Origin of the sequence: Halomonas beimenensis, from assembly GCF_002549795.1 — a bacterium.
Classification (GTDB): Bacteria; Pseudomonadota; Gammaproteobacteria; order Pseudomonadales; family Halomonadaceae; genus Halomonas; species Halomonas beimenensis.
This window is the reverse complement of record NZ_CP021435.1, coordinates 3,087,878-3,540,969: the sequence shown is the minus strand read 5'-3', so window position 1 is coordinate 3,540,969 and position 453,092 is coordinate 3,087,878. Positions and strand designations below refer to the sequence as shown.

Here is a 453,092-nt window from a genome sequence, read left to right as displayed (position 1 = left end):
TCGAGCATGGTGCCGACATCGTGGTGCTGCCCGAGCTGTTCCTGACCGGCTATCCGCCGGAGGACCTGTTGCTGCGCCCCTCCATGGAGACGCGCCTGCGTCACGCCCGGGCCCGGCTGGCCGAGAAGGTGGCCAGCGACGTCATGGTGATCGTCGGCTACCCGGGACGCCGCGAAGGGCAGAACTGGAACCTGGCCGGCGTGCTCTACAACGGCGAATGGCTCGACGAGTACGCCAAGCAGGCGCTGCCCAACTACGAGGTCTTCGACGAGCAGCGTTACTTCTCGGTGGGACGCAAGCCCCTGGTCGTGGAGCACAAGGGCGCCAAGCTGGGCATCCTGATCTGCGAGGACCTCTGGGCCGAGGCCCCGGTGCAACAGGCCAGGGACGCCGGCGCCGAGATCCTGGTGACCCTCAACGCTTCTCCCTTCCACCAGGACAAGCCCTCCGAACGCCTCGCGCTGCTCGAGCAGCGAGCGCGGGAGGTGTCGCTGCCGATCCTCTACGTCAACCAGATCGGCGGCCAGGACGAGCTGGTCTTCGATGGGGGCTCGGCCTGCGTGGACGCCCGGGGCGAGCTGCGGGTCCAGGCGCCGCACTGGGCGGTGGGGCTGATGCCGGTCCAGTTCGTGCGCGAGCAGGGTCGCTGGGTGCCGCAGCCCGGCGAGGTCGACGAGCCGGTGTCGCCGGAGGAGAACCTCTACTGCGCGCTCGTCACCGGGCTGCGCGACTACGTCAACAAGAGCGGCTTCCAGGGCGTGGTGCTGGGACTCTCGGGCGGTATCGACTCGGCCCTGTCGCTGGCCATCGCCGTGGATGCCCTGGGGCCTCAGCGGGTCCATGCGGTGATGATGCCGTATCACTACACCGCCGACATCTCCCGGGAGGATGCCGCCCAGCAGGCGCAGATGCTCGGCGTGGGTTACGAGGTGCTGCCGATCGAGCCGATGGTCGAGGCCTTCATGAGCACCCTGGCCGAGAGCTTCGCCGGCACCGAGCGGGACACCACCGAGGAGAACCTGCAGTCGCGCTGTCGTGGCGTGCTGCTGATGGCGCTCTCCAACAAGAAGGGCCTGATGGTGCTCTCCACCGGCAACAAGAGCGAGATGGCGGTGGGCTACGCGACCCTGTACGGCGACATGGTGGGCGGCTACAACGCCATCAAGGATGTCTACAAGACCTGGGTCTATCGCCTGGCCCGCTGGCGCAACACCCAGTCGCCGGCGATTCCCGAGCGGGTCATCGAGCGTCCGCCCTCCGCGGAGCTGGCCCCGGGGCAGCAGGACAGCGACTCGCTGCCCGACTACGACACCCTGGACGCCATCCTGGTGCGCTACATCGAGGGCGACATGAGCGCCGAGGCCATCATCGATGCCGGCTTCGACCGGGACGACGTCTACCAGGTGGTGCGCCTGGTCGACCGCTGCGAATACAAGCGTCGCCAGGCACCGGTGGGCGTTCGGGTCACCCGGCGCGGCTTCGGCCGGGATCGGCGTTACCCGATCGTCAACGGCTGGCAGCCCGGCGAATAGGTCCCTTCGCAGCTGTCAGCTACAAGGCGCAAGCTACAAGGAACCCCGAAGGCCTCGACCTTCGGGGTTCCTCGTTGTTGGGGACGTGACCATCCTGTCGACTTGCAGCTTGCAGCTGAGGTGGCCCTGAAAAAGTAGACACCTTGATCAGGCAGCGGCTTCAAACGCCTTGGGCGATACCCCGCCCAAGGCGCCATGCAGCCGCACCTTATCGTAATACTCTTCGATGTAGTACTCCGCCTCAGCCTGCAGTTCAGCACGACTCTGCCGTGCCAGGCGACGGAGCCACTCTTCCTTCAGCTGGGCAAAGAAACTCTCGGCACAGGCGTTATCCCAGCAATTGCCACGACGGGACATGCTCAACGTGATGCCTCGCTCCGTCAGCCACCGCATCACGTTCTCGCTGCGGTACTGCGCCCCCTGATCTGAATGGAACAGCATGCCTCCGCTTGAGGGCTGCCGCGCCGCCCAGGCCATCCTCAGCGCCCGCTCCACCAGGTGGCTGTCGTTGAGAGGCCCACCGGCCCAGCCGACGATCCGCCGGGAATACAGGTCCATGACGATGGCCAGGTACCACCAGCCTTCGTGACAGCGTACCTGTGTGATGTCCGAGACCCAGACGCGATTGGGCGCCGTCACATCGAATTCTCGGTTCAGCAGGTTGGGTAAGGCCGGCAGGCCAGGCTTGGGGCGCCGATAACCGGGGCGCAAGGCCCGTGTCGAGCGATAGCCCGCGCGCTGCAGGAGCCGCTGCACACGATTCTGGCTACAGGCAAAGCCCACGTTCACGGCCGCCTGCCAGAGTTTGCGATAACCTGGTACGCCTGCCTGCCGGTCAGCTTCGGCCAGCAGGAAGCGCAACAGGCGCTCGTTCTCCGTCACCTGGGGGGACGGTCGGCGACTTAGCCAGCGATAGAAGCCCGCCTTGGACACGCCGAGTACTCCGCACATCAAAACAACCGTCCAGCGTCGGGAGCGGTAGCGCTTGATGAAGGCGAACTTCACTTCGGGTCTTTGGCGAAGTACTCGTTGGCCTTTTTTAGGATTTCGACTTCCAGCTCGGCCCGCTCGAGACGCTTCTTGAGTCGCCGGTTCTCACGCTCCAGCTCATGCTGGCTCTTGTGGGGACCCGCGTTGGGCACCCCCTTGGGCTGGCGGTCATCCGTGGTCACGAGTTCTCGCCTCCATCGACCTAGCAGTTTCGGGTGTATCCCGAACCGCTCCGCTACGCGGGCCTGGGGTTCGGGGGACTCCAGCGAATGCTGGACCACATGGCGTTTGAACTCCAGGGAGAACTGGCGACGGGTTTTCAAGCGCATAGCACCTTACCTCCGGGTTGCAGGTAAGGTGTCTACAAATTCAGGGGCACTCCAAGCTTGCAGCTTGCAGCTTGCAGCTTGCAGCTTGCAGCTTGCAGCTTGCAGCTTGCAGCTTGCAGCTTGCAGCTGCTCAGGCCGAAATCGCCGGGGCGTCCACGTGGCGGGGCTGGAAGGTGCGGCCGTCCAGGCGTTCGTGATCCGGGGCGTTGTCGATCAGTACGCGCAGCGTCTCGCGGGCGCGTTCGCTCATGTCGAGGCCCAGGTAGCCCTCGACCATCACCGCCAGGGCGTCGCGCGTCGCCTCGGACTGCGGATAGTGCTCGATGACCCAGCGGCCGCGCTCCACGGCGGCCAGGTAGGCGCCCTTGCGCAGGTAGAAGTCCGCCACCTGCAGCTCGTGACGGGCCAGGACGTTACGCAGGTAGACGATGCGCTGGCGGGCGTCCGGCGCGTACTGGCTGTCGGGGAAGCGCTGGACCAGCTCGCGGAAGTCGGCGTAGGCATCCCGGGTGGCGCCCAGGTCGCGCTTGGAGATGTCGATCAGGCGCAGGCCTTCCAGGCTGAAGCGACCGGCCTGCCAGGCGGCCAGGCCGCGCAGGTAGTAGGCGTAGTCGACCTGGGGGTGGTCCGGGTGCAGGCGGATGAAGCGGCTGGCGGCGGCGCGGGCGGCTTCCCAGTCGTCGGTCTCGTAATAGGCGTAGATCAGCTCCAGCTGGGCCTGTTCGGCGGTCTCGCCGAAGGGGTAGCGGGTATCGATGGCCTCGAGCCGGTTGATGGCGGTGGTGTAGTGCCCGCTCTCCAGTGCGGTGCGACCTTCCTCGTAGAGCTGGCGCTCGGCGAGATCCGGGGCCTGCTCGTCGCCGGTGCTGGCACAGCCGGCCAGCAGGGCGGTCGCCACACAGATCGCGGCCAGGCGATAGCCGGTCGTGATAACGCGCATCGTGATCCTCGTGTCAAACAACCCGGGGTGGCCGTGCTAGAATCGGCCCGAATCCGCCCACTATAAAGCACCGCGTGGCAAAACGCAGTCATCACCCCGCCTGATGCCCGGCGTCGCCATCGCCCAGACGGACCCATCGCCGCCCCATGTCCCAGACCCTCGAAGCCCAGCAACGCGTCCCTGTGCACATGGCCGGTCTGCGCCTCGACCAGGCCGCCGCCGAACTCTTCGCCGACTTTTCCCGGGAGCGTCTCAAGGCCTGGATCAAGGAGGGCGCCCTCACCCTGGACGGCAACCCCGCCAAGCCCAAGGACAAGGTCTACGGGGGGGAGTCGCTGGCGCTGAGCGCGGTGATCGAGGACGACGCCCGCTTCGAGCCCGAGGACATCCCCCTGAACGTGGTCTACGAGGACGACGAGGTCCTGGTGATCGACAAGCCGCCCGGCCTGGTAGTGCATCCGGCCGCCGGGAATCCCGACGGCACCCTGCTCAACGGCCTGCTCCATCATTGCCCCGACCTGGCGGCGGTGCCCCGGGCGGGAATCGTCCACCGCCTGGACAAGGACACCAGCGGCCTGATGGTGGTGGCCAAGACCCTGACCGCACAGACCGCCCTGGTGGAGCAGCTCCAGGCGCGCACCGTGTCCCGGGAGTACGACGCCGTCGTGGTCGGGGTGATGACCGCCGGCGGCACCGTGGACGCCCCGATCGGCCGCCATCCCCGGGACCGCAAGCGCCAGGCGGTGAACGCCTCGGGCAAGCCGGCGGTGACGCATTACCGGGTGGTGGAACGCTTCCGGGCCCACACCCATGTGCGCTGCCGGCTGGAGACGGGGCGGACCCACCAGATCCGCGTTCACCTGGCGCACCTGCGCTACCCCTTGATCGGCGACCCCGTCTACGGCGGTCGCCTCAAGCTGCCGGCCGGGGCCGGAGAGACGCTGAAGGAGGTGCTGCGGGAATTCCCCCGCCAGGCGCTGCATGCCCGCAAGCTGGCCTTCGTCCATCCGGGCAGCGGGGAGACCCTGAGCTTCCGCGCCCCCCTGCCCGACGACCTGCTGATGCTGCTGGATTTCCTGCGCGACGACAGCGAGACGATGCGATGAGCGATGCCCTGGACCTGCGCCCGACCCTGATTCGCCCGGACTGGCCGGCGCCGCCCTCGGTGGCGGCCTGCGTCACCACCCGGGAGACCGGTCCCAGCCAGGGGGCCTTCGCCGCCTTCAACCCTGGGCTGCACGTGGGCGATAACCCGGCCCATGTGGCCTTGTGCCGGCGACAGCTCCACAAGGAAATCGGGGACGACCGACCCCTGCTGTGGCTCGATCAGGTGCACGGCGCCCGGGTGCAGCAGGGCTATTCGGCAGACCTGCCCCAGGCCGATGCTTCGGTGGCCTACGATCGCGGGCATGCCTGCGTGGTGCTCACCGCGGATTGCCTGCCCGTGTTCTTCTGTGACCGGGCCGGGCAGCGGGTCGGCCTGGCCCACGCCGGCTGGCGCGGTCTGGCCGGCGGTGTGCTGGAAGCCACGGTGGCGGCCATGGGCGTGCCGCCGGAGAGCCTGATGGCCTGGCTGGGCCCGGCGATTTCCAACGCACAGTTCGAGGTGGGGGCCGAGGTTCGCCAGGCCTTCGTCGCGGTCCAGCCCGAAGCCATCGAGGCCTTCGATCCCAGTCCCTACCGCCTGGGGCACTACATGGCCGACCTCTACAAGCTGGCGCGGCTGCGCCTGGAACGCCTGGGGCTGGACCATATCGGCGGCGGGCACTTCTGCACCGCCTGCGAGCCGCGCTTCTACTCCTACCGTCGCGACGACGGCGTCACCGGCCGCATGGCCAGCATGATCTGGCTACGCTAGCGCCGAGCCGCCAAGGACGGAGTGGCAAGTGACAAGTAGAAAGTGACAAGGGGTTACTTGTGGAGTGCCCCTGAATTTGTAGACACCTTACCTGCAACCCGGAGGTAAGGTGCTATGCGCTTGAAAACCCGTCGCCAGTTCTCCCTGGAGTTCAAACGCCATGTGGTCCAGCATTCGCTGGAGTCCCCCGAACCCCAGGCCCGCGTAGCGGAGCGGTTCGGGATACACCCGAAACTGCTAGGTCGATGGAGGCGAGAACTCGTGACCACGGATGACCGCCAGCCCAAGGGGGTGCCCAACGCGGGTCCCCACAAGAGCCAGCATGAGCTGGAGCGTGAGAACCGGCGACTCAAGAAGCGTCTCGAGCGGGCCGAGCTGGAAGTCGAAATCCTAAAAAAGGCCAACGAGTACTTCGCCAAAGACCCGAAGTGAAGTTCGCCTTCATCAAGCGCTACCGCTCCCGACGCTGGACGGTTGTTTTGATGTGCGGAGTACTCGGCGTGTCCAAGGCGGGCTTCTATCGCTGGCTAAGTCGCCGACCGTCCCCCCAGGTGACGGAGAACGAGCGCCTGTTGCGCTTCCTGCTGGCCGAAGCTGACCGGCAGGCAGGCGTACCAGGTTATCGCAAACTCTGGCAGGCGGCCGTGAACGTGGGCTTTGCCTGTAGCCAGAATCGTGTGCAGCGGCTCCTGCAGCGCGCGGGCTATCGCTCGACACGGGCCTTGCGCCCCGGTTATCGGCGCCCCAAGCCTGGCCTGCCGGCCTTACCCAACCTGCTGAACCGAGAATTCGATGTGACGGCGCCCAATCGCGTCTGGGTCTCGGACATCACACAGGTACGCTGTCACGAAGGCTGGTGGTACCTGGCCATCGTCATGGACCTGTATTCCCGGCGGATCGTCGGCTGGGCCGGTGGGCCTCTCAACGACAGCCACCTGGTGGAGCGGGCGCTGAGGATGGCCTGGGCGGCGCGGCAGCCCTCAAGCGGAGGCATGCTGTTCCATTCAGATCAGGGGGCGCAGTACCGCAGCGAGAACGTGATGCGGTGGCTGACGGAGCGAGGCATCACGTTGAGCATGTCCCGTCGTGGCAATTGCTGGGATAACGCCTGTGCCGAGAGTTTCTTTGCCCAGCTGAAGGAAGAGTGGCTCCGTCGCCTGGCACGGCAGAGTCGTGCTGAACTGCAGGCTGAGGCGGAGTACTACATCGAAGAGTATTACGATAAGGTGCGGCTGCATGGCGCCTTGGGCGGGGTATCGCCCAAGGCGTTTGAAGCCGCTGCCTGATCAAGGTGTCTACTTTTTCAGGGCCACCTCACTTGCTACTTTTGACTTTCTACTTGAGCCTCCGCTTGGCCGCTTGGCCGCTTGGCCGCTTGGCCGCTTGGCCGCGCCGCTTGGCCGCTTGGCCGCTTGGCCGCTTGGCCGCTTGGCCGCTTGGCCCTTGATCCACATCAATCCCCCTCGCTTTCCGATGCCTTCCGATGGCCCATACCTTGAAAGCCGGCCATCCTGACTCCATTGAGGATGTCAAGACGAATGAAACCGGGACAGGCGGCGCGTCCGAACGCGCCGTCCCCCCGACGGAGGAAAGCGAATGCGATTCGACAAGTTCACCGCCAAGCTGCAGAACGCCGTGGCGGATGCCCAGTCCCTGGCGGTGGGGCACGGACACAACCAGCTCGAGCCCGGCCATCTGCTGCTGGCGCTGCTGGACGCCACCGATACCGGCGTGAAGGCCCTGGTGCAGAAGGCCGGCGGTGACGCGGCCGGGTTGCGCGATGCCCTGGTGGGCCATCTGGACCAGCTGCCCCGGGTCAGCGACTTCGACGGCGAGGTGCAGCCGTCCCGGGACCTGATCAAGCTGTTCAACCTGACCGACCGCGAGGCCCAGAAACGGGGCGATCAGTACATCGCCAGCGAACTGGTGCTGCTGGCGGCCCTCGAGATGCGCCATGCGGTGACCAAGGTGTTGACCCAGGCCGGGGTGACCCGCAAGGCGCTGGAGACCGCCATCGACAGCGTGCGTGGAGGCGAGAAGGTCGAGGACCCCAATGCCGAGGAGAGCCGCGAGGCCCTGGAGAAGTACACCCTGGACCTCACCGAGCGCGCGTCCAGTGGCAAGCTCGACCCGGTGATCGGCCGCGACGACGAGATTCGCCGCACCATCCAGGTCCTGCAGCGGCGTACCAAGAACAACCCCGTGCTGATCGGCGAGCCCGGCGTGGGCAAGACCGCCATCGTCGAGGGGCTGGCCCAGCGGATCGTCGACGGGGAGGTGCCCGAGGGCCTCAAGGACAAGCGCGTGCTGTCCCTGGACATGGGCGCGCTACTGGCCGGCGCCAAGTTCCGCGGCGAGTTCGAGGAACGCCTGAAGGCGGTGCTCAAGGAGCTGGCCCAGGAAGAGGGCCGCATCATCCTGTTCATCGACGAGCTGCATACCATGGTGGGCGCGGGCAAGGCCGAGGGCGCCATGGACGCCGGCAACATGCTCAAGCCGGCCCTGGCCCGGGGCGAGCTGCACTGCGTGGGCGCCACCACCCTCGACGAGTACCGCCAGCACATCGAGAAGGACGCCGCCCTGGAGCGTCGCTTCCAGAAGGTGCTGGTGGACGAGCCGAGCGAGGAGGATACCGTGGCCATCCTGCGCGGGCTCAAGGAGCGCTACGAGGTGCACCACGGCGTCGACATCACCGACGGGGCGATCATCGCCGCCGCCAAGCTGTCGACCCGCTACATCACCGACCGTCAACTGCCCGACAAGGCCATCGACCTCGTCGACGAGGCCTGTTCGCGGATCCGCATGGAACTCGACTCCAAGCCCGAGGAGATGGATCGCCTCGACCGCCGGCTGATCCAGCTCAAGATGGAGCGCGAGCACCTCAAGAAGGAGACCGACGAGGCCTCCAGGAAGCGTCTCGAGTCCCTAGAGGAGCAGATCGCCGAGCTGGAACGGGAATACGCCGACCTGGACGAGATCTGGAAGGCCGAGAAGGCCAGCATCCAGGGCGCGGCCCAGTTCAAGGACGAGCTCGACCGGGCCCGGGTCGACCTGGAGCAGGCTCGCCGCCAGGGGGACCTGGCGCGCATGTCCGAGCTGCAGTACGGCGTGATCCCCGAGCTGGAGAAGAAGATCGCCGAGACCAGCGCCGCCGAGGCCGACGCCGACACGTCGAGCCACAAGCTGCTGCGCTCCAACGTCACCGAGGAGGAGATCGCCGAGGTGGTATCGCGCTGGACCGGCATCCCGGTGGCCAAGATGCTCGAGGGCGAGCGCGACAAGCTCCTGCGCATGGAGGAGGCCCTGCACGAGCGAGTCATCGGCCAGGACGAGGCGGTGACCGCCGTGGCCAACGCCGTGCGGCGCTCCCGGGCCGGTCTTGCCGACCCCAACCGACCCAACGGTTCCTTCCTGTTCCTCGGCCCGACCGGGGTCGGCAAGACCGAGCTGTGCAAGGCGCTGGCCAGCTTCCTCTTCGATACCGAGGAGGCCATGGTGCGTATCGACATGTCCGAGTTCATGGAGAAGCACTCCGTGGCCCGGCTGATCGGCGCGCCCCCGGGCTACGTCGGCTACGAGGAGGGGGGCTACCTGACCGAGGCCGTGCGCCGCAAGCCCTATTCGGTGCTGTTGCTCGACGAGGTGGAGAAGGCCCACCACGACGTCTTCAACATCCTGCTGCAGGTGCTCGAGGACGGCCGGCTCACCGACGGCCAGGGTCGCACGGTGGACTTCCGCAACACCGTCATCGTCATGACCTCCAACATGGGCTCGGACATCATCCAGCGTATGGGTGGTGACGACAGCGACTATGCCCAGATGAGGTCCGCGGTCATGGACGTGGTGGGGCAGCATTTCCGCCCCGAGCTGATCAACCGCATCGACGAGGTGGTGGTCTTCCATGCCCTGGTCCAGGAGCAGATCCAGGCCATCGCCGATATCCAGCTCGATCGCCTGCGCTCGCGCCTGGCCGAGCACGACCTGGGGCTCGAGGTGTCCCAGGAGGCCATGGCCCAGCTGGCCACGGTGGGCTTCGATCCGGTGTTCGGCGCCCGTCCCCTCAAGCGGGCGATCCAGAACCGCCTCGAGAACCCGCTGGCCCAGGACCTGCTGGCCGGCCACTATGCCCCGGGCGATGTCATCCGGGTCGAGGTCGAAGGCGACCATCTGGTCTTCCATCACTGAGACGACCGCCCGCACCGGCAAGGGCGCGGGCGGTCGTCATGACGGGGCGCTTCGTCGCTCCCTTGCCCGCCGGGGGGACCCCTGGCGGGCTTTTCGTTTCGGGGTAATCAGGCCTTTGCCCTGGCCTTCGACAGGTGCACGCGGCGCATGCCGACGCTTTCCCCCACCAGGTGCTTCTGCAGGTCCTCCAGGGAGACGTTTCGGGTTTCGGGCATCAGGACCATCACGAAGACCAGCTGAAGCAGCATCATCACCGCGAAGAAGGCGAACACCGGGCCGCCGCTGAAGGTGCTCAGCACCCAGGGCATCAGCAGGGTGATCAGGGCGGCGAAGATCCAGTGGATGGAGGCGCCGAAGGATTGGCCGCGGGCGCGGACATGGTTGGGGAATACCTCGGCGATGAACACCCAGATCACAGCCCCCTGGCTGATCGCATGGGCGGCGATGAACAGCCCCAGCAGCAGCGGCACCTCGATACCGCCCAGGGCGTCGGCGAAGAAGGCACGCGAGATCAGCACCAGCGACACCAGGTAACCGGCGGAGCCGATGAACAGCAGGGTGCGGCGGCCGAACCTGTCGATCAGCGACATGCCGAGCATGGTGAACACCAGGTTGACCAGCCCGATGCCGGCGGAGGACAGCAGCGCGGCCTGGCTACCGAGTTCGGCGGCCTCCAGTACTCGCGGCGCATAGTAGATGATGAAGTTGATGCCCGAGAGCTGGTTGAAGAAGGCGATCAGGAAGGCGAGCAGGATCGGCAGGCGGTAGCGCATCGAGAAGAATCGGGCATGGGCGCTCTGTTCCTCGTTCTCCGCGGCGCGAATGCGGGCGATCTCGGCTTCCGTGTCGGCGTCCGGTTCGATCATCCGCAGTACACGGGAGGCTTCCTCGACATCTCCGCGCTTGAGGATCAGCCAGCGCGGGCTGCGCGGCACCCGGGTGATCATCAGGGTATAGAGCAGGGCAGGCACGGCCTCGACGCCGAGCATCCAGCGCCAGGCATCGTCGCCGGTGACGACGCTGCTGATGACGTAGTTGGAGACGAAGGCCATCAGGATGCCGAACACGATGTTGAACTGGTACATGGCCACCAGGAAGCCGCGTTGGCGAGCGGGCGCGATCTCGGAGATGTAGGTCGGTGCGGCGACCGAGGAGATCCCGACCCCGATGCCGCCGATCAGCCGGAAGAAGGCGAACAGCACTGGATCGGAGACCACGGCCGAGCCGACGGCGGAGACCAGGTAGAGAACGCCGATCAGCAGCAGGGTGGCGCGCCGGCCGAGCCGGTCGGTTGGCCAGTTGCCGGTGATGGCGCCGAGCACGGTGCCCCACAGGGCCATGGACATGATCAGGAGGCCATGCTGGAGGTCGCTTAGCCCCCAGAGCGTCTGGATGGGCTTGTCGGCGCCCGAGATGACCGCGGTGTCGAAGCCGAACAGGAAGCCGGCCAAGGCCACGGTGATGGACCATTGCACGATGCGAGACATGGCGTCTCTCCTCCGGTGAGGTGTGAGTTGGTGTTGTTGGGTTGTCAGGTGAATCGATTCACTCGCTCGGCGAGAGCCCTGGCTCATCGCGGTATCCGGGTCAGGGGGCCATGTATGGCGAGCAGGTGAATCGTGTCACCTGCGTCATTGAAGCAGGGCCGTCATGAACTCGCGAGCCGAGAGGGGCTAGACTTTCGTCGCATCAGGCCTGGCCAGTCCCGCGGAATCGCCCGATTGGGGCGTCGGGAGGCGGGTAGCGGTTGACACTCTTCGGGGGCTATTGGAATCTTGACGATTCCTGATAACGGGCGCGGACTCCAGCGGGCAATCCCCCATCCCCGCGCGAAGGGTAGGCCATGGGGCCTCTACCCGCCGTAGGACTTCCGGGTCCGGGCCAACCGCCCGACCTGGCCAACGCCCCGACGCGGTGATCCGCCGTGATGAGAGTGCAGGCCCTATCCGGGTCTAACAACGCCAGGGTTTGGCATCAGGTGCCGGCGAGACCGGCAGCGGCATATCGCCGCACTCGACCCCGTGCCCGAGGAGGGCGCGGATCGCACTCGAGACCTCCAGGGGAGAAACATCTGTGGAACTGCTTTCCGGCGCGGACATGATCGCCCGCTTCCTTCAGGACGAGGGCGTCGAATACATTTACGGCTATCCCGGCGGCGCGGCGCTGCACATCTATGACGCCCTCTTCCGCCAGGACAAGGTCAAGCACATCCTGGTGCGCCATGAACAGGCGGCCACCCATGCCGCCGACGGCTATGCCCGGGCCTCCGGCAAGCCCGGTACGGTACTGGTCACCTCCGGTCCCGGCGCCACCAACGCGGTCACCGGCATCGCCACCGCCTACATGGACTCGATCCCCATGGTGGTGCTGTGCGGCCAGGTGATGAGCCATCTGATCGGCGACGATGCCTTCCAGGAAACCGACATCATCGGCGTGACCCGGCCCATCGTGAAGCACAGCTTCTCGATCAAGCACCCGACCGAGATCCCGGAAGTCCTCAAGAAGGCCTACTACCTGGCCTCCACCGGCCGGCCCGGCCCGGTGGTGGTGGACATCCCCAAGGACATGACCACCCCCACCGAGCGCTACGAGTACGTCTACCCGAAGAAGGTCAAGATGCGCTCCTACAACCCGGTGGGACGCGGCCATACCGGCCAGATCAAGAAGGCCGTGGAGCTGATGCTCAAGGCCCGGCGTCCGGTCTTCTACACCGGCGGCGGCGTGGTCACCGGCGAGGCCAGCGAGGGGCTGACCGACCTGGTCAAGCGCCTGGGCTTCCCCATCACCACCACCCTGATGGGCATCGGCGCCTTCCCGCAGAGCGATCGGCAATGCCTCGGCTGGCTGGGCATGCACGGCTCCTACGAGTCCAACATGGCCATGCACCATGCCGACCTGATCGTCGCCATCGGGGCACGCTTCGACGACCGGGTGACCAACAACACCTCCAAGTTCTGCCCCACGGCCAAGATCGTCCACGTGGACATCGATCCGAGCTCGATCTCCAAGACGGTGCGGGCCGACGTGCCCATCGTCGGGCCGGCGGGCAACGTGATCAACGAGATGATCAGCCTCCTGCAGGGCCGCGAGATCGCCAACCCCGATGCGCTCGAGGAGTGGTGGGAGACCATCGAGGGCTGGCGCGAGGAACGCCACGGCAAGCTCTACGAGCCGTCCAGGCCCGGTGAGCCGCTCAAGCCCCAGGAGGTCATCGAGGCCATCTGTCGGGCGACCCGCGGCGAGGCCTACGTGACCACCGACGTGGGCCAGCACCAGATGTTCGCGGCCCAGTACTACAAGTTCGACAAGCCCAACCGCTTCATCACCTCCGGGGGGCTGGGCACCATGGGCTTCGGCTTCCCCGCGGCCATGGGCATCAAGCAGAACTTCCCCGACGAGCAGGTGGTCTGCGTGACCGGCGAAGGCAGCTTTCAGATGATGATGCAGGAGCTGTCGACCTGTAAGCAGTTCGGCGGTGGGGTCAAGATCGTCAACCTCAACAATGCCTCGCTCGGCATGGTGCGCCAGTGGCAGGACCTCAACTACAAGTCCCGCCATGCGCACTCCTACATGGAGTCGCTGCCCGATTTCCAGAAACTCATCGAGTCCTATGGCTTCACCGCCCTGAAGGTGCAGACGATGGAGGAGCTCGAGCCGGCGCTGGAGAGGACCTTCGCCGACAAGGACGAGCTGGTGTTCCTCGACGTCGCCGTGGATCCCCACGAGCACGTCTATCCGATGCAGGTGCCTCTGGGCTCCATGCGTGACATGCTGCTTTCCAAGACGGAGCGGACCTGATGCGCCATATCATCTCGATTCTGATGGAAAACGAACCGGGCGCCCTGTCTCGCGTGGTGGGGCTGTTTTCCCAGCGCAACTTCAACATCGAAACCCTCAACGTGGCCCCCACCGAGGACGAAAGCCTGTCGCGGCTCACCGTGACCACCACCGGCGACGATCGGGTCATCGAGCAGATCACCAAGCATCTCAACAAGCTGATCGACGTGGTCAAGCTGGTCGACCTGACCGAGGGCAGCCACATCGAGCGCGAACTGATGATGGTGAAGGTCAAGGCCCTGGGGGCGGCCCGCGACGAGGTCAAGCGCACCGTGGACATCTTCCGCGCGCAGATCGTCGACGTGACGCCGAGCCTGTACACGGTTCAGATCACCGGCGATGCCGGCAAGCTCGACGCCTTCCTCGAGGCCATGACGCCGGTCGGGGTCCTCGAGGTGGCGAGGACCGGGGTCTCGGGGATCGCCCGCGGGGAGAAGGTCCTGTCCCTCTGATTGACTATGCCGCCCCGGTGGCGAACGAGCCATCTTCGCGCGGAACGTAAATCAACGTCTGCGCCCATCATGGTTGAAGATCCGCCGCCCTACGGGGCGGCGTTTTCTTGCGCTCAGCTTCGCTCCTCGACCTCGGCCCAGAGGGCGTGGAGCAGCGGGCTCTTCAGGCGCCGCTCGAGCACGCACAGCCCGACATCGTAGTGGGGGAGCTCCGGCTTCACCGGCAGTACCCGCACGCGTTCCAGCAGCGGGCTGTTGTCCAGCACGATCTTCGGGACCACGCCGATGCCGAACCCCAGCCCCACCATGCTGACGATGGCCTCGTGGCCGGCCACCTGGGCGTAGATGCGCGGCGTGATGCCCAGCGCCTTGAACCAGGTATCGGCATAGGTCCGCGACAGCCCGGCCTCGGAGAGGATCATCGGCACCTCGCGCCACTGCTCGGCGCTGGGGGACTCCGGTGCGGCCGGTATCCAGTCCTGGGAGTCCCGGGGGGCGATGAAGGCCAGCGGCGAGCGGGTGAGCGACTTGAAGGCCAGTGCCTCGGGGACCTGGCGGGGGCGGGGAGTGATCGCCATGTCTTCCTCGCCGGCCAGGACGCGGGCCATCGCCTCGGCGGGGTCGCCGGTGTGCAGCTTGAGCTCGATGCCGGGGTGGCGAGTGCGGAACTCGCTGAGCAGCTCGTACAGGAAGCTGTAGCTGGCGGTGACCGAGCAGTAGATGCTGATCTCGCCGGTCAGGGAGTGGGCGGCGCTCATCATCGACAGGCGCAACTGATCCCACTGCTCCAGGGTCTCCCGGGCGTAGCGCAGGAAGGTCTCGCCATGGGGCGTCAGGGCCACATGACGGTTGTCGCGTTCGAACAGCCGCACTCCCAGGCTCTCCTCCAACTGACGGATCGAGCGGGAGAGGGTGGAGGGGCTGACGTGACAGGCCTCACTGGCGCGTCCGAAGTGCAGGGTGTCGGCCAGGGCGAGGAAGTGTCTCAGGGGGCGCAGGTCCATGAAGGATAGTATTGCACAGAAAGAAACGTCACGTTGCAAATATAGCGTTTTACGCAACGAGGGGGCTGGCGTACAGTCGATGCATCGACCGGGACGCGTCCCGGAGCCCGACTCCCAGCGCCGCGACAAGACGGCGCGGGTGGCCATCGACGCTGACACCGACGTTCACCTTCATCTCCAGGAGCACCCTCATGCGCGTTTACTACGATAAGGACTGCGATCTCTCCCTCGTCCAGGGCAAGCAGGTGGCCATCGTGGGCTACGGTTCCCAGGGCCATGCCCATGCCAACAACCTCAAGGAGTCCGGCGTCGACGTGACCGTCGCCCTGCGCCAGGGTTCCTCCTCCGCCGCCAAGGCCGAGGCCGCCGGTCTCAAGGTCGCTTCCGTGGAAGAGGCGGCCAAGATCGCCGACGTGGTGATGGTGCTGGCCCCGGACGAGAATCAGAAGGCCATCTACGAGCAGCAGATCGCTCCCAACCTGAAGCAGGGCGCGACCCTGGCCTTCGCCCACGGCTTCAACATCCACTACAACCAGATCGAGCCGCGCAGCGACCTGGACGTGATCATGATCGCGCCCAAGGCACCGGGCCACACCGTGCGTTCCGAGTTCACCCGTGGTGGCGGCATCCCCGACCTGATCGCCATCCACCAGGATGCTTCCGGTTCCGCCAAGGAGCTGGCCCTGTCCTACGCCGCGGCGATCGGCGGCGGTCGCAGCGGCATCATCGAGACCACCTTCAAGGACGAGACCGAGACCGACCTCTTCGGTGAGCAGGCGGTGTTGTGCGGCGGTGCGGTCGAGCTGGTCAAGGCCGGCTTCGAGACCCTGACCGAGGCCGGCTATGCCCCGGAGATGGCCTACTTCGAGTGCCTGCACGAGCTCAAGCTGATCGTCGACCTGATGTACGAAGGCGGCATCGCCAACATGAACTACTCCATCTCCAACAACGCGGAGTACGGCGAGTACGTCACCGGCGGTGAAGTCATCAACGAGCAGTCCCGTGAGGCCATGCGCAACGCACTCAAGCGCATCCAGACCGGGGAGTACGCCAAGATGTTCATCAACGAGGGCAACACCAACTATCCCTCGATGACCGCGCGTCGCCGGCTCAACGCCGAGCATCCGATCGAGCAGGTGGGCGAGAAGCTGCGTGCCATGATGCCCTGGATCGCCGCCAACCAGCTGGTCGACAAGTCCAAGAACTGATCGCCCCCGGCGAACAGGCATCGTGGAGGGCGCGGTCATCCGCGCCCTCTTCTGCGTCCGGGGGCGATGAGTCAACGGCGGCAGTCCGTGTAGAATGGGGGGATTCCCAGTCGAAACGGATGACAGAGATGAGCCAGGACTCCCGCAACAGCGACCCAGAGACGCACGATTCGGAAGGCGATGATCTGGCGAAGACCTTCATGCGCGAGTCGGAAGTGGTCGAGGAGGCCATGGAGGGCGGCAAGAAGGTCCGGCGCAAGGGCATCTACCTGCTGCCCAATCTCCTGACCACTTCGGCGCTCTTCTCCGGATTCTTCGCCGTGGTCGCGGCCATCAACGGCGACTTCACTGCCGCCTCGGTGGCCATCTTCATCGCCATGGTCCTGGATGGCCTGGATGGCCGGGTCGCACGGCTGACCAACACCCAGAGTGCCTTCGGCGCCGAGTTCGATTCCCTTTCCGACATGCTGTCCTTCGGGGTGGCGCCCGGACTGGTCGCTTTCACCTGGATCCTGCAGGACGTGGGCAAGACTGGCTGGGTGGTGGCCTTCCTCTACGTGGCCTGCGCGGCCTTGCGCCTGGCCAGGTTCAATGTCCAGATCGGCAGCGTCGACAAGAAGTGGTTCATCGGCCTGCCGAGCCCGTCGGCCGCGGCCGTGGTGGCGGCCAGTGTCTGGACCTTCCATAACTTCGATGCCGATGCCTTCGGCTTCAAGCTGTTGATGCTCTTCGTGGTCGGGGCCGCCGGCGTGCTGATGGTCAGCAATATCCGCTACTACAGCTTCAAGGACATCGACCTCAAGGGGCCGGTCCCCTTCGTCATGTTGTTGGCCATCGTGCTCGGCTTCGTGGTCATTTCCATCGAGCCCTCGGTGATGCTCCTGCTGCTGTTCGGCACCTATGTCGCTTCGGGACCGGTATTGGCCTTGCTTCGCAAGTTGCGTTAGGCCTCCGGCCTGGAATGCGAGTGGTCTGCCTTTGACGCCCGCCATGCGCGGGCGTTGTTGTCTTCCTGTTCGCAGGTTGAGTTACCCACAGGCGGGCTATGTGACGACGGGTTGTGGATAGCTGATGGCGTGGTCCGGTGGGAATCTTCAGAAAAGGCTTGCACCACTCCGCTGGAATCCGTAAAGTACGCATCCGCTGCCGGCGACGGGTCACGTCCCAGGCGGTGAGGAGTGGCAGAAGTGCTTGTTTTGCCGAGGGTTTTTCGAAGGTTTCGAGGATCGCCCGCTTGACAGGCTCGCCGGTTTCGGTAGAATGCCCGCCACTCGATCGGACGCCATCTCGCCGAGATGGTCGCACGGTCGCCCGGGTCGCTTCCTCGGAAGTGGTCGAAAAAACGGGTTTGACACGACGCGCCGATCACGTAGAATACGCCTTCCTTGCAGGGCGCCGGCCAAGCGGATGGCAATGCAAGATGCTCTTTAACAATCGATCAGGTAATTCATGTGGGCGCTTGTCGGGATGTCGGTGACCAGTCACTGAATATCAAGGCAAGCGACTCGTCAAACGAGACGTTTGAACCTTGAGCCAGGTTTGGTTCCTGCCTTATGGAACTATCAAGCTTTTAAACTGAAGAGTTTGATCATGGCTCAGATTGAACGCTGGCGGCAGGCCTAACACATGCAAGTCGAGCGGAAACGATGGAAGCTTGCTTCCAGGCGTCGAGCGGCGGACGGGTGAGTAATGCATAGGAATCTGCCCGGTAGTGGGGGATAACCTGGGGAAACCCAGGCTAATACCGCATACGTCCTACGGGAGAAAGCAGGGGATCTTCGGACCTTGCGCTATCGGATGAGCCTATGTCGGATTAGCTAGTTGGTGAGGTAATGGCTCACCAAGGCCGCGATCCGTAGCTGGTCTGAGAGGATGATCAGCCACATCGGGACTGAGACACGGCCCGAACTCCTACGGGAGGCAGCAGTGGGGAATATTGGACAATGGGCGAAAGCCTGATCCAGCCATGCCGCGTGTGTGAAGAAGGCCCTCGGGTTGTAAAGCACTTTCAGTGAGGAAGAACGCTTGCGGGTTAATACCCCGCAGGAAGGACATCACTCACAGAAGAAGCACCGGCTAACTCCGTGCCAGCAGCCGCGGTAATACGGAGGGTGCGAGCGTTAATCGGAATTACTGGGCGTAAAGCGCGCGTAGGCGGCTTGATAAGCCGGTTGTGAAAGCCCCGGGCTCAACCTGGGAACGGCATCCGGAACTGTCAGGCTAGAGTGCAGGAGAGGAAGGTAGAATTCCCGGTGTAGCGGTGAAATGCGTAGAGATCGGGAGGAATACCAGTGGCGAAGGCGGCCTTCTGGACTGACACTGACGCTGAGGTGCGAAAGCGTGGGTAGCAAACAGGATTAGATACCCTGGTAGTCCACGCCGTAAACGATGTCGACTAGCCGTTGGGGTCCTCGAGACCTTTGTGGCGCAGTTAACGCGATAAGTCGACCGCCTGGGGAGTACGGCCGCAAGGTTAAAACTCAAATGAATTGACGGGGGCCCGCACAAGCGGTGGAGCATGTGGTTTAATTCGATGCAACGCGAAGAACCTTACCTACCCTTGACATCGAGCGAACTTTCCAGAGATGGATTGGTGCCTTCGGGAACGCTCAGACAGGTGCTGCATGGCTGTCGTCAGCTCGTGTTGTGAAATGTTGGGTTAAGTCCCGTAACGAGCGCAACCCTTGTCCCTATTTGCCAGCGATTCGGTCGGGAACTCTAGGGAGACTGCCGGTGACAAACCGGAGGAAGGTGGGGACGACGTCAAGTCATCATGGCCCTTACGGGTAGGGCTACACACGTGCTACAATGGCCGGTACAGAGGGTTGCAATGCCGCGAGGTGGAGCTAATCCCAAAAAGCCGGTCTCAGTCCGGATCGGAGTCTGCAACTCGACTCCGTGAAGTCGGAATCGCTAGTAATCGTGAATCAGAATGTCACGGTGAATACGTTCCCGGGCCTTGTACACACCGCCCGTCACACCATGGGAGTGGACTGCACCAGAAGTGGTTAGCCTAACTTCGGAGGGCGATCACCACGGTGTGGTTCATGACTGGGGTGAAGTCGTAACAAGGTAGCCGTAGGGGAACCTGCGGCTGGATCACCTCCTTAATCGACGACGTCGCCGACACCCGGCAAGTGCTCACAATGAATTACCTGATCGGCCAGAGCAAAGACTGTTTGGGTCTGTAGCTCAGTTGGTTAGAGCGCACCCCTGATAAGGGTGAGGTCGGCAGTTCAAGTCTGCCCAGACCCACCAAATTTGCGCAATACGTCGTTGCTTTCCTCCTCGTGTAGCAGGCTACACGTCGGCGAAAAGCGCCTCGTCTTGTACAAATTCCCATGTCGCGTGATGGGTGAGTCAGAGGGGCCTTAGCTCAGCTGGGAGAGCGCCTGCCTTGCACGCAGGAGGTCACCGGTTCGATCCCGGTAGGCTCCACCACGCTTGAGCTTGAAGCCGGAAGCTCGAAGAATCCCGACAGTCACTGAAGTTTTAAGCTAGACGCTTGAAAGGCAGGCCCTTTCTTCAAGCTTCCAGCTTAAAGCTTCTCGCTTTAAACGCTCTTTAACAATGTGAATCATGCTGACAAAGGCTCTTCCCGAGAGGGAAGGGCATGAGATACGTCTCAAGCGTATCCGGCAATTGTCGTTGTCGTCATCGCGGATCAGACCCCTTGGGGTTATATGGTCAAGCGATGAAGCGCATACGGTGGATGCCTTGGCAGCCAGAGGCGATGAAGGACGTGGAAGCCTGCGATAAGGCTCGGCGAGGTGGCAAACAACCTGCGACCCGGGCATTTCCGAATGGGGAAACCCACTCAGGGTAACCTGAGTATCCCGCACTGAATCCATAGGTGCGGGAGGCGAACCGGGGGAACTGAAACATCTAAGTACCCCGAGGAAAAGAAATCAACCGAGATTCCCCCAGTAGCGGCGAGCGAACGGGGACCAGCCCTTAAGCATGTGACCGGTTAGGCGAATGAGCTGGGAAGCTCAACGATACAGGGTGATAGTCCCGTAGCCGAAAGCCTGATCATGTGAAATCGAGTAGGTCGGGGCACGTGAAACCTTGACTGAAGACGGGGGGACCATCCTCCAAGGCTAAATACTCCTGGCTGACCGATAGTGAACCAGTACCGTGAGGGAAAGGCGAAAAGAACCCCGGAGAGGGGAGTGAAATAGACCCTGAAACCGTATGCGTACAAGCAGTGGGAGCGGGCGCGTCCCGTGACCGCGTACCTTTTGTATAATGGGTCAGCGACTTATTTTCAGTGGCGAGCTTAACCGTATAGGGGAGGCGTAGGGAAACCGAGTCTTAACTGGGCGACCAGTCGCTGGGAATAGACCCGAAACCGGGCGATCTATCCATGAGCAGGGTGAAGGTTGAGTAACATCAACTGGAGGCCCGAACCAGGATCTGTTGAAAAAGATTTGGATGACTTGTGGATCGGAGTGAAAGGCTAATCAAGCCCGGAGATAGCTGGTTCTCCTCGAAAGCTATTTAGGTAGCGCCTCACGTATCACCGCCGGGGGTAGAGCACTGTTTCGGCTAGGGGGTCATCCCGACTTACCAAACCGAGGCAAACTCCGAATACCGGTGAGTGCCAGCGTGGGAGACACACAGCGGGTGCTAACGTCCGTTGTGAAAAGGGAAACAACCCAGACCGTCAGCTAAGGTCCCGAAATCCTGGTTAAGTGGGAAACGATGTGGGAAGGCTTAGACAGCTAGGAGGTTGGCTTAGAAGCAGCCATCCTTTAAAGAAAGCGTAATAGCTCACTAGTCGAGTCGGCCTGCGCGGAAGATGTAACGGGGCTCAAACCAGGTACCGAAGCTACGGGTGCGTCGAATGACGCGCGGTAGAGGAGCGTCGTGTACGCCGACGAAGGTCAATCGAGAGGTTGGCTGGAGGTATCACGAGTGCGAATGCTGACATGAGTAACGATAAGGGGAGTGAAAAACTCCCCCGCCGGAAGACCAAGGGTTTCTGTTCGACGCTAATCGGAGCAGAGTGAGTCGGCCCCTAAGGCGAGGCCGAAAGGCGTAGTCGATGGGAAACGGGTCAATATTCCCGTACCTCACTGTATTGCGATGGGGGGACGAAGAAGGCTAGGTGAGCCAGGCGTTGGTTGTCCTGGTGAAAGTCAGTAGGCCGAGGAATCAGGCAAATCCGGTTCCTCAAGGCCGAGAGACGAGACGAACAGACTACGGTCTGGAAGTCATCGATGCCACGCTTCCAGGAAAAGCCTCTAAGCTTCAGATACAGTGGGACCGTACCCCAAACCGACACAGGTGGTCAGGTAGAGAATACCAAGGCGCTTGAGAGAACTCGGGTGAAGGAACTAGGCAAAATGGTGCCGTAACTTCGGGAGAAGGCACGCCGCCGTTACGTGAAGGCCCTCGCGGCCGGAGCGGAAGGCGGTCGAAGATACCAGGTGGCTGCAACTGTTTATTAAAAACACAGTACTCTGCAAACGCGTAAGCGGACGTATAGGGTATGACGCCTGCCCGGTGCCGGAAGGTTAATTGATGGTGTTAGCGTAAGCGAAGCTCCTGATCGAAGCCCCGGTAAACGGCGGCCGTAACTATAACGGTCCTAAGGTAGCGAAATTCCTTGTCGGGTAAGTTCCGACCTGCACGAATGGCGTAATGATGGCCACGCTGTCTCCACCCGAGACTCAGTGAAATTGAAATCGCAGTGAAGATGCTGTGTACCCGCGGCTAGACGGAAAGACCCCGTGAACCTTTACTACAGCTTCACACTGGACGCTGATGTTGCTTGTGTAGGATAGCTGGGAGGCTTGGAAACCCGGTCGCCAGATCGGGTGGAGCCGACCTTGAAATACCAGCCTGGCATCATTGGCGTTCTAACTCAGGTCCGTGATCCGGATCGAGGACCGTGTGTGGTGGGTAGTTTGACTGGGGCGGTCTCCTCCCAAAGCGTAACGGAGGAGCACGAAGGTACCCTCAGCACGGTTGGAAATCGTGCAATGAGTGCAAGAGCATAAGGGTGCTTAACTGCGAGACAGACACGTCGAGCAGGTACGAAAGTAGGTTCTAGTGATCCGGTGGTTCTGTATGGAAGGGCCATCGCTCAACGGATAAAAGGTACTCCGGGGATAACAGGCTGATACCGCCCAAGAGTTCACATCGACGGCGGTGTTTGGCACCTCGATGTCGGCTCATCACATCCTGGGGCTGAAGTCGGTCCCAAGGGTATGGCTGTTCGCCATTTAAAGTGGTACGCGAGCTGGGTTTAGAACGTCGTGAGACAGTTCGGTCCCTATCTGCCGTGGGCGCTGGAGATTTGAGAAGCGCTGCTCCTAGTACGAGAGGACCGGAGTGGACGTACCTCTGGTGTTCCGGTTGTCACGCCAGTGGCACTGCCGGGTAGCTATGTACGGACGGGATAACCGCTGAAAGCATCTAAGCGGGAAGCCCCCTTCAAGATGAGATCTCCCCGAGGCCTCGAGCCTCCTGAAGGGCCCAGCAAGACCAGCTGGTTGATAGGCCGGGTGTGGAAGCGCTGCAAGGCGTTGAGCTAACCGGTACTAATGGCCCGTGAGGCTTGACCATATAACACCCAAGTGGTCTGTCGATGACGGACGACAGCGGATACGCGAGACGTAGCTCGCCAGCATGATTCGCATTGCCCTTTTCGCCTGACGACCATAGCGTGCGGGAACCACCTGATCCCATGCCGAACTCAGCAGTGAAACCGCTCAGCGCCGATGGTAGTGTGGGGCCTCCCCATGCGAGAGTAGGTCATCGTCAGGCACTTATTCCGAAAAGCTTCGGTCTGTAGGTGCCGTGGCTTGAGTAACCGCCGGAAATCTTCTGTTGACACGGAGCCGGGGTTACGTAGAATAAGCCTCCCTTGCAGGGCGCCGGCCGAGACGGACGGCAATGCAAGATGCTCTTTAACAATCGATCAGGTAATTCATGTGGGCGCTTGTCGGGATGTCGGTGACCAGTCACTGAATATCAAGGCAAGCGACTCGTCAAACGAGACGTTTGAACCTTGAGCCAGGTTTGGTTCCTGCCTTATGGAACTATCAAGCTTTTAAACTGAAGAGTTTGATCATGGCTCAGATTGAACGCTGGCGGCAGGCCTAACACATGCAAGTCGAGCGGAAACGATGGAAGCTTGCTTCCAGGCGTCGAGCGGCGGACGGGTGAGTAATGCATAGGAATCTGCCCGGTAGTGGGGGATAACCTGGGGAAACCCAGGCTAATACCGCATACGTCCTACGGGAGAAAGCAGGGGATCTTCGGACCTTGCGCTATCGGATGAGCCTATGTCGGATTAGCTAGTTGGTGAGGTAATGGCTCACCAAGGCCGCGATCCGTAGCTGGTCTGAGAGGATGATCAGCCACATCGGGACTGAGACACGGCCCGAACTCCTACGGGAGGCAGCAGTGGGGAATATTGGACAATGGGCGAAAGCCTGATCCAGCCATGCCGCGTGTGTGAAGAAGGCCCTCGGGTTGTAAAGCACTTTCAGTGAGGAAGAACGCTTGCGGGTTAATACCCCGCAGGAAGGACATCACTCACAGAAGAAGCACCGGCTAACTCCGTGCCAGCAGCCGCGGTAATACGGAGGGTGCGAGCGTTAATCGGAATTACTGGGCGTAAAGCGCGCGTAGGCGGCTTGATAAGCCGGTTGTGAAAGCCCCGGGCTCAACCTGGGAACGGCATCCGGAACTGTCAGGCTAGAGTGCAGGAGAGGAAGGTAGAATTCCCGGTGTAGCGGTGAAATGCGTAGAGATCGGGAGGAATACCAGTGGCGAAGGCGGCCTTCTGGACTGACACTGACGCTGAGGTGCGAAAGCGTGGGTAGCAAACAGGATTAGATACCCTGGTAGTCCACGCCGTAAACGATGTCGACTAGCCGTTGGGGTCCTCGAGACCTTTGTGGCGCAGTTAACGCGATAAGTCGACCGCCTGGGGAGTACGGCCGCAAGGTTAAAACTCAAATGAATTGACGGGGGCCCGCACAAGCGGTGGAGCATGTGGTTTAATTCGATGCAACGCGAAGAACCTTACCTACCCTTGACATCGAGCGAACTTTCCAGAGATGGATTGGTGCCTTCGGGAACGCTCAGACAGGTGCTGCATGGCTGTCGTCAGCTCGTGTTGTGAAATGTTGGGTTAAGTCCCGTAACGAGCGCAACCCTTGTCCCTATTTGCCAGCGATTCGGTCGGGAACTCTAGGGAGACTGCCGGTGACAAACCGGAGGAAGGTGGGGACGACGTCAAGTCATCATGGCCCTTACGGGTAGGGCTACACACGTGCTACAATGGCCGGTACAGAGGGTTGCAATGCCGCGAGGTGGAGCTAATCCCAAAAAGCCGGTCTCAGTCCGGATCGGAGTCTGCAACTCGACTCCGTGAAGTCGGAATCGCTAGTAATCGTGAATCAGAATGTCACGGTGAATACGTTCCCGGGCCTTGTACACACCGCCCGTCACACCATGGGAGTGGACTGCACCAGAAGTGGTTAGCCTAACTTCGGAGGGCGATCACCACGGTGTGGTTCATGACTGGGGTGAAGTCGTAACAAGGTAGCCGTAGGGGAACCTGCGGCTGGATCACCTCCTTAATCGACGACGTCGCCGGCACCCGGCAAGTGCCCACAATGAATTACCTGATCGGCCAGAGCAAAGACTGTTTGGGTATAGGCCCAGCGTGACCAATGGGTCTGTAGCTCAGTTGGTTAGAGCGCACCCCTGATAAGGGTGAGGTCGGCAGTTCAAGTCTGCCCAGACCCACCATTCTCTCGCTCAGTTGGTTGGAGCGCACCCCAGGGTGTGAAAGAGAGGAGGGTGAGGTCGCCGGGTTTCTTCAAGTCTGCCCAGACCCACCAAATTTGCGCAATACGTCGTTGCTTTCCTCCTCGTGTAGCAGGCTACACGTCGGCGAAAAGCGCCTCGTCTTGCACAAATTCCCATGTCGCGTGATGGGTGAGTCAGAGGGGCCTTAGCTCAGCTGGGAGAGCGCCTGCCTTGCACGCAGGAGGTCACCGGTTCGATCCCGGTAGGCTCCACCACGCTTGAGCTTGAAGCCGGAAGCTCGAAGAATCCCGACAGTCACTGAAGTTTTAAGCTAGACGCTTGAAAGGCAGGCCCTTTCTTCAAGCTTCCAGCTTAAAGCTTCTCGCTTTAAACGCTCTTTAACAATGTGAATCATGCTGACAAAGGCTCTTCCCGAGAGGGAAGGGCATGAGATACGTCTCAAGCGTATCCGGCAATTGTCGTTGTCGTCATCGCGGATCAGACCCCTTGGGGTTATATGGTCAAGCGATGAAGCGCATACGGTGGATGCCTTGGCAGCCAGAGGCGATGAAGGACGTGGAAGCCTGCGATAAGGCTCGGCGAGGTGGCAAACAACCTGCGACCCGGGCATTTCCGAATGGGGAAACCCACTCAGGGTAACCTGAGTATCCCGCACTGAATCCATAGGTGCGGGAGGCGAACCGGGGGAACTGAAACATCTAAGTACCCCGAGGAAAAGAAATCAACCGAGATTCCCCCAGTAGCGGCGAGCGAACGGGGACCAGCCCTTAAGCATGTGACCGGTTAGGCGAATGAGCTGGGAAGCTCAACGATACAGGGTGATAGTCCCGTAGCCGAAAGCCTGATCATGTGAAATCGAGTAGGTCGGGGCACGTGAAACCTTGACTGAAGACGGGGGGACCATCCTCCAAGGCTAAATACTCCTGGCTGACCGATAGTGAACCAGTACCGTGAGGGAAAGGCGAAAAGAACCCCGGAGAGGGGAGTGAAATAGACCCTGAAACCGTATGCGTACAAGCAGTGGGAGCGGGCGCGTCCCGTGACCGCGTACCTTTTGTATAATGGGTCAGCGACTTATTTTCAGTGGCGAGCTTAACCGTATAGGGGAGGCGTAGGGAAACCGAGTCTTAACTGGGCGACCAGTCGCTGGGAATAGACCCGAAACCGGGCGATCTATCCATGAGCAGGGTGAAGGTTGAGTAACATCAACTGGAGGCCCGAACCAGGATCTGTTGAAAAAGATTTGGATGACTTGTGGATCGGAGTGAAAGGCTAATCAAGCCCGGAGATAGCTGGTTCTCCTCGAAAGCTATTTAGGTAGCGCCTCACGTATCACCGCCGGGGGTAGAGCACTGTTTCGGCTAGGGGGTCATCCCGACTTACCAAACCGAGGCAAACTCCGAATACCGGTGAGTGCCAGCGTGGGAGACACACAGCGGGTGCTAACGTCCGTTGTGAAAAGGGAAACAACCCAGACCGTCAGCTAAGGTCCCGAAATCCTGGTTAAGTGGGAAACGATGTGGGAAGGCTTAGACAGCTAGGAGGTTGGCTTAGAAGCAGCCATCCTTTAAAGAAAGCGTAATAGCTCACTAGTCGAGTCGGCCTGCGCGGAAGATGTAACGGGGCTCAAACCAGGTACCGAAGCTACGGGTGCGTCGAATGACGCGCGGTAGAGGAGCGTCGTGTACGCCGACGAAGGTCAATCGAGAGGTTGGCTGGAGGTATCACGAGTGCGAATGCTGACATGAGTAACGATAAGGGGAGTGAAAAACTCCCCCGCCGGAAGACCAAGGGTTTCTGTTCGACGCTAATCGGAGCAGAGTGAGTCGGCCCCTAAGGCGAGGCCGAAAGGCGTAGTCGATGGGAAACGGGTCAATATTCCCGTACCTCACTGTATTGCGATGGGGGGACGAAGAAGGCTAGGTGAGCCAGGCGTTGGTTGTCCTGGTGAAAGTCAGTAGGCCGAGGAATCAGGCAAATCCGGTTCCTCAAGGCCGAGAGACGAGACGAACAGACTACGGTCTGGAAGTCATCGATGCCACGCTTCCAGGAAAAGCCTCTAAGCTTCAGATACAGTGGGACCGTACCCCAAACCGACACAGGTGGTCAGGTAGAGAATACCAAGGCGCTTGAGAGAACTCGGGTGAAGGAACTAGGCAAAATGGTGCCGTAACTTCGGGAGAAGGCACGCCGCCGTTACGTGAAGGCCCTCGCGGCCGGAGCGGAAGGCGGTCGAAGATACCAGGTGGCTGCAACTGTTTATTAAAAACACAGTACTCTGCAAACGCGTAAGCGGACGTATAGGGTATGACGCCTGCCCGGTGCCGGAAGGTTAATTGATGGTGTTAGCGTAAGCGAAGCTCCTGATCGAAGCCCCGGTAAACGGCGGCCGTAACTATAACGGTCCTAAGGTAGCGAAATTCCTTGTCGGGTAAGTTCCGACCTGCACGAATGGCGTAATGATGGCCACGCTGTCTCCACCCGAGACTCAGTGAAATTGAAATCGCAGTGAAGATGCTGTGTACCCGCGGCTAGACGGAAAGACCCCGTGAACCTTTACTACAGCTTCACACTGGACGCTGATGTTGCTTGTGTAGGATAGCTGGGAGGCTTGGAAACCCGGTCGCCAGATCGGGTGGAGCCGACCTTGAAATACCAGCCTGGCATCATTGGCGTTCTAACTCAGGTCCGTGATCCGGATCGAGGACCGTGTGTGGTGGGTAGTTTGACTGGGGCGGTCTCCTCCCAAAGCGTAACGGAGGAGCACGAAGGTACCCTCAGCACGGTTGGAAATCGTGCAATGAGTGCAAGAGCATAAGGGTGCTTAACTGCGAGACAGACACGTCGAGCAGGTACGAAAGTAGGTTCTAGTGATCCGGTGGTTCTGTATGGAAGGGCCATCGCTCAACGGATAAAAGGTACTCCGGGGATAACAGGCTGATACCGCCCAAGAGTTCACATCGACGGCGGTGTTTGGCACCTCGATGTCGGCTCATCACATCCTGGGGCTGAAGTCGGTCCCAAGGGTATGGCTGTTCGCCATTTAAAGTGGTACGCGAGCTGGGTTTAGAACGTCGTGAGACAGTTCGGTCCCTATCTGCCGTGGGCGCTGGAGATTTGAGAAGCGCTGCTCCTAGTACGAGAGGACCGGAGTGGACGTACCTCTGGTGTTCCGGTTGTCACGCCAGTGGCACTGCCGGGTAGCTATGTACGGACGGGATAACCGCTGAAAGCATCTAAGCGGGAAGCCCCCTTCAAGATGAGATCTCCCCGAGGCCTCGAGCCTCCTGAAGGGCCCAGCAAGACCAGCTGGTTGATAGGCCGGGTGTGGAAGCGCTGCAAGGCGTTGAGCTAACCGGTACTAATGGCCCGTGAGGCTTGACCATATAACACCCAAGTGGTCTGTCGATGACGGACGACAGCGGATACGCGAGACGTAGCTCGCCAGCATGATTCGCATTGCCCTTTTCGCCTGACGACCATAGCGTGCGGGAACCACCTGATCCCATGCCGAACTCAGCAGTGAAACCGCTCAGCGCCGATGGTAGTGTGGGGCTTCCCCATGCGAGAGTAGGTCATCGTCAGGCATCTATCCCGAGAAGACCCCGGTTGCGACAGCAGCCGGGGTCTTTTCATTTCGGCATCCGCCATGCCATTGAAGCGGGCCCTGACGATGCCAATCGTTCGGTGAAGCGTAAGCGAACGGGCAACACCGCTTGCCGGTAATCAGTCGGTGTGCTGCCAGTTGTGAGGCAGGAGTTCGCTGAGCTGGCTGGCCTTATGTGTCGGCAGCCGTTCCAGCACATCCTTCAGGTAGGCGTAGGGCTCATGGCCGTTCAGCTTGGCGCACTGGATCAGGCTCATGATGGTGGCGGCGCGCTGGCCGCTGCGCAGTGACCCGGCGAACAGCCAGTTGCTGCGGCCCAGCGTCCAGGGGCGAATCAGGTTCTCAACCCGGTTGTTGTCGATCGTCAGCCCGCCGTCGTCGAGGTAGCGTGTCAGCGCCACCCAACGCTTCAGGCTGTAGTCCAGCGCCTTGGCCGTCGCCGAGCCGTTCGGCACCTTCTCGCGGTGAGCCAGCATCCAGCGGTGCAGCGCGTCGGCGATGGGCCTCGCTCGTGTCTCTCGCAGTCGTTGGCGCTCTTCCGCGGTGAGCGTCTGTGCCTCGCGCTCCACCTGGTAGAGCTGGCCGATCAGCTCGATGGCCTGCTTGGCGATCTGGCTCTTGCCGGCCACATGCAGGTCGACGAACTTGCGACGCGCATGGGCCATGCAGCCGATCTCGGTGACGCCGTTGGCGAAGCTCTGCTTGTAGCCGCTGTAGTCGTCGCAGATCAGCTTGCCCCGCCAGTCGCCGAGGAAGTCACGGGCATGCTGCCCGCCGCGACTCTCGCTGAAGTCGTAGACCACCGCCTTCAACCCGGCGTAGGGCGTGGTGGCGTAGGCCCAGAGGTAGGCGCGGTGCGTCTTCTTCTTGCCCGGGGCCAGCATCGGCACCGGGGTCTCGTCGGCATGCAGCACCGGCTCGCTGAGCAGTAGGTCACGTAAGGCATCGATCAGCGGTTGGAGCCGCACGCCGCAGACGCCGACCCATTCGGCGAGGGTGGAGCGCGGAATCGCCACGCCAGCCCGGGCGAAGATCTGCTCCTGACGATAGAGCGGCAGGTGGTCGGCATACTTGGCGATCAGCACCTGGGCCAACAGGCCGGCGGTGGGAATGCCCTTGTCGATGATCTGCGCCGGCATCGGCGCCTGGGTCAGCGTCTCGCACTGGTCGCAGACCCACTTGCCACGGATATGGCGCTCGACGTGGAACACGCCCGGCGTGTAGTCGAGCTTCTCGCTGATTTCCTCGCCGATCCGCCGCAGCTGACAACCACACGCGCAGAGATCATTCTCCGGATCATGGTGAATCTCGGTGCGCGGGAGTTCGGGCGGCAAGGGGGCGCGCTTGGGCGCCTTCTTGGGCGTCGGTGTCGCGGAGGCGAGCTTCAGGTCCTCCAGCTCGGTCTCGATGGCGGCGATGTCGGCATCCACCACCTCGTCCAGCAGGCTGATCTGCAGGACGTTGAGCTGCTCGCTGCGCTTGCCGAAGGCATGGCGCTTGAGCAGCGCCAGTTCGTAGCTCAGCTTCTGATTGACTTGCTCGGTATGCCGCAGCGTTTTCTGACTCTGCGCCAGTGCCTGTTCCTGCTGCTCGACCTGCGACATCAGGGTTGCCGCCAGGTGACGGAGTTGATCGGGAGTGAGCTGGGACAGATCGGGCGGCGTTTTCATCCGCCAAGTATGCCAGCCCGCCGGCGACAGCGGGATTAGCGCATCCGCGAATAGCCGGGCCGCCAAGTCTGTGCCGCTCATCACACGACCGAGATCACCCCGTCGGCACCGAGACGCTGCCAGGGCAGGCCTTGCACCAGCGCCGTCACCTGCTCGGAACACAGCGCGACGCGATCGCCGTGCCAGTTACCGGCCCAGTGGAACTTGCCCTGGTTCAAACGCCGGGCGCACAGCCAGACGCCCAGGCCATCGTGAACCAGCACCTTCATGCGGTTGCCGCGACGGTTGGCAAAGAGATAGGCACAGTGCGGGCGAGCCGCGCCGAACACCTTCACCACCCGAGCCAGCGTCGTATCCGGGCCGGCGCGCATGTCCAGCGGCTCGGTGGCCAGCCAGATCTCGTCGATACGGATCATCCCAGCAGCCCTTTCATCCACTGCGCGCACTGGGCCGCCTCGGCGACCGGCCAACGCACGGTGATCGTGCCATGCGCCGAGGGCACCTCGATCCGGATTGCCGCGGCGGAAGTGGGAGGCGTAGGGGAATCAGCCGTTGCTGCCGGGGCCGGAAGTGGCACGAACTCCGGCACGGTCGGCAGTTGGCTCTGGCGTTTGGCCTTGCGAATCCAGGTCTGGACGAGGTTGGTGTTGAGCCCGTGCTGCAGGGCGATCTGGGCAATCGAGGCGTCGCCCTGTAGGCAGGCCGCGACGATCTTGGCCTTGAACGACGGGGTATAGCGACGGCGACGACGGACCTCGCGTTCGGTGCTTGGGGATGTCATGAATAGGTGCCCATCTATTGTTACGTGGGCACCTACTGTCACCGGCCAAGGCCCTTCGCAGAAGGTGTGTTCAGCGACCGGTTACGGTGAAGCTGAACTCCCACCATGCAAGACCACCATGCCGAGCTTGGCCGTGAAGCGAGTTCACGCGGAGCGGCGATATGCCCAATTTTTCTCCGACCGCCGGGAAACCGGACACCCCAGGGACTGTCCTCAGGGGCAGTACGCGCGCCTGCCCGCCTGTCGCATCCTGCCGACAAGACGGATTGGGCTTTCGGCACTCCCGTTGGCCGCATCGGCGAGGGAAGGCTAGCCTTTGTAGGCATGCAACCGAAAGGACCATCTCAGGAGGAGAGGACATGACACAGCGGGTTCTGCGTCAGTGGGCCATGGCCCTGCTCGTCGGCATGATGGCCATGGGGATGGCCGCCTGCGAGGGAGAAGCGGAGGGACCGGCGGAGGAAGCCGGCGAACAGGTCGACGATGCCATGGAAGACGCCGGTGAAGCCGTGGAGGAGATGGGAGAGGATATCCAGGAATCGGCAGAGGAGTCGGGCTACTAGCCCTGACGGCTCCACAGGCCGTCGGCGGATGGCCGGGCGAATGCCCGGCCTTCGTCGTTCAAGGGGCGTCAGGCGCCGGGATTCTGCTCGATGCCCTGCACATACCAGGGGGCGCCGTCGCGCAGCTCGCGCACCAGGTGCCAGGTCTCGTTGAAGGCGTTCTGTTCCCCGTTCTCGTCGATGATGCCGTGAAAGAGGACGGTGGCCTCGGCTTGGGCACCCACTTCCTGGACGCTGCCCAGCTCCGCGAAAAGGCGCACGATCTCGGTACGGTTGTTCGCGGGGTGCTGGTCGCGCTCCTGACGCAGGAGGTTGTAGAGCTCGGGCGTGACGTAGTCCTGGATCTGCGAGAAGTCGTTGTTGTCCCAGGCCCGCTGCAGGGTCATGAAGTGCTCCTTGGCCCCGCCGAGGAAGCGCTCCCGGTCGAACCAGGCCGGCTCCTGAGCCAGCCCGGCCCCGCCACCGAGAGGATTGGCCTGAAAGGCCTGGGGCCGTGCCTCGGGAGCGGGCTGTTGCGGACCGCCTGCCATGCTCGGTCGACGCCGGGCAAGGAGGCGCATCAGCAGGAAGATCGCGCCGCCGATCAGCAGGATATCGAACAGGCGAAGCTCGTCGAAGGCGCCGCCGAAGAACAGCGAGGCCAGCAGGCCGCCCGCCAGCATGCCCGCGAAGGGGCCGGCGAAGCGGGACAGGCCGCTGGATGGCCTGCGCTGTCCTGCCGCGGTACCGGTGGAGCGAGTCGTGGTGGCACTCGGCGAATCCACGGAGCGGGAATAGCTGCCGACGCTCTTGCCGCCGCCCAGGCGGCGTGCGTCGGCGTGGTCGACGGCCAGGCCGAAGCCCAGCACGCCGACGACGAGCATGACGAGGAGTTGACGCATCGAGGGGTCTCCATGAGGGGGCTGCGGGAGCCCGGGGTCTTTCGAAGCCACCATTCTAGCGGCTAACCTGATCCCTGGCATCGTCATCATGCCTGGAGGAAAACCGATGCGACTCAGACGGGAGAACAGCCTGTTGTTGATCGTCGATCTGCAGGAGCGGCTGTTGCCGGTCATCGACGGCGGCGATCAGGCGGTCGCCGAGGCGGCATGGCTGGGAGGGGTGGCCCAGGCCCTGGAGGTGCCGCTCTGGCTGACCGAGCAATATCCCGCGGGCCTGGGCGGGAGCGATCCGCGTCTGCTCGAGGGGCCGGGAGAGCACCAATGCTGGCAGAAGGTGCACTTCGATGCCCATGCCGAGCCGGCGTTTGCCGAGGCACTGGCCGGCAGCGGCCGGCATCAGGTGGTGTTGTGCGGGGCCGAGGCGCATATCTGCGTGCTGCAGACCGGCCTCGGGCTGCTCGAGGCGGGCTACGAAGTGGCCTGGTTGACGGAAGCGACGGTCAGCCGTCGTGCGGCCGAGGCCGAACTGGCCCGGCGACGCCTGGAGCGTGCCGGGGCCTGGGCGGTGAGCGCCGACATGGTGGCCTACGAGTGGCTGGAGCGCTGTGACGACGCTCGCTTCGAGGACGTTCACCGTCGATTCCTGCGACAGCGGTCGGCTCGCCCTCTGCGATTCTACTAGCGGTCCTGTTCGTCGCGGCAGAACACGAGGGTATCGCCCCGGGACTGGGCCGGATCATAGCGATACCCGGCCACGTCGAAATCCTTGAGTCCTTCGGGAGCGTCCAGGCGCTGGCGGATCATCCAGGCGGCCATCAGGCCGCGGGCCTTCTTGGCATAGAAGCTGATGATCTTGTACTGGCCGTTCTTCTCGTCCTTGAACACCGGCGTGATCACCCGGGCCTGCAGCCGGTTGGCGTCGATGGCCTTGAAGTACTCGTTGGAGGCCAGGTTGACCAGCACCTGGCTGCCACTGTTCGCCACGGCCTGATCCAGGGCGGCGGTCAGGGTGGGCTTCCAGTAGGCGTAAAGGTCCTTGCCGACGGGGTTGGCCAGCTTGGTGCCCATTTCCAGGCGGTATGGCTGGATCAGGTCGAGGGGGCGCAGCAGGCCATAGAGGCCGGACAGGATGCGCAAGTGATCCTGGGCGAAGGCGTTGTCTTCCTCGTCGAACGAGGCTGCTTCCAGCCCCACGTAGACGTCCCCCTGGAACGCCTGGGCCGCGGGCTTGGCGTTGTCCGGGGAGAAGGGGGGCTGCCAATCCGCGAAGCGGGCGGCATTGAGTCCGGCGATCTTGTCGCTGACCCCCATCAGCTCACCGATCTGTTGGGGAGAGAGGTCACGCAGGATCGTGATGAGCTCGCGGCTTCGGTCGAGAAAGTCCGGCTGGGTGTACTGGGGTGTGGTGGCCGGTGTCTCGAAGTCCAGCGTCTTGGCGGGCGAGATCACGCTCAGCATGGGGCGCTCCTGTGCCTGGGGGTTCGGGACGAGTATACCAGCCGTCCGCCGGCCCCGGGGGGGCATGGACCGCCATGCCCGGGGCCGGCTCGAGGCTCAGGGACAGGGGTTGGGAATCCGCCGATGCACGGCTTCGATGGCCTCGAGCACCTCGTCGGAGAGCCGCAGCGCCTCGCTGTCCAGGTTGCTTTCCAACTGCTCCATGGTGGTCGCACCGATGATGTTGCTGGTGAGGAAGGGGCGCGAATTGACGTAGGCCAGTGCCATTCGGGCCGGATCCAGATCATGCTCGCGGGCGATGTCCACGTAGGCACGCACGGCCTCGTCGGCGAGCGGCGTGTCGTAGCGCTGGAAGCGCTCATAGCGCGTCAGTCGTGCGCCCTCCGGCCTGGCGCCGTCGAGGTACTTGCCGGACAGCTTGCCGAAGGCCAGCGGCGAGTAGGCCAGCAGGCCCACGCCCTCGCGGTGGGCGATCTCCGCCAGGCCCACTTCGAAGGTGCGGTTGAGCAGGCTGTAGGGGTTCTGCACCGAGGCGACCCGCGGCAGGCCCAGGGTCTCCGCCAGGTGGAGGGCACGCATCACGCCCCAGGGCGTCTCGTTGGAGAGGCCCACCGCACGGATCTTGCCCGCCTCGACCAGCTCCTGCAGGGCCGAGAGGCTTTCCTCCAGGGGGGTGAGGCTTTCCTCGGGATCCGGAGTGTAGCCCAGGCGACCGAAATAGTTGGCCCGACGGTCGGGCCAGTGGAGCTGGTAGAGATCGATGTAGTCGGTCTGCAGGCGCGACAGGCTGTCGTCGACGGCGCGGTGGAGCTGGTCGCGGGTCAGGCGAGAGCCGCCTCGAATGTGCTCGAGGCCCGGGCCGGTGGCCTTGGTGGCGATGATGACGTCATCCCGGGAGCCGCGGCCCTTGAGCCAGCTGCCGATATAGGCCTCGGTGAGCCCCTGGGTCTCGGGCCGGGCCGGCACCGGGTACATCTCCGCGGCGTCGATGAAGTTGATGCCGAAGGCGACGGCTCGGTCCAATTGCTCATGGGCCTCGGCTTCGGTGTTCTGTTCGCCGAAGGTCATGGTGCCGAGGCACAGCCGGCTGACCTCGAGGCCGGTCTGGCCCAGCGGGCGGGTCTGCATCCGTCACTCCTGGATTGGCGTGGGCGATAGGCATCGCATGTTAGCCTTGGGGGCAGGCAACGTAAACGCCGAGGGGTTGAGTCGCCGCCTGGGCGGGCGTATGCTTGCCCACCCGTTGCCCCGGCGGAGGCCGGCGGGCCGCTCAACCCAGGATCGACGCCGGACACAGGGTGGTGCTCGACGTCATCTTTCGAACCACTGGACGCAAGGTTGTTTGCCATGCAGCAGGCATCGTCACTGTTCACTCGGCTCGAGTACCGTCTGGCGCAGCAATTGTTCCACACCCGTTGGCTGCCCCGCTCGCCGCGCACCCAGCGTCTGACCATGCACCTTTTCCAGCGCTGCGCCGATGCCGGCCACCCCGCGGCCCTGTCGCTCTACGGCCACATGCTCTTCCATCGGGGCATCACCCCCCAGGACAAGGCCCGCGGTGCCCGCTACGTTCTCGAGGCCGCCCAGGGCGGGGACCTTCGGGCCCAGTACCAGGCCGCCCAGATCTATGAGCATGGCTGCGCCCTCTACCCCCGCCGCGACGACCGCGCGGTGACCTGGTATGCCCGGGCCGGCGAGGCGGGCCACCCGCTCGCCGCCGAGCGTCTCGCCCGAGCCTACCGGCAGGGCGAGCTGGGCCTGGAGCAGGATCCCGAGCGCGCCGAGCACTGGCAGGCCCTGGCCGAGCGTCAGGCCGGTCTCGCCGAGTCGCTGGACATGGGCGAAGCCGGGACGCGACACTAGGATGATGGCTGCCTCACGACGAGGCGGAGACACCGGCCGCCAATGAGCGGTGGCTTTCATCATCAAGGACCCACCAGCCCGTGACGCTACCGACACTGCTGGATATCGAAGCGTCCGGATTCGGGCGCGGCAGCTACCCCATCGAGGTCGGCCTGGCCCGCCCGGATGGCAGCACTTGCGCCTTCCTCGTCCAGCCGCTGGCGGAATGGACCCATTGGGACCCCAAGGCGGAGCTTCTGCACGGCATCTCGCGTGGCCGCCTGGAGCGCGAGGGCTACCCGGTGCGCCAGGTTGCCCGCTGGCTCAACGACGAGCTGGCCGAGATCGGCGTGGCCTACAGCGACAGCTGGGGCTACGACAACACCTGGCTGTCGCTGCTCTTCCACCATGCCGGCATGTTGCCGGCCTTCCGCCTCGAGGCCCTGCGCCGCCTGCTCAGCGAGGCCCAGCTGGCCTGCTGGAGCGCCACCAAGGAGGCGATCATCCGCGAGCGGGGCATCCACCGCCACCGCGCGGGGGAGGACGCCCTGCTGCTGCAGCTCACCTATCAGCGCACCCTGACGCAGGCTTAGGCCGTGTCAGAACCGTCGGCGAGCGAAGGCTAGACAAGGCAGACATCAACGAAAAGCCAGAGTTTACGAGCGGTAAATGAGGACTAGGAGTTGATGATTAACGCCGTCTAGCCGAGCGCAGACACTTTTCGGATATTGCCTAGGTCTCTCCGGACACCTCGAGCAGCACCTTGCCGATATTGGCATCGCGCCTCATGTGAGCATGCGCCGCGTCGGCCTCGGCGATCGGCCAGGCACGCTCGATCAAGGGCACGATCTCGCCGTGGGCCAGGCGTGGCCAGACATGTCGGCGCAACTGCGCCAGGATCTCGCCCTTCCCCGCCGGCGGCCGTCCCCGCAGGGTCGAGCCGATCAGTCGCTGGCGCTTCATCAGCAGTCGGCCGAAGTCCAGGGGCGCCTGGCGTCCGCCCATGAAGCCGATCACCACCAGACGGCCGTCGGTGTTGAGCACCCGCTGGTTGTCGGCCAGATAGCTCGCCCCCACGGGGTCGAGGATGACGTCGACAGCGCCCCAGGCCTTGACGGCGTCCACGAAGCTGCCCTGGTGACGGCTCCAGCCTGCCTCGGCTCCCAGTTCGCGACAGGCGGCGAGCTTGTCCTCGCTGCCCACGGTGACGAAACAGGGATGGCCGAAGGCCCGGCACAGCTGTATGGCGGCGGTGCCTACTCCGCTGGCCCCGGCATGCAACAGCACCCGCTCCCCTGGGCTGAGGGCCCCCTCCATGAAGAGGTTGAGCCAGGCGGTAGCGAACGCCTCGGGCAGGGCGGCGCCCTGGCGAAGATCCAGCCCATCGGGCAGTGGCAGCACCTGGCGGGCGTCCACCACCACTTCCTCGGCATAGCCTCCGCCAGCGAGCAGGGCGCAGACCCGCTGGCCGGGGGGGAGCTCGGTGATGCCCTCGCCGGCCTCGATCACCGTGCCGCTGACCTCGAGACCCAGGATCGGCGAGGCGCCGTGGGGCGGAGGGTAGTGGCCGGCACGCTGCATCAGGTCGGCCCGATTGACCCCGGCCCAGGCGACCCGCAGGCGGACCTCGCCGGGGCCGGGGGCGGCGTGGGCGGGGGTCTCGCCCCAGGCGAGGCGGTCGGCATCGTGGTGAATGGCTAGCATGCTGTCGCTCCTCGATGGTGGGGGAAGTCGGCGACCGTCGTCGTGATCGATCGTCGCGGGGCGGCCGCAGGATACGGAGATCCCGCCGTTACCGTCGAGCGGCGTCCAGGCGGGCCTCGAGCGCCTCGATCAGCGCTTCCGGAGAGGTGGCATCGATCAGGTTCGCGCGGGTACGGGGATCCAGGAAGCCGTGGTCGACGGTGGCGTCGAGGAAGGCCAGCAGCGGGGCATAGAAGCCATCGGCATCGAGGACCCCGATGGGCTTGTCGTGCAGCCCCAGGTACTGCCAGGTCCAGGCTTCGAAGAGCTCTTCCAGCGTGCCGATGCCGCCGGGCAGGGCGATGAAGGCATCGCTGTGGGCGGCCATGCTGGCCTTGCGCTCATGCATGTTGCGCACTCGAATGAGCCTCGTCAGGCCATGGTGAGCCTGCTCGCGCTCCACCAGGTGATCGGGCATCACCCCGGTGACCTCGCCGCCGGCGGCCATCACGCTGTCGGCGAGCGCGCCCATCATGCCCACCCGGGCGCCGCCATAGACCAGGGAGTGGCCGCGCCGCGCCAGGGTGGCGCCCAGTGCCCGGGCCGCGGCGAGAAAACCCGGGTCGCGGCCTTCCCGCGAGCCCAGGTAGACGCAGAATCTCGACATGGTGTCCTCCTTGATGAGCCTTCTAGGTTAGCAGTCTGCCAGGCGTCGACGAACGGGGTGCGGGGCCGGGGTGACCCGGCCAGGACGCCGGCTCGCCGAACGATGGCACGAAAAAAAGGCGCCGGATGGCGCCCTTCGCTGTGAAAGCCGAGCGAGACTCAGCGCGCGCGGGAGGCGTCGCGCTTCATGGCCTGGCGCAGCAGGGCGATGCCGCCGACGCTGATGCCGATCAGGCTGGCGATCAGGGCAAGGCTGGCGATCACGTGGGCGTCGAGGTACATGGGGATCTCCTGTTGTGGTGTCGTCGGGGAGGGGGAGTCGTTCAGGGCAGGCCGTCGATGACGCCGTATTCGGCATCGAGCCACTGGCCGATGACGTTGTCGCCGCACAGGTGGTGGGCGTACTGGGTGTGGAGGCAGCGCACCTGGTCCCAGTTGGCGATGCCGCCGATGCCGCGTTCGCGCAGCACCTCGCCATAGCCGCGGCGATCGACCTCGTCACGCTGGGCCGGCGTCATGCATCGCCAGCGGGTGGCCACATAGTCCTCATGGCTGCGGTGATAGGCGGCCAGGAAGTCCGGATCCTCCCTCAGGCGGGCCTCGAGCGTCTTGATGACGCCGGCGGCCTCGATGCGGGAGAGCTCGATCTTGAGCCGCTCGGAACTCAGCCAGTAGAGGGTCGGGAAGGGCTTGCCATCGACGATGGGCGCCATGCGCAGAACCAGGGGCGTACCCTCGCCGTCGGTGGCGGCCAGCGCCTCGATGCCGCGGGGTGCGCGGCCGAGCTGCTCGGCGATGATGGCGAGCTGTCGCTCGTCAGGCATCGTGTCGGGGCGGATCACCATCGTCGGGGTCGTCTCGTATGAACTTGTTGGAGCGTCCTACGGCCCGGAAGAAGGTCCGGTTGAGCTGCTCGGGGGTGGGGACATAGTCCCAGTGCCGTTCGCAGTACTCGCCGGCGCGTGCCATCAGGACGTCATAGAGGCGGTTGAAGGGCGCATCATAATCGTAAGGGTCGGCTCCGAACAAGCGGATGTGGGGAAAGTCCGCGAAGCGTTCCAGGAAGAAGCGTTCCAGGTCGGCCTCCACGGCGCGGTGGCGGGCGACGTTGTCGGGGTCGAGCCAGAGGTCGTAGCGAATGGCCATCGGCGGCTCCCTCGGGTGGGCGGGCTCGGCGGGGCCGAGGCAGTATCTCTGGGACCGCGCCGGGCCCGGTTCGGCTCCCTGCACCCTCAGCGGCGAGCCAGGGGGGCGAAGCGGGCGGACAGCAGCCGGGCGAGATCGGCGGGGGCGAGCTCGAGTTCCAGTCCCCGGCGACCGCCGCTGACGTGAAGGCGGGACAGGCTCTCGGCGTCGGTATCGATGAAGGTCCTCAGGCGCTTCTTCTGGCCCAGGGGGCTGATGCCTCCCACCACATAGCCGGTGGCCCGCTCGGCCTCGGCCGGCTCGGCCATGGTGGCCTTGCGGGCCCCGGCCGCGCGGGCCAGGGCCTTGAGGTCGAGCTGGGCCGAGACGGGGACGATCGCCACCACCAGGCCGCCATCGTCGAGCTTCGCCAGCAGGGTCTTGAAGACCCGGTCGGGATCGAGGCCCAGGGCCTCCGCGGCCTCCTCGCCATAGGCGGGACGGCGCGGGTCGTGCTCGTAGCTGGCCACCGAGAAGGTCACGCCGGCCTTCTCCAGGGCCCTCACGGCCGGCGTCATGCGTCAGCGGCCTCCGTCTCCTGCAGGTGGGCCGCGAGGGCCTCGCGAAGCTCGCCGGCGATGGGGACCGCACGCTTGGCCTGGTGATCGTAGTGAACCAGGACGGTATGGCCGAGGTTGGCGAGCACGCCGTTCTGCCGGGCCTCCTGGGTCACGGTGAAGGAACTGTTGCCCAGCCGCGTCAGGTAGGTGCGGATCTCGATGTCGGCGCCGTAGAAGAGTTCGGCGCGGTAGTCGATCTCCATGCGGGCCATGATCAACCGCCAGCGTCCCGGGTCCAGGTCCGGCGTGAAGAGCTTGAACAGGTCGTTGCGGGCCAGCTCGAACCAGGCCGGCAGGCGGGTGTTGTTGACGTGCCCCAGGGCGTCGGTGTCGTAGAAGGCGGGCTCGATGGTGCGGGTGAACATGCGGGCTCCTCGTCGGACGATAGCCGGAATGGCCGGCCCATCAGCATTACTCCCGAGCAAGCGCTCGGTCAAGTTCAAGTCGCCGTGGCACGGAGGGCCTGCCACCAGGCCAGGCCGCGGGTCCAGGCGACGAGCCAGGCGGTGGCCGCCGCGAAGCCGATCAGGGTGCCCCAGGCCAGGCCCAGGGTGTCGTAGGTCAGGGAGACGCTCAGCGCATAGCACAGCAGCGAGCCGAGTCCGGCGGGGTAGTGCTTGATCACCGTGGCCACGGGCGCGGCGCCATGCGTCAGGTGGAGGATCACCAGGAAGGGGTACATGGTCACCGGGAAGGCGGCCATGACCCCGGCCCAGGCCGAGGGCAGCACATGGGCCAGGCCGGTGATCAGGAAGATGATACCGGCGGCCAGCCCGGCCCGGAGTGCCAGGGCGCCCCAGGAGAAGCCGCCCTTGGGCTGGGCGGCGATGTCCGGCACTCGGCGATAGAGCCGAATGAACACGGCGATCGCCACCAGGGTGGTCAGCGTACCGGTCAGGCGCGTGAAGTCGACCCGAGTCAGCAGCGCGCTCACGATCAGCCAGGCGACCAGGCCGGCCGCGGTGCCGGCGAGCACCCCCGGGAGCCCATCGCGGCGGGCCCCCAGGAGATAGCCGCCGCCGAGAGCGAGCGTGGCGGAGAAGCCGGCCAGGGTGTGCACGGCGCCTTCGGCGGCGAAGGCCGGGGAGATCTCCAGGCCGATGAAGAACAGGGCGATCGCCGTGCCCAGCGGATAGCCGGACAGCAGGCCGGCCACCCGGGTGCTGAGCCGCTCGGCGATCACCGAGAGTCCGAGCACGACCCCGATCGAGACCAGGAGCTTGGCGAGCTGCCAACTCAACGGAACGTCCATGCCGGTTCCCTTATCCTTGAGAGGAATGTCTGTCGTCGAGGCGCTCATGGCCCCTCATGATCTGTCGCCACCGCCACGCCCCGAACGGTGCGAGCTCTGCGGGCGGGCCGCGCCGCTCACCAAGCATCACCTGATCCCCCGCGCCCTGCATGGCAAGGCGCGTTACCGGCGGCGCTTCGACCGGGCAGAGCGCCTCACGGCGATCCTCTGGCTTTGCCACCCCTGTCACAAGCAGGTGCACGCGGTGCTGGGCGAGCGCGAGCTGGCCGAGCACTATCGTAGCCGCGAGGCCCTGATGGCGCACCCGTCGATCCGGTCCTTCGTGGAATGGCTGGCCACCAAGCCCGCCGGGTTCCGTCCCAAGCGGCCCCCCCGGCGGCGCTAGCGTCCGGGCCTACACCAGGCGCAGGCCCTGGCGGTCGGTCCAGGCCGCCTTCAGGGCGGCGTCCAGGGGCTCGCGAAGGTGGTCGGGCAGCGCCTCGGCGGCGGCCTCGAAGGTCGCCGGCTCACGGTTGCGCAGCCAGCAATAGGCCCAGGCGCAAGCCTCCGCGTCATCGGCGGGGACCGGTCGGGCGGGCATCTGGACCAGCAGGAAGACGGCGGTGCGCCCGGCCCAGAGCGGGACGTCGTCGCCGTGGCCGGGGCATGCCCAGTGCTGCAGGGTCGTCCCGCTGGGCGTGGCGTCGGGCTCGCCCAGCTTGGCGACCCGGGCGGTCTCGGTCAGGATCAGGGCCAGGCGATCCGCATCGCCACGCCCCAGGTCCAGCCAGCGGGCGATCACCGCCGGGAGGCCGTGGCGTACCTTGGCATAGAAGCCGCTTTGCGGCATGGTTTCGTTCATTCGTCATGACCTTTCGGAACAGGGAAAGCCGATGAGCTTCGATTTTGCCACGCCCGTGGAGCGTCGCCACCCGTCGGGGGGCGACTGGCCCTCCCAGAAATGGCATCACTACGGGGAAGACGTGCTGCCGCTGTGGGTGGCGGACATGGATTTCCGTTCGCCGTCGGCGGTGATCGAGGCCCTGCACGAGCGGGTCGAGCACGGCGTCTACGGCTATGGGCTCGTGCCCGACAGCCTCAGGCAAGCGCTTTGCGACTGGAGCGCCGAGCACTATGGCTGGACCATCGATCCCGGCTGGCAGTTGTGGCTGCCGGGCGTGGTGCCCGCGCTGCACATGGCGAGCCTGGCTCTGACCGAGCCGGGAGAGGGCGTGCTCACCGTGACCCCCATCTATCCGCCCTTCCTCCAGGTGGCCGAACGCACCGGCCGGCTCCCCCAGCAGGCCGCCATGCGCCCCCCCGAGCAGACCGGAGGCGACTGGCGCCTGGACCTGGAGGCCCTGGAGGCGGCCATCACCCCGGAGACCCGGCTGCTGCTGTGGTGCCAGCCCCACAATCCCACCGGCCGGGTATGGCGTGCCCAGGAGCTCGATGGCCTGGCCGCACTGGTCGAGCGCCATGATCTCATCGTGGTCTCCGACGAGCTGCACTGCGATCTGCTGCTCGACGAGGGCGCTCGCCACATCCCCCTGGCGGCGGCCTATCCGGCGCTCGCCGAGCGCATCCTGACGCTCTGGGCCCCGTCCAAGACCTTCAACCTCGCCGGCCTGACCACCGCCTGCGCGGTGATTCCCAATCCCGAGATGCGCCGCCGCTATGCCGCCCTGGCCAAGGGGCTTCAACCGGATGCCAATGTCCTCGGACTGGTGGCGGCGGAAGCCGCCTATCGTCACGGCGACCCCTGGCGCCAGGCGTTGCTCGAGACCCTCCGCGGTCACCGCCGGCGGCTGGTCGAACGGGTGGCCACCTGGCCAGGGGTGTCGATGGCCCCTCCGGCGTCGACCTACCTGGCGTGGCTGGACCTGCGCGAGGCGCCGGCGCTCGAGGAGACGGACAAGTCCCCCCAGCGGGCGTTGCTGGAGTGGAGCGGGGTGGCCCTGTCGGACGGGGCCGCCTTCGGCTGGCCGGGCTTCGTGCGGCTCAACTTCGGCACCACCGCCGCTCAGCTCGAGGAGGCCCTGTGCCGCCTGGACGGCGTCCTCGGGCGGTGAGGCACGAACCGACGCGGCCGCCTCGAGGGCGGCCGTGTCGGGACACTCAGTAGAGCTGAGCGAAGAGCTTGCGGCGGTAGGTCACCGTCAGGGGATGATCGGCGCCCAGGGCGTCGAAGACCCGCAGCAGGGTCTTGCGGGCGGCATCGTCGCCATAGGTGCGATCCTGCTTCATCAACGCCAGCAGCGCCTCCAGGCCGGCCTCGTACTGGCCGTCGGCCACCTGGCGAAGGGCGCGCCGATACTTGGCCTCGCTGTCATCGCGGCCTTCCAGGGCGGCGAGCTCTTCGGCGGTCGGCGCCTCCTCGCCGAACTCGATGCTGGCGCGCACTCCCCGGGCCGCCGGTGCATCGCGTTCCTCCGGCGGCAGGCCGTCCAGCAGGGCGCGAGCCTCGGCGGCCTCGCCGGCGGCTACCAGGGTGCGGGCCAGTTCCACCTGGTAGGGGGCGTGGTCCGGCCACTGCTGGACGAGCTCCTCGTAGATCCGGCGGGCGGTGGCGATATCGCCGGTCTCCAGGGCGGCGGCGGCCTCCTCCTCGGGGCTCATCTGTGCCGCCTCGGGGGCCGGGAAGTACTGGCCCAGCCACTCCCGGATCTGCTTCTCCGGCAGGGCCCCCTGGAACTGGTCCACCAGGCCGCCCTGGCTGATCAGCTTGACGTCCGGCACCGAGCGAACCCCCAGCTGTCCCGCGATATCCTGGTTGTCGTCGATGTTGAGCTTGGCCAGGAGGAAGGCGCCGTTGTATTCCTGGGTGAGCTTCTCCAGCACCGGCATCAGGTTCTTGCAGGGCTCGCACCAGGGTGCCCAGCAGTCGAGCAGCACCGGGACCTGCATGGAGGTCTCGAGCAACTGCTGAATGTTGCTGCGGTCGACGTCGATGATCAGGTCGTCGCGGGACTGTTCCGCGCCCTGGGCTGCGGCGGCTGTCGTTTCGGCGTTGCTGTCGGAGGTGAGCGGTTCACCGGTACGGGGATCCACGATCGGCATGATGGTCTGGCCTTGGATGAGGATGAGTTTGCAGATGAGATGCGGGTGATGAGGGAGAGATTCAAGGGGTGAGGCTCAGGGATGGGGCGTGAGGGAACCGACGACCGTCGTCGGCCCATGAAAAAAGCCGACGCCATGCAGGCATCGGCTTTTCCTGAAACTTGGTAGCGGGAGCCGCCGGGGTTGAAGCGAGAGGGAACCGACGACCGTCGTCGGCCCATGAAAAAAGCCGACACCCGGAGGTATCGGCTTCTCTCTGATGTTTGGTAGCGGGGCCGCCGGGGTTGAGGCGAGAGGGAACCGACGACCGTCGTCGGCCCATGAAAAAAGCCGACGCCATGCAGGCATCGGCTTTTCCTGAAACTTGGTAGCGGGAGCCGCCGGGGTTGAGGCGAGAGGGAACCGACGACCGTCGTCGGCCCATGAAAAAAGCCGACACTCGGAGGTATCGGCTTTTTTCTGATGTTTGGTAGCGGGGGCCGGATTTGAACCGACGACCTTCGGGTTATGAGCCCGACGAGCTACCAGACTGCTCCACCCCGCATCGATGTGGGCACATTATACATGGGAAGTGACGTGGGTCAACAGAGGCTTTTCGACACTCGAGTTGTCCGCGCCCCCTGGTCCATACTCGGCTTGAGCTGTCACGAGAATGACAGCCTGGGCGACCATACTGTCGCCGAGGGACGGGGCCGCCGGCCCTGTCATCGGTCGTCAACCATCAGGGAGAGTATTAATGACAACATCCACTGCCGTAGCCTGGGTGACCGGAGGAACCGGAGGCATCGGGAGCGCCATCTGCCGCGCCCTGGCCGATGCCGGCTATCAGGTAGTCGCTGGGTACCACAACCCCGAGAAGGCCAAGGCCTGGCTCGAGCAACAGAAGGCGGATGGTTACGACAACATCGCGCTGTCCGGCGTCGACCTCTCCGACTACGATGCCTGCATGGCGGGGGCGAAGGAGATCCATGACACCCATGGTCCCATCAGTGTGCTGGTCAACTGCGCCGGCATCACCCGAGATGGCACCCTCAAGAAGATGACCTCGGAGCAGTGGAGCGAGGTCATCGACACCAACCTCAACAGCGTCTTCAACACCTGCCGCAGCGTGATCGAGGACATGCTCGAGCAGAGCCATGGACGCATCATCAACATTTCCTCGATCAACGGCCGCAAGGGCCAGTTCGGTCAGGTGAACTACGCCGCGGCCAAGGCGGGCATGCATGGCCTGACCATGTCCCTGGCACAGGAGACCGCCACCAAGGGCATCACGGTCAACACGGTGTCGCCGGGCTATATCGCCACCGACATGATCATGAAGATTCCCGAGAAGGTCCGTGAGGCGATCCGGGAGACCATCCCGGTCAAGCGTTACGGGACGCCGGAGGAGATCGCTCGCCTGGTGGTCTTCCTCGCCGACAAGGAATCCGGTTTCATCACCGGGGCCAACATCGACATCAACGGCGGGCAGTTCATGGGCGGATAAGCGTTCCTGCCCGGCACACGGCCACGAGGAGAATCGACGGCGCGAGGCTTGGGCCTCGCGCCGTCGCGTTGGGCTCAGGGGGGCGGGAGCTGGGTCAGGCTCTCCAGGCTGCGGTCGAGTTCGGCGACCTCGCGCTCCCACAGAGAGGGCGGAAGCGGTCCCGTGGCCAGCAGCTCGCCGAGCACGCCGTGCAGCTCCTCGGCGCGGGAGGGGGGGCGTCCCAGGTTCTCGTTGAGACGCTCCACCTGGATCGCCAGGCGCAGCGGGTCGTCTCGGTGGTTGACCGGGTCGCCGGCCAGCACGGAGAGGTGGACGCGCAGCCTCGCCAGGCGTTCCTCGACCTCCTCGGCCGGAGGCGGGGCGGCTCGCGCCGCGTTGCGCCGATCATGGGCCTGCCGGAGGGTCTCGGGCAGCGACAGCCCGTCGGGAAGGGGGACGACCCGTGCCTCCCCTTGGGCGAGGCGGTTCGCATCGGCCTCCAGGTGGGCATCGAGCAGCGGGCGAACGTGACGCCAGCGCTGGACCTCCTCCATCAGCGCCAGCCGCTCCAGGCGCTCTCGCCGGGCTCGCACGATTCCGGACCAGCGCCGACGCATGCCCTCGCTGCGCCGGCCAGAGGGCAGGGGCTCCAGGGTCGAGGCCTCCTGGATGGCCGCCTCCAGCTGGGCTTCCTCACTGCTGTGGGCCGGCTGCCAGGCATCCAGGCGGTCGATGAGTGCCTGCATGGCATCCAGCCGTGCCCGGGCGCGCTGGGCCTGGTCGCTGCGGGCGGCATCCCGGCGCGCGAAGATGTCGTCGCACAGATGGCGGAATTCCCGCCACAGGGTCTGCTCCACGCCCTTGGGCGCTCGGCCCAGCTCGCGCCAGCGACGCTGCAAGGCCTTGGCCTGCTCTGCCTGTCGGGCCGGGGCGAGGTCCTCGCGGTCGCGCAACTCCCGGGCCGATTCCACCAGTCGACGCTTGGCCTCGGCGATCTCGGCGGCGCGGCGCTCGATCAATGCCTGAAGGTCGTGGCGAATCCGGCCGAAGCGTCGCCCGATCGCCTCCGCCTCCTGCCTCGGCACGGGCGACAAGTGGCGCCACTGCTGGCGGGCCCGGTCCCGGATTTCGCGCAGGGCATCGGGGTCGGACTCGGCGGCGGGCTGGGCCAGCAGAGTGTCGAGCTGATCGCACAGGGCTTCTCGCGCCGCGAGATTGTGGCGGCGTTCCCGGTCCCGACGGGCCCGCCAATCGCCGAGCCGCTCATGGATCCGATCCGAGGCCGCCCGAAAGGTCGCGGATTGCTCCCGGTTGGCCGCCGCGTCGCCGAGGTCCCGCCACTCCTTGACCAGCTGGCGATGGCGCCGATCCAGTTCGGCGTCGGTGAGCCCGGTGTCTTCCGCCAGCGCCTGGATGGCCTCGCATAGCTGGTCGCGCTTGGGCCCGGCGACGAAGCCGCGCCAGTCGCGGAGCTGCGCCAGGCGGGCCCCGAGCCGCTTGAGCCGGGAGCGCTGCGTCCCCGCGTGCTCCGCGGGCAGCCCCTCCAGCTGCTGGCGCAGGCGCTGGTGGAGCCGGCTCGCCCCCTTGAAGGCCCCGCTCTCGAGCAGTCGCTCCAGTCGATCGAGGTCCTCGGAGAAACGCGACAGCCGCACGTCCAGGGGCGCCTCGTCGGCCGGCTGGGCGGCCAGCTGCCGGCGAGCGCGCTGCAGCAGTGCCGCCGGGGGCAGGTCCTCGGGCCAGCCGCAGGCCTCGACGAGGGAGGCAAGGCGGTCGCGATCGCCGTCCTTCAGGGCCTGCTCGATGGCATCGGCCCGCTCGTCGAGGCGGACCCGAGCCTGGACGATGTGTTCGTAACCGGCGAGGGCGGCATCGTAGCGCCGGCGAAGCCCGGCATCGGCGAGGTGATGCTCGGAGAGGGCCTGCCAGCGGTTGGCCAGCAGCTGCTTCTGGGCGCGCAGGCTGGCGATGTCCTGGTCGGCCAGTTGCTCGCCGTGTCGCAGGCCCTCGAGGCTTTCCTCCAGGGACTCGACCAGGGCTTGTCGGGCCTGGTCGGCGTCCTCCCGGCGACGCTCGGCGGCGTCCTGGGCATGCTCGTGGGCCTCATGGTCGCTGATGACCTTGCGGCATCGCTGGCAGGCGTCCTGGTAGCGCCGCTCCTGCTCGGCATCCGCCAGGTCCTCCATGGCGTTCCATTCGCGCATCAGGTGACGGAAGCGGCCGCCGTACAAGGGTTCCCAGGTCGCCTGGGCGTGGGCCGCGAGCCGCTCGAGCAGGGTCTCCCGCCGGGCCCTGGCCGCCGCCAGGGAGGCCGCGTCGGCGCGCCGGCGATTGAGGCGTTCCCGTGCCTGGCGGGCGACCTGCCGGTCCCGGCGGGCCTCCTGGACCAGGCGCTGCAGTCCGGTCTCGCTCTCGACCCGCGCGGCGGCGGCATGGCGTACCGCCGCGATGCCGTTCTCGCAGGCCTGACGGATCAGGGTCGCCTCGTCGGAGAGGCGGGCCAGGGCGGCCAGGCGCAGTTGCTGGTTGTCCCCTTCCAGGGCGATGCGTTCGGCGAGCTCGCCATCGTCGAGCGATTCGACCAGGGCGATGCGTCGAGGCAGTTCCGGCCCGCCGTCCCGACCGCACAGCAGGACGGCGAGGCGGTCGCGCAGTTCGGGGGAGTCGCCGCCTTCCCGGCGCAGGTCGAGCAGCCGCTCGGGGTCCGAGAGAAGCGCCAGGGCGGCTCGGCGCACCGCGGCGTCGGTATCGACGGCGAGCCGCTCGATCAGGCGGCGCTGGTTCGGCTGCAGCGGGTCGAGGCGGCCGATGGCCTGGCGGCGCACCGCGGGATCCGGGTGCTGCCAGCGGGGGGCGAACAGGCGACGAAGGAGTCCTGGCATGAGGGGTCCTGGAATGGGTCGACATCCGTCGCGGTCCTGCCGATCGCGGCGACGGGGATCATGGACTTATCTAAGCATGCGACGTGCCGGCAGAAAAGTGGGCTTCGAGCCGACTGTAGCCGTCATGAGACACTGACAAGGCAGGCCGGCCTGCCTTATGATCGGTTGCGGGATCGAGATCGCTCGCTTAGCTTGGGAGCAGGCCCTCGACCATCACCCGACGTGGAGTTCGGCAATGAGTCTCAAAGTGGACAGGGACGGCATGGCATTCACCTTCAAGGGCGGCATGCTGCCGATGACGGTCATGGAACTGAACAGTGCCGATCCCGAGCGTATCCGCGAGCAACTCGCCGGCAAGCTCAGCCAGTCCCCCGCCTTCTTCCAGCACACCCCCGTGGTGCTCAACGTCGAGCGCCTCGACGAGCCGCACCTGGCCCTCGAGCGGATCTGCGCGGTCTGCCGGGGGCACAAGCTGTTGCCCGTGGCAGTGCGCGGCGGGGCGGATCCGGTCAAGCAATCGGCCTGGGCCCTGGGCCTGGGCTGGTTCCCGCCCCAGGAGGCCTCGCGGCCCCGCTCCCTGGAGGGCGTCCCCGCTCCCCAGGCCGAGGCGGCCGACCCCGCGCTCGACGAGGCGGAGGGGGAGCCCGCCCCGGCGGCGGCCGGCACCGGGGGTCGGATCTACCGGGGCACGGTACGTTCCGGCCAGCAGGTCACCGCGCCGGAAGGCGACCTGGTCGTGGTGGGAGCGGTGAATGCCGGGGCCGAGGTGCTCGCCGCGGGAAGCGTGCATGTCTACGGCGCATTGCGCGGGCGGGCCCTGGCCGGCATCCACGGCAATCCCGAGGCCGGCATCTTCTGCCGCGAGCTGCGCGCCGAGCTGCTCTCGGTGGCGGGCAACTACAAGCGCCTCGAGGACATCGACCCGCGACTGCTGGGAACCGCCGTCCAGGTCCGCCTGGAAGACGATCAACTGGGCATTACCGCCCTGGAGTGACGCGCGGACTCGATCCGGCGGCCTGACCCGGTCCTGCCGCCTTTTCCATCACACGACAGACAGGATGTGACACTTGGCCAAGATCATCGTTGTGACCTCCGGCAAGGGTGGGGTCGGAAAGACAACCAGTGCTGCCGCCATCGCCACCGGCCTGGCGCTGCGTGGCCAGAAGACCGCGGTCATCGATTTCGACGTGGGCCTGCGGAACCTCGATCTGATCATGGGGTGCGAGCGCCGCGTGGTCTACGACCTGGTCAACGTCATCCAGGGCGAGGCCGGCCTGAATCAGGCGCTGATCCGCGACAAGCGGGTCGACAACCTGCACATCCTTCCCGCCTCCCAGACCCGGGACAAGGATGCCCTCACCCTGGAAGGGGTGGAGACCGTCCTCAATACCCTGAACAAGGATTTCGATTACATCGTCTGCGACTCCCCGGCGGGGATCGAGCGCGGGGCCCAGCTGGCGATGTACTTCGCCGACGAGGCCATCGTGGTGACCAACCCGGAGGTCTCGTCGGTACGTGACTCCGATCGTATCCTGGGGTTGCTGGCCTCCAAGACGCGCCGGGCCGAGCGGGGAGAGGATCCCGTCAGGGAGCACCTGCTGATCACCCGCTACAACCCGAACCGGGTCGACAGCGGCGACATGCTCAACCTCGAGGACATCCAGGAGATCCTGGCCATCGACCTGGTCGGCCTGATCCCCGAGTCCGAGGCGGTCCTGCGGGCCTCCAACCACGGTATCCCGGTGACCCATGACGAGGCCAGCGATGCCGGCCAGGCCTATGCCGACACCGTGGCCCGCCTGCTGGGCGAGGACGTCCCGTTGCGCTTCCACGAGTACCAGAAGAAGGGGCTGTTGAGCCGCATGTTCGGAGGAGGTCGTCGGTGAAGCTACTCGAATTCCTGAAGCGCGAGCGCAAGAAGTCCGCCTCGGTCGCCAAGGAGAGGCTGCAGATCATCGTGGCGCATCAGCGCAGCCAGCGCGGCCAGCCGGATTACATGCCGATGCTCGAGAAGGAGCTGCTCGAGGTGATCCGCCGCTACGTCCAGGTCGATGACGATGCCATCAACATCAGCCTGGACAGCGAGGACAACTGCTCCGTGCTGGAGCTCAACGTCACCCTGCCGAAGGCGTGAGGCGGCGGCTGAGCCGTCGCCGGGCCTGTGCTAGGCTTGGGGGCCATTTCCCCATGCCTGCTCGGAGAGCTCGCCCATGGCGCAGTCGCAAGCCGCCCCCTTGACCTTCCTCTGGCACGACTACGAGACCTTCGGTGCCGACCCGCGTCGGGACCGGCCTTCCCAGTTCGCCGCCATTCGCACCGATGCCGAGTTCAACGAGATCGGCGAGCCCCTGGAACTCTTCTGCAAGCCCGCCGACGACTATCTGCCGCATCCGCAGGCCTGCCTGATCACCGGCATCACCCCTCAGCAGGCGCGTCGCCGTGGCCTTCCCGAGGCGGAGTTCGCCGGTCGCGTCATGGCGGCGATGAGCGAGCCCGGCACCTGCGCCCTGGGCTATAACAGCCTGCGTTTCGACGACGAGGTCAGCCGCCACCTCTTCTACCGTAACCTGCTCGACCCCTATGCCCGGGAGTGGCAGAACGGCAACTCGCGCTGGGACCTGATCGACGTGGTGCGGGCCTTTCATGCCCTGCGCCCGGACGGCATCGAGTGGCCGACCCGGGAGGACGGCACGCCGAGCTTCCGCCTCGAGGACCTTACCGCCGCCAACGGTATCGAGCATGCCGGGGCTCACGACGCCCTGGCCGACGTGCGGGCGACCATCGCCCTGGCTCGACTGCTGCGCGACCGCAACCCCAAGTTGTTCGACTACCTGCTGGGCCTTCGCGGCAAGCGCCAGGTGGCTCGCCAACTGGACGTGCCCGGGCGAAAGCCGATGCTGCACATCTCGCGGCGCTATCCGGCGAGCCGCGGATGCAGCGCCCTGGTGATGCCGCTGGCCGAGCATCCCACCAACCCCAACGGGGTCATCGTCTATGACCTCTCGGTGGATCCCGAGCCATTGCTGTCCCTGACCCCCGAGCAGATCCGCGAGCGGGTCTTCGTCAGCAACGACGACCTGGCCGAGGGGGAGACGCGGATCCCGCTCAAGGTCATCCACATCAACAAGTGTCCGGTGGTGTTGCCGCCCAGCGCGCTGAAGGACACCGCCGGGCCCCGTCAGGGAGAGTATGGCGAGCTCGTCGCACGGCTGTCGCTGGACATGGACGCCTGCCGCCGGCACTGGAAGACCCTGGCCGAGCATCCCGAGGTGGTGGCCCGCGTCGGCGAGGCCTTCGCCGCCCCGCCCCCGGGGCCGCCCCGGGACCCCGACCTGATGCTGTACTCCGGGGGGTTCTTCTCGCCGTCGGATCGCCAGCAGATGGAGCGGGTCCGGGCCGCGGATCCCTGGGACCTGGTGGACGCCCGCTTCGCCTTCCAGGATCCTCGCCTGGAGGAGATGGTGTTCCGCTACCGGGCGCGCAGCTACCCGGATACCCTGACCGGCGAGGAGCAGGCCCGCTGGGAAGCCTTCCGCTGGGAGCGCATCAACGACCCGGCCATCGCCGGCTTCGCGCTGAAGGACTTCGCCCGGGAGATCGAGCGCCTGAACCAGTCGCCGCTCGGCGACCGGGAGCGCCAGATCCTCGAGGAGCTGGTGATGCATGTGGAGGCCATCATGCCGCCCCAGGCCTTCGGCTGACTCCTGCTCCCCAACGACGGCGCCCGGCCAGTTCAACTGGCCGGGCGCCGTCGTTCCGGCTCAGCTTTCGCCGTCGGGAAGCGGCGGTAGCTCGGCCTTGAGCGCCATGACGTCGCTGGCGTCATCGCCCGGGTCATGGGTGATGTGCACCACGCCGCCGTCGACCAGGCGGGGCCAGATCTCGCGCAGCGTGTCTGGCGTGACCGCCAGGACCCGTTCGGCCAGCCGCTCGCGCCGGTCGAAGCCGGTATCGTCCATGGCCAGGGCACGCCACAGGCGGTTGGTGCGCTCGGCGAGGCCGGTATCGCGGGTGAGCAGGTCGTCATGGACGGCCTGGCGATAGGGCGCGAGATCGCGCTCCTCGAGAGCCTCGAGGCGTTCGGCGAAGTCGCCCAGGAAGGCGTCGATGCGCGCCTGGATGGTGGCGCTGTCGGTGCTCGGGGACTGGACCAGCAGGCCGATACCCGGGGCGTCCAGCAATGGCCGGTAGCCGGCGTTGACCACGTAGCCCAGCTGCTCCTCGGTGCGCAGCCGCTGGTAGAAGGGCGTCTCCAGCAGCCTGCCGAGGACCGCGAGACGGGCCTGATTCGCCAGGGACCGGTCCGGTCCCTGCAGGTAGCGCATGACAAGGAACTCGTCCCGCGAGGTGTCCGGCGTCAGGGCCGGCAGGCCGGCTTCGGCCTGAAGCGGCGTCAAGTCGGGGATGGCTGCCGCGGGAAGCCGCGGAGCCAGGGCCTCGGCCACCGTTCGGGCCTCGCGGGTGGCGGCCTCGACGGTCTGGTTGCCCACCGCCATGGCCTCCAGGTGAAGCTCGGCGAGGAAGGACTCGCGGAACGCCTTCAGGGTGGCCGCATCGAGGTCGCGGCTCGCCGCGAGCAGCGCTTCGGTGGGCCACTGCGGGCGGATCAGGGTCTCGGCCAGGGTGCGATCGGCCTGCCGGTAGAGGGCGTCCTGGGGCGCGTTGCGCCACTCCCGGTGCAGCCGGTGGCGTACCCGGGCGACGTCGGCGTCCTCGATCTCGCCCTCGCGCAGCTGCTCGAGGACGCGGTCGATCAGCAGCCCCTGGCGATCCCGCCAGCCGGAGAACGACAGGGTGATGCCCCGGGCGTGGGCATAGGCCTCGAAGCGGTGGCCGGCCAGCCGTGCCGGGTAGAGGGCCTCGTTGAGGCTGTCCTGGAGCCAGCCGGCCAGCAGCCGGGCCAGCGCCGCCTGGCGGGCATCGCGGCCGGCGGCCGGGTGCTGGAGACTGAAGCGCCACTCGACTCGGGGCGTATCGAAGCTGGCGTCGCGCATCTGCCAGAAGTCGAAGGCCGGCGTGTCGATGCGTCGTACCGGAGCCTCGTCCTGACCGTCCAGCAGGGTCAGGTCCCCGGCGATGTAGGGGTTCGGCAGCGGCAGCGACAGGCCGGCCAGGGGTTCCGCGTCGCCGGCGTCCGGGGACACCGGCGTCCACGGCACGTCGAACCAGGGCGTGGTGCGCTCGCCGGTCACCTCGGGGCCGCTGTACAGGCGCAACATGTTGTCCGGGCGCAGGGCCGCCAGCCAGGTGTCGATGCGCTCGGCATCGAAGCCGTCCATGCGATAGAGCGCATAGCTGACGTCCTCGACCGGATAGCGGGACAGGTTGGTGGCCAGGCGCATGGCCTCCCGCATCGGGGCGCCGTGCTGCTGGAAGCGGAACTCCTGCTCGGCGAGGCGGGCCTGCTCGTCGTAGCGCCAGGGTTCGAGCCCTTGGCGGCGGATCAGATCGATGGCGGCGAACAGGCTGGCCTGGATGCGGTCGAGTTGGTCGGCGCCCGCCGGTGTCAGGCTGATATCCACGCTGAGCAGCGCGTGCCTGCCGTCGCTGCGGTCCAGGCCGGCGGACAGGCCGTCGGCCCAGCCGGCCTCGCGCAGCGCCTGCAGCAGGCTGCCTTCCCCCTCGTGGCCGAGCAGGTTGGCCAGGTAGGTGACCGGCTTGAGCCGGTAGGCCTGGAGCGGATCGGGGACCGGGAAGTAGAAGGTCAGCCGGCGGCTGTCGCGCAGCGAGCGATGCTCCGCGGCGGCGGGCAGCCGGGCGTGGTCGGCCAGCGGTACCGTGATCTCCGGGCGGGTCAGGCCGCGATCGGGCACCGCGGCGAAGTCCTCGGTGATCAGCGCCTCGAGCTCGTCGAGGGGCTGGGGAGCCACCACGGCGAGATGCATCACGTTGGCGTCGTAGTGCCGCTCGTAGAAGTCGATCACGCGTTCGCGCAGTCCCGGCTCCCCCTCGGGCCGGTCGGCCAGGGTGTCCCGACTGCCCACCGAGAAGTCGTTGGCCGGATGCTCGGGGTTGAGCAACTGGTCGAGGACATCGTGGTGGCGACGGGCCGCATCGCGCTTGCGCGCCATGTACTCCGAGTGCACCACCTGGCGCTCGCTCTCGAGTCGGTCGGCGTTGAACAGCGGATCGATGAAGAAGCGGCTGAAGCGATCCAGGGCGCCGGCCAGGGCGTCGGGCTCCACCGAGAAGAAGTAGTTGGTGTCCTGAGTGGCGGTGTAGGCGTTGTGCTGGCCGCCATGCCGGGACAGGTAGCCCTGGTACGCATCGGCGGCGGGGTAGGGCTCGGTGCCCAGGAACAGCATGTGCTCCAGGAAGTGCGCCAGCCCGGCCAGGTCGGCCGGATCCTGGGCGCTGCCCACGTCCACGTTGAGCGAGGCGGCGGCCTTGTCGGCCTCGGGGTCGCTGACCAGCAGGGCGGTGAGGCCGTTGTCCAGGGTCAGCACCCGAAAGTCCCGGTCGTCCGCGGGGCTGACGTGGGGGACGGCCTGCATCGCCACTCCGGCCTCTGGGGTGGCGGTCGTCGCCTGGGCGAGTCCGGCGGCGGGCAGCAGCGGGCCCGCGACCACGGCCAGGCGGGCGACCGGGAAAAGGCAGGCGTCTCGAATCATGATCACTCCTTGAGGGCTGTCTGTCGCAGCATGGGGCCGGTGGGATGGGCGCAGGCGGCCTCCTGGCGGCTGGGATCGTTCACTCGTCTTGATACCGGAAAGGCGCCCAAGAGTTCCCCCGAGGCCGGCACGAGCAGCTCGCGCAGCCGCTCCTCGGGAGTTGCCGGGTCCAGCCAGGTCGGGACATCCGCGGCGTCGATCACCGCCGGCAGACGGTCGGTGAGCGGGGCCAGCAGGGGGTTGGCGGGGACGGTGATCAGCGCGAAGGAGTCGTTGTACTCGGTGAGGCTGGTGTGGAAGCGACACCACAGGCCGGCGAGCAGCAGCGGCCCGCGGTCGGCGCGGGTGACCAGGAAGGGCTGCTTGCCCCGGGGCTGGGGCTTCCAGACGTAGACGCCTCCCGCCGGCACCAGGCAGCGTCGTGCGGCAAAGGCGTCGCGGAACATGGCACGCTGTTCCAGGGATTCTGCCCGGGCGCAGTGGGGCGCGTGGTCGAGCACCTTGAGCCAGGGCGGCGTCAGGCCCCAGAAGGCCCGCCCCAGGCGGGGACGCCCCGCCTCCGGCCGGATCAGCGACAGCGGGCGGCGCGGGGCCAGGTTGACGCCGGTGATCGGTGTCTCGTCCATCGCCAGGGACGGCAGCAGCCTCGTGAGGTCGAGGGGCGGGATATAAAGACGGCCGGCCATGGAACCTCCGGGAACAGGGAGCGTCAGGGTAACCAAGACCTCATGGCGAGGAAAGCGCCGCGCTCGCCGGGCTTGCGTTGGTCGACAGGCGCGATATCCTAGCGGAAACAGTGTTTTCGATAAGTCTCGTCGTCACTGCCCGCCGCGGTAATGCCGTTCCGTTCTCTCCCCGTCCCGTGAGGAAGTCGATGGCTCGTCCCAGACAGCACGCCCCGGAGGCCCTTCATGCCCAGGTGATGGCGGCCTGCGACGCCTGGCTTCAGGAGCAGCCCGTCCATACGCTGTCGCTGCGCTCCCTGGCGCGGGAGGTCGGCTGCGCCCCGAGCACCCTGCTGAAGCTCTATGGCAGCTTCCACAACCTGCTCCAGCACGTGAACATCGAGTCCCTGGCGCGCCTGCGCGCCGCCATCGATCCCCTGCTCGCCGAGCCGACGCCCGAGGAAAGGCTCAAGGCGCTGGCGCGGGCCTACTGGGAGTTCGCCCGTCGCGATGCCTTCCGCTGGCAGCTGTTGTTCGACTATCCCCTCGCCCAGGAGGGTGAGCTGGATCAGCGCCAGAACGAGATGATCGAGGCCCTCTTCCTGCGAGTGGAGAACACCCTCAAGGAGTACCAGCCGGCGCTGGACGACCTCGAGGCGCGCCGCCTGGGCCGGACCCTCTGGGGCAGCGTCCATGGCCTGGTGCAGTTGGGGCTCAACGAGCGGCTGGGCTACTGGCAGAGCGAGCCGCTGGAGGTGGACGAGCTACTGGATCAGCTGCTGACGACCATGCTCGCGGGGCTGACGGCGAGGTCCGCGGCGCCTTGAAGGGGCTGCTGGCATGGGGGGCGCCGGTCGCCTTGATGGTGGCGGCCCTGGCCTGGGGCATGCGCTCCCCTCGGCGGGCCCTGCGCCGACTGGTGTTCCTGGCGATCCACCTGCTCTATCGGTTGCGCTTCCGCGGTCGTCATCACATCCCGGCCCAGGGGCCCGCCCTGGTGGTCTGCAATCACGTCAGCTTCGTCGATGCCATGGTGGTGGGTGGCGCCAGTCCGCGCCCCTTGCGCTTCCTGATGGATCGTCCGATCTACGAGTCCCCCTGGTTGCACTGGCTGTTCAAGCTGGTCGGCGCGATTCCCGTGGACTCCGAGCGCAGCGATCCGGGCGGCTTGCGCCGGGCCCTGGAGCAGGTCAGCCGGGCCCTGCGCGCCGGCGAGGTCGTGATGCTCTTCCCCGAGGGGCGGCTGACGCCGGACGGCGAGGTGCACCGCTTCCGTCGGGGGTTGGAGTTGATCCTGGCGCGGGACCCGGTGCCGGTGGTCCCGGCGGGCCTGGCTGGCCTCTGGGGGTCCTGGACCTCCCATCATGGCGGCCGGGCCCTGACCAAGCTGCCGCGTCGCTTCCGGGCCCGCGTGGCCCTCTTCTTCGGCGAGCCGCTGCCCGTCGGGGCCGCCGAGCGATCCCGGGTCGAGGCGCGGGTCCGGGCGCTCAAGGCCGAGGCCGACGACTGGGTCGCCGGACGCTGAGTTCAGGCCTGGGCGACAACCGGGCGGCGCACCGCCTGCCAGCAGCGCGCCGAGGTGATCAGGTTGTCGCGCACCTCGAGGATCTCCATGCGCACCGCGCCGATCTGCAGGCAGGCAGGGCCGTCGGGGAAGGACTCCAGATGCTCCAGGATCAGGCCGTTGAGGGTCTTCGGGCCGTCGGTGGGCAGGTGCCAGCCCAGGGACTTGTTGATGTCGCGGATGTTGGCGGTGCCGTCGATGACATGGCTGCCGTCCTCCTGGGGGTGGATCTCCTGGTCCTGGCCGGCCACGTCGGTGGTGAATTCGCCGACGATCTCCTCGAGGATGTCCTCGAGGGTCACCAGCCCCTCCACGTCGCCGTATTCGTCCACCACGATGCCGATGCGCCGCTTCTGCTTCTGGAAGTTGAGCAGCTGGGTATGCAGCGGCGTCGATTCGGGAATGAAGTAGGGCTCCCGGGCCTCCTGGACGATGGCCGCCTTGGTGACCTCGCCGCGTGACAGGAAGCGCGCCGCGTTGCGCAGATGCAGCATGCCGATGATGTTGTTGATGTCCCCCTTGTAGACCGGCACTCGGGTATGCTGGCTGGTGCGAATCTGGGTGAGGATGTCGTCCAGGTCGTCGTCCAGGTCGATGCCCATCACCTCGTGGCGGGGGACCATGATGTCGTTCACCGTGACGTTCTCGAGATCCAGGATCGATACCAGCATGGCCTGGTGGCGGCGGGGAATCAGCGGGCCCGCTTCGTGGACCACGGTGCGCAGCTCGTCCCGGGTCAGGTTGTCGCCGCCGGCTTCCAGGGTCTTCACCCCGAGCAGGCGCAGCAGGCCGTTGGAGATGGCGTTGACCAGCCATACCAGGGGATAGAGCAGCTTGAGCAGCGGTTCCAGGACCATGGAGGCCGGGTAGGCGATGCGCTCGGGCTTCACCGCGGCGTAGGTCTTGGGTGTGACCTCGGCGAAGATCAGGATCACGATGGTCAGGATCAGGGGCGCCACCGCCGGCCCGGTCACCTCGCCGAAGAAGTGGATGGCCAGCACGGTGGCGATCGCCGCCGCCAGGTTGTTGACCAGGTTGTTGCCGATCAGGATGACGCCGATCCGCCGGCCAGGCCGCCCCAGCAGGCGCAGCACGCGCTGGGCTCGACGCTCGCCCCCGCCGGCCCGGTGGCTCAGGCGATAGCGGTTGATCGACATCATGCCGGTCTCGGAGCTCGAGAAGAAGGCGGAAAGGCAGATGAGCAGCAGCAGCAGGCCGAACAGCAATCCCAGAGGGAAGTCGTCGCTCAAGTCTAAGGATCCTCAATCGCGTATCAGGCTTGAGTTGTAGGGAGGGTGCCGGGCGGTGTCAAGGACGCGCCAGCAGGACCTCCAGCACGAACTTGCTGCCGAAGTAGGCCAGCAGCAGTAACAGGCAGCCGCCCAGGGTCCAGCGCACCGCGCGCAGGCCCCGCCAGCCCAGCCAGTGATGACCGGCCAGCAGGGCGGCGAAGAGCACCCAGGCGGCCAGTGACAGCACCGTCTTGTGGATCAGGTGCTGGGCGAACATGTCGTCGACGAACAGGAAGCCGCTGGCGATGGACAGGGTCAGCAAGGCCATGCCCGCCCAGACCAACTCGAAGAGGATGCGCTCCATGGTGGTCAGCGGCGGCAGCGACTGCACCACGCCCCGGAAATGATGATGGCGCAGGGCCTGGTTCTGCACCCCGAGCAGCACGGCCTGGATGGCGGCGATGGCCAGGAGGGCGAAGGCCAGCGCCGCGCTCAGGGCATGCAGGGCGATGCCCGGGGTCATGCCGGTACCCTTTTCCGGGCTCGGCATGCCGGTGGCCAGCAGCAGGGTCACCCCGGCGAGGGGAAACAGGCCCGTGGCGACATTGAGCACCGGCTTGAACAGGCTCACCCCCAGCAGCACCAGGACCGCCAGCCCGCTGGCCAGAACCGCGCTGGTGGTCACTCCCGGCAGCAGGGTCTCGCCCTGGGTGAGCAGTCCTACCGCCAGCGGCAGGTGGCAGAGCAGCCCGAGTGCGCCGAAACTGCGTACCAGGGCGGCCCGGGGAGGCACCCGCCGTGCCAGGACCAGCCCCTGCCAGGAGGCGGCCGCGAGGTAGAGGATGAAGGCCATGACCGCAAGTGGGAGCGCGTGCATCGATTGCTATCCGTGCGCCTTCGCCAGCGCCTGACGAGATGGAAATGGAGCGGCCACTATACCGAATCCTCCTGGCGGCGGACAGCCGCAGCGCTCGGCCGCCCGGGGAGGCCGGTGCCATGGAGAGTCGTGGCCACAAGGCGTATAATTTCGGGCCATTGCAGGAGAACCCCTCTCCCGTGTCGCCACGGGGGGTCCAATCCGGCGGTTCTTCCGGCCATCGTTTGCGGAGAGGCCCATGTTCCAGAATCTCAGTGATCGTCTGTCCCAGACGCTCAAATCGATCAAGGGTCAGGCCCGCCTGACCGAGGACAACGTCAAGGATACCCTGCGCGAGGTGCGCCGGGCCCTGCTGGAGGCCGATGTCGCCCTGCCGGTGGTCAAGGCCTTCATCGACCGGGTGCGCGAGCGCGCCGTGGGCCAGGAAGTGTCGAAGAGCCTCTCGCCGGGCCAGCAGTTCGTCAAGATCGTCCAGCAGGAGCTCGAGGCGATCATGGGCGAGGCCAACGAGGGCCTGAGCCTCAAGGGCAAGCCCGCCGTGGTACTGATGGCGGGTCTGCAGGGGGCGGGCAAGACCACCTCCGTCGCCAAGCTGGCGCGCTACCTGCGCGAGCGCGAGAAGAAGAAGGTGCTGGTGGTGTCAACCGACGTCTACCGTCCGGCGGCCATCGACCAGCTGGAGACCCTGGCCGGGGAGGTCGAGGTCGAGTTCTTCCCGTCGCGCAGCGACCAGCAGCCGGTGGCCATCGCCGAGGCGGCGATCAAGCACGCCAAGATCCAGTTCCACGACGTGGTGCTCGTCGATACCGCCGGCCGCCTGGCCATCGACGAGGCGATGATGGACGAAATCCAGGCCCTGCACCGGGCGGTATCGCCGGACGAGACGCTGTTCGTGGTCGACGCCATGACCGGCCAGGACGCCGCCAACACCGCCAAGGCCTTCCACGAGGCGCTGCCGCTGACCGGGGTGATCCTCACCAAGGCCGATGGCGACGCCCGGGGCGGGGCCGCCCTCTCGGTGCGTCACATCACCGGCAAGCCGATCAAGTTCATGGGCGTGGGCGAGAAGGTCGATGCCCTGGAGCCCTTCCACCCGGACCGGGTCGCGTCGCGTATCCTCGGCATGGGCGACGTGCTGTCGCTGATCGAGGAGGCCGAGCGCACCGTCGACAAGGGCAAGGCCGAGAAGCTCGCCAAGAAGGTCAAGAAGGGCGACGGCTTCGACCTCGAGGACTTCCGCGACCAGCTCCAGCAGCTCAAGAAGATGGGCGGCATGGGCGGCCTGCTGGGCAAGCTGCCCGGCATGGGCCAGATGGCCGAGATGGCCCAGGGGCCGGGTCCCGAGAAGGAGCTCGGCAAGCTCGAGGCGCTGATCAACTCCATGACGCCCCAGGAGCGGCGCAAGCCGGAGATCATCAACGGCTCGCGCAAGCGCCGCATCGCCGCCGGCGCCGGCTTGCAGGTGCCCGACCTCAATCGCCTGCTCAAGCAGCACAAGCAGATGCAGAAGATGATGAAGAAGGCGGGCAAGAAGGGCGGCATGCAGAAGATGATGCGCGGCATGTCCGGCATGATGGGCGGCGGCGGCCCCGGTGGTCCCGGCGGCATGGGCGGCCCGGGCGGCATGCCCTGGCGCTGAGCCGCCCGTGCCGGGCGGTCTGGCCAAAAAGGTTTCCAAGCCGGGGAGATTTCCGTAGAATGCGGCGTCTTCACTGGCAGGCCCGCGGCGCGACGCGGGCATCGTCGTGACCGAACGACCCGGCGGCGCGCCTGCGGTGTGCGGCCGAACCGATTGTCGAGGGCTTCGGCCCCGACCGACAACCTCCGAAACTCAACCGAAGGACAGTCAACGCATGGTTACCATTCGTCTGGCACGTGGTGGCGCCAAGAAGCGTCCCTTCTACCACCTGACCGTGACCGATTCCCGCAAAGCGCGCGACGGTCGTTTCATCGAGCGCCTGGGCTTCTTCAACCCGGTGGCCCGTGGCCAGGAAGAGCGTCTGCGCATCGATCTGGATCGCGTCAAGCACTGGCAGGATCAGGGCGCCCAGCTGTCCGGCCGCGTCGCCGAGCTGGTCAAGGAAGCCCGCAAGCAGGCCTGAAGCGCCTGACGGCCCGAATGTCTGACGCAGGACCGGCGATGAGCGCGAGCGTCGAGCAAGGCCAGGCCGACGACCATGTGGTGCTGGGGAAGTTGACCAGCCCCTACGGCGTCAAGGGCTGGCTGAAGGTGTACTCATACACCAGCCCCATGGAAGGCATCCTCGAGTACGGTGACTGGGTGCTTCGCCACCATGGTCGGCTGGAGCGCCATCGTCTCGCCCAGGGACGCCTGCATGGCAAGGGCCTGGTGGCCCGCCTGGAGGGCGTCGAGGATCGCAGTCAGGCCGAGGCCCTGGCCGGCGCCGAGGTGCTGTTGCCCAAGGCCGAGCTGCCCGAGCTCGAGGGCGAGGACGACTACTACTGGTACCAGCTGGAGGGCCTGCGGGTCGTGACCCGCGACGGCGTGGTGCTGGGGCGCATCGACTACCTGTTCGAGACCGGCGCCAACGACGTCATGGTCGTGAAGGGACGGGGCGAGGACGCCGTCGATGATCGCGAGCGGCTGCTGCCCTTTCTGCCCGGCGAGGTCGTGCAGGACGTCGACCTGGAGGCCGGGGAGATGACCGTCGACTGGGATCCGGACTTTTGAGCCGGGACGAGGCGGCGATGTGGGTCGGCGTGGTGTCGCTGTTTCCCGAGATGTTCGAGGCCCTGACCCGTCAGGGCGTGACGGGCAGAGCGGTGGAGAAGGGGCGCATCGCCCTGGAGTTCTGGAACCCCCGGGACTATGCCACCGACCGGCATCGCACCGTGGACGATCGCCCCTATGGCGGCGGCCCGGGGATGCTGATGAAGGTCGACACCCTGCGCTCGGCCATCCACGACGCCCGGGTGCGGGCCGAGGCCGTCACGGGGCAACGCCCCAGGGTGGTCTACCTGTCGCCCCAGGGGCGGCGGCTGGATCAGCGTGGTGCGCAGGCACTGGCATCGGGTCCCCCCCTGGTGGTGGTGGCCGGACGCTACGAAGGCATCGATGAGCGGGTCGTGGAGGCCGACATCGATGAGGAATGGTCGATCGGCGACTATGTGCTCAGCGGCGGCGAGCTGCCGGCCATGGTGCTGATCGATGCCGCGGCAAGGCTGGTGCCCGGGGTGCTGGGCCATCAGGATTCCGCGGTCGAGGACTCCTTCAACGACGGGCTGCTGGACTGTCCGCACTACACTCGCCCCGAGGTCATCGACGGGCGGCGAGTGCCGGAGGTTCTGCTCAGCGGTCACCATGGCGCCATCCGGCGCTGGCGGCTGAAGCAGTCCCTGGGGCGGACCTGGCTCAGGCGGCCGGACTTGCTGGAGGGCAGGGAGCTGACCGCCGAGGAGCAGGCCCTGCTCGAGGAGTTCATCGAGGAACACGCCGAGTGAGGCGGAGGTGCAGGACGTCCCCGAAAGGCGACGGACCTGTGTCACCAACAGCACTCCCGCGCTCTCGAGCCTGGCTCGGGCGCCGGGATCACGATTCGCCGGCCATCCATAGCCGGACCGGCGAGTCAAAGAACGTTATCGAGGAGTTATCGTCATGAGCAGCAAGAACAAGGTGATCCAGGCGCTCGAGGCCGAGCAGATGAGCAAGGACGTGCCGGAGTTCGCCCCGGGCGACACCGTGGTCGTCCAGGTCAAGGTCAAGGAAGGCAACCGCGAGCGCCTCCAGGCCTTCGAGGGCGTGGTGATCGGCAAGCGCAACCGTGGCCTGAACTCCGCCTTCACCGTGCGCAAGGTCTCCCATGGCGTCGGCGTCGAGCGGACCTTCCAGACCTACAGCCCGCTGGTCGACTCCATCAGCGTCAAGCGTCGCGGCGACGTGCGCCAGGCCAAGCTCTACTACCTCCGCGAGCGCAGCGGCAAGTCCGCCCGCATCAAGGAAAAGCTGGCCTAAGGCGATTGCCTGCCGGCATGCGGTGACGTGGCGCGCCACGCACCGATCGCGAAACCCCGTCACCGCACCCGCGGGGCGGGGTTTCGTCGTTATCGGACAGGGAGGAAGGCGGTGACGATCGACGACGAGCCCGGGGCCCTGGTGGAGGCCTTCCTCGACGACCTCTGGCTGGGGCAGGGGGCCAGCGACCATACCCTGACCGCCTATCGGCGCGATCTCATGGCCTGGGCGGCCCGGCTCGCCGAGGGCGAGCGGAGGCTGCTGGATCCCGGAAGCGAGACCCTCCCGAACTGGCTGGAGGAACGCCGGGTGGCCGGCTACCGACTGCGCAGCAATGCCCGGCTGCTGTCGAGCCTGCGCCGCTTCTATCGATGGGCCCTGGCCGAAGGGCGTCTCGACCATGATCCCCTGGCCGAGGTGCGCCTGCCTCGGGTGCGGCCGTCGCTGCCGGATACCCTGGAGGAGGGCGAGGTGGAACGACTGCTCGCGGCCCCGGACGTCGACAGCGACCTGGGGCTGCGGGATCGCACCATGCTCGAGGTGCTGTACGGCGCCGGGCTCCGGGTCAGTGAACTGGTCGGCTTGACCACCGATGCCGTCAACCTGCGCCAGGGCGTGGTAAGGGTCCGGGGCAAGGGCGACAAGGAGCGACTGGTGCCTCTGGGGGAGGAGGCCGTGGACTGGCTCACTCGCTACCTGCGCACCAGCCGCGGGGCCCTGATGCAGGACGTGACCCGGCCGGCCCTGTTCCCGGGGCGAGGCGACGCCTGCCTGACCCGGCAGGCCTTCTGGCACCGCATCAAGGCACATGCGCGAGCCGCCGGCATCGACCGGCCGCTGTCGCCGCACACCCTGCGACACGCCTTCGCCACCCACCTGTTGAATCATGGGGCCAACCTGCGTGTCGTACAGCTGCTGCTCGGTCACAGCGACCTGTCGACCACGCAGATCTATACCCATGTGGCGCAGGCCCGGCTGGAGGCCCTGCACGCCGATCACCATCCTCGAGGCTGACTCATGACATCAACCTTCCGCGCCCTGGGCGCCGCCCTCCTCACCGCGCTCGCGTTGCCTGCCCTGGCCCAGGACGAGGCCGCCCAGCGACTGGCCGAGACCCTCCGGGTCGACGGTCGCCCCTTGCCGGTGGAACGGGTCGAGACGACCCCCCTGGCGGGCTTCTACGAGGTGCGCCTGGAAACCGGCGAGCGCTTCTATACCGACGACGAGGGGAGCTACTTCCTGGTCGGTGACCTCTACGAGAATGCCGAGGGGGGACTGGTGAACCTCTCGGAGCAGGCCCGCAACGCCGAGCGCGCCGCCCGCCTGGCGGCGATTCCCGATGCGCAGCGGGTGAGCTTCCGAGGCGCCGACGAGCCTCGGGCCCGGATCACGGTCTTCACCGACACCACCTGCCCGTATTGTCGCCGCTTGCACCAGGAGGTGCCCCGGCTCAACGAGCTGGGCATCCGGGTCGACTACCTGGCCTTTCCCCGTGCCGGCATGAACTCGCCGGGGGCACGGGAACTGCAGCGGGTGTGGTGCGCGGACGATCCGAGCGAGGCCATGGCCGCGGCCAAGCGGGAAGAGGCCTTCGAGGGTGACGCGGCCTGCGACAATCCGGTCGAGGCACAGTATCATCTGGGCATGGAGCTCGGCGTGCAGGGCACGCCGGCCATCGTCCTGCCCGATGGACGCCTGGTGCCCGGCTACGTGCCGGCGGAACGCCTGGCGGCCATGCTGGGCCTGCACGACTGACCACCGCGCCACGCAAGCGCCGGTGGCGGGGCCTTTGCCCCACCAACGCTGAGACACACGCCAGAACGAGGGGAATGACATTGAAACCGGTGAGAGTGGGAATCTGTGGCCTGGGCACCGTCGGTGGCGGGACCTTCAACGTGCTGACGCGCAACGCCGACGAGATCGCCCGTCGGGCGGGGCGGCCCATCGTCATCGAGCAGGTGGCCTACCGCACCCCCAATCCCGAGTGTGACGTCACCGGCATCAAGACCACCCAGGACGTCTTCGAGGTCGCCGCCAATCCCGACATCGACGTGGTGGTGGAGCTGATCGGCGGCTATGACGTGGCCAGGGAACTGGTGCTGACGGCCATCGACAACGGCAAGCACGTCGTCACCGCCAACAAGGCGCTGATCGCGGTGCACGGCAACGAGATCTTCCAGGCCGCCCACGAGAAGGGCGTGATCGTGGCCTTCGAGGCCGCGGTGGCCGGCGGCATCCCGGTGATCAAGTCGCTGCGCGAGGGGCTGGGCGCCAACCGCATCGAATGGCTGGCCGGCATCATCAACGGGACCGGCAACTTCATCCTCACCCACATGCGCGACGAGGGCCGGGCCTTCGAGGACGTGCTCGCCGAGGCCCAGGCGCTGGGCTATGCCGAGGCCGATCCCACCTTCGACGTGGAAGGCATCGACGCCGCCCACAAGCTGACCATCCTGGCCTCCATCGCCTACGGCGTGCCGCTGCAGTTCGAGAAGGCCTATACCGAGGGCATCTCCCGGGTCACCGCCGAGGACGTGGAGCAGGCCGACAACCTGGGCTACATCATCAAGCACCTGGGCATCTCCAAGCGCACCGACGAGGGCCTGGAGCTGCGCGTGCACCCGACCCTGATCCCCAAGGAACGGCTGCTGGCCAACGTCCATGGCGTCAAGAACGCCATCGCCGTGATGGGGGACGCCGTGGGGCCGACCCTCTACTACGGCGCCGGTGCCGGTGCCGAGCCCACCGCCTCGGCGGTGGTGGCCGACGTCCTCGACGTGGCCCGCGACATCACCACCGACCACCACTATCGGGTGCCCTACCTGGCCTTCAGCGGCATCGGCGAGGGCGACGACCAGCCGCAGATCCTGGCCATGGAGGAGATCAGCACCGCCTATTACCTGCGCCTGCTGGCGGTGGACCGTCCCGGCGTGCTGGCTCGGGTCGCCACCATCCTCTCGGACGAGGGCATCTCCATCGAGGCGCTGATCCAGAAGGAAGCCACCGAGGGCGAGCTGGTGCCGATCATCCTGCTGACCCACCGCACCCGGGAACGGCACATGAACGAGGCGATCCGCAAGATCGAGTCCATGGCCGACATCGCCGGTCCGGTGACGCGGATCCGGGTCGAGGCCCTGGACGAGCACGAATAAGCCGGGCTGCGCCCGGAGCCGTAAGCCATAAGCTTGAAGCTGGAAGAGACAATCAGCGGATTCTGAAGGGCTTGTGGCGGCCCAGGGCTGTCGCCGCTTTCTGTAGCGAGGGGCGCCGGGGGCAAGCCGAAGAGGAGGTCCTATGCCAGGGATGGCATCGGTAGCGCCCAGGGAAGGGTTTACAGCGCCTCCTCGCGGCTTGTCGCCGGATCAGCCCCGAGCGAGCAAAGGAACCGAATGATGCGCTATATCAGTACCCGCGGGCAGGCGCCCGCGCTGTCCTTCGAGGAGGTCGTGCTCACCGGCATGGCCAGCGACGGCGGCCTCTACGTGCCGGAGACCGTTCCCCAACTCACCCCCGAGGAGCTCGCCGACATGGCCGGCTGCTCCTATGCCGAGATCGCCTTCCGGGTGATGAAGCCCTATGTGGGCGGCGAGATCGACGACGACACCTTCCGCGCCATCGTCCACGAGGCCTATGCCACCTTCAGCCACGATGCCGTGGTGCCGCTCAACCAGCTCGATGCCAACCACTTCCTGCTCGAGCTCTTCCACGGCCCCACGCTGGCCTTCAAGGACGTGGCCCTGCAGCTGCTCGGCCGACTGCTGGATCACTTCCTCAAGAAGCGCGGCGAGCGCGCGGTGATCATGGGGGCCACCTCGGGCGACACCGGCTCGGCGGCCATCGAGGGCTGCCGCCATTGCGACAACCTGGACATCTTCATCCTCCACCCGCATAACCGGGTCTCGGAGGTCCAGCGTCGCCAGATGACCACGGTGCTGGCCGACAACGTCTTCAATATCGCCATCGAGGGCAACTTCGACGACGCCCAGGCCATGGTCAAGGCCAGCTTCGCCGACCAGGGATTCCTGAACGGCACTCGCCTGGTGGCGGTGAACTCGATCAACTGGGCGCGCATCATGGCCCAGATCGTCTATTACGTGGCCTCCGCCGTGGCGCTGGGCGCGCCGCATCGCCCGGTCAGCTTCTGCGTGCCCTCGGCCAACTTCGGCAACGTCTTCGCCGGCTACATGGCCCATCGCATGGGGCTGCCGGTGGAGCGCTTCGTCATCGCCACCAACGCCAACGACATCCTGCACCGGACGCTGACCGACAACGACTTCTCCAAGCGGGACCTGGTCGCCACCCTGGCGCCGTCCATGGACATCGTGGTGTCCTCGAACTTCGAGCGCCTGCTGTTCGAGGCCTACGAGCGGGACGGCACGGCCGTGGCCGAGCTGCTGGAGCGCTTCCAGCACGAGCCTGCCGCGCTCGCCGACGCCCCGCTGGCGCGGCTGCGCGAGAAGTTCGCCAGCCACAGCACCGACGATGCCACCATCCTGGAGGTCATCCGCGAGGCCCATCACCGCACCCAGGAGATCCTCGACCCCCATACCGCCACCGGCTATCGCGCCGCCGAGCGCGAGCGGGGCGATGCCGCCGTGCCCATGGTGACCCTGGCGACCGCCCATCCGGCCAAGTTCGCCGAAGCGGTGGTCAAGGCCGGTTTCCCCGGGGTGCCGCTGCCGCCGCACATGGACGACCTGCTGGAGCGCGAGGAGCGCTACGCCGTCCTGCCCGCCGCCCTCGAGGCGGTGCAGGAATACGTCGCCGAGCACCGCCGTTAAAGCCGTAAGCTTTAAGCCGGAAGTGAAAAGCAGTGAGGGGCGCCGGGGGCAGGCCGCAGAGGAAGCCCTTCGCCAGGGATGGGGTGACAGCGCCTCCTCGGTGGTCCGGCACTCCGGGGCCTGTCCCCGGATCAGCCCCGCTTGATCCCCCGTCTGGCTGAATTCGATATTCCATCCAAAGGAGTCGGGCTTGGATGCCGTGACCGATCCCCACGACCTGCATGAACGCCTCGAACCCCGGATCCTGCCGCGCCCTCGCGATGCGGCCCTGGAGGCCCGCGCCCTGGAGGAGGGACTGACGCCGCTGCAGGCCCGGGTGCTGGCCGGGCGCCTGCCCGGTCATGTCGGCGAGCTCGCGCCCCTGGTATCGCCGAGCCTGCGCCACCTGGCGCACCCCGAGCGGCTGGCCGACGGGCGCCGGGCGGCCGAGCGCATCGCCCGGGCGGTGGTCGAGGGCGAGCACATCGGCATCCTCACCGACTACGACGTGGACGGCATCACTTCCCACGTGGTGATCCGCCGGACCCTGCACGAGCTGTTCGGGGTGCCCGAGTCACGGCTGCACAGCCTGATCGGCCATCGCATCCATGACGGCTACGGCATCAGCCTGCCGCTGGTGGAGCGTACCCTGAGGCTCTCGCCGCGGCCCAGCCTGGTGATCACCGCCGACTGCGGCAGCAGCGACGAGCCGCGCATCGCGCGACTCAAGGCCGCCGGCATCGATGTGGTGGTCAGCGACCACCATGCCCTGCCGGTGGAGGGGCCGCCGGCCTCGGCCTTCGCTACCGTCAACCCGACCCGTGACGACTGCGACTACCCGGATCCCACCATCGCCGGCTGCATGGTGGCCTGGCTGGTCATGTCGCTGACCCGGGCCGTGCTGATCGAGTGGGGTGCCCTGGGGCCGGACACCCCCAAGCTGTCGCCCTGGCTGTCCTACGTGGCCCTGGGCACGGTGGCGGACTGCGTGTCGCTGGGCGGCAGCGCCGCCAACCGGGCCGTGGTGGCCCAGGGCCTGACGCTGATCAACCGCATGGAGGCGGCCTGCTGGCGGGCCATGGCCCAGCGCCTGGGCGCCGATAGCGTGCCCTTCGACGCCGAGACCCTGGCCTTCCAGATGGGGCCCAGGATCAATGCCCGCTCGCGGCTCGACGATCCCTACGCGGCGCTGCACTTTATGCTGGCCGAGCAGGATCATGTCGCGCAGCGCTACCTCGAGGTGCTGGATCGGGACAACCAGTCCCGCAAGGCCATCGAGGCGGAGATGACCGAACGGGCCAAGGGGCTGGCCCGGCCCCGGCTGGCCGAGGGAGCGCCGGCCCTGGTGATCTTCCTCGAGGACGGCCACGCCGGTGTCCAGGGCATCGTCGCCTCCCGTCTGGTGCAGGCCTTCGGCCGGCCGAGCCTGGTGCTGACTCCGGCCGCCCAGGCCGGCATGCTGACCGGCTCGGGACGCTCGATCGAGGCGCTTCACCTGCGGGATGCCCTGCAGCGAGCCCACGACCTCTCGCCCGAGGCCCTGCCGCGCTTCGGCGGGCATCGTGGCGCCGCCGGGGTGGGGGTGCCGGTGGAGTCCCTCGAGGCCTTCCGCGAGGCCTTCCTGCGGGCGGTGGCGGAGCAGCTGGGTGACCTCGAACTCTTCCCGAGGATTCTCACCGACGGCGCGCTCGAGGCCCACCAGCTCGACCTCGCCACCCTCGACGAGCTCGAGGCCCTCGGCCCCTACGGCCGGGAATTCGACCCGCCGTTGTTCGAGGGCGAGTTCCTGGTCGAGGCCCTGCGCCCGGTGGGCGCGGACGGCAGCCACCTGATGCTCGAGCTGTCGGCCGGGGCCGTGTCCGTGCGTGCCATCTGGTTCCGGGCGCTGACCCCGGGGGAGGTGCCGGCCTTCGGGATCGGGGACCGCCTGCACTGTGCCTACAAGCTCAACCGCAACCGCTGGCGGGGGCGCGAGGCGCTGCAGCTGATGGTCGAGCATGCCGTCCCGCTCGATTGAGGCCTGGTATACTGCAGCGCATCATCGAGGCCGGCGTCGCCGGCCTTCGTCTTTCCATCACCCAAGGAACGTTCATGGACCCCAAGGAGCTGCCTACCGACCCGCATCGCCTCTACGAGGATCTCCTGGCCATGCTGTTGGGCACCCTCTTCGTCGCCCTCGGCGTCAACTTCTACACCGAGGCGACGCTGCTCACCGGCAGTACCGCCGGCATGGCCCTGCTGATGCAGTACGCCACCGGCTGGAGCTTCGGGCTGCTGTTCTTCCTGCTCAACCTGCCCTTCTATGCCCTGGCGATCCGACGCATGGGCTGGAACTTCACCCTGCGCACCTTCGTGGCCATCGGCCTGGTCTCACTGTTCTCCGAGCTGACCGGGCAATGGATCGCCATCGAACGCCTGCATCCCCTCTATGCGGCCCTGATGGGCGGCAGCCTGATCGGCCTGGGCATGCTGGTGCTGTTTCGCCACCGCACCAGTCTCGGCGGCATCAACATCCTGGCGCTCTTTCTCCAGGAGCGCTACGGCTGGCGGGCGGGCTACGTGCAGCTGGCCATCGACGGCATGATCCTGCTGGTGGCCTTCTTCATGCTGCCCCTGGACAAGGTGGCGCTGTCGGTCTTCGGCGCCCTGGCCATGAACCTGATCATCGCCCTGAATCACAAGCCGGGGCGCTATCTGGGGGTGAGCTAGCTGTGTAAACCCACCAGGTTGTTCACGGAAAGTCCCAGCCGACTAATCGGAGGCTGATAATTCAGACTGGCATGTGGCCGATGCCAGTTGTACTGGTGGAGCCAGGCGGGCAGATGCTCGCCTCGTTGCTCTGAGCTCTGATAAGACCAGGCATAGGCCCATTCGCGCAGGGCGGTTTGAATGAACCGCTCTGCCTTGCCATTGGTACGGGGCGTAAAGGGGCGAGTGCGCTTGCGTTTCAGCCCTAATCGGCGGCACAGGCGGCGGAATGGCTTGGACTTGTAGCATCCGCCATTGTCGGTCAGTACCCGGCTAAAGTGGACCCCCAGACGCCTGTAGTACCGCACGGCCTGCAGCAGCGCACGGCAAGCGCTCCACTTGGTCTCATCCGGCAGGATGGTGCTGAAGGCCACTCGCGAGTGGTCGTCGATGGCCACATGGACGTACTCCCAGCCAGCGCCTCGTGTGTTCTGCTGGCGATTGCCGGTGACACGATGCCCTGGGCGCTCGAAGCGGCCGAGCTTCTTGATGTCCAGGTGCAGGAGCTCTCCCGGGGCGTCATGCTCGTAGCGGTTCTCGAGAGGAGCGGGCGCCAAGACCGAGAGACGATTCAGCCCCTCGCGCTCAAGGAGTCGCGCGACCGTACTGTGTCCGATGCCCACCTGTTCGGCAATCTGGCGGTAGGTCTGGCGCTGCCGGCGGCGTGCGATGACCTGCGCGCGGATCGCGTCTGGGGTCTCATGAGGACAACGGCATGGGCGAGAAGAACGGTCCAGGAGACCGGCCTCGCCCTCGTCCCTGTAACGGCGTACCCACTTGTAGACCGTCCGCACACTGACGCCTTGCGCCTGGGCCACCTCCGCTGGCCGAAGCCCTTCCCTGATGACTCGGCGGACCAGCAGGGCTCGACCATGCACTGTGAGACGGGCATTCTTATGGGTGTTCATCCGGGCCTCCTGGAGGTTGGTTTGGGTCGCACCTCCAATTGTCCGGGTAGGTTCCGGATGAACAACCTACCGAGAGATCACAGCTAGCAGCCTGTCGGGCTTAACGCTGATCTACTGCGAACCCCGGGCTTTCGGCCAACGGTATTCGATCCATGTCGTTAAATAGCGCGCTATTCGCCTCGATCGATCGACCCATTTGACTCGAAATCCGTGATTCTCGTGACGATCGGTCAAACCCGACAGGCCGCCAGGGGGCTCAGTAGTTGGGCCAGACCCCGGGCGTGGCCAGTGCGGTAGGCCGGATAAACGAGCCTGCGAGTGCATCCGGCGGGCTTCGAGCCGGGATCATGGTGGATGCGCTAACGCTTATCCCCCTACCGTCAGGGGCTCAGTAGTTGGGCCAGACGCCGGGCGTGGCCAATTCGAGCAGATGGCCGTCCGGGTCGCGGAAGTACAGACTTTCCCCACCGCGTGGCCAGTGGGTGCGGCCCTCGATCTCGACGCCGTGGTCGCGGAGCTGGGTTTCCCAGCCGGGCAGGTCGTGGCTGGCGATGGCGAAGGCCATGTGCACCCGGCCGGCGCCGTCGTGGGGCGGGATGGTTCCCATGTCGTCGGGGAGCACCACGGTGTCCAGGGTCTCGCCCCGCAGGAACAGCAGCAGCACCGAGCCCGCCCCGGCATCGTAGGCGGTGAAGCGGTGGTCCGAGGTGAAGGGCGCGAGCCCCATCACCCCCTCGAAGAAGGTCTGGGCCCGGGTCATGTCCTCCACGTAGAGGGCCGTCTCCAGCACGCCATTGAGTTCGGGCATTCGCCGTCCTCCTCGGAACCTCGATGCCTTCAGCCTAGCAGCCAGAGGCCCCCAGGCGGGCCCACCTGGCCGGCCTCCCCTAGGGGGCCCCCTAGGCGGGCCCCCCTAGGTGGCCCCCCAGAACCACCAGGCGATCAGCGCGATCAGCGACAGTCCGGCGAGATTGATGATCCAGCTCATGCGGGGGACTCCTGTGGCACGTCAGGCGAGCGGGCGGGACGAGTGGCGCGCGGCGAGAACCAGCGCAGGCGGTTGGCGTTGGCGACCACGGTGATCGAGGAAGCCGACATGGCGGCCCCGGCGATCATGGGGGAGAGCAGGGTGCCGGTGACGGGGTACAGGACCCCGGCGGCGATGGGAATGCCCAGCACGTTGTAGCCGAAGGCGCCCGCCAGGTTCTGCTTGATGTTGATCAGCGTGGCCCGACTGATCTCGATGGCGTCGGCGACGCCGTGCAGGGAACCGCGCATCAGGGTGATGCCGGCACTCTCGATGGCGACGTCGGTGCCCTGGCCGATGGCGAAGCCCACGTCGGCCCGGGCCAGGGCCGGGGCATCGTTGATGCCGTCGCCGACCATGCCGACCACCTCGCCGTCGCGCTGGCGGCGCTCGATCTCGGCATGCTTGTCCTCGGGCAGCAGGCCGGCGCGGACCTCGTCGATCCCCACCTCGGCCGCGATGGCCTCGGCGGTGTGGGCGTTGTCGCCGGTGAGCATCACGACTCGCAGGCCGTCGGCCTGGAGCCGCCGGATGGCTTCCACGGCGTCCTCGCGCAGGGGGTCGCTGATCCCGAAGACGGCGGCGAGGCGTCCGTCGATGGCCAGGTAGACCACGGTGCGGGCCCGGCCCTCGAGGTCCGCGGCGATGGCTCGCCCCGGCGCCAGGTCCACTCCGTCCGCTTCCAGCAGCCGCGGGTTGCCCAGACGCAAGGTCCGGCCGTCGGCGGTGCGGGCGGTGACGCCGCCGCCGGTCACGCTGTCGAAGTCATGGATCTCGGCGGGCTCGGCGCCATGTGCCTCCGCATGGGCCAGCAGCGCGGTGGCGAGGGGGTGCTCGGAGCCGCGCTCCAGCGCCGCCACCAGGGCCAGGACGTCGCCGCGGTCGTCGGCCAGGATCTCCGTTTCGGTGACCCGGGGCTTGCCCTCGGTGAGGGTGCCGGTCTTGTCCACCACCAGGGTGGTCAGCCGGCTGGCGGTCTGCAGCGCCTCGCCGCTGCGCACCAGCACGCCGTGCTCGGCGGCCTTGCCGACCCCGATCATGGTGGAGATGGGCGTGGCCAGGCCCAGGGCACAGGGGCAGGCGATGATCAGCACCGTGGTGGCGGTGACCAGCATGTGCAGCAGGCGAGGCTCGGCGCCGAGGTTGTACCAGGCCAGGGCGGTCAGCACCGCGACGATCATCACCGAGGGCACGAAGATCCCCGACACGGTGTCGGCGAGCCGGCCGATGGGCGGGCGAGAAGCCTGGGCCTGGGCGACCTGTTCGGTGATCCGGCCGAGCCGGGTATCGGCACCGACGCGCGTCGCCCGATAGACGAGCCCGCCCCGGCCGTTGACAGTGCCCGCGCTGAGCTCGTCGCCAGCCGCCTTGGCCACCGGCACCGGCTCGCCGGTGAGCATGGATTCGTCGATATGGCTTCGCCCTTCCAGCACCTCGCCATCCACGGGCAGGCGCTCCCCGGGGCGCACCCTCAGGCGGTCGCCCTCGCGCACCTCGTCGATGTCGACCTCGAACTCGCGACCCTCGCGGATCACCCGGGCCGTCCGGCTCTGCAGGTCGAGCAGGCGCTTGAGCGCATCGCTGGTCCGTCCGCGGGCCCGCAGCTCCAGGGCATTGCCCAGCAATACCAGGCCGATGACCATGGCCGAGGCCTCGAAGTAGATCCCTCGGGCCGCCTCGGGGAGCCCCTCCGCGAAGGCCACCACGACCATGGAGTAGCCCCATGCGGTACCGGTGCCCATGGCGATCAGGGTGTCCATGTTGGCCTGGTGATGGCGCAGGTTCTTCCAGGCATTGACGAAGAAGTGGCGCCCCGGCCCGGCCATGACCGCCAGGGTCAGCAGTCCCACGGCCAGCCAGTAGAGCCGGCCGCCGCCCGTCGGCTCGGGGTGATGGACGAACATGCTGGCCATCAGGGGCACGGCCAGGGCCAGCGCCAGGGCACTGCCCCGCAGTCGACGCCGGTACTCGGCGGCATCACGCTCGGCGCGCACCCGCTCCGCCTCGCGCAGGTCGACGATGGGCTCGGCGCCGTAGCCCACCGCCTCCACGGCGGCGATCAGGGCCTGGTCATCGGCGCTGCCGCGGATCTGGGCGGTCTGGTTGGCCAGGTTGACCGTGGCCGTGTCGACCCCCGGGGTGCGCTCGAGCGCCTGTCGCACGCTCTTCACGCAACCGGCGCAGGTCATGCCCTGGATCGACAGGCGCCGGGTCGCCATGCCCGACCCTCGCTCGGAGGCGGTGCCGGCCTCGTCGGACGGCGGAGGAGCGGGCTCGTCCCCTTGCGACCCGGGCGGATAGCCGGCCGCATCCAGTGTGGCGTCCAGGCCTTCGCCATCGAGCCGGGTGACCACCTCGAGCCGCTTCTCGGCCGGAGTGCCGGTCACCTCGGCGTCCGCGTCGCGAGCCTGGATGGCCTTGCGCATGCGTGAGACGCAGCCCTGGCAGCTCATCGCAGGAATGTGACGGACATGGCGGAAGGTCGTCGATGGCTCGGGCGACTCCGGTGGGTAGCCGGCCTGCTCGAGCGCCTCATCCAGGCAAGCCCCGTCCAGGCGGGAAACGACCTCGAGGCGCCTCTCGGCGGGGACGCCGGTCACCTCGGCGTCCGGGTCCCGGGCCCGGATGGCATCCCGCATGCGCGAAACGCAGCCCTGGCAGTTCATGCCGGGCACCCGGCGAGCGTGGCGATGGCCGGTGCTCATCAGCGAATCTCCTTGTCCAGCGGTTCCCTCTGCTCGGGAAAGCTCTCGATCAGTCGGCACAGGCTGTGGCCGTCCGGCGTACCGTCGGGCATGTCACGCCAGGCCTCCATCGCTTCCTCCATGCGGGTGGCCAAAGCTTCCAGCTCACGGATGCGCGCGCGGATCTCCGGCAGCCGATGGGCCAGCAGGTCCCGAACCAGGGGGCAGGGCGAGTCGCCGCGGTCGGCCTGCTCCAGGATCTCGCGGATCTCGGCCACGCCGAACCCCAGGGTTCGAGCTCGCTGGATGAAGCGCAGCCGGTTGAGCTCCTCGCCGTCATACAGCTGATAGCCATTGTCGGGATGGCGCCTGGGGCGCAGCAGGCCTTCCCGGGTGTAATGACGCACGGTCTCGGCAGTGACGCCGGCGCGGCGCGCGAGTTCGCTGACCTTCATTCCCTCGCCTCCTCGATCTGGGGTGATCAGTGTAAAACCTCTGGGTAACACAAAGGTCAAGTGGCGGCTCGACGGCTGCAGGGTGGCGTCGATGGCACCTGGTTAAGTGTTTGAAAGATGGTGGTATCAAACGGTCGTGCAACTAAAGTATTAGCGATTTTGCTATTTAAACGAACGTTTGGCCTTGATCCGGGCGAGGGGGTAAGCAAACACTGAAGGCTCCACCGCCAAGCTGGCAAGCAAGAGAATAATCGGTCCACCCATCACAAGGATGCCTTGCTCCATGCAGAACAAGTTCAACAAGCTCACCGTCGCCGTTGCGCTGGCGTCCGCAGCCCTGGTCTCCGCCCAGGCGGCGGCCTCCGGCTTCCAGGTCCGCGAGCAGAGCGCCAAGACCCTGGCCAATGCCTTCTCCAGTGCCGCCGCCGGTGCGGAAGACGTCGGTTTCATGGCCTACAACCCGGCGGCCATCGGCCATCTCGATGGCCGCCAGGTCGCCGGTGGCCTGGCTTTCATTAATGCGGACTTTGAGCTCAGCGATGCCTCGGCTTCTAACTCAGGATTCAGCTATGGCGAGAATCAATCCGGTCAAGGCGGCGAGTCGGCGTGGGTGCCGAGCTTTGCCGCCAAGACGCAATTGAGCGAGCAGTGGGACCTGGGCCTGGCGATCTACTCGCCCTACGGCCTCTCCACCAAGTACGACGAGGACTGGATCGGTCGCTATCACGCCATCGAGACCGAGCTCAAGACGATCGATATCCAGCCCACCCTCAACTACCGGGCCTCCGAGCGTCTGAACCTGGCGGTTGGCCTGAGGGCTCAGTATGCGGATGCCACTCTATCCAATGCCATTGACCTGGGAGCACAAGCAATGGATCCAGGGGCGCATGATGGATTCGCCGAGGTTACGGGCGATGACTGGGGGTATGGCTATACCCTGGGCGCCCTCTTCCAGGCCACCGAACGAACTCGCCTTGGCATCAGCTATCGCTCCGAGATCGACCTGACACTTGAGGGGGATGTGGAATTCCGTGCTGAGGATGCCACCGGTCAGACGGTGCTGGATGGGGCGAGAGCGGGGAATACCCTTAGGAATGGTGGGGGGTCAGCCGAGCTGACTACGCCGGCCAGCTTGAACTTGGGCGTCCATCACCAACTGACGCAACGCCTGGCGCTGATGGCCAATGCCGAATGGACCGAGTGGAGCAGCTTCGACGAGCTGGTGGTCGAGTTCGAAGATGATACGGACGATAGCGTGACCGAGGAAAAGTGGGACGATACCTGGGCCTTCTCGTTGGGCGCCAACTACGCCTTGAACGACCAGTGGCTGCTGCGCACCGGCCTGGGGATCGACGAGACGCCGGTTCCTAGCGGGCGTTTCCGGACCCCGCGGGTGCCGGATGCCGACCGCCGCTGGCTGTCGCTGGGTGCCACCTGGATGCCGACGCCGGAGCTGGGAGTGACCGCCGGTTACCTGCATGTCTTCGGTGATGACGTCACCATGGATCAAAGGCAATCCGACCCAGGCAATGATGGCCGTGGTGACTTGCAGGGAGATTACGAAGTCGAGGCGGACGTCTTCGCCCTCTCGGTGGACTACCGGTTCTGAGCCCGGCGCGCCATGACGGCCGATCCCGGGCCGTCATGGCGCTCCAGTCATGCAGCCCCTCCGGCGTCTGGCCGGATCCCCTGACGTCCGATGCCCCGCCAAGTCGGGCACCGCCGGTTCTTCTCGCCTTTCATCCATCAAGCAGGGACAGGTTCTGACATTACAACGATAAGCGTAGGTCGCTACGCATTCGGCAGGAAGGGTGTCGTGTTCCCGAGAGGGGCCATCGCGGTGGCGTCTCGATACGACGGAAAAGGAAAGCCCTCCATGACCCACAAGACCCAGACACTGCTTGCCCTGACCTGTGCCCTCGGTACCGCCGGGGGCTGTTCCTCGGCCATGGCCGGGGGCTTCGAACTCACCGCCCAAAGCATCGCCTCCCAGGGCACGGGGCACGCCGGGCGCAGCTCCAACGTCCAGGATGCCACCATCGTCTTCGGCAATCCCGCCGGCATGGCCTTCCTGGACCGGGCCCAGCTCTCCACCGGCCTCACCGGAGTGCAGGCGGGCACCGATATCCGCCGGCCTTCCTCGGATTTCTCCACCGATGCGGAGGCGAGTCTCGCCCTGCTGCCCTTCCTCTCCGTCGCCATGGGGCCGGGTAGCCTGGGGCCCGTCGCAGGCCACACCGACGGCGACATGGTGCCCGCCTCGCTGATCCCCTACGCCTTCTATGCGCACCCCGTGAGCGACCGGCTGAGCCTGGGGGTCGGCGTCTACGCGCCCTTCGGGGCCAAGACCGACTACGAGGACGACTTCCAGGGGCGCTATCATGGCACCCTCACCGAACTGACCGTGGTCACGGCCCAGCCGACCCTGTCCTATCGGCTGACCGACGACCTCTCGATCGGTGCCGGGGTGACCTATAACCGCGCCGAGGGCGAGCTGGCGGCCAAGGTGCCCGACGTCGAGGAGGCCGCGAGCGGCACGCCGCCCTCGCCGGAGACCGACGAGGAGGTCGGCGTGGCCGGCGACGACGATGCCTGGGGGTATCACCTCGGCCTGATGTATCGACCCTCCGAGGCCACCTCGATGGGACTGACCTATCGTTCGGCCGTGGATTTCACCCTGGAAGGCGAGATCGAGACCACGGGCTTCGTCCAGGATCGCCTCCCCAACCAGCCCGGCAGCCTGGATCTCACCACGCCGGAATCGGTCAGCCTGTCGCTCACCCATCGAGTCTCCGAGCCGCTGACCCTGATGGCCGGCGCTGCCTGGACCCGCTGGAGCCGGTTCGAGGAAATCGCCATCGATGGCGAGACCTCGGGCGACCGGGTCATCGTCGAGCCCCAGGCCTATTCGAATGCCTGGGTCTATTCGGTGGGGGCCGAATACCGGGTCAACCCCCGGCTGGCGCTGCGGACGGGCTTCGCCCTGGACGACACGCCCACCAACGACCGCACCCGCAGCGTTCGTGTCCCCTCGGACGATCGACGGCTGTTCTCCCTGGGGCTGGGCTGGACGCCCTGGCCCGAGCTGACGGTCGATCTGGCCTATACCTACATCCGGGAGGAGCCGACGTGGGTCGACCAGGCGCGGGCCTACAGTGGCTCGAGCCGGGTGGCGGGGCTGGTCGATATCGACGCCGATGCCTCCACCTACTTCGGGGCCGGTTACGAGACCGAGGCCCATGCCCTGGGCGCGGCCCTGACCTATCGCTTCTGAACGCCCGCCTCTCCGGCGACGGCTCGACCACGGGGCGGGCCGTCGCGGTGACGCCATGCCCGCCTCAGGCGGCCTCGGCGTCGAGGAACGCCGCGCGCATCAGCTCGAGGGTGTCGACCAGGGCGCGAACCACGGCCAGGTCGTGGCTGATGAACAGGATGGCCATGCCGGAGCAGCGCTAGGCGAGGATCTGCGACTGGACGGTGACGTCCCGTGCCGGGCGGGATGGCCGGTGGCGGTGCATTTCGCTACAATAGGCGTCTTTTCTCCGCCGCCGGCCCTGGGCGCCGGCGCGCGCCTCATCTCTCTTGGATTCAGGCGAACGCCATGCTGGAAACCAACCCGATCAACCACCTCATCAAGGACCTGTCTGAGCGGACAGATGTCCTGAGGGGGTATCTTTGACTATGCCGAGAAGAAGGATCGGCTAGAGGAAGTCACCCGCGAGCTCGAGGACCCCGGCGTCTGGAGCGATCCGGACTACGCCCAGAAGCTGGGCAAGGAACGGGCGACGCTCGAGACGATCGTGTCCACCATCGACGAGCTCGACCAGGGCCTGGCCGACAGCCAGGACCTGCTGGAGCTGGCGGAGATGGAGGAGGACGAGGGCACCATCGAGGAGGTCCAGCGCGAGCTGGACGGCCTGCAGGCCAGCCTCGAGAAGCTCGAGTTCCGGCGCATGTTCTCCGGCGAGATGGACGAGAACAACGCCTATCTCGACATCCAGGCGGGCTCCGGCGGCACCGAGGCCCAGGACTGGGCCAACATGCTGCTGCGCATGTACCTGCGCTGGTGCGAGCACCATGGCTTCAAGGCCGAGATCATCGAGCTCTCCGCCGGCGAGGTCGCAGGGATCAAGTCGGCCACCGTGCACGTCCAGGGCGAGTACGCCTTCGGCTGGCTGCGCACCGAGACCGGCGTGCATCGCCTGGTGCGCAAGAGTCCCTTCGACTCCGGCGGTCGCCGTCACACCTCCTTCGCCTCGGTGTTCCTGTCGCCGGAGGTGGACGACAGCTTCGAGGTCGAGATCAACCCGGCGGACCTGCGGGTCGACACCTACCGCTCCAGCGGTGCCGGCGGTCAGCACGTCAACACCACCGACTCGGCGGTGCGGATCACCCACGAGCCCACCGGCATCGTGGTGGCCTGCCAGAGCCAGCGCAGCCAGCACGCCAACCGCGACTTCGCCATGAAACAGCTCAAGGCGAAGCTGTGGGAACACGAGATGGACAAGCGCAACGCCGCCAAGCAGGCCGCGGAAGACTCCAAGGCCGACATCGGCTGGGGCAGCCAGATCCGTTCCTACGTGCTGGACGACCAGCGCATCAAGGACCTGCGCACCGGTGTGCAGTCGAGCAGCTGCGACAAGGTGCTGGACGGCGATCTGGACCAGTTCATCGAGGCCAGCCTCAAACAAGGCCTATAGCCCCTAGCGTCGGGCGACGGGCCGCGAGTGGCGGGCAGCCAGCCTGCGTCCATCGCTCGCGGCCCGTCGCTCGTAGCCCGTAGCCCATTCTTCACAGGTAGCGACATGGCCAACCAGGACACCCCCCAGGACGAGAACCGTCTGATCGCCGAGCGCCGTGCCAAGCTGGCCGAGCGCCGCGAGCGGGCCGCCGCCGCCGGCGGCAGCGCCTTCCCCAACGACTTCCGGCGCGACAGCCAGGCCGCCGAGCTCAACGCCGAGCTGGGCGACAAGGACAAGGCCGAGCTCGAGGCGCTGGCGCGGCCGGCGGCCGTCGCCGGGCGCATCCTGCGCAAGCGTGGTCCCTTCATCGTCATCCAGGACGTTTCCGGCCAGATCCAGCTCTACGTCGACAAGAAGGGCCTGCCGGCCGAGGTGCTCGAGGACATCAAGGGCTGGGATATCGGCGATATCGTCGCCGGCCGCGGCCCGGTGCACAAGTCGGGCAAGGGCGACCTCTACGTGTTGATGGAGGAGGCGCGGCTGCTGACCAAGAGCCTGCGCCCTCTGCCTGACAAGTTCCACGGGCTGACCGACATGGAGGCGCGCTACCGCCAGCGCTACGTGGACCTGATCATGAACCCCGACTCGCGCCGGGTCTTCGAGGCCCGCGCCGGGGTGATCAGCGCCATGCGCCGCTTCTTCGAGGGGCGTGACTTCATGGAGGTCGAGACGCCGATGCTGCAGCCGATCCCCGGCGGCGCCACGGCCCGGCCCTTCATCACCCACCACAACGCGCTGGACATCGACATGTACCTGCGCATCGCCCCGGAGCTCTACCTCAAGCGCCTGGTGGTGGGCGGCTTCGAGCGGGTCTTCGAGATCAACCGCAACTTCCGCAACGAGGGGCTGTCGACCCGGCACAACCCCGAGTTCACCATGGTCGAGTTCTACCAGGCCTATGCCGACTATCATGACCTGATGGACCTCACCGAGGCCATGCTGCGCACCATCGCCCAGGAGGTGCTGGGCACCACCACCGTGGTCAACACGGTGCGCGACGCCGAGGGCGAGGTGCTCGAGACCTTCGAGTACGACTTCGGCGCCCCCTTCAAGCGCCTCAGCGTCTTCGACGCCATCCTCGAGCACAACCCGGACATCCGTGCCGAGGCCCTGGCCGACGAGGCCGCGGCCCGCCAGATCGCCGAGTGGCTGGACATCGACGTCAAGGATGGCTGGGGGCTGGGCAAGGTGCAGATCGAGATCTTCGAGAAGACCGTCGAGCATCGCCTGCAGCAGCCGACCTTCATCACCGACTACCCGACCGAGGTCAGCCCCCTGGCCCGGCGCAAGGACAGCGATCCCTTCGTCACCGAGCGTTTCGAGTTCTTCGTCGGCGGCCGCGAGATCGCCAACGGCTTCTCGGAGCTCAACGACGCCGAGGACCAGGCCGAGCGCTTCGCCGCCCAGGCGGCCGAGAAGGAGGCCGGGGACGACGAGGCCATGTACTACGACGCCGACTACATCCGCGCCCTGGAGTATGGTCTGCCGCCCACGGCGGGCGAGGGCATCGGCATCGACCGGCTGGTGATGCTGCTCACCGACAGCGCCTCGATCCGGGATGTGCTGCTGTTCCCGGCGATGCGCCCAACCGGGGACTGAAGGCGCTGCGCGTCGGCCAGGCGGCGTTGCGCGGGGATTCGCTTTGCTCATGTACAAACTCGTACATTCCGCCAGCGAATCCCCGCGCGCCTGGCCTGGACCTAGCTCGCCGCCTTTCGCTTGCCCTGGTGTGGCCATGAGAGACCGAGTGCGGCTGCTCGGGCGTTTAGTGTTGGTAAGGGGCGCCCCGAGCGCCCATAATGGCAGCGTTTCGACGTCGAGGAGACCGTGATGAAACTGCTCAACCGCTCCGCCCTGAGCGTCAGGCCGACCCAGCACTTCGTCGACTGGATCAACGCCCTGGAACCCACCCTGGGCGACGACGACCTCTCGCTCGAAGACGTCGAACGGGAAAGCACCGTCTACCTGATCCCGGAGATGGACACCCCCGAGGCCCTGGAGGCCTTCGTCCGCGAGCGCTACCTGGAGATCCTCGAGACCGAGCTGCGAGCCTGGGAGGAGGACGAGCGCCATTGGCCGGAGACCCTCGACTGGGCGCTCTTCCAGCGCTTCCTGCGCTTCGAGCACAGCTACCTGGCCATCGACCTCGACGACGAGGCGCCCCTCGAGGTCGCCGAAGTGGATGACAACCTGCTGCTGGAGATGGATCAGGACTGATCCACTCCGATCGGCGGTGCCTCCGAGAAAACCGACCCCGGCCGGTTTTCTCGCGATGACAAGTTTCCTATGAGCCGACTCTTCTCGACCCGCCCCGGCGACGACGGTCTGCCGGGACCCGAGCGCCGGCTGGCCGTGCTGGCGCTGATCCTCGGCACCACCATGGCGGTGGTGGATACCACCATGGTCAACCTGGCCCTGCCATCCATCGCCGCCGACCTCGGCGTGGCGCCGGCGCGGGCGGTGTGGGTGACCAACCTCTTCCAGGTGGCCTGTGCCGCCTTCCTGCTGGTGTTCGCGGCGCTGAGCGAACTGGTCAGCCGTCGTCGCCTGTACGTGGCGGGACTCGTGGTGTTCGCCATCGCGGCCCTGGGCAGTGCCCTGTCGCGCAGTCTCGAGACCCTGCTGGTGTTTCGAACCCTGCAGGGCGTGGCGGCCGCGGCGACCCTGTCCATCGGTCCGTCGCTGTATCGCTCCATCTTCCCTTCGCGCCTGCTGGGCAGCGCCCTGGGGCTGAGTTCCCTGGTCGTGGCCACCGGCTACGCCATCGGGCCGGCCCTGGGCGGAGTGGTGCTCTCGGTGGCGAGCTGGCCCTGGCTGTTCGCCCTGCCGGTCCCGCTCGCCCTGGGGGCCGTGGGACTGGCCTGGAAGGCGCTGCCCAGGGAAACGGGCCGGCGCGGCGGCTTCGACGGCCCGGGAGCCGTGCTGGCCATGACCATGCTGGCGAGCTTCTTCTGGGCCATGGATCGTGCGGGGGACGGCGGGAGCCTCCCGGAGGCGCTGGCCGGGCTCGCCGCCAGCCTGATCGCCGGCGTCGGCTTCGTGGCCCGCCAGCGCCGGGCGCCCCATCCGTTGCTGCCCCTGTCGATCTTCCGCAGTCCACGCTTCAGCCTGGCCGTGCTCGCCTCCGGGCTGGTCTTCGTCGGTCATGGTCTCGCCTTCGTGGCCCTGTCCTTCCTCTACCAGCAGGGGATGGGCTTCACGCCGCTGGAGACCGCCTGGCTGTTCACGCCCTGGCCGCTCACCATCATGCTGGTGGGGCCGCTGGCCGGCCGCCTGGCCGACCGGGTCAATCCCAGCCTGCTGAGCTCGGCGGGTATCGCCCTGCTGATGGCCGGCCTGGCAAGCCTCGCCTGGCTCGATGCCGAGGCCGGGGTGCTCGACTGCCTGTGGCGCACGGCCCTGTGCGGCCTGGGCTTCGGGTTGTACCAGCCGCCCAACAATCGCGAGCTGATGGCCAGCGTGCCCGCCGAGCGCAGCGCCAACGCCTCGGGCGTGATGAGCACCACCCGTACCGTGGGCCAGTCGCTGGGGGTGGCCCTGGTCGGTGCCTGCCTGGCCGCCGGCGTCCCGATCCAGGCGACCCTGTGGGCCGGGATGGCGGCCACGTTGCTCGCCATGCTGGCCAGCCTGGGGCGCGTCGGCCTGGCCGGCGAGGCCATGCGTGCCCGTCGTCGTGCCGCGGCCGAGCGCGTACAATGAGCGCAACAATCACCAGCGGGAAGCCGACATGAGCATCCAGTCGACCATCGAAGATAAGCTCCAGGCCCTCGAGCCCACCTTCCTGACGGTGGAGAACGAGAGCCACAAGCACAACGTGCCGCCGAACTCCGAGACCCACTTCAAGGTGACCCTGGTCTCGCCGCGTTTCGAGGGCATGATGCCCGTGAAGCGCCACCAGCAGATCTACGCCCTGCTGGCCGACGAACTGGCCGGCCCCGTGCACGCCCTGGCGCTGCACCCGTACACGCCGGCGGAGTGGCAGGCGCGTGGCGAGGCCCGCCCGGATTCCCCGGACTGCCGGGGCGGCGGACGCTCGTGACCACCGAGCCCCAGCGGCTGCAATACCTGGAGGCCATGGGCCTGACGGCCTGGGTGGCCCGCTACCGGCTGCCCAATGCCCGGGAGACCGAGGCCTGTGAATGGGAGCCACCGGCCACCCCCGAGCGCCAGGCGCCCGGGGCGCATCTGCATGCCCTGCTGGAGCGCCCGGAGGAGACGCCCCCCGCGCCGCCGGCCGCCCCCGAGGCCGAGCCGCGGGAGCGGCCCCCGGCCGGCCCGCGCAAGGCCCGGGCCCTGCTCGGCGATCTGGCGCCCGAGGAGGCGCCCCCGACGCCTGCCTCGGACGCTACCCCCGAGACGCCGGACGCCGCGGGACGCGAACCTGCCGAGGCCCTGCGTTTCACCCTCCAGGTCGCCTGCCTGGATGGCCGCTGGCTGGTGATCCTGCCCGCCGAGGCGGCGCCGGGGCGGACCGAGCAGCGCCTGCTCGTCAACCTGCTGCGGGCCGCCGGCGTGAGGCCGGAGCAGCCGCCGGCCTTCGAGGCCTTCCGCTGGCCCCAGGTCGAGGGCCTGCCGGTGCAGGCGCCCCTGGAAGAGGCCCGCGAAGGGCTGCAGGCCTTCCTGGCAGGGCGCCGCCGCCGGGGCTGGACGCCGGAGCGGTTGCTGGTGTTCGGCGACGACGCCACCCTGGCGACCCTGCTGGCCATCGAGGGCGAGCACTGTCCCCTGCTGGACCTGCCTGCCTGGCAGGGACCGTCGCTGGCGACGCTGGCCGGCAGCGCCGACGCGAAACGGGCCTTGTGGCCCAGGCTGGCCGGCTGGCGTCGGGCCTGGCTCGGCGAGGCGGGCGACGATGCCTGAGCCGCGGTTGCTCCGGCTGACCCCCGCCGACCTGCCGAGCCTGGTCGACCTGGAGGCCGGGGGGCAGCCCCAGCCCTGGTCGGTCGGGCAGCTCGAGGCGGTCCTGGCCTCCGACGTCCATGCGGTCATCGGCCTGGAAGGCGCCGAAGGCTTGGTCGGCCACGCGGTCGTGGCCCGACAGCCCTTCGACGCCGAGCTGGAGGCCATCCTCGTGGCCCCCCGCTGGCGGGGGCATGGCCTGGCGAGGCGGTTGCTGGAGGGCGTGCGCGAGACGGCCCGTCGATGGGGCGTCGAGCGCCTGCTGCTGGAGGTTCGGGCGGGCAATGCCCCGGCCATCGCCCTCTATCGGCGGGCGGGGTTGGTCGTGGACGGGCGCCGGCGGGGCTATTACCCGCCCCTTGCCGGCGCCGAACGGGAGGACGCGTTGCTGATGTCGTGCTCCCTGGAGGGCGCTTAACCGGGCTGCTGCTCGGCCGGGGTGCCGGTCTCGACGTCGTCGAACCGACTCAGCAGGGCGGACAGGCGGCGCTCCCAGTCCTCGCGCTCCTGCTTGAGGCGGGCGTTTTCCTCGCGCAGCTCCTCGGCTTCCATCTTCATCAATTCCAGGGCCTCGACGGCGCTGGTGACCTTCTGTTCGAGCTGGTTGAAGAGTTCGATGCTCATCCGTTTCTCCTGGCGATATCCGGGGCCCGTGATTGGCGTCCTGCAGCGGCAGCGTAACCCCGAGCGCGGGGCTCAGCAAGCGTCGCCGTCGGGCGACGGCTCGGCCTCGACGAGGCGGTGGTAGAGCCGACCCGTGCTGTCGCCCGCGCGGACCTCCCGGTGCAGCGACCAGCCGCTCGGCACCTCGGGGGATAGCGCCGATTCCGCCTCCACATAGATCCAGGCATCGTCGGCCAGCCAGCCGGCCTCGAGCGCCGCACAGCAGGGGGCGACCAATCCCTGGCGGAAGGGCGGATCGACGAAGGCCAGTGTGAAGGGACGGGGCGGGCCGGCAAGGAAATGCCGGGCGTCGTCGACCGTGACCTCGGCCCGGTCGATGCCCAGGGTGGACAGGTTGTCGGCCAGGACCTCGGCCACCCGGCCGTCGCGCTCCACCAGCACGGCCTCGGCGGCGCCCCGGGACAGGGCTTCCAGTCCCAGGGCGCCGGTGCCGGCGAACAGGTCCAGCACCCGGGCTCCGGGCGTCGCGGCGGCGAGCCAGTTGAACAGGGTCTCGCGGACCCGGTCGGGGGTGGGGCGAAGGCCGGGACTGTCCGGCACCGGCAGCAGTCGCCGGCGGTGCTCGCCGCCGATGATGCGCAGCCGGCCGTTGCCACGGCGAGGGGAGGCGCCCTTCCCGGCGCGGGAAGGCTTGGCGGAGCGGGAGTGGCGTCGTCGGGTCATGGGCGCCGATTGTAGCGGGCGGCTTGTCCACAGTCATGGTGCGCGATGGTAGGATGTGGCGATTCGTTCACCCGCGAGGCTGAATCCCCCCATGTTCGGTTTTCTCAAGCGCAAGAAGAAGCAGGAAGAGCAGCAGCAGGACCCCCAGGCGCGGCCGGAATCCTCGGCCGAGCAGGAGGAGGCCGAGGCCGCCTCGGGCTCGCCTGAGGCCGACGAGGCGGCGGCCGGCTCCGAGACCGCCGCGACCGAGGCCGAGCCGGCACCGGAGGCCGAGAAGGCCACTGAGCCCGAGAAGGCATCCGCAATCGAGCCGGTGTCCGAGCCCGAGCGAGCGCCGCAGCCTGCGCCGGCTCCCGAGCCCGCCTCGCCGCCCAAGGCGGCGCCCCGGGAGAAGCCCAGGGCCGAGAAGAAGGGCTGGCTCGCCCGGATGCGCGAGGGGCTCGGCAAGACCCGGGCCAACCTCACCGAGGGGTTGGCCGGACTCTTCCTGGGGCGCAAGCAGATCGACGACGACCTGATGGAGGAGCTCGAGACCCAGCTGTTGATGGCGGACGTGGGCATCGAGGCCACCACCGAGATCATCGATCGTCTCACCGAACGAGTCTCGCGGAAGGAGCTCAAGGATCCCCAGGCCCTCTACCAGGCCCTGCAGGACGAGCTGGCGACCCTGCTCGAGGGGGTGACTCGGCCGCTCGAACTGCCGCCCAAGGGCCAGGGACCCTTTGTGATCCTGGTGGTCGGCGTCAACGGCGTCGGCAAGACCACCACCATCGGCAAGCTCACCCAACGCTTCCAGCGCGAGGGGCGCAGCGTCATGCTGGCCGCCGGCGACACCTTCCGGGCCGCCGCCGTGGAGCAGCTCAAGGTATGGGGCGAGCGCAACGACGTCCCGGTGATCGCCCAGCACACCGGCGCCGACAGCGCCTCGGTGGTCTATGACGCCCTGGCCGCGGCCCGGGCGCGGGGCGTCGACGTGCTGATCGCCGACACGGCCGGTCGGCTGCATAACAAGGCTCACCTGATGGAGGAGCTCAAGAAGGTTCGCCGGGTGATGGGCAAGCTCGACGAGCAGGCTCCCCACGAGGTGATGCTGGTGCTCGACGCCGGTACCGGGCAGAACGCCCTCTCCCAGGCCGCGACCTTCAACGAGGCGGTGCCGGTCACCGGCATCACCCTGACCAAGCTCGATGGCACCGCCAAGGGCGGCATCATCTTCGCCCTGGCCCAGCAGCTGGGCACCCCGATCCGTTTCATCGGCGTCGGCGAGACCCTGGACGACCTGCGGCCCTTCGCCGCCCGAGAGTTCGTCGACGCCCTCTTCGATCGGGGTGACGCCGAGGCATGATTGCCTTCGAGCACGTCGGCAAGCGCTACGGCGGGCGTTTCGAGGCGCTCGCCAACCTCGACTTCCGGGTGCGGCGTGGCGAGATGGTCTTCCTCACCGGTCACTCGGGGGCCGGGAAGAGCTCCCTGCTGCGCCTGATCATGCGCCTGGAGCGCCCCAGTCGGGGGCGTATCCTGGTGGCCGGCCACGACATCGACCGGTTGCATCCCAGTCAGGTGCCTTTCTATCGCCGCCAGATCGGGGTCGTGTTCCAGGACCACCAGCTGCTCTACGACCGCTCCATCTACCATAACGTGGCCCTGCCGCTGGAGATCCAGGGGACCGAGCCCCGGGAGGCGGCACGTCGGGTGCGGGCCGCACTGGACAAGGTGGGCCTGCTGCACCGCGAGCAGGCGTTGCCCATCGAACTGTCCGGCGGCGAGCAGCAGCGGGTGGGCATCGCCCGGGCGGTGGTGAACAAGCCGGCCCTGTTGCTGGCCGACGAGCCGACCGGCAACCTGGATCCCCAGCTCTCCGCCGACATCATGGCGCTGTTCGAGGATTTCCATCGCATCGGCACCACGGTCATGGTCGCCAGCCATGACCTGGCCCTGATCGCCCGGCTGCGTCACCGCACCCTGCGCCTGCATCAGGGGCGCCTGGTGGCCGACGAGGAGGCTGCATGACTCGCGATGCCACCACTGCCCGCGGCGCCCGCCATCACCGTGCCACCCCCGGTTCCCGCTGGCGGGGCTGGTTGCGCCACCATCGGGCCATGGCCCTGGACAGCGCCCGCCGGCTGCTGCGCCACCCCCTGGGCAGCCTGTTGACCATGCTCGCCATCGCCATCGCCCTGGTGCTGCCCGCCGGCCTGTGGTTGAGCCTGGACGGCGCCCGGCTGCTCGACGCCGAGCTCGACGAGAGCGCCACCCTGACCGCCTACCTGGAAACGCGTATCGACGCCGCCGAGGCCGGTCGCGTCGAACAGGCCCTGGCGGCGAGTCCCGGCGTGGCCAGCACCCGGCTGATCACCGCCGCCGAGGGGATGGCCGAGTTCCAGCAGGTCCTGGGTCTCGATGAGGCTCTGGCACGGCTTCCCGCCAATCCCCTGCCCGCCAGCGTCGTGATCCGTCCCGAGGATCCCGATCCGGCGGCGGTGGAAGTCCTGGCCCGGGAGATCGCCGAGGTACCCGGGGTCGACGAGGTGCGCCTGGACCTGGCCTGGCTCGAGCGGCTGCGTCACCTGGCCGAGCTGGGCCACCGGGTGGGGCTGGGGCTCGCCGTGCTGTTCGGCCTGGGCGTGCTGCTGGTGGTGGGCAATACCATCCGCCTGGCGGTGGAGAACCGCCGCCAGGAGATCGAGGTGGTGACCCTGATCGGCGCCACCCATGCCTTCGTGCGTCGGCCCTTCCTCTACAGCGGCGCCTGGTACGGGCTTGGCGGCGGACTCCTCGCCTGGGGCCTGCTGACCCTCGGCAGCGACTGGCTGGCCGCGCCGGTCTCGGCGCTGGCGGCCAGCTACGGGGCCAGCTTCCGGCTGCCGGGACTGGGCCTCACGGGGTCGGCAATGCTGCTGGGCTGTAGTACACTGCTGGGCTGGCTGGGCGCCTGGATCGCCGTGAGTCGGCACCTGGCGCAGATCCGGCCCCGCTAGCCGGGCATCGCGCGACGCGGACTCCGGCGCGAGGTGCTATGCTGGCGATGCCGCCGAGCCATCGGCGGGAAGCAAGGGAACCGAAACAGTGTTTCGCCGTCTAAGGCGGCGACTACGGATGACACACGGTCTTCGATGGAGACAACCTGCACATGAGCACCAGTCTTCTGCCGGTGGGCCACCTTTCCCCGGGCCACGATCTCAACGGTTACATCCAGGCGGTGAACGGCATTCCCATGCTCTCCGTCGAGGAGGAGCGTGAGCTGGCCTTCCGCCTGCACGAGGAGGGGGATCTCGAAGCCGCACGCCGTCTGGTGCTATCGCACCTGCGTTTCGTGGTGCACATCGCGCGCAGCTACGCCGGCTATGGCCTGGCCCAGGCCGACCTGATCCAGGAGGGCAACGTCGGCCTGATGAAGGCCGTCAAGCGCTTCGACCCCAACCAGGGGGTCCGGCTGGTGTCGTTCGCCGTGCACTGGATCAAGGCGGAGATCCACGAGTTCGTGCTGCGCAACTGGCGGATCGTCAAGATCGCCACCACCAAGGCCCAGCGCAAGCTGTTCTTCAACCTGCGCAGCGCCAAGAAGCGCCTGGCCTGGCTGAACAACGACGAGGTCGAGGCGATCGCCAAGGATCTCGACGTCAAGCCCGAAGTGGTCCGCGAGATGGAAGGCCGCCTCTCGGCCCACGACGCCGGCTTCGACGCCGCCCCCGGCGAGGACGAGGAATCCGCCTATCAGGCGCCGGTGCACTACCTCGATGATGCTGGCCAGGATCCGGCCGCCCAGCTCGAGGACAGCGACTGGGAAGAGGACGCCACCCGCCGCCTGCAGCGGGCCCTGGAAGGGCTCGACGAGCGTTCTCGGGACATTCTCCAGCGGCGCTGGCTGGCCGACGACAAGGCCACGCTGCATGAGCTGGCCGACGTCTATGGCGTCTCCGCCGAGCGCATCCGCCAGCTCGAGAAGAACGCCATGAAGAAGATTCGCCAGCATATCGGCGACACCCTGGCGGCCTGACGCACAGCGCCGAGCTACAAGAAAACCCCGAAGGCTTGAACTGCACCCCGAAAGTTGGACACCCAATCCAACCTTCGGGGTTTTCTTTTCTGCGGACGATCTCACGCTGCTGACTTGCAGCTTGCAGCTTGCAGCTTGCAGCTTGCAGCTTGCAGCTTGCAGCTTGCAGCTTGCAGCTTGCAGCTTGCAGCTTGCAGCTTGCAGCTTGCAGCTTGCAGCTTGCAGCTTGCAGCTTGCAGCTTGCCGTTATGCCGTCTGGACGCCCTCGCGCATCAGCCGGGCGGAGAGGGCCGGCCACTGGTCCTCCCAGTGTCCGGTGGGCAGCCGGCGGAAGTCGCTGCGCACGTACTGGGCGATGCGGCCCTCGGCCTGGGCGACCAGCAGGTTGGCGGCGGCCGGGATGGGCAGGGCGGGCCGGAGCCCCTCGCGCAGCTCCGCCTCGCGCAGCACCTGCTTGAGCTGGGTCTCCAGGCGCTCGAAGAGCTGGTGGATGCGCTGGCGCAGCCGTGCCGTCTCGCCGGTCAGCACATCGCCGCCCAGCAGCCGCGACAGGCCGGGGTTCTTCTCGGCGAAGGCCAGCACCAGGGTGAGGATCTGGTGGCAGCGGGGCAGGGCCTCGGGAACCTCCTCGAGGATGCGGCCGATGCGTTCGAACAGCGTCTGCTCGATGAACTCGATGAGCCCCTCGAACATCCGGGCCTTGCTGGGGAAGTGGCGGTAGAGCGCGGCCTCCGAGACGCCGACCTGTCGTGCCAGGGCGGCGATGGTGATGCGCTTGCCGCTGTCTTCCTCCAGCATCAGGGCCAGCCCCTGGAGGATCTGCTCCCGGCGGCTGGGGGTGGGGGTTGCCTGCGTCATAGCGGTTCTTTTCTTGTCGGTCCTTGAGGGAAACCGGTCTCAGCCGGCTGATTCGTCGCTTCTTGCGTTGGTGATCAGGGTGCCCACGCCGGCGTTGGTGAAGATCTCCAGCAGGGTGGCGTGGGGCACGCGGCCGTCGATGATATGGGCGCTGGCCACGCCTCCCTTCACGGCATCCAGGGCGCAGCGGATCTTGGGCAGCATGCCGCCATGGATGGTGCCGTCGGCGATGAGGGCGTCCACCTGGGCGGTGGTCAGGCCGGTGAGCACCTCGCCCTCGGCATTCATCAGGCCGGCCACGTTGGTCAGCAGCATCAGCTTCTCGGCGTCCAGGGCCTCGGCCACCTTGCCGGCGACCAGGTCGGCGTTGATGTTGTAGCTGCGTCCCGCCTCGTCGATGCCGATGGGGGCGATCACCGGGATGAAGTCCCGGGCGGCGAGCATCTCGATCAGGTCGGTGGAGATGTGCTCCACCTCGCCCACGTGGCCGATGTCGATGATCTCCGGGGCGGTCATCTCGGGGCTCTGGTGCTCCACCTTGAGCTGGCGGGCACGGATCTGGGCGCCGTCCTTGCCGGTCAGGCCGATGGCCTTGCCGCCGCACTGGTTGATCAGGTTGACGATGCCCTTGTTGACCAGGCCGCCCAGCACCATCTCGACCACGTCCATGGTCTCGGCGTCGGTGACCCGCATGCCGTTGACGAAGCGCGACTCGATCTTGAGCTTCTCGAGCAGCTCGCCGATCTGCGGGCCGCCGCCGTGCACCACCACCGGATTGATGCCGACCTCCTTCATCAGCACCATGTCCCGGGCGAAGGAGTCGATCAGCGTGTCCTCGGTCATGGCGTTGCCGCCGTACTTGACCACCACGGTCTTGCCGGAGAAGCGCTGGATGTAGGGCAAGGCCTCGGAAAGCACCTCCACCACCTGGCGGGGGTCGCGGGTCTGTTCGGTCATGTCATCTTCCCTTTGTCGTCTCGTCGGGGCGGGTCACAGCGCGGCCTCGAGATCCGGCGCCACCTGCCGCAGGGCCCCGGCGAAGCGTGCCCGGATCCGCTCGAGGGCGGCCTCGCTCTTGCCCTCGAAGCGCAGCACCAGCACGGGGGTGGTGTTGGACGCCCGGCACAGGCCCCAGCCGTCCGGATAGTCCACGCGAATGCCGTCCAGGGTGGTCTTGACGCCATCCTCGCCGAAGTCGCCCTCCCGGGCCAGCCGCGCCACGAGGTCGAACTTGGTCTCGTCGGTCACCGCCACATTGATCTCCGGCGTACCCAGGTCCTGGGGGTAGCGGGCGAAGAAGGCGTCGGCGTCGAGGTCCTGGCGCGACAGCACCTCGAGCAGGCGGGCGGCGCCATAGAGGCCGTCGTCGAAGCCGTACCAGCGCTCCTTGAAGAAGATGTGGCCACTCATCTCGCCGGCGAGCAGGGCGCCGGTCTCCTTCATGCGGCCCTTGATGAGGGAATGGCCGGTGCGCCACATCTCCGGGGTGCCGCCGGCCTCCTCGATGACCCGGGCCAGGTTGCCGGTGCACTTGACGTCGAAGATCACCCGGGCCCCGGGATTGCGCTCCAGCAGGTCCTCGGCGAAGGCCATCATCAGGTGATCGGGATAGATCAGCTCGCCCTTCGGCGTGATCACCCCCAGGCGATCGCCGTCGCCGTCGAAGGCCAGGCCGATGTCGGCGCCGGTCTCCTGCACGGTGCGGATCAGGTCCACCAGGTTCTCCGGCTTGCCGGGGTCCGGGTGATGGTTCGGGAAGGTGCCGTCGATCTCGGCATAGAGCGGGATCGTCTCGACACCCAGGCGCTCCACCAGCGCCGGCTCGAGCTCGCCGGCCACGCCGTTGCCGCAGTCGACCACCGCCTTGAGCGGACGGTCGAGCGTGATGTCGCCGAGGATGCGCGCCAGGTAGGCCTCGCGGACGTCTTCCTCGATGAGCCGGCCCGCGCCCTCGGTCAGGTCGCCTTCCGCGAGGCGGCGGTGCAGGTCGGTGATCGCCTCGCCGGACAGGGTCTCGCCGCCCAGCACGATCTTGAAGCCGTTGTAGTCCGGGGGGTTATGGCTGCCGGTGACCATGACGCCGGAGGCGGTGCCGTCCAGCACATGGGTGGCGAAGTAGAGCACCGGGGTCGGCACCATGCCGATGTCGACCACGTCGCAACCGCTGGCGGTCAGGCCTCGTGTCAGGGCGGCCAGCAGGCGGGGGCCGGAGAGGCGCCCGTCCCGGGCGACCACGACCCGGTTCTCGCCCCTGGCTCGGGCGGCGCTGCCGATCGCCCTGCCGATGCCCTCGACGCCGGCCTCCGCGGCGCTGTCGTCGACGATGCCGCGGATATCGTAGGCGCGGAAGATGGAGGCCGGGGCGGGGCAGGTGTTGGCTGTGCTCATGATGTCGTCGTCCTTGTTCATTGGCGTCCCGAGTGACCGAAGCCGCCTTCGCCCCGGGCGCTGGCATCGAAGTCGTCGACCACCTCGAGCTCGGCCTGTACCACCGGCACCAGGACATACTGGGCCAGGCGCTCGAAGGGTTCCAGGGTGAAGGTCGCGTCGCCGCGGTTCCACACCGAGATCATCAGCTCGCCCTGGTAGTCGGAATCGATCAGGCCCACCAGGTTGCCCAGCACGATGCCGTGCTTGTGGCCGAGCCCGGAGCGGGGGAGGATCATGCCGGCGAGCCCCGGGTCGGCGATATGGATGGCCAGGCCGGTACGCACCAGCTCGCAGGCACCGGGTGCCAGGGTCATTGGCTCATCCAGCAGGGCGCGCAGGTCCATGCCGGCGGAGCCGGCGGTGGCGTAATGGGGCAGGTAGTCGCGCATCCGTTCGTCGAGCAGCTTGACGGCGAGGCGGGGGCGGTCGGGAAAGGTCGGCATCGGGAGTTTCCAGCTGAGGTCGGGGAATCAGGAACGGTCGGTGGCGGCCAGGCGCTCGAGGGCCCGGCGGAGCACGGCCTCGGCCAGGCGCGCCTTGGGCTGCGGCGGCAGGTCCTCCTGCCCCTCGCCCTCGGCCTCCCGCCAGAGCAGCAGGGCGGCGTTGTCATCGGCGCCGAAGCCCAGCCCCTGGCGCGAGACGTCGTTGGCCACCACCATGTCCAGGCCCTTGCGGGCGAGCTTGTCGCGGGCGTAGGCCTCCAGGTCGCGGGTCTCGGCGGCGAACCCCACCACGTAGGGGCGGTCGGGGCGCGCGGCGACGGAGGCGATGATGTCGGGGTTCTTCACGAGGCGCAGGGTGAGGCCGTCCTCCCCCTCGCGCTTCTTCAGCTTGTGCTCGGCGGGCGCCTCGGCCCGGTAGTCGGCCACCGCGGCGCAGCCGATGAAGAGCGCGCACTCGCCCGCCAGGCGGTGGGCCGCGTCATGCATCTCCCGGGCACTTTCCACGTCATGGCGTTCCACGCCGATGGGCGTGGCCAGGGCCACCGGACCGCTGATCAGGTGCACCCGGGCGCCGAGGGCCGCCGCGGCGGCGGCCAGGGCGAAGCCCATCTTCCCGGAGCTGTGGTTCGACAGATAACGCACCGGATCCAGGGGTTCGCGGGTGGGGCCGGCGGTGATCACCACGGTCAGGCCGTCGGCCGGACGGTCCTCCGGCGTCGACAGGGCGGCCAGCAGGGCCTCGGGCTCGAGCATGCGCCCCGGTCCGACGTCGCCGCAGGCCTGGTCACCGCTGTCCGGGCCCAGCAGGCGCCAGCCGTCCTCGGCCAGCCGGCGCGCGTTTCGCGCGGTGGCGGGGTGACGCCACATGGCCTGGTTCATGGCCGGGGCCATGACCTTCTCGGCGTCGCTGGCCAGGCACAGGGTCGTGAGCAGGTCGTCGGCGTGGCCCTGGGCCAGTCGCGCCATCAGGTCCGCGGTGGCCGGGGCGATGAGGATCAGGTCGGCCCAGCGGGCCAGCTCGATATGGCCCATGCCGGCCTCGGCCTCGGGGTCGAGCAACGAGGTGCGCACCGGCTCCCCGGTCAGCGCCTGGAGCGTGAGCGGTGCAATGAAGGCCTGGGCGCCCTCGGTCATCACCACCCGCACCTCGTGCCCCGCCTGCCTGAGCAGACGGGCGAGCTGGGCGCTCTTGTAGGCGGCGATGCCGGCGCTGATGCCGAGCAGGACGCGTCGGCGGGGGACTGTCGACATGGCGGTATCCGAGCGTGAATCTGGGCGACTACCTTACCATTCGGCCGCCAGCTTGCGTAGCCGCGCTCACGCCACGACGCGCCGGCTACACTAAGGCCAGGACGAGCCGGGCAAGGAGGCCGAGATGTCGATTCGCGACTGGCCGGAGGGCGAGCGCCCCAGGGAGAAGTTGCTGGCGCTGGGGGCGGAGGCGCTCTCCGATGCGGAGCTGCTGGCGATCTTCCTGCGTGTGGGCGTCTCGGGGCGTTCGGCGGTGGACCTGGCCCGGGACCTGCTGTCTGCCTTCGGCGGCCTGCGCCCCTTGCTCGAGGCCGAGCGTGCCCGCTTCTGTGCCGAGCGTGGCCTGGGCGAGGCCAAGTTCGTGCAGCTCCAGGCGGTGCTGGAGCTGTCCCGGCGCCACCTGGCCAGCCGCCTCGACCGCGAGGGGGCGCTGACTTCGCCGGCCCTGGTGCGCGCCTATCTGGCCTCGCGGCTGCGTCATCTCGGCCACGAGGAGTTCGCGGCGCTGTTCCTCGACAGCCAGCACCGGGTGATTCGCTTCGAGTCGCTGTTCCGCGGCACCCTGGACAGCGCGTCCGTCTATCCCCGGGAAGTGGCCCGGCGGGCGCTGGAGCTGGGCGCCGGTGCGCTCATCCTGGCGCACAATCACCCTTCCGGCGTGGCCGAGCCCAGCGACGCCGACCGTCGCATCACGGAACGGCTCAAGGAGGCCCTGGGGCTGTTCGAGATCCGGGTGCTGGACCATTTCGTGGTCGGCGACGGCGAGGTGGTGTCCTTCGCCGAGCGAGGGCTGATATAATCCGCCGCGTCGCTTGTCTGGCATCGCCGACTCTGGTATAAAGTGCAGCCTTTGAATTCCCTTGGGTCAAATGACAACGGGGTCGTCCCGGTTTGCCCGACAGGTTTTGAACAACTCGCCAAGCGGTTGGAGGCTCTCATGTCCAAAGTATGTCAGGTTACCGGCAAGCGCCCGGTGACTGGTAATAACGTCTCACACTCCCAGCGCAAGACGCGTCGTCGTTTCGTGCCCAACCTGCACAGCCACCGTTTCTGGGTGGAGTCCGAGAAGCGCTTCGTCAAGCTGCGCGTCTCCTCCAAGGGCATGCGCATCATCGACAAGAAGGGCATCGAGGCGGTGCTCAGCGACATTCGCAAGCGCGGCGAAGCCGTCTAAGCGTACCCAGCAAGGGAGAAGACTCATGCGTGACAAGATTCGAATGGTGTCCAGCGCCGGTACCGGCCATTTCTACACCACCGACAAGAACAAGCGGAACACCCCGGACAAGCTCGAAATGAAGAAGTACGACCCGGTGGTCCGCAAGCACGTGATGTACAAGGAAGCCAAGATCAAGTGATCGCGGGGCCGAGCGCAGCCGCGCATCGGCCTTGCTCGAAGGCATCCTTCCGCAGGTTGCAAGGCCTGTCCGCCAGAACCCGGCCCCATGGTCGGGTTCTTGCGTATTGATCCCATCGGACTTCCCCATGCCAGAACTGCCCGAAGTCGAGACCACCCGACGTGGCATCGCCCCTCACGTGGAGGGACGCGAGATCACCGAGGTGATCGTGCGCCAGTCCCGCCTGCGCCTGCCGGTCCCCGATGACCTGATCGATCGGCTGGTGGGCGCCCGCATCGGCACGCTCTCGCGGCGGGCCAAGTACCTGTTGATGCCCTTCGAGGGTGAGCCCGCCAGCCTGCTGTGGCACCTCGGCATGTCCGGAAGTCTGCGCATCGTCCGGCTCGGCGAGCTGCCCAGGAAACACGACCATCTGGACCTGGTGATGGCGGACGGAGCCGTGCTGCGCTATCACGATCCCCGTCGCTTCGGCTTCGTCGACTGGCTGGCCGGCGATGCGACGCAGGATTCGCGCCTCGCCAGGCTGGGCCCGGAGCCGCTCTCCGAAGGCTTCGACGGGGAGCGGCTGTATGCGATGTCCCGGGGCCGCCGCCTGGCCGTCAAGCCATTCCTGATGGACAATGCCGTGGTGGTGGGCGTCGGCAACATCTATGCCGCCGAGGCCCTGTTCCTGGCCGGGATCGATCCCCGCCGGGCCGCCGGACGGATCTCCCGGGAACGCTACACCCGGCTGGCGGCCGCGGTCCGCGAGGTGCTGGCCGCCGCCATCACTCAGGGCGGCACCACCCTGCGCGACTTCGTCGGGGGGACCGGCGAACCCGGCTACTTCGCCCAGCGCCTCAACGTCTACGGGCGCGACGGCGAGCCCTGCCGACGCTGCGGCGCCGACCTGCGCCTGGTGATCCTGGGGCAGCGGGCCAGCGTCTTCTGCGGCCAGTGCCAGACCTGACGGCGGCCCCGTTCCCGTATCGACGCGCCGACCGGACCCGGTTCCGGTGGTGCTCCCTGAATGCCCTCATGACGAGAGTTCCGACATGACCGCCCTACGCTCACTGCGCCTCAAGAAGAACGCCGATCGCCGGCTCAAGGCCGGCCATCTCTGGCTGTATTCCAACGAGATCGACACCGAGGCCACCCCGCTCAAGGCCTTCGCCCCCGGCGAGCAGGCCGTGGTGGAGGCCGCGAACGGCAAGCCGCTGGGCGTGGCCTACGTCAATGCCCACTCGCTGATCTGTGCCCGGCTGGTCTCGCGGGATCCGGGTCAGGGGCTCGACCGCTCGTTGCTGGTGCACCGGCTGAACCAGGCCCTGGCACTGCGCCAGCGGCTCTTCGACAAGCCCTTCTATCGCCTGGTGCATGGCGAGGGCGACCTGCTCCCGGGACTGATCATCGACCGCTACGGCGACATCCTGGTGGTGCAGCTCAACACCGCCGGCATGGAGGCAGTGCTCGAACCCCTTCTCGATGCCCTGGAGAAGGTGCTCGGCCCCCGGGCGGTGGTGCTGCGCAACGACACCGCCGGCCGGCGCCAGGAAGGCCTGGCCGACGGGGTCGAGGTGATCCAGGGGGAACTGCCCGAGGCCGTCGAGCTCGAGGAGAACGGCGTGCGCTTCATCGCCCCGGTCCTCGAGGGTCAGAAGACCGGCTGGTTCTTCGACCATCGCGCCAACCGGGCCTGGCTCAACGGCCTCGTGGCCGGCAAGCGGGTGCTGGACCTGTTCAGCTACGTGGGCGGCTGGGGAGTGCAGGCCGCCGCCCATGGGGCCAGCGAGGTGCTCTGCGTGGACGCCAGCGACCCGGCCCTCGAGCGGGTCGCCGAGAATGCCGCGCTCAACGGGCTGCACGAGCAGGTCGCGGTGGGCGAGGGCGATGCCTTCGAGGCCCTGGCCGCCCTCAAGGCCGACGGCGAGCAGTTCGACGTGGTGATCCTCGACCCACCGGCCTTCATCAAGAAGCGCAAGGACATCCCCGCCGGCGAGCGCGCCTATGGCAAGCTCAATCGTGAGGCCATGCGTCTGCTGGGGCGCGACGGCCTGCTGCTCTCGGCCTCCTGCTCCATGCACCTGGCCCCGGAACGGCTGGTGGACGTGGTGCGCGGCGCCGCACGCCACCAGGATCGCCACGCCCAGATCCTCTTCCAGGGCCACCAGGGGCCGGATCACCCGGTGCATCCGGCGATTCCCGAGACCTCCTACCTCAAGGCGCTGGGCGTGCGCGTCTTCCGCGACTAATCGTGGCGGAGCCGGGCTCCGGTCCGGCTCTTGCCCGTGGCGAGCTGCCCGATGAGTGACTTCGACTTCGTTCGCGTCTTCGCCCATGCCAACCCCCTGCTGGTCGGCCATGGAGCCAACCTGCTCGAGGCCGCCGGCATCCCCGTCGAGCGACGCAACCTGACGCTGGGCGGCGCCGCCGGCGAGCTGCCTCCCGGAGAGTGCGAGCCGGAGGTCTGGGTGGCGCCGCACAACCGGCCCCGGGCCGAGGCCTTGCTCCGCGAGGCCCTGAGCGAGGGCGACGACCGGCCGCCCTGGACCTGTTCCGGCTGCGGCGAGCGTCTGGAAGGCGTGTTCGACACCTGCTGGAACTGCGGCCGTGCCCGGCCCTGAATCCCGTCCGAGGAGACACGCGCCATGTCCTGGGACCTGCCCACTCCCTTCGTGATCGATATCGAGGTCGAGGCGTCGCACCTCGACGAGTTCGGTCACGCCAACAACGCCGAGTACCTGCGCTGGGTGGAGCGGGCGAGCTGGGCCCACTCGGCCACGCTCGGGCTGGACCTGGCTCGCTACCGGGCGCTGGACCGGGCCATGGTCGTGCATCGCCACGAGCTGGATTATCTGGCGCCGGCCTTCGTCGGAGACCGGCTGCGGCTGGCCACCTGGATCGTCGACTGCGATGGCCGCCTCACCCTGACGCGACGCTTCCAGCTGTGGCGGCCCCGCGACGGACGGACCCTGTTGCGGGCTCGCACCCGCTTCGCCTGCATCGCCCTCTCCAGCGGTCGCCCCCGCCGCCTGCCCGAGGTCTTCCTGGCCAGCTACGGTCGAGCGATGGTCAAGGAATGATCGTCCGTCGAGTCGATTTCTGTTTTTCTTCCTCTTGGTGGTGGAATTTTATGGGTCGCCGGGGTTTTTCCTGAGATTTTTGTCTTTTTGTTCCGTGATCTCACCGTGATCGTTCTGTTGTGCTGTAATGAGGTGACACGCCGTTGTCATCCCCTGTTCATGCACCGGAGGACTTTCCATGAAGATCGCCGTCCCCAAGGAAATCAAGAACCACGAATACCGTGTCGCCCTGACTCCCACCGGCGCCCGGGAACTCGTCGCCCGCGGCCATGAGGTGACGGTCCAGGCCGGTGCCGGGGAAGGCGCCGGTTTCCCGGATGCCGACTACGAGGCCGCCGGGGCACGCCTGGAGGGCGACGTGGCCAAGGTCTGGAGCGAGGCGGAACTGATCCTCAAGGTCAAGGAGCCCCAGCCCGAGGAGGTCGCGCGCCTGTCCAAGGGGCAGACCCTGTTCACCTACCTGCACCTGGCCGCCGAGGAAGACCTGACCCGCGGCCTGATGGAAAGCGGCGCCACCTGCATCGCCTACGAGACCATCACCGCGCCCCAGGGCGGCCTGCCGCTGCTGGCGCCGATGAGCACCGTCGCCGGCCGCATGGCCGTCCAGGCAGGTGCCCACAGCCTGGAGAAGGCCCAGGGCGGCGCCGGCGTGCTGCTGCCGGGCGTACCGGGCGTGGCCCCGGCCAGGGTCACCGTCATCGGTGGCGGCGTGGTCGGCGAGAACGCCGCCCGCATGGCCCTGGGGCTCGGCGCCGAGGTCACCGTGCTGGACAAGTCCATCCCGCGCCTGGAAACCCTCGACGATCGCTACCAGGGCCGCATGAAGACCGTCTTCTCCACCGCCGACAGCCTGGAAGAGGCGGTGCGCGAGTCCGACCTGATCATCGGCGCCGTCCTGGTGCCCGGCGCCGCCGCGCCCAAGCTGATCACCCGCGCCATGCTCGCCGACATGAAGCCCGGCAGCGTGCTGGTGGACGTGGCCATCGATCAGGGCGGCTGCTTCGAGACCAGCAAGCCCACCACCCATGCCGAGCCCACCTATGTGGTGGACGGGGTGGTGCACTACTGCGTGGCCAACATGCCGGGCGCCGTGGCGCGGACCTCCACCCAGGCCCTGACCAACGCCACCATGCCCTTCGTCGTCGCCCTGGCCGACAAGGGCTGGAAGCAGGCGCTGGCCGACGATGCGCACTTCGCCGAAGGGCTCAACGTCCACGAGGGGCAGGTCACCTACCCGGCCGTCGCCGATGCCTTCGGCCTCGACTGCGTGGAGACCGCCAAGCTGATCGGCTAAGGCCGGACCGGCAGCCGACGAGAGGCCGGGGCTCCCGCGAGGGGCCCCGGCCTTTTCGCGTGCCTGCCGTGGCATCGGCGTCGGAGGGATCGCGGGACCCGTCGGCATCGGCTGGCCGGTCGCCTTGATCGGGGCGCCGCGTTACCATAGCGGGCATTCGAGAGTCAGCAGAGTCCCGCTTCCATGACCGCAACGTCCGACAAGACCCGCGTCCTCACGGGCATCACCACCACCGGCACGCCCCACCTGGGCAACTACGTCGGAGCCATCAAGCCCGCCATCGCCGCGAGCCAGGACCCCAGCGTCCAGTCCTACTATTTCCTCGCCGACCTGCATGCCCTGATCAAGTGCCAGGATCCCAAGCGCGTCGAGCAGTCCCGCCTGGAGATCGCCGCCACCTGGCTGGCGCTGGGCCTGGACACGGACAATGCCGTCTTCTATCGCCAGTCGGACATCCCCGAGATCCCCGAGCTGACCTGGATGCTGTCCTGCGTCTGCGCCAAGGGCCTGATGAACCGCGCCCATGCCTACAAGGCGGCGGTGGCCGAGAACGAGGAGGCCGGCAACCAGGATCCCGACAAGGGCATCACCATGGGGCTGTTCGGCTATCCGGTGCTGATGGCCGCGGACATCCTGATGTTCAACGCCCAGCGCGTGCCGGTGGGGCGCGACCAGATCCAGCATATCGAGATGGCCCGGGACATGGCGGGGCGCTTCAACCACCTCTACAAGGGCCAGTACTTCACCCTGCCCGAGGCGGTGGTGGACGAGCGCGTCGAGGTGCTGGGGGGCCTGGACGGCCGCAAGATGTCCAAGAGCTACAACAACACCATCCCGCTGTTCGTCTCCGAGAAGAAGCTGCTCAAGCTGGTGCGCAAGATCAAGACCAACTCCCTGGAGCCCGGCGAGCCCAAGGATCCGGATACCTGCACCCTCTTCCAGATCTACTCGGCCTTCGCCACCGCCGAGGAGGCCGCGGCCATGCGTGCCGAGTACGAGGGCGGCATCGGCTGGGGCGAGGCCAAGAACCGGGTCTTCGAGTACCTCAACGCCCATCTGCGCGAGCCCCGGGAGCGCTATCAGGCGCTGCTGGAGGACCCCGGCCACATCGAGGCGGTGCTCCGCCAGGGCGCCGAGAAGGCCCGGGCCGAGGCCGCGCCCTTCATGGATCGCCTGCGCCAGGCGGTGGGACTCGGCCGCTTCGTCTAGCAGCCTGTCGGGTTTGACCGATCGTCACGAGAATCACGGATTTCGAGTCAAATTGATCGATCGATTGAGGCGAATAGCCCGCTATTTCACGAAATGGATCGAATCAAGTTGGCCGAAAAGACCGGGATTCGCAGTAGATCAGCGTTAAGTCCGACAGGCTGCTAGCCTGAAAGACGCCGGTTCGGCCGACGCGCGACGCCCCGTGTCCATGACCGGGGCGTCGTCGTGATAGAGTAGCGCCCAAGGTGCCAGCAGAGCGCCACCTATACGGCCCGGATTTCCGACCTAGCACGAGACGATTCGATGACCAGTGAAGCCAAGCGCCCCCTCTATGTGCCCTACGCCGGGCCCCCCTTGCTCGAGATGCCCCTGCTCAACAAGGGGAGTGCCTTCACCCACGAGGAACGCCGTGAGTTCAACCTGATCGGCCTGCTGCCCCAGAACGTCGAGACCATCGAGGAGCAGGCGGAGCGGGCCTATCGCCAGTATCGTCAGTGCCAGAACGACCTGGATCGCCACATCTACCTGCGCGCCATCCAGGACGACAACGAGACCCTCTACTTCCGGCTGGTGTCCGAGCATCTCGAGGAGATGCTGCCGATCATCTACACCCCCACGGTCGGCCAGGCCTGCGAGGAGTTCTCCAACATCTATCGCAACCACCGGGGCCTGTTCATCTCCTACCCCGATCGCGACTACATGGACGATATCCTGCGCAGCGCCACCAAGGACAAGGTCAAGGTGATCGTGGTCACCGACGGCGAGCGGATCCTGGGCCTGGGCGACCAGGGCATCGGCGGCATGGGCATCCCCATCGGCAAGCTGTCCCTGTACACCGCCTGCGGCGGCATCAGCCCGGCCTACACCCTGCCGATCACCCTGGACGTGGGGACCAACAACGAGGCCCTGCTGGCCGACCCGATGTACATGGGCTGGCGGCATCCGCGTATCGCCCAGGAGGACTACGACGCCTTCATGGCCGAGTTCATCGCCGCGGTGAAGCGTCGCTGGCCCCACGTCCTGCTGCAGTTCGAGGACTTCGCGCAGACCAACGCCCTGCCGCTGCTCGAGCGCTACCGCGACGAGCTGTGCTGCTTCAACGACGACATCCAGGGCACCGCCTCGGTCTGCGTGGGCACCCTGCTGGCGGCCTGTCAGGCGCGCGGCGAGGGCATGGGCGACCAGCGGGTGGTGGTCGTGGGCGCGGGTTCGGCGGGCTGTGGCATCGCCGAGCAGATCGTGGTGGCCATGCAGGCCGAGGGGCTATCCGAGGCCGAGGCCCGTCGCCGCCTCTTCATGGTCGATCGCGAGGGCCTGGTCACCGAGGACCAGGCATGGCTGCGCGGCTTCCAGCGCCGCCTGGCCCAGGACCCGGCGCTGGTCGCCGACTGGGACGGGCAGTCGCTTCGGGAGGTGGTCAAGCGGATCAAGCCGACCGTGCTGCTCGGCGTCTGCGGCCAGAAGGGCATCTTCACCGAGGAGGTCATCCGCACCATGCACGAGGGCTGTGCCTCGCCGCTGGTGATGCCGCTGTCCAACCCGACCTCACGGGCCGAGGCGGTGCCCGAGGACGTGATTCGCTGGACCGACGGCCAGGCCATGGTGGCCACCGGCAGCCCCTTCCAGCCGGTGGAGTACCAGGGGCGTCGCTATCCCATCGCCCAGTGCAACAATGCCTACATCTTCCCGGGGATCGGCCTGGGCGGGCAGGCCTCGGGGGCCAAGCGGGTCACCGATGCCATGCTGATGTCGGCCTCCCGGGCCCTGGCCCGCGAGGCCCCGGTGGCCAAGACCGGCCAGGGCGCGGTATTGCCGGCGCTCTCCGATATCCGTGAGCTGTCCAAGGCCATCGCCTTTGAGGTGGCGGCGCAGGCGCAGCAGGAGGGCGTGGCCCTGCAGACCGATGGCCCCACGCTGCGGGCGGCCATCGAGCGCAACTTCTGGACGCCGGTGTATCGGCGCTATCGCCGCCGGTCCTTCTAGGGGCGGACGGCGGGCCACTAGCCCGAAGCCCGAACAAAAAACAGGCCCCGCCGGGCAACCGGCGGGGCCTGTCGCTTCCTGGGTGCCTCGGATCGGCCTGGTCAGGCCGACCCAATCATCTTGCGCAGCACGTAGTGCAGGATGCCGCCGTGGCGGTAGTACTCCAGCTCGTTGGCGGTATCGATGCGGCACAGCGCCTCGAGCGTCTTCTCGCCCTTGTCGCTCTCGATGGTCACCTCGACCTTGCCGCCCGGCGTGAGGTCGGCGAGGCCGGTGATGGACACCCGCTCGTCGCCGGTCAGGCCCAGCGTCTTGCGGCTCTCGCCCTCGGGGAACTGCAGCGGCACCACGCCCATGCCGATCAGGTTGGAGCGGTGGATGCGCTCGAAGGACTCGGCCAGCACGGCACGTACCCCGAGCAGCCGGGTGCCCTTGGCCGCCCAGTCCCGGCTGGAGCCGGTGCCGTATTCCTTGCCGGCGATCACCACCAGGGGCGTGCCGTCGTCCTGGTACTTCATGGCCGCGTCATAGATGGCCATCTGCTCCCCGGAGGGGACATGGCGGGTCTCGCCGCCGACCACCCCATCGAGCATCTCGTTCTTGATGCGCACGTTGGCGAAGGTGCCGCGCATCATGATCTCGTGGTTGCCCCGCCGCGAGCCGTAGGAGTTGAAGTCCACCGGCTTGACGCCGCGTTCCTGGAGGTAGCGGCCCGCCGGGCTGTCGGGCTTGATGGCGCCGGCCGGGGAGATGTGGTCGGTGGTCACCGAGTCGCCGAGCAGGGCCAGGATGTGGGCGTGGGCCACGTCCTCCACCGGGGCCGGGGTCTTGCCCATGCCCTCGAAGAAGGGCGGGTGCTGGATGTAGGTGGAGTCCGTGGACCACTCGTAGACCTGGCTTTCCGGCACCTGGAGCCCCTTCCAGGTCTCGTCGCCCTCGAAGACCTCGGCGTATTCCTTGCGGAACATCTCGGTCTTGACCTTCTCGACGGCCTCGGCGATCTCGGCCTGGGAGGGCCAGATGTCCTTGAGGGTGACGGGCTGGCCGTGACGGTCGACCCCGAGCGGGTCCCGGGCCAGGTCCTTCTGGACGTTGCCGGCCAGGGCGTAGGCCACCACCAGGGGCGGCGAGGCCAGCCAGTTGGTCTTGACCAGGGGATGGATGCGGCCCTCGAAGTTGCGGTTGCCGGAGAGCACCGAGGCCACCGTGAGGTCGCCGTCGGTGATGGCCTGCTCGATGGGCTCGGGCAGCGGCCCGGAGTTGCCGATGCAGGTCGTGCAGCCATAGCCCACCAGGTTGAAGCCCAGGGCATCCAGGTCCTCCTGGAAGCCGCCGGCCGCCAGGTAGTCGGTGACCACCTTGGAACCGGGGGCCAGGGAGGTCTTGACCCAGGGCTTGGTGGTCAGTCCCTTCTCCCGGGCCTTGCGGGCCAGCAGGCCGGCGGCCAGCATCACGCTGGGATTGGAGGTGTTGGTGCAGGAGGTGATGGCGGCGATCACCACGGCGCCGGGGTCGAGGCGGAAGGCCTCCCCGTCCAGGCTGACCTCCTGGCTGTCGTGATGCTCGTAGCTCTCCTCGACGCCCACGGCGGTCTGGCCGCCTTCGGAGAACAGCCGGCCCTTGTCCTCGGAGGGCGTGAGGGTCTTGCCGTCGTCGTCCATCACCTGGGCGAAGGCCCTGGGCATGTCCTTGAGGGCGACCCGGTCCTGGGGCCGCTTGGGGCCGGCCAGGCTGGCCTCGACCTCGCCCATGTCCAGCGCCAGGGTATCGCTGTAGACAGGCTCGTGGCCGGGCTCGCGCCACAGCCCCTGAGCCTTGCAGTAGGCCTCGACCAGCGCCACCTGGGCGTCGTCGCGACCGGTCAGGCGCATGTAGCGCAGCGTCTCGTCGTCCACCGGGAAGAAGGCACAGGTGGCCCCGAACTCCGGCGACATGTTGGCGATGGTGGCGCGGTCGGCCAGCGGCAGGTCCTTGAGGCCGTCGCCGTAGAACTCGACGAACTTGCCCACCACGCCGCGTTCGCGCAGCATCTGGGTCACCGTCAGCACCAGGTCGGTGGCGGTGATGCCCTCGCGCAGCTTGCCGGTGAGCTTGAAGCCCACCACCTCGGGGATCAGCATCGAGACCGGCTGGCCGAGCATGGCCGCCTCGGCCTCGATGCCGCCCACGCCCCAGCCCAGCACGCCCAGGCCGTTGATCATGGTGGTGTGGGAGTCGGTGCCGACCAGGGTATCGGGATAGGCTAGCGTCTTGCCGTCCTCCTCCTTGGTCCATACCGTCTGCCCCAGGTATTCCAGGTTCACCTGGTGACAGATGCCGGTGCCCGGCGGCACCACGCGGAAATTGTCGAAGGCCTGCTGGCCCCAGCGCAGGAACTCGTAGCGCTCGCGGTTGCGCTCCATCTCGATGGCGACGTTGTCCTTGAAGGCACTGGGGTTGCCGAACTCGTCGACCATCACCGAGTGATCGATGATCAGGTCCACCGGGGACAGCGGGTTGATGCGCGAGGGCTCCTCGCCGAGGGCGGCGACGGCGGCCCGCATGGAGGCCAGGTCGACGACCCCCGGGACCCCGGTGAAGTCCTGCATCAGCACCCGGGCCGGGCGATAGCCGATCTCCCGGCTGGAGGTGGCCTCCTGCTGCCAGTCGACCAGGGCCTGCATGTCCTCCCGGGAGACGCCTTCCTGGCCGGCGAAGCGCAGCTGGTTCTCCAGCAGGATCTTCAGGGTCATCGGCAGGCGGTCGATGTTGCCCAGCGTCTCCGCGGCCTTGGGCAGGCTATGGTAGTGGTAGGTGGTGCCGGCGGCCTCGAGGGTCTGCAGGGTCTCCGGTAGGGACTCGGTGCTCATGCTGTCCTCCTTTCACGGGGGAATGAACGAACCATCCTGGTCCTGCGGGACTACATGGTCATGATAGATGGCCTTTTCAACCGACGCGTTCGCAGCGTTCCTCCTCTTCGCCCTTGAAATGCCTCGTGCCACCCCCCATATTGCGTTTCTGCGATCCCAGCCCCGGGAGGAGCCGTGCACGAGGAAGAGCTCGAGAGTCGGACGGTGCGCTGTCCTTATTGCGACACCGCCTTCGACCTGCAGATCGATGCCTCCCAGGGCAGTCATGCCACCTGGGAGGACTGCCCCAACTGTTGCGCCCCGATACAGCTTCGTGTCGAGGTGTCGCCGATCAGCGGCGACCTCGAGTCGGTCACCCTGGGGCGTGACGATGACGTCCTGTGACAGTCCCCGGGTCCCGGCTATGGGTCGCCGGACGAATGATAGCTATTGGCTATATGCGCCATTGAATCGGTCTAATGGCGCGAAGCCTCAACCTGCCCTAGCGTAGGCATCTCGTTCCACACACCCCTGAGTGTCATCAACGACTGCAAGGAGATTTGCATGAGCGTACTGGTTGGACGTCAAGCCCCCGACTTCGAGGCCGCGGCCGTCCTGGGCAACGGCGAGATCGTCGAGAACTTCAAGCTTTCCAGCGGGCACGGCAAGCTGCGGGTCCTCTTCTTCTGGCCGCTGGACTTCACCTTCGTGTGCCCGTCCGAGATCATCGCCCACAACAATCGCCTGGAGCAGTTCAAGGAGCTGGGCGTCGAGGTGATCGGCGTGTCCATCGACTCCCAGTTCACCCACTACGCCTGGCGCCAGACCGCGCCGGAGAAGGGGGGCATCGGTGAGGTCGGCTTCCCGATCGTGGCCGACGTCAAGCACGAGATCACCCAGGCCTACGGCATCGAGCATCCGGAAGCCGGCGTCGCCATGCGCGGCTCCTTCCTGATCGACGAGGACGGCATCGTCCAGCACCAGGTGGTCAACAACCTGCCGCTGGGCCGCAACGTCGACGAGATGCTGCGCATGGTCAAGGCCCTGAAATTCCACCAGAAGAATGGCGAAGTCTGCCCGGCCGGCTGGGACGAAGGCCAGGAAGGCATGAAGGACACCGCCGAGGGCGTCGCCAAGTACCTGGAGTCTCACTTCAACGAGCTCTAAGCGACCGCGGCATCTACCGGGGCGGCCTGAGGGCCGCCCCGGCTCGATTCCCCACAGCGGCCTTGGCCATGTCGATGCGTCGTCGGCATCGCCCAGCCCGTTGGCTTTCCCCACCTTACACATGCGAGGTCACCATGAGCGAAGCGCGCCACGAACGCCTGATCATCCTCGGTTCCGGCCCGGCCGGTTACACCGCGGCCGTCTACGCGGCCCGGGCCAACCTCAAGCCGCTGCTGATCACCGGCATGCAGGCCGGCGGCCAGCTCACCACCACCACCGACGTGGACAACTGGCCGGGGGATGACACCGGCGTTCAGGGGCCCGAGCTGATGGAGCGCATGAAGCGTCATGCCGAGCGCTTCGATACCGAGGTGCTCTTCGATCACATCCATGAGGTGGAGCTGCGCGAACGGCCCTTCACCCTCAAGGGAGACAACGGCACCTACAGCTGTGATGCCCTGATCATCGCCACCGGCGCCAGTGCCCGCTACCTGGGGCTGGAATCCGAGCAGAAGTTCATGGGGCAGGGGGTGTCCGCCTGCGCCACCTGCGACGGCTTCTTCTACCGCAACCAGGAAGTGGTGGTGGTCGGCGGCGGCAACACCGCCGTGGAGGAGGCGCTGTACCTGTCCAACATCGCCGCCAAGGTGACCCTGGTGCATCGCCGCGACGCCCTGCGCGCCGAGAAGATCCTCCAGGACAAGCTGTTCGAGAAGGCCGAGCACGGCAACGTCGAGCTGGTGTGGAACCACACCCTGGACGAGGTGCTGGGCGACAACACCGGGGTGACCGGCGTGAGGCTCAAGTCCACCCAGGACGGCAGCACACGGGAACTCGATGCCCCGGGGGTCTTCATCGCCATCGGCCATAGCCCCAATACCGGCATCTTCGAGGGGCAACTGGAGATGAAGGGGGGGTACATCACGGTCCAGTCCGGCCTCGAGGGCAACGCCACCGCCACCAGCGTCCCCGGCGTCTTCGCCGCCGGCGACGTCATGGACCACGTCTATCGCCAGGCGGTGACCTCGGCGGGCACCGGCTGCATGGCGGCCCTGGACGCCGAGCGGTATCTGGATGAAATGAGCTAGAAGTCGGAAGAGCGCCGCTTCGCGGCTGGAAGAGGGAAGCGAACCCCGGAGTAGCAAGGGTGGCTTCCAGCTTCCAGCTGTCGCGGAGCGGCTAGTAATGCGGCGGCACCTCGTCCTCGGGGCGGGGTGTCGTCGTGTCTGCCTCCTGGAGGGCGCGCTGCTGTTCGCGGAGCTTGTTCTGCATCAGCTCATTGAGCCGCTCCAGCTGCATCAGCCGCCGTTCCTGCTGGGCCACCGCCCGGTCCAGGGTGTCGAGCCAGTGTTCCTGGTAGGCCAGCCGGCTCTCCAGCGCCTCCAGCCGAGCCTCCGGCGTGGAGGGCGTGTCGTCGTCGCGCATGATAGACTCCTTATGCTGCGCCACCGTTCACCGTGGCAAGGCGCGTTCCCGGGTCGGGGGCGGCTTCGTGTCGTCCGGTGCCTCGACCCCATCACATCCTGTCCCATGACAAGAGGGCATCCGAAGTTTATGAATCGAAAGGTCGTGTTTCGTTGCAGTATCGTCAGTCTGTTGCTGGCCGCCCCGGCGCCCCTGCTGATCGCCCTGTTCGTGCATCTCACCGGCGGGGCATTGTCCCGCGAGCTGTTCGCCAGCCTGGAGGTCGGCGGTGTGGCCGTGGTCTATGTCGCCGTGGCCCTGGCGGTCTTCCTGCTGTTGCTCGTCGCCACCCTGGCGATCAACGCCCTGACGCCCCAGCTGGTCAATATCGCCGAGGTCGAGGATGATGACCGCGAGATCGGCGAGGTCAAGTGGTTCAACGTCAACAAGGGCTATGGCTTCATCACCCGCGACAGCGGCGAGGACGTCTTCGTCCATTTCCGCGCCATCCGTGGTCGTGGCCACCGCACCCTGGCCGAGGGCCAGAAGGTGAAGTATCACGTGTCACGCAACGATCGGGGGCTTCAAGCCGACGACGTCACCGTCATTACGTGACGGAAAGCGGCTGCGCTCGGCCATACGGCGTTAAACATCGGCTCAAAGTACTCATTTACTTCAGTAAACTCCGTCTTTTGACTCGCGACCTCCATGTCGCTCGCTCTTCGAGCAGCGGAGTTGCCCAAATCGGCAGTCCTTGTCGATTTGTCGCCGATGTTTGCCTTGTCTGACCTTCGCTCGCCAGCTTTCTGAGGCTTTTGGATCTCAGCAATCGAATAACGACGCCCCGCTCCATCGGGGCGTCGTCGTTTCCGGGCTACTGCCCTGAATCCGGCCAGTCGATGGTGGCCTCGCTGCCGTCGGGCAGGACCCGCAGGAAGCGGTCGGGGTCGTCCCCGGGCTGCCAACCGCCCAGCGAGCAGCGCACCTCGCAGCCGAGCCGGTCGGCGGCCTCGCGGGCACAGTCCGCGTCGGTGGGCCAAGGGGTCTCGGGGCTGTCCAGCCACAGGCTGGCGAAGCCGTCGGCGGCCTTGTCCACCAGTAGCACGGGGATCTCGACCCCGCCGTGGCTCCCTCGGGTGCGCCAGCGGTGCTTTCCGGCCGCGGCCAGGGGAACGGCATCGAGGGTCTCGACGAGCCAGGCGTTCAGTGCCTCCAGGTCGGCACGGGCCAGGTAGACCTCGATATCGGGATAACGGGTGCCGCTGTCGTCTGCTGCCATGGGATCCCTCAGGTTCGGGCGCTGTCGTCGACGAACAGCCGCATCAGGATGGCTTCGTAGACGCGGCTGAGGTCGTCGAGGTCGGCGGCACGTACCCGTTCGTTGACCTTGTGGATGGTGGCGTTGATCGGGCCCAGCTCCACCACCTGGCTGCCCAGGGTGGCGATGAAGCGGCCGTCGGACGTTCCGCCCGCCGTGGAAAGCTCGGGCCGGTGCCCCAGCACGTCCTCCACGCCGCCCAGGGCGGCGTCCACCAGCTCGCCCTCCGAGGTCAGGAAGGGCTCGCCGTTGAGGGTCCAGTCCAGGTGGTACTCGAGGCCATGCGCCTCGAGGATGCCCTCGGTGCGTGACTTGAGCGTCTCGTGGTCGAGCTCGGTGGAGTAGCGGAAGTTGAAGACCACCTCCACCTCGCCGGGGATGACGTTGGTGGCGCCGGTGCCCGCGCGGATGTTGGAGATCTGGAAGCTGGTGGCCGGGAAGAAGGCGTTGCCGCCGTCCCAGTGCTCCCGGGCCAGGGCATCCAGGGCCGGCGCCACCTGGTGGATGGGGTTCCGCGCCAGGTGCGGGTAGGCCACGTGGCCCTGGACGCCCTTGACGTGAAGCACCCCGCCCAGCGAGCCGCGGCGGCCGTTCTTGATCACGTCGCCGAGGCGCTCGGTGGAGGACGGCTCGCCGACGATGCAGTAGTCCAGGCGGTCGTGGGCCTCGCGCAGGTGCTCCACCACCGCCCGGGTACCGTCCACCGCCGGGCCTTCCTCGTCGGAGGTGATCAGGAAGGCGATGCGCCCCGGGTGGTCGGGATGGGCGGCGACGAAGCGCTCCACGGCGGTGACCATGGCGGCCAGGCTGCCCTTCATGTCGGCGGCGCCGCGGCCGCAGAGCATGCCGCCGGCGTCGATGCGCGGCTCGAAGGGCGGGTATTCCCAGTGCACGTGGGGGCCGCTCGGGACCACGTCGGTGTGGCCGGCGAAGGCCAGCACCGGTCCATGGTGACCGTGGACGGCCCAGAAGTTCTCGACGTCGCCGAAGGGCAGGCGCTCGACCTGGAAGCCGAGACGCGACAGACGCTCGATCATCAGGTCCTGGCAACCCAGGTCGTCGGGGGTCACCGAGGGGCGGCGCATGAGCTCCATGGCGAGCTCGAGGGTGGGGGACAGGGAGGAGTCGGTCGTGATGGCGGTCATTCGGGCTTCCGGCAGGCCGGACCCCGGCGCCCAAGGCGCCGGGGCAGGGCTCATTGGTTGGCGTGCAGCGCTTCGTTGAGGGCGATGGCGCTCTTGTTGGTCAGGCACTCGATGCGGCCGTTCCGGGAGTTGCGGCGCAGCAGCAGGTCGTCCTGTCCCGCCAGCTCCCGGGCCGACACCACCTGGGCCTCCTGGCCCTGGTCGTCGAGCACCGTCACCTTGGCGCCGGCGGTGATGTAGAGGCCGGCCTCCACGGTGCAGCGGTCGCCCAGCGGGATGCCGATGCCGGCGTTGGCGCCGATCAGGCAGCCCTCACCGACCTTGATGACGATGTTGCCGCCGCCGGACAGGGTGCCCATGGTGGAGCAGCCCCCGCCCAGGTCGGAGCCCTTGCCGACCATCACGCCGGCGGAGATGCGTCCCTCGATCATCCCCGGGCCCTCGGTGCCGGCATTGAAGTTGACGAAGCCTTCGTGCATCACGGTGGTGCCCTCGCCCAGGTAGGCGCCCAGGCGCACCCGGGCGGTGTCGCCGATGCGTACCCCGGCGGGCACCACGTAGTCGGTCATCTTGGGGAACTTGTCCACGCAGTCCACCGAAAGGGAACGGCCTTCCAGGCGCGCCTTGAGGCGACGGGCCGGGAGTTCCTCGACGTCGATCGGGCCCTCGTTGGTCCAGGCGATGTTGCGCAGCAGGCCGAACATCCCGGTCAGGTCGACGCCATGCGGCTTGACCAGGCGGTGGGACAGCAGGTGCAGCTTGAGGTAGACCTCCGGGGCGCTCTCGGGCGGGGTGTCCTCGGCCAGGAAGGTGGCCACCAGGGGCCGCTGGCTGGCCGCCAGGGATTCGGCGAGCCCGGCCTGGTCGGTATGGCCGGCCTCGTTGAGGGCGGCGGCCAGTGCCTGGCACTGCTCGGGCAGGAAGCTCACCGCGGCGTTGCCGGCGGGGGCATCGAGCACCTTGGCGGCGGCCTCGACCAGGGCGGGGTCCGGGTTGAGCAGGGGGGCCGGGTAGTAGATCTCGAGCCAGTCGCCCTGGGTGTTCTGGGAGCCGATGCCGAGTGCAAAGCTGAGCATGATGTGTCCTCTCGCGTAGTGGGAAGGGTCGGGTCGGGACCCGCCTAGAGGTTGTCGTAGTCGCCGTCGCGGTAGCCGACGAGGAGGTCCTCGCCGGTGTCCAGCAACGGGCGCTTGATCAGGGTGGGGTGGGCCAGCATCAGGTCGCGGGCCGAGTTGGCGTCGATGTCCGCCTTGTCCGCGTCGGACAGCTGGCGCCAGGTGGTGCTGCGCTTGTTGAGCAGGGTCAGCACCGGGACCCGCTCGAGGAAATGCTCGAGCAACGGCGCCGACAGGCCATCCTCACGCAGGTCGTGGAACTGGAAGGGAAGGCCCTGGCCCTCCAGGGCCTTGCGCGCCTTGCGGCAGGTGTCGCAGTTCTTGATCCCGAACAGCGTCATCATGGGGTCGGTCTCCTGGTCAGGCGTGGCGTTCGACGTGTCGGCGCAGGCGCGGGGCGGCCTCGGCGGTGGCGTCCAGCTCGTCCACCAGGGCCAGGCGGATCCGGCCTGCCCCGGGGTTGACGCCCTTCTCGCCAGGCCGCCCCATGTAGCTGCCCGGCAGCACGCTGACGTGCTCCTCGGCGAAGAGCGATCGGGCGAAGGCCGCGTCGTCACCGTCGGGCACCGCCGGCCAGAGGTAGAAGCTGGCCTCGGGAGCGGGGAAGGCCATCACCGGCGCGAGGATCTCGGTCACGGCGGCGAACTTGGCTCGGTAGGCGTCCCGATTGGCCTTTACATGGGCCTCGTCCCGCCAGGCGGCGATGGAGGCGTGCTGCAGCGGCAGCGACATGGCGCAGCCATGATAGGTCCGATAGCGGCGGAAGGCAGCGATCAGCCCGGCATCGCCGGCCACGAAACCGGAGCGCAGCCCCGGCAGGTTGGAGCGCTTGGACAGCGAATGGAAGACCAGGCAGCGCCGGTAGTCGTGGCGGCCGAGCTCGGCGCAGGCCTGCAGCAGGCCCGGGGGCGGGGCGCTCTCGTCCAGGTAGAGCTCCGAGTAGCATTCGTCGGCGGCGACGATGAAGTCGAACTCGTCGGCCAGGGCGATCAGGCGCTTGAGCTCGTCGAGCGGCGTCACCGCACCGGTGGGGTTGCCCGGAGAGCAGACGAAGACGATCTGGACCTCCCGCCAGGCATCGGCCGGCACGGCCTCGAGGTCCGGACGGAAGCCGTGCTCGGCGCGGCAGTCCAGGTAGAGCGGTGTGCCGCCGGCCAGCAGGGTCGCCCCCTCGTAGATCTGGTAGAAGGGGTTGGGGACCGCCACGCGGGCCGGCCGGTGCCGATCCAGGGCCGCCTGGACGAAGGCGAAGATCGCCTCCCGGGTGCCGTTGACCGGCAGCACCTGGCCCTCGGCGTCCAGGCCCTCGAGGCCGAAGCGCCGCCGTGCCCAGTCGGCGATCGCCTCGCGCAGTTCGGGGAGGCCGGCGGTGGCCGGATAGCGGGCCAGCTCGTCGAGGTGCGCGCTCAGCGCCTCCAGTGCCCCGGCATAGGGCGGATGGCGAGGCTCGCCGATGGTCAGCGGGATGTGGGGCCGGTTCGCGGGCGGCGTCACGCCGGCCTTCAGCGCGGCGAGCTTCTCGAAGGGGTAGGGCTGGAGGGCGTCGAGATCGGGGTTCATCGGTGTCCAGTAGCGCCGTGCTCGGCGTCGTTATGATGGTGTCGGGCAAGTCGCCGATTATAGGGAAGCCCCGGGGACGCCTCAAACGAGGCGCTCAGCCGCTGACGTCGAGGACCTCGATCAGCCGCTCGCGCAGGCGCTCCTGGCGCTCGGGGTCGGTGAGCGGCCGGCCGGCCTTGTCGGTGATGAAGAAGACGTCCTCGACCCGCATGCCCAGGGTGGCGATCTTGGCCGCGGAGAGGGCGATGTCCTGTTCCATGAAGATGCGCCCGACCCGGGCCAGCAGGCCGGGTCGGTCGGGGGCGGTGAGCTCCAGCAGGGTGCGCTCGTTGGCCGGGTCCTGCTCGATGGTGACCTCGGTGGGCACCCGGAAGTGCTTGAGCTGGCGCGGGGTGTGCCGGGTGACGATCTGGGGATAGTCGTCCGGGTCGTCGAGTTCCTCCACCAGGTGGCGCCGGATCTCCTCCACCCGTGCCGGGTCGCGAATGGCCCGGTTGTGGTCGTCCAGCACGATGAAGGTGTTGAGCGTCCAGTCGTTGCTGGAGGTGGCGATGCGGGCGTCGTGGATGGACAGCCCGAGTTGCTCCATGGCCGCGGAGGTGGCGGCGAAGAGGTCCTCCACCGAGCGGGTGTGGATGAACACCTTGGTGCCGCCCTCGGCCATGTCGTCGGTGGGCGCGCTGATCATCACCAGCGGCAGTTCGCTGCCCTGGTGGGCCAGGATGCCCTGGGTCTGCCAGGCGATCTCGCTGGGGGCGTACTGCAGGAAGTAGTCCTCGCCCAGCGACTCCCAGAGGCGGTCGACCCGGGTCATGTCGGCGCCCACCGTGGCCAGCAGGGAGTACGCCTCGTCGCGGGTCTCGCGGACCGAGTCGTCGCGCTCCAGGGGGTTCTCCAGGCCGCGGCGCAGGGCGCGCTTGGTCTCGGCATGCAGCTGGCGCAGCAGCGAGGCCCGCCAACCGTTCCACAGGGTGGGGTTGGTGGCGGTGATGTCGGCCACGGTCAGCACGTAGAGGTAGTCCAGGCGCGTCTCGTCGCCGGCCGCCCGGGCGAACTCGCTGATCACGTCCGGGTCGCTGATGTCGCGCTTCTGGGCGACCATCGACATCAGCAGGTGGTGCTCCACCAGCCAGGCCACCAGCCGGGTATCGCGCTGGGAAAGGCCGTGGCGCTCGGCGAAGGCCTCCACGTCCCGGGCGCCGATCTGCGAGTGATCGCCGCCGCGGCCCTTGCCGATGTCGTGGAAGAGGCCGGCGATCCACAGCAGCTCCAGCTTGGGCAACTGCTGGATCAGCGAGGCGGCCACCGGGAAGCTCTCCCGGGCCTCCGGCTTGCGGAAGCCGTGGATGCACTTCAGCAGGCGCAGGGTGTGGGCGTCCACGGTGTAGATGTGGAAGAGATCGTGCTGCATCAGCCCCACCGCCTGGCCGAAGGCCGGCAGGTACTTGCCGAGGACCCCGTAGCGATTCATGCGCCTCAGCTGGCGGGCGACGTTGCCGCTGGAGCGCAGCAGCGCCATGAACAGCCGCTGGTGGCGCGGCTCCTCCCGGTAGCGATCGTCGATCAGGTGGCGGTGGTCGCGGATCAGGCGGATGGTGTCGGCGCGAACCCCCTCGATCTCCGGGTGCTCGGCCATCAGCAGGAAGAGCTCGAGCAGGGCCGAGGGATGCTCGCGGAACACCGCCCGGGAGCGGGCCTGGATATAGCCGCCCTTGATCTCGAAGCGCTCGTTGAGCGGGACCGTCTCCAGGGCCTCCCCGGCGCGCAGGATGACCTCGTCGAAGTGCTGGAGCAGCATGTCGTTGAGCCCGGCGAGCGCGGTGACGTGCCGGTAGTAGCGCTTCATGAACTGCTCGACGGCGAGGCGCTCCGGGGTGTCCTGGTAGCCGAACAGCTCGGCGATGGTGCGCTGGTGGTCGAACAGTAGCCGGTCCTCGGCGCGGCCGGTGAGCATGTGCAGGGCGTAGCGGACCTGCCACAGGAAGGCCTGGCCCTGGCTGAGGATGCGCAGCTCGGCATCGTTCATGAAGCCGATGGCGACGATGTCCTCGTAGCGCTGGGTGCCGAAGTGGCGCTTGGCCACCCAGCCGATCATCTGGATGTCGCGCAGCCCCCCGGGGGAGCTCTTGATGTTGGGCTCCAGGTGGTACTCGGAGTTGTTGAAGCGGTAGTGGCGCTTGATCTGCTCCTGCCACTTGGCCTCGAAGAAACGGTCCGCCGGCCACAGCCGCTCCGGGGCGATGCGTGCCTGCATGGCCTCGCGCAGGCTCTCCGGCCCGGCCAGGGTGCGCGACTCGATCAGGTTGGTGATCACCGTGACGTCGGCGGCGGCCTCGCGTTCGCAGTCGGCGAGCGAGCGCACGCTGTGGCCGATCTCCAGGCCGATGTCCCAGAGGAAGGTGATAAAGGCCGATAGTGGCTCGCGATAGGGATGGTCATCGTCCCCCTCGAGCAGCAGCAGCAGGTCGACGTCGGAGTGGGGGTGCAGCTCGCCGCGGCCGTAGCCGCCCACGGCGAGCAGGGCGATGCCCTCGGGCCAGTCATGCTGCTGCCAGGCGATCGCCAGCAATTGGTCCAGGCACCAGGCCCGGCCGTGCACCAGGTCGCGGATGTCGGTGCCGGCATGGAAGCGCGCATCGAGCCGCGTCTGAAGATCCGCCAGCGCCGCCTTGAACGGTGCGATGGGCGAGCGACTGCCGGTCAGCTCGGCGCGGAAGGCCTCGACGTCGAACAGCGTCTCGTCGGGCGTGAAGGCGTAGTGGTGCAGCAGCATGGCGGCCGGCTCAGCGCGACAGGAAGGTGAGGTCTTCGTCGCTGCGGGCGGTCAGCACCTCGACGCCGTTGGCGGTCACCAGCAGGGTGTGCTCCCACTGGGCGCTGAGGCTCTTGTCCTTGGTCACGGCCGTCCAGCCATCGCGCAGCACCTTGGTGCGGTGGTCGCCGACGTTGATCATGGGCTCGATGGTGAAGCACATGCCTTCCTCCAGGGCGATGTCCGCCTCCGGGGCGTAGCCGTCGTAGTGCAGTACCTGCGGGTCCTCGTGGAAGCCGGCACCGATGCCGTGGCCACAGAAGTCGCGCACCACCGAGTAGCCGTTGGCCTCGGCGTGCTTCTGGATGGCCCGGGCCAGCTCGGACAGGCGCACGCCGGGGCGCACCAGGGCGATGCTGTGGTAGAGGCATTCCTGGGTGACCCGGCACAGCCGCTCGCCCTGGATGGTCTCGCCGACGATGAACATCACGCTGGAGTCGCCATGGTAGCCGTCGGCGGTCTTCACCGTGACGTCCAGGTTCATGATGTCCCCCTTCTTTAGCTTCTTGCCGTCGTCGGGGATGCCGTGGCAGACCACGTGGTTGATCGAGGTGCAGATCGACTTGGGGAAGCCGTGATAGTTCAGCGGGGCCGGGGTGGAGCCCAGCTCGTCGACGATGTAGTCGTGGCAGAGGCGATCGAGCTCGCCGGTGCTGACGCCGGCCCGGACGTGGGGGGCGATCATCTCCAGGACGCTGGCGGCTTGGCGGCCCGCCTCGCGCATCTTCTCGATCTCGTCGGGCGTCTTGATGGGTACGTTCATGGAATCTCGGATTCAGGGGGTGGTGTCGCCGGACGAGACAAGGGTGGGGAAGGGCGTCGGCGACTTCATCTCGAAGGTGATCCATGGTATAAAGCTGCGCGCTTTCCTGCAATCGCCGATCCCCGGAGCCCTTCCCGGCCCGGCGACCCGGTGGGCGGAAGGCGGCGAACCCTAGCAATGCCTTGAAAACACACATGCACCGGCACATGGTCCCGGGTGCCGTCGAGGGCTCGACGGTCGGATCCATGGGGTGCATGGAGGCCTAACCCGATTCTCCAGGAGTCATCCATGGCACACGTCAACATGCGTGACCTGCTGAAGGCAGGCGCTCACTTCGGTCACCAGACCCGTTACTGGAACCCGAAGATGAGCAAGTTCATCTTCGGCGCCCGTAACAAGATCCACATCATCAACCTCGAGCATACCCTCCCGGCCCTGAACGAGGCCATCGAGGTGGTCGAGAAGATGGCGGCCGCGAACAACAAGATCCTGTTCGTGGGCACCAAGCGCAGCGCCAGCAAGATCGTCAAGGAAGAGGCCAACCGCGTCGGCCAGCCCTTCGTCAACCACCGCTGGCTCGGCGGCATGCTGACCAACTACAAGACGATCCGTCAGTCCATCAAGCGCCTGCGCGACCTCGAGACCATGCGCGAGGACGGCACCTTCGAGAAGCTGACCAAGAAGGAAGTCCTGATGGCGACCCGCGAGCAGGACAAGCTCGAGCGGTCCATCGGCGGCATCAAGGAGATGGGTGGCCTGCCCGACGCGCTGTTCGTGATCGACGTCGATCACGAGCGCATCGCCATCAACGAGGCGAACAAGCTGGGCATCCCGGTCATCGGCGTGGTGGACACCAACTCCGATCCGGACGGCGTCGACTACGTGATCCCGGGCAACGATGACTCCATCCGCGCCATCCAGATCTACGTCAAGGCCATCGCCGACGCCTGCGGTCGTGCGAAGGAAGGTCGTCCCGACGAGTTCGTCGAGGTCACCGAAGAGAACGCCGGCGACGCCGCCGCGGCCGAGTGATCGTCGGTCCGCCCGGGGCGGCGGCGGGGTCGCCAGGCGATGGCGGCCGGCCGCCGGGCCGGCAGGAGGGGGCTTCGGCCCCCTCCTGCTCGACGGGCGGGTGAAGGACTCGCTGGGCTTCCCCCCGGCGCCTATATTCCAGGTCGAACCATTCAGAGGTAACTACCATGGCAGCTATCAGCGCCTCCCAGGTCAAGGAACTGCGCGAGCGCACCGGGCTCGGCATGATGGAGTGCAAGAAGGCCCTCACCGAGGCCGGCGGTGACATCGAGACCGCCATCGAGAACCTGCGCAAGAACTCCGGCCTCAAGGCCGCCAAGAAGGCAGGCCGCACCGCCGCCGAAGGCGCCATCGTCACTCGCGTGGCCGAGGACGGCAGCTACGGCGTGATGGTCGAGGTCAACTCCGAGACCGACTTCGTCGCCCGTGACGACAACTTCAAGGCCTTCGCCGACCAGGTCGCCGACGCCTTCTTCGCCGCCAAGAGCGAAGACGTCGCCGCCATCATGGAAGGCGAGCTGGAATCCGCCCGCGAGCAGCTGGTGCAGAAGATCGGCGAGAACATCGGCGTGCGTCGTAGCGTCGTCGTCGAGGCGCCGGAAGGCGCCCGTGTGGGCGAGTACGTCCATGGCGGCCGCATCGGCGTGCTGACCGTCCTCAAGGGCGGCACCGCCGAGGCCGCCAAGGACGTCGCCATGCACGTCGCCGCCATCAACCCGGCCGTCGCTCGTCCCGAGGACATGCCCCAGGAGAAGCTGGACGCCGAGAAGGCGATCATCCTGGCCCAGCCGGACATGGCCGGCAAGCCCGAGAACATCGCCGAGAAGATGGTGCAGGGCCGCCTCAAGAAGTACCTGGCCGAGAACAGCCTGACCGAGCAGCCCTTCGTCAAGGACCCGAACCAGTCCGTCGCCGAGTACGTCAAGGCCGCCGGCGGCGAGGTCATCGGCTTCACCCGCTTCGAGGTGGGCGAGGGCATCGAGAAGGAAGAGGTCGACTTCGCCAAGGAAGTGATGGAACAGGCCAAGCGCAGCTAAGGCCGCCGGTTCCAGTGTGAAGATGGCGTGCGCGCAAGCGCACGCCTTCGCGTATCCGGCCGGTACGTCCGGCCAGCCAGATTCGTCGAGTTTCCGGGAGACACGCCATGAGCAGTGCCGAGCATGCCCACACCAAGTCCGACAAGCCCCGCGCCGAGGTATCCAAGTACAAGCGGATCCTGCTCAAGCTCTCCGGCGAGGCGCTGACCGGGGATGCCGAGTTCGGCATCGATCCCAAGGTACTGGATCGCATGGCGCTGGAGATCGGGCAGTTGGTGGGCATCGGCGTCCAGGTCGGCATCGTGGTGGGCGGCGGCAACCTCTTCCGCGGCTCCGCCCTGCACGAGGCGGGCATGGAGCGGGTCACCGGCGACCACATGGGCATGCTGGCCACGGTGATGAACGCCCTGGCCATGCGGGATGCCCTCGAGCGCTCCAACATCCGCTCACGGGTCATGTCGGCGATCCCCATGAGCGGCGTGGTGGAGCACTACGACCGGCGCACCGCCATCCGCTACCTGACCTCCGGGGACGTGGTCCTGTTCTCCGCCGGTACCGGCAACCCCTTCTTCACCACCGACTCCGCGGCCTGCCTGCGCGGCATCGAGATCGATGCCGACGTGGTGGTCAAGGCCACCAAGGTGGACGGGGTCTACGACAAGGACCCGGTCAAGCATCCCGACGCGGTCAAGTACGAGCAGCTGTCCTACGACGATGCGCTCGACCAGAAGCTCGGGGTCATGGATTTGACCGCCATCTGCCTGGTGCGGGACCATGACATGCCGGTACGGGTGTTCAACATGAACAAGCCGGGGGCGCTGCTGAACCTGGTGGTGGGCGGCCGGGAAGGCACGCTGATTGACAGAGGGTGAGATCGTGATTGACGACATCAAGAAGGACGCGGAAACCCGCATGAAGAAGAGCCTCGACGCTCTTCACCACAACTTCAACAAGATCCGCACCGGCCGGGCGCACTCCAGCATCCTGGACTCGGTGACCGTCGACTACTACGGCGGCCAGGTGCCGATCAACCAGGTGGCCTCGATCAACGTCGAGGACGCTCGCACCCTGACCGTGGTGCCCTGGGAGCAGCAGATGGTACCCAAGGTGGAGAAGGCCATCATGACCGCCGAGCTGGGGCTCAACCCCGCCAGCGCCGGCAACGTCATCCGGGTGCCGATGCCGATGCTCACCGAGGAGACCCGCAAGGGCTACATCAAGCAGGCCCGCCAGGAGGCCGAGAACGCCCGGGTCGCCGTGCGCAACGTGCGTCGTGACGCCAACAACGACATCAAGGCGCTGCTCAAGGACAAGGACATCACCGAGGACGAGGCGCGTCAGGGCGAGGATGCCATCCAGAAGCTCACCGACAGGATCGTCGCCGAGATCGACAAGGCCCTGGAGTCCAAGGAACACGACCTGATGCAGGTCTGAGGACGGGGCGGCGGCGCCCTCGGTGCCGCCGTTCATGGAACGCCTCCGTCCCACCCGCCATGCGAGACACCATGACGTCACCGCAGCCTCCCCAGCCCCGCGCCGACGGGGACACCCTGCCACGTCACGTGGCCATCATCATGGACGGCAACAATCGCTGGGCCAAGGCCCGGGGCCTGTCCGGCATCCGCGGTCATCATGCCGGCGTCGAGGCCGTGCGGGCCGTGATCCGTCGCGCCGCCGAGCGCGGCGTCGAGACCCTGACCCTCTTCGCCTTCTCCAGCGAGAACTGGAAGCGGCCGGCCGCCGAGGTCAACGCCCTGATGGAGCTCTTCCTGATGGCGCTCAAGCGCGAGGTCAAGAAGCTCCACCAGCACGACATCCGCCTCTCGGTGATCGGCGACCGGGCCGGCTTCTCCAGGGCCATCCAGAAGCACATCGACCAGGCCGAGGCGCTGACCGCCGATAACACCGGCCTGCACCTGGTGATCGCCGCCAACTACGGTGGTCGCTGGGATATCGCCCAGGCCGCCCGGCGCCTGGGCGAGCGCGTCGCCGCGTCCCAGCTGGCCGCCGCCGCCATCGACGAGTCCGCGCTGGACGGCGAGGTCAGCCTGACCGCCCCGGTGGACCTGTGCATCCGCACCAGCGGCGAACGACGCATCTCCAACTTCCTGCTCTGGCAGCTGGCCTATGCCGAGCTCTATTTCACGCCGGTCCTGTGGCCAGACTTCGGGGCCGAAGCCTTCGACGAGGCCCTGGCCGACTTCGCCGGCCGCAAGCGGCGTTTCGGCATGACCGACGAGCAGCTCGAGGCGCAAGGTGCTTAAGCAGCGAATCCTCACCGCCGCCTGGCTGGCCCCGCTGGCGATCGCCGGCCTGTTCGGGCTGTCGGGAGGCCCCTTCGCGGCCTTCACCGCCGCCATCGTGCTGCTGGCGGCCTGGGAATGGGCCAACCTCGCGGGCCTCGATCGGGGCTTCGAGCGCCTGGCCCCGGTGATCGGTCTCGGCGCCGTCCTGGCGCTGCTGTACCTGGCCGACATGAGCCTGTCCCTGTGGCCGCTGTGGCTCGGCGTGCTGGGCTGGCTGGTCAACCTCTACTGGGTGGTCGCCTATCCGGAGCGGCTCCAGCAGTGGCGATCCACCGGCATGCGCCTGGCCATGGGCCTGTGGGTGCTCGCCCCCGCCTGGGTCGGCTTCAACGTCCTGCGCGAGGCGGGCGCGGCCTGGCTGCTGTTCGTGCTGCTGATGGTGTGGGGCGCCGACATCGGCGCCTACTTCGTCGGCCGAAGCCTCGGTCGCCACAAGCTGGCGCCGAGCGTGAGCCCCGGCAAGACCCGTGAGGGCGTGGCCGGTGGCGTGGCGGTGACCGCGTTGCTGGCGCTGGCCTTCGCCGCCTGGCAGGGGCTCGCCCCCGGCGCCGCCCTGGGGCTGCTGGTGGCCACAGTGGTGGTCACCCTGGCCTCGGTGGTGGGCGATCTGCTGGAGAGCATGCTCAAGCGGCATCGCGGCCTCAAGGATTCCAGTCGGCTGTTGCCCGGCCATGGCGGCGTGCTCGACCGTATCGACAGCCTCACCGCGGCGGTCCCGTTGTTCGCCCTGTTCCAGGCGGGAGGGCCCTGGTCATGACTCAGCGACCGCGCGCCGTGACCGTGCTGGGGGCCACCGGGTCCATCGGCTCCAGCACCCTGGACGTCATCGCCCGTCATCCCGATCGCTATCGGGTCCACGCCCTGACCGCGCACCGCTCCCGCGAAACGCTGCTCGCCCAGTGCCGGGTGCATGCCCCGGCGCTGGCGGTGCTCGACCACGAGGAAGACGCCGCCTGGCTCCGCGAGCGGCTCCGCCAGGCGGGGCTCGCCACCGAGGTTCGCGCCGGCGCCGAGGCCCTGGTGGAGGTCAGCGAGGCGCCCGAGGTCGAGGTGGTCATGGCGGCCATCGTCGGCGCCGCCGGCCTGCTGCCGACGCTCGCCGCCGTGCGTGCCGGCAAGCGGGTGCTGTTGGCCAACAAGGAGGCCCTGGTGATGTCCGGGGCGCTGTTCATGGACGCCGTGGGGCGCGCCGGAGCGACCCTGCTGCCGATCGATTCCGAACACAACGCCATCTATCAGTGTCTACCCGTCGAGCATCGCGGCGGGCTGGCGCGTCACGGCGTCACCCAGCTGCTGCTCACGGCGTCCGGCGGGCCCTTCCGGGGCTGGTCGCCGCGAGCCCTGGCCGAGGTCACGCCCGAGCAGGCCTGCGCCCACCCCAACTGGTCCATGGGGCGCAAGATCTCGGTGGACAGCGCCACCCTGATGAACAAGGGGCTGGAGCTGATCGAGGCCTGCTGGCTGTTCGATGCCCGCCCCGACCAGATCCAGGTGGTGGTTCACCCGCAGAGCGTGATCCACTCGATGGCCGCCTACAGCGACGGCTCGGTGCTGGCGCAACTGGGCAATCCCGACATGCGGACCCCCATCGCCTACGGGCTGGCCTGGCCGGAGCGCATCGAGGCCGGGGTGGAGGCGCTGGACCTGTTCGCGGTGTCGCGGCTGGACTTCGAGGCGCCCGACGAGGCGGCCTTTCCCTGCCTGAGGCTGGCGCGGGAGGCCATGGCCGATGGCGGCACCGCCCCGGCGGTGCTCAATGCCGCCAACGAGGTGGCCGTGGCCGCCTTCCTCGACGGGACGCTGGGCTTCGCCGGGATTCCCGAGCTGGTGGCCCGGGTCCGCGAACGTTGCCCGGTGGAACCGGCCGGCGAACTCGAGGGGATCCTGGCCGCCGACGCGCGGGCCCGCCGCGAGGCCCGGGAGTGGCTGTCCCGCCGCTGATCGCGGCGGTCCCATTGACGAGGAGACTGCCATGGGGCTGATCCAGAACGTGCTGGCCGTGATCGTGGTGCTCGGCCTGCTGATCACCTTCCACGAGTTCGGCCACTTCTGGGTCGCGCGACGCTGTGGCGTCAAGGTGCTGCGCTTCTCCGTGGGCTTCGGCAAGCCGCTGTGGTCGCGGTTCGACCGTCATGGGACCGAGTTCGCCGTGGCGGCCATTCCGCTGGGCGGTTACGTCAAGATGCTCGACGAGCGAGAGGGCCCGGTGCCGGCGGAGGAGCGCCACCTGGCCTTCAACCGGCAGAACGTCTGGGCCCGGATCGCCATCGTGGTCGCCGGTCCCCTGGCCAATTTCCTGCTGGCCCTGGTGGCCTACTGGGCGCTCTTCGTGGCCGGCACCACCGTGGTGGTCCCGGTGATCGGCGAGGTGACCCCCGACTCTCCGGCCGCCCGGGGAGGGCTGGCCGCCGGCCAGGAGATCACCGCGGTACAGGGCGAGACGGTACGCTCCTGGGAGGAGATCAACCTCGAGCTGGTGGCCGCCATCGGCGCCAGCGGCGAGCTGACGGTACAGGCGAGGGACGCGGGGGCGAGCCATGCCCGGGAGCATCGCCTGCCGGTGGAGGACTGGCTGGTGCGCCAGGACCCGCCCCAGCCGCTGGCGAGCCTGGGCATCGCGCCCTGGCGTCCCCGGCTGCCCGCCGTGCTCGGCCAGGTGGTGGACGGCGAGCCCGCCGCGGCCGCCGGGCTCGCGCCGGGCGACGAGGTCGTGGCCATCGACGGGACGCCGGTGGAGGACTGGGGGCACTTCGTGGAGCGGGTGCGAGCCCGGCCCGGCGAGACCCTCGCCCTGGAGGTCCTGCGGGACGGCGAGCGGCGCTCGGTGTCGCTCACGCCCCGTGCCAACACCTTGCAGGACGGTACCACCATCGGCTACGTAGGCGCCGGGGTCCAGCCGGTCGAGTGGCCGGAGGAGTACCGCCGCGAGATTCGCTACGGGCCCCTGGTCGCCCTGGGGGAGGCCACGGTACGCACCGGGGAGATGACGGTGCTGACCCTGGACGCCATCCGCAAGATGGTGGTCGGGTTGATCTCGCCGTCCAACCTCTCCGGGCCCATCACCATCGCCCGGATCGCCGGGGACACCGCGCGTTCCGGCCTGGAGAGCTTCGTGAGCTTCCTGGCCTACCTGTCGATCAGCCTGGGAGTGCTGAATCTCCTGCCCATCCCGGTGCTCGATGGCGGCCACCTGATGTATTACCTGGTCGAGGCGGTGCGCGGGCGGCCGGTCTCGGAGCGCACCCAGGCGCTGGGGCTGCGCATCGGCCTGGCGCTGGTCGGCACCCTGATGCTGATGGCGCTGTATTTCGACCTGATGCGACTGTGGTGAGCCCTTGCCGGCGGGGCCTCGATGGCGATGGCCCCGCGTGCCTCGGCTTGTCAGTTACCCATGCGAATGTATAAGGTGCCTGTCTGGACAGGACGGCAGATCAACGCGAGCGAAACGACTGCATGAAGATCAAGACCATCGGACTGGCGGCGCTGCTGCTTGCCGGTGCCGGTTCGGCACAGGCAGACGCCTTCGACGTAACGGACATACGAGTGGAAGGCTTGCAGCGCGTTTCGGCAGCCTCCGTGTTCAATGCCTTTCCTGTCAACGCCCCGGATCGGGTCGACGAGCGCGAGCTCGCCGAGGCCGCCCGGGCGCTGTTCGCCACCGGCCTGTTCGAGGACGTCCGGCTGTCTCGCGAGGGCGGGGTGCTGATCATCGAGGTCGAGGAGCGTCCGACCATCACCCGCCTCGACATCGAAGGCAACAGTCAGATTCCCGACGAGGACCTGCGCCGCGGCCTGCGCGAGGCGGGCCTCGACGAGGGGCAGGTCCTGCAGCTGTCTACCCTGGAGGAGATCCAGCGGGAGCTGGCCGGCGTCTATCAGGCCCAGGGGCGCTACAGCGCCCGGATCGATACCGAGGTGGTCGAGCTGGGCGAAGGGCGCGTGGCGGTCGACATCACGATCGACGAGGGCGCGGTGGCCAAGATCCGCCAGATCAACATCGTCGGCAACGAGGCCTTCGACGACGAGACCCTGCGCGATGTCTTCGAGCTGGAGGATCGGCCGGGCTGGTTCTTCGGCTGGTTCTCCAGCGACGAGTACTCCCGCCAGGCCCTGGCCGGGGACCTCGAGCGGCTGCGCTCCTTCTACCTGGATCGCGGCTACGTCAACTTCAACATCGATTCCACCCAGGTTGCCATCAGCCCGGACAAGTCGCGGATCTTCGTCACCATCAACGTCAACGAGGGCGGGCGCTACCGCGTCGGGGACATCCGCTTCGCCGGTGACCTGCGTATCCCCGAGCGCGAGGCCCGGGAGTTGCTGGAGATCGAGACCGGCCAGGTGTTCTCGCGCAGCGACGTCACTGCCTCGACCGAGGCGTTGCGCTCGCGGCTGGGGGCCGAAGGCTTCGCCTTCGCCAGCGTCGACGGCATTCCCGAGACCCGCGCCGGCGGCGACACCGTCGACCTTACCATCCGCGTGGATGCCGGCCGCCGGGCCTACGTGCGCCGCATCGAGTTCGTCGGCAATACCACCACCCAGGACGAGGTGCTGCGACGCGAGATGATCCAGATGGAAGGTGCCCCGGCCTCCACCGAGTCGATCAGCCAGTCCCGGCAGCGCCTGGAGCGGCTGGGCTTCTTCAAGCAGGTCGAGGTGCAGACCGAGCCGGTCCCCGGCGCGCCGGACCAGCTCGACGTCACCTACACGGTGGAAGAGCAGCCGTCCGGCTCCATCTCGGCCAGCATCGGCTTCTCCCAGAGCGCCGGGGTCATCTACGGCGCCTCGCTGTCCCAGAACAACTTCCTGGGCTCCGGCAACCGCGTCAACATCGGCGCCCAGCGCAGCGATACCTACACCAACCTCAACTTCGGCTTCACCGATCCGTACTGGACCCTCGACGGCATTTCCCGTGGCTACAACCTCTTCTACCGGGAGACCGACTATGAGGACTCGGACATTTCCACCTACTCCACCGACGCCTTCGGCGGCGGGATCAGCTTCGGCTACCCGATCAACGAGCTGACCCGCCTGAACTTCGGGGTGGATGCCGAGGACCTGTCCATCAAGACCTTCAACGACACGGCCTCCGAGATCGAGCGCTACGTCCAGGATCAGGGCAACGATGCCCAGACCTTCAAGCTCACCGCCAGCTGGACCCGCAACGACCTCAATCGCGGCATCATGCCCACCGCCGGCAACTACCAGCGCCTGTCGCTGGAGACCACCGTGCCGGGCAGCGACGTCGAGTACTACAAGCTGCGGGCTCGCGCCCGGCACCTCTTCCCCTTCGACGAGGAGCAGACCTGGTCGCTGAAGTTCAGCGGCGAGCTGGGCTATGCCGACAGCATCGGCAACGACCCCTACCCCTTCTACGAGAACTTCTTCTCCGGCGGCCTCGGCTCGGTGCGCGGCTTCACCGGCAACACCCTGGGGCCGGCCACCACGCCCCGCGGCGACGGCGACGACAAGACCCTGGGCGGCAACATCCTGGTCGAGGGCAGCGCCGAGCTGATCTTCCCCATGCCCTTCGTGGAGGACAAGCGCTCGGTACAGCCCTCCCTGTTCCTGGATGCCGGCAACACCTATCTCTCGGAATGCTACGCCGTGCTGGACGGCGACAGTTCGAGTTGCGAATCCGGCGTCGACCTCGGCGAGCTCCGCTACAGCGTGGGCCTGGGGCTCTCCTGGCTCACCCCCGTGGGGCCGCTCACCTTCAGCATCGCCGAGCCGCTCAATGCCAAGGACGGCGACGACACCCAGTTCTTCCAGTTCTCGCTGGGTCAGACCTTCTGACCCGGTCCCCGACAAGGAGTTGATGACCATGCGCAAGCTGACCGCCGCCCTCTGCCTGGGGCTCGCCAGTGCCTTCGTCCTGCCGGCCCAGGCCGCCCAGGTGGCCGTGCTCGACTGGCGGACCGCCCTGATGGAGACCGAGGCCGCCCAGCGCTCCATGAACGAGTTCCGCAACCAGGTCCATGACCGTCAGCAGGAGGCCGAGGCGCTGGGTCAGGAGCTGCAGGCGATGCGGCAGCGCCTGGAGGAAGAAGGCGAGCTGATGTCCGAGGCCGAGCGGCGCACCACCATCGAGACCTTCCAGCAGAAGGGGCAGCGCTTCGAGCGGCTGCGCCAGGAACTGCTCCAGGCCCGACAGCAGGCGGAGCAGGCCTTCCTGCAGGAGGCCGAGCCCAAGCTGGATCAGGCGGTGCAGCAGGTCATCGACCGGCACGACGTGCAGGTGCTGGTGGACCCCAATGGCGTGGTGCATGCCGAGGGTGACCTGCCCAACCTGACCGGCGAGGTGACCGACATCCTCGACTCGCTCTACTGAGCGGGCCCCTCCTGACAGCGACACCGGGTTCCCATGACACACGACACCCCTTCCCTGACGCTGGCCGAGATCGCCGCCCGGCTGGGGGCCGGCCTCCAGGGCGACGGCGAGCGCCTCGTGCGCGGCCTGGCCACCCTGCGCGATGCCGGGCCCGATCAGGTGGCCTTCCTGGCCAATCGGGCCTATCTCAAGGACCTTCCCGGAACCCGGGCCGCGGCGGTGCTGCTGCATCCGGACCATGCCGAGACCTGTCCCACCGCCTGCCTGACCCTGGACAACCCCTATCTGGGCTATGCCGAGCTGTCTCGGCTCTTCGATCCCCTGGCCGGCCGGGAGGACGCGGGCATCCATCCCGCGGCGGTGGTCGCCGACGACGCCCGCCTGGGGGAGGGCGTGGCCATCGGCCCCCAGGCGGTCATCGAGTCGGGGGTCGAGCTCGGCGACGGGGTGGTCGTCGGCCCGGGCTGCGTGGTCGGCGCCGATACCCGCATCGGCGAAGGCTCACGCCTGCACGCCAACGTCACCGTCTACCACGGCGTGGTGGTTGGCGCACGGGTCATCCTGCACAGCGGCTGCGTGATCGGCGCCGATGGCTTCGGCTTCGCCCATGACGGGGCCGGCTGGCACAAGATCGCCCAGCTCGGTGGCGTGGTGCTGGGCGACGACGTCGAGGTGGGCAGCTGTTCGAGCATCGACCGCGGCGCCCTGGGCGACACCGTCATCGGCGAAGACGTCAAGATCGACAGCCAGGTGCAGATCGCCCACAACGTCCAGATCGGCGCCCACAGTGCCCTGGCGGGCTGCGTGGGCATCGCCGGCTCCACCCGCGTCGGGCGGCACTGCATGCTGGGAGGCGGCGTGGGGTTGTCGGGTCACCTGACGATCTGCGACGGCGTCCAGATCACCGGCATGAGCCTGGTCACCAACTCGATCCACGAGCCCGGCGTGTATTCCTCCGGGACCGGTGCCATGGAGAACGCCCAGTGGCGCCGCAACGCGGTGCGCTTCAAGCAGCTCGACGATATCGCGCGTCGCCTGCACCGCCTGGAAAAAGCCGGCCGGGGCGGTTGAGGCCTCGCCTTGGGGCGGTATAATCCTCCGCCCGTTCGTCGTCCGGAGGTCGACGACCGTGCCCGCGTCGCGGGGCGGGCATCCTGTCTTTTCAGAGGTCGCTACGATGGTAATGGACATCAACGAGATTCGTGAGTATCTGCCCCACCGCTACCCCTTCCTGCTGGTGGACAGGGTGACGGAGCTTGCCCTTGGCGAATCCATCGTTGCCTACAAGAATGTCAGCATCAACGAGCCGTTCTTCAACGGCCACTTCCCGCATCACCCGATCATGCCGGGCGTGCTGGTGATCGAGGCCCTGGCCCAGGCCTGCGGCATCCTCGGCTTCAAGACGGTCAACAAGCTGCCCGCCGACGGCTACGTCTACTACCTGGTCGGCAGCGACAACGTGCGCTTCAAGCGTCCGGTGATGCCCGGGGACCGGCTCGAACTGCGTGCCGACGTGATCCGCGAGAAGCGCGGCATCTGGAAGTTCAGCTGCAAGGCCTCCGTGGCCGGCGAGGTGGCCTGCGAGGCCGACATCATCTGTGCCGAGAGGAAGGTCGCTTGATTCATCCCACCGCCATCGTAGATCCCGGAGCGCGCCTGGCCGACGATGTCGAGGTCGGGCCCTTCAGCGTGATCGGCCCCGATGTGGAGATCGGGGCCGGCTCGCGCATCGGGCCGCACGTGGTGATCCAGGGTCCCACGGTGCTCGGCGAGCGTACCCGGATCTTCCAGTTCGCCTCGGTCGGCGAGGACTGCCAGGACAAGAAGTATGCCGGCGAGCCCACCCGGCTGGTGATGGGCGACGACAACGTCATCCGCGAGGGGGTCACGCTGCATCGGGGCACCATCCAGGATCGCGCCGAGACCACCATCGGCTCGCGCAACCTCTTCATGGCCTATGTCCATGTGGGCCACGACTGCGTGATCGGCGACGACTGCATCCTGGCCAACCAGGTGACCCTGGCCGGCCACGTGCGTCTGGGTGACTTCGTGATCCTCGGCGGGTTGTCCGCCATCCACCAGTTCTGCCGGGTCGGCGACCATGCCATGGCCGGTGGCGGCTCGATCATCACCAAGGACACCCCCGCCTACGTGATGATCAACGGCAATCCCGCCCAGGCCCACGGCCTGAACCTGGTGGGCCTGCGTCGCCGTGGCTTCGCCAAGGAGGCCATCCATGCCCTGGGCGAGGCCTACAAGCTGGTCTATCGCCAGGGAATGACCGTGGATCAGGCGCTGACCGAGATCCGCGCGCGCTACTCGCTGCCCGAGACCGAGGCCTTCGCCGCCTCCATCGAGGCCTCCACCCGCGGCATCGTGCGCTGAGCGGAGCGCGGCCATGACGATCGCGCGCGTCTACCTGGTCGCCGGCGAACTCTCCGGCGACATCCTCGGCGCCGGCCTGATGCGCGAGCTCAAGGCCCGTCACCCGGGCATCGAGTTCCGAGGCATCGGTGGGCCACGGATGATCGAGGCGGGCATCGACAGCCGCGTCCCCCTGGAGACCCTGTCGGTGATGGGACTGGTCGAGGTGGTCCGCCACCTGCCCGAGCTGGTGACGGTCCGTCGTCGCCTGAGGCGCGACGCCCTGGCGTGGGCGCCGGACATCATGGTCGGCATCGATGCCCCGGACTTCAATCTGGGCCTGGAACGCCAGCTGCGCGAGGCCGGGATCACCACCGCCCACTACGTCAGTCCCTCCGTCTGGGCCTGGCGCCAGGGGCGGGTCAAGGGCATCGCCCGGGCGGTGGACGCCATGCTCACCTTCCTGCCCTTCGAGGCCGCCTTCTACGCCCGCCATCGGGTACCGGTGGCCTACGTCGGCCATCCGCTGGCCGACGAGCTGCCGCTGGTCAACGACCGCCTGGCCGCCCGGGAGGCCCTGGGCCTGCCCGGCGAGGGATCGCTGCTCGCCGTGCTGCCGGGGTCCCGAGCCAACGAGATCCGCTTCCTGGGGGCGACCTTCCTCGATGCCGTCGAGCGCCTGTGTCGCCTGCGCGCGGGGCTGCGCGTGGTGATCCCCGCCGCCACCCCGGCACGCCGAGCCGAGCTCGAGGCGCTGCTGGACGAGCGCGTCGCCCTGCGCGAACGGGTGACCCTGGTCGAGGGGCGGTCCCGGGAGGCCATGGTGGCCAGCGACGCCGTCCTGCTGGCCTCCGGGACCGCCGCGCTGGAGGCCATGCTCTGTCACCGGCCCATGCTGGTGGCCTACCGCATGGCGCCGCTCACCCACTGGTTGGCCCGGCGCCTGGTCAGGACCGAGTGGATCTCGCTGCCCAACCTCATCGCCCGGGAGTCGCTGGTGCCGGAGCTGATCCAGGAGGCGGCCAGCGCGGAGGCCATCGCCGATCGCCTCGGCGCACTCCTCGACGACGGGGAGGGGCGGGCCGCCCTGGAGGCGCGCTTCGCCGAGATGCATGCCGGCCTGCGGCGGGACGCCAGCCGGCGTGCCAGTGAGGCCATCGAGGCCCTGGTGGAGGGCCGGGGACTGCCCGCCTCGGTGACCGCCGAGGCGGAGGAGGGCGGAACATGAAGGCCGAGGACCTGCCGCCCCTGATCATCGACTACGCGGGTCAGCGGCTGGCCGGCGTCGACGAGGTGGGCCGCGGCCCCCTGGTGGGGCCGGTGGTGGCCGCGGCGGTGATCCTCGACCCGAGCGCCCCCATCGACGGACTCACCGACTCCAAGCAGCTCTCCGCGGCCCGCCGCGAGGCCCTGGATGCCGAGATCCGGGATCGTGCCCTGGCCTTCGCCGTGGCCGAGGCCAGCCCGGCCGAGATCGACACGCTCAACATCTATCATGCGACGCATCTGGCCATGCGTCGGGCCATCGATGCCCTCTCGCCGGCGGCCGAGTACCTCCTGGTGGACGGCAACCGCCTCCCCGGGCATCATGTGCCCGGCCAGGCGGTGGTCAAGGGCGACGCCCGTCATCCGGCGATCGCCGCCGCCTCGATCCTGGCCAAGGTGGCCCGGGACGCCGGCATGCTGGCCCTGGATGCCCGCCACCCGGACTACGGCTTCGCCCGCCACAAGGGCTACCCGACGCCCGAGCATCTGGCCGCCCTGGAACGCCTGGGCGCGTTGCCCGAGCACCGTCGCTCCTTCGCGCCCGTCAAGCGCCAGCTGGCCTTGTTCTAGGGCCTCCGAGGCCCGCCTCCACCTTCACCAACACCCCGAGCTCGCCATGACCGCTCCCTTCGTTCATCTCCGCGTCCACAGCGAATTCTCCCTGGTCGACGGCCTGGTGCGTCTCAAGCCGCTGATCAAGACGGCGGTGGCCCAGGGGACCCCGGCGCTGGCGCTCACCGACGAGGCCAACCTCTTCGCCCTGGTCAAGTTCTACACCGGGGCCCAGGGCGCCGGGCTCAAGCCGATCATCGGCAGCGACTTCTGGCTGGCCAACCCCCACGACGAGGCCCATCCCTATCGCCTGACCCTGCTGGCGATGAACGATGCCGGTTATCGCAACCTCACCGAGCTGATCTCCCGGGGCTGGATGGAGGGCCAGCAGGGCGGCCAGGCCCTGCTGGACAAGGCCTGGGTACTCGCCCAGAGCGAGGGGCTGATCGCGCTGTCCGGCGGCCGGGAGGGCGAGATCGGCCGCCACCTGCTTACCGATCACCACGCCGAGGCCCGGGCGCTGCTCGAGGAGTGGCAGGCCGCCTTCCCGGGGCGCTTCTACCTGGAGCTGACCCGGACCGGACGGCCGCTGGAGGAGGAGTGCGTGCACCTGTCGGTGGACCTGGCCGTGGAGACGGATACCCCGGTGGTGGCCACCAACGACGTGCGCTTCCTCGAGCGCGAGGACTTCTGGGCCCACGAGACCCGGGTGGCCATCGGCGAGGGCAAGGCGCTGGACGACAAGCGTCGGGAGCGTCGCTACACCGAGGAGCAGTACCTCAAGAGCCCCGAGGAGATGGCCGAGCTGTTCTCGGACATTCCCGAGGCCCTCGAGAACAGCGTGATGATCGCGGCCCGCTGCAACGTCGACGTGCGCCTGGGCGAGATCTTCCTGCCGGAGTACGAGATCCCCGAGGGCATGACCCAGGACGAGTTCTTCCGCAAGATCTCCCACGACGGCCTGACCGAGCGCCTGGACTTCCTCTACCCGGCCGACCAGTACCCCCGGGACGGGGCCGAATACGCCGAGATCGACGCCCGCTACCGCCAGCGCCTCGACTTCGAGCTCGACATCATCGTCCAGATGGGCTTCCCGGGCTACTTCCTGATCGTGATGGACTTCATCCAGTGGGCCAAGGACAACGACGTCCCGGTGGGCCCGGGGCGCGGCTCCGGCGCCGGTTCCCTGGTGGCCTACGCCCAGAAGATCACCGACCTGGATCCCATCGGCTACGACCTGCTGTTCGAGCGCTTCCTCAACCCCGAGCGGGTCTCGATGCCCGACTTCGACGTCGACTTCTGCATGGAGAAGCGCGACCGGGTCATCGAGTACGTGGCCGACCGCTACGGCCGCAACGCGGTCTCCCAGATCGTCACCTTCGGCACCATGGCCGCCAAGGCGGTGGTGCGCGACGTGGCCCGCGCCCAGGGCAAGCCCTACTCGCTGGGCGACAAGCTCTCCAAGCTGATCCCCTTCGAGGTCGGCATGACCCTGGAGAAGGCCATCGAGGCCGAACCCCAGTTGCAGGAGTTCCTCGAGGCCGACGAGGAAGCCCAGGAGATCTGGGACATGGCCCTGAAGCTGGAGGGCATCACCCGGGGCACCGGCAAGCACGCCGGGGGCGTGGTGATCGCGCCCACCAAGCTCACCGACTTCGCGCCGCTGCTCTGCGACGAGGAAGGCAACGGGCTGGTGGTGCAGTTCGACAAGAACGACATCGAGGACGCCGGCCTGGTCAAGTTCGACTTCCTGGGCCTGCGTACCCTGACCATCATCGACTGGGCGCTGGAGATGGTCGACAAGGTGCGCGCCGCGGAAGGGCAGGGGCCGTTGGACATCGACGCCATCCCGCTGGACGACGTGCCCACCTTCGACATGCTCAAGAAGGCCGAGACCACGGCGGTCTTCCAGCTCGAATCCCGGGGCATGAAGGAGCTGATCAAGCGCCTGCAGCCGGACTCCCTGGAGGACATGATCGCCCTGGTGGCGCTGTTCCGTCCCGGCCCCCTGCAGTCGGGCATGGTGGACGACTTCATCAACCGCAAGCACGGCCGTGCCGAGCTCGCCTATCCCCACCCCGACTACCAGCACGAGCTGCTCAAGCCGGTGCTCGAGCCCACCTACGGCATCATCCTCTACCAGGAGCAGGTGATGCAGATCGCCCAGGTGATGGCCGGCTACAGCCTGGGCCAGGCGGACCTGCTGCGGCGCGCGATGGGCAAGAAGAAGCCCGAGGAGATGGCCAAGCAGCGGGTCGGCTTCATGGAGGGCTGCGAGGCCAACGGCATCGACCGCGACCTGGCCGGGAACCTCTTCGACCTGGTGGAGAAATTCGCCGGCTACGGTTTCAACAAGTCCCACTCGGCGGCCTACGCGCTGGTGTCCTACCAGACCGCCTGGCTGAAGGCCCATTATCCGGGGCCCTTCATGGCCGCGGTGATGTCCACCGAGATGGACAACCTCGACAAGGTGGTGCCGCTGATCGAGGAGTGCCGCCACCTGGCGCTGACCGTGACCCCGCCGGACGTCAACGTCGGCGGCTACAAGTTCACCGTCGACGACGAGGGTCGGGTGGTCTATGGCCTGGGCGCCATCCGTGGGGTGGGCGAGGGGCCCATCGGCGCCATCGTCGAGGCCCGGGAAGCGGAGGGCCCCTTCCGCGACCTGTTCGACTTCTGCCGCCGGGTCGACCCCAAGCGCATGAACAAGCGGACCCTCGAGGCCTTGATCCGCTCCGGCGCCCTGGACAACCTGGGACCCAGTCGCGCGATGCTGGCCGCGGCGCTGGACGACGCCCTCAAGGCCGCGGCCCAGAGCCAGACCAACCAGAACCTCGGCATGATGGACATGTTCGGCGAGGCCTTCGCCGCGCCGGACGAAGACGACGGCGACCCCTACGCCGACTACCGTCGGGTTCGCAACTGGACCGACAAGGAGCGCCTGGCCGGCGAGAAGGAGACCCTGGGGCTCTACCTCACCGGGCATCCCATCGACGAGTACGAGGGTGAGCTCGAACGCTTCGTCTCCACGCGCATCGCCGACCTCAAGCCGGCCCGGGAGCCCCAGCGGGTCGCCGGCCTGGTGGTGGGGATGCGCACCATGAAGTCCAGGCGCGGCGACACCATGGCCTTCGTGACCCTGGACGACCGCACCGGCCGCATCGAGGCCTCGCTGTTCGGCGAGCTCTTCGATGCCCTGCGCGGTCGCCTGGACACCGATCAGGTGCTGATCGTCGAGGGCGAGGTGCAGAGCGATGACTACTCCGGCGGGCTGCGCCTGCGCGGCAAGGAAGTCACGCCCATGGTCGACGCTCGCACCCGCTACGGTCAGGCGGTGGAGCTGTCCCTGGACGGCGAACGGATCAACGGCCGGCTGGTGGACAGCCTGCGCGACAGTCTCGATCCCTACCGCAGCGACGGCGGACTGCCCGTTCGCTTGCGCTATCGTACCCCCGAGGCCAGCGGCTGGCTGGAGCTGGCCGAGGAGTGGAAGGTCATGCCCTCCGACGAGCTGCTGATCGCCCTTCGCGAGGTGGAAGGCCAGGACGGCGTCCGCCTGCGCTACCGCTGAGCGACGCCCCCCGTGACCCGGCGGGGCGCTCGCCGTCCCGAGCGGCCGACAATGTGCACCCTGGGCGCCCTGCCTTGCGTGGGCGCGTCAGGGTGCGATAATGCTCCCCATTTGACGCTTCCCCCGGTCGCCTCACGGCCGACGAGACAAGGCTAGCCATGAATCCCAACTACCTAGACTTCGAACAGCCCATCGCCGAGCTCCAGGCCAAGATCGAGGAGCTGCGCCTGGTCGGCAACGACAGCCAGGTCAATCTCAGCGACGAGATCGGTCGGCTCGAGGAGAAGAGCCGCAAGCTGACCGAGTCGATCTTCAAGGATCTGACGTCCTGGCAGGTGTCCCAGCTGTCTCGCCATCCCCAGCGCCCCTATACCCTGGACTACCTGGAGCACGTCTTCAGCGACTTCGACGAGCTCCATGGCGATCGCCGCTTCGCCGACGATGCCGCCATCGTCGGTGGCGTGGCGCGCCTGGACGACAAGCCGGTGATGGTCATCGGTCACCAGAAGGGGCGTGACGTCAAGGAGAAGGTCCGCCGCAACTTCGGCATGCCGCGTCCCGAGGGGTATCGCAAGGCCTGCCGCCTGATGGAGATGGCCGAGCGGTTCAAGATGCCGGTGCTGACCTTCATCGACACCCCGGGGGCCTACCCGGGCATCGATGCCGAAGAGCGCGGCCAGTCCGAGGCCATCGCCTACAACCTGGCGGTGATGTCGCGCCTGCGCACCCCCATCGTCGCCACCGTGGTGGGCGAGGGCGGTTCCGGCGGGGCCCTGGCCATCGGCGTATGCGACGAACTGGCCATGCTGCAGTACTCCACCTACTCGGTGATTTCCCCGGAAGGCTGTGCCTCCATCCTGTGGAAGAGCGCCGAGAAGGCTTCCGAGGCGGCCCAGGCCATGGGCATCACCGCCGAGCGGCTGAAGGAGCTGGGCCTGGTCGATACCCTGATTCCCGAGCCCCTGGGCGGCGCCCACCGCCAGCCCGCGGTCACCGCCGAGCGGATCAAGGGCGCGTTGCTGGCGAGCCTCGACCGCTTGAACGGCATGGACATCGACACCCTGCTCGAGCGGCGGTACGAAAGGCTCATGAGCTATGGGGCCCCCGTCTGACGGTAGAGACGTCACACCATGTCCCTGCAAGCCCTGATCGATGACGCCCTGGCGGAGACCCCGCCGGGGCGTGTCGTCTGGGTGGCGCTCTCCGGCGGGCTCGATTCCTCCCTGCTGCTGACCCTGGCGGCTCAGGCCTGTCGCCGCCATCCACGCCCGCTGCGGGCGCTGCACGTCCACCACGGCCTCCAGGCGGCCGCCGACGGCTTCGAGACCCACTGTCGTCGGCTCTGCTCCCGGCTCGGGGTGCCGTTGATCGTGGAGCGCCTCGCCGTGGACCCGACGGCGGGACGGGGCCTGGAAGGCGAGGCCCGACAGGCGCGCTATGACGCCTTCGCCCGGCGCATGGGGCCAGGCCAGACCCTGTGGCTGGCCCAGCATCGCGACGACCAGGCCGAGACCTTCCTGCTGGCCGCCCTGCGCGGCGCCGGGCTCCGGGGGCTGGCCGGCATGCCCCGGGAGCGACGCCGCGCGGGCGCGCGCCTGGTCCGGCCGCTGCTGGGGATCTCCCGTGCCGAGCTGGAGGCCGAGGCGGCCCGTCGGGGCCTGTCCTGGGTCGACGACCCGACCAATGCCGACAGCGTCCAGGACCGCAACTTCCTGCGTCACCGGGTGCTGCCGGTGCTGGCCGACCGCTGGCCCCGGGCCGGCACGGCCCTGGCCCGCAGTGCGGCCCTGGCCGGAGAGGCGGAAGGGCTGCTGGAGGAGCTGGCCGGGGAGGACCTGACGCGCGGGGGCGGCGATCCCGGCCGTCTCGACGTGGCGAGCCTGCAGGCCCTGTCGCCGCCCCGTCGGCGTCTGCTGATCCGTCACTGCCTGGTCCGCCTGGGCCTGCCCTTGCCTCCGGCGAGGCGCCTGGCGAGCCTGCTCGACCAGCTCGAGGTGTCCCGGGACGCCGAGGTCCGCGTGCGCTGGAATGCCGCCGAGGCCCGGGTCTGGCGCGGGACGCTGTACCTGATGGCGCCGCCCGAGCCCCTCGCCGAGGACTGGCGGGCCGACTGGGACGGCCAGGCGCCCCTGGCGACGCCGCTGGGGCGACTCGAGGCCCGGCTCGAGCGCGAGGACGGCAGGCCGGCACGGCTGCGGCTCGCACCACGCCGGGGCGGCGAACGGCTCCGGCTGGCCGGGCGTGGCAGCCGGGACCTCAAGCGCCTGCTGCAGGAATGGGCGGTACCGCCCTGGGAGCGGGCCCGTCTGCTGGTGGCCTGGCAGGGTGACGAGGTGGCGGCGGTGGGCCGGCCCTCGGGCTGGCTGGCCTGCGCCGAGGGCTGGCGTCGCGGCTGAGCGGCTCAGTCGGTGTCGAGGGTCAACGTCAGCTCGGCCGCCTGCTGGTAGGCGACCTCCTGTTCCAGGTCGGCGAGCAGCAGGCTCGGTGCCTCCGCGGCGAGGCGCAGCCGCAGGGCCTCGCCGTCGGCCGCGAGTCGGGGCAGGGCGGGAGGCTGTTCGGGGCGGGAATGGTTGAGGATCACCGCCAGCCGCAGCAGTCGGGCCAGGCGGGCATGGGAGCGGCGCTCGGCGGCGGGCAGGGCCTGCCACTCCTTGACCGGGAACTTGCGCCGGTGGGCGCGCACCAGGAAGGCCAGCAGCCGCTGCTCCGGGCGGGAGAAGCCGGCCAGGTCGGAATGCTCCAGCAGGTAGGCCCCGTGCCGGTGGAACTGGCTGTGGGAGATGGCCAGTCCCATCTCGTGCAGCCGGCTGGCCCACTCGAGGAAGCGGGCCTGGTCCTCGTCCAGTTCCCAGGCCTCGCGCACCTGGTCCAGCAGACCCAGCGCCGTCGCGGCGACATTGTCGGCCTGGCGGGCGTCGACCCCGTAGACCCTTTCCAGGTTGGCCAGGGTCTTGAGCCGGGAGTCCTCGGGGCTGTTGCGTCCCGCCATGTCGTAGAGCACGCCCTCGCGCAGGGCGCCGTCGGAATAGCGCATCGCCTCCAGCTCGAAGGCCTCGAACACGGCGCCCAGGATGGCGATGCCGGCGGGGAAGACCCGGGCCCGGTCCGGCTTGAGCCCCTCCATGGCGACCTTGTCGAGGCGCTTGCACTTGAGCAGTCGCTTGCGCAGGTCTTGAAGCCCCTGACGGGTGATCACGCCCTCGGGGCTCTTGCCGGCGGCGGCGATCACCGCGGCGGCGGCCTTGATGGTGCCGCTGGAGCCCACCGGGTCGCTCCAGCCGAGCTTCTGGAAGGGGCGCTGGATATTGGCGAGTTCCGAGAGGGCGGCCAGCTCGGCACGGCGCATGCGCTTCTCGGTGATCTCGCCGTTGTCGAAGAAGCGGCGGGTGAAGGTCACGCAGCCCATGCGCAGGCTTTCCAGGGCCTGGGGCTCGAAGTGCTCGCCGATGATGAATTCCGTGGAGCCGCCGCCGATGTCCACGATCAGCCGGCGGCCTTCCTCGGCCACGGCGTGGGCCGCGCCGAGGTAGATCAGGCGGGCCTCCTCCCGGCCGGCGATGATCTCGATGCGGGTCCCCAGCAGGGCTTCCGCCCGGTCGATGAAGTCCTGGCTGTTGTCGGCGTCGCGCAGGGCATTGGTGCCCACCACGCGCAGGTCCCGCGGGGGAATGTCCTCCAGGAAGGGGGCGAAACGGGCCAGGCACTCCAGGGCGCGGGTCATGGCCGCCTCGTCGAGCAGGCCGTCCTCGTCGAGGCCGGCGGCGAGCTGCACCTTGTCCCCCTGCCGGGCGACCACCTGCAGGCGATCGTCCTGGTAGTTGGCGACGAGCAGGTGGAAACTGTTGGAGCCCAGATCGATGGCGGCGAGGCGGCGAGGTTCCGGGGCGATCTCTGGCGCGCTCGCGCTGGCGGCGGGCCGGTCCGTTGAGGCTGTCATGGCGGGTCCTTCAGGGTGACTGGGCAAAGGTTGCGGGCCGCTCCCGAGCATGTCAATCGTGCCGGTCCCGTGGGGGCGGGTATTGCGTTTCCCTGCGGCCTTGACTACTATCGAGTCGTTCGCCTGTTCCGAATGCTTCCCGACCGCTCACGGCGACTGCGCCGCGGTCACTTGTTTCCAAGTCGTCAGATAGCCCACTGCATCAGCCCGCGATCCTGACCGCAGGTCAAGACCCGCTGATTCAGGCGAAGAGAACCTGTCCCCTCGCTCCCGATACTGGCCCGGCATCCCTCGAGTGGTTGTCCGCCCGCGGCCATGAACCGTACCCGACGAGAGGCAACCTGTCCGGGCTCTGAACGCATCCACGCGGCGTCACCGTCTCGCCTCCTGTCCCATAGGGCGCATGACTGCCCGGCTTTTACGAGCAACTTCTGAACACACCGATGAATCTTACCGAACTCAAGCAAAAGCCCGTGCCGGAACTCCTGGAGATCGCCCGTGAAATGGGCATCGACAACCTGGCACGCTCCCGCAAGCAGGACATCATCTTCGCCATCCTCAAGAAGCACGCCAAGAGCGGCGAGGCCATCTACGGGGACGGCGTCCTGGAGATCCTGCAGGACGGGTTCGGCTTCCTGCGTAGCGCCGACAGTTCCTACATGGCCGGCCCGGATGACATCTATGTGTCGCCCTCCCAGATTCGGCGCTTCAACCTGCGCAAGGGCGACTCCATCTCCGGCAAGATTCGTCCGCCCAAGGAAGGGGAGCGTTACTTCGCGCTGTTGAAGGTCAGCGAGATCAACTTCGACAAGCCGGAGAACGCCAAGCACAAGATCCTCTTCGAGAACCTCACGCCGCTGTTCCCCCAGGAGCGGCTGCGCATGGAGATCGGCAACGGCTCCACCGAGGACCTCACGGCACGGATCATCGACCTCACCGCCCCCATCGGCAAGGGCCAGCGTGGCCTGCTCGTCTCGCCCCCCAAGGCGGGCAAGACGCTGATGCTGCAGAACATCGCGACCTCCATCACCCGCAACAACCCCGAGTGCCATCTCATCGTGCTGCTGATCGACGAGCGGCCCGAGGAAGTGACCGAGATGTCGCGGACGGTGCGTGGCGAGGTGGTGGCGTCCACCTTCGACGAACCGCCGGCCCGTCACGTCCAGGTGGCCGAGATGGTCATCGAGAAGGCCAAGCGCCTGGTCGAGCACAAGAAGGACGTGGTGATCCTGCTCGACTCCATCACCCGCCTGGCCCGAGCCTACAACACCGTGGTGCCGAGCTCCGGCAAGGTGTTGACCGGCGGTGTCGACGCCCACGCCCTGGAGAAGCCCAAGCGCTTCTTCGGCGCGGCGCGCAACATCGAGGAGGGCGGCAGCCTGACCATCATCGCCACGGCGCTGGTCGATACCGGCTCCAAGATGGACGAGGTGATCTTCGAGGAGTTCAAGGGCACCGGCAACATGGAGGCCCACCTGGACCGCAAGCTCGCCGAGAAGCGCGTCTACCCGGCCCTCAACATCCGCCGCTCCGGTACCCGCCGCGAGGACCTGATCGCCTCCGAGGAGGAGATGCAGCGCATGTGGATCCTGCGCAAGCTGCTCAACCCCATGGAGGACGTGGCGGCCACCGAGTTCCTGATCGACCGCCTGAAGGATACCAAGACTAACCTCGAGTTCTTCGAGGCCATGAAGCGGCGTTGATTCTGGCCTGCTGCGCTCGACGATACGGCGTTGGAAAACAGCTGGTGCGCCAGCCCGGTCAAGCGGCTCATTTACTAATGTAAACTCCGCTTTGGACTCGCGACGTCCATGTCGCTCGCTCTGCGAGCAGCGGAGCTGCCCAAATCGTCCATCCTGACGATTTGTCGCTGTTTTCCGCCTTGGCTGCGCGCCCCGGTCCGTCTTCGCTCGCAACGGCCAGCTCTCAACGCCTCGGCGCTCGTTGTCTGGACATGCCTGCCTACTTGGTCGCCGTCCCTCATCTCAACTGACACGGCACGCTGTATCGGAGAGGCCGGGGAGCCGCCCCGCAAGCCCTTAGCCGAGCGCTGGGGCTGAGCGAAGCGGCGCGCGGCGCCCGCCAGGGAGGGCGGGCGAGCGGTATCCGTGAGGGATTATGTTGTACCGCGACGCGCAGGCCGCGAGCGAAGCCTCAGGGTTTCGCTCGGCGTGGCGCCGGGGCGGCTTGCCGGGCTCGGCAATGACAGGACCAAGGCCAGGCGCAGCATCCTCGAGGGGCGGCATGCTATGCTGCCCCTTTCGTCGTTCAGGGAAGCGAGAAACCGCATGAAGTACCGGGACTTGCGCGAGTTCATCGCGGCACTGGAAGCGCAGGGCGAGCTCAGGCGCGTCACCGCCGAGGTGGATCCCTACCTGGAGATCACCGAGATCTGCGACCGCACCCTGCGGGCCGGCGGACCGGCGCTGCTGTTCGAGAACGTCAAGGGGCACGACATGCCCCTGCTCGGCAACCTCTTCGGTACCCCGAAGCGGGTCGCCCTGGGCATGGGCCAGGAGTCGGTGGACGCCCTGCGCGAGGTGGGCGAGCTGCTGGCCTTCCTCAAGGAGCCGGAGCCCCCCAAGGGCTTCCGCGATGCCCTGGACAAGCTGCCGGTCTACAAGCAGGTGCTGAGCATGGGGCCCAAGGTGCTGCGCCGTGCCCCGGTTCAAGAGAGGGTCCTCGAGGGCGAGGACGTCGACCTGGATCGCCTGCCCATCCAGCACTGCTGGCCCGGCGACGCCGCGCCGCTGGTCACCTGGCCGCTGGTGATCACCCGCGGCCCCCACAAGAAGCGCCAGAACCTGGGGATCTACCGCCAGCAGAAGCTCGGCAAGAACCGGCTGATCATGCGCTGGCTGTCCCATCGCGGCGGTGCGCTGGACTACCAGGAGTTCCAGCAGGCTCACCCCGGCGAACCCTTCCCGGTAGCGGTGGCACTGGGCGCCGACCCGGCGACCATCCTGGGCGCCGTGACGCCGGTCCCGGACAGCCTCTCCGAGTACGCCTTCGCCGGGCTCCTGAGGGGCTCGCGGACCGAGCTGGTCAAGTGCGGCCACGCCGACCTGGAGGTGCCCGCCTCGGCGGAGATCATCCTCGAGGGCTTCCTCTACCCGGACGACACCGCCCCGGAGGGCCCCTACGGCGACCACACCGGCTACTACAACGAGGTGGAGACCTTCCCGGTGTTCACGGTGACGCGCATGACCATGCGCCGCGAGGCCATCTATCACTCCACCTACACCGGTCGTCCGCCGGACGAGCCGGCGATCCTGGGCCTCGCCCTCAACGAGGTCTTCGTGCCCATCCTGCGTCGCCAGTTCCCCGAGATCGTCGACTTCTACCTGCCGCCAGAAGGCTGTTCCTACCGCATGGCGGTGGTGACCATGAAGAAGCAGTACCCCGGCCACGCCAAGCGGGTCATGATGGGCGTATGGAGCTTCCTGCGCCAGTTCATGTATACCAAGTTCGTGGTGGTCCTCGACGACGACGTGGACGCCCGCGACTGGCAGGACGTGATCTGGGCCATCACCACCCGCATGGACCCGGCCCGGGATACCGTGCTGGTGGAGAACACGCCCATCGACTACCTGGACTTCGCCTCCCCGGTGGCGGGGCTCGGCTCCAAGATGGGACTGGACGCCACCGGCAAGTGGCCCGGCGAGACCGATCGCGAGTGGGGCACGCCCATCGTCATGGACGAGGCGGTCAAGGCTCGCGTGAGCGAACGGTGGCACGAACTGGGCATCGACCCCCCTGACAGCGACAAGAGGCATTCATGACGGCAAGGACCCTGACCTGCCAGGTCGTCGAGGTCGAGGACCTCACCCCCGACGTCTTCCGGGTGCGCCTGGAGGGCCGCGCCGAGGCCATGGCCCACGAGCCGGGCCAGTATCTCGAACTGCAGCTGGATCCCGAGACCTGGGTCCCCTTCTCCATCGCCAATGCCCATCGCGGCGACGGGCGCCTCGAGCTGCACATCCAGCATTGGCCCGAGCGGGGCAACTCGGCGCGGCTGCGTGAACTGGTGGTGGAGGCCCATCACCTGACACTGCGCCTGCCGGGGGGCGACTGCGTGCTCGACCCCGACAGCACCCGACCGCTGCTGCTGGTGGCGGCGGGTACCGGCTTCGCCCAGATGAAGGCCATCGTCGAGGCGGCGCTGCACGACGATCCCGAGCGCGACATCGCACTCTGGTGGGCCGCCCGGGAGCGGCGCGACCTCTATCTGGAGAGCCTGGCCCGGGAATGGGCCGAGACTCACCCCCGGCTGTCCTTCCACGGCGTGAGCGAGCAGGGCATGGACGCCTCCTTCGATGCCGAGCGCATCCAGGGGCACCGGGGGCGCATCGACGAGGTCCTGGCCGAGTCCCTGGCCGACGTCGCCGGTCATGACGTCTATCTCTCCGGCTCGCCGGGCATGGTCTATGCCTGCGTCGACGTCCTGGCGTCGCTGGGGCTGCGACCGTCCCGGGTGTTCTCCGACGTCTTCGCCTATGCGCCCCGGGATCCCCTGGTGCCGACGGTGGGCAGCCTGGTGCGGGAGCGGCGGGCATGAGCGCCTCGCCGATCCTGATCACCGGCGGCGCCCAGCGCCTTGGCCGGCACTGCGCCGAGCGGCTCGTCGACGACGGGCACCCGGTGATCATCAGCTACCACCGCGAGCGCGACGAGCTGGAGGCCCTGCGCGCACGCGGCATCGTCACCCTGCAGGCCGACTTCGCCAGCGAGGCCGGCATCCAGGACTTCCTCGTGCGACTGCGCGCCGAGACCTCGTCGCTGCGGGCCATCGTCCACAACGCCAGCGACTGGGCGCCGGACACGACCGACGACGATGCCGGGGAGAACTTCGAGCGGCTGTTCCGCGTGCACATGCTGGCGCCCTACCTGATCAACCTGCATGCGCGCGACCTGCTCGAGGCCTGTGGCGAGCCGATGCGCGACATCGTGCACATGACCGACTACGTGGCGCGCAAGGGATCGCGCAAGCACGCCGCCTACGCCGCCACCAAGGCGGGGCTGGAGAACCTGACGCTGTCCTTCGCGGCGATGTACGCGCCCTCGATCCAGGTCAACGCCATCGCGCCGGCGATGATCATGCTCAACGAAGGCGACGACCAGGCCTATGCCGAGAAGGCGCGGGCCAAGTCCGCCATGGGGCTGATCCCCGGTCCCGGGGTGATCCACCAGAGCCTGCGCTACCTGCTCGATAACCGCTACGTCACCGGGATCACCCTGCCGGTCGATGGCGGCCGTCATCTTCGCTAGAATGCCGGTCATCCTGACGACAACACCGAGAGGACACCTTCAATGGCAGGACACGACGAGAACTTCAAGGACGACAGCGGCCTGCTGTCGGTCTTCCTGGGACTGGCGGTGCTGGTGGGCATGAGCGCCCTGCCGGCCACCATCGGCTGGGTGCAGCTGGCCACCGGCTGAGCCGGGGCCTTGTCATCCTGCCCGGGACAGGGCAGGATGAGTGAAGATTTCAGGAGACGCCCATGACACCGACGCTCGCCATGCCTTTGCGCCATCCCCAGACCGCCACCGAGGCGGGGGAGGCGTGTGGGAACGAGCGTGTCTTCGGTGTCTGCTTCTATTGGCCGGGCTACTGGTTTAGCGCCGGCGTGCCGGCGGCCCGGTCCTGACGCAGCGCAGGACGACGCCGCGAGGCACGCCCCGCCCAGGGTTGCCTCCGACACGCAGAACCCCCGGACGGCAACCCCGCCCGGGGGTTCTGCGTTTCGGCCCCCGATTCAACGGAGAGGAGAAGACCCATGACCGCAGTCGATCGCATCCATGCCGAGTTCCGCACCCTGGGACGGGATTATTACGGCTATGGCTGGCGATTTAGCGAGACGCGGTCGGGGCAGTGCGCCACCTCCGATCGTGAGTTCCCCGGTGGCACCACGACCAGCCGATGTTCCCGCTCACGGAGTTGATCCCCATGAACGCCCCGCTTTCCCTTGAAGAACGTGCTTCCCAGGCCGAGCTCACGCAGTCTCGACGCGCGTCCCTGCCCACCCCGGCCGAGCTCCAGCGGTCCCTGCCGCTCGCCCCCACCCTGAGCCGTCGCATCCAGGTCCAGCGCCAGGCCATCCGTGACGTCCTCGCCGGCCGCGATGACCGCCTGCTGGTGGTCGTCGGTCCCTGTTCGATCCACGACCCCGAGGCCGCCCTCGAGTACGCCCGCCGCCTGGCGGCCCTGGCCCCGGCCATCGACGATCGGATCCTGCCGGTGATGCGGGTCTATGTGGAGAAGCCGCGCACCACCGTGGGATGGAAGGGGCTGGCCTACGATCCCGACCTGGACGGCAGCGGCGACCTGGCCCGCGGCCTCGAGCTTTCCCGCTCGCTGATGCGCGAGATCGCCGGCCTCGGCCTGCCCGTGGCCACCGAGCTGCTGCAGCCGATGCTGGCGCCCTACCTCGACGACCTGCTGAGCTGGGTGGCGATCGGCGCCCGCACCACCGAGTCCCAGTTGCATCGCGAGCTGGCCAGCGGCCTGGAGGCCGTGGTGGGCTTCAAGAACGCCACCAGCGGGGACCTCCAGGTGGCGGTGGACGCCATGCGCGCCGCCGCCCATTCCCACCAGTACTTCGCCATGGCCCCGGACGGCCGGCCGACGGTGCGCGAGACCGCCGGCAATCCCCACACCCATGTGGTGCTGCGCGGGGGGCATGGCGAGCCCAACTATCGGGCGCCCCGGGTGGCGGCGGCCCGTCGCGCCCTGGAGGATGCCGGCCTGGCACCGCGCCTGATGGTGGACTGCAGCCACGCCAATGCCCGCAAGGATCACCGTCGCCAGAGCGAGGTGATGCTCGACGTCCTCGGTCAGCGGCTGGCGGGCGACGCCTCCCTGGTGGGACTGATGCTCGAGAGCCATCTCCACGAGGGCAAGCAGCCCCTGGCGCCCGGCAAGCTGCGCTACGGCGTCTCGGTCACCGACGCCTGCATCGGCTGGGAGACCACCGAGCACCTGCTGACCGCCGCGGCGGAACGTCTGAGGGACGCCTAGACGCGACTGTACCCGGATGGGGGATGTCGGGATAATCCCGGCATCCCCCTTGCCGTTCCGGAGTCACCGTCCCATGTCCTTCCTGCTCGAATCCCACGATCCCGATACCTATCGCCGGACCTCGCGGCGTGTCGCCCTGGCCATGGCCGGGCAACTGATCGTCTTCGGGCTGGTGTTCACCCAGCTGATTTCGTCCGCCTTCGGCTCGAGCTTCTGGCTCAATGCCCTGGGGGTCCTGCTGGGACTGGTGGCGACCAGCCTGGTGGTGATGGCGCTGCGCGACCGCCCCTGGATGGGCCCGGTCCGCTACGGCTGGCAGCTCAAGCAGGCGCTGTCGCGGGTCAGCGGCTACCTGCCGGCACTGCGCCGGGGCATGGAGGAGGGCGACGAACGCGCCCTGGCGGTGCTGGCCTTCTACCATCAGGGCATGGCCCAGCTCGCCGACCTGGAGGGGCGCACCCTGGACGATGATGCCGAGCTGCTCGCCGAGCGCCAGCGGGTGCGCCTGGCCCGGCAGGCGCAGGGCCTGCCGGAGCGGGTCGACGGCGCCGGCGACGCCGATCTGGCTGCCTTCAAGCGAGGCTAGGCCCGAGCCGCATAGGCATAGAGCAAGGTCTCCTGGGCGCTGATGGGCGCCGCCTCGCCGGGGGTCTGCTTGACGTAGGTGCCGTCGGGGCGCAGCAGCCAGCTCTGGCAGTTGTCCACAAGGTAGGTCTCCAGATCCTTGCGTACCTGGGCGGCGAGCTTCTTGTCCAGCAGCGGGAAGCAGGTCTCCACCCGGTGGAACATGTTGCGGGCCATGAAGTCGGCGCTGGAGCCCCAGGTCTCGGGCTTGCCGTCGTTATGGAAGTGGAAGACCCGGGTGTGCTCCAGGAAGCGGCCGATGATCGAGCGCACCCGGATGGACTCGGAGATGCCCGGGAGGCCGGGGCGCAGGCAGCACATCCCGCGGATGATCAGGTCGCACTCGACGCCGGCCTGGGAGGCCCGGTAGAGGGCCTGGATCAGCTTGGGCTCGGTGAGCGAGTTGCACTTGATGATCAGGTGGGCGCGCTTGCCCTTGCGGGCATGCTCGGCTTCCCGGTCGATCATCGCCACCAGCCGTTCGTGGAGGGTGAAGGGGGCGTGCAGCAGCTTCTCGATCTTGCGCGCCCGCCCCATGCCGGAGAGCTGCTGGAAGACCTTGTGCACGTCGGCGCACAGCACCGGGTCGGCGGTGAGCAGGCTGTAGTCGGTGTAGAGCTTGGCGGTCTTGGAGTGGTAGTTGCCCGTGCCCAGGTGGGCGTAGTGGCGCAGCTGGCCCTTCTCGCGGCGCACGATGTGCATCATCTTGGCGTGGGTCTTGTAGGCCATCACCCCGTAGATGACGATGGTGCCGGCCTCCTGCAGCCGCGAGGCCAGGGCCAGGTTGTCCGCCTCGTCGAAACGCGCGCGCAGCTCGATCACCACGGTGACTTCCTTGCCGTTGCCGGCGGCCTCCACCAGGGCGTTGACGATGGGGGAGTCGGCGCCGGTGCGGTAGAGGGTCTGCTTGATGGCCAGCACCGCCGGGTCCCGGGCGGCCTCGCGCAGCAGCTCTTCCACCGGCGAGAAGGAGTGGAAGGGGTGATGGAGCAGGATGTCGCCTTCGGCCATGGCCTGCAGCACGCTATCGCGTTTCCTCAGCGCCTTGGGCAGGCCCGGCGTGAAGGCCCGGTAGCACAGCTCCGGACGCTGCACCTCGCCCAGTACCGACATCATGCGGGTCAGGTTCACCGGGCCGTTGACCCGATAGAGATCGGTCGCCTCCAGCTCGAACTGCCGGAGCAGGAACTCGGCCAGGTCATCGGGGCAGTTGTCGGCGACCTCGAGTCGCACCCCGCTGCCGTAGCGCCGCGAGAGCAGCTCGCCGCGCAGCGCCGAGGCGAGGTCCGAGACGTCCTCCGGGTCCACCGAGAGGTCGGCGTTGCGGGTCAGGCGGAACTGGTAGCAGCCACGTACCTTCATGCCGGGGAAGACCTCCTCGGCATGGGCATGGATCATCGACGACAGGAAGACGTACTCGGTGAAGCCCTCCTCGCAGAGCTCGTCGGGCAGGGCGATGACGCGGGGCAGCGAGCGCGGCGCCGGCAGGATGGCCAGGCCGCCCTCGCGGCCGAAGGCGTCCTTGCCCTCGAGCTCGACGATGAAGTTGAGGCTCTTGTTGACCAGCCGCGGGAAGGGGTGCGAGGGATCCAGGCCGATGGGACTGATCACCGGCATGATCTCGGTCTCGAAGTAGTCCCGCACCCAGCCCTGCTGGGCCTCGGTCCAGTCTCCGCGACGCCGGAAGCGCAGCCCCTGGGCTTCCAGGGCGGGGATCAGCGCCTCGTTGAGGATGCGGTACTGACGCTCCACCTGCTCGTGGGCGATCTGGGCGATCTCGGCGAGCACCGATCTCGGCGAGCGGCCGTCGCTGCCCGGGGTCTCGTCGCCGACCAGGATCTGGTTCTTCAGGCCGGCGACCCGGATCTCGAAGAACTCGTCCATGTTCGACGAGAAGATCAGCAGGAACATCAGCCGGTTGAGCAGCGGGTGGGCCTCGTCCAGGGCCTGTTCCAGCACCCGCACGTTGAACTGCAGGTGCGACAGCTCGCGGTTGAAGTACAGGCCCGGGTCCGTCAGGTCGGCCTCCGGGTCCGGCAGCGCCTTGGGCTTGATGCCGGTGCGCGTCTGATTGAGCCGCGGCGCCGGGGGCTCGCCGGGCGTCTCCCCGCCCGGGAGCGGCTCCACGGTGGCGGGGGTATCGGGGCTGCGCGAATCATCCATGGGTGTTCCCTGTCGTCGGCCGGAAGGGGCACCCCGTCCGGCGGTTAGTCCGCGAGCAGTCTCGCCGCTCGCTTGGCGAAATAGGTCAGCACGCCGTCTGCACCGGCGCGCTTGAAGCACATCAGCGACTCCAGCATCACGGCGTCGGCGTCCAGCCAGCCGTTGTCGAAGGCGGCCATGTGCATGGCGTACTCGCCGCTCACCTGGTAGGCGAAGGTCGGGACCTTGAGCTCGTCCTTGATGCGCCGCACCACGTCCAGGTAGGGCATGCCCGGCTTGACCATCACCATGTCGGCACCCTCGGCCAGGTCCAGGGCCACCTCGTGGAGGGCCTCCTCGCCGTTGGCCGGGTCCATCTGGTAGGTGGACTTGTCGGCCCGGCCGAGATTCGCCGCGGAGCCCACGGCATCCCGGAAGGGCCCGTAGTAGCGCGAGGCATACTTGGCGCTGTAGGCCATGATCCGGGTGTTGTGCAATTGCTCCTGCTCCAGCACCTGGCGAATGGCGCCGATGCGGCCGTCCATCATGTCCGAGGGGGCGACGATGTCCGCGCCGGCCTCGGCATGGGACAGCGCCTGCTTGAGCAGGGTCTCGACGGTCCGGTCGTTCTGCACGTAACCGTCCTCGTCGAGGATGCCGTCCTGGCCGTGGCTGGTGTAGGGGTCGAGGGCCACGTCGGTCATGATGCCGAGCTCGGGCACGGCCGCCTTGAGGGCGCGCACGCTCCGCTGCACCAGGCCGGCGGCGCTGTAGGCCTCCTCCGCGAGCTCGCTCTTCAGGGCGGGGTCCACCACCGGGAAGAGCGCCAGCACGGGGATGCCCAGGTCTCGCGCCTCCCTGGCCTCCTCGATCAGCAGGTCCAGCGACAGGCGCTCGACGCCGGGCATCGAGGGTACCGCCTCGCGTTGTCCTTCGCCCTCGAGCACGAACACCGGCCAGATCAGATCGGCGGCGGTCAGGGTGTGCTCGCGCATCAGGCGACGCGAGAAGTCGTCACGGCGCATGCGACGCATGCGGGTGGCGGGGTACTGGCGGGAAGTCGTGAAACTCAAGGCATGCTCTCCGAACACGGGATCAGGGCCGCCAGCCATGAGTGTGGCGGCCCTTGATGACCAAACGATGACAGTCACTCGAGTATATCAGGGTGATCCGGGCGCGACAGACGCGCCTTGTCGCACCCCCGGCGACTCTCTAAAGTGATGGCTCCCCTTTACCCACCCTGCCGCCATGGGCAGGCAGAGCGTTCGAGGAGTACGAGAAGATGAGCAAACAGGTGGCGGTCATTCTGTCGGGGTGCGGTGTCCAGGATGGCTCGGAGATCTACGAGACCACCCTGACCCTGTTGCGCCTGGATCAACTGGGCATCGGGTATCGCTGTTTCGCCCCGGACATCGACCAGCATGACGTGGTCGATCATCGCCGCGGCGAAGCGGTACCCGGAGAGACGCGCAACGTGCTGGTCGAGTCGGCGCGCCTGGCCCGGGGCGAGATCGCCCCCCTGACCGAGCTGGAGGCCGATGACTTCGATGCCGTCATCCTGCCCGGCGGATTCGGGGCGGCCAAGAACCTGTCCGACTTCGCCGAGGCCGGGGCCGACCTCGTCATCCACGAGGATCTGGTCGAGGCGGTATCGGCCTTCCACGAGGACCGCAAGCCCATCGGCCTGATGTGCATCGCCCCGGTGATGGTGCCGCGGCTGCTGGGCCGCGGCATCGCCGTGACCATCGGCCACGACCCCGGCGTGGCCGGAGCGATCAGCAGCATGGGCGGCCTGCACCGCAGCTGCGGCGTGGAGGACATCGTGGTGGACTTCGAGAACCGGGTGGTGACCACCCCCGCCTACATGCTGGCGACCCGCATCGGCGAGGCCGCTACCGGCATCTTCAAGCTGGTGGACCGCATCGACGAGTTGATGGACTTGTAAGCGCCGAGCTACAAGCGCCGAGCGCCAAGGTACGAGTCGCAAGTAGCGAGTGACAAGTCGCAAGGAGCACCGAGCCCCTTGCGACTTTCTACTTGTCACTCGAACCCTGCTTGGCCGCTTGGCCGCTTGGCCGCTTCGAGCTTACGCCTCGTCCTCGTCGGCCGCCTCCGCGTCGCGCTTGCGGCGCACCAGGCGGCCGAACAGCAGGCCGACCTCGTAGAGCAGGTACATGGGCACCGCCAGCAGGCTCTGGGAGACCACGTCCGGCGGGGTCATCAGCATGCCGACCACGAAGCAGCCGAGGATCACGTAGGGCCGCTTGCGGGACAGGCTCTCCACGGTGGTCGCCCCGGTCAGCACCAGCAGGAAGGTGGCGATGGGAATCTCGAAGGCCACGCCGAAGGCGAAGAACAGCTTGAGGACGAAGTTCAGGTACTGGTTGATGTCGGTCATCACCGCCACCTGCTCCGGCCCGGTCTGGGTGAAGAACTGGAACAGCAGCGGGAAGACCACGTAGTAGGCGAAGGCGGCGCCGGCATAGAAAAGCACCACGCTGGAGGCCAGCAGCGGCAGCGCCAGGGCCTTCTCGTTGTCGTAGAGGCCGGGGGCGACGAAGGCCCAGGCCTGATGCAGCACGAAGGGCACGGCGATGAACACCGCCACCACCAGCGTCAGCTTGAACGGGGCCAGGAAGGGGGACGCCACCTCGGTGGCGATCATCTGGGAGCCTTCCGGCAGCAGCGCCATCAGCGGCTGGGCCACGAAGGCGTAGATCTCGTTGGCGAAGGCATACAGGCCGAGGAAGATCACCAGGATCACCAGCACGGCACGCAGCAGCCGCGAGCGCAGCTCGACCAGGTGCTCGATCAGCGGGGCCTGGGCCTGGCCGGGATTCCGGGAATCGTCGGAGTGGCTCATCGGGCGGCGGAGTCCTTGTGGGCATCGGTATCCTGGTCATCGGGCAGGCGAGCCCGGCTCAGGGCGTCGTCCAGGCGCTCCTCGGCGGACGGCGCGGGGGCGGCGACCCCCTCGGGCTCGTCGCCCTGCCGCCCGGCCTCACGGGGGGTGGGCTCGGCCGTTCGCTCGACATCGCGCTTGACCCGCTCGAGCCCCTCGTCGAGCTTCTTCTGCTGCTCATTGAGCTTCTGGCGCAGTTCCTCCGCCTCGAGCTGGGCGTTGATCTCGCGCTGCATGCCGGACACGGTACGCTTGATGCGGCCGACCCACAGCCCGAGGGTCCGGGCGGCCTTGGGCAGGCGTTCGGGGCCCAGCACCAGCAGGCCCACCACGCCGATGATCAGGAGTTCGAGGAAGCCGATGTCGAACATGGCGGCTTACTTGCGCTCTTCCTGTTCCTCGGTCTTGCGCTCGGCATGGACGTCGTAGGTCTCGCCCTGCTCGTCGTGGCGCACCTGGGCCTGGGGCTTGTCGTCGTCCTGGGCCTTGTCTTCCTCGTTCATGGCCTTCTTGAAGCCCTTCACGGCGCCGCCCAGATCGCCGCCGACGTTGCGCAGCTTCTTGGTGCCGAAGATCAGGATGATGATGCCGAGAACGATCAGGAGTTGCCAGATACTGATACCGCCTAACATAGGGTCTTCCTCAGGTTGTGGCGCCGGGGCGGGCCCGGGGGCGTCTAACGTTGCCGCGCGGCCTTCTCGTCATGGCCGGAGAGGCCGAAGCGTCGGGACAATTCGTCGAGGACCTGGGTGTGGTCGAGGCCCAGATGCGAGAGCATCACCAGGCTATGAAACCACAGGTCGGCCGTTTCGGCGATCAGGGCCTGCCGCGTGACCTCGTCGCCGTGCTCGGCATCCTTGGCCGCCAGCAGGGTTTCGGTGGCCTCCTCGCCGACCTTCTCGAGTATCTTGTTCAAGCCCCTGTGATGCAAGCTGGCCACGTAGGAGTCTTCGGGGGCGGCCTGGCGGCGGCTGGCGAGGACCTCGTCGAGGCGGTCGAGAATATCGCTCATGGCAGAAGGTTCCATTGCAGAGGGTGATCAATTCCAGGCCAGCAGGACCACGCCGATGGCGGCCGTGGCGAGGACCGGCCAGGGCTGACCGCCTGCCCATTCGACCAGCGGTTGCCAGGCGAGTGCCGTGGCCACCAGCAGGAGGCCCAGGCGCAGGCGTCGCTGGCGCTTGCCCTGATGGTCGAGCCGGCGGCGGATGGCGCCGATGGCCTCGCCCTGCCGACGCTGCTGCTGGTGGCCGTGCTCGGCCCGGGCCAGGGCCTGATGGGCCAGCACCGGCAGCTCGGGCAGCTGCCGGGAGAGTTCCGGCGCCTGGCGTTTCATGGATTCCCACAGCCCCCGGGCGCCGGCGCGCTCCTTCATCCACTGCTCCAGGTAGGGCTTGGCGGTGGTCCAGAGGTCCAGGTCCGGGTAGAGCTGGCGGCCCAGGCCCTCGATGTTGAGCAGCGTCTTCTGCAGCAGCACCAGCTGGGGCTGGACCTCCATGTTGAAGCGCCGGGCGGTCTGGAACAGGCCCAGCAGGACCTGGCCGAAGGAGATGTCCTTGAGCGGCTTCTCGAGGATCGGCTCGCAGACGGTGCGCACCGCGGCGGCGAACTCGTTGGCGCGGGTATCCTCGCCGACCCAGCCCGACTCGATGTGCAGGGCCGCCACCTCGTAGTAGTCCTGGTGGAAGAAGGCCAGGAGGTTGCGCGCCAGGTAGTCCTGGTCCTCCCGGGTCAGGCTGCCGACGATCCCGCAGTCGATGGCGATGTACTGGGGGTTCCAGGGCGTCTCCCGGGAGACGAAGATGTTGCCCGGATGCATGTCGGCATGGAAGAAGTTGTCGCGAAAGACCTGGGTGAAGAAGATCTCCACGCCGCGCTCGGCGAGCTTGCGCAGGTCGGTGCCCTGGGCCTGCAGGGCAGCGGTGTCGGCCACCGGCACCCCGTGGATCCGCTCCTGGACCATCACCCGCCGGCGGGTGAGCGGCCAGTGGATGGCCGGCACGAAGAGCAGCGACGAGCCCTTGAAGTTGCGCTTGAGCTGGGAGGTGTTGGCGGCCTCCTTGGTCAGGTCGAGCTCGTCGAACAGGGTCGACTCGTAGTCGCGCACCACTTCCACCGGCCGCAGGCGGCGGGCCTCCGGGATGCGAGCCAGGACGGCGGCGAGGCGGTACATCAGCGCCATGTCCTGGCGCATCACCCGCTCGATGCCGGGGCGGATGATCTTGACCACCACCTCCTCCCCGCCGGGCAGCCGGGCGGCGTGGACCTGGGCCACCGAGGCCGAGGCCAGGGGCTGAGGTGCGAAGTCGGCGAAGGCCTGGGTGAGCGGCATGCCGAGCTCTTCCTCCACCAGGGAGCGGGCCACTTCGCCGGGGAAGGGCGGGACCTGGTCCTGGAGGCGCTTGAGCTCGTCGGCGATGTCCTCGGGGAAGAGGTCGCGGCGGGTGGAGAGCACCTGGCCGAACTTGACGAAGATCGGTCCCAGGGCCTCGAGGGCCAGGCGCAACCGTTCGCCCCGGGGACGAGGGCCGATGGGCACCAGGCGCAGCGGTGACAGGGTCAGCAGCCCCCGCAGCCACCAGGGCAGCCGCTCCTTGGGGATCAGGGTGTCGAGGCGATAGCGGGTGACCACCCAGACGATCCTCGCGAGCCGTGGAATCATGCGCCGCCTCCTCGCTGGGTCAGACGGCGACGGAGACGTTCCAGACGCGCCTCGAGGCGGTCGGTGGCCACCTCCAGCTCGGTGAGATGATCCCGCAGGCCTTCCAGCTGGTGGCGGCCGGGCAGCAGCCGAGCCTCCTCGAAGACGTATTCGGCCACGTCGGCGCACAGCTCCTGGCGAGTTCGCAGTCCCCAGCGACCCAGGCTTCGCATGCCCTCGGCCAGGCTGTGGGCGGGCAGGTCGCCGAGCCAGCGAGCCAGTTCGCCCTCCCAGTCCAGGTCCAGGTCCAGCAGCAGGTCGCGGGCGGCCTCGAGCAGGGGAATCCGGCCGCGCACCGCCAGCTTGCCCTGGAACATCAGTCGCTCCACCGGGGCGCCGCCGAGCAGTTCGCCGAGGGTCTCGGCGTCGAGCTCGACGATGGCATCGAAGGCCTCCTCCGGCTCGTCGTCCGGGCGCAGCAGGTCCAGCCCCTGGGGATGAAAGGCCACGACCAGGGCCAGGGGCGGATGCTCGAGGCGCAGCAGGATGCGCTGGCCCGCCAGGCGGGCCAGGCGGGAAGGGGCGGCGGGATCGCGGGCGAGCAGGGCGTTCAGGGTGCGTTCCAGGCCGCCCAGCAGCAGGGTCGGTGTCAGCGCCATCACGACCTCACAGCTTGATGCCGCGATGCAGGGCGACGATGCCCCCGGTCAGGTTGGTGTACTCGACCCGCTCCAGCCCGGCGGCCTCCATCATGTCCTTCAGGGTTTCCTGGTCGGGGTGCATGCGGATCGATTCGGCGAGGTAGCGATAGCTCTCGGCGTCGCCGGCGACCAGCTGGCCCATGCGCGGCAGCAGGCGGAAGGAGTACTCGTCGTAGGCGCGGGTCAGCAGGGGGTTGCCGGGCTTGGAGAATTCCAGCACCAGCAGGCGGCCGCCGGGCTTGAGCACGCGAGCCATGGAGCGCAGGGCGGCGTCCTTGTCGGTGACGTTGCGCAGGCCGAAGGCGATGGTGATGCAGTCGAAGGTGTTGTCCGGGAAGGGCAGGGCCTCGGCGTTGGCCTGGACGTACTCGACGTTGCCGCCCACGCCCTGGTCGAGCAGCTTGTCGCGGCCGACCCGCAGCATGGACTCGTTGATGTCGGCCAGCACCACCCGCCCCCGGGGCCCTACCAGCCTGGAGAACTTCAGGGTCAGGTCGCCGGTGCCACCGGCGATGTCGAGCACGCTGTGGCCCGGACGCACCCCGGCGCGCTCGATGGTCAGGCGTTTCCACAGGCGGTGGATGCCGAGGGACATCAGGTCGTTCATGACGTCGTAGCGGGAGGCCACCGAGTGGAAGACGTGGGCCACGCGGGAGGCCTTCTCCTCGACCGGGACTTCCTGATAGCCGAAGTGCGTGGTGCGCTTGTCGCTGGGGGTCATGCGGGGGGAGCTCCCGAGTCAGCTGCACATGGAGAGGCGAGGCCCGGCGGCCCCGCGCGATGGGGCGCATTGTAGCGTCCTCCGGTCGCCCTTGTCTTGACGGCAGCCATGCTCGGCTCGCAGGGAAAGCCGAAGATTTCCGTCGTGAGCGAAGGCGGGTCGGTCGTCGCCGGAACGGAGGAGCCGGAGCTGACACGCCCGCTGGTAGGTTGGATAAGCCGAAGGCGCGTCCGACATGGCGGAGGTGCTGTCGGCCTCATCTGCCGGGTGCGCTCGCAAGCTCGCTTACCCGGCCTACGCGACTCCAGGAACTCGTCGCTTCCCCTATAGCTGCTTGATCTCGATGCCCAGCGGCTCCCGCGAGGCGCCGGCCTCCTCGAGGCGCTTCAGGTAGTCGGCCCAGTTGGCCTCCTGGTGGCGGATGAGGTCGTACAGGTAGTCCCAGCTGTACAGGCCGCTGTCATGGCCGTCGTCGAAGTGCAGCTTGAGGGCGTAGCGGCCGGCCTGGGTGATGTTGGCCAGGCCCACGTGCTTCTTGCCGACCTGCAGGGTCTCCTGGCCCTTGCCGTGGCCGCGCACCTCGGCGGAGGGCGAGAAGACCCGCAGGTACTCCACCGAGAGGCGGTGGCGCTCGCCGCCCTCGTAGGTCAGCTCCAGCTCGCGGGCCTGCTTGTGATAGTGCACCTTGACGGGAATCGGGGCGGACATGGGCACCTCCGGTGAGCTTGAACCCGGAAGCTTGAGGCTGGAAGTGACCCCCAAGGTGAGGCCGAGTCTTCCAACCTTCGCCGCGAAGCGGCGTCCTTCCAGCTTCAAGCTTACAGCTTATAGCTGGGTTAGAGAATATACCGCGACAGATCCTCGTCCATCGCCAGCTCGCCGAGCTGGGCATCGACATAGGCCGCGTCGATGGTCAGGGGGCTGCCGATGTCCGAGCCCTTGAAGGAGGCTTCCTCGAGCAGGCGCTCCATGACCGTGTGCAGGCGCCGGGCGCCGATGTTCTCGGTGCCCTCGTTGACCTTCCAGGCGATCTCGGCGATGCGTTCGATGCCGTCCTCGGTGAAGGCGATGTCGAGGCCCTCGGTCTTGAGCAGCGCCTCGTACTGGCGCGTCAGGGCCGCCGAGGGCTCGGTGAGGATGCGCTTGAAGTCCTCCGGGGTCAGGGCGTCGAGCTCGACCCGGATCGGCAGGCGACCCTGCAGCTCGGGGATCAGGTCCGAGGGGCGCGACAGGTGGAAGGCCCCGGAGGCGATGAAGAGGATGTGGTCGGTCTTCACCATGCCGTACTTGGTGGAGACGCTGGAGCCCTCGATCAGCGGCAGCAGGTCGCGCTGCACGCCCTCGCGGGACACCTCGCCGCCGCTGGACTGGCCGCTGCCCTTGGCCACCTTGTCGATCTCGTCGAGGAAGACGATGCCGTGCTGCTCCACGGCCTCGATGGCACGCTGCTTGATGTCGTCCTCGTTGACCAGCTTGGCCGCCTCCTCGTCGCGCAGCAGGGCGAAGGCGTCCTTGACCGCGACGCGACGGGTCTCGGTCTTCTGCTTGCCCATGTTCGAGAACAGGTTCTGCAGCTGGCTGGTCATCTCCTCCATGCCCGGCGGCGTCATGATGTCGATGCCCTGGCCCTGGGGCGTGACCTCGATGTCGATCTCCTTGTCATCGAGCTGGCCCTCGCGGAGCTTCTTGCGGAACGCCTGCCGCGTGGCGTTCTCGGTGCGCGGCTCGTGTTCCTGGCCGCGGGGCGGCGGCAGCAGGGCGTCGAGGATGCGGTCCTCGGCGGCGTCCTCGGCCCGGTGGCGGACCTCGTCCTTGGCCTGCTCGCGGACCAGCTTGATGGCGGCCTCGGTGAGGTCGCGGACGATGGATTCCACGTCCCGGCCCACATAGCCCACCTCGGTGAACTTGGTGGCCTCGACCTTGATGAAGGGCGCCCGGGCCAGCTTGGCCAGGCGGCGGGCGATCTCGGTCTTGCCCACGCCGGTGGGCCCGATCATCAGGATGTTCTTGGGGGTGACTTCCTGGCGCAGCTCCTCGTCGAGCTGCATGCGCCGCCAGCGGTTGCGCAGGGCCACGGCCACGGCCCGCTTGGCCTCCTGCTGGCCGACGATGTACTGGTCCAGGGCGTGGACGATCTCGCGGGGGGTCATGCGGGTCATGGTCAGAGCTCTTCCAGCGTGACGTTGTGGTTGGTGAACACGCAGATGTCGGCGGCGATCTCCAGCGACTTCTCGGTGATCTCGCGGGCCGACAGCTCGGTGTTCTCGAGCAGGGCGCGGGCCGCGGCCTGGGCGAAGTTGCCGCCGGAGCCGATGGCGATGATGCCGCGTTCGGGCTCCACCACGTCACCGTTGCCGGTGATGATCAGCGAGGCGTGCTTGTCGGCGACGGCCAGCAGCGCCTCCAGGCGGCGCAGGGCGCGATCGGTGCGCCAGTCCTTGGCCAGCTCCACGGCGGCCTTGACCAGGTTGCCCTGGTGCTTCTCGAGCTGGGCCTCGAAGCGCTCGAAGAGGGTGAAGGCGTCGGCGGTGCCGCCGGCGAAGCCGGCCAGCACCTGGCCGCGGTAGAGGCGGCGGACCTTGCTGGCGTTGCCCTTCATCACGGTGTTGCCCAGCGACACCTGGCCGTCGCCGGCCAGGGCCACCTGGTCGCCGCGACGCACGGAAACGATCGTGGTCATGGAGGGGACTCCTTAGGGGAGACGAAGACTCCCGATGACTTTGGAAACGCTCCACGGATGCCTGCGCGGGCGAATCGCTGCGTTGCGTGGTGCTCGAAATCCTCACATATCACTTGCATATGCTCCGGTTTCTGCGCTCCGTGCGCCTTGCGCTTCACTCCGCTCGTCGATCCGTGCAGCGATTCCCTTTTCGGCGCCGCGAGGGGCGGCGCCGTGAATGAGCTTCTGGGGAGGTGCGGGCGGGGGGGCCGGAATTCAAGCGGCAGGCGTCACTGCAGCTGGATCAGCAGCGGCTCGATGCCCTGGGTGGCCATCAGGTCCCGGGCGCGGGTCAGCTCGCGACGGTCATGGTAGGGCCCTACCTGAACCCGGTGCCAGCTGGTGCCGTCGCCGGTCTGGACTTCGCTGATCTTGGCCAGCAGCCCGAAGTCCTGCAGGCGGCCGGCCAGCCGGCGGGCGTCGTCCGGGGCACGGAAGGAGGCCGCCTGCAGCACGTAGCGCTGCCCCTCCTCGGTGGGCCGCGAGGCCGTCTCCACCGGGGCGCTGTTGGCGGCGATCACCCGGGCGATGGGGTCGTCCGCGGGTGCGGAGGCCTCGGTCTCTTCTGCCGCCTCCCGGCTCGGCCGCGGCGGCGGGGTCGCGGTGGAGGCCTGCTCCCCGGGGGCGATCACCTCGGACTCCGGCAGCAGGGTGTAGAACTCGAAGGTGGGCATGGGCGGCTCCTCCGCCTCCGGGGCCGCCTCGGCGGGGTCACGGCCCGACGAGTCGGAGCTGGTCGCCGGCCGGGGCGAGGGCATGAGCGGGCCGTCCTGCCAGGGGGCCGTGCCGTGCTGGTGCTGGGAGATCAGGAAGCCCGCGACCATGCCGGCAAGCCCCCACAGCCAGCCGGGCAGGGCCCGGCGCGGCGCCTTGGCCGGTCGCTTCCTGCTGCTGGTCGCGCCGCGCCTGCGGCTGGCGGGGGGCTTGCGGCTGGCCATGGCTCACATCTCCTCGGGGGCGCCGACGCCCATCAGGTCCAGGCCGTTGCGCAGCACCTGGCGGGCGGCCAGGAACAGCGCCATGCGGGCGTTGCGCAGGTCGTGTTCCTCGACCATCACCTTGACGGCGTTGTAGCAGGTATGGAATTCGCCGGCCAGGTCGAGCAGGTACTGGGCGATCTGCTGGGGCTCGCGGCTCTCGGCGGCGTGGGCCACCGCCTCGGGGTAGCGCGCCAGGCGATTCATCAGAGCCTTCTCCTGGTCGGTCTCGAGCCGCGACAGGTGCGCCATGGCCAGGGCGTGGTCGAAGGGTTGGTCGGCGGCCTCGGCCTTGCGCAGCATGCTGCAGACCCGGGCGTGGGCATACTGGATGTAGTAGACCGGGTTGTCGTTGGACTGGGAGCGGGCCAGGTCGATGTCGAAGGTCAGCTGGGAGTCGGCGCGGCGAGCGGCGAGGAAGAAACGGGTGGCGTCGCGGCCGACCTCGTCGATCAGGTCGCGCACGGTCACGTAGCTGCCGGCGCGCTTGGAGAGCTTCACCTCCACCCCGGAGCGGGTGACCATCACCATCTGGTGCAGCACATAGTCCGGCCAGCCCTGGGGAATGCCGGCTTCCAGCGCCTGCAGGCCGGCACGGACCCGCGTCACCGTGGAGTGGTGGTCGGCGCCCTGTTCGTTGATCACGGTGGTGAAGCCGCGCTGCCACTTGTCCAGGTGGTAGGCGACGTCGGGCAGGAAGTAGGTGTAGTCGCCGTCGGACTTGCGCATCACCCGGTCCTTGTCGTCACCGAAGTCGGTGGTGCGCAGCCAGACGGCGCCTTCCCGCTCGTAGGTGTGGCCGTTCTCGGCCAGGCGCGCGGCGGTGGCCTCGACCTTGCCGTCGCGGTACAGCGAGGATTCCAGGAAGTAGACGTCGAACTCCACCCCGAAGGCGCGCAGGTCCAGGTCCTGCTCGCGACGCAGGTAGGCCACGGCGAAGTCACGGATGGCGTCCAGGTCGTCCGGGTCGCCCTTGGCGGTCACGTGACGGTCGTCGGCGTGCACGGCCTCCCGGGCCAGGTAGGCGTTGGCCACGTCGATGATGTAGCCGCCCCGGTAGCCGTCCGCCGGCCAGCCTTCGTCCTCGGGATCGATGCCCTTGGCCCGGGCCTGGACCGACAGCGCCAGGTTGGTGATCTGGGCGCCGGCGTCGTTGTAGTAGAACTCCCGGGTGACGTCGTGTCCGGTGGCCTCGAGCAGGCGGCAGATGCAGTCGCCGATGGCCGCGCCGCGGCCATGGCCGACATGCAGGGGACCGGTGGGGTTGGCGGAGACGAACTCCACCTGAACCTTCCGGCCCTGGCCGGTGAGGCTGCGGCCATAGGCGTCTCCGGCATCCAGCACCTGGCGCACGACCTGGGCCGCGGCGTCGGTGGCGGCGAAGAAGTTGACGAAGCCGGGGCCGGCGATCTCGACCCTGGCCACGGCATTGCTCTCCGGCAGGGCCGCGACCAGGGCCTCGGCCAGCTCGCGGGGCTTCTTGCCGGCGGGCTTGGCGAGCATCAGCGCCAGGTTGGTGGCGTAGTCGCCGTGGGCCTTGTCCTTGGTGGGGTCGACCTTGATGGTCGGGGCGAGATCGGCGGGCAGGACGTCCTGGCGCTTGAGTTCGTCCAGGGCGCCCTCGAGCAGGGCGATGATGGTGTCTTTCATGAGGGATCGGATGTCCTGTGGCGCGGGCCGGTGTCGTTCGCCCGTCGGCGGGCATTTGGGCGCATATTATCGACAATTGGGGGCGGGCTTTAAACCCTCGCCCGACTTCGTCGGGAGCTGGACGATCGTCCGCTGCGCGGACGTAAGCTTGAAGCTGGAAGAAACCCCTTGACCCAGGCTGTGGCGACTTCTTGCTGCCTTCCAGCTTCCAGCTTCCAGCTTCCAGCTTCCAGCTTCCAGCTTCCAGCTTTCAGCTCAGCGTCTGCGGGTCGATATCCAGCGACCAGCGCACCCGCCGCGCCGCGGGCTCGGCCTCCAGCCAGGCAACCAGCCAGGCGCCGGCTTCGTGGAGCCGGCTGCGGCGCTCGGCGGTGAGCATGACCTGCAGGTGGTAACGGTTCTGGCGACGTTCCATGGGGGCGGGGACCGGCCCCAGGCAGTCCACCTCCAGGCGACGCCGGTCGAGATGGGCGCGCAGGGCCTCGGCGGCCCGGGCGCCGAGCTCGTTGACGGCTGCTTCCTTCGGGCTCTCGAGTCGCAGCAGGGCCAGGAAGCGGAAGGGCGGCAGGGCCGCGGCGCGACGCTCCTCCAACAGCCGCTCGGCCAGGGCGTCGTAGCCTCGAGCCGCCAGCAGCCGCAGGTTGGGATCGTCGGCGTGCATGGTCTGGACCAGCACCCGGCCGGGGTGGGCGGCGCGGCCGGCCCGGCCGGCCACCTGTTCGAGCAGCTGGGCACTGTGCTCCAGGGCGCGGAAGTCGCTGGAATAGAGGCCGGCATCGGCGTTGACCACCACGACCAGGGTCACATGGGGCAGGTGATGGCCCTTGGCCAGCATCTGGGTGCCTACCAGCAGGCAGGGTTCGCCTCGCCGCACCTCGGTCAGGGCCTGCTCCAGGGCATCCCGGCGCCGGGTGCTGTCGCGGTCGATGCGGTGGACGGGGATGTCGGGGAATCGTTCGGCCAGGGTCTCCTCGGTGCGCTCGGTGCCGCTGCCCAGGGGACGCAGGTCGGCGCTGCCGCAGTCGGGGCAGGCGTCGGGCAGGGCGCGGCGCCGGTCGCAGTGATGGCAGGCCAGCAGCGGCGGTTGCCGGTGCAGGGTCAGGCGCGCGTCGCAATGGTCGCATTCGGCCAGCCAGCCGCAGGCATGGCAGCTCAGGGTGGGGGCGAACCCCCGGCGGTTGATGAACACCAGTACCTGGTGGCCGGCGGCCAGGGTCGACTCGATGGCGTCGAGTACCGGCGGGATCAGGCCGCCCCGTCGGGGGCGGCCACGCAGGTCCACCAGTTCCAGGCGCGCCGGGGCGTGGCGGCTGGCGCGCCGGGTCAGGCGCAGGTGCTGGTAGTCGCCGGCCAGGGCGCGCTGGAGGGTCTCGAGCGAGGGCGTGGCGCTGCCGAGGACCAGCGGGATGCCGTGGCGATGGGCGCGGGCCACGGCCAGGTCCCGGGCGTGATAGCGCAGCCCCTCCTGCTGCTTGAAGGAGCCGTCATGCTCCTCGTCGACGATGATCGCGCCGGGGTGTGACAGGGGCGTGAAGATGGCCGACCGGGTGCCGATGACGATGGGCGCGCGGCCGCTGGCGGCGGCTTCCCAGGCATCCAGTCGCTCGTGATCGGTGAGCCCGGAGTGCAGCGCCACCACCGGCACCCGGAACCGGCTGCGGAAGCGGGCCAGGGTCTGGGGCGTCAGGCCGATCTCCGGCACCAGGACCAGCGCCTGCCGGCCCCGCGCCACCACCGCCTCGATCAACTGGAGGTAGACCTCGGTCTTGCCGCTGCCGGTGACCCCGTGCAGCAGGCAGGGATGGTAGGCATCCAGGCGCTCGTGGAGCACGGCCAGGGCGCTGGCCTGCTCGCGATTCAGGGGCAGGGCCGGCTCGGCCAGCAGGGACGCGGAAGGCGAAGGGGAGGCGGTGCGGGGCTCCTCGCGGCGCGCGACCAGGCCCTTGCGTTCCAGCGCCAGGAGCTGCTCGCGCCCGAAGGACTGGGCCAGGATGGCCTGGGTCACCAGGCCATGGGGATGCTGGCGCAGCATGGCCAGCAGCGCGGCCTGGCGCGGGGCCTTGGCCAGGCTCGGAACGGGATCCCCCTGGCCGTCGGCGGTGACCTGCCAGCGCTCGCGGGTCCGGGCTTCCAGGGCGCGCCCCTGGCGCAGCAGGGCCGGCATCGCCTGGTGCAGGGTATCGCCCGGCGCATGCTGGTAGTAGCGCGCGGTGAAGCGACACAGCCAAAGCCAGTCATCGGGGAGCGGCCTCTCGTCGAGGCAGGCCTCGACGGGCTTGAGGTCCGTCAGGGCCAGGTCGCTGGTGTCGCGGCATTCCAGGATCACCCCCACCACCCGGCGCCGCCCGAAGGGCACCCGGACCCGCAATCCCGGTTGCCAGCCGCACGCCGGAGGCGGGCCGCCGGGGCGGTAGTCGAAGAGGCGGCGCAGCGGCGAGGGCACGGCGACGCTCAGCACGGCGGGCGCCTGGGGGGAATCGGGCAATTGGCCTCCGGGGACGGCTCTGCTAGAATGCACGGCCGCCGCGTCACCCTGGGTGGGCGGCGCCCGGTTTGAACGTTCAGACAACCCGTATGCGGTGCCTGGCACGGGATCAGGTGGCGGCATACAGCGCAACGAGGCTCAAGATGAAACAAGGTATCCACCCGAATTACAAGACGGTCAGTGCGACCTGCTCCTGCGGCGCCACCTTCGAGGTCGGCTCCACCTCCGAGCAGGACCTGTACCTGGACGTCTGCTCCCAGTGCCACCCCTTCTACACCGGCAAGCAGAAGCAAGCGACCACCGGTGGTCGCGTGGAGCGCTTCAACAAGCGCTTCGGTGCCGCACTCAAGCGTTGAGATCCGCGCCGGCCATCGGCGCCTTCATCGCGAGACAGGAACCCGCCCCCAGTGGCGGGTTCTTTTTGTCTATGCTCAAGGGTGAAACGCCACGATAAGGAATCCTTTATGGCTGTGGGCGTCGCCATAAGTTGTGGCAAATATCGCTGATCGTCGGGAAACGTTGGCGAAGCTGCAGGCAATCGACCAAAGTTGAAAAATGGAATTTTTTTCTATAGCCTGGGCTTCCTACCACACCACTCTAGACCGGATCCTGAGCATGACAGACGCGAAGAGACAGGCGGCACTGGACTATCACGCGAACCCCATCCCCGGGAAGCTGTCGGTGGAGCTGACCAAGCCCACCGCCACGGCCCGGGACCTCGCCCTGGCCTACAGCCCGGGAGTGGCCGAGCCGGTTCGCGAGATCGCCCGTGACCCGGAGAACGCCTATCTCTATACCGGCAAGGGCAACCTGGTCGCGGTCATCTCCGACGGCAGTGCCATCCTGGGACTGGGCAATCTCGGAGCCCTGGCCAGCAAGCCGGTCATGGAAGGCAAGGGCGTCCTGTTCAAGTGCTTCGCCGGCATCAATTCCGTCGACCTGGAGGTCAATGCCGAGAGCCCCCAGGCCTTCATCGACACCGTGGCCCGCATCGCCGACACCTGGGGCGGCATCAACCTCGAGGACATCAAGGCGCCGGAATGCTTCGAGATCGAGCGCGCCCTGGTCGAGCAGTGCAACATCCCCGTCTTCCATGACGATCAGCACGGGACCGCCATCGTCACCGCCGCGGGCATGCTCAATGCCCTGGACGTGGCCGGGAAGTCCCTCGAGAGCGCCAGGATCGTCTGCCTGGGCGCCGGCGCGGCGGCCATCGCCTGCATGAAGCTGCTGGTCTCCTGCGGCGCCAGGGCCGAGAACATCGTGATGCTGGACCGCAAGGGCGTGATCCACAGCGGACGCGAGGATCTCAACCAGTACAAGGCGATGTTCGCGGTCGACACCGACAAGCGCACCCTGGACGATGCCATCGACGGCGCCGACGTCTTCGTCGGCCTCTCCGGCCCTGGCCTGATGACCGCCGACCATATCCGCAAGATGGCCGACAATCCGGTCGTCTTCGCCTGCACGAACCCGGATCCCGAGATCGATCCCGATCTGGCACGGGAGACGCGACCGGACGTCATCATGGCCACCGGTCGCTCCGACTACCCCAACCAGGTCAACAACGTCCTGGGCTTCCCCTTCATCTTCCGTGGCGCCCTGGACGTGCGCGCCACCCGGATCAACGAGGAGATGAAGGTCGCGGCGGTGCATGCCCTCAAGGATCTGGCCCGCGAGCCCGTCCCGCAGGCGGTCCTCGAGGCCTACGACAAGGCGAGCATGACCTTCGGGCGCGACTACATCATTCCGACCCCGGTGGACGTGCGGCTGCTGGAGCGGGTGTCCTCGGCGGTGGCCCAGGCGGCGGTGGACTCCGGCGTGGCGCGGAAGCCCTATCCGTCCCACTATCCGCTGAAGACGGTGGATGAGGTCTACGGCGGCTGATTGCCTGCAGCGAGCCTTCCCCCGACACGACGACGCCGGCCCGAGGGTCGGCGTCGTCGCGTTCGAGCTACCAGTCGTAGAGCAGCGAGACCCCGGTGGTGTGGTCCGTCAGGGCCGCGGCGTCCGCCGGCGGGCGGGAGTTGTGCTCGATCTCGTGGGAGATCCTGAGGGCCAGGTGGTCATTGAGGTGCGCGCTCAGGGCGCTCAGGGTGCGCGCCGTGAGGTTGGCATCGGTCTGCTCGAGCGACAATTCCTGGGTGACGGTCGCGTTCTCGGCCAGGGAGCCACGATAGTCCAGTGCCGCGTACAGCACGCCCAGGCGTCGATCGGCCCCCGCGCCTACGCTGTCGTGGCGATAGCCCGGTCCCGCCTCCAGCGCCAGTCGGTGGGGGGCGGCGTCCAGCAGGCGGCGACCGTAGCCGGCGATGGCCGCCAGCTGGTAGTCATAGCCGCCGAAGCGATCCTTGTCCCACCGGGCGAAGCCGAACAGGTAGTGGGGGCCCTCGATGTCATGGCGCTCGCGCAGGGCGAGCCGGTAGCGCTCGCTGCTGGTCTCCCCGTCGCGCGTCACCTGGCGGGCCTGGCCGCTGAGGCTGTGGACGAGGTCGCCGCTCAGCCAGGTCAGCCGGCCCTTGGCCAGCAGGGTCTGGCTGTCGGTATTGCCGGTCAGGCGGGTGAAGCCCAGCTCGGCCTCCCCGCTCCAGTCGGGGGTATCGGCCTGTGGTGCCGGCGGGGCATAGAAGGGGGTCGCCTGGGCGACGTCCAGCATGACCACGAGGCCGAGCCAGAGGGCATGCGTCGGCAGTGAGCTGGAGGGCATGGGGTGGCGCTTCCGGGCATTCGGGGATGACAGGGTGAGGGAGTCGAGCCCGAGGCGAGGCGACCCACCGGTCGCCTCGCCGGGCCGGTGGAATCAGAAGATGGCTTCGTAGGTGGCGGTGCCCTGGGAGCCGCTCTCCTGCTCCACGGCCTGGTCGACGCGCCGCGGCTGGTAGCCGGGCAGGTGATCGGCGCGGAACAGTTCCTCGATGCCGCCGGGCTGATCGTCGTGGAGCAGCCGGCCGGTGTCGGGGTCGACGCGACGCACCACGATCTCCTGGGGGCGCTCGGGCAGCCGCTCGGGGCGGCCGGCCAGGGCGCGACCCATGAAGTCGACCCAGATCGGCAGGGCGGCCTGGGAGCCATATTCGGCGGTGGGGGTGTTGTCGTCCTTGCCGACCCAGACGGTGGCCGCCAGGTCGGTATTGAAGCCGGCGAACCAGGCATCCCGCTGGTCGTTGGTGGTGCCGGTCTTGCCCACGATGTCCGAACGCTCGAGGCTCAGGGCGCGACGGGCGGTGCCCCGCTCGACCACGTCACGCAGCATGTCGCGCAGCAGGTAGACCGCCGCCGGGTCGGCGACCCGGGGGGCGACCCGGTAGGTCTCGCCGTCACGCTCCACGCGCTGTTGGTCGGGGGCGCATTCGCGACAGGCCACCAGGGGATCGGCTTCCTCGATCACCGTCTGATCCTCGCCGCGGGTCACCCGCTCGATCAGCCAGGGCTCCACCGCGAACCCGCCGTTGGCCAGGACGGCATAGCCACGGGTCATTTCCAGCGGGGTCAGGCTGGTGCTGCCCAGCGCCAGCGACAGGCCGTGGGGCAGGCGCTCGGCGTCGAAGCCGAACTCCTCCAGGAAGCCGATGGTGCGCTCCAGGCCCAGGGTCTGCAGCAGGCGGATGGTGACCAGGTTGCGGGAGCGGGCCAGGGCCACGCGCAACCGGGTCGGGCCGAGGAAATCGCCGCTGGAGTTGTTGGGGCGCCACAGCTCGTCGCTGCCATCCTGCATGACGACGGGCGCGTCGTTGATGATGCTGGCGGGATTCATCTCGCCGCTGTTGAGGGCCGCCAGGTAGACGAAGGGCTTGAAGATGGAGCCTGCCTGGCGGCGAGCCTGGGTGGCGCGGTTGAACTTGCTGGCGTTGAAGTCGAAGCCGGCCTGCAGCGCCAGGATGGCGCCGGTCTGGGGATCCATCACCACCAGCGAGCCCTGGGCTTCGGGCTGCTGCGACAACCGCCAGCTGCCGTCCTCCCGCTCGAGGATGCGCACCAGGTCGCCGGGGCTGGCGATCTCGGCCGCGGAAGAGGGGGCGGGGCCACGGCTGCGGGCGCTGCGATAGGGGCGCGCCCAGTCGAGGCCGTCCCAGGCCAGGGTGGCCACCTCCCCCTGGCGGGTCAGCACGCGCATCTCGCGGCCCTCGCTCTCCACCACGATCGCCGGCTGCAGCGGACCCAGGGCCGGCGTGCGTTCCAGCACCTGGAGCCAGTTGCTGACATCGCCCTCGATACCCTCCACCTCGGTCTGGCTGCGCTCGGCGGCGCGGCGGGCGGTGGCCATGACCTCGGGGGATTCGGCGAGCTCCTCCTCCAGCCCCTGGCGATCGGTCTGTGCCTGAGCCTCCGCCAGGCTGCGGGGAATCTCGCTCTGTTCCGGACCCCGCCAGCCATGACGGGTGTCGTAGGCGATCAGGCCCTTGGCGAGCGCCTGGCGCGCCAGCGGCTGAAGCTCGCTGTCCAGGGTGGTGGTGACGCGATAGCCGCCGGTGTAGGCGTCGTCGAAACGGTCGACGACGTACTGGCGCGCCATCTCGGCGACATAGTCGGCCGGGACCTCCGCCTGGGCGACGTGGCGACGGGCGGTGACCGGCGCCTGGACCGCCTCGTCGTAGGCGGCCTGGTCGATGAACCCCAGCTCGCGCATGCGAAACAGGATCCAGTTGCGACGGATCAGGGCGCGCTCCGCGTTGGCCAGCGGGTTGAAGGCGGAGGGGGCCTTGGGCAGGCCGGCGATCATCGCCTGCTGGGCGAGGGTCAGTTCCGACAGGGGGCGGTCGTAGTAGACCTCGGCGGCCGCGGCGATGCCATAGGCGCGATGGCCGAGGAAGATCTTGTTGACGTAGAGCTCGAGGATCTCTTCCTTGCTGAGGATCTGCTCCATCTGCAGCGCCAGCAGGATCTCGCGGATCTTGCGGGTGAAGGTCCGATCCAGGGTCAGCAGGTAGTTGCGCGCCACCTGCATGGTGATGGTGGAGCCCCCGGACTGGATGTCGCCCCCGCTGGCGATGAGCTCGACGGCCGCGCGGGCCAGGCCCTTGGGGTCGACGCCGTGATGATCGAAATAGCCCGCGTCCTCCGCCGCCAGGAGGGCCTGCACCATCTCCGGCGGGATCTCGTCGAACTCCACCGGCAGGCGCCGTTCCTCGCCGAACTCGCCGATCAGCTTGTCGTCCCGGGTGAAGATGCGCAGCGGAGTCTGCAGCTCGTAGTCCTGCAGCTGGCGAACGTCCGGCAGGCCGGGGGCGAAATAGAGGGCGGCCCCCACCACGGCCAGCACCGAGGCGGTCGTGAGCGAGATGAGCAGCCAGAAAGCCGAGAAGGTCAGGGTTCTTAAGAACTTCATGAAATGGCGGTATCCATGCTGGGAACGGAATCGATAGGGACGCGATACAGGGGGATGACGACGCGAGGGCCATTATAGGAAGCCGGTTGCGTGACCACCAGCGTTGACGCCTGGCGACACCGCTTCCGTGTGGGATTCGGCAATATCATGTAACCTCGAATTACAGGAACGGTACGAAGCGGCTGGTACCTTCGTCTGGAGCAGGGTCTGGGGCCATAACGAGCGGATTACCGCCAGGATCAGTCGGGGGCATGACCTAGATGGGATTCAGGGCATCCGGTAAGGGGCTTATCGGGATCGATATCACATCGGCCACCGTCAAGCTCATCGAACTCAAGCGGGCCGGCAGCGGCTATCAGGTCGAGAGCTATGCCGTGCGCCCGCTTCGCGAAGGCGCCGTGGTCGAGCGCCGTATCCGTGACATGGGCGAGGTCGTCGACGCCCTCAAACGCGCCGTGGATCATGCCAAGCCCTCGAGCCACCGGGTCTCGGTGGCGGTGCCGGCCAGTGCGGCGATCACCAAGACCTTGACGCTTCCCGCGTCGCTGGCCGACGACGAGATCGAGACCCGCATACAACTCGACTCCGACAAGCACATTCCCTTTCCGTTCAGCGAGGTGGCCTTCGATTTCCAGCGCCTGGGCCTCAACGCCCGCTACGGGGACCAGCAGGACGTGCTGCTGGTGGCCTGCCGCCAGCAGGACGTCGGCCAGCTGACCGAGGCGGTCAGGCAGGCGGGGCTGACGCCGGCCATGGTGGACGTGGAGACCTTCGCCATGGAGCGGGCCTATACCGAGCTGGCCTCCCAGCTGCCTCCCGCCGCCGGGCAGGAAGACTGCGTGGCACTGGTGGACATCGGGGCCAACATGAACGCCTTCCACGTCCTGCGCGACGGTCGCATCACCTACAGCCGCGATACCGTCTTCGGCGGGCGCGCCCTGACCGAGGAGATCCGCGACCGCTATGGGTTGAGCCTGGAGGAGGCGGGGCTGGCCAAGAAGCGCGGCGGGCTTCCCGAGGACTACCAGCGCAGCGTGCTCGAGCCCTTCCTGGATACCCTGGTGCAGCAGGTGGGGCGTTCGCTGCAGCTCTACTACACGGCGGGACGCAAGCACGAGGTGCGGCGCATGATCCTGGCCGGCGGTACCAGCGTGCTGCCCGGCCTGGCGGATCGTCTCGCCGAGGAGAGCGGGATGGAGGTGGTGATCGCCAACCCCTTCCGGCGCATGAAGGTGAATCCGCGGATCGACGTCCAGACCCTGGCCGGTGATGCCCCGGCCATGCTGACGGCCTGCGGCCTGGCGATGAGGGTGCGCTCATGACCATCGAGATCAACCTGCTGCCCTGGCGCGAGGAACAGCGGCAGCGGCGCAGCAAGCGGTTCTATGTCGCCCTGGCCCTGTCGGCGATGGTGGGGCTCGGCGGCGGCTATGCCATGACCTGGTACTACGACCAGCAGCTGCTGGCCCAGCAGGAGCGACATCAGCTGATCCGCGGCCGTATCGCCGAGCTGGACCGCGACATCCGGGCGGTCAGCCAGTACGAGGCGCAGATCGAGACGCTCAAGCGGCGCATCGAGGTGTTCCAGCGGCTGCAGGCCGAGCGTCCCCAGACCGTGCATGTCTTCAATGCGCTGGCGGCGAGTCTCGAGGACGGCGTCTACTACGCCAACCTCGCCCGCCAGGGCGATCGCCTGCGGCTGTCCGGGCTGGCCGAGGACAACCGGCGGGTCTCCGACCAGCTGCGTGCCCTGGAGGCATCGCCGGTGTTCGATGTGCCGGTGCTCTCCGAGGTGGAGTCCTCCAACGGCCAGCGCCGCTTCGACCTCAGCGTGGATCAGCACATGCCGGACGCGGAGAAGAAGGAGGTGGCGCCATGAACCTGTCCACCGAGCTGCGTCGCCTGCGTGACCTGGACTGGGGAGAGCTGGACATCAAGGAGTCCGGCGGCTGGCCCTTCCTGCTGCAGCTGATCTGCTGCGTGCTGGCCCTGGGGCTGACCTTCGCCGGCCTGTACTGGTACCTGGCGGCGCCCAAGGCCGAGGAGCTCGAGACCGCTCGACAGGAGGAGGCGCGGCTGTTGCGGGATTTCCGCAGCAAGGCGGCCCAGGCGGCCAACCTGCCGGCCCTGCGCGATCAGGTGGAAGAGCTGGATGGCCGGCTGGATGCCCTGGTCGCCATGCTGCCGAGCGGCCCCGAGATCCCGTCGCTGATCGACGACATCAGCCAGGCGGCCCTCGACAACCAGCTGTCCATCGACTTCATCCGGCTGCGCAGCCCCGTCAGCCAGGAGTTCTACGTGGAGCGGCCCTTCGATATCCGGGTCCGCGGCGATTACCACCGCATCGGCTCCTTCATCGCCGGTGTCGCCGATCTGCCACGCATCGTCACCCAGCACGACTTCGAGCTGAAGCCGGCAGGCGGTGGCCGGCTGGAGCTGTCGATGCTCGCCCGTACCTACAGCTATCGGCCGCCGGAGGCGTCGCCCGAGGAGGAGGGGTCGCAATGAGGAACTGGCTGCGTATCGGGGCCCTGCTGCCCCTGGCGCTGCTGCTCGGCGCCTGCCGCGACAACGATCTCGATAGCCTCGACCGCGAGCTGGCCGAGTTGCGGGCCGACCCGGGCGAACTGACGCTCGAGCCCTTGCCGCCGATGCCCGTCTACCGGTCGGTGGACTACCGCCATGCGGACCAGCGCAGTCCCTTCCAGGCCCGCCTGCCGGAGAGTCGGGAGCTGCCGGTGGGGGATACCGACCTGGCGCCGGATCAGACCCGGCCCAAGGAACCGCTCGAGGCCTACAACCTCGATCAGCTCGATCTGGTGGGTACCCTGACCGTGGGCGGTCAGCCCTCGGCCCTGATCAAGGCGCCGGACGGCAACGTGCATCGGTTGCGGGTGGGGGATCGCATGGGCACGGACTTCGGCCGGATCGTCGGCATCACCGAGGCCTCGGTGCAGCTGGTGGAGATCGTGCCCACCGGTCGCGGCGGATGGATCGAGCGCAGCACCCTGCTGTCGCTGGATGGCTAGACAATGACAACGCCGTGTCCCGTCGCCGAGGGGACATGGCTGTGCGAGGGGAGAAGGGAACCATGAAACCGATGATACGTGCTCTCGCGGGCCTTGCCATGCTGGTGATATCCACCTCCGTCCTGGCGGCCTCGACGCTGACCGATCTCGATTTCCGGCAGGGAAGCGGCGGCGAGCTGGAGGTGGACCTGGCCTTCGACGGGCCGGTTCCCGAGGTGCGCGGCTATCGCCTGGACGACCCGGCGCGCCTGACCATCGACCTGATGGACACGCGCAGCGCGCTGGAGCGTCGTCGCCAGGAGCTGGGCCTGGGCGGCGTGCAGCGGGTCACCGCCCTGGAAGCGGGGTCCCGGACGCGCCTGGTCTTCGATCTCGAGGGACCGCTGCCCTACGACACCGTCCAGCAGGGCGACCGGTTGCGCCTGTCCATCGGCGGCGGCGTCGCGTCGGCCCCGCCGAGCGCCCCGACCCGCCCCGAGAGCGCCTCGTCCCATGGCGCGCAGGCGAGCGTCACCGATATCGACTTCCGGCGCGGCGAGGGCGGCGCCGGACGCCTGGTGGTGAGCTTCGACCGGGCCGGCGTCGACGCCCGGGTCAGCGAGAGCGGGCGTTCGGACATCGTGGCCCGCCTGAGCGACGTGACCCTGCCGGCCTCGCTCAATCAGGTCTACGACGTCACCGACTTCGGCACGCCGATCCGGCGCATCACCCCCCGGGTCGGCCGAGACGGCGTGACCCTGGAGATCGAGGGGCAGGGGGACTTCGCCATGCTGTCCACCCAGAGCGGCCGACAGCTGACCGTTTCCGCGCAGCCGGTCACTCCCCAGGAGCGCGAGGAGCGGGTCCGCGAGCAGTTCCCCTACACCGGCGAGCGGATCACCCTGAACTTCCAGGACATCGAGGTTCGCTCGGTGCTGGCGATCATCGCCGATTTCACCGGCCTCAACCTGGTGGCCAGCGACAGCGTGACCGGCCGGGTGACCCTCAATCTCGAGGACGTGCCCTGGGACCAGGCCCTGGACCTGGTGCTGAAGAGCCATGGCCTGGCCAGCCGGCAGGAGGGCAACGTCATCGTGGTGGCCCCGGCGGCGGAGCTGGCCGAGCTCGAGCGCCAGGAACTCGAGGCCCAGGAACAGCTCGAGACCCTCGCCCCCCTGGAGACCGAGTACATCCAGGTGAAGTACGCCAAGGCCGATAGCCTGGCGACGCTGCTGCGCGGCGAGAGCGGCTTCGGCCTGCTCACCGAGCGCGGCCGGGTGGCCGTGGACCCGCGGACCAACACCCTGCTGGTGCAGGACACCGCCGAGCAGATCGATGCCATCCTCCGGACCCTGGAGCGGCTCGACGTGGCGGTCCGCCAGGTACAGATCGAGGCGCGCATCGTCATCGCCCGGGACAGTGCCACCCGGGAGCTGGGGGTCAACTGGGGGCTGTCGGGCGGTGGCAGCGACCGGCTCGACCTGGGGGGCGCCTCGACCGGGACGGCGGCCAATGGCGGTTTGACCGTGGATCTGGGGGACCAGCTGTCGCCCACCACCAACTTCGCCTTCGGCTATCTGTCGGGGGACGTGCTGCTCGACCTGGAGCTGCGCGCCCTGGAGAGCGAGGGCAAGAGCCAGACCATCTCCCAGCCGCGGGTGATCACCGCCAACCAGAGCACCGCGCTGATCAAGCAGGGCACCGAGATTCCCTACCAGGAGTCGACCTCCAGCGGCGCCACCAACATCGAGTTCAAGGAGGCCGTGCTGTCGCTGGAGGTCACGCCCCAGATCACCCCGGACAATCGCATCATCATGGACCTGGTGATCAACAACGACACCGTCGCCGATCAGACCTTCGGCGGGGCGCCCGCCATCGACACCAACGAGATCACCACCCAGGTGCTGGTGGACGACGGCGAGACGGTGGTGCTGGGCGGGATCCTGACCACCGAGCAGGTGCGCAGCCTGTTCAAGACGCCCTTCCTGGGAGACCTCCCGGTGCTGGGGAATCTCTTCCGCTATACCGAGGACACCAACGATAAGGTAGAGTTGCTGGTATTCATCACGCCCCGAATACTGGATGACAACCTGGCGATTCGCTGATGCCGGCACTACCCAACCTGATACTGATCGGCCCCATGGGGGCCGGGAAGAGCACCATCGGCCGCCTCCTGGCGGCCGAATTGTCGCGTGACTTCCTCGACAGCGACCACGAGATCGAGGATCGCTGCGGCGCCGATATTCCCTGGATCTTCGATGTCGAGGGCGAGGCGGGCTTCCGCGACCGCGAGACCCAGATGATCCGCGAGCTCTCCACCCGGGAGGGCGTGGTCATCGCCACCGGGGGCGGCGCCGTGCTGCGCGAGGAGAACCGCCGGATCCTGCGCGACAGCGGGACCGTGATCTACCTGTTCACCACCGTGGAGCAGCAGCTGCGGCGAACCGCCAAGGATCGCAACCGACCGCTGCTCCAGCGTGACGATCGCGAGCAGGTCCTCGAGCGGATGTTCGAGGAGCGAGACCCCCTCTACCGAGCCACCGCCGACCTCGTCGTGCGCACCGATCGTCGCGGTCCCAAGGCCGTGGTCAACGAGATCGTGCGTCGCGTGCAGCGACTGGTGGATCCCCTCCAATGCAAGGCCTGAACCATGACGCGACCCGATGATGTCCTGTGCACCCTGAAGGTGTCGCTGGGCGAGCGCAGCTACCCCATTCATATCGGTCCGGGGCTGCTGGGCGATGCCCGGTGGCTGGTGCCCCACCTGGCCGGGCGCCAGGTGATGGTGGTGACCAACGAGACGGTGGCGCCGCTTTACCTGGAGCGGCTCAAGGCCGCTCTGCCCGATGACCTGACGGTCCGCGAGCTGGTGCTGCCGGACGGCGAGGCGACCAAGACGCTGGAGAGCGTCGAGCGGATCTGGGATGCCCTGCTGGAGGCCGGTTTCAACCGCCGCTGCACCCTGGTGGGCCTCGGCGGCGGGGTGATCGGCGACATGGTGGGCTTCGCCGCCGCCTGCTACCAGCGGGGGGTGGCCTTCGTGCAGGTGCCGACCACCCTGCTGTCCCAGGTGGATTCCTCGGTGGGCGGCAAGACCGGGGTCAACCATCCCCGCGGCAAGAACATGATCGGCGCCTTCTGGCAGCCTCGTGCCGTGCTGATCGACACCGACACCCTGTCCACGCTGCCGTCCCGGGAGCTCTCCGCCGGCCTGGCCGAGGTGATCAAGTACGGCCTGATCCGGGACGAGGGCTTCCTCGCCTGGCTGGAGGCCCGCATGGCGGACCTGCGCGGGCTCGAGCCGGCCGCCCTGGCGCGGGCCATCGAGCGCAGCTGCAGCCTCAAGGCCGAGATCGTCGCCGAGGACGAGACCGAGCAGGGCGTGCGGGCGCTGCTCAACCTGGGGCATACCTTCGGCCATGCCATCGAGACGCATCAGGGCTATGGGCGCTGGCTGCACGGGGAGGCCGTGGGCACCGGCATGTTGATGGCCGCCGAGCTGTCGCGTCGCCTGGGCTGGCTCGACGAGGCGGACGTGGCGCGCACCCGGGCGACCCTGGAGGCCGCCGCCTTGCCCCTGGCGGCGCCGGCCGACATGACCGGCGAGGACTTCCTGGCCATCATGCGGCTGGACAAGAAGAACCTCGACGATCGACTGAGACTGATCCTGCTCGAGGGCCTGGGCAAGGCCTGCATCCATGACGAGACGCCCCCGGAGATCCTGTCGCGCCTGCTGGAGGATTTCCCCCGACGTTGATCCTCGCCCGATCATCGTGCCCGAAGCCGACGCCCGCTGCCCGCAGCGGGCGTCGTCGTTTGTCGCGGGCGTCGGCGTGTCCGCCCGTCGCGGGGGGGGGGGCGCGACGAGGGCAGGGAGTGTCAAGAATTCTGGAATTCGCATGCCATATGCAGCATCGGTATGGGGTGTAAGGGCGAGTTGCGACTAAAGTCTAGGCCGCGCTTGCTGGGCGGGCGCGGTAAGGAGGGGCTGTTGCAAGCCGTTGAGTTGTGGCGGTTTTTTTATTGAATGATTCGCCAAGTGGCGGATTTGGCAATGGTTTTTGGGGCGGTCTCGGGGGCGAGGCATTGCAGGAGCGGGGGGCGCTGGCTATTCTGTGAAACCTTTTGCCGCGCAGTCTCGATGCCTCGAAACGGGCATCGTGAAAAAAGAAAAACATATAAACATATCACAATCATCTGCGAAGACAACCCTTTAAACCTGAGGCACGCCCATGAACAGAGGTCTTCACCAACCCGGCGAGTTCCGTGACAACTGCGGGTTCGGCCTGATCGCCCACATGGAGGGCCAGGCCAGCCACGATCTGCTGCAGACCGCCATCGAATCGCTGACCTGCATGACTCACCGTGGCGGCATCGCCGCCGACGGCAAGACCGGCGACGGCTGCGGCCTGCTGCTGAAGATGCCTGAAGGCTTTATGCGCGAAATCGCCAAGGAATCTCTCGGGATTGAGCTGGGTGAGCGTTTCGCGGTGGGGGCGATCTTCCTGCCCGACGACGATGCCCGGGAGGCCCGCGGGCGTGAGACCCTGGAAGCCGAGCTCGAGGCCCGTGGGCTCAAGGTGCTGGGCTGGCGCGAGGTCCCGGTGGACCCTGCCGTCTGCGGCCCCATGGCGCTGGAATGCCTGCCGCGTATCCGCCAGGTGTTCGTCGAGCCCGGTGAGGCCGCCGCCGACACCTTCGACGTCGACCTGTTCATGGCCCGGCGCCGCGCCGAGCAGGCCCTGCGCGACGACGAGGACTTCTACGTCTGCTCGCTGTCCGCCGAGGTCGTCTCCTACAAGGGCCTGGTGATGCCGGTGGACCTGCCGGCCTTCTACCAGGACCTGGGCGATACGCGCCTGGAGACCGCCATCTGCGTCTTCCACCAGCGCTTCTCCACCAATACCGCGCCGCGCTGGCCGCTGGCCCAGCCGTTCCGCCTGCTGGCCCACAACGGCGAGATCAACACCATCCAGGCCAACCGCGGCTGGGCCAACTCGCGCAAGGAGAACTTCGTCAGCGAGCGCCTGCCCGACATCGCCGAGCTCGACGAGATCGTCAACACCACCGGCTCCGACTCCTCGAGCATGGACAACATGCTCGAGGTCCTGCTGACCGGCGGCATGGACCTGCATCGGGCGGTGCGCATGATGGTGCCGCCGGCCTGGCAGAACGTGGAGATCATGGACGGCGACCTGCGGGCCTTCTACGAGTACAACTCCATGCACGTGGAGCCCTGGGACGGTCCCGCCGGCGTGGTCATGACCGACGGCCGCCAGGCGCTGTGCATGCTCGACCGCAACGGCCTGCGCCCGGCTCGCTGGGTGATCACCAAGAACGGCTACATCACCCTGGCCTCCGAGATCGGCACCTACGACTACAAGCCCGAGGACGTGGTGGCCAAGGGGCGGGTCGGCCCGGGGCAGGTGCTGGCCGTGGACACCGAGACCGGCGAGGTGCTGCACACCAGCGACATCGATGAGCGGCTCAAGTCCGCCTACCCCTACAAGCGCTGGCTCAAGCAGGAGGCCAACTACCTGGAGTCGGCGCTCACCGAGCTGGCCCGCTTCCAGAACATGGATGCCGACGCCCTGGCGGTGCAGCAGAAGATGTTCCAGGTCAGCTTCGAGGAGCGCGACCAGGTGCTGCGGCCCCTGGCCGAGAGCGGTCAGGAGGCGGTGGGCTCCATGGGTGACGACACGCCCATGGCGGTCCTGTCCGGCAAGCATCGGCTGCTGACCGACTACTTCCGCCAGAAGTTCGCCCAGGTCACCAACCCGGCCATCGATCCGCTGCGCGAGTCGATCGTGATGTCGCTGGAGAGCTGCATCGGGGCCGAGCGCAACGTCTTCAAGGCGACGCCGGAGCATGCCCACCGGCTGATCCTGACCACCCCGGTGCTGTCGCCGCGCAAGTTCACCGCCCTGGTCACCCACGAGGACCCGGCCTTCGTCAGCCACACCCTGTCGCTGGCCTACGACCCCGAGGCCACCGGGCTCAAGGGAGCCCTCCAGGCGTTGTGTGCCCAGGCGGAACAGGCCGCCCGGGACGGCAAGGTGATCCTGGTGCTCTCCGATGCCGAGCTGCAGAAGGGGCAGCTGCCGATCCATGCCGCCCTGGCGGTGGGGGCCGTCCACCATCACCTGGGTCGCCTGGCGCTGCGCCCGCGCGTCAACCTGATCGTCGAGACCGGCTACGCCCGGGACGCCCACCAGATGGCGGTGTTGTTCGGCGTCGGCGCCACCGCCGTGTATCCCTGGCTGGCCTACCAGGTCATGGCCGACATGCACCGCACCGGCGAGTTGGTCGGCAACCCGGCCGACGCCCGCGAGAACTACCGCAAGGGGCTGCAGAAGGGGCTGTTCAAGATCCTCTCCAAGATGGGGATCTCGACGCTCGCCTCCTACCGCGGCTCCCAGCTTTTCGAGGCGGTGGGCCTGTCCTCCGAGGTCATGGAGCTGTGCTTCGCCGGCATGGCCTCGCGCATCGAGGGGACCGGCTTCGCCGAGCTGCAGTTGCAGCAGGAGCTGCTCGCCAAGGCCGCCTGGACGCCGCGCAAGAGCATTTCCCACGGCGGCCTGATGAAGTACGTGCATGGCCACGAGTACCACGCCTACAACCCGGACGTGGTCAAGGCCCTGCAGGAGGCCGTGCAGGAAGGCGACTACGCCAAGTGGAAGAAATTCGCCGCGCTGGTCAATGACCGCGAGCCGGCCACCATCCGCGACCTGCTCCGGCTCAAGCCGGCCGCCACGCCGCTGCCGCTGGACGAGGTCGAGGCGGTGGAGAGCCTGATTCCGCGCTTCGACAGCGCCGGCATGTCGCTGGGCGCGCTGTCGCCGGAGGCTCACGAGGCCCTGGCCCAGGCCATGAACGAGGCCGGCGGGCGCTCCAACTCCGGCGAGGGCGGCGAGGACCCGGCCCGCTACGGCACCATCCGTTCCTCCAAGATCAAGCAGATCGCCTCCGGGCGCTTCGGCGTCACCCCGGCCTACCTGGCCAACGCCGAGGTGCTGCAGATCAAGGTCGCCCAGGGCGCCAAGCCCGGCGAGGGCGGCCAGCTGCCCGGCGGCAAGGTCAACGAGCTGATCGCCCGGCTGCGCTACTCGGTGCCCGGCGTCACCCTGATCTCGCCGCCGCCGCACCACGACATCTACTCCATCGAGGACCTGGCGCAGCTGATCTTCGATCTCAAGCAGGTCAACCCGGACGCCCAGGTCTCGGTGAAGCTGGTCTCCGAGCCCGGCATCGGCACCATCGCCACCGGCGTGGCCAAGGCCTATGCCGACCTGATCACCGTGTCCGGCTACGACGGCGGCACCGCCGCGAGCCCGCTGACCTCGATCAAGCACGCCGGCAGCCCCTGGGAGCTGGGCCTGCCCGAGGTCCACCAGGCCCTGCGGATCAACGGCCTGCGCGACAAGATCCGCCTGCAGACCGACGGCGGCCTGAAGACCGGCCTGGACGTCATCAAGGCGGCCATCCTCGGCGCCGAGAGCTTCGGCTTCGGTACCGCCCCCATGGTCGCCCTGGGCTGCAAGTACCTGCGGATCTGCCACCTCAACAACTGCGCCACCGGCGTGGCCACCCAGCACCAGTACCTGCGGGACGAGCATTTCCGCGGCACCGTGGACATGGTCAAGCACTACTTCCGCTTCATCGCCGAGGAGGTGAGGGAGCTGATGGCCCTGCTGGGCGTGCGCCGGCTCACCGACCTGATCGGGCGCACCGACCTGCTGGAGGTCATCGAGGGCGTCACCGAGTCCCAGCGCAAGCTCGACCTGTCGCCGCTGATGACCAACGACTTCGTGCCGGCCGAGGCGCCGCAGTACTGCCGCGTCGACCGCAACGTGCCGCACGACCCGGGCGCCAAGAACCAGGAGGTGCTCGAGGCGCTGAAGGCGGCCATCGAGGACAGGTCCGGCGGCGAGTTCGACTTCACCATCACCAACTGCGACCGCTCCGTCGGTGCCCTGGCCTCCGGCGTGATCGCCAAGCGCTACGGCGAGGCGGGCCTCGAGGATGCCCCGGTGACCGCCCGCTTCCGCGGCGTGGCCGGCCAGAGCTTCGGGGTGTGGAACGCCCGCGGCCTAAACCTCTACCTGGAGGGCGACGCCAACGACTATGTCGGCAAGGGCATGAACGGCGGCAAGGTGGTGGTCGTGCCGCCCCGGGAGAGCCACTTCGAGAGCCACAAGACGGCGATCGTCGGCAACACCTGCCTGTACGGCGCCACCGGCGGCAAGCTGTTCGCCGCGGGTACCGCCGGCGAGCGTTTCGGGGTGCGCAACTCCGGCGCCCATGCGGTGATCGAGGGGGCCGGGGACCACTGCTGCGAGTACATGACCGGCGGCCTGGTCGCCGTGCTCGGCGAGACCGGCGTCAACTTCGGCGCGGGGATGACCGGCGGTTTCGCCTACGTGCTCGACGAGGACCGCACCTTCGTCGACAAGTACAACCATGAACTGGTGGAGATCCACCGCGTCAACACCGAGGCCATGGAGGCCCATCGGCGACACCTGAGGGAGATCATCGAGGAATTCGTCGCGGAGACCGGCTCCCAGCGCGGCCGCGACATCCTCGAGGACTTCAGCGACTTCATCCGCCACTTCTGGCTGGTGAAGCCCAAGGCGGCGAGCCTCGCCAGCCTGCTGGACGAATCCCGTCGGCGTCCCGAGTAAGCCCGGAGATAGGAGCACAGAACATGGCCAACCGTTTGAGCAACGACTTCCAGTTCATCGACGTGGGTCGCCAGGACCCCGAGAAGAAACCGGCCCGCACCCGGGCGAGGCAGTTCGCCGAGATCTACGAGCCGTTCAAGCCCCAGGAGGCGGCGGCCCAGGCCCATCGCTGCCTGCACTGCGGCAATCCGTACTGCGAGTGGAAGTGCCCGGTGCACAACTACATCCCCAACTGGCTGCAGCTGGTCAGCGAGGGCAACATCCTGGAGGCCGCCGAGCTCTCCCACCGCACCAACTCGCTGCCCGAGGTGTGCGGGCGGGTCTGCCCGCAGGACCGCCTCTGCGAGGGGGACTGCACCCTCAATGACGGCTTCGGCGCCGTGACCATCGGCTCGGTGGAGAAGTACATCACCGATACCGCCTTCGCCATGGGCTGGCGCCCGGACATGTCCAAGGTCACCTGGACCGACAAGAAGGTGGCGATCATCGGGGCCGGCCCGGCGGGGCTCGGCTGCGCGGACATCCTGGTGCGCAACGGCGTCAAGCCGGTGGTGTTCGACAAGTACCCCGAGATCGGCGGCCTGCTGACCTTCGGCATTCCCGAGTTCAAGCTCGAGAAGACCGTGATGGAGCGCCGCCGGGCGGTGTTCGAGGAGATGGGCGTGGAGTTCTGCCTGGGCGTGGAGATCGGCAAGGACATGCCGTTCGACAAGCTCCTGGAGGAGTATGACGCCGTCTTCCTCGGCATGGGCACCTACAAGTACATGGAAGGGGGCTTCCCCGGCGAGGACCTGCCGGGCGTCCACAAGGCGCTGGACTACCTGATCGCCAACGTGAACCACTGCCTGGGCTTCGAGAAGGACCCGGCGGACTACGTCTCCCTGGAAGGCCAGAAGGTGGTCGTGCTGGGCGGCGGCGACACCGCCATGGACTGCAACCGTACCGCCATCCGCCAGGGCGCGGCCGCGGTGACCTGCGCCTATCGTCGCGACGAGGAGAACATGCCCGGTTCGCGCAAGGAGGTGGCCAACGCCCGGGAGGAGGGCGTGGAGTTCCTGTTCAACCGCCAGCCGGTGGCGGTGGTCGGCGAGGACAAGGTCGAGGGCGTCAAGGTCGTCCGCACCCGCCTCGGCGAGCCCGACGAGAACGGCCGCCAGCGCCCCGAGGTGGTGCCCGGCTCCGAGGAGGTGGTGCCCGCCGATGCCGTGGTCATCGCCTTCGGCTTCCAGCCGAGCCCGGCGCCCTGGTTCGAGACCGTGGGCATCGAGCTCGACGAGCGGGGCCGGGTCAAGGCCCCCGAGCACGGCGCCTACGCCTTCCAGACCACCAACGAGAAGATCTTCGCCGGCGGCGACATGGTGCGCGGCTCCGACCTGGTGGTCACCGCGGTGTTCGAAGGCCGCCAGGCCGGCGAGGGCATCCTCGACTACCTGGAGGTGTGAGCCTCCCGCGAGCAGCAAGCGCCTAGCTACAAGCGCCGAGCCGGCAAAGGGGTAGCAAGTAGAAAGTGGCAAGTACAAAGTAGCAAGGGCCGCAGATCCCCTTGCTACTTTCCTCTTTCGACTCGAGACTGCGCTTGGCCGCTTGGCCGCTTGGCCGCTTGGCCGCTTGGCCGCTTGGCCGCTTGGCCGCTTGGCCGCTTGGCCGCTTGGCCGCTTGGCCGCTTGGCCGCTTGGCCGCTTGGCCGCTTGGCCGCTTGGCCGCTTGGCCGCTTGGCCGCCAAATTGAGCCATTGGTCGTATTCTGCTACGCTGTCGTCCCATCCTGGCGCGGCTTCCTGCCGGGCCTACCGATCACGTTTCGACAGGTTCTCCATGACACGATATATCTTCGTGACCGGCGGCGTTGTGTCCTCTCTCGGCAAGGGCATCGCGTCGGCTTCGCTGGCGGCGATTCTCGAGGCGCGTGGCCTCAAGGTCACCATGCTCAAGCTCGATCCCTACATCAACGTGGATCCGGGCACCATGAGTCCCTTCCAGCATGGCGAGGTGTTCGTCACCGAGGATGGGGCCGAGACCGACCTGGACCTCGGGCACTACGAGCGCTTCATCCGCACGAAGATGACCCAGGCCAACAACTTCACCACCGGCCGCGTCTACGAGCACGTGCTGCGCAAGGAGCGCCGGGGCGACTACCTGGGCGGCACCGTCCAGGTGATCCCGCACATCACCGACGAGATCAAGCGCCGGGTCTACGAGGGCGGCAAGGGCGCCGACGTGGCCCTGGTCGAGATCGGCGGCACCGTGGGCGACATCGAGTCGCTGCCCTTCCTGGAGTCGATCCGCCAGATCCGCAGCGAGCTGGGCGCCAGCCGGGCGATCTTCATGCACCTCACCCTGGTGCCCTATATCAAGACGGCGGGGGAAACCAAGACCAAGCCGACCCAGCACAGCGTCAAGGAACTGCGCTCCATCGGCATTCAGCCGGACATCCTGATCTGCCGCAGCGAGGTGGAGCTGGAGGAGACCGAGCGGCGCAAGATCGCGCTGTTCACCAACGTCGAGGAGCGGGCCGTCATCCCGCTGCAGGATGCCGACACCATCTACCGCATCCCGCTGATGCTGCACGAGCATCGCCTGGACGAGATCGTCTGCGACAAGCTGCGCCTGGAGGCCGACGAGGCCGACCTGTCGGAGTGGGTCCGGGTGCTCGATGCCAAGCTCAATCCGCTCAAGTCGATCAACATCGCCATGGTCGGCAAGTACATGGAGCTGCTCGACGCCTACAAGTCGCTCAACGAGGCGCTGATGCACGCCGGCATCCAGACCCGGGTGAAGGTCAACATCGACTACATCGACTCCGAGGACATCGAGCGCCACGGTCCCGAGCGGCTGGCCGGCAAGGACGCCATCCTGGTGCCGGGCGGCTTTGGCGAACGCGGCGTCGAAGGCAAGATCGCCACCGCGCGCTTCGCCCGGGAGAACAATATCCCCTACCTGGGCATCTGCCTGGGCATGCAGGTGGCGGTCATCGAGTTCGCCCGCCATGTGGCCGGCTGGGACGACGCCAACTCGACCGAGTTCACCCACGACACCCAGCATCCGGTGGTGGGCCTGATCACCGAGTGGCTCAATCCGGAAGGCAAGATCGAGCTGCGCGACGAGGCCTCCGATCTCGGCGGCACCATGCGCCTGGGCGGCCAGGTCTGTCGTCTGGCGGAAGGCTCCCGGGCGCGGGAGGCCTACGGTGACGAGGAAATCGTCGAGCGCCATCGCCATCGCTTCGAGGTCAACGACCAGTTCGTCGCCGACCTGGAGAAGGCCGGCCTGGTGGTCTCCGGTCGCAGCGTCGACAACTCCCTGGTGGAGATGGTCGAGCTCCCCGACCATCCCTGGTTCGTGGCCTGCCAGTTCCATCCGGAGTTCACCTCCACCCCCCGTGACGGCCACCCGCTGTTCACCGGCTTCGTCAACGCGGCCCTGGCGCACAAGGCGGCTCGCGCTCGCGTCCAGACCGCCCCCCAGGAGTGAGTGCCATGCCCGTCCCGGAACGCCTGATCGATGTCGCCGGCCTCCGGGTCGGCAACCACCGGCCGCTCGTGCTGTTCGGCGGCATGAACGTGCTGGAATCCCGCGAACTGGCCCTCGAGGTCGCCGAAACCTATGTCGAGGTCACCTCGCGGCTGGACATGCCCTATGTCTTCAAGGCCAGCTTCGACAAGGCCAATCGCAGCTCCATTCATTCCTTCCGCGGTCCCGGCCTGGAGAAGGGGCTCGAGATCCTGGCGGAGGTGAAGGAGCGCTTCGGCGTGCCGATCATCACCGACGTCCACGAGCCCTGGCAGGCGGCGCCCGCCGCCGAGGTGGCGGACGTCATCCAGCTGCCGGCCTTCCTCGCCCGCCAGACCGACCTGGTGGTGGCCATGGCCGCGACCGGAGCCGTGATCAACATCAAGAAGCCCCAGTTCCTGGCGCCCCACGAGATGCGCCATATCCTGCGCAAGTGCGAGGAGGCCGGCAACGACCGGCTGATCCTCTGCGAGCGCGGCACCAGCTTCGGCTACAACAACCTGGTGGTCGACATGCTCGGCTTCGGCGACATGAAGCAGACCGGCTATCCGGTGCTGTTCGACGTGACCCATGCCCTGCAGCGCCCCGGCCGGCGAGCCGACAGCGCCGACGGGCGCCGCGCCCAGGTCGCCGAGCTGGCTCGGGCCGGAGTGGCGGTGGGGCTCGCCGGGCTCTTTCTGGAGGCCCACCCGGACCCCGACCAGGCCAAGTGCGACGGCCCCTGTGCCCTGCCGCTCGCCAAGCTCGAGCCGTTCCTCGCCCAGCTCAAGGCCCTGGATGACCTGGTGAAGGGCCTGCCAGCACTGACAATAGAATAAGGCCGATTGCCCGGGCTGCTCCTGCAAGTCGAGAGAGAAATGCGGTTTCCCATTGACTCAATCAACGCTGACTGACTGAAAGGACGACTCAGAGATGACCAAGATTGTCGATATCCGCGCCCTCGAGGTGCTCGATTCCCGCGGCAACCCCACCGTCCAGGCCGAGGTACGCCTGGAGAGCGGCGCGGTCGGCGCCGCCTGTGCCCCGAGCGGCGCCTCCACGGGGTCCCGGGAAGCCCTCGAGCTGCGTGACGGCGACAAGGCCCGCTACCTGGGCAAGGGCGTGCTGAAGGCCGTGGAGGCCGTCAATGGCGCGATCCGCGAGCGGCTCATCGGCATGGACGCCCGGGATCAGCGTGGCCTGGACAATGCCATGCTCGAGCTCGATGGCACCGACAACAAGGCCAAGCTCGGCGCCAATGCCATCCTCGCCGTGTCCCTGGCCGCCGCCAAGGCCGCCGCGACCGCCAAGGGCATGCCGCTCTATGCGCACATCGCCGAGCTCTACGGTCAGCCCAGCCAGTACCGGATGCCCGTGCCGATGATGAACATCCTCAACGGCGGCGAGCATGCCGACAACAACGTCGACATCCAGGAGTTCATGATCCAGCCGGTGGGGGCGCCCGACTTCCGTGAGGCGCTGCGCATGGGGGCCGAGGTCTTCCACGCCCTGAAGAAGGTCCTGGCCGCGCGCGGGCTGTCCACGTCCGTGGGGGACGAGGGTGGCTTCGCGCCCAACCTGGCCTCCAACGCCGAGGCCCTGGCGGTCATCAAGCAGGCGGTGAGCGACGCCGGCTATGCGCTCGGCTCCGACATCACCCTGGCGCTGGACTGCGCCTCCTCGGAGTTCTATCGGGACGGCCAGTACAACCTCGCCGGCGAGGGCAAGAGCTTCGATGCCGCCGGCTTCGCCGACTACCTGGTCGAGCTGTGCGACCAGTACCCGATCGTCTCCATCGAGGACGGCATGGACGAGTCCGACTGGGACGGCTGGAAGGCGCTGACCGACAAGCTGGGCGACCGCGTGCAGCTGGTGGGTGACGATCTCTTCGTCACCAACACCCGGATCCTCAAGCGTGGCATCGACGAGCAGATCGGCAACTCCATCCTGATCAAGTTCAACCAGATCGGCTCGCTGTCCGAGACCCTGGATGCCATCCGCATGGCCCAGGATGCCGGTTTCACCGCCGTCATCTCGCACCGTTCCGGCGAGACCGAGGACACCACCATCGCCGACCTGGCCGTGGGCACCTCCGCCGGTCAGATCAAGACCGGCTCGCTGTGCCGTTCCGATCGCGTCGCCAAGTACAACCGCCTGCTGGTGATCGAGCAGGAGCTGGGCGATCGCGTGGACTACCCGGGCCGCGCCGCCATCAAGGGGCAGTGAACCGCCGAGGTCATGTAGGAGATCGCCTACAAGACGGCGGCGAGATGTGTGACATTTCGGTCGACGATGCCGGCGCCCATGGGGTGTCGGCATTTTTTTAACTGTATGATTTTTAGGTATTTTCTTGGGGTGCGTTGCCCTGTGGCGGGAGCGCGGGGCGACCCGGGGGTGGTTGAGAAGTCGCGCGAGGCTGCCAGAATGGATACCGGGACAAGGGAGAGAGGAACTCTCCCGGCAGGATGCCACGGGATGCAGTCTCGAGTGAGCCCGGTGCAGCAGGACGCCGCTTCCGGGCAGGGAAATCACTCAAGGAGCTCGAGCGGAGGGAGCCGCTCAAGGACGGCTAGGAGCGGGCGGCCAGCACGGCCGCCCTTTTTTGCCCGGTGTTCTCCTTCTACCGCAGTGCAAACGACGACGCCGAATGTCGGGAGACATTCGGCGTCGTCGTGTCTGCGTGGCCGACGGCGAAGCGGCGGTCGGCCTCAGCGCTCCAGGTGCTCCAGCTTGCCCGGCTTGCCGTCCCACTCCTCGGCGTCGGCCGGCGGATCCTGCTTCTCGGTGATGTTCGGCCATACCTCCGCCAGCTCGGCATTGATCTCGATGAACTGCTCCTGGCCTTCGGGAAGCTCGTCCTCGGAGTAGATCGCCTCGGCCGGGCACTCGGGCTCGCAAAGGGCGCAATCGATGCACTCGTCGGGGTGGATCACCAGGAAATTGGGGCCTTCGTAGAAGCAGTCCACCGGGCAGACCTCGACACAGTCGGTGTACTTGCACTTGATGCAGTTTTCGGTGACGACGAATGTCATGCCAGTCTCCCTTCCTCGGGGCCGGGGCGCGCCGCGGCCGATCGGTCTGAATGTTAAATTAGGTTATAAAAACTGTTGCTTTTATAATATGTGGAACTTTGTCGGACCATTCTAGTCGGCCCGCCGTGTCTCCCGCAAGCCGCGCCCTTACAGGCTCTCCTGCCAGCGGTACAGCCATTCCAGCGCCTGACGCGGCGTGACCTCGTCCAGCCGCAGTCCCGACAGGCTCTCCACCACCGGATGCGGGGCGCTGGCGAAGAGATCGGCCTGCTGAGGCGTCGCCCCGTCGAGTTCGGCGGAGACGGGGCGCTGTCCCTGATCGATCTCCTGCTGCTCCAGGGTGGCGAGCTTTTCCCGGGCCCGGGCGATCACTCCCTGGGGCACGCCGGCGAGCTGGGCTACCTGGAGACCATAGCTCTGACTGGCCGGGCCATCCTCCACCCGATGCATGAAGACGATGCCGTCCTTGTGCTCCGCCGCCGTGAGATGGACGTTGGCCACCCCCGGGGCCTGCTCGGCCAGGGCGGTCATCTCGAAGTAATGGGTGGCGAACAGCGTGAAGGCGCGGGTGCGGGTCAGGTGCTCGGCGCTGGCCCAGGCCAGCGAGAGGCCGTCGAAGGTGCTGGTGCCGCGGCCGATCTCGTCCATCAGCACCAGGCTGTGATCGGTGGCGTTGTGCAGGATGTTGGCGGTCTCGGTCATCTCCACCATGAAGGTGGAGCGTCCGCCCGCCAGGTCGTCCGAGGAGCCGATACGCGTGAAGATCCGATCCACCGGGCCGATGGTGGCGGCGTCCGCGGGGACGAAGCTGCCGGTATGGGCGAGCAGGGTGATCAGCGCCGCCTGACGCATGTAGGTGGACTTGCCCCCCATGTTGGGCCCGGTGATCACCAGCATGCGCCGCTCGTCGTCCATGACCAGGTCGTTGGGCACGAAGGGCGCCTCGCTGACCCGCTCGACCACCGGGTGGCGGCCGCCACGGATGGCGATCCCGGGTGACTCGGCCAGCGCCGGTCGCACGAAGTCCAGCGCCCGGGCGCGCTCGGCGAGCGCGGCCAGCACGTCCAGGGCGGCCAGCGCCCGACCGGTCGCCTGCAGGGGCGCGAGCTCGGCATTGAGATCGTCGAGCAGGCTCTCGTAGAGCAGCTTCTCCCGGGCCAGGGCACGGGACTTGGCCGACAGCGCCTTGTCCTCGAACTCCTTGAGCTCGGGGATGATGAAGCGCTCGGCGTTCTTGAGGGTCTGGCGGCGGATGTAGTCTGCCGGGGCCTCCCGGGCCTGGGCGCGGGGAATCTCGATGTAGTAGCCGTGGACCCGGTTGTAGCCGACCTTGAGGCCGGGCAGGCCGGTGCGTTCGCGCTCCCGGGCCTCCAGTCGCACCAGGTAGTCGCCGGCATGCTCGGCCAGGCCGCGGTGCTCGTCGAGCTCGGCATCGAAGCCCTCGGCGATCACTCCGCCGTCACGGATCACCACCGGCGGGTTCTCCACCAGCGCCCGGTCCAGGGTGTCGGCGAGGACGGGGTAGGGGCGGATATGGCGCTTGAGCTCGTCCAGGGCGGTGCCGTCATCAAAGCCGGCCAGTTCGGCCTCGAGGTCGGGCAGGGCGGCCAGGGCATCCCGCAGCCGGGCCAGGTCCCGGGGACGCGCGCTGTACAACGCCACCCGGGCGAGGATGCGTTCCACGTCGCCGATGGCCTTGAGCGTCTCCCGCAGCGGCTCGAAGCCGTCGCGGTCGAGCAGGGCGGCCACGGCGGCCTGGCGGGCGCCGACCCGGTCGCGGTCGCGCAGCGGGCGATTGAGCCAGCGCTTGAGCAGCCGCGAGCCCATGGCAGTGGCCGCGGTGTCGAGCACGCTGGCCAGGGTGTTGTCGACGCCGCCGCCCAGGTTGACGTCAATCTCCAGGTTACGCCGGCTGGCGGCGTCGATCACCACGGCGTCGTCGCGATTCTCCACGCCGATGGCGGTCACGTGGGGCAGGCGCGAGCGCTGGGTGTCCCTGGCGTAGTCGACCAGCACCCCGGCGGCCGTGATGGCCGCCTCCAGGTGGGCGCAGCCGAAGCCTCGCAGGTCGGCGACGGCGAACTGATCGCACAGGGTGCGGGTGGCCGACTCCAGGTCGAACAGCCAGTCGCTCTGGCGGCGCAGGCCGCGACGCTCCGCCAGGGCCGGGGGCAGGGCGAGGCTGTCGGGGATCAGCAGTTCCGCCGGATCGAGGCGGGTCAGCTCGGCCAGGGCCTCGCTCTCGCCTTCCACCTCGAGCACGCTGAAGCGGCCGCTGGACAACTCCAGCCAGGCCAGGCCCCAGCGCTCCCCGGCCGGATGCAGGGCGACCAGGAGGTTGTCGCGGCGGGCGTCGAGCAGGGCCTCGTCGTAGAGGGTGCCGGGGGTGACGATGCGCACCACCTTGCGCTCCACCGGCCCCTTGGCGGCGGCCGGATCGCCCATCTGCTCGCAGATGGCCACCGACTCGCCGGCGGCGACCAGGCGGGCCAGGTAGCCCTCGGCGCTGTGATAGGGCACCCCGGCCATGGGGATCGGCTGGCCCGCCGACTGTCCCCGCTGGGTCAGGGTGATGTCGAGCAGGGCCGCGGCGCGCTTGGCGTCTTCGAAGAACAGCTCGTAGAAGTCTCCCATGCGGTAGAAGAGCAGCACCTCGGGGTGCTCGCGCTTGATCTTCAGGTACTGGGCCATCATCGGCGTATGCTGCTTGGCGCTGGCCTGTGACATGGGCTTCCTTGACTGGCTGGGATGACGGTGAAGAACGAGGACTCGGGATGGCGTCTTGCACGCCATGCATATCGCGGACAAAGCCAGTATTCTACGCCCAAGGACGGCCGGCGTCAGGGTCGTCGAGATATCCTCAGGGCCGCTGACGGTGTTAGCGCGGGCTGATCCGTCGACAGGTCTACCGCCTTTCCTCTACGACCTGTCCCCGGTGCCCGCGCATCATGCTGTGCGGCGATCGCTTGGATGCGAGAACTTGGAGGGAAGCCGATGTCCGTATCGCCCGAAACCTATCGCCTCGCCGAGACGCTCGGCGAGCGATGCCGGGCCCGGGGCGTCACCGTGACCGCCGCCGAGTCCTGCACCGGCGGCGGGGTGGCCAGCGCCATCACCGAGGTCGCCGGCAGCTCGGACTACTTCGGGACCGGCTACGTCACCTACGCCAATGAGGCCAAGACGCGCCTGCTGGGGGTACCCGAGGCGCTGATCGCCGAGCACGGCGCGGTCAGTCGCGGGGTGGTGGAGGCCATGGTGACCGGCGCCTGCCGCGACAGTGGTGCCGACCTGGCCGTGGCCATCAGCGGCGTGGCCGGCCCCGGCGGCGGCAGCCCCGACAAGCCGGTGGGCACGGTCTGGCTGGCCTGGAGCGGGCCGGATCGGGTCCGCAGCGAGTGCCGCCACTTTCCCGGCGACCGCCGGGCGGTGCGCGAGCAGGCGGTGATCGCCGCCCTGGAGGGGCTGATCGCCCAATTGGAGAAACGCGACTGAGCGTCCGGCAGAAGGCTGGTCGAGCGCCGCCTTTTTCGTCATACTACTGTGCAGTCATACAGTGCTTTCGGTCGGGCCCAGCGGCCCGTCATTTCCATTTCTGCATCGTCAACGCCGTGCGCCACGGCGACCGCTTAGGAGACCCTCATGGCTCAGGACGACAACCGTTCCAAAGCGCTCAACGCCGCGCTTTCCCAGATCGAGCGCCAGTTCGGCAAGGGCACCGTGATGCGCCTGGGCGATGCCCCGCGCGTGGTGATGCCGTCGGTGTCCACCGGCTCCCTGGGCCTGGACGTCGCGCTGGGCATCGGCGGCCTGCCCTACGGTCGTGTGGTGGAGATCTTCGGCCCCGAGTCCTCGGGCAAGACCACCCTGACCCTGTCGGTGATCGCCCAGGCCCAGAAGCAGGGCAAGACCTGCGCCTTCATCGACGCCGAGCACGCCCTGGATCCGAGCTACGCCGAGAAGCTCGGCGTCAACCTCGACGACCTGCTGGTCTCCCAGCCCGATACCGGCGAACAGGCCCTCGAGATCTGCGACATGCTGGTGCGCTCCGGCGGCGTCGACGTCATCATCATCGACTCGGTGGCGGCCTTGACGCCGCGGGCCGAGATCGAGGGCGAGATGGGCGACTCCCACGTCGGCCTCCAGGCCCGGCTGATGTCCCAGGCGCTGCGCAAGATCACCGGCCACATCAAGAACGCCAACTGCATGGTGGTGTTCATCAACCAGATCCGCATGAAGATCGGCGTGATGTTCGGCAGCCCCGAGACCACCACCGGCGGCAACGCCCTGAAGTTCTACTCCAGCGTGCGACTGGACATCCGCCGTACCGGCTCGGTGAAGCAGGGCGACGAGGTCGTCGGCAACGAGACCCGGGTCAAGGTGGTCAAGAACAAGGTCTCCCCGCCCTTCCGCCAGGCGGAGTTCCAGATCCTCTACGGCAAGGGCATCTACCACGCCGGCGAGGTCGTCGACCTGGGCGTGCAGTGCGGCCTGGTCGACAAGGCCGGTGCCTGGTACAGCTACCAGGGCAACAAGATCGGCCAGGGCAAGGCCAACGCCGCCCAGTTCCTCGAGGACAACCCGACGGTGATGGAGGAGATCGAGAGCCAGATCCGGGCCCAGCTGCTGGCCACCCCCGAGCCCAAGGAGGAGGTCGAGGCGGAGGCCGGTCAGGCCGACGCCGGCGACGACCTGCTCTAGGCCATGCGCGAGCCCGACACGACGCCTCGCGAGGACGCCATTCGCCTGCTGGCCCGGCGCGAATACGCCCGGGCCGAGCTGCGCGACCGGCTCGCCGCCAAGGGGCACGAGTCCGCGGCGATCGAGGCCTGCCTGACGGAGCTGGCCGAGCAGGGTCTGCAGTCCGATGCCCGCTTCGCCGAGAGCTTCCTGAGGGCCCGGATCGCCCGGGGGCAGGGACCGGTGCGCATCCGCGCCGAGCTGTCCCGGCGCGGCATCGACGATGCCACCGCCCGGGCGGCCTTCGACGAGGCCCAGGAGGAGGTTGACTGGTTCGCCCTGGCCGCCGAGGCGCTGGCCCGACGCTTCGCCGGCCCCGCCGCCGGCCCCCGGGAGCGCGCCCGCCGCGAGCGTTTCCTGGCCGGTCGCGGCTTCGATTTCGACCAGCTCAGGCACGCCCTGGCGCATGCCTGGGACGACGCCTGATCCCCCCCGCCCTTTAGTCGCTTGACGACTGCGCTATAATAGGCCCCTTTGCGAACGCCCCGGGTGGCAGTCCGATGAGGCTGCAACGCCCGCCCAGCGGGCCACCATGCCTATCGCCACGGATACCCCATGAAAAGCGCAGACATCAGACAGGCCTTTCTGAGTTACTTCGAGGAGCAGGGACACACCATCGTGCCCTCCAGCTCCCTGGTGCCGGGCAACGACCCGACCCTGCTGTTCACCAACGCCGGGATGGTGCCGTTCAAGGACGTCTTCCTGGGACGGGATCCGCGGCCCTATGTCCGCGCCACCTCGGCCCAGCGCTGCGTGCGCGCCGGCGGCAAGCACAACGACCTGGACAACGTCGGTTACACCGCCCGGCACCACACCTTCTTCGAGATGCTGGGCAACTTCAGCTTCGGCGACTACTTCAAGCGTGATGCCATCCGCTTCGCCTGGACCTTCCTCACCGAGGTGCTGGGGCTGCCCCGCGAGAAGCTCTGGGTGACCGTCCACGTCAGCGACGACGAGGCCGAGCGCATCTGGAAGGACGAGATCGGCGTCGATCCCGCGCGCTTCTCCAAGCTCGACGAGGACAACTTCTGGCAGATGGGCGACACCGGCCCCTGCGGGCCGAGTTCGGAGATCTTCTACGATCACGGGCCCGAGGTCTGGGGCGGGCCTCCCGGCAGTCCCGAGGAGGACGGCGATCGCTACATCGAGATCTGGAACCTGGTCTTCATGCAGTACGACCGGGACGCCTCCGGCGAGATGCATCCGCTGCCCAAGCCGTCGATCGACACCGGCATGGGCCTGGAGCGCATCGCCGCGGTGATGCAGGGGGTGCACTCCAACTACGAGATCGACCTCTTCCAGTACCTGCTCGAGGCCGCGGCCCGGGCCACCGGCCACGACGACACCACCACGCCCTCGCTGCGGGTGATCGCCGACCACATCCGCTCCTGCGCCTTCCTGATCGCCGACGGCGTGCTGCCCTCCAACGAGGGGCGCGGCTACGTGCTGCGCCGGATCATCCGGCGTGCCATCCGCCATGGCCACAAGCTGGGCGCCAAGGGCGACTTCTTCCACAAGCTGGTGGGCGCGCTCGACGCCGTCATGGGCGAGGCCTACCCGGAGCTGCGCGAGGCCCGTCACCAGATCGAGCGGGTGTTGCACAAGGAAGAGGAGCAGTTCGCCCGCACCCTGGATCACGGCATGGGGCTGCTCGAGGAGGCGCTGCAGGCCCTGGAGGGCGACACCCTGCCCGGCGAGACGGTGTTCAAGCTCTACGACACCTACGGCTTCCCCTATGACCTGACCGCCGACGTCTGCCGCGAGCGAGGCGTCGCCCTGGACGAGGCCGGCTTCGAGCGCGAGCTCGAGGCCCAGCGCGAGCGCGCCCGCGCCGCCAGCCAGTTCGGCGCCGACTACGGCGCGGCCCTCGACCTCGAGGGCGAGACCGACTTCACCGGCTACGAGCGCCTGGAGGACCGGGCTACCGTGCTCTCCCTCATCGATCAGGAGGGCAATGGCCTGGCCAGGCTGCTGCCGGAGCAGCGCGGCCTGGTGGTGCTGGATCGCACCCCCTTCTACGCCGAGTCCGGCGGCCAGGTGGGCGACACCGGCTACCTGGAGCTCGACGGCGGCCGCTTCCTGGTCACCGACACCCAGAAGCAGGGCGGTCATCACCTCCATCACGGCGTGCTGCTGGAGGGCGAGCTCGAGGTCGGCGCCAAGGTGACCCCCAGGGTCGACCCGACCCTGCGGGCGGCCACGGTGCGCAACCACTCCGCCACCCACCTGCTGCACCAGGCGTTGCGCCTGGTGCTGGGCGATCACGTCCAGCAGAAGGGGTCCCTGGTCACGCCGGAGCGCCTGCGCTTCGACTTCAGCCACTTCGAGCCGATGACCGCCGAGCAGCTGGCCGAGGTGGAGCGCCTGGTCAACGAGCAGGTCCTGGCCAACGCCGAGACCCGCATCGAGCACATGACCCTGGACGAGGCCAAGGCGAAGGGCGCCGCGGCGCTGTTCGAGGCCAAGTACGCCGAGGACGTGCGGGTGCTGACCATCGGCGCCGACGGCTTTTCCGTCGAGCTGTGCGGGGGCACCCACGTGGCCCGCAGCGGCGACATCGGCTGTTTCCACATCGTCAGCGAGGCCGGCATCGCCTCCGGCGTACGGCGCATCGAGGCCATCACCGGCGAGGGGGCGCTGGCCTACTTCCGTGAGCAGGAGGCCCGGGTGGCCCGCCTCGGCGAGCGCCTCAAGGCCAAGCCCGAGCAGGTCGAGGAGCGCGTCGAGGCGCTGGTCGAGCGCAGCCGCAGCCTGGAGAAGGAGCTCGAGCGGCTCAAGGCCAAGCTGGCCAGCGCCGCCGGCAGCGACATGGTCAACGAGGCCCGCGAGATCAAGGGCGTGAAGGTCCTGGCCAAGCGGCTGGAGGGCGTGTCCGGCAAGGAGCTGCGCGGCATGCTCGACCAGCTCAAGAACAAGCTGGGCTCCGGCATCGTGGTGCTCGGCGTGGCCGACGAGGGCGCCGGCAAGGTCAGCCTGATCGCCGGGGTCACCGAGGATCTCACCGGCCGGGTCAAGGCCGGCGAGCTGGTCAACCATGTCGCCGCCCAGGTCGGCGGCAAGGGCGGCGGGCGACCGGACATGGCCCAGGCCGGCGGCAGTGACGCCGCGGCCCTGCCGGGGGCGCTGGAAAGCGTCCCGGTGTGGGTCGAGAAGAAGCTCTAGTCCGCGAGGGGCCGAAGGCGACGCTGCCTTCGGCCCCTCGTGTATCCGGCCTCCATCACCTTTCACTCATTCGAACGCTAACCCGACACGAGGGACATCGACACATGGCACTATACGTACAGAAGTTCGGCGGCACCTCGGTGGGCTCAGTGGAGCGCATCAAGGCCGTGGCCGAGAAGGTCAAGGGCTTCCGTGACGCCGGCCATCAGGTCGTGGTCGTGGTCTCCGCCATGAGCGGCGAGACCAACCGCCTGATCGGCCTGGCCAACGAGATCAACGACGAGCCCACGCCGCGGGAGATGGACATGCTGGTCTCCACCGGCGAGCAGGTCACCATCTCGCTGCTGACCATGGCCCTGCACAAGCTGGGCGTGCCGGCCACCTCCTACACCGGCTCCCAGGTCGGCATCATGACCGACAGCGCCCACACCAAGGCGCGTATCCAGCGCATCGAGACCGAGGACATGCGCCAGGACCTGGACGACGGCCAGGTGGCGGTGGTCGCCGGCTTCCAGGGCGTCGACGAGGAAGGCAACATCACCACCCTCGGCCGCGGCGGCTCCGACACCACCGGGGTGGCCCTGGCCGCGGCCCTGAAGGCCGACGAGTGCCAGATCTACACCGACGTCGACGGCGTCTACACCACCGACCCGCGGGTCTGCTCCCGGGCCCAGCGCCTGGACACCATCACCGTGGAGGAGATGCTGGAACTCGCCAGCCTCGGCTCCAAGGTCCTGCAGATTCGCGCCGTCGAATTCGCCGGCAAGTACAACGTGCCGCTGCGCGTGCTGTCCAGTTTCGAGGACGGCCCCGGCACCCTGATCGTTGCAGACTCCGACAAAGACGAGGACTCCATGGAAGAACCGCTGATCTCCGGTATCGCCTTCACCGCCAACGAGGCCAAGCTGACCCTGCTCAACACCCCCGACGTGCCGGGCGTGGCCTCGCGCATCCTGGGGCCGATCGCCGATGCCAACATCGAGATCGACATGATCGTGCAGAACGTGGCGCCGGCCGGCGACTACACCGACTTCACCTTCACCGTCGCCAAGGGCGACTACAAGCAGACCCTGCGCATCCTCGAGGAGCAGGTGCTGCCCGCCCTGGGCGAGGGCGAGGTCAAGGGTGACGACAAGATCGCCAAGGTCTCGCTGGTCGGCGTCGGCATGCGCTCCCACGCCGGCGTGGCGTCCAAGATGTTCCGCGTGCTCGCCGAGGAGAACATCAACATCCGCATGGTCTCCACGTCCGAGATCAAGATCTCGGTGGTCGTCGACGAGAAGCACATGGAGCTGGCCGTGCGTGCCCTGCACCAGGCCTTCGGTCTCGACAAGGACGACATCGAAAGCGAATAAGGCGCCGGATCCCGCCGTCAGCTTCTACGCTTGTAAGGAAGTCCTGGCTCGCCGTGACCGGGCTTCCTTTCAACGAGCCCATGCGATGTCATGGTCGGCGCCAGAAGCCAGGCGCGGCGCCCGCCGTCGCGGCCTGAGGTAGACGAGCATCCCGTAGTCAGACGTCTGAGAAGGAGATCAGTCATGCTCATCCTGACCCGCCGTGTCGGCGAAACCCTGATGATCGGGGACGACATCACCGTCACCGTCCTGGGCGTCAAGGGCAATCAGGTCCGCATCGGCGTCAACGCCCCCAAGGACGTTGCCGTGCATCGCGAGGAAATCTACCAGCGTATCCAGCGCGAGAAGACCGATGCGGATGCCGATGATGGCGAACCGGGGCTTTGAGCCTCGCCGCTCGCATCGCGCGAGAAAAATTGCCTGCGGTGCTGGACAATGCCCTGGCAAATCGGTAGGATACGCACCGTGCCGATGAGGGAGAGGTGGCCGAGTGGCTGAAGGCGCTCCCCTGCTAAGGGAGTAAGGGGTTTATAGCCTCTTCGAGGGTTCGAATCCCTCCCTCTCCGCCAAGCCGGCATGGTAGAAGGTTTGCGCCCGTAGCTCAGCTGGATAGAGTACCTGACTACGAATCAGGTGGTCGGAGGTTCGAATCCTCCCGGGCGCGCCATCTTCTCCCGTCAGGCATCCCGCGTCTCGACGCGCGATTGCCCCCGCGATGAACGCGTTCATTGCCGTCAGCGCCCGTAGCTCAGCTGGATAGAGTACCTGACTACGAATCAGGTGGTCGGAGGTTCGAATCCTCCCGGGCGCGCCAGATTTCGACCCGTCCTCCTCGTGAGGGCGGGTCTTCTGCTTTTCAGCCGTCGATTCTTCTCGCTAGCCGGACCGTCGTGCCCACAGAGGGGCCGGGGTCCGCGATCGTTTTGGGCGCCGTCGCACCGCGACGTGCGCCCATTTTTTTTGTCTTTGCGGATTGCCGTGGAGCGGGCAGGCCCCGTCCCGAGCCCGATGATGGTTCTCAGGCCGGGGTGCCGGCATGGGGGTGGGCGGGGCGCTGCAGGCCCTCCAGGAAGGCATCCAGGTCGGTGACTCGCCGCAGGGCCTGGAAGCGCCGTGCGGCTTCGGCATCCCGGCTGCGCATGTGATTCAGCCATTGCTTGAGCAGGGAAGTGACGATCTTGTCCGGGAGTGTGGTACGCTGCATCGCAGCATAGGCGGCGAGTATCCCGGCCCGTTGTTCCCAGGGCGTCGGCGCCAGGCGCTCGCCGGTGGCCTGCCAGTGGCGGATGCGCGGCGCCAGGCCGGGATCGGCGAGCGCACCGCGGCCGAGCATGACGTCGCGGCAGCCGGACAGGGTGCGGGCCTTCCAGTAGTCCTCGAGGGTCCAGATGTCGCCATTGGCGATCACCGGGATCGACAGGCGGCGGCGGATCCGGCCGATCCATTCCCAGTGCGCCGGAGGGCGATAGCCCTCGTTGCGGGTGCGTCCGTGCACCACCAGCTGTCGGGCGCCGCCGTCCTCGGCGGCCTGGGCGCAGGCCAGCGCCAGGCGGCGGTCGGCGAAGCCCAGCCGGACCTTGGCGGTCACCGGGATGGTGTCGCCCACGGCCTCATGGACGGCGGCCACGGCGGTGCGGACCCGCTGGGGGTCGCGCAGCATGGAGGCGCCACCGTCATGGCGGTTGACCAGCTTCGCAGGGCAGCCGAAGTTGAGGTCGAGGCTGGTGGCGCCAAGCGACAGCGCCTGGCGGGCGTTGTCGGCCAGGGCCTTCGGATCCGAGCCCAGCAGCTGCAGGTGGACCGGTTGGCCGGTCGGAGTGGTCGGGCGCTCGCCGAGCAGTTCCGGGCAGTGGCGATGGAAGACTCGCGGCGGCAGGCGGGTGTCGACGACCCGCACGAATTCGGTCACCGTCCAGTCGAAGCCGGCGGTGCGCGTCAGCAGGTCGCGGCTCACGGCGTCGATCACGCCTTCCATGGGGGCTAGGCCGATCCGGCCCTCATGTAGTAAATTAACAACTTTGACTTCCACCATGGCGCCATTGCGTTCCTGAGGGAGTGTGGCAGCTTATACGATCAGCATTCATGCGCAAGTCATCTCGATCACGTGATTTCCGTGCAAGGTGGCCGCGTACTCCAGGAGGTTTTTCTGCATGCAGGATACACAGTTATTGCATGAGGGGTTCGCCCTCATGGGGCTCGGCATGGGGTTCGTGTTTGTTTTTCTTACCGTGCTGGTCATCACCACCACCCTGATGTCCAAGGCCCTCGGGCGCTTCTTCCCCGAGCCGGCACCGGGGGCGGCCAACCCCCGTCCCGGCCGCGTGGCCCCGGCACGCGACGACGAGCTCATGGCCGTGCTGAGCGCCGCGGTGCATCGCTACCGCCGCGAGCACCGTCGCTGAGCCCCGCCCGATGTCTTCGCCTCCCCTTTCATCTACAACGATAAGGAACCGTTCATGACCGAGAACGCTCGCCCCCTGGGCATCACCGACGTGGTGCTGCGTGACGCCCACCAGTCGCTGTTCGCCACCCGCATGCGCCTCGACGACATGCTGCCGATCGCCGAGAAGCTCGATCGTGTCGGCTTCTGGTCGCTGGAGTCCTGGGGCGGGGCCACCTTCGACGCCTGTATCCGCTATCTCGGCGAGGATCCGTGGGAGCGGATACGGGCGTTGAAGGAAGCCATGCCCAATACCCCTCAGCAGATGCTGCTGCGCGCCCAGAACCTGCTCGGCTACCGCCACTACGCCGACGACGTGGTCGACCGCTTCGTCGAGCGCGCCCGGACCAACGGCGTCGACGTCTTCCGCGTCTTCGACGCCATGAACGACCCGCGCAACCTGGAGCGAGCCATCCAGGCGGTGCGCGCCAACGAGGGGCACGCCCAGGGCACCATCTCCTACACCCTGAGCCCGGTGCACACCCTGGACAGCTGGGTGGAGCTCGCCAGGTCCATCGCCGACATGGGGGCCGATTCCCTGGCGATCAAGGACATGGCGGGGCTGCTCAAGCCCTACGACGCCTATGAGCTGGTCTCGCGGCTGAAGGCTACGCTGGACATTCCCATCCACATGCAGTGCCACGCCACCACCGGGCTGTCCACGGCCACCGCGCTCAAGGCCGTGGAGGCCGGCATCGACAACGTCGACACCGCCATTTCCTCGATGTCCATGACCTACGGCCACAGCCCCACCGAGTCGGTGGTGGCCATGCTCCAGGAGACCGAGCGCGACACCGGCCTGGACCTCGAGGCGCTCGAGGACATCGCCGCCTACTTCCGCGAGGTGCGCAAGAAGTACGCCGCCTTCGAGGGGTCGCTCAAGGGCATCGACTCGCGCATCCTGGTGGCCCAGGTGCCGGGCGGCATGCTCACCAACATGGAGAACCAGCTCAAGGAGCAGGGCGCCGGTGACCGCCTCGACGACGTGCTCAAGGAGATCCCGCGGGTGCGCGAGGACCTGGGCTACATCCCCCTGGTCACCCCGACCTCGCAGATCGTCGGCACCCAGGCGGTGATGAACGTGATGATGGGCGAGCGCTACAAGTCCATCTCCAAGGAGGTGCAGGCGCTGCTCAAGGGCGAATACGGTGCGGCCCCGGCCGCCTTCAACGCCGAGCTCCAGGCCCGCGTGCTGGAGGGCGGCGAACCGATCACCTGCCGTCCGGCGGACCGGCTCGAGCCGGAGATGGATCGCCTGCGCGAGGAGCTGCGCACCAAGGCCCGCGAGGAGGGGATCCGCCTGGCCGAGGGCGAGCGCGAGATCGACGACGTCCTGACCTATGCGCTCTTCCCGCAGATCGGCCTGAAGTTCCTCAAGAACCGCGACAACCCCGATGCCTTCGAGCCGGCGCCCCAGGCCCCCGAGGCCCACGCGCCCCAGGCTCCGGCCAAGGCGCCTTCGGCGGCGCCCGCCGGCCCGGAGACCTACACCATCACCGTCAACGGCAAGCAGTACGTGGTCGAGGTCGCCGAGGGCGGCGAGATCGACCGGGTGCAGGAGCAGGGTGCCGCCCCGGCCCCGGCCCAGCCGGCGCCGGCCGAGTCCACGGGGGAGACCATCAGCGCGCCCCTGGCCGGCAACATCTTCAAGGTCAACGTCAGCCCGGGGGACAGCGTGGCCGAGGGCGACGTGGTGATCATCCTCGAGGCGATGAAGATGGAGACCGAGGTCCGTGCGGCCAGCGCCGGCACCGTCTCCGCCGTCAAGGTCAGCGAAGGCGACAGCGTGGCCGTGGGCGACGCCCTCGTCGTGCTCTGAGGGGCTGCACATGATGGAGAAGATACTGACCCTGTGGACCGGTTCGGGGCTCTACAACCTGAGCCCCGGCCAGGCCGTGATGATCGTGGTGGGGCTGCTGCTGCTGTGGCTGGCCATCGCCAAGAAGTTCGAGCCCTTGCTGCTGGTGCCGATCGGCTTCGGCGGCATCCTCGCCAACATCCCCGAGGCGGGGCTGGCGCTGACCGCCGAGGAGCAGGCGGCCCACCTGGCCCGGCCCGAGGTGCTCGAGCGGATGGCCGAAGCCCTGCAGCTGAGCCTGGAGCCCGGCGCCGGGGTCGAGGCCTGGCGCCATGGGCTGTCCGAGTTGCTGCACGGCGATGCCTCGCCGGAGCTGATCCGCGCCGCCAACGACGCCGCCATGGACGCGGGCTATGCCCATGGCATGCTCTACCACTTCTACAGCGTGGCCATCGCCTCCGGCATCGCGCCGCTGGTGATCTTCATGGGCGTGGGGGCGATGACCGACTTCGGGCCGCTGCTGGCCAACCCGCGCACCCTCTTCCTGGGCGCGGCCGCCCAGTTCGGCATCTTCGCCACCCTGCTCGGGGCGGTGGGCATGTCGGCCATGGGCTGGATGGACTTCTCGCTCAACCAGGCCGCCGCCATCGGCATCATCGGCGGCGCCGACGGCCCGACCTCGATCTACGTGTCGAGCATCCTGGCGCCGGAGCTGCTGGGGGCGATCGCCGTGGCGTCCTATTCCTACATGGCCCTGGTGCCGCTGATCCAGCCGCCGATCATGCGGGCGTTGACCTCCAAGCAGGAGCGCGAGATCGCCATGACCCAGCTGCGGCCGGTGTCCAAGCTGGAGAAGATCGTCTTCCCGCTCAGCCTGCTGATCCTGGTGGTACTCTTCCTGCCGGATGCCGCGCCGCTGCTGGGGATGTTCTGCTTCGGCAACCTGATGCGCGAGTGCGGCGTGGTGGAGCGGCTCTCCGACACCGCCCAGCATGCGCTGATCAACACCGTGACCATCTTCCTGGGCCTCTCGGTGGGCTCCAAGCTGATGGCCGATCGCTTCCTGGCGGTAGAGACCCTGGGCATCCTGGGGCTGGGCATGGTGGCCTTCGCCATCGGCACCGCCTGCGGCGTGCTCATGGCGAAACTGCTCAATGCGGTGAGCCGCATGCCCATCAATCCGCTGATCGGGTCCGCCGGGGTCTCGGCGGTGCCCATGGCGGCCCGGGTGTCCAACAAGGTGGGGCTGGAGTCCAATCCCCACAACTTCCTGCTGATGCACGCCATGGGGCCCAACGTGGCCGGCGTGATCGGCTCGGCGGTGGCCGCGGGCGTGATGATCAAGTACCTCGGCTGAACGGTCGCTCTCACCGTCCTGCCAACGGCGCCCCTCGGGGCGCCGTTCGTCGTTGGGGCGTCGCCGGGCGGGCCCGGGCCGGCGGCCTCAGGCGGCGTCGGGGTCGAGGGGGGTCAGGCGACCCTTGAGGCGGACCGAGAGCGGGGAGAGATCCCGTTCCTGGTCCCGCGGCCACCCCAGGGTGAGCACCACGCCCTCGGCGCCATAGTCGGCGGCCTCCACCGGAATGTCCTGCTCGGCGCACCAGGCCCGGACCGGGGCCTCCCCGGCAAAGTCGACCCGCAGGCGCAAGGGATCCCGTTCGGTGACCTCGCGGCGCGGCAGGACGTCCAGGGCATCGCTCACCGCCTGGGCGTAGGCGCGGGCCAGGCCGCCGGTGCCGAGCTTGGTGCCGCCGAAGTAGCGGGTCACCACACAGCCCACCTGGCCGAGCCCGGCTCCCTCGAGCACCTGGTACATGGGGCGGCCGGCGGTGCCGCCGGGCTCGCCGTCGTCGGAGAAGCCGATGGCGGTCTGCTCGCCGGGCGGGCCCGCGATGAAGGCGCTGCAGTGATGGCTGGCGTTCGGGTGGGCGGCCCGGGCGGCGGCGAGCAGTGCCTCGAAGGCGGCCGGATCGGGCGCATGGCAGATCCAGGTGAGGAAGCGGCTCTTCTCCACTTCCAGCTCGGTCTCCTGCCGGGCACCGGCGGCGAGGTCGGGGACGGGGTAGCGCATCAGGCGGCCAGGTCCGGTTGACGCACCACGCCCATCACCAGGCCCAGCACCTGGATGTCGCTGTTCTTCAGGTAGATGGGCGGCATGGCCTCGTTGGCCGGCTGAAGCCGCACGCCGGACTTCTCGATGTAGAGCTTCTTCAGGGTGACCTCCTGGTCGTTGATCATCACCACCGCGGTCTCGCCGTTCTCGGCGCTTTCGCGTCGTTCGATGATGATCACATCCCCATCGAAGATGTTGCAATCGATCATGGAGTCGCCGCACACCCGCAGGGCATAGGTGTTGCGCCGCACCATGCGACTCGGCACCTCGACGCTGCCCGCATCGATGCAGGCGTCGATGGGAATGCCCGCGGCGACACGGCCGAGCAGGGGAATCTCGACCAGCTCGTCGGCGGCGACGTCGATGGGGGCCCAGGCCTCGGCCAGGGGCAGGTTGGGCTGGCGGAACAGGTACTGTGGGCTGGGGCTCGGCATGGCGCGGCATCCCTCCGTCGGCAAGGACTGTCGATACATACAGTACATGGCCAGCATAGCAGGGGCGGGAGATCTGGCAAGGGATGGCCCTTCGACCTTCGGCGGGCACGGCTCGTGCGACCCCCTGACGCGCCCGCCCGACTGGCGATACCGCCCCTTTCCGTGTAGAGTTCCCGGCCAAATTCCCTTGCCCGGAGTGCGCCTTGAGCCTGCGCCTGCAAGCCCGACGGCTGGCCTGTGAGCGGGACGACCGCTGGCTGTTTCGCGACCTCGACCTGGAGATCCAGGCCGGCGAGATCCTGCGCGTCGAGGGCCCCAACGGCAGCGGCAAGACCACCCTGCTCAAGATACTTTCCGGACAGCTGGCGGACTACCAGGGTGAGCTCTTCTGGGACGGGGCGCCGCTACGCCAGGTGCGTCGCGACTTCCTCGCCAACCTGCTTTACCTGGGCCATGCGCCGGGTGTCAAGGCGGCGCTGACGCCGCTGGAGAACCTGGCCTGGTACCAGGCCCTGGCCGGCACCGTCGGGAACGAGGACGATCGTCTCGAGGCCCTGGCGGCGGTGGGGCTGGCCGGCTACGAGGACGTGCCCGCCGCCCAGCTGTCGGCCGGGCAGCAGCGTCGGGTCGCCCTGGCCCGGCTGGAGCTCACCCCGCGACCGCTGTGGGTGCTCGACGAGCCCTTCACGGCCATCGACCGGGAGGGCGTCGCCGCCCTGGAGGATCGCCTGGAAGCCCATACGCGACGGGGCGGCAGCGTGCTGGTCACCACCCACCACGCCTTGCGCCCCTCGGCGAACCTGCGCCGCCTGTGCCTGGGAGAGGGAGGTGATGGTGTCACGCGCTGAGCCGCGCCCCACCCAGGACGGGGGGCGGATGCCGCGGGTCGGGGAACCCGAGGGCGGTGTCATGGTCGCAATCCGGGCGACCCTGAGGCGGGATCTGGTACTGTTGCTGCGCCGGCGCAGCGAGGTGCTCAATCCCCTGGTGTTCTTCGCCCTGGTGATCACGCTGTTCCCGATCGGCATCTCGCCGGATCCGGAGCTGCTGGCCACCATCGCCCCGGGCCTGCTGTGGGTCGCGGCGCTGCTGGCCGCCCTGCTGTCGCTCGACGGGCTGTTCCGGGGCGACTACGAGGACGGCAGCCTGGAGCAGCTGCTGCTCTCGCCCCAGCCGCTGCCGGCCCTGGCAATGGCCAAGGTGGCGGTGCACTGGCTGCTCACCGGGCTGCCGCTGGCGCTGATGGCCCCGGTGCTGGGCATCATGCTGGCGCTGCCGGCAGGCAGCTACCTGGTCCTGGCGCTCTCCCTGGCGTTGGGCAGCGCCAGCCTGAGCCTGATCGGTGCGATCGGCGCGGCGCTCACCGTCGGCCTGTCCCGGGGCGGCGTGCTGCTCTCGCTGCTGGTGCTGCCGCTCTACATCCCGGTGCTGATCTTCGGCGCCGGGGCTGTCCAGGCGGCGATCCTGGGGGCCGGGGTCTCCGCCCATCTGGCCATTCTCGGCGCCCTCCTGGCGGTGGCGATGATCTTCGCGCCCTGGGCCATCGCGGCGTCCTTGCGCATCAGTATCAACGGTTGAGGTATCGACACGGCATCATGTGGGCCTTCATTCACAAGCTCGGCTCCCCCAAGTGGTTCTACGCCATCAGCGAGCGGCTGATGCCCTGGTTCTGGGTGGCCGCGGTGGCGCTGATCCTGATCGGCGGCGTCTGGGGGCTGGCCTTCGCGCCGGCGGACTACCAGCAGGGCAACAGCTTCCGGATCATCTACGTCCATGTCCCGGCGGCCTTCCTGGCCCAGTCCATCTTCGTGGCCATGGCCGCCGCCGGCTTCGTCTTCATGGTCTGGAAGATCAAGCTCGCCGACATGGCGGCGGCGGTGATGGCCCCGCTGGGGGCGGGCATGACCTTCGTCGCGCTGTTCTCCGGGGCCGTCTGGGGCGTGCCCACCTGGGGCACCTGGTGGCAGTGGGATGCCCGCCTGACCTCGATGCTGATCCTGTTCTTCCTCTACGTGGGGGTCATCGCCCTGCGCGGCGCCTTCGCCAGCCGCGACAGCGCCTCCCGCGCGGCCTCGGTGCTGGCCATGGTGGGCGTGATCAACATTCCCATCATCAAGTACTCGGTGGAGTGGTGGTACACCCTGCACCAGCCGGCCACCTTCTCGGTCACCTCGCGGCCGGCCATGCCCATGGAGATGTGGTTGCCGCTGCTGCTGATGGTGCTGGGCTTCTACAGCTTCTTCATCGCCGTGACCCTGATGCGCACCCGCAGCGAGATCCTGCGCCGCGAGTCCTCCAAGCGCTGGGTCCGCGAGCTGGTCGGGGAGGGACCCTGATGGCCTTCGAGTCCGTTTCCGCCTTCCTGGCCATGGGCGGCCACGCCCCCTATGTATGGACCGCCTACGGCGCCACGGCTGCCCTGCTGCTCGGGGTCGGCTGGCACGCCCGGGCCGAGCGCCGTCGGGTGATCCGCGAGCTCCGCCGCCGGGCGCGCCGCGAGCGACGCCAGGTCGAATCGACCCGGGTTTCAACCGACGAGGGACACGCCCGATGAGAGCCAAACGCAAGCAGAAACTCTTCGTGATCCTGGGGTTGGTCACCCTCGCCGCCATCGCCGTGGGCCTGACCCTCTACGCCCTGCGCAGCAACATCAACCTCTTCTTCAGCCCGGTGCAGATCGCCGGCGGCGAGGCGCCGGTCGAGCGCCAGATCCGGGCGGGGGGCATGGTCAAGGAAGGCTCGGTGGCCCGCGACCCGGACAGCCTCGACGTCGAGTTCGTGGTGACCGACTACGTCGAGGACGTGAGCGTGCGCTACAGCGGTATCCTTCCCGACCTGTTCCGCGAGGGACAGGGCGTGGTGGTGGTCGGCCGGCTGCAGCCCGAGGGCTGGCTGCGGGCCGACCAGGTGCTGGCCAAGCACGACGAGAACTACATGCCTCCCGAGGTGGCCCAGGCCCTGGAAGAGGCCGGCTATTCCCCGGAGGACTACCAGGCCCAGGCCGCCGAGGTGGCCGAGCGTCTCGACGCCGAGGACTGATCCGGAGCCCGCATGCTGATCCCGATGATCCCCGAAATCGGTCACTTCGCCCTGATCGTCGCCCTGCTGATGGCGACGGTGCAGGCGATCCTGCCGCTGGCCGGGACGGCCACGCGCCGGCCGCTGTGGATGGCCTACGCCCGGCCGATGGCCGCCGGCCAGTTCCTGTTCCTGGTGGTCGCCTACGCCTGCCTCACCGCCAGCTTCCTGCTCGACGACTTCAGCGTGGCCACCGTGGCGGACAACTCCAACTCCATGCTCCCCTGGTACTACAAGGCCAGCGCCGTCTGGGGCAACCACGAGGGGTCGGTGCTGCTGTGGAGCCTGATCCTCGGCGCCTGGACCTTCGCCGTCAGCCGCTTCTCCCGGGAGCTGCCCCGGGACATGCTGGCCCGGGTGCTGGGCGTGATGGGGCTGGTCTCCACGGGCTTCCTCGCCTTCGTGCTGATCACCTCCAACCCCTTCGCCCGGCTGCGGCCCAACCCCCCGGCCGATGGCGCGGACCTCAACCCGCTGCTCCAGGACTTCGGCCTGATTATCCATCCGCCGATGCTCTACATGGGGTACGTGGGCTTCTCGGTGGTCTTCGCCTTCGCCATCGCCGCCCTGCTGGGCGGCCGGCTGGATGCCGCCTGGACCCGCTGGGCCCGCCCCTGGACCAACGTCGCCTGGGCCTTCCTCTCGGTGGGCATCGCCCTGGGGAGCTGGTGGGCCTACTACGAGCTGGGCTGGGGCGGCTGGTGGTTCTGGGACCCGGTGGAAAACGCCTCCCTGCTGCCCTGGCTGGCCGGCACCGCCCTGATCCACTCCCTGGCGGTCACCGAGAAGCGCGGCGCCTTCAAGAGCTGGACGGTGCTGCTGGCGATCTCCACCTTCTCGCTGTCGCTGCTGGGCACCTTCCTGGTGCGCTCCGGGGTGCTGACCTCGGTGCATGCCTTCGCCAACGACCCGTCCCGGGGGCTGTTCATCCTGGCGCTGCTCGGCCTCACCGTCGGGGCCTCGCTGCTGCTCTTCGCCCTGCGCGCCCCGCGCGTCAGCCACCAGGTCGGCTTCACCTGGCTGTCCCGGGATGCCCTGCTGCTGATCAACAACATCCTGCTGGTGATCATGACGGTCACCGTGCTGCTGGGCACGGTCTATCCGTTGATCCTGGACGCCCTGGGGCTGGGCAAGATCAGCGTGGGCCCGCCCTACTTCAACGCGCTGTTCGTGCCGCTGACCGTGATCCTCTGCGTCTTCATGGGGCTGGGGCCGCTGGCGCACTGGAAGCGCACCGAGGGCCGTGCCCTGCTGCGTCGGGTCTGGCTCGCCGGGGCCGTCGCCCTGGTCGTCGCCGCCCTGGCGCCGCTGGCCTACGGCGGCGAGTGGAACCTCCAGGTCTCGCTGGGCCTGGCGGCGGCCCTGTGGGTGGTGCTGCCGCTGGTGCGCGACCTCTGGGAGAAGAGCCGCCATCGCGACGGTCGCCTGGCCGGCCTGCGTCGCCTGTCCCTCGCCCACTGGGGCATGGTGGTGGGGCACCTGGGCCTGGCGGTGACCATCGTCGGCGTCACCGTGGTGTCCAACTACGCCGTGGAGCGCAACGTGCGCATGGCGGTGGGCGACACCGCCAGGGTGGCCGGCTACACCTTCACCATGACCGAACTGGGCAGTCGACGCGGGCCCAACTACGTGGCCGACGCGGCCCATATCGAGGTACGCCGCGGCGACGATGCCCGCGCCTTCGTCATGACCCCCGAGAAGCGCCTCTATATCGCCCGGGGCATGCCGATGACCGACGTGGCGCTGCGTCCGGGCCTGTTCCGCGACCTCTACGTGGCGATGGGCGAGGACCTCGAGGACGGCAGCTGGGCCATGCGCATCCAGTACAAGCCCTTCGTTCGCTGGCTGTGGCTGGGCGGGCTGCTGATGGCCGCCGGCGGCATCCTGGCGGTGGTCGATCGCCGCTACCGGCGCGCGGCCACCGCCCGGGACCCGGAACGCCCCGCCCGGGAGGTGACCGCATGAAGCGCCGTCTGCTGTTGCTGTTGCCGCTTCTGGCCTTCCTGGCGCTGGGAGGCTTCCTCTACCAGGGCCTGTCGATGAACCCCTTCGAACGGGACTCGGCGCTGATGGCCGATCCCTTTCCGGCCTTCGAGCTGACCACCCTGGAGGATCCGTCGCGCACCGTGGACGAGTCTTTGCTCCGGGGCGAGGTCACCCTGGTCAACGTCTGGGGGGAGTGGTGCCCGACCTGCAAGCAGGAAATGCCCCAGCTGCTGGACCTCGCCGAGCGGGGCGTGCGCCTGGTGGGGGTGGACTACAAGGACACCCGGGAGAAGGGCCGAGCCTTTCTGGCGGAGTTCGGCAACCCCTTCGAGGTCAACGTCTTCGATCCCGACGGCGACCTGGGGTTCGAGCTCGGCGTCTACGGCGCCCCCGAGACCTTCCTGGTCGACGCGGAGGGCGTGATCCGTTATCACCATACCGGCTACATCAAGCCGGAGGACGTGCGTGAGGTGATCCTGCCGGAGGTGGAAAGATGGCGCGACTGATCCGGCCCCTGCTGGCCATGCTGGTGCTGCTGCCGCTGCTCGCCCAGGCGGGCGGCATCGAGGTGCGCCGGTTCGAGGATCCGGTCCTCGAGCAGCGCTACCAGTCGCTGACCGCCACCCTGCGCTGTCCCAAGTGCCAGAACCAGGCCATCGGCGACTCCGATTCGCCCATCGCCGGCGACATGCGCGACCGGGTCTACCGGCTGCTCCAGGACGGCCGCTCCGACAAGGAGATCCTCGACTTCATGGTGCGTCGTTTCGGCGACTACGTGCTCTACAACCCTCGCCTGGAGGGACGCACCCTGCTGCTCTGGGGGCTGCCCGCGGCCCTGGTGCTGCTCGGCGCCCTGGTGGTGGCCCTCATGGTGCGCGCCCGGCGACGTGCCTCGGCCCGGCGGTTGACCGCCGAGGAGCGCGCCCGGCTGGATGCCCTGATCAACCCTGAGAGGAACGAATGACCCTGCTTTGGCTCGCCTTCGCCATCCTGCTGCTGCCGGCGCTGTGGCTGCTGGTCGCCCCCCTGCGCCGTGCCGCCGTCGTCCGCCGAGCCCAGGCCGATTTCGAGGCCAACGACCGCACCGCCGAGCAGAACGTCGCCGTCTATCGGCGTCGGCTGGCTTCCCTGGAGGCCGCCCGGGACCGCGGCGAGATCGACGCGACGCGCTTCGAGGAGGACCGACTGGAGCTGGAGCGCAGCCTGCTCGACGACACGGCGGCGCAGGCGCGTTCGCCCCTCAAGCCGACCGCCTCGGGCAAGCTCGCGGTGCCGGTGGTGATGGTGGCCCTGGTGGTGGCCAGCGTGTTCTGGTACCGCCTGGAAGGCGCCGAGGGCGACCTGGAGATCCATCGGATCCAGCAGTCGGTCATGAACGATCCGGAGGCCTCATTGCCGGTACTGATCCAGCGCCTCGAGGAGCAGGCCGCCCGCCAGCCCGACAACCCCAACGTCTGGCGCTCGCTGTTCCCCCTCTATCGCGACAGCGGCCGGGCCGCCGAGGCCGATGCGGCCCTGACCCGACTGCTCGAGCTGGAGGGACGCGAGCCCTGGCTGCTGGCCGAGCTGGCCCAGCTGCGCTACTTCGCCGCCGGCCGGGAGCTCACCGAGGACGTCCAGGCGCTGGTCGACGAGGCCCTGGCCGCCGATCCCGGCCAGCCCACGGTCCTCGGCATGCTGGGCATCGAGGCCTTCGAACAGGGCGACTACGAGGTGGCCATCGACCGCTGGCGCCGCGCCATCGCTGGCATGAACGATCCCGACTCCGCCGACGCCCTGCGCGAGGGCATCCGGGTGGCCCAGCAGCGTCTCGGCATCACGCCCGAGTCCGCCGGCGAGGGGCCGGGTATCCGGGTGCGGGTCAGCCTCGACCCGGCCCTGGCCGAGCGCGCGGGCGAGGACGCCACGGTCTTCGTGGTGGCCCGTGACACCGCCGGGGAGCTGCCGCCGCTGGCGGTGGTCCGCACCACCGTGGGCGAGCTGCCGACCACCCTCGTCCTCGACGACGGTGATGCCATGGCCCCCATGGCGCGGCTGTCCCAGGTCGACCAGGCCCGGCTGGTGGTGCGGGTCTCGGTCAGCGGCCAGGCCGAGCCACAGCCCGGCGACCTCTGGGGACGTCGGGAGGCCGTGCCGGTCGGCGAGCCCGAGGAGGAGCCGGTGGAGGTGGTCATCGACAGGGTCGTCGAATAAGCCATGCGCCTGAAGTCGATTCGCCTGGCGGGGTTCAAGTCCTTCGTCGATCCGATCACCGTGCCCTTCGACGGCAACATGACCGCCATCGTCGGGCCCAACGGCTGCGGGAAGTCCAACATCATCGACGCCGTGCGCTGGGTCATGGGGGAATCCTCCGCCAAGACCCTGCGCGGCGAGTCGATGGCCGACGTCATCTTCAATGGCTCCACCGGCCGCAAGCCGGTGGGGCAGGCCTCGATCGAGCTGCACTTCGACAACCGTGACGGCACCATGGGCGGCCCCTATGCCCAGTACGCCGAGATCTCGGTCAAGCGCCAGGTCACCCGGGAAGGGCAGTCCACCTACTTCTTCAACGGCCAGAAGTGCCGCCGCCGGGACATCTCGGATCTCTTCCTCGGTACCGGCCTGGGGCCGCGCTCCTATGCCATCATCGGCCAGGGGATGATCTCGCGGCTGATCGAGTCCCGGCCCGAGGAGCTGCGTGCCACCCTCGAGGAGGCCGCCGGCATCTCCAAGTACAAGGAGCGCCGTCGCGAGACCGAGAACCGCATGCGCCGCACCCAGGAGAACCTGGAGCGCCTGGAGGACATCCGCGAGGAGCTCGACAAGCAGCTCGAGCGCCTCAAGCGCCAGGCCGACGCGGCCCGCCGCTATCAGACCCTCAAGCAGGAGGAATACCGGCTCAAGGGCGAGCTGGCGCTGCTGCGCGGTCGCGCCCTGAAGGCCAGCCAGGAGGAGGAGGAGACTCGCGTCCGCGACCTCGAGACCGCCGTGGAACGCGAGGTGCTGGGACTGCGCCAGTGCGAGACCCGCCTGGAGGAGGCCCGCGCCGAGCACGACCGGCTGGCCACGGAGCTCGAGGGCTATCAGCACCGTTTCCACGAGACCACCACCGCCATCGCCCGTCTCGAGCAGGACCTCGAGCACACCCGCTCCCGGGACCAGCAGCTGGCCCGGGACCTGGAGGCGGCTCGCCGGGAACTCGCCGACATCGAACGGCTCGGCGAGGACGACGGCGAGCGACTCGCCGGCCTCGACGACCGGCTCGAGACCCTGGGGCCCGAACAGGAAGAGGTGGCCGAGCGACTCGCCGAGCTGGAGGCCGCCCTGGAGGAGGCCGAGCCTCTCGCCGAGCAGGCCGACGCCGACTGGGAGGCCTTCGGGGAGACCTGGCAGGCCGACAGTCGGGAGGCCGAGCGCGCCCAGGATCGCCTGCGCGAGCAGGAGGCCCGGCTCGAGCGCATCGAGGCCGACGTCGGCAAGCGTCGCCAGCAGCGCGAGGAACTGCCCGACATCGCCGGCCTCCAGGCCCAGCGCGACGAGGTCGCCGAACGCCTCGCGGAACTGGACGAGCGCCTGGCGGAGAGCGAGGCGCGACGCGAGCAGTGGCAGGTCGGCCGCGATGCCGCACGCGAGGCCGTTCGCGAGGCCGAGGTGGCCCGCGAGGCCGACCGGCAGCGGCGCAGCACCCTCCAGGGCGAGCTGGCCTCGCTGGAGGCGCTGATCCAGGCGGCCCTGGCCGATCACGACGAGAGCCTGGACGATCACCTGGCCGAGCAGGGCCTCGGCGAGGCCCCGCGGCTCGGCGAGTGCCTCGAGGTGGAGGCCGGCTGGGAGGAGGTCGTCTCCTGGGTGCTGGCGCCCTGGCTGCGCGCCCGCCTCGCCCCCCTGGCCGATGGCGCGCGACTGCTGGCGCCGGCCCTGGCGCCCGAGCTGGGCCTGCTGGAGGCCGACGAGCGCGAGTCGCCGCTCGACAGCCTGGCCGCCAAGGTCTCGGGCGCCGGCGCCGCCGCCCAGTGGCTCGCCGGGGTGCGCTGCGTGGCGAGCCGCGAGCAGGCCTGGGCCGAGCGCGAGTCCCTGACCGCCGGGGAGAGCCTGATCACCGCCTGCGGTCTCTGGGTCGGCGACGGCTGGGCGCGACACCGGGGCCAGGACGAGGGCCCCGACGCCCTGCTGGTGAGCCGCCGCCGGGAGGCGGAGGTGCGAGAGGAACTCGGTGCCGTGGAAGCCCGCCTCGAGGAGCAGGAGGCACGGCTGGCCGAGGCGGCCGAACGCGTCGAGCGGGCCGAGCAAGGCCTGGAGACGGTGCGCCTGGAAGAGCGCGACCTGGAGCAGCAGCGCCAGCAGCTGGCGGTCCAGGACAGCGGCCTGGCCAGTCGTCTCGAGCATCTCCAGGGGCGGGCCGGGGAGCTCGCCGAGGAACTCGAGGGGCTGGCCGAGTCCGCCGAGGAGACCCGGCTGGCCATCGAGCAGACCCGCGAGCACTGGCAGGCCGCCATGGCCCGGCTGGAGGAGGGCGCCGAGACCCGCGAGCGCCTGGAGCGGGCTCGGCAGGAGGCCCGGGAGCGGCTGACCCAGCTGCGCAGCCAGCAACGGCCCCTGGCCGAGCAGGCCCAGCGCCTGGCCCTGGAACACCAGCGCCTGACCACCGAGCGGGCCGGCCTGGCCGAGCAGCAGGGGCGTTCCGGCGAGGCCCGCGAGCGTCTCGCACAGCGCTGCGCCGAGCTCGAGGAGGCCCGCGAGGCCCTGCAGGAACCCGACGAGGAACGCCGCGATCGCCTGGAGGAGCTGCTGCATCGTCGCGAGCGCGAGGAGCGTGAGCTGAACGAGGCGCGCTCCCGGGCCGCCGGCCTGGTGGAGCGGCTGCGCGAGGACGAGCAGGCCCGCCAGGCCCACGAGCGCCAGCTCGAGGGCATCCGCGAGCGCCTCCAGGAGGCGCGCATGCAGGTCCAGGCCCTGGCGCTCAAGGCCGAGACCCAGGACGAGCAGCTCCGGGAACTGGGCCACGACGCGGGCGCCCTGGCCGAGGGGCTGGATCCCAATGCCACCGAGTCGGCCTGGGAGACCCGTCTCGAGGAGGTCGGCGAGCGCATCCGCCGGCTGGGCGCCATCAACCTGGCGGCCATCGAGGAATACGACCAGCAGGCCGAGCGGCGCGACTACCTGGAGGCCCAGCACGCCGAACTGACCGAGGCCCTGGAGACGCTCGACCGGGCGATCCGTCGTATCGACCAGGAAACCCGCACCCGATTCCGCGACACCTTCGAGCGAGTGAACGCCGGCCTGCAGACGCTTTTTCCCAAGGTCTTCGGCGGCGGGACCGCATGGTTGACGCTGACCGGCGACGATTTGCTCGAGACCGGGGTGGCCATCATGGCGCGTCCACCCGGCAAGAAGAACAGCACCATTCACCTCCTCTCGGGAGGGGAGAAGGCGTTGACCGCGCTGTCGATGGTGTTCGCGATCTTCCAGCTCAATCCGGCCCCCTTCTGCATGCTCGACGAGGTGGATGCGCCCCTGGATGATGCCAATGTGGGACGCTATGCCAAGCTCGTGAAGGAGATGTCGGACTCGGTCCAGTTCATCTACATCACCCACAACAAGATCGCCATGGAGGCCTCGGAAAGGCTCATGGGGGTCACCATGCAGGAGCCCGGGGTGTCACGCCTGGTGGCGGTGGGCGTCGAGGAAGCGGCGGCGCTGGCCGAGGCCTGAAAGGCTTGAACGCGGGGGGGAAAAGGAGTAACAAGGAATACCATGATGATGCATTGCAAGGACGCACAGGGTTTCACGCAGGGCGATTGCGCAGGGCCGGTCGAGCCTCGTTGAATTTTTATCGGGCTTGACAAGTAAAAATCTGGTCCTTTTTTGGGCAATCGCGCTATGCTGATGTCGAACAACCATCAGGCATGGCGCCTTAGCATGAAGGCATGACGACCCATGGAACTTAGAGAGTGGCTGATCATTCTGGGGCTGGCGCTGGTGACCTTGATCGTCATCGACGGTGTGCGTCGCCTGCAGCGCCAGCGCCGTGTTCCGCGCCTCGACCAGGCCGAACACGACGCCTCGGGCCCCGTCCAGGACCCCGAAGAGGCGGCCCGCGAGGCCGAAATCAACTGGGAACTGCCCAATGGAGGGGCGCGAGTCGTCAGGCCCGCGGAAGACGGGGGCGTGACCCCCAAGCCCAAGCTCCAGCGCCAGGACCATCCCGGCCCCTCGAGGGTATTGTCCGAATTCCGTCGCCAGCACGTCGAGCCGACACCGGTCGAGCCGGCCCCGACTCCCGCCCGGCAAGAGGACAAGGCGGCCCCGGCGCCGGCTGCCTCCGCGCCCGAGGAGGAGGCCGAGACGGTATCGCACCCACCGGCCGACGAACGCGAGTCCCCGAATCGAGGCCAGGCGGAAGCCGAGCGTCGTGAACCGGCGCTCGATGCGTCCGACGAGGCCGCCCCCCGAGACGATGCGGCCAAGCCGGAGCCCCTGGTCGCCGATCCGGCGGATCACGACGGCTACGACGAGCAGGACTATCGCCTGGTCGACCTGGAAGGCATGGGGGACTCGCTCAAGAGCGGATCCCGACGCGTCGGATCCTCGGTCCAGAAGCTCGGCGCCTCCCTGCAGAAGAGCCTCGCCGAGCGTCGCGACCAGAAGCGTGCCCGGCGCGAGCAGGAGCAGGCCGAGAAGGCCCGGCGCGAAGAAGCGGCGCGCCAGCGAGAGGAAGCGGCGGCCGCGGAGCGCCGCCTGGCCGAGGACCAGGCCCGCGAGGCATCCCGCGCGCGCCAGGAAGCCGCCATCGACGCCGACGACCCCTTGTTCACGCCCTCGCGGCGGACGGTCGCGCCGGATCCCGAGACCGCCGCCTCCCCCGAGGCCGACGCCCGTGACGACGACGAGGTCGTGCGGACGCACCCCGTGCTCGAGAAGGCCCTGCGCCATGACGTCGACGCCGGCCATGCCCGCGATACCCTGAGCGAGGCCGAGGAACTCATCGTCATCAGCGTCATGTCCCGCGAGGAGGAGGGCTTCTCCGGTACCGCCCTGCTGGACCTGATGCTGGCCTGCGGCCTGCGCTATGGTCGCGACATGGGCATCTTCCACCGCTTCGAGACCGAAGACCCGGAGAGCCGCCTGCAGTTCTCCATGGTCAACGTGGTCAAGCCCGGGACCTTCCCCATCGAGGCCATGGACGACTTCCGCACCCCGGGCATCACCCTGCTGATGCCGCTGCCGGGCGCCGAGGACACCGCCGCGGCATTCGAGGCCATGGTCGAGACCGCCATGGTCATCGTGCGGCATCTGGGCGGCGAGCTGAAGGACGAGAACATGAGCGTCATGACCGCCCAGACCGTGGAGTTCGCCCGCCAGCGTGTCCAGGAGTTCGAGCGCCGGCACAGGCTCCACCGCTATCAGGTAAACTAAAGCCGGAAGCGAGAAGCCGGAAGCTGGAAGACAACCCCCGTGGGCTCACCCCACGGGGGTTGCTGCTTTGGTAAGCTAGGCGATCATGCCGGCTTCGAGCTTCGACGCCTTCGCTTTAGATCGAGACACGGAAGACATGACCCAGCCCGATCAGGATACCCGTGACGAGGCGGCGCGCCTGCGCGCCGAACTCGAGGACGCCAACTACCGCTACTACGTGCTGGACGCGCCACGCATGACCGACGCCGACTACGACCGTCGGCTGCGCCGCCTGCAGGAGATCGAGGCAGAATACCCCGAGCTCGTGACGCCGGACTCGCCCACCCAGCGGGTGGGGGCCGCCCCCGCCGAGGGATTCCCCGAGGTGGAACATGCGGTGCCCATGCTGTCGCTGGACAACGCCTTCGACGAGGAGGAGCTGTCGGCCTTCGTGCGGCGGGTGGCCGAGCGGCTGGAGGCCGATCCCGAGGGCATCGCCTTCTGCTGCGAACCCAAGCTCGACGGGGCCGCCGTCTCCCTGGTCTACGAGCACGGCGAGCTGACCACCGGGGTCACCCGCGGCGACGGCCGGACCGGCGAGGGCATCACCTCCAACCTGCGGACCCTGCGCTCCATCCCCCTGAAGCTGCGAGGGAATCGTCCTCCCGAACTGCTCGAGGTGCGCGGCGAGGTGATCATGAGTCACGAGGGCTTCGAGGACCTGAACGAGCGGGCCCGGGAGGAGGGCAGCAAGGTCTTCGCTAACCCCCGCAACGCCGCCGCCGGCAGCCTGCGCCAGCTCGACCCGCGCATCACCGCCCGGCGGCCCCTGGAGTTCAGCGCCTACCAGGTGGCGCGCATCGAGCCCGACGCCGGTGACGCCAGCCACAGCGAACTGATGGCGCGGCTCGCCGACCTCGGCTTCCGCAGCAGCCGCGAGCTCGAGGTGGTCGAGGGCGCCCGGGGCGTGATCGACTACTGCCGGCGGCTCGGCGAGAAGCGCGATGGCCTCGGCTACGACATCGACGGCGTGGTGATCAAGGTCGACGACCTGCGCCGGCAGCGCGAGCTGGGCTTCGTGGCCCGGGCGCCGCGCTGGGCCATCGCCTTCAAGTTCCCGGCCCAGGAGCAGACCACCCGGCTCAACGACGTGGAATTCCAGGTGGGCCGCACCGGCGCCATCACCCCGGTGGCCCGCCTCGAGCCGGTGTCGGTGGCCGGGGTCACCGTCTCCAACGCCACCCTGCACAACGCCGACGAGATCGCCCGGCTGGGCGTGATGATCGGCGATACCGTGGCCATCCGCCGGGCCGGCGACGTCATCCCCCAGGTGGTGCGCGTCCAGCGGGAGGATCGCCCCGACGATGCCCGGGAGATCGTCTTTCCGGAGCGCTGTCCGGTGTGCGACTCCCAGATCGAGCGCCTGGAGGGCGAGGCCGTGGCGCGCTGCTCCGGGGGCCTCTACTGCGCCGCCCAGCGCAAGGAGGCCCTGAAGCACTTCGCCTCGCGTCGGGCTCTCGACATCGATGGCCTGGGCGAGAAACTGATCGACCAGCTGGTGGAGCGCGACTGGGTGAAGTCGCCGGCGGATCTCTTCGGCCTGGCCGCCGAGGACCTGGCCGAACTCCCGCGCATGGGCCAGAAATCCTCCGAGAACCTGGTGGCGGCGCTGGAGAAGGCCAAGGCCACCACCCTGCCACGCTTCATCTTCGCCCTGGGCATTCGCGAGGTCGGCGAGGCCACCGCCGCCAACCTGGCGCGGCATTTCGGCAGCCTGGAGGCGCTGATGGCCGCCGATCGCGAGGCCCTGGAGGCGGTGGAGGACGTGGGCCCCATCGTCGCCGCCCATGTGCACACCTTCTTCCGGCAGCCCCATAACCGCGAGACCATCCAGGCCCTGATCGACGCCGGGGTGCACTGGGAGGAGACCGAGGTGGAAGCCGGGCCGACGCCGCTGGAGGGCCAGACCTGGGTGCTCACCGGTACCCTCGACACCATGACCCGGGACGAGGGCAAGGCCCGGCTCCAGGCGCTGGGCGCCAAGGTGTCGGGCAGCGTGTCGAAGAAGACCGCCTGCCTGGTGGCCGGGGAGGCCGCCGGCAGCAAGCTGACCAAGGCCGAGCAGCTCGGCGTGGAGGTGATCGACGAGGCCACCTTCCTCGAGCGGCTGGCCGCCTGGGAGAACGGCGAGGAGATCGGCGCATGAGCGGCGACCGCTTTATCGAGGTGCCCTACCGGATGCTGCCGGCAGACACCCTGGACGGCCTGCTCGAGGCCTTCGTCACCCGCCAGGGCTATGATACCACCGACACCGGCGCCGGCATGGCGGGGTGGGTCGCCGAGCTGAAGCGCCAGCTGGAGCGGGGCGAGCTGATCATCGCCCACGACCTGCGCACCGAGACCACCGAGGTGATGACCCTGGCCCAATGGCGGGCCTTCGGCCGTGACCTGGCCGACGACGAGGAAGAGGGCTAGCTGTGATCTCTCGGTAGGTTGTTCATCCGGAACCTACCCGGAAGACTGGAGATGCGAACCAACCAATCGCTCCAGGAGGTCCGGATGAACACTCACCAGAATGCCCGTCTTACCCCACATGGTCGAGCCCTGCTGGCACGTCGTGTCATCGATGAAGGGATACGGCCAAGGGAAGTGGCTCAAGCTCAGGGCGTCAGTGTGAGAACGGTCTACAAGTGGGTCCGCCGGTTCCGCGAAGAAGGCCTCCCGGGGCTTCAAGACCGCTCGTCGCGCCCGGGGCGGAGCCCTTGTGCCACCGATGCCGCCACCGTGGAGCAGGTCATCGAACGTCGTCAGCAGCGTCAGACCTATCGCCAGATCGCCCGGGCGCTGGGCATCGGGCAGAGCACGGTGGCGCGGATCCTCAAGCGCAAGGGGCTGAACCGGCTGGCCTTGCTGTCACCGGCAAGGCCTGATAACCGCTATGAACATGACGCGCCAGGGGATCTCCTGCACTTGGATATCAAGAAGTTGGGACGTTTCGAACGCCCGGGCCATCGGGTGACGGGCGATCGCCAGCAGAACACGCCCGGCGCGGGGTGGGAGTATGTCCATATCGCTATCGACGATCACTCACGGGTGGCCTTCGGCACCCTCTATCCCAATGAAACCGGTTGGAGCGCGTGTTACGCGCTGCTGGACGCGATGCGTTATTACCGGCGGCTCGGGGTTCGCTTCGCCCGTGTCCTGACCGACAACGGCGCCTGTTACAAATCCAAGGCATTCCAGCGCCTGTGCCGGCGCCTGGGGCTAACGCACAAGCGCACTCGCCCTTATACCCCACGCACCAATGGCAAGGCAGAGCGGTTTATTCAAACCGCCCTTCGCGAATGGGCCTATGCGCGGTCCTACGAGAGCTCGGAGCAGCGCCGGCAACATCTGCCGGCCTGGCTGCACCAGTACAACTGGCATCGGCCGCATGCCAGTTTGGATTACTGCTCTCCGGTTCACCGGTTAGGCCTTTCCGTGAACAACCTGGTGGGTTTACACAGCTAGCCCCCCTTCGGGCGATCAGGCGTGCTCGTCGGGGCCTCGCCGATGATCCCGGGATCGAAGGGCGGACGGGAGAAGATGCGCCGCACCATTGGCGCGAAATGCTCGAGGGGCCGGGTGGGGTAGTCAGGGTCGAAGGAGGCCTGGTCCCAGCGCTCGCAGAAGTCCACGCAGTCCTGATACCAGGGATGATCCCGATACCGGTCGCGCTCCAGCGGATCACCGCCGAAGTGGTGGATATAGTAGTAGTTCTGGAACAGGCCATGGTGTTCGATCACCCAGGCGACCCGGGCGCTGACATAGGGGCGGATGATCGAGGCGGCATACTGGGAATGGTTGTGCGGCGCCAGGTCGTCGCCCAGGTCGTGGATCAGCGCCGCGACGATCATCTCCTCCTCCTCGCCATCGTCCTCGGCACGGCTGGCGGACTGCAGCACATGCTCGAGACGCGAGACCCGATACCCGCTCAGGGTGTGCTCCAGTCCCCGCAGGGCGGCGAGGATGCGCTCGGGGAGCCCCTCGACGTAGGCCTCCTCCAGCCGTCCCAGCAGTTGGTAGTCCTCTCGGGTGCCGTCCTTCATGCGGGTGAAGCTCACCCGTGGGGTGTCGTCGTTGGCCATCGCGGATGGTCTCCTGTAAAGCGGTGCAAGGGGATCAAGGGGTCAGGGCGCGATACCGCCCGGCAGGGCCGTCCCGGTCGATGTAGCAGCCCTGCAGGTGGCGCAGCCCCTCGTTCGGATCGTAGGCGGTGCGTCCATGCAGCACGCGGTTGTTGTCGAACATCATCAGCTCGCCTTCGCGCAGCGCGAAGGCGATCCGGTAGCTCGGGTCGGCGAACAGCTCGCCGAGGCGGCGGCGGGCGCGATGAAACGCCCGGATGCGGGCCTCGTCCATCAGTGGCAGGGCGTCCAGCCGGGGGCTGTAGTGCACGCCCGTCAGGCGACCCCTTGCATCAAGGTGAATCATGGGGCGGCGCTCGATGAGCTCTACCTCATCGTCGACGAAGCGGAAGCGGACGGGGGTGCTGGCCAGCAGGCGGTAGCCCTCGGGATCCTCGGCCCGCAGCCGCTCGGCGACGGTGAGGCTGTCGACCAGGGTGGAGAGGCCGCCGGACGTTTCATTGCGCAGGCAGTGCAGCAGCTGGATGCCCGGCACCGGATTCCGGTAGGGATTGTCGGTATGCGGGGCCAGGGGCACCGGTCGATAGGCCAGGTCGTTGGACCCGGGACGAGAGAGGACCTCGAAGTACCGGCCGAAGTTGGTCGAGCGCACCCGGCCATAGGTCTCGCCGACCTCGACGAGGGTGCCGCCCGTCGTGGGAACCTTCTCGAGGACGAGTACCCCGTAGCGAAGAAAGGCCTCGAGGGAGGCCTGAAAGCGATCTGGATCCCCCATCCGCTCCCAGTCGAAGGTGAAGGCCGTGCGATCGACGCCGGCATCCCAGGGGAGTGGCGTCGGTAGTCCGTCGTCGGGGTCGAACTCGGCGGCCAGGCGCGTGAAGTCATAGTCTCCTCGATGGCCGTCGCTGAACGACAACCGGGCACGCCCCTCGTCCAGGGGCTCGGCGGCGATCAGCCCCAGGTCCTCCTCGAGGGCATGAGGATTGAACAGACGCTGTTGGGTCACCGCATCCAGGCTCTCGGCATCCTGGCAACGTTCGCGCAGCCACAGGGCGGGTAGCTCGATTCGCCGTCCGGCATCGACCACGAAGACCCGGGGGGGATGGGCCTGGACCTGGAAGCTCGGGTTCGACATCATGCTGGCTCTCGCTCGGGAAGATGGGATGAACACCAGTCTAGGGATGGCCACGACGACGGGAAGGAGGCGGCACCTTATGCGACTCATCGGGCCACCTTATGGCTGAAGGCTTCCGGGAGGGACTGCCGACTCTCAAGGCGCTCGTGGCCTTCGAGGCGGCGGTGCGGCTAGGCTCGCTCTCGGCGGCCGCCAGGGCGCTGTCCACTACCCAGCCGGCGATCTCGCAGCGCATCCGTGGCCTCGAGGAATCGGTGGGGCAGATCCTCTTCGACCGGGGCGGCGGCGGATTGCGTCCGACCCGTGAGGGGCTGCGTTTCTATGACGAGATCGCCCCTGCCCTGAAGACCCTCGAAGGGTCCATCGAGGCGTTGCGTCGCCGTGCCGCTTCCCCCCGCCCCCGGGTGCTGATCACGGCCGATTTCGGCTTCGCGCATCTGTGGCTGCTGCCGCGTCTCGCGCGCCTGGAGGCATGGGTCGAGGGAGCCGAGCTCGAGGTCGTCGCTGTTGATCGGCGCGATGAACCGACCGTCCGGGTCGCCGACATCAGCATCCAGTTCGACGAGCGCGTCGGGGGCGTCGACCGCTTCCATGCCGAGCGCGTCTTCCCCGTCTGCAGCCCGTCCTTCGCCGAGCGTCATGGCCTGAGTGTCGATGCCCCGCCTTCGACGTGGTCGGCCTTGCCCCTGTTGCACATGGACCGGCGCAACCCGCGCTGGATGGATTGGCGACGCTGGAGTTCGCTGGCCGGCCATGCCCATGTCGAGCCCGGTCGGCTGTTCTCCTACAACAATTACCCGCTGTTGATCGCCGCCGCCGAGGCCGGGGAAGGCATCGCCCTGGGCTGGTCGCCGCTGGTCGATGGCCTGCTGGGCGAGGGGCGGCTGATCCCGCTGGGACCGACGGTGACCCGGGAAAGCCACGGCTACGCGGTCGAGATGCGCCATGCCGACAGTACCCTGCTCAGGCGCATCGTCGACTGGGTGGATGCCGAGCTCTCCGCGCCTCCCTCCGCTGGCGATGCCATGACACGACCACCGTGACGGGCGGACCGGTGCAGGCGGCGGGGCTAGTCCAGCCGCTTGTGCATGCGCGACACCGCCAGGCCCAGCAGGATCGCCGTGAAGGCCGCCAGGGCCGCCACCGCCGGCCAAAGTTCCAGCAGGCCGGCGTCGCGCAGCATGATGCCCCGGACCAGGCGCAGGAAGTGGGTCAGCGGCAGCAGCTCGGCCAGCCACTGGGCGAGTCGGGGCATGCCGGCGAAGGGGAACATGAAGCCCGAGAGCAGGATCTGCGGCAGGAAGGTGAAGATGGCCATCTGCATGGCCTGGAACTGGCTGCGCGCCAGGGTCGAGAGGAAGATGCCGAGCGACAGGCTCGCCAGGATGAACACCAGCGAGGCCAGGTAGAGATCGGCGGGGCTGCCGCGCAACGGGACCCCGAACAGCCAGCGGCCCAGCCCCAGCACTACCGTCACCTGGACCAGGCCGATGGCCACGAAGGGCAGTACCTTGCCGAGCGTCAGTTCCCATCGGGACAACGGGGTGGCGATCAGCATCTCCAGGTTGCCGTTCTCGCGCTCGCGAACCAGGGCGATGGCGGTGAACAGCACCAGGGTCATGGTCAGGATGACGCCGATCAGCCCGGGGACGGTGTTGATCGGTGCGCGGCGCTCGGGATTGTAGTAGTTCACCACCTCGACCGGCTCGACCCGCGCCGTCCAGCCGGCGGCATCCGGTACCGGGAAGTGCCGCAGCTGCCGGGCGGCGGCCTGTACCGCCTGGTCGGCGCCGTCGACGATCAGCTGGACCGGCGGCCGGTCGCCACGCTCGAGCCGGGCCTCGAAGTCGACGGGCAGCACCAGCCCCACGTCGACCACGCCCCGGCGCAGCAGTTCGTCCACCGCCTGCGGCGTCGCCGCCCGCCGTTCCAGGGTGATCACCTGGGTCGCCTCGAGCTGGGCCACCAGCTCCCGGGAGCGGGCGGTATCGGCCTGGTCGACCACCACCGCCTCCAGGCCCCGTACGTCCAGGTTGATCGCATAGCCGAACAGCACCAGCTCCATCACCGGGATGCCGACGATCATGGCGAAGGTCAGGCGGTCGCGGCGCAGCTGGCGCAGCTCCTTGATCACGATGGCCAGCAGCCGGCGCGCCCTCATGGCCGGGCCTCCCGGTCGCGACGGGTGGCGGCCACGAAGACGTCCTCGAGGTTGACCGCATCCGGCGTCACCTGGGCCGAGAAGCCGGCCTCGCGCAGGCGGGCCTCGATCGTCTCCGGGGCGGTGGCGGAGGCGACCAGCAGGCGCAGTGCGCTGCCGATCTGGGCCGCCCCCAGCACCCCCGGAGTGGCTTCCAGCAGGCGACGCGCCCCCCGGGGACGATCGACCTCCACTCGCAGCGGCCGACCGGGCAGGTCACGCATCAGCGCCTGGGGACTGTCGTCGGCGACCAGCCGACCGCGGTCGAGGATCGCCAGGCGGGTGCAGCGCTCGGCCTCGTCCATGTAATGGGTGGAGACCAGCACGGTGGTGCCGGCATCGGCCAGCTCGAACAGCGACTCCCAGAAGTCACGGCGCGATTGCGGGTCCACGGCGCTGGTGGGTTCGTCGAGCAGCAGCAGGTCGGGGCGGTGGAGCACGGTCGCGGCGAGTGCCAGGCGCTGGCGCTCGCCGCCGCTCAGGGTGCCCGCCAGGCGGTCCCGGAAGGCCTCGAGCCGATAGCGCTGCAGCAGCGCCGACAGCCGTTGCCGGGTCTCGCGGCGCGGCAGCTCGTGCACGGCGGCCAGGAAGGCCAGGTTCTCGCGAACGCTCAGGTCGCGGTACAGCGAGAAGCTCTGGGTCATGTAGCCCAGCCGCCGCTTGAGGCCCTCGGCGCCGCCGGGCAGGGAGTGGCCGAGCACCTCCACCTCGCCCCGGGAGGGACGCAGCAGGCCGCAGAGCATGCGCAGGGTGGTCGACTTGCCCGAGCCGTTGGGGCCCAGGAAGCCGTAGACCTCGCCGCGCCGGATGGTCAGATCCAGCGCCTCCACGGCCGTCAGCTCGCCGAAGCGCTTGGCCAGGCCCCGGGTACGGATCACCGGGACGGCCTCAGCGGGCGTCATCGTCCGGCTCCACGCGCACCGGCAGGCCGGCCGGCAGCGTCCGGGCCGCTTGCCCCTCCAGGCGGGCCTCGGCGCGATAGACCAGCCGGCTGGCGGCCTCGCCGCTCAGCGCATAGAAGGGGGTGAAGGCGGCTTCCTGGCGGACATGGATCAGGCGCGCGGGGAAGGGCTCGGCGATCCCCTCGACCCGCACGCGCATGGCAGCGCCCGGCTGCAGCTCGGTGCGGCGGTCCACCGGGACGAAGAAGCGCGCATAGGGGGCCTCGCCGACCAGCAGGCTGACCACCGTGGCGCCGGCCGGCGGCTGGTCGCCGGGAGGGAAGGGCAGGGCGTCGACCCGCCCTTCCCGCGGCGCCCGCACCACCAGCCGCGCCCGGTCGAGGCGCAGCCGCTCGACCCGGTGGCGAGCCCGGGCCACCGCGGCCTCGGCCTGGTCCAGTCGCTCGCGGCGGGTGCCGGCCTCGAGCTCGGCCAGCCGGGCCCGTGCCGCGGCGGCCTCGGCCCGTCGGCGATCCCGCTCGGCCCGCGCGATGTCCCGGGCATCCTCCGCCATGGCGCCGCGCTCGAAGAGCGCCTGGCGGCGCCGGAAGGTCGTCTCGGCCAGGGTCAGCTCCGCCAGGGCCCGGTCGAGCTCGGCGCGGGCGGCCGCTAGGGGCTCGGGGCGGGGGCCCCGTCGCAGCTCGGCGAGACGGGCCTCGGCCTCGGCGAGTTCGCCGCGCGCGCTCGCCAGTTCCGCCTCGAGGCGTCGGCCGTCGAGCTCCAGCAGCACCTGGCCCGGGGCCACGCGTTCCCCCTCCTCGACGGCCCAGCGCCGCACCGGCTCGGAGGCCTCGGCGGGCAGGGCCAGGCGATCCCATTCCAGGGTACCCGGCAGTCCGGCCGGGGGCTCGCCGCAGCCGGCCAGGGCCAGCAGCAGTCCGCCGGCCAGCGCTCGCCTCCCTCGCCACCGCTTGACTTGCATCCTCGGCCTCCTGGCCATGCGATCCGTCATCGCCGGGACGACGGCCCATGCACAAAGCTGTAATGGGCTCCCGCGCCGAGATCAAGGGAATCGCTGATTTATGTCGCGAGCGACGAGAGGCTGGCTGACGCCGGAACGGCACTCGCAGCGAAGCGGAGAGAACGTCCGAAGGACGGCCCCGCAGGGGCGAGAAACCGAAGGTTTCGAGTCAACACCGGAGTTTACACAGCGGTAAATGAGGATGTTGACCGGGCTCGCGCGCGAGTACCGCCGGCGGCCAGGATCCCTAGGGTCGTTCCCTACGACCCCACGCACTTCCCACCTCCCTGTGGGTCGTCGAGCGCAGCAATAAATCAGCCCTTCCCGAGTCGGAGGGGGAGCTCACTGTCCACGAATCAGCTCGCGAATCAGCCGCCGGCCCGGGTGGAGATGATCGACCAGCGGGACTTCCAGGGGCAGGGGCTCGTCGCAGATCCGCGAGGCGAGCACCTCCGCGCACAGCGGCGCACTGGCCAGCCCCCGGGAGCCATGGGCGGCGTTGATCCACAGCCCCGAGCAGTGCCGGCCGGGGAGGTCCGGCACCCGGGTGGCGTCCTTGGCCAGGGGGGCGTAGTCGGTCCGCCAGGCCTCGGCATCGGGCACCGGCCCGGCATAGGGCGACTTGTCCGGGCTGGCGGCGCGCACGGCGGCGCGGCCCTCGAGGCGCTCCGGGGCGAGGTCGATGCCGGCCCCGGCCAGCGCCTCGGCATAGCTCGGCAGGGTGCGCGCGAGCTCGGCCAGGTTGGCGGCATGGTCCGCCTCGAGGACGGCCTCGTCGGTCTCCCTGGGGGCGAAGGTGGCGCCGAAGGTCAGGATGCCGTCCAGCGGCGGCATCACGTAGCCGCCGGCGCAGACCACCCGGGACGGGGCCGGCGCGTCCTCGGGCAGGCGCAGGCGCGAGACCTGGCCGCGCACCGCCTGCAGCGGCAGGGCGGCGGCTTGGGGAAAGCGATCGGAGCCTGTCGCCGCGGCGATCACTACCTGGTCGACCTCGAGCCGTCGGCGACCCGCGGGAGCGTCGAGGTCCAGGCACCAGCCCGCCTCGCCAGGGATGAGCTCGGTGACCTCGGCGCGCACCAGGGTCACCCCTGGCGTGGCCGCCAGGCGCTCGCAGAGGGCATCGGGGCGCACCCAGCCGGCCAGGGGGTAGTCCAGGCCGCCATGTTCGATCGCCATCTCGGCGAGCCGACTGGCCTCGGCCGCCGACACGGCCCGCACCACGCGCGCCGGCAGGGGATGATGGGCGAGGAAGCGCGCCTGGCGCCGGGCCTCGCGCTCGGTGGTGGCCAGTTGCAGGACCCCGCAGGGCGACCAGAGACGGCGCGCCGGATCCAGGGCCTCGAGCCAGCGCCGGCTGTGCAGCAGGCCCGCCAGGTAGGTTCGGCTCTGGAGGTTGGTCTCGGCGGCGAGCTTCACGTAGAGGGCGCCCTGGGGATTGCCGGAGGCCCCGGCACCGGGGCCTTCCCGGTCGATGAGGGTCACCGTCACCCCGCGCCGGGCCAGGGCGGCCGCGGTGGCGGTTCCGGCGATCCCGGCCCCGATCACCGCCACCCGCTCGGCCGCCGCCGGGGCCGGCGGGGTGAACCAGGGGGTGGCGGTCCGCCGGCCATCCAGCGGGGGGGCGGGGATCTCGCCGGCCAGCATCTCGCGCTTGCGTCCGAAGCCGGGGACCTTGCGCCAGACGAAGCCGGCGGCCCTCAGGCTGCGCTTGACCACCCCGGCGCAGGTGAAGGTGGCGAAGGTCGCCCCAGGGCGCGAGCGCTCGGCCATGGCGGTGAACAGTTCGGGCCGCCACATCTCGGGGTTCTTGGCCGGAGCGAAGCCGTCCAGGAACCAGGCGTCGACCCGACCGTCGAGCAGGCGCAGCCGCTCCACGGTGTCGCCGAAGTGCAGGTCCAGGGTCACCCGGTCGTCAAGCCAGAGCCGGTGGACGCCGGCCACCGGCTCCGGCCACTGGGCGAGCAGCGCCGCGGCCCGCCCGCCCAGGTCCGGCCAGGTGGCGAGCGCCCGGGCGAGATCCTCCCGGGCCAGCGGGTACTTCTCGGTGGAGACAAGGTGCAGCCTGGCGTCCGGCGGCGCATGGGCGTCGAAGCAGGCCCAGGCGCAGAGCATGTTGAGGCCGGTGCCGAAGCCGGTCTCGCCGACCACGAAGGGGCGCGCCTCGCGCCAGGCCCCGAACCGCTCGGGTAGGCGATTGGCGGCGAGGAAGACATGCTCGGTCTCGGCGCGGCCGTCGTGGCGCGAGAAGTAAACGTCGTCGAAGGCGGCGGAGTGCGGAGCGCTCTCGCCGCTGTCGTCCTGGCGCCAGTCGAGACGGGCGAGCTCCAGGCCGGCCAGCGGTGGCAGGGCGTCATGGGCGATCAAGGCGGGCTCCGGCAGGATGCGGTTGGTCAAGAATTGATCGATCTCGCCGCGGCGCCTTCGCCACTGGGCTGGCGCAAGGGGTCCGCGGCGTTTCAACAATGTTATCCACAGATGCTGTGGGAAACCTCCGGTGGATAACTCAAGGTAATGGGACGATCCGGGCAGCTTCGAGTCATGTCACGAGCGAAGATAGGTTGGTCGCCGCCGGAACGGAAACTCCGGAGTTTACACGGCAGTAAATGAGGAAGTTGAGTACCGCCGGCGGCCAAGATATCGAGCGCAGTAATGAATCGACGCTGCCCTAGGGCAGAACCTTCTTGAAGGGCTTCACCACCACCCTGGCGTAGACGCCGGCGATGACATAGGGATCGGCGTCGGCCCAGGCCTGGGCGCTGGCCTGGTCCTCGAACTCGGCGACCACCAGGCTGCCGGTGAACCCGGCCTCGCCGGGGGTCTCGCTGTCGATGGCCGGATGGGGGCCGGCCAGGACCAGGCGCCCCTCGTCACGCAGCTGCTCGAGGCGAGCCAGGTGGTCGGGACGGGCGGCCAGACGCCGCTCCAGGCTGTCGTTCGCATCTTCACTGATGATGGCGTAGAGCATCTCGGGATGTCCTCGGCTATTGACCTGTCGAACCAGTCGGCCGTCCTGGCCGCTTGGATCGTCGCCCGCGCCACACGGGCGCAGAGGCCTGGATCTGACGGCGGGTCGCGGGCTCGCGCCGGCCTGATGGCCGGCGGCGGCACGTCCCTGTGCCGCGAGTCACCCGGCATGAGGGCTTGCCGGGAGAAGGCGGCTCGCGCCGCCTGGGCGAGCGGGCTCGGTTGACCGGGGTGGGTCGGGCGAGCACCATGGACGCTATTCTGACAAAGTCACCTGCCGGCGTCATGCCAATGACAGCACTTCCCGTGCGCTTCGAGGGCGAGCCCCTCACCATCGACCTGCACATGCATTCCACCGCCTCGGACGGGGCTCTCCCGCCCGAGGCCCTGGTGCGGCTATGCGGCCAGCGGGGCCTGACCCATATCGCGCTGACCGACCATGACACCATGGCAGGCGTCGCCGCGGCCCGGCAGGCCGGGGCCTTGGCGGGGGTCGCGGTGCTGCCCGCCACCGAACTCTCCACCCAGTGGCGGGGCATCAATATCCACGTGGTGGGGCTGCTGCCGGAGGGGCCCCGGGGGCGGCTGCGCGACGGTCTCGTCGCCCAGGCCGAGGCCCGGGAGCGCCGCTCGGCGACGATCGCCGAGCGGCTGGAGAAGATCGGCCTCGACGATGCCCTGGCCCGCGCCCGGGCGCAGGCGGGATCGGACCGTCCCCTGGGGCGTCCCGACTTCGCCCGAGCCCTGGTGGCGGCGGGGCTGGTCCCGGACACCGCGGCGGCCTTCGCCAAGTACCTGGGCAACGGCAAGGTCGGCGACGTCAAGGCCCACTGGCCCTACCTCTCCGAGGCGGTGGCCTGGATCCTGGCGGCCGGCGGGGTGGCCGTGCTCGCGCATCCCCTGCGACACAAGCTCACCCGGCGCAAGCGCGGCCTCTTGCTGGACGATTTCCGCGAGGCCGGGGGCCAGGCCGCCGAGCTGGTCAGCGGTTTCCAGAATCCCGACGTCACGCGGGACCTGGCCCGTCAGCTCCAGGAGCGGGACCTGCTGGCCTCGGTGGGCAGCGACTTCCACTTCCCCGGTGGCCACCTGTCGCCGGGAACCATGAGCCCGGTGCCGCGCACCGCGGTGGCCCCGGTCTGGACCCATCCGCGCCTGGCCGCCTGGCGCGGCGAGGCGACCCCCGCGGCCTGAGGCCCACCTTTCACGATCGAGAACAGGGAGCGCCCATGAGCCAGTTCTTCCAGATCCATCCCGACAACCCCCAGAAGCGCCTCATCGACCGGGCGGTGCAGATCATCCGCGACGGCGGCGTGATCGCCTATCCCACCGACTCCGGCTATGCCCTCGGCTGCCACCTGGGGGACAAGAAGGCCGTGGAACGCATCAAGTGGCTGCGGGCCCTGGATGACAAGCACAACTTCACCCTGGTGTGCTCGGACCTGTCCGAGATCGGGACCTATGCCAAGGTGGACAACGCCGTCTTTCGCCTGCTCAAGGCCCACACCCCCGGGCCCTACACCTTCATCCTCCAGGCCACCACCGAGGTGCCCCGGCTGCTGCTGCATCCCAAGCGGCGCTCCATCGGCGTGCGGGTGCCGGACCACCAGATCACCCGGTCGCTGCTCGACGCCCTGGGCGAGCCGCTGATGAGCGTGACCCTGATCCCCGAGGACGAGGCCCTGCCGATGACCGACGCCGAGGACATCCGCGACCGCTACGGGGCCCACCTGGACCTGATCATCGACGGCGGGGCCTGTCATCTCGAGCCGACCAGCGTCATCGACCTGCGCGAGCTGCCGCCCAGGGTGGTCCGCGAGGGCCGGGGGGACGTCGCGCCCTTCCAGGAGTGAGTCCTGCACCGCCGGATCAGGAGGCGTCCGGCGGTGTCCCTTCCCCGTCGTCGTCCTCTCCGGACGCCCCCTCGAGGCGCGGATCCTGCGTATCCTCGTCCAACCAGGTGCCGCAGCGCAGGCAGTAGCGGGCGTCCTTCTCGTGGCGGTCGTAGCCGCAGCCCGGGCAGGCCTCGTCGGAATAGCGGTCGGCGCGGATCGAGCGGATCACCTCGGCGGAGAACACCCCGGTCGGCACGGCGATGATCGAGTAGCCGATCAGCATCACCATCACCGAGATCGCCTGGCCCAGCGGGGTCACCGGGGTGATGTCGCCGTAGCCCACCGTGGTCAGGGTCACCACGGCCCAGTAGATGGCGGTGGGGATGCTGGTGAAGCCGGCTTCCTCGGGCTCGATCAGGTAGACCAGGGAGGCGAAGATGGTCACCAGCATGAAGACGGTGAACAGGAAGAGGAAGATCTGGTGGCTGCTGCGGACCAGCGCCCCGATCAGCAGCCGGCCCTCGCCGACGAATTCCATCAGCCGCAGCACCCGGAAGATGCGCAGGGTGCGCAGCAGGCGCACCACCACCAGGGATTGCGCCCCCGGCAGGACCAGGGCCAGCCAGGTGGGCAGGATGGCCACCAGGTCGATGATGCCGTAGAAGCTCCTGAGGTACTGCCAGGGGCGCTCCAGGCAGTACAGGCGCACCGCCAGCTCGAAGGTGAACAGCAGGGTGAAGCCCCACTCCAGGCGGATGAACCAGGTACCGTAGTCGGTCCGCAGGCTGGGGATGCTCTCCAGCATCACCACCAGCACGCTGGTGAGGATCGCCCCGATCAGGGCGATGTCGAAGCCCTTGGCCAGCGGCGTGTCGGACTCGAAGATGATCTGGAAGACCCGCGTGCGCAGGCCCTCCGCGGCGGGCTTGAGATGCTCGTGGTTCACGGCAGGGTCCTTGGTCGGTGGCTCAGCCCAGCGCGACCCGTCCCGGCAGGCGTCGCGCCAGGGCCAGGGCGTCTCGGCCGAAGGCCTCGGTCAACCAGTGGGGCTGCTCCAGGGCCTTGGCCAGCCGGCGAGCGTCCTCGCCGGCCGCACCCTCCGTGGTCTCGGCCAGGCGCCGGAAGGCCTCCCGGGCCGCATCGCGCCAGGCGTCCTCGCCGGTGTCGGCCAGGGCGTCCAGGGCCACCACGGCGCGATGCAGCCAGGCGCTGGCCGTGCCGCCTTCCGGCAACGTCCAGCGGCCGGCGAGCAGGGCGGCGCCCCGGGCGGCCTTGCTGGTGTCCGAGGGGCGCAACGGCACCGTCTCCGCCAGGCTCTCGGCCAGGTCGAGCACGGCCGCCGCGTCGCCGGCCTTGAGCTCGAGCTCCAGCTCGCGAATGCTCGTGCTGTGCTCGTCGGCGCGGATCTCGCCGATGTCCAGGGCCACCTCGATGGTGGCGGCCTCGTCCTCCAGCCACCAGGTCTCCCGGGAGAAATCGGTGGAGAAGCGCGGCAGCAGGCGGCCCAGCACGCCCTCGCCGAGCGCCTGCAAGGGCGGCAGGTCGGCGAGGCGCGCCAGGTCGAGGCCCGGCCCCATCACCTCCCACTCCCACTCGCCCCGGCTCGACAGCCCGCCGCCGCCCTGGCCGCTGGTCTTGAGGGTCTGGACCAGCCGGGTGTCGTCATGACGCAGGCGCAGCGCCATGCGTGCGGCCTCCAGCTCGCCGTCGGGGGTATCGAAGTAGGTGTTGCCCAGGCGGGTCGTGCGGGGGGGCCGGCCGGCCAGCCGGGGATGGTGACGCAGGGCGTCCGGGCCGGTAGGCCCGAGGGCCAGCTTGAGTTCGATCTCGTGTGCCATGAACGGGCCGCCTTATGTCGATGGGATGAAGATTAGATGAATTTTTCATGACGGCGGCCCGGGGGATCTCTATACTGTCGCCGCCATTTCCCAGTGCCCAGATGCCCCATGGTGACATCCAATCCCTTCTCCGCGATGTTCGGTCGCTCGCCATTCCAGCCCCTGCTGGCGCATATCGTCAAGGTCAACGACTGTGCCGAGGCGCTCCTGCCGTTCTTCGAGGCTACCCTCAAGGGCGACTGGCAGGAAGCCGCCGAGCACCGTGAGACCATCACCCGTCTCGAGCACGAGGCCGACGAGCTCAAGACCGAGCTGCGCCTCAACCTGCCGAACACCCTCTTCCTGCCGGTGTCGCGCTCCGACCTCCTGGACCTGATCAGCGTCCAGGACAAGATCGCCAACAAGGCCCGCGACATCACCGGCATCATGCTCGGTCGCAAGATGCAGGTGCCCGAGGAGCTGGCCCAGCCGATGCGCGACTACATGCAGACCTCCGTGGCCTGCGTCGGCCAGGCTCGCGAGGCCCTGGAGGAGCTCAAGGACCTGCTCGAGTCCGGCTTCGGTCGCAACGTCTCCGACGTCATGCAGAAGCTGATCCGCGAGCTGCACGTCCTCGAGCACCAGGCCGACGACCAGCAGATCGCCATCCGGCGCCAGCTCTTCGAGCTGGAGGATCGCCTTCCGCCGGTGGACGTGATGTTCCTCTACAAGATCATCGACTGGGTCGGTGAACTGTCCGACCGCGCCGAACGCGTCGGCAGCCGCCTTCAGATCATGACGGCCAACTGACCGGGCCATCCCCCGAGCCATCAACCGCCACCTTCTGACCGGAAAAGGGACACCGTCCTATGTCGATCATCGCGCAATACGGTGACATCTTCATCCTGCTGGCCTGTGCCTTCGGCTTCTTCATGGCCTGGGGCGTGGGCGCCAACGACGTGGCCAACGCCATGGGCACCTCGGTGGGGTCCAAGGCCATCACCATCAAGCAGGCGATCCTCATCGCCGTCATCTTCGAGTTCCTCGGCGCCTGGCTGGCGGGCGGCGAGGTCACCCAGACGATCCGCAAGGGGATCATCGACCCGGCCCTGCTCCAGGACGACCCCCAGCTGCTGGTCTATGGCATGCTGGCCTCCCTGCTGGCGGCGGCGACCTGGCTGCTGATCGCCTCCATGCGGGGCTGGCCGGTCTCCACCACCCACTCCATCGTCGGCGCCATCGTCGGCTTCGCCATGGCCGGGCTCGGCCTCGAGGCCATCGGCTGGACCAAGGTCAGCCAGATCGCCGCCAGCTGGGTGGTGTCCCCGCTGATGTCCGGGACCATCGCCTTCATGCTGTTCAAGTCGGTCCAGCACCTGATCTTCGAGAACCGCGATCCCCTGGCCGCGGCCAAGCGCTACGTGCCGATGTACGTCTTCCTGGTCGGCTTCATCGTCGCCATGGTCACCCTGACCAAGGGCCTCAAGCACGTCGGCCTCGACCTGGGCTTCGGGGAAAGCCTGCTGTACGCCATCGTGCTGGGCTTCGGCGTGATGCTGCTTGGCGGGTTGCTCGAGCGCCGCGTCGGCACCGAGAAGCGCCAGGACGACACCTTCGGCTTCGGCGGGGTGGAACGCGTGTTCGGCGTGCTGATGCTGTTCACCGCCTGCGCCATGGCCTTCGCCCACGGTTCCAACGACGTGGCCAATGCCGTCGGCCCGCTGGCCGCGGTGATCAGCGTGGTGAACAGCAACGGCGGCGTCGAAGGCGCCTCCCTGGTGCCCTGGTGGGTGCTGGTGCTGGGCGGCGGCGGCATCGTCGTCGGCCTGGTCACCTACGGCCACAAGGTCATCGCCACCGTGGGCACCGGCATCACCGAGTTGACCCCGAGCCGGGGCTTCGCCGCTACCCTGGCCGCCGCCACCACCGTGGTACTGGCCTCGGGTACCGGCCTGCCGATCTCCACCACCCACACCCTGGTCGGGGCGGTGCTCGGGGTGGGCCTGGCCCGCGGCATGGCGGCGCTGAACCTGCGCGTCATCGGCACCATCGTGATGTCCTGGCTGATCACCCTGCCGGCCGGCGCCGGCCTGGCGATCATGTTCTTCTTCATGTTCAAGGGGATGTTCGGCTGATCGGCGCCGAGCCGTAGGCCGGATAAGCCCGCGCAGCGGGCGCATCCGGCGTGCTGGAAGGCCTGCCTCGTGCCGGCGTCAAATCGGCGCCGAGCGCCGAGTAGCAAGTGACTCTCGGGCAGCTACAAGCTACAAGGAGCAAGCTACAAGGAACCCCGAAGGATGCGGCCTTCGGGGTTCCTTTCGCTTCTGGGGGGCGCACCATCTGGCTTGCGGCTTGCGGCTTGCGGCTTGCGGCTTGCGGCTTGCGGCTTGCGGCTTGCGGCTTGCGGCTTGCGGCTTGCGGCTTGCGGCTTGCGGCTTGCGGCTTGCGGCTTGCGGCTTGCGGCTTGCGGCACCGCAATGGTGCCGCCGTTTTCGTCTCTCTGATATAGTCAACCCTTATCCCGTTTCCCTCACCCGCTGCCGGAGTGTGCCTCTTGGACACACGCTTCCCCTTCGTCGACTGGTTCCGCAATTCCTCCCCCTACATCAATGCCCATCGGGGGCGAACCTTCGTCATCCTGATCGAGGGGGAGGCGCTGGTGCAGGGGCGCGGCGAGCAGCTCATCCAGGATCTGGCATTGCTGCATACGCTGGGCGTGCGCCTGGTGGTGGTGCTGGGCATTCGTCCCCAGGTGCAGCAGGCGCTGGTGGGGGCGGGGATCACGCCGCGGCGTCACCAGGGCCGCTGGGTGGCCGACGAGGCGATCATGGCCGAGGTCGAGCGGGTGGCCGCCGAGCAGCGCCTGTGGCTGGAGGCGCGCCTGTCGCTCGGCCTGCCCAACACGCCCCTCCACGGGGTGGAGATGACGGTGGTCTCGGGCAATCTGGTGATGGCCAAGCCCCTGGGGGTACGCGACGGGATCGACTTCCACCGCAGTGGCGAGGTGCGCCGGGTGCGCGAGGCCGCCATCCGCGGCCTGCTGGATCAGGGCTCCCTGGTGCTGCTGCCGCCCTTGGGCTATTCCAGCACCGGCGAGGTCTTCGACCTGGATGCCGCCGAGGTGGCGCGCCATACCGCCACCGCCCTGGGGGCCGACAAGCTGATCCTGCTGGGCGAGGCCTCGGGCCTGCTCGACGAGGCCGGCCGGCTACGCCGCCAGCTGACCCCGGCCGAGGCGGAGCCACGCCTGGCCGGCGCCCCGGCCGGCGGCGAGCTGGCGCGTCACCTGGGGGCGGCCTGTGCCGCCGCCCGCCATGGGGTGGCTCGCACCCACCTGCTGTCCTGGCAGGATCATGACGCCCTGCTCGGCGAACTGTTCACCCGGGACGGGGTGGGCACCATGATCACCCAGCATCGTTACGAGCAGCTGCGCCGGGCCGAGATCGACGACGTGGGCGGGCTGCTGGAGCTGCTCGAGCCCCTGGAACGTCGCGGCATGCTGGTGCCCCGTTCCCGGGAGCGCCTGGAATACGAGATCGACGACTATGTGGTCATCGAGCGTGACGGCATGGTGATCGGCTGTGCGGCCCTGCATACCTTCGGGGACGCTCGCATGGGCGAGCTGGCCTGCGTGGCCGTGCACGGCGATTACCGGGGCGGGGCGAGGGGCGACCTGTTGCTCGGCGAGGTCGAGCGCCTGGCCCGGCAACGTGGCCTCGAGGCGCTGTTCGCCCTGACCACCCATACCGCCCACTGGTTCTTCGAGCACGGCTTCCGCCAGGCCGAGCTCGCCGACCTGCCGCCGCTCAAGCGGGATACCTACAATCATGCCCGCCAGTCCAAGGTACTGATCAAGTCCCTCGCCTGAGGGGCGACTGTCGCCAGGCGGCACCGGTTCCCGATACCGATGTCGCCTCGGAGCGACACGATAACCGACTGTCATCCAAGGCAATTCTGACCACCCCATGAGTCGCGTCGCCATATGGCGACGAAATGGCGGCGTTTCGCCCGTCCGGAGGGACGAAACGCCGCCAGGGCGGCCAAGGGACGAGTCTCCGTGTTTTTTTAAGTTGTTGATATTAAAGATTTCCATGGATTCCTGGCACGAAGTTGGCAATGCTCAGGGTGAGCAAGCGGGAGCGGTTCAAACGGCTCGAACCGCTTTCCGGTCGCCGAGAGCCTCGCCAACACACTGCCCTGTGCCCCTGGCTTCCGGCGACCGCCATTTGCTCCAGCGATGTGTGACTTTTAGGTTGCGATGAGACGGTACCGACGACGTCAAGGACGCGTACCGTGAGGGCACGGATGCCCTGGCATGGATGCCTCTCCCCCGGCAAGGGGGATGAATCGCGCGGCATGGCCCCAGGCGGTGCCGCCAGAGTCGAAGCAGGGTGGTTCGCCACCCGAGGAGAGCCCCCGCCTGGCAGCATCGGGCCTCTCCCTGGCTTCGCGGGCCTTCACGGCCCTTGGGAAACGTCGGTCGACGGGCGGGCCAGGCCGGACCCCGGGCGATTTTCCCGACCCTTCAGTTCCCTGCGTATTGGGCCGGCTCTGCCGGCCCTTTTTTTTGGCGGCCGGTCCGGGCTCCCATGCCGGGTGGGCGGTCGAACTCTGGTATCCTCGGGCATGAATGATGGCGGTCCCCTACACGCTCCTCTTTAGAACCCTGGCCATGACCTCTGCCGTATCCCGACGCTGGCGCCCCCGCTCGCTGCTGCAGCTGGTGCTGCTGGCCTTCCTCATGGTGATGTTGCCGCTGGCCGTGCTGATGTTCCAGGCCGGGCAGGCACTCTCCGAGCTCTCCCGGCTGGCCGACCAGAGCGCCCGCCAGGCGGTGGAGGAGACCCGGCGAGCCCGGACCCTGGGAGCGCTGGCCCTGGAGATGGAGCGTGGCGCCCGCCAGTACGCCGTGGTGGAGCAGGAGAGCCTGCTGGAGATCTTCGACGAGCGGCTGGCCGAGTTCCGCCGACTGCTCGCCCGCCAGCGCGAGCTGCTGCCCGACGACCCGGATGTCGCGGCCCTGTCCGAGCAGCTCGACCGTCTCGCCGAGCTGCCCGACCTGCCCATGGCGGAGTTCGAGGCCCGCCTGACCGACTTCCTGCCCTTCGCCGAGCATACCGAGGCGATGCGCCACGCCACCAACCGGCGCATCGATGACCGGCTGGATGCCATCCGCGTCCAGGCCGAAGCGGTCCAGCACCGGCTGTGGTGGCAGACGGCGGCGCTGGTCTCGGCGAGCCTGATCCTCATGCTGCTGTTCACCCGGCTGATCGTGCGGCCGGTGCGACAGCTCGAGCGGCGCATCCTGGGCATCGGCAGCGGCGGGCAGGACGCCCGGGTCGCGCCGGTCCAGGGGCCCGCCGAGCTGGTCCGCCTCGATGAGCGCCTCGACTGGCTGGCCTCCCGGCTCGACGAGCTGGAGGAACAGAAGCAGCAGTTCCTGCGCCACATGTCCCACGAGCTCAAGACCCCCCTGGCCAGCGTGCGTGAGGGCTCGTCCCTGCTGGCCGACGGCGTGGCCGGCGAGCTCACCGGTCACCAGCGGGAGATCCTCGAGTTGATCGACGCCAGCGGCAGCGAGCTGCAGCAGCTCATCGAGCAACTGCTGGACTACAACCTGCTGCAGCACAATCGGCGCCTGGAGACCGAGCGCCTGGATGTCGCCACCGTGGCCAAGGAGGTGCTGGCCAAGCATCGCCTGGCCCTGCGCCAGAAGGGCATGGTCGTGACCTGCTTCGACGGCCCCCTGGTCTGGCAGGCCGATCGCACCGCCACGACCCGGATCCTCGACAACCTGATCTCCAACGCCATCGCCTACGGCGAGGACGGCGGCGAGCTGGAGATCCGCGCCCGCGGCGAGCACGACCGCCTGGTGCTCGAGGTGGCCAACAGCGGCGAGGCCATTCCCGAGGAGGATCGCCCCCGGCTGTTCGAGGCCTTCTACCAGGGGCGCATCCGTCGCAAGGGCGCCCTCAAGGGCTCGGGCATCGGCCTGTCCGTGGCCGCCGACTGCGCCCGCCTGCAGCATGGCACCCTGGCGCTGGTCGACGACTCCCGCCTGGCGGTGTGCTTCCGCCTGACCCTGCCGCGCCCCGCGCCGGCGACCGAATCCCGAGAACTGCCCTCCGCCTCGGCGGAGCCCTACGCAAGGAACGACTGACATGACCCTACGTCCCCTGCTCCTGTGCCTGGCATCGGTCTGGCTGGCCGGTTGCCAATGGCTGCCGGAGCGCCTCCAGGGCCCCGAGATCGACGGGCCCGTGGTGCTGGAGTCCGACGCCGGGACCTGCTACGCCGAGATCCCCGATCTCGCCGACGACGGCTGCCTGCTCCACGACTGGGTGGGCTTCGGCCTGGCCTCCCAGCGGGGGGATCGCGCCTGGCGCGAGGACATGCTCGCCCGCCTGGAGGGCCGGGACACCGATCGTCGCCTGGCCCGGGCCGTGACCCTGGCCTGGGGCAGCGAGCGCCAGTGGGACCAGGCCTCGGAGCTGTTCAAGGCCGATCTCCATGCCGCGCCGCCGCGTCTCCAGCCGCTGCTGCGCTACTGGCTCAACGAGGTGGAAGGGCGCCGCGGGCTGAACCAGCGCCTGGCCGAGAGCCGCCAGTCGCGCGAGGCCCTGGCGGAGGAGAACGCCGCCCTGGTCGAGAAGCTGGAGGCCCTCACCGCCATCGAACGCAACATCAACTCGCGACAGCAGACCGAGTAATGCGGAGACACGACATGACGCCAAGCGCAAGCCCCCAAGCCCCGACGCCCGGCGCCCATATCCTGCTGGTGGACGACGACCCCAGCCTGCTCAAGCTGCTGGGAATGCGGCTGGAGAGCCGGGGCTATCGCGTGACCACCGCGGAGAGCGGGCGCGAGGCCTTGAAGCGGTTGGACGCCCATCATCCCGATCTGGTGCTCTCCGACATGCGCATGGACGAGATGGACGGCCTGGCGCTGTTCCAGGAGATCCAGCGCCGCCTGCCGGGCCTGCCGGTGATCATCCTCACCGCCCACGGCTCGATCCCCGACGCGGTGAGCGCCACCCGGCAGGGGGTCTTCGGCTTCCTGACCAAGCCGGTGGACCGCGAGGAGCTGTTCGCCACCATCGAGGAAGCCCTGGCCCAGACCACCGCCGGCGGCGGGGACGGCGACGACGCCTGGCGCGAGGCGATCATCACCCGCAGCCCCGAGATGGAGCGCATCCTCGAGCAGGCCCGCATGGTGGCCACCTCCGACGTCAGCGTGCTGGTCACCGGCCCCTCGGGATCGGGCAAGGAGCTGATGGCCGAGGCCATTCACAAGGCCAGCCGCCGCGCCGACAAGCCCTTCGTGGCCATCAACTGCGGCGCGCTGCCGGAGCAGCTGCTGGAGAGCGAGCTGTTCGGCCATGCCAAGGGCGCCTTCACCGGCGCGATCAGCGAGCACCGCGGCCTCTTCCAGGCCGCCGACGGCGGCACCCTCTTCCTCGACGAGATCGGCGACATGCCCCTGCCGCTGCAGGTGAAGCTGCTGCGGGCCCTGCAGGAGCGCCAGATCCGCCCGCTGGGCTCCACCACCTCGATTCCGGTGGACGTGCGGCTGATCTCGGCCACCCACCGCGACCTGGGCCAGGCGATGCACCACGGCGAGTTCCGCGAGGATCTCTTCTATCGCCTCAACGTGGTCAACCTGAAGCTGCCGCCGCTCCGGGAGCGCGCCGAGGACGTGCCGCTGCTGGCCAAGCACTTGGTGGCCCAGGCCGCCGCCCGGCACAAGCCCTTCGTCAAGGGCTTCTCCCGGGAGGCCCTCAACCTGCTGGCCGGAAGCGCCTGGCCCGGCAATGTGCGCCAGCTGGTCAACGTGGTGGAGCAGTGCGTGGCCCTGACCAGCGCGCCGATGATCCCCGAGGCCCTGGTGGCTCAGGCGCTGGCCGCCGAGGAAAACGCCCTGCCGACCTTCAACGACGCCCGGGCCGGCTTCGAGCGCAGCTACCTGATCAAGGTGCTCAAGATCACCGAGGGCAACGTCACCCAGGCCGCCCGCATCGCCGGGCGCAACCGCACCGACTTCTACAAGCTGCTGGCCCGTCACGAGCTGGAGCCCTCGACCTTCAAGCCGGCCGGCTGAGCCCAAAACGCAAGCCCCCCGCCGAGGGGCGGGGGGCCATGATGCCGGCGCGTCCATCGAGCCTTACTTGGGCATCCTGGTCTTGCGCAGGTAGGGGAAGATGGTCTCGAACTCGCCGAACTTCGCCTTGGCGTCCTCGTCGGAGACCGTCGGCGGGATGATCACGTCCTGGCCGACGGTCCAGTCCGCCGGGGTGGCGATGCCCTTGGTGGTGGTCGCCTGCAGGGCGTCCAGGGCGCGCAGGATCTCGCCGAAGTTGCGGCCCACGGTCATCGGGTAGGTCATGGACAGCTTGAGCTGCTTGTCCGGCCCGATGATGAACACCGAGCGCACGGTGGCGCTGTCGGCCGGGGTGCGGCCGTCCGGCAGGTAGGCCTCGGCGGGCAGCATGTCGAACAGCTTGGCGACCTTGAGGTCCTCGTCGGCGATGATCGGGAAGTCGACCCGGCCCTTGCAGTAGCTCTCGATGTCGCCGATCCAGCCCTTGTGGTCCTCGACCCCGTCCACCGAGATGCCGATCACCTTGGTGCCCCGCTTCTTCCACTCCTCGCTGAGGTTGGCCACCGCGCCGAACTCGGTGGTGCAGACCGGGGTGAAGTCCTTGGGGTGCGAGAACAGGATCGCCCAGCCGTCGCCGATCCAGTCGTGGAAGCGGATCGGGCCCTCGCTGGTCTCGGCCTCGAAGTCCGGAACGACGTCGTTGATACGCAGTGACATGGTGCAGTGCCTCCGTCTGGGAAAAAGATACCTCGGCGCTCCGCGGTGAGCGAAGCCGTGGCGCCGACGTCCCGGCGGGGCGTCGGGCATGACACAGACTTCGAAAGTAGCACATCCCGGCCGGCGGGTGGCAAGAGAAAAGCCCTGCAAACAGTCGTTTATGGCATATCGTTCGTGGCTTATGCCGGGTTTCGCCCCGGGAGGCGACGGCTCAGGGCTCCTCGAGGCGCGCCAGGACCTCCAGGCGCAGCCGGCCCTCGCCCAATCGGGCGTCGAGGCGCTGGCGGGGATGGGCGTCGTCGGCGCGGCGGATCACCCGGCCCGCGTCGTCTTCCAGGATCGCATAGCCCCGCCCCAGCACCGCCAGCGGGCTCACCGCCTGCAGCTCCCGGACCAGGGCGGCGAGCCGTTCCCGGTGGCGGGCCAGCTCCCGGGGCATGGCCTGGTGGAGGCGCTGGCGGGCCAGCCCCAGGCGCCGGTCGGCCTGCTCCAGTAGCCGTTCCGGCGAGCGCAATGCCAGGCGCCGGCGCCATTGGCGCTCCTCGTGCCGGGCCGCCTCGAGCCTGACCCGCATGGCCCGGTGCAGGCGCCCCTCCAGCTGCGCCAGCTGGCGGCGGCGGAAGGCCAGCACCTCGCCGGGATGACGCAGCCGGGCGCGAAGGTGATCCAGCCGCTGGGCCTCGGTGTCGAGCCGGGCGCGCTGGGCGCGCCGCAGCCGGTTCTCCAGCACCGCGAGACGCTGCAGCAGCTCGCGGCGATCGGGCACCAGCTGCTCCGCCGCCGCCGAGGGGGTGGGCGCACGCCGGTCGGCGGCGAAGTCCGCCAGGGTCACGTCCACCTCGTGGCCCACCGCCGACATCACCGGCAGGCGGGAGTGGAAGATGGCCCGGGCCAGGTGCTCGTCGTTGAAGGCCCAGAGATCCTCCAGGCTGCCGCCGCCCCGGGTCACCAGGACGGCGTCCCGGGCCGGGTCCAGCGCCGACTGGCGGTTGAGCAGGCCCAGCGCGGCGATCAGCGCCGGGGCCGCCTCGCGCCCCTGTACCGGCACCGGGATCAGGGTCACCTGGACGAGGGGCCAGCGCGCGGCCAGCACCGCCAGGACGTCGCGGATCGCCGCCCCGGTGGGGGAGGTCAGCACCAGCAGGTGGCGGGGCGGGTAGGGCAGGGGGCGGGCGTTGGCGAAGACGCCTTCGGCATCGAGCTTGGCCTTCAGGCGCTCGAAGGCCGCCAGCAGCTCGCCCTCGCCCACCGCCTGCACGGCCTCGGCGATCAACTGGTAGTCGCCGCGGGGCTCGAACAGCGAGACCCGCCCGCGCACCTTGACGCGATCGCCGTCGCGCAGCGGCGCGGCGACGAAGCGGGCCCGGGTGCGGAAGAGCGCACAGCGCAGCTGGGCCCGCTCGTCCTTGAGGGTGAAGTAGACATGCCCCGAGGCCGGCCGCGAGACCCCGGAGAGCTCGCCCTCCACCCAGACGTCGCCCACGTCCTGCTCCAGCGCCTGGCGGGCGCGGCGGTTGAGTTCACTGACGGAGAGCGGCGTGTCGTCGGCGGTCGGCATGGGACGTCCTGGTCGGGGGCTTCGCGGCGCCCCGTACTGTAGCCGACCCCGTCGGTCGCGACTACGCTGATCCAATGAGATCGCCGTCAGTCAAGGGAATCACCCGAGGCATCATGCCAGCGAAGGAGGGCCGTCATGTCGGGACTACGTGCGCCTCAGCTCGGACCCATCATCGGGCACACCGCCCACGATCGCTGCCGGCTCTGGATCCGCGGCCGCGCGCCCCGCGACGAGGGCGTCCACCTCGGCGTGGAGATGCGCACCGTGGGCCTGCTGGGCGTGCTCGACAGGAAGAGCGGGAAGGTGGCCATCGACGACGCCACGGGCCTGCCCTGGGCCTACTACTTCCGCCTGCACCGCGAGTTCGATCGGACCGGCACCTTCGTGCTCGGCCAGCAGGCGAGCCTCGGCGGGCGGGACGGCCCCGGGCCCTTCCCGTTGCAGGCCGACACCGACTACCGGGTGCGCGTGGCCACCCTGACCGTCGACGACCCCCTGCCGGATGCCGAGTCGCTCGAGGATGAGGACCTGGCCGAACGCCTGCCGCCGCTGGCCAACATGGCCGCGCTGCTCGAGGCACTCGACGCGGCGGACTGCGAGGCGCGCCTGCGCACCTTCCCTGACCCGGCCGCCGGTGCCGCGGACGAGCTGAGCTTCCTGATCGGCTCCTGCCGTTACCCGGGCCTGCTGTGGAAGGTCAAGGAGGCGGACCGCATCTTCGCCCCCATGGCCACGCACTTCCTGCCCCAGGGCGGGCGCCGGCGGGCGCGCTTCACCCTGATGATGGGCGACCAGATCTACGCCGATAAATTCAACCGCCACCTGCCCCTCGGCCGGGCCGACACCTTCGAGGAGATGCAGTCGCGCTACCACGAGGCCTTCGGCGCCCCCAACATGCGCCGACTGCTGCGCCAGTCGCCGGTCTACATGATCCTCGACGACCACGAGATCGAGGACAACTGGAGCCAGGACCGGCTGCGCGACGACCACCATCTCTTCAACATCGCCATCGGCGCCTACATGAGCTACCAGTGGAGCCATGGCCCGCGCAGCTTCGGCCGCCGGCTCTACTATCGCTTCGAGTGCGGCGGCTACCCGTTCTTCGTGGTCGACACCCGCACCCAGCGCTATCGCCAGCGAGCCGGGCTGCGCGACAACCACCTGCTGGGCCGCCCCCGGCTCGACGCCGACCCCGAGCACGCCAGCCAGCTCGACCGCCTGTGCGCCTGGCTGAGCGATCAGCAGCGCGAGCGCGGCAACGTGCCCAAGTTCCTGGTCACCTCCAGCGTCTTCGCCCCGAGCCCCATCGACGAGCGGCTCGACCCCGACCTGGAGGAGGACGCCGGGGAGGACGCGGAGGACTGGCTCTTCGCGGTCAATCGCGAGGTCCGCGAGCGCAGCGACAGCTGGCCGGCCTACCCCAACACCCGCCGGGCGATCCTCGAGCACATCCACGACCAGGGCATCCAGAACGTGATCTTCCTGAGCGGCGACGTGCACTGCGCCAACATCGCCCGGCTGCGCTTCCAGGCCGAGCAGGGCGACCTGGATCTGGTCGCCTACGACGTCACCTCCTCGGCGCTCTACTGGCCCTTCCCGTTCGCCGACGGCGATCCCAACGGCTTCGTCCACGACTCCGCCGAGGCAGGCCAGTTCGACGGCTTCCCGCTGCCCGGGCGCGACGTGGTGGTGCATTACCGGGCCTGGGGCTTCAGCCAGGAGGACAACTTCTGCCGTCTCGAGCTCGACAAGGCCCGCCACCGCCTGCGCGTGCGGGTGCTCGACAAGGCCGGGCAGCCGGTCCGCGTCGCGGGGCCCGACGGGCGCCGCGTGGCGTTCAACGACCTGCGGCTGGCGCCCTGGGACTAGGGAGGACGACACCATGACCGCGGGCATCGCCTTCGAGGAGACCATGCAGGGCGGCTTCGCCCTGGGCGAGACGGAGCCGGCCGAGGGGGCGGCGGCGGGTCGCCGGGCGGGCACCCGGCTGGCCATGCACGCCGCCGTGGCCATCGACGACCTGGCCGCCTTCGTGGCCGACCCCGAGCATCCGGGGCGGCTCTCCGGCGTGGTCGACTTCCCGCCGCTGGGCGTGGGCCTGGCCGCCCCCACCGGCGTCTTCCGGCTGTTCTCGACGGCCCGGGGCGAGGGCGGTGGGCGGCGCATGGTCTACGAGCTCGCCTTCACCGCCGACGACACCCCCTACTACCTGGCCGGGGAGAAGCGCCTCCACGACGATCCCGGGCCCGACCTCTGGCGCGACACCACCACCCTCTACACCCGGCTGCACCGGGGCGAGGACGCCGCCGGCGAGGTGGTCGGCGCCGGCATCCTCGAGCTCGGCGTGCCCCAGCTGACGGCGCTGCTGTCGACGCTGCGGGTGACCGGCGACGGCGACGCCCGCACCCTGGCCACCTTCGGCGGCTTCTTCTTCGGCGAGCTCTGGGACCTCTACGCGCCCCTGGCGCGGGGAGGTCGCCCATGAGTCTCGGCTTCGATGCCATCGTCATCGGCTCGGGCTTCGGCGGCTCGGTGGCGGCCTGCCGCCTGGCCGAGGCCGGCGAGCGGGTGCTGGTGCTGGAGCGCGGCCGGCGCTGGGCCACCGAGGACCTGCCCCGGGGGCCCGGCGACGACTGGGTCTTCGACGTCGAGGACCCGGAGCGTCGCCACGGCTGGCTGGACCTGCGGCTCTTCCCCCGCGTCGGAGTGGCTCAGGGCGCCGGGGTCGGCGGCGGCTCGCTGGTCTACGCCAACGTCTTCGTCGAGGCCGAGCGCTTCGTCTTCGATCACGGCTGGCCGGAGCAGATCGACTTCGACGCCCTCACCCCTCACTACGCCACCACCGGGCGGATGCTGGAGGTCCAGACCCTGCCCGACGGCCAGCTCACCGCCCGTCAGCGGCTGATGCACCAGGCCGCCCTGGCCACCGGTGACGCCGAGCGCTTCCGCCGGCTGCCGCTGGCGCTGCGCTTCGACGAGGCCTGGCACTACGGCCTCGACGACCCCCACGACCCGCACCATAGTCGGGCCGTCACCAACGCCTTCGGTCGCGCCCAGGGTACCTGCGTGCACTGCGGCGACTGCGACCTGGGCTGCCCGGTGGGCGCCCGCAACACCCTGGACCTCAACTACCTGGCCCGGGCCGAGGACCGCGGCGCCGAGATCCGCCCGTTGTGCCTGGTGCGGGCCATCGAGCCGGAAGGGGAGGGCTACCGGGTACGCTACCGGCGCCTGGACGGCGGCGGCGAGGCCAGCGAGACCGCCCGCCGGGTGGTGGTGGCGGCGGGCTCGCTGGGCTCCACCGAACTGCTGCTGCGCTGCCGCGACCAGTACCGCACCCTGCCGGCGCTGTCGCCCCGGCTCGGCCACGGCTGGTGCGCCAACGGCGACTTCCTGACCCCGGCGTTCTATGCGGACCGCGAGGTCTCGCCGACCCGGGGGCCGACCATCACCTGCGCCATCGACTACCTGGACGGCAGCGACGGCGGCCAGCGCTACTTCGTCGAGGACGGCGGCTTCCCGGACGTCATCGGCAACGCCCTGCGCGCCGTGCTCGAGCGCCAGACCGCCGGCGAGCGGCTCTTCGACGGCTGGCGGCTGCTGCTCGACGGCCTGTTGCAGGGCCGCGACCCCCAGGCCCACCTGATGCCCTGGTTCGGCCAGGGCGTGGACGCCAGCGACGGGGTGATGCGCCTGGACCGCGCCTGGTTCGACCGCGACCTGGAGCTCGCCCTGGACTACGACGTGGGCCGCTCCCGGCCCACCGTCCAGGCGCTGATCGACCGCCACAAGCGCCTCTCCGAGGCGACCGGTGGGGTGGCGCTGGAGCCGCCGTCCTGGACCCTGTTCGACTACCTGCTGACCCCGCATCCGCTGGGCGGCTGCAACATGGGCAGCGGCCGCGAGGACGGCGTCGTCGACCACAAGGGCGAGGTCTTCGGCTACCCGGGGCTCTACGTGCTGGACGGCGCCATCGTGCCCCGGGCCCTGGGGCTCAACCCCTCGCGCACCATCGCCGCCATGGCCGAGCGGGCCATGGCCGAGATTCTCGCCTGAGGCGAGGAATGAGGAGTGAGGGGCGAGGAGAGAGGGGCGAGAGGCGAGGCATACCGATCAAGGAGGGCACCATGAGCCGGGAGATTCCGCTCTACACCCTGGAAGGCGTCCGCGACGCCGAGACCAGCACCCACCACTTCACCACCGACGACGGCCTGGGGCTGTCGCTGCTGCGCTTCCGGCGGGCGCCCTGTCGCGACGTGGTGGTGATCATCCACGGCCTGACCACCTCCTCGGACATGTTCATCCAGCCCGAGCACCAGAACCTGGTCGGTTACCTGCTGGACGCGGGCTTCACCGACGTCTGGACCCTGGACTTCCGCATGAGCAACCGCCATGCCTACAACCTCCAGCCCAGCGACTGGTCCATGGACGACTGCGCCCTCTACGATCATCCGGCGGCCATCGCCAAGGTCCGCGAGGTGGCCGGCGCCGACGTCAACATCCACGTCATCTGCCATTGCCTGGGGGCCATGAGCTTCACCATGGCGCTGTTCGCCGGCACCGTCACCGGCATTCGCTCCTGCATCGCCAACAGCGTGGCGCTGACGCCGCACGTGCCCACCTGGTCGCGCATCAAGGGCCATATCTTCCCCTTCATCATCGAGCGCATCCTCCAGCAGCCCTACGTCAGCCCGCGCTGGAGCGAGGACCCGCGGCTGACCATCGGCAAGGGGCTCTCGAAGCTCGTCTCGCTGTTCCACCGCGAGTGCGACGTGCCGGCCTGCCACATGCTCTCGCTGATGTGGGGCACCGGCTGGCCGGCGCTCTACCGCCACGAGAACCTCGCCGAGATCACCCACCGCCGCGGCGGCGACCTCTACGGCCCGGTGGGGCTCAACTACCACAAGCACGTGCTGAAGATGCTGGGGCGCGGGCACCGCACGGTACGCATGAAGCCCGACGACCCGCGCTACAGCGAGCTGCCCGACGACTACCTCGCCGGCGCCGAGGCCGTGGAGACGCCCTGCCTGTTCATGACCGGCGACACCAACCGGGTCTTCACCGACAGCAACCTCCACTGCCACCAGGCCCTGGAGGAGGTGGTGCCGGGCCGCCATCAACTAGCGATCTTCGAGGGCTACGGCCACCAGGACGTCTTCATGGGCAACCGGGTCCACGAGGACATCTTCCCGCGGCTGGTGGACTTCCTGCGTGAGCAGAGCGACGCGACGTCCGCCCGGCCGGCGGCGGAGACGGCCGTCCGCTGACGACTCCGGTCCTTTCGCGCCACCAGGTCAATTGCAGTTGGGCTGGCGAGGGGCGCCGGGGACAGGCCGTAGAGGGGATCCTACGCCAGGGGTGAGGAGCACGGCTCCGAACGGGCTGGCCAGGGATGGCCAGCACCGGTCCTGCAAGCGGAGCAGGAGGCGAGAGCGCCGCAGGGCGTCGGTAGCCCCAGGGAAGGGTTCACAGCGCCCCCTCGCAGGCCTGTCGACGGATCAGCTCCGATCGAAGAGCCTAGCTGCGATCTCTCTGTTCGCGCCACACCCCGCGTTGCCCGCCGGCGGCCCCGGCCGTTATAATGGTGGATTAACTTCAGTCCCCCCTCCCACCAGCGCACTGGGTGTTGCCGATTATGCTACGTATGGCCCAAGAAGCTCTTACGTTCGATGACGTATTACTCGTACCCGGCTATTCCGAGGTCCTGCCCAAGGACGTCAGCCTCCGGACACGCCTGACCCGCGACCTCTACCTCAACATCCCCCTCGTCTCCGCCGCCATGGACACCGTCACCGAGGCGCGCCTGGCCATCGCCATGGCGCAGGAAGGGGGCATCGGCATCATCCACAAGAACATGACCATCGCGCAGCAGGCTGCGGAGGTGCGCAAGGTCAAGAAGCACGAGAGCGTGATCGTCAAGGACCCGATCACCGTCGGGCCCAAGGCCAAGCTCGCCGACCTGCTGGCGATGGCCAAGGAGTACGGCTTCTCGGGCTTCCCGGTGGTGGAAGGGGAGGCCCTGGTGGGCCTGGTCACCGAGCGCGACATGCGCTTCCAGCCCAACCACGGCGACAGCGTGGCCGACATCATGACGCCCCGCGAGAAGCTGGTCACCGTGCCGGTGGGCACCGGCCTGGACGTCATCAAGGCCAAGATGCAGGAGCACCGCGTCGAGAAGATGCTGGTGGTGGATGACGACTTCAAGCTGCGCGGCCTGGTGACCTTCCAGGACATCGAGAAGGCGCGCACCTTCCCCCACGCCGCCAAGGACGACGACGGCCGCCTGCTGGCCGGCGCCGCCGTGGGCACCGGCCCGGAGACCCCGGACCGCATCGCCGCCCTCGCCGAGGCCGGCGTGGACGCCATCATCGTCGACACCGCCCACGGCCACTCCAAGGGCGTGATCGACCGCGTGGCCTGGGTGAAGGAGCACTTCCCGCAGATCCAGGTGATCGGCGGCAACATCGCCACCGCGGAAGCGGCCAAGGCGCTCGCGGAAGCCGGCGCCGACGGCGTCAAGGTGGGCATCGGCCCGGGCTCCATCTGCACCACCCGCGTGGTGGCCGGCGTGGGCGTGCCGCAGATCACCGCCGTTTCCAACGTCGCCGCGGCGCTCAAGCCCTACGACATCCCGCTGATCGCCGACGGCGGCATCCGCTTCTCCGGCGACCTGGCCAAGGCCGTGGCCGCCGGCGCCAGCGCCGTCATGGTCGGCGGCCTGCTGGCCGGCACCGAGGAGGCCCCGGGCGAGGTCGAGCTCTACCAGGGCCGCACCTACAAGGCCTACCGCGGCATGGGCTCCATGGGCGCCATGGCCCAGAACCAGGGCTCCAGCGACCGCTACTTCCAGGACAAGAACGCCGGCGTCGAGAAGCTGGTGCCGGAAGGCATCGAGGGCCGCGTGCCCTACAAGGGCGTGATGGGCGCCATCGTCCACCAGCTGATGGGCGGCCTGCGCGCCTCCATGGGCTACACCGGCTGCACCGACATCGAGGAGATGCGCACCAAGCCGGAGTTCGTGAAGATCACCGGCGCCGGCTTCAACGAGTCCCACGTCCACGACGTGCAGATCACCAAGGAGGCGCCGAACTACCGCGCCGGCTGATGAGGAAACACTGAATTCATTGCTGCGCTCGATATCCTGGCCGCCGGCGGTACTCGAAATCCTCATTTACCGCCAAGTAAACTCCGGATTCTCCGTTCCGGCGGCGGCCAGGCTAGGCGCCCCCGCCTATCGTCGCTCGCGACATGAATCAGCGCTTCCTTGCCCTCTGCTTGAAGCCGGAAGCCAGAGCTGGAAGTGGGCCATTGGCTACTTCCAGCTTTTGCGTTTCGGCCCCGTTGCTTTCTAAAGGAAAGGCCAGATGACCGACATTCACGCCCACAAGATCCTGATCCTCGACTTCGGCTCCCAGTACACCCAGCTGATCGCCCGCCGGGTCCGCGAGATCGGCGTCTACTCCGAGATCCGCGCCTTCGACATCACCGAGGACGAGATCCGCGCCTACGCCCCCAACGGCATCATCCTCGCCGGCGGCCCGGAATCCGTCACCGAGCTGGACTCGCCCCGCGCGCCTCAGTGCGTGTTCGAGATGGGCCTGCCGGTGTTCGGCATCTGCTACGGCATGCAGACCATGGCCGAGCAGCTCGGCGGCGCCGTGGAGGGCTCCCACAAGCGCGAGTTCGGCTACGCCCAGGTGCGCATCGACGCGGAGACCGCGCTGTTCAAGGACATCGCCGACCACATCGATCACGAGACCGGCAAGAGCCTGCTCGACGTCTGGATGAGCCACGGCGACAAGGTGGCCCGGGTGCCCGACGCCTTCACCGTGACCGCTTCCACCCCGAGCTGCCCCATCGCCGCCATGGCCTGGGAGGAGAAGCGCTTCTACGGGGTGCAGTTCCACCCCGAGGTGACCCACACCCTCCAGGGCCAGCGCATCCTCGAGCACTTCGTGCTCGACGTCTGCGGCAGCGAGCGCAACTGGACCCCGGCCCGGATCATCGAGGACCAGATCGCCCGCGTGCGCGACCAGGTGGGCGACCGCCACGTGCTGCTCGGCCTCTCCGGCGGCGTGGACTCCTCCGTGGTGGCGGCCCTGCTGCACAAGGCCATCGGCGACCAACTGACCTGCGTGTTCGTCGACAACGGCCTGCTGCGCAAGGACGAGGGCGACCAGGTGATGGAGACCTTCGCCAGCCACATGGGCGTGCGGGTGATCCGCGTGGACGCCGAGGACCAGTTCCTCTCCCGCCTCGAGGGCGTCGCCGACCCCGAGGAGAAGCGCAAGATCATCGGCAACACCTTCATCGACGTCTTCGACGCCGAGGCCGCCAAGATCGAGGGCGTGGACTACCTGGCCCAGGGCACCATCTACCCGGACGTGATCGAGTCCGCCGCCGCCAAGACCGGCAAGGCGCACGTCATCAAGTCCCACCACAACGTGGGCGGCCTGCCCGAGACCATGAAGCTCAAGCTGGTCGAGCCGCTGCGCGAGCTGTTCAAGGACGAGGTGCGCAAGCTCGGCGTCGAGCTCGGCCTGCCCTACGACATGGTCTACCGCCACCCCTTCCCGGGGCCGGGCCTGGGCGTGCGCATCCTCGGCGAGGTGAAGAAGGAATACGCCGACATCCTGCGCGAGGCCGACGCCATCTTCATCGAGGAGCTGCACAACGCCGACTGGTACCACAAGACCAGCCAGGCCTTCGCCGTCTTCCTGCCGGTGAAGTCCGTGGGCGTGGTCGGCGACGGCCGCCGCTACGAGTGGGTCATCGCCCTGCGCGCCGTGGAGACCATCGACTTCATGACCGCCCGCTGGGCGCACCTGCCCTACGAGCTCCTGGAGAAGGTCTCCAACCGCATCATCAACGAGATCAGCGGCGTCTCCCGCGTCACCTACGACGTGAGCAGCAAGCCGCCGGCGACCATCGAGTGGGAGTGAGGCCGTTGGCTTGCAGGTGGCTGGCTAGGGTTTCGTGAGGTCTCCATCCATGTCGTACCCTGACCGTACAGCCACTCCCTGAGGCAGCGGGCCCAAGATCAAGGCCCGCTGTAGCCTTGGCATGAAGGATCGGGATTGCGTCGACCTGCTGCAGTGGGCCCTGCCTCGCCTCCACATGCGCTGGCGGGGCTTTCGCAAGGTCCATCACCAGGTGTGCCGGAAGGTGCAGCAGCGTATGGACGCGCTCGGCATCGAGGACGTCGGCCAGTATCGACGGTACCTGGACGCGCACCCTCGAGAGTGGCAGGTGCTCGATGGCTTCCTGCCCATCACCATCTCGCGCTTCTGGCGCGACAGACGAGTCTTCGAGCTGCTCGAGTGTCGCTTCCTTCCTGAGCTGGCCCGGCGGGCCCAGGAGGAGGGCGTCCCGGCCCTGACGCTGTGGAGCCTGGGATGCGGCGCCGGGGAGGAGCCCTACACCTTCTCGATTCTCTGGCGCGAGCGCCTCCAGCCTCGCTTTCCCGGGCTTGGCCTGACGATCCTGGCCTCGGATGTCGAGGCGCACCAGCTCGCCCGCGCCGACCAGGCCTGCTACCCGGCCAGCGCCCTCAAGGACCTGCCCCGATCGCTGAGAAGCGTCGCTTTCGAGCGCCGCGATGCGGACTACTGCCTCAAGCGGGAGTATCGCCAGGCTGTCGAGCTGGAGCGGCGTGACATTCGGGGAGACTTCCCCGCTCGGCGCTTTCATCTGATTGCCTGCCGCTACCTGGCGTTCACCTACTTCGACCGGGACCTGCAGCACGACATCGCCTGTCGTCTGCATCGGGCCCTGCTCCCGAGGGGACTGCTCGTGCTGGGCGAGGGGGAGACGTTGCCGGAAGGGGTAACAGGGTTCGAGCCCGCCGATGAACGGGTGCCGATCTACCGGCGCCGTCGAGGCAAGGATTGATGTGGGCCGAGCCGAGTTACTTGGGCGGCAATGCCGACACCGCCTTGCATCGCCGAGTGTGGCGACTAAAGTGAATAGCATATTCGCTTTTCACTTGTAGCACAGGCAAGGAGGGCACCATGGCAACGGATCGCATCGGTAGCCAGGACGATGACCTGGCTCGCCTGGATGCCACGGCCCAGGCGCGGCTGGTTCAGCGCGGCGAGGTCTCGCCGCTGGAGCTGGTGGAGGCGGCCATCCGCCGCATCGAGCGGCTGGATCCGGCGATCAACGCGGTGGCGGCGAGCGACGCCGAGCTCGCCCGGGAGAAGGCGCGGACTTGCGGGACGACGGGCCCCTTCGCCGGGGTGCCCACGCTGCTGAAGGATCTCGTCGCCTACCCCGGCCTGCCGCTGGGGATGGGCTCGCGCCTGTTCCGGGGGCAGGTGCCGCCGGCCGGCTCGGCCTATACCGAGGCGCTGGATGCCAGCGGCCTGATCGTGCTGGGCAAGAGCACCACCTCGGAGTTCGGCCTGCTGGGCACCACCGAGACGCTGGCGTGCGGGGCCACCCGCAATCCCTGGGATCTCGAACGCTCGCCCGGCGGTTCGTCCGGCGGGGCGGTGGCCGCCGTGGCCTCCGGCATGGTGCCCGTCGCCCACGCCTCCGACGGGGGCGGCTCGATCCGCGGCCCGGCGTCCTTCTGCGGGCTGTTCGGCTTCAAGCCCAGCCGGGGGCGGCACCTCTCCACGGGCCAGCCCGCCGACACCCCCTTCATCCGGATGATCAGCGAGCACTGCGTGTCGCGCAGCGTGCGCGACAGCGCCACCTGGCTGTCCGTGGTGGAGCGCGACGAGGCGGGCCTGCCGGGCGGGAAGGTCGGCCGGGTAACCGAGCCGCTGCGCCGCCGGCTGCGCATCGGCCTCTACCGGCGCACCGCCGACGGCACCTCGCCCGAGCCTGAGGTGACGGAGGCGCTGGAGGCGACCCGGCGGCTCTGCGAGTCGCTGGGCCACCAAGTGGTGGAAACCGAAGGGCCGCGGTTTGATGCCCGGGCCGCGGGGGATGCCTTCTTCACCTTGGCGTCGCTGACCCTGGGCGGCGCCTGCGAGCAGCTGCGCGCCCTGATGGGGCCGGCGTTCGACGAGGGGCGCCTGGAGCCCTATACCCGCGAGCTGATCGCTCGCTCCCGGGACCTGCCGCCCGAGGCGGGCTCACGGGCGGCGGCCATGCTACAGGCCGCCGCGGACGCGGCGGATCGCGCCATGGCCGGGTTCGACGTCCTGCTGTGCCCCACCGTGGCCTTTCCCGCCTTCCCGCTCGGTCGCCACGGCGGCACCCAGCCCTTCGAGGAGGCGGCGGCCTTCACCGAGTCCCTGGCGGGCTACACCGCCATCGCCTCCATCGCCGGCTGGCCGGCCATGTCGGTGCCGCTGCACGTCTCGCCGACGGGCCTGCCGATCGGCTCGCACTTCGCGGCCCCGCTGGGCCAGGAGGCGGTGCTGCTGGGGCTGGCCCTGGAGCTCGAGCAGGCGGCGCCCTGGCACGAGCGCCGGCCGGGAGGCGTGGAGTAGGCCCATGCCCCAGACCCTCAAGACCGCCGTTCGCACCCGTATCCTGGCCGCGGCGGCCGAGGCCTTCGCCCGCGACGGCTTCGCCGCGGCGCGGCTGACCGACATCGCCGCCGAGGCCGGCGTGTCCACCGGCAACCTCTATCGCTACTTCCCGAACAAGGCGGCGCTGTTCGACGCCGTGGTGCCCCGGGATGTGGCCGCGAGGCTGCTGCGCCTGATGCGCGCCCGGGTCCGCGAGCTCGGCACCCTCGCCGACTGGCGCTCGGCCACGGCGCCGGGATCGGCTCGGGCAGAGGCCCTGCTGGCGTTCTGGATCGAGCGGCGCCTGCCCGTGGTGATCCTGCTGGCCGGCGCCCAGGGCTCCTCCCTGGCCCATGTGCGGCCGCTGATCGTGCGGGAGCTCACCCGCCTGGCCGACGCCTACGTCGCCTCCCAGACCGCCGGGGAGGGCGCGGGCCCGGTGCCGCGGGCGGTGCTGGTGCAGCTGTTCTCGAGCACCCTCGACATGATCGTCGCGATCCTGCGCTTGCACGACGACGCGGGCGAGATCCGCGCGGCCTTCGAGGCCTTCTGGCGCTACCAGCTTGCCGGGCTAGAGGCGCTGCTGGCCGGCCGATGAGGTCGGAGAGGTGGGGCGGGTGGCTCCATCTTCTTCCCCCGCGTGCCGCCGGCGCCTCGGCGCTCACGCTTCTTCCTCCTCGAAGCGATCATCGAGGGGCCGCGAACCAGCTGCCTGGCGGAGGGTGGCACGCGGCGTGCCGGCCGCGGGCTCGCTCGTGGTGCGCCGCGCCGATGCCAGGATGGCGTCGTTGCGAAGCTCCGGGCGGACGAGGTCATCTTCTGCCAGGCTCGCCAGGAGCCAAGTCGCCTGACGGCGGGAGCCGGCGAGAGGGTGGTTGATGGAGGCGGGGCGCTGCCCCCCTTGAGAAGAATGAAGGTGAGGGTTCATGTCGGTCTCCGTATCCCCTGCGGTGGACGGCAGACGCCGACCCAGGGGAGAGGAGTCGTGCGCCGCTTTAGCTGCATTTCTATCCCGCCCGCAAGTTGGTGATTAAATCGGCGGTGGCCCGGATGTCGGGCAACAAAAAAGCCCGCTCAGCTTGTTGTGCTAAGGCGGGCCCGTGGCGATCGCTTTAGCGGAACTTGTAGAGCGCCCGCAAGCTGAGGTTCAAATCGGCGCTACGGACAACGTATGCAGGTGGGGCAGGGATGTCAATCAGGGCGAGCACATGACGAGAACCGTTCTCGGTGGAAGTCAGGACAAGGGGCTGGTGATTGGTGGTGCGGGTGCCAGCGAGCAGGCCTTCGTGGGAGCGCAGCTCCGCTACGCGAAGTCGATGAGTTCAGGATCTCCAGGGCCTCCAGGGGCGCCTGGCGGCGCCATTCGCGGAGGCGTCGGACCGGATCTGAAGATCGCTCCCACAGGGAAGCACCGCCAGCGAGCAGACCAGCGTAGCCGAGCCAACCCCCCCCGCTTTCCCCTAGGATGGGCGAAGTTTCGGGACAAGGAGTGCCGATGACCGCCCCCCAACGCCTCACCCTGACGCGCGCCGACGCTGGCCGGCTGCTGGTGCGCTATCACTTCCGGCTGGCGCCGCTGGCGAGCGTCATCCACCGGCTGGGCACCATCCAGTTCGATCCCCTGGCGCCGGTCGGCACCAACCCGGACCTGGTGCTGCAGGCCCGGGTGCCCGGTTATCGCCAGGGGGACTGGCAGCAGGCGGCCTACGGGCAGCGGTGGCTGGTCGACGGCTGGGACAAGCAGGCCAGCCTGATCCGTCCCGTGGAGTGGTGGGCCCAGGCGCCGTTCCACCGCTGGTTCGCCCGGCGCTGGCAGCGGCGGGGCGTGGACGTCGAGGCGCCGGAGGCCCGCGCCCTGGTGGCGCAGGTCGAGCGCCAGGGCCCCTCGACCAGCCTCGAGCTCGGCGACCAGCGGGCCGATCCCGCCCTGCGCGGCAGCTGGTACGGCCCCAAGCGTTCGCGGCACCTGCTCAAGGCGCTGTGGGATGCCGGGCACCTGATGACCCACCATCGCGTCGGCGGTCGCCATGCCTACGACCTGCCCGAGCGGGTGCTGCCCCAGGGCGCAGGTATGGATGACGCCACCGATGATGAGGCCCTGCAGCGGCTGGTGGTGCGGCGCGTGCAGGCCGCCGGGCTGCTGCGCCCCGCGGCCGATGGCGCCGTCTGGTCGCTGCCGTGCCCCCGCGCGGAGCGCGATCGCATCGCCGCCCGGGCCATCGCCCGGGGTGAGCTGGTCGAGCTCGACATGGAGGGCACGACCTACTGGACGACCCCCGAGGCCCTCGCGGTGCTGGAAATGGCGCCCGATCCGGCGGCTGCCCCGGCGGGGGAGATGCGCTTTCTCGCGCCGCTGGATCCGCTGATGTGGGACCGCGGCGGCGTCGCCCGGCTGTTCGCCTTCGACTACGTCTGGGAGGTCTACAAGCCCCAGGCCCGGCGCCGCTGGGGCTACTACGTGCTCCCGGTGCTGTGGGGCGAGCGCTTCGTGGCCCGCTTCGACGCCAGGTGCCAGCAGGGCACCCTGACGATCCTCGCCTGGCACTGGGAGCCCGACATCTCGCCGGCCCGCTTGCCCGAGGGCCTGGCCGAGGCGCTCGAGTCGGCCGCTGGTGCGTTTCTCGGCTACCTCGGCGCCACGCGCCTCGTCCTGCCCCGGGGCCTCGGCCGCGAGGCGCGCCGCGCCTGGCAGCGGGCGGCCCGCTGAAGCGGCGAGGGTCGCCGGCCTCGAGGCGCTGCCGGCGAGACGATAGGCCCCGGCTATCGCCCCGATGGGGATCCTTTCGCTCGCCGGGGAAACCTTGACCGGCTATCGTCTGTCGCAGCTTGATAGGACGCTAACCTGTCGTCACATGACGGGTGCCACCACGACATTCGCCATCGAGGAGCGATCATGAGCCAAGGACACGACTACACCCCGCCGAAGGTCTGGACCTGGGAGAGGGCGAGCGGCGGTACCTTCGCCAGCATCAACCGCCCGGTCGCCGGGCCCACCCACGAGCAGGCGCTGCCGGTGGGCAAGCATCCCTTCCAGCTCTACTCCATGGGCACGCCCAACGGCGTGAAGGCCACGGTGATGTTCGAGGAGCTGCTGGAGCTGGGCTACCAGGACGCCGAGTACGACGCCTGGCTGATCCGCATCGGCGAGGGCGACCAGTTCGGCAGCGGCTTCGTGGAGATCAATCCCAACTCCAAGATCCCGGCGCTGGTCGATCACGGCCCCGCCGAGCCGATCCGTGTCTTCGAGTCCGGTTCCATCCTGCTCTACCTGGCCGAGCGCTTCGGCGAGTTCCTGCCGGGCAGCCTGGCCGGACGCACCGAGACCCTCAACTGGCTGTTCTGGCAGATGGGCAGCGCGCCCTTCCTGGGCGGCGGCTTCGGCCACTTCTACGCCTACGCGCCGGAGAAGATCGAGTACGCCATCGATCGCTACGCCATGGAGGCCAAGCGCCAGCTCGACGTGCTGGATCGCCGCCTGGCCGAGACGCGCTATCTCGCCGGCGACACCTACACCATCGCCGACATGGCCGCCTGGCCCTGGTACGGCCAGCTGGCCCTGGGCCGGCTCTACGACGCCGGGGAGTTCCTCCAGGTGCAGGAGTACCAGCACGTGCAGCGCTGGGCCAGGGAGATCGACGCCCGCCCGGCGGTGCAGCGCGGCCGCATGGTCAACCGCACCTTCGGCGATCCGGCCATGCAGCTCCACGAGCGCCACGACGCCGGCGACTTCGAGACCAGGACCCAGGACAAGCTCGAGACCTCGTCGTGACTCGCGCCGGGACAGGGCAGGGGGAGGCGCGAGCCGTCTCCCCCGTCGCATCCGCGTCGCGGATACCCCGCCCGGCTAACGCGGCCGGGGAGAGGTGACCGTGCCGGCGTCGACCCGGCGCCACTCCAGGGGCGATCGGCCGGTGTGGCGCCGGAACGCCTTGGCCAGCGCCGAGGCACTGCCGTAGCCGACCCGGTCGGCGATGGCCTCCAGCGCCACGCCGTCCCGCAGCAGGGTCTTGGCCAGGCTAAGCCGGTAGTGGGTCAGGTACTCGGCCGGCGTCTGGCCCACCGTGTCGCGGAAGACGCCGGCGAAGCGGGCCCGGGACATGCCCGCCTCGCCGGCCAGCCTGGGCAGCGACCAGGCCTCGGCCGGCGCGTCGTGCATGGCGATCAGCGCCTTGACCAGTCGGGGGTGCGCCATGCCCGCCAGCATGCCGGAATCCGCCTCGCCGGCATCCATCAGGTAACGCAGCAGCTGGATCACCAGCAGCTCGCACAGGCGGTCCAGGGCCGCCTGGCGCCCGCAGCGTTCCTCCCGCATCTCCGCGAACATCAGTTCCAGCAGGCCGGCCATGCCGGTCAGCCGGTCCAGGGGAATGGCCAGCCGCGAGGGCAGGGCTCGGTAGATGGGGCAGATATCGCCGGCCCCGAACCGGAAGGACCCGCACAGGGTCTCGGCCCCCTCCGCCCCCGGCCCGAAGCGATGGGCGTCGCCCGCGGCCAGCAGGATCAGCACCGGCTCCTCGAAGCGTCGACGCGTGCCGTCCGCCAGTTCCAGGTGCGCCTCACCCCGGGTCAGGATGTGGACGAAGCCGGTCCCCGCCTCGGCGGAATGCCGGGATTCATGGCACAGCGGACCGGCGTTGAGCACGCTGGCCGCGAGATGGAATCGCCCGAGCAGGGCGGCGAGCCGGTCCATGATGAGACTCCTGGACGCATCATCGAGACTGATAGCGTCCAATCGTCCCGCTCGGCCGCCTAGACTGTCAATCGAGACGAGTCGAACGACAGGAGGGGGCCATGACGACCACCAAGATGCTCGGCCTGGCGGCACTGCTGGCCGCCGTTCCCGCGCTCGGCGCCGACCTGGCGACGACGACCTTCCAGGAGCATGTGGATGGGGAGGGCAACATCTCCCTGCCCGGGGACGTGCGGACGACCTGGGTCCACCTGGGGTCCTGGGTGGTCGACCAGGCGGACGCCCCGGGGGCCGGCTTCCACGACGTCTACACCCAGCCCGAGGCCGCCCGGGCCTACCGGGACGACGGCGAGTTCGCCGACGGCACCGTGCTCGTCAAGGAGATCCGCGGCGTCGAGTCGGGCGACAAGACCACCGGCTCGGCGCTGTGGGCCGGAGCGCCGGCGGTGTGGTTCGTGATGGTCAAGGACGCCCAGGGCCGCTTCGACGGCCCCCACTGGGGCGAGGGCTGGGGCTGGGCGCTGTTCGAGGCCGACGATCCGACGGTGAACGTCTCCGAGGGCTTCGAGGCCACCTGCCGGGGCTGCCATGTCCCGGCGCAGCAGACCGACTGGGTGTTCGTCGAGGGCTATCCGACCCTGCGATGAAGGGCGTGACGACCGGCGTCTCCCGGCGCGGCACGGCTGACCTCCTACACTGGAAGTCACAGCGGCAGTCGGGAGGTGCCCCATGGGCGCACGCTTGCTGAGAGGGATGCTGGCCGGCTTCGTGGCCACCCTGACCATTTCGCTGATCATGATCCTGCGCCTGTCGGCGGGGATCATGACCTGGTACCACCCCATCGAGATCATGAACCTGGCCGCCCACGACCTGCTCGGCACGCCGGACAGCCTGCTGGTGGGCTGGGGCATCCACTTCGCGGTGGGCACCATAATCTGGGGTCTGCTGTTCGCCCTGGTGGTGCCCTACCTGCCGGGGCGCACCCCCACGCGGCGGGGCCTGGAGTTCGGCGTGGCCAGCTGGCTGGTGGTGATGGTCACGGTCTTTCCCCTGGCGGGGTCCGGCCTGTTCGGGCTGGGCTTCGGGCTGATCGCGCCCATCTCCGCCCTGCTCGCGCACGTCATCTTCGGCTGGGTGATCGGGGGGACCTATGGGTGGCTGCGACGCGGGGTCCTCTAGCCTTGGCGGCCGTCGCCTCGGCCCTCAGCCGGGCGCCATCAGGCGGGCCGCCACGGCGATGGCCACCGCGAGCAGCGGCGGCCAGGCGGCCGGGCCGTCGAGCAGGGAGAGGGTGGCGGCGCTGAACAGGCACCACAGGGCGGGGACGACCAGCAGCGCCCAGCCGTGGCGCGCCGGCCGGACCATCGCCGCCAGGCCCAGGGTGGCGATGGCCAGCGGGTCGGGGGCGAGGGCGAACACCTCGGCACCGGCCAGGCCGCGGCCGAGGGCCACGGCGGTGAGCGGATGCAGGAAGACCGCATAGCCGGCGAGCCCCAGGCCCAGCCCCCTCGATGCCCCCGAGCCGGACGGCAGGGCAAGCCCGCCTCGCCGGCCGCCCAGCACGAGCAGCAGCCCGGCCTGGAGCGCGAAGAGCGGCACCACGTAGCGGATGCCCCAGTTGATGGGGGCGTAGCGCTGCCACAGGAAGGCCCAGGCGACGAAGCCCCAGGCGGCCGCCAGCAGCAGGGCCACCAGGCGCAGACGCCCCGCGGTCGGGCGAAGGAGCACGAGGCAGAGCCCGGCGCCCAGCGCCAGGGCGAGCGGTTGCGCCGGCCAGAGCGCCTGGTTGTGCAGCACGAAGAGCCGCTCGTAGACCCGCGACGAGAACATCAGCAGGTCCTCCGGACGGTAGCTCCACCAGGCGCTCATCGGGGCGCTCGTCACAGCCGGTGGACGTAGTCGGCCATGCGCCGGCGCAGGGCGGCGTCGGGCAGCGGCTCCCGGGCGGCGGCCAGGTTCTCGCGCACGTGATCGACCCGGGTGGTGGCGGGGATGGCACAGCTCACCGCCGGGTGGGAGACGATGAACTTGAGGATGAACTGCGCCCAGGTGGCCGCGCCGAGCTCGGCCGCCCAGTCGGGCAGGGGCTTGCCTTCCAGGCGGCGGATCAGGCGCTTCTGCTGGAAGGGGCGGTTGGCGATCACCCCGATGCCGCGTTCCCGGGCCAGCGGCAGCAGGCGGCGTTCGGCCTCGCGGTCGACGATGTTGTAGGTGAGCTGAACGAAGTCGAGGTCGGCCTCCCGCAGGATGCGCTCGAGCGCCGCGTGTCGCCGGCCGTGGGAGGTGGTGATGCCGACGTGGCGCACCTCCCCGGCGGCCCTCATGGCCTGCAGCGTCGCCAGGTTCTCTTCCCAGGCGAGCAGGTTGTGCACCTGCAGCAGGTCGAAGCGCGGCAGGCCCCAGTCGCGCCGCGACGCCTCGATCTGCGCCGGTCCCTCCGCCGGACGCGAGGTCCAGACCTTGTCGGCCGCGTAGACCCGCTCGGCGGCATCGAGTTCGGCGAGGCCGTGGCCGATGGTCGCCTGGGAGCTGCCGTACATCGGCGAGGAATCGATCATCCGCCCGCCGCCGGCGAAGAAGGCCGCCATCACCGCCGTGCACGACGCGAGCAGCAGCGGGTCGTCGCCGACGTTGAAGGTGATCCAGCTGCCGAGTCCCACCAGCGGCAGGGCCTCGCCGGTGGCGGGCACCCTGCGGGTCAGGATGTCGCCGGGTTCGGCGACGGCGGAGCAGGGCGGCAGGGCCGCGCCGGCGGCCAGGGCCAGCAGGCCGCCGAGCAGCTGGCGGCGCGTCAGGGCATGGGGTTCAGAGGCCATGAGGCCCTCCGGGAAGACTCGCTGAGGGCAGTGTAGACGCCCTGACGCGTGCGAAGGGGCCCCCGGGTATGATGAACTGCCCCGCACCTCGGCCGGTCAGGATGCCCCATGCTGCCCTTCGCGATCGCCTACTCCCTCGCCCTGATCCTCTGCGGCCTGTGTGCCGATCCGCGCCTGCGCCACGGCGGGGCGGTGGTCGTGTTGCTGGCCGCCGCCGCGGTGGGCCATGCCGGCTGGGTCTTCGTGGTCATGGCGCTGGGCTATGTGGCGCTGACCGCCTGGATGCAGGCGAGGCCCGTGGCGTCCGGGCTAGGGTGGCACCGCGGGGTGGTCTGGGCGGTCGCCAGTCTCGGGCTGATGGCCCACCTCTGGCCCGGCTACCAGGGGCTGGCGTTGGCCGAGGAGGCGGTGCTCAAGCCCGGCAGCGTGGCCTTCGATCTCGTCTTCCACCACGACAAGGGGCTGGTGGCCTGGTCGCTGCTCGGCTGGCGGCCGCTGTTCGGCCGCAGCGACGTCCCCCGGGCCCGGCCGCCGGCCTGGGCCATGCCGGGGCTCGTGGGGAGTGGGGGGCTGGCCCTGATGGGCCTGGCGGTGGGCCTGGGGCTGCTGGACTGGCGCCCGGGGCCGACGGCGTGGTTCGCCGTCTTCGCCGTGGCCAACCTGCTCAATACTTGCCTGGCGGAGGAGCTGCTGTTCCGCGGCATGGTCCAGCGCTGGCTCACCGGCAGGCTCGGCTGGCCGGCGGGGCTGGCGCTGGCCGCCGCGCTCTTCGGCCTCGCCCACCTCGCCGGCGGCGCGGCCTTCGTGTTGATCGCGGCCGGCGCGGGGCTGTTGTATGGCCTGGTCTACCTGTGGACCGGCCGGCTGGTGTGGGCGGTGCTGGTGCACTGGGGGCTGAACCTCGCCCACCTGGCGCTGTTCACCTACCCGATGAGTGTGGCCTGAGCAGTATCGCGCCTTCGTGGGGAAGCGCCCGTTCACCCTTCGATGAAGAGCCGCCCGCCCTCGAGGCGCCCGGTGGCGCCGTAGCGCCAGGGCCGGTTGTGCAGGCCGTGACCAACGGGCAGGCCGGCGAACAGCGGCAGGCCGAGCGGCGCCAGGGTCTCGGCGACGATCGCCTCCAGCGGCGTCTCGCCGTAGGGCGTGCAGCCCTCGAAGGTGCCCAGGCAGACGGCGGCGGCGTCGGTCAGGGCGCCGCCGTGCACCAGCTGCCAGAGGGCGCGTTCCAGGCGGTAGTAGGGCTCGCCCACGTCCTCGAGGATCACCAGGGCGCCCTTGGGGGCGGTGAAGGCCGTCGGCGTGCCGACCAGGCTCGCCAGGGTCGTCAGGTTGCCGCCCACCACCGGGCCTTCGAGCCTGGCCGGGGCGTCGCCTTGGGCGGTGAGCGGGTAGTCGAGCGGTGCCGGACCCTGGATCAGCGCCAGGGTCTCCTCGAACTGGCGGCGGATGATCGCGCGCTCGGCGTCGGAGTCCTCGAGCAGGCCGCCGGCGGCCTTGGCCACCGGGCCGTGCAGGGCCGGCAGGCCATGGCGGTGGCACTGGTCGAGCAGCACGGTCACGTCGGAATAGCCGATCAGCGGCTTGGGGCGGCGCGCCAGGCGGTGCCAGTCGATGCCGTCCACCAGTTGGGCGGCCCCGTAGCCGCCGCGCACCGCCCAGACCGCCTGGGTCTCGGGGTCGTCATAGGCGGCGTGCAACTGCGCCAGGCGGTGCTCGCGGCTCGCGGCGAGATACCGCTCCGGCGCCTGCAGCGGCGCCTCACCGCGGACCTCGACGCCCAGGGCTTCCAGGCCGCGGATGCCGGCGGCCACGGCCTCGGGGGCGGTGAAGGAGGAGGGGGCGATCAGGCTGACGGCGAGCGGCATGGCGACGGGATCCTGTGCTGGAGACACGCAGGATGGCATTGTCGGCGGGATGGGGCAGACTGTCACGTGGGCGACGAGCGTGCCGCGCCCCGTCGAGGCGATCCCCCGAGGAGGAGTCCCCATGCCGCCCCTGATCCATCAAGCCGACCTGGACGCCGCCCTGGCCGAGCATCCGGCGGTACTGGTGATGTTCGGCGGCCGCCACTGCGGCGTCTGCCAGGCCGTCAAGCCTCGGCTCTCGGCGATGCTCGCCGAGGAGTTTCCCCGCCTGAAGGCCTTCTACGCCGACTGCCAGGACGCCGCGGCCTCGCTGTGCGCCCAGCAGCGGGTCTTCTCGCTGCCCGTGGTGCGGCTGTGGTTCGAGGGCCAGCCCTTCGGCGAGTTCGCGCGCGTCTTCTCGCTGGGCGAGGTGCGCGAGGCCATTCGGCGCCCCTACGCCGCGCTCTACGACTAGGACGAGGCGCCGGGGCCCGGGCGGCACGTTCGGGCTGCCCGGGCTCCGGGCCGGCTCAGGTCGCGCCCTGGAGGGGCCTCGGCGCGGCCCCCTCGAAGGGCCGCAGATCGCGCAGTTCGATCCAGTATTCCCCGGCCTCCGGCTCGAACCCCACGCGGTAGCTGCTCGGGAAGTAGCCGGGGCTGCCGTAGGCGGCCGGCGTCTTCACCGGCAGGGTGAGGTCCTGCCGGGTCTGCAGGTAGTCCAGGGTGATCATCGGCTCCAGGAAGATCAGCCGGCCGGACTCGTAGCCATACAGGAAGGTCCGGGTGAACGGCTGACCCTGGAATTCGTGGCTTTCCGGGTCGAGGCCGTGGAGGCCCATGCGCTCGACGGCCGTGTCGGGCGGGATCACGTAGCCCTCTGGCACCAGGGCGGGATCCGGCGGGGCGAGCCGTTGTTCCCGGTCGGGACCCAGGAAGCTGATGGCCTGGCGCTCGGTCTCGTCGATGAGATAGAAGTGCACGTCGAAGTGAGCGACCGTGTAGATCCCGTCGGGGATATGGCCGATGGGATGCCAGTTCAGCCCCACATGGTCGTAGCCCGTGTGCGTGCCGTCCGCGGGCATGGGCAGCACGTATTCCCGGCCCTCCTGGCCGAGTTCCTCGCCGGGAAGCCCCTCCAGGGCATCGGCGGTCATCACCACGGCCACCGAGGCGGGCACGCCCGGTGCCGCTTCCGTGATCGCCACCCGGGCCTGGCCGTTGCCCACGGCCACCGCCTCTCCCCACAAGACCTCCTGGGCGGCCGTTGGCAGGGCGACGCCTCCCAGGGCCAGCGCGATCGCCGAGGCCGGAGCGAGCCGGCACAAGGCGGAAACTCTCGAGATATCCATGACGACCCTCCACCCTAGGGCGCCGGCTCGGCTGGCGGTGCTGGCGAATGGCGAGGCGCCCGTCGGCCCGGCCGGTGCTGTCGACTGAAGACACAAGCCTGTCACCCGCCATGGCCAGGTCATCGGGGGGGGGGGAGCGGGCGCGCAGGAGGAGGCCGGCAGGAATCGAGCGGCGTGCTGGCGCTGGCACCTCGACCGTTGTGGTGGCGTCTGGTGGGGGCTTGCTGAGTATAGTCCCTGCCGGGCGGTGGCGTCCGCCTCGACTGGTGCAATGTCCCCCGGTCGGCTTGAATGAGAAGGCAGCGGTCGGATCGCTGCGGGAAGAGGATTGGTATTCACTGGACCGGCGACAGGTGAGGTCAACGCAGCGAAGGAATCGGTCGCGGCCGGCCCTCGGGAGGGGAGGACGGAACGATGATCACACGCATTCCCTGGCGGGGTGCCATCGGATTGGTCGCGGCAGGCCTGGTGATGGGGCTGGCGGGCCCGGCGGTCGCCGAAGGCGAGTCCGAGGCGGACATGCTGGAAGATGCCCTGAGTGCCACCTGGCCGGGCATGGTGGCGGGGGCCACCGTCGTCGACTGGGAGGGCAATGTCCTGCAGGAAGGCAGCAATGGCTATACCTGCCTGCCCTCGCCGCCGAACCTGGCCGGCACCGCGCCGATGTGCCTGGACGCGACCTGGATGGCGTGGGCCAAGGCCTGGCAGAACGAGGAACCCTTCACCGCCGACAGCCTGGGGATCGCCTACATGCTGCAGGGGGACGAGGGGGCCAGCAATCTCGACCCCTATGCCATGGAACCCACCGCCGACAACCAGTGGGTCGTGGAGGGGCCCCACCTGATGATCATCGCCCCGCCGGCGATACTCGAGGCCTTTCCCTCCGACCCGGACAACGGCGGGCCCTATGTGATGTGGGAAGGGACCGACTACCAGCACCTGATGGTGCCGGTCGGTGCGCGTCCGGCACAGGAGACCATGGAATAGGGGGTGTCTCGAGGAGGTCGCGTCCCGGTGCCATGCCAGCGGCGCCCACCGGTTGCCGGCGGGCGCCGTTGCGTCGTGGTGCCGGGCCGGCTTAACTGAGGGCCGAGGAGGCAAGCGTCACCATGGCGGAGATCACCGAGGCTCGGCAGCTGGTCGACGACCTGGCCGCTAACTGCACGGCCATGGATCGGTGCCGGATCGGCGTCGAGCATGAGACCTTCCTTTTTACCCGGGAGGATCGTCGGTCACTCCCGTATGAAGGGTCGGCGGGCATTCGGGCCGTGCTGGAGGCCTTCCAGGCGTTTGGTTGGCGGCCCACGCTCGAGGGCGGCCAGCTGATCGGCCTGACCCGCGGCGGAGCCGGCATCACCCTGGAACCGGCAGGACAACTGGAACTCTCCGGGACGCCCTGGGAGGACCTGCACGGCGTGCACGCGGAGCTCGCGACCCACCGTCGCGAGCTGTCCGAGGTCGCCCGGGCGCTGGGGCTGGGCACCCTGGCCCTGGGGTTCGCCCCGGAGTGGACCCGCCGGGAGATGGACTGGGTGCCCAAGAGCCGCTACCGGATCATGCGGGGCTACATGCCCCGGGTCGGGGTACACGGCAAGGACATGATGACCCGGACCTGCGCCTTCCAGCTGAATCTCGATTTCTGTAGCGAAGCCGACATGCGGGCCAAGTTCCGGGTGGCCATGGCGCTGCAGCCCCTGGTGATGGTGGCCCTGGCCAACTCGCCCTTCGTCGAGGGGCGCGACAGCGGCCTGACCTCCTACCGGAACTACGTCTGGCTGCACACCGACTCGGCGCGTTGCGGCCTCCTGCCCCTGGCGCTGTCGCCGGACCTCGCCTTCGCCAGCTACGTGGAGCGCGCCCTGGACGTCCCGATGTACTCGGTGGCGCGTCACGGCGCCCACGTCGACCTCGCCGGGCGCCGTTTCCGGGACCTGATGCGCGGAGCCCTGCCGGAGCTGCCCGGCGAGCGCCCGAGCCTCGAGGACTGGAAGGCGCACCTCAACACCCTGATGCACGACGTGCGCCTCAAGGATCACCTGGAACTGCGGGGCAACGATGCCCTGGGCCTCGAGCACAGCCTGGCGCTGGCCGCCTTCTGGACCGGACTGCTCTACGATCGTCAGGCGCTGGAGGGCGCCCTGTCGCTGGTGGCGGACTGCGACGTCGCGCGGCTCAACCAGCTGCGCCACGAGCTGCCCCGCTACGGCCTCGCGGACGGCGAGCACATTCCGGTGGCGGGCCTCTACGCGGCCGACTCGTTCCGGGAGGCCCTGGAGCGCGCCCTGGCGCTGGCCGAGGCGGGCCTGCGGCGACGCCATCGGCTGGATGCCCAGGGGCGGGACGAACGCCACTACCTGCGTCCGCTCCAGGCGCTGGTCGAACTGGGACGAAGCCCCGCCGAGCATTGGCGGGCGCGCTTCCGGGGGCGCTGGCGGAGCGATCTCCGCCCCCTCTACGAGGCCGACGGACTCTGAGCGCCGCCGTGGCCGGACAAGGCCTGTCGTCTCGCTTCCCGGCCCTGGCCTATGCCGGGGCCTGGCATCTGGTGCTGGCGGTCGGCGACAAGGCCCGGCTCGACCGGCTGGACTACGATTTCGCGACACTCGAGGCGCTGATGCACGAGCGAGGGCTCACCACCCTGCAGCTGGTCTGGCGCGAGTCGCCGACGGTCTTCCCTGCCCGGAACCCCTTCCCGATGGGGGGGGGTGGAGGACCCGGCCACCGGCGCGGCGGCGGCGGCCCTGGGGGCTACCTGCGGGAGGCGGGGCTGATCCAGGCACCGGCCCGGCTGACGGTGCGTCAGCGGCTCAGCCGGCTCGAGGTAGTGATTCCCGGGACGGGGGGCATCGAGGTCTCGTGACGACATGCCCGCCGGGCGGCGAGGCTCCGGGTCGGTAAGCGCTCACCCGGGCGCGCTCGGCTGGCGGCGGGTGTGCCGTTTCGCGCAACCGCCTGGTCGGCGTCCGACCGGAGCCCGGGAGGCACTACACTTCTCCTGGGGCCAGCGGGGAGACCGGGATGCGCAAGGGGTGGCAGCCGAGGGGAACGCGACGCCTGTGGGCCTGGGGGCTGGGCGCTTGGCTAGCCTGCTGCCTGGTGGCGACGCTCCATGCCGCCGAGCCGGATGCGCCGCAGGGTCTGACCCTTCTGACCCATGCCGGCGAGGCGCCGCCCATGTCGGCCAGTCCGGCGCCGGACCGGCGGCTGGCCGACCCCCGCCGCGTCAGCCTGGGGCTGTCGCCTCACCCCGTGTGGCTCCGGCTCTCCCTGCCGCCCCGGGAGGGGCCGGCCTGGCTCTACCTGAGCAACCCCTTGCTCAAGGGTACGCGGCTCTATCGGCGTGGCGGGGGCGGAGCGGCCTGGGTCGAAGTGGACGCCGCGGCGCCGAACTCGCTTTCCGGCGGCATTCCCGTGTCGCGGCCGGTGTTTCCCGTCGCCACGCCGGGCGACTACCTGCTGCGCCTGGACAGCGCCCAGGCGCTGCGTTTCGACCTGCGCCTGCTGGAGACGGGCGAGCTGCACCGGGCCTGGCGCGACCTGATGCTCGGCCAGGGGCTCTACTTCGGGCTGGTGGTCGGCCTGGCGCTGTACAACGGCGTGCTGCTGTTCGGCCTGCGTGACAGCAGCTACCTGTGGTACGTCGGCTTCCTGCTCGGCTCCGCGGCCTACTTCCTCTGTCAGAACGGTCTGCTCTACCGTGTCTTCCCCGGCCTCGACCCGGCCGTCAACGAGGCCATGATGCTGACGTCGCTGTCCTGGATCTCCGTCTGCGGCCTGCAGTTCTGCCGCCGTTTCCTGTGGCTGCAGGACGAGGATCCCCGCGTGGATCGCGCCATGCTGATGCTGTGGCCCGTGGCGGCGCTCGGCGTGGTCCTCGCCTGGGAGCAGCCGGGCCATGCCACCGTGGTCTACTTCTCGGTCCAGGGGTTGCTGGTGTTGGGCCTCTTCCTGCTCTCGGCGGGGCGCGCCCTGGGGCGGGGGGTGCGTTCGGCACGCTGGCTGCTGCTGGCCTGGTCGGCGCTGGTCGCCGGCTCTTCGACGCTGCTGCTGGTGACCTACGGGCTGTTGCCTCATGGCTTCTGGAGCCATCACGGCTTCCAACTGGGCTCGGCGGCGGAGTCGGTCCTGCTGTCGCTGGCCCTGGCGGACCGCATCGGCCAGCTGCAGTACGAGCGGCAGGTACTGCTCGCCGAGCAGGCGAAGCTGCACGACATGAGCTATCTCGATGGGCTCACCGGGGTGTATAACCGTCGCTACCTCGACGAGGCCCTGCCGGCGGCGGTCATCCAGGCCGAGGGGAGCGGGGCTCCCCTGTCGTTGATCATGCTCGATCTCGACAACTTCAAGCGCTTCAACGACGGCTGGGGACATGCCGAGGGCGACCGGGCCCTGCAGCACCTGGTCCGGGCCACCGAGACGGTGATCCGCGACATCGACCCGGTGTGCCGCTATGGCGGCGAGGAATTCGTGATCCTGCTGCGGGAGCGCGACGCGAGCCAGGCGAGGGAAATCGCCGAGCGGATCCGAGAAGAACTCGTCTCCCGCCCCCTGACCCTGCGGGGCGGCGGGGTGGTGCCCCTGACCTGCACCCTGGGCGTGGCCGGGTGGCGGCCCGGGGAGTCGGCCGAGGAGCTGATCGCCCGGGCCGACGGGGCCCTCTATCGCGGCAAGGATGCCGGGCGTGATCGGGTCGTGCTGGATGGGGCGAGCGGCGGCGAGTCCACGCCGCCGGTCCCGGGGTGAGGGCCGGATACGAACCACCCCACGGCCGTCGGGCGCGTGGGGTGCGGGGTGGGGGCTCTCGGGTCATGCTCGCCCTCAATGCTTCTGTTCCGCCTCCTCTTCCTCGAAGAGTTCCGCCTTGGCGTCGCGCATCACGTCCTCGCAGGCGGCGTGCTGGGCCAGTTCGGTGAGCAGGCGCTGACTCACCGCGAACCCCTTGCCCAGGCAGTCGTCCACTTCCTCGCGGCTGACTTCCGGCGTGACCCGGTAGTCGATCTTGATCGTTCTTCCACTGCCGTCCAGTCGGTCGGCCAGCTCCCGCATGCGCCAGGCCATGCGTTCCTTCCAGCTGGCTGCTGCTTCCGCGCCTTCGTTCACGCTCAGGGTGCATCGCCACTCGGGCTTGTAGACCTTCATGCGAACCTCCTATCGGCTTGGAATGAATGATCGGTCGTGGTGCTGTCTCCGTTCGTTGTCGAAATGACCCGAATATCATACCGATGTGCCGGTAACTTGCCACCTTCGTGCCGGCGCGTCCCGTTCAGGTTAGTACTACCCGCCGCAGGACGCTCGTCAGGCGTTCGAGCAGCTCGCCGCTGTGGCGCCAGAAGTGCCAGTAGAGCGGGACCTCCAGGCGCCGATCCGGGGCCAGGCTCTCGAGCCGCCCCTTGGCCACCAGGTCGGCCACCTGCAGGCGCGGCATCATGCCGTAGCCCATGCCGGCGGCGGCCAGTCGCACGAACCCTTCCGACGAGGGGCAGAGGTGGTAGGGGAAGGGGCCGTGATAGCCGCACTCGGCCAGGAAGCGGTGCTGCAGCTGGTCATGGGGGCCGTAGACGATGGCCGGGGCCCGGCGGAAGGCGTCATGGGTGGGGCCATCGGGGAAATGGCGGGCAATGTAGGCCGGCGTGGCATAGGGATGGTAGACCATGGTGCCGAGCGGCACGCAGCGGGCCCCGGCGATGGGCTGGTCGCTGGCGCACAGGCAGGCCGCCACGTCGCCGTCCCTGAGCCGCCTGAGCCCCACGTCCTGATCCTCGATCACCAGGTCGAGCAGCAGGCCTTCCTCCTGGCAGGGCCCGCCCACGGCATCGGCCCACCAGGTCGCCAGGCTGTCGGCATTGATGGCGACGCGCAGCCGCGGCGAGGCGGTCTCCAGGGTGGGCAGGGCGGTGCGCAGGTCGCGCTCCAGCAGCCGGACCTGCTGGTAGTGGTTGAGCAGGCGTCGTCCCGCCGGCGTGGGCGCCAGGTGAGGGTGGCGGATCAGCACCGGCTGGCCGAGCCGGATCTCCAGCGCCCTGATGCGCTGAGAGACGGCCGACTGGGAGAGCCCGAGCTCACCCCCGGCGCGTTCGAAGCCGTCGCATTCGATCACCATGGCCAGGGCCTCGAGGAGCTTGTAGTCCAGCATAAGAAAAACTGATGAAGCATAAGGAAGATGATTTTTGAGTATACCGCCGTCTCGCTAGGCTGGCGTCTCATCTTCAGGGAGGATCCGCGATGCTCGAGAGTTATCTGACCGGCCTGGTGGTCTGCGGCGGCATCATCGTCGCCATCGGGGCACAGAATGCCTACGTACTGGGGCTCGCCGTGAGGCGCGAGCACCACTGGTGGTCCGCGGGACTGTGCATGAGCACCGACCTGCTGCTGCTGTCCGCCGGGATGTTCGGCATGAGCGCCATGCTGCTGGCCATGCCCGGCGCCCTGGAGGTCCTGCGCTGGCTGGGAGTGGCCTTCCTCGGCTGGCTGGCCGCCCAGGCGCTGCATCGCGCCGCCACCGGTCGCCGGGGCCTCGACACGGCCGAGGCGGAGGGACGCAGCCTGACTCGTGTCTTGCTGGCCACGCTGGCGGTGACGGTGCTCAATCCCCAGGTCTACCTGGATACCCTGGTGCTGGTTCCCGCCGTGGGCGCCCAGCAGGACAGTGCGGCCGCCTTCGTCGCCGGGGCGGGGACCGCCTCCATCCTGTGGTTCAGCCTGCTGGCAGGGGGCGGAGCCCTGCTCTCGCCCTGGCTGGCCAGGCCGACCGCCTGGCGGCTGATCGACGGCGGCATCGGCGTGATGATGGCCGGCATCGCCCTCCAGCTGGCCGGTGGCGGCCTCGGCGAGCCGGTCTGACACGCGCGCCGAACCTGGACAGGATGTAAATTCATGTAACGGAGGATGAGCAAATTCATGCTCCGTCACGGGCCTCGGCGAGGGCGGGCGCCGTCACGGTGACCTATTGTTACGGTATGTAAACGCCGCCAGGGAGGGAGGTCTCGACGAGGCCGCGGTGAGACGGGACAGCGAGGCGCGCCGCGGTCCAGGACAAGGGGTGGACCCGGGCGAGGTGGCCATGAAGATCGCATCCGTCGTGGTGTTGCTGGGGGTGCTCTCCGCGGCCCCCATGCCGGGAGGGGAGTCGCTGTGGCTGGTCGGTGCCACGGTCTACGATGGCACCGGCGGACCGCCCCTGGCGGAGGCGGTGATCCGGGTCAAGGACGACCGGATCGCCTGCATCGGCGGCATCGACGACTGCCCCGTTCCCGAGGAGGCCCGGCGGCTCGATCTCCAGGGGCAGTTCATCACCCCCGGCCTGGTCGATGCCCACGTGCACTTCGCCCAGACCGGCTGGTTCGATGGCCGGCCGGACAGCCGCATCGGACGGGCCTTCTACGACTTCGAGGAACTCCAGCGCTCCCTGCGCGCCCGCGCCGGGCGCTGGCATCGTACCTTCCTGTGTGCGGGCGTCACCGCCGTCTACGACATGGGCGGCCTGCCCTGGACCCTGGATCTCGCTGCCTTGGCCGAGGATCACCCGGCACGGGTCCATGTGCGGGCCGCCGGTCCCCTGATCACCCATGCGGACTCGATCATGCCCCTGTTCCAGGCCCTGGAGTCGGGGGCGTTCCTGCCGATGGGCAGCGACGCCGAGGCCGTCGCCAGCGTCCGGGCGCTGGCCGAGATGGGCGCCGGTGCCGTCAAGGTCTGGTACCTGGCGCCGGCGCCCGAGATCCGGGAGGAGATGGATGCCCGGTTGCGGCTGATCGGCCGCGAGGCTCGAGCCCTGGGCCTGCCGCTTGTGGTGCATGCCACCGAGCGGCGGGAGGCGCGGGTCGCCCTGGAGGCGGGAGCCCGGATGCTGGTGCACAGCGTCGGCGACCAGGCGCTCGACGAGGCCTTCCTGGCCCTGACCCGTGACAGCGGCGCCTACTATGTGCCCACCCTGCGGGTGGCCCAGAACTGGGCGCGGGCCAGGGCCAGCGTGGCCCTGGGCACGCCTCCCGAGATCGATGACCCCAACGGCTGCATCGGTCCGCGGACCCGTCGGGTGATCCGGGACGTCGACCGTCTCCAGGCCAGCCTGCCCGAGAACGAACGCACTCTGGACCGGGTGCTGGGCCACCTCGCCCGGGCTGCCGAGCGGCGTGCCGTCATGGACGCCAACCTGCGCCGGGTTCACGCGGCCGGGATCCCCATCGCCACCGGCACCGATGCAGGCAATCCGCTGACCTTCCATGGGCCGGCGATCTACCAGGAGATGGAAGCCATGGAGCGGGCCGGGATTCCGGCCGACGAGGTACTGGTGATGTCGACGCGCAACGGGGCGGCGGCCATGGGACGCCTGGAGGATTTCGGGACCTTGGAGGCCGGCAAGCTGGCGGACCTGGTGGTGCTCGAGGAGGACCCGGGCACCTCCACCGCCGCCTATCGCTCCATCACCCGAGTGATGCGGGCCGGGGTCCTGCAGGAAGTGGGCTGGCTGGATGCCAAGCAGATGGCGACCTTCTAGGTGCCTGTCGGGGTTGACCGATCGTCACGAGAATCACGGATTTCGAGTCAAATTCATCGATCTATCGAGGCGAATAGCGGGCTATTTAACGAAATGGTCCTAGCCCGTCGCCGAGTCGTCGACCCGGTCGGCGCGGGCCGAACGCGCGCCTTCACCAGGCGGCGCCCTGCTCTCGAGGGCGCGGCGGATCACGTCCCGATAGTTGCGAATGCGCTCCACGTAGTGCACCGGCTCGTAGCCCCTAGCATAGCCATAGCGGGTCCGGGGGTAGTAGCGTCGGTCGGCCTTGAGCGGCAGCACCTCCTTCATGTCGGCCCAGGAGTGGGGATTCCGGCCGAGCTCCCGGGCCAGCGCCTGGGCATCCAGCACATGGCCTCGGCCGATGTTGTAGCTGGCCAGTGCCAGGTAGGTGCGGTCGGGTTCGGGGATGTCGTCCGGGAGCCGCCGGTGGCGGTCGGCCAGGTAGCGGGCGCCGCCGTCGATGGCGGCCGCCGGATCCAGGCGGTCATCCACCCCCAGGGAGGCGGCGGTGCGGCGGGTCAGCATCATGATGCCCCGCACCCCGGTGGGTGACACGGCCGCCGGGTCCCAGTGGGATTCCTGGTAGGCCAGGGCGGCGAGCAGGTCCGCCGGGAGGCCGGTCTCGGTCTCGGCCGCCAGGAAGTGTTCCAGGAAGCGGGGCAGGCGCTCCTCGATACGCTCGTTGAGGGCACGCAGGTCGACGAAATCGAACTCCCCCAGGTAGCCGTAGTAGCGCTGGTGCATGGCCTCCCGGGCTGTCCGGCCGGTCTCGCCCTGCATCCAGGCCAGGGCTCGCCCGGCCAGTGCCTCCTGGTCGCGGGCCAGGTACCAGCCCAGGTTCTCCTCGGCGGTCAGGTTCAGCGCCACCTCCAGATGCGGGAAGTGCCGTCGGGTCATGCGCACGATATTGGAGTCGGCCACGGCGCAGTCGAATTCCCGGTTCGCCACCGCCGCCAGCAGGCTCTCGGTGCTGCGCGGGTCCTCCTGGAAGCGCAGGCCCGTCTGGTGGTTGACCAGGCTCTTCAGGCGCTCGGCGTAGCTGGATCGGGCGGTGACGCGGATCTCCCACTCGGCGAGCTCGTCGAGCCGGCGAGGCAGGGGGCGATCCTCCCGGTGACAGACCAGCTGTTCGACGATCCCGGTATGGGCGGGGCCCCGGGCGAAGCGTTCGTCCCGTGCCGGCAGGTGGGTCAACCCGGCGGCGGCCAGGTGGACCTCGCCGGCCTCCAGGGCCTCGAGCACCTCCGCGGTGGTGTCGACCAGTTGCCACTCCACTCGCCAGTCGTGGCTCTCGGCGAAGCGGCTTACCAGGTCGTGTTCCGGCCCGGCGGCCCGGCGGTGCCGGTCCAGGTAATAGGTGGTCGCGGCGTTGCGGGTCGCCACCTTGAGCACGCCGCCCTCCTGCGGTGGGGCGAGCCTGGGCCCCCGGTCCTGGAGGAAGGGATAGGCGAGCATGGCGACCAGGGCCAGGCCCCCCAGGGCGACGAAGAACGGACGACGGTGGGATCTCAAGGGCGAGCCTCTTCCTTCGGTTCGCCTTCACCCTAACAGCCCGGAGCGTTGGCCGGCCGTGAGAGGTGTCGTCCCTCGCCGGGTACGAGATCCATAAGAGGTACTCCGTTGCGTTTCTCATCGGGCTTAACTTAACTGCTACCCATGCCCCGGGAACGCTCGCCCGCGTTGCTGTGCATCGGTACCGCCCCGGCTTTGGGGTACAGTGTGCCTCGGGGCGCCGGGGTGATCGCCGGCGCAGGCAAGGCACGACACGACACAAGGACACCATGGAATGGCGGGATGCCAAGTGCGTTCACGGCGGGCCGGCCTGGCGGCCGCCCTGTTCATGCTCACCCTGGTCGCGCTGGCGGCCAGGGCCTCGGGCGAGTATATCCGGATCGACGACTACCTGGAGCGTCACCCCGAGCAGCAGGCGTTGATGGCGGATTTCGCCACCCGTGTCGAGGGGCCGGCGATGCCGCTGGCCTCGAGTCCGAGACGCACGGTTCGCATCGCGGTCATCTACCCCGGCATCCAGGCCTCGGACTATTGGCGGCGCAGCCTGGCGTCCTTCGAGGCGCGTCTCCAGGCCCTGCAGGTGCCGTACGAGCTGAAGACCTTCCTGTCGCGTCCCTCGGTGGATCTCGACCTGCAGGCCCGCCAGCTGACCACGGCCCTGCAGTGGCGGCCGGACTATCTGGTGTTCACCCTGGACGCCGTGCCCCATCTGCGGATGATCGAGCGCGTGCTGGCCTTGGGCAGCCCCCGGCTGATCCTGCAGAACATCACCACGCCGCTGGCGGCCTGGGAGAGCAGCCCGCCCTTTCTCTATGTCGGCTTCGATCATGCCCAGGGGACCCGGCTGATCGCCGACTGGATGCTCGAACGCGCCGGCTACCAGGGCAAGTACCTGATGCTCTACTTCGCCCCCGGCTACGTCAGCCGCATGCGCGGCGGCACCTTCGCGGCCCGGGCCGCCGAACACCCGGGCGTGGAACAGGTGGCCGCCTACTATACCGACGGCGATCCGGACAAGGCCTACGAGGCCACCCTGCGCACCCTGGAGGCGCACCCCGACCTGAAGATGATCTTCGCCAACTCCACCGACGTGGCGCTCGGTGCCCTGCGGGCCCTGCGCGAGACCGATCGCCTGGACGTGCTGCTCAACGGCTGGGGCGGTGGTGCCGCCGAGCTCGAGGCCCTGAACGATGGCGGCCTGGACGTCACCGCCATGCGCATCAATGACGACAATGGCGTGGCCATGGCCGAGGCGGTGCGCATGGCCCTGGTCAGCCAGGGTGACCGGGTGCCGCATCTCTATGCGGGGGAGATCGCCCTGATCACCCGGGATACCTCTCGCGACGAGATCCTGCGGCTCGAGGAGCGGGCCTTCCGCCTCAGCGGGCTGCCGGAGCAGGACTGAGATGCGGGCCTGGCGTTTCTCGCGGGTGGTGCTGGCGCTGGAGCTGGTATTGCTGGCGGGCGTCGCGACCCTGTTGCTGTCCACCGCCTATCTCGCCTCCCAGGAGGCGCTGCAGGAAGGCGCCGAGCAGGCGCACGCCCAGCACCAGCGCATCCTCGACGACGTGATCTCGGCTCACTTCGACAGCATTCGCCGCTACAGCGAGGGCCTGTCCGATCGGGACGGGCTCGAGCAGGCGTTGCACGAGGGGCGATCGGCGGCGGTGGCGGCCCGTGTCGAGGGGCTGCTGGATGACCCCCAGGCGCGCCACATCGATGCCCTGGTGGTCGAGAGCGACGGTCAGGCGCATGTCGCCCGGAGCGCTGGCCTGCTGGGCAGGACGCTGCCCTTCGAGGCCTTGAGCCGCCAGCCGGGGCCGCTGGCGAACTGGCGGCTGATGACGGCCCCCGGGGAGGGCGAGTCCCAGGCCCTGATGCGCCTGACCCTGCCGATCGTCGAGGAGACGCTGGGCCGGGTCGTCGGTCGACTGCACACCTATGTGGTGCTCAACGACAGTTTCTGGATCGCCAACGAGATGCTGCGCCTGCTCGGGGCTCGGGCCGTCATGCTGCGCCATGACGGGGCCGTGCTGGATGCCCTGGAGCGCGAGCCGGGCAGCCTTCGGGTCCTGGGGGCATGGGACGCGAAGACGGGCCCCGTCGTCACCACCCCGGATGGCATCCTGCAGGAGCTCCGCCTGCCGCTCGGTGACGGCACGGCCCTGCGCATGTCGCTGCTGTTGCCGGACGACAGCATCGTGGCGCTGCGCGATACCTATACCGATACCCTGCTCGACGCCACCCTGGTGGTGGTGGTGGTGGGCATGGTCCTGATGCTGGTCCTGCGCCGGCTCACCACCCGCGCCCTCGACAGGCTGGTGGCCTATGCCGAGGCGGTGCCGGAGAGCGGCACGCCGCGCCGCTTCCCGGGCGGGGGCTTCATCGAGTTCAATCGCGTCGGCCAGGCCTTCGAGGCCATGCTCCGGCGCATCCGCGAACGCGACAAGTACCTGGATGGGATCAGCCAGCATTCGCCCGACCTGGTCTTCGTGAAGGATCTCGACGGGCGCTATCGGCTGGTCAACGAACGCTATGCCTGGGCGTTGCACTCGACCCCGGAGGCCATGGTGAACACCCCGGTGGATCATGTCCTGGACGAGGAGGTGATCGTCCAGGCGCTCGACTCGGATCGGCGGATGGTGGAGACGCTGGCGCCGGTCAAGTACCACACGACCCTGCATACCCCGGAGGGATGCCGTCATTACCTCGTCACCAAGTTCCCGATCCTCGACGACGAGGGGCGGGTCTACCTGATCGGTGGCATCGCGACCGATATCACCGACCTGCGGGTGATCCAGGACCAGCTCCAGTTGGCGCACCGAGTGTTCGCCGAGACCAGCGAGGCGATCGTGGTGCTGGATGATCAGCACCGGGTCCAGCTGGCCAACCGGGCGTTCGCGGAGATGAGCGGCCAAGGGCGCTCCCGGGCCACCGCCGTGGTCCGCGACTTCCTGCTGAGTCATCCCGAGGTGGCCTACCAGGTGGAGCGGGGCGAGCGCTGGCAGGGGCAATGCGAGTTCCATCGTCACGACGGTGCCGGGCTGCCGGTACTGGTGTCCGCCACCCCCTTGCCGGAGGACGAATCCGGGCGTCATCACATGCTGCTGTTCAGCGACATCACCTCCCTCAAGGTCGCCGAGCAGCGCCTCGAGCGCCTCGCCTGGTACGACGCCCTGACCGGGCTGGCCAATCGGAGCCTGTTCAACCTGCGCCTGGACGAGGCCCTGCAGGGCGAGGCCTCGGCACGCACCGCGGTGATCTTCATCGATCTGGATCACTTCAAGGACATCAACGATACCTACGGCCACTCCCTGGGCGACGAGCTGCTGCGCCAGGTGGCGGATCGCCTGCGCACCTGCGTCCAGAGTCGCGACACCGTGGCGCGTTTCGGCGGGGACGAGTTCACCGTCCTGCTGAGAGACATCGCCGACGAGGCCCAGGCGTTGGCCATCGCCCGGCGCATCCTGAAGACGCTGGCCGAGCCGTACGACCTGGGGGTGGCCTGCTGCTTCACCACCGCCAGCCTGGGGATCACCCTGGCCGCCCGTCACGGCCGCTCCGCGGAGTCGCTGCTGCGCAATGCCGACCAGGCCATGTACGAGGCCAAGGCCCAGGGGCGACAGCAGGTGGTGATCTTCGACCCGGCCATCGACGAGCGTCACCAGCTGCGCCTGCGCTACGAGGCCGGCCTGCGCGAGGCCCTGACCAACGGCGAGCTCTTCGTGCACTACCAGCCCCGCTACGACATCGCCGGCGAGCGCATCCTGGCGGCCGAGGCCCTGCTGCGCTGGCAGAGCGAGGCGCACGGCCTGGTGCCGCCGAGCACCTTCATTCCCATCGCCGAGAACTCATCGCTGATCGTGGAGCTCGGCCGCTTCGTCCTCGGGGCGGCCTGTCGGCAGGCCGCCGCCTGGGCCGCGGCGGGGTTGGAGATCCCGGTCTCGGTCAACCTCTCGCCGCGCCAGCTGCATGAGCCCGACCTTATCCGCGACATTCACGAGGCGACTCGCCGGGCCGGTCTGCCGACCCGCCTGCTCGAGCTGGAGATCACCGAGACGCACCTGATGGACAGCATCGATCAGCTGCTGCCGGTGCTGCACCAGATCCGGGCCATGGGGGTGGGCCTGGCCATCGACGACTTCGGCACCGGCTACTCGTCGCTGACCTACCTCAAGCGCCTGCCCATCGAGCTGCTCAAGGTCGATCGCAGCTTCATCGTCGATGTGCCCGGCGATCCCGACGACGAGATCCTGCTGACGGCGATCATCAGCATGGCGCACAGCCTGGGCTTCCGGGTGGTGGCGGAAGGGGTGGAAACCGAGCGACAGCGCACCTTCCTGGAGCGCCTCGGCTGCGACGAGCTCCAGGGGTTCCTGCTGGGACGTCCCCAGGCGGCCGACCGCCTGCTGGCCGCCCTCGAGCAGGACCGCCAGCACTCCGGACACCGAGCCTGAGCGGGGCGGGAAGGGGCATGGGCTATGGTGAAGGATAACGTCGCCGCGGGCCCGGGCCCCGGGGGGCACCTGACGTCCGCCCCGGCCCCGTGCCCAGGCGACCCTGAAGCCGCGAGGTCAGCATGGCGAAACCGGATCGCAACCCAGGCGACCGCGACGATGGTCCCCCCCAGGAGAACCGGCCGACCCCACCGCCGGGACGCCCCCAGCCCCAGTGGCTGATGTTCCTGTGGATGGCCATCGCCATCCTGGTGGTCGCGAACTTCATGGAGGCGTCCCGGCAGCCGGGCCGCGTCGAGCTCACCTACTCCGAGTTCCTCGATGCGGTCGAGCAGGGCGAGGTCGAGGAGGTCACCCTGCACGGACAGTCCGTGCAGGGCACCTTCACCGAGGAGGCTCGCACCCTGCGGGACCTCGACCAGGGCGAGGGCTTCCGCACCACGCGGCCGACGGTGGAGGGGCGCCAGCTGCTGGATCGCCTCCAGGCCAAGGGTGTCAGGATCGTGGCACGCCCGGAGGATCTCCCTTGGTGGCAACGCATGCTGATGCTGGCGGTCCCCTGGATCCTGTTGCTCGCCTTCCTGTTCTGGTTCTGGAGCCGAATGCAACAGCGCATGATGTCGGGGGGCGGCCCCTTCGGCATCGGCCAGTCGAAGGCGCGCCAGATCAAGGGCGAGGAAAGCGAGGTGCGCATGGGGGACGTGGCGGGCTCGGAGAACGCCAAGCGCGACATCTTCGAGGTGGTCGACTTCCTCAAGCAGCCGGGGCGCTACCGGGCGCTGGGGGCCAAGGTCCCCCATGGCATCCTGATGATGGGGCCGCCGGGCACCGGCAAGACCTTGATGGCCAAGGCCGTGGCCGGCGAGGCCGGAGTTCCCTTCTTCAGCATCAGCGGCTCGGAGTTCATCGAGATGTTCGTGGGCGTGGGGGCCGCCCGGGTGCGCGATCTCTTCAAGAAGGCCAAGGAGCAGGCGCCGTCGGTGATCTTCATCGACGAGCTGGACTCCATCGGCCGGGCCCGGGGCACGGGCATGGGCGGAGGGCACGACGAGCGCGAGCAGACCCTGAACCAGATCCTCTCCGAGATGGATGGCTTCGAGCCCCACCAGTCGGTGGTGGTGCTGTCCGCGACCAACCGGCCCGACGTGCTCGATCCGGCCCTGCTGCGCCCGGGCCGCTTCGATCGCAAGATCGTCCTGGAGATGCCCCATCGCAAGGCCCGCGAGGCCATCCTCAAGGTCCACACCCGGGAGATACCGCTGGCCGATGACGTCGACCTGGCCCGCCTGGCCGCCATGACCACCGGCTTCTCCGGGGCCGACCTGGCCAACCTCGCCAACGAGGCGGCCCTGCTGGCGGGGCGCCGGGACCAGCAGGTCGTCGACTGGCCCTGTTTCTCGAATGCCCGTGATCTGGTGTTGCTGGGGGAGACCAAGGACGTCGCCCTGTCCGAGTCCGAGCGCCATCGGGTGGCCTATCACGAGTCCGGCCATGCCCTGCTCGCCTACCTGCTGCCCCAGGCCGACCCCCTGGAGAAGGTGACCGTGCTGCCCCGGGGCCAGGCCCTGGGGGTCACCGCCCAGGTGCCGGACGAGGACCGCTTCACCTATGGCGAGGCCTACCTGCGCGATCGGCTCACCGTGATGTACGGCGGCCGACTGGCCGAGGCCATCGTCTTCGGCGAGGTCAGCAGCGGCGCCCAGGACGACCTCGACCAGGCCACCAAGCTCGCGCGCCGAATGGTGGCGCGCTGGGGCATGAGCGATCGGGTCGGGCCGGTGGTGTTCTCCCAGAGCCAGGATCACGTCTTCCTGGGCAAGGAGATGGCCCACCCGCGGGAGCACAGCGAGGAGACGGCCAGCCTGGTGGACGAGGAGATCCGCCGGCTGCTCACCGACGTGGAGGCGCGGGGCCGCGAGCAGCTCGAGCGTCATCGCGGGGCGCTGGACGCCCTGGCCGAGGCCATGGAGCGTCGCGAGACCCTCGAGGCCGAGGAGATCCACGAGCTCCTCGAGTCCCACCTGGAGCGAGACGTCGAGCGCGCGCCGCCGGCCCGGCGACAGGGGGAATGACCGCGTCGGAAGCGAACCTTCTCGCGGTGTGTGGTCCAACCGATGGCATATTGCCCACTCGCCAGGATGAATCACCATGAAACGGATCTTCGATCTTTCTTTCTTTCTACTTATTGCGCTCTGGTTGGCCGGCTGCGCTGCACTGGAGCGCTCCCCCGAACCCCGGGCCGTCCTCGGCCAACTGCCGGCCAGCTTCCGCGGGGAGCTGCCCTGTGCCGACTGCCCGGGGATCCGCTATCACCTCTCGCTGTTCCCGGACGGCATCTACACCCTGAAGGCGACCTACCTGGGCGAGGGCGAGCGGCGTCGCTTCCACGAGCAGGGCCGGTGGGCGGTGGACGGTGCGGGCCGTACCCTGACCCTGGCCGGCGGGGATCAGGGGCCGCGGCAGTGGCGCATCCATGATAGCGCGAGCCTGGAGATGCTCGACCTCGAGGGCCAGGCGATCGTCTCCGCCCTCGACTATCGGCTGCAACGCACCGAGGCCTTCGTGACCGAGACCCTGGAGAACACCTACTGGAAGCTGATCGAGCTGGGGGGCGTGCCGGTGGAGCCGGTCGCCCGTGAACCTCACCTGATCTTCCAGGCCGAGCAGGGGCGGCTCGTCGGGGCCACCGGCTGCAATCGCCTGACCGGCCGCTACCGGCGCGAGGGGCAGGACCTGACCCTGGGGCCGCTGGCCAGCACGCGGATGGCCTGCCTGGACGGCATGCAGGTGGAGTCGCGCTTCCTGGCGATGCTGGAGCGGGTCGTCGGCTTCCGGGTGCTGGCCGACCGACTGGAGCTCTATGGGGCCGAGGGTGAGCTGCTGGCCCGCTTCGAGGTGCGTCACCTGACCTGAGCCCGCCCGCGGCCTTCCACCGCGGGCGTCAGGGCGTGTCGGAGACGATGCGATCCCGGCCCTCGGCCTTCGCCCGGTAGAGCAGGCGGTCGGCACGCTCGATGGCGGTCTCGAAGGACTCGCCGGGGAGCATCTCGGTGGCCCCGAAGCTCATGGTGGGCCGGACGAGGCCCTCGGGGGTCTCCAGGGGCGAGGCCCGCAGGGCATGACTGAACCGCTCCAGGATTCCCTGCGTGTATTCGCCTCCGGTCGCCGGCAGCAGGATCAGGAACTCCTCGCCTCCCCAGCGGCACAGGCAGTCCGAGGCGCGGAACTGGGCACGCAGCTGGTCGGCCACCCGGATCAGGCAGGTATCGCCGATCTCGTGGCCGTACCGGTCATTGATGGCCTTGAAGTGATCCACGTCGGCCAGCACCAGGGCGCAGCGCTCGCCGCTGCGGCGGTTGCGCTCGGCGAGCTGGCGCAGGAAGTCCAGCGTGAAGTGCCGGTTGTAGAGCCCGGTCAGGGCGTCCCGGGTGGCCAGCCGCGTGAGGTGGCGCTCCTGGTTCTCGTTGACGGCCCTGACGATCACCGCCAGGACGATCAGGCAGACGGCGGAGAGGGCGATGTTCACCGCCGGCAGCACCGTCAGCCAGGTCGGCGACAGGGTCGGTCCTGTCGGTGTCCCGGCCAGGGTCTCCAGCAGGGTGAACAGGCCCAGGAAGGCGAAGCCGAACGGGGCCGAGAAGCGCGCGCGCATCCGGGGCGCCAGCACGACCAGGCAGCCGACCGGCCAGAGGTAGTAGTGGAAGCCGGCTCCCGTCCCCAGCCACCAGCTGACCAGGCTGGCATGGGTCGCCGCCTCCAGGGCGGCCAGGCACACCGACAGGGTATGGCGGCCGAAACGATTGGCCAGGAAGGCCGCGCCCCAGACGAATACGCTCGCCAGGTTGAAGGCGGCCAGCCAGGACTGTTCCATCAGCCAGAACACCGGGACGAAGCTCGCATGCAGCAGGGCGCCGAGCGGCGTGGCGACCAGCAGCAGGATGTACTTGCGGTAGTGACGGACCTTGACCCGGTGCGGGCGCAGGGTGGGGGCGGGAATGTCGAAGGTGGCGGTCAGGGGCATGTCGGCGAGACTGGCGGGGCGGGACGGGCCTCGGCAGGAGGCCTTCCCGGGACGCGGGCGGCCTGCCGCCCAGGCCGGGGTGGCCGGCGATGGCGGCGTCGGTCAGCCGAGTTCGGCGCTGTGATAGACGTTCTGGACGTCATCGAGCTCGTTGAGCATGTCGAGCAGCTTCTCGAACGAGGCGACGTCGTCGCCCTCCACCGGCGTGGTGGTCTGGGGCAGGAACTGGATCTCGTCGGTCTCGAAGTCCAGCTCGCCGAAGGCGTCGATCAGTGCCTGCTTGGCCTTGGCGTACTCGGTATGCGGCGCGAAGACGGTGATCCGGCCCTCCTCGTTCTCGATGTCGGTGACGTCGACATCGGCCTCCATCAGGGCCTCGAGGGTGCCTTCCTCGTCCTCGCCGGCGAACGACAGGATGGCGCAGTGATCGAACATGTGGCTGACGCTGCCCGGGGTGCCCAGCTTGCTCTTGGTCTTGGTGAAGCAGGCGCGGACGTCGCCGATGGTGCGGTTGGGGTTGTCGGTCAGGCACTCCACGATGACCATCACATTGCCCGGGCCGAAGCCCTCGTAGCGGGCCGGCTCGTAGTCCTCGCCGCCGACGCCGCTGGCCTTGTCCAGCGCCTTCTCGATCACGTGGGACGGCACCTGATCCTTCTTGGCACGCTCGATCAGGCCGCGCAGCGCCAGGTTGCCGTTGGGGTCGACGCCGCCCTGCTTGGCACAGACATAGATCTCGCGGCCGTACTTGCTGTAGACCTTGGTCTTGGCGGCGGCCGTCTTGGCCATGGATTCCTTGCGGTTCTGGAAGGCCCTGCCCATTGCGATGAGTCCTGTTCGACGAATATCGAAGCAGGATTCTACGTAACACCGCCCCGGGGTAACAGTCCTATTTCCGCCGGCCCGGGGACGGCGAGGCCCGGCTACACTGGCCTGAGGGCATCCCGCACGGAGAACGCGCATGGATCATCACGCCTATCGCCAGGCCCTGGCGGCCACCCTGGCCGGCCACGAACAGCCCTTTCCCGAGGCCGAGCTCGAGGCCCGCTGCCGCCGCCTGCGCGAGCGCATGGCGGGTGTCGGGCTCGAGGCGCTGCTGCTCACCGACCCGGCCGATCTCCATTACCTCACCGGCTATCACACCTTCGAGGTGTCCGTGCATGCCTGCCTGGTGGTGACGGCCGAGCGGCTGGTCCTCCAGGTCCCGTCCATCGAGACGGGCCCGGCGGTGGTGACCGCCCGGGTGGACGAGGTGATCGGCTATCGCTGGGAGGGCCTCGAGGAGGTCGTCGACCCGCTGGCCGAGCTGCTCACCCCCTTTCGCGCCATCGGCCTCGACGCCATGAGCGCCGGGCTGCGCCATGGGGTGGTGTCGGCGCTGCAGGCGCGCCTCGGCGCCGAACGCTTCCGTGTCGACGGCGGGGCCTTGCTCGACCGGCTGCGCATCGTCAAGAGCGACTTCGAGCTGGCGTGCCTGCGCGAGAGCGCCCGCCTGTCGGGGCTGGGCATCCGGGCCGCCCGGGAGGTCATCGCCCCAGGCGTGAGCGACCAGGCGGTGGCCGCGGAGGGCGCCCGGGCCATGCTGGCGGCGGGCAGCGAGTTCATGAGCCTGCAGCCCATCGTCACCACCGGGGCACGCTCGGGCACCATCCATGTCAATCACAAGCGTCGGATCATCGGCGCCGACGAGCCCGTGTTCCTGGAGTTCGGCGCCGCCTACCAGCGCTATACCGCACCGATGATGCACACCGTCGTGGCCGGCCGGGCCAGCGCCGAGATGCAGGCGCTGCGCGACGCCTGTCGGGAGATCTTCGAGGCCCTGTGCCGGGCCATGCGTCCGGGCAACAGCTTCGACGCGGCGGCTCGGGCCGGCGAGGCGTCGCTGGCTCCCCTGGCCGATCGCGTGTTCTTCTCCGGGGTCTTCGGCTATGCGGTGGGGGCCCAGTTTCCGCCGAGCTGGGTGGAGGGGACCGGCTTCATCGCCCGGGGGCAGACCCGGGCCTTCGAGGCCGACATGGTCTTCCACCTGCCCCTGTGCCTGCGCCTGCCGGGGCGCTTCGGGGTCGGCATGAGCGACACCGTGCGGGTGACCCCGGCCGGCGGCGAGCCGCTGACCGACAATCCCTGGGAGCTGCATGAGACGGGGTGAGCCCAGACGCCGGCATTGCCGGAGGGGCCGCCCCGGACCATGCTGAAGGGCAGGGCCCGCCGGGCGAACCTGTCGGGGCGGGCCACATCATCGCAAGGAGAGAGTCATGACCCAGACCGTCACGGCGTCCTACGACGACACCCTGAAGGCGCGCAACGCCTTCAACGAACTCGTCTCTGACGGCTTTCCCCGGGAGTCGCTGTTCCTCGACGAGGAGAGTCGGGAAGTCAAGGTGATCATCGGCGACGAGATCCGACGCGAGGTGGAGGAAGTGCTCAATCGCCACGAGCCGGCCAAGGTCTGGTCGCGCCCCTACGAGGGGGGGTGACGCCGCCTCGGCGTCCCACGCCGTATCTTTCCCGGGCCCGCTTCCCGCCAGCGGGCCGATCCCGGCCGGCCTGAACCGGTCGCCCTGCTGAACCGGGGGCTGGATGTTTCGTGTCTTCGAGCGGCTCGTCGATCCCTATCCCGAGGGCGAGCACCGGGTGCCGCCCCGGGGGCTGCTGCCCTTCATCCTGCACTATTCGCGCCCGGTCGGCTGGCTGCTGGTGGCGATGTCGCTGGTCACCGCCCTGGTCTCGGCGGCGGAGGTGGCGTTCTTCCATGGCATGGGCCGGCTGGTCGACTGGCTCGCCGAGGCCGACCGGGAGGGCTTCCTCGCCGCCCATGGCGGGAGCCTGGCGGGCCTCGGCCTGCTGGTGGTGGTGGGGTTGCCGCTGCTGGTGCTGCTGCGCTCGCTGCTCACCCATCAGGGCATCTTCGGCAACTATCCCATGCTGGGCCGCTGGCTCTCGCATCGCCAGATGCTGCGCCAGAGCATGGCCTTCTTCCAGGACGAGTTCGCCGGCCGGATCTCCCAGAAGGTGATGCAGACGGCCCTGGCCATCCGCGAGACGGTCATGAAGCTGATGGACCTGCTGGTCTACGTGCTCGTCTACTTCCTCGGGGCCCTGTGGCTGCTGGGCAGCGCCGAGCCCTGGCTGATGGCGCCGCTGGCCCTGTGGCTGCTGGGCTATGTGGGGCTGATGCGCGTCTTCGTGCCCCGGCTGCGGGCGGTCTCCATGGCCCAGGCCGACGCCCGAGCCCGGATGACCGGCCGCATCGTCGACAGCTACAGCAATATCCAGACCATCAAGCTGTTCGCGGACAGCCGGCGGGAGCAGGCCTATGCCCGGGATGCCATGCAAGGCTTCATGGCCACGGTGCATCGACAGATGCGCCTGGCCACCTGGCTGTCGGTGTCGCTGACGACGCTCAACGCCCTGCTGCTGGTTTCGGTGGCGGGACTCGCCATCGGCGCCTGGTACCTGGAGCTGGTGTCGCTGGGAGTGATCGCGGTGGCCATCGCCCTGGTGATGCGCATCCGCTTCATGTCCGACTGGATCCTCTGGGAGGTGGCGGGGCTGTTCGAGAACATCGGCACCGTCCAGGACGGCATCAACACCATCGCCCGGGTGCCCGCCGTGCAGGACGCCCCGGACGCGGCCGAGCTGGAGGTCTCGCGGGGCGAGATCCGTTTCGAGGCGGTGCGCTTCGGCTACGAGGCGCCCCGGGCGGGGGGCCATCGGGTGTTCGATGGCTTCGACCTGACCATCGCTCCGGGGGAGCGCGTGGGCCTGATCGGCCGGTCCGGGGCGGGGAAGTCGACCCTGGCCAACCTGCTGCTGCGCTTCTATGACCTGGAGGACGGGCGCATCCTGATCGATGGCCAGGACATCGCCGGGGTGACCCAGGAATCGCTGCGACGGCGGATCGGCATGGTCACCCAGGACACCTCCCTGCTGCATCGCTCGGTGCGCGACAACATCCGTTACGGCAGCCCCGAGGCCGACGACGACGCGGTACGGCGCGTGGTCCGGCAGGCCCATGCCGACGGCTTCATCGACGACCTGGTCGACCCCCAGGGTCGCCGCGGCCTGGACGCCCATGTGGGCGAGCGCGGCGTCAAGCTCTCCGGCGGCCAGCGCCAGCGCATCGCGATCGCCCGGGTGCTGCTCAAGGACGCGCCCATCCTGGTCCTCGACGAGGCCACCTCGGCGCTGGACTCCGAGGTGGAGGCCGCCATCCAGGAACAGCTCTATGCCCTGATGGCCGGCAAGACGGTGATCGCCATCGCCCATCGGCTGTCGACCATCGCCATGCTCGACCGCCTGGTGGTGATCGACGAGGGCCGCATCGTCGAGACCGGCCGGCACGAGGCGCTCCTGGCCCGGGACGGCCTCTATGCCGCCCTCTGGCGGCGACAGTCGGGGGGCTTCCTGGGGCTCGACACCTCTCGGGCAGGCCAGGGCACGCCCCAGGCCTCCTGACTCCGCTAGGGGCGGTGTGACTTGCGCCATATCATGCGGTCACCTCCATCATCGGGCTAAGATGGGATACGCTTCGTTCCCGGTCCGCTTCCGACACCCTGCCTGGTGCCGCCATGATGTCTCCCTGCCCCCCATCCCACCCGCCGACGCTCGACGGCCTGTCGTCCGAGGCGCTGCGCGAGCGCTGTGCCGAGCTCGAGGAGCGGCTGTTCTGGCTCGAGACCATCATCCAGGGAACCCGGGCGGGCACCTGGCAATGGAACGTCCAGACCGGCGAGACCCGCTTCAACGAGCGCTGGGCGGAGATCGTGGGCTATCGGCTCGAGGAGCTCGAACCGGTCACCATCGACACCTGGCTATCCCTGGCGCATCCCGAGGACCTGGCCCGCTCCGAGGCGGCCCTGGCCGCGCACTTCGCCGGGGAGGCCCCCTTCTATGCCTGCGAGGCGCGCATGCGCCATCGGGACGGGCACTGGGTCTGGGTGCGGGACTATGGCCGGCTGGTCACCCGCACGGCCGAGGGCGAGCCCGAGTGGATGAGCGGCACGCATATCGACATCAGCGAGCACAAGGCCACGGAGTCCCGTCTCGAGCAGGCCCTGGAGGAGACCCGCCAGCTCACCCGCACCCTGGAACGGGCCCAGCGCATCGGTCGGCTGGGCTACTGGCGGGCCAGTCTCAAGACCGGCGAGCTGTTCTGGTCCGATAGCATCTACGATCTCTTCGGCGTCGACCGCGAGAGCTTCCTGCCCAGTATCGAGGCCTTCAAGGCGCGGGTGCATCCCGATGACCTGCCGGCGGTGGAGGCCAGCGAGGCCCGGGCCCAGCAGACCGGCATCCACGACGTCCAGCATCGCATCCTCCGCCCCGACGGCAGCATCCGCTGGGTCCATGAGGTCGCCGACTTCGAACCGCACGGGGATGAGGCCGTGCTGGTCGGTACCGTGCGTGACATCACCGAGGCCAAGGAGCTGGAGCTTCGGCTGCGCGAGCTGTCGATCACCGACGAGCTGACCGGCCTCTACAATCGGCGCTACTTCATGCAGCGCCTGCGCGAGGCCTTCGCCCAGTGCCAGCGCAAGGGAACCCGGGCGGCGGTGATCGTCTTCGACTTCGATCACTTCAAGTCGGTCAACGATACCCATGGACATGCCGCCGGGGATCGGGTGCTGCGGCGCCTGGGCCGCCTGCTCAGCGAACGACTGCGGCGCATGGACGTGCCCAGCCGGCTGGGCGGCGAGGAATTCGCTATCCTGCTTCCCGAGACCCCGCTGGACGGCGGCCTGAGGGTGGCCGAGGACATCCGCCGCGAGGTGGCCGCCCTGGAGCTGCGCTCGCCGCAGGGAACCCCCTTCCGGGTCTCCATCACCTGCGGGGTCGATGCCCTGGCCGAGACGGACGCCTCCGGGGAGGAGGCCATCCAGCGGGCCGACGCCGCCCTCTATCGCGGCAAGCACGCCGGGCGAAACCGGGTGGAGGCGGGGCCGGCCGGCCGTCTCGCGGAGGAACGGACCTGACCGACGAGGAGGTCGCATGATCAAGGCGGTACTGCTCGACATCAGCGGGGTGCTCTACGAGGATGACCGGGCCCTGCCCGGCGCCGTCGAGGCGGTGGCCCGGTTGCAGGATCGGGACCTGGCGCTGCGCTTCGTCACCAACACCTCGCGCAAGACCGGCGAGGCCGTGTTCGCCGATCTGACGCGCCTGGGCTTCGCCGTGGAGCGGGAACAGGTCTTCACCGCCCCGGGGGCGATCCGCCGGTACCTCCACCGCCATGACCTGCACCCCTACCTGCTGATCCACGAGGGGCTCGAACCCGAGTTCGCCGACCTGGAGAGCGATGATCCCGATGCGGTGGTGCTCGGCGATGCCGCGGAGCGCCTGGACTACGACCACCTGGACGCCGCCTTCCGGCTCCTGCAGCGGGGCGCCCCCCTGCTGACGGTGGGGACCAACCGCTACTTCCGTCGCCAGGGCGAGCTGCACCTGGACGTGGGCCCCTTCGTCCGCGCCCTGGAGTACGCCGCCGATACCCAGGCGGTGGTGCTGGGCAAGCCGGCCGAGGGGTTCTTCCGGGCCGCCCTGGAGGACGCCGGGGTAGCGCCGGAAGAGACCCTGATGGTCGGCGACGACGTGGAATGCGACGTCATCGCCGCCCAGGCGGTGGGCCTCGAGGCCTGCCTGGTGCGTTCCGGCAAGTATCGACCGGGCGACGAGGCGCGCGCGCCGCAAGCGGAATGCGAGGACAGCCTGTCGGCGCTGGTGGCGCGCCGCTTCCCCGGGGACTGAGGTTCGCGCCATGTCGGGCATCGCCTCGCCGGCCGGGTTCCTCGCCGGCGGGACGGTGGTGCAGGCGAAGCCCCCCGGGGCGGCCTCACAGCCACCAGGCCAGCCCCAGCCCCACCAGCAGCGACGCCGCGTTGGGCAGGCCGACCCGCCGACCCAGGCTCCGGGTGCCCACCCCCGCGGCCATCCCGGCCTTGATGGTGTTGTTGACGGCCGCGGCGATGACGATGCCGAGCACCGCGGTGGGCAGGTCGATGGTGCCGTGGGACATGCGGGTCAGCGACAGGGTGATGGCGTCCACGTCCGCGACCCCCGACGAGGCCGCCAGCAGGTAGATGCCGGCGTCCCCCAGCCACTCCTTGAGCCATTGGCCGAGCACCATGATGGCGGCCAGCAGCACGCCGAACAGCAGGGCCATGCGCAGCTCCAGGGGGTTCCGGTGACGCTCGGGACGGTCCACCTTGGCGCCCCGGCGGTGGGCGCGCCAGATGACGAAGGCGGGGACGTAGAGCAGACCGCCCATCACCGCCACCGGCAGCACCAAAGGGGGGAGCAGGGCCGGGTTGATCACCAGGCAGTACAGCAGGATGCGCGGGAACATGGTGCCGCAGGCGATCAGGATCCCGGCCGCCAGCAACGGGCCGAGATCGGGCGTCTGGCGTGACAGCCGGGAGAAGTGCAGCGTGAGGGCGGTGGAGGAGCTGAGCCCGGCGAACAGGCTGGTGAAGAGGATGCCTTTCTCGGCGCCCCCCAGGCGCATGGCGAAGTAGCCGATGAAGGAGACGGAGGCGATCAGCACCACCATCCACCAGATCTCGTAGGGGTTCAGGGCGTCGCCGGGGCCCATTCCCCGGTCGGGCAGCAGCGGCAGCATGACCACCGTGATCAGCAGCAGCTTGAGGCCGGCATCCAGCTCGTGGGCCTGCAGCTTGTAGAGCAGGCCGTGGATCTCACGCTTGTTGTCGAGGATCAGGGCGGTCACCACCGCGCAGGCGGCGGCCAGGGCCATGTCCACGGCCACCGCCAAGGCCCCGAAGCAGAACGTCAGCAACAGGCCGACCAGGCTGGTGATGCTGAAGTCCTGGCTGTAGGGCATCCGGGCCCGGTGCGCCGCGATGGCCAGGCCGGTCACGGCCAGCAGCAGCAGGGGAAAGGCCCACTCGCTGACGGTCTGCGAGAGCAGGGCGGCGAGCCCCCCGAGCAGCCCCACCAGGGCATGGGTGCGAATGCCGGCGATGCGCTCGCCGGACTTCTTCTCGCGGGCCACCCAGCCGCGCTCGATGCCGATCAGCGCGCCCAGTAGCAGCGCCACGGCCAGCCGGATGGCCGCCTCGTTGCCGGTGACGAATTGGCTGGTGACCTCGTCCATGCAGGCGACGCTCCCCCTGGGCATCCGCATCCGATGAAAAACCACTTGCTGATATTCTGGGCGTTGGGCGCGGGATCGGAAAGCCGGGTGGCTTCCACGCAGGCAGGTCGCCGACGGGATGGCCATATGGAGTGCGGTGATCCTGGGCCTGGTCGTGGCCGCGTTCGCCATGGCCGAGCTCGTGAAGCCCCGGCTCTGGGAGGAGTGGGTCAGCGTGGTCCTCGGTGCGGCCCTGATCGTCGCGCCGTTCGTGCTGGGCTTCGCCGACGCCCCGATGGCCCTCTGGAACAGCCTGATCATGGGGGGCCTGGTGGGCGGCGACGCCATCTGGAGCCTGGTCGACATGCGGCACCACGGCGGTCACGCCGCCTGACGCCTTCACGTCACGGACGAAGCGAGGAGGGGAGGCCATGGCCTCCCCTCCGTCCTGCCGTACGCTCCTCGGGTGGGTCCAGGCGCCAAGGCGAGGCAGCGTCCCGGGACAGGCCTCGGCTGGGCTATGCTGGGGGACACGACTCCGACGCCTGCCCCGGCCCGTTCCGGGGTGGCGAGGGGAATGGCGATGCTGACCCCCAGATTCCGCGGGCTCGTCGGGTGCTGGGCGATGGTGGGTCTCAGCCTGGCGATCCCGCCGGCCCTGGGCCAGGAGACCGAGGCCGAACGACGGGTCCTGCTCGAGGCCACGCCCTCGGAGGCTGCCCCGAGCCGACCGGCGTTCGCGCCGGATGCCTGGGCCGGGGCCCGAGAGGCGATGGTGCGGGATCACATCGTCGCCCGGGGCCTGGACGACCCCGCGGTGCTCGCCGCCATGCGTCGCGTGCCGCGCCACCGTTTCGCCCCGGAGGTGGCGCCGCGACGCGCCTACCGGGACGAGCCCCAGCCCATCGGCCATGGCCAGACCATCTCCCAGCCCTACATCGTCGCCCTGATGACCGCCCGGCTTGGGCTGGAGCCCGACGATCGCGTGCTGGAGGTGGGCACCGGTTCCGGCTATCAGGCGGCCATCCTCGCCGAGATCGTGCGCGAGGTGGTGACCCTCGAGATCATACCGGCACTGGCCGTCCAGGCGGCCGAGCGCCTGGAGGCGCTGGGCTACACCAACGTCACCGTGCTGGAGGGCGACGGGTACTACGGCGATCCGGCCCGGGCGCCCTTCGACGCCGTCATCGTCACCGCCGGCGCCCGGCACGTACCGCCGCCGCTGGTGGCCCAGCTTCGCCCGGGCGGTCGCATGGTGATCCCGGTGGGCCAGATGCTCTGGGTGCAGAACCTGCTGTTGCTGGAGAAGGCGGCCGACGGCGAGATCCGCACCCGCAACCTGGCCTCGGTACGCTTCGTGCCGCTTACCGGCGGCCATTGAGCGATGACGGCCGGGGCGCCCCGATGGTTCGACCTGGCGGCCCTGGCGGGCGTGTCGGCCGCCCTGTTGGCCCTGGAAGTCCTCCTGCTCCGGCTGTTCGCCTTTAGCCACTGGCATCATTTCGCCGGCCTGGCGGTCTCCCTGGCCCTGCTGGGCCTGGGGGCGGCCGGTACCGTCCTGACGCTGGCCGGCCGCCATCGCGCCAGCCGGGGGGACGGCTGGTTCCTCGCCGGCCTGCTGATCACGGGCATCGGCCTGCTGCTGGTCCTGGCGGTGCAGTCCCGGGTAGCGCTGCGCCCCCTGGTGGCCGGCTGGCACCCCGTGGAGCTGGCCCGCCTGCTGCTGGTCGACTTCGTCGCCTTCCTGCCCTTCCTGGGCGCGGGCCTGGCCATCGGCCAGGTGTTCCTGCGCTGGCCCCGGCACACCCGTCGGCTCTACGCGGCCAACCTGCTCGGCGGCGGCCTGGGCAGCCTGGGGGCCGCCGGGCTGCTGGCGGCGGGGGAAGTGGAGGTCGGCCTGGCGGTGGTCGCCGCGCTGCTGTTCGCCCTGACCGGCCTCTGGGCGTTACGACGGCGCCGGCGGGTCGGGGCCCTGGCCGGCCTGCTGGGGCTGGGGCTGTCGCTCGCCGCCGCGCTTCAGCCGCCCGTGCCGGCGATGTCCGACTTCAAGGCCCTGTCGCGACTTCGCGAGCTGCCCGGGGTCGAGACCCTGGCGGTCGAGCCGGGGCTGGCCGGCCGGCTCACGTTGCTGCGGGCCGAGAGCCTGCGCTTCGCCCCGGGGCTCAGCCTGCACTGGCCCTCGGGCGTCCCGGCCCAGGACGTCGCGGTGATAGGCAGCGATCGGGTGGTGCCGTTGCCCCGTGCCTGGCCGGCACCCGCCGACCACCTGGAGGCGTCCCTGGCGGCCTTGCCGCTGCGCCTGCGCCCCGAGGGGCCGGTGCTGGTGCTGGGCAGCAGCGCCTGGCCGACGCTGCTGGCCGCCCAGGGACGGTCGGCGACCTGGGTGGAACCGGACGGCCGGCTGCTCGCCATCGCCCGGGCGCGAGGGGCCGCCGGGGTCGGCCTGACCCTGGAGGCGGAGGGGGCCTGGCGCCACCTGGCCAGTGCCGAACCGGGCCGCCATGCCGTGATCGCGCTGGATCGCGCCTGGACGGGCGGCGACGCCGCCAGCGAGGACTATGTGCTGACGGTCGAGGGCCTGTCCCTGGCCGTCGAGGCCCTGTCGGGCGATGGCCTGCTGGCCATTCCGCTGCCCCTGGAAGTCCCGCCCCGGCACTACCCCCGCCTGATGGCCAGCCTCGCCGAGGCCCTGGCCCGGCAGGGCGCCTCCGCCCCGGGCGAGCGGGTGGCGGTGCTGCGTGGCCTCCAGGCGGTGCTGGTGCTGGCCTCGCCGAGCCCGCTGGGCGAGAAGGACCTGGCCGGCGTGCAGGCCTTCGCCGAGCGCTGGCGCTTCGACCTCGCCTGGCTGCCCGGGCAGGCACGGGAGACGGCCAACCGCGTGCATCGCCTGGACAAGCCGGTCTTCCATGACATCGCCCGGGCCGTCTTCGCCGCTCGCCCGCTGCCGGCCGAGACCCGGCGCTTCCATACCGCCCCGGCCGAACTCGACCGGCCCTATCCCTGGCGGTCGCTGGCCTGGCTCCAGGCCCCGGGCCTGGTGAGCGAGCTGGGAGGGCGGGGCTGGAGCTATCTCGACTGGACCCTGGTCCTGTCCCTGGCGGCGGCCCTGGTGACGACCGGGCTGGCCTTCCTGCTGATCCTGGTGCCGCTGGGCCGGCTGCCGAGGATCCATCCGCCCTTCGGCCGGCTCTCGGTGGCCGGCTACTTCGCCGCCCTGGGCTTCGGCTACATCCTGGTCGAGCTGGTGCTCTTCCAGCGCCTGATCCTCTACCTGGGCGAACCGGTCCTCGCCGCCGCCCTGGTCTTCGCCACCTTCCTGGTCGGCTCGGGGCTGGGCAGTGCCATGGCGCCGGAGCGGGCGACCCGGGCCAGCCGGCGAGGGATCTATCTCGCCGTCGCCGGCGGGCTGGGCCTGGCCCTGGTGCCCTTCGGTGCCGTCCGGCTGCTGAGCGAGCCCGCGCTGCCGCTGCCGCTGCGGCTGCTGGCCCTGGTCGCGCTGCTGCTGCCGCTGGCCTGGGCCATGGGCCGCCCCTTCCCGTGGGCGCTGCGACAGCTCGCCGACCAGCCCCGCTGGATCCCCTGGGCCTGGGGCATCAACGGCTTCGCCTCGGTGCTGGGGGCCTCCCTGGCCACGCTGGTCTCGGTCCAGTTCGGTCAGGCCAGCACCCTGGCGGCCGGCATCCTGTGCTATGCGGCGGCCTTTCTCATCGCCGGGCGCTGGCTGGCGCGCCTCGAGTCCCGTCGGGCTGCTAACTTGAACAGATAGGCGGCGAGCGATGGGCGACAGAGGGGCAGGGATCATGGGCGAGCACTCTCCCGAGCGGATTCGGAACCTGGCGCTGACCGGCCAGGCGGGGTCGGGCAAGACGACCCTGGCCGAGGCGTTGCTGGCAACGGCCGGCGCCATCGATCAGGCCGGCAGCGTGGAGAAGGGCTCCACGATCAGTGACGCCACCCCCCAGGAGAAGACGCTGCACCACTCGATCGCCGCCTCGGTACTGGGGCTTGAGTGGGGGCAGGCCTGGATCAATCTCATCGACACCCCCGGGTACGCCGACTTCCAGGGCGCGACCCTGTCGATCCTGCCCGCCGTGGAGACGGTGGCGGTGGTGGTCGATGCCGAGAACGGGGTGGATGCCACGGCGCGGCGCATGATGCAGTGGGCTCGGGACCGCGGCCTGTGCCGGCTGGTGGTGATCAACCGCATCGATGCCGCGCCCGGCTGGCTCGAGGCGCTGCTGGACGACGTCCGCAGCCACTTCGGCACCGAATGCCTGCCGCTCGACCTCCCCGCCGAGGGCGCCACCCGGGTCGTGGACTGCTTCTTCGCCCCGGAGGGCGAGGCGGACTTCTCGTCGGTGGCGGCGACCCACGAGATGCTGGTCGACCAGGTGGTGGAGGTGGACGAGTCGCTGATGGCCCTCTACCTGGAGCAGGGCGAGGAGCTCAGCCCCGAGCAGCTGCATGAGCCTTTCGAGGCGGCGCTGCGCGACGGGCACCTGGTGCCGGTATGTTTCACCTCGGCGACGACCGGCGCCGGGGTGAGCGAGCTGCTGGAGGTCTTCGAGCGGCTGATGCCCAACCCCCTGGAGGGCAATCCGCCGCCCTTCCTGCGACAGGACGACGAGGGCACCCACGAGTACCGGGCGAGCCCCGATCCCGAGGCCCATGTGCTGGCCCATGTGGTCAAGGTCGAGCACGACCCCTTCCTGGGCAAGCTGGCGGTCTTCCGCGTGCACCAGGGCACGGTCACCCGAGACACCCGCCTGTTCGCCGGGGAGGCCCGCAAGGCCTTCCGGGTGGGCATGCTGTATCGCCTCCAGGGGCGCGAGCATCTCGAGGTGGAACGCTGCGGCCCCGGCGAGATCGCCGCCCTGGCCAAGGTCGAGGAGGCGGGACTCGACAGCGTGCTGCACGACTCGCACGACGAGGACCACATCCACCTGCGTCCGGTGGCGCTGCCCGCGCCGGTGTTCGGCCTGGCGCTGCAGACTCGCCGTCACGGCGACGAGCAGCGACTCACCGAGGCCCTGGCGCGACTGGTCGAGGAGGATCCGGGCCTGCGGGTGGAGCAGGATCCCGCCACCCGCGAGACGGTGCTGCGCGGCCTGGGCGAGCTGCACCTGCGCATGGCCCTGGAGCGGCTGGGCGAGCGCTTTCGGGTCGAGGTGGATACCCGTCCTCCCTCCATCGCCTACCGCGAGACCATCCGCACCTCGGCCCAGGGCCATTGCCGGCACAAGAAGCAGAGCGGCGGGGCCGGCCAGTTCGGCGAGGTCTACCTGCGGGTCGAGCCGTTGCCGCGCGGGGCCGGCTTCGAGTTCGCCGACACCATCCGCGGCGGCGTCATCCCGGCGTCGCTGTTGCCCGCGGTGGAGAAGGGCGTGCGCCAGGCCATGGAGGAGGGGGCCGTCGCCGGCTATCCGCTCCAGGACATCCGGGTCGTGGTGGAGGACGGCAAGACCCACCCCGTGGACTCCAAGGAGATCGCCTTCGTCATCGCCGGCCGCAAGGCCTTCCTGGATGCCGTCCGCCAGGCCGGGCCTCAGGTGCTCGAGCCCATGGTCGAGCTGGAGGTCGAGGGGCCGGGCGCGGCCATGGGGGATCTCACCGCGGATCTCGCCGCCAGCCGCGGGCGGATCCTGGATACCCGGACCCTGGGCGATCAGGTCAGCATCCAGGCGCTGGCGCCCCTGGCGGAGATCGCCGACTACCCCAAGCGGCTCAACGCCCTGACCGGTGGCAGCGGTCGCTACACCCTGCGCTTCAGCCACTACGAACCGGCCCCGGAGCCGGTGCAGCGCGACCTCATCCAGGTCCATCGTGCCAGACGCGAGGAGGCCTGAGCGCTGGGGGGAGACCTGACGGGGATCAAGGCGGGCGCTCGCCGGGTCGGCATCTCCCTCCCCATTCCTGCCCCGCCTGACTAGGCTTAACCCAGGCCCTGCAACGACCCATGAGAGGGGATTCCCATGTCCATGGAACGCGTCACCCGCTTTCTCGACGAGAATGGCGTGAAGTACGTCATCCAGCAGCACTCTCCGGCCTACACCGCCCAGGAGGTCGCCGAGGCGGCCCATGTCCCCGGGCGCCACTTCGCCAAGAGCGTCATGGTCAAGGTCGACGGCCGGCTCGCCCTGGCGGTGCTGCCGGCCACCGATCGGGTCGACCTGCGTCGGCTGGCCCAGTCGCTGGGCGCCCAGGCCGTCGACCTGGCCGAGGAGGCCGATTTCAGCGATCGCTTCCCCGACTGCGAGCCCGGCGCCATGCCGCCCTTCGGCAACCTCTTCGACCTGGAGGTCTTCGTCTCCCCGCACCTGGCCCAGGCCGACATGATCGCCTTCAACGCCGGCAATCACCACGAGGTCATGCAGCTCGCCTACAGCGTCTTCGACCGCCTGGTGAAGCCCGCGGAGGTGGCGATGTAGGGCCGGCCCCGAGGGGCCGATGCCGCGGCCTTGCGTCCCGCCCGGCTCATGCCTTCAGGTGGCGACGGGCTTCCTCGGCGCTCTCGTAGATGTGCGGCGAGACCGCGCGGGCTTCCAGGGCGTGGCCGAGCTTCTTGCGCATGAAACCGCTGGTGGTGTAGCGCGTCACCCGCGAGTAGAAGCGTCTCTCTAGATCGCGGACCATCTCGGTGTAGGGGGCCAGGATGTCGTCGTCGATGCGACAGCGGTCGTAGTTGACGATGGCGTGCACCCGATGGCCCAGGGGCGCCAGGCGTCGCTCCACCGCCTCGTGGATCGCCTCGACGTCCGCCGGTGAGGCGATGCGCAGGTTCTCGAAGTTGATGAAGAACAGGTCCTCCGCCGGGTCGTAGCTGAAGCGCCGGTCCAGCGGCAGGGTCAGCAGTTCGTCGGCGAGCCCCATGGGCGCCTCGCGGAAGATGCGCTCGTCCATCGTCCGCGGGGGCGCCGGCATTCGCGGCGTGAAGCCCATGTGGGCGAGGACGTCGCGGTCCAGGTCCACGCCGGGGGCGATCTCGATGAGCGTCAGCCCCTCCGGGGCGAGCTCGAATACGCAGCGCTCGGTGACGTAGAGCACCGGCTTGCCTTCGGCGGCGGCCAGGGGGCCGCTGAAGGTGCGCTGCTCCACCTCGGCGACGAACTTGGGTTGACCGCCCTCGGGCAGGTGCAGCCGGCCCTCGACGATGGCCAGCGCCTCCTTGGTGGCCACGAAGGAGCCCATGAACACGACCTTACGGGCGTTCTGGCTGATGTTGATGAAGCCGCCGGCGCCGGCCAGGCGCGGCCCGAACCGGGAGACGTTGACGTTGCCCTGGCCATCGGCCTGGGCCATGCCGAGGAAGGCGATGTCGAGCCCGCCGCCGTCGTAGAAGTCGAACTGGGCCGGCTGGTCGATGATCGCCTGGGTGTTGGTGGCCGCGCCGAAATCCAGCCCGCCGGCGGGCAGGCCGCCGATCACCCCGGGCTCGGCGGTGAGGGTCAGGTGGTCCAGCACCGGCTCCTCGCTGGCCACCGCGCCGACCCCCTCGGGCATGCCGATGCCCAGGTTCACCACGCTGTTGGGCTGGAGCTCGAAGGCCGCGCGGCGGGCGATGATCTTGCGCGCCGAGAGCGGCAAGGGCTCGGGAGTTGCCGAGGGCGCCCGGATCTCCCCCGAGTAGGCCGGGTCGTAGGCGGTCCGGAAGGTCTGCCAGTGATGGCTCGGGTCCTCGGCGAGGACCACGCAGTCGACCAGCACCCCGGGGATCTCCACGGCCTTGGGGGACAGGGTGCCCCGCTCGGCCAGGCGTTCCACCTGGACGATCACCACGCCCCCCGAATTGTGCACCGCGGTGGCGATGGCCAGGGCCTCCAGGGTCAACGCCTCGCGCTCCATGGTCACGTTGCCCAGGGTGTCGGCGGTGGTGCCGCGCAGCAGCGCCACCTGCAGCGGCTGCGCCTTGTAGAAGAGCAGTTCCTCGCCGCCCAGGGTCACCACTTCCACCCGCTGCTCGGTGGTGGCGTCGTTGAGGCGGCCGCCGCCCAGGCGCGGGTCGACGAAGGTGCCCAGCCCCACCCGGCTCAGGGTGCCCGGCTTGCCGGCGGCGATATCCCGGAACAGGTGGGAGATCACGCCCTGTGGCAGGTTCCAGGCCTGGATGCTTCCCGCCAGGGCGAGCTTCTGCAGCGCCGGCACCAGGCCCCAGTGTCCGCCGATCACCCGGGAAACCAGGCCGGCATGGCCCAGGTGGTTGAGGCCGCGCTGCCCGCCGTCGCCCTGGCCGGCGGCGTACATCAGGGTCAGGTCGCGGGGGTGGCCGGTCTCCTGGAAGCGCGCCTCCAGGGCCACGGCCAGCGTCTCGGCGAAGCCGATGCCCCCGAAGCCGCCGGTGGCCACGGCGTCGCCGTCGCGGATCAGGTTCACCGCCTCGCGGGCGGACACGACCTTGCCGAGTTCGGTGAAGGGGCGGTCGCGGAGCAGGGGATGGGTCTGGTGAGGCATGACGGCGGTCCGGGTTGGGCTATGGCTTCACGCTAGCAGCCAGGCCCGCGATTCACCCGGCGAAGGTGGCCTGCGCCCTTTAACGCTTCGCCGGCAGACGCCTTTGCCGTCCCTCCCCGGGTGCCGCGCCGGCGGGCTAAAGCGGGGACGTCCTCCGCCGATATCCCTCTCCGATGCCCGGCGCGGGCGAGGAGAGGAGCGGCAACATGACGACGGGAAGGCCGGGGAGCCTCTGGCGGACGCTCGGGGGCCTGGCTCTGAGCCTGCTGCTGGTGAGCGCCGGATCGATGGCCGGGGAGGTACGCGACCTGCGCCTGCGCTCCGAGCCCGGGAGCACCCGGGTGGTCTTCGACCTCTCCGAGGCGATGCCCGCCGAGGTCTTCGCGCTGCGGGGCCCCGATCGCCTGGTCATCGATCTCCTCGAGGGCGAGCTCGCCGGCGAGCTGGCGGACGCCCCCCTCGACGACAGTCCGATCACCGCCATCCGCACCGGCAGGCGCGGCGAGGGCACTCGGGTGGTGCTCGATCTCGCCGGCCCCGTGGACCATGACAGCCATGCCCTGGCGCCGGCCGGCCTCCAGGGACACCGGCTGGTAGTCGACCTGGTCGTCCCGGACTCCCCGACTGCCGTGGCGACCCGGGAACCGTCATCCCCCGTGCCGGCGGTGAGCGGCCGGGACATCGTGATCGCCGTGGACGCCGGCCACGGCGGCAGGGATCCCGGTGCCCTGGGCCCCAGCGGCACCCGCGAGAAGGACGTGGTGCTCGAGCTGGCGCGGCGACTGGCGCGGCGGATCGACGATGCCCCGGGCTTCCGGGCGGTGCTGACCCGGGATCACGACGTCTACGTGGGCCTGCGGCGGCGTACGGCCATCGCCCGCGAACATCGGGTGGATTTCTTCGTCTCGATCCATGCCGATGCCGTGGCGCGTCCCGGCCCCCACGGCAGCTCGGTCTATGCGCTCTCCACGAGCGGCGCCACCTCGGAATCCGCCCGCTGGCTGGCCAACAGCGAGAATCGCGCGGTGATCGCCGACGACGAGGCCTTCATCGCCCTGGCCGAGCAGGACATGGCGACCCGCAGCGCCCTGCTGGACCTCTCGATGAACGCCACCCTCAACCAGTCCCTCACGGCCGGGGAGCGGATCCTCGAGCGGCTCGGCCGCATCAACGACCTGCACAAGCCGCGGGTCGAGCAGGCCGCCTTCGTGGTGCTCAAGTCCCCGGACATCCCCTCGCTGCTGGTGGAGACCGGTTTCATCTCCAACCCCGGCGAGGAGCGTCGCCTCACGAGCGAGGGCCACCAGCGCGCCCTGGTGGAGGCGATCTTCGCCGGTCTCGAGGCCCATTTCCGCGCCAACCCGCCGGAGGGGACCCTGCTGGCTGGCCGCTCGCCGCCCTGAGGCCTCCCCGGGCTCCCTTGGCAGGCCGGCGCCGTGGCCGTATGATGCTCGGCACGCCGGTGTAGCTCAGTTGGTAGAGCAACGCACTCGTAATGCGTAGGTCGGTGGTTCGAGTCCACTCACCGGCACCATCCCCAGCAGAAAACCGCCACCCCGCCTTGCCGCCGGGTGGCGGTTTTTCGTTCCGGGAGCCCGGGCCCATGGCTCAGAAGGCGTAGTCGCGCCCTGCCGCCTTGGCGCGCTCCCGGGAGCTCGGGTTCACCGAGGCACGGAAGGGCATCTCGCAGACCACGGCATCGACCGGCTGCCCGGGGATGTCGAGGAACTCGTCGGGCAGCCAGGCCACCAGCACGGTGCCGATCGCCGCCGAGGCCACCGGCACGTAGGCCATGGCGATGTTGGTCCCCAGCTCCGGGGAGTACCAGGGCGAGGTGATCCAGCCGCAGGGATCGCTCTCGGCATCGTGGCCGACCAGCCAGAAGTCCGGGGCATAGTCCTCGACGGGCCGTCCACCGATCTTGAGGCCGACCAGCTGGTGGGTGAAGGGCGGCTTGCCCTGGCTGACCAGCTCGCGGGTCCGCTCCAGGGCGTCGCGGCCGATGTAGTCCGCCTGCTTGGCCTTGGGCACCATATGGCCCAGGTTGCACTGGAAGGGGTTGGTCTCGTGATCCAGGTCCTGGCCGTAGGAGAGGATGCCGGCGGCGATGCGGCGGTGGTGGGCCGGGGCGATCACCTTGAGGCCATACTTCTCGCCCTTGGTGAGGATGGCGTTCCAGATGGTCTCGGCATGCAGGGTGGAATCGTAGGCGTAGACCTCGTAGCCCTTCTCGCCGGAGAAGCCGGTCTGGGAGATCAGGACGTCGACGTCCTCGATGGTGGCGGCCATCAGGCCGTAGTAGGGCACCTCGCGCACGGCCTCGCCGACCAGGTCGGCGATCAGGTCCTCGGACTTGGGCCCCTGCACCTGCAGCGGGCTGACGTCGATCTCGTCGATGGTCACGTCATAGCGCAGGCCATGGTTGATGCCCTTGAACCAGTAGGCCAGGTCGGAATCGCTGATGGTGAACCAGAACTCGTCCTCGGCGACCCGCAGCATCACCGGGTCGTTGAGCACATGGCCCTGCTCGTCGCAGAGCACCACGTAGCGCCCCATCATCGCCGGGACCCGGGTCACGTCGCGGGTGCAGACGTAGTTGCAGAAGGCCTCGGCGTCGGGGCCCTTGACCCGGATCGGCCGCTCCACGGCGACGTTCCATAGGGTGACGTCGTTGACCAGGGCCCGGTATTCCTCCATGGCCCCGCCGTCCTCGGGGCGCACGTAGGCGCGGGGGTGATACATGCGGTTGTAGACGGTGGCCTTCCAGCAGCCGGCCTCCACCGACAGGTGCCAGTAGGGAGACTTGCGTACGCGATTGGAGATCAGCATCTGGATGCCGGGGTCGCCGGTCTGGCGCAGGTTGACGGGGACCAGGCGATCGCCCTGGTCGATGGATTGCTGGAAGTTGACGTTGGCTTGCTTTGACATGGCTCGGCACTCCTCGCCCGTTCGTATGCCGGAGGGCGGAGTCGAGGGCGGCGAGAGGGCGGTCATGCCAGGACCGTCGCCGAGACACCCTCCACTCTGACCCGCGCGGGCGGACGTCCCCGGGGGACAGGTCCGCGAGCCGACGACCGCGCCCTGGAGGCCGTCGATACCTTCAAGGTAGGTAGGGCATTAGCGACGAACGTTCCCATGGCGACGCCGGGATTCCCGGCGGCGACAGGCTCGGGGTCATTCCCGACGGCGGGTCAGGCCTTCCTGGGTGCTGGAGGCCACCAATCGCCCCTGGCGGTCGAAGATGCTGCCGCGGTTGAAGGTGCGGGCGCCGCCGGCCCAGGGGCTGTCCATGTCGTAGAGCAGCCAGTCGTTCACCCGGACGTCGTGATGGAACCACAGGGCATGGTCGAGGCTGGCGATCTGCAGGGCGGGGTCGCCCAGCTTGAGTCCATGGGGCACCAGGCCGGTGGTCAGCAGGTTGAAGTCGGAGCTGTAGGCCAGCAGGTAGCGATGCAGCGCCGGATCCTCGGGAAGCTCGCCGGCGAGCCGGAACCACAACTGCTTGCGCGCCGGACGGCCCGCCTCGGCCTCGTCCCTGACGTGGCGGAACTCGATGGGGTGGCCGGGGAACCGCATGGTCAGCCCGGCGTCGTCGAGGGTCTCGGGGGCGGGCACCTCGGGCATCGCCGGCTGGTGCTCGATTCCCGGTTCCTCGCCATGGAAGGAGGCGCTGCAGAAGAAGATCGGCCGTCCCTTCTGGATGGCGGTGACCCGGCGGGTGGTGAAGCTGCCGCCGTCGCGCACGGCATCGACCTGATAGACCACCGGGCGCCGGGCGTCCCCCGGGCGCAGGAAGTAGCCGTGCAGGGAATGGACGCGGCGGCTGGCGTCCACGGTATGGGTGGCGGCGGAGAGGGCCTGGCCGAGGACCTGACCGCCGAACAGCTGCGGGAGTCCCAGGTCCTGGCTATGGCCGCGGAACAGGTTTTCCTCGAGGGGCTCGAGGCCGAGCAGGTCGACCAGGGCGTTCAGGGCGTCGCTCATTCCGGTTATCCTCCAGGGGCCGCGGTCCGGGGTGGGGCCTCGGCGTCATACGCATGTTTCATAGCCAACAGTCTACGGGAGCCGGCGACGATGCGCAGCGACGAGTTCTACATGCACCGCGCCCTCGAGCAGGCGCGTCTCGCCTGGGAGGCCGGCGAGGTGCCGGTCGGGGCGGTGGTGGTGGATCCCCGCGGCGAGATCGTCGGCGCGGGCTACAATGCCCCGGTGGCCGGGCATGACCCCAGCGCCCATGCCGAGATCCGCGCCCTGCGCGATGCCGGGGCGCGCCTGGCAAACTACCGCCTCGCCGGCTGCACGCTCTATGTGACCCTCGAGCCCTGCATGATGTGCACCGGGGCGATCATCCATGCCCGGCTGGCCCGGGTCGTGTACGGGGCCGCGGAGCCGCGTACCGGCATGGTGGAGTCCAGGGCCAATCTCTTCGCCCAGCCCTGGCACAACCATCGGGTCCGGGTGGAGGGAGGCGTCCTCGCCGGCCGTGTCGCGAAGCTGCTCAAGGCCTTCTTCGCGGACCGTCGCTCAGATGCCGGCGCGCGTTAGGTCGGCACGGGGCGTGGCCCGTTCGACCCGGTCGCGTCCCCGGGCCTTGGCCCGATAGAGGGCATCGTCGGCCTCCTGCAGCAGCACCTCCGGCGTCAGGGGGCCCTCGCCCAGGGTGGCCACCCCCACGCTGAGGGTCATCGGCGAGCCATCCTCGTGATCGAGCCCGGCCTCGGCCAGCCGTCGGCGAAGCCGCTCGGCCACCGCTACCGCGGCGTCGGTGTCGAACCCCGGCAGGCAGGCGATGAACTCCTCGCCGCCGAAGCGGGCGAAGGTTCCGCCCGCGGCGCCGATCACGTCGCGGCCCAGCCGGCCCAGTTCGGCGAGATAGCGGTCGCCGACCAGGTGGCCGAAGCGGTCATTGATCCGCTTGAAGTGATCGATGTCGCACAGCAGCAGGCTCAATGGACGAATCTCCGCCTGGGCGTCGAGCACCTGCATGAAGCGACGCCGGTTGGGCAGCCGGGTCAGCTCGTCATGCTCGGCGAGCCACTCGACCTCCTTCTGCAGGTCGGCGCGGGTGCGCACCTCGCGGCGCAGCTCCCGGTTGGAGCGCCGGACCTGGCGATGCTGCAGGAGCATGCGGTGTCGGGCGAAGAGCGCCAGGTAGAGCAGGTAGGAGAGGGTCAGCCCCACCATCAGGCTGATCACCGGCAGGCGCGAGCGACGGGCGAGCAGCGCATCGCGGGCGGGCCGGGTGATCAGGGTCAGGGACTTGCCGCTGATGTCGATGTCGGCGGCATGCTGCCAGGGCCCCTGGCGCTGGGCGGGCCCCTGGTAGGCGAGCAGGCGATCGCCCTCGAACAGGGCCAGGGCGGTGGCGTGGGGATCGACCTGGCGGAACAGGGTGTCGGCCAGGGACTGCAGGCCGACCACCATGCCCACCGCCCCCAGGATGCGGCCATCGTCGTCCCGGGCCACCGGCAGGTAATGGATGATCCCGGGTTGTCCCTGCAGCAGGCCGATGATCTCGGTACGACCCACGCCCTCGCCGTCGAGAGCCCGCTCCAGGGCCTCCCGGCCCCCGGGCTGGGCATCGAAGAGCCGGGTCCCGATGAGGCGCCGGTTCACCTCGTCGAGCGGGTAGACCCGCCGGATCCGGCTGTCCGTATCGATGAAGGCGATGTTGAGGAAGTAGCGAAAGTCCCGGTGATAGAGGCTCGCCTGGCGGGCCCACCGCTCGCTCGAGGGAGGGGCGTTTAGCCATTCCCAGGAGGCGGCGAAGCGTCGCATGGCGGCCAGGTGGGCATCGATCTCCCCGGACAGCCGATCGGCCAGTCGCTGACCCTGGGCCTGGACACCCGCTTTCAGCGCGTGCTCGACGAGCACCTTCTGGTGATGCCAGAAGATCAGCGCGATCAGGGCCAGCAGCAGGGAGGGCCAGAGCGCCCGTCGGATGCTGCCCCGCGTCACCCGCCAGCCCCCCAGGGCGTCGATGAGCTGGGCCAGCAGCAGGCAAGCCTGGGCGCCGATCACCGGCCAGGGAGCGGCCATGGCCAGCAGGGAGTGGCCATGGCGATGCTCGAGCGCCTGGCCGGCGAGCACCAGCCCGGTCGTGGTCAGCAGCAGCGGCGCGCCGAGGTTGGCCCGGGTGCGGGAGTGCAGGCCGAGTCCGAGCAGCGTCAGGCTCACCATCACCAGCAGCGGCGGACGCCAGTCGTCCACATGGCTGCCGGGCACGAGCCCCTCGGCCAGGCGGTTCCAGGCGGCATGCGCGACCCAGTGCTCGGGCAGCAGGTAGCTGAGCAGGCTCAGGGCCAGCCAGGCCAGGACCGGCCAGAGCACGACCCTCAGCCACGTCAGCCGTCGCAGGTGCCAGGCCAGCTGGCCGAGGGTCAGCGGCACGACCAGGGCCACCGTCACCCAGGTGGCGGGGTCGACGGCCGACGCCGGCCACAGCGCCAGGCCCAGCAACGGCGGGACGGCGGCCAGGACGGGCAGGGCGGCGAATCGGTGGCTCATCGCGCGGCCTCAACTGCTCGGCGGCACCAGGTCGAAGATCCCGGTTTCCGACGCCTCGGGCCGGCGGGCGTTGAGCTGGTGGAACTGCTGCTGACTGCGGTCCACATAGGCGAGGATCTCGTAATAGCGGCGGATGTTGCGGACATAGATGACCGGCTCTCCCCCGCGGGCATAACCGTACCGGGTCTTGCTGTACCACTCGCGCTCCTGGAGCAGCGGCAGGGCCTCGCGCACGTCCGTCCAGGCGTCCGGGTCGCCGCCCTGCATCTCGGTGAGGCGTCGGGCGTCATACAGATGCCCGAGCCCCACGTTGTAGGCGGCCAGCGCCATGAACAGCCGGTCCTCCCCGGTTATCGACTCCGGCAGGCGATCCTTTAGCTCGCGAAGATAGCGCGCGCCGCCATCGATGCTCTGGGCCGGATCCAGCCGGTCGTCGACGTCCAGGTCCGAGGCGGTGGCGTTGGTCAGCATCATCAGGCCGCGTACCCCGGTCGGGGAAGTGGCTTCCGGCCGCCAGTGGGACTCCTGGTAGCCCACCGCGGCCAGCAGCTTCCAGTCGAAGCCGGTCTGGCGGGCGGCCGCGCGGAACAGGCCGTCGTATTCGGGCAGTCGCTCATGGACGTGGCCGATGAAGGTCCGGGCCCCGACGTACTCCAGATAGTCGTCGCGCCCGAAGTAGCGGGTCTCCAGTCGCGAGAGCAGGCCGCTGCCCTGCAGGTCGGTCAGGAAGCGGTTGGCCTCGCGCACCAGTCCCAGCCCCTGGCCGGTGGGGAAGGCCCAGGCCAGCGACAGCGGCCGGCCCAGACGGAAGCCGTCCTCGACCTCCGGGAAGAACAGCCGGTTGAGGCGGAACTGGTGCTCGAAGACCACGGCGGCATCCAGGGCGCCATCGGCCACCTGGCCGAGCAGGGCGGCCACCTCGATGTCGTCGGACTCCTTCCAGCTCAAGCGGGGGTGATCGGCCTGCAGCTCGCGCATCACCCGGTCGGTGCCCGTGTCGGTGAGGGTACCGATCTCCAGGCCCACCAGGTCGTCGATGTCCTCCGGCGGCGGCAGGCCGCGGCGGTAGACCAGCAGGGGCTGCAGCGGCATGATCGGGCGGCTGAATATCAGCCCTTCCCGGGACGGGTCCAGGGGCAGGGCCGCGGCGCCCATGTCGCCCTCCGTGCGCACCGCCTCGGGGACGCCGGCGATGTTATGGTCCGCGTCCAGGGTGAGGCTCACCCCCAGGTGGTCGGCGAAGCGGCGCATCAGCTCGTACTCGAAACCGGTGGGCCCCTGGCGCCCCTCGTAGTAGGTGGTGGGGGTGTTGCGGGTCTGGACGCTGAGGAAGTCCCGCTCGAGCACCGCGGCCAGCTGGGGGCCCGGCGAGCGATCCGGTCGCTCCGGCGCCAGCCCCAGCACCAGGCAGGCGCACAGGGCCAGGTAGCCCCGCCGTCGGCGGCGGAGGTGGTCGAGCAGGGGTGGCAGCATGGCGATGTCGGGTTGCGATGAGTGATGTCACCTTACCCAGCCGCCCGATGGCTGTCATCCACGCCGATTTCTCGCGGCCCGCCCTTTCCAGTATCATGTGCGCTCATTGCCGCCGGCCGCGGCCCCGTCTTTACTGCATTCTGCTTGTTTCAGAGGCCCGAGGATATGCTCGAACTGCGTGGTGCGCCCGCCTTATCCGCTTTCCGTCACGCCAAGCTGCTGGACGCCCTGCACGCCGCGGCTCCCCAGGTCGAGGCGCTCACAGCCGACTACGTGCACTTCGTCGATCATGATGAGGCACTGACCGACGAGGAACACCGCCTGCTCGAGCGGCTGCTGGACTATGGCCCGGTCCGCCAGGCCGAGGAGGCTGCGTCCGAGGGACGTCTCTTCCTGGTCGTGCCGCGCATCGGCACCCAGTCGCCCTGGTCCTCCAAGGCCACCGACATCGCCCACAACTGCGGGTTGAGCAAGGTCCGTCGCCTGGAGCGTGGCATCGCCTACCGCGTGCGCTTCGCCGGCGCCCTCTCCGAGGACGCCTTCGAGGCGGTCACCGCGGCATTGCACGATCGCATGACCGAGACGGTGCTGTTCGACGCCTCCGACGCCGCCCGGCTGTTCGCCCACCACGAGCCGGCGCCGCTGGGTCAGGTGGACCTGCTCGGCGGCGGCCGCCCGGCCCTGGTGGAAGCCAACGTCGCCCTCGGCCTGGCCCTGGCCGAGGACGAGATCGACTATCTCTGCGAGGCCTTCCAGGGCCTCGAGCGCAATCCCACCGACGTCGAGCTGATGATGTTCGCCCAGGCGAACTCCGAGCATTGCCGGCACAAGATCTTCAACGCCGACTGGGTGGTGGACGGCGAGGTGCAGCCGCGCTCGCTGTTCAAGATGATCAAGAACACCTTCGAGGCCTCGCCGGACGACATTCTCTCCGCCTACAGCGACAACGCCGCGGTGATCCGCGGCTCCGAGGCCGGGCGCTTCTTCGCCGCGCCGCTGACCGGCGAGGCCGCCGGGCGGGCCGTCTACGGCACCCACCCGGAGCCGGTGCACATCCTGATGAAGGTGGAGACCCACAATCACCCGACGGCCATCGCCCCGCATCCGGGGGCGGCCACCGGCGCCGGCGGCGAGATCCGCGACGAGGGCGCCACCGGCATCGGCGGCAAGCCCAAGGCGGGGCTGACCGGCTTCACCGTCTCCAACCTGCGCATCCCGGAATTCGTCCAGCCCTGGGAAGCCTTCGACTACGGCAAGCCCGAGCGGATCGTCAGCGCCCTCGACATCATGCTCGAGGGGCCCATCGGCGGCGCCGCCTTCAACAACGAGTTCGGCCGTCCCAACCTGGCGGGCTACTTCCGCAGCTACGAGCAGGACGCCCTGGGCGCGGACGGCATCGAGCGCCGCGGCTACCACAAGCCGATCATGCTGGCCGGCGGCTACGGCAACATCCGCGAGGGGCACGTCCAGAAGGGCGAGATCCCGGTCGGCGGCAAGCTGATCGTGATGGGCGGCCCGGCCATGCTGATCGGCCTGGGCGGCGGCGCGGCCTCCTCCATGGCCTCCGGGGCCTCCAGCGCAGACCTGGACTTCGCCTCGGTGCAGCGCGACAACCCCGAGATCGAGCGCCGTGCCCAGGAGGTCATCGATCGCTGCTGGGCGCTGGGGGACGACAACCCCATTCGCTTCATCCACGACGTGGGCGCCGGCGGCCTGTCCAACGCCCTGCCGGAGCTGGTCAAGGACGGCGAGCGCGGCGGTCGCTTCGAGCTGCGCGAGGTGCCCAACGCCGAGCCGGGCATGAGCCCGCTGGAGATCTGGTGCAACGAGGCCCAGGAGCGCTACGTGCTCGCCGTGGCCCCCGAGGACCTCGAGACCTTCGACGCCCTGTGCCGGCGGGAGCGTTGCCCCTACGCGGTGGTCGGCGAGGCCACCGAGCCCCATCATCTGGAGGTTCGCGACGGCCATTTCGAGACCAAGCCGGTGGACCTGCCGATGAGCGTGCTGTTCGGCAAGCCGCCGAGAATGCAGCGCGAGTTCACCCGCGAGGAGCGCGAGCTGCCGGGCATCATGCTCGATAACCTGGACCTGCGCGAGGCCATGGACCGGGTGCTGCGCCTGCCCACCGTGGCCTCCAAGAGCTTTTTGATCACCATCGGCGACCGCTCCATCACCGGCCAGGTCGCCCGCGACCAGATGGTCGGTCCCTGGCAGGTGCCGGTGGCCGACGTGGCCGTGACCACCGCCACCTTCGACACCCATGCCGGCGAGGCCATGGCCATGGACGAGCGCCCGCCGGTGGCATTGATCGACCCGGCGGCCAGCGCCCGCCTGGCGGTGGCCGAGACCATCACCAACCTGGCCGCCGCCCCCATCGCCAGGCTCGGCGACGTCAAGCTCTCCGCCAACTGGATGAGCGCGGCCAGCCACCCGGGCGAGAACCAGGCGCTGTACGACGCCGTCCACGCCGTGGGCATGGAGCTCTGCCCGGCGCTGGGCATCGCCGTGCCGGTGGGCAAGGACTCCATGTCCATGCGCACCGCTTGGGAGGCCGGCGGCGAGGAGAAGAGCGTCACCGCGCCGCTGTCGCTGGTGACCACCGGCTTCGCGCCGGTCACCGATGCCATGCGGACCCTGACCCCGCAGATCAACCTGGAGCAGGACGAGTCCGACCTGATCCTCATCGACTTGGGCGGCGGCCGGAACCGCCTGGGCGGATCGGCCCTGGCCCAGGTCTACGGCCAGGTGGGCGACGAGTGTCCGGACCTGGACGACCCGGAGGACCTCAAGGCCTTCTTCTCGGTGATCCAGGGCCTCAACGCCGACGGCAAGCTGCTGGCCTACCACGATCGCAGCGACGGCGGCCTGCTGGTCACCCTGCTGGAGATGGCCTTCGCCGCCCATGCCGGCCTGGAGATCAAGCTCGACTGGCTGATCGACGAGCCCACCGATGCCTTCAACGCCCTGTTCGCCGAGGAACTCGGCGCCGTGATCCAGGTGTCCCGGGAGCATACCGAGGAAGTGCTGGCCCAGCTCGCCGGCGCCGGTCTCGAGACCTGCGGCGTCATCGCCCGCCCTCGCTACGACGACCAGGTGCGGGTGACCCTGTTCGAGGAACCGCTGCTCGAGACCACCCGCCTGCTGACCCAGCGCACCTGGACCGAGACCAGCTACCGCATGCAGGCGTTGCGCGACAACGCCGACTGCGCCAAGAGCGAGTTCGACGGCCTGCTCGACGGTCGCGACCCGGGCCTCACCGCCCAGCCGAGCTTCGACGTCGACGAGGACATCGCCGCGCCCTTCGTCAATACCGCCAGGCCGGCCGTGGCGGTACTCCGCGAGCAGGGCGTCAACGGTCACCTGGAGATGGCCTGGTCCTTCGACCATGCCGGCTTCGAGGCCGTGGACGTGCACATGAGCGATATCCTGGAGGGGCGTGTCGGCCTGGAAGACTTCAAGGGCCTGGTGGCCTGCGGCGGCTTCTCCTACGGCGACGTCCTGGGCGCCGGCGGCGGCTGGGCCAAGTCGGTGCTGTTCCACGAGCGAGCCCGGGAGCAGTTCGCCGGGTTCTTCGGCCGCGACGACAGCTTCGCCCTGGGCGTGTGCAACGGCTGCCAGATGCTCGCCCAGCTCAAGGAACTGATCCCCGGCGCCGAGGACTGGCCGCGCTTCGTGCGCAACGAGTCCGAGCAGTTCGAGGCCCGGGTAGCCATGGTCAAGGTGGAGAAGAGCCCGTCGATCCTGCTCTCCGGCATGGAAGGGTCGCTGCTGCCCATCGCCGTGGCCCACGGCGAGGGACAGGCCGAGTTCCGTGACGACGGCCACCTGCGCCGGATGCAGGGCAGTTCCCAGGTGGCGCTGCGCTACGTGGACAACTACGGCCAGGTGACCACCCGCTACCCGGCCAACCCCAACGGCTCGCCCTCGGGCATTACCGGCCTGACCACCCCGGACGGCCGGGTCACCATCATGATGCCGCATCCCGAGCGCGTGGTGCGGGCGGTGACCAACTCCTGGCGGCCGGCCGAGTGGACTCGCGACGGTGCCTGGATGCGGCTGTTCCGCAACGCCCGCACCTGGCTCGGCTGAGCCGGACGCAGGCCGCGACACGACGACGCCCGGGCCAGGAGGTCCGGGCGTCGTCGTGTCGGGGATGCGCCTCAGGGAGTGTCGTCGTCGGTGGCCTCCTCTCGCCTCAGCTGGGCCTCGAGGTCATCGAGAAGGTGGCGGAACTGCGCCTGGAAGTAGTCGAAGCGGCCGAAGTCGTGGCCACAGCCGTCGCAGTAGACATGATACTGATCGTGGCGACCCGGCGGGAATCGCTTCACTCGGCTGCCGCATTTGGGGCATTCGGGACGGGTCTTCAGTTTCATATGCGCCTCTCCTGTATCGACGATGGGCGATCCGCTCATCCTGGAGTCTCCTCCTAGGTATCATGGCTGGCCGCGCTCGGGTCAAGTCGGCGGGTTGAAGCTTGGTTTATGAAAAATATTTCCACTTAAACTTGCACCTCCCCGGGGGAACGGCTATAAGGTCCCCTCGGGGCGCCGGCATGAGGGGCGAGCGCCCGTGTGACGGAGCGCGTGGAACCATGCATGAGGGATTGGGCCTGCTCTATGTGGGAGCGGTGCTGGTGCTCAACGGCCTGTGGATGCTCGGGCGCATCGAGGACCGCGAGATCCAGGTGATCAACTTCTTCGTCGGTGGCGTGAGCCTCGCCGTGGCCGCCTATGCGGCCTTCGGGCCCGGGGCCGACGCCCATAGCGTGCGTACCGCGGCCATGACCCTGCTGTTCGCCTTCACCTATCTCTGGGTGGCGATCAATCGGCGCAACGGTAGCTCCGGTCGGGGGCTGGGGTACTTCTGCCTGTTCGTGGCGCTCACCGCGCTGCCCACCGGGGCGCTGCAGCTCGCCGGAGCCGGGAGCCTGTGGGGCTGGTGGTCCGCGATGAACTGGCTGGCCTGGTCGGCGCTGTGGTTCGGCTTCTACCTGATGCTCTGCCATCGTCCGCGGCTGCAGCCGCTGATGGCGCGTACCTCCCTGGCTCAGGGGCTGGTGACCGCCTGGGTCCCGGGCTACCTGCTGCTGCAGGGCATGATGACCTGATCCGACGGGATCGGGGTTAAAACGAATGTTTGAATTTCGGGCCGGCCCGCGCCACACTCCCTGTCGATGCCTGAGACGGAGAGGGAGAAGATGACGCGGACCTTTGCCGGACGGGTGACGGCGACCGTCGAGGCCGGAGTGGCCGAGGTATGCCTGGCGCGCCCCGACCGCCACAACGGGCTGGACTGGGCGATGATCGACGGCCTGCTCGAGGCGCAGCGCTGGCTCGCCGGCCTGGAACGCCTGCGGGTCCTGGTGCTGCGGGGCGAGGGAGAGAGTTTCTGCGCCGGGCTCGATATGGCGTCGATCCTGGCCGACCCGAAGCGCCAGCCGACCCTGCTCGAGGCGGGCGAGGACGGCCGCAATCCCGTCCAGCGCCTGGCACTCGGCTGGCGTGACGCGGGGGTGCCGGTGATCGCCGCGCTGCAGGGCCACGTCTACGGCGGGGGCCTGCAGATCGCCCTCGGTGCCGACCTGCGCCTGGTCCATCCCGAGGCGAGCCTCGCCCTGCTGGAGATCGACTGGGGCATCATCCCGGATATGGGCATCAGCGTCAGCGGGGCCGGCCTGCGGCCGGACGTGCTGCGTGAGCTCGCCTGGACGGGGCGCCGGGTGAGGGGCGAGGAGGCGGTCTCCCTGGGGCTCGCGACCCGGCTGGCCGAGCGGCCCGCCGAGGCGGCCGCCGAGCTGGCCGCGGACATCGCCGCGCGCTCGCCTCGGGCGGTGGCGGCCTTCGATACCCTGCTGCGCCGGGCTCCGGGGCTCGACGAGCGCGCTCGCCTGGCGCTGGAGGCCCGGTTGCAGGGCGAACTGCTCGGCGGCGAGGAGCAACGGGAGGCCGTCGCGGCGCGCCTGGCGGGCCGAGCGCCACGCTTCTCCTGACGCCGCTATCCCCAGCCGGTAAGATGGCGCTCCCCGTGACCCCAGGAGCTCCCATGTCCGCCGTCCCGCCCAGCCTAAGACCCTACCAGCAGCAGGCGGTGGCCCGGGTGGTCGAGCACTTCCGGGCCGGCGACGAGCCCGCCGTGGTGGTGCTGCCCACCGGCAGCGGCAAGTCGCTGGTGATCGCCGAGCTGGCGCGGCTGGCCCGTGGCCGGGTGCTGGTGCTGGCCCATGTGCGCGAACTGGTCGAGCAGAACCACGCCAAGTACCGGGCCTACGGCCTGGAGGCCGACATCTTCAGCGCCGGCCTGGGCCGCAAGGATGCCGGCCGGAAGGTGGTCTTCGGCTCGGTGCAGTCGGTGGTCCGCAACCTGGACGCCTTCGATGACGACGCCTTCACCCTGCTGGTGATCGACGAGTGCCACCGGGTCTCGCTCGACGAGGACTCCGGCTACCGCCGGGTCATCGCCCACCTGCGCGAGCACAATCCCCGGCTCAAGGTGCTGGGGCTGACCGCCACGCCCTACCGGCTGGGGCAGGGCTTCCTCTATCACCGCCACTATCACGGCATGGTGCGCGGCGCGGAGGACTGCTTCTTCCGCGATTGCGTCTTCGAGCAGCCCCTGCGCCTGATGGTCAAGCAGGGCTACCTCGCCGAGCCGCGCCTGGTCGATGCCGCCGTGGAGCGCTACGACTTCTCCTCGCTCGAGCCCGGCAGCGGCGGCCTCTTCCAGGAGGCGGAGCTGAATCGGGTGGTGGCCGGCCACCGGGCCACCCCCGCGATCATCGAGGAAGTGGTCGCCCGGGCCGCCGAGCGCGCCGGCGTCATGCTCTTCGCCGCCAGCGTGGCCCATGCCGAGGAGATCCTCGGCTACCTGCCGGCGAGCGAGGCGGCGCTGGTCACCGGGGCGACCCCCGCCGCCGAGCGCGAGGGAATCATCGCCGCCTTCAAGGCGCGCAGCGTTAAGTACCTGGTCAACGTGTCGGTGCTGACCACCGGCTTCGACGCGCCCCATGTGGACCTGATCGCCATCCTGCGGCCCACCGAGTCGGTGGGGCTCTACCAGCAGATCGTCGGCCGCGGCCTGCGCCTGGCCCCGGGCAAGGCCGACTGCCTGATCCTCGACTATGCCGGCAACCCCTGGGACCTCTATGCCCCGGAGGTGGGGAGCCCCAGGCCGGCGGCGGACACCGAGCCGGTGCAGGTGGAGTGTCCCCGCTGCGGCCATGCCAACCTGTTCTGGGGGCGCCGTGACGGCGAGCTGGTCATCGAGCACTTCGGGCGGCGTTGCCAGGGACTGGTGGAGGACGTCGGCGGCCGGCTCGCGCAGTGTGACTTCCGCTATCGCTTCAAGGTCTGTGACCACTGTGGCGCCGAGAACGACACCGCCGCGCGTCGCTGCCACGGCTGCGAGGCGCTGCTGGTGGACGCCGACGACAAGCTGCGCGAGGCCCTCAAGTTGCGCGACGCCCGGGTGCTGCGCGTCTCGGGCATGGAACTGGAGGCCACCGTCAACGGCCGCGGCCTGCCGCGGCTCAAGGTGGTCTATCACGACGAGGACGGGGCCACCCTGGCCGAGTGGTTCGCCCTGGAGACGCCGGCCCAGCGGGGTGCCTTCGCCGCCGCCTTCCTTCGCGAGCACCTGCGCGCGCCGGGCAGTCGCTGGTCGCCGACCACGCCCGACGAGGTGATCCGCGAGCGACGTCGGCTGCGCGCCCCGGACTTCGTGATCGGTCGCAAGGTCGGCCGCCACTGGCAGGTACGGCGCAAGCTGTTCGACTACACGGGGCGCTACCGGCGCGCCGCCGAGGCCGGGTGACGGGGCTATCCCGGATCAAGGTTGTTGCTCGGGGCTGATCCGTCGACAGGTCTGCGAGGGGGCGCTGTGAACCCCTCCCTGGGCGCTACCGACGCCATCCATGGCGTAGGACCCCCTCTTCGACCTGTCCCCGGCGCCCCTCGCCAGACCCAACTACGATTGCCCTGGGCCGGGTGAGCCCTGGCTTACTCTGGGGCGCAGGCCTTGGTAGACTGTGCGGTCGATCATTCGCCGACCCAGCAGCCCGGAGGCCAGGCCCCGCGTGAGCGAGACGTCCCCGTCCCCCCCAGCGCCCGATGCCGCCCCGGACTCCCCGGAGGCGGGCACGAGCGAGGCCGAGCGCCGGGCCATCGCCCAGAGCGCCGAGGTGCTGGGCCGGCTGTCCGCCGAGCCGATCACCGAGCTGCCGGAGGATCTCTACATTCCGCCGGAGGCCCTGCGGGTCTTCCTGGAGGCCTTCGAGGGGCCGCTGGACCTGCTGCTCTACCTGATCCGCCGTCAGAACCTGGATATCCTGGCCATCGACGTGGCCGCCATCACCCGCCAGTACATCGAGTACGTGGAGCTGATGAAGGCCATGGAGATCGAACTGGCCGGCGAATACCTGCTGATGGCGGCGATGCTCGCCGAGATCAAGTCGCGGACCCTGTTGCCCAAGCCCCCCCGGGAAGGCGGCGAGGAGGAGGACGAGGATCCGCGCGCCGAGCTGATCCGCCGCCTCCAGGAGTACGAACGGCTCAAGAACGCCGCCGAGGCCCTGGCCGAGCTGCCGCGGCTGGGGCGCGACTGGTTCCCGGCCCGGGCCGCCCTGCCGACCCTGGAGAGCCGGGTGGTGCACCCGGACGTGGAGCTCGACGAGCTGCTCGGGGCGCTCGCCGGCATCCTGCGTCGTGCCGAGCTCAACCAGGCCCACCAGGTCAGTCGCGAGGTGCTGTCCACCCGGGAGCGCATGCTGGCGATCATGGAGCAGCTGCACCACCGCCACTACACCCCCTTCGAGGCACTGTTCACCCTCGAGGAAGGCCGGGCCGGGGTGGTGGTCACCTTCATGGCCATCCTGGAGCTGGCCAAGGAGGCGATGATCGAGATCGTGCAGAATGCCCCGCTCTCGCCGATCCATGTGCGCTCGCGCAGCGCCCCGATGGAGGGCGACGAGGCGGAGAGCATCGCCGACGACGACCCGGAAGGGGAGAGCCCCTTCGTGAGCGAGGAAGAGGACGAGGAAGGGAGCGCGCCGGCATGACCGCCATGGAATTCCCCGATGCCCTGGACGAGATCCTCGAGGCCGCCCTGCTGGCGGCCGGGGAGCCGCTGTCCCTGGATCGCCTGGAGGCACTGTTCGACGACCACGAGCGTCCCCCGCGGCGGGCCCTGCGCGAGGCCCTGGGGCGGGTCGAGGTGCGCCACGAGCGCGGCGCCATGGAACTGCTGGAGACCGCGTCGGGTTACCAGCTGCGCATCCGGCCGCGGCTCTCGCCCTGGGTGTCGCGGCTCTGGGACGAGCGGCCCCAGCGCTACTCCCGGGCACTGCTGGAGACCCTGGCGCTGATCGCCTATCGTCAGCCGGTGACCCGGGGCGACATCGAGGAGGTGCGCGGGGTGACGGTCAGCGGCTCGATCATGCGCACCCTGGTCGAGCGTGGCTGGGTGCGGGTGGTGGGGCATCGCGACGTGCCGGGGCGTCCGGCGGTCTATGCCACGACCCGGGCCTTCCTCGACGACTTCGGCCTGAAGACCCTGGACGAGCTGCCGCCGATGCACGAGCTCAAGGACTTCGACGAGCCCGAGGAAAGCCTCGAGGACACCCCGCCGCCGCCCCAGCACGACGTGCTGGCTCAGGCGGATGCCCCGTCCGACGGGGAGGAGGCGAGCGACGCGGGGGCCTCCGAGAATACGGCCTCGCCGGAGGAAAGCGAGGCGGCCGCCGCGGCACCGGAGCCGGTGCCGGAGGCGGCCAGCGAGACGACGGCCGGGACGGCCGACGACGACCACGCCGGGACGGCGTCCGAGCGGACGGGCCTGAGCTTCGCCGACCTCGAGGCTCGCCTGTCCGAACGTGCCCGGGGCCGCGTCGACGATGACGCTGCCTCGGGGACGGAACCCACTACCAGCGAGACAGACGACAGATGAGCACCACCACCGAGAAACTGCAGAAGGTCCTGGCCCGGGCGGGCCTGGGGTCGCGCCGCGAGATGGAGACCGCCATCGCCGACGGCCGGGTCAAGGTCAACGGCCGGGTGGCGACCCTGGGCGATCGCATCGAGACCCGGGACAAGGTGGCCTTCGACGACCGCCCGGTGACCCTGCGCGCCGCCGAGGAGGTGCCGCGCCGGGTGATCATGTACAACAAGCCCGAGGGCGAGCTGTGCACCCGCAAGGACCCGGAAGGGCGGCGTACCGTCTTCGATCGCCTGCCTCGCCTCAAGGGCGAGCGCTGGATCGCCATCGGCCGCCTGGACATCAACACCAGCGGGCTGCTGCTGTTCACCACCGACGGGGAGCTGGCCAACCGCCTGATGCACCCCTCGACCCAGATCGAGCGCGAGTACGCCGTGCGGGTCATGGGCGAGGTCAAGCCGGACCAGGTGAAGGCCATGGTCGAGGGCGTGATGCTCGACGACGGCCCGGCGCGGTTCACCGACGTCCAGGAGTTCGGGGGCGAGGGCATCAACACCTGGTTCCACGTGGTGATCATGGAAGGCCGCAACCGCGAGGTCCGGCGGCTCTGGGAGTCCCAGGGCCTCACCGTCAGCCGCCTCAAGCGGGTGCGCTACGGCAACATCTTCCTGGACAAGCGCGCCAAGGCCAGCGAATGGGTGGAGCTCACCCAGGAAGAGGTCGACGACCTGGCCGAGATGGCCGGGCTGCCCTCGCGCAAGGTGCCGGAGCTGACCCCGGACGAGAAGAACCGCTGGAGCCGCGACAAGCACAAGCGCCGCCCGGTGCAGGCGATGCGCAAGCCCAAGCCGCGTCGCTGAGCCCGGCGCGCGGCCACGCCGCCTCTCCCACCCTGCCCCCGGGACATCGCCCGGGGGCGGAGGAGAAGGCGGCCGTGATCAGATCACCGCGGCGATGCTGGCGCGGGCGACCTGGGCGTCCTGGTCGGCCTTGACGCCGGAGACGCCCACCGCCCCGATCACCCGGCCGTCGACCTCCACCGGTACCCCGCCTTCCATCAGGCCCTGCAGGGGAGCCGAGAGGAAGGCATTGCGCCCCTCGTTGATCATGCGCTCGAAGACCTGGGTCTCCTTGTGGCTCAGCGCCGCACTGCGGGCCTTCTGGGCGCTGATCATGGCGGTCATCGGCGAGGCGCCGTCGAGGCGACGCAGGCCGAGCAGCTCGCCGCTGTCGTCGGTGACGGCCACGGTCACCTTCCAGCCGTTGGCCTCGGCCTCCCGCTGGGCGGCATCCAGGAGGGCGTTGACTTCACTGAGGCCGAGAATGGCTTTGGTCTGCATGGCATGCTCCTTGGTTGGTGTTGGGTAGAGCAGAGAATCCCCGGGTCCAGGACCCGGGGGAAAAGCGATTCCTTGACGACCACGGCCCTGTCGAACGCGATGGCCTCATCGCGACCGGCTCACGCCAGCGCCTCGTCGACCAGCTCGATCCAGTGGCGCACCGGGGTGCGGCCCGCGCTGCCCAGGTGGGGCTGGCAGCTGAAGGCATGAGCGCGGTCGCGATCACGCCAGCGCCTCGTCGACCAGCTCGATCCAGTGGCGCACCGGGGTGCGGCCCGCGCTGCCCGGGTGGGTCTGGCAGCTGAAGGCATGAGCGCGGTCGCGCTCACGCCAGCGCCTCGTCGACCAGCTCGATCCAGTGGCGCACCGGGGTGCGGCCCGCGCTGCCCAGGTGGGTCTGGCAGCTGAAGGCATGAGCGCGGTCGCGATCACGCCAGCGCCTCGTCGACCAGCTCGATCCAGTGGCGCACCGGGGTGCGGCCCGCGCTGCCCAGGTGGGTCTGGCAGCTGAAGGCATGAGCGCGGTCGCGATCACGCCAGCACCTCGTCGACCAGCTCGATCCAGTGGCGCACCGGGGTGCGGCCCGCGCTGCCCAGGTGGGTCTGGCAGCCGATGTTCGCGGTCGCGATCACGTCCGGCTCGCCGGCCTCCAGGGCGTCGAGCTTGTCGTCGCGCAGCCGAGTGGCGAGCTCGGGCTGGGTGACCGAATAGGTGCCCGCCGAGCCGCAGCAAAGGTGCGGGTTCTGCACCGGCGTCAGCGAGAAGCCCAGCCGGGTCAGCACGGCTTCCGTCGCCCCGCCGAGCTTCTGCGCATGCTGCAGGGTGCAGGGGCAATGGAAGGCCAGGCGACCCTCGGACTTCACCTCGAGCCGGTCGAGGTCCTCGTCGCGCAGCACCTCCACCAGGTCGCGAGCCAGCTCGCTGACCCGGGCGGCCTTGTCCGCGTAGTCGGGGTCATCGGCGAGGATGTCGACGTATTCCTTGACGAAGGCCCCACAGCCGCTGGCGGTCTGGACGATGGCCTCGCAGCCGGCCTCGATGTGCGGCCACCAGGCGTCGATGTTGGCCCGCGCCCGTGCCCGGCCGGCGTCCTGGGCGTCCAGGTGGAAGTCCACCGCGCCGCAGCATCCCGCCTCCGGGGCCGGCGTCAGGCCGATGCCCAGGCGATCCAGCACCCGGGCGGTGGCGGCGTTGGTGTTGGGCGAGAGGCCGGGCTGTACGCAGCCCTCCAGGATCAGCATCTGTCGAGCATGGCGGCGGCCGTCGGGGCGCGTGCCGGCATCCACCGGCGCGGGCGGCATCTTGGCCTTGAGCGCGCCGGGCACGAGGGGGCGAAAGGTCAGGCCGAGCTTGAGCAGGGCCTTGAAGCGCCCGGGCTCCACCAGGGCCTTGCGCAGGGCGAAGCGAAACGCCCGTTCGGGCGCCTTGCGGGGCAGGCGGCGTTCCAGCTCGGCGCGACCGATGTCGAGCAGCTTGTGGTACTCGACCCCGGAGGGGCAGGTGGTCTCGCAGTTGCGGCAGGTCAGGCAGCGATCCAGGTGCAGCCGGGTCTCGGCGGTGATGTCGGCGCTCTGGTCGCGGTCCTCGAGCAGCGCCTTCATCAGGTAGATCCGCCCCCGGGGACCGTCGCGCTCGTCGCCCAGCAACCGGTAGGTCGGGCAGGTGGCGTTGCAGAAGCCGCAGTGCACGCAGGTGCGCAGGACCCGGTCGGCTTCGCGGAGATGCGGCTGCTCGAGGTCTTGCTCGGTGAAATGGGTCTGCATGTCAGAGCTCCGGATAGAGTCGGCCGGGGTTGAAGATGCCGCGGGGATCCAGCTCCGCCTTCAGCCGCCGGTGATACTTGGCCAGGACCGGCGACAGCGGGGTGAAGGGCTCGGCGGCGCCCGGCGTCAGGCAGGTGGCGTGACCGCCGGCGCGGGTGGCGGCCTCGCGCAGGGTCTCCGCGTCGAGGTCGCTCCTCAGCCAGCGCTGGGCGCCGGCCCAGTCGTGGAGCATCCCGGTCTCGTCGAGCCCGTCGAGGTCCAGGGAGGCCTGCTGGGGCAGCGAGAGCCGCCACAGGGGGCGCTCGTCCTCGGCGTCGAAGAACGCCAGTCGCTGCTCGCGCAGTGCCTCCCAGTAGCCGTCGTCCAGGTCGTCGCCGCCCAGGGTGCGGCGGGTGTCGGCCACCGAGCCGCTGCCCCCCTCCAGGCGAAGGTGCAGGACGCCGGCCTGCCAGGCGGCGGCGGTGATCGGCAGCGGCCGCCGTCCCCACTCGGCCAGGGCGCGACGCGCCTCGTCCAGCGGCATGGACAGGCGGAGGCTGGCGCGGGCGATCGGGCGGGGCAGGACCTTCAGCGACACCTCGCCGATCAGCCCCAGGCTGCCCTGGGCCCCGACGACCAGTCGCGAGAGGTCGTAGCCGGCCACGTTCTTCATCACCTCGCCGCCGAAGCGAAGGGAGCCGCCCTGCCGGTCGAACAGCCGGACGCCGAGCACGAAGTCGCGCACGGCGCCGGCCCAGGGGCGGCGGGGACCGGACAGCCCGGCGGCAACCATGCCGCCCACGGTGGCGGTCTCGCCGAAGTGGGGCGGCTCGAAGGGCAGCATCTGGCCCTGCTCGGCCAGCGCCGCCTCGAGCTCGGCCAGGGGCGTGCCGGCGCGGACCGAGACGATCAGCTCCACCGGATCGTAGCGGGTGATCCCGCGATGCTCGCGGGTGGACAGCGCCTCGCCCTGGACGGGACGGCCATAGAAGGCCTTGGTGTCGCCGCCGACGATGCGTAGCGGCGTGCCGTCGGCATCGGCCTGGCGGAGGCGCTCGCCGAGTTCGGCGCTGGCGTCCCGGTCCGGGAGCGTCGGATTGGGGGTTGCCATACGGACTCCTCAGAAGCGGGGCAGGTCGGGATGCGGCAGCTGGCCGCGGTGGACGTGCATGGCGCCGAACTCGGCGCAGCGGGCCAGCGTGGGGATGTTCTTGCCCGGGTTGAGCAGGCCCTCGGGGTCGAAGGCGGCCTTCACCCGGTGGAAGGTCGTCAGCTCGTCGGGCTGGAACTGCACGCACATCTGGTTGATCTTCTCGCGGCCCACCCCATGCTCGCCGGTGATCGAGCCGCCGGCGTCCACGCAGGCCTCGAGAATCCTGCCGCCCAGTTCCTCGGCCTTCTCCAGTTCCCCCTCGCGGTTGGCATCGAAGAGGATCAACGGGTGCATGTTGCCGTCGCCGGCGTGGAAGACGTTGGCCACCCGCAGCCCGAACTCCTCGGAGAGCTCGGCGATGGTCTTGAGCACCCGGGGCAGGGCGCGCCTCGGGATGGTGCCGTCCATGCAGTAGTAGTCCGGGGACATGCGGCCCACCGCCGGGAAGGCGTTCTTGCGCCCCGCCCAGAACAGCGCCCGCTCGGCCTCGTCGCGGGCCTGGCGGACATCGATGGCGCCGGCGGCCTCCATGACCCGGCGAGCCCTGTCGCAGTCCTCGTCCACGTCCGCCTCCACGCCATCGAGCTCGCAGAGCAGGATGGCCTCGGCCTCCACGGGATAGCCGGCACGGATGAAGTCCTCGGCGGCACGGATCGCCAGGTTGTCCATCATCTCGAGGCCGCCCGGCACGATGCCGGCGGCGATGATGTCCCCCACCGCGTGGCCGGCCTTCTCCACGTCGTCGAAGCTCGCCATCAGGACCTTGGCGGTCTCGGGCTTGGGCAGCAGCTTGACGGTGATCTCGGTGACCACGCCGAGCATGCCCTCGGAGCCGTTGATCAGCGCCAGCAGGTCGAAGCCGGGGGCATCCAGGGCCTCGCTGCCCAGGGTCACCCGCTCGCCTTCCAGGGTCAGCATCTCGACGCGCATCACGTTGTGCACGGTCAGGCCGTACTTCAGGCAGTGCACGCCGCCGGCATTCTCGGCGACGTTGCCGCCGATGGAGCAGGCGATCTGGGAGGAAGGGTCGGGCGCATAGTAGAGCCCGAAGGGCGCGGCGGCCTCCGAGATGGCCAGGTTGCGCACGCCGGGCTGGACCCGGGCGGTCCGGGCGTCGGGGTCCACCTCGAGGATGCGATCGAAGCGGGACATGACCAGCAGTACGCCCTGCTCCAGGGGCAGGGCGCCGCCGGACAGGCCGGTGCCGGCCCCCCGGGTGACGACGGGGACGCCCAGGGCGCGGCAGCGGCCGAGCAGGGTCGCGACCTGCTCCAGGTCCTGGGGCAGGGCGACCAGCATGGGCAGGATGCGGTAGGCGGAGAGGCCGTCACACTCGAAGGGGCGCAGGTCCTCCTCGCGGTGCAGCAGCGTCAACCCGGGCGCGGCACGCTGCAGGTCGGCGAGCACCTCCGCCTTGTCGCGGCGGGGCAGGTCGCCATCGAGTCGCGCGTCGTAGTGGATGTTCATGGCGGCTCCGGGAACGGGAAGAAGTCCGTTGATCTCGATGCTATGGAAGAGTTTTTCAAAAATCTATGGAAAATTTTTCCGATTTCACTCGGTGCGACGCCGGGTCGCAGGCGTCGCCCCATACCCAGCGTAGAGCGTTCTCGCTGGCGGTGTGGCCTGGCCTTTGCAGGCCACCGGGGTACGGATCACATTACGACCGCGTCGGGGGAATGGCTATCTTCGGTCAATTGGACAGACCAATATATCGGAATGCCGGGCGGCTCGCCCGGGGGGCTCGAACGAGATGAATCAAGGAGTTGGCGAGGGGCAGCGGCAACGCCTCGGCGTCTCCGGTATCGGTCGGTTAGACCAATGGATGAGTCGGGCCACGCGGCTTGGCGCCGAGAGCGGCGGCCTGGCAGTATCGGAGGTCCTTTTCATTGGATGCAAGGAGTCGGCATGTCACGGGTGCTCTACGATCTCTGCGGTATCGACGAGCGGCTGCGTTTCTCGCCCTATTGCTGGCGGGTACGCTATGCCCTGGCCCACAAGGGGCTGGAAGTGGAGACGCGGGCCTGGCGCTTCACCGAGAAGGAGGCGCTGGACTTCGCCGATCACGACCGGGTGCCGGTGCTGGTCGACGGCCAGGAGGTGGTCACCGACAGCTACGCCATCCTGCGCTACCTGGATCGCGCCTATCCGTCGGCTCCCCTGCTCGGTGACGACCTCGGAGAGGCCCGGGCGCGCTTCTTCAAGCACTATGCCGAGCGGTCGCTGGCGCCGGCCATCATGCGCACCATCGTCATGGACCTCTTCAACGCCATCCATCCCGACGACCGGGCCTATTTCCGCGAAAGTCGCGAGAAGCGCTTCGGCCGCACCCTCGAGGAGTTCCACTCCCCGGTGAAGGGGCTGACCCAGCTCGATACCGCCCTGGCGCCCCTGCGGGGACGTCTCGAGGAGGCCGACTTCCTCGACGGCGACGCGCCGGCCGGCGGCGACTATCTCGTCTTCGGCTTCTTCATGTGGGCGCGCTGCGTGTCCAGCGCCGACCTGGTATCCAATGCCGACCCCACCTATGCCTGGCTCGAGCGCATGCTCGACCTCCACGGCGGCCTGGGGCGCCAGGCCATGCGCATCACCGATATCGAGGGAGCCTACCGCTGACGGCCGGGCGTGCCGGCACCCGGAAGAAAATGCCCGCGAGCATGTTGCGGCGCACAAAAACGCCTGCTATGTTGCAATGCAACACGGGCGATTCGCCCGATGCGTCCCCAACCGGAGGTGTGCAATGACCAAGGCAACGACCGCCAAGACCAACGAGCAGTTCGAGTCGCTCTTCGTGAAGCCCCTTCAGGCCTACGGCGCCCTGAACCTGGAGGTCGCCGAGAAGCTGGTGGCCACCCAGTTCGACGTGGTCCAGGCCGTCTCCGAGACCACCCTGGCCCAGGCGCGTGCCTGGCTCTCGGTACAGGATCCCGAGGGCTTCAAGCAGGCCATGGAAGGGCAGCAGAAGGCCGCCCAGGCGCTGGGCGAGCGCCTCAAGGCGGATTCCGAGACGCTGATGAGCCTGGGACAGGATTACGTCCAGAAGGGCCAGAAACTGGTCGAGGATCAGGTCAAGGCCGCCGGTACCCGTTAAGGATTAGGCAGGCAAGGGGCCCGTTTGCCGGGCTGTTGGGGCCATCGCCGTGAGGCGGTGGCCCGTTTTTTTCCGTCCCCTCAGCCGTGCTCGGTGCCAAGCAGGCGCATGACCTCCTCGTCGGTCACCTGGCCGAACTCGGCGAAGAACTGTCCCACCGCGGCGAATCCCGATGGCGCCAGCAGGCATATCACCTCGTCGGCGAGGCGTTCCAGGCGCGCTACCGTCTCCGGGGGGGCGGCACCGATGGCGGCGATGAGCCTGGCCGGGTTGCGGGGCCTGAGGCTCTCCAGGGCGGTGGCCATGGTGGCGCCGGTGGCGCTGCCATCGTCCACCACCACCACGATGCGGCCCTCGGGGTCGATGGGGGCTCGCACCGGCGTGTAGTTCCGTCGCCGCTCCTCAATCAAGGCCTGCTGTTTCTCGATCTCCCGGGTGATGGCGGCCTCGCCGTAGTGATTCGCCGCGGGCTCCAACTGCACGCGGCCCTCCTCGCCCACCGCGCCGATGGCGTACTCGGGGTTGCCGGGCGCACCGATCTTGCGGACCAGCACCACGTCCAGCTCGCCCTCCAGCTCGTCGGCGAGCAGTCGCCCCATGGGAACGCCGCCCCGCGGGATGGCCAGGATCAGCGGGTTGTGGCCCTTGAGGTGGGAGAGTCGCCGCGCCAGCTTCTCGGCGGCCTCCAGGCGGTCGCGAAACATCGCTCGCCTCCGCATCGTCATGGTGTGCTGATTAGTGTAGCCCTGTCCCATCGACGCGACGACGCCATCGTCATGTTGAATACACGACTGTGCACAATGGCTTGGAAAGATAGAAGCCATTCGCCTGGGCTCCTGTGCGCTATCCATATGGCCTTGATGCCTAGGGATTTTCTGTCCGATGGGTCGGCATCGGCGAGGGAAGGGGGGCGCTGCCGGGCGGCCGCCCGGCAGCGGGAGGCTCAGCGGGCGCGGTCGGCCAGGCGGAAGGCCGCGATGCGGTTGATCTGCTCGATGGCGGTCCGGCGCTCCTCGGCCGGGTCGTTCTCCAGCCGGGTCTCGAAGGCCGCCAGGATGGCGTGACGGTCGCTGCCCTTGACCGCCATCACGAAGGGGAAGCCGAAGCGTTCCTTGTAGGCTCCGTTGAGTCGCTCGAAGCGTGCCATCTCCTCGGGGGTGCACTGGTCGAGGCCGGCGCCCGCCTGCTCCCTGGTGGAATCGTCGGTGAGCTCGCCGGCGATGGCCGCCTCGCCGGCCAGGTCGGGGTGGGCCCGGATCACCTCCAGCTGGCGCTCGGGCTCGGCCTCGCGCAGGACTCGGCCCATGGCCTCGGCCAGGCCTTGGGGGCTGTCCTGCTCGGGGCCGAGCCCTCGTTGCCAGGCCAGTTCCGCCACCCAGGGGGAGTGTTCATAGATATCGCCGTAGTGCTCGACGAACTCGGCCTGGCTCAGTTCGCTGGGCCGGGGGGAAAGGGTCTCGCTGCTCATGATCGGTCTCCTTGCTGGACGGATGACACCTGTCGCATCAGGGTATCGATAAAAGTGTATACAATAAAGTCTTTGAAATGTACTCTCTTTGGAGCTAAAACTGTCTTTAACAGGATGGCGCCCGTCGCAGCGGGCGCGACCACCGACCGACGCTCCCGCCAGGCTTCCACTCGGGGCCCGGCATCGATGACAAGAGGAGAAACATGATGGGACGCCTGACGACGCATGTGCTGGATACCGCCAAGGGCCTTCCGGGCCAGGGCATTCGCATCGAGGTCTATCGGATCGAGGGCAACGGCCGCGAGCGGCTCGCCGAGGTCGTCACCAACGACGACGGCCGCTGCGACGCGCCCATCCTGGAAGGCGAGGCCTTCACCGCCGGGGAATACGAGCTGGTCTTCCATGCCGGCGACTATCTGGATCGCCAGGGCGTGGAAGGGAGCAAGCCCCGCTTCCTCGACGTGATCCCGCTGCGCTTCGGCGTCGCCGACGCCTCTCAGCATTACCACGTGCCGCTGCTGCTGTCGCCGTATAGCTATTCCACCTACCGCGGTAGCTGAAGGGAACACTGATTTATTGCTGCGCTCGATATCCTGACCGCCGGCGGTACTCAACATCCTCATTTACCGCTCCGTAAACTCCGGTGTTTCCGTTCCGGCGGCGGCCAGCCTCTCATCGCTCGCGACATAAATCAGTCGTCCCCTCCTCGCCTACTCGACACGACAACCGCATAATTCCAACGAGGCCTGACCGATGGAAGCCTATTTCCTGGACTTCGCCAACCTCCTGCTGAGGTGGCTGCATGTGATCGCCGCCGTGGCCTGGATCGGCGAGTCGATCTACTTCGTGATGCTGGACAACAGCCTGCGTCCGCCCAAGGCGGCGGAAGACAAGCAGAAGGGCGTGTTCGGCGAGATGTGGGCCGTGCACGGCGGCGGCTTCTACCACAACCAGAAGTACGCCAGCGCCCCCGAGAAGCTTCCCGACGACCTGCACTGGTCCTTCTGGAAGGCCTACACCACCTGGCTGACCGGTTTCGGCCTCTTCGTGCTGCTGTACATGGCCAACCCGAGCTTCTACCTGGTCAACCCGAACAGCAGCTGGGAGTGGGCCGCCAACCTCACCGGCTGGCAGGCCAACATCGTCGCCCTGGTCTTCCTGCTCGGGGGCTGGGTGGTCTACAACGAGATGTGCAAGCGCATCAGCCCCAACATGGAGCGCGACGGCCTCCTGAGTCTCGGCGTGGCCGTGATGATGGTGGTGGTGGCCTACCTGAGCACCCAGATCTTCGCCGGCCGAGCGGCCTTCCTGCTCACCGGCGCGGTCATGGCGACCGCCATGTCGGCCAACGTCTTCTTCTGGATCATCCCCGGCCAGCGTCGCATGGTGAAGGCCATGAAGGCCGGCGAGACGCCGAATCCCATCGACGGCAAGCGGGGCAAGCAGCGCTCGGTGCACAACACCTACTTCACGCTGCCCGTGGTGCTGCTGATGCTCAGCAACCATTACTCCTTCACCTACACCCATGAGCTGTCCTGGGTGATCATGTCGCTGTTCATCTTCGCCGGTGCCCTGATCCGCCAGTTCTTCGTGCTGATGCATGCCGGCCAGATCAAGCCGGCCTACCCGGCCTCCGGCGTGGCCCTGATCCTGGTGGCGGTGTGGATCGGCGCGCCCTCCGGCAACGACGGGGTGGCCACCGCCAGCACCGAGGCGCCCGCGGCCACCGCGGAGGCGCCGGCCGCCACCGAGTCCCTGGCCCAGGGCGGGGCGCTGGAGGAGGTGCACGCCATCATCACCGAGCGCTGCGTGTCCTGCCATGCCCAGAACCCGGAGCATGCCGGTTTCGCCGCGGCCCCGGCGGGGGTGATCCTGGAGACCGAGGAGCAGCTGCTGCGCCAGGTCGACCAGGTCAAGCAGGTGATCGCCAGCGGTTACATGCCGCTGGGCAACATCACCCAGATGACCGACGAGGAGCGTGAACGGGTCGCGGGCTGGCATCCCTGAAGCGGGATTCCGCTCGAGTCCCTGGACCGCCGCCCACCTTTTGGTGGGCGGCGGTCGTTTCGGGACGGCAAACGCGTATACAATAGGAGCGAATCCTGGACCTCAGGGAGATCCTGCCTTCATGAACCAGCCTCAGGCCGCGACCAAGCGCAAGTCCGGGGGGCGCCCGGGCAAGAACGGTGATGGCGCCGAGCGTCACGAGGCCATCTACCGCTCGATCAGCGATGCCATCATCGAGCATCGCCTGAAGCCCGGTGCGCGCCTGCGGGAGGATGCCCTGTCGGAAGTCTTCGGCATCAGCCGCACCGGGATCCGCAAGATCCTGCAGCGCCTGGCCCTGGAACAACTGGTCACCCTGACCCCTCGGCGGGGCGCCAGCGTGACGCGTCCCACCGCCGAGGAGGCCAAGGACGTCTTCGACGCTCGCCAGATGATCGAGTGCGGCCTGATGCCGGAGGTCGCCCGGCGGATCACCGCCGCCGACCTGGAGGCGCTGCGTGACATGGCCCGCCGCGAGCGCCAGGCCCTCAAGGCCGGCGAGCAGAGCGCGGCCATCAAGCTCTCCGCCGCCTTCCACGGCCGGCTGGCGCACATCTCCGGCAATGCCACCCTGGCCGCCTTCGTCGAGCGGCTCTGCTCGCGCTCCTCGCTGATCCTGGCCGTCTATGGCAACGCGGGCCACCTGGGCTGCGAGTCCCACGACCACGACGACCTGCTCGGCTATCTCGAGCGGGGCGAGGGGGAGCGCGCCCAGGCCTTCATGAGCCGCCACCTCAAGGCCATCGAGGCCTCGCTGTCCATCCACGAGGAGGAAGAGGAGACGCCGGACCTCTACCAGATCTTCTCCTCCTGATCCGGCGACCCCTCCGGCGTTGCAAGCTTGTCGAGGCGCCCCATACTGAGGGCCATACCTCCGTCCTGCGGGTGGAATGGCCATGGCGCCCGATGAGCTGCCTCACGACATCGTGCTGGACAGGGTCTATGCGGAATACGTCCGACTGGGCGGGATCTGCAACGACTACATCCGCAATGCCCTGGGGGATATCCGCTTGTTCGGTGCCATCGGGGCCCTGCTGGTGTGGGATCCCCTGGCGCGACTCCTCGAGCTGGATGCCCGTCTCCAGCAACCGGTGACTCCTGTCGGCTTCCTGGTGCTGCTGCTGGTCACCGTGCTGGTGATGTTCTATGACCTGCTCAAGCAGTCGATCTTCTTCTTCCACCTGTCCCGGCTGCGCGAGCTGGAGCGAGTGCTCAATCGGGAGCTCGGTGGCCAGGGGGCGTTATACCATCTCGCCGGCGGCTGGCCGGGCTGGTTCCGCCGCCACCATGCCCCGGTGGCCCGGGGCTTCTGGGGCGTCTTCTACCTGCTGGTGGTGGCCTTCCCGTCGATCCTGCTGTTCCTGCAGGGCTATGCCGCCTGGCTGCTGGTCTACCTGGCCAGCGCCCTGGTGCTGCTGGGGTGGCATGCGCGGTGCGCCCTCAGGGTGCTGCGTTCCCTGGATACCTAGGCGTTCCACGGACTCGTGGCTTCCAACTACATCGCCCCGGGCCATCAGGCCCGGGGCGGTGGTTGGGGGCACGGAGAGGGGATCAGGACTGCATGGCAACCGGCTGGCGATGGCCCTTCATCAGCAGGAAGTAGAAGAGCCCGCCCAGGGCGGCGCCGATCAGCCAAGCGTAGCCGCCGAGCGCCTCCAGCGCCGGCACCCAGACCGAGGAGATCGAGAACAGCGCGGCCAGGGCGAAGGCGCCGATGGCCCGCTTGTTCCAGCCCTTGACGTAGTGGTAGGCGCCATCGGGGTCGGCGGAGAACATGTCCTGGATGTTCAGGTGCTGGCGCTTCACCAGGTAGTAGTCCACCACGATGATGCCGTAGAAGGGCGCCACGATGGCCCCCAGGGCGTTGACGAAGCCGGCGATGCCGATCTGGCTGATCACCGAGACCCACAGGGCGCCGACGAAGAAGGCCACCACCGCGGTGATCAGCCCGCCGATGCGGAAGCTGATCTTGCCCGGGAAGAGGTTGGCCAGGTCGTAGGCCGGCGGGATGAAGTTGGCGACCAGGTTGATGCCCACGGTGGCGGCGAAGAAGGTGATCGCCGCGATGATGGTCAGCGGCAGAGAGTCGACCCGCTCGATGATGTCCGAGGGGTTGGTGAGCGTCTCGCCGAACAGCGCCAGGGTACCGGCGGTGATGATCAGGGCGATGAAGGAGAAGAAGGCCACATTGAGCGGCAGGCCCAGCAGGTTGCCGAGCTTCATCTGCTTCTCGCTCTTCACGAAGCGGGTGAAGTCGCCGAAGTTGATCACCACGGCGGCGAAGTAGGCGATCATGGTGCCGGTGATCGCCAGGAAGGCAGTCAGGGCGCTGCCTTCATACTCGCTGCTGCCGCTGAAGATGGTGCTCACCGCGGGCAGCAGGTCGCTGCCGGCCTGGAACCAGACGATGATCATCAGGGCGACCATGACCACGTAGACCATGGGGCCGGCCCAGTTGAGGAAGTGCTTGATGCGGTCGATGCCCTGCCAGAACAGCGCCATCTGGAAGATCCAGACGATCACGAAGGACACCCAGCCCACCGCGGACATGCCCAGCCAGGATCCGCCGGGGTCGCCGATGAGCGCGGTGATCAGCAGCGCCACCGCCGTGGAGGCGAAGTAGGTCTGCACCCCGTACCAGAAGATGCCGATGATGGCGCGCAGCATGGCCGGGAAGTTGGCACCGCGCACCCCCATGCTGGAGCGGATCATCACCGGGAAGGGCACGCCGTACTTGACGCTCGGCTTGCCGGTCAGGTTGACCAGCCACATCACCACGAAGCCGGCGAGGATGATCGCCGCCATCACCGCCCAGCCGTTGAGCCCGTAGGAGATGAACAGCGATGCCGCCAGAGTGTAGCCGAACAGACTCTGGATGTCGTTCGACCAGACGTTGAAGATCTCGAACCATCCCCAGTTGCGATCGCGGTGCTTGATCGGCGCCAGGTCCTCGTTGTAGAGGGTCGGGTCACGGTGCTGGATCTCCAGCTCTTTTTCCATCATGGGATTCGCCCGTCTTGTCGTTGTGGGAAAGGCCCTCCCGATGAGGGAGGGCCCGGGGCCGGGAGAGGGCATTCACCCTCAGTCTAGGGCCTCAGCTGCAGAAGCGCTGGCAGGGGGCCCAGTGCTTCATCAGCAGGTAGTAGGTCACGCCGGCCGGGATCAGGCTGGCGTACCAGGACACCGCCGAGAAGCTCAGGGCGACGCCGGCGCCCACGGCAGTGGCGATCAGGGCCGCGTGGTTCACACCGCGATAGGGGCCGTTCTCGTCGTAGAGCTTGCCGAGGTCCAGGGTGCGACGACGGATCAGGTAGTAGTCGACCACCAGGATGGCGAAGATCGGGCCCAGGAAGGCGGAGTAGGTCTGCACGAAGAGCTGCAGGCCGGCCGCGGACTCGTCCTTGACCAGCTCCCAGGGGAAGGTGGCGAAGGCCAGCAGGCCGACGATCACGGTGGCGGTGCGGAACTTCAGCTTGAAGGCGTCCATCAGCACATAGGTCGGCGGCACCACGTTGTTGAGCACGTTGGTGGTGACCTGGGCGAAGGCGATGAACAGCAGGGTGGTCATCAGCAGCGGGGTGTTGTCCACGGCGTTGGCGAACACCTGGACGGGGTCGGCCACGCCGGTGGCCTCGGAGACCATGTAGCCGATCAGGCCCATGAACAGGGTGCAGGGCAGGATGGACATGGCATAGATGGTGGTCAGCAGGCCGGGGCCGGTGCCCTCCTTGTGCTCGCGGGAGTAGTCGCTGACGTTGAGCATCATGGTGCTGTAGATGCCCAGGAACAGCATGGTCGCGCCCCAGAAGGGCATGCCCCAGGAGCCGTCCATGGTCAGCATGCTGGCCGAGAGCTCGTCGCCGTAGCGCTGGATGGTGCTGTAGAACATGTACACCAGCGAGCCCAGGATGAAGGCGCTGCCGACGTTCTCCAGCCACTTGATGCCCTGGAAGCCCAGCACCGACAGGGCGATCTGCAGCAGCTGGAAGGTGATGAAGTAGAAGATCAGGTTGTCGAAGCCGAACAGGGTCGCCGAGACCATGTTCAGCGCGCCGGCCCCGATCCAGCTCTGGAAGCCGTACCAGACGATGGCGGGCACGGCCCGCACCAGCCCCGGCAGGCGGGTGCCGGAGAAGCCGAAGGCGCTGCGTGCCTGGACCATGAAGGGAATGCCGTACTTGTAGCCGGCGGCGCCGTTCAGGGCCAGGGCGATGCCGATCACGAAGCAGCCGATGGCGATGGCCAGGGTGGCCTGGACCAGGTTCAGCGAGCCGACCACGCTGGAGCCCATGGTGAAGGTGCCGATGGAGACGCAGCCACCGAACCAGGCCAGCAGGTAGGAGGTGCGCCCCATGATGCGGGTCTTCTGGGGCGCCAGCGATTCGCTGCCGGCCGCCTTGGTGTCGTGGGGGCTGTCATGGATCACCCCGGTATCTTCGCCGGGGGCGGCGCGGGAAGTCGAGAGGGTCATGGTGCAGTCCTCGCAAGGTGGTGTGGTGGTTGTGGTTGTTGTCCGGCCCGGTCAGGGCTCGGTGCCGCTTGCGGTGCGCTCTGCTCGACGAGCGACTTGGAGAAACGGAATCAGCTCACGCCGGCACCGTTCGAGAGGTGCTCGAAGCGGCCGACGAAGGCCTTGGGACGCGGGAAGGCCAGGTCGCCGTGCTTGCTGGTGCCGAGCCCCAGTCCGACCAGGGCCTCGGCCAGCTTGACCGCGGCGGTCACGCCCTCGACCACCGGCAGGCCCACGGCCTCGCCGATCTCGTCGGTGAGATCGGCCATGCCGCCACAGCCCAGCACGATGGCGCCGATGCCGTCCTCGTCGCGGGCCCGGCGGCTCTCGTCGATGATCCGGTTGAGGGCGGCGTCGCCGTCCTCCTCCAGGTCGAGCACCGGGATCTCGGCGGCCCGTACTCGGCGGCAGTGATGGCGGAAGCCGTACTGGTCCAGCAGGTGCTCGGCGATGATGCCGGTGCGGCCCAGGGTGGTGACCACCGAGAAGCGGGTGCTGATCAGCGCCGCCATGTGGAAGGCGGCCTCGGCAATCCCGATCACTGGGGCGCGGGTCAGCTCCCGGGCGGCCAGCAGGCCGGGGTCGCCGAAGCAGGCGATGATATAGGCGTCCATCGCGTCCCGCTCGCCGGCCATCACCTCCTCGAGCACGCCCACGGCGCTGATGGCCTCGTCGAAGTGGCTCTCGATGGAGACCGGGCCATGGGCCGGCTGGGAGGCGCTGATTCGGGTGCCGGGGGCGGCGATGCCCTGGGCGGCGGTGGCGATGGTATCGGTCATGCCGCGGGTGGTGTTGGGGTTGATGACGCGGATCTGCATGGGCGGCTCCGTGGCTGGGTTGTGATTCTTGTGAACAAAGATTTTTGTATTTGTACACAAAATAGGCGTGGGTACTGCGAAAAATCAAGCCGTGACGCCCTCGCGTGGCGCATGGATGAATCCATTGAAAACAGGGTGTTAAGTTTAATCGAAGGAAAATTAGGCAAATTTATATACTGTATACAAGTTGTGGCGGCAATTTTTTCGTCCTATGTGAGACAATTTTTCATCTTTTTGTGTGTACGCTTTGCTTGGGTGGCTACCTTTCCCCCTGAAGCCGGCGGCAGCCTTGGGAGTGGGCTTGAGAGCTGCCGCCATCCTGCTGGCGGACGGCGGCAGCGGGTGCCGGGTCAAGAAAGGGCTGGCGGGAAGGATTGATTTTTTGTATACAAAGAGCGAGGCTGAAGACAGCCGACGGAAAGGGAGGGGCACATGCGCCTGCTGATGCTCAACGGCAACACCAATACCGCCATGACCGACTGGATGGCCGGACGGGCCCGGGTCTTCTATGGCGACGAGGTCGCGGTGCGGGCCGAGACCGCCGAGCGCGGGGTGGCCTATATCGCCTCGCGGCGGGACTGCGCCCTGGCCGCCGGTGCCCTGGTGGCCAGCCTCGAGGGCCGGGCTGAGACCGACCAGGACGCCGTCCTGCTGGCCTGCTTCGGCGAGCCGGGACTCGCCGCGGCCCGGGAGGTCTGCCCGGTGCCGGTCACCGGCATGCTGGAGGCCTCGGTGCTGTCGGCCCTGCAGCTGGGCGCGCGCTTCTCGATCGTCACCCCCGGCCGGCGCTGGCCGCGCATGATCGAGGATGTCCTGCACGAGATGGGGGCGTCTCGTCGCTGCCTGGGGATCTCCGCGGTGGAGATCGACGACCTGGCCTTGCCGGCCCAGCGGGACGAGGCCCGGGCGCGGGTCCAGGCGGCGGTGGCGGACCAGCAGGCCCGGCTCGCTCCGGACGCCATCATCGTCGGCGGTGCCGCCTTCGCCTGCCTGGCCGCCGAGCTGAACGTGGCGCCGGGTTGCCGCCTCGTGGATTCCCTGGATGCTGCCCTGGCCCAGAGCCTGGCGTTGATGCGCCTGACCCGGCCCCGGGCATCTTGCAACTAGAGTGGGTACACTCTATCCTTTTCTTGTATACATTTAATGTCGCTCAGAATGGCCCTGCCCACCGAGTGATCCATAACAAGAAGGAAGCCTGCCATGACTTCGACGCGCCGAGACTACCCCCGCGACCTGATCGGCTATGGCCGCACGCCCCCCGAGGCCAACTGGCCCGGCCGGGCCCGTATCGCCGTGCAGTTCGTGCTCAACTACGAGGAGGGCGGCGAGAACTGCGTGCTCCACGGCGACCAGGGTTCGGAGCAGTTCCTCTCCGAGATCATCGGGGCCGAGTCCTATCCCGACCGTCACCTGAGCATGGAGTCGATCTATGAGTACGGTTCCCGGGCCGGGGTCTGGCGGATCCTGCGGGAGTTCGAGCGCCGCGGCCTGCCGCTGACCGTGTTCGGCGTGGCCATGGCCCTGGAGCGCCATCCCGAGGTGGCCCAGGCCTTCAAGGAGCTGGGCCACGAGATCGCCTGCCACGGCTATCGCTGGATCCACTACCAGAAGGTGCCCGAGCACATCGAGCGCGAGCACATGCGCAAGGCCATCGAGATCTTCCAGAACCTCTATGGCGAGAAGCCGCTCGGCTGGTACACCGGCCGCGACAGCCCCAACACCCGGCGCCTGGTGCTCGACGAGGGCAGCTTCCTCTACGACAGTGACTACTACGGCGACGACCTGCCGTTCTGGACCCGCGAGGCGGACAGCCAGGGCCAGGAACATGACCACCTGGTGGTGCCCTACACCCTGGACAGCAACGACATGCGCTTCGCCGCGCCCCAGGGCTTCAACACCGCGGATCACTTCTTCACCTACCTGCGCGACGCCTTCGACGTGCTCTACGCGGAAGGCGAGGACACCCCGAAGATGCTCTCGGTGGGCATGCACTGCCGGCTGCTGGGGCGTCCGGGGCGCTTCCGTGCCCTGCAGCGCTTCCTCGATCACATCGAGGCCCACGACCGCGTCTGGGTCACCCGTCGTGTGGACATCGCCCGCCACTGGGCCGAGCATCACCCGGCCCGGTGAGAGCCCGGTCCCCCATCGCCGGGGTGGGCGGTACGCCGCCTGCCCCGTCATGCGTTTCAGCAGGAGGTGACATGCTCCAACTCGACGCCCGTCCCCTGACCCCGGAGGCCTTCGCGCCCTTCGGCGATGTCATCGACACCCGCACGTCCGACTACTTCCACATCAACGCCGGGCGCACCCGGCGCTACCACGACCTGGCTCGGGTCGAGACCCTCGGCGAGCAGGCCCGAGCGCTGATCAGCATCTTCGTCAGCCAGCCCGTCCAGGTGCCGCTCGAGCTGTCCTTCCTGGAGCGTCATCCCCAGGGCAGCCAGGCCTTCATGCCGCTGCACGAGGAGCGCTTCCTGATCGTGGTGGCCCCGCCGGGCGACACCATCGCCCCCGAGGAGGTGCGCGCCTTCGTCACCGACGGCCGCCAGGGCGTCAACTACCGGGCCGGCACCTGGCACGCCATCCAGTCCGTGCTGGGGCGCGAGGGCGAGTTCCTGGTGGTGGACCGCGGCGGCGAGGGCAACAACTGCGACGAGCATCCCATCGACATCCGCGTGAGCCTGCCGGAAGGCGAGGCCGTCGCGTCCACCAGCGAACAAGAGGAAATCCCATGAGCCAGCGTCAGTACTACGCCCCCACCGGTGGCCATCCCGGCCAGAAGGTGATGACCACCGACCGCGCCATGTTCACCGAGGCCTTCGCGGTCATCCCCAAGGGCGTCTACCGGGACATCGTCGCCAGCAAGCTGCCCCACTGGAACGACACCCGCCTGTGGGTGCTGTCCCGCCCCCTGTCCGGCTTCGCCGAGACCTTCTCCCAGTACATCATGGAAGTGTCGCCCGGCGGCGGCAGCGAGCGTCCCGAGACCGATCCGGGCGCCGAGGGCGTGCTCTTCGTGGTGGAGGGCGAGATGGTGCTGACCCTGGCCGGCGAGAAGCACCGGATGGTCCCCGGCGGCTATGCCTTCATCCCCCCGGGCACCGACTGGCAGCTGCGCAACGAGGCCGACGCCCCGGTGCGCTTCCACTGGATCCGCAAGGCCTACGAGTTCGTCGACGGCATCGAGGTGCCCGAGCCCTTCGTCACCAACGAGAACGACATCGAGCCGTCGGTCATGCCGGACTGCAACGAGGTCTGGGCCACCACCCGCTTCGTCGATCAGGACGACCTGCGCCACGACATGCACGTCAACATCGTCACCTTCCAGCCCGGTGGCGTGATTCCCTTCGACGAGACCCATGTCATGGAACACGGCCTCTACGTGCTCGAGGGCAAGGCGGTCTACCACCTCAACCAGCAGTGGGTGGAGGTCGAGGCCGGCGACTACATGTGGCTGCGCGCCTTCTGCCCCCAGGCCTGCTACGCGGGCGGTCCGGGGCCCTTCCGCTACCTGCTGTACAAGGACGTCAACCGGCATATGGCGCTGCCCTACAGCAAGCGTCGCTGATCCTGGCGGTCGGCCCCAGCACGGCAACGGACGACGACACCCGCCCTTCGGCGGGTGTCGTCGTATTCGGGGAGGCGAAGACGGGTCAGCCGCGATTGATCTCGGTGATGGACTCGCCGGTGTGCTGGACGTGATCGGCCAGCAGGCGACGGGCGCGTTCGCCGTCCCGGGCCTTGAGGGCCTCGAGGATGGCGCGGTGCTCGTCGGTGGATTCCTGCCAGCGGCCGATGCGGTCCAGGGCCAGGTAGCGGGCCCGCTCCAGGCGGCCGAGCAGGCGGCGGTGGGTTTCCTCGAGGACGGGATTCTTGGCGCCGGCCACCAGCAAGGCGTGGATACGCTGGTTGAGCTCGAAGTAGGCATCCCGGTCGCCCTTGGCGAGGAGTTTCTCCAGACGCTCCTGCAGGGCCTCCAGCTGCTTGAGTTCGGTGTTGGTCATGCGCTCGGCGGCCAGGCCCACGGCGAGGCTCTCGATGCCGGCCTCCACCTCGAAGAGGTGCTCGAGCTCCTGGGGATCGATGCGCGTCACCACCGCGTTGCGGTTGCGGCGGGTGGCGATCAGCCCTTCGCTGGCCAGCATGCGCAGGGCTTCGCGAAGGGGAGTGCGGGAGATGCCCAGCTGCTCGCACAGGGCCGGCTCGACGATCCGCTCGCCGGGGGCCAGCTCGCCGTGCACGATCATGCGCTGCAGGATGCGATAGGCCTCCTGGGCCAGGGAGGTGGTCTGGATGCGGCGCCGGTTGGCGGTCGCGCTGCCGGTATCGTCGGCGACGGACGCCTCGGTGTCCGTGATCATGTGCATGGCCTCCTTGGGTCGAGGGGTCGCGAGGCCCGAGGGCCGGGATGCGTTCAGTATACGGCCCGCCGCCGCCGGGCGAGAAGGCCGCCGGTACGCGGCCTCCTCGGCTCGGCTGGGCAGGGATCAGGCCCTGGAGGTGGCGAGTGGCTGGCGGCCGACCAGGCCGGCCAGGGCGTCGGTCAGGCCTCGGCAGTCCTTGGCGGGCGGGGCGGCGAAGCTGCCGCCGCTGGGCGTCGCCGGGGCCAGGTCGACCATGGCCTGGGCCTGGTGGAGGGCGCAGGTCACGCCGTCCAGGGCCGGCACCGGCAGGCGATGCGCCACCGTGCGGGCCAGTCCCGCCAGGGGCGCGCCGGCCAGGATCAAGACGTCGGCGCCATCGTCCGCCACGGCATGCTCGGCCAGCGCCACCAGGCGCTCGCCCTGGTCCTCCTGGACGCGGCCGATATGCGCCAGCGGCTCGTCCAGGGCGCGGATGCTGGCCAGGCGGCCGGCGAAGTCATGGGCGGCGATGGTCTCCCGATACCAGGCCTGGATGCGCTGGGAGATGGCGATCACCGAGAAGCGGCTGCCCTGCTGGCAGGCGGTGACCAGGGCGGCCTCGGTCATGCCCACCACCGGGATGGGCAGGATCTCGCGCAGGGCGGCGAGGCCGGGGTCGCCGAAGGCGGCGACCACCACGGCATCGTGGGTCTCGTGGGCCTCGGCGGCGACCTGCATGGCGGCATAGCCGCCGATCTGCGACTCGGCCCGGGTCTCGATGTAGGCCACGCCGAAGGGCGCGGTGGCCATGGTCAGCTCGGTGCCGGGGCGGATGCTGCGTCGCGCCTCGGTCTCGATCAGGCGGGTCACGTCCGTGGAGATGTTGGGGTTGATGACGAGGAGTTTCATGGCGTGCTCTCTTGTCGTTCCTTGTGATCGGCGCCTCGCCGGGCGCAGGGGGGCCCGGCCCCGCCGGCAGGGGCGGGGGACGCACGTCGTCTAGTCGGTGGTATCGCGTCGGGAAATCAGTAGCCCAGGGCGTGGGGCAGCCAGGTGACGATGCCGGGGAAGGCGATGCAGGCGATCAGCACCGCGTACTGGAAGGCGATGAACGGCCAGGCGCTCTTCATCAGCTCGTTGAGGCTGATCTTGGAGATGCCGCACATCACGAACAGCAGCACCCCCACCGGCGGCGTCATCATGCCCACCACCAGGTTCATCACGAACAGGAAGCCGAACAGCAGCGGGTCGATGCCGTAGGCCAGGGCGATCGGGGCCAGCAGCGGTACCAGCATGATGTAGGCGGCGTTGGACTCGATGAACATGCCCACCCCGATCAGCAGCGCCATCACCAGCAGCAGGAAGATCAGCGGGTCGGAGGTGACGCCCTGGATCCAGCTGGTGAGCTGCATGGGGATCAGGTCGATGGTGAAGGCGAAGGTCATGGTCGAGGCGAAGGCGATCAGGGCGCCGACCATGGCGGCGGTCACCGCGGCGTTGAACATCGCCTTGGGAAGGTGCGACAGGCGCAACTGGCGGGTCACGAAGAAGCCGATCAGCAGGGCATAGACCACCGCGATGGCGGCTCCCTCGGTAGGGGTGAAGGCGCCGGCCACGATGCCGCCGACCACCACGATGGGCATCAGCAGGATCGGCAGGGCGCGCCAGGTCTGCACCAGGACGTGCTTGAGGCCGATGTCGCCGCCGGCGAGCGGATAGCGGCGGCGCATGGCGAGGAAGCTGGCCAGGCCCATGAAGCCCACAGCAAGAATCACCCCCGGTATGACCCCTGCCATAAACAGCCCGCCCACCGAGACCGAGGAGCCGGCCATCAGGGCATAGACGATCATGGCGTTGCTGGGCGGGATGATGGCGCCCAGGTTGGCGGCCGAGGCCACCACGGCGCTGCTGTAGCCGGTGTCGTACTGCTGGCGCATGGAGGGGACCAGCGAGCTGCCCAGGGCGCTGGCGCTGGCCACGGCGGCGCCGCTGACCGCGGCCAGCACCATGCCGGCGACGATGGCGACATGGGCCAGGCCGCCGTGGACGCGCCCGATCAGCGAGTTGGCGAAGTCCACCAGGCGCTGCAGGATGCCGGCGGCGACCATCAGCTCGCCGGCCAGCATGAACAGCGGGATGGCCATCAGCGGGAAGCTGTTGACCGAGTGCATCATGCGCTGGGGCAGCACGGCGAAGTCCATGCCGCCGACGTAGAGGCCGACCAGCGAGGCCAGGCCCAGGGCGAACGCCAGCGGCATGCGCAGCAGGGCGAAACCCAGGAAGGTGAAGACGATGGCAGGGGTCATGAGTCGTTCCCTCCTTGCCGGTCGGTCGGGGCGCTGGGCAACGGCTCCAGCCCTCCGGCCTGGGCGATCAGGTGCAGGCAGCAGTGGCCGGCACAGATCAGCACGGCGATGTAGAAGACGGCGGCGGTGACCGGCAGGGTCGGCATCAGCTCCTGCCACTTGTCGGCGACGGCACCGAGGCTGATCCAGAACAGCGCGGCCATGAAGACGGCGGCGATCATCGCCATCAGCCGCGCCAGTCCATCCTGGAGGGCCTTCGGCAGCAGGCTGACCAGGGCATCGATGCCGACGTGGATCCCCACCTTGATGCCGTGGGGGATGGCCAGGAAGATCGCCCAGACGAAGAACAGCCGGGACAGCTCGTCGGCGGAGTCGATGGAGGTGCCGAGCACGTAGCGGGCGAACACCTGGGCCGAGACCAGCACCGTCATCAGGGCCATGGCCACCAGGATGGCGTAGTAGGAGCTCCGATCGAGCAGCGCCAGGCCATGCAGGAAATGTCGCTTGAAGGGGCTGGAGGCGTACGCCTCCAGCCGGTGCCAGGCGGGTGTCATGCTTCCAGCTCCTCGAGCACCCGGTCGACGATGTCCGCGCCGATCTTGTCGCGCAGGTCATCGACCACGCCCTGGCTGGCGTCACGGAGCGCGCTGCGGGTCTCGTCGCTGATCGGGGTGAACTCCATGCCTCGTTCGATCAGCGTCTCGCGGGCGGCCTCGTCCTCCTCGGCGGCGGTCTGGCGCTGCCAGGCCACGGCCTCGTCCATGGCGGCCCGCACGGCCTGCCGCTCTTCCTCGCTCAGCGATTCGAACTTGTCCCGGTTGGCGGCCACCACGATGTAGTCGTAGAAGTGGCCGGTGTCGGAGAGGTACTGCTGCACCTCGTCGAGCCGCTTGGTGCTGATGATGCTGTAGGGGTTCTCCTGGCCGTCCAGCACGCCCTGCTGCAGGGCCCCGTAGACCTCGTTGATGTCCATGGAGACCGGGTTGGCCCCGATGGCGCGGAAGGTGTCCAGGTGGGTCTGGTTGGGCTGGAGGCGGATCTTGAGGTCCTGGAAGTCCTCGATGGAGTCCAGGGGCTGCACGTCGTTGGTGACGTGGCGGAAGCCCAGTTCCATGTAGCCCAGTGCGGTGAAGCCCGCCTCGGCGAGCTTCTCGTCGAGCAGCTCGCCGATCTCGCCGTCGATCAGCGCGAAGGCGTCCTCGCGGCTGTCGAAGGCGAAGGGCAGGCTCAGGGCCTCGAGTTCGGGCACGGTGCGCGAGAGGTAGGAGACGCCGATCCAGGTGCCCATGATGGCACCGGAGCTCACCTGGTCGACGTTCTCGCCGGCGCCGCCGAGCTGCATGTTGGGGAACAGCTGGGCGGTGAGCTCGCCGTCGGTGCGCTCGGCGAGCTTCTCCTGGAAGATCGCCATGGCGCGGCTGCTCGAGTGGTCATCGGTGAAGTTGCCGCCGAAGCGCAGGGTGTCGGCACCGGCCATCAGCGGGCTGCCGAGACCCAGGGCGAGCAGCAGGGTGGTGGAGGTGCGGGAGAAAGCGGTTGTTGTTGTCATGCGGTTTTCCTTCGCGTTGGGTGGCGGTGGACGCGCCCGGGGCGCGGTCAAGGAAAACCATAGGACAGGATGGGAGAAAATACAAAATACAGAATACGATATTTTTATAAATCAATAAAAATCAGTAACTTATATTTTTCTCTTTGCGCATTGCTCGCCCTTCAGCCGTCGACCAGCCCCTGGATCACCGCCTCGCCGGTGCGTCGCATGTGCTCGCGCATGGCTCGCGCCAGGCCCTCGCCGTCACGCCGCTCCAGGGCCTCGAGGATCGCCTGGTGCTCCCGGGCCGACTCCTCCCAGCGGCCCAGCTGCAGGTTCGCGGCGTAGCGGGCGCGGGTGACCTTCACCGTCAGCGATGCCTCCAGCTCGAGCAGCACGCGGTTCCCGGCGATCTCGGTCAGGCGCCGGTGCAGGCGCTGGTTGAGCGCGAAGTAGTCCTGGCGTTCCTGTTGCCGATAGTGCGCCATCATCCGGTCGTGCAGGTCGCGGATCTCGGCGATCGCGACCTCGTCGGCGCGGCTCGCCAGCAGCCGTCCGGACAGTCCCTCCAGCTCCACCATGACCTCGAAGAGGTCGGCCACCTCCCGGGGTTCCACCTCGGTCACCTTGGCCCCGCGATTGGGCAGCAGCTCGATGATGCCCTCGTTGGCCAGCACCTTGAGCGCCTCGCGCAGGGGCGTGCGGGACACCTCGAAGGTCTCGCAGAGTTTCTTTTCCGAGATCCGGCCGCCCGGCGGCAGCTCGCCTTCCAGCACCATCTCGCGCAGGCGCTCGGCGACCACCTCGTAGAGCGACAGGCGTCGCAGGCGGGGCGCCTCGTCGTGTCGGGGCGTGGCGTCGGCGGGCGGGGCGATATCGTCCATGGGCTCTCCTGGGGATGTCGTGGCCGGCCTGGGGGGGCGCGGCGGCCGTCGGAGGAAAAGTGTACTTGCAAAATCTCGGAGTTGTGCAACGCTGGTGTTCGTGTATTTTGAATTCAAAATGCAGAATACGACAAAAACAAGGATTCCGCCCATGACGCGAACCCTCATCGGCATGCTCACCCCGTCCTCCAACACCGTGCTGGAGCCCTACACCGCGGCCCTGCTGCGCGATCTCATGCCCGAGGTGACGGCGCACTTCCAGCGCTTCACGGTCAAGGAGATCTCGATGCGTGACGAGGCGCTGGCGCAGTTCGACCCGGCCCCGCTGCTGGAGGCCGCCCGACTGCTCAACGACGCCCGCATGGACGTCATCGCCTGGAACGGCACCTCGGCCAGCTGGCTGGGGTTCGAGGCCGACCGTCGACTGTGTGCCGCCATCACCGAGACCACCGGGGTGCCGGCCACCACCAGCGTGCTGGCGCTCAACGAGGCCCTCGGGCGCACCGGGGTGACCCGGCTGGGCCTGGTGACGCCCTACCTCGACGACATCCAGGACGCGATCTTCGCGAACTATCGGGCCGAGGGCATCGAGGTGGTCGCCGAGCGCCACCTGAACGATCGCGGCAACTTCTCCTTCTCGGAGTACGACGAGGCCACGCTGGCCGGGATGGTCCGCGAGGTTGCCAAGGCCCGGCCCCAGGCCATCACCATCCTCTGCACCAACCTGCGCGGCGCGGGCATCGTGCCCGCGCTGGAGCGCGAACTCGGCATCCCCATCTACGACTCGGTCAGCGTCACGGTCTGGAAGACCCTGGCCATGAGCGGAGTCGACCCCACCCGCCTGGAGGGCTGGGGGCAACTCTTCCAGGACTCGCGCCTGGCGGCGTGAGCCCTGGGATGACTGAGGGGCTCATTATCAGACGCCGGCCGAGATGAGCGCCGGGGACAAGGCGAAGCGAGGGTCCTACGCCAGGGATGGCGTCGGTAGCGCCCAGGGAGGGGTTCACAGCGCCCTCGCGGAGGCTTGGTACCGGGAAAGCTCATCTCAGTAACTCGGGGTTTGAAACAAGCTCTTAGACAGGCAAGACGCCACGGCAAGACCACCATCAACAATCCCAATCAAGAGGTGACCCGATGCCAACCATGACTCCCAAGGCAATCGCACTCGGCGTGTCGCTGACCGGCGGCATGCTGCTCGGCGGCCTGGCCCAGGCCGACGAGACCATGCTGCGTACCGTCGGCAACTTCTCCGGCAACAAGCTCCACGTGGAAGAGGTGGAACGGCCCTTCTTCAGCGAGCTCGACGCCCGAGACGACCTGGCGGTCGTCTATAACCCCATGGACGCCATCGGCGTCGAGGCGGCCGACGCCCTGCGACTGATCCGTTCCGGCGCCTTCGACGTGATGTCGGTGCAGATCGGCATGGCCTCCCGGGACGAGCCGTTCTTCGAGGGGATCGACCTGGCCGGCGTGGCGTCCGGGCTCGATGCCCAGCGCGAGGCGGTCGATGCGGTACGCGAGACGTTCGATGCGCGCCTGCAGGAGCGCTTCAACGCCAAGCTGATGACGCTCTGGCCCTTCGGGCCGCAGATGATGTTCTGCAACGGTGACATCGAGGGCGTCGCGGACCTGGAGGGCAAGAAGGTCCGGGTCTTCACGCCTTCCATGTCGCGCCTGGTCCAGGGCCTCGGCGCGACCCCGGTGACCCTGCAGTTCAGCGAGGTCTACCTGGCGCTGCAGCGCGGCGTGGCCGACTGCGGCGTGACGGCGCCCTCCGCCGGCAACAACGGCAAGTGGCCCGAGGTCACCGACACCTTCGTGCCGTTGCCGCTCGCCTACTCGGTCCAGGGGCACTTCATGAACCTGGACACCTGGAACGGCTTCAGCGAGGCCCAGCAGCAGGAGCTTACCGAGGCCTTCGCTCGCCTCGAGGACCAGATGTGGGAGCTGGCCTACGACGTCAACGACGACGCCATCGCCTGCAACACCGGCCAGGAAAGCTGCACCGGCCACGAGGCCTACGACATGGCCCTGGTGGAGATCGACCCGGACTCCCGCCAGCTGGTCGAGGCGATCACCAGCGAGGCGGTGCTGCCGGTGTGGGCCGAGACCTGCAGCCAGCAGTATGACGCCTGTGTCGAGGACTGGAACGCCACCGTCGGCGAGGCCGCCGGCCTGACCATCCAGTGAGAGTGCCTTCCCGGATCGGGCAACGGAGATGAGCTTTCCCGTCGCTCATTTCGCCCGACGGTTGGAAGTGCCCTGTAAGCGTCGTCAACTCGCGCCCCGGCCGCGGCCGGGGCCCCCCTGGAGGTGCCCGATGGTATCCCGGAGTCCCTACTGGCTCGCCCGCCGACTGGCCCATGGCGCCGCCGTCGCCGCCGGCTATGGCGCGCTGGGCCTGTCGCTGCTGATCACCTTCGAGGTGATCGCCCGCAAGCTCTTCAACTTCTCCCTGCAGGGCGTCGACGAGATCGGCGGCTACGTGCTGGCGATCGGTGTCTCGTTCAGCTTCGCCTATGCCCTGCTGCACCGCGCCCACACCCGGGTCGATGTGCTGATGGCCCGCCTGCCGGGGCCCTTGCAGGCGCCCCTCAACGCCCTGGCGATGCTGCTGCTGGCGGGGTTCTCGCTGTTCATGCTGTGGCGGGCGGTGGCGACCCTGCACGAGACGCTCGAGTTCGGCAGTCTCGCCAGCACCCCGCTGCAGACGCCGCTGTGGATCCCGCAGAGCCTGTGGATCCTGGGGCTCGGCGTCTTCGCCGTGCTGACCACCCTGCTGGCCCTGCATGCCCTGGGGCAGCTGGCCGGCGGACGCTTGGGTGCGCTGAACCGGGACTATGGCCCGCGCAGCGCCCAGGACGAGCTGGACGAGGCCCGGCAGGACTATGCCGGAGACACGACCCATTCCGCCCAAGGGGAGCCGTCGACATGATCGGTGCAATCGAGGTCCTGGTCGGCTTTCTCGTCATGCTGGGCATGATGGCGGCCGGCATCCACGTGGCGGTGGCCATCTTCTCGGTGGCCGCCCTGGGCACCCTGATGTACCTGGGCACGCCGCTGCTGTATTCCTTCGGGGACACCCTCTGGGGCACCCTGAACGATTTCATCCTCACCGCCATCCCGCTGTTCATCCTGCTGGGGGAGCTGCTGCTGCGCAGCGGCATCACCGAGCGGATGTACAGCGCCCTGTCGGTGTGGCTCAACCGCATGCCCGGGGGGTTGCTGCATACCAACATCGGGGCTTCCTCGGTGTTCGCCGCCATGTCCGGCTCCTCGGTGGCCACCGCCGCGACCATCGGCACCGTGGCGCTGCCGGCCTTCGCCGAGCGGGGCTACAGCGAGCGGCTGGCGCTGGGCACCCTGGCCGCCGGGGCGACGCTCGGCATCCTGATCCCGCCGAGCATCAACATGATCATCTACGGCGCCATCACCAACACCTCGATCGGCAAGCTGTTCATCGCCGGGATCCTGCCGGGGCTGGCGTTGGCGGGGGCCTTCATGCTGGCGATCATGGCCTTCAGCCTGCTGCGTCCGGGGGTGGCCGGCGAGGCCGAGCCGCGGGCCTCGCTGCGCGAGCGCCTGGCGTCCCTGGTGGACCTGCTGCCGCCGGCCTTCGTCTTCGCCATCGTCATCGGCAGCATCTACAGCGGCTGGGCCACGCCCACCGAGGCCGCCGCCCTGGGGGTGGTCGCGGCGCTGGTGCCGGCGGCGCTCAACCGCAAGCTGACGCTCGCCATGCTGCACGAGTGCTTCCTGTCCATGGCGCGGACCACGGCGATGATCATGCTGATCATCGTGGCGGCCTTCTTCCTCAACTACATCGTCGGCATCCTCGGCATCCCCCACACCCTGACCCAGTGGGTCGCCGACCTGGGACTGTCACCGCTGGGCCTGATCCTGGCCCTGGTGATCTTCTACCTGGTGCTGGGCTGCTTCCTCGAGACCCTGTCGATGATGATCGCCACCGTGCCCATCATGGTGCCCATGGTGGTGCAGTTCGGCTTCGACCCGGTGTGGTTCGGCATCTTCCTGGTGATCATGATGGAGGTCTCGCTGATCACCCCGCCCATCGGCATGAACCTCTACGTGGTCCAGGGCGTGCGCGGCCGCGGCTCGATCTCCGACGTCATGCTCGGCAGCCTGCCCTTCCTCGCCATCATGCTGCTCTTCGTGCTGCTCATCACGCTCTGGCCCGGGCTGGTGCTATGGCTGCCCAACGCGATGAGCTAGGCCCCTTTCCCTTTCCGACACTCCCGACGAGGCACATGACATGTCAGGCTTCGATACCCTGATCACCAACGGCCAGCTGATCACCGCGGCCGACCGCTACACCGCCGACATCGGCATCAAGGACGGGCGCATCGTCGCCCTGGGCCAGGACCTGGGCGAGGCCGAGGAGGTCATCGACGCCCGGGGGCTCTGGGTGATGCCCGGCGGCGTCGATGCCCACTGTCACCTGGATCAGCCGCTCGGCGACGGCGCCGTGATGGCCGACGACTTCCACAGCGGCACCCGCTCGGCGGCGGCGGGAGGCACCACCACGGTGATTCCCTTCGCCGCCCAGCAGAAGGGCCAGAGCCTGCGCGCCGCCGTGGAGGACTACCACCGGCGCAGCGAGGGCAAGGCCTTCGTCGACTATGCCTTCCACATGATCGTCACCGATCCCACCGAGACGGTGCTCAAGGAGGAGCTGCCGGCGCTGATCGACGAGGGCTACAGCTCCTTCAAGATCTACCTGACCTACGACGACCTCAAGCTCAACGACCGTGAAGTGCTCAACGTCCTGGCCATGGCCCGGCGCGAGGGCGGCATGGTCATGGTGCACGCCGAGAACGCCGACTGCATCGCCTACCTGACCGAGCTGCTCGAGGCACAGGGCAAGACCGCCCCCTATTACCATGGCGTGGCGCATTCCCGCATCGCCGAGCGCGAGGCCACCCACCGGGCCATCTCGCTGGCCGAGCTGATCGACGTGCCGCTGCTTATCGTGCACGTCTCGGGCCCCGAGGCGATCGAGCAGATCCGCTGGGCCCAGGGCCGCGGCCTGCGCGTCTACGGCGAGACCTGTCCCCAGTACCTGATGCTGACCGCCGAGGACCTGGACCAGGAGGGCTTCGAGGGCGCCAAGTGCGTGTGCAGCCCACCGCCGCGCGATACCGCGGCCCAGGAGGCGGTCTGGGAGGCCCTGGAGAACGGCGTCTTCCAGGTCTTCTCCTCGGACCACGCCCCCTTCCGCTACGAGGATCCCCAGGGCAAGAAGCTGCATGGCGAGTCGGCCAGCTTCGAGCACATCCCCAACGGCATCCCGGGGCTGGAGACGCGCCTGCCGATCCTCTTCTCCGAGGGGGTGATCAAGGAGCGCATCGATGCCACCCGCTTCGTCTCGCTGACCGCCACCCAGCCGGCCAAGATCTATGGCCTCTATCCGCGCAAGGGCACCATCGCCATCGGCAGCGATGCCGACCTGACCCTTTGGGATCCCGACGCCCGCACCACGGTGCGCAACGCCGAGCTGCACCATGCCGTGGACTACACTCCCTATGAGGGGCTGGAACTGACCGGAAAGCCGGTGCTGACCCTGTGCCGGGGCCGGGTGGTGTCCCGGGACGGCCGGCCCGCCGGCGAAGCCGGTTTCGGCCGCTTCCTCGAGTGCGAGCGGCCCCGGCCCGCACGGCCGCGTGGCGCGGCCAAGGGGTTCTGAGCATGACACGAGACGAGATCATCGCCGCCGGTGCCGAGCGCCTGATCCAGGCCCATCGCCAGGGCCGGCCGATTCCGGTGCCGAGCGACATTCCGCTGGCCGAGGAGGCCGATGCCTACGCCATCCAGGAGCGGGTCTCGGCGACCCTCGGCACCCCCGCCGGCTGGAAGCTCGGGGGCATCGAGCGCGGCGAGACACCGCGCTATTCCCGGCTGTTCGCCGAGTTCAACCAGACCTCCCCGGGCTTCTTTCGGCGCCGCGACCATCAGGTGGTGGCGCTCGAGCCGGAACTCGCCGTGGTGCTGAACGAGGCCATCCCGGCTCGGGAGACTCCCTACACCCTGGCCGAGATCGCCCCGCGGGTCGGCGGCCTGCACGCCGCCATCGAGGTGGTCGACAGCCGCTTCGAGGGCTGGCCCGAGGTGCCCGCCCTGTGGCAGCTGGCCGATGGCCTGAGCCATGGCGGCTTCGTGCTGAGCAGCGGGATTCCCCCCGGCGAGCTGGACCAGCTGGCCGACGCCGAATACTGGCTGACCCTGGACGGCAGCGTGGCGCTGAGCGGCCAGGGCGATCACCCCGGCGGCGACCCGGCCGAGCTGCTGGTCGCCATGGTCAATGCCCGCATCGCCCGGGACGGGGAGGGCTTCACGGCCGGGGAGGTGATCACCACCGGCACCTTCGATGGGGTGGTGGAGATGCTGGCCGGCCAGCAGGCCCATCTGGTGTTCGAGGGTATCGGCGAGGTGCGGCTGCGGCTCGATCCCTGAACCTGCATACGAGTCATTCGAAGAGGCGCCGGATCCTGCCCCCGTCACGGGGGTGGGCTTCGGCGCTTAGCGTTTGAAAATTCAGAAAATTTTTCCAAGTTTGCAAGCTTATGAAATGACGGCGGTATTGGTGCCGCACTCATTGAGTGGAAAGGTTTTCCAAAAAGTATTGACGGCGCCTGGTGGCGAGGTCTAGTCTCTGTATACAGAAATATTTTCCAAAAAATAACACCCCGTCACTGGAGGAATCGTCATGGCTCGCATGACTGCCGCGGAAGCTGCCGTTCACGTGCTCCGGAAGGAAGGCATCGATGTCGCCTTCGGCCTGCCCGGCGCCGCCATCAACCCCTTCTATGCCGCCATGCGCAAGGTCGGTGGCGTGGATCACGTCCTGGCGCGCCACGTCGAGGGCGCCTCCCACATGGCCGAGGGCTACACCCGGACCCAGCCGGGCAACATCGGCGTGTGCATCGGCACCTCCGGCCCGGCGGGCACCGACATGATCACCGGCCTGTACTCGGCCTCCGCCGACTCCATCCCGATCCTGTGCATCACCGGGCAGGCGCCTGCCAGCAAGCTGCACAAGGAGGATTTCCAGGCCGTCGACATCCAGGCCATCGCCGGCCCGGTCACCAAGTGGGCCATCACCGTGCTGGAGCCGGCCCAGGTGCCGCGTGCCTTCCAGCAGGCCTTCCAGATCATGCGCAGCTCGCGTCCGGGCCCGGTGCTGATCGACCTGCCCATCGACGTCCAGATGACCGAGATCGAGTTCGACCCGGACACCTACGAGCCGCTGCCGGCCTACAAGCCGACCGCCAGCCGGGCGCAGATCGAGAAGGCGTTGGGCATGCTCAACGACGCCGACAAGCCGCTGCTGGTGGCCGGGGGCGGCATCATCAACGCCGATGCCAGCGAGCTGCTCACCGAGTTTGCCGAGCTCACCGGCGTGCCGGTCATTCCGACCCTGATGGGCTGGGGCACCATCCCGGACGATCACGAGCTGATGGCGGGCATGGTCGGCCTGCAGACCTCGCATCGTTACGGCAACGCGACCCTGCTCGAGTCCGACTTCGTGATGGGCATCGGCAACCGCTGGGCCAACCGCCACACCGGGACGCTGGATACCTACACCGAGGGCCGCAAGTTCGTCCACGTGGACATCGAACCGACCCAGATCGGCCGCATCTTCGGCCCGGACTACGGCATCGTCTCCGACGCCAAGGCCGCCCTTGAGCTGTTCGTCGAAGTGGCCAGGGAGTGGAAGGCGGAGGACAGGCTCAAGGACCGCAGCGCCTGGGCCGAGGCGTGCCAGGAGCGCAAGCGCACCCTGCTGCGCAAGACCCACTTCGACAACGTGCCGGTCAAGCCGCAGCGCGTGTACGAGGAGATGAACAAGGCGTTCGGCAAGAACACCCGCTACGTCAGCACCATCGGTCTGTCGCAGATCGCCGGCGCCCAGTTCCTGCACGTCTACAAGCCGCGTCACTGGATCAACTGCGGTCAGGCGGGCCCGCTGGGCTGGACCATTCCGGCCGCCCTCGGGGTGCGTCGCGCCGACCCGGACACCGAGATCGTGGCCCTTTCCGGCGACTATGATTTCCAGTTCATGGTCGAGGAGCTGGCCGTGGGCGCGCAGTTCAACCTGCCCTACATCCACGTGCTGGTGAACAACTCCTACCTGGGGCTGATCCGCCAGGCCCAGCGCGGCTTCGACATGGACTACCAGGTGCAGCTGTCCTTCGAGAACATCAACTGCCCGGAGATCAACGGCTACGGCGTGGATCACGTCTCCGTGGTCGAGGGCCTGGGCTGCAAGGCGATCCGCGTCACCGAGCCCGACCGGATCGGTCCGGCCTTCGAGCAGGCTCGCGAGCTGATGAAGCAGCACCGCGTGCCGGTGGTGGTCGAGGTGATCCTCGAGCGGGTCACCAACATCTCCATGGGCACCGACCTGGCCGGGATCAACGAGTTCGAGGACCTGGCCGAGAACCTGGCCGATGCGCCGAGCTCCATCGCCGCCCTCCGTTGAGGACGGCCGCCGTTCGGCCGCCGGTGGGGACCGGCGGTCGGGCGGCCCTAGAAGCAAGCTGATAGACACGAGACAACACAGGGAGATTCACATGGCCAAGTTCGCCGCCAATCTCAGCATGCTGTTCACCGAGGTCGACTTCCTCGACCGCTTCCAGGCCGCCGCCGAGGCCGGCTTCAAGGGCGTGGAGTACCTCTTCCCCTACGACTTCGAGGCCGCCGAGATCCAGCGACGCCTCGACGACAACGGCCTGACCCAGGTGCTGTTCAACCTGCCGGCCGGCGACTGGGGCGCCGGCGAGCGCGGCATCGCCTGCCACCCGGACCGCGTCGAGGAATTCCGCGCCGGCGTCGACCGCGCCATCGAGTACGCCAAGGTGCTCGGCAACACCCAGGTCAACTGCCTGGCCGGCATCCAGCCGGAGGGCGTCAGCGACGAGCAGGCGCGCCGGACCCTGGTCGGCAACCTGCGCTTCGCCGCCGAGAAGCTCCAGGCCGCCGGCATCCTGCTGGTCGCCGAGCCGATCAACACCCGCGACATCCCGGGCTTCTTCCTCAATCGCACCGAGCAGGCCCTGGCGATCTTCGACGAGGTGGGCAGCGACAACCTGAAGCTGCAGTACGACATCTATCACATGCAGATCATGGAAGGGGATCTGGCCCCGACCATCGAGAAGCACCTCGATCGCATCGCCCACGTGCAGCTCGCCGACAACCCGGGCCGCCACGAGCCGGGCACCGGCGAGATCAACTATCCCTTCCTGTTCGCGCACCTCGACCGCCTGGGCTACCAGGGCTGGATCGGCTGCGAGTACAAGCCCCAGGCGGGCACCAAGGAGGGGCTGGGCTGGCTGGACGCGGCGAGAGCCTGAGGGAGTCACGCCCCAGCCGGGATGAGCTGAACCGACGACAAGACGTCGCGAGGGCGCTGTGAACCCCTCCCTGGGCGCTACCGACGCCTTCCATGGCGTAGGACCCTCGCTCTGTCTTGCCCTCGGCGCTCATCCCTCGAGCCTTTGGCAACGTTTACGCACAGCACTCAAGAAGCACGACTCAACGTCAGCAAGTAACGTGACAGGAGAATCATCATGAGCAAGATCGGTTTCATCGGACTGGGCATCATGGGCCGTCCCATGGCGGGCCACCTGCTGGACGCCGGCCACGAGCTGACCACCGTCAAGCGCGGCACCCTGGACGAGACCCTGGCCTCCAAGGGCATGAAGGAGCTCGACGATCCCAAGGCGGTGGCCGAGGCCTCCGAGGTGGTCATCACCATGGTGCCGGACACCCCCGACGTCGAGCAGGTGCTGTTCGGCGAGGGCGGCGTGATCGAGGGCCTCAAGCCCGGCACCCTGGTGATCGACATGAGCTCGATCGCCCCGCTGGCCACCCAGGAGTTCGCCAAGCGCATCCAGGACGCCGGCGGCGAGTACGTCGACGCCCCGGTCTCGGGCGGCGAGGGCGGTGCCATCAACGCCGCCCTGACCATCATGGTCGGCGCGTCCCAGGAAGGTTTCGAGCGCGCCAAGCCGCTGCTCGAGATCATGGGCAAGACCATCACCCACATCGGCGAGCAGGGCGCCGGCCAGACCTGCAAGGTGGCGAACCAGATCGTCGTCGCCCTGACCATCGAGGCCGTCTCCGAGGGGCTGCTGTTCGCCTCCAGGGCCGGCGCCGACGTGGCCAAGGTCCGCGAGTCCCTGCTCGGCGGCCTGGCCCAGTCGAAGATCCTCGACGTCCACGGCGAGCGCATGATCAACCGCACCTTCGATCCGGGCTTCAAGATCCGCCTGCATCAGAAGGACCTCAACCTGGCATTGGAAGGCGCGCGCAGCCTCAACCTCGCGCTGCCCGGTACCGCCAATGCCCAGCAGCTCTTCCAGGCCTGCGTCGCCCACGGGGGCGGCGACTGGGATCACGCCGGCATCGCCCGTGCCCTGGAACAGCTCGCCGATCACGAGATCGGCAGCCGCTGAGTCCGTTCCGCCGGCCATCGGGCGATGGCCGGCGGGGGACAGGGGAGGTGACTGCTCCCTGATGGCAGGCGTCGGGTCGTCGCCTGCCTGGGTCGTCGCTTGACGGCCCCTTGCCCGGTGGTGAGGCTCCCCCTGTAGACTCCATCTCGTCACCGGGCCCTTTTATCGAAGGAGACCCCCGAATGAATGCCCTTTCCCCCCTGCTTTCCTGCGACCGGCCCGAGGCGGCAAGCGACTGGCTGAGGCGGCTCGGCGAGATCGCCGTGGCGGCCGTGCACCCCGACACGCTGCTGCCGGACCGGCTGCCCGATCCTCCGGCCGGCCGCACCCTGGTGGTAGGGGCCGGCAAGGCGGCGGCCGCCATGGCGGCCGCCCTGGAGCGCGCCTGGGAGGCGCGTCACCCGGAGGCCCCGCTATCCGGCCTGGTGGTGACCCGCTACGGCCATGGCGCCGAGTGCCGTCGCATCGAGGTGCTCGAGGCCTCCCATCCCATGCCCGACGACTTGAGCGAAAAGGCCGCGCGCCGCATGCTCGAGGCCGTCGAGGGGCTCGGCGAGGAAGACCTGGTCATCGCCCTGATCTCCGGCGGCGGCTCGGCGCTGATGACCCTGCCCGCGCCGGGCGTCTCCCTGGCCGAGAAGCAGGCCATCAACAAGGCGCTGCTGAGAAGTGGCGCGCCGATCCGCGAGATCAACACCGTGCGGCGTCATCTCTCGGCCATCAAGGGTGGCCGGTTGGCCGCCGCCGCTCATCCTGCCCGGGTGCTGACCTGGCTGATTTCCGACGTCCCGGGCGACGAGGCGTCGCTGATCGCCTCCGGTCCCACGCTGCCCGACGCCACCACCCCGGCCGAGGCGCTGGCGATCCTCGAGCGTCATGGCATCGAGATCTCCGCGGCGGTTCGCCACCAGCTGGAGGCCAACACCGAGGCGCCGCGTCCCGAGGACCCGGCCTTCGCCCGGGACGAGAGCGAGATCCTCGCCCGGGCCCGGGACGCCCTGGCCGCGGCCCGTGACGCCGCCGAGGAGGCCGGGGTCGAGGTCAAGCTGCTGGGCGACGATCTCGAGGGCGAGGCCCGGGAACTGGGCCGCGCCCAGGGGCGCATGGCGCTGGGGGCCCAAGACGGGCTCACGCGCCCGCTGCTGATCCTGTCCGGCGGCGAGACCAGCGTGACGGTGACGGGCGACGGCCGCGGCGGGCGCAACGTCGAGTACCTGCTCGGGCTGTTCACCACCCTCCGGGGCGCCGAGGGCATCCATGCCCTGGCCATCGACACCGACGGCATCGACGGCTCCGAGGACAACGCCGGCGCCATCGTCGGCCCCGACTGCTGGACGCGCATGCGCTCGCTGGGGCTCGAGCCCGACGATTATCTGTCACGCAACGATGCCTATACTTTCTTCGAGGCGCTGGACGACCTGATCATGACCGGGCCGACGCGCACCAACGTCAACGACTTTCGTGCCATCCTGGTACTGCCGAGGAGCTCATGACACTGCCGCCCCATGCCCCGATCCACGAGCCGGTGCGTCGCACCAAGATCGTCGCCACCCTGGGTCCCGCCAGCGACCGGGAGGGCGTGCTGGAGGAGATGATCGCCGCCGGCGTCGACGTGGTGCGCCTGAACTTCTCCCACGGCTCGGCGGACGACCATCGCCGCCGGCTCGCCGCGGTGCGCGAGATCGCCGCCCGCCAGGGCCGCAGCGTCGCCGCCCTGGGCGATCTCCAGGGCCCCAAGATCCGCATCGCCCGCTTCTCCAACGGCAAGGTCAGCCTCGCCGAGGGCGCGCCCTTCGTCATCGACGTGGCCCTCGACGCCGAGGCCGGGGACGCCGAGCGGGTGGGCTGCGACTACAAGGCGCTGGCCTCCGACGTGGCCGCCGGCGACCGCCTGCTGCTCGACGACGGCCGGGTGGTGCTCGACGTCGCCCGGGTCGAGGGCAGCGCCATCCACACCACCGTGGTGGTGGGCGGCGAGCTGTCCAACAACAAGGGCATCAACAAGCAGGGCGGCGGCCTCTCGGCCCCGGCGCTGACCGACAAGGACAGGGCCGACCTGGAGACCGCCGTGGCCATCGGCGTGGACTACCTGGCGGTGTCCTTCCCGCGCAGCGCCGCCGACATGCACGAGGCCCGCGAGCTGCTGGGGGACGCCGGCAAGGAAATCGGCCTGGTGGCCAAGCTGGAGCGCGCCGAGGCGGTGGCCAGTGATGCCACCCTCGATGCCATCATCGAGGCCAGCGAGGCGGTGATGGTCGCCCGGGGCGACCTGGGCGTGGAGATCGGCGACGAGAAGCTGATCGGCACCCAGAAGCGCATCATCAAGCATGCCCGCAGCCACAACCGGGCGGTGATCACGGCCACCCAGATGATGGAGTCGATGATCGAGGCCCCGCTGCCCACCCGGGCCGAGGTGTTCGACGTGGCCAACGCCGTGCTCGACGCCACCGACGCGGTGATGCTCTCCGCCGAGACCGCCGCCGGCGACTTCCCGGTGGAGACCGTGGAGGCCATGGCCCGGGTCTGCCTGGGCGCCGAGCGCGAGCGCATCGCCCAGGCATCGAGCCACCGCATCCACGAGGGCTTCGAGCGCATCGACGAGACCATCGCCCTGTCGGCGATGTACGCCGCCAACCACCTCACGGGGGTGGCGGCCATCGCCTGCATGACCGCCACCGGCTACACGCCGCTGATCGCCTCGCGGATCCGCTCGGGGCTGCCGATCGTCGGCCTGGCCCACAACCCGATCGCCCAGCGGCGCATGGCGCTGTATCGCGGGGTCATCTCGCTGCCCTTCGACACCAGCGACATGGCGGCCGGCGAGCTCAACGACCGGGCCCTGGAGCGGGTGGTGGCCCAGGGCATCGCCGAACCGGGCGATCACGTCATCCTCACCCGGGGCGATCATATGAACGCCCACGGTGGCACCAATACCCTGAAGATCCTGGACGTGAACGATACCCATCGGGGCCACTGATCCGGCCAGCTCCGCGATGTTATCCGACCCGGCCCTACCAGGCCGGGCCTTTTTTTGTATACAAAAAAAGAAGACGCTGTGGCCAGATGAGGGAAAAGATGCGAGAGTCCTGGGAGAGACACCTTTGGAGACGAATGCCATGAGCAATGCCTGGCACGAGGAGATGCAGGCCGTGGCCAAGTCCGGTGGCCGGGTCAGCGACCGCGACATCGCCGACAAGGTGCGCCACGCGGTGCTGATGCAGCGGTTGCCGCCGGGCACCAAGCTCCCCGAGATCACCCTGGGCGAGGTGTTCGGCGTGAGCCGGTCGGTGGTGCGCAAGTCCCTCACCCGGCTGGCGTCGGAACACGTCATCGATCAGCGTCCCAACCAGGTGGCGCGGGTACGGGCGCCCAGCGTCGAGGAGACCCGCGAGACCTTCGACGCCCGGCGCCTGGTGGAGGGCGAGATCGCCGCTCAGCTGGCCGGCCGGCTGTCCCCCGAGGCTCTGGAGGCCCTGGAGCGGCAGGCCGACCTCGAGACCGAGGCCTTCCGCGGAGGGGACGAGCCCGCCCGTATCGAGCATTCCCTGACCCTGCATCATCTGCTGGCCGAGCATTCCCCGAATCGGGTGCTGGGCGGCATGCTCACCGACCTGGTGCTGAGGACCTCCATCGTCGTCGCCCTCTACAAGCGTTCCGGACTGGCGTCCTGCTATCAGGAAGGCCAGCACGGCCGCCTGCTCCGGCACCTGGCGTCGGGGGACGCCGAGGCCGCTCGCGGAGCCATCCACGACCACCTGAACGGCCTGGAGGCGCTGCTCGATCTGAGCCCTCGCGAGGCGCGCATCGACCTGATGTCGATCCTGGGCCACACCCCCGAACAGGCCTGATCCGGATCAAGCCGGCATCGGCTCGGGGGGACGGCGCCTTGTCCCCTCCCGCCCGCCTGGATGACAATGCCTTCGGTCATGGGCGGCGGCGCCTGTCGTGCGCCGTCGTGCCGAATCGGCGAGGGGCGCCTTGCGGTGCCGCCGGCGAGGTTCGGCTTGACAATGCTGACCGAATGGTCAACTTTCTGGCGATACGTCACGGATAAGGCATGATCCCATGAGGCACCCAAGGCGCTGGGCGGCTTGCCTGGCACTCTGCGTCCTGCCCTGGCTGGTCCCGGTGCAGTCCCTCGCCGAGGCCCCCCGAGTGGCGGCGGCCTCGTCGCTGCAGTTCGTCCTGCCCGAGTTGCGTCATGCCTTCCGCGATGCCACCGGCCAGGACGTCCGGGTCACCTTCGGCGCGTCCGGCAACCTGAGCCGGCAGATCGTCCAGCGGGCGCCCTTCGAGCTCTTCCTCTCGGCGGACGAGGCGAACGTGCGCGCCCTCGAAGCGGCCGGCATCACCGAAGGGGAGGGCAGGGTCTATGCGGTCGGCCGCCTGGTCTGGCTGCAGGCCCCCGGGCGGGGACCGCTGCCGCCCCCCGAGGATCCACTCGGCGCGGTGCGCGAGGCGTTCGCGGATCGGGCGGCGGGGCAGGGGCGGCCCCGCCTGGCCCTGGCCAACCCCGAGCATGCTCCCTATGGGATCGCGGCCCGCCAGGCCTTGAGCCGGGCCGGCCTGTGGGAGGCGACCGCCCCCTTGCGCGTGCTGGGCGAGAATGTCTCCCAGGCGGCCCGCTTCGCCCTGGCCGACGAGGCCCGGGGCGGCCTGGTGGCCTATTCCCTGGCGCTCGCGCCGGCCCTGGCCGAGCGTGCCGAGTACGTGCCGATCCCCGCCGACTGGCATGCGCCCCTCAGGCAGCGCATGGCACTGCTCGAGGGGAGCGGCGACACGGCGCGAGCCTTCTACGCTTGGCTGCAGGGCGAAGAGGCGCGGAAGATCCTGGCGCGACACGGCTTCCAGTCCCCCGGCGAGGGTGACGTCCCCTGATGGACTGGCCGGCGCTGTGGGTATCGCTGCGGCTGGCGGGGCTGACCTGCCTGCTGCTGCTCCCCCTGGGACTCTGGCTGGGGCGGACCCTGGCGCTGGCCCGCTTCCGTGGCCGCTCGCTGTGTGCCGCCCTGGTGGCCCTGCCGCTGGTGATGCCGCCCACGGTGCTGGGCTTCTACCTGATGCAAGGCTTCGGCACCGAGGCTCCCTTCGGGGCCTTGTGGTCCCGGTTGACCGGTACCACCCTCAACTTCTCCTTCAGCGGCATCCTGCTGGCCTCGTTGGTGGCCAACCTGCCCTTCGCCGTCCAGCCCATCCAGCGGGCCTTCGAGACGATCCCCGCGAACCTGCGCGAAGCCGCCTGGTGCAGCGGCCTGGGGCCCTGGCAGACGCTGTGGCGCATCGAGCTGCCCCTGGTCTGGCCGGGGCTGGTGTCGGCCCTGGCCCTGACCTTCGCGCATACCCTGGGGGAGTTCGGCGTCATCCTGATGGTGGGGGGCGCCATCGACGGCGAGACTCGCACCCTGGCCATCGCCATCTATGACCGGGTCCAGGCCTTCGACGAGCAGGGGGCGGCACTGATGTCGGCGATGCTGCTGCTGGTGTCCTTCCTCACCATCGCGGTGGTCTACGGCCTGAGCGGACGCCGGAGGGGGCTGCATGGCCACTGAGCCGCGGTTGCCCGGCCCGGTCGAGGGCGGGCTCGAGGTCAGCGTCGCCCAGGCGGGGCCCATCCCCCTGGCGGCGGACTTCCACTGCGCCCCGGGGGAGCTGCTGGCCCTGGTCGGGCCCTCGGGCAGCGGCAAGACCACGCTGCTGCGCGCCATCGCCGGGCTCTACCGGCCAGCCGCGGGGCGCATCCGCTGCGGCGGCGAGACCTGGTTCGAGGCCGCCGTGGCCTGCTGGGTCCGTCCCCAGCGGCGGCGGGTGGGCCTGGTGTTCCAGGACTATGCCCTCTTCCCCCATCTCGATGCTCGAGCCAACGTCATGATCGCCCTCGGTCACCTGCCCCCGGCGGAGCGCCGTGAGGCGGCGGAGGCCTGGCTGGCCCGGGTACGCCTGGAGGGCCTGGGAGGGCGGCTGCCCGCCCAGCTCTCCGGCGGCCAGCGTCAGCGGGTGGCCCTGGCCCGGGCCCTGGCCCGCCAGCCTCGGGTCCTGTTGCTCGACGAGCCTTTCTCGGCGGTGGACCAGGTCACCCGTCGGCGCCTGCAGCGCGAGCTGGCGCTGCTGCGGGAGGCGATCGCCATCCCCATCGTGCTGGTCACCCATGACCTGGACGAGGCCGCCGCCCTGGCCGATCGCCTCTGTGTGCTGCATGGTGGGCGGAGCCTGCAGCAGGGGCCGGCCGAGACCCTGTTCCGTCGTCCCGCGTCCCCGGAGGTGGCTCGGCTGCTGGATCGTCACAACGTCTTCACCGGCCGGGTAATCGAGGACGAGGCCGGGCATCGGCGCCTGCAATGGGGGCCCTTCCGGCTGGAGGTCACCGAGGGCCTGGCCGGCCTGCCGCTGGGCCGGCGCCTGGCCTGGTACCTGCCCAATTCCGACGTGGTCCTGCATCGCCGGGGCCGGCCGTCCCGCGGGGAACGGGAGAACCCGATCACCGGCCGGGTTCGGGAGATGGTCGTGCTCGGCGGCATGGCCTCCGTGATCCTGGCCTTCGACCACTGCGACGATACCCTACACTTCGAGATCGCCACCCACGCCGCCCGGCGCAACGGCCTGGCCCGGGGCGAGACGGTGACGGTCTCGCTACTGGCCCATGGCATCCATTTGATGCCCGAGGTGCCGCTGCCGGGAGAGGAGCCTTGCCATGCCTGAGACGTCCGTTTCGAGTCCGACCCGCCGCCGCCTGCTGCAGGCCCTGGTGCTGCTGCCGGCCGCCGCCTGCTGGGCCCCGGCCGCCCTGGCCCAGGAATCCCGCTTGCCCGGGACGGTCCTGACCCTCCATGCCGAGACCGGGCCCCATCGCCTGAGGGTGGAGCTGGCCCGGACGGTGGCCGAGCGGGGAAGGGGGTTGATGGAGCGCGATACGCTGGCCGAGGATGCCGGCATGCTGTTCCTCTATGACCGACGCCAACCCCCTCGCAACGGCTTCTGGATGTACCGCACCCGGATCCCGCTGGACATCGCCTTCCTCGACGAGAGCGGCCGGATCCTCGAGATCCACCGCATGACCCCCTGTCGCGCGGAGACGGCGGGCGCCTGCCCGGTGACGCGCCCGGCCTCACCCTACCGGGCGGCGCTCGAGGTCAACGCCGGTTACTTCGCGGAGCGAGGCATCGGTCCCGGCGATTGCGTCAGCTGGCCGGGAGACGCCGGGAGCTGTCGCGGCCCGGAGCAAACCGTCACGACGACGTCCGGACAGTGACCCGACCGCTCCCCAGGCGAAGCACGATCAGTGCGATCCCGGCGACCACCAGGCCACCGCCGATCAACTTGTGCGGTCCCAGGGCGTCGTCCAGCAGCAGCACCCCGAGAATCACCGCCAGGACCGGCACCAGCAGTACCATGGGGACCACGCGGTTGACGGGATGGCGGCGCAACAGGCCGTACCAGATGCCGTAGGCCAGGATGGAGGACATGACCGCCGTGTAGAAGACCGCTCCCCAGGCAAGCCAGCCGGCCTCGGTCAGGGCGCTGAGCTGGTCCTGCTCGAACCACCAGGACCCGAGGGCGACCTGGGGGATGGCGAACAGCGCCACCCAGCCGGCCAGGGCCATGGGGGCGACGTCGGGCCCTCGCTTGATCAGCAGCTGGGAGATCGCCCAGCCCAGGGCGCTGGTCAGCAGCAGGGCGGTGGGCAGCGGCGCCGGCAGGGTGGGGCCGCCGGCCAGGACCACCACGCCACCGAACGAGAGCAGCAACCCGGCCAGGCGTCGCGGCCCCAGCCTTTCCTTGAGGAAGAGCACCGCCAGCAGGGTGGCGAAGGGAGTGCCCATCTGGACGAGGATCGCCCCGGTGCCGGCCTCGGCCTGACCCAGCCCGATGAAGAGCATGGCGAAGTGCAGGGTGCCGAAGGTCAGCGACAGCAGGGCCAGGAAGGGCAGTCGATGGGGCGACACCGGGTGGAAGGGCACCAGCAGCAGGGCCACCAGGGCGAAGCGCAGGGTGGTCAGCAGCAGGGGGGGCAGCTCGGCCACACCCAGCTTGATGACGATGATGTTGAGGGCCCAGATGGCGACGACGCCCAGGCCCAGGGCCAGGTCCTTCGGTGGCACGGCTCATCCTTGATCGGTCGCGAGAGGAAGCCGCAGCTTAGCAGAGGACCCCGGGGTTTGGCCCAGAAGCCGGGGCGAAACCGCCCCGGCACAGGGAATCAGAAGGTCCAGCGTACCATGGCCTGGGGGAAGGACTCGTCGGTGTCCTCGAGACCGAACTTGTTTTGCCAGTGCTGGTACTCGATGCCGAGGCCGAGCTGGTCGGTGGCATGCCAGACCAGTTGGGGCTGGGTCAGGAGCTGGGATGCCAGGTCGCCTTCCTCGGTGATGTAGTCGAGGAAGCCCTCGAAGGTGAAGTCGGCACCGCCGATGCTGAAGGGCGCATTCCACACTGCCGTGAACTGCTCGGCACTGCCCTCGGCAGCAGCGCTCTCGTCGTTGCGGTACATCGCATGCAGCTTGAAGAAGGCGAAGCCGGGCACATCCAGGTCGGCGGACAGACCGGCCATGTGGGTGGTCTTGCGGGTGGCCGAGTTGCGGTCCAAGTCCAGTTGGCCGATCACGTAGAGGTTCTTGAGTGGGCCGGCGGTCAGGTTGAGGCCGGTCATCTTGCCGATGTTGCCCCGTAAGCTCCACTCGGCGTGCACGCTGCCCCGATCCTGCTCGTCCTGAGGGCCTTGGTCCAGGTTGGTGAAATCGGTGAAGAAGAAGCTGTCGCCGTAGGTCCAGCCCGTGGCATTGGCAAAGGTGAGGATGGCGTGCGCCTTGTTGTCGATGGTGAAGCCGGCGTCCGCGGTGTCTTCATAGTCCCAGCCATAGAGGGCCTCAACCTTGGTGGTGCTGTAGAGGGCTGCGTGTGCGGCCTGAGCCATCAGCAGGGACGCTGCAACGGTGCCGAGGGCCAGTGTCAGCTTGGTGCGCATCTTGTACTCCGGTGTTGTTGTCGTTGGATCCGGCCGATGCCTGATAGTCACACCCGACAGGGTGCGAGGGCGAGCACAGAGAGAATCTCTGACTGGATACCCTTCAGGAATTCAGCGTACACATTTTTAGATAACATTGTGCTCAAAATCAAACATTGGATGTATACATCTTTGTCGTGAGGCAGGCGTTACCCGGCGCCGCGGGTCGTTGAGACGCCGCATTTCGGCCTTCAAGGGACGGGCGTCAGGCCCAGCTCAACCGGCGTCGGGAGGGGCCAGGGAGGCGAGGGTCTGACGATGCAGGTCGGCGCTCTTCGCGTCGAAGAGCACGAAGCGTACCGTCCTGATGCCGGGGCACTGGGGCAGGGTGGTCAGCACCGTGGACAGGGCGATGCGGGCGGCCTCGGCGGCCGGGTAGCCGAAGGCGCCGGTGGACAGCGCCGGGAAGGCAAGGCTCTCGATGCCGTGGCGTTCGGCCAGCTGCAGGGCGTTGCGATAGCAGTCGGCGAGCAACTCGTCCGAGGGTTCGTCCACGCCATAGACCGGGCCCAGGCAGTGGATGACGTAGCGGTTGGGCAGCGCGAAGGCCTCGGTGAGCACGGCCTGCCCGGGCTGGATGGGCGCGAGGGGCCGGCCGGCCTCGGCCAGCTCGGGGCCGGCGGCCCGGTGCAGGGCCCCGGCCACCCCGCCGCCGCTGCGCAGCTGGGCGTTGGCGGCGTTGACCACGGCCTCGATGTCGTCCTGTCGGGCGATGTCGCCCTGCCGACACTCGATACGCGACGCGATGCTCGTCATGGGATGCCTCCTCGCGAGATGGCGTGGACCGATTGCCTTCAGTCTGGTGGGCTGGCCCCACGAGTGGCAAGTTCGCCGGACCTCCGGCCAAGGCGGACGCCCCACGGGCGAGGTCGTACACTGTCCCGCACCCGGTCCATCGTCGAGTCGTCCGACGGGAGAGTTGCATGCCCATTCCCCCACGCTACGCCGCCCTGGTGTTCTCGCTGTTGATGTCGCTGTACATGGGCGTGCTGATGACCCTGCTCATCACCTGGATCAACACCGGGCTGTCCGATGGTTTCCTGGGGCGCTGGTGGCGAGCCTTCACCATCGCTTGGCCCATCGCCTTCGTCCTGACCCTGCTCGGCGCCCCGCCGCTGCAGCGGCTGACGGCCTGGTTGACCCACGATCGCCGAGGATGAGCGGCAATGAACGAATAGTGGCGAAATGCCGGGATTTCCGAGACATTCGTTGCGAATCTGTGCAGAAGCTTGCAAGTTGTCGCGCCCGGCGTTACCTATAGCCGTCCCCATTGCCAAGGCCACGGCACGCGAGCCCGCGTGACGGATGCCGCGGGCGTCGCTCCCGTTCGGCCCGGCCGTGTCATAACAACGGAGGAGATGGCATGAATCAGCGTGTGAACCTGGAGCTCGGCGACCCCCGGGCCGAGGCCTTCGAGGCTCGTCAGTTCAAGGTCTATACCCATCGCCAGCTCGACAAGATCGCCCCGCTCGAGCAACTGCCCGAGAACCTGCGCTTCGACATGCGGGTGGTCAGCCAGGTGTTGCCCTTCCGGGTCAACGAGTACGTCATCGACGAGCTCATCGACTGGAACCGGGTGCCCGACGATCCCGTCTTCCAGCTCACCTTCCCCCAGCGCGGCATGCTGCGCCCCGAACACTTCGACGAGGTCGCCGATCTGGTGCGTCGCGAGGCCGGCGCCGCCGAGATGAAGCCGGTGATCGAGCGCATCCGCGCCGAGCTCAACCCCCATCCGGCGGGACAGATGGACCTGAACCTGCCGATGCTGGACGGCGAGCCGCTGCCGGGCATGCAGCACAAGTATCGCGAGACGGTGCTGTTCTTCCCCAGCCAGGGACAGGTCTGCCACAGCTACTGCACCTTCTGCTTCCGCTGGGCGCAGTTCGTCGGCGACAAGGACCTCAAGTTCGCCTCCAGCGAGGCGGATTCCCTGCACCGCTACCTGGCCGAGCACACCGAGGTCACCGACCTGCTGATGACCGGCGGCGACCCCATGGTGATGAAGGCCAAGCATCTCAGGATGTACCTGGAGGGGCTGATGGCGCCGGAGCTGGACCATGTCCAGGACATCCGCATCGGCTCCAAGAGCCTGACCTTCTGGCCCTACCGCTTCGTCACCGACCCGGACGCCGAGGACATCCTCGAACTGTTCCGCGAGCTGACCGCGGCGGGCAAGCATGTCGCCTTCATGGCCCACTTCAACCACTGGCGCGAGATGGACACCCCCATCTGCCGCGAGGCGATCCGCCGCATCCGCGCCACCGGGGCCGAGATCCGCACCCAGGCCCCGCTGCTGGCCCACATCAACGATGACGCCGACCAGTGGGCCCGCATGTGGACCGACCAGGTGCGGCTGGGCATGATCCCCTACTACATGTTCGTGGAGCGCGACACCGGGGCCCGGCACTACTTCGAGGTCCCCCTGGTGCGCGCCTGGGAGATCTACCGCGAGGCCATGAAACGGGTCCCCGGCCTGGCACGGACCGCCCGAGGCCCCTCGATGTCCGCCGACCCCGGCAAGGTGGAGATCCAGGGGGTCACCGAGATCGGCGGCGAGAAGGTGTTCGTGCTGCGCTTCATCCAGGGCCGCGACGCCGACTGGGTCCAGCGGCCCTTCTTCGCCAGGTACGACGAGGCCGCGACCTGGCTCAATCACCTCGAGCCTGCCCTGGGCGAGGAGCGCTTCTTCTTCGAGGAGGCGTTCGCCGCCATGAAGGCCGAGAAGCAGGCGCTGATCACCAAGGCCTCCTGAGACCTGGCGACTGGCGTTCACGGGCCCGGCCAAGCGCCGGGCCCGCGTGCATGCGTGAAGCCGAAAATAAACGGGCCCTAAACGTAGGCGACAACTACACTGACACGGAAGGAAAAAATCCTCATCGGATAGACGTTTTTTCCGCTAAAGTAGGGAAATGCGGTATAACCGCGGGCGGTCACCGACGAGGGACCGTCGAAAGTATGCTTCGCCCATAACGTCAAAGAGGTGTGTCAATGAAACGCCATGCATTCTCCGCCGCCGCCTTCTCCGGGGCGCTGCTCGGCGCCGCCATGATCTCGACGCCGGCCGTGGCCCAGGAACAGTTCATCACCATCGGTACCGGCGGGCAGACCGGGGTCTATTACGTGGTGGGCCAGTCGGTGTGTCGTCTGGTCAATCGCCTGGAAGACGCCGACATCAAGTGCAACGCGCCGTCCACCGGCGGCTCCGTGGCCAACATCAACGGCATCAAGTCCGGCGAGCTGGACATGGGCGTCGTGCAGTCCGACGTCCAGTACCAGGCCTACAACGGCACCGGCAACTTCGAGGGTGATGCCTACGAGGAACTGCGCGCCGTCTTCCGCGTGCACGGCGAGCCGCTGACCCTGCTGGCCCGCGCCGATGCCGGCATCGAGACCCTCGACGACCTGGAGGGCAAGCGCGTCAACATCGGCAACCCCGGTTCCGGCCAGCGCAACACCATGGAAGTGGTGATGGACGCCAAGGGCTGGACCGAGGACACCTTCTCGCTGGCCTCCCAGCTGGACCGCGCCGAGCAGGCCGCGGCCCTGGCCGACAACAACATCGACGCCATGGTCTACGTGGTGGGCCATCCCAACGGCTCCATCCAGGAGGCCACCACCACCGTCGACTCGCGGCTCATCCCCCTCAACGACGAGGCCATCGACGGCATCGTCGAGGAGTATCCCTACTACTCCAAGTCGGTCATCCCCGGCGGCCTCTACAAGGGCAACCCGGATGACGTCGAGACCTTCGGCGTGGCGGCCACCTTCGTGACCGACACCGACACCAGCGAGGAGGTGGTCTACCAGACCGTCAAGGCGATCTTCGACAACTTCGATCGCTTCAAGCGCCTGCACCCGGCCTTCGAGAACCTCGACCCGCAGGAAATGGTCACCGCCGGCCTCTCCGCTCCGCTGCACGAGGGGGCCGCGCGCTACTATCGCGAACAGGGCTGGATCGAGTGATCGTCGACGCCTGAGATCACCGCATTTCGCGGAATGATGCGCGGCCCTCGCCGAGGGCCGCGCATTGCGTTTGCGCCGTTGGCGACATCGCAGGCGCAACCTTGTGGCAACCGACTCAGAGCAGGGCATGCTTATGACTGAGGACAACAAGAGGGCTCCGGGATCCGAGGTCGACCTGGAGGACATGGTCGCCTCCAGCGACACCGGGGCCCGCAAGCCGGCCGGGATGCCGGGCAAGCTGCTGGTCAGCATCGCCGCGGTGTGGTCGCTCTTCCAGCTGTGGATCGCGTCGCCGATCCCCTTCGTGCTGGGGTTCGGGGTGTTCAACGCCACCGAGGCTCGCTCCATCCACCTGGCCTTCGCGCTCTTCCTGGCCTACATGGCCTATCCGGCGCTCAAGCGCTCGCCCCGTGATCGCATTCCCCTGCAGGACTGGGTGCTCGCCGCCGCGGCGGCCTTCTGCGGCGCCTACATGTTCATGTTCTACGAACAACTGGCCCAGCGTCCCGGGGCGCCCATCCTCCAGGACGTGATCGTCGGCGTGATCGGCATCGTGCTGCTGCTCGAGGCCACCCGTCGGGCCCTGGGCCCCCCGCTGATGATCGTGGCCCTGGTGTTCCTGGTCTACAGCCTGGCGGGGCCCTACATGCCCGGCATCCTGGCCCATGGCGGGGTCAGCCTCTATGGCCTGGTCAACCACCAGTGGCTGACCACTCAGGGGGTGTTCGGCATCGCGCTCGGCGTGTCGACGAGCTTCGTCTTCCTGTTCGTGCTGTTCGGCGCCCTGCTCGACAAGGCCGGCGCCGGCAACTACTTCATCAAGGTCGCCTTCTCCCTGCTCGGCCACTATCGGGGGGGGCCCGCCAAGGCGGCCGTGGTGGCCTCCGGCATGACCGGCCTGATCTCCGGGTCGTCGATCGCCAACGTGGTGACCACCGGCACCTTCACCGTGCCGATGATGAAGCGGGTCGGCTTCCCGGCCGAGAAGGCCGGCGCCGTGGAGGTGGCCTCCTCGGTCAACGGCCAGATCATGCCCCCGGTGATGGGGGCGGCGGCCTTCCTGATGGTCGAGTACGTCGGCATCTCCTACGTGGCGGTCATCAAGCACGCCTTCCTCCCGGCCCTGATCTCCTATATCGCGCTGGTCTACATCGTTCACCTCGAGGCCCTCAAGGCGAACATGCAGGGGCTCGAGAGCAGCAACCCGCCCAAGCCGCTGGTGCGCAAGGTGATCGGCTTCCTGGCCGGCCTGCTGCTGATGATGATCACCGCCCTGGTGGTCTACTACGGCCTGGGCTGGCTCAAGCCGGTGCTCGGCGGCGCCACGCCCTGGGTGGTGGCCGTGGTCCTGGCGGGGGTCTACGTGGGACTGCTCAAGGTGGCCGCCGGCTATCCCGAGCTGGAACTCGACGATCCCAACGAGCCGGTCTACAAGCTCCCGCAGACCAGGCCCACCGTGATGGTCGGCCTGCAGTACATCCTGCCGGTGATCGTGCTGATCTGGTGCCTGATGGTCGAACGCCTCTCGCCGGGGCTGTCGGCCTTCTGGGCGACCGTCTTCATGCTCTTCATCATGGTGACCCAGCGGCCCATCACCGCGATCTTCCGCCACCGCAGCAACCTGGCCGAGGACGTTCGCGAGGGCCTGCTCGACCTCTGGGACGGCCTGGTCACCGGTGCCCGCAACATGATCGGCATCGGCATCGCCACGGCCACCGCCGGCATCATCGTCGGGGCCGTGTCCCAGACCGGGGTGGGGCTGGTGCTGGCCGACGTGGTGGAGATCCTCTCCATGGGCAACCTGATGCTGATCCTGCTGCTCACCGCGGTGCTCAGCCTGATCCTCGGCATGGGCCTGCCCACCACCGCCAACTACATCGTGGTGTCCGCGCTGCTGGCGCCGGTGATCGTCCAGCTCGGCGAACAGAACGGCCTGCTGGTGCCGCTGATCGCGGTCCACCTCTTCGTCTTCTACTTCGGCATCATGGCCGACGTGACGCCGCCGGTGGGCCTGGCGTCCTTCGCCGCCGCCGCGGTATCCGGGGGCGACCCCATCCGCACCGGCTTCCAGGCGTTCTACTACAGCCTGCGCACGGCGGCGCTGCCCTTCCTGTTCATCTTCAACACCGACCTGCTGTTGATCGATGTCTCGCTGTTCCAGGGCGTGCTGATCTTCGTGGTGGCCACGGTGGCGATGCTGATCTTCGCGGCCGCGACCCAGGGCTTCATGATCACCCGCAGCCGCTGGTACGAGTCGCTGCTGCTGCTGCTGGTGGCCTTCACCCTGTTCCGTCCCGGCTTCTGGATGGACATGATCCACGACCCCTACCAGGACATCCCGCCGGCGCAGTTCGTCGAGGCCCTCGGCGAGGTGGACGAGGAGACCACCCTGCGGGTCCAGGTCAGCGGACTGGATGCCTACGGCGATCCGATGACCACCTACATGACCCTGCCGGTGCCGGAGGGCGAGACGGGCCAGGAACGCCTCGAGAATCTCGGGCTCGAATTGATCATCGAGGAGGATCGCGCCGTGGTCGACATGGTGGCCTTCGGCAGCCAGGCGGCGGATCTCGGCTTCGACTTCGACCAGGAGATCATCCAGGTGCAGGCGCCGGTGGATCGCTGGACCAAGGAGTGGATGTGGATCCCCGCCTTCCTGGTCTTCGGCCTGGTGGTGATGCTGCAGCGCCGTCGCCGCGAACACGGCGGCGACACGGTCTCGGCCTGAAGGAGGTGACCCATGTATAGCAAGATCCTGTTACCGGTGGACCTCAACGAGGAGGCCTCCTGGAGCAAGGCGCTGCCCACGGCGCTGGCGCTGTGCCGGAGCTTCGGCGCCTCGCTGCATGTGGTCACGGTGATGCCGGACTACCGCATGCCGCTGGTGGGCGCCTACTTCCCCGAGGACTTTGCCACCAAGGCTCATGAGGCCCTCTCCCAGGCGCAGCACGACTTCATCAAGCAGAACGTGCCGGAAGACGTGCAGGTCCAGAGCGTGATCGTCGACGGCTCGCCCTGGGAGGCCATCATCAAGGCGGCCAAGAAGCTCGAGGTCGACCTGATCGTCATGGCCTCACACAACAAGCGCAAGTTCGCCGACTATGTGCTCGGCCCCAATGCCGAGCACGTGGTCCACCACAGCAAGATCTCGGTGATGATCGTGCGCTGAGCCCGGCGGAGTGCCGTCCCGCGACGCCCACGCCCCACCCGGGTGTGGGCGTCGTCATTGCGGGCAATCCCCTAGCGTTGATGTGGCCGTGAAGTCCGCGTCGGCGTGGCGCTCGGGGAATGGCTACATTGATCAGGTGTCAAGGGACGAAGCACGTATTGGGCCTCATGGCCGAATGCGGCCTCTGACTGGCCCGGCAGTCCGGGACTCCAACGCGGCAACAGAGGTGACACCATGAGCGCAGCAGCCACGAAGAGCAGCGACAAGTCGGCCCCCAATGTTCGCATCAGCATCCGCCCGATCGGCATGGACAAGCCCCGGGCCTGGTTGGCGGCCGGCTTCGAGGACTTCCGGCGTGCCACGGCGGTGAGCCTGGCCTATGGCATGTTCTGGGTGGGGTTGAGCATCGCGGTCACCGCCGGGGCCTTCACCCTGGGCCTATGGCACTGGTTGCTGCCGCTGATCGCCGGCTTCATGTTCATCGGTCCCCTGGTCGCCGTGGGCTCCTACGGCATCAGTCGGGCACTGGAGGCCGGCCGCGACCCGACCCTGGGTGACGCCTTCGGGGCCTGGAAGGGGCACGTGGGCTCGCTGGCGATGATGGGCGTGATGATGATGATCTTCTTCCTCGCCTGGATCCGCATCGCGACCCTGTTGTTCGCGCTCTTCTTCGGTCTCGGCGCCCCGGACCCGGCGACCGTCTACGTCACCCTGCTGACCACGGTCGAGGGGCTGGGCATGCTGGTGGTCGGCACGGGGATCGGCGCGGTGCTGGCCTTCGGCGCCTTCACCATCAGCGTGGTGGCCATCCCCACCCTGATGGACCAGGACCTGACCTTCATGGAGGGCATCGAGGCGAGCATCCGCTCGGTGGGCAAGAACTTCCGCCCCATGCTGCTCTGGGCGGTCATCCTCACCGCCTGTGTGCTGGTCGGGGTGGCCACCTTCTACATCGGCCTGGCCCTGATCCTGCCGGTGCTCGGCCATGCCAGCTGGCATGCCTACGAGGACCTGGTGCGGATCGAGCACCCCGAGGCGGCCAAGGACTGAGGCTTGCCCGGCGCGGTCGAACAGGGGGCGCCCGTCGCCCCCTGTGCCGTTTCGTTCCCGACGACTGACCTCCGACGTGGATTGGCGTACCCTTGGCGGCGACGAGACTGCCGACCCGGAGCTCCCATGCGCGCTCTTCTCCACTTATTCGCCGGCCTGCTCCTGGCCGGCGCGATGTCGAGTGGCGCCCAGGCGGCGCCCCTGCCCGCGCCCCAGGGCCCCGTGGTGCTGACCGTGACGGGCGATATCCGCCACACCAACGGCGACGGGGTGGCGCGTTTCGATCGTGCCATGCTCGAGGCCCTGCCGTCGCGGAGCATCATCACGGACACGCCCTGGCATGACGCGGCCGGCCGCTTCGAGGGGCCCCTGGCCGAGGCGCTGCTCGAGGCGGTGGGGGCCCAGGGGGATCATGTCCGGGTAGTGGCGTTGAACGGTTTCGAGGCCGAGATCCCGGTCAGCGACTTCGAACGCTACGGCGTCATCCTGGCCATGACGCGTAACGGTGAGATCATGCCCATCCGTCGCTTCGGGCCGCTGTTCGTGCTCTATCCCTTCGATGCCCATCCCGAACTGCTCACCGAGGCCATTCGTTTCCGCTCGGTGTGGCAGGTGACCCGCATCCAAGTCCACTGAGCCCGAGGAGCGAGCGGTGCTGACCTACCCCCTGCGGCTGAAGTTCGGCGTCGCCGCCGCCCTGCTGCTCTTCACCGCCGCCCTCCTCGTCGTCGGGCTGGTCGCCTGGCGTCAGGACAGCCTGGTCTGGCGGGTCGGCGAGGACACGGTCTGGCACGCCTACAAGCTCGATCGGGATGCCGTGGACCTGCGCAGCTACCTGGCGCTCCATGAGCCGGAAGCCGATGCCCTGCAGGAGGCGAGGCTGCGCTTCGAACTGCTCTACAGTCGGCTCAACCTGCTGCGCGACGGGGAGGTGGCCGAACTGGTCGCCGCCATTCCCCGGACCGAGACCCTGGTGGCCGAGATCGAGCGCCATCTCCGTGCCCTGGATGAACGCCTGAACGGGCTGGACACCCTGGACGCCACCTCCCGAGAGGCCCTGATCCAGCGGCTGGGCGAGCTGAGCCAGCTCGCCGAACGGCTGATCATCACCCTCAATGGCCACCTGGCTCAGGCCTCGACCCAGGAACGGGAACGGTTGCAGTGGCTCTATGGGCTGCTGCTGGTGCTGATCCTGGGCATGAGCGTGGCGGCGTTGCTGGTGGTCACCTTCCTGGTCCGCGAGGCGCGGGACAATGCCGCCGCGCGCCGGGCCCTGGAATCGCTCAGCGCCGAGCTGGAGATCACGGCCCGGCGTGCCGAGTCGGCCAGCCAGGCGAAGTCGGAGTTCCTCGCCACCGTCAGCCACGAGATCCGCACCCCGCTCAACGGCGTGATCGGCATGAGCGATCTTCTGGTGGAGCAAGCGCTGCCCGATCAGGCTCGCCACTATGCGGGCACCATCCATGACAGTGCCCGTCGGCTGATGGAGCTGATCAACGATATCCTGGACTTCTCCAAGATCGAGGCCGGGCGCCTGGAGCTCGAACTCCAGCCGGTGAGTCTGGCCGAGCTGGTCGAGGGAGCCGTGTCGCTGTTCCGGCCTCATGCCGAGGCACGAGGACTGCGCCTGACGGTGGCGCTGGATCCGGCCCTGCCGGAACGGATCGTCGTCGATCCCGGCCGGCTTCGCCAGGTGTTGCTGAACCTGCTCTCCAATGCCATCAAGTTCACCGAGGCCGGCGAGATCCGAGTCGAGGCCGTGGCCGAGGAACGGGACAGGCTGGACTTCACGGTGATCGACACCGGCTGCGGCGTCCCGCCGGACCGACAGGGACAGCTCTTCGAACCCTTCCGGCAGGGGGATCCGACCACGGCCCGTCGGTTCGGCGGCACCGGCCTGGGGCTGGCCATCAGCAAGCGACTGGTGGAAGCCATGGGGGGGCGCATCGGCATGGAGAGTCGCCCGGGCAAGGGAAGCCGGTTCTGGTTCAGCCTGCCGCTGACCGAGGCACCGCCGGCATCGGCCGCCGATCCGACCGCAAGCGAGAGCGGGCGGTTGCCGGAATTGCGTGACGTGACCCTGTTGGTGGTGGAGGACAACGAGGTGAACCAGCAGGTGGCCCAGGCCATGCTGGCCAAGCTGGGGTGCCGGGTCAGCCTGGCGGCCACCGGGGCGGAGGCATTGGCCGCCGTGGAACGGGAACGCTTCGATCTGGTCTTCATGGACGTGCAGTTGCCCGACCTGGACGGCCTGGAGGTGACCCGCCGTCTCCGGGCCCGTGGGGGCTGGCTGGCCGAGATGCCGATCGTCGCCATGACCGCGGGCGGGCCGGAGGGCGACCAGGCCCGTTGCCTGGCCGCCGGCATGAACGGCTACCTGGGCAAGCCCCTGCTGCAGGCGTCGTTGCTCAAGGCACTGCAGCGCCACCTGCGCTCTGCTCCCGCCAGGAGGAGCGTCTTGCCGACCGAGCGGGAGGCGGCGTCGGTGGCGCGCGACCAGCTGTGGGACTCCGAGCGCCTGGCCGAGCTGGGGGACAGCCTGGGGGGGAAAGGCCGGGAGGCCCTGCTGACCCGCTACCGGGAGGATGCCGCGCGACACCTGGAGGCCCTGGTGGATGGCCTGGCGGACGGTGACACGGAGGCCATCCGGCGGCTGGCCCACCAGCTGAAGGGCGAGTCGGCCAGTGTCGGTGCCGTCAAGGTCGCGGGGCTGGCCACCCGGCTCGAACAGGGCGCCCTCGCCGGTCGCCTGGAGGGGAGCGACGAGACCCTGGCCCGGTTGAGGGAGACCCTGGACCTGAGCCTGGAGCGCCTGCCGGTGGCACCGGCCCCGTCCTGACCCATTGTCGAGGCAGGGGGCAGCCGCCTAGACTGGAAGATCCGCTCCTTTCCTGCCTCTTTCCCTGCACGGCCGCCATGGACACCATCGATTCCAACGCTCGGCCCTCGCCGCGCACCGCCTTCAGCGCCAGTGCCGATCCCGAGGTCGCCGCCGCCGAGCTGGCCACGGCCCTGCGCGGGCCCGAGCTGGGCTTCGTGCTCTTCTTCTGCAGCGCGGACTATCCCCTGGCCGAGCTCGGCCAGGCCCTGGAGGGGGCCTTCGCGCCGGTGACGCTGGCCGGCTGCACCACGGCCGGCGAGATCACCCCCGAAGGCTATGGACGAGGCTGCATCGTGGCGATCGGCTTCGATCGCGACGATTTCTCCATCGCCTGCGCCCGCGTCGAGGACCTGGACGGCTTCGCGCTGCCCCGGGCACAGCGGCTGGTCGACGGCTTGCTCGCCGACTGCCGCCGCCAGCGTCCGTCCGAGGCGGCTCGCCCCTTCGTGCTGACGCTACTGGACGGCCTGTCCAGCAGCGAGGAACAGGTGCTGGCCACCCTGGAGGCGGCCCTCGGCGGCATTCCCAGCTTCGGGGGGTCCGCCGGGGACGACAACCGCCTGAGCCATACCCACGTCTATGCCGACGGCGGCTTCCATACCGCCGCGGCGGTGGTGATCATGGTCACCAGCCGGCGTCCCTTCGAGGTCTTCACCACCCATCACCTGCGTCCCCGGGCAGAGAAGCTGGTGGTCACCGCCGTCGACCGGGAGCATCGCCGGGTGCTGGAACTCAACGCCGCCCCTGCCGCCGAGGAATATGCCCGGCTGGTGGGGCGGCCGGTGGCCGAGCTGGATGCCGGAGTCTTCGCGCGACATCCCCTGGCGGTTCGCATCGGCGAGGCGTATTACGTCCGTTCCATCCAGCGGGTCGATGAGGACGGCGGGCTGCGCTTCTACTGTGCGGTGGAGAACGGCATCGTGCTCACCGCCATGCGTCCGGCGCCCTTGCTCGAGGATCTCGACGAGGTCCTGGCAGGGCTCACCCGTCGGCTGGGGCCGCCCGCCTTGATCCTCGGCTGCGACTGCTTCCTGCGCCGTCTGGAGCTGGAGGCCGGGGGGCAGGTGGCTGACGCCTCCCGCCGCCTGGCAGCCGCCGGCGTGGTGGGCTTCAGCACCTACGGCGAACAGCACCAGGGCATGCACATCAACCAGACGCTCACCGGAGTGGCCATTGGAGCTGGGACCTGAGCCACCGGCCTTCGTGCCGGACAGCGAGCGTGAGCGGGCGCTGATGGAGGAGAACGCTCGCCTGCGCCGTATCTGCGGCGCCCTCATCGAGCGCGTGGAGTCGGCGGGCATGGCCGGCGGGGCGCCCTATGGGGCCTTCGAGCACGCCGTGCTGCTCGCCGAGCAGGTGCGCGAACGCACCGACAGCCTGCATCGGACCCTCGAGGCTCTCGGCGAGGCCAACACCCGGCTGGAGGCGGCCAGGGCGGAGGCCGAGGCCGCCAACCGGTCCAAGACCCGCTTCCTGGCGGCGGTGAGCCATGACCTGCTGCAGCCGCTCAATGCCGCGCGACTGTTCACCAGCGCCCTGGAGGATCAGGGCCTTCCCGACGATGCCGGTCGCCTGGTGGGCCACATCGGCCGGTCGCTCAAGGATGTCGAGGCCCTGCTGGGCACCCTGGTCGACATCTCGCGGCTGGATGCCGGAGTGCTGACGCCCGACGTGGCGACCTTCCCGGTGGGCGAGCTGCTCGACGTGCTCGCCGAGGAGTACCGCCAGCTGGCCGGCGCCCGGGGGCTCGATTTCCACTACGTGCCGTCCTCGGCGGTGGTGGTCTCCGACCTGGCGCTGCTCGCCCGAGTGGTCCGCAACTTCCTGACCAATGCCGTGCGCTACACCGAGCGCGGCCATCTGCTGCTCGGCTGCCGGCGGCGTCCCGATGGGCTCGAGATCCTGGTGGGCGATACCGGCCCCGGCATCCCCGAGGCCCAGCAGTCGGCCATCTTCCTGGAGTTCCGGCGCGCCGTGGTCGCCCCCGAAGGCGCCGATCGCGGCCTGGGACTGGGCCTGGCCATCGTCGATCGCATCGCCGGCATGCTCGACCACCCCCTCGAGCTCGTCTCCCGTCCCGGCCGAGGCGCACTGTTCTCGATCCGGGTGCCCTATGGCCGACGGCCCGAGACGCCGCCGGCGCAAGAGGCACTGCCGGCGGGGGACCCCGCCGGTGCGCGGGTCTGGGTGCTGGACGACGATCCCGCCGTCCTGGACGGCATGGCGGCCCTGCTCGAGGGCTGGGGGTGCCGGGTCCACTGCGCCTCGACCCCCGGCGCCCTGGACGCCGCGAGCCGCCGGGAGGGGGTCGACATCCTGCTGGTGGACTATCACCTGGCGCCGGGGGATCCCGACGGCCTGGAGGTGGCGGACCGGCTGCGTGATCGTCACCCGGCGCTGGGGGTAGTGGTGATCACCGCCAATCACGAGGGCGGACTCAAGCAGCGGGTGCGGGAGCGGGGCTACGGTTGCCTGCTCAAGCCGGTGAAGCCGCTGCGCCTCAGGATGCTGCTGACAGCACTGCTGGAAGGGCGCTCAGGCGCGTAGCCGACGCCGGGAGAGCTGGGCGGCGAGGTCGGCCTGGTCGGCCAGCAGGATGGCCTGCACCCGGCTGGCCACCCCCAGCTTGCGCAGGATCGCCGAGACATGGGTCTTGACGGTGGTCTCGGCGATGTCCAGATCCCGGGCGATCACCTTGTTGGCATCGCCGCGGACCATGCGGGCGAGCACCTGCAACTGCTTGTCGGTGAGGGCCTCGAGGGGCGAGCCTGTCTCCGCTGCGGCAGGGGACGAGCGCGGCCCGGCCGATCGCGGCCCGGCCGGGCCCGGGCTGCGCATGATATCCGGCGGCAGGTAGACATGGCCCTCCAGCACCTGGGTCAGGGCGGCGATCAGCGCCTGGCGGGGGGTGGACTTGGGGATGTAGCCCACCGCCCCCAGCGCGATGGCATCCAGGATGGTGGCACGCTGTTGCTCGGCGGAGATCACCACCACCGGCAGCTCGGGCCGGGCCTCGCGCAGCCGCTCCAGGCCGGCCAGGCCCTCGGCGTCGGGCAGCCCCAGGTCGAGCAGCAGCAGGTCGAGATCCGTCTCGTCCGCCCGGGCCAGGGCGCCGGCCAGGCTGTCGGTCTCCAGCAGGCGGCAGTCGGGCAGGCCGGTGCGGATCGCCGCCCCGATGGCCTCGCGAAACAGCGGATGGTCATCGGCCACCATCAGGGTATCCATGCAACACTCCTCGGCTATGCGCTTCGCGGCCTCCTACCGATGGAGGAGGCCGCCTCCTGCCTCCGCAGTATGTCCCAGCCGCCCGAGCTGGCCAAGACTTGAAGGCGTGCCTGCTTCACAACCACAACAGCAAGGAGCCACGCCATGATCTATGCCGATCCCGGCCGTCCCGATGCGGTCGTCAGCTTCGCGCCGCGCTACGGCAACTACATCGGCGGCGAGTTCGTCGCCCCGGTGAAGGGCCAGTATTTCGACAACGTCAGCCCCGTCAACGGCGAGGCGTTCTGCGAGATCCCCCGTTCCACCGCGGAGGACATCGAGCGGGCGCTGGACGCGGCCCACGCCGCGGCCCCGGCCTGGGGCAAGACCTCGGCCACCGAGCGAGCCAACCTGCTGCTCAGGATCGCCGATCGTCTCGAGCAGAACCTGGAGATGCTCGCCGTCGCCGAGACCTGGGACAACGGCAAGGCGGTCCGCGAGACGCTCAATGCCGACATCCCGCTGGCGGTGGACCATTTCCGCTACTTCGCCGGCTGCATCCGCGCCCAGGAGGGCACCGCCGCCGACATCGACGCCAATACGGTGTCCTACCACTTCCACGAGCCGCTCGGCGTGGTGGGTCAGATCATTCCCTGGAACTTCCCGATCCTGATGGCCGCCTGGAAGCTGGCGCCGGCGCTGGCCGCCGGCAACTGCGTGGTGCTCAAGCCCGCCGAGCAGACGCCGGTGTCGATCCTCAAGGTCCTCGAAGTCATCGGCGACCTGCTGCCCGCCGGCGTGGTCAACGTGGTCAACGGCTACGGCGCCGAGGCCGGCCAGGCCCTGGCCACCAGCACCCGCATCGCCAAGATCGCCTTCACCGGCTCGACCCCGGTGGGGGCGCATATCCTCAAGTGCGCCGCCGACAACATCATCCCCTCCACCGTGGAGCTCGGGGGCAAGTCGCCGAACCTCTACTTCGCCGACATCATGGACGCCGAGCCCGAGTTCATCGACAAGGCCGCCGAGGGCCTGGTGCTGGCCTTCTTCAACCAGGGCGAGGTCTGCACCTGTCCGTCCCGGGCGCTGATCCAGGAATCGATCTACGAGCCCTTCATGGCCAAGGTCATGGAGAAGGTGGCGACCATCAAGCGCGGCAATCCGCTGGACACCGACGTCCAGGTGGGCGCCCAGGCCTCCCGGGAACAGTTCGACAAGATCATGTCGTACATGGACGTCGCCCGGGAGGAGGGCGCCGAGTTCCTGACCGGCGGCGACAAGGAAAGCTTCGATCCGGCCTTCGAGCAGGGCTTCTACATCCAGCCGACCCTGCTCAAGGGCCACAACCGCATGCGGGTGTTCCAGGAGGAGATCTTCGGCCCGGTGGTCGCGGTGACCACCTTCCGGGACGAGGCCGAGGCGCTGGCGATCGCCAACGATACCGAGTTCGGCCTCGGCGCCGGGGTGTGGAGCCGCGACATCAACGTCGCCTTCCGCATGGGCCGCGGCATCCAGGCCGGCCGTGTCTGGACCAACTGCTACCACCAGTATCCGGCCCACGCCGCCTTCGGCGGCTACAAGAAGTCCGGCGTGGGCCGCGAGACCCACAAGGTGGCCCTGGAGCACTACCAGCAGACCAAGAACCTGCTGGTCAGCTACGACACCAATCCCCTCGGCTTCTTCTGAAGCGCCACCGCCTCGGGGCCACCCCGGGGTGGCTTCCCTGACGAATCGACGACCGGTGCCGCCGGGATGGTGGCACCGGGATCCGCGAACGCAAGATCAGGAGCAGAAACCATGGACAAGACGATGCAAGCCGCCGTGGTGCGGTCCTTCGGCGAACCGCTGACCCTGGAAGAGGTCGAGGTGCCGCGGCCCGGGCGCGGCGAGATCCTGGTCAGGATCGCCGCCTCCGGCGTCTGCCACACCGATCTGCACGCCGCCCACGGCGACTGGCCGATCAAGCCCGAGCCGCCCTTCATCCCCGGCCACGAGGGCGTCGGGCATGTGGCCGCCGTGGGGGAGGGCGTGACCCACCTCAAGGAGGGCGACCGGGTCGGCGTGCCCTGGCTGTACTCCGCCTGCGGACACTGCGAGCACTGCCTGGGCGGCTGGGAGACCCTGTGCGAGTCCCAGCAGAACACCGGCTACTCGGTGAACGGCGGCTTCGCCGACTACACCCTGGCCGATGCCGGCTACGTGGGTCGCCTGCCCGACGACGTGGACTTCCTGGAGATCGCGCCGGTGCTGTGTGCCGGGGTGACCGTCTACAAGGGGCTCAAGATGACCGACACCCGGCCCGGCCAGTGGGTGGTGATCTCCGGCATCGGCGGGCTCGGTCACATGGCGGTGCAGTACGCGAAGGCCATGGGGCTCAATGTCGCCGCGGTGGACATCGATGACGCCAAGCTGGCGCTGGCCGAACGCCTTGGCGCCACGGTCACCGTCAATGCCCTCAAGACCGACCCGGTCGCCTACCTCAAGCGCGAGATCGGCGGCGCCCACGGCGTGCTGGTCACCGCGGTGTCCCCCAAGGCCTTCGAGCAGGCCCAGGGGATGGTGCGCCGGGGCGGGACCATCTCGCTCAACGGCCTGCCGCCCGGGGACTTTCCGCTGCCGATCTTCGACACCGTGCTCAACGGCATCACCGTGCGAGGCTCCATCGTCGGCACCCGCCAGGACCTCCAGGAGGCCCTGGACTTCGCCGGCGAGGGCAAGGTCAAGGCCACCGTCCACGGCGATCGTCTGGAGAACATCAACGACGTCTTCCAGCGCATGATCGACGGCCGGATCGAGGGGCGGGTCGTGCTCGACATGTCCTGAACGACGCCGGCCCAGGCCTGACCGGGGGATGGCGGCTGCCATGCCCCGGTCCTGGCGTCTGGCCCGACGCCGGGAGCGCCTCTCAGGGCTTCATCACCATCTTGGCGTCATGCAGCCGCTTGACCACGCTCTGGAAGCTGTTCTGGAGGATCAGCGTCTCCCCGCTCCTGAGGGTGACCACGGCGACCGGCTCGTGGCGGGGTTCGTTCTCCGCCTCGATCTCCGGACGAATCTGCGCGATCTGGTCGAGATGCAGCAGGAGGGTGAATTTCTCCTCGGTCGAGGGGTAGTCGCTGATGACCTCGATGAAGCGGTGACTCATGGTCGCCTCGTCGGCAGGGGGGACATGGTCCTCAGTGTAGCCGAAGGCCCGGGCGGCTCATGGCGAGGCGGGCGCCTGCCAGGCCTGGGTGCCCCACAGCGGCACGCTGCTCAGCGCATGCTTGAAGCTGCCGCTGGTCTCCTTGGTGCTGTAGGCCAGGTACAGCAGGGTCTGGCTCTCGGCGTCATAGATCCGCCGCAGCTTGAGGCTCTTGAACAGCACGCTCTGGGAGCGCCGGTAGAGCAGCTCGCCGTCCGGCGAGGTGTCGATGTCGGTGAGCATGTCCGGCGTGATCGGCCCCGTCTGGCGGCAGGCGAGGCTGGTGTCCGACGGGTCGGCCAGGTCCAGGTCCGCGTCGATGTTGCTCAGGTGGCAGGTCACGCCGGGCACCTTGGGATCGGTGAGGCTCTCGATCTTGATGTCCTTGGTGGTGAACAGGCCCAGGGACACGTCGCCGACCTCGTTGCCGTCGCCGCAGCCGACGAGCAGGAGGATGACGAGCGAGGGAGCCAGTCGGCGGACGACACCGGCGAGTGGGGAGAGGCGCATGGCAGGCATCCGGGTCAGGGGGCGTCGGTGAAGAGGCTCAGGTCCAGGTCGTGGCTGCGGCCCAGCCAGATCACGCCCTGGGTATGGTCGAAGCGGTCGTTGCCGGTGCCGGCGTGCACGAAGACATCCAGCCCGCCCCGGTTGAGGGCCAGCCAGGGGACGATGTCGCCGAAGCGCTCGGCGGCGAAGGAGAGCTGACAGCTCCACAGCGGATGGGGCCCGACCGGCTTCTCGTGGAAGCGGCCCACCTCCAGCATGAAGCGTGCCGCGGCGGCCTGGGCCACGCGACGAGCCTCGGCCAGGCCGGCCGCATCCTGGTAGTACAGATGGGCGTGGTAGTAGCGAATGATCGCGGGGTCGATGATCTCGGCCATGAGAGGGCTCCTGGGACTGGGCCGCCCATGCTAGCAGCCTGTCGGACTTGACGCTGATCTACTGCGAATCCCGGCCTTTCGGCCAAGGTTATGCGATCCATTTCATTAAATAGCGGGCTATTCGCCTCAATCGATCGATCTGACTCGAAATCCGTGACTCTCGTGACGATCGGTCAAACCCGACAGGCTGCTGGCGAAGCCGGCGGTCAGGAGAAACGCACCGGCGGCTGCGGCGCCCGGTCCACGCTCAGGGTGAAGAGATCGGGCCGCCCGTAGTGGCCGGCGACGTCGAGGGTACGCCGTGCCCGCCGGGCCGCCGCAGCATCGATATCGGCATAGAGGATACCCTTCTCGCGGTGCAGGGGGCCGGCCACCACCTCGCCGCCGGGCGCGACCACGGTGGCATCCCCGGGGTTGATCCACTCCTCGGCCGAGAACAGCCGATCGCGTTCCGGGAAGTCCTCGGGGACGTCGCGTCCTTCCATGGCGGTCGCCGTGGCAATGACCCAGCAGCCGCCCTCCTTGGCGATATGGCGCTGGCTGGCCAGCCGTGTCTCGCCGGCATCCCAGGTCGGGTTGATGAAGATTTCGAGGTCCTGGGCATAGAGCGCGAAGCGGGCCAGCGGCATATAGCACTCCCAGCAGATCAGGGTGCCGAGGCGGCCGGCGGGGGTGTCCACCACCCGCAGCCCCGAGGCATCGCCCTGGCCCCAGACCATGCGTTCCGGATTGGTCGGCATCAGCTTGCGATGCCGGTTGAGCAGGCGTCCCTCCGGGCCGATCACCACCACGCTGTTGTACAGGGTGGTGCCACTGTACTGGCCGTCGCGCTCGTGGAGGCCCATCACCACGGTCACGGCGCTGCGCTGGGCGGCCTCCTGCAGGGGGCGCAGGTCGTCGCGCTCGAGGTCGAGGGCGTTGGCGTGCAGTCGGGCATGGAGCTCGCTGGACAGGGCCATGTCGCCGCCCGGCCTCAGTCGCCAGATCCAGGTCGGATAGCCGGGCAGGTAGGCCTCGGGAAACACCAGCAGGCCGGCACCCGCGGCAGCGGCCTCGTCCACCGCGATGATGGCGTGCTCGAGGCTGGCCTCGAGGTCGAGCAGGATCGGAGGAGTCTGGATGACCGCGACTCTGGTGTGCATGGCGGGTTCCTCCCAGGAGGCCGGCAATGGCCCATTCCTAGACTATGGGGGCGATCCGTCGCTTTGTCTCCCCCCGCGTGCCGGACTCACACGAAAACGGCGACCCGAGGGTCGCCGTCGTCGCTGGGGGCGTGCCGGATCAGGCGGGGCTCAGGTCCTGGGGCGGCTCGCCTACCGAGCCGGGCATGGCCTGGACGCTGGCGCCGCCCTCGCCGGCCAGGGCCAGGAAGTGCAGGTGGCGCTCGTATTCGGACAGCACGTCGCCGAGCACCTGGCCGCGGGTATAGCCGTTGAGGTCCTTGTCCACGCCACCCTCGGTCAGGTAGACGTCGAGGCGCACATAGTAGTCATCGTCCACCGGCAGGAAGCTCGGGGTACGCAGGCGGTGGGCCCGCACCTGGTAGACGAAGCTGTGGGCCTCATCGAAGTCCGCCTGCAGGGTCAGCTGCGGCAGCGGCTCGCCCTCGACCTCCTCCTCGCTCACCGTGGCGCTCTGGCCGCGGCTCTCGAGCTCCTCGGCGAACTGGCGCAGGGCCGGGCGGATGGCATGCTCGATGGTGGCCGCGGCGCCGGCCCGGTTGGAGGTGTCCAGCGCCCGATCCAGGCGCTCGCGCCACTCGCCCCCCGGGGCCGAGCCGCTGACCTGGCGGCGCGCGTCGGCCTTCTGGCTCTCCAGCTTCAGCGCCCGGGTCATGCCCGCCATGATGGCGAAGATCACCACCGAGAAGGGCAGGGCGGTGATCACCACGGCGCTCTGCAGGGCCGAGAGACCGCCGGCCATCAGCAGGGCCACGGTCACCAGGCCGATGGTCACCGACCAGAAGATGCGCAGGCGGATCGGGGCGTCGTGGTTCACGTCGGAGAGGATCGAGGTGAAGTTCGCCAGCACCAGGGCGCCGGAGTCGGCGGAGGTGACGAAGAAGACGATGCCCAGGATGGTCACCACCGAGGCGGTGATCCCGATATAGGGGTACTGCTCCAGGAAGGTGTAGATGGTGGTCTGGGGCGAGGTCAGCGCCTGCTCGCCCAGCGCCGCCAGGCCCTGGTCGGCGACCAGCTCGATGCCGCTGTTACCGAAGATGGACATCCAGGCCATCATGAAGCCCAGCGGGATCAGCAGGGCGCCGATGACGAACTCGCGGATGGTCCGGCCGCGGGAGATGCGCGCCAGGAAGAGCCCCACGAAGGGCGTCCAGGCGATCCACCAGCCCCAGAAGAAGATGGTCCACCAGCCCTTCCACTGCTGGGCGTCATCGCCGGCGAAGGCGTAGGTGTCGAAGCTCGAACCGACGAAGTTGCTCAGGTAGTCCCCGGCGTTGAGTACCAGGGCGTCGAGCAGGTGCAGGGTGTCGCCCTGGAAGAGCACGAACAGCAGCAGGGCGGCGGCCAGGCCCATGTTGAACTCGGACAGCCGGCGGATGCCCTTCTCGACGCCGCTGATCACCGAGATGGTCGCCAGGATCACCACCAGCACGATCAGCACCACCTGGGTGGCGAGGCTCTCCGGCACGCCGAACATGAAGGTCAGACCGTAGTTCAGCTGCATCACCCCGATGCCCAGGCTGGTGGCGATGCCGAACACGGTGGAGATCACCGCGGTGATGTCCACCGCATTGCCGATCGGGCCATGGATGCGCTTGCCGAGCAGCGGGTAGAGGGCGCTGCGGATGGCCAGCGGCAGGCGGTGGCGGTAGCTGAAGTAGGCCAGCGCCATGCCCATCAGCACGTACATGCCCCAGCCGGACAGTCCCCAGTGGAGGAAGGTCTGGGGCACGGCGGCGCGCATGGCCGCGGCGCTCTCGGGGGCGAGATCCGGCGGTGCCAGGAAGTGCGACAGCGGCTCGGCCACGCAGAAGAACAGCAGGTCGATGCCGATGCCGGCGGCGAACAGCATCGAGGCCCAGGACACCAGCGAGAATTCGGGGCGCGAGTGGTCCGGCCCCAGGCGGATCGAGCCGACTCGCGAGAAGCCGATCACCACGACGAAGACGAGATACACCACGGCGGCCAGCATGTAGTACCAGCCGAAGGTGTCGTTCACCCAGGCCAGGCCGGCGTCGAAGAAGGCGCCGGCCTCCTGGGTGAACGTCATGGTCAGGACCAAAAACACCAGGATGCCGGCCACGCTGCCGTGGAAGACCGTCCGGTTGATCCGATCCCGTCGCTCGGGAAGGGAGGCATTATTCGACATTCGCAAGACTCCTGCCGCCAGGGGCGACGATTTATTTTGAATGAACGTTCAAATAAAATACGCACCTCCTCGCGGGTCTGCAAGTCGGCGTCATCCATCAGGGTGAATCCCGAAGTCGAATGAGGCCTCGACAACGCAAGACGCCCGGCACGGGCCGGGCGTCTCGAGGGCGGGACAGGGGAAGCGGTCAGCCGGCGTCCGGCGCCTGGGCCGGTGTGCCCCGATGGTGGCGGCCTGGCGCGCGCCGGGGAGGACGCAGGGCCTCGTGAAGCTGGTCGAGCTGACGCTCGTCCAGATGCTCGGCGAGGGTGTCGCGAAAGTCATCGCGAAGCGTCCGCCAGGCCTCACGCCGCGCCTCGCGGTCGTCGAACCGTCGCTCACGCAGGGCGCGGGCCTGCTCGCGGAAGTCCGCCTGGGCGTCGCCGAGCGCTTCGCGAGTCGCCGTATCGAGGTCCCATTCGTCGTACAGGGCGTCCAGGCGTGCCTGTCGAGCCTCGCGCAGTTCGGCTCGCCGCTGTTCATGCAGCTCGCGTCTGGCCTGCTCCAGGGCCGCACGCTGGTCGTCGTCGAGGATCTCGGCGAGCCGCTGGCGATGCTCGGCCTGGAGCTCGCGCAGCGTCCGGCGGTGCTCGGCCCTGGCTTCGTGAAGCGCCTCGCGGGTCTCGGCATCCAGGCCGGCCCGGTCGTAGAGCGCCTGGAGGTGCGGGGCGACCTGCGGGCCCCGCTCAGGTCCGTCGGACGGGGAGGCGCCGGCGACCAGCGACAGCGGGGTGGCCAGGCCGGCCAGCAGGAGGGTCACGAGCCGCTTGCGTGAGAGGATCGGGGTCATGGTCATGCTCCTTGCGCCTTGGGTGGATGTCTGCAGCCTCGCCCCCCGACGTGCAGGAGCCGTGGACCCAGGGTGCAAAGACGGCGCAATCCCCGACCGACGGGGCGGTCGAGTTCCCGGCCGCCGGCCCCGTCGGTGGTCGATGCCGTCGGCCGCCGAGGCTGGCCGCATCCGGGAGGCCGACGACCGACTCGGAGCGCGCAGGCTCGCCGGGGGGGTTAGACTTCAAGGAACCGACAGGGGCCATCCCGAGGACCGCGAGCATGGTCAGGCGTGCGTCGTTCATCGACATCGATCGTATCCGCGAGGATCTCGTCTCGCTGATCCGCATTCCCTCCGTCACCGGCCAGGAAGACGCGGCGGTGTCCCACATCGCCAACTGGCTGCAGCGGTCCGATGCCGAGATCGCCTACTGGAACGATGGCATCGCCTCGTTGCAGCGCGACCCCCGCTACCCGGGGCATGAGGTGGAACGCGCCTGGGCGCCGGTGGTGGTGGGCGTGCTGCGCGGGGAGCAGCCCGGCCCTTCCGTGCTCTTGACCGGGCATGTGGACGTGGTGCCCCCCGGCGATTACGACCACTGGCATGACGAACCCTTCTCGGGAGTGGCGCGCGGTGACCGCATCTTCGGCTGCGGCGCCTCGGACATGAAGGCCGGCCTGGTGGCGGCCATGGCGGCGTTCGAGGCCTTCGCCGAGAGCGGCCGGAACTTCCCCGGACGCCTCATCTTCGCCGCGGTACCGGCCGAGGAAGACAGCGGGCTCGGTACCCTGGCGGCCATCCGCGGAGGCTGGCATGCCGATGCCGCCATCATCCCCGAGCCCACCCTGGGCGCGGAGGGCGTTCCTCAGCTGGTCATCGCCCATGCCGGGGCCATGTCGCTGAGGATCCGCATCACCGGCAAGTCGGCCCATGCCAGTCGGCGGCTGCAGGGCGAAAGTGCGCTGGATCACTTCATCACCGTCTACCACGCCATGCGCGAGCATGAACGGGCCCTGAACGCCGGCGTTCCCCATCCCTTGATGGCACGGCATCCGCTGCCCTATGCCACCAATGTGGGCACCATCCAGGGCGGCCTGTGGTCCTCGTCGGTCATGGATTCCCTGGAGGCCCAGGTCCGCGTCGGCGTGGCCCTCGGCGAGACCCTCCAGGAGGCCGAGGCGCGCTTCCGCCGCAGCATCATGACCGCCATCGGCGATGACCCCTGGCTCCGGGAGCATCCGCCGGACATCCACCTCCTGGCGTCCGGATTCGGCTCCGCCGAGATCCGGCAGGATCATCCGCTGGTGACGTCCCTGGCCGAAGCGACGGAGGAGGAGTTCCGGCAGCCGGCCCCCATCGCCGGGATGCCCTATGGCTGCGACATGGCGGGCTGGGTGCGGCTGGCGGGCGTGCCCACGGTGGTGTACGGGCCCGGCGAGATCGAACTGGCCCATGCCCCCAACGAGTCCGTGTCGCTGGAGGCGACCTACCGGGTGGCACGCGCCCTGGTGAAGGCCACCGAGCGGCTGCTGGATACGGCGGTGGAGGACCTCGTGCTGCACCCGGACGAAGAGGAGCGGGAGGATCCCGGTTCGGCCCCTGCGGATGGGGGAGGCGATCGATGATGGCGCCGGAGCGAGCCTGCCCGCCGTCTTGACGAGGCCTGCCAGGACCGAAGGGCGGCATCGGGGCAATCTCGTTCAATACGCCGCCCCCGTGGCCGCCTAGCCTGGGGAGCCTCAACCCGAGACAGGAGGTTCCTCATGACCCTGACCTTGTCGCTCTCCATGGCGGCCTTCGCCCTGGCGGCGTCGATCTCGCCCGGCCCGGTGAACCTGGTAGCCCTGGCTTCCGGGACTCGCCATGGCTTCCGGGCGAGCCTGCGCCACGTCACCGGCGCGACCCTGGGCTTCACCCTGCTGCTGGTGATGATCGGCCTGGGCCTGCACGAGATGCTCGCCCGCTGGCCGGGGATCCTCGGCGCGGTGCGCTGGGCCGGGGTCGCCTTCCTGCTGTACATGGCCTACCGGCTGGTCGCCGATGACGGGCGGCTGGAAGGGGCGGATGGGGGCGCGGGCCCCTCGATGCTGGTCGGCGCCACCATGCAGTGGCTCAATCCCAAGGCCTGGCTGGCCTCGCTGGCGGGCATGGGAGCCTACGCCGCCAGCGGCGATCTCGCCCTGGTCGGGTGGTTCGCGGCGCTGTACTTCGTGATCTGCTTCCTGTCCATCGGCTGCTGGGCCTATGCCGGGGCCTTCCTGCGGCGCTTCCTCCGCCACCTCGGCCAGGTCCGCGCCGTCAATCGGCTGCTGGCGCTGCTGCTGGTGGCGAGTGCGGGTTATCTGGTGATCGCGAGGCTCTGAGCGTACTGGCCCGGGGTGGCGGCCAGCAGCCGCTTGAAGGTGCGCTGGAAGTGGGCCTGGTCGGCGAAGCCGCAGTTCATGGCGACCTCGGCGATGGGCCGGCCGCGGCGCAGCTCGTCGCGGCCGAGCCGGATGCGCCGGTCGATGAGGAAGGCATGGGGCGTCAGGCCGAAGTGGGCCTTGAAGCGCCTCACCAGGTACGAGCGCGACAGGCCGGCGGCACGGCAGATGTCGTCCAGGCCGATGGCCTGGGTGCAGTGGGCGTCGATGAAATCCGCCGCCCGGCGCAGGCCGCGGGGATCGCCGCCGGCCACCCGTGCCCGTGGCGCCAGCCGGCGCTGCATCTCGAGACCGAAGGCGGTGGCCTCGGTCTCCCGGGCCAGGCGCGTGGCGTCGGGGTCGAAGAGGGTGTCGCACAGGGCCGTCAGGTCACGGTGGAGCCCCGGCTGGGCGCTGGAGCGGGTGGCGAACATCGCGAAGTCCCGGGGGGCGGGGGCCTCGAGCTCGTGCTGGAGGCCGGCGAGCCAGGCGGCGTCGAGATAGAGCATGTCGTAGGACCAGGGACGGTCGTCGATGGGGTTGCAGGCATGCACGTCCCCGGGGTTCATGACCACGACCGAGCCCGGGCCGACCGCCTCCTCGTGGCCCTGGTTCCAGTAGGTGCTGACTCCCCCGGTGATGGCGCCGATCGAGAAGGTCTCGTGGCTGTGCTTCGCGTAGCAGACGCGGCGACCGTCCGTCACCCGGCGTGCCTCCAGGAAGGGCAGCGCCGGGTCGCGCCAGAAGCCCTGGGCATCGTGGGGGTGTGCCATCACCATCTCCTCTCCGGCCCGCGTCGCCACCGACTCCCCGGCGGCGGGGCAGGACTCACTCCTCGGGCTGGTACTTGTAGCCCACGCCGTAGACCGAGCGTATCACCTCCCGCTCCGGCCAGACCTCGGCGATCTTCTTGCGCAGCTTCTTGATATGGCTGTCCACGGTGCGCTCGGAGACGATGCGATGATCCCGGTACATGTGGTCCATCAGCTGTTCCCGGGAGAAGATCCGTCCAGGGGAGTGCATCATCACCCGCAGCAGCTGGAATTCCACCGCGGTGAGCCCCAGGTCCTGGCCGTCGGCCAGCGCCCGCCAGCCCTCCTCGTCGAGGCTGAGGGTGTCGGGGACGGGGGCCTCGGCGGCGTCCGCGGCCCGGCTGCGACGCAGGACGGCCCGGCTCCGGGCCACGACCTCCCGGGGGCTGAAGGGCTTGCAGATGTAGTCGTCGGCGGCCAGCTCCAGGCCCAGCAGGCGGTCGACCTCCTCGACCCGGGCGGTGAGCATGATGATGGCGATGCGGGGCCATCGCTGGCGGATCTCCCGGCACAGGGTCAGGCCGTCGGTGCCCGGCAGCATCAGGTCCAGCAGGATCAGCTCGGGATGGGTGGAGCGATCGCTCAACCAGGGCAGCACCGCATCGCCATGATCCAGGTGATGCGTAGTGAAGCCGCTGCCTTCCAGGTAGTCGGCGACCAGGCGGGCGATCTTGGGCTCGTCCTCGACGATCAGGACGTTGTCCGGGACGAGAGCCGGGGTGTTCATGCAGTGTCCTCCCTGGGCGGTTGGTCGGCGAAGGCGGGAAAGGTCAGGCTCCAGCATAGCCCGCCCAGCGACGAAGGGCTGGGTGTCATCTCGGCGCCATGGGCCCGGGCCAGCGCCGCGGCGATGGACAGACCCAGGCCGCTGCCGCCGCTGGCGCGGCTGCGCGATCCCTCGACCCGATAGAGACGCTCGGTGAGCCGGGGGAGTTCCGTGCCCGGCACCCCGGGGGCGCTGTCCTCCCAGCGTACTCGATAGTGCGTGCCCTCGGTCTCGAGGCGCACCCGCAGTCGGCCGGGCGGCCGGGTATAGGCGCAGGTGTTGTCCAGCAGGTTGGTCCACAGCTGGCGCAGGCGCTGGGCATCGCCGCGGATCCAGGCCGGGCCGGGGACCTCGACCTCGAGTTCGATTCCCTGGTCGGCGAGCCAGCTGCCGGCTTCGTCCAGGCGGGTGCCCAGGCTCGCGGCCAGGTCCAGCGGGGCCAGATGGACCTCCAGGGCGCCGGCATCGCTCTGGGAGAGCAGCCGCAGGTCGGCCACCAGGCGCTCCAGCTGGCCGACCTCCTGGGCCAGGGACCCCAGGTTGTCGAGGTCCAGCGCGCGCACCCCGTCCTGCATGGCCTCGATCTCGCCGCGCAGCACGGCCAGCGGGGTGCGCAACTCATGGGCGATGTCGGAGACCCAGCGGCTGCGTGCCTCGCGGCTGGCCTCCAGGGTGGCGGCCAGCACGTTGAAGTCATGCGCCAGGCGGGAAAGCTCGTCGCGGCCGCGCTCCGGCAGCCGGGTGCTGTAGTCCCCCTCGGTGAGCCGGCGGGTGGCCAGCGTCATGCCCCGGGCACGGCGTCCCAGCCACCAGGACAGGCCCCCCGCCAGCAACAGCGAGGCCAGCCCCAGGGCGGCGACGATGATCGCCAGGTTGCGACGCTGCTGGGCCAGGAAGATGCGGTCCATGCGTGCCATCAGCTGCTGGGGCGGGCGATAGCCCAGGGTGCCGACCCGCCGGCCGTCGCTGACGATGGGCAGCCAGCGCAGCTCGGCGGCCTCCAGGTCGTTGTCGGGCGGCAGGCCGATCACCGGCAGGCCCTCGGCATCGTGGAGGATGAAGTGCCTGGGGTCGCCCAGGCGTCGTTCGATCCCCTCGGGGGGCGGGGCATCGCCGGGCCACAGCTGTCGGCGCACCAGCTGTCGCCAGGCGCGGGGGGACTGGCGCAGCCATTGCCAGTCGCCCCGCCAGGCCCACTCGTCGGCGAGCCCCCGGGCGAGCGTCTCGGCCCGTTGGGTCTGGGTACGGTCCAGGTACTCGATGAAGCCCTGGTCGAGGCTGCGCGACACGGCGACGAACACCAGGCCGGCGATCACCACGTTGACCACCAGGATGATCAGGAACAGCTTGATGCCGAGCCGGGAAACGGCGGGAGGCAGGGCGCGGCGGATGGACATGCGACGACTCTCGAGGGTCGGGCGAAGGGCTTCAGGGTAGCGCAGTCGGCGTCGGGGAGGGTGCAATTCCGGTGCAAGGCACGCTGCCGGTCGTCGCTAGCGGCGTGCCGGCAAGGGCCCCTGATCCCGAGCCGTCCCGGGATCAGGGGCAGGTCTCGCCGATCACCAGTTCGGTGCCCAGCAGGCGGGACGAGGGCGGTTCCAGGCCAAGGATCATGCGCGCCGCCACCCGGCCCTTCTCGACGCTGTCCTGGCGCACCGTGGTCAGCCGCGGTGCCCGGTACTGGCCCTCGGCGATGCCGTCGAAGCCGGTGATCCGCAGGTCGTCGGGAACCCGCAGCCCCCGGGCCTCGGCCAGGATCAGGGCGGTCAGGGCGATGCGATCGGACATGCACAGCAGCAGGTCGGGACGCTCGTCGTCGGGCAGGTCGAGGATCTCCTCGATCACCGGGGCACAGACCTCATGGGTGTTCTCCTCGATGTTCCACATCGGCACATCGTCGGGCTCGATCCCGTGCTCGGCGAAGGCCCGCTGGAAGCCATCCAGGCGGGCACGGGTGATGGTCCGGTCCGCCGACAGCAGGGCATGCTCGGGGCCGATCCGGCCGTTGCAGGGCTGCTCGGTGAGGCGCAGGTTGATCACCGCGGGCCGCTTTGGGGACGTGCCCAGGGCGTGTCGAGCGATGGCGTAGGCCGCCGGCTCGTTGTCCACATGGACGCTGGCCTGCCCCTCGACATCGAAGTCCACCGCCACCAGGGGACGCTGGGCGGGCAGGTCGGCGAGCATGGCCAGGCTCGGCATCAGGCCGTAGACGATGAAGCCGTCGGCGATGCTCGCCGAGCCCGGCACCCGGGCCGGCGACTGGCGCCCGGAGAGCAGCAGCAGGGTGTGGCCCTGGGCATCCAGCACCTCGGCGATGCCGGACAGCAACTCGCTGGCCACTGCGTCGTTGAGGCTGTAGGTGAGGCTCTCGGCGAGGATCACCGCGACGATCTGGGAGCGTCCGGTGCGCAGGCTACGGGCCTTGGCATCCGGCCCCTGATAGCCGCGCAGACGAGCCTCGTGGAGGATGTGCTCGCGCAGCTTCGGCGAGAGCTGGTCGGGGCGGTTGAAGGCATTGGAGACGGTCGCGGTGGACACCCCCAACTGGGCCGCCAGATCCTTGAGTGTGATGCGTCTTGGTGGTGTCACCCTGTCGTCCTGATCGGTGCTCGGGGGGTAGGATACCGGCTCGCCGCGGTCCGGGACACCCGCGGCGAGCCTGCTCAGCGGGGTTCGAACCAGGCCGCCTGGCCGGGCTCGAGGCACCACTCGGTTCCCTCGAGGGCGGGGAGGTCCATGCCCGGCAGGTCCAGAGGCTGCCAGCCGGCGATGCCGGCCAGCAAGCCATCCAGGTCGATTCGCGCGGTCCCCGCCCGGCCGAGATGGGCCAGGCACAGCAGGCGCCGCTCGCCGAGCGTGCGGATCACGCCGAAGACATCGTCGGGGAGGGAGGCGGGTTCGATCAGGGCCTGTTCGCCTTGGCGCAGCACCTCGCTTCCGCCGCGCAACTGCAGCAACTCGCGCACCCGGGCCAGCAGGCTGTCGGGGTCAGCGTTCTGTCGGGCGACGGCCAGCGTCAGGTGGCGCTCGAACACGGGAAGCCAGGGGCGTACCGCCTCGGGGCAGAAGCCGCCGTTGCTCCTGTCCTCCCAGACCATCGGCGTGCGGCAGCCGTCGCGGCCCTTGACCTCCGGCCAGAGATTGATGCCGAAGGGATCCTGCAGGTCCTCATAGGCCAGCTCCGCCTCGGGCAGGCCGAGTTCCTCGCCCTGGTAGAGGCACAGGCTGCCACGCAGCGAGCACAGCACGGTCAGCGCCAGCAGGGCGCGGTGTTCGCCCCAGCGGGTGGCGCTGCGCTCGACGTCGTGGTTGGAGAGCGCCCAGCACGGCCAGGTGCCGTCCCCCAGGGTGGCGAAGCGTGCCAGGACGTCATGGAGCTCGGTGGCGTCGCCGGTGGAGCCCAGCAGGTCGAAGGTGTAGGCCATGTGCAGGCGCCTGTCGCCCTGGGTATAGGCGGCCATGGTCGGCAACTGGTCGTTGCCGGCGATCTCGCCCACGGTGGTGGCGCCGGGGTACTCGTCCAGCAGGGCGCGAAGGCGCTCGAGGAACGCCAGGTTTTCCGGCTGGGAAATCGTGTGCTGCGGGAACTGGTAGCTCTGGGGATTGCCGGGCTGGATCCGCTCCCGGGACATGGGCGGGTTGTCCTCGAGCCGGCGGTCGTGGAAGTAGAAGTTGACCACGTCGAGGCGGAAGCCGTCGACGCCGAGGTCCAGCCAGAAACGCAGGTTGTCCAGCTGCGCCTGCTGGACCTCGGGGTGGTGGAAGTTGAGGTCCGGCTGACTGGGCAGGAAGTTGTGCAGGTAGTACTGGCGGCGCCGGGCGTCGAAGGTCCAGGCGCGCCCGCCGAAGGCCGCCATCCAGTTGTTGGGGGGGTTGCCGTCGGGCCGGGGATCCGCCCAGACGTACCAGTCGGCCCTGGCATTGGTGCGGTCCCGGCGGCTCTCCTGGAACCAGGGGTGGCGGTCGGAGCTGTGCGACAGCACCTGATCGATGATCACCCGCAGGCCCAGTTCGTGGGCGCGGTCGACCAGTGCTCGGAAGTCGTCGAGGGTGCCGAACATCGGGTCGACGCCCCGATAGTCGCTGACGTCGTAGCCGAAGTCGTCCATCGGCGAGGTGAAGAAGGGCGACACCCAGATGGCATCGACGCCGAGGCTCGCCACGTGATCGAGGCGGGCGGTGATGCCGGGCAGATCACCGATGCCATCACCGTTGGCATCCATGAAGCTGCGGGGGTAGATCTGGTAGATCGTCGCGCCACGCCACCAGTCGTGTCGAGCGTCCTGGCGCCATTGTGAAAGCGTCATCCTGAGGTTCCTGTCGGTGGGGGAAATGGGACGGCCCGGCCGGAGGCACTCCGGCCGGACGCGGGATGGGCGCTTACCAGCCGCGGCGGCCGAGGCGCTCGAGTTCGCGGCCCAGTTGCTGGACGGCACTGGCCCCATCGAGATCGCCGGAGAGCACCTGGTGGGTGCGGTTGAAGAAGGCATTGGAGACCCGGGCATAGGCATCGCCGGTCACCGTGGCGGGACGCGGCACACCATTGGTCAGGGTCTCGTAGAGCTCGCTCATGGAGGGGTTGCTGGCCAGCACCTCCTCGTCCTGATAGAGCGACTCGATGGTCGGGTTCATGCCCATCCGGAGGGCATGCGCCTTCTGTTGCTCCCGGGAGGTGATGAAGGCGACCAGGTCGGCGGCCAGCTCGGGATGCTCGGAGTAGCGCGAGACGGCGAGGTTCCAGCCGCCCAGGGTGGCCTTGGACTCGCCCTCCGGCCCGTGGGGCAGCGGCGCCATGCCGACCTTGCCGGCCACCTCGCTGGCCTCGCCGTTGGCCAGTGACCAGACATAGGGCCAGTTGCGCAGGAAGAGGGCGTTGCCGGACTGGAAGATCCCGCGGGTCTCCTCCTCGGTGTGGTTCAGTGCGCCTTCGGGGGTGATGTTGCCGATCCAGGAGGCGGCCAGGTCCAGCGCCGCGGCGGCGCGAGGATTGTCGATGGTGACCTCGCCCTCGGCGTTGACCAGGGTGCCGCCGCCGTGGCTGGCCACCCACTCCAGGGCGTTGCAGGTCAGGCCCTCGTAGGCGCGACCCTGGAAGGTATAGCCCCAGAAGTCGTCGTTGCCGGCCTCGCGCTCGGCGGCCTGGATCGCCTCGGCGGTCTCGGTCAGCTCTTGCCAGGTCTCGGGCACCGAGTGGCCGTGCTTCTCCAGCAGGTCCCTGCGGTAGTAGAGCAACCCGGCATCGGTATACCAGGGCATGGCCACCAGCCGGCCATCGACGGTGTTGTTGTCGACCAGCGCCGGAAAGAAGCCTTCGGTGGCCCCTTCGGGCAGGTAGTCGTTGAGATCGACCAGGTGGTTGCCGAGCATGCCGGGCCAGACGATATCCATCATCAGCACGTCGATGTCGCTGGACTCGCTGCCCAGCAGTTGCTGGTAGAGCGACAGCTTCTCGGTGGTGCCGTTGGGGGTGGAGACGACCTGGACGCTATGCCCGGTCTGCTCGGCCCACTGCCGGGCGGCGATGGGGCAGTAGTCGGCGGCATCGCCGCTGCCGCAGGCGATGGCGATCTCCTCGGCCAGCACGGCAGGGGCGCCGAGGACGGCACCGGCCAGCAGCATGGCGCCGATGCCGCCCTGGACCAGGCGGTGTCGTGAACAGGGGCGTGGCGAGAACATGGAAGCTCCTTTGTTGTGATTGTCGGAGAGCGGGGATCAGGCGACCCGGCGTGCGGCCGCGATCTCGAGTGCATGGTCGGCGTCGTCGAACAGGTGGACATGCGCGAGGTCGGGTATCAGTGCCACGCGCTGACCGGTCTGCCAACGGTCGGAGGCTTCGCTGCGGTGGATCAGCAAAGTCTCCCCGGCCTTGGGTTCGAGATAGACATAGACCTCGTTGCCCAGGTACTCGACGTTGACGATCTCGAAGCTGTTCTCCCCGTCGGCCTCGGCCAGGCGCAGATGCTCCGGGCGCACCCCGAGGGTCAGGCCGCTACCGTGCGGCAGGCCGCCGGCATCCTGGGGCAGCGTGAGCTCGCCGAGCCCCGGGGCCGTGACGCGGCAGCCATTGGCATCGCCTCGCACCAGCTGCGCGGGCATGAAGTTCATGGTCGGCGACCCGATGAAGCCGGCGACGAACCGGGTGGCCGGTTGCTGGTAGAGCGTTTGCGGGCTGCCCACCTGCTCGATTCGCCCATCGCGGAGCACCACGATCTTGTCGGCCAGCGTCATCGCCTCGACCTGATCGTGAGTGACGTAGACCATGGTGGAGCCCAGCCGGTGGTGGAGGCGGGCGATCTCGTTGCGCATCTGTACGCGCAGCGAGGCGTCCAGGTTGGAGAGCGGCTCGTCGAACAGCAGGATGCGCGGTTCCCGGGCCATGGCGCGGCCCATGGCCACCCGCTGGCGCTGGCCGCCGGAGAGTTCCTTGGGCTTGCGATGCAGCAGCTCCTCGAGCTGGAGGATGCGTGCCGTGGCCATCACCCGCTGCTCGATGGTGTCCTTGGCCGTCTTGGCCAGCTTGAGGCCGAAGGCCATGTTCTCGTACACCGTCATGTGCGGATAGAGGGCGTAGGACTGGAACACCATCCCCACGCCGCGCTCCCGGGGCGGAAGGTCGTTGACCACGCCGCCGGCGATGCTCAGCTCGCCGTCGGTGATCGATTCCAGGCCGGCGATCAGCCGCAACAGGGTGGACTTGCCGCAGCCCGAGGGACCGACGAAGACCACGAACTCGCCATCGCCGATCTGCAGGTCGACGTCCTTGATGATATGAGTGCTGCCGAAGACCTTGTTGATCTTCTCGAGGGTCACGCTTGCCATCTTGCGACTCCCCGCCGGCGTCGAGGCCGGCGTCATTGTGTGGTTTTCAGCGGTCGAGCTGGAGATAGGCGGCCTGATAGGGCGGCAGGTGCAATGTCTCGCCGTCCAGGCTGGCCTCGAAGCCCGGGGCCTCGAGCCGTCGCCCGCAGGTCGGGATCTCCGTTTCCCGGGGCTCGCCGGTGAGGTTGAAGATGCACAGCAGGGCTTCGTCCCGGTGGCGGCGGATGAAGCCGAGCAGCTCCTCGCCGACATCGACCAGTTCGAGGTCGCCTTCGGCCAGCGCCGGATGGCGCCGTCTGAAGGCCAGCAGGGCCCGGGTGGCGTTGAGCACCGAGTGTCGGTCGTCCTGCTGGCGCTCCACGGCGAGCGGCAGCTGGCGCGGTTCCACCGGCAGCCAGGGGGCCGCACCCTCGGCGGGCGAGAAGCCGGCGTCCGGGGTGTCGCGCCATGGCATCGGGGTCCGGCAGCCGTCCCGGCCCTTGAACTCGGGCCACAGCACCTTGCCGTAAGGATCCTGGATATGCTCGAACGGCACTTCGGCCTCGGGCAGCCCCAGCTCCTCTCCCTGGTAGAGACAGACGCTGCCGCGCAGCGACAGCAGCATGGCCAGCGCCACCTTGGGGTAGGCCACGGGATCCTCGGCCGCTCCCCAGCGGGTCGCGCTGCGCACCACGTCGTGGTTGGACAGCGCCCAGCAGGGCCAGGCATCGCCGGCCAGGCGCTGGAAGCGGGCGATCACCTCCCGGATGTAGGCCGGCGAGTGAGGGGCGTTGAGCAGGTCGAAGGTATAGGCCATGTGCAGCTTGTCGCCGCCGGCGGTGTACTCGGCCATGCGTTCCAGGGGATTGTCGTCGCCGATCTCCCCCACGGTGGTGGTGCCGGGATACTCGTCCATCAGGGCGCGCAGGTCCTTGAGGAAGCCGAGATTCTCCGGGCGGCTGAGGTCGTAGACATGGCGCTGCCAGGTATAAGGGTTGGCGTCCGGCGCCCCCAGCGTCTTGGCCTCGTCCGCCGGGACCGGCGGGTTGTCGCGCAGCTCGCGGTCATGGAAGTAGAAGTTCACGGTGTCCAGTCGGAAGCCGTCCACGCCGAGGTCGAGCCAGAACCGCAGGTTGTCCAGCTGCGCGGTGCGAACCTCGGGATGGTGGAAGTTGAGGTCCGGCTGGCTGGTCAGGAAATTGTGCAGGTAGTACTGGCGACGCCGGGAGTCGAAGGTCCAGGCCGCCCCCCCGAAGATCGACAGCCAGTTGTTGGGCGGAGTGCCGTCGGGCCGGGGATCGGCCCAGACGTACCAGTCGGCCCGCGGGTTGTCGCGACTCTGGCGGCTTTCCTCGAACCAGGGGTGCGCATCCGAGGTGTGGCTGATCACCTGGTCGATGATCACCTTGAGGCCCAGCTCATGGGCCCGGGCGAGCAGTGCCTTGAAGTCGTCCAGGCTGCCGAACATGGGGTCGACGTCCCGGTAGTCGCTGACGTCGTAGCCGAAATCCTTCATCGGCGAGGTGAAGAAGGGCGACAGCCAGACCGCGTCCACGCCGAGGCTGGCCACATAGCCCAGTTTCTGGGTGATGCCCGCCAGGTCGCCGATGCCGTCGCCGTTGGCGTCCATGAAGCTGCGCGGATAGATCTGGTAGATGACGCCACCGCGCCACCAGGTCAGGTTGTCTTGCATCGTGATAGTCCTTGAAGTCATGGAAATCATCCCTTGACGGCACCGGCGGTCAGCCCGGAAACGATGCGCCGCTGGAAGATCATCACCAGGACGACCAGAGGCACGGTGACGGTGACCGAGGCGGCCATGATCGGGCCCCAGGGCAGCTCGTGCTGGCTGCCGCCGGAGATCAGGGCGATGGCCACCGGCACGGTGCGCTGGTCGTCGGTGAGGGTGAAGGTCAGGGCGAAGAGGAACTCGTTCCAGGCGGCGATGAAGGCCAGCAGGCCGGTGGTCGCCATGGCCGGCCACATCAGCGGCAGGAACACCTTGGTGATGGTCACCCAGGGCGTGGCGCCGTCCATGATCGCCGCCTCCTCCAGCTCCATGGGCAGCTGCCGCATGAAGGTGGTCAGCACCCAGACGGTGAAGGGCAGGGTGAAGATGGTGTAGCTCAGTATCAGCCCGCCCGGATTGTTGTAGAGGTTGAGCGCGCGGATCACCTCGAAGAGCCCGGAGAGCACCGCCACCTGGGGAAACATCGACACCCCGAGGATCGTCAGCATCACCGTGGTGCGGCCGCGGAAGCGTACCCGGCCCAGGGCGTAGGAGGCGGTGATGCCCAGCAGCAGGGCGATGGCCACGACGGACAGCGAGACCACGATGGAGTTGAGGATGGCCCGGACGAAGCTCTTCTGGGTGAAGATCTGCGCGTAGTTGCCGAAGTCCAGCGACGACAGCCAGAAGTCGACGCGGAACAGCTCGCCGGAGGGTTTCAGCGAGGTGATCACGGCGTAGTAGAAGGGAAAGACGGCGTAGACCAGCACGACGGCGATCAGGGCATAGAGGCCGACGCGCTTGGCGAGCTTGATCAGCTGATACTGGTTCATTGGTCGACTCCCAGTTGGCGGCGGCCCAGGTAGAGGTAGATGACCACGGCCAGGGCGATGATCAGGAACAGCAGCGTGGAGGCGGCGCTGCCGTAGCCGACGTCCTGGAACTCCACCAGCTGCTGGCGGGCATAGATCGACATGGTCATGGTGCTCGTGGAGTTGGAGGTCAGCACGTAGATGACGTCGAACACGCGCAGTGCGTCGAGCAGGCGGAAGATCACCGCCACCAGCAGGGCCGGGGTGATCAGCGGCAGGGTGACCCGGAAGAACACCTTGACCGGATGGATGCCGTCGACCTCGGCGGCCTCGTAGCAATCCCTGGGCAGCATCTGCAGTGCCGCCAGTACCAGCAGGGCGACGAAGGGGATGGTCTTCCAGACATCGACCATGATCACCGCCCACATGGAGAGCGAGGCGTCGGCGGTCCAGGCCAGGGGCGCGTCGATCAGGCCCAGGGCCATCAGCAGGTGATTGAGGATCCCGAACTGGTCGTTGAGCATCCAGGCCCACATCTTGGCCGAGACGATGGTCGGGATGGCCCAGGGAATGAGTACCGCGGCGCGGACCAGCATGCGCCCCCTGAACTCGGCATTGAGCAACAGGGCGACGATGATGCCGAACACCACTTCCAGGGACACGGACACCACACTGAAGAAGAAGGTGTTCCACACCGAGGTCCACCACACCGGATCGGTCAGGAGGCCGTACCAGGCGCCGTCGTCATGGACCAGGTAGTTCTCCAGGCCGATGAAGGTCGCCCCGGCGGTGTCGGAGAGGGAGGCATCGGTGAGGCTGAAGTAGAAGGTGCGCAGCAGCGGCCAGCCGGCCACCAGGGCCAGGGCCACGAGCATCGGCGTCAGGAACAGCCAGGCCGCGCGGACTCGCTGTCGACGGACCTTGGTGCCGCGGTAGCCGGCGCGCGTGGGGCGCCCCACTCGGGGGGCGCTGTCGGTTGCCTGTGTCGTCATGACGACCTCCTATGATTACCAGCGGCGGCGCTTGAGGCGCGAGAGCTCGCTGTCCAGCCGGGCCACGGCCTCGGCGCCACTCTGATTGCCGGACAGCACGTCGTGCACTTCGTTGAAGAAGCCGTTGCTGACCCGGCCGTACTTGTCGCCGGTAGGCGCCGAGGGTCGAGCCACGGCATTGGTGAAGGTCGGCAGAAGGGTGCCGAAGAAGGGTACCGCCTCGAGCACTTCCTCGTCCGCGTAGAGCGAGGCGAGGGTCGGATTGTAGGCGCCTTCGATGGCGCGGCGCTTCTGCTCCTGCTCTGAGGTCAGGAAGGCCACCAGATCGGCGGCGAGTTCGGGATTCTCGCTGTACTTGGACACGGCGAGATTCCAGCCGCCCAGGGTGGCGGCGCTTTCCCCGCCGTCGCCATGGGGCAGCTTGACCACGCCGACCTTGCCGGCGACCTGGCTGTCCTCGCTCTGGGCCAGGGACCAGGCATAGGGCCAGTTGCGCATGAAGACCGCATTGCCGGACTGGAAGACGCCCCGGGCCTCCTCCTCGGTGTAGTTCAGCACCCCGTCCGGCGAGATCTCGCCGATCCAGCTCGCCGCCAGATCGAGGGCTTCGGCGGCCCGGGGGTTGTCGATGGTGATCTCGCCCTCGGCATCGACGAGGGTGCCGCCACCGTGGCTCGCCACCCATTCCAGGGCGTTGCAGGTCAGGCCCTCGTAGGCGCGACCCTGGAAGACATAGCCCCACATCCTGTCGTTGCCCGCCGCGCGCTCGGCGTCCTGGATCTCCCGGGCGATGTCGGTCAGCTGCTCCCAGGTCTGGGGCGGGGCATGACCGTGTGCCTCGAGCAGGTCCTTGCGGTAGTAGAGCACCCCGGCATCGGTGAACCAGGGCACCGCCACCAGGCGGTCGTCGACGGTGTTGTTGGCCACGATGGCCTCGAAGTGACCATCGGTGACCGTCTCGCCGAGCGTCTCGTGGAGGTCGAGCAGGTGATTGGCCAGCAGGCCCGGCCAGACCACGTCGATCTGCATGACATCGATGTCGCCGGAGCGTGCCGAGAGGATCTGCTGGTAAAGGGACAGTCGCTCGGTGGAGGAGTTGGGGGTGGAGACGATCTCGACCTCGTGACCCGTCTTCTCCTCCCACTGGGCGACCCCCTCCTCGCACAGGGTGAGCTCGGCGCCCACCGCACCGCAGGAGATGGTCAGCTCGGCTGCCAGGGCCGGGCCGGCGGTCACGGCGCCCAGCAGGGCGAGACTGGAGACGATCAGGGGCTGCTTAGGCATGGCGTTTCCTCGTCGCTTGTTGTTGTGGTGCGTCGATTTCGCTCACCCCGGGCGTGCGGAATCGGGGTGGCGAGACTTCTTAAACGATTAAGTCGTGGTGCTCAGTTAAGCGGTGGGACTCCCGGTTCGCAACCTAGACTTTCGTCGTGGCATGCCAGGCGATGAGCGCTCTATCCGGCGATTTGGTTGTTTGAATAACTACATATCGGGCTTTTTGCATGTCCTGATTAGACATAAGTAGGAATTTTACGAGATGGCTTTGCCCGTTCAGCCTTAATCGATTAAGTTTCGGGGCGTGTTCTCTCCCCGTCCTCGCGTCTGTCCCCGGCAGGCCGCCGGAGCCCGCTGGCACGACTCGGCGACACCGCGAGCCGTCATGCGACGGGGCAATGGGACATCCCGTGATCGACACGATCCTTCGCGACAACAACAAAGGGCGATCAACACCATGACCATCCCGACCGTCTGCAAGCTCAAGTCTCCCCTCGCCATCGCCATCGCCGCCGCCGGCCTGGGAGCCAGTGGCCTGGCCAGTGCCCAGGACCAGGGTGACCTGGAAGCGCGCCTCGCCGAACTGGAGCAGCGCATCGTCGCCGCCGAGCGCCGGGCCGAAGCCGCCGAGCGGCGTGCCGAACGGGTCGAAGAGGAGAGGACCGAGCGCCTGTCCAGCGAGGAACTGGAGACGAGGCTGAGTGCCGTGGAACGCCGGGCCAGCGGCGAGGAGGGGTTCTCCTTCAATGCCTATGCCCGGTCCGGGCTGCTGATCGGCGAGGACGGCAAGAGCACCGAGGGCGGCCCCTACCTGACGCCGGCGGGCGCCCTGGGAGGGGCCGTGGGCCGGCTGGGCAACGAGCCGGATACCTACGCCGAAGCCATCCTCAACTACCGCATGCGCTTCGACAACGGCGCCAAGGCCCACTATCGGACGATGATTGCCGACGGCCACAAGACCAGCAACGACTGGACCGCCGAGGAATCGAACCTCAACGTGCGCCAGGTCTATGTCGAACTCAGTGAGCTGCCGAGCTTCACCGGCGCCTTCGAGGACGCCGCGATCTGGGCCGGCAAGCGCTTCGACCGCGACAACTTCGACATCCACTGGCTGGACAGCGATTTCGTGTTCCTGGCCGGCACCGGGGCGGGCATCTACGATGTCCAGCTCGCCGACAACTGGAAGGCCAACTTCTCGCTCTATGGCCGCAGCTACAGCGACTTCCCCACCGAGGAGACGGATACCAACGGCGACACCGACAACCTGACGCTGACCGCCAACAACTATTTCGGCAACTGGCAGTGGATGGTCAGCGGCCTGTCCGCCGCCGACAACGAGGAACGCGCCCTCGACAGCGGCGACACCGCGGCCGAGGACGGCTTCCATACCATGCTCGCCTACCATGGCGGCAGTTTCTTCGGCCTGAGCGACGGCAATTTCAAGGCGGCGCTGATCCATGGCCAGGGACTGGGGGCCGAGGCCAAGGTGATCGGTGGCAACGGTTCCCTGACCGAGGACGCCACGGCGACCCGGCTCGGACTCTACGGCACCACCTACCTTGCCCCGCGCTGGCGGCTCGCCCCGGCGATCCTTGCCGAGACCAGCGAGGATCGTTTCGCCGAGGGCGACGAGTTCACCTGGGCCACCTTCAATGCGCGTCTGGCCAACGAGCTGACCGAGAATTTCGAGATGCAGTACGAGGCCAGCTATCAGTATATGGACCTGGATCAGGGGCCCGATGGCGAGGCCGTCTCGGGCGACTACACGAAGCTGACCGTCGCGCCGACCTTCAAGCCCGAGGTGGGCGGCTTCTGGAAGCGTCCCGAGGTCCGCCTCTTCGCCTCCTGGAGCGACTGGGACGAGGAGCTCAACGACTACTCGGACGACGATGCCTTCGGCAGCAGCGGCTTTACCGGCAGCGAGTGGGCCTTCGGTGTGCAGACCGAGATCTGGTTCTGACGACGATCCGACTGGACGCTGCCGTTTCGATGCGCTTGCCCGCGACCCGGAGTCGCGGGCTTTTTCGTTTACCGGATCAGAGCGTCACCAGGAACAGGATCAGCGGCGGCGAGAGCAGCGAGAGGATGAAGCCGGACACCACCGCCACCGGCACGCAGCCCACGCCGCCGTGCTGCTGGATCACCGGGAGGGTGAAGTCCATGGCGGTGGCGCCGCCGAAGCCGATGGCCAGTGCCGCCCGGCGGCGGATCACCAGCGGGATCAGCACGAAGGCCACCAGCTCCCGCCCCAGGTCGTTGAGGAAGGCCACGCCGCCGAGCAAGGGGCCGAGTGCGTCGCCGATCAGGATGCCGGACAGCGAGTACCAGCCGAAGCCGGCGGCCATCGCCAGGCCTTCCTGCCAACGCAGGTCGAGCAGCGGGGCGGCGAGCAGGCCGCCGAGCAGCGAGCTGCCCGCCAGGGTGGCGGCGATGGCCAGGCCGAAGCGGTTGAGCAGGATCTGCCTGAGGGGCATGCCGGAGTTGCGCAACTGGCAGCCGATCAGCGCCAGCAGGCCATAGAGCACCCATTCCGAGAGCCGCTCGGCCCAGGCGAAGAGGGGCTCGCCCAGGGGGCCCCCGGCCAGCAGGCCCAGGCCCACCCCGGCCAGCACCACGGCCACCAGCGACAGCGAGCCGGCCAGGGCGGCGAGCTGGCTGGTGGGAGCGCCCGCCACCGAGGACCCGGGATCCACCGCCAGACGCAGCCGGCGGGACAGCCAGCCCAGGGCGGCCAGGTTGCAGGCCGAGGTGACGGCGAGCAGCGTCAGCGCCTGGGCACCCAGGCGCGACAGTTGGCCGCCCAGGTCGTCGAGCCCGGCCAGCCCCACCCCCATGAGCAGCAGGATCACGTAGATGGCGGCGTTCACGCCGCGGTTGACGAGGGCCATGAGGCCCTCGTGGCGGATCCTGACCAGGTAGCCCAGGATCAGCGGCAACAGGACGATCAGAAGACCGGTCAGCATGCGAGAGTCCCTTCCCACTGGCGCCGTCGGCGACGGCCAAAACCGGCTATTCTAGCAGCCTGTCGGGCCTAACGCTGATCTACTGCGAATCCCGGGTTTTCGGCCAACGTTATTCGATCCAATTCGTTAAATAGCGCGCTATTCGCCTCAATCGATCGAACAATTTGACTCGAAATCCGTGATTCTCGTGACGATCGGTCAATCCCGACAGGCTGCTAGGCATTTTCCGCCGCGGCGGAAGGCCCGGCCGGTTCAGTCGGGGGCGAGTTCGGTCAGGGTCAGGCGACTCCTGCGCCGCCCGTCCCGGTGGTACTCCATGGCCAGCAGCAGGCCGGGACGTCGCGCGTCGAGCTCGAGCACCAGGCGACGGTTCGCCTTCCCCGGCTCGGTCAAGGCCACCCGCACGGCCTCGAAGCGTCCCTGAGGAAGGGACACCGGCTCCCGGGCCAGGATGCGATAGCGCAGCTCCTCCTCCCGGCCACGATGGTCACGGTAGCGCAGCCGGCAATCCACCCGGCACGGGGCGTCGATGACCCGTCGGGCCAGGGCGATCAGCGCGCTCTGGCGATCGGGCAGGGGGGCCAGGTCGCGGTGATCCAGGGAGAAGGCGCGGCGGATGCCCAGCAGGGAGTAGCCGGCGGCGTAGTGCAGCGAGCGGACCCGCTCGTCCTCGAGACGGAAGCGGCCCCATTCGCGGCCGCTGGCACCGGGCAGTTCGGCGCGCATCTCGCTCTGCCAGTGGCCGGCCTCGTGACTCAGCCGGTGGCGGATCTCCGCGTCCGGCCATCCCGTGATCTCCAGGTGATAGCGGGCGCTGAAGGGTTGCGGTGCCGTGGCGGCGAGCGCCGGGATGGCGAAGCCCAGCAGGGCGGCGAGCCACAGGCAGCGGAGCAGGGGGGAGGACATGGACGGACTCTCGAGGGCCGATGATGCTGTTGAGAGGACGCGAGAGGCGGCAGGTTCCCCGACATGGCCGAGTCGGGAGCGCCGGGCTAGGCTGGCCTGGCAGAGAGCCGCGTTTCCTTCCCCACGCCACGAGGTGATCCCCATGGCCAGACTCTTGCTCATCGCCGGCGACTTCGTCGAGGACTACGAGATCATGGTGCCCTTCCAGGCCCTGCAGGCCATGGGGCACGAGGTGGACGCCGTCTGTCCGGACAAGCGCGAGGGCGACCGCATCCGCACCGCCATCCACGACTTCGAGGGTGACCAGACCTACACCGAGAAGCCGGGGCACGACTTCTCCCTGAACGCCACCTTCGCCGAGATCTCGTCGGACGACTACGACGGCCTGGTGATTCCCGGCGGGCGGGCCCCCGAGTACCTGCGCCTGGACGAGCGGGTGCTGGAGGTCGTGCGACACTTCTTCGACCATGAGAAACCGGTGGCCGCCATCTGCCACGGGGCCCAGCTGCTCGCCGCCGCGGTGTCCCTCGAGGGCCGGCGGGTCTCGGCCTATCCGGCCTGTGCCCCGGAGGTCTTCCTGGCCGGCGGCGACTACGCCGAGATCGCCCTCGACCAGGCCATCGTCAGTGGCAAGCTGGTCACCGCGCCGGCCTGGCCGGCCCATCCGGCCTGGCTGGCCCGCTTCCACGAGTTGCTATGATGACCGCTCCACCTCGCGCTCGAGGCCCGGCGACAGGGACACCGGATAGTCGCTTTCGCCGGGCGACAGCCGGCGAAGAGAGGCCGGCAGCCGGCCCAGGGCCTCGGTGACCCGCTCCCGGGCCGCCTCGGCCTGGGCCAGGGCCTCGGGAACCGGCTGGCCCTGCACGACACAGGGGGCGAGCAGCGGCCGGCCCTGTTCGGCGGCCTCGTCTCGGCCGGCGATGATGTCACCGGTGAAGCGGCCGGCGGCGTCGCAGCACCGATACACCTGCTTGCGGCCGGGCAGGTTGACCTTGCCCTGGGAATGCTTGACCCGGGGCGTGCCGGCGTATTCGACCAGCTTGTAGGACAGGTCGATCACCGGGGCGTCGGCCGCCACCCCCATCTGGGTTCCCACCCCGAAGCCGTCGATCGGCGCGCCGTCCGCCAGCAGGGCATCGATCGCGTACTCGTCGAGGCCGCTGCTGGCGACGATCTTGATGTCGTCATGGCCGGCCTCGTCGAGCAGCGCCCGGGCGCCCCTGGCCAGCTCGCCCAGATCCCCGGAATCCAGGCGGATGGCCGCCACGTCCAGCTCGGGCTCGTCGCGCAGCAGGGCGATGACCTGGCGCACCCCCTCCAGGGTGTCGTGGGTGTCCACCAGCAGGGTGGTGCTCGGGTACTGTCGGGCGAAGGCGCGGAAGGCCTCCCGCTCGCGGTCGTGGGCCAGCACATAGCTGTGCGCCATGGTGCCGTTCAGGGCCAGGTCGTGACGCAGGCCGCCCAGGACGTTGCTGGTACCGGCCAGCCCTGCCGTGCGATAGGCGCGCACCCCGCGCACCGCCGCGTCCACTCCGTGCATGCGGCGCATGCCGAAGTCCACCACCGGTCGATCTCTCGCGGCCATGACGATGCGCACCGCCTTGGAGGCCAGTACCGTCTCGAGCTGGACCAGGTTCAGGATCAGGCTCTCGAGCAACTGGGCCTGGGCGATGGGGGCGTCGACCTCCAGCAGCGGCTCGTTGGCGAACACCGGGGTGCCCTCCGGCAGGGCCCAGATGTCGCCCTCGAAGCGCCAGTCGGCCAGCCAGTCGAGGAAGCCGCTCTCGAGGACGTCCACCTCGGCGAGCCGGCCGAGGGCCTCGTCGGTGAAGCGCAAACGGCTGACCCGCTCGGCCGCGTGCTGCTGGCCGCAGGCGAGCATGAAGCGTCGCTCGGCCGGCAGCCGGCGGAAGAAGAGGCTGAAGGTGGCCGTGTCGTCCATGCCCTCCCGCCAGTAGGCCTGGGTCATGGTCAACTGGTAGAGGTCGGTGAGCAGGGCCAGCTCGTCCTCGGTCACGGTCAGCGGTCTGGGCGCCTTCATGAGCGCACCTCGATGCCGGCGTCGCGAAAGGCCGCCCGGCAGTCCGCCACGGCGTCGGCATCCACCGGCGCGCTGAGGGTCTCGAGCAACACCGTCTCGAACCCCTCCTCGCGGGCAGCGAGGACCGTGGCCTTGACGCAGACGTCCAGGGCCAGGCCGCAGACGATCACCCGCTCGATCCCGCGGTCGCGAAGGTAGCCGGCCAGTCCCGTGCCGTCGAAGGCGGAGTAGGCGTCGGCATCGAAGGCGGTGGCCTTGCTGACGCGGATGGTCGCTTCATCGAGGTCGAGATCGGCATGATAGGCGGCGCCCTGGGTGTCCTGGACGCAGTGCACCGGCCAGGGACCGCCGCGATGCTCGAAGCTGACGTGATCGATCGGGTGCCAGTCCCGGGAGGCGACCACCAGGGCGCCCGCCGCCCGGGCGGCGCCGATCTCGGCGTTGATGCCCGGGACCAGGGCGTTGCCGCCCTCCACGGCCAGGGCGCCGCCCTCGCAGAAGTCGTTCTGCATGTCCACCACCAGCAGCGCGTCCCGGCGACCGTAGTCCACCTGAGCGTGACGCATCGTGCACCTCCTCCGAGGTCGGTGTGTGTCACCCTTCAGCCTACGCCCTGCTTTCGGTTTCGTGTAGGGCCTGGCGCCTGCCGGACTCGATCGATCGCCGCGAGGCCCCCGGATGTCGCGATGGCGTCATCGATCGAATGAGGCGGATGGCCCCCGATTCACGGCTACTAGTAGCCGGCCTCGGGATCGATGGTCTCCACCGGCTCGCCGGTCTCGAAGGCCCGGATCGCCTCGGCGACCTGATCCACCGCCTCCCGGAGCGGGGTGGGGCCGGCCATGTGCGGCGTGACGATCACCCGGGGATGGGCCCAGAGGGGGCTGTCGCCGGGCAACGGCTCCTCCGGGAAGGCGTCGAGCACCGCGCCGCGCAGCCGGCCTTCGGCCTCGCCGTCGCCCAGGGCCTCGAGCAGGGCGGGCTCGTCGATCAGGGTGCCACGGCCGGGATTGATCAGGGTGGCCCCCTCGGGCAGCGCCGCCAGGGCCTCGGCGTCGATGATGTGGCGAGTGGCCGGGGTGTCCGGCAGCAGCAGCACCAGGCTCCTCACTCGGGGGAGCAGTGCCCCGAGGCCGTCGTCGCCGTGGTGGCAGCTCACCCCGGCCAGCGACTTGGGCGAGCGGCTCCAGCCGTGGACGGGGAAGCCATCGTCGGCGAGGGTCCGGGCCACCTTGGCGCCGATGGCCCCGAGCCCGAGCACGCCCACCGGCCAGTCGGCCTTGTCGACCAGGGAATGCTCGCGCCATTCGGCGCGCGACTGCTGGCGGGCGTAGCGGTCGAAGTCGCGCTGGAAATGCAGCACGCCGTAGCGCACGTAGTCGGCGATGGGGCCCGCCATGCCGGCGTCGCGCAACTTGACGATGGGCACGCCCCGAGGCAGGGCGGGATTGTTCAGCAGGGCGTCGACGCCGGCGCCCAGATTGACGATGCCCCTGAGCCGGTCGAGCTCGCCGAGCAGCTCGGCGGGCGGCTTCCAGGCCGCCAGGTAGTCCGCCCGGCGACGTTCCTCGGCCGGGGCATCGCTGGTGATGATCTCGGCGTGAGGCAGGCGTTCGGCCAGGCCCTCGCGCCAGGCCTCGGCGGCATCGGTATGGACCAGGACGCGCATGTCGGTCTCCTTGCTCAATAGACGATCTGCATCATGGGGGGAGGCGCCTCGTCCAGCAAGGCGGCGATCCGGCCCAGCCCTTCCTCCAGGCGGGCCGGGTCCTGTTCCGCCCCGAGACTCAGCCTGATGCGACGGGGCGGCGGGGTCTGCTCCACCATGAAGGGTATCGCCGTGGTGAGGGCGACACCTTCCTGTTCGGCCTGCTGCTGGAGTTCCTCGGCTCGCCAGGCGGCCGGCAGCGAGAGCCAGACATGCAGGCTGGTGGGCCGGGCGGCGCGCTCGTGGCCGGCCAGTAGCCGGGCGGCGAGTCGCTGTCGGGCCGCCAGCAGCTCGCGCTGCTCCTTGGCCAGTCGCTCCAGGGTGCCGTCGGCGATCCAGGCGTCGGCGATCTCGAAGATCAGCGGGGTGGCCATCCAGGTGGTGGCGCGCATCCGTGGCAGGGCGTGGTGCAGCTGGCCCCGGGGCACGCTCAGATAGCCGGCTCGCAGGCCCGGTACCGCGGCCTTGGTCAGGCTGGTGACATGGAAGCACAGGTGTGGCAGGCGGGCGGCGAGCGGGGTCAGTCCCGGCGGTTCCAGCAGGGCATGGACGTCGTCCTCGATCAGCCAGACCCCATGGCGGTCCAGTACCTCGGCCACGGCATCGCGACGGGGCGAATCCATGGTGGCACCGGTGGGGTTGAGCTGGGTAGGGGTGAGGCAGACGGCCCGGGGCCGGTGACGGCGGCAGGCCAGGTCGAGGGCCTCGGGGATCACGCCCCGCTCGTCGATCGCCACGCCCCGCAACTGGAAGCCCAGGGTGCGCGACAGGGCGATCAGCCCATGATCGGTGAGGGCCTCGGTCAGCACCAGGTCGCCATGCTGCACCAGGGTGGAGATCGCCAGCATCAGGCCGTGCGCGGCCCCATTGCACAGTATCCTGTCGTCGGGCCCTCCGGGAACGCCCAGCCGACCGGCCAGCCAGTCGCTGGCACGCTCCCGCTGGTGGGGCAGGCCGGCGATGGGCCGGTTGGCGGTCACCACCTCGGGGCTGCCCTGCTCGGCGAGCTCCGCCAGCGTCTCGCGAAACCGCAGGTGATGGCCCGGCGGGCAGACGGGATGGGCGATGGACAGGTCGATCAGGGCAGGCTCCCGGCGCGATTCCTGGCCTCGCAGGTAGGCGGCCTCGCGGGCATCATCCAGGGCGTTGATCCAGGTGCCGCTGCCGACCCTGGCCTGCACCAGGCCCATCTTCTCGGCCTGGGCATAGGCTCGCGAGACGGTCTGCACGCTCACTCCCAGGGCCTCGGCCAGCTGTCGATGAGGCGGCAGCCGGGCGCCGGGGACGAGCTCGCCCTGGCGGATGGCCTCGGCCAGCGCCCGGGCGATGGCCAGGTACTTGGGGCCGGTGGGTGACAGGAAGGGCGTCAGATCGATTGTCATGATGCAATAAAGCCTTTGACCCCCTGCCAAGCGGCAGTGCTAGTATCGGCTTGAGACATGGATGGAAATTGTCATGAATCAGGCTAACAGACATCATGACAATTGACACGGCCCGGGTGTGGCCGGGATGTCCGCCTTAACGCCCCGGCTGCCTCCGTACAGGAGGCGCCGGCACCGGTGATGTGATCGTTGGACGAGCGATTCCATGATTCAGGTTTCCCTGCCTTTCACTCGCGAAGAATATGCCGGCCGGCTCTGGAAGGTCCGCGCCGAGATGGCGAGCCGGGGCATCGACGTGCTGATCATCAGCGACCCCTCCAACATGGCCTGGCTGACCGGGTACGACGGCTGGTCCTTCTACGTGCACCAGTGCGTGCTGCTCGGGCTCGAAGGGGAGCCCGTGTGGTACGGCCGGCGCATGGATGCCAACGGCGCCCTGCGCACCTGCTGGATGGATCCGGAGAACATCACCTACTACCCGGATTACTATGTCCAGAACCCGGACATGCACCCCATGGACTACCTGGCCCAGACCATCCTGCCCGATCGCGGGTGGCACGAGGGCGTGGTGGGCATGGAGATGGACAACTACTACTTCTCCGCCAAGGCCTATCAGTCGCTGCTGCGCGAACTGCCCCATGCCCGCTTCATGGACGCCAATGCCCTGGTCAACTGGTGCCGAGCCATCAAGTCGGCCCAGGAGGTCGAGTACATGCGCATCGCGGGCAAGATCGTGGAGGGCATGCATTCGCGCATCCTCGAGATCGTCGAGCCCGGGCTGCCCAAGAGCAAGCTGGTCTCCGAGATCTACCGGGTCGGCATCGAGGGCTGGAAGGACGAACACGGCAAGATCTTCGGCGGCGACTACCCGGCCATCGTGCCCATGCTGCCCACCGGCAAGGACGCGGCGGCGCCGCACCTCACCTGGGACGACAGCCCCTTCCGGGAAGGTGAGGGGACCTTCTTCGAGATCGCCGGCGTCTTCAAGCGCTACCATGCGCCCATGTCGCGTACCGTCTTCCTGGGCCGTCCTCCCGAGGAGTTCCTGCGCGCCGAGTCGGCGCTGCTCGAGGGCATCGAGCACGGCATGGAGGTGGCCCGGCCCGGCAACCGTACCGCGGACATCGCCATGGCCCTGGGCGCGGCCATGGACAAGTACGGCTTCGACCGCGGCGGGGCGCGCTGTGGCTACCCCATCGGCATCAGCTATCCGCCGGACTGGGGCGAGCGCACCATGAGCCTGCGTCCCTCCGACGAGACCATCCTCGAGCCGGGCATGACCTTCCACTTCATGCCCGGCCTCTGGGAGGAGGACTGGGGCCTGGAGATCACCGAAAGCATCCTGATCACCGAGACCGGCTGCGAGACGCTGGCCAACTTCCCGCGCCAGCTGTTCGTCAAGTAAGGAGCACGCCCCATGAGCAAGCGACCCAGCCCCATCTCCGCGACCGTGGACTTCGACGCCGAGGGCGTCCAGCACGGCTTCCTCAAGCTGCCGATCTCCACCGACGAGTCGGCCTGGGGCGCGGTGATGATCCCCGTCACCGTGATCAAGCGCGGCGAGGGTCCCACGGCCCTGCTGACCGGGGGCAACCACGGCGACGAGTACGAGGGCATCACCGCCCTGCAGAAGTTGTCGAGCCGCCTGACGGCCGAGGACATCCGTGGCCGGGTGATCATCGTGCCGACGATGAACGCCCCGGCGGCCCAGGCCGGCCGGCGCACCTCGCCCATGGACGGCGGCAACCTCAACCGCAGCTTCCCGGGCGACCCGGACGGCAGCGTCACCGAGAAGATCGCCGACTACTTCACCCGGGTGCTGGTGCCCATGTGCGACGTGGTGCTGGACCTGCACTCCGGCGGCCGGACCCTGGACATCGTGCCCTTCGCGGCCTCCCATGTGCTCGATGACGCGGACCAGCAGCGCCAGGCCCTGGCGGCCGCCAAGGCCTTCGGCGCGCCCTATGCGATGATGATGTTCGAGCTCGATGCCGAGGCGCTGTTCGACACCGCCGTGGAGCGCCAGGGCAAGATCTTCGTGGCCACCGAGCTCGGCGGCGGCGGCACCTCCACGCCCGAGAGCCTGGCGATCACCGAGCGGGGCATCCGCAACTTCCTGATCCATTTCGGCCTGCTCGAGGGCGAGCCGGAGGCGCCCGCCGAGCCCCAGGTCTATCTCGACATGCCGGATGCCAGCTGCTACGTGCAGAGCGAGCACAGCGGCCTGCTCGAGCTGACGGTGGCCCTGGGGGAGGCCGTGGAGCAGGGCCAGGTGATCGCCCGAGTCTACGACATGACCCGCAGCGGGGCCGCGCCCGTCGAGTACCGCGCCGGCCGCGGCGGGGTGCTCGCGGCGCGCCGCTTCCCGGCCAACGTCCACATGGGCGACACCATCGCGGTGATCGCCGAAGTGGTCGATGCCCTCGGTTGATGCCAGGATCCCGGACACCCATGAAGCTCGATCGCTACGACCTGAAGATCCTCGAGATCCTCTCCCGTGAGGGACGCATCACCAAGTCGAAGCTGGCCGAGGCCATCAACCTCTCGGTCAGCCCCTGCTGGGAGCGGGTCCGGCGCCTGGAGAAGGCCGGCATCATCGAGGGCTACGGGGCGCGGATCAACCCGGCCGTGCTCCGGCCCCGCACCCCGGTGTGGGTGCAGATCGAGCTCAAGGCGCACAATGCCGAGAGCTTCGCGCGCTTCGAGGCCCTGGTCCGCGACACCCCGGAGGTCACCGAGTGCGTGGCCGTGGGCGGCGGCGTCGATTACCTGGTCAAGGTCGAGGCGACCTCCATCGATGCCTACCAGCGCCTGATCGATGCCTGGCTGATGTCCGATGCCGGCATCGAGCGCTATTTCACCTATATCGTCACCAAGACCGTCAAGCGTCCCGACGCCGGCTTCTCTCCGGGCGATTTCATGCCGCAATGAGCCGGATCGCTCGCGACGTGCACCCAGCGTTGAATCCTCCCTACGGACATGGCATAAGCTGAAGGGGAGGTGAGTATACAGCTCTACCACCCCTGCCGGGCGATCCCTCCGGCGTTGAATCGATTGGCGCCGGCCGTTGGACTGTGCCCGAAGTGATTCGAGATCGCCTGACGCAGAGAGACCACCATGTCCTATTTCACGATTGCCGGTGTTCAGATGCATGCCCTGCATCATGGCGACAACACCGAGGCCATGCGCCATCGGATCGATGCGCTGATGAGCCGTTTTCCCCAGGTGCAGATGGTGCTGTTCAGCGAACTGATGCCCATGGGGGCCTCCCCTCACCATGCCCAGCCGCTGCCCAACCATGCCGAGGCGATGTTCTGCCAGCTGGCCGAGCAGCATCGCATCTGGCTGATTCCCGGCTCGATGTTCGAGCAGCGCGAAGGGCAGGTCTTCAACACCCTCTCGGTCATCAACCCCCGGGGCGAGATCGTGGCCCGCTACCGCAAGATGTTCCCCTTCCGCCCCTACGAGGCCGGAGTGGAGAGCGGCGGCGAGTTCGTCACCTTCGACGTGCCTCACGTGGGGCGCTTCGGCGTCTCGATCTGCTATGACATGTGGTTCCCCGAGACCACCCGCACCCTGGCGGCCATGGGGGCCGAGGTGATCCTCCACCCGACCATGACCGATACCATCGACCGGGATATCGAGCTGGCCATCGCGCGCACCAACGCGGCGGTCAACCAGTGCTACTTCTTCGACATCAACGGGGCCGGCGCCATCGGCAACGGGCGCTCCATCGTGGTGGGCCCGTCGGGGGACGTCATCCACCAGGCCGGCACCGGCGAGGAGATCATGCCCATCGAGGTCGACCTGAGCCGCGTGCGCCGCGAGCGCGAAACGGGGCTGCGGGGGCTCGGGCAGCCGCTCAAGAGCTTCCGCGACCGGCGCGTCGACTTCTCGCTGTATCGCAACGAAGACGGCTCCTCGCCCTTCCTGGACACCCTGGGACCGCTCGCCAAGCCGCAGCGTGCCAATATCGAGGAGTACTGAATCGCCACGGACAGGCGGCCACCAAACCATGGAACGAGGACCTCCCATGTTCGCTCGAATCCTCGATGCCCTGCGTCGCCTGTTCGCCTCGCCCAAGGCCGCCGGCTCCGCCGTGTCCGACCGTGCCGTCCCCGCCGCCGCGAAGGACGGGACCCCCGCCGACCCTCAGGGAGCGACCACGATGAACAACAAGCTCACCAGCATCGCCGACGTTCGCCGCCACTTCCTCAACAACAAGGAGCCGATCTACTTCATCTCGGCCACCAACTTCAACCTGCTGGGGATCGGTGACTGGGTCGGCAGCTTCCGGCACATCAACTACATCGACTGCTTCGACCGGCGCCAGCGCAACGTCTTCGTGCCCCGCGAGAAGTTTCCCCGGGACTTCGAGAGCATCGAGGACATCAACAACTACCTCCTCGAGCACAAGGAAGTCATCGACTTCATCCAGTCCCGGGCCCAGGGGGACAACGCCGGCACCGCCGCCTTCCTGATGTTCGACGAGCACACCGAGGAAATCTGCGAGCAGCTCGGGCTGAAGATCGCCTTCCCGCCGGCGGCACTGCGCTCGCGCATGGACAACAAGATCGAGACGGTGCGCATCGGCAACAAGGCCGGGGTGCCCAGCGTGCCCAACGTCCTGGCCAAGGTGGGCAGCTACGCGGAACTGCGGGAGGTGAGCCGGGAGCTGGGGGACGATCTGGTGGTGCAGACCGCCTACGGCGACTCGGGGCATACCACCTTCTTCATCGCCGGCGAGGACGACTACTACAAGCACGCCGAGGAGATCGAGGCGGAGCCCGAGGTCAAGATCATGAAGCGCATCAACTGCCGCGGCTCGGCCATCGAGGCCTGCGCCACCCGCTGCGGCACCGTGGTCGGGCCGCTGATGACCGAGCTGGTGGGCTTCAAGTCGCTGACGCCCTACAAGGGCGGCTGGTGCGGCAACGAGATGTTCGCCGGCGCCTTCAGCCAGGAGGTGCGCGACAAGGCGCGGGAGTACACCTTCCGGTTCGGCGAGGCGCTGCGCGAGGAGGGCTATCGCGGCTACTTCGAGCTCGACTTCCTGATCGACATGGACAGCCACGAGGTCTATCTCGGCGAGCTCAACCCGCGTGTCACCGGGGCCAGCTCGCTGACCAACGTGGCGGCCTTCGCCCATTCCGACATCCCGCTGTTCCTCTTTCACCTGCTGGAGTTCTCCGACCTCGACTTCGACCTCGACATCGACGACATCAACGAGCGCTGGTCCCATCCCGACAGCGTCGACAGCTGGAGCCAGCTGGTCATCAAGCACACCGAGGAGAGCGTCGACCTGCTCACCGCCGCCCCGGCCTCCGGGGTCTGGCGCATGGCGGAGGACGGCAGCGTCGCCTACGACCATTACGACTCCCACCCCCATGCCGCCGAGAACGAGAGCGAGGCCTTCTTCCTGCGCATCAGCGGCGAGGGCGACTTCCGCTACGAGGGCGCCGATCTCGGCATCCTGATCACCCGAGGTCGGCTGATGGACGACGACTTCCAGCTCACCGAGCGGGCCAAGGCGTGGATCGACGGCATCCGGGGGCAGTTCGCCGGCCAGCCCCTCCAGGATCCGGTGGTGGAGCAGGTCGCCGTGAGTCATGCCGTCGGCGGCGCCAACTTCAAGATCCTGTGAGGGGGAGGCGCGGCGCCCCGCCCCGAGGGGGCGGGCGTCGGGCGGCGAGATGACCAAGACGCTGGAATTCCGGACCGTGCGCGAGGAGGCGCCGGGCGCCAGGTGGAAGTCGCTGTTCGACTTCCACTGGCCGGCCTACGAGCAGTGGTACCTGAGCGAGGGCGAGCGCGAGCGTCCGGGCTACCTGGCCTGCTTCAACGCGCTGCGTCGCCACATGCCCGAGCTGGTGGACACCTACCGGACCCTGTGCGATCTGGCCGGCGGCGGAGATCTCAGCGCTCGCCTGCTCAGCCTCTACCGACCGCCGGCCTACATCACGGGGTGTTCCCAGGCGGTGTTGACCCGGCCGGGGGCGACGGTGCTGGCGCGAAACTACGACTATCCCCCCGAGCTGTGCGAGGGGACCATCCTCTACAGCCGCTGGAACGGGCGCCGGGTCATCGCCATGTCCGACTGCCTGTGGGGCGTGCTCGACGGCATGAACGAGAACGGCCTGGCCGTCTCGCTGGCCTTCGGCGGCCGCAAGGCGGTCGGCGACGGCTTCGGGGCGCCGATCATCCTGCGCTATGTCCTGGAGACCTGCGACGACGTTCCCCAGGCGGCTCGGGTACTGGCCCGGGTGCCGACCCACATGGCCTACAACATCACCGTGGCCGACCGCGCCGGCCGCTACGTCACGGCGATGATCGCCCCCGACCGCCCGGCCAGCATCCGCCGGGTGCCGGTGGCCACCAACCACCAGAAGAAGATCGAATGGTACGCCCATGCCCTGGCGTCGGAGACGCTGATCCGCGAGCGCCAGCTGTCGATCCTGGTGGACGACGAGGCGACCAGCGAGGCGCGCTTCGTCGCCGCCTTCTCGTCCCCGCCGCTGTTCCGCCACGACTACGGCCGCGGCCTGGGCACGGTCTACACCGCGGTCTACCGGCCCGACCAGGGACGGGCGATGTTCCACTGGCCGGGGCTCGACCTCGACCTCTCCTTCGAGGACTTCCCCGAGGAGCGTATCACCGTGCGCTACGGTGCGCGGGGACTCTATACGGGGTGAGGGACGCTGAACCATCACCAAGAAGGGTGTCGCCATGCAAGAGACGAGTCATACCGAAACGCCCTATACGGCGCTGGGGTTCTACCACAAGATCTCCCAGCTGCGCGCCGACACCTGGAACGCCCTGACGCGGGATCTCGGCCAGCTGGTGCGGCTCAAGGACGAGAGCCGGATGCGGCAACTGGTCAAGGCCATCGACGTCAAGCTCACCCGGCTCGAGATCATCGAGGACTATCACGCCTTCCCGTCCAAGGAGGACTTCCGCCATATCTGGTCGCTGTTCCAGCGCGGGGAGTACGATGCCCTCGACAAGGTGGTCAGGCGCCTGGTGCGGGCGTTGATCAGCGAATCCTACCGGCGCCGGCACGTCGACCTGAGCGAGACCGATGCCGATGACGAGAGCCTGGAGACCCTGGATGCCCTCAACCAGCTGCGGCGTGGCCATCCGGCCTCCAACAGCGCGGCCCAGCCCTACTTCGAGCTGCTGATCGTCGACAACTGCTCTGCCCAGGAAGAGGAGGTGGTCCGGGAGGCCTTCCACAACCTGCGTCGTCCCGAGGACAGGTTCGTCTACGACGTGGTCACGGTCAGGAGCTTCGAGGATGCCCTGATCGCGATGCTGGTCAATCCCAACATCCAGGCCTGCCTGATCCGCTTCGACTTCCCCTTCAAGTCCAAGTACAACCTCAGCGCCCTGCGCCGCTACCTGGAGGGCCTCTCCGAGCAGTCCCTGGAGGAGCAGTCGGAGGCCGACCGCAGCATCCTGCTGAGCTCGATGATCCACGAGCTGCGTCCCGAGGTGGACCAGTTCCTGGTCACCAGCGCCGACGTGGAGAGCACCGCCAGCCGCGACCTCCGCCACTTCAAGCGGATCTTCTATCGCGAGACGGACTACATCGAGCAGCACCACACCATCCTGCGCGCCATCGACGACCGCTTCCGCACGCCCTTCTTCGATGCCCTGCGCGAGTACAGCAAGAAGCCCACCGGGGTCTTCCATGCCATGCCCATCTCCCGGGGCAAGTCGATCACCCGTTCCCACTGGGCGGGCCACATGATCGACTTCTACGGCATCAACATCTTCCTGGCCGAAACCTCGGCGACATCGGGGGGGCTGGATTCCCTGCTGCAACCCTACGGGCCGATCAAGAAGGCCCAGGAGTACGCCGCCCGGGCCTTCGGCGCCCGGCAGAGCTTCTTCGTCACCAACGGCACCTCCACGGCCAACAAGATCGTGGTCCAGGCGCTGATCAAGCCCCGCGACATCGTGCTCGTCGACCGCGACTGTCACAAGTCGCACCACTACGGCATGGTGCTGGCCGGGGCCCATGTCAGTTACCTGGATTCCTATCCGCTCAACGACTATTCCATGTACGGGGCGGTGCCGCTCCACGAGATCAAGAAGACCCTGCTCGACCACAAGCGGGCCGGCACCCTCGACAAGGTGAAGATGCTGCTGCTCACCAACTGCACCTTCGACGGCGTGGTCTACAACGTGCGCCGGGTCATGGAGGAGTGCCTGGCGATCAAGCCCGACCTGGTGTTCCTGTGGGACGAGGCCTGGTTCGCCTTCGCCTCCTTCAACCCCACCTATCGTCCGCGCACGGCCATGCACGCGGCGCGCACCCTGCGCGACCGCTACCGCAGCGAGGAGTACCGCCGCGAGTACGAGGCCTGGAAGGCCGAGTTCGACGCCCTGGACCCGGACGACGACGCCACCTGGCTCGAGCGGCCGCTGATGCCGGATCCGGACCGGGTGCGGATCCGGGTCTATGCCACCCACTCCACCCACAAGACCCTGACCTCCCTGCGCCAGGGCTCGATGATCCACGTCTACGACCAGGACTTCCGGCAGCGCGCGGAGGCGCCCTTCCACGAAGCCTACATGACCCACACCTCCACCTCGCCCAACTACCAGATCCTGGCGTCGCTGGACGTGGGCCGCATGCAGGCCGAGATGGAAGGCTTCGAGCTGGTGCATGCCCAGGTCGAGGCGGCGATGTCGCTGCGCGAGCAGCTCTACAGCCATCCGCTGCTGCAGAAGTACTTCCGGGTGCTCAAGAACAGCGACATGGTACCCGCCGCCTACCGGGAGTCCGGGGTCGAGTCCTACTACGACCCGGTAACCGGCTGGAACCAGATGGAGGAGGCCTGGGCCCGGGACGAGTTCGTGGTCGACCCCACCCGGGTGACCATCGCCATCGGGAACACCGGGGTGGACGGCGATGCCTTCAAGAACGAATACCTGATGAACAAGTACGGCATCCAGATCAACAAGACCTCACGCAACACCGTGCTGTTCATGACCAATATCGGCACCTCCCGGGGCGCCATCGCCTACCTGCTCGACGTGCTGATGAAGATCGCCAAGGAGTTCGATTACCGCTGGGAGGAGAGCAGCCGCCCCGAGCGCAAGATCATCGAGCGCCGGGTCCACTCCCTGACCCGGGAGCTGCCGCCGCTGCCGGACTTCAGCCGCTTCCACGACGCCTTCCGACGCGGTGCCGAGACGGCGGAAGGCGACATCCGCAGCGCCTACTTCCTGAGCTACGACGAGGAGAACACCGAGTACCTGAGCTTCGACAACGGGGAGCTCCAGGCCCAGATGCGGGAGGGACGCGACGTGGTGGCGGCCAGCTTCGTGATTCCCTATCCGCCGGGCTTCCCGGTGCTGGTGCCGGGGCAGGTGGTCAGCGAGGCGATCCTGCACTTCCTCCAGGCCCTGGACGTCAAGGAGATCCATGGCTATCGCCCGGAGCTGGGCCTGCTGGTGTTCACCGAGGGGGCCCTGGCCGACCCGCCCGTCTACTGAGGAGGCGACAAAAAAATCGCAACCCCACGGCGCCGGAACGAAAAATCTTCCGTGCCCCGGCGCCCGACTTCGGAAACTCCCGTCCGCCCGCCTGCCTTACCCTGACACCATCACGCGGCGCCCGCCGCGGATGCCATTTCACCGCCGGCGCCTTCCCGCGCCGGCGTGTCAGGGGAGGTGACCATGACGCTGTCCAACATGCTCAGCGATCCGCGTCTGTTCCGGCAGTACGCCTATGTCGACGGCAAGTGGACCCATGCCGACCAGGGCCGCGAGGAGGCCGTCGTCGATCCCGCCACCGGCGAGGTGCTGGGGCATATTCCGCTGCTCGAGCCGGCCCAGATCACCGCGGCCGTGGACGCCGCCGAGGCGGCCTTCGTGCACTGGCGGGCGCTGCGCGCCGACGAGCGTTGCGAGCGCCTGCTGGCCTGGTACGACCTGCTCCAGGCTCACCGCGAGGACCTGGCGATCCTCATGACCCGGGAGCAGGGCAAGCCGCTGCCGGACGCCCGCGGCGAGGTGGAGTACGGCGCCAGCTTCGTGCGCTGGTTCGCCGAGGAGGGCAAGCGGACCTTCGGTGACACCATCCCCAGCCACATCCCCAACGCGGCGCTGGGCACCCTCAAGGAGCCGGTGGGCATCGCCGCCCTGATCACGCCCTGGAACTTCCCGCTGGCGATGATCACTCGCAAGGCCGCCGCGGCCATGGCCGCCGGCTGCCCGGTGATCGTCAAGCCGGCCCACGAGACCCCCTTCTCGGCGCTGGCGCTGGCCGAGCTCGCCGAGCGTGCCGGCATCCCCGCCGGGGTCTTCAACGTGGTGCTGGGGGAAGCCGCCGAGGTGTCGCGGATCCTCTGCGACGAGGACCGCATCAAGGCGCTGTCCTTCACCGGCTCCACCCGGGTGGGCCGGCTGTTGCTGGAACAGTGTGCCAACTCGGTCAAGCGCGTCTCGCTGGAGCTGGGCGGCAATGCGCCCTTCATCGTCGGGCCGGACATGGATCCCAAGGAAGCGGCGTTCGCCGCCGTGGCGGCCAAGTTCCAGACCGCCGGCCAGGACTGCCTCGCCGCGGACCGCATCCTGGTCCACGAGTCGCTCCATGACGCCTTCGTCGAGCACTTCGCCAACCGCATGGCGGCCTTGACCGTGGGCAACGGCCTGGAGAGCGAGGTCGACCTGGGGCCGTTGATCCATCGCCAGGCGGTGGAGAAGGCCGCGGCCATCGTCGATGACGCCGTCTCCAAGGGCGCCACCCTGGTGGCCGGCGACCAGCGCCAGGCGCCGGGCGAGAACTTCTTCATGCCGACCCTGCTCACCAACGTGACCCACGACATGAAGATCTGGCACGAGGAGAGCTTCGCCCCGGTGGCCGGCATCACCGCCTACAGCGACGATGACCAGGTCATCGAGATGGCCAACGACACCGAGTACGGCCTGGCGGCCTACGTCTATACCCATGACATCCGTCGCATCTGGAAACTCCTGCGCGCCCTGGAATATGGCATGGTCGCGGTCAATTCCGTGAAGATGACCGGTCCCCCGGTGCCCTTCGGCGGGGTCAAGCACTCGGGCCTCGGCCGCGAGGGCGGCGTGACCGGCATCGACGAGTATCTGGAGACGAAGTACTACTGCCTGGGGGCCCTGGGCTCGGTTTCGGGGAGCTAGCTGCGCTCGGCCTGACGGCGTTGGGCCCGACATCGAACATGCTCATTTACGGCCAGTAAACTCCGCTGTTCTCCGTCGGGCCCGCCTGGTCAGGCCTTCGCTCGCAGAGCTCTCTGGATCCGAGGCATCAGGTAATCGGCCATCCGAGCTCGACGGGGCGTCGGCGGCAGGTCGCAGTGAGGGTCTTTTGCCCAGGGGCGAGGCGGATGGAGAAGAACGTCCAGTGAATGTTCTTCCCGCCGAGCGGGTTGGCCATGGATGGCCAACCCAGGCCCTGCAAGCGGCGCAGGAAGCGATAGCGCCGCAGGGCAAAAGTAGCGCCCAGGGATGGGTTTACAGCGCCCTCACGGAGGCCTGCCGCCGAAGAGCCCCTTCTGCAGTAGCCTAGTAGCGACAAGCATCACCAGACCTAAGACAATCCGAGAATGACGAACATCCTCCCCGGCGGAGCCGGGGAGCCTTGACTGGAGAGACGCATGACCACCCACAAGGACCTGATCGACCGCGACCGCAAGGTGACCTTCCACGCCTCCACCCACCTGCGCGACTTCGCCCACGGCGACGCGCCGGGCCGGGTCATCACCGGCGGCAAGGGCATCCATATCATCGACAAGGACGGCCGCGAGTTCATCGACGGCTTCGCCGGGCTGTACTGCGTCAACATCGGCTACGGCCGCACCGAGGTGGCCGAGGCCATCTACCAGCAGGCCCTCGAGATGGCCTACTACCACACCTACGTGGGCCACTCCAACGAGCCGCAGATCGCCCTGTCCGAGAAGATCCTCGAGCTGGCCGGGCCCGGCATGTCCAAGGTCTACTACGGCATGTCCGGCAGCGACGCCAACGAGACCCAGCTCAAGATCGTGCGCTACTACAACAATGTCCTGGGTCGCCCGCAGAAGAAGAAGGTGATCGCGCGGATGCGCGGCTATCACGGTTCCGGGATCGCCTCGGGCTCGCTGACCGGGCTCAAGGCCTTCCACGACCACTTCGACCTGCCCATCGACACCATCCGCCACACCGAGGCGCCGTACTACTATCACCGCGCCGCGGAGCAGGAGGGCATGACCGAGCGCGAGTTCTCCCGGCACTGCGCGGAGCAGCTCGAGGCGATGATCCTGGCCGAGGGCCCCGACACGGTGGCGGCCTTCATCGGCGAGCCGGTGCTCGGCACCGGCGGCATCGTGCCGCCGCCGGAGGGCTACTGGGAGGCCATCCAGGCGGTGCTCGCCAAGTACGACGTCCTGCTGATCGCCGACGAGGTGGTCTGCGGCTTCGGGCGGATCGGCAGCGACTTCGGCAGCCATCACTACGGCATCAAGCCGGACCTGATCACCGTGGCCAAGGGCCTGACCAGCGCCTATCAGCCGCTGTCCGGCGTCATCGTCGGCGACCGGGTCTGGCAGGTGCTGGAGCAGGGCACCGGCGAGTACGGCCCCATCGGTCACGGCTGGACCTATTCCGGTCATGCCCTGGGCTGAGCCGCCGGCCTGGCCAACCTGGCGATCATCGAGCGCGAGGGGCTCACCGCCAACGCCGCCGACACCGGCGCCTACCTCCAGAAGCGCATGCAGGCGACCTTCGGCGATCATCCCATCGTCGGCCAGGCCCGCGGCGTGGGGATGCTGGCGGCGCTGGAGTTCTCCGCCGACCCGGCTCGCCGTGCCCACTTCGATCCGAGCCTCAAGGTCGGTCCGCGCATCGCCGCCGCCGCCCTAGAGGAGAACCTGATCGCCCGGGCCATGCCTCAGGGAGACATCCTCGGCTTCGCGCCGCTGCCGACCACCAGCCGCGGCGAGGTCGACGAGATCATCGCCCGTACCGAACGCGCGGTGAACAAGGTCACCGACGAGCTGGTCCGCGAGGGCGTCCTGCAGACCGCCTGAGGCCGTCCGTCAGCGCCGATCGCCGCGGGTCATGCCCGCGGCGATCGCGTGGGTGGCGTGCTCGGTCGATCGCATCCGAGGAGAGGACGATGTACGACTCCGCCCATGCCGTCACCCTGGCCGAGATCTACGCCGCTCGTCGGCGAATCGCCGGCCGGGTGACGCGTACCCCTTTGGTGCGCTCCGGCGCCCTGTCCCGGCGCTTCGGCGCCGAGATCCTGCTCAAGTGGGAGACCTGCCAGCCCACCGGCGCCTTCAAGCTGCGCGGCGCCACCAATATGATCTCGGCCTTGCTGGAGGAGAGAGGGCGGGACTCCCTGGCCGCCGGGGTGGTGACCGCTTCCACCGGCAACCACGGCCGGGCCGTGGCCCTGGCCGCCTCACGGCTGGGTATTCCCGCGGTGGTCTGCCTGTCGCGGCTGGTCCCCGAGCACAAGGCCGCGGCCATCGCCGAGTTCGGTGCCGAGGTGGTCCGCGTGGGCGAGAGTCAGGACGAGGCGTTCGGCGAGGTCGAGCGACGGGTGGCCGAGCGGGGCATGACCCTGATTCCGCCCTTCGACGACCCGCTGATCGTGGCGGGACAGGGCTCCATCGGCCTGGAGCTGATGGAGGATGCCCCGGACCTGGATCGGGTGATCGTCGGCCTGTCCGGCGGCGGCTTGCTGGGCGGCATCGGCGCGGCGGTCAAGGCGATCCGGCCGGCGACGCGGGTCACGGGGGTGAGCCTGTCCCGGGGAGCGGCCATGGCCGAGAGCCTGACGGCGGGTCACCCGGTGGCCGTGGAGGAGGTGGAGAGCCTGGCCGACTCCCTGGGTGGCGGCATCGGCCTCGACAACCGCTGCACCTTCGCCCTGGTGAGTCAGGTGATGGACGATCACTACCGCGTCTCGGAGTCGGCGATCGCCGCTGCCATGGTGGATATCCTCGCGCACGAGAAGCGGCTGGTGGAAGGCGCCGCCGCGGTAGGCCTGGCGGCCCTGGCCGAGCATGGCCTGGACGTGCGCGGCCGGAAGGTCGCGCTGATCCTCTCCGGCAACGCGGTCTCGCTCGAGACCCTCGACCGGGCTCGGGCGATGATCGGACGCTGAGCGCCCTTCGGGCAGCGACAAGCTACAAGGAGCAAGCGACAAGGAAACCCCTTGTCGGCTTGTCTCAGGGGGCAGCACACTGCCTTGCAGCTTGCAGCTTGCAGCTTGCAGCTTGCAGCTGGAGTGCCCCTGAATTTGTAGACACCTTACCTGCAACCCGGAGGTAAGGTGCTATGCGCTTGAAAACCCGTCGCCAGTTCTCCCTGGAGTTCAAACGCCATGTGGTCCAGCATTCGCTGGAGTCCCCCGAACCCCAGGCCCGCGTAGCGGAGCGGTTCGGGATACACCCGAAACTGCTAGGTCGATGGAGGCGAGAACTCGTGACCACGGATGACCGCCAGCCCAAGGGGGTGCCCAACGCGGGTCCCCACAAGAGCCAGCATGAGCTGGAGCGTGAGAACCGGCGACTCAAGAAGCGTCTCGAGCGGGCCGAGCTGGAAGTCGAAATCCTAAAAAAGGCCAACGAGTACTTCGCCAAAGACCCGAAGTGAAGTTCGCCTTCATCAAGCGCTACCGCTCCCGACGCTGGACGGTTGTTTTGATGTGCGGAGTACTCGGCGTGTCCAAGGCGGGCTTCTATCGCTGGCTAAGTCGCCGACCGTCCCCCCAGGTGACGGAGAACGAGCGCCTGTTGCGCTTCCTGCTGGCCGAAGCTGACCGGCAGGCAGGCGTACCAGGTTATCGCAAACTCTGGCAGGCGGCCGTGAACGTGGGCTTTGCCTGTAGCCAGAATCGTGTGCAGCGGCTCCTGCAGCGCGCGGGCTATCGCTCGACACGGGCCTTGCGCCCCGGTTATCGGCGCCCCAAGCCTGGCCTGCCGGCCTTACCCAACCTGCTGAACCGAGAATTCGATGTGACGGCGCCCAATCGCGTCTGGGTCTCGGACATCACACAGGTACGCTGTCACGAAGGCTGGTGGTACCTGGCCATCGTCATGGACCTGTATTCCCGGCGGATCGTCGGCTGGGCCGGTGGGCCTCTCAACGACAGCCACCTGGTGGAGCGGGCGCTGAGGATGGCCTGGGCGGCGCGGCAGCCCTCAAGCGGAGGCATGCTGTTCCATTCAGATCAGGGGGCGCAGTACCGCAGCGAGAACGTGATGCGGTGGCTGACGGAGCGAGGCATCACGTTGAGCATGTCCCGTCGTGGCAATTGCTGGGATAACGCCTGTGCCGAGAGTTTCTTTGCCCAGCTGAAGGAAGAGTGGCTCCGTCGCCTGGCACGGCAGAGTCGTGCTGAACTGCAGGCTGAGGCGGAGTACTACATCGAAGAGTATTACGATAAGGTGCGGCTGCATGGCGCCTTGGGCGGGGTATCGCCCAAGGCGTTTGAAGCCGCTGCCTGATCAAGGTGTCTACTTTTTCAGGGCCACCTCAAGCTTGCAGCTTGCAGCTTGCAGCTTGCAGCTTGCAGCTTGCAGCTTGCAGCTTGGCCGCCCCCCCTTTCCACTTGTTACTTTCTACTTGCCACTCCTTCCTTGTGCCTGGAGATCCCCCATGCAGCTCTACGATCGCGATGCCATCGAGCGTGCCGTCGGCCTCGATGGCGAGGCCCTGGCGGCGGTGGAGGCCGGCTTCGCCGCCCTGGGGCGCGGCGAGGCGGTGCAGCCGCCCATCCTGTCCATGGCCATCGAGGAAGCCAACGGCGAGGTGGACGTCAAGACCGCCCACATCCGTGGCGCCGAGCGCTTCGCCATCAAGGTCAGCCCGGGGTTCTTCGACAACCCCCGGCTCGGCCTGCCGAGCCTCAACGGCCTGATGATGGTGTTCTCGGCGAGGACCGGCCGGGTGGAGGCGGTGCTCTTCGACGAGGGTTACCTGACCCTGGTGCGCACCCTGCTCGGCCGCGCCATCGCCGCCCGGCACCTGGCCCGGGAGGACAGTCGGCGGGTCACGGTGCTGGGGGCCGGGGAGCAGGCCGAGCGTCAGGTGGAGGCCCTGCGCCTGGTCCGCGACATCCGTGCGCTCGATGTCTGGGCGCGCCGCCGGGAGGCCGCCGAGGCCTACGCGGCGCGCATGCGGGCTCGGGGACTCGACGTACGAATCCATGACTCGGTCCATGAGGCCTGCGCCCGGGCCGATATCATCGTCACCGCCACGCCTTCCCGGGAGCCGATCCTCTTCGCCCGGGACCTGCCCGAGGGCGTGCACGTCACCGCCATGGGGTCGGACAGCCCCGAGAAGCGCGAGCTGGACGCCTCGGTGCTGAGCCGGGCCGACGCCTTCGTCGTGGATACCCGGACCCAGAGCGAGATCAACGGCGAACTCAAGGCCTTCGCCGGCGGCGAGGTGCCGTTCAAGGTCCATGAGCTGGGACGGGTGATCGCCGAAGGCCAGCGGCTACGGCTCTCGCCGGCCACCATCACGGTCTGCGACCTCACCGGCACCGGTGTCCAGGACACCGCCATCGCCGACTTCGCCCTGTCGCGTCTCGCCCCCTTGTGACTTCCGCGCGTCTGGCACAGGCTGATACCGGCAGGTTGCATCATTCGATACAGGAGGGAGCGACATGACGACGGTAGTGGCCTTCGATGTCTATGGCACCCTGATCGATACCCAGGGGGTGGTGGCCGAACTGGAGCAACAACTGGCCGCCCAGGGGCGCTCCGACCTGGGGCCGGAGTTCTCGAGACGCTGGCGGGACAAGCAACTGGAGTACAGCTTCCGTCGGGGACTGATGGGCGACTACGTGGACTTCGCCCGCTGCACCCGGGAGGCCCTGGAGTTCACCGATCGGGCCCTGGAGACCCACCTGTCCGAGGCGGACAAGGATCGGCTGATGGGCGCCTACGGCCGCCTGCCGGCCTTCCCCGAGGCCAAGGCCGCGCTGGAGCGGCTGGCGCGAGCCGGCATCACCTGCGTGGCCTTTTCCAACGGCAGCCACGAGGCGGTCCAGGGCCTGTTGTCCCGGAACGAGCTGCGCGACCTCTTCGACGATATCGTCAGCGTCGACGAGATCAAGCGCTTCAAGCCCGATCCGGCGGTCTATTTCCACCTGCGCCAACGGGTGGAGGCCAGCGCGACCGAGACCTGGCTGGTGTCCAGCAATCCCTTCGACGTCATCGGTGCGCGCCATGCCGGGCTGCATGCGGTCTGGGTGCGTCGCAACCCCGAGGCGCCCTTCGATCCCTGGGGCGTCGAGCCCGACTTCACCGTGGCCGATCTCGACGCCCTGGTCGATACCCTGACCTGACTCATCCCGGGCAACGGGGCGGGGTGGGAACGCTCGACAGGAATAGCGTGCCGTACCAGGCCCGGGCGTCCCCCCCCGCATTGTCGCCGTCGGTCATCAGGGCCAGGCCGTCGACATGATCGGGGCGGGATCCGAACAATCGTCGATAGTCGGCGCGGATGTCACGGACCTCGGCGACCCACTCGCCCACCCGGTCCGCGCCGCCCCTCAGGGCCAGCAGATGGGCCCGCTCGGTGAAGGCATTCGGCCAGTCGGTGCCGGCCGGCTGGGTCGAGGACCAGACGTAGTTCACGGACTCGACCTGCCAGGGCAGCAGGCCCGTGCGACGGGCCACGTAGACCCGGGCCGGGTAGTCGTCTCCCCCCTTGGTGGTCTCGTCGAGGCCGGGATAGAGTCCCGCGACCCGCCAGCACCACTTCAGGTAGGGGGTGGCCGTCAGGTCGATCTCGCGCTCCAGGTACTTGGCCGAGGCCTGCCCCCGGGCGCGGGCCTGGAGCACCGTCGCGCCATCCAGCGTCGTCAGCCGATACTCGGTGCGGCCGGCGAAGTCTCGGCTGGGCCAGCCGTGGATCTCCCGGGGCGTGAAGGCGATGTCCGCCGCCACCGGGAGGGCCGCCACCCCCAGCAGCAGGCCGGCCACCATTCGCCATGCAGGGAGGATTGGTGCGCTCATCAGGGACTCCTTGAGGTTCCCGGCATCGGGATCGAGTGGCTGCGTCGTGGACCGACGGCATTCCTTACATGCCCCCCTCGCGATTTGACGGCCCGGCGTCGAGTGCCGAGGCTGAAGATTCCCTGGATCAGGAGACCCTCCCATGAAGCGCTCGTTCCTCCCCATGGCGATCCTGGCATTGACGGCGGGCGCTCCCGTCCTGGCCGAGCCCCCCCGGACGGTGCCGTCGGGCATCCTTCATCGAATCAGCCAGGATGACGTCGCGGAGGTCGATCGACGCCTGCGCGAGGCCATCGACCGCCGCGGACTGCGCCTGATGACGGTGATCGATCATGCCGAGAATGCCGCGGGGGCCGGGCTCGAGCTCCCGGAGACCCGGACCTTCCTGTTCGGCAATCCCGCCATCGGCACCCCCATGATGCAGTGCGCCGGCAGCCTGGCCCTGGACCTGCCCCAGAAGATGGTGGTGCGCACGACCTCGGAGGGAACGCGCCTGGAGTGGAACGATCCCCACTACCTGGCGGACCGCCATGGCCTCGGTGACTGCGAGCTGCCCCTGGACAAGGTCGCGGGCGTCCTGGCCGGCCTGGCCGAGGAGGCTGCCTCGTCCTGAGCGGTCGTCCGGGAGCGAAGTCGCCGCTCGATCGCCTGTAAGGAAACGGCCGTTGCGCTGTCGAAGGAAGGGAGCCCACCCGAAACGGTGCCTCACCGAAGGAGGCGTCGGATGCGCATCGTCCCATTCCCGATTCGCGGCCTGTGCTGTGGCCTGCTGCTGGCCGGCGGGGCGGCCCTGGCCGGCTCCCCCGGCATCCTGACCCCGGGCCTGTCCGAAACCTACCTCATCCCCCAGGGCATGCAACGCTTCGTGCTGGAGATCGACACGGCGGGCCAGTTGCGGCTCGAGGGCCGGACCCTGGCGGCCGCCTCCAGCGGCATGTTCCGGTTGCAGGCGCGCCTCCTGGACCCCGACGGCCGCCTGGTGGCCGACACCGACAACGCCTATGGCGTCTTTCGCCTGCAGGCACCGGTGGTGCCCGGGCGCTACCGGCTGGAGGTGGATGGCCAGGTCAACGGCTCACGCCGGCAGCTGGAGACCTCCCGCTACAGCATCCTCACCGTGCTGGATCGAGCGCGGCGCGAGAACGATGAACCAAGATGATTTGACACCCGCGATCGTCGTGTGTTTGCGCTACCTTGAAAGTATTCCGAATCGCGCACGCGAGTTCGGGAACATAACCATAACAAACGATAGAGGGGAGCGATCATGGATCATTCAAGCGAGGCAAGAATCGGCAGGACCTGGGCGCTGTCGGTGGGGATCGGCAGTATGCTGGCGCTGGGCGGGCCCATGGCCTGGGCTCAGATGGACGACGCCACCACCCTCCAGGAGTTGCGCGCCCAGATGCAGCAGATGCAGCGGCAGATCGAGCGGCTCGAGCGGGAGCAGCGCGAGGCGGCGGCACGGCGCGCGGCGGCGCCCGACAACGTGGTGACCGGGGGGGATGTCCCGGGGAGCTTCAAGCTGCCGGGCTCCGACACCTCGGTACAGATCGGCGGCTACGTCAAGCTGGATGCCATCTACGACCTGGACCAGGACCTGGGGGATACCCTCTTCGTCGACGGACTGGACGTCGCCGACGATGACGGCGACGCCTCCTTCCGGGCCCATGCCCGCCAGTCCCGGCTCTATATCAAGACCTCCACGCCCACGGCCCTGGGGGAGGCCACCACCCACGTCGAGGGGGACTTCTTCGGCGGCGGCGGCAACGAGGTCTTCTCCAACTCCCGCAGCTTCCGCCTGCGCCATGCCTACGGCGAGCTGGCGGGCCTGCTGGCCGGCCAGACCTGGTCCAACTTCATGCACTTCGCCGCCTACCCCACCACCGTGGACTTCGACGGCCCGGTGGGGGTCAGCTTCATCCGCCAGGCCCAGGTGCGCTATACCTTCCCGGCGGGACCGGGGGAGCTGTCGCTGTCCGCGGAGAACCCGGAAGGCACCGGCTTCGCCGGCTCCCGGGACACCGCGCCGGACCTGACCGCCCGCTATGCCTGGAGCCGCGATGGCGCCGCGGTGGAGACGGCCGCCCTGGTGCGCCGGCTCGAGAGCGACGATGCCGCGGCTTCCGGCGACGATTCCGCCATCGGCTATGGCCTGATGCTGGCGGGCAACTATCAGGTCACCGCTGCCACCCAGCTGATGGCGGGCGTCCTCTACGGGGACGGGATCGGCCGTTATATCTATACCGCCCAAGGAGTGGAGGACGGCAGCGACTCCATCGGGGCGGCCTTTATCGATGGGGGCGGCGACCTGGAGACCATCGAGGCCTACGGGGCCAATGCCGCCGTGGTACACGACTGGACCCCGAAGTTCACTTCCAGCCTGTCCTACGGCCGGGTGCGCGGGGACCGACCCTCCGGGCTCTTCCCCACCTCGACCCGGACCCTGCAGAGCGTCCACTTCAGCCACTTCTACCAGTGGAGCGACCCGGTGGTGCTGGGCTTCGAGGTGTCCCATGCCTACAAGGAGCTGCAGAACCGGGAGGACGGCGACAACACCCGCCTGCAATTCTCCGCCCAGTACAACTTCTGAGCAGAGGCCTCGAAGGGGCGCCGCGGGACGGCGCCCCTTCGTTCGGCAGGCGAGCCCGGATCAGCGCTCCCGGTCGTCGTCGGGGGCGTCATCCTCGCCGATCGCGTAATGCTCGCCCACCCGGTGCAGCAGGGCGAACTGGCGGTCGCACTGGCGGCAGGCCCCGCACATCGCCAGGTGCAGGCGAAGCGACAGCCGCTCCTGGAAGGTCAGGCGACGATCCCGTTTCAGCGACATCAGGCGTGTCGCCTCCTTGCACATCATCATGCCGATTCCTCCTTCAGCCAGCCGCGCTCGATGCAGGCGCGCAGCCGCAGGCGGGCCCGATGCAGCATCACCCAGCAGTTATTCTCCTTGATGCCCACCTCCTGGCAGATGTCGCCGGTGGAGAGCCCCATCAGCTCGCGCAGCGAGAAGACCCGGGCCAGGTTGTCCGGCAGTCCGATCATGCAGGCGTCGAAGACCTGCCAGAAGTGCTCGTTCTCGAAGGCCGCCTCCGGCTCTCCCCAGCTCGTCGGCCGGGCGGAGGGCTGCCAGCGGCCGCTCTGCTGGAACTGGCGGTCGATGGCGTCGTCGTCGACGTCCTCATCCAGCGGTTCCCACTTGCCCTGGCGGCGCTGGGCGCGCATGGCGTCGAGGATCTTGTACTTGAGGATACCGAACACCCAGGTCTCGTAGCCGGAGCGACCGGCGAAGCTCGCGTCCTTCTCGATGGCGGAGACCAGGGCCTCCTGGACGGCATCCTCAGCCTGGGCGCGATCGCGAAGGTGCAGCAGGGCGAAGGACACCAGCCTCGGCCGGATGGCCTCCAGGCGTCGACGGCGTTCGTCCTGGCTTCGGTCGTCGATCTCGGTCACATGGCCTCCCATCACAGCGTGAAATCATCCCTGGCGGCTAGGCGCGCCACATCCTGAGGACGATCAAGATCCCATACCATGGCCGGGCTCGCCAGTCGCCACCCCAACGCTCGAGCGCGCTCATGGGTCTGGGCCATGACCCGGCCGGTGCCCCAGTCGATCCCGGCGAACAGGGCCGGGTCGCTGGACCGCGCTCCGATCAACGCATAACCGCCGTCCTCCGCCGGCAGGCAGACCGCCTCGGCGGTCGCGAGGGCCGTCCAGCAGCGTTTCAGCAGGGCCGGCGTCAGCACCGGACAGTCGCTGCCCACCAGCAGGCCCGGCCCTGGCTCGGCCGAGAGGGCATGGTGCATGCGTACTCCCAGGTCGCCTTCGGGCTGGGGAGCGAGCCGGAAGCCGTGCCGGTCGGCCAGCGTCCGGAACAGCGGATGGGCGTGATCCAGGGCGGTCCACAGGGTGATCCGTTCGGCGGAGGCGGTCGCCAGGGCGACCGCCAGGGTCCGCCGCAGCAGGCGCTCGTGCAGCCGGGTCGCCGCCTCGGCGCCCAGCGCCGGGATCAACCGCGTCTTGACCCTACCCCGCACAGGCGCCTTGGCCAGCACCGCCAGCCGCAGGGTGGGGGAGGCCTCAGCGGACATCGCGGTAGGCCTCCGCCAGTCGCTCCGGGGCCGCCCCACGCCAGTAGCGCCAGCGCAGCCGCCACATCAGCAGGATGGTGCGCCACACGCCGTGCCGCTCCCAGCGGCGCCCGGAACTTTCCACCCGCTCGCGGAGGCAGGCCGGGGGCGAGAGGCGTTTCAGGCGTCGGCTCATCTCGATGTCCTCCATCAGCGGTTGCTCGGGAAAGCCCCCCACGGCGTCGAAGGCCTCGCGGGTCATGAACAGCGCCTGGTCGCCGGTGGCGATACCGGTAAGTCGCGAGCGCAGGTTCATGGCCGTCCCGATCACCTTCAGCCCAGGATGGCGCCCGCTCAGGCGGATATCGAAGCGTCCCCAGCGATGAGCACCGGAGAGTGCGACGGCGATGCATCGCTCGGCATCCGGCGGCAGGCGAGTATCGGCGTGGAGGAACACCAGCCGGCGAGCGGCGCTGTGCCGGGCACCGGCGTTCATCTGACGGGCCCGGCCGGCCTCGGCGATGACCAGGCGTGAGGCGAGCGGCGCCGCCAGTGTTCGGGTGGCGTCACAGCTGCCGCCATCCACCACGATCAGCTCGGCACCCCGCGCGCGCAGCGGCTGCAGGGCGCGTAGGCAGGCGTCTATGCCGCCGGCCTCGTTCAGGGTCGGCACGATGATGGCCAGGTCCCCTGTCTGGGTAGAAAAGGTTGTCATGGGGATATCACCCTCGTGGAGCCCACCCTTGGTGGTTGCCCGTCCCTTCACCTTACAGTCGACGGGGCGGCCTGTAAGCTCATGCTTCCGCCGGCGACGAAACGGCATCAGCTCCGCCCGGGCCGAGCCCGGCCGGGCGTCCGACGGGAGGAAGAGATCATGAGGCGTGCTTTCCTGACCCTCGGGCTGGCCCTGTGGCTGGCCGTTCCCGTGGTCTCCCTGCAGGCGGCGCCGCCTTCGGTGGTCGAGCCGGCGGTGCCCCTGGCGCACTCCCTGGAGGCCATGCGCTCGGCGGTGCGGTCCGGAGGTCCCGGCAAGGACGGCATTCCCGCCATCGACCGGCCACGCTTCGAGTCGCCGGCCGAGGCGGACGGCTGGCTCGATGATCGGGACCGGGTCATCGGCTACTACCGGAACGGGGAGGCCAGGGCCTATCCCCAGCGGATCCTGGTGTGGCACGAGATCGTCAACGACGTGGTGGGCGGCGAGCCGATCGGCGTGACCTACTGCCCGCTGACCGGCTCGGCCCTGGGCTTCCGCCGCGGCGACAGCGAGTTCGGCGTCTCCGGCCGCCTGCTCAACAGCAACCTGGTCATGTACGACCGGGCCACCGACAGTGAATGGCCCCAGCTGCTGGGCGTGGCCATCAGCGGTCCCCTCCTGGGCCGCGGCCTGGAGCCCCGCCGGCTGATCTGGACCACCTGGGAGGCCTGGAAGGCGCGTCATCCCGAGACCCGGGTCCTGAGCCGCGACACCGGCTATGTGCGCAACTACCGCCGCGATCCCTACGGCGACTACAACCCGGTACGCGGCTACTATCGCCCCGACAGCCGCCGGCTCTTCCCGGTCATGGCGGAGGACGACCGCCTGCCCGCCAAGGCCATGGTGCTGGCCTTCCGCGATGCGCGCTCGGCCGCCGCCGTCGGCCTGCCGGCGTTGCGTGAGGCGGGGGTGATGCGCCTGAGCCTGGGCGAGCGCGCCTATCTGGTCATCCACGATCCCGGCCTGGATACCGGCTGGGTCTTTCACGCCCCCGAGGGGCGCGACATCGATCGCGAGGCGTTGCGCTTCGGTCCCGACGGGGTGAGCGGTCCGGGGATCGAGGGCCTCGAGCCCGTCCCGGCCTTCCAGGTGATGTGGTTCGCCTGGGCCGCCTTCCACCCCGACACCCGCCTGATCCGGGAGAGCCAACCGCCATGAGCGCCATGGTTCGGCTGCTGGGGGCGCTCCTGTCGCGGCCCGCCAGCCTGGCGGTGATCCTCGGGACGGCCCTGGGCTATGCGTTGCTCTACCTCTGGCTTGTCGGGGACATCGCCGGGGGTGGGCGTGGCGGCCTCCGCCTGGCCTTCCCGGCCTGGGAGCGGGCCTTCGAGTCCCGCGGGGCGCTACGCTTCGAGCCGGTGGGCCTGATCGAGCTGGGCCCCTGGGTGTGGACCTTCAGCCCCCTGGACACCCTGATCGCCCTGGGGCTCGGCGGGCTGCTCGGGGCCAACCTGGCCGGCCTGTGGCGGTTGCGGCGGGCGGCCCGGCAATGTCCGGTGAAGCCGCCGTCCGGGGCCCTGCTGGCCGGCCTGCCCGCCCTGCTGGCCGGCGGGGCCTGTTGCGCGCCCCTGCTGGTGATCTGGCTGGGGTTGCCCATCGCCGGCAGCCTGGCGGTGCTGGCGCCCTGGCTGGTGCCGCTGTCCTGCCTGGCCCTGCTGCTCGGACTCTGGCGCCTGGCGGTGTGGCAGTCGCCGGGAGAGGCGAGGAAGGAAGGTGACTGAACAATCCCTCGCCGTGCGGCTCAGTTCCCCAACTCGATGATCCGGCCGTCGGCCGCCTCGGCGTCTTCCCGGTCATGGGTCACCATCAGGGTCGGCAGTCCGCGGTCGCGGATGCGAGCGAAGACCAGGCGGCGCATCTCGTCGCGCAGGGCGGCATCGAGCTTCGAGAAGGGTTCGTCGAGCAGCATGGCCCGGGGCTCGGCCAGCAGCACCCGCATCAGTGCCACCCGGGCGCGCTGGCCCCCGGAGAGGGTCGCCGGGTCGCGTCCGGCGAAGCCGGCCAGGCCGATGTCGGCCAGGGCCTCGCCGACGAGCCGGCGTCGCTCCCGCCGGCCGCCCCCGGGGCGCATCCCGAAGGCCAGGTTGCCCCCCACGCTGAGGTGGGGAAAGAGCAGCGGATCCTGGAACAGCAGCCCGAGCCGGCGCCGCTCCGGGGGGCGTCGCGTCAGGTCGTCGTCGCCCAGCCGGATGCGCCCCGTGGCCGAGAAGGCCGGGGACAGGAAGCCGGCCACCTGGGCCAGCAGGGTCGACTTGCCGACCCCGGAGGGGCCCATCAGGGTCAGTACCTCTCCCGGGGCGATGCGGGCGTCCACCGCCACCAGGGGATGGCTCCCCTGGAAGATGGCGACCCTCTCCAGGATCAGGGGGCTCGTCTCGGGCATGGGCGGGCGGGGCTCCTGGGTCATGTCAGCAGCTGGCGTCGGTGGCGGAAGAGGAAACGGGGCAGGCCGATGGCCAGCAGGAAACCCAGGGCCGGCAGGGCCAGCTGGCCCAGGGCGTAGACGGCGGTCAGGCGGCGGTCGCCGCCGCTGGCCAGGCTCACCGCCTCGGTGGTCAGGGTGGCCAGCCGGCCGGCGCCGAGCAGCAGGGTGGGCAGGTACTGGCCGACGCTGACTGCGAAGCCCACGGCGGCGGCCACGGCGATGGGGGCCGTGAGCATGGGCAGGCGCACCCGCCAGAAGATCCCGGCTCGGGAGGCCCCCAGGGCGGCGGCGATCTGGCCCCAGCGCGGGTCCAGCCGGCGGTAGCTCTCGGCCAGGGAGAGGAACACATAGGGCAGCACGAAGAGGCTGTGTCCCAGGGTCACCGCCGTCCAGCCGGCGGCCAGGCCCAGCTGGGCCTGGAGCTGCACCAGGCCATAGAGGAAGGCCACCGGCGGCACCAGCAGCGGCAGGTAGAGGATCAACTGGGCGCCGGGGCGCAGCGGCCGGCGGCGCAGGGTCTCGGCCTCCAGGCAGCCGATCACCAGCACCACCGACAGCAGGGTCGACCCCAGGCCGATGCTGGCGGTATGGCCGAGCGGCCCGAGGGCGGTGTCGGCGGCCTCTCGCCAGGTGGCCAGCGTCATCGGGGACGGCCAGGCGGCGGGGAAGGGCCAGTAGGCGGCCAGCGACCAGAGCGCGAGCCCGCCGAGGCTGGCTCCCAGCAGGACGATGGTCAGCCCCGTCAGCCCGCCGCCGAGGAGCCGGCCCAGCGTCTCCCCGCGATGGCGTCCGCCGCCCTCCAGCCAGCCGGCCAGCAGCCGTCGCACCAGGCATTCGCCCCCCCACCAGAGCAGCAGCGCCAGGGCGGTGACGCCGAGCTGCAGCAGGGCCCCGGCCGAGGCCTGGAAGCGCAGGGCGAGGTCGGGATCGTTCAGCCAGCGGACGACCGCCACGGCCAGGGACGGCGGGGTGGAAGGCCCCAGGATGATGGCCACTTCCACCGTGGAGGTGGCGAAGGCGATCACCGCATAGACCGGCAGGCGGATCAGCGGGTAGAGCCCGGGCAGCACGGCCTTGGCGAAGGCGTTGACCCGGCCATAGCCCAGCGCCCGGGCCACCATGAGGCGCTCGTGGGCCCGGCACTGGGGCAGGGCGGCCAGGCTCATCAGCAGCAGGAAGGGCACCTCCTTCAGCACCAGTCCGGCGATCAGGGCCAGCCCGTCGGGGTCGCCCGGGAAGAGGTAGTCCGGCGGGCGGGTCCAGCCCGAGGGCCTGGGCGAGGCCAGCCGACTGGCCCATCCCGACGGCGCCAGCAGGAAGGCCAGGGCGATGGCGGCGGCCGCATGGGGCACCGCCAGCAGCGGCGAGAGCAGCCGCCGCACCAGCCGGAACAGCGGCGTCTCGAGGAAGGCGCCGAGGAACAGCATCACGATCGCCAGCGCCACCAGGGTGCTGACCAGCCCCGTGAGCAGGCTCAGGCGCAGCATGTCCGCGAGCCCCGGCGCCTGCCACAGGGCTTGCCAGGGGGCCAGCGTCCACGCCTGGCCGCCCAGCGCCGGCAGCCAGCCGAAGGCCGGCGCCAGGACGCCGCCCAGGCCCGCCGTGACCGGCAGGATCAGCAGCAGGACGGTCAGGCGGGGGATCAGCCGGATCCCCGGACGAAACACCGGCATCAAGGCGTCGCCCGCGGCTCAGTTCCGGGCATAGCGCTCGAGCCAGGCCGCCTCCAGGGCCTCCATCCAGCTGGGATGGGGTTCGGGCAGCAGCTTGCCCAGGGCCTCGGGCGGCAGGCGGGCGGGATTGTCCTCCGCGGTGGCGAACGCCTCGCGCTGCTCCGGCGACAGCCGGTCCATGTCGAGGACGGTGGGATCGCCCCAGACATCGATGTCCTGCTTGCGGGCCTGGGCCTCGGGCGAGAGCAGGTAGTTGGCCAGCACCATGGCGCCGGCCTTGTGACGGGCGTTGAAGGGAATCGCCACGAAGTGGACGTTGCCCAGGGTGCCGCCGTCCAGCACGTAGCTGCGCGTGTCGGGGGACAGCTGGTGGGCGGCCACCGCGGCGGCGGGTTCCGAGGGGTTGAAGGTGAAGGCCAGGGCCAGCTCGCCGTCCCCCATCAGTTGCTTGAGCTCGGGCCCGCTGGTGGGGAAGTGGCGTCCCTGGCGCCACAGGTGCGGATGCAGGGCATCCAGGTAGTCCCAGAGCGGCGCGGTCACCGTGGCGACATCATGCTCTCCCGCGGGGTCGGCGAGGACCGCCGGGTCCTCGGCCAGCTCGATCAGCGCCTGCTTGAGGAAGGTGCTGCCCAGGAAGTCCGGCACCAGGGGGTAGGTGAAGCGCCCGGGGTTGGCCTTCGCCCAGTCGAGCAATGCCGCCATGTCGCCGGGCGGCGTCGGGACGCGCTCGGCGTCATGGTAGAAGGTCAGCTGGGCCTTGCCCCAGGGGGACTCGTAGCCTTCGGTGGGCAGGGTGAAGTCGGTCAGCACCTCCGGGTTCTCTTCCGGGGCGGTCAGCGCGAAGTTCGGCAGCCGGCGGGCGAAGGGACCGAACAGCAGGTCATGGCGTTTCATGGCGGCGAAGTTCTCGCCGTTGATCCACACCAGGTCGATGGCGCCCTCGTCGACGTTGCCGGCGGACTTCTCGGCGATGACCCGGGAGACCGCGGCGGCGGTATCGTCGAGCTTCACGTGGACCACCTCCACCCCGTGTCGTTCCTCCAGGCGCTCGGCCACCCAGCCGATATAGCGATTGGTGGTGGCATCACCGCCCCAGGCGTTCCAGTAGACGGTCTGGCCACGGGCTTGCTCTTCCACCTCGGCCCATTCCTCGGGCACCGGCGGGGCGTCCGTCCCGGTCGCGGCGATGGCCGGCAGAGTCGGCCAGAGCAGGGGAAGGAGCAGCGCGGCGGCCAGGGTGCGTAGCGTCATCGGGATCATCCTGTGTGGGGGGAAGGGCGGTCGAGCAGGGCCGCCAGGGCATCGAGCTCCTCGCGGCCGCGGCGCAGCGTCGCCGGGTCCAGGTAGTGGTTCACCCGGTCGCGCACATGGGCGATCAGGGCATCCTCGCTGAGATCGGAAGACCAGTCTTCGCCTCGTCGCCCCGCATCCGGGGAGCGCCGGTGGGCGCCGCGCCACTTGGCGCACCAGGTCAGCGACCACAGCCACATGGCCCGCCGGCAGGCCAGCAGGACCGTGCCGGGGTGCTCGGCCGAGGCCGGGCCCAGGGCCCGGCGCCACTCGGCATGGAAGTCGGCCACCTGGTCGACGTCCAGCACCGCCCGGGAGGCCAGGTCCCAGGTGGTGGAGGTGTAGAGGCTGGCATGGGCCAGGTCGAAGCCCGGCAGGCCATAGCGGCACTTCTCCAGGTCGACCAGCACGGCGCGGCCCGCCCCCTCGACCAGGAAGTTGCCCGGGTGGGCATCGAAGCTGATCAGGCGCGCCATGGCCCCGCTCCCCGGGAGGCGCTCGGGCAAGGCCTGGAGCTCCGCCTCGATCAGCCGGCGCGCGGTGTCGCCGAGGCCCGCCCCGGGCAGGGCCGCGGCCTGGCCGAGCACTTCCTGGCGCATGGCCCGCCAGGGATCGGCCGGGGCGTGCAGGGGCGCGCGCTCCGACCGGGGCGGGCAGGGTCGGCGATGCAGGCTGGCCAGGGTTCGGGCGATGGCCGGCAGGTCTTCCGGCAGGCGGGCCGGTCGGCCCGCGATGGCCTCGACCAGCAGGGCGCCCCGAGGCAGGTCGTCGTCCGGCGGCAGCACGGCGAGCAGCGCCGGCGTGTGCCCGCCCTCCGCGGCCCGGGCGAAGCAGGCGCCCTGGTAGGTCAGATTGTCCCGGGCGCTCAGCCCCATCTGGCTCTGCTTGGGCACCCGTGCCACCCGGTCGCCCGCCGGATGGCGAATCCAGACGTGGCGATGGGCGAGGCCGGTGTCGGCCATCATCTCGAGGCCCTGTACGCCGTCGAGCCAGCCGGCGCGCCCCAGGGCGCGGGTGAGGCGATCGATCAGCGTCGCCGGGGCGTGGCTCTCCTTGTCGGCCAGAGGCGTCGTATCGGGCATCGGGAGTCCTTGATGGCGTCGTGCAGGGACTGAGTCGTCGGCAGCCGGTCTTCCTTACAGCGCTTGTTGTCTCAGCATAGCGGCTGCGCCCGACTTCGTGTGGTCGACTTCGATGATAACCCCTTGGGGGAAAAGAAAAAGGGCGCCCCGTAGGGAGCGCCGAACGAGTCGACATGTCGGACATGCCGTAGGGAGATGGCGGTCGAGACCGCCACGAGAGAGAACCGGGACGAAGGTTCAGGCCAGTCGCTGGCCCGACACGCTGGGGTGATAGAGGGGCTGGACGGTGTTGCCGTCCGGGTCCTTGCAGTAGAGGCTTCGCCCCCCGTCGCCATGGTCATGGGGGCCCCGCACGACCTCGACGCCCCGGGCCAGCAGGTACTCGTGCCAGGCGTCCACGTCCTCGCGCTCGTCGACCACGAAGCCGAAGTGATCCAGGCGCTGGGGATCGCCGCCCGTGTCCGCCTTGGCCCGGGCCAGCGAGAAGTTGTCGTTGCCGAGCGTCAGGTAGACCAGGTCATCGTGGGCGCGGCGCAGCACCGACATGCCCAGGATGTCGACGTAGAAGTGCTCGCAGGCCTCGAGGTCCTGGACCTGGAGGGCGATGTGACGCATGCCGTTGAACGGGGCGGGGCGTTGCATGGAGCCTCCTTGACGCGATGGGGTTCAGAAAATCATTGGAAAATGTTTCCATAATTATCCCCGTTTCACAACCCAGGGAGTCCGAGATGTACTGCATCATCGTCCAGACCCGCCTCAAGCCCGGAACTCGCGATCGCTTCCTCGAGGCCATGCTGCCCAACGCCGAGGCCTCGGTCCGCGACGAACCGGGGTGTCATGCCTTCGACGTGATCGAGGATCGCGACACCCCCGACCTCTTCCACCTCTACGAGATCTACACTGACCAGCAGGCCCTGGCGGCTCATAAGGAAACGCCGCATTACCAGGCCAGCCGGGCCGTGGTCAACGAACTGATCGCCGAGCAGCAGGTGATTCGCGCCGACGTCCTGGCGACCAACCCGCCGGTCCGGTCCCAGGCCTGAACGAATCGCCTCGCCCGGCATCACAGGATTACCCTTATGCCGAGGCGAGGCGCCATGATTCCCACCCGATCGCGTGCCAAGGGTCGTCTCCTGCTCTGGTTGAGCCTCACCTGCCTGCTGCTGGGGGCCTTCGCCGCCTGGCAGTCCCAGGCCCAGTCGACCCGCGACACGGCGCTGGTCATGACCCTGAACGGGGCCATCGGCCCGGCCACCAGCGACTACTTCCAGCGCGGACTGGAGCTCGCCGCGGAGCGCGAGGCCAGCCTGGTGGTGGTGGAGATGGACACGCCCGGCGGGCTCGATGCCGCCATGCGCGACATGATCAGCGCCATGCTCGCCTCCGAGGTGCCGGTGGCCATCTATGTCTCCCCCGGCGGTGCCCGGGCGGCCAGCGCCGGCACCTACCTGCTCTATGCCAGCCATGTGGCGGCCATGGCGCCGGCCACTCACCTCGGATCGGCCACGCCGGTGCAGATCGGCGGAGGCGGCGGGCTGCCCGGCCTCGGTGAGCCCGAGGAACCGCCCGACGAAGGGCCGGCCGACGAGGGGCCGCCTGCCGAGGAGACGGAATCGGCGACGGCGCAGGAGGATACGCAGCAAGAGGGCGCCGAGGAGGCGCCCATCCTCGAGCCCGGCAAGCGCCGCGGCGAGACCGCGATGGAGCGCAAGGTGCTGGAGGACGCGGTGGCCTACATCCGTTCCCTGGCCGAGCGTCACGGTCGCAACGCCGACTGGGCCGAGGCGGCGGTGCGCGAGGCGGTCAACCTCACCGCCCGGGAGGCGCTGGCGCGCGACGTCATCGATGTCCTGGCCGGCGACCTCGACGATCTGCTGGCCCAGATCGATGGCCGCGAGGTGGTGATGGCCGACGGCACCCTGACCCTGGCCACCGAGGGGCTGACCCTCGAGCGCTTCGACCCGGACTGGCGCACCCGGTTGCTGGAGGTGATCACCGACCCCAACGTGGCCTATTTCCTGATGATCATCGGCTTCTACGGCCTGATCTTCGAGCTCTCCAATCCCGGCAGCCTGGTGCCCGGCACCATCGGCATCATCTGCCTGCTACTGGCGCTCTTCGCCTTCCAGGTGCTACCCGTTAACTATGCCGGCCTGGCGTTGATCCTGGTGGGGCTCGGGCTGATCGTCGGCGAGGCGCTGATGCCCAGCTTCGGGATCCTCGGCATCGGCGGCATCGTGGCCTTCGTGATCGGATCGGTGATGCTGATGGATGCGGACACCCTGAACATCTCGCTGCCGCTGATCGGTGGCGTCGCCCTGGTGGCGGCGGGGTTGATGTTGTGGGTCATGACCCGCTTCATCGGCCTGCGGCGGCGCCCGGCGCGTACCGGCCAGGAGGAGCTGCTGGGCAACGAGGCCCAGGTGCTGGAGGACTTCCAGGGCGAAGGGCACGTGCGGCTCCATGGCGAGCGTTGGAACGCGCGCAGCCGCCGTCCCCTGAGCCGTGGTCAGGTGGTGCGCGTGGTCGGCATCGACGGGCTCACCGTCGAGGTCGAGCCGGAGGACGGAGCGTCCTGAAGGAGGCCGGCGGACGCCGGCCCTCAACGTCGAGGAGAGACAACCATGATGATTTCCTATCTCGTGCCGGTCGTCCTGGTACTGATGCTGCTGGCGGCCTCGATCCGCATCCTGCCGGAGTACAAGCGGGGCGTGGTGTTCTTCCTGGGGCGCTTCCAGGCGGTCAAGGGGCCGGGGCTGATCATCGTCATCCCGGGCATCCAGAAGATGGAGGTGGTCGACCTGCGGGTGATCACCATGGACGTCCCCGAGCAGGACGTCATCTCCCAGGACAACGTCACGGTCAAGGTCAACGCCGTGCTCTACTTCCGGGTGGTGGATCCGGAGAAGGCGATCATCCAGGTGGAACACTTCGTCAGCGCCACCAGCCAGCTGGCCCAGACCACCCTGCGTTCGGTGCTCGGCAAGCACGACCTGGACGAGATGCTCTCCGAGCGCGACAAGCTCAACGACGACATCCAGGAGATCATCGACGCCTCGGCGGAAGGCTGGGGCATCAAGGTGGCCAACGTGGAGATCAAGCACGTGGACCTGGACGAGAGCATGATCCGCGCCATCGCCCGCCAGGCGGAAGCCGAGCGGGAACGGCGCGCCAAGGTGATCCACGCCGAGGGCGAGCTGCAGGCGTCGAAGAAGCTCGTCGAGGCCGCCAACGTCATGTCCGAGAACCCCGCGGCCCTGCAGCTGCGCTACCTGCAGACCATGAACGACATGAGCAACAAGAACGCCTCCACCATCGTGGTGCCGTTGCCCATCGACCTCATGGAGGCCTTCCGCCACATGGCCAAGGGCGGCGGCGATTGACCGCCGTCTCCCGTCGGCGGCGCGATATGCAGGCCGCCGCCATTCCTGCTAGAATCCCCTCCCTTTGCGCCCCGGCCCCGGCCCGGGGCGTGTCGTGAGCACAGGGATTCGACCGACCGTGATACCGTCCTCTTTCGGGCTGGCCACGCCGCCCTAGACCGTTCCCGCCCAAGCGACCCGGCGAGCGCCGTCACCGGCGCGTCATCGCCCGGCATCATCGTGATGCCCCGGTGCCCCCGCACGGCACCTCCCCCCGAATTCCAAGACGCTCGACCAGCATCGATGCCCTTGCGGGCGTCCGGTGCACGACCCTGGCGCCCCTAGGGCATGACAATCACTCTCGACTGGACCGCAGCATGATCCGATCCATCAAGCACGACTGGTTCTCGAACCTGAAAGGCGACACCCTGGCGGGTATCGTCGTGGCCCTGGCCCTGATCCCGGAGGCCATCGCCTTCTCCATCATCGCCGGCGTCGACCCCAAGGTCGGCCTCTACGCGTCCTTCTCCATGGCCGTGATCATCGCCTTCGCCGGCGGTCGACCGGGGATGATCTCGGCGGCCACCGGGGCCATGGCCCTGCTGATGGTGACCCTGGTCAAGGAGCATGGCCTGGAATACCTGCTGGCCGCGACCCTGCTCACCGGTCTGCTGCAGATCCTGGCCGGCTACCTGCGCCTGGCCGACCTGATGCGCTTCGTGTCGCGCTCGGTGGTCACCGGCTTCGTCAACGCCCTGGCGATCCTCATCTTCATGGCCCAGCTGCCTGAGCTGACCAACGTCACCTGGCATGTGTATGCCATGACCGCGGCGGGGCTCGGCATCATCTACCTCTTTCCGCTGCTGCCGGTGATCGGCAAGACCCTGCCCTCGCCGCTGGTGTGCATCCTGGTGCTGACCGGGGTCTACCTGGTCTCCGGCATCGACATCCGCACCGTGGGCGACATGGGCGAGCTGCCGGACACCCTGCCGGTCTTCCTGTGGCCGGACGTGCCGCTGAACCTCGAGACCCTGGCCATCATCTTCCCCTATGCGGTGATGCTCACCGTGGTGGGCCTGCTCGAGTCGATGATGACCGCCACCATCGTCGATGACCTCACCGACACCCAGAGCGACAAGAACCGCGAGTGCAAGGGCCAGGGCCTGGCCAACCTGGGCACCGGCCTGCTGGGCGGCATGGCGGGCTGCGCGATGATCGGGCAGTCGGTGATCAACATCAAGTCCGGCGGCCGCAGCCGCCTCTCCACCCTGATCGCCGGCGTGATGCTGCTGATGATGGTGGTCTTCCTGTCCGACTGGGTCTCGCGGATTCCCATGGCGGCCCTGGTGGCGGTGATGATCATGGTCTCCATCGGCACCTTCAGCTGGAGCTCGATCCGGGACCTCAAGAAGCACCCCATGAGCACCAACGTCGTCATGCTGGCCACGGTGGCGGTCACCGTGAGCACTCACAACCTGGCCATCGGCGTCTTCGTCGGCGTGCTGATCGCCGCCATGAACTTCGCCAACAAGGTGGGCAACATCCTCTACGTGGGCTCGGAAGAGATCGAGGCCGGCCGGCATCGTGCCTACCGGGTGGTCGGTCAGGTGTTCTTCGCCTCCTCCGAGCGCTTCGCCGCGGCCTTCGACTTCAAGGAGACCGTGGAGAAGGTGACCATCGACCTGTCACGCGCCCATTTCTGGGACATCACCGCCGTGCAGACCCTGGATCGGGTGGTGATCAAGTTCCGCCGCGAGGGCACCGAGGTGGAGTTGATCGGCCTCAACGAGGCCAGCGCCACCATCGTCGACCGCTACGCCATCCACGACGATCCGGCGGCGGTCGAGAAGCTGATGGGCGGGCATTGAGCCCTTACGATAGGTAGGGCTGTGGCAGTAAGCCGGCGACAGGTCCCGGAGCGCCGGACCGACGAGGGGGCGCTGTGACCCCCTCCCTGGGCGCTACCGACGCCATTCCTGGCGTAGGCCCCCCGCTACGACCTGTCCCCGGCGTCCCTCGCCGTGCTTGACGGCGATACCTTTGCTTCCCGTTGGCCGTCCCTGTGACGGGATGGCCGCGATGGTGTAGAACGGGAACCGAGACAATACACGCCAGCTTCAGGACAGACAGATGACAGAACAGGTGATGGCCGCCATCGACGGCTCGCAGTTTTCCGAGGGCGTCTGCGACTACGCCGCCTGGGCCAGCCTGGCGCTGGATGCGCCGCTGACCTTCCTGCACGTGGTCGACAACCATCCCCAGACCGCCGAGGCGGACCTCTCCGGCAACATCGGCCTGGGCTCCCGGGAGCACCTGCTCGAGGAGCTCTCCCACCTGGACGAGCAACGCGCCAAGGTGGCCCAGGAGCAGGGGCGGTTGATGCTCAAGGCGGCCAAGGAACGTGCCGTCGAGGACGGCGTGGCGGAGCCGGGCAGCCGCCAGCGCAACGGCACCCTGGTGGAGACCATCGCCGAGCTGGAGGACGAGATCCGCCTGCTGGTGGTCGGCAAGCGCGGCGAGACCGCCCATCAGGACAGCGAGCACCTGGGCTCCAACCTGGAGCGGGTGGTGCGCAGCCTGCACCGGCCCATCCTGATGGTGCCGGACGCCTTCAAGACCCCCGAGCGGGTGATGATCGCCTTCGACGGCAGCAAGACCACCCGCAAGGGCGTGGAACTGCTCGCCAGCAGTCCGCTGTTCAAGGGCATCCCCTGTCACGTGGTGATCGTCGGGGCCGAGACCGGCGACAACCGCTCCCAGCTCGACTGGGCGCTCGCCACCCTGCGCGAGGCCGGCCACGAGGCCGAGGGCGCGATCCGGGCCGGGGACGTCGAGGAGACCCTGCGGGCCTACAAAGAAGAGCAGGACATCGACCTGGTGGTGATGGGGGCCTACGGTCACTCCCGCATCCGCCAGCTGCTGGTGGGCAGCACCACCACCTCGGTGCTGCGCCGCGCCACCATCCCCGTCCTGCTGTTGCGCTGAGCGAGCGCCGCCCCTCCGGGGGCCGCGCGCCGAGAAAGGCCTCGCTCCGGCGGGGCCTTTCGCGTCCATCCCCTCGTCGGAGACCGCCATGAGCTATCGCACCCTGCTGAGGGACCATCGGGGGCTGCTCGGCATCGCCTTCCTGGCCATGTTCTCGTCGAGCCTGGGCCAGAGCTTCTTCGTCGGCCTCTTCCAGGTGCCCATCAGTGAACGCCTGGGACTCACCGCCGGCCAGTTCGGCACCGCCTATTCGCTGGTCACCCTGGCCTCCGGCTTCGCCATGCTGCGCTTCGGGCCCAGCATCGACTGGGTGGCCCCGCGCCGCTTCGCGTTGATCGTGCTGCTCGCGCTCTTCGCCGGCATGGCGCTGCTCACCCTGTCGCCGGCCTGGTGGCTGGGGCTGCTGGGGCTGGGACTGGTCCGCCTGTGTGGCCAGGGCATGATGAGTCACCTGGGCAACACCCTGGCGGGACGCGAGTTCACCGCCCTGCGCGGCCGCGCCCTGGGCCTGGCCGGGATGGGCCTGATGCTGGGCGAGACCCTGCTCCCGCCGCTGGTGGCGGCGCTGCTGGTGTGGCTAGGGTGGCGGGAGCTGTGGTGGACCCTGGGAGCCGGGCTGGCCGTGCTCTGGGGGCTGTCGCTGGCGGCGGCCCCCTGGCCGCCGGCGCCGGGGGCTCGGCCGCAGGGTGGAGAGGCGCGGGACGGGCCGCGGCCCTTCCGCGATTCGCGCTTCTGGCGGCTGCTGCCGCTGCTGATGACCCTCCCGGTGACCCTGACGGGGCTGTTCATCTACCAGGCCCAGCTGACCGCGGCCATGGAAAGCTCCCTGGCCGTCTATTCCCTCGCCCTGACCGGCATGGGCCTGTCCAAGCTGCCCGGGGCCCTGCTCGGCGGGCACTGGGTGGATCGCCTGGGCCCGGTGCGCCTGGCGCGGCTCTACCTGCTGCCCTTCGCCCTGGGCCTGGTGCTGGCCCTGACGCTGGGCGGGCACCTGGCGGTCTGGGCGCTGATGGTGGGCGGCGGGCTGGCCATGGGCGCCCAGGAATCCATCGCCACCAGCCTGCTGGTGCGCCTCTGGGGGGCCGAGCACCTGGGACGGGTGCGGGCCACCCTGAGCGCCTCCATGGTCTTCTCCACCGGCATCGCCCCGGCGGTGCTGGGCCTGGCCCTGGACCTGGGCGCCGCCTTCGAGTGGGTGCTGGCCGGCATGCTGGCGCTGCTGGTCGGCGGCTGGGGGCTGGCCCAGGGGGTGCTGGCCAGCCCCGAGGCCCGGGGCGTCACCCCCTAGGGTGGGGGCGGGTCGGCTTGGCACCGGGCGCATGCCGGTCCAGCCAACCCGCCAGCAGGCGATCCAGCGACAGGGCACCGGGCCCGCGCAGCACCAGGGTCAGCAGGCTGGCCGCCCAGAGGCCATGGGTCACCCAGGCATCGGGATAGACGAAGGTCTGGATCACCAGGGTCATGACGAGCAGTCCCGTGGCGGCCAGCCGGGTCGCGAGCCCCGCCCAGAGCAGCAGCGACAGGCCGAACTCGGCGAGGGTGGCCAGATAGGCCGCGAGCACCGGCGGCAGCAGCGGCAGGGCGTACTCGTGCTCGAACAGGAAGAAGGTGCTCTGGCTGAGCGCGAAGCCCTCGACCTTGGTCAGCGCCGAGCCGAAGAAGACGCTGCCCAGCACGACCCGCATCAGCAGGGCCACCGGATCGAAGGGCACCCGATCCAGGCCCGGCGCCAGGCGGTGATAGTAGAACCTCAGGGGAAGCAGCAGGGCCTTCATGGGGTGTCCTCCTCGATGGGGGCGGCCGGGACGCCCAGCACGCCCAGGGCGAGCAGGGTGCCCAGGGCCTCGCCGGCGGTCGCATCGTCTCCGGCCTCGAAGTCGATCATCAGGGCCTCGCCGAGGGCGGTGGTGCCGTCCAGGCGTTCATGCAGGCGGCGGGTGAACGGCGAGACGGGCGTCAGGCCGACCCGGCCGTGACGGCGCACCACCAGCCAGGGCCAGTCGCCGGCCTCGCCGGGCGGGACGGGGTCGCCGCCGTCCTCCAGGCGTCGCCAGAGGTTGGCCACGTCGTGGCGGCAGCTCACCAGCCGGGTCGCCGGCCGGGGGGCCAGCACCAGGCCCTCCGGGTCCGGATGCTCGGCCAGGCGCGACGCCTCCAGGGCGGGTGCCTCGGCGGCGTGGCTGACGTCGAGCCGGGCCCGCTCGAGGCGACAGACGTCGCTCACGTAGCGGTAGTCCGCCAGGGGCGGCAGGCCGTCCAGGAAGTCGGCGAAGCCGGCCCCGTAGTGCATCAGCCGCGGGTCGGCGGGCGGATGCCCGCGGGCATAGTCGCCGGCCGCGGCGGCGAAGTAGTGCTCGCCGAGCAGCGCCCGGGTATGGGGGAAGGCCGTGGCCAGGGCCTCGATCAGGCTCTGGCGGATGTTGTTGCGGTAGACGGCCAGGCCGTCGGGTTGCCCCAGATCCGCCTCCGTCCCGGTGGCGGGATCGCGCATGGCGGCGATGAAGCGGCGTTGCCAATCGGCGAGGGTGTCCATGGGCATCTCCTCGTGCTATTGGCCGACGGCCGGGTATGGGATTCCGGCTCGATGGGCCCGGGCCCGCTCGGCCTCCGCGACCCAGCGGTCCAGCGACGGGACCCGGGTGTCCCACTCGATCAGGGTCGGCACCGCCGGGTGCTGGCGGGCGAGTCGGGCATAGCGCGCCCAGACGTCATCGCACACCGGGCCGCCGTGATCGTCGATGCGCAGCGGCGGGGTGGCGGCGGTGTCGAGGCTGTGGCCGGCCAGGTGGAACTCGCCCACGGCGTGTCCCGGCAGGGCGGCCAGGTAGGCCTCGAGGTCGCGGCCCAGGTTGTGGGCGCTGATATAGGCGTTGTTGATATCCAGCAACAGCCCGCAGCCGGTGCGGGCCACCAGCTCGGCGAGGAAGTCGGCCTCGTCGAGGGTGTTCATCTCCAGGCGCACGTAGAGGCTGGGGTTCTCGATCAGCAGGCGGCGCCCCAGGGCCTGCTGGACGATGTCGACGTTGCGGGCGACCAGCGCCAGGCTCTCCTCGGTGAGCGGCACCGGCAGCAGGTCGTTGTAGAAGTCGCCGTCGAGCCGACTCCAGGCCAGGTGTTCGGAGACCCGCGCCGGGGCCAGTTCCTCCACCAGCGCCACCAGCCGGCCTAGATGGACGGGATCCGGGCGTTCGGCCCCGCCCAGCGACATGCCCACGCCGTGCACCGAGAGCGGATAGGCCGCGGCGATGGCGTGGAGCCGTTCGCGGACCGGTCCTCCCGCGCCCATGTAGTTCTCGGCGTGCAGTTCCAGGAAGTCCACCGGCCGGGGCTCGGCGAGCAGCGCATCGACGTGGCGATGCTTGAGCCCGATACCCACGGCGCCGGGGTCAAGGGAAAGGGGCATGGCGGTCTCCTCGAAGGGGGCCCGCCGGTCGGCGGGCCGTGGCAGGCTCAGGGGCGATCGACTTCGGTCAGGCTGCCGTTGCCGTGGGGCGTCTCGATGCTGGTGCAGGTGCCTTCCGGCACCAGCTTCCAGGCATTGCCCTGGTAGTCCACGGTGGAGGTGCCGGCGCAGGTGGTGCCTGGTCCCGCCTTGCAGTCGTTCTGGCCGGCCAGGGCCACGCCATAGCACTTCTCCATCGCTTCCCCCTCCGCGGCCTGGGCGGTGGCCATGGTCCCGGCCTGGGCCAGGGCGGTGGTGAGGACGGCGGCCATCATGGTGGAACGTTTCATGTCGCTTCTCCTGTGTGTCGCTCGGGATGTGATGCCACCGAGCATCGCTTCGATGCGTCGATATGCCTTGATGAGTCGCGGTGCATCGCGAATGCTTACAGGGCGAGCGAACAAAATGCGTGATCACCGATGGAAGCGACCCATGAACCATCCCGACCTGGACATGGCGGCCGTGAAGGCCCGGCTCGAGGCCATGCACGACGACCTCCTCGCGCAGAGCGCGGACAGTCAGGGGGCCCGCGACACCGTGATGCTGGATCAGACCTCGGTGGGGCGGCTGTCGCGCATGGACGCCCTGCAGGGGCAGGCCATGGCCAAGGCCGAGGAGGAACGCCGCCAGCTGACGCTCAAGCGCATCGCCTCGGCCCTGGCCCGGATCGAGCGTGGCGAGTACGGGGAGTGCATCGCCTGTGGCGAGTGGATCGATGCCCGGCGCCTGGAGGGGGATCCGGTGGCATTGAAATGTATCGGCTGTGCCGAATAGCCTGGTGATTTCGGCTGCCTTGAAAGTTGTCCCTGGGTTATCATGCGGCTACATCCCTTATCGGCAGGAGCAAACCATGACCATCCAGCGCCATGACACCAAGACCCGCATGAGCCGGGCCGTGATCCACAACGGCGTGGCCTACCTGTGTGGCCAGGTGGCCGGCCCCGAGGCCCGCCACGGCGACATCACCGAGCAGACCGAGAGCATGCTGTCCCGGGTCGACGGCCTGCTCGAGGAGATCGGCTCCGATCGCGAGCACCTGCTCAGCGCCACCATCTACCTCAAGGAAGGCCACGACTTCGCGGCCATGAACGCCGTCTGGGATGCCTGGGTGCCCGAGGGACACGCCCCGGCCCGCACCTGCGTCTGCGCACCCATGCCCGCCGACGAGCTCCGGGTGGAGATCACCGTCACGGCCCTGGTCAAGGACGCCTGATCCCGAACCGACCGAGGCGGCAACGCAAAGGCCGGCGCCTCAGGCGCCGGCCTTTCTCGTGGTCGCCCGGTCAACGCAGGCAGGGATCCTCGAGGGGCACCTCCCGGGGGCGGAGCCGTCGGGACAGGGTGTCCACGGCGATATTCAGCCCGGCGGTGATGAGCAGCAGGAAGAAGGCCACGTCGAACATCAGGTACTGGAAGTGTTCGTCGATGTAGTAGCCCAGGGTCGCCACCCCCAGCATGCCGAGGATCGCCGTTTCCCGCAGGATCACCTCGGCGCGGTAGTAGAGCAGCGCCAGCACTCCCGGGTAGATCCGCGGCAACAGCTCGTAGGCCAGGCGACCGCTGGCCGGAAGTCCGGGCATCCCCGGCGTCAGGCCATCGGCATGGCGGGCGGCGAGGAAGGCGATCAGGGCGCCGTTGTGCAGCGCCAGGGCCAGCCAGGCGGGCAGCATCGACGGCCCCAGCAGCAGCAGGAACACGAAGGCCAGCATCAGCTCCGGGGTGGAGCGCAGGAAGACCAGCAGTCCCCGGCCGGCCAGCCGCGTCGCCGGGGTACCGAAGTGTCGGCTGGCCAGCGGCCAGAGCGTCAGGGCCACCAGCAGGGCGCCGACGGTGCCGAGCAGCCCCAGCAGCAGGGTATGGCCGATGGCCGGCCCGAGTTCGGGGATGCGCGCGAGCCAGTTCACGAGCTCTGCCGCTTCTCCGTCGAGCAGGGGCGCGGGCCACAGGTCCTGGCTGAGGAAGCGCCACAGCAGCCCCCCGTCCACCGCCGGCCAGGGGCCGAGCAGGAAGGCGCCGCCGACCAGCAGCAGCGGGATCAGGCGCCGGTGGCTCCACCAGGGCAGGGCGGCGATCAGCAGGTAGAAGCACCAGAGCAGGGCCCCGGCCTCGGGATAGCGGCCCTCGCGGAAGGCGGTCTCCAGCTGGAAGCCCAGGGTCGGGAGGCCGACGAAGCCCAGCAGCACGCTGGCACGCAGGCCGCACTCGAACCGGTAGCGGGTGTAGGCGGCCGGCCGCTCCCAGGCCAGCGGCAGCTCGGCGTAGAGGAATCGCGACAGCCGGCCGACGCCGGGCGGCAGGGCCTCGGCGGCGGCCCGCGGCGTCTGCTCGAGGATCTCGGCGTAGACCTTGGCGAAGATGCCGGCGTAGGGAATGGCCAGGGCGGCCAGGGCGGTCAGGGCCGAGAGGCCGAAGACCTGGAGGAACAGCAACGCCCAGAACAGCTCATGGATGGCCCGGACGAAGGCGCAGCCGGCCCGTACCAGGCGCGAGCGGGCGAACGCCAGGGCCAGGGGAAAGCCCAGCACCACGCCGGCGAGCGTGCCCCACAGGGCCACGGCGACGGTCAGCCCCAGGGCCTGGAAGGGCGACTCCACCGCCGTGAAGTCGGGCCAGGCCAGGCCCCGAAGCATGCGG

398 protein-coding genes, 9 tRNA genes, 6 rRNA genes and 1 pseudogene (2 of these 414 running past the window's edge) are annotated in these 453,092 nt (G+C 68.8%); 260 read left to right on the top strand and 154 right to left on the bottom strand.

Going from position 1 to position 453,092, the window contains the following annotated elements:
* On the top strand, window positions 1-1,532 hold the 3' portion of the coding sequence (locus tag BEI_RS16440; protein WP_097790522.1) for an NAD+ synthase. 100 nt of this gene lie to the left of the window's left edge; only the last 1,532 of its 1,632 coding nucleotides appear in the window; the start codon falls outside the window, past its left edge; the stop codon is at window positions 1,530-1,532.
* A gap of 147 nt (window positions 1,533-1,679) precedes the next feature.
* Here the strand turns inward: BEI_RS16440 and BEI_RS16435 are convergent.
* Window positions 1,680-2,851, bottom strand: a protein-coding gene (locus tag BEI_RS16435) for an IS3 family transposase (protein WP_097789061.1) whose coding sequence is annotated in 2 segments (ribosomal slippage) — window positions 1,680-2,575 and window positions 2,575-2,851 — 1,173 coding nt in all. Because the reading frame shifts where the segments join, the coding sequence is not laid out codon by codon here.
* Between the two features lie 130 nt (window positions 2,852-2,981).
* Window positions 2,982-3,791 carry an outer membrane protein assembly factor BamD gene (locus BEI_RS16430; protein ID WP_097790521.1) on the bottom strand — a complete coding sequence of 270 codons (810 nt, stop codon included), beginning with the start codon at window positions 3,789-3,791 and terminating at the stop codon, window positions 2,982-2,984.
* 146 nt (window positions 3,792-3,937) lie between these two features.
* Between BEI_RS16430 and rluD the strand changes: the two genes are divergently transcribed.
* From rluD to clpB, 4 genes are all read left to right on the top strand, one after another.
* A complete protein-coding gene (gene rluD, locus BEI_RS16425; protein WP_097790520.1) occupies window positions 3,938-4,897 on the top strand; it encodes a 23S rRNA pseudouridine(1911/1915/1917) synthase RluD in 960 nt (319 codons plus the stop codon).
* On the top strand, window positions 4,894-5,649 hold the full coding sequence (gene pgeF, locus BEI_RS16420; RefSeq protein ID WP_097790519.1) for a peptidoglycan editing factor PgeF: 756 nt from the start codon (window positions 4,894-4,896) through the stop codon (window positions 5,647-5,649). Before rluD ends, pgeF begins: the two co-directional genes overlap by 4 nt.
* 114 nt (window positions 5,650-5,763) lie before the next feature.
* A protein-coding gene (locus BEI_RS16415) for an IS3 family transposase (protein WP_097789061.1) occupies window positions 5,764-6,935 on the top strand; the annotation gives its coding sequence in 2 pieces (ribosomal slippage) (window positions 5,764-6,040 and window positions 6,040-6,935; 1,173 coding nt in all).
* 310 nt (window positions 6,936-7,245) lie between these two features.
* Window positions 7,246-9,834, top strand: a complete 2,589-nt coding sequence (clpB, locus tag BEI_RS16410; protein ID WP_097790518.1) for an ATP-dependent chaperone ClpB — start codon at window positions 7,246-7,248, stop codon at window positions 9,832-9,834.
* Between the two features lie 107 nt (window positions 9,835-9,941).
* Here clpB and BEI_RS16405 read toward each other — a convergent pair whose 3' ends face one another.
* On the bottom strand, window positions 9,942-11,408 hold the full coding sequence (locus tag BEI_RS16405) for a sugar porter family MFS transporter (protein ID WP_097790517.1): 1,467 nt from the start codon (window positions 11,406-11,408) through the stop codon (window positions 9,942-9,944).
* A gap of 499 nt (window positions 11,409-11,907) precedes the next feature.
* On the opposite strand from BEI_RS16405, the gene BEI_RS16400 reads away from it, so the two are divergent.
* Both BEI_RS16400 and ilvN read left to right on the top strand, forming a co-directional pair.
* Window positions 11,908-13,632, top strand: coding sequence for an acetolactate synthase 3 large subunit (locus tag BEI_RS16400; protein ID WP_097790516.1), 1,725 nt, complete (start codon window positions 11,908-11,910; stop codon window positions 13,630-13,632).
* Window positions 13,632-14,123 (top strand): acetolactate synthase small subunit, encoded by a 492-nt coding sequence (gene ilvN, locus BEI_RS16395; RefSeq protein ID WP_097790515.1) that lies wholly within the window; start codon window positions 13,632-13,634, stop codon window positions 14,121-14,123. Before BEI_RS16400 ends, ilvN begins: the two co-directional genes overlap by 1 nt.
* 113 nt (window positions 14,124-14,236) lie before the next feature.
* Here ilvN and ilvY read toward each other — a convergent pair whose 3' ends face one another.
* Window positions 14,237-15,127 carry an HTH-type transcriptional activator IlvY gene (gene ilvY / locus BEI_RS16390; protein WP_097790514.1) on the bottom strand — a complete coding sequence of 297 codons (891 nt, stop codon included), beginning with the start codon at window positions 15,125-15,127 and terminating at the stop codon, window positions 14,237-14,239.
* Window positions 15,128-15,318: 191 nt separating this feature from the next.
* On the opposite strand from ilvY, the gene ilvC reads away from it, so the two are divergent.
* From ilvC to rrf (BEI_RS16330), 12 genes are all read left to right on the top strand, one after another.
* Window positions 15,319-16,335, top strand: coding sequence for a ketol-acid reductoisomerase (gene ilvC / locus BEI_RS16385; RefSeq protein WP_097790513.1), 1,017 nt, complete (start codon window positions 15,319-15,321; stop codon window positions 16,333-16,335).
* 128 nt (window positions 16,336-16,463) lie between these two features.
* A complete protein-coding gene (pssA, locus tag BEI_RS16380; RefSeq protein ID WP_097790512.1) occupies window positions 16,464-17,282 on the top strand; it encodes a CDP-diacylglycerol--serine O-phosphatidyltransferase in 819 nt (272 codons plus the stop codon).
* 625 nt (window positions 17,283-17,907) lie between these two features.
* Window positions 17,908-19,445 (top strand): 16S ribosomal RNA (locus BEI_RS16375).
* A gap of 71 nt (window positions 19,446-19,516) precedes the next feature.
* Window positions 19,517-19,593: transfer RNA gene (locus BEI_RS16370), tRNA-Ile, on the top strand.
* Between the two features lie 107 nt (window positions 19,594-19,700).
* Window positions 19,701-19,776, top strand: a tRNA-Ala gene (locus BEI_RS16365).
* 244 nt (window positions 19,777-20,020) lie between these two features.
* Window positions 20,021-22,908 (top strand): 23S ribosomal RNA (locus tag BEI_RS16360).
* An 85-nt stretch (window positions 22,909-22,993) separates the two neighbouring features.
* Window positions 22,994-23,109, top strand: a 5S ribosomal RNA gene (gene rrf, locus BEI_RS16355).
* Window positions 23,110-23,397: 288 nt separating this feature from the next.
* Window positions 23,398-24,935: ribosomal RNA gene (locus BEI_RS16350) — 16S ribosomal RNA — on the top strand.
* A gap of 95 nt (window positions 24,936-25,030) precedes the next feature.
* A tRNA-Ile gene (locus tag BEI_RS16345) sits at window positions 25,031-25,107 on the top strand.
* A 199-nt stretch (window positions 25,108-25,306) separates the two neighbouring features.
* Window positions 25,307-25,382, top strand: a tRNA-Ala gene (locus BEI_RS16340).
* Window positions 25,383-25,626: 244 nt separating this feature from the next.
* Window positions 25,627-28,514: ribosomal RNA gene (locus BEI_RS16335) — 23S ribosomal RNA — on the top strand.
* 85 nt (window positions 28,515-28,599) lie between these two features.
* A 5S ribosomal RNA gene (gene rrf / locus BEI_RS16330) occupies window positions 28,600-28,715 on the top strand.
* The 16S, 23S and 5S rRNA genes sit together here with 4 tRNA genes alongside, the layout of an rRNA operon.
* Before the next feature lie 139 nt (window positions 28,716-28,854).
* Here the strand turns inward: rrf (BEI_RS16330) and tnpC are convergent.
* The 3 genes from tnpC to tnpA all read right to left on the bottom strand — a co-directional run bounded on the left by tnpC (window position 28,855) and on the right by tnpA (window position 31,186).
* Window positions 28,855-30,405 (bottom strand): IS66 family transposase, encoded by a 1,551-nt coding sequence (gene tnpC / locus BEI_RS16325; RefSeq protein WP_097788509.1) that lies wholly within the window; start codon window positions 30,403-30,405, stop codon window positions 28,855-28,857.
* Window positions 30,406-30,485: 80 nt separating this feature from the next.
* Window positions 30,486-30,821: an IS66 family insertion sequence element accessory protein TnpB gene (tnpB, locus tag BEI_RS16320; protein WP_097788508.1), complete on the bottom strand. Its 336-nt coding sequence runs from the start codon at window positions 30,819-30,821 to the stop codon at window positions 30,486-30,488.
* A complete protein-coding gene (tnpA, locus tag BEI_RS16315; RefSeq protein ID WP_097788507.1) occupies window positions 30,818-31,186 on the bottom strand; it encodes an IS66-like element accessory protein TnpA in 369 nt (122 codons plus the stop codon). Before tnpA ends, tnpB begins: the two co-directional genes overlap by 4 nt.
* 359 nt (window positions 31,187-31,545) lie before the next feature.
* Between tnpA and BEI_RS16310 the strand changes: the two genes are divergently transcribed.
* Window positions 31,546-31,749 carry a hypothetical protein gene (locus BEI_RS16310; protein ID WP_097790511.1) on the top strand — a complete coding sequence of 68 codons (204 nt, stop codon included), beginning with the start codon at window positions 31,546-31,548 and terminating at the stop codon, window positions 31,747-31,749.
* 68 nt (window positions 31,750-31,817) lie between these two features.
* Here BEI_RS16310 and BEI_RS16305 read toward each other — a convergent pair whose 3' ends face one another.
* Window positions 31,818-32,630 (bottom strand): Tim44 domain-containing protein, encoded by an 813-nt coding sequence (locus tag BEI_RS16305; RefSeq protein ID WP_097790510.1) that lies wholly within the window; start codon window positions 32,628-32,630, stop codon window positions 31,818-31,820.
* Window positions 32,631-32,736: 106 nt separating this feature from the next.
* On the opposite strand from BEI_RS16305, the gene BEI_RS16300 reads away from it, so the two are divergent.
* On the top strand, window positions 32,737-33,312 hold the full coding sequence (locus BEI_RS16300) for an isochorismatase family protein (protein WP_097790509.1): 576 nt from the start codon (window positions 32,737-32,739) through the stop codon (window positions 33,310-33,312).
* On the opposite strand, the gene yaaA is transcribed toward BEI_RS16300, so the two are convergent.
* A complete protein-coding gene (gene yaaA / locus BEI_RS16295) occupies window positions 33,309-34,088 on the bottom strand; it encodes a peroxide stress protein YaaA (protein ID WP_097790508.1) in 780 nt (259 codons plus the stop codon). The genes BEI_RS16300 and yaaA overlap by 4 nt on opposite strands.
* A 96-nt stretch (window positions 34,089-34,184) precedes the next feature.
* The gene (locus BEI_RS16290; protein ID WP_097790507.1) at window positions 34,185-35,216 is read right to left on the bottom strand and encodes an NADP(H)-dependent aldo-keto reductase; all 1,032 of its coding nucleotides are present in this window, start codon (window positions 35,214-35,216) and stop codon (window positions 34,185-34,187) included.
* Window positions 35,217-35,435: 219 nt separating this feature from the next.
* Between BEI_RS16290 and BEI_RS16285 the strand changes: the two genes are divergently transcribed.
* Window positions 35,436-35,951: a tetratricopeptide repeat protein gene (locus BEI_RS16285; RefSeq protein ID WP_097790506.1), complete on the top strand. Its 516-nt coding sequence runs from the start codon at window positions 35,436-35,438 to the stop codon at window positions 35,949-35,951.
* Window positions 35,952-36,031: 80 nt separating this feature from the next.
* Window positions 36,032-36,523, top strand: a complete 492-nt coding sequence (locus tag BEI_RS16280; protein ID WP_097790505.1) for a hypothetical protein — start codon at window positions 36,032-36,034, stop codon at window positions 36,521-36,523.
* A gap of 139 nt (window positions 36,524-36,662) precedes the next feature.
* On the opposite strand, the gene BEI_RS16275 is transcribed toward BEI_RS16280, so the two are convergent.
* The 8 genes from BEI_RS16275 to BEI_RS16245 form a co-directional block, all read right to left on the bottom strand.
* Window positions 36,663-37,634 (bottom strand): NAD(P)H-quinone oxidoreductase, encoded by a 972-nt coding sequence (locus tag BEI_RS16275; RefSeq protein WP_097790504.1) that lies wholly within the window; start codon window positions 37,632-37,634, stop codon window positions 36,663-36,665.
* An 88-nt stretch (window positions 37,635-37,722) separates the two neighbouring features.
* Window positions 37,723-38,280 (bottom strand): LOG family protein, encoded by a 558-nt coding sequence (locus BEI_RS16270; RefSeq protein WP_097790503.1) that lies wholly within the window; start codon window positions 38,278-38,280, stop codon window positions 37,723-37,725.
* A 158-nt stretch (window positions 38,281-38,438) separates the two neighbouring features.
* Window positions 38,439-38,561: a hypothetical protein gene (locus BEI_RS19415; protein ID WP_265331674.1), complete on the bottom strand. Its 123-nt coding sequence runs from the start codon at window positions 38,559-38,561 to the stop codon at window positions 38,439-38,441.
* A 41-nt stretch (window positions 38,562-38,602) separates the two neighbouring features.
* The gene (locus tag BEI_RS16265) at window positions 38,603-39,124 is read right to left on the bottom strand and encodes a DUF501 domain-containing protein (protein WP_097790502.1); all 522 of its coding nucleotides are present in this window, start codon (window positions 39,122-39,124) and stop codon (window positions 38,603-38,605) included.
* Entirely contained in the window at window positions 39,096-39,425 is a 330-nt protein-coding gene (locus tag BEI_RS16260) for a hypothetical protein (RefSeq protein ID WP_097790501.1), read from the bottom strand. Before BEI_RS16260 ends, BEI_RS16265 begins: the two co-directional genes overlap by 29 nt.
* An 86-nt stretch (window positions 39,426-39,511) precedes the next feature.
* Entirely contained in the window at window positions 39,512-39,982 is a 471-nt protein-coding gene (gene ybaK / locus BEI_RS16255; protein ID WP_097790500.1) for a Cys-tRNA(Pro) deacylase, read from the bottom strand.
* Window positions 39,979-40,389, bottom strand: coding sequence for an acyl-CoA thioesterase (locus BEI_RS16250; RefSeq protein ID WP_097790499.1), 411 nt, complete (start codon window positions 40,387-40,389; stop codon window positions 39,979-39,981). Before BEI_RS16250 ends, ybaK begins: the two co-directional genes overlap by 4 nt.
* Window positions 40,390-40,463: 74 nt before the next feature.
* Window positions 40,464-41,276: a hypothetical protein gene (locus tag BEI_RS16245; protein ID WP_097790498.1), complete on the bottom strand. Its 813-nt coding sequence runs from the start codon at window positions 41,274-41,276 to the stop codon at window positions 40,464-40,466.
* Window positions 41,277-41,322: 46 nt separating this feature from the next.
* On the opposite strand from BEI_RS16245, the gene BEI_RS16240 reads away from it, so the two are divergent.
* Window positions 41,323-41,661 carry a hypothetical protein gene (locus tag BEI_RS16240; protein ID WP_097790497.1) on the top strand — a complete coding sequence of 113 codons (339 nt, stop codon included), beginning with the start codon at window positions 41,323-41,325 and terminating at the stop codon, window positions 41,659-41,661.
* 9 nt (window positions 41,662-41,670) lie between these two features.
* Here BEI_RS16240 and BEI_RS16235 read toward each other — a convergent pair whose 3' ends face one another.
* The gene (locus BEI_RS16235) at window positions 41,671-42,105 is read right to left on the bottom strand and encodes a hypothetical protein (RefSeq protein ID WP_097791131.1); all 435 of its coding nucleotides are present in this window, start codon (window positions 42,103-42,105) and stop codon (window positions 41,671-41,673) included.
* A gap of 43 nt (window positions 42,106-42,148) precedes the next feature.
* On the opposite strand from BEI_RS16235, the gene BEI_RS16230 reads away from it, so the two are divergent.
* Window positions 42,149-43,327: a MalY/PatB family protein gene (locus tag BEI_RS16230; protein WP_097790496.1), complete on the top strand. Its 1,179-nt coding sequence runs from the start codon at window positions 42,149-42,151 to the stop codon at window positions 43,325-43,327.
* A 46-nt stretch (window positions 43,328-43,373) separates the two neighbouring features.
* On the opposite strand, the gene BEI_RS16225 is transcribed toward BEI_RS16230, so the two are convergent.
* Together BEI_RS16225 and BEI_RS16220 are read right to left on the bottom strand one after the other, a co-directional pair.
* A complete protein-coding gene (locus BEI_RS16225) occupies window positions 43,374-44,315 on the bottom strand; it encodes a tetratricopeptide repeat protein (protein ID WP_097790495.1) in 942 nt (313 codons plus the stop codon).
* A gap of 467 nt (window positions 44,316-44,782) precedes the next feature.
* Window positions 44,783-44,859, bottom strand: a tRNA-Met gene (locus BEI_RS16220).
* Window positions 44,860-45,051: 192 nt separating this feature from the next.
* On the opposite strand from BEI_RS16220, the gene phbB reads away from it, so the two are divergent.
* Complete coding sequence (gene phbB / locus BEI_RS16215; RefSeq protein WP_097790494.1) at window positions 45,052-45,801, top strand: acetoacetyl-CoA reductase; 750 nt, start codon at window positions 45,052-45,054, stop codon at window positions 45,799-45,801.
* 74 nt (window positions 45,802-45,875) lie between these two features.
* On the opposite strand, the gene BEI_RS16210 is transcribed toward phbB, so the two are convergent.
* Window positions 45,876-48,659 carry a DUF349 domain-containing protein gene (locus BEI_RS16210; protein WP_097790493.1) on the bottom strand — a complete coding sequence of 928 codons (2,784 nt, stop codon included), beginning with the start codon at window positions 48,657-48,659 and terminating at the stop codon, window positions 45,876-45,878.
* A gap of 235 nt (window positions 48,660-48,894) precedes the next feature.
* Between BEI_RS16210 and minC the strand changes: the two genes are divergently transcribed.
* The 4 genes from minC to sbcB all read left to right on the top strand — a co-directional run bounded on the left by minC (window position 48,895) and on the right by sbcB (window position 52,360).
* On the top strand, window positions 48,895-49,653 hold the full coding sequence (gene minC, locus BEI_RS16205; RefSeq protein WP_097790492.1) for a septum site-determining protein MinC: 759 nt from the start codon (window positions 48,895-48,897) through the stop codon (window positions 49,651-49,653).
* A gap of 73 nt (window positions 49,654-49,726) precedes the next feature.
* Window positions 49,727-50,545 (top strand): septum site-determining protein MinD, encoded by an 819-nt coding sequence (gene minD, locus BEI_RS16200; RefSeq protein WP_097790491.1) that lies wholly within the window; start codon window positions 49,727-49,729, stop codon window positions 50,543-50,545.
* Window positions 50,542-50,793, top strand: a complete 252-nt coding sequence (gene minE, locus BEI_RS16195; RefSeq protein WP_097790490.1) for a cell division topological specificity factor MinE — start codon at window positions 50,542-50,544, stop codon at window positions 50,791-50,793. The genes minD and minE overlap by 4 nt, the downstream gene beginning before the upstream one ends.
* A 76-nt stretch (window positions 50,794-50,869) precedes the next feature.
* Complete coding sequence (sbcB, locus tag BEI_RS16190; RefSeq protein WP_097790489.1) at window positions 50,870-52,360, top strand: exodeoxyribonuclease I; 1,491 nt, start codon at window positions 50,870-50,872, stop codon at window positions 52,358-52,360.
* Between the two features lie 60 nt (window positions 52,361-52,420).
* Here sbcB and BEI_RS16185 read toward each other — a convergent pair whose 3' ends face one another.
* Both BEI_RS16185 and BEI_RS16180 read right to left on the bottom strand, forming a co-directional pair.
* The gene (locus tag BEI_RS16185) at window positions 52,421-55,270 is read right to left on the bottom strand and encodes an insulinase family protein (protein WP_097790488.1); all 2,850 of its coding nucleotides are present in this window, start codon (window positions 55,268-55,270) and stop codon (window positions 52,421-52,423) included.
* A gap of 2 nt (window positions 55,271-55,272) precedes the next feature.
* Window positions 55,273-55,956: an SOS response-associated peptidase gene (locus BEI_RS16180; protein ID WP_097790487.1), complete on the bottom strand. Its 684-nt coding sequence runs from the start codon at window positions 55,954-55,956 to the stop codon at window positions 55,273-55,275.
* A 188-nt stretch (window positions 55,957-56,144) separates the two neighbouring features.
* Here BEI_RS16180 and BEI_RS16175 point away from each other — a divergent pair, with 188 nt between their 5' ends.
* Complete coding sequence (locus BEI_RS16175; protein ID WP_097790486.1) at window positions 56,145-56,762, top strand: TetR/AcrR family transcriptional regulator; 618 nt, start codon at window positions 56,145-56,147, stop codon at window positions 56,760-56,762.
* Between the two features lie 35 nt (window positions 56,763-56,797).
* On the top strand, window positions 56,798-57,460 hold the full coding sequence (locus BEI_RS16170) for a 1-acyl-sn-glycerol-3-phosphate acyltransferase (RefSeq protein WP_379802357.1): 663 nt from the start codon (window positions 56,798-56,800) through the stop codon (window positions 57,458-57,460).
* 2 nt (window positions 57,461-57,462) lie between these two features.
* Here the strand turns inward: BEI_RS16170 and BEI_RS16165 are convergent, their stop codons facing one another.
* Together BEI_RS16165 and BEI_RS16160 are read right to left on the bottom strand one after the other, a co-directional pair.
* Window positions 57,463-58,749 (bottom strand): HlyC/CorC family transporter, encoded by a 1,287-nt coding sequence (locus BEI_RS16165; protein WP_097790485.1) that lies wholly within the window; start codon window positions 58,747-58,749, stop codon window positions 57,463-57,465.
* Between the two features lie 58 nt (window positions 58,750-58,807).
* On the bottom strand, window positions 58,808-59,608 hold the full coding sequence (locus BEI_RS16160) for a cytochrome C assembly family protein (RefSeq protein ID WP_097790484.1): 801 nt from the start codon (window positions 59,606-59,608) through the stop codon (window positions 58,808-58,810).
* A gap of 238 nt (window positions 59,609-59,846) precedes the next feature.
* Here BEI_RS16160 and ffh point away from each other — a divergent pair, with 238 nt between their 5' ends.
* The 11 genes from ffh to BEI_RS16105 all read left to right on the top strand — a co-directional run bounded on the left by ffh (window position 59,847) and on the right by BEI_RS16105 (window position 71,050).
* Window positions 59,847-61,247 carry a signal recognition particle protein gene (ffh, locus tag BEI_RS16155; RefSeq protein ID WP_097790483.1) on the top strand — a complete coding sequence of 467 codons (1,401 nt, stop codon included), beginning with the start codon at window positions 59,847-59,849 and terminating at the stop codon, window positions 61,245-61,247.
* A gap of 214 nt (window positions 61,248-61,461) precedes the next feature.
* A complete protein-coding gene (gene rpsP, locus BEI_RS16150; RefSeq protein WP_097790482.1) occupies window positions 61,462-61,710 on the top strand; it encodes a 30S ribosomal protein S16 in 249 nt (82 codons plus the stop codon).
* A gap of 38 nt (window positions 61,711-61,748) precedes the next feature.
* Window positions 61,749-62,300 (top strand): ribosome maturation factor RimM, encoded by a 552-nt coding sequence (gene rimM, locus BEI_RS16145; protein ID WP_097790481.1) that lies wholly within the window; start codon window positions 61,749-61,751, stop codon window positions 62,298-62,300.
* A gap of 17 nt (window positions 62,301-62,317) precedes the next feature.
* The gene (gene trmD / locus BEI_RS16140; protein ID WP_097790480.1) at window positions 62,318-63,070 is read left to right on the top strand and encodes a tRNA (guanosine(37)-N1)-methyltransferase TrmD; all 753 of its coding nucleotides are present in this window, start codon (window positions 62,318-62,320) and stop codon (window positions 63,068-63,070) included.
* A 154-nt stretch (window positions 63,071-63,224) separates the two neighbouring features.
* Window positions 63,225-63,581: a 50S ribosomal protein L19 gene (gene rplS, locus BEI_RS16135; RefSeq protein WP_097790479.1), complete on the top strand. Its 357-nt coding sequence runs from the start codon at window positions 63,225-63,227 to the stop codon at window positions 63,579-63,581.
* A 111-nt stretch (window positions 63,582-63,692) separates the two neighbouring features.
* On the top strand, window positions 63,693-64,595 hold the full coding sequence (gene xerD, locus BEI_RS16130; RefSeq protein ID WP_193765127.1) for a site-specific tyrosine recombinase XerD: 903 nt from the start codon (window positions 63,693-63,695) through the stop codon (window positions 64,593-64,595).
* A 3-nt stretch (window positions 64,596-64,598) separates the two neighbouring features.
* Window positions 64,599-65,336 carry a DsbC family protein gene (locus BEI_RS16125; protein ID WP_097790478.1) on the top strand — a complete coding sequence of 246 codons (738 nt, stop codon included), beginning with the start codon at window positions 64,599-64,601 and terminating at the stop codon, window positions 65,334-65,336.
* 80 nt (window positions 65,337-65,416) lie between these two features.
* Entirely contained in the window at window positions 65,417-66,733 is a 1,317-nt protein-coding gene (locus BEI_RS16120; RefSeq protein WP_097790477.1) for a homoserine dehydrogenase, read from the top strand.
* Window positions 66,734-66,973: 240 nt separating this feature from the next.
* On the top strand, window positions 66,974-68,362 hold the full coding sequence (gene thrC / locus BEI_RS16115; RefSeq protein ID WP_097790476.1) for a threonine synthase: 1,389 nt from the start codon (window positions 66,974-66,976) through the stop codon (window positions 68,360-68,362).
* 190 nt (window positions 68,363-68,552) lie between these two features.
* Window positions 68,553-70,358, top strand: coding sequence for a single-stranded-DNA-specific exonuclease RecJ (locus tag BEI_RS16110; protein WP_420809721.1), 1,806 nt, complete (start codon window positions 68,553-68,555; stop codon window positions 70,356-70,358).
* Window positions 70,359-70,432: 74 nt separating this feature from the next.
* Window positions 70,433-71,050, top strand: a complete 618-nt coding sequence (locus BEI_RS16105) for a YitT family protein (protein WP_097790475.1) — start codon at window positions 70,433-70,435, stop codon at window positions 71,048-71,050.
* Here the strand turns inward: BEI_RS16105 and BEI_RS16100 are convergent.
* From BEI_RS16100 to BEI_RS16085, 4 genes are all read right to left on the bottom strand, one after another.
* Window positions 71,047-71,997, bottom strand: a complete 951-nt coding sequence (locus tag BEI_RS16100; RefSeq protein WP_097788439.1) for an IS481 family transposase — start codon at window positions 71,995-71,997, stop codon at window positions 71,047-71,049. The genes BEI_RS16105 and BEI_RS16100 overlap by 4 nt on opposite strands.
* A gap of 388 nt (window positions 71,998-72,385) precedes the next feature.
* Entirely contained in the window at window positions 72,386-72,805 is a 420-nt protein-coding gene (locus BEI_RS16095) for a VOC family protein (RefSeq protein WP_097790474.1), read from the bottom strand.
* A gap of 176 nt (window positions 72,806-72,981) precedes the next feature.
* The gene (locus tag BEI_RS16090; RefSeq protein ID WP_097791127.1) at window positions 72,982-75,477 is read right to left on the bottom strand and encodes a heavy metal translocating P-type ATPase; all 2,496 of its coding nucleotides are present in this window, start codon (window positions 75,475-75,477) and stop codon (window positions 72,982-72,984) included.
* A gap of 251 nt (window positions 75,478-75,728) precedes the next feature.
* A complete protein-coding gene (locus BEI_RS16085) occupies window positions 75,729-76,163 on the bottom strand; it encodes a MerR family transcriptional regulator (RefSeq protein ID WP_097790473.1) in 435 nt (144 codons plus the stop codon).
* A 283-nt stretch (window positions 76,164-76,446) separates the two neighbouring features.
* Here BEI_RS16085 and BEI_RS16080 point away from each other — a divergent pair, with 283 nt between their 5' ends.
* The 9 genes from BEI_RS16080 to BEI_RS16040 all read left to right on the top strand — a co-directional run bounded on the left by BEI_RS16080 (window position 76,447) and on the right by BEI_RS16040 (window position 86,222).
* Window positions 76,447-77,772, top strand: coding sequence for an OmpP1/FadL family transporter (locus BEI_RS16080; protein WP_097790472.1), 1,326 nt, complete (start codon window positions 76,447-76,449; stop codon window positions 77,770-77,772).
* 267 nt (window positions 77,773-78,039) lie between these two features.
* Entirely contained in the window at window positions 78,040-79,437 is a 1,398-nt protein-coding gene (locus BEI_RS16075; protein ID WP_097790471.1) for an OmpP1/FadL family transporter, read from the top strand.
* A gap of 327 nt (window positions 79,438-79,764) precedes the next feature.
* Window positions 79,765-80,863, top strand: a protein-coding gene (gene prfB, locus BEI_RS16070) for a peptide chain release factor 2 (RefSeq protein WP_153045805.1) whose coding sequence is annotated in 2 segments (ribosomal slippage) — window positions 79,765-79,839 and window positions 79,841-80,863 — 1,098 coding nt in all. Because the reading frame shifts where the segments join, the coding sequence is not laid out codon by codon here.
* 105 nt (window positions 80,864-80,968) lie between these two features.
* Window positions 80,969-82,504: a lysine--tRNA ligase gene (lysS, locus tag BEI_RS16065; protein WP_097790470.1), complete on the top strand. Its 1,536-nt coding sequence runs from the start codon at window positions 80,969-80,971 to the stop codon at window positions 82,502-82,504.
* Window positions 82,505-82,735: 231 nt separating this feature from the next.
* On the top strand, window positions 82,736-83,122 hold the full coding sequence (locus tag BEI_RS16060; RefSeq protein ID WP_097790469.1) for a hypothetical protein: 387 nt from the start codon (window positions 82,736-82,738) through the stop codon (window positions 83,120-83,122).
* Between the two features lie 69 nt (window positions 83,123-83,191).
* Window positions 83,192-84,604, top strand: coding sequence for an MFS transporter (locus BEI_RS16055; protein ID WP_097790468.1), 1,413 nt, complete (start codon window positions 83,192-83,194; stop codon window positions 84,602-84,604).
* Window positions 84,605-84,632: 28 nt separating this feature from the next.
* Entirely contained in the window at window positions 84,633-84,944 is a 312-nt protein-coding gene (locus BEI_RS16050; protein WP_097790467.1) for a BolA family protein, read from the top strand.
* Window positions 84,941-85,765: a hypothetical protein gene (locus BEI_RS16045; protein WP_097790466.1), complete on the top strand. Its 825-nt coding sequence runs from the start codon at window positions 84,941-84,943 to the stop codon at window positions 85,763-85,765. Before BEI_RS16050 ends, BEI_RS16045 begins: the two co-directional genes overlap by 4 nt.
* Complete coding sequence (locus tag BEI_RS16040) at window positions 85,758-86,222, top strand: GNAT family N-acetyltransferase (protein ID WP_097790465.1); 465 nt, start codon at window positions 85,758-85,760, stop codon at window positions 86,220-86,222. Before BEI_RS16045 ends, BEI_RS16040 begins: the two co-directional genes overlap by 8 nt.
* Here BEI_RS16040 and BEI_RS16035 read toward each other — a convergent pair.
* Window positions 86,219-86,428 carry a cell division protein ZapB gene (locus tag BEI_RS16035; RefSeq protein WP_097790464.1) on the bottom strand — a complete coding sequence of 70 codons (210 nt, stop codon included), beginning with the start codon at window positions 86,426-86,428 and terminating at the stop codon, window positions 86,219-86,221. The genes BEI_RS16040 and BEI_RS16035 overlap by 4 nt on opposite strands.
* 72 nt (window positions 86,429-86,500) lie before the next feature.
* The gene (gene rsmD / locus BEI_RS16030; protein ID WP_097790463.1) at window positions 86,501-87,151 is read right to left on the bottom strand and encodes a 16S rRNA (guanine(966)-N(2))-methyltransferase RsmD; all 651 of its coding nucleotides are present in this window, start codon (window positions 87,149-87,151) and stop codon (window positions 86,501-86,503) included.
* A gap of 91 nt (window positions 87,152-87,242) precedes the next feature.
* Between rsmD and ftsY the strand changes: the two genes are divergently transcribed.
* From ftsY to rpoH, 4 genes are all read left to right on the top strand, one after another.
* A complete protein-coding gene (ftsY, locus tag BEI_RS16025; protein ID WP_097790462.1) occupies window positions 87,243-88,496 on the top strand; it encodes a signal recognition particle-docking protein FtsY in 1,254 nt (417 codons plus the stop codon).
* Window positions 88,493-89,161 (top strand): cell division ATP-binding protein FtsE, encoded by a 669-nt coding sequence (gene ftsE / locus BEI_RS16020; protein ID WP_097790461.1) that lies wholly within the window; start codon window positions 88,493-88,495, stop codon window positions 89,159-89,161. The genes ftsY and ftsE overlap by 4 nt, the downstream gene beginning before the upstream one ends.
* Window positions 89,158-90,129: a permease-like cell division protein FtsX gene (ftsX, locus tag BEI_RS16015; RefSeq protein ID WP_097790460.1), complete on the top strand. Its 972-nt coding sequence runs from the start codon at window positions 89,158-89,160 to the stop codon at window positions 90,127-90,129. The genes ftsE and ftsX overlap by 4 nt, the downstream gene beginning before the upstream one ends.
* A gap of 152 nt (window positions 90,130-90,281) precedes the next feature.
* Window positions 90,282-91,148, top strand: a complete 867-nt coding sequence (rpoH, locus tag BEI_RS16010; protein ID WP_097790459.1) for an RNA polymerase sigma factor RpoH — start codon at window positions 90,282-90,284, stop codon at window positions 91,146-91,148.
* A gap of 246 nt (window positions 91,149-91,394) precedes the next feature.
* Here rpoH and slmA read toward each other — a convergent pair whose 3' ends face one another.
* From slmA to coaBC, 5 genes are read right to left on the bottom strand one after another with little or no spacing between them, the layout of a single operon-like run.
* Entirely contained in the window at window positions 91,395-92,006 is a 612-nt protein-coding gene (gene slmA / locus BEI_RS16005) for a nucleoid occlusion factor SlmA (RefSeq protein WP_097790458.1), read from the bottom strand.
* A gap of 39 nt (window positions 92,007-92,045) precedes the next feature.
* A complete protein-coding gene (gene argB / locus BEI_RS16000) occupies window positions 92,046-92,963 on the bottom strand; it encodes an acetylglutamate kinase (RefSeq protein ID WP_097790457.1) in 918 nt (305 codons plus the stop codon).
* Window positions 92,964-92,996: 33 nt separating this feature from the next.
* Complete coding sequence (locus tag BEI_RS15995) at window positions 92,997-94,394, bottom strand: phosphomannomutase/phosphoglucomutase (protein WP_097791125.1); 1,398 nt, start codon at window positions 94,392-94,394, stop codon at window positions 92,997-92,999.
* Window positions 94,395-94,411: 17 nt separating this feature from the next.
* The gene (gene dut, locus BEI_RS15990; protein WP_097790456.1) at window positions 94,412-94,879 is read right to left on the bottom strand and encodes a dUTP diphosphatase; all 468 of its coding nucleotides are present in this window, start codon (window positions 94,877-94,879) and stop codon (window positions 94,412-94,414) included.
* Between the two features lie 27 nt (window positions 94,880-94,906).
* On the bottom strand, window positions 94,907-96,130 hold the full coding sequence (gene coaBC, locus BEI_RS15985) for a bifunctional phosphopantothenoylcysteine decarboxylase/phosphopantothenate--cysteine ligase CoaBC (RefSeq protein ID WP_097790455.1): 1,224 nt from the start codon (window positions 96,128-96,130) through the stop codon (window positions 94,907-94,909).
* Window positions 96,131-96,254: 124 nt separating this feature from the next.
* Here coaBC and radC point away from each other — a divergent pair, with 124 nt between their 5' ends.
* The 10 genes from radC (at window position 96,255) to BEI_RS15935 (ending at window position 105,033) form a co-directional block, all read left to right on the top strand.
* Complete coding sequence (gene radC / locus BEI_RS15980; protein WP_097790454.1) at window positions 96,255-96,929, top strand: RadC family protein; 675 nt, start codon at window positions 96,255-96,257, stop codon at window positions 96,927-96,929.
* 138 nt (window positions 96,930-97,067) lie between these two features.
* Window positions 97,068-97,304 carry a 50S ribosomal protein L28 gene (rpmB, locus tag BEI_RS15975; protein ID WP_097790453.1) on the top strand — a complete coding sequence of 79 codons (237 nt, stop codon included), beginning with the start codon at window positions 97,068-97,070 and terminating at the stop codon, window positions 97,302-97,304.
* 25 nt (window positions 97,305-97,329) lie between these two features.
* Window positions 97,330-97,485, top strand: coding sequence for a 50S ribosomal protein L33 (gene rpmG / locus BEI_RS15970; RefSeq protein WP_097790452.1), 156 nt, complete (start codon window positions 97,330-97,332; stop codon window positions 97,483-97,485).
* A gap of 127 nt (window positions 97,486-97,612) precedes the next feature.
* Window positions 97,613-98,434, top strand: coding sequence for a bifunctional DNA-formamidopyrimidine glycosylase/DNA-(apurinic or apyrimidinic site) lyase (gene mutM, locus BEI_RS15965; RefSeq protein ID WP_097790451.1), 822 nt, complete (start codon window positions 97,613-97,615; stop codon window positions 98,432-98,434).
* 85 nt (window positions 98,435-98,519) lie between these two features.
* Window positions 98,520-99,716 (top strand): class I SAM-dependent rRNA methyltransferase, encoded by a 1,197-nt coding sequence (locus tag BEI_RS15960; RefSeq protein WP_097790450.1) that lies wholly within the window; start codon window positions 98,520-98,522, stop codon window positions 99,714-99,716.
* A 51-nt stretch (window positions 99,717-99,767) separates the two neighbouring features.
* A complete protein-coding gene (locus tag BEI_RS15955; protein WP_097790449.1) occupies window positions 99,768-100,088 on the top strand; it encodes a putative signal transducing protein in 321 nt (106 codons plus the stop codon).
* A 24-nt stretch (window positions 100,089-100,112) separates the two neighbouring features.
* Window positions 100,113-100,547, top strand: a complete 435-nt coding sequence (locus BEI_RS15950; protein ID WP_097790448.1) for an acyl-CoA thioesterase — start codon at window positions 100,113-100,115, stop codon at window positions 100,545-100,547.
* Between the two features lie 178 nt (window positions 100,548-100,725).
* Window positions 100,726-101,841: an alanine dehydrogenase gene (gene ald / locus BEI_RS15945; RefSeq protein WP_097790447.1), complete on the top strand. Its 1,116-nt coding sequence runs from the start codon at window positions 100,726-100,728 to the stop codon at window positions 101,839-101,841.
* A 183-nt stretch (window positions 101,842-102,024) separates the two neighbouring features.
* Complete coding sequence (locus BEI_RS15940) at window positions 102,025-103,050, top strand: tryptophan--tRNA ligase (protein WP_097790446.1); 1,026 nt, start codon at window positions 102,025-102,027, stop codon at window positions 103,048-103,050.
* A gap of 303 nt (window positions 103,051-103,353) precedes the next feature.
* Window positions 103,354-105,033 carry an NAD-dependent malic enzyme gene (locus BEI_RS15935; RefSeq protein WP_097790445.1) on the top strand — a complete coding sequence of 560 codons (1,680 nt, stop codon included), beginning with the start codon at window positions 103,354-103,356 and terminating at the stop codon, window positions 105,031-105,033.
* A gap of 101 nt (window positions 105,034-105,134) precedes the next feature.
* Here BEI_RS15935 and acnA read toward each other — a convergent pair whose 3' ends face one another.
* Window positions 105,135-107,882: an aconitate hydratase AcnA gene (acnA, locus tag BEI_RS15930; protein WP_097790444.1), complete on the bottom strand. Its 2,748-nt coding sequence runs from the start codon at window positions 107,880-107,882 to the stop codon at window positions 105,135-105,137.
* Window positions 107,883-108,056: 174 nt separating this feature from the next.
* On the opposite strand from acnA, the gene BEI_RS15925 reads away from it, so the two are divergent.
* The 3 genes from BEI_RS15925 to trxB all read left to right on the top strand — a co-directional run bounded on the left by BEI_RS15925 (window position 108,057) and on the right by trxB (window position 110,116).
* Window positions 108,057-108,266, top strand: a complete 210-nt coding sequence (locus BEI_RS15925) for a zinc ribbon domain-containing protein (RefSeq protein ID WP_097790443.1) — start codon at window positions 108,057-108,059, stop codon at window positions 108,264-108,266.
* A gap of 159 nt (window positions 108,267-108,425) precedes the next feature.
* Window positions 108,426-109,028: a peroxiredoxin gene (locus BEI_RS15920; protein WP_097790442.1), complete on the top strand. Its 603-nt coding sequence runs from the start codon at window positions 108,426-108,428 to the stop codon at window positions 109,026-109,028.
* Between the two features lie 134 nt (window positions 109,029-109,162).
* Window positions 109,163-110,116, top strand: coding sequence for a thioredoxin-disulfide reductase (gene trxB / locus BEI_RS15915; protein ID WP_097790441.1), 954 nt, complete (start codon window positions 109,163-109,165; stop codon window positions 110,114-110,116).
* Between the two features lie 91 nt (window positions 110,117-110,207).
* On the opposite strand, the gene BEI_RS15910 is transcribed toward trxB, so the two are convergent.
* Window positions 110,208-110,453 (bottom strand): SlyX family protein, encoded by a 246-nt coding sequence (locus BEI_RS15910; protein WP_097790440.1) that lies wholly within the window; start codon window positions 110,451-110,453, stop codon window positions 110,208-110,210.
* 129 nt (window positions 110,454-110,582) lie between these two features.
* Between BEI_RS15910 and BEI_RS19425 the strand changes: the two genes are divergently transcribed.
* A complete protein-coding gene (locus BEI_RS19425) occupies window positions 110,583-111,047 on the top strand; it encodes a cold-shock protein (RefSeq protein ID WP_097790439.1) in 465 nt (154 codons plus the stop codon).
* A 259-nt stretch (window positions 111,048-111,306) separates the two neighbouring features.
* Here the strand turns inward: BEI_RS19425 and BEI_RS15900 are convergent, their stop codons facing one another.
* The 7 genes from BEI_RS15900 to map form a co-directional block, all read right to left on the bottom strand.
* Window positions 111,307-111,711, bottom strand: a complete 405-nt coding sequence (locus tag BEI_RS15900; protein ID WP_097790438.1) for a hypothetical protein — start codon at window positions 111,709-111,711, stop codon at window positions 111,307-111,309.
* A gap of 8 nt (window positions 111,712-111,719) precedes the next feature.
* Entirely contained in the window at window positions 111,720-112,895 is a 1,176-nt protein-coding gene (gene dapE / locus BEI_RS15895) for a succinyl-diaminopimelate desuccinylase (protein ID WP_097790437.1), read from the bottom strand.
* Between the two features lie 50 nt (window positions 112,896-112,945).
* The gene (gene dapD / locus BEI_RS15890; protein ID WP_097790436.1) at window positions 112,946-113,971 is read right to left on the bottom strand and encodes a 2,3,4,5-tetrahydropyridine-2,6-dicarboxylate N-succinyltransferase; all 1,026 of its coding nucleotides are present in this window, start codon (window positions 113,969-113,971) and stop codon (window positions 112,946-112,948) included.
* Window positions 113,972-114,015: 44 nt separating this feature from the next.
* A complete protein-coding gene (locus BEI_RS15885; RefSeq protein ID WP_097790435.1) occupies window positions 114,016-114,354 on the bottom strand; it encodes an ArsC family reductase in 339 nt (112 codons plus the stop codon).
* 16 nt (window positions 114,355-114,370) lie between these two features.
* Complete coding sequence (dapC, locus tag BEI_RS15880) at window positions 114,371-115,570, bottom strand: succinyldiaminopimelate transaminase (protein ID WP_097790434.1); 1,200 nt, start codon at window positions 115,568-115,570, stop codon at window positions 114,371-114,373.
* A 94-nt stretch (window positions 115,571-115,664) separates the two neighbouring features.
* On the bottom strand, window positions 115,665-118,343 hold the full coding sequence (locus BEI_RS15875) for a [protein-PII] uridylyltransferase (RefSeq protein ID WP_097790433.1): 2,679 nt from the start codon (window positions 118,341-118,343) through the stop codon (window positions 115,665-115,667).
* A gap of 10 nt (window positions 118,344-118,353) precedes the next feature.
* Window positions 118,354-119,145 carry a type I methionyl aminopeptidase gene (gene map / locus BEI_RS15870; RefSeq protein WP_097790432.1) on the bottom strand — a complete coding sequence of 264 codons (792 nt, stop codon included), beginning with the start codon at window positions 119,143-119,145 and terminating at the stop codon, window positions 118,354-118,356.
* A gap of 288 nt (window positions 119,146-119,433) precedes the next feature.
* On the opposite strand from map, the gene rpsB reads away from it, so the two are divergent.
* From rpsB to tilS, 18 genes are all read left to right on the top strand, one after another.
* A complete protein-coding gene (rpsB, locus tag BEI_RS15865) occupies window positions 119,434-120,177 on the top strand; it encodes a 30S ribosomal protein S2 (protein ID WP_097790431.1) in 744 nt (247 codons plus the stop codon).
* Between the two features lie 167 nt (window positions 120,178-120,344).
* Window positions 120,345-121,214 carry a translation elongation factor Ts gene (gene tsf / locus BEI_RS15860; RefSeq protein WP_097790430.1) on the top strand — a complete coding sequence of 290 codons (870 nt, stop codon included), beginning with the start codon at window positions 120,345-120,347 and terminating at the stop codon, window positions 121,212-121,214.
* A 107-nt stretch (window positions 121,215-121,321) separates the two neighbouring features.
* Window positions 121,322-122,086: a UMP kinase gene (gene pyrH / locus BEI_RS15855; protein ID WP_097790429.1), complete on the top strand. Its 765-nt coding sequence runs from the start codon at window positions 121,322-121,324 to the stop codon at window positions 122,084-122,086.
* Window positions 122,087-122,090: 4 nt separating this feature from the next.
* Window positions 122,091-122,648 carry a ribosome recycling factor gene (frr, locus tag BEI_RS15850; protein ID WP_097791124.1) on the top strand — a complete coding sequence of 186 codons (558 nt, stop codon included), beginning with the start codon at window positions 122,091-122,093 and terminating at the stop codon, window positions 122,646-122,648.
* Between the two features lie 71 nt (window positions 122,649-122,719).
* On the top strand, window positions 122,720-123,478 hold the full coding sequence (gene uppS / locus BEI_RS15845) for a polyprenyl diphosphate synthase (RefSeq protein ID WP_097791123.1): 759 nt from the start codon (window positions 122,720-122,722) through the stop codon (window positions 123,476-123,478).
* A complete protein-coding gene (locus BEI_RS15840) occupies window positions 123,471-124,277 on the top strand; it encodes a phosphatidate cytidylyltransferase (RefSeq protein WP_097790428.1) in 807 nt (268 codons plus the stop codon). Before uppS ends, BEI_RS15840 begins: the two co-directional genes overlap by 8 nt.
* Entirely contained in the window at window positions 124,274-125,461 is a 1,188-nt protein-coding gene (ispC, locus tag BEI_RS15835) for a 1-deoxy-D-xylulose-5-phosphate reductoisomerase (protein WP_097790427.1), read from the top strand. Before BEI_RS15840 ends, ispC begins: the two co-directional genes overlap by 4 nt.
* A gap of 31 nt (window positions 125,462-125,492) precedes the next feature.
* The gene (rseP, locus tag BEI_RS15830; protein ID WP_097790426.1) at window positions 125,493-126,851 is read left to right on the top strand and encodes a sigma E protease regulator RseP; all 1,359 of its coding nucleotides are present in this window, start codon (window positions 125,493-125,495) and stop codon (window positions 126,849-126,851) included.
* Window positions 126,852-126,973: 122 nt separating this feature from the next.
* Entirely contained in the window at window positions 126,974-129,313 is a 2,340-nt protein-coding gene (bamA, locus tag BEI_RS15825) for an outer membrane protein assembly factor BamA (protein ID WP_227644503.1), read from the top strand.
* Window positions 129,314-129,341: 28 nt separating this feature from the next.
* Entirely contained in the window at window positions 129,342-129,848 is a 507-nt protein-coding gene (locus BEI_RS15820; RefSeq protein WP_097791121.1) for an OmpH/Skp family outer membrane protein, read from the top strand.
* A 33-nt stretch (window positions 129,849-129,881) separates the two neighbouring features.
* Entirely contained in the window at window positions 129,882-130,919 is a 1,038-nt protein-coding gene (lpxD, locus tag BEI_RS15815) for a UDP-3-O-(3-hydroxymyristoyl)glucosamine N-acyltransferase (protein ID WP_097790425.1), read from the top strand.
* A 106-nt stretch (window positions 130,920-131,025) separates the two neighbouring features.
* On the top strand, window positions 131,026-131,469 hold the full coding sequence (fabZ, locus tag BEI_RS15810; protein ID WP_097790424.1) for a 3-hydroxyacyl-ACP dehydratase FabZ: 444 nt from the start codon (window positions 131,026-131,028) through the stop codon (window positions 131,467-131,469).
* Window positions 131,466-132,233, top strand: a complete 768-nt coding sequence (gene lpxA, locus BEI_RS15805; protein WP_097790423.1) for an acyl-ACP--UDP-N-acetylglucosamine O-acyltransferase — start codon at window positions 131,466-131,468, stop codon at window positions 132,231-132,233. The genes fabZ and lpxA overlap by 4 nt, the downstream gene beginning before the upstream one ends.
* Window positions 132,234-132,246: 13 nt before the next feature.
* Window positions 132,247-133,440, top strand: a complete 1,194-nt coding sequence (lpxB, locus tag BEI_RS15800; RefSeq protein WP_097790422.1) for a lipid-A-disaccharide synthase — start codon at window positions 132,247-132,249, stop codon at window positions 133,438-133,440.
* A complete protein-coding gene (rnhB, locus tag BEI_RS15795; RefSeq protein WP_097790421.1) occupies window positions 133,437-134,048 on the top strand; it encodes a ribonuclease HII in 612 nt (203 codons plus the stop codon). Before lpxB ends, rnhB begins: the two co-directional genes overlap by 4 nt.
* Before the next feature lie 46 nt (window positions 134,049-134,094).
* Complete coding sequence (gene dnaE, locus BEI_RS15790; RefSeq protein WP_097790420.1) at window positions 134,095-137,601, top strand: DNA polymerase III subunit alpha; 3,507 nt, start codon at window positions 134,095-134,097, stop codon at window positions 137,599-137,601.
* Window positions 137,602-137,759: 158 nt separating this feature from the next.
* Entirely contained in the window at window positions 137,760-138,713 is a 954-nt protein-coding gene (gene accA / locus BEI_RS15785) for an acetyl-CoA carboxylase carboxyl transferase subunit alpha (protein ID WP_097790419.1), read from the top strand.
* 18 nt (window positions 138,714-138,731) lie between these two features.
* Window positions 138,732-139,997, top strand: a complete 1,266-nt coding sequence (gene tilS, locus BEI_RS15780) for a tRNA lysidine(34) synthetase TilS (protein WP_097790418.1) — start codon at window positions 138,732-138,734, stop codon at window positions 139,995-139,997.
* Between the two features lie 5 nt (window positions 139,998-140,002).
* Here the strand turns inward: tilS and ppx are convergent, their stop codons facing one another.
* The gene (ppx, locus tag BEI_RS15775) at window positions 140,003-141,538 is read right to left on the bottom strand and encodes an exopolyphosphatase (protein ID WP_097790417.1); all 1,536 of its coding nucleotides are present in this window, start codon (window positions 141,536-141,538) and stop codon (window positions 140,003-140,005) included.
* 443 nt (window positions 141,539-141,981) lie between these two features.
* Here ppx and rho point away from each other — a divergent pair, with 443 nt between their 5' ends.
* The 9 genes from rho (at window position 141,982) to BEI_RS15745 (ending at window position 149,142) form a co-directional block, all read left to right on the top strand.
* A complete protein-coding gene (gene rho / locus BEI_RS15770) occupies window positions 141,982-143,241 on the top strand; it encodes a transcription termination factor Rho (RefSeq protein ID WP_097790416.1) in 1,260 nt (419 codons plus the stop codon).
* Window positions 143,242-143,826: 585 nt separating this feature from the next.
* Window positions 143,827-145,320, top strand: a complete 1,494-nt coding sequence (gene ubiD / locus BEI_RS15765) for a 4-hydroxy-3-polyprenylbenzoate decarboxylase (protein WP_097790415.1) — start codon at window positions 143,827-143,829, stop codon at window positions 145,318-145,320.
* Window positions 145,317-146,096, top strand: a complete 780-nt coding sequence (locus BEI_RS15760) for an NAD(P)H-flavin reductase (protein WP_097790414.1) — start codon at window positions 145,317-145,319, stop codon at window positions 146,094-146,096. Before ubiD ends, BEI_RS15760 begins: the two co-directional genes overlap by 4 nt.
* The gene (gene folM / locus BEI_RS15755; protein ID WP_097790413.1) at window positions 146,093-146,806 is read left to right on the top strand and encodes a dihydromonapterin reductase; all 714 of its coding nucleotides are present in this window, start codon (window positions 146,093-146,095) and stop codon (window positions 146,804-146,806) included. The genes BEI_RS15760 and folM overlap by 4 nt, the downstream gene beginning before the upstream one ends.
* Window positions 146,807-146,848: 42 nt before the next feature.
* A complete protein-coding gene (locus BEI_RS19410) occupies window positions 146,849-146,977 on the top strand; it encodes a hypothetical protein (RefSeq protein ID WP_265331673.1) in 129 nt (42 codons plus the stop codon).
* Between the two features lie 62 nt (window positions 146,978-147,039).
* The gene (locus tag BEI_RS19175) at window positions 147,040-147,186 is read left to right on the top strand and encodes a hypothetical protein (RefSeq protein ID WP_193765126.1); all 147 of its coding nucleotides are present in this window, start codon (window positions 147,040-147,042) and stop codon (window positions 147,184-147,186) included.
* A gap of 129 nt (window positions 147,187-147,315) precedes the next feature.
* Entirely contained in the window at window positions 147,316-147,480 is a 165-nt protein-coding gene (locus tag BEI_RS19170) for a hypothetical protein (RefSeq protein WP_193765125.1), read from the top strand.
* Window positions 147,481-147,485: 5 nt separating this feature from the next.
* Window positions 147,486-148,556: a 3-deoxy-7-phosphoheptulonate synthase gene (locus BEI_RS15750; protein ID WP_097791120.1), complete on the top strand. Its 1,071-nt coding sequence runs from the start codon at window positions 147,486-147,488 to the stop codon at window positions 148,554-148,556.
* Window positions 148,557-148,629: 73 nt separating this feature from the next.
* On the top strand, window positions 148,630-149,142 hold the full coding sequence (locus tag BEI_RS15745) for a DUF3087 family protein (RefSeq protein ID WP_097790412.1): 513 nt from the start codon (window positions 148,630-148,632) through the stop codon (window positions 149,140-149,142).
* Here BEI_RS15745 and ppk1 read toward each other — a convergent pair.
* Together ppk1 and hemB are read right to left on the bottom strand one after the other, a co-directional pair.
* Window positions 149,139-151,343: a polyphosphate kinase 1 gene (gene ppk1 / locus BEI_RS15740; protein ID WP_097790411.1), complete on the bottom strand. Its 2,205-nt coding sequence runs from the start codon at window positions 151,341-151,343 to the stop codon at window positions 149,139-149,141. The two genes, BEI_RS15745 and ppk1, sit on opposite strands and share 4 nt — an antisense overlap.
* Window positions 151,344-151,387: 44 nt before the next feature.
* The gene (hemB, locus tag BEI_RS15735) at window positions 151,388-152,395 is read right to left on the bottom strand and encodes a porphobilinogen synthase (protein WP_097790410.1); all 1,008 of its coding nucleotides are present in this window, start codon (window positions 152,393-152,395) and stop codon (window positions 151,388-151,390) included.
* Between the two features lie 209 nt (window positions 152,396-152,604).
* On the opposite strand from hemB, the gene elbB reads away from it, so the two are divergent.
* Entirely contained in the window at window positions 152,605-153,267 is a 663-nt protein-coding gene (gene elbB / locus BEI_RS15730; protein ID WP_097790409.1) for an isoprenoid biosynthesis glyoxalase ElbB, read from the top strand.
* 141 nt (window positions 153,268-153,408) lie between these two features.
* On the opposite strand, the gene tatC is transcribed toward elbB, so the two are convergent.
* The 13 genes from tatC to BEI_RS15665 all read right to left on the bottom strand — a co-directional run bounded on the left by tatC (window position 153,409) and on the right by BEI_RS15665 (window position 166,118).
* On the bottom strand, window positions 153,409-154,185 hold the full coding sequence (tatC, locus tag BEI_RS15725; RefSeq protein WP_097790408.1) for a twin-arginine translocase subunit TatC: 777 nt from the start codon (window positions 154,183-154,185) through the stop codon (window positions 153,409-153,411).
* Window positions 154,182-154,595 (bottom strand): Sec-independent protein translocase protein TatB, encoded by a 414-nt coding sequence (gene tatB / locus BEI_RS15720; protein ID WP_097790407.1) that lies wholly within the window; start codon window positions 154,593-154,595, stop codon window positions 154,182-154,184. Before tatB ends, tatC begins: the two co-directional genes overlap by 4 nt.
* Before the next feature lie 6 nt (window positions 154,596-154,601).
* Window positions 154,602-154,856 (bottom strand): Sec-independent protein translocase subunit TatA, encoded by a 255-nt coding sequence (gene tatA / locus BEI_RS15715; protein WP_097790406.1) that lies wholly within the window; start codon window positions 154,854-154,856, stop codon window positions 154,602-154,604.
* 44 nt (window positions 154,857-154,900) lie between these two features.
* Window positions 154,901-155,236, bottom strand: coding sequence for a phosphoribosyl-ATP diphosphatase (locus tag BEI_RS15710; RefSeq protein WP_097790405.1), 336 nt, complete (start codon window positions 155,234-155,236; stop codon window positions 154,901-154,903).
* Window positions 155,237-155,263: 27 nt separating this feature from the next.
* The gene (gene ubiB, locus BEI_RS15705; protein WP_097790404.1) at window positions 155,264-156,886 is read right to left on the bottom strand and encodes a ubiquinone biosynthesis regulatory protein kinase UbiB; all 1,623 of its coding nucleotides are present in this window, start codon (window positions 156,884-156,886) and stop codon (window positions 155,264-155,266) included.
* Window positions 156,883-157,524 carry a ubiquinone biosynthesis accessory factor UbiJ gene (locus BEI_RS15700; RefSeq protein WP_097790403.1) on the bottom strand — a complete coding sequence of 214 codons (642 nt, stop codon included), beginning with the start codon at window positions 157,522-157,524 and terminating at the stop codon, window positions 156,883-156,885. Before BEI_RS15700 ends, ubiB begins: the two co-directional genes overlap by 4 nt.
* Window positions 157,525-157,531: 7 nt before the next feature.
* Window positions 157,532-158,287: a bifunctional demethylmenaquinone methyltransferase/2-methoxy-6-polyprenyl-1,4-benzoquinol methylase UbiE gene (gene ubiE / locus BEI_RS15695; RefSeq protein ID WP_097790402.1), complete on the bottom strand. Its 756-nt coding sequence runs from the start codon at window positions 158,285-158,287 to the stop codon at window positions 157,532-157,534.
* 324 nt (window positions 158,288-158,611) lie between these two features.
* Window positions 158,612-158,995 carry a gamma-butyrobetaine hydroxylase family protein gene (locus tag BEI_RS15690; RefSeq protein ID WP_097790401.1) on the bottom strand — a complete coding sequence of 128 codons (384 nt, stop codon included), beginning with the start codon at window positions 158,993-158,995 and terminating at the stop codon, window positions 158,612-158,614.
* A 128-nt stretch (window positions 158,996-159,123) separates the two neighbouring features.
* Complete coding sequence (gene hslU / locus BEI_RS15685) at window positions 159,124-160,446, bottom strand: ATP-dependent protease ATPase subunit HslU (RefSeq protein WP_097790400.1); 1,323 nt, start codon at window positions 160,444-160,446, stop codon at window positions 159,124-159,126.
* A 2-nt stretch (window positions 160,447-160,448) separates the two neighbouring features.
* Entirely contained in the window at window positions 160,449-160,967 is a 519-nt protein-coding gene (gene hslV / locus BEI_RS15680) for an ATP-dependent protease subunit HslV (protein ID WP_097790399.1), read from the bottom strand.
* 269 nt (window positions 160,968-161,236) lie between these two features.
* Window positions 161,237-161,944, bottom strand: coding sequence for an SPOR domain-containing protein (locus BEI_RS15675; RefSeq protein WP_097790398.1), 708 nt, complete (start codon window positions 161,942-161,944; stop codon window positions 161,237-161,239).
* Window positions 161,945-161,947: 3 nt separating this feature from the next.
* Complete coding sequence (argS, locus tag BEI_RS15670; protein WP_097790397.1) at window positions 161,948-163,633, bottom strand: arginine--tRNA ligase; 1,686 nt, start codon at window positions 163,631-163,633, stop codon at window positions 161,948-161,950.
* Window positions 163,634-163,883: 250 nt separating this feature from the next.
* The gene (locus BEI_RS15665) at window positions 163,884-166,118 is read right to left on the bottom strand and encodes a primosomal protein N' (protein WP_227644502.1); all 2,235 of its coding nucleotides are present in this window, start codon (window positions 166,116-166,118) and stop codon (window positions 163,884-163,886) included.
* Window positions 166,119-166,261: 143 nt separating this feature from the next.
* Here BEI_RS15665 and rpmE point away from each other — a divergent pair, with 143 nt between their 5' ends.
* Complete coding sequence (gene rpmE, locus BEI_RS15660; protein WP_097790395.1) at window positions 166,262-166,474, top strand: 50S ribosomal protein L31; 213 nt, start codon at window positions 166,262-166,264, stop codon at window positions 166,472-166,474.
* Between the two features lie 259 nt (window positions 166,475-166,733).
* Window positions 166,734-168,005, top strand: a complete 1,272-nt coding sequence (locus BEI_RS15655) for a malic enzyme-like NAD(P)-binding protein (RefSeq protein ID WP_097790394.1) — start codon at window positions 166,734-166,736, stop codon at window positions 168,003-168,005.
* A 67-nt stretch (window positions 168,006-168,072) separates the two neighbouring features.
* On the opposite strand, the gene BEI_RS15650 is transcribed toward BEI_RS15655, so the two are convergent.
* Together BEI_RS15650 and BEI_RS15645 are read right to left on the bottom strand one after the other, a co-directional pair.
* Window positions 168,073-168,825 (bottom strand): DUF481 domain-containing protein, encoded by a 753-nt coding sequence (locus tag BEI_RS15650; RefSeq protein ID WP_097790393.1) that lies wholly within the window; start codon window positions 168,823-168,825, stop codon window positions 168,073-168,075.
* A 93-nt stretch (window positions 168,826-168,918) separates the two neighbouring features.
* Complete coding sequence (locus BEI_RS15645) at window positions 168,919-171,444, bottom strand: penicillin-binding protein 1A (protein WP_097790392.1); 2,526 nt, start codon at window positions 171,442-171,444, stop codon at window positions 168,919-168,921.
* 260 nt (window positions 171,445-171,704) lie between these two features.
* Here BEI_RS15645 and BEI_RS15640 point away from each other — a divergent pair, with 260 nt between their 5' ends.
* The 12 genes from BEI_RS15640 to eno all read left to right on the top strand — a co-directional run bounded on the left by BEI_RS15640 (window position 171,705) and on the right by eno (window position 188,847).
* Window positions 171,705-172,766, top strand: coding sequence for a pilus assembly protein PilM (locus BEI_RS15640; RefSeq protein ID WP_097790391.1), 1,062 nt, complete (start codon window positions 171,705-171,707; stop codon window positions 172,764-172,766).
* Window positions 172,763-173,323, top strand: a complete 561-nt coding sequence (locus BEI_RS15635) for a PilN domain-containing protein (protein ID WP_097790390.1) — start codon at window positions 172,763-172,765, stop codon at window positions 173,321-173,323. The genes BEI_RS15640 and BEI_RS15635 overlap by 4 nt, the downstream gene beginning before the upstream one ends.
* Window positions 173,320-173,952 (top strand): type IV pilus inner membrane component PilO, encoded by a 633-nt coding sequence (locus tag BEI_RS15630; RefSeq protein ID WP_097790389.1) that lies wholly within the window; start codon window positions 173,320-173,322, stop codon window positions 173,950-173,952. Before BEI_RS15635 ends, BEI_RS15630 begins: the two co-directional genes overlap by 4 nt.
* Window positions 173,949-174,473 carry a pilus assembly protein PilP gene (locus tag BEI_RS15625; protein ID WP_097790388.1) on the top strand — a complete coding sequence of 175 codons (525 nt, stop codon included), beginning with the start codon at window positions 173,949-173,951 and terminating at the stop codon, window positions 174,471-174,473. Before BEI_RS15630 ends, BEI_RS15625 begins: the two co-directional genes overlap by 4 nt.
* A 71-nt stretch (window positions 174,474-174,544) precedes the next feature.
* Window positions 174,545-176,557: a type IV pilus secretin PilQ gene (locus tag BEI_RS15620; RefSeq protein ID WP_097790387.1), complete on the top strand. Its 2,013-nt coding sequence runs from the start codon at window positions 174,545-174,547 to the stop codon at window positions 176,555-176,557.
* Window positions 176,557-177,099, top strand: a complete 543-nt coding sequence (aroK, locus tag BEI_RS15615; RefSeq protein ID WP_097790386.1) for a shikimate kinase AroK — start codon at window positions 176,557-176,559, stop codon at window positions 177,097-177,099. The genes BEI_RS15620 and aroK overlap by 1 nt, the downstream gene beginning before the upstream one ends.
* A 3-nt stretch (window positions 177,100-177,102) precedes the next feature.
* Window positions 177,103-178,209 (top strand): 3-dehydroquinate synthase, encoded by a 1,107-nt coding sequence (aroB, locus tag BEI_RS15610; protein ID WP_097790385.1) that lies wholly within the window; start codon window positions 177,103-177,105, stop codon window positions 178,207-178,209.
* Between the two features lie 475 nt (window positions 178,210-178,684).
* Window positions 178,685-183,133 (top strand): glutamate synthase large subunit, encoded by a 4,449-nt coding sequence (gene gltB, locus BEI_RS15605; RefSeq protein WP_097790384.1) that lies wholly within the window; start codon window positions 178,685-178,687, stop codon window positions 183,131-183,133.
* A 23-nt stretch (window positions 183,134-183,156) separates the two neighbouring features.
* The gene (locus BEI_RS15600) at window positions 183,157-184,575 is read left to right on the top strand and encodes an FAD-dependent oxidoreductase (RefSeq protein WP_097790383.1); all 1,419 of its coding nucleotides are present in this window, start codon (window positions 183,157-183,159) and stop codon (window positions 184,573-184,575) included.
* 372 nt (window positions 184,576-184,947) lie between these two features.
* Complete coding sequence (locus BEI_RS15595; RefSeq protein ID WP_097790382.1) at window positions 184,948-186,603, top strand: CTP synthase; 1,656 nt, start codon at window positions 184,948-184,950, stop codon at window positions 186,601-186,603.
* 5 nt (window positions 186,604-186,608) lie between these two features.
* On the top strand, window positions 186,609-187,460 hold the full coding sequence (gene kdsA, locus BEI_RS15590; protein ID WP_097790381.1) for a 3-deoxy-8-phosphooctulonate synthase: 852 nt from the start codon (window positions 186,609-186,611) through the stop codon (window positions 187,458-187,460).
* 94 nt (window positions 187,461-187,554) lie between these two features.
* Complete coding sequence (gene eno, locus BEI_RS15585) at window positions 187,555-188,847, top strand: phosphopyruvate hydratase (RefSeq protein WP_097790380.1); 1,293 nt, start codon at window positions 187,555-187,557, stop codon at window positions 188,845-188,847.
* Between the two features lie 482 nt (window positions 188,848-189,329).
* Here the strand turns inward: eno and fdxA are convergent, their stop codons facing one another.
* Both fdxA and mutS read right to left on the bottom strand, forming a co-directional pair.
* Window positions 189,330-189,653 (bottom strand): ferredoxin FdxA, encoded by a 324-nt coding sequence (gene fdxA / locus BEI_RS15580; RefSeq protein WP_097790379.1) that lies wholly within the window; start codon window positions 189,651-189,653, stop codon window positions 189,330-189,332.
* Window positions 189,654-189,800: 147 nt separating this feature from the next.
* Entirely contained in the window at window positions 189,801-192,380 is a 2,580-nt protein-coding gene (gene mutS / locus BEI_RS15575) for a DNA mismatch repair protein MutS (RefSeq protein WP_097790378.1), read from the bottom strand.
* A gap of 267 nt (window positions 192,381-192,647) precedes the next feature.
* Between mutS and BEI_RS15570 the strand changes: the two genes are divergently transcribed.
* The 9 genes from BEI_RS15570 (at window position 192,648) to BEI_RS15530 (ending at window position 199,721) form a co-directional block, all read left to right on the top strand.
* Entirely contained in the window at window positions 192,648-193,145 is a 498-nt protein-coding gene (locus tag BEI_RS15570) for a CinA family protein (protein ID WP_097790377.1), read from the top strand.
* 147 nt (window positions 193,146-193,292) lie between these two features.
* Entirely contained in the window at window positions 193,293-194,351 is a 1,059-nt protein-coding gene (gene recA, locus BEI_RS15565) for a recombinase RecA (protein ID WP_097790376.1), read from the top strand.
* Window positions 194,352-194,354: 3 nt separating this feature from the next.
* Window positions 194,355-194,816, top strand: coding sequence for a regulatory protein RecX (locus BEI_RS15560; RefSeq protein WP_097790375.1), 462 nt, complete (start codon window positions 194,355-194,357; stop codon window positions 194,814-194,816).
* 129 nt (window positions 194,817-194,945) lie between these two features.
* Window positions 194,946-197,552 carry an alanine--tRNA ligase gene (gene alaS, locus BEI_RS15555; protein ID WP_097790374.1) on the top strand — a complete coding sequence of 869 codons (2,607 nt, stop codon included), beginning with the start codon at window positions 194,946-194,948 and terminating at the stop codon, window positions 197,550-197,552.
* A 104-nt stretch (window positions 197,553-197,656) separates the two neighbouring features.
* On the top strand, window positions 197,657-198,907 hold the full coding sequence (locus tag BEI_RS15550) for an aspartate kinase (protein ID WP_097790373.1): 1,251 nt from the start codon (window positions 197,657-197,659) through the stop codon (window positions 198,905-198,907).
* Window positions 198,908-199,090: 183 nt separating this feature from the next.
* Window positions 199,091-199,294 carry a carbon storage regulator CsrA gene (gene csrA, locus BEI_RS15545; protein WP_097790372.1) on the top strand — a complete coding sequence of 68 codons (204 nt, stop codon included), beginning with the start codon at window positions 199,091-199,093 and terminating at the stop codon, window positions 199,292-199,294.
* Window positions 199,295-199,383: 89 nt separating this feature from the next.
* A tRNA-Ser gene (locus BEI_RS15540) sits at window positions 199,384-199,476 on the top strand.
* A gap of 21 nt (window positions 199,477-199,497) precedes the next feature.
* Window positions 199,498-199,574, top strand: a tRNA-Arg gene (locus BEI_RS15535).
* A gap of 70 nt (window positions 199,575-199,644) precedes the next feature.
* Window positions 199,645-199,721: transfer RNA gene (locus tag BEI_RS15530), tRNA-Arg, on the top strand.
* A 204-nt stretch (window positions 199,722-199,925) separates the two neighbouring features.
* Here the strand turns inward: BEI_RS15530 and BEI_RS15525 are convergent.
* Window positions 199,926-200,882 (bottom strand): tRNA dihydrouridine synthase, encoded by a 957-nt coding sequence (locus BEI_RS15525; RefSeq protein ID WP_097790371.1) that lies wholly within the window; start codon window positions 200,880-200,882, stop codon window positions 199,926-199,928.
* Between the two features lie 175 nt (window positions 200,883-201,057).
* Between BEI_RS15525 and BEI_RS15520 the strand changes: the two genes are divergently transcribed.
* The 3 genes from BEI_RS15520 to BEI_RS15510 are packed head-to-tail and all read left to right on the top strand — an operon-like array spanning window position 201,058 to window position 204,502.
* Complete coding sequence (locus BEI_RS15520) at window positions 201,058-201,309, top strand: OadG family protein (RefSeq protein ID WP_097790370.1); 252 nt, start codon at window positions 201,058-201,060, stop codon at window positions 201,307-201,309.
* Between the two features lie 54 nt (window positions 201,310-201,363).
* Entirely contained in the window at window positions 201,364-203,166 is a 1,803-nt protein-coding gene (oadA, locus tag BEI_RS15515) for a sodium-extruding oxaloacetate decarboxylase subunit alpha (RefSeq protein ID WP_097790369.1), read from the top strand.
* 13 nt (window positions 203,167-203,179) lie between these two features.
* Window positions 203,180-204,502 (top strand): sodium ion-translocating decarboxylase subunit beta, encoded by a 1,323-nt coding sequence (locus BEI_RS15510; RefSeq protein ID WP_097791119.1) that lies wholly within the window; start codon window positions 203,180-203,182, stop codon window positions 204,500-204,502.
* Between the two features lie 87 nt (window positions 204,503-204,589).
* Here the strand turns inward: BEI_RS15510 and BEI_RS15505 are convergent, their stop codons facing one another.
* Both BEI_RS15505 and lexA read right to left on the bottom strand, forming a co-directional pair.
* Window positions 204,590-205,216: an IMPACT family protein gene (locus BEI_RS15505; RefSeq protein WP_097790368.1), complete on the bottom strand. Its 627-nt coding sequence runs from the start codon at window positions 205,214-205,216 to the stop codon at window positions 204,590-204,592.
* Window positions 205,216-205,692, bottom strand: coding sequence for a transcriptional repressor LexA (gene lexA, locus BEI_RS15500; RefSeq protein WP_097790367.1), 477 nt, complete (start codon window positions 205,690-205,692; stop codon window positions 205,216-205,218). The genes BEI_RS15505 and lexA overlap by 1 nt, the downstream gene beginning before the upstream one ends.
* A 203-nt stretch (window positions 205,693-205,895) precedes the next feature.
* Between lexA and ccmA the strand changes: the two genes are divergently transcribed.
* From ccmA to BEI_RS15430, 14 genes are all read left to right on the top strand, one after another.
* Window positions 205,896-206,540 (top strand): cytochrome c biogenesis heme-transporting ATPase CcmA, encoded by a 645-nt coding sequence (gene ccmA / locus BEI_RS15495; RefSeq protein ID WP_097790366.1) that lies wholly within the window; start codon window positions 205,896-205,898, stop codon window positions 206,538-206,540.
* Window positions 206,524-207,270: a heme exporter protein CcmB gene (ccmB, locus tag BEI_RS15490; protein WP_379802279.1), complete on the top strand. Its 747-nt coding sequence runs from the start codon at window positions 206,524-206,526 to the stop codon at window positions 207,268-207,270. The genes ccmA and ccmB overlap by 17 nt, the downstream gene beginning before the upstream one ends.
* Before the next feature lie 17 nt (window positions 207,271-207,287).
* The gene (locus BEI_RS15485) at window positions 207,288-208,028 is read left to right on the top strand and encodes a heme ABC transporter permease (protein ID WP_097790364.1); all 741 of its coding nucleotides are present in this window, start codon (window positions 207,288-207,290) and stop codon (window positions 208,026-208,028) included.
* A complete protein-coding gene (gene ccmD, locus BEI_RS15480) occupies window positions 208,028-208,246 on the top strand; it encodes a heme exporter protein CcmD (RefSeq protein ID WP_097790363.1) in 219 nt (72 codons plus the stop codon). The genes BEI_RS15485 and ccmD overlap by 1 nt, the downstream gene beginning before the upstream one ends.
* On the top strand, window positions 208,243-208,731 hold the full coding sequence (ccmE, locus tag BEI_RS15475; protein ID WP_097790362.1) for a cytochrome c maturation protein CcmE: 489 nt from the start codon (window positions 208,243-208,245) through the stop codon (window positions 208,729-208,731). The genes ccmD and ccmE overlap by 4 nt, the downstream gene beginning before the upstream one ends.
* A 12-nt stretch (window positions 208,732-208,743) precedes the next feature.
* Complete coding sequence (locus BEI_RS15470) at window positions 208,744-210,735, top strand: heme lyase CcmF/NrfE family subunit (protein ID WP_097790361.1); 1,992 nt, start codon at window positions 208,744-208,746, stop codon at window positions 210,733-210,735.
* Window positions 210,732-211,262: a DsbE family thiol:disulfide interchange protein gene (locus BEI_RS15465; RefSeq protein WP_097790360.1), complete on the top strand. Its 531-nt coding sequence runs from the start codon at window positions 210,732-210,734 to the stop codon at window positions 211,260-211,262. Before BEI_RS15470 ends, BEI_RS15465 begins: the two co-directional genes overlap by 4 nt.
* Window positions 211,250-211,720: a cytochrome c-type biogenesis protein gene (locus BEI_RS15460; protein WP_097790359.1), complete on the top strand. Its 471-nt coding sequence runs from the start codon at window positions 211,250-211,252 to the stop codon at window positions 211,718-211,720. Before BEI_RS15465 ends, BEI_RS15460 begins: the two co-directional genes overlap by 13 nt.
* Window positions 211,717-212,949, top strand: a complete 1,233-nt coding sequence (gene ccmI, locus BEI_RS15455; RefSeq protein ID WP_097790358.1) for a c-type cytochrome biogenesis protein CcmI — start codon at window positions 211,717-211,719, stop codon at window positions 212,947-212,949. Before BEI_RS15460 ends, ccmI begins: the two co-directional genes overlap by 4 nt.
* A 3-nt stretch (window positions 212,950-212,952) precedes the next feature.
* Entirely contained in the window at window positions 212,953-216,447 is a 3,495-nt protein-coding gene (smc, locus tag BEI_RS15450) for a chromosome segregation protein SMC (RefSeq protein WP_097790357.1), read from the top strand.
* Window positions 216,448-216,672: 225 nt separating this feature from the next.
* Window positions 216,673-218,151, top strand: a complete 1,479-nt coding sequence (zipA, locus tag BEI_RS15445; RefSeq protein ID WP_097790356.1) for a cell division protein ZipA — start codon at window positions 216,673-216,675, stop codon at window positions 218,149-218,151.
* A 136-nt stretch (window positions 218,152-218,287) separates the two neighbouring features.
* Complete coding sequence (ligA, locus tag BEI_RS15440; protein WP_097790355.1) at window positions 218,288-220,336, top strand: NAD-dependent DNA ligase LigA; 2,049 nt, start codon at window positions 218,288-218,290, stop codon at window positions 220,334-220,336.
* The gene (locus tag BEI_RS15435) at window positions 220,333-220,605 is read left to right on the top strand and encodes a YheU family protein (protein WP_097790354.1); all 273 of its coding nucleotides are present in this window, start codon (window positions 220,333-220,335) and stop codon (window positions 220,603-220,605) included. Before ligA ends, BEI_RS15435 begins: the two co-directional genes overlap by 4 nt.
* 84 nt (window positions 220,606-220,689) lie before the next feature.
* A complete protein-coding gene (locus BEI_RS15430) occupies window positions 220,690-221,640 on the top strand; it encodes an IS481 family transposase (protein WP_097787822.1) in 951 nt (316 codons plus the stop codon).
* Here BEI_RS15430 and BEI_RS15425 read toward each other — a convergent pair.
* Window positions 221,637-222,257 carry an HD domain-containing protein gene (locus tag BEI_RS15425; RefSeq protein WP_227644501.1) on the bottom strand — a complete coding sequence of 207 codons (621 nt, stop codon included), beginning with the start codon at window positions 222,255-222,257 and terminating at the stop codon, window positions 221,637-221,639. The genes BEI_RS15430 and BEI_RS15425 overlap by 4 nt on opposite strands.
* A gap of 34 nt (window positions 222,258-222,291) precedes the next feature.
* Window positions 222,292-223,395, bottom strand: coding sequence for a TauD/TfdA family dioxygenase (locus tag BEI_RS15420; protein ID WP_193765124.1), 1,104 nt, complete (start codon window positions 223,393-223,395; stop codon window positions 222,292-222,294).
* 98 nt (window positions 223,396-223,493) lie between these two features.
* Between BEI_RS15420 and BEI_RS15415 the strand changes: the two genes are divergently transcribed.
* A complete protein-coding gene (locus BEI_RS15415) occupies window positions 223,494-224,435 on the top strand; it encodes a LysR family transcriptional regulator (RefSeq protein WP_097790353.1) in 942 nt (313 codons plus the stop codon).
* Between the two features lie 26 nt (window positions 224,436-224,461).
* Here the strand turns inward: BEI_RS15415 and BEI_RS15410 are convergent, their stop codons facing one another.
* The 5 genes from BEI_RS15410 to BEI_RS15390 form a co-directional block, all read right to left on the bottom strand.
* Window positions 224,462-225,553, bottom strand: coding sequence for an ABC transporter permease (locus tag BEI_RS15410; protein WP_097790352.1), 1,092 nt, complete (start codon window positions 225,551-225,553; stop codon window positions 224,462-224,464).
* Window positions 225,550-226,494: an ABC transporter ATP-binding protein gene (locus BEI_RS15405; RefSeq protein ID WP_227644500.1), complete on the bottom strand. Its 945-nt coding sequence runs from the start codon at window positions 226,492-226,494 to the stop codon at window positions 225,550-225,552. Before BEI_RS15405 ends, BEI_RS15410 begins: the two co-directional genes overlap by 4 nt.
* Window positions 226,481-227,455, bottom strand: a complete 975-nt coding sequence (locus tag BEI_RS15400; protein ID WP_097790351.1) for an HlyD family secretion protein — start codon at window positions 227,453-227,455, stop codon at window positions 226,481-226,483. The genes BEI_RS15405 and BEI_RS15400 overlap by 14 nt, the downstream gene beginning before the upstream one ends.
* Before the next feature lie 381 nt (window positions 227,456-227,836).
* A complete protein-coding gene (mnmC, locus tag BEI_RS15395) occupies window positions 227,837-229,888 on the bottom strand; it encodes a bifunctional tRNA (5-methylaminomethyl-2-thiouridine)(34)-methyltransferase MnmC2/FAD-dependent 5-carboxymethylaminomethyl-2-thiouridine(34) oxidoreductase MnmC1 (RefSeq protein WP_379802278.1) in 2,052 nt (683 codons plus the stop codon).
* Window positions 229,889-230,159: 271 nt separating this feature from the next.
* Window positions 230,160-230,459, bottom strand: a complete 300-nt coding sequence (locus BEI_RS15390; protein WP_097790350.1) for a YciI family protein — start codon at window positions 230,457-230,459, stop codon at window positions 230,160-230,162.
* A gap of 284 nt (window positions 230,460-230,743) precedes the next feature.
* Here BEI_RS15390 and BEI_RS15385 point away from each other — a divergent pair, with 284 nt between their 5' ends.
* Window positions 230,744-231,652 (top strand): PHP domain-containing protein, encoded by a 909-nt coding sequence (locus tag BEI_RS15385; protein ID WP_097790349.1) that lies wholly within the window; start codon window positions 230,744-230,746, stop codon window positions 231,650-231,652.
* A gap of 35 nt (window positions 231,653-231,687) precedes the next feature.
* Complete coding sequence (locus tag BEI_RS15380) at window positions 231,688-232,311, top strand: L-threonylcarbamoyladenylate synthase (protein ID WP_097790348.1); 624 nt, start codon at window positions 231,688-231,690, stop codon at window positions 232,309-232,311.
* A gap of 16 nt (window positions 232,312-232,327) precedes the next feature.
* Here the strand turns inward: BEI_RS15380 and BEI_RS15375 are convergent, their stop codons facing one another.
* Together BEI_RS15375 and BEI_RS15370 are read right to left on the bottom strand one after the other, a co-directional pair.
* Window positions 232,328-233,239 (bottom strand): ion transporter, encoded by a 912-nt coding sequence (locus BEI_RS15375; RefSeq protein WP_097790347.1) that lies wholly within the window; start codon window positions 233,237-233,239, stop codon window positions 232,328-232,330.
* A 22-nt stretch (window positions 233,240-233,261) separates the two neighbouring features.
* On the bottom strand, window positions 233,262-234,131 hold the full coding sequence (locus BEI_RS15370) for a CYTH domain-containing protein (RefSeq protein WP_097790346.1): 870 nt from the start codon (window positions 234,129-234,131) through the stop codon (window positions 233,262-233,264).
* Window positions 234,132-234,239: 108 nt separating this feature from the next.
* Here BEI_RS15370 and BEI_RS15365 point away from each other — a divergent pair, with 108 nt between their 5' ends.
* The 6 genes from BEI_RS15365 to glrR all read left to right on the top strand — a co-directional run bounded on the left by BEI_RS15365 (window position 234,240) and on the right by glrR (window position 242,208).
* The gene (locus BEI_RS15365) at window positions 234,240-234,920 is read left to right on the top strand and encodes a TIGR00153 family protein (protein ID WP_097790345.1); all 681 of its coding nucleotides are present in this window, start codon (window positions 234,240-234,242) and stop codon (window positions 234,918-234,920) included.
* 59 nt (window positions 234,921-234,979) lie between these two features.
* Entirely contained in the window at window positions 234,980-236,245 is a 1,266-nt protein-coding gene (locus tag BEI_RS15360; RefSeq protein ID WP_097790344.1) for an inorganic phosphate transporter, read from the top strand.
* A 419-nt stretch (window positions 236,246-236,664) separates the two neighbouring features.
* Window positions 236,665-237,978: an amino-acid N-acetyltransferase gene (gene argA, locus BEI_RS15355; protein ID WP_097790343.1), complete on the top strand. Its 1,314-nt coding sequence runs from the start codon at window positions 236,665-236,667 to the stop codon at window positions 237,976-237,978.
* Between the two features lie 804 nt (window positions 237,979-238,782).
* Complete coding sequence (locus BEI_RS15350) at window positions 238,783-240,270, top strand: ATP-binding protein (RefSeq protein ID WP_097790342.1); 1,488 nt, start codon at window positions 238,783-238,785, stop codon at window positions 240,268-240,270.
* A 1-nt stretch (window position 240,271) separates the two neighbouring features.
* Window positions 240,272-240,820 (top strand): hypothetical protein, encoded by a 549-nt coding sequence (locus tag BEI_RS15345; protein WP_097790341.1) that lies wholly within the window; start codon window positions 240,272-240,274, stop codon window positions 240,818-240,820.
* Between the two features lie 14 nt (window positions 240,821-240,834).
* Window positions 240,835-242,208 (top strand): two-component system response regulator GlrR, encoded by a 1,374-nt coding sequence (gene glrR / locus BEI_RS15340; RefSeq protein WP_097790340.1) that lies wholly within the window; start codon window positions 240,835-240,837, stop codon window positions 242,206-242,208.
* A 63-nt stretch (window positions 242,209-242,271) separates the two neighbouring features.
* Here the strand turns inward: glrR and BEI_RS15335 are convergent, their stop codons facing one another.
* Window positions 242,272-242,925: a peroxiredoxin gene (locus BEI_RS15335; protein WP_097790339.1), complete on the bottom strand. Its 654-nt coding sequence runs from the start codon at window positions 242,923-242,925 to the stop codon at window positions 242,272-242,274.
* A 211-nt stretch (window positions 242,926-243,136) separates the two neighbouring features.
* Window positions 243,137-244,483, bottom strand: coding sequence for an exodeoxyribonuclease VII large subunit (gene xseA, locus BEI_RS15330; protein ID WP_097790338.1), 1,347 nt, complete (start codon window positions 244,481-244,483; stop codon window positions 243,137-243,139).
* A 135-nt stretch (window positions 244,484-244,618) separates the two neighbouring features.
* Between xseA and BEI_RS15325 the strand changes: the two genes are divergently transcribed.
* The 11 genes from BEI_RS15325 to yghU all read left to right on the top strand — a co-directional run bounded on the left by BEI_RS15325 (window position 244,619) and on the right by yghU (window position 259,717).
* A complete protein-coding gene (locus BEI_RS15325) occupies window positions 244,619-246,352 on the top strand; it encodes an alkaline phosphatase D family protein (RefSeq protein ID WP_097790337.1) in 1,734 nt (577 codons plus the stop codon).
* Between the two features lie 13 nt (window positions 246,353-246,365).
* Window positions 246,366-246,968, top strand: coding sequence for a hypothetical protein (locus BEI_RS15320; protein WP_097790336.1), 603 nt, complete (start codon window positions 246,366-246,368; stop codon window positions 246,966-246,968).
* Window positions 246,965-248,539: a GMC oxidoreductase gene (locus BEI_RS19405; RefSeq protein ID WP_097790335.1), complete on the top strand. Its 1,575-nt coding sequence runs from the start codon at window positions 246,965-246,967 to the stop codon at window positions 248,537-248,539. Before BEI_RS15320 ends, BEI_RS19405 begins: the two co-directional genes overlap by 4 nt.
* A gap of 71 nt (window positions 248,540-248,610) precedes the next feature.
* Entirely contained in the window at window positions 248,611-249,750 is a 1,140-nt protein-coding gene (locus tag BEI_RS15310; RefSeq protein ID WP_097790334.1) for an alpha/beta hydrolase, read from the top strand.
* Window positions 249,751-250,118: 368 nt separating this feature from the next.
* The gene (gene guaB, locus BEI_RS15305) at window positions 250,119-251,588 is read left to right on the top strand and encodes an IMP dehydrogenase (RefSeq protein WP_097790333.1); all 1,470 of its coding nucleotides are present in this window, start codon (window positions 250,119-250,121) and stop codon (window positions 251,586-251,588) included.
* A gap of 259 nt (window positions 251,589-251,847) precedes the next feature.
* Window positions 251,848-253,425 carry a glutamine-hydrolyzing GMP synthase gene (gene guaA, locus BEI_RS15300; protein WP_097790332.1) on the top strand — a complete coding sequence of 526 codons (1,578 nt, stop codon included), beginning with the start codon at window positions 251,848-251,850 and terminating at the stop codon, window positions 253,423-253,425.
* Window positions 253,426-253,546: 121 nt separating this feature from the next.
* Entirely contained in the window at window positions 253,547-254,374 is an 828-nt protein-coding gene (locus BEI_RS15295) for a CheR family methyltransferase (RefSeq protein ID WP_097790331.1), read from the top strand.
* 119 nt (window positions 254,375-254,493) lie between these two features.
* Window positions 254,494-255,927, top strand: coding sequence for an amidase (locus tag BEI_RS15290; protein ID WP_097790330.1), 1,434 nt, complete (start codon window positions 254,494-254,496; stop codon window positions 255,925-255,927).
* Window positions 255,928-255,931: 4 nt separating this feature from the next.
* A complete protein-coding gene (locus BEI_RS15285; protein WP_097790329.1) occupies window positions 255,932-256,546 on the top strand; it encodes a TetR/AcrR family transcriptional regulator in 615 nt (204 codons plus the stop codon).
* Between the two features lie 897 nt (window positions 256,547-257,443).
* Window positions 257,444-258,655 (top strand): DNA glycosylase AlkZ-like family protein, encoded by a 1,212-nt coding sequence (locus BEI_RS15275; protein ID WP_193765123.1) that lies wholly within the window; start codon window positions 257,444-257,446, stop codon window positions 258,653-258,655.
* Between the two features lie 186 nt (window positions 258,656-258,841).
* Window positions 258,842-259,717 (top strand): glutathione-dependent disulfide-bond oxidoreductase, encoded by an 876-nt coding sequence (yghU, locus tag BEI_RS15270; protein WP_097790326.1) that lies wholly within the window; start codon window positions 258,842-258,844, stop codon window positions 259,715-259,717.
* 75 nt (window positions 259,718-259,792) lie between these two features.
* Here the strand turns inward: yghU and BEI_RS15265 are convergent, their stop codons facing one another.
* Window positions 259,793-260,638, bottom strand: a complete 846-nt coding sequence (locus BEI_RS15265) for an AraC family transcriptional regulator (protein ID WP_097790325.1) — start codon at window positions 260,636-260,638, stop codon at window positions 259,793-259,795.
* Between the two features lie 101 nt (window positions 260,639-260,739).
* Between BEI_RS15265 and BEI_RS15260 the strand changes: the two genes are divergently transcribed.
* Window positions 260,740-261,285: a cytochrome P460 family protein gene (locus BEI_RS15260; RefSeq protein WP_097790324.1), complete on the top strand. Its 546-nt coding sequence runs from the start codon at window positions 260,740-260,742 to the stop codon at window positions 261,283-261,285.
* A gap of 82 nt (window positions 261,286-261,367) precedes the next feature.
* Window positions 261,368-261,817 (top strand): DUF6789 family protein, encoded by a 450-nt coding sequence (locus tag BEI_RS15255; protein WP_153045804.1) that lies wholly within the window; start codon window positions 261,368-261,370, stop codon window positions 261,815-261,817.
* Window positions 261,818-261,841: 24 nt separating this feature from the next.
* On the opposite strand, the gene BEI_RS15250 is transcribed toward BEI_RS15255, so the two are convergent.
* The gene (locus BEI_RS15250) at window positions 261,842-262,507 is read right to left on the bottom strand and encodes a DUF6064 family protein (protein ID WP_097790322.1); all 666 of its coding nucleotides are present in this window, start codon (window positions 262,505-262,507) and stop codon (window positions 261,842-261,844) included.
* A gap of 11 nt (window positions 262,508-262,518) precedes the next feature.
* Entirely contained in the window at window positions 262,519-263,454 is a 936-nt protein-coding gene (locus tag BEI_RS15245) for an aldo/keto reductase (protein ID WP_097790321.1), read from the bottom strand.
* Window positions 263,455-263,562: 108 nt separating this feature from the next.
* Between BEI_RS15245 and BEI_RS15240 the strand changes: the two genes are divergently transcribed.
* Complete coding sequence (locus BEI_RS15240; protein WP_097790320.1) at window positions 263,563-264,399, top strand: CPBP family intramembrane glutamic endopeptidase; 837 nt, start codon at window positions 263,563-263,565, stop codon at window positions 264,397-264,399.
* A gap of 32 nt (window positions 264,400-264,431) precedes the next feature.
* On the opposite strand, the gene BEI_RS15235 is transcribed toward BEI_RS15240, so the two are convergent.
* Window positions 264,432-265,319, bottom strand: coding sequence for a S66 peptidase family protein (locus tag BEI_RS15235; RefSeq protein ID WP_097790319.1), 888 nt, complete (start codon window positions 265,317-265,319; stop codon window positions 264,432-264,434).
* Window positions 265,320-265,440: 121 nt separating this feature from the next.
* On the opposite strand from BEI_RS15235, the gene BEI_RS15230 reads away from it, so the two are divergent.
* Complete coding sequence (locus BEI_RS15230; protein ID WP_097790318.1) at window positions 265,441-265,773, top strand: thioredoxin family protein; 333 nt, start codon at window positions 265,441-265,443, stop codon at window positions 265,771-265,773.
* Between the two features lie 55 nt (window positions 265,774-265,828).
* Here the strand turns inward: BEI_RS15230 and BEI_RS15225 are convergent, their stop codons facing one another.
* Complete coding sequence (locus tag BEI_RS15225; RefSeq protein WP_153045803.1) at window positions 265,829-266,647, bottom strand: DUF5602 domain-containing protein; 819 nt, start codon at window positions 266,645-266,647, stop codon at window positions 265,829-265,831.
* 414 nt (window positions 266,648-267,061) lie between these two features.
* Here BEI_RS15225 and BEI_RS15220 point away from each other — a divergent pair, with 414 nt between their 5' ends.
* The 4 genes from BEI_RS15220 (at window position 267,062) to BEI_RS15205 (ending at window position 271,390) form a co-directional block, all read left to right on the top strand.
* Window positions 267,062-267,634 (top strand): hypothetical protein, encoded by a 573-nt coding sequence (locus tag BEI_RS15220; RefSeq protein ID WP_227644499.1) that lies wholly within the window; start codon window positions 267,062-267,064, stop codon window positions 267,632-267,634.
* Between the two features lie 122 nt (window positions 267,635-267,756).
* Window positions 267,757-269,121 (top strand): glutamate--cysteine ligase, encoded by a 1,365-nt coding sequence (locus BEI_RS15215; RefSeq protein ID WP_097790316.1) that lies wholly within the window; start codon window positions 267,757-267,759, stop codon window positions 269,119-269,121.
* An 8-nt stretch (window positions 269,122-269,129) separates the two neighbouring features.
* Window positions 269,130-269,507, top strand: coding sequence for a PhzF family phenazine biosynthesis protein (locus BEI_RS15210; protein WP_227644498.1), 378 nt, complete (start codon window positions 269,130-269,132; stop codon window positions 269,505-269,507).
* 158 nt (window positions 269,508-269,665) lie between these two features.
* Window positions 269,666-271,390, top strand: a complete 1,725-nt coding sequence (locus BEI_RS15205; RefSeq protein ID WP_097790315.1) for a sensor domain-containing diguanylate cyclase — start codon at window positions 269,666-269,668, stop codon at window positions 271,388-271,390.
* Window positions 271,391-271,465: 75 nt separating this feature from the next.
* Here the strand turns inward: BEI_RS15205 and BEI_RS15200 are convergent, their stop codons facing one another.
* Together BEI_RS15200 and BEI_RS15195 are read right to left on the bottom strand one after the other, a co-directional pair.
* Window positions 271,466-271,786, bottom strand: coding sequence for a hypothetical protein (locus BEI_RS15200; RefSeq protein WP_097790314.1), 321 nt, complete (start codon window positions 271,784-271,786; stop codon window positions 271,466-271,468).
* 124 nt (window positions 271,787-271,910) lie between these two features.
* Entirely contained in the window at window positions 271,911-272,780 is an 870-nt protein-coding gene (locus tag BEI_RS15195) for a LysR family transcriptional regulator ArgP (RefSeq protein ID WP_097790313.1), read from the bottom strand.
* A gap of 89 nt (window positions 272,781-272,869) precedes the next feature.
* Between BEI_RS15195 and BEI_RS15190 the strand changes: the two genes are divergently transcribed.
* A complete protein-coding gene (locus BEI_RS15190) occupies window positions 272,870-273,487 on the top strand; it encodes a LysE/ArgO family amino acid transporter (protein ID WP_097790312.1) in 618 nt (205 codons plus the stop codon).
* Window positions 273,488-273,707: 220 nt separating this feature from the next.
* Window positions 273,708-275,144: an amidohydrolase family protein gene (locus BEI_RS15185; protein ID WP_153045802.1), complete on the top strand. Its 1,437-nt coding sequence runs from the start codon at window positions 273,708-273,710 to the stop codon at window positions 275,142-275,144.
* Window positions 275,145-275,243: 99 nt separating this feature from the next.
* Here the strand turns inward: BEI_RS15185 and mltF (BEI_RS15180) are convergent, their stop codons facing one another.
* Window positions 275,244-276,677 carry a membrane-bound lytic murein transglycosylase MltF gene (mltF, locus tag BEI_RS15180; RefSeq protein ID WP_227644497.1) on the bottom strand — a complete coding sequence of 478 codons (1,434 nt, stop codon included), beginning with the start codon at window positions 276,675-276,677 and terminating at the stop codon, window positions 275,244-275,246.
* 274 nt (window positions 276,678-276,951) lie between these two features.
* Here mltF (BEI_RS15180) and BEI_RS15175 point away from each other — a divergent pair, with 274 nt between their 5' ends.
* The 4 genes from BEI_RS15175 (at window position 276,952) to BEI_RS15160 (ending at window position 284,047) form a co-directional block, all read left to right on the top strand.
* Window positions 276,952-278,082 (top strand): substrate-binding domain-containing protein, encoded by a 1,131-nt coding sequence (locus BEI_RS15175; protein WP_097790310.1) that lies wholly within the window; start codon window positions 276,952-276,954, stop codon window positions 278,080-278,082.
* A 1-nt stretch (window position 278,083) separates the two neighbouring features.
* Entirely contained in the window at window positions 278,084-281,134 is a 3,051-nt protein-coding gene (locus tag BEI_RS15170) for an EAL domain-containing protein (RefSeq protein WP_097790309.1), read from the top strand.
* A gap of 122 nt (window positions 281,135-281,256) precedes the next feature.
* Entirely contained in the window at window positions 281,257-283,206 is a 1,950-nt protein-coding gene (gene ftsH / locus BEI_RS15165) for an ATP-dependent zinc metalloprotease FtsH (RefSeq protein ID WP_097790308.1), read from the top strand.
* 76 nt (window positions 283,207-283,282) lie between these two features.
* The gene (locus BEI_RS15160) at window positions 283,283-284,047 is read left to right on the top strand and encodes an META domain-containing protein (RefSeq protein ID WP_097790307.1); all 765 of its coding nucleotides are present in this window, start codon (window positions 283,283-283,285) and stop codon (window positions 284,045-284,047) included.
* Between the two features lie 28 nt (window positions 284,048-284,075).
* Here BEI_RS15160 and BEI_RS15155 read toward each other — a convergent pair whose 3' ends face one another.
* The gene (locus tag BEI_RS15155) at window positions 284,076-285,155 is read right to left on the bottom strand and encodes a GGDEF domain-containing protein (RefSeq protein WP_097790306.1); all 1,080 of its coding nucleotides are present in this window, start codon (window positions 285,153-285,155) and stop codon (window positions 284,076-284,078) included.
* Between the two features lie 102 nt (window positions 285,156-285,257).
* Window positions 285,258-285,977, bottom strand: a complete 720-nt coding sequence (locus tag BEI_RS15150; RefSeq protein ID WP_097790305.1) for a YebC/PmpR family DNA-binding transcriptional regulator — start codon at window positions 285,975-285,977, stop codon at window positions 285,258-285,260.
* Between the two features lie 139 nt (window positions 285,978-286,116).
* Here BEI_RS15150 and BEI_RS15145 point away from each other — a divergent pair, with 139 nt between their 5' ends.
* The 5 genes from BEI_RS15145 (at window position 286,117) to BEI_RS15125 (ending at window position 291,902) form a co-directional block, all read left to right on the top strand.
* Entirely contained in the window at window positions 286,117-287,304 is a 1,188-nt protein-coding gene (locus BEI_RS15145) for a M24 family metallopeptidase (RefSeq protein WP_097790304.1), read from the top strand.
* Between the two features lie 106 nt (window positions 287,305-287,410).
* The gene (locus BEI_RS15140) at window positions 287,411-287,632 is read left to right on the top strand and encodes a hypothetical protein (RefSeq protein ID WP_097790303.1); all 222 of its coding nucleotides are present in this window, start codon (window positions 287,411-287,413) and stop codon (window positions 287,630-287,632) included.
* 103 nt (window positions 287,633-287,735) lie between these two features.
* Window positions 287,736-289,613, top strand: coding sequence for an ABC transporter ATP-binding protein (locus BEI_RS15135; protein ID WP_097790302.1), 1,878 nt, complete (start codon window positions 287,736-287,738; stop codon window positions 289,611-289,613).
* A gap of 113 nt (window positions 289,614-289,726) precedes the next feature.
* Complete coding sequence (locus tag BEI_RS15130) at window positions 289,727-291,130, top strand: sensor domain-containing diguanylate cyclase (protein WP_227644496.1); 1,404 nt, start codon at window positions 289,727-289,729, stop codon at window positions 291,128-291,130.
* A 16-nt stretch (window positions 291,131-291,146) separates the two neighbouring features.
* The gene (locus BEI_RS15125) at window positions 291,147-291,902 is read left to right on the top strand and encodes a TIGR01458 family HAD-type hydrolase (protein ID WP_097790301.1); all 756 of its coding nucleotides are present in this window, start codon (window positions 291,147-291,149) and stop codon (window positions 291,900-291,902) included.
* Window positions 291,903-291,987: 85 nt separating this feature from the next.
* Here the strand turns inward: BEI_RS15125 and BEI_RS15120 are convergent, their stop codons facing one another.
* Window positions 291,988-293,268: an MgtC/SapB family protein gene (locus BEI_RS15120; RefSeq protein WP_097790300.1), complete on the bottom strand. Its 1,281-nt coding sequence runs from the start codon at window positions 293,266-293,268 to the stop codon at window positions 291,988-291,990.
* Window positions 293,269-293,386: 118 nt separating this feature from the next.
* Here BEI_RS15120 and BEI_RS15115 point away from each other — a divergent pair, with 118 nt between their 5' ends.
* The 5 genes from BEI_RS15115 to BEI_RS15095 all read left to right on the top strand — a co-directional run bounded on the left by BEI_RS15115 (window position 293,387) and on the right by BEI_RS15095 (window position 299,675).
* Complete coding sequence (locus tag BEI_RS15115; RefSeq protein WP_097790299.1) at window positions 293,387-293,641, top strand: SPW repeat protein; 255 nt, start codon at window positions 293,387-293,389, stop codon at window positions 293,639-293,641.
* Between the two features lie 189 nt (window positions 293,642-293,830).
* Window positions 293,831-294,628 (top strand): protein-L-isoaspartate(D-aspartate) O-methyltransferase, encoded by a 798-nt coding sequence (locus BEI_RS15110; protein ID WP_227644495.1) that lies wholly within the window; start codon window positions 293,831-293,833, stop codon window positions 294,626-294,628.
* Between the two features lie 3 nt (window positions 294,629-294,631).
* Window positions 294,632-297,013 carry a hypothetical protein gene (locus BEI_RS15105; RefSeq protein ID WP_097790298.1) on the top strand — a complete coding sequence of 794 codons (2,382 nt, stop codon included), beginning with the start codon at window positions 294,632-294,634 and terminating at the stop codon, window positions 297,011-297,013.
* 34 nt (window positions 297,014-297,047) lie between these two features.
* Window positions 297,048-299,093, top strand: a complete 2,046-nt coding sequence (fusA, locus tag BEI_RS15100; protein WP_097790297.1) for an elongation factor G — start codon at window positions 297,048-297,050, stop codon at window positions 299,091-299,093.
* 126 nt (window positions 299,094-299,219) lie between these two features.
* A complete protein-coding gene (locus BEI_RS15095) occupies window positions 299,220-299,675 on the top strand; it encodes an aminoacyl-tRNA deacylase (protein ID WP_097790296.1) in 456 nt (151 codons plus the stop codon).
* Between the two features lie 46 nt (window positions 299,676-299,721).
* Here the strand turns inward: BEI_RS15095 and BEI_RS15090 are convergent, their stop codons facing one another.
* The gene (locus BEI_RS15090; RefSeq protein WP_097790295.1) at window positions 299,722-301,695 is read right to left on the bottom strand and encodes an acyl CoA:acetate/3-ketoacid CoA transferase; all 1,974 of its coding nucleotides are present in this window, start codon (window positions 301,693-301,695) and stop codon (window positions 299,722-299,724) included.
* A 206-nt stretch (window positions 301,696-301,901) separates the two neighbouring features.
* On the opposite strand from BEI_RS15090, the gene BEI_RS15085 reads away from it, so the two are divergent.
* The gene (locus BEI_RS15085) at window positions 301,902-303,098 is read left to right on the top strand and encodes an N-acetylmuramoyl-L-alanine amidase (protein ID WP_227644494.1); all 1,197 of its coding nucleotides are present in this window, start codon (window positions 301,902-301,904) and stop codon (window positions 303,096-303,098) included.
* A gap of 55 nt (window positions 303,099-303,153) precedes the next feature.
* Window positions 303,154-303,229 (top strand) — tRNA-Thr (locus tag BEI_RS15080).
* Window positions 303,230-303,303: 74 nt separating this feature from the next.
* Here BEI_RS15080 and BEI_RS15075 read toward each other — a convergent pair.
* Window positions 303,304-304,623 (bottom strand): glycine cleavage T C-terminal barrel domain-containing protein, encoded by a 1,320-nt coding sequence (locus BEI_RS15075; RefSeq protein ID WP_097790294.1) that lies wholly within the window; start codon window positions 304,621-304,623, stop codon window positions 303,304-303,306.
* Window positions 304,624-304,869: 246 nt separating this feature from the next.
* Complete coding sequence (locus BEI_RS15070; protein ID WP_097790293.1) at window positions 304,870-305,679, bottom strand: acyl-CoA thioesterase; 810 nt, start codon at window positions 305,677-305,679, stop codon at window positions 304,870-304,872.
* A 90-nt stretch (window positions 305,680-305,769) separates the two neighbouring features.
* On the opposite strand from BEI_RS15070, the gene tadA reads away from it, so the two are divergent.
* Window positions 305,770-306,240 (top strand): tRNA adenosine(34) deaminase TadA, encoded by a 471-nt coding sequence (gene tadA, locus BEI_RS15065; protein WP_097790292.1) that lies wholly within the window; start codon window positions 305,770-305,772, stop codon window positions 306,238-306,240.
* On the opposite strand, the gene BEI_RS15060 is transcribed toward tadA, so the two are convergent.
* The gene (locus tag BEI_RS15060; protein ID WP_097790291.1) at window positions 306,220-308,202 is read right to left on the bottom strand and encodes a GGDEF domain-containing protein; all 1,983 of its coding nucleotides are present in this window, start codon (window positions 308,200-308,202) and stop codon (window positions 306,220-306,222) included. The two genes, tadA and BEI_RS15060, sit on opposite strands and share 21 nt — an antisense overlap.
* A gap of 9 nt (window positions 308,203-308,211) precedes the next feature.
* A complete protein-coding gene (gene mltF / locus BEI_RS15055; RefSeq protein WP_097790290.1) occupies window positions 308,212-309,675 on the bottom strand; it encodes a membrane-bound lytic murein transglycosylase MltF in 1,464 nt (487 codons plus the stop codon).
* A 165-nt stretch (window positions 309,676-309,840) separates the two neighbouring features.
* Here mltF (BEI_RS15055) and purL point away from each other — a divergent pair, with 165 nt between their 5' ends.
* Complete coding sequence (gene purL / locus BEI_RS15050; protein ID WP_097790289.1) at window positions 309,841-313,764, top strand: phosphoribosylformylglycinamidine synthase; 3,924 nt, start codon at window positions 309,841-309,843, stop codon at window positions 313,762-313,764.
* A 71-nt stretch (window positions 313,765-313,835) separates the two neighbouring features.
* Here purL and BEI_RS15045 read toward each other — a convergent pair whose 3' ends face one another.
* Window positions 313,836-314,048 (bottom strand): hypothetical protein, encoded by a 213-nt coding sequence (locus BEI_RS15045; protein ID WP_097790288.1) that lies wholly within the window; start codon window positions 314,046-314,048, stop codon window positions 313,836-313,838.
* A gap of 218 nt (window positions 314,049-314,266) precedes the next feature.
* Between BEI_RS15045 and BEI_RS15040 the strand changes: the two genes are divergently transcribed.
* From BEI_RS15040 to rluB, 6 genes are all read left to right on the top strand, one after another.
* Window positions 314,267-314,782, top strand: coding sequence for an AmiS/UreI family transporter (locus tag BEI_RS15040; protein WP_097790287.1), 516 nt, complete (start codon window positions 314,267-314,269; stop codon window positions 314,780-314,782).
* Window positions 314,783-314,872: 90 nt separating this feature from the next.
* Window positions 314,873-315,664 (top strand): crotonase/enoyl-CoA hydratase family protein, encoded by a 792-nt coding sequence (locus tag BEI_RS15035; protein ID WP_097790286.1) that lies wholly within the window; start codon window positions 314,873-314,875, stop codon window positions 315,662-315,664.
* A 53-nt stretch (window positions 315,665-315,717) separates the two neighbouring features.
* On the top strand, window positions 315,718-317,484 hold the full coding sequence (gene radD, locus BEI_RS15030) for a DNA repair helicase RadD (RefSeq protein ID WP_097790285.1): 1,767 nt from the start codon (window positions 315,718-315,720) through the stop codon (window positions 317,482-317,484).
* Between the two features lie 262 nt (window positions 317,485-317,746).
* Window positions 317,747-318,727, top strand: a complete 981-nt coding sequence (locus BEI_RS15025; RefSeq protein WP_193765122.1) for a segregation and condensation protein A — start codon at window positions 317,747-317,749, stop codon at window positions 318,725-318,727.
* Window positions 318,724-319,614 carry an SMC-Scp complex subunit ScpB gene (gene scpB / locus BEI_RS15020; RefSeq protein ID WP_097790284.1) on the top strand — a complete coding sequence of 297 codons (891 nt, stop codon included), beginning with the start codon at window positions 318,724-318,726 and terminating at the stop codon, window positions 319,612-319,614. Before BEI_RS15025 ends, scpB begins: the two co-directional genes overlap by 4 nt.
* Window positions 319,611-320,462, top strand: a complete 852-nt coding sequence (gene rluB, locus BEI_RS15015; RefSeq protein WP_097790283.1) for a 23S rRNA pseudouridine(2605) synthase RluB — start codon at window positions 319,611-319,613, stop codon at window positions 320,460-320,462. The genes scpB and rluB overlap by 4 nt, the downstream gene beginning before the upstream one ends.
* A 78-nt stretch (window positions 320,463-320,540) precedes the next feature.
* Here the strand turns inward: rluB and BEI_RS15010 are convergent, their stop codons facing one another.
* From BEI_RS15010 to glcD, 4 genes are all read right to left on the bottom strand, one after another.
* Window positions 320,541-320,942: a GlcG/HbpS family heme-binding protein gene (locus BEI_RS15010; protein ID WP_097790282.1), complete on the bottom strand. Its 402-nt coding sequence runs from the start codon at window positions 320,940-320,942 to the stop codon at window positions 320,541-320,543.
* Between the two features lie 531 nt (window positions 320,943-321,473).
* Window positions 321,474-322,706 (bottom strand): glycolate oxidase subunit GlcF, encoded by a 1,233-nt coding sequence (gene glcF, locus BEI_RS14990; RefSeq protein WP_097790278.1) that lies wholly within the window; start codon window positions 322,704-322,706, stop codon window positions 321,474-321,476.
* A gap of 1 nt (window position 322,707) precedes the next feature.
* Entirely contained in the window at window positions 322,708-323,796 is a 1,089-nt protein-coding gene (gene glcE / locus BEI_RS14985; protein ID WP_097790277.1) for a glycolate oxidase subunit GlcE, read from the bottom strand.
* Between the two features lie 9 nt (window positions 323,797-323,805).
* Entirely contained in the window at window positions 323,806-325,305 is a 1,500-nt protein-coding gene (gene glcD / locus BEI_RS14980) for a glycolate oxidase subunit GlcD (protein WP_097790276.1), read from the bottom strand.
* 438 nt (window positions 325,306-325,743) lie between these two features.
* Here glcD and BEI_RS14975 point away from each other — a divergent pair, with 438 nt between their 5' ends.
* Together BEI_RS14975 and BEI_RS14970 are read left to right on the top strand one after the other, a co-directional pair.
* On the top strand, window positions 325,744-326,451 hold the full coding sequence (locus BEI_RS14975; protein WP_097790275.1) for a glutathione S-transferase N-terminal domain-containing protein: 708 nt from the start codon (window positions 325,744-325,746) through the stop codon (window positions 326,449-326,451).
* Window positions 326,452-326,575: 124 nt separating this feature from the next.
* Window positions 326,576-326,926 carry a phasin family protein gene (locus tag BEI_RS14970; protein ID WP_097790274.1) on the top strand — a complete coding sequence of 117 codons (351 nt, stop codon included), beginning with the start codon at window positions 326,576-326,578 and terminating at the stop codon, window positions 326,924-326,926.
* An 80-nt stretch (window positions 326,927-327,006) separates the two neighbouring features.
* On the opposite strand, the gene BEI_RS14965 is transcribed toward BEI_RS14970, so the two are convergent.
* On the bottom strand, window positions 327,007-327,630 hold the full coding sequence (locus BEI_RS14965) for a phosphoribosyltransferase (protein WP_097790273.1): 624 nt from the start codon (window positions 327,628-327,630) through the stop codon (window positions 327,007-327,009).
* 239 nt (window positions 327,631-327,869) lie between these two features.
* Complete coding sequence (uraD, locus tag BEI_RS14960; RefSeq protein WP_097790272.1) at window positions 327,870-328,394, bottom strand: 2-oxo-4-hydroxy-4-carboxy-5-ureidoimidazoline decarboxylase; 525 nt, start codon at window positions 328,392-328,394, stop codon at window positions 327,870-327,872.
* A 206-nt stretch (window positions 328,395-328,600) separates the two neighbouring features.
* On the opposite strand from uraD, the gene uraH reads away from it, so the two are divergent.
* The 4 genes from uraH (at window position 328,601) to BEI_RS14940 (ending at window position 331,909) form a co-directional block, all read left to right on the top strand.
* Window positions 328,601-328,954, top strand: coding sequence for a hydroxyisourate hydrolase (uraH, locus tag BEI_RS14955; RefSeq protein WP_097790271.1), 354 nt, complete (start codon window positions 328,601-328,603; stop codon window positions 328,952-328,954).
* 193 nt (window positions 328,955-329,147) lie between these two features.
* Entirely contained in the window at window positions 329,148-330,401 is a 1,254-nt protein-coding gene (locus BEI_RS14950) for a urate hydroxylase PuuD (RefSeq protein ID WP_097790270.1), read from the top strand.
* Between the two features lie 121 nt (window positions 330,402-330,522).
* Window positions 330,523-331,254 (top strand): GntR family transcriptional regulator, encoded by a 732-nt coding sequence (locus BEI_RS14945; RefSeq protein WP_097790269.1) that lies wholly within the window; start codon window positions 330,523-330,525, stop codon window positions 331,252-331,254.
* A gap of 82 nt (window positions 331,255-331,336) precedes the next feature.
* The gene (locus BEI_RS14940; RefSeq protein ID WP_227644493.1) at window positions 331,337-331,909 is read left to right on the top strand and encodes a hypothetical protein; all 573 of its coding nucleotides are present in this window, start codon (window positions 331,337-331,339) and stop codon (window positions 331,907-331,909) included.
* Between the two features lie 82 nt (window positions 331,910-331,991).
* Here the strand turns inward: BEI_RS14940 and BEI_RS14935 are convergent, their stop codons facing one another.
* The 3 genes from BEI_RS14935 to BEI_RS14925 form a co-directional block, all read right to left on the bottom strand.
* On the bottom strand, window positions 331,992-333,443 hold the full coding sequence (locus BEI_RS14935) for an NCS1 family nucleobase:cation symporter-1 (RefSeq protein ID WP_097790267.1): 1,452 nt from the start codon (window positions 333,441-333,443) through the stop codon (window positions 331,992-331,994).
* A gap of 91 nt (window positions 333,444-333,534) precedes the next feature.
* Window positions 333,535-334,911: an NCS1 family transporter gene (locus BEI_RS14930; protein ID WP_227644492.1), complete on the bottom strand. Its 1,377-nt coding sequence runs from the start codon at window positions 334,909-334,911 to the stop codon at window positions 333,535-333,537.
* 110 nt (window positions 334,912-335,021) lie between these two features.
* Window positions 335,022-335,768 carry an aspartate/glutamate racemase family protein gene (locus tag BEI_RS14925; protein ID WP_097790266.1) on the bottom strand — a complete coding sequence of 249 codons (747 nt, stop codon included), beginning with the start codon at window positions 335,766-335,768 and terminating at the stop codon, window positions 335,022-335,024.
* A 432-nt stretch (window positions 335,769-336,200) separates the two neighbouring features.
* On the opposite strand from BEI_RS14925, the gene BEI_RS14920 reads away from it, so the two are divergent.
* From BEI_RS14920 to BEI_RS14905, 4 genes are all read left to right on the top strand, one after another.
* Window positions 336,201-336,875: an aspartate/glutamate racemase family protein gene (locus tag BEI_RS14920; protein ID WP_097790265.1), complete on the top strand. Its 675-nt coding sequence runs from the start codon at window positions 336,201-336,203 to the stop codon at window positions 336,873-336,875.
* 93 nt (window positions 336,876-336,968) lie between these two features.
* On the top strand, window positions 336,969-337,898 hold the full coding sequence (puuE, locus tag BEI_RS14915; RefSeq protein WP_097790264.1) for an allantoinase PuuE: 930 nt from the start codon (window positions 336,969-336,971) through the stop codon (window positions 337,896-337,898).
* 71 nt (window positions 337,899-337,969) lie between these two features.
* Complete coding sequence (locus BEI_RS14910; protein ID WP_097790263.1) at window positions 337,970-338,503, top strand: ureidoglycolate lyase; 534 nt, start codon at window positions 337,970-337,972, stop codon at window positions 338,501-338,503.
* Window positions 338,500-339,336 (top strand): bifunctional allantoicase/(S)-ureidoglycine aminohydrolase, encoded by an 837-nt coding sequence (locus BEI_RS14905; protein WP_097790262.1) that lies wholly within the window; start codon window positions 338,500-338,502, stop codon window positions 339,334-339,336. The genes BEI_RS14910 and BEI_RS14905 overlap by 4 nt, the downstream gene beginning before the upstream one ends.
* Window positions 339,337-339,421: 85 nt before the next feature.
* On the opposite strand, the gene BEI_RS14900 is transcribed toward BEI_RS14905, so the two are convergent.
* From BEI_RS14900 to BEI_RS14875, 6 genes are all read right to left on the bottom strand, one after another.
* The gene (locus tag BEI_RS14900) at window positions 339,422-340,129 is read right to left on the bottom strand and encodes a GntR family transcriptional regulator (RefSeq protein WP_097790261.1); all 708 of its coding nucleotides are present in this window, start codon (window positions 340,127-340,129) and stop codon (window positions 339,422-339,424) included.
* Between the two features lie 126 nt (window positions 340,130-340,255).
* Window positions 340,256-341,020, bottom strand: coding sequence for an aspartate/glutamate racemase family protein (locus tag BEI_RS14895; RefSeq protein WP_097790260.1), 765 nt, complete (start codon window positions 341,018-341,020; stop codon window positions 340,256-340,258).
* Window positions 341,021-341,136: 116 nt separating this feature from the next.
* On the bottom strand, window positions 341,137-342,417 hold the full coding sequence (locus BEI_RS14890) for a TRAP transporter large permease (protein WP_097790259.1): 1,281 nt from the start codon (window positions 342,415-342,417) through the stop codon (window positions 341,137-341,139).
* The gene (locus tag BEI_RS14885; RefSeq protein WP_097790258.1) at window positions 342,414-342,971 is read right to left on the bottom strand and encodes a TRAP transporter small permease; all 558 of its coding nucleotides are present in this window, start codon (window positions 342,969-342,971) and stop codon (window positions 342,414-342,416) included. The genes BEI_RS14890 and BEI_RS14885 overlap by 4 nt, the downstream gene beginning before the upstream one ends.
* Window positions 342,968-343,966, bottom strand: coding sequence for a TRAP transporter substrate-binding protein (locus BEI_RS14880; protein WP_097790257.1), 999 nt, complete (start codon window positions 343,964-343,966; stop codon window positions 342,968-342,970). The genes BEI_RS14885 and BEI_RS14880 overlap by 4 nt, the downstream gene beginning before the upstream one ends.
* A gap of 161 nt (window positions 343,967-344,127) precedes the next feature.
* Window positions 344,128-344,829 carry a GntR family transcriptional regulator gene (locus BEI_RS14875; RefSeq protein WP_097790256.1) on the bottom strand — a complete coding sequence of 234 codons (702 nt, stop codon included), beginning with the start codon at window positions 344,827-344,829 and terminating at the stop codon, window positions 344,128-344,130.
* Between the two features lie 151 nt (window positions 344,830-344,980).
* Between BEI_RS14875 and BEI_RS14870 the strand changes: the two genes are divergently transcribed.
* The 16 genes from BEI_RS14870 to BEI_RS14795 all read left to right on the top strand — a co-directional run bounded on the left by BEI_RS14870 (window position 344,981) and on the right by BEI_RS14795 (window position 362,550).
* A complete protein-coding gene (locus BEI_RS14870; RefSeq protein WP_097790255.1) occupies window positions 344,981-345,718 on the top strand; it encodes a maleate cis-trans isomerase family protein in 738 nt (245 codons plus the stop codon).
* A 254-nt stretch (window positions 345,719-345,972) separates the two neighbouring features.
* Window positions 345,973-347,019, top strand: coding sequence for a TRAP transporter substrate-binding protein (locus BEI_RS14865; protein ID WP_227644491.1), 1,047 nt, complete (start codon window positions 345,973-345,975; stop codon window positions 347,017-347,019).
* Window positions 347,020-347,149: 130 nt separating this feature from the next.
* Window positions 347,150-347,764 (top strand): TRAP transporter small permease subunit, encoded by a 615-nt coding sequence (locus BEI_RS14860; RefSeq protein ID WP_193765121.1) that lies wholly within the window; start codon window positions 347,150-347,152, stop codon window positions 347,762-347,764.
* Window positions 347,761-349,062: a TRAP transporter large permease gene (locus BEI_RS14855; protein WP_097790253.1), complete on the top strand. Its 1,302-nt coding sequence runs from the start codon at window positions 347,761-347,763 to the stop codon at window positions 349,060-349,062. The genes BEI_RS14860 and BEI_RS14855 overlap by 4 nt, the downstream gene beginning before the upstream one ends.
* Before the next feature lie 40 nt (window positions 349,063-349,102).
* Complete coding sequence (gene hydA / locus BEI_RS14850; RefSeq protein WP_097790252.1) at window positions 349,103-350,533, top strand: dihydropyrimidinase; 1,431 nt, start codon at window positions 349,103-349,105, stop codon at window positions 350,531-350,533.
* Window positions 350,534-350,535: 2 nt separating this feature from the next.
* The gene (locus BEI_RS14845) at window positions 350,536-351,300 is read left to right on the top strand and encodes a 2-keto-4-pentenoate hydratase (RefSeq protein ID WP_097790251.1); all 765 of its coding nucleotides are present in this window, start codon (window positions 350,536-350,538) and stop codon (window positions 351,298-351,300) included.
* 253 nt (window positions 351,301-351,553) lie between these two features.
* On the top strand, window positions 351,554-353,329 hold the full coding sequence (gene gcl / locus BEI_RS14840; RefSeq protein WP_097790250.1) for a glyoxylate carboligase: 1,776 nt from the start codon (window positions 351,554-351,556) through the stop codon (window positions 353,327-353,329).
* 91 nt (window positions 353,330-353,420) lie between these two features.
* A complete protein-coding gene (hyi, locus tag BEI_RS14835; RefSeq protein ID WP_097790249.1) occupies window positions 353,421-354,200 on the top strand; it encodes a hydroxypyruvate isomerase in 780 nt (259 codons plus the stop codon).
* 216 nt (window positions 354,201-354,416) lie between these two features.
* Window positions 354,417-355,304 carry a 2-hydroxy-3-oxopropionate reductase gene (locus BEI_RS14830; RefSeq protein WP_097790248.1) on the top strand — a complete coding sequence of 296 codons (888 nt, stop codon included), beginning with the start codon at window positions 354,417-354,419 and terminating at the stop codon, window positions 355,302-355,304.
* Between the two features lie 182 nt (window positions 355,305-355,486).
* Window positions 355,487-356,797, top strand: coding sequence for a glycerate kinase type-2 family protein (locus BEI_RS14825; protein WP_097790247.1), 1,311 nt, complete (start codon window positions 355,487-355,489; stop codon window positions 356,795-356,797).
* Entirely contained in the window at window positions 356,794-358,281 is a 1,488-nt protein-coding gene (pyk, locus tag BEI_RS14820) for a pyruvate kinase (RefSeq protein ID WP_097790246.1), read from the top strand. The genes BEI_RS14825 and pyk overlap by 4 nt, the downstream gene beginning before the upstream one ends.
* 139 nt (window positions 358,282-358,420) lie before the next feature.
* Window positions 358,421-359,152 (top strand): GntR family transcriptional regulator, encoded by a 732-nt coding sequence (locus tag BEI_RS14815; protein WP_097790245.1) that lies wholly within the window; start codon window positions 358,421-358,423, stop codon window positions 359,150-359,152.
* 217 nt (window positions 359,153-359,369) lie between these two features.
* Entirely contained in the window at window positions 359,370-360,182 is an 813-nt protein-coding gene (gene modA, locus BEI_RS14810; protein ID WP_097790244.1) for a molybdate ABC transporter substrate-binding protein, read from the top strand.
* Window positions 360,182-360,853, top strand: a complete 672-nt coding sequence (gene modB / locus BEI_RS14805; protein WP_097790243.1) for a molybdate ABC transporter permease subunit — start codon at window positions 360,182-360,184, stop codon at window positions 360,851-360,853. The genes modA and modB overlap by 1 nt, the downstream gene beginning before the upstream one ends.
* Window positions 360,843-362,000 (top strand): ABC transporter ATP-binding protein, encoded by a 1,158-nt coding sequence (locus tag BEI_RS14800; RefSeq protein WP_097790242.1) that lies wholly within the window; start codon window positions 360,843-360,845, stop codon window positions 361,998-362,000. Before modB ends, BEI_RS14800 begins: the two co-directional genes overlap by 11 nt.
* Entirely contained in the window at window positions 361,993-362,550 is a 558-nt protein-coding gene (locus BEI_RS14795; RefSeq protein ID WP_097790241.1) for a DUF192 domain-containing protein, read from the top strand. Before BEI_RS14800 ends, BEI_RS14795 begins: the two co-directional genes overlap by 8 nt.
* On the opposite strand, the gene BEI_RS14790 is transcribed toward BEI_RS14795, so the two are convergent.
* From BEI_RS14790 to BEI_RS14780, 3 genes are all read right to left on the bottom strand, one after another.
* The gene (locus BEI_RS14790; RefSeq protein WP_097790240.1) at window positions 362,528-363,400 is read right to left on the bottom strand and encodes a DMT family transporter; all 873 of its coding nucleotides are present in this window, start codon (window positions 363,398-363,400) and stop codon (window positions 362,528-362,530) included. The genes BEI_RS14795 and BEI_RS14790 overlap by 23 nt on opposite strands.
* A 98-nt stretch (window positions 363,401-363,498) precedes the next feature.
* A complete protein-coding gene (locus BEI_RS14785) occupies window positions 363,499-364,263 on the bottom strand; it encodes an outer membrane protein OmpK (protein ID WP_097790239.1) in 765 nt (254 codons plus the stop codon).
* A gap of 255 nt (window positions 364,264-364,518) precedes the next feature.
* Window positions 364,519-365,058: a macro domain-containing protein gene (locus tag BEI_RS14780; RefSeq protein WP_097790238.1), complete on the bottom strand. Its 540-nt coding sequence runs from the start codon at window positions 365,056-365,058 to the stop codon at window positions 364,519-364,521.
* 167 nt (window positions 365,059-365,225) lie between these two features.
* On the opposite strand from BEI_RS14780, the gene BEI_RS14775 reads away from it, so the two are divergent.
* The 10 genes from BEI_RS14775 (at window position 365,226) to BEI_RS14730 (ending at window position 377,912) form a co-directional block, all read left to right on the top strand.
* Window positions 365,226-365,462: a DUF2798 domain-containing protein gene (locus tag BEI_RS14775; RefSeq protein WP_097790237.1), complete on the top strand. Its 237-nt coding sequence runs from the start codon at window positions 365,226-365,228 to the stop codon at window positions 365,460-365,462.
* 203 nt (window positions 365,463-365,665) lie between these two features.
* Window positions 365,666-367,054, top strand: a complete 1,389-nt coding sequence (locus BEI_RS14770) for a KamA family radical SAM protein (RefSeq protein ID WP_097790236.1) — start codon at window positions 365,666-365,668, stop codon at window positions 367,052-367,054.
* A gap of 236 nt (window positions 367,055-367,290) precedes the next feature.
* Window positions 367,291-368,265, top strand: a complete 975-nt coding sequence (locus BEI_RS14765) for a TAXI family TRAP transporter solute-binding subunit (RefSeq protein ID WP_097790235.1) — start codon at window positions 367,291-367,293, stop codon at window positions 368,263-368,265.
* 133 nt (window positions 368,266-368,398) lie between these two features.
* Window positions 368,399-370,993, top strand: coding sequence for a TRAP transporter permease (locus BEI_RS14760; protein ID WP_097790234.1), 2,595 nt, complete (start codon window positions 368,399-368,401; stop codon window positions 370,991-370,993).
* Window positions 370,994-371,005: 12 nt separating this feature from the next.
* Window positions 371,006-371,434 (top strand): universal stress protein, encoded by a 429-nt coding sequence (locus BEI_RS14755; RefSeq protein ID WP_097790233.1) that lies wholly within the window; start codon window positions 371,006-371,008, stop codon window positions 371,432-371,434.
* A 234-nt stretch (window positions 371,435-371,668) separates the two neighbouring features.
* Window positions 371,669-372,484, top strand: coding sequence for a DUF2189 domain-containing protein (locus BEI_RS14750; RefSeq protein ID WP_097790232.1), 816 nt, complete (start codon window positions 371,669-371,671; stop codon window positions 372,482-372,484).
* Between the two features lie 126 nt (window positions 372,485-372,610).
* Window positions 372,611-373,120 (top strand): putative pterin-binding protein, encoded by a 510-nt coding sequence (locus BEI_RS14745; protein ID WP_097790231.1) that lies wholly within the window; start codon window positions 372,611-372,613, stop codon window positions 373,118-373,120.
* Window positions 373,121-373,136: 16 nt separating this feature from the next.
* Entirely contained in the window at window positions 373,137-375,323 is a 2,187-nt protein-coding gene (locus tag BEI_RS14740; RefSeq protein WP_097790230.1) for an ATP-binding protein, read from the top strand.
* A gap of 77 nt (window positions 375,324-375,400) precedes the next feature.
* A complete protein-coding gene (gene nosP, locus BEI_RS14735) occupies window positions 375,401-376,555 on the top strand; it encodes a nitric oxide-sensing protein NosP (protein WP_097790229.1) in 1,155 nt (384 codons plus the stop codon).
* Complete coding sequence (locus tag BEI_RS14730) at window positions 376,539-377,912, top strand: ATP-binding response regulator (RefSeq protein ID WP_379802268.1); 1,374 nt, start codon at window positions 376,539-376,541, stop codon at window positions 377,910-377,912. Before nosP ends, BEI_RS14730 begins: the two co-directional genes overlap by 17 nt.
* On the opposite strand, the gene BEI_RS14725 is transcribed toward BEI_RS14730, so the two are convergent.
* Window positions 377,901-378,590: a response regulator gene (locus BEI_RS14725; protein ID WP_097790228.1), complete on the bottom strand. Its 690-nt coding sequence runs from the start codon at window positions 378,588-378,590 to the stop codon at window positions 377,901-377,903. The genes BEI_RS14730 and BEI_RS14725 overlap by 12 nt on opposite strands.
* A 144-nt stretch (window positions 378,591-378,734) precedes the next feature.
* Here BEI_RS14725 and exaC point away from each other — a divergent pair, with 144 nt between their 5' ends.
* Window positions 378,735-380,255, top strand: a complete 1,521-nt coding sequence (gene exaC, locus BEI_RS14720) for an acetaldehyde dehydrogenase ExaC (RefSeq protein ID WP_097790227.1) — start codon at window positions 378,735-378,737, stop codon at window positions 380,253-380,255.
* A 111-nt stretch (window positions 380,256-380,366) separates the two neighbouring features.
* Window positions 380,367-381,392: an alcohol dehydrogenase AdhP gene (adhP, locus tag BEI_RS14715; protein WP_097790226.1), complete on the top strand. Its 1,026-nt coding sequence runs from the start codon at window positions 380,367-380,369 to the stop codon at window positions 381,390-381,392.
* 82 nt (window positions 381,393-381,474) lie between these two features.
* On the opposite strand, the gene BEI_RS14710 is transcribed toward adhP, so the two are convergent.
* The 6 genes from BEI_RS14710 to BEI_RS14685 form a co-directional block, all read right to left on the bottom strand.
* On the bottom strand, window positions 381,475-381,714 hold the full coding sequence (locus tag BEI_RS14710; RefSeq protein ID WP_097790225.1) for a hypothetical protein: 240 nt from the start codon (window positions 381,712-381,714) through the stop codon (window positions 381,475-381,477).
* A 57-nt stretch (window positions 381,715-381,771) separates the two neighbouring features.
* Entirely contained in the window at window positions 381,772-382,263 is a 492-nt protein-coding gene (locus BEI_RS14705; protein WP_097790224.1) for a CreA family protein, read from the bottom strand.
* A gap of 14 nt (window positions 382,264-382,277) precedes the next feature.
* Window positions 382,278-382,637 carry a DOPA 4,5-dioxygenase family protein gene (locus BEI_RS14700; protein ID WP_097790223.1) on the bottom strand — a complete coding sequence of 120 codons (360 nt, stop codon included), beginning with the start codon at window positions 382,635-382,637 and terminating at the stop codon, window positions 382,278-382,280.
* 206 nt (window positions 382,638-382,843) lie between these two features.
* Complete coding sequence (locus tag BEI_RS14695) at window positions 382,844-383,779, bottom strand: carbon-nitrogen hydrolase family protein (protein WP_097790222.1); 936 nt, start codon at window positions 383,777-383,779, stop codon at window positions 382,844-382,846.
* Between the two features lie 139 nt (window positions 383,780-383,918).
* Window positions 383,919-385,970 carry a choline BCCT transporter BetT gene (gene betT / locus BEI_RS14690; RefSeq protein ID WP_097790221.1) on the bottom strand — a complete coding sequence of 684 codons (2,052 nt, stop codon included), beginning with the start codon at window positions 385,968-385,970 and terminating at the stop codon, window positions 383,919-383,921.
* 187 nt (window positions 385,971-386,157) lie between these two features.
* Window positions 386,158-386,799, bottom strand: a complete 642-nt coding sequence (locus tag BEI_RS14685) for a hypothetical protein (RefSeq protein WP_097790220.1) — start codon at window positions 386,797-386,799, stop codon at window positions 386,158-386,160.
* A 263-nt stretch (window positions 386,800-387,062) separates the two neighbouring features.
* Between BEI_RS14685 and BEI_RS14680 the strand changes: the two genes are divergently transcribed.
* Together BEI_RS14680 and BEI_RS14675 are read left to right on the top strand one after the other, a co-directional pair.
* On the top strand, window positions 387,063-388,406 hold the full coding sequence (locus tag BEI_RS14680; protein WP_097790219.1) for an ArgE/DapE family deacylase: 1,344 nt from the start codon (window positions 387,063-387,065) through the stop codon (window positions 388,404-388,406).
* 138 nt (window positions 388,407-388,544) lie between these two features.
* Window positions 388,545-389,144, top strand: coding sequence for a LysE family translocator (locus BEI_RS14675; RefSeq protein WP_227644490.1), 600 nt, complete (start codon window positions 388,545-388,547; stop codon window positions 389,142-389,144).
* Here BEI_RS14675 and BEI_RS14670 read toward each other — a convergent pair.
* The 11 genes from BEI_RS14670 to BEI_RS14620 all read right to left on the bottom strand — a co-directional run bounded on the left by BEI_RS14670 (window position 389,120) and on the right by BEI_RS14620 (window position 402,376).
* Complete coding sequence (locus BEI_RS14670; protein ID WP_097790218.1) at window positions 389,120-389,956, bottom strand: AraC family transcriptional regulator; 837 nt, start codon at window positions 389,954-389,956, stop codon at window positions 389,120-389,122. The two genes, BEI_RS14675 and BEI_RS14670, sit on opposite strands and share 25 nt — an antisense overlap.
* Window positions 389,957-390,011: 55 nt before the next feature.
* Window positions 390,012-390,722 carry a response regulator gene (locus BEI_RS14665; RefSeq protein ID WP_097790217.1) on the bottom strand — a complete coding sequence of 237 codons (711 nt, stop codon included), beginning with the start codon at window positions 390,720-390,722 and terminating at the stop codon, window positions 390,012-390,014.
* Window positions 390,719-392,158 carry an ATP-binding protein gene (locus tag BEI_RS14660; protein WP_097790216.1) on the bottom strand — a complete coding sequence of 480 codons (1,440 nt, stop codon included), beginning with the start codon at window positions 392,156-392,158 and terminating at the stop codon, window positions 390,719-390,721. The genes BEI_RS14665 and BEI_RS14660 overlap by 4 nt, the downstream gene beginning before the upstream one ends.
* A 142-nt stretch (window positions 392,159-392,300) precedes the next feature.
* Complete coding sequence (locus BEI_RS14655; protein ID WP_193765120.1) at window positions 392,301-393,350, bottom strand: LacI family DNA-binding transcriptional regulator; 1,050 nt, start codon at window positions 393,348-393,350, stop codon at window positions 392,301-392,303.
* Between the two features lie 74 nt (window positions 393,351-393,424).
* Complete coding sequence (locus tag BEI_RS14650) at window positions 393,425-395,068, bottom strand: alpha-amylase family glycosyl hydrolase (protein ID WP_097790215.1); 1,644 nt, start codon at window positions 395,066-395,068, stop codon at window positions 393,425-393,427.
* Window positions 395,069-395,141: 73 nt separating this feature from the next.
* Entirely contained in the window at window positions 395,142-396,437 is a 1,296-nt protein-coding gene (locus BEI_RS14645) for an ABC transporter substrate-binding protein (protein ID WP_379802267.1), read from the bottom strand.
* A 36-nt stretch (window positions 396,438-396,473) separates the two neighbouring features.
* Window positions 396,474-397,580 (bottom strand): ABC transporter ATP-binding protein, encoded by a 1,107-nt coding sequence (locus BEI_RS14640; RefSeq protein ID WP_097790214.1) that lies wholly within the window; start codon window positions 397,578-397,580, stop codon window positions 396,474-396,476.
* Window positions 397,581-397,626: 46 nt separating this feature from the next.
* The gene (locus BEI_RS14635) at window positions 397,627-399,252 is read right to left on the bottom strand and encodes an alpha-glucosidase (RefSeq protein WP_097790213.1); all 1,626 of its coding nucleotides are present in this window, start codon (window positions 399,250-399,252) and stop codon (window positions 397,627-397,629) included.
* Between the two features lie 26 nt (window positions 399,253-399,278).
* Window positions 399,279-400,121, bottom strand: a complete 843-nt coding sequence (locus BEI_RS14630; protein WP_097790212.1) for a carbohydrate ABC transporter permease — start codon at window positions 400,119-400,121, stop codon at window positions 399,279-399,281.
* Window positions 400,118-401,092 (bottom strand): carbohydrate ABC transporter permease, encoded by a 975-nt coding sequence (locus BEI_RS14625; RefSeq protein ID WP_097790211.1) that lies wholly within the window; start codon window positions 401,090-401,092, stop codon window positions 400,118-400,120. Before BEI_RS14625 ends, BEI_RS14630 begins: the two co-directional genes overlap by 4 nt.
* Before the next feature lie 15 nt (window positions 401,093-401,107).
* Entirely contained in the window at window positions 401,108-402,376 is a 1,269-nt protein-coding gene (locus BEI_RS14620; RefSeq protein ID WP_097790210.1) for an ABC transporter substrate-binding protein, read from the bottom strand.
* Window positions 402,377-402,824: 448 nt separating this feature from the next.
* On the opposite strand from BEI_RS14620, the gene BEI_RS14615 reads away from it, so the two are divergent.
* Window positions 402,825-404,327, top strand: coding sequence for a carbohydrate porin (locus BEI_RS14615; RefSeq protein WP_097790209.1), 1,503 nt, complete (start codon window positions 402,825-402,827; stop codon window positions 404,325-404,327).
* A gap of 76 nt (window positions 404,328-404,403) precedes the next feature.
* Here the strand turns inward: BEI_RS14615 and BEI_RS14610 are convergent, their stop codons facing one another.
* Together BEI_RS14610 and BEI_RS14605 are read right to left on the bottom strand one after the other, a co-directional pair.
* Window positions 404,404-405,330: a LysO family transporter gene (locus tag BEI_RS14610; protein WP_097790208.1), complete on the bottom strand. Its 927-nt coding sequence runs from the start codon at window positions 405,328-405,330 to the stop codon at window positions 404,404-404,406.
* Window positions 405,331-405,582: 252 nt separating this feature from the next.
* Window positions 405,583-406,236, bottom strand: coding sequence for a hypothetical protein (locus tag BEI_RS14605; RefSeq protein ID WP_097790207.1), 654 nt, complete (start codon window positions 406,234-406,236; stop codon window positions 405,583-405,585).
* 142 nt (window positions 406,237-406,378) lie between these two features.
* Between BEI_RS14605 and BEI_RS14600 the strand changes: the two genes are divergently transcribed.
* The gene (locus BEI_RS14600) at window positions 406,379-406,936 is read left to right on the top strand and encodes a DJ-1/PfpI family protein (RefSeq protein WP_097790206.1); all 558 of its coding nucleotides are present in this window, start codon (window positions 406,379-406,381) and stop codon (window positions 406,934-406,936) included.
* Here the strand turns inward: BEI_RS14600 and BEI_RS14595 are convergent.
* From BEI_RS14595 to ehuR, 4 genes are all read right to left on the bottom strand, one after another.
* Entirely contained in the window at window positions 406,931-408,280 is a 1,350-nt protein-coding gene (locus BEI_RS14595; RefSeq protein ID WP_097790205.1) for a nicotinate phosphoribosyltransferase, read from the bottom strand. The two genes, BEI_RS14600 and BEI_RS14595, sit on opposite strands and share 6 nt — an antisense overlap.
* Window positions 408,277-408,846 carry a nicotinamidase gene (locus BEI_RS14590; RefSeq protein WP_097790204.1) on the bottom strand — a complete coding sequence of 190 codons (570 nt, stop codon included), beginning with the start codon at window positions 408,844-408,846 and terminating at the stop codon, window positions 408,277-408,279. The genes BEI_RS14595 and BEI_RS14590 overlap by 4 nt, the downstream gene beginning before the upstream one ends.
* Before the next feature lie 167 nt (window positions 408,847-409,013).
* A complete protein-coding gene (locus BEI_RS14585) occupies window positions 409,014-409,949 on the bottom strand; it encodes a 2-hydroxyacid dehydrogenase (RefSeq protein WP_097790203.1) in 936 nt (311 codons plus the stop codon).
* Between the two features lie 14 nt (window positions 409,950-409,963).
* On the bottom strand, window positions 409,964-411,370 hold the full coding sequence (ehuR, locus tag BEI_RS14580; protein ID WP_097790202.1) for a MocR-like ectoine utilization transcription factor EhuR: 1,407 nt from the start codon (window positions 411,368-411,370) through the stop codon (window positions 409,964-409,966).
* A 205-nt stretch (window positions 411,371-411,575) separates the two neighbouring features.
* Between ehuR and doeA the strand changes: the two genes are divergently transcribed.
* From doeA to BEI_RS14515, 13 genes and pseudogenes are all read left to right on the top strand, one after another.
* A complete protein-coding gene (gene doeA, locus BEI_RS14575) occupies window positions 411,576-412,775 on the top strand; it encodes an ectoine hydrolase DoeA (RefSeq protein WP_097790201.1) in 1,200 nt (399 codons plus the stop codon).
* Between the two features lie 12 nt (window positions 412,776-412,787).
* Window positions 412,788-413,801 (top strand): N(2)-acetyl-L-2,4-diaminobutanoate deacetylase DoeB, encoded by a 1,014-nt coding sequence (doeB, locus tag BEI_RS14570; protein ID WP_097790200.1) that lies wholly within the window; start codon window positions 412,788-412,790, stop codon window positions 413,799-413,801.
* A gap of 20 nt (window positions 413,802-413,821) precedes the next feature.
* The gene (locus BEI_RS14565) at window positions 413,822-414,301 is read left to right on the top strand and encodes an Lrp/AsnC family transcriptional regulator (protein WP_097790199.1); all 480 of its coding nucleotides are present in this window, start codon (window positions 413,822-413,824) and stop codon (window positions 414,299-414,301) included.
* A gap of 186 nt (window positions 414,302-414,487) precedes the next feature.
* On the top strand, window positions 414,488-415,357 hold the full coding sequence (locus tag BEI_RS14560; protein WP_097790198.1) for a carbon-nitrogen hydrolase family protein: 870 nt from the start codon (window positions 414,488-414,490) through the stop codon (window positions 415,355-415,357).
* Window positions 415,358-415,403: 46 nt separating this feature from the next.
* Complete coding sequence (locus BEI_RS14555) at window positions 415,404-417,014, top strand: biotin carboxylase (protein WP_097790197.1); 1,611 nt, start codon at window positions 415,404-415,406, stop codon at window positions 417,012-417,014.
* 49 nt (window positions 417,015-417,063) lie between these two features.
* Window positions 417,064-418,062, top strand: coding sequence for a C45 family autoproteolytic acyltransferase/hydrolase (locus tag BEI_RS14550; RefSeq protein WP_097790196.1), 999 nt, complete (start codon window positions 417,064-417,066; stop codon window positions 418,060-418,062).
* A gap of 34 nt (window positions 418,063-418,096) precedes the next feature.
* Window positions 418,097-420,874: an aminotransferase class I/II-fold pyridoxal phosphate-dependent enzyme gene (locus tag BEI_RS14545; protein WP_097790195.1), complete on the top strand. Its 2,778-nt coding sequence runs from the start codon at window positions 418,097-418,099 to the stop codon at window positions 420,872-420,874.
* A gap of 183 nt (window positions 420,875-421,057) precedes the next feature.
* Window positions 421,058-422,539 (top strand): NAD-dependent succinate-semialdehyde dehydrogenase, encoded by a 1,482-nt coding sequence (locus tag BEI_RS14540; protein WP_097790194.1) that lies wholly within the window; start codon window positions 421,058-421,060, stop codon window positions 422,537-422,539.
* 476 nt (window positions 422,540-423,015) lie between these two features.
* Window positions 423,016-424,425 (top strand): annotated as a pseudogene (locus BEI_RS14535) (aminotransferase).
* A gap of 89 nt (window positions 424,426-424,514) precedes the next feature.
* Entirely contained in the window at window positions 424,515-425,513 is a 999-nt protein-coding gene (eutB, locus tag BEI_RS14530) for a hydroxyectoine utilization dehydratase EutB (protein WP_097790193.1), read from the top strand.
* Between the two features lie 173 nt (window positions 425,514-425,686).
* Window positions 425,687-426,858 (top strand): IS3 family transposase gene (locus BEI_RS14525; RefSeq protein WP_097789061.1). Its coding sequence is split into 2 segments (ribosomal slippage): window positions 425,687-425,963 and window positions 425,963-426,858, totalling 1,173 coding nucleotides; the frame shifts between segments, so codons are not numbered across the junction.
* A 151-nt stretch (window positions 426,859-427,009) separates the two neighbouring features.
* Window positions 427,010-427,957 (top strand): cyclodeaminase, encoded by a 948-nt coding sequence (locus tag BEI_RS14520; RefSeq protein ID WP_097790192.1) that lies wholly within the window; start codon window positions 427,010-427,012, stop codon window positions 427,955-427,957.
* Between the two features lie 64 nt (window positions 427,958-428,021).
* A complete protein-coding gene (locus BEI_RS14515) occupies window positions 428,022-428,705 on the top strand; it encodes a haloacid dehalogenase type II (protein ID WP_097790191.1) in 684 nt (227 codons plus the stop codon).
* Between the two features lies 1 nt (window position 428,706).
* On the opposite strand, the gene BEI_RS14510 is transcribed toward BEI_RS14515, so the two are convergent.
* Window positions 428,707-429,378 (bottom strand): DUF3047 domain-containing protein, encoded by a 672-nt coding sequence (locus BEI_RS14510; protein ID WP_097790190.1) that lies wholly within the window; start codon window positions 429,376-429,378, stop codon window positions 428,707-428,709.
* Between the two features lie 142 nt (window positions 429,379-429,520).
* Between BEI_RS14510 and BEI_RS19400 the strand changes: the two genes are divergently transcribed.
* The 3 genes from BEI_RS19400 to BEI_RS14495 all read left to right on the top strand — a co-directional run bounded on the left by BEI_RS19400 (window position 429,521) and on the right by BEI_RS14495 (window position 431,968).
* Window positions 429,521-429,991 carry a DUF302 domain-containing protein gene (locus tag BEI_RS19400; protein ID WP_265331672.1) on the top strand — a complete coding sequence of 157 codons (471 nt, stop codon included), beginning with the start codon at window positions 429,521-429,523 and terminating at the stop codon, window positions 429,989-429,991.
* A 111-nt stretch (window positions 429,992-430,102) separates the two neighbouring features.
* Window positions 430,103-430,537, top strand: coding sequence for a hypothetical protein (locus BEI_RS14500; protein WP_097790189.1), 435 nt, complete (start codon window positions 430,103-430,105; stop codon window positions 430,535-430,537).
* 105 nt (window positions 430,538-430,642) lie between these two features.
* On the top strand, window positions 430,643-431,968 hold the full coding sequence (locus BEI_RS14495; protein ID WP_227644488.1) for a DcaP family trimeric outer membrane transporter: 1,326 nt from the start codon (window positions 430,643-430,645) through the stop codon (window positions 431,966-431,968).
* Window positions 431,969-432,028: 60 nt separating this feature from the next.
* Here the strand turns inward: BEI_RS14495 and BEI_RS14490 are convergent, their stop codons facing one another.
* Genes BEI_RS14490 through BEI_RS14475 form a run of 4 tightly spaced genes read right to left on the bottom strand, consistent with a single transcriptional unit; the run spans window position 432,029 to window position 434,157 of the window.
* Entirely contained in the window at window positions 432,029-432,235 is a 207-nt protein-coding gene (locus BEI_RS14490) for a zf-HC2 domain-containing protein (protein ID WP_097790188.1), read from the bottom strand.
* On the bottom strand, window positions 432,232-432,825 hold the full coding sequence (locus BEI_RS14485; protein ID WP_227644487.1) for a sigma-70 family RNA polymerase sigma factor: 594 nt from the start codon (window positions 432,823-432,825) through the stop codon (window positions 432,232-432,234). The genes BEI_RS14490 and BEI_RS14485 overlap by 4 nt, the downstream gene beginning before the upstream one ends.
* 11 nt (window positions 432,826-432,836) lie before the next feature.
* Complete coding sequence (locus tag BEI_RS14480; protein ID WP_097790186.1) at window positions 432,837-433,463, bottom strand: TIGR04282 family arsenosugar biosynthesis glycosyltransferase; 627 nt, start codon at window positions 433,461-433,463, stop codon at window positions 432,837-432,839.
* Window positions 433,453-434,157, bottom strand: coding sequence for a TIGR04283 family arsenosugar biosynthesis glycosyltransferase (locus BEI_RS14475; RefSeq protein WP_097790185.1), 705 nt, complete (start codon window positions 434,155-434,157; stop codon window positions 433,453-433,455). The genes BEI_RS14480 and BEI_RS14475 overlap by 11 nt, the downstream gene beginning before the upstream one ends.
* A gap of 159 nt (window positions 434,158-434,316) precedes the next feature.
* On the opposite strand from BEI_RS14475, the gene BEI_RS14470 reads away from it, so the two are divergent.
* Both BEI_RS14470 and BEI_RS14465 read left to right on the top strand, forming a co-directional pair.
* Window positions 434,317-435,357, top strand: coding sequence for a DUF3179 domain-containing protein (locus tag BEI_RS14470; RefSeq protein ID WP_153045799.1), 1,041 nt, complete (start codon window positions 434,317-434,319; stop codon window positions 435,355-435,357).
* On the top strand, window positions 435,354-435,920 hold the full coding sequence (locus BEI_RS14465; RefSeq protein WP_097790183.1) for a hypothetical protein: 567 nt from the start codon (window positions 435,354-435,356) through the stop codon (window positions 435,918-435,920). The genes BEI_RS14470 and BEI_RS14465 overlap by 4 nt, the downstream gene beginning before the upstream one ends.
* A 20-nt stretch (window positions 435,921-435,940) precedes the next feature.
* On the opposite strand, the gene BEI_RS14460 is transcribed toward BEI_RS14465, so the two are convergent.
* The 5 genes from BEI_RS14460 to BEI_RS14440 all read right to left on the bottom strand — a co-directional run bounded on the left by BEI_RS14460 (window position 435,941) and on the right by BEI_RS14440 (window position 441,311).
* Window positions 435,941-436,582, bottom strand: coding sequence for an ATP-binding cassette domain-containing protein (locus BEI_RS14460; RefSeq protein ID WP_097790182.1), 642 nt, complete (start codon window positions 436,580-436,582; stop codon window positions 435,941-435,943).
* Window positions 436,583-436,602: 20 nt separating this feature from the next.
* On the bottom strand, window positions 436,603-438,297 hold the full coding sequence (locus tag BEI_RS14455; protein WP_097790181.1) for an ABC transporter permease: 1,695 nt from the start codon (window positions 438,295-438,297) through the stop codon (window positions 436,603-436,605).
* A gap of 18 nt (window positions 438,298-438,315) precedes the next feature.
* Window positions 438,316-439,548 (bottom strand): ABC transporter substrate-binding protein, encoded by a 1,233-nt coding sequence (locus BEI_RS14450; protein WP_097790180.1) that lies wholly within the window; start codon window positions 439,546-439,548, stop codon window positions 438,316-438,318.
* A gap of 5 nt (window positions 439,549-439,553) precedes the next feature.
* Window positions 439,554-440,669, bottom strand: coding sequence for an aminoglycoside phosphotransferase family protein (locus tag BEI_RS14445; RefSeq protein WP_097790179.1), 1,116 nt, complete (start codon window positions 440,667-440,669; stop codon window positions 439,554-439,556).
* Window positions 440,670-440,906: 237 nt separating this feature from the next.
* Window positions 440,907-441,311: a VOC family protein gene (locus BEI_RS14440; protein ID WP_097790178.1), complete on the bottom strand. Its 405-nt coding sequence runs from the start codon at window positions 441,309-441,311 to the stop codon at window positions 440,907-440,909.
* 86 nt (window positions 441,312-441,397) lie between these two features.
* Between BEI_RS14440 and BEI_RS14435 the strand changes: the two genes are divergently transcribed.
* The 6 genes from BEI_RS14435 (at window position 441,398) to BEI_RS19395 (ending at window position 448,304) form a co-directional block, all read left to right on the top strand.
* On the top strand, window positions 441,398-441,712 hold the full coding sequence (locus tag BEI_RS14435; protein ID WP_097790177.1) for a putative quinol monooxygenase: 315 nt from the start codon (window positions 441,398-441,400) through the stop codon (window positions 441,710-441,712).
* 54 nt (window positions 441,713-441,766) lie between these two features.
* Complete coding sequence (locus tag BEI_RS14430) at window positions 441,767-443,248, top strand: NfeD family protein (RefSeq protein ID WP_097791100.1); 1,482 nt, start codon at window positions 441,767-441,769, stop codon at window positions 443,246-443,248.
* Between the two features lie 45 nt (window positions 443,249-443,293).
* Window positions 443,294-444,052, top strand: coding sequence for a slipin family protein (locus BEI_RS14425; protein WP_097790176.1), 759 nt, complete (start codon window positions 443,294-443,296; stop codon window positions 444,050-444,052).
* A gap of 356 nt (window positions 444,053-444,408) precedes the next feature.
* On the top strand, window positions 444,409-445,899 hold the full coding sequence (locus tag BEI_RS14420; RefSeq protein ID WP_097790175.1) for a SulP family inorganic anion transporter: 1,491 nt from the start codon (window positions 444,409-444,411) through the stop codon (window positions 445,897-445,899).
* A 262-nt stretch (window positions 445,900-446,161) separates the two neighbouring features.
* The gene (locus BEI_RS14415; protein WP_097790174.1) at window positions 446,162-447,016 is read left to right on the top strand and encodes a universal stress protein; all 855 of its coding nucleotides are present in this window, start codon (window positions 446,162-446,164) and stop codon (window positions 447,014-447,016) included.
* Window positions 447,017-447,104: 88 nt separating this feature from the next.
* On the top strand, window positions 447,105-448,304 hold the full coding sequence (locus BEI_RS19395; protein WP_097790173.1) for an MFS transporter: 1,200 nt from the start codon (window positions 447,105-447,107) through the stop codon (window positions 448,302-448,304).
* Here the strand turns inward: BEI_RS19395 and BEI_RS14405 are convergent.
* Genes BEI_RS14405 through BEI_RS14390 form a run of 4 tightly spaced genes read right to left on the bottom strand, consistent with a single transcriptional unit; the run spans window position 448,294 to window position 450,748 of the window.
* Window positions 448,294-448,791, bottom strand: a complete 498-nt coding sequence (locus BEI_RS14405; protein ID WP_097790172.1) for a DoxX family protein — start codon at window positions 448,789-448,791, stop codon at window positions 448,294-448,296. The two genes, BEI_RS19395 and BEI_RS14405, sit on opposite strands and share 11 nt — an antisense overlap.
* Window positions 448,788-449,549 (bottom strand): HvfC/BufC N-terminal domain-containing protein, encoded by a 762-nt coding sequence (locus BEI_RS14400; RefSeq protein ID WP_193765119.1) that lies wholly within the window; start codon window positions 449,547-449,549, stop codon window positions 448,788-448,790. The genes BEI_RS14405 and BEI_RS14400 overlap by 4 nt, the downstream gene beginning before the upstream one ends.
* A 15-nt stretch (window positions 449,550-449,564) precedes the next feature.
* A complete protein-coding gene (gene bufB, locus BEI_RS14395; RefSeq protein WP_097790170.1) occupies window positions 449,565-450,419 on the bottom strand; it encodes an MNIO family bufferin maturase in 855 nt (284 codons plus the stop codon).
* 47 nt (window positions 450,420-450,466) lie between these two features.
* Window positions 450,467-450,748 (bottom strand): BufA1 family periplasmic bufferin-type metallophore, encoded by a 282-nt coding sequence (locus BEI_RS14390; RefSeq protein WP_097790169.1) that lies wholly within the window; start codon window positions 450,746-450,748, stop codon window positions 450,467-450,469.
* A 142-nt stretch (window positions 450,749-450,890) separates the two neighbouring features.
* On the opposite strand from BEI_RS14390, the gene BEI_RS14385 reads away from it, so the two are divergent.
* Window positions 450,891-451,232, top strand: a complete 342-nt coding sequence (locus BEI_RS14385; protein ID WP_097790168.1) for a TraR/DksA family transcriptional regulator — start codon at window positions 450,891-450,893, stop codon at window positions 451,230-451,232.
* Between the two features lie 76 nt (window positions 451,233-451,308).
* Entirely contained in the window at window positions 451,309-451,671 is a 363-nt protein-coding gene (locus BEI_RS14380; protein WP_097790167.1) for a RidA family protein, read from the top strand.
* A 70-nt stretch (window positions 451,672-451,741) separates the two neighbouring features.
* On the opposite strand, the gene BEI_RS14375 is transcribed toward BEI_RS14380, so the two are convergent.
* Window positions 451,742-453,092, bottom strand: the 3' portion of a protein-coding gene (locus BEI_RS14375; protein WP_097790166.1) for a PhnE/PtxC family ABC transporter permease. Its footprint extends 161 nt past the window's final position; only the last 1,351 of its 1,512 coding nucleotides appear in the window; its start codon lies beyond the right edge, outside the window; it ends in the stop codon at window positions 451,742-451,744.

What these genes read in the sequence shown, in the direction of transcription:
- BEI_RS16430 (WP_097790521.1), bottom strand. Translation starts at nt 3,791, where the DNA reads ATGCGCGTTATCACGACCGGCTATCGCCTGGCCGCGATCTGTGTGGCG.
- rluD (WP_097790520.1), top strand. Translation starts at nt 3,938, where the DNA reads ATGTCCCAGACCCTCGAAGCCCAGCAACGCGTCCCTGTGCACATGGCC.
- pgeF (WP_097790519.1), top strand. Translation starts at nt 4,894, where the DNA reads ATGAGCGATGCCCTGGACCTGCGCCCGACCCTGATTCGCCCGGACTGG.
- clpB (WP_097790518.1), top strand. Translation starts at nt 7,246, where the DNA reads ATGCGATTCGACAAGTTCACCGCCAAGCTGCAGAACGCCGTGGCGGAT.
- BEI_RS16405 (WP_097790517.1), bottom strand. Translation starts at nt 11,408, where the DNA reads ATGAGCCAGGGCTCTCGCCGAGCGAGTGAATCGATTCACCTGACAACC.
- ilvN (WP_097790515.1), top strand. Translation starts at nt 13,632, where the DNA reads ATGCGCCATATCATCTCGATTCTGATGGAAAACGAACCGGGCGCCCTG.
- ilvY (WP_097790514.1), bottom strand. Translation starts at nt 15,127, where the DNA reads ATGGACCTGCGCCCCCTGAGACACTTCCTCGCCCTGGCCGACACCCTG.
- ilvC (WP_097790513.1), top strand. Translation starts at nt 15,319, where the DNA reads ATGCGCGTTTACTACGATAAGGACTGCGATCTCTCCCTCGTCCAGGGC.
- pssA (WP_097790512.1), top strand. Translation starts at nt 16,464, where the DNA reads ATGAGCCAGGACTCCCGCAACAGCGACCCAGAGACGCACGATTCGGAA.
- tnpC (WP_097788509.1), bottom strand. Translation starts at nt 30,405, where the DNA reads ATGAAAACGCCGCCCGATCTGTCCCAGCTCACTCCCGATCAACTCCGT.
- tnpB (WP_097788508.1), bottom strand. Translation starts at nt 30,821, where the DNA reads ATGATCCGTATCGACGAGATCTGGCTGGCCACCGAGCCGCTGGACATG.
- tnpA (WP_097788507.1), bottom strand. Translation starts at nt 31,186, where the DNA reads ATGACATCCCCAAGCACCGAACGCGAGGTCCGTCGTCGCCGTCGCTAT.
- BEI_RS16310 (WP_097790511.1), top strand. Translation starts at nt 31,546, where the DNA reads ATGACACAGCGGGTTCTGCGTCAGTGGGCCATGGCCCTGCTCGTCGGC.
- BEI_RS16305 (WP_097790510.1), bottom strand. Translation starts at nt 32,630, where the DNA reads ATGCGTCAACTCCTCGTCATGCTCGTCGTCGGCGTGCTGGGCTTCGGC.
- BEI_RS16300 (WP_097790509.1), top strand. Translation starts at nt 32,737, where the DNA reads ATGCGACTCAGACGGGAGAACAGCCTGTTGTTGATCGTCGATCTGCAG.
- yaaA (WP_097790508.1), bottom strand. Translation starts at nt 34,088, where the DNA reads ATGCTGAGCGTGATCTCGCCCGCCAAGACGCTGGACTTCGAGACACCG.
- BEI_RS16290 (WP_097790507.1), bottom strand. Translation starts at nt 35,216, where the DNA reads ATGCAGACCCGCCCGCTGGGCCAGACCGGCCTCGAGGTCAGCCGGCTG.
- BEI_RS16285 (WP_097790506.1), top strand. Translation starts at nt 35,436, where the DNA reads ATGCAGCAGGCATCGTCACTGTTCACTCGGCTCGAGTACCGTCTGGCG.
- BEI_RS16275 (WP_097790504.1), bottom strand. Translation starts at nt 37,634, where the DNA reads ATGCTAGCCATTCACCACGATGCCGACCGCCTCGCCTGGGGCGAGACC.
- BEI_RS16270 (WP_097790503.1), bottom strand. Translation starts at nt 38,280, where the DNA reads ATGTCGAGATTCTGCGTCTACCTGGGCTCGCGGGAAGGCCGCGACCCG.
- BEI_RS19415 (WP_265331674.1), bottom strand. Translation starts at nt 38,561, where the DNA reads ATGTACCTCGACGCCCACGTGATCGCCAGCCTTGCCCTGATCGCCAGC.
- BEI_RS16265 (WP_097790502.1), bottom strand. Translation starts at nt 39,124, where the DNA reads ATGGTGATCCGCCCCGACACGATGCCTGACGAGCGACAGCTCGCCATC.
- BEI_RS16260 (WP_097790501.1), bottom strand. Translation starts at nt 39,425, where the DNA reads ATGGCCATTCGCTACGACCTCTGGCTCGACCCCGACAACGTCGCCCGC.
- ybaK (WP_097790500.1), bottom strand. Translation starts at nt 39,982, where the DNA reads ATGACGCCGGCCGTGAGGGCCCTGGAGAAGGCCGGCGTGACCTTCTCG.
- BEI_RS16250 (WP_097790499.1), bottom strand. Translation starts at nt 40,389, where the DNA reads ATGTTCACCCGCACCATCGAGCCCGCCTTCTACGACACCGACGCCCTG.
- BEI_RS16245 (WP_097790498.1), bottom strand. Translation starts at nt 41,276, where the DNA reads ATGGACGTTCCGTTGAGTTGGCAGCTCGCCAAGCTCCTGGTCTCGATC.
- BEI_RS16240 (WP_097790497.1), top strand. Translation starts at nt 41,323, where the DNA reads ATGGCCCCTCATGATCTGTCGCCACCGCCACGCCCCGAACGGTGCGAG.
- BEI_RS16235 (WP_097791131.1), bottom strand. Translation starts at nt 42,105, where the DNA reads ATGCCGCAAAGCGGCTTCTATGCCAAGGTACGCCACGGCCTCCCGGCG.
- BEI_RS16230 (WP_097790496.1), top strand. Translation starts at nt 42,149, where the DNA reads ATGAGCTTCGATTTTGCCACGCCCGTGGAGCGTCGCCACCCGTCGGGG.
- BEI_RS16225 (WP_097790495.1), bottom strand. Translation starts at nt 44,315, where the DNA reads ATGCCGATCGTGGATCCCCGTACCGGTGAACCGCTCACCTCCGACAGC.
- phbB (WP_097790494.1), top strand. Translation starts at nt 45,052, where the DNA reads ATGACAACATCCACTGCCGTAGCCTGGGTGACCGGAGGAACCGGAGGC.
- BEI_RS16210 (WP_097790493.1), bottom strand. Translation starts at nt 48,659, where the DNA reads ATGCCAGGACTCCTTCGTCGCCTGTTCGCCCCCCGCTGGCAGCACCCG.
- minC (WP_097790492.1), top strand. Translation starts at nt 48,895, where the DNA reads ATGAGTCTCAAAGTGGACAGGGACGGCATGGCATTCACCTTCAAGGGC.
- sbcB (WP_097790489.1), top strand. Translation starts at nt 50,870, where the DNA reads ATGGCGCAGTCGCAAGCCGCCCCCTTGACCTTCCTCTGGCACGACTAC.
- BEI_RS16185 (WP_097790488.1), bottom strand. Translation starts at nt 55,270, where the DNA reads ATGATTCGAGACGCCTGCCTTTTCCCGGTCGCCCGCCTGGCCGTGGTC.
- BEI_RS16180 (WP_097790487.1), bottom strand. Translation starts at nt 55,956, where the DNA reads ATGGCCGGCCGTCTTTATATCCCGCCCCTCGACCTCACGAGGCTGCTG.
- BEI_RS16175 (WP_097790486.1), top strand. Translation starts at nt 56,145, where the DNA reads ATGGCTCGTCCCAGACAGCACGCCCCGGAGGCCCTTCATGCCCAGGTG.
- BEI_RS16170 (WP_379802357.1), top strand. Translation starts at nt 56,798, where the DNA reads ATGGTGGCGGCCCTGGCCTGGGGCATGCGCTCCCCTCGGCGGGCCCTG.
- BEI_RS16160 (WP_097790484.1), bottom strand. Translation starts at nt 59,608, where the DNA reads ATGCACGCGCTCCCACTTGCGGTCATGGCCTTCATCCTCTACCTCGCG.
- ffh (WP_097790483.1), top strand. Translation starts at nt 59,847, where the DNA reads ATGTTCCAGAATCTCAGTGATCGTCTGTCCCAGACGCTCAAATCGATC.
- rpsP (WP_097790482.1), top strand. Translation starts at nt 61,462, where the DNA reads ATGGTTACCATTCGTCTGGCACGTGGTGGCGCCAAGAAGCGTCCCTTC.
- rimM (WP_097790481.1), top strand. Translation starts at nt 61,749, where the DNA reads ATGAGCGCGAGCGTCGAGCAAGGCCAGGCCGACGACCATGTGGTGCTG.
- trmD (WP_097790480.1), top strand. Translation starts at nt 62,318, where the DNA reads ATGTGGGTCGGCGTGGTGTCGCTGTTTCCCGAGATGTTCGAGGCCCTG.
- rplS (WP_097790479.1), top strand. Translation starts at nt 63,225, where the DNA reads ATGAGCAGCAAGAACAAGGTGATCCAGGCGCTCGAGGCCGAGCAGATG.
- BEI_RS16125 (WP_097790478.1), top strand. Translation starts at nt 64,599, where the DNA reads ATGACATCAACCTTCCGCGCCCTGGGCGCCGCCCTCCTCACCGCGCTC.
- thrC (WP_097790476.1), top strand. Translation starts at nt 66,974, where the DNA reads ATGCGCTATATCAGTACCCGCGGGCAGGCGCCCGCGCTGTCCTTCGAG.
- BEI_RS16105 (WP_097790475.1), top strand. Translation starts at nt 70,433, where the DNA reads ATGGACCCCAAGGAGCTGCCTACCGACCCGCATCGCCTCTACGAGGAT.
- BEI_RS16100 (WP_097788439.1), bottom strand. Translation starts at nt 71,997, where the DNA reads ATGAACACCCATAAGAATGCCCGTCTCACAGTGCATGGTCGAGCCCTG.
- BEI_RS16095 (WP_097790474.1), bottom strand. Translation starts at nt 72,805, where the DNA reads ATGCCCGAACTCAATGGCGTGCTGGAGACGGCCCTCTACGTGGAGGAC.
- BEI_RS16090 (WP_097791127.1), bottom strand. Translation starts at nt 75,477, where the DNA reads ATGAGCTGCCAGGGCTGCGTCTCACGCATGCGCAAGGCCATCCAGGCT.
- BEI_RS16085 (WP_097790473.1), bottom strand. Translation starts at nt 76,163, where the DNA reads ATGAAGGTCAGCGAACTCGCGCGCCGCGCCGGCGTCACTGCCGAGACC.
- BEI_RS16080 (WP_097790472.1), top strand. Translation starts at nt 76,447, where the DNA reads ATGCAGAACAAGTTCAACAAGCTCACCGTCGCCGTTGCGCTGGCGTCC.
- BEI_RS16075 (WP_097790471.1), top strand. Translation starts at nt 78,040, where the DNA reads ATGACCCACAAGACCCAGACACTGCTTGCCCTGACCTGTGCCCTCGGT.
- lysS (WP_097790470.1), top strand. Translation starts at nt 80,969, where the DNA reads ATGGCCAACCAGGACACCCCCCAGGACGAGAACCGTCTGATCGCCGAG.
- BEI_RS16060 (WP_097790469.1), top strand. Translation starts at nt 82,736, where the DNA reads ATGAAACTGCTCAACCGCTCCGCCCTGAGCGTCAGGCCGACCCAGCAC.
- BEI_RS16055 (WP_097790468.1), top strand. Translation starts at nt 83,192, where the DNA reads ATGAGCCGACTCTTCTCGACCCGCCCCGGCGACGACGGTCTGCCGGGA.
- BEI_RS16050 (WP_097790467.1), top strand. Translation starts at nt 84,633, where the DNA reads ATGAGCATCCAGTCGACCATCGAAGATAAGCTCCAGGCCCTCGAGCCC.
- BEI_RS16040 (WP_097790465.1), top strand. Translation starts at nt 85,758, where the DNA reads ATGCCTGAGCCGCGGTTGCTCCGGCTGACCCCCGCCGACCTGCCGAGC.
- BEI_RS16035 (WP_097790464.1), bottom strand. Translation starts at nt 86,428, where the DNA reads ATGAGCATCGAACTCTTCAACCAGCTCGAACAGAAGGTCACCAGCGCC.
- rsmD (WP_097790463.1), bottom strand. Translation starts at nt 87,151, where the DNA reads ATGACCCGACGACGCCACTCCCGCTCCGCCAAGCCTTCCCGCGCCGGG.
- ftsY (WP_097790462.1), top strand. Translation starts at nt 87,243, where the DNA reads ATGTTCGGTTTTCTCAAGCGCAAGAAGAAGCAGGAAGAGCAGCAGCAG.
- ftsE (WP_097790461.1), top strand. Translation starts at nt 88,493, where the DNA reads ATGATTGCCTTCGAGCACGTCGGCAAGCGCTACGGCGGGCGTTTCGAG.
- ftsX (WP_097790460.1), top strand. Translation starts at nt 89,158, where the DNA reads ATGACTCGCGATGCCACCACTGCCCGCGGCGCCCGCCATCACCGTGCC.
- rpoH (WP_097790459.1), top strand. Translation starts at nt 90,282, where the DNA reads ATGAGCACCAGTCTTCTGCCGGTGGGCCACCTTTCCCCGGGCCACGAT.
- slmA (WP_097790458.1), bottom strand. Translation starts at nt 92,006, where the DNA reads ATGACGCAGGCAACCCCCACCCCCAGCCGCCGGGAGCAGATCCTCCAG.
- argB (WP_097790457.1), bottom strand. Translation starts at nt 92,963, where the DNA reads ATGACCGAACAGACCCGCGACCCCCGCCAGGTGGTGGAGGTGCTTTCC.
- BEI_RS15995 (WP_097791125.1), bottom strand. Translation starts at nt 94,394, where the DNA reads ATGAGCACAGCCAACACCTGCCCCGCCCCGGCCTCCATCTTCCGCGCC.
- dut (WP_097790456.1), bottom strand. Translation starts at nt 94,879, where the DNA reads ATGCCGACCTTTCCCGACCGCCCCCGCCTCGCCGTCAAGCTGCTCGAC.
- coaBC (WP_097790455.1), bottom strand. Translation starts at nt 96,130, where the DNA reads ATGTCGACAGTCCCCCGCCGACGCGTCCTGCTCGGCATCAGCGCCGGC.
- radC (WP_097790454.1), top strand. Translation starts at nt 96,255, where the DNA reads ATGTCGATTCGCGACTGGCCGGAGGGCGAGCGCCCCAGGGAGAAGTTG.
- rpmB (WP_097790453.1), top strand. Translation starts at nt 97,068, where the DNA reads ATGTCCAAAGTATGTCAGGTTACCGGCAAGCGCCCGGTGACTGGTAAT.
- rpmG (WP_097790452.1), top strand. Translation starts at nt 97,330, where the DNA reads ATGCGTGACAAGATTCGAATGGTGTCCAGCGCCGGTACCGGCCATTTC.
- mutM (WP_097790451.1), top strand. Translation starts at nt 97,613, where the DNA reads ATGCCAGAACTGCCCGAAGTCGAGACCACCCGACGTGGCATCGCCCCT.
- BEI_RS15960 (WP_097790450.1), top strand. Translation starts at nt 98,520, where the DNA reads ATGACCGCCCTACGCTCACTGCGCCTCAAGAAGAACGCCGATCGCCGG.
- BEI_RS15955 (WP_097790449.1), top strand. Translation starts at nt 99,768, where the DNA reads ATGAGTGACTTCGACTTCGTTCGCGTCTTCGCCCATGCCAACCCCCTG.
- BEI_RS15950 (WP_097790448.1), top strand. Translation starts at nt 100,113, where the DNA reads ATGTCCTGGGACCTGCCCACTCCCTTCGTGATCGATATCGAGGTCGAG.
- ald (WP_097790447.1), top strand. Translation starts at nt 100,726, where the DNA reads ATGAAGATCGCCGTCCCCAAGGAAATCAAGAACCACGAATACCGTGTC.
- BEI_RS15940 (WP_097790446.1), top strand. Translation starts at nt 102,025, where the DNA reads ATGACCGCAACGTCCGACAAGACCCGCGTCCTCACGGGCATCACCACC.
- BEI_RS15935 (WP_097790445.1), top strand. Translation starts at nt 103,354, where the DNA reads ATGACCAGTGAAGCCAAGCGCCCCCTCTATGTGCCCTACGCCGGGCCC.
- acnA (WP_097790444.1), bottom strand. Translation starts at nt 107,882, where the DNA reads ATGAGCACCGAGTCCCTACCGGAGACCCTGCAGACCCTCGAGGCCGCC.
- BEI_RS15920 (WP_097790442.1), top strand. Translation starts at nt 108,426, where the DNA reads ATGAGCGTACTGGTTGGACGTCAAGCCCCCGACTTCGAGGCCGCGGCC.
- trxB (WP_097790441.1), top strand. Translation starts at nt 109,163, where the DNA reads ATGAGCGAAGCGCGCCACGAACGCCTGATCATCCTCGGTTCCGGCCCG.
- BEI_RS15910 (WP_097790440.1), bottom strand. Translation starts at nt 110,453, where the DNA reads ATGCGCGACGACGACACGCCCTCCACGCCGGAGGCTCGGCTGGAGGCG.
- BEI_RS19425 (WP_097790439.1), top strand. Translation starts at nt 110,583, where the DNA reads ATGAATCGAAAGGTCGTGTTTCGTTGCAGTATCGTCAGTCTGTTGCTG.
- BEI_RS15900 (WP_097790438.1), bottom strand. Translation starts at nt 111,711, where the DNA reads ATGGCAGCAGACGACAGCGGCACCCGTTATCCCGATATCGAGGTCTAC.
- dapE (WP_097790437.1), bottom strand. Translation starts at nt 112,895, where the DNA reads ATGACCGCCATCACGACCGACTCCTCCCTGTCCCCCACCCTCGAGCTC.
- dapD (WP_097790436.1), bottom strand. Translation starts at nt 113,971, where the DNA reads ATGCTCAGCTTTGCACTCGGCATCGGCTCCCAGAACACCCAGGGCGAC.
- BEI_RS15885 (WP_097790435.1), bottom strand. Translation starts at nt 114,354, where the DNA reads ATGATGACGCTGTTCGGGATCAAGAACTGCGACACCTGCCGCAAGGCG.
- dapC (WP_097790434.1), bottom strand. Translation starts at nt 115,570, where the DNA reads ATGAACCCCGATCTCGACGCCCTCCAGCCCTACCCCTTCGAGAAGCTC.
- BEI_RS15875 (WP_097790433.1), bottom strand. Translation starts at nt 118,343, where the DNA reads ATGCTGCTGCACCACTACGCCTTCACGCCCGACGAGACGCTGTTCGAC.
- map (WP_097790432.1), bottom strand. Translation starts at nt 119,145, where the DNA reads ATGAACGTACCCATCAAGACGCCCGACGAGATCGAGAAGATGCGCGAG.
- rpsB (WP_097790431.1), top strand. Translation starts at nt 119,434, where the DNA reads ATGGCACACGTCAACATGCGTGACCTGCTGAAGGCAGGCGCTCACTTC.
- tsf (WP_097790430.1), top strand. Translation starts at nt 120,345, where the DNA reads ATGGCAGCTATCAGCGCCTCCCAGGTCAAGGAACTGCGCGAGCGCACC.
- pyrH (WP_097790429.1), top strand. Translation starts at nt 121,322, where the DNA reads ATGAGCAGTGCCGAGCATGCCCACACCAAGTCCGACAAGCCCCGCGCC.
- uppS (WP_097791123.1), top strand. Translation starts at nt 122,720, where the DNA reads ATGACGTCACCGCAGCCTCCCCAGCCCCGCGCCGACGGGGACACCCTG.
- ispC (WP_097790427.1), top strand. Translation starts at nt 124,274, where the DNA reads ATGACTCAGCGACCGCGCGCCGTGACCGTGCTGGGGGCCACCGGGTCC.
- rseP (WP_097790426.1), top strand. Translation starts at nt 125,493, where the DNA reads ATGGGGCTGATCCAGAACGTGCTGGCCGTGATCGTGGTGCTCGGCCTG.
- bamA (WP_227644503.1), top strand. Translation starts at nt 126,974, where the DNA reads ATGAAGATCAAGACCATCGGACTGGCGGCGCTGCTGCTTGCCGGTGCC.
- BEI_RS15820 (WP_097791121.1), top strand. Translation starts at nt 129,342, where the DNA reads ATGCGCAAGCTGACCGCCGCCCTCTGCCTGGGGCTCGCCAGTGCCTTC.
- lpxD (WP_097790425.1), top strand. Translation starts at nt 129,882, where the DNA reads ATGACACACGACACCCCTTCCCTGACGCTGGCCGAGATCGCCGCCCGG.
- fabZ (WP_097790424.1), top strand. Translation starts at nt 131,026, where the DNA reads ATGGTAATGGACATCAACGAGATTCGTGAGTATCTGCCCCACCGCTAC.
- lpxB (WP_097790422.1), top strand. Translation starts at nt 132,247, where the DNA reads ATGACGATCGCGCGCGTCTACCTGGTCGCCGGCGAACTCTCCGGCGAC.
- rnhB (WP_097790421.1), top strand. Translation starts at nt 133,437, where the DNA reads ATGAAGGCCGAGGACCTGCCGCCCCTGATCATCGACTACGCGGGTCAG.
- dnaE (WP_097790420.1), top strand. Translation starts at nt 134,095, where the DNA reads ATGACCGCTCCCTTCGTTCATCTCCGCGTCCACAGCGAATTCTCCCTG.
- accA (WP_097790419.1), top strand. Translation starts at nt 137,760, where the DNA reads ATGAATCCCAACTACCTAGACTTCGAACAGCCCATCGCCGAGCTCCAG.
- tilS (WP_097790418.1), top strand. Translation starts at nt 138,732, where the DNA reads ATGTCCCTGCAAGCCCTGATCGATGACGCCCTGGCGGAGACCCCGCCG.
- ppx (WP_097790417.1), bottom strand. Translation starts at nt 141,538, where the DNA reads ATGACAGCCTCAACGGACCGGCCCGCCGCCAGCGCGAGCGCGCCAGAG.
- rho (WP_097790416.1), top strand. Translation starts at nt 141,982, where the DNA reads ATGAATCTTACCGAACTCAAGCAAAAGCCCGTGCCGGAACTCCTGGAG.
- ubiD (WP_097790415.1), top strand. Translation starts at nt 143,827, where the DNA reads ATGAAGTACCGGGACTTGCGCGAGTTCATCGCGGCACTGGAAGCGCAG.
- BEI_RS15760 (WP_097790414.1), top strand. Translation starts at nt 145,317, where the DNA reads ATGACGGCAAGGACCCTGACCTGCCAGGTCGTCGAGGTCGAGGACCTC.
- folM (WP_097790413.1), top strand. Translation starts at nt 146,093, where the DNA reads ATGAGCGCCTCGCCGATCCTGATCACCGGCGGCGCCCAGCGCCTTGGC.
- BEI_RS19410 (WP_265331673.1), top strand. Translation starts at nt 146,849, where the DNA reads ATGGCAGGACACGACGAGAACTTCAAGGACGACAGCGGCCTGCTGTCG.
- BEI_RS19175 (WP_193765126.1), top strand. Translation starts at nt 147,040, where the DNA reads ATGACACCGACGCTCGCCATGCCTTTGCGCCATCCCCAGACCGCCACC.
- BEI_RS19170 (WP_193765125.1), top strand. Translation starts at nt 147,316, where the DNA reads ATGACCGCAGTCGATCGCATCCATGCCGAGTTCCGCACCCTGGGACGG.
- BEI_RS15750 (WP_097791120.1), top strand. Translation starts at nt 147,486, where the DNA reads ATGAACGCCCCGCTTTCCCTTGAAGAACGTGCTTCCCAGGCCGAGCTC.
- BEI_RS15745 (WP_097790412.1), top strand. Translation starts at nt 148,630, where the DNA reads ATGTCCTTCCTGCTCGAATCCCACGATCCCGATACCTATCGCCGGACC.
- ppk1 (WP_097790411.1), bottom strand. Translation starts at nt 151,343, where the DNA reads ATGGATGATTCGCGCAGCCCCGATACCCCCGCCACCGTGGAGCCGCTC.
- elbB (WP_097790409.1), top strand. Translation starts at nt 152,605, where the DNA reads ATGAGCAAACAGGTGGCGGTCATTCTGTCGGGGTGCGGTGTCCAGGAT.
- tatC (WP_097790408.1), bottom strand. Translation starts at nt 154,185, where the DNA reads ATGAGCCACTCCGACGATTCCCGGAATCCCGGCCAGGCCCAGGCCCCG.
- tatB (WP_097790407.1), bottom strand. Translation starts at nt 154,595, where the DNA reads ATGTTCGACATCGGCTTCCTCGAACTCCTGATCATCGGCGTGGTGGGC.
- tatA (WP_097790406.1), bottom strand. Translation starts at nt 154,856, where the DNA reads ATGTTAGGCGGTATCAGTATCTGGCAACTCCTGATCGTTCTCGGCATC.
- BEI_RS15710 (WP_097790405.1), bottom strand. Translation starts at nt 155,236, where the DNA reads ATGAGCGATATTCTCGACCGCCTCGACGAGGTCCTCGCCAGCCGCCGC.
- ubiB (WP_097790404.1), bottom strand. Translation starts at nt 156,886, where the DNA reads ATGATTCCACGGCTCGCGAGGATCGTCTGGGTGGTCACCCGCTATCGC.
- BEI_RS15700 (WP_097790403.1), bottom strand. Translation starts at nt 157,524, where the DNA reads ATGGCGCTGACACCGACCCTGCTGCTGGGCGGCCTGGAACGCACCCTG.
- ubiE (WP_097790402.1), bottom strand. Translation starts at nt 158,287, where the DNA reads ATGACCCCCAGCGACAAGCGCACCACGCACTTCGGCTATCAGGAAGTC.
- BEI_RS15690 (WP_097790401.1), bottom strand. Translation starts at nt 158,995, where the DNA reads ATGTCCGCCCCGATTCCCGTCAAGGTGCACTATCACAAGCAGGCCCGC.
- hslU (WP_097790400.1), bottom strand. Translation starts at nt 160,446, where the DNA reads ATGACCCGCATGACCCCCCGCGAGATCGTCCACGCCCTGGACCAGTAC.
- hslV (WP_097790399.1), bottom strand. Translation starts at nt 160,967, where the DNA reads ATGACCACGATCGTTTCCGTGCGTCGCGGCGACCAGGTGGCCCTGGCC.
- BEI_RS15675 (WP_097790398.1), bottom strand. Translation starts at nt 161,944, where the DNA reads ATGGCCAGCCGCAAGCCCCCCGCCAGCCGCAGGCGCGGCGCGACCAGC.
- argS (WP_097790397.1), bottom strand. Translation starts at nt 163,633, where the DNA reads ATGAAAGACACCATCATCGCCCTGCTCGAGGGCGCCCTGGACGAACTC.
- rpmE (WP_097790395.1), top strand. Translation starts at nt 166,262, where the DNA reads ATGAAACAAGGTATCCACCCGAATTACAAGACGGTCAGTGCGACCTGC.
- BEI_RS15655 (WP_097790394.1), top strand. Translation starts at nt 166,734, where the DNA reads ATGACAGACGCGAAGAGACAGGCGGCACTGGACTATCACGCGAACCCC.
- BEI_RS15650 (WP_097790393.1), bottom strand. Translation starts at nt 168,825, where the DNA reads ATGCCCTCCAGCTCACTGCCGACGCATGCCCTCTGGCTCGGCCTCGTG.
- BEI_RS15645 (WP_097790392.1), bottom strand. Translation starts at nt 171,444, where the DNA reads ATGAAGTTCTTAAGAACCCTGACCTTCTCGGCTTTCTGGCTGCTCATC.
- BEI_RS15640 (WP_097790391.1), top strand. Translation starts at nt 171,705, where the DNA reads ATGGGATTCAGGGCATCCGGTAAGGGGCTTATCGGGATCGATATCACA.
- BEI_RS15635 (WP_097790390.1), top strand. Translation starts at nt 172,763, where the DNA reads ATGACCATCGAGATCAACCTGCTGCCCTGGCGCGAGGAACAGCGGCAG.
- BEI_RS15630 (WP_097790389.1), top strand. Translation starts at nt 173,320, where the DNA reads ATGAACCTGTCCACCGAGCTGCGTCGCCTGCGTGACCTGGACTGGGGA.
- BEI_RS15625 (WP_097790388.1), top strand. Translation starts at nt 173,949, where the DNA reads ATGAGGAACTGGCTGCGTATCGGGGCCCTGCTGCCCCTGGCGCTGCTG.
- BEI_RS15620 (WP_097790387.1), top strand. Translation starts at nt 174,545, where the DNA reads ATGATACGTGCTCTCGCGGGCCTTGCCATGCTGGTGATATCCACCTCC.
- aroK (WP_097790386.1), top strand. Translation starts at nt 176,557, where the DNA reads ATGCCGGCACTACCCAACCTGATACTGATCGGCCCCATGGGGGCCGGG.
- aroB (WP_097790385.1), top strand. Translation starts at nt 177,103, where the DNA reads ATGACGCGACCCGATGATGTCCTGTGCACCCTGAAGGTGTCGCTGGGC.
- gltB (WP_097790384.1), top strand. Translation starts at nt 178,685, where the DNA reads ATGAACAGAGGTCTTCACCAACCCGGCGAGTTCCGTGACAACTGCGGG.
- BEI_RS15600 (WP_097790383.1), top strand. Translation starts at nt 183,157, where the DNA reads ATGGCCAACCGTTTGAGCAACGACTTCCAGTTCATCGACGTGGGTCGC.
- BEI_RS15595 (WP_097790382.1), top strand. Translation starts at nt 184,948, where the DNA reads ATGACACGATATATCTTCGTGACCGGCGGCGTTGTGTCCTCTCTCGGC.
- kdsA (WP_097790381.1), top strand. Translation starts at nt 186,609, where the DNA reads ATGCCCGTCCCGGAACGCCTGATCGATGTCGCCGGCCTCCGGGTCGGC.
- eno (WP_097790380.1), top strand. Translation starts at nt 187,555, where the DNA reads ATGACCAAGATTGTCGATATCCGCGCCCTCGAGGTGCTCGATTCCCGC.
- fdxA (WP_097790379.1), bottom strand. Translation starts at nt 189,653, where the DNA reads ATGACATTCGTCGTCACCGAAAACTGCATCAAGTGCAAGTACACCGAC.
- mutS (WP_097790378.1), bottom strand. Translation starts at nt 192,380, where the DNA reads ATGTCACAGGCCAGCGCCAAGCAGCATACGCCGATGATGGCCCAGTAC.
- BEI_RS15570 (WP_097790377.1), top strand. Translation starts at nt 192,648, where the DNA reads ATGTCCGTATCGCCCGAAACCTATCGCCTCGCCGAGACGCTCGGCGAG.
- recA (WP_097790376.1), top strand. Translation starts at nt 193,293, where the DNA reads ATGGCTCAGGACGACAACCGTTCCAAAGCGCTCAACGCCGCGCTTTCC.
- BEI_RS15560 (WP_097790375.1), top strand. Translation starts at nt 194,355, where the DNA reads ATGCGCGAGCCCGACACGACGCCTCGCGAGGACGCCATTCGCCTGCTG.
- alaS (WP_097790374.1), top strand. Translation starts at nt 194,946, where the DNA reads ATGAAAAGCGCAGACATCAGACAGGCCTTTCTGAGTTACTTCGAGGAG.
- BEI_RS15550 (WP_097790373.1), top strand. Translation starts at nt 197,657, where the DNA reads ATGGCACTATACGTACAGAAGTTCGGCGGCACCTCGGTGGGCTCAGTG.
- csrA (WP_097790372.1), top strand. Translation starts at nt 199,091, where the DNA reads ATGCTCATCCTGACCCGCCGTGTCGGCGAAACCCTGATGATCGGGGAC.
- BEI_RS15525 (WP_097790371.1), bottom strand. Translation starts at nt 200,882, where the DNA reads ATGGAAGGCGTGATCGACGCCGTGAGCCGCGACCTGCTGACGCGCACC.
- BEI_RS15520 (WP_097790370.1), top strand. Translation starts at nt 201,058, where the DNA reads ATGCAGGATACACAGTTATTGCATGAGGGGTTCGCCCTCATGGGGCTC.
- oadA (WP_097790369.1), top strand. Translation starts at nt 201,364, where the DNA reads ATGACCGAGAACGCTCGCCCCCTGGGCATCACCGACGTGGTGCTGCGT.
- BEI_RS15510 (WP_097791119.1), top strand. Translation starts at nt 203,180, where the DNA reads ATGGAGAAGATACTGACCCTGTGGACCGGTTCGGGGCTCTACAACCTG.
- BEI_RS15505 (WP_097790368.1), bottom strand. Translation starts at nt 205,216, where the DNA reads ATGCGCTACCCCGTCCCCGACCTCGCCGCCGGTGCCCGGCAGGAGACC.
- lexA (WP_097790367.1), bottom strand. Translation starts at nt 205,692, where the DNA reads ATGCCGAGCCCCAGCCCACAGTACCTGTTCCGCCAGCCCAACCTGCCC.
- ccmB (WP_379802279.1), top strand. Translation starts at nt 206,524, where the DNA reads ATGGTGTCACGCGCTGAGCCGCGCCCCACCCAGGACGGGGGGCGGATG.
- BEI_RS15485 (WP_097790364.1), top strand. Translation starts at nt 207,288, where the DNA reads ATGTGGGCCTTCATTCACAAGCTCGGCTCCCCCAAGTGGTTCTACGCC.
- ccmD (WP_097790363.1), top strand. Translation starts at nt 208,028, where the DNA reads ATGGCCTTCGAGTCCGTTTCCGCCTTCCTGGCCATGGGCGGCCACGCC.
- ccmE (WP_097790362.1), top strand. Translation starts at nt 208,243, where the DNA reads ATGAGAGCCAAACGCAAGCAGAAACTCTTCGTGATCCTGGGGTTGGTC.
- BEI_RS15470 (WP_097790361.1), top strand. Translation starts at nt 208,744, where the DNA reads ATGCTGATCCCGATGATCCCCGAAATCGGTCACTTCGCCCTGATCGTC.
- BEI_RS15465 (WP_097790360.1), top strand. Translation starts at nt 210,732, where the DNA reads ATGAAGCGCCGTCTGCTGTTGCTGTTGCCGCTTCTGGCCTTCCTGGCG.
- BEI_RS15460 (WP_097790359.1), top strand. Translation starts at nt 211,250, where the DNA reads ATGGCGCGACTGATCCGGCCCCTGCTGGCCATGCTGGTGCTGCTGCCG.
- ccmI (WP_097790358.1), top strand. Translation starts at nt 211,717, where the DNA reads ATGACCCTGCTTTGGCTCGCCTTCGCCATCCTGCTGCTGCCGGCGCTG.
- smc (WP_097790357.1), top strand. Translation starts at nt 212,953, where the DNA reads ATGCGCCTGAAGTCGATTCGCCTGGCGGGGTTCAAGTCCTTCGTCGAT.
- zipA (WP_097790356.1), top strand. Translation starts at nt 216,673, where the DNA reads ATGGAACTTAGAGAGTGGCTGATCATTCTGGGGCTGGCGCTGGTGACC.
- ligA (WP_097790355.1), top strand. Translation starts at nt 218,288, where the DNA reads ATGACCCAGCCCGATCAGGATACCCGTGACGAGGCGGCGCGCCTGCGC.
- BEI_RS15435 (WP_097790354.1), top strand. Translation starts at nt 220,333, where the DNA reads ATGAGCGGCGACCGCTTTATCGAGGTGCCCTACCGGATGCTGCCGGCA.
- BEI_RS15430 (WP_097787822.1), top strand. Translation starts at nt 220,690, where the DNA reads ATGAACACTCACCAGAATGCCCGTCTTACCCCACATGGTCGAGCCCTG.
- BEI_RS15425 (WP_227644501.1), bottom strand. Translation starts at nt 222,257, where the DNA reads ATGGCCAACGACGACACCCCACGGGTGAGCTTCACCCGCATGAAGGAC.
- BEI_RS15420 (WP_193765124.1), bottom strand. Translation starts at nt 223,395, where the DNA reads ATGATGTCGAACCCGAGCTTCCAGGTCCAGGCCCATCCCCCCCGGGTC.
- BEI_RS15415 (WP_097790353.1), top strand. Translation starts at nt 223,494, where the DNA reads ATGGCTGAAGGCTTCCGGGAGGGACTGCCGACTCTCAAGGCGCTCGTG.
- BEI_RS15410 (WP_097790352.1), bottom strand. Translation starts at nt 225,553, where the DNA reads ATGAGGGCGCGCCGGCTGCTGGCCATCGTGATCAAGGAGCTGCGCCAG.
- BEI_RS15405 (WP_227644500.1), bottom strand. Translation starts at nt 226,494, where the DNA reads ATGACGCCCGCTGAGGCCGTCCCGGTGATCCGTACCCGGGGCCTGGCC.
- BEI_RS15400 (WP_097790351.1), bottom strand. Translation starts at nt 227,455, where the DNA reads ATGCAAGTCAAGCGGTGGCGAGGGAGGCGAGCGCTGGCCGGCGGACTG.
- BEI_RS15390 (WP_097790350.1), bottom strand. Translation starts at nt 230,459, where the DNA reads ATGCTCTACGCCATCATCAGTGAAGATGCGAACGACAGCCTGGAGCGG.
- BEI_RS15385 (WP_097790349.1), top strand. Translation starts at nt 230,744, where the DNA reads ATGCCAATGACAGCACTTCCCGTGCGCTTCGAGGGCGAGCCCCTCACC.
- BEI_RS15380 (WP_097790348.1), top strand. Translation starts at nt 231,688, where the DNA reads ATGAGCCAGTTCTTCCAGATCCATCCCGACAACCCCCAGAAGCGCCTC.
- BEI_RS15370 (WP_097790346.1), bottom strand. Translation starts at nt 234,131, where the DNA reads ATGGCACACGAGATCGAACTCAAGCTGGCCCTCGGGCCTACCGGCCCG.
- BEI_RS15365 (WP_097790345.1), top strand. Translation starts at nt 234,240, where the DNA reads ATGGTGACATCCAATCCCTTCTCCGCGATGTTCGGTCGCTCGCCATTC.
- BEI_RS15360 (WP_097790344.1), top strand. Translation starts at nt 234,980, where the DNA reads ATGTCGATCATCGCGCAATACGGTGACATCTTCATCCTGCTGGCCTGT.
- BEI_RS15350 (WP_097790342.1), top strand. Translation starts at nt 238,783, where the DNA reads ATGACCTCTGCCGTATCCCGACGCTGGCGCCCCCGCTCGCTGCTGCAG.
- BEI_RS15345 (WP_097790341.1), top strand. Translation starts at nt 240,272, where the DNA reads ATGACCCTACGTCCCCTGCTCCTGTGCCTGGCATCGGTCTGGCTGGCC.
- glrR (WP_097790340.1), top strand. Translation starts at nt 240,835, where the DNA reads ATGACGCCAAGCGCAAGCCCCCAAGCCCCGACGCCCGGCGCCCATATC.
- BEI_RS15335 (WP_097790339.1), bottom strand. Translation starts at nt 242,925, where the DNA reads ATGTCACTGCGTATCAACGACGTCGTTCCGGACTTCGAGGCCGAGACC.
- xseA (WP_097790338.1), bottom strand. Translation starts at nt 244,483, where the DNA reads ATGCCGACCGCCGACGACACGCCGCTCTCCGTCAGTGAACTCAACCGC.
- BEI_RS15325 (WP_097790337.1), top strand. Translation starts at nt 244,619, where the DNA reads ATGTCGGGACTACGTGCGCCTCAGCTCGGACCCATCATCGGGCACACC.
- BEI_RS15320 (WP_097790336.1), top strand. Translation starts at nt 246,366, where the DNA reads ATGACCGCGGGCATCGCCTTCGAGGAGACCATGCAGGGCGGCTTCGCC.
- BEI_RS19405 (WP_097790335.1), top strand. Translation starts at nt 246,965, where the DNA reads ATGAGTCTCGGCTTCGATGCCATCGTCATCGGCTCGGGCTTCGGCGGC.
- BEI_RS15310 (WP_097790334.1), top strand. Translation starts at nt 248,611, where the DNA reads ATGAGCCGGGAGATTCCGCTCTACACCCTGGAAGGCGTCCGCGACGCC.
- guaB (WP_097790333.1), top strand. Translation starts at nt 250,119, where the DNA reads ATGCTACGTATGGCCCAAGAAGCTCTTACGTTCGATGACGTATTACTC.
- guaA (WP_097790332.1), top strand. Translation starts at nt 251,848, where the DNA reads ATGACCGACATTCACGCCCACAAGATCCTGATCCTCGACTTCGGCTCC.
- BEI_RS15295 (WP_097790331.1), top strand. Translation starts at nt 253,547, where the DNA reads ATGAAGGATCGGGATTGCGTCGACCTGCTGCAGTGGGCCCTGCCTCGC.
- BEI_RS15290 (WP_097790330.1), top strand. Translation starts at nt 254,494, where the DNA reads ATGGCAACGGATCGCATCGGTAGCCAGGACGATGACCTGGCTCGCCTG.
- BEI_RS15285 (WP_097790329.1), top strand. Translation starts at nt 255,932, where the DNA reads ATGCCCCAGACCCTCAAGACCGCCGTTCGCACCCGTATCCTGGCCGCG.
- BEI_RS15275 (WP_193765123.1), top strand. Translation starts at nt 257,444, where the DNA reads ATGACCGCCCCCCAACGCCTCACCCTGACGCGCGCCGACGCTGGCCGG.
- yghU (WP_097790326.1), top strand. Translation starts at nt 258,842, where the DNA reads ATGAGCCAAGGACACGACTACACCCCGCCGAAGGTCTGGACCTGGGAG.
- BEI_RS15265 (WP_097790325.1), bottom strand. Translation starts at nt 260,638, where the DNA reads ATGGACCGGCTCGCCGCCCTGCTCGGGCGATTCCATCTCGCGGCCAGC.
- BEI_RS15260 (WP_097790324.1), top strand. Translation starts at nt 260,740, where the DNA reads ATGACGACCACCAAGATGCTCGGCCTGGCGGCACTGCTGGCCGCCGTT.
- BEI_RS15255 (WP_153045804.1), top strand. Translation starts at nt 261,368, where the DNA reads ATGGGCGCACGCTTGCTGAGAGGGATGCTGGCCGGCTTCGTGGCCACC.
- BEI_RS15250 (WP_097790322.1), bottom strand. Translation starts at nt 262,507, where the DNA reads ATGAGCGCCTGGTGGAGCTACCGTCCGGAGGACCTGCTGATGTTCTCG.
- BEI_RS15245 (WP_097790321.1), bottom strand. Translation starts at nt 263,454, where the DNA reads ATGGCCTCTGAACCCCATGCCCTGACGCGCCGCCAGCTGCTCGGCGGC.
- BEI_RS15240 (WP_097790320.1), top strand. Translation starts at nt 263,563, where the DNA reads ATGCTGCCCTTCGCGATCGCCTACTCCCTCGCCCTGATCCTCTGCGGC.
- BEI_RS15235 (WP_097790319.1), bottom strand. Translation starts at nt 265,319, where the DNA reads ATGCCGCTCGCCGTCAGCCTGATCGCCCCCTCCTCCTTCACCGCCCCC.
- BEI_RS15230 (WP_097790318.1), top strand. Translation starts at nt 265,441, where the DNA reads ATGCCGCCCCTGATCCATCAAGCCGACCTGGACGCCGCCCTGGCCGAG.
- BEI_RS15225 (WP_153045803.1), bottom strand. Translation starts at nt 266,647, where the DNA reads ATGGATATCTCGAGAGTTTCCGCCTTGTGCCGGCTCGCTCCGGCCTCG.
- BEI_RS15220 (WP_227644499.1), top strand. Translation starts at nt 267,062, where the DNA reads ATGATCACACGCATTCCCTGGCGGGGTGCCATCGGATTGGTCGCGGCA.
- BEI_RS15215 (WP_097790316.1), top strand. Translation starts at nt 267,757, where the DNA reads ATGGCGGAGATCACCGAGGCTCGGCAGCTGGTCGACGACCTGGCCGCT.
- BEI_RS15205 (WP_097790315.1), top strand. Translation starts at nt 269,666, where the DNA reads ATGCGCAAGGGGTGGCAGCCGAGGGGAACGCGACGCCTGTGGGCCTGG.
- BEI_RS15200 (WP_097790314.1), bottom strand. Translation starts at nt 271,786, where the DNA reads ATGAAGGTCTACAAGCCCGAGTGGCGATGCACCCTGAGCGTGAACGAA.
- BEI_RS15195 (WP_097790313.1), bottom strand. Translation starts at nt 272,780, where the DNA reads ATGCTGGACTACAAGCTCCTCGAGGCCCTGGCCATGGTGATCGAATGC.
- BEI_RS15190 (WP_097790312.1), top strand. Translation starts at nt 272,870, where the DNA reads ATGCTCGAGAGTTATCTGACCGGCCTGGTGGTCTGCGGCGGCATCATC.
- BEI_RS15185 (WP_153045802.1), top strand. Translation starts at nt 273,708, where the DNA reads ATGAAGATCGCATCCGTCGTGGTGTTGCTGGGGGTGCTCTCCGCGGCC.
- BEI_RS15175 (WP_097790310.1), top strand. Translation starts at nt 276,952, where the DNA reads ATGGCGGGATGCCAAGTGCGTTCACGGCGGGCCGGCCTGGCGGCCGCC.
- BEI_RS15170 (WP_097790309.1), top strand. Translation starts at nt 278,084, where the DNA reads ATGCGGGCCTGGCGTTTCTCGCGGGTGGTGCTGGCGCTGGAGCTGGTA.
- ftsH (WP_097790308.1), top strand. Translation starts at nt 281,257, where the DNA reads ATGGCGAAACCGGATCGCAACCCAGGCGACCGCGACGATGGTCCCCCC.
- BEI_RS15160 (WP_097790307.1), top strand. Translation starts at nt 283,283, where the DNA reads ATGAAACGGATCTTCGATCTTTCTTTCTTTCTACTTATTGCGCTCTGG.
- BEI_RS15155 (WP_097790306.1), bottom strand. Translation starts at nt 285,155, where the DNA reads ATGCCCCTGACCGCCACCTTCGACATTCCCGCCCCCACCCTGCGCCCG.
- BEI_RS15150 (WP_097790305.1), bottom strand. Translation starts at nt 285,977, where the DNA reads ATGGGCAGGGCCTTCCAGAACCGCAAGGAATCCATGGCCAAGACGGCC.
- BEI_RS15145 (WP_097790304.1), top strand. Translation starts at nt 286,117, where the DNA reads ATGGATCATCACGCCTATCGCCAGGCCCTGGCGGCCACCCTGGCCGGC.
- BEI_RS15140 (WP_097790303.1), top strand. Translation starts at nt 287,411, where the DNA reads ATGACCCAGACCGTCACGGCGTCCTACGACGACACCCTGAAGGCGCGC.
- BEI_RS15135 (WP_097790302.1), top strand. Translation starts at nt 287,736, where the DNA reads ATGTTTCGTGTCTTCGAGCGGCTCGTCGATCCCTATCCCGAGGGCGAG.
- BEI_RS15130 (WP_227644496.1), top strand. Translation starts at nt 289,727, where the DNA reads ATGATGTCTCCCTGCCCCCCATCCCACCCGCCGACGCTCGACGGCCTG.
- BEI_RS15125 (WP_097790301.1), top strand. Translation starts at nt 291,147, where the DNA reads ATGATCAAGGCGGTACTGCTCGACATCAGCGGGGTGCTCTACGAGGAT.
- BEI_RS15120 (WP_097790300.1), bottom strand. Translation starts at nt 293,268, where the DNA reads ATGGACGAGGTCACCAGCCAATTCGTCACCGGCAACGAGGCGGCCATC.
- BEI_RS15115 (WP_097790299.1), top strand. Translation starts at nt 293,387, where the DNA reads ATGGCCATATGGAGTGCGGTGATCCTGGGCCTGGTCGTGGCCGCGTTC.
- BEI_RS15110 (WP_227644495.1), top strand. Translation starts at nt 293,831, where the DNA reads ATGCTGACCCCCAGATTCCGCGGGCTCGTCGGGTGCTGGGCGATGGTG.
- BEI_RS15105 (WP_097790298.1), top strand. Translation starts at nt 294,632, where the DNA reads ATGACGGCCGGGGCGCCCCGATGGTTCGACCTGGCGGCCCTGGCGGGC.
- fusA (WP_097790297.1), top strand. Translation starts at nt 297,048, where the DNA reads ATGGGCGAGCACTCTCCCGAGCGGATTCGGAACCTGGCGCTGACCGGC.
- BEI_RS15095 (WP_097790296.1), top strand. Translation starts at nt 299,220, where the DNA reads ATGTCCATGGAACGCGTCACCCGCTTTCTCGACGAGAATGGCGTGAAG.
- BEI_RS15090 (WP_097790295.1), bottom strand. Translation starts at nt 301,695, where the DNA reads ATGCCTCACCAGACCCATCCCCTGCTCCGCGACCGCCCCTTCACCGAA.
- BEI_RS15085 (WP_227644494.1), top strand. Translation starts at nt 301,902, where the DNA reads ATGACGACGGGAAGGCCGGGGAGCCTCTGGCGGACGCTCGGGGGCCTG.
- BEI_RS15075 (WP_097790294.1), bottom strand. Translation starts at nt 304,623, where the DNA reads ATGTCAAAGCAAGCCAACGTCAACTTCCAGCAATCCATCGACCAGGGC.
- BEI_RS15070 (WP_097790293.1), bottom strand. Translation starts at nt 305,679, where the DNA reads ATGAGCGACGCCCTGAACGCCCTGGTCGACCTGCTCGGCCTCGAGCCC.
- tadA (WP_097790292.1), top strand. Translation starts at nt 305,770, where the DNA reads ATGCGCAGCGACGAGTTCTACATGCACCGCGCCCTCGAGCAGGCGCGT.
- BEI_RS15060 (WP_097790291.1), bottom strand. Translation starts at nt 308,202, where the DNA reads ATGAGCCACCGATTCGCCGCCCTGCCCGTCCTGGCCGCCGTCCCGCCG.
- mltF (WP_097790290.1), bottom strand. Translation starts at nt 309,675, where the DNA reads ATGCTGCCACCCCTGCTCGACCACCTCCGCCGCCGACGGCGGGGCTAC.
- purL (WP_097790289.1), top strand. Translation starts at nt 309,841, where the DNA reads ATGCTCGAACTGCGTGGTGCGCCCGCCTTATCCGCTTTCCGTCACGCC.
- BEI_RS15045 (WP_097790288.1), bottom strand. Translation starts at nt 314,048, where the DNA reads ATGAAACTGAAGACCCGTCCCGAATGCCCCAAATGCGGCAGCCGAGTG.
- BEI_RS15040 (WP_097790287.1), top strand. Translation starts at nt 314,267, where the DNA reads ATGCATGAGGGATTGGGCCTGCTCTATGTGGGAGCGGTGCTGGTGCTC.
- BEI_RS15035 (WP_097790286.1), top strand. Translation starts at nt 314,873, where the DNA reads ATGACGCGGACCTTTGCCGGACGGGTGACGGCGACCGTCGAGGCCGGA.
- radD (WP_097790285.1), top strand. Translation starts at nt 315,718, where the DNA reads ATGTCCGCCGTCCCGCCCAGCCTAAGACCCTACCAGCAGCAGGCGGTG.
- scpB (WP_097790284.1), top strand. Translation starts at nt 318,724, where the DNA reads ATGACCGCCATGGAATTCCCCGATGCCCTGGACGAGATCCTCGAGGCC.
- rluB (WP_097790283.1), top strand. Translation starts at nt 319,611, where the DNA reads ATGAGCACCACCACCGAGAAACTGCAGAAGGTCCTGGCCCGGGCGGGC.
- BEI_RS15010 (WP_097790282.1), bottom strand. Translation starts at nt 320,942, where the DNA reads ATGCAGACCAAAGCCATTCTCGGCCTCAGTGAAGTCAACGCCCTCCTG.
- glcF (WP_097790278.1), bottom strand. Translation starts at nt 322,706, where the DNA reads ATGCAGACCCATTTCACCGAGCAAGACCTCGAGCAGCCGCATCTCCGC.
- glcE (WP_097790277.1), bottom strand. Translation starts at nt 323,796, where the DNA reads ATGGCAACCCCCAATCCGACGCTCCCGGACCGGGACGCCAGCGCCGAA.
- glcD (WP_097790276.1), bottom strand. Translation starts at nt 325,305, where the DNA reads ATGAACATCCACTACGACGCGCGACTCGATGGCGACCTGCCCCGCCGC.
- BEI_RS14975 (WP_097790275.1), top strand. Translation starts at nt 325,744, where the DNA reads ATGTCACGGGTGCTCTACGATCTCTGCGGTATCGACGAGCGGCTGCGT.
- BEI_RS14970 (WP_097790274.1), top strand. Translation starts at nt 326,576, where the DNA reads ATGACCAAGGCAACGACCGCCAAGACCAACGAGCAGTTCGAGTCGCTC.
- BEI_RS14965 (WP_097790273.1), bottom strand. Translation starts at nt 327,630, where the DNA reads ATGTTTCGCGACCGCCTGGAGGCCGCCGAGAAGCTGGCGCGGCGACTC.
- uraD (WP_097790272.1), bottom strand. Translation starts at nt 328,394, where the DNA reads ATGAGCAGCGAGACCCTTTCCCCCCGGCCCAGCGAACTGAGCCAGGCC.
- uraH (WP_097790271.1), top strand. Translation starts at nt 328,601, where the DNA reads ATGGGACGCCTGACGACGCATGTGCTGGATACCGCCAAGGGCCTTCCG.
- BEI_RS14950 (WP_097790270.1), top strand. Translation starts at nt 329,148, where the DNA reads ATGGAAGCCTATTTCCTGGACTTCGCCAACCTCCTGCTGAGGTGGCTG.
- BEI_RS14945 (WP_097790269.1), top strand. Translation starts at nt 330,523, where the DNA reads ATGAACCAGCCTCAGGCCGCGACCAAGCGCAAGTCCGGGGGGCGCCCG.
- BEI_RS14940 (WP_227644493.1), top strand. Translation starts at nt 331,337, where the DNA reads ATGGCGCCCGATGAGCTGCCTCACGACATCGTGCTGGACAGGGTCTAT.
- BEI_RS14935 (WP_097790267.1), bottom strand. Translation starts at nt 333,443, where the DNA reads ATGATGGAAAAAGAGCTGGAGATCCAGCACCGTGACCCGACCCTCTAC.
- BEI_RS14930 (WP_227644492.1), bottom strand. Translation starts at nt 334,911, where the DNA reads ATGACCCTCTCGACTTCCCGCGCCGCCCCCGGCGAAGATACCGGGGTG.
- BEI_RS14925 (WP_097790266.1), bottom strand. Translation starts at nt 335,768, where the DNA reads ATGCAGATCCGCGTCATCAACCCCAACACCACCCGCGGCATGACCGAT.
- BEI_RS14920 (WP_097790265.1), top strand. Translation starts at nt 336,201, where the DNA reads ATGCGCCTGCTGATGCTCAACGGCAACACCAATACCGCCATGACCGAC.
- puuE (WP_097790264.1), top strand. Translation starts at nt 336,969, where the DNA reads ATGACTTCGACGCGCCGAGACTACCCCCGCGACCTGATCGGCTATGGC.
- BEI_RS14910 (WP_097790263.1), top strand. Translation starts at nt 337,970, where the DNA reads ATGCTCCAACTCGACGCCCGTCCCCTGACCCCGGAGGCCTTCGCGCCC.
- BEI_RS14905 (WP_097790262.1), top strand. Translation starts at nt 338,500, where the DNA reads ATGAGCCAGCGTCAGTACTACGCCCCCACCGGTGGCCATCCCGGCCAG.
- BEI_RS14900 (WP_097790261.1), bottom strand. Translation starts at nt 340,129, where the DNA reads ATGATCACGGACACCGAGGCGTCCGTCGCCGACGATACCGGCAGCGCG.
- BEI_RS14895 (WP_097790260.1), bottom strand. Translation starts at nt 341,020, where the DNA reads ATGAAACTCCTCGTCATCAACCCCAACATCTCCACGGACGTGACCCGC.
- BEI_RS14890 (WP_097790259.1), bottom strand. Translation starts at nt 342,417, where the DNA reads ATGACCCCTGCCATCGTCTTCACCTTCCTGGGTTTCGCCCTGCTGCGC.
- BEI_RS14885 (WP_097790258.1), bottom strand. Translation starts at nt 342,971, where the DNA reads ATGACACCCGCCTGGCACCGGCTGGAGGCGTACGCCTCCAGCCCCTTC.
- BEI_RS14880 (WP_097790257.1), bottom strand. Translation starts at nt 343,966, where the DNA reads ATGACAACAACAACCGCTTTCTCCCGCACCTCCACCACCCTGCTGCTC.
- BEI_RS14875 (WP_097790256.1), bottom strand. Translation starts at nt 344,829, where the DNA reads ATGGACGATATCGCCCCGCCCGCCGACGCCACGCCCCGACACGACGAG.
- BEI_RS14870 (WP_097790255.1), top strand. Translation starts at nt 344,981, where the DNA reads ATGACGCGAACCCTCATCGGCATGCTCACCCCGTCCTCCAACACCGTG.
- BEI_RS14865 (WP_227644491.1), top strand. Translation starts at nt 345,973, where the DNA reads ATGACTCCCAAGGCAATCGCACTCGGCGTGTCGCTGACCGGCGGCATG.
- BEI_RS14860 (WP_193765121.1), top strand. Translation starts at nt 347,150, where the DNA reads ATGGTATCCCGGAGTCCCTACTGGCTCGCCCGCCGACTGGCCCATGGC.
- BEI_RS14855 (WP_097790253.1), top strand. Translation starts at nt 347,761, where the DNA reads ATGATCGGTGCAATCGAGGTCCTGGTCGGCTTTCTCGTCATGCTGGGC.
- hydA (WP_097790252.1), top strand. Translation starts at nt 349,103, where the DNA reads ATGTCAGGCTTCGATACCCTGATCACCAACGGCCAGCTGATCACCGCG.
- BEI_RS14845 (WP_097790251.1), top strand. Translation starts at nt 350,536, where the DNA reads ATGACACGAGACGAGATCATCGCCGCCGGTGCCGAGCGCCTGATCCAG.
- gcl (WP_097790250.1), top strand. Translation starts at nt 351,554, where the DNA reads ATGGCTCGCATGACTGCCGCGGAAGCTGCCGTTCACGTGCTCCGGAAG.
- hyi (WP_097790249.1), top strand. Translation starts at nt 353,421, where the DNA reads ATGGCCAAGTTCGCCGCCAATCTCAGCATGCTGTTCACCGAGGTCGAC.
- BEI_RS14830 (WP_097790248.1), top strand. Translation starts at nt 354,417, where the DNA reads ATGAGCAAGATCGGTTTCATCGGACTGGGCATCATGGGCCGTCCCATG.
- BEI_RS14825 (WP_097790247.1), top strand. Translation starts at nt 355,487, where the DNA reads ATGAATGCCCTTTCCCCCCTGCTTTCCTGCGACCGGCCCGAGGCGGCA.
- pyk (WP_097790246.1), top strand. Translation starts at nt 356,794, where the DNA reads ATGACACTGCCGCCCCATGCCCCGATCCACGAGCCGGTGCGTCGCACC.
- BEI_RS14815 (WP_097790245.1), top strand. Translation starts at nt 358,421, where the DNA reads ATGAGCAATGCCTGGCACGAGGAGATGCAGGCCGTGGCCAAGTCCGGT.
- modA (WP_097790244.1), top strand. Translation starts at nt 359,370, where the DNA reads ATGAGGCACCCAAGGCGCTGGGCGGCTTGCCTGGCACTCTGCGTCCTG.
- modB (WP_097790243.1), top strand. Translation starts at nt 360,182, where the DNA reads ATGGACTGGCCGGCGCTGTGGGTATCGCTGCGGCTGGCGGGGCTGACC.
- BEI_RS14800 (WP_097790242.1), top strand. Translation starts at nt 360,843, where the DNA reads ATGGCCACTGAGCCGCGGTTGCCCGGCCCGGTCGAGGGCGGGCTCGAG.
- BEI_RS14795 (WP_097790241.1), top strand. Translation starts at nt 361,993, where the DNA reads ATGCCTGAGACGTCCGTTTCGAGTCCGACCCGCCGCCGCCTGCTGCAG.
- BEI_RS14785 (WP_097790239.1), bottom strand. Translation starts at nt 364,263, where the DNA reads ATGCGCACCAAGCTGACACTGGCCCTCGGCACCGTTGCAGCGTCCCTG.
- BEI_RS14780 (WP_097790238.1), bottom strand. Translation starts at nt 365,058, where the DNA reads ATGACGAGCATCGCGTCGCGTATCGAGTGTCGGCAGGGCGACATCGCC.
- BEI_RS14775 (WP_097790237.1), top strand. Translation starts at nt 365,226, where the DNA reads ATGCCCATTCCCCCACGCTACGCCGCCCTGGTGTTCTCGCTGTTGATG.
- BEI_RS14770 (WP_097790236.1), top strand. Translation starts at nt 365,666, where the DNA reads ATGAATCAGCGTGTGAACCTGGAGCTCGGCGACCCCCGGGCCGAGGCC.
- BEI_RS14765 (WP_097790235.1), top strand. Translation starts at nt 367,291, where the DNA reads ATGAAACGCCATGCATTCTCCGCCGCCGCCTTCTCCGGGGCGCTGCTC.
- BEI_RS14760 (WP_097790234.1), top strand. Translation starts at nt 368,399, where the DNA reads ATGACTGAGGACAACAAGAGGGCTCCGGGATCCGAGGTCGACCTGGAG.
- BEI_RS14755 (WP_097790233.1), top strand. Translation starts at nt 371,006, where the DNA reads ATGTATAGCAAGATCCTGTTACCGGTGGACCTCAACGAGGAGGCCTCC.
- BEI_RS14750 (WP_097790232.1), top strand. Translation starts at nt 371,669, where the DNA reads ATGAGCGCAGCAGCCACGAAGAGCAGCGACAAGTCGGCCCCCAATGTT.
- BEI_RS14745 (WP_097790231.1), top strand. Translation starts at nt 372,611, where the DNA reads ATGCGCGCTCTTCTCCACTTATTCGCCGGCCTGCTCCTGGCCGGCGCG.
- nosP (WP_097790229.1), top strand. Translation starts at nt 375,401, where the DNA reads ATGGACACCATCGATTCCAACGCTCGGCCCTCGCCGCGCACCGCCTTC.
- BEI_RS14725 (WP_097790228.1), bottom strand. Translation starts at nt 378,590, where the DNA reads ATGGATACCCTGATGGTGGCCGATGACCATCCGCTGTTTCGCGAGGCC.
- exaC (WP_097790227.1), top strand. Translation starts at nt 378,735, where the DNA reads ATGATCTATGCCGATCCCGGCCGTCCCGATGCGGTCGTCAGCTTCGCG.
- adhP (WP_097790226.1), top strand. Translation starts at nt 380,367, where the DNA reads ATGGACAAGACGATGCAAGCCGCCGTGGTGCGGTCCTTCGGCGAACCG.
- BEI_RS14710 (WP_097790225.1), bottom strand. Translation starts at nt 381,714, where the DNA reads ATGAGTCACCGCTTCATCGAGGTCATCAGCGACTACCCCTCGACCGAG.
- BEI_RS14705 (WP_097790224.1), bottom strand. Translation starts at nt 382,263, where the DNA reads ATGCGCCTCTCCCCACTCGCCGGTGTCGTCCGCCGACTGGCTCCCTCG.
- BEI_RS14700 (WP_097790223.1), bottom strand. Translation starts at nt 382,637, where the DNA reads ATGGCCGAGATCATCGACCCCGCGATCATTCGCTACTACCACGCCCAT.
- BEI_RS14695 (WP_097790222.1), bottom strand. Translation starts at nt 383,779, where the DNA reads ATGCACACCAGAGTCGCGGTCATCCAGACTCCTCCGATCCTGCTCGAC.
- betT (WP_097790221.1), bottom strand. Translation starts at nt 385,970, where the DNA reads ATGTCGAATAATGCCTCCCTTCCCGAGCGACGGGATCGGATCAACCGG.
- BEI_RS14685 (WP_097790220.1), bottom strand. Translation starts at nt 386,799, where the DNA reads ATGACCCCGATCCTCTCACGCAAGCGGCTCGTGACCCTCCTGCTGGCC.
- BEI_RS14680 (WP_097790219.1), top strand. Translation starts at nt 387,063, where the DNA reads ATGGTCAGGCGTGCGTCGTTCATCGACATCGATCGTATCCGCGAGGAT.
- BEI_RS14675 (WP_227644490.1), top strand. Translation starts at nt 388,545, where the DNA reads ATGACCCTGACCTTGTCGCTCTCCATGGCGGCCTTCGCCCTGGCGGCG.
- BEI_RS14670 (WP_097790218.1), bottom strand. Translation starts at nt 389,956, where the DNA reads ATGGCACACCCCCACGATGCCCAGGGCTTCTGGCGCGACCCGGCGCTG.
- BEI_RS14665 (WP_097790217.1), bottom strand. Translation starts at nt 390,722, where the DNA reads ATGAACACCCCGGCTCTCGTCCCGGACAACGTCCTGATCGTCGAGGAC.
- BEI_RS14660 (WP_097790216.1), bottom strand. Translation starts at nt 392,158, where the DNA reads ATGTCCATCCGCCGCGCCCTGCCTCCCGCCGTTTCCCGGCTCGGCATC.
- BEI_RS14650 (WP_097790215.1), bottom strand. Translation starts at nt 395,068, where the DNA reads ATGACGCTTTCACAATGGCGCCAGGACGCTCGACACGACTGGTGGCGT.
- BEI_RS14645 (WP_379802267.1), bottom strand. Translation starts at nt 396,437, where the DNA reads ATGTTCTCGCCACGCCCCTGTTCACGACACCGCCTGGTCCAGGGCGGC.
- BEI_RS14640 (WP_097790214.1), bottom strand. Translation starts at nt 397,580, where the DNA reads ATGGCAAGCGTGACCCTCGAGAAGATCAACAAGGTCTTCGGCAGCACT.
- BEI_RS14635 (WP_097790213.1), bottom strand. Translation starts at nt 399,252, where the DNA reads ATGCAAGACAACCTGACCTGGTGGCGCGGTGGCGTCATCTACCAGATC.
- BEI_RS14630 (WP_097790212.1), bottom strand. Translation starts at nt 400,121, where the DNA reads ATGAACCAGTATCAGCTGATCAAGCTCGCCAAGCGCGTCGGCCTCTAT.
- BEI_RS14625 (WP_097790211.1), bottom strand. Translation starts at nt 401,092, where the DNA reads ATGACGACACAGGCAACCGACAGCGCCCCCCGAGTGGGGCGCCCCACG.
- BEI_RS14620 (WP_097790210.1), bottom strand. Translation starts at nt 402,376, where the DNA reads ATGCCTAAGCAGCCCCTGATCGTCTCCAGTCTCGCCCTGCTGGGCGCC.
- BEI_RS14615 (WP_097790209.1), top strand. Translation starts at nt 402,825, where the DNA reads ATGACCATCCCGACCGTCTGCAAGCTCAAGTCTCCCCTCGCCATCGCC.
- BEI_RS14610 (WP_097790208.1), bottom strand. Translation starts at nt 405,330, where the DNA reads ATGCTGACCGGTCTTCTGATCGTCCTGTTGCCGCTGATCCTGGGCTAC.
- BEI_RS14605 (WP_097790207.1), bottom strand. Translation starts at nt 406,236, where the DNA reads ATGTCCTCCCCCCTGCTCCGCTGCCTGTGGCTCGCCGCCCTGCTGGGC.
- BEI_RS14600 (WP_097790206.1), top strand. Translation starts at nt 406,379, where the DNA reads ATGGCCAGACTCTTGCTCATCGCCGGCGACTTCGTCGAGGACTACGAG.
- BEI_RS14595 (WP_097790205.1), bottom strand. Translation starts at nt 408,280, where the DNA reads ATGAAGGCGCCCAGACCGCTGACCGTGACCGAGGACGAGCTGGCCCTG.
- BEI_RS14590 (WP_097790204.1), bottom strand. Translation starts at nt 408,846, where the DNA reads ATGCGTCACGCTCAGGTGGACTACGGTCGCCGGGACGCGCTGCTGGTG.
- BEI_RS14585 (WP_097790203.1), bottom strand. Translation starts at nt 409,949, where the DNA reads ATGCGCGTCCTGGTCCATACCGATGCCGCCGAGGCCTGGCGCGAGGGC.
- ehuR (WP_097790202.1), bottom strand. Translation starts at nt 411,370, where the DNA reads ATGACAATCGATCTGACGCCCTTCCTGTCACCCACCGGCCCCAAGTAC.
- doeA (WP_097790201.1), top strand. Translation starts at nt 411,576, where the DNA reads ATGATTCAGGTTTCCCTGCCTTTCACTCGCGAAGAATATGCCGGCCGG.
- doeB (WP_097790200.1), top strand. Translation starts at nt 412,788, where the DNA reads ATGAGCAAGCGACCCAGCCCCATCTCCGCGACCGTGGACTTCGACGCC.
- BEI_RS14565 (WP_097790199.1), top strand. Translation starts at nt 413,822, where the DNA reads ATGAAGCTCGATCGCTACGACCTGAAGATCCTCGAGATCCTCTCCCGT.
- BEI_RS14560 (WP_097790198.1), top strand. Translation starts at nt 414,488, where the DNA reads ATGTCCTATTTCACGATTGCCGGTGTTCAGATGCATGCCCTGCATCAT.
- BEI_RS14555 (WP_097790197.1), top strand. Translation starts at nt 415,404, where the DNA reads ATGTTCGCTCGAATCCTCGATGCCCTGCGTCGCCTGTTCGCCTCGCCC.
- BEI_RS14550 (WP_097790196.1), top strand. Translation starts at nt 417,064, where the DNA reads ATGACCAAGACGCTGGAATTCCGGACCGTGCGCGAGGAGGCGCCGGGC.
- BEI_RS14545 (WP_097790195.1), top strand. Translation starts at nt 418,097, where the DNA reads ATGCAAGAGACGAGTCATACCGAAACGCCCTATACGGCGCTGGGGTTC.
- BEI_RS14540 (WP_097790194.1), top strand. Translation starts at nt 421,058, where the DNA reads ATGACGCTGTCCAACATGCTCAGCGATCCGCGTCTGTTCCGGCAGTAC.
- eutB (WP_097790193.1), top strand. Translation starts at nt 424,515, where the DNA reads ATGTACGACTCCGCCCATGCCGTCACCCTGGCCGAGATCTACGCCGCT.
- BEI_RS14520 (WP_097790192.1), top strand. Translation starts at nt 427,010, where the DNA reads ATGCAGCTCTACGATCGCGATGCCATCGAGCGTGCCGTCGGCCTCGAT.
- BEI_RS14515 (WP_097790191.1), top strand. Translation starts at nt 428,022, where the DNA reads ATGACGACGGTAGTGGCCTTCGATGTCTATGGCACCCTGATCGATACC.
- BEI_RS14510 (WP_097790190.1), bottom strand. Translation starts at nt 429,378, where the DNA reads ATGAGCGCACCAATCCTCCCTGCATGGCGAATGGTGGCCGGCCTGCTG.
- BEI_RS19400 (WP_265331672.1), top strand. Translation starts at nt 429,521, where the DNA reads ATGAAGCGCTCGTTCCTCCCCATGGCGATCCTGGCATTGACGGCGGGC.
- BEI_RS14500 (WP_097790189.1), top strand. Translation starts at nt 430,103, where the DNA reads ATGCGCATCGTCCCATTCCCGATTCGCGGCCTGTGCTGTGGCCTGCTG.
- BEI_RS14495 (WP_227644488.1), top strand. Translation starts at nt 430,643, where the DNA reads ATGGATCATTCAAGCGAGGCAAGAATCGGCAGGACCTGGGCGCTGTCG.
- BEI_RS14490 (WP_097790188.1), bottom strand. Translation starts at nt 432,235, where the DNA reads ATGATGATGTGCAAGGAGGCGACACGCCTGATGTCGCTGAAACGGGAT.
- BEI_RS14480 (WP_097790186.1), bottom strand. Translation starts at nt 433,463, where the DNA reads ATGTCCGCTGAGGCCTCCCCCACCCTGCGGCTGGCGGTGCTGGCCAAG.
- BEI_RS14475 (WP_097790185.1), bottom strand. Translation starts at nt 434,157, where the DNA reads ATGACAACCTTTTCTACCCAGACAGGGGACCTGGCCATCATCGTGCCG.
- BEI_RS14470 (WP_153045799.1), top strand. Translation starts at nt 434,317, where the DNA reads ATGAGGCGTGCTTTCCTGACCCTCGGGCTGGCCCTGTGGCTGGCCGTT.
- BEI_RS14465 (WP_097790183.1), top strand. Translation starts at nt 435,354, where the DNA reads ATGAGCGCCATGGTTCGGCTGCTGGGGGCGCTCCTGTCGCGGCCCGCC.
- BEI_RS14460 (WP_097790182.1), bottom strand. Translation starts at nt 436,582, where the DNA reads ATGCCCGAGACGAGCCCCCTGATCCTGGAGAGGGTCGCCATCTTCCAG.
- BEI_RS14455 (WP_097790181.1), bottom strand. Translation starts at nt 438,297, where the DNA reads ATGCCGGTGTTTCGTCCGGGGATCCGGCTGATCCCCCGCCTGACCGTC.
- BEI_RS14450 (WP_097790180.1), bottom strand. Translation starts at nt 439,548, where the DNA reads ATGACGCTACGCACCCTGGCCGCCGCGCTGCTCCTTCCCCTGCTCTGG.
- BEI_RS14445 (WP_097790179.1), bottom strand. Translation starts at nt 440,669, where the DNA reads ATGCCCGATACGACGCCTCTGGCCGACAAGGAGAGCCACGCCCCGGCG.
- BEI_RS14440 (WP_097790178.1), bottom strand. Translation starts at nt 441,311, where the DNA reads ATGCAACGCCCCGCCCCGTTCAACGGCATGCGTCACATCGCCCTCCAG.
- BEI_RS14435 (WP_097790177.1), top strand. Translation starts at nt 441,398, where the DNA reads ATGTACTGCATCATCGTCCAGACCCGCCTCAAGCCCGGAACTCGCGAT.
- BEI_RS14430 (WP_097791100.1), top strand. Translation starts at nt 441,767, where the DNA reads ATGATTCCCACCCGATCGCGTGCCAAGGGTCGTCTCCTGCTCTGGTTG.
- BEI_RS14425 (WP_097790176.1), top strand. Translation starts at nt 443,294, where the DNA reads ATGATGATTTCCTATCTCGTGCCGGTCGTCCTGGTACTGATGCTGCTG.
- BEI_RS14420 (WP_097790175.1), top strand. Translation starts at nt 444,409, where the DNA reads ATGATCCGATCCATCAAGCACGACTGGTTCTCGAACCTGAAAGGCGAC.
- BEI_RS14415 (WP_097790174.1), top strand. Translation starts at nt 446,162, where the DNA reads ATGACAGAACAGGTGATGGCCGCCATCGACGGCTCGCAGTTTTCCGAG.
- BEI_RS19395 (WP_097790173.1), top strand. Translation starts at nt 447,105, where the DNA reads ATGAGCTATCGCACCCTGCTGAGGGACCATCGGGGGCTGCTCGGCATC.
- BEI_RS14405 (WP_097790172.1), bottom strand. Translation starts at nt 448,791, where the DNA reads ATGAAGGCCCTGCTGCTTCCCCTGAGGTTCTACTATCACCGCCTGGCG.
- BEI_RS14400 (WP_193765119.1), bottom strand. Translation starts at nt 449,549, where the DNA reads ATGGACACCCTCGCCGATTGGCAACGCCGCTTCATCGCCGCCATGCGC.
- bufB (WP_097790170.1), bottom strand. Translation starts at nt 450,419, where the DNA reads ATGCCCCTTTCCCTTGACCCCGGCGCCGTGGGTATCGGGCTCAAGCAT.
- BEI_RS14390 (WP_097790169.1), bottom strand. Translation starts at nt 450,748, where the DNA reads ATGAAACGTTCCACCATGATGGCCGCCGTCCTCACCACCGCCCTGGCC.
- BEI_RS14385 (WP_097790168.1), top strand. Translation starts at nt 450,891, where the DNA reads ATGAACCATCCCGACCTGGACATGGCGGCCGTGAAGGCCCGGCTCGAG.
- BEI_RS14380 (WP_097790167.1), top strand. Translation starts at nt 451,309, where the DNA reads ATGACCATCCAGCGCCATGACACCAAGACCCGCATGAGCCGGGCCGTG.